The sequence below is a fragment of the Mesorhizobium australicum WSM2073 genome (assembly GCF_000230995.2).
GTDB classification, from domain to species: Bacteria; Pseudomonadota; Alphaproteobacteria; order Rhizobiales; family Rhizobiaceae; genus Mesorhizobium; species Mesorhizobium australicum.
The window spans coordinates 568004-1029376 of the sequence record NC_019973.1; the positions used below are offsets into that span (position 1 = coordinate 568004).

Annotated in this window: 418 protein-coding genes, 3 tRNA genes and 8 pseudogenes (2 of these 429 only partly in view); 228 read left to right on the forward strand and 201 right to left on the reverse strand. The window is 63.4% G+C overall.

What is annotated here, in order from left to right:
- Positions 1–561, reverse strand: the beginning of a protein-coding gene (gene ureC, locus MESAU_RS02660; RefSeq protein WP_041163593.1) for an urease subunit alpha. The gene continues 1152 nt to the left of window position 1, outside the view; 561 of the gene's 1713 nt are visible here — the first part of the coding sequence; it begins with the start codon at positions 559–561; its stop codon lies beyond the left edge, outside the window.
- Positions 562–728: 167 nt separating this feature from the next.
- On the opposite strand from ureC, the gene MESAU_RS02665 reads away from it, so the two are divergent.
- Together MESAU_RS02665 and MESAU_RS02670 are read left to right on the forward strand one after the other, a co-directional pair.
- Positions 729–1106, forward strand: a complete 378-nt coding sequence (locus MESAU_RS02665; protein ID WP_015314505.1) for a hypothetical protein — start codon at positions 729–731, stop codon at positions 1104–1106.
- Positions 1107–1220: 114 nt separating this feature from the next.
- A complete protein-coding gene (locus MESAU_RS02670; protein WP_015314506.1) occupies positions 1221–1727 on the forward strand; it encodes a hypothetical protein in 507 nt (168 codons plus the stop codon).
- Between the two features lie 53 nt (positions 1728–1780).
- Here MESAU_RS02670 and MESAU_RS02675 read toward each other — a convergent pair whose 3' ends face one another.
- From MESAU_RS02675 to MESAU_RS02695, 5 genes are read right to left on the reverse strand one after another with little or no spacing between them, the layout of a single operon-like run.
- Complete coding sequence (locus tag MESAU_RS02675) at positions 1781–2086, reverse strand: urease subunit beta (protein ID WP_015314507.1); 306 nt, start codon at positions 2084–2086, stop codon at positions 1781–1783.
- A gap of 6 nt (positions 2087–2092) precedes the next feature.
- Entirely contained in the window at positions 2093–2680 is a 588-nt protein-coding gene (locus MESAU_RS02680) for a HupE/UreJ family protein (RefSeq protein ID WP_015314508.1), read from the reverse strand.
- 25 nt (positions 2681–2705) lie between these two features.
- Entirely contained in the window at positions 2706–2960 is a 255-nt protein-coding gene (locus tag MESAU_RS02685; RefSeq protein ID WP_015314509.1) for a DUF1272 domain-containing protein, read from the reverse strand.
- Positions 2961–2970: 10 nt separating this feature from the next.
- Positions 2971–3273 (reverse strand): urease subunit gamma, encoded by a 303-nt coding sequence (locus MESAU_RS02690; protein ID WP_015314510.1) that lies wholly within the window; start codon positions 3271–3273, stop codon positions 2971–2973.
- 28 nt (positions 3274–3301) lie between these two features.
- The gene (locus tag MESAU_RS02695; protein ID WP_015314511.1) at positions 3302–4144 is read right to left on the reverse strand and encodes an urease accessory protein UreD; all 843 of its coding nucleotides are present in this window, start codon (positions 4142–4144) and stop codon (positions 3302–3304) included.
- A gap of 202 nt (positions 4145–4346) precedes the next feature.
- On the opposite strand from MESAU_RS02695, the gene MESAU_RS02700 reads away from it, so the two are divergent.
- The 3 genes from MESAU_RS02700 to MESAU_RS02710 all read left to right on the forward strand — a co-directional run bounded on the left by MESAU_RS02700 (position 4347) and on the right by MESAU_RS02710 (position 6719).
- Entirely contained in the window at positions 4347–4601 is a 255-nt protein-coding gene (locus tag MESAU_RS02700; RefSeq protein WP_015314512.1) for an acyl carrier protein, read from the forward strand.
- A 4-nt stretch (positions 4602–4605) separates the two neighbouring features.
- Positions 4606–5814, forward strand: a complete 1209-nt coding sequence (locus tag MESAU_RS02705) for a beta-ketoacyl-[acyl-carrier-protein] synthase family protein (protein ID WP_015314513.1) — start codon at positions 4606–4608, stop codon at positions 5812–5814.
- A 200-nt stretch (positions 5815–6014) separates the two neighbouring features.
- Positions 6015–6719 carry a glutathione S-transferase family protein gene (locus MESAU_RS02710; RefSeq protein ID WP_015314514.1) on the forward strand — a complete coding sequence of 235 codons (705 nt, stop codon included), beginning with the start codon at positions 6015–6017 and terminating at the stop codon, positions 6717–6719.
- Positions 6720–6745: 26 nt separating this feature from the next.
- Here the strand turns inward: MESAU_RS02710 and MESAU_RS02715 are convergent, their stop codons facing one another.
- The 4 genes from MESAU_RS02715 to MESAU_RS02730 form a co-directional block, all read right to left on the reverse strand.
- Positions 6746–7099: a hypothetical protein gene (locus MESAU_RS02715; protein ID WP_015314515.1), complete on the reverse strand. Its 354-nt coding sequence runs from the start codon at positions 7097–7099 to the stop codon at positions 6746–6748.
- 85 nt (positions 7100–7184) lie between these two features.
- The gene (locus MESAU_RS02720; RefSeq protein ID WP_015314516.1) at positions 7185–7805 is read right to left on the reverse strand and encodes a nucleoside triphosphate hydrolase; all 621 of its coding nucleotides are present in this window, start codon (positions 7803–7805) and stop codon (positions 7185–7187) included.
- Between the two features lie 138 nt (positions 7806–7943).
- Positions 7944–9038 (reverse strand): hypothetical protein, encoded by a 1095-nt coding sequence (locus MESAU_RS02725; protein ID WP_015314517.1) that lies wholly within the window; start codon positions 9036–9038, stop codon positions 7944–7946.
- A gap of 115 nt (positions 9039–9153) precedes the next feature.
- A complete protein-coding gene (locus MESAU_RS02730; protein WP_015314518.1) occupies positions 9154–10965 on the reverse strand; it encodes a hypothetical protein in 1812 nt (603 codons plus the stop codon).
- 259 nt (positions 10966–11224) lie between these two features.
- On the opposite strand from MESAU_RS02730, the gene MESAU_RS02735 reads away from it, so the two are divergent.
- The 8 genes and pseudogenes from MESAU_RS02735 to MESAU_RS02765 all read left to right on the forward strand — a co-directional run bounded on the left by MESAU_RS02735 (position 11225) and on the right by MESAU_RS02765 (position 17566).
- Positions 11225–12118 (forward strand): D-alanyl-D-alanine carboxypeptidase family protein, encoded by an 894-nt coding sequence (locus MESAU_RS02735; protein ID WP_041163258.1) that lies wholly within the window; start codon positions 11225–11227, stop codon positions 12116–12118.
- A 272-nt stretch (positions 12119–12390) separates the two neighbouring features.
- Positions 12391–13314, forward strand: coding sequence for a DUF1003 domain-containing protein (locus MESAU_RS02740; RefSeq protein WP_015314520.1), 924 nt, complete (start codon positions 12391–12393; stop codon positions 13312–13314).
- 229 nt (positions 13315–13543) lie between these two features.
- Positions 13544–13620, forward strand: a tRNA-Arg gene (locus tag MESAU_RS02745).
- 553 nt (positions 13621–14173) lie between these two features.
- The gene (locus tag MESAU_RS31025) at positions 14174–14320 is read left to right on the forward strand and encodes a hypothetical protein (RefSeq protein WP_015314521.1); all 147 of its coding nucleotides are present in this window, start codon (positions 14174–14176) and stop codon (positions 14318–14320) included.
- The gene (locus MESAU_RS02750) at positions 14320–15030 is read left to right on the forward strand and encodes a hypothetical protein (RefSeq protein WP_015314522.1); all 711 of its coding nucleotides are present in this window, start codon (positions 14320–14322) and stop codon (positions 15028–15030) included. The genes MESAU_RS31025 and MESAU_RS02750 overlap by 1 nt, the downstream gene beginning before the upstream one ends.
- Before the next feature lie 67 nt (positions 15031–15097).
- Positions 15098–15694, forward strand: a complete 597-nt coding sequence (locus MESAU_RS02755; RefSeq protein WP_015314523.1) for a zinc metalloprotease — start codon at positions 15098–15100, stop codon at positions 15692–15694.
- A gap of 64 nt (positions 15695–15758) precedes the next feature.
- Positions 15759–16448 (forward strand): annotated as a pseudogene (locus MESAU_RS02760) (chromosome partitioning protein ParB); the annotation flags it as partial.
- An 807-nt stretch (positions 16449–17255) separates the two neighbouring features.
- A pseudogene (locus MESAU_RS02765) lies at positions 17256–17566 on the forward strand (DUF736 domain-containing protein).
- Positions 17567–17665: 99 nt separating this feature from the next.
- On the opposite strand, the gene MESAU_RS29780 reads toward MESAU_RS02765, so the two are convergent.
- Complete coding sequence (locus MESAU_RS29780; RefSeq protein ID WP_083882945.1) at positions 17666–18103, reverse strand: Ros/MucR family transcriptional regulator; 438 nt, start codon at positions 18101–18103, stop codon at positions 17666–17668.
- 312 nt (positions 18104–18415) lie between these two features.
- Positions 18416–19084 (reverse strand): helix-turn-helix transcriptional regulator, encoded by a 669-nt coding sequence (locus MESAU_RS02775; protein ID WP_041163260.1) that lies wholly within the window; start codon positions 19082–19084, stop codon positions 18416–18418.
- A 631-nt stretch (positions 19085–19715) separates the two neighbouring features.
- Here MESAU_RS02775 and MESAU_RS02780 point away from each other — a divergent pair.
- The 12 genes from MESAU_RS02780 to MESAU_RS31030 all read left to right on the forward strand — a co-directional run bounded on the left by MESAU_RS02780 (position 19716) and on the right by MESAU_RS31030 (position 42462).
- Positions 19716–21287 (forward strand): BTAD domain-containing putative transcriptional regulator, encoded by a 1572-nt coding sequence (locus MESAU_RS02780; RefSeq protein ID WP_051041224.1) that lies wholly within the window; start codon positions 19716–19718, stop codon positions 21285–21287.
- A 13-nt stretch (positions 21288–21300) separates the two neighbouring features.
- Complete coding sequence (locus MESAU_RS02785) at positions 21301–21726, forward strand: hypothetical protein (RefSeq protein WP_015314528.1); 426 nt, start codon at positions 21301–21303, stop codon at positions 21724–21726.
- Between the two features lie 9 nt (positions 21727–21735).
- The gene (locus MESAU_RS02790) at positions 21736–23016 is read left to right on the forward strand and encodes a YcaO-like family protein (RefSeq protein WP_015314529.1); all 1281 of its coding nucleotides are present in this window, start codon (positions 21736–21738) and stop codon (positions 23014–23016) included.
- Positions 23013–23753, forward strand: a complete 741-nt coding sequence (locus MESAU_RS02795; protein ID WP_041163597.1) for a TfuA-like protein — start codon at positions 23013–23015, stop codon at positions 23751–23753. The genes MESAU_RS02790 and MESAU_RS02795 overlap by 4 nt, the downstream gene beginning before the upstream one ends.
- Entirely contained in the window at positions 23753–24934 is a 1182-nt protein-coding gene (locus tag MESAU_RS02800) for a hypothetical protein (RefSeq protein WP_015314531.1), read from the forward strand. Before MESAU_RS02795 ends, MESAU_RS02800 begins: the two co-directional genes overlap by 1 nt.
- A 348-nt stretch (positions 24935–25282) precedes the next feature.
- The gene (locus MESAU_RS02805) at positions 25283–34117 is read left to right on the forward strand and encodes a hypothetical protein (protein ID WP_041163261.1); all 8835 of its coding nucleotides are present in this window, start codon (positions 25283–25285) and stop codon (positions 34115–34117) included.
- A complete protein-coding gene (locus MESAU_RS02810) occupies positions 34114–39621 on the forward strand; it encodes a hypothetical protein (protein WP_015314533.1) in 5508 nt (1835 codons plus the stop codon). Before MESAU_RS02805 ends, MESAU_RS02810 begins: the two co-directional genes overlap by 4 nt.
- Positions 39618–40220: a M35 family metallo-endopeptidase gene (locus MESAU_RS02815; protein WP_041163262.1), complete on the forward strand. Its 603-nt coding sequence runs from the start codon at positions 39618–39620 to the stop codon at positions 40218–40220. Before MESAU_RS02810 ends, MESAU_RS02815 begins: the two co-directional genes overlap by 4 nt.
- A gap of 21 nt (positions 40221–40241) precedes the next feature.
- On the forward strand, positions 40242–40502 hold the full coding sequence (locus tag MESAU_RS32350) for a twin-arginine translocase TatA/TatE family subunit (protein ID WP_015314534.1): 261 nt from the start codon (positions 40242–40244) through the stop codon (positions 40500–40502).
- 55 nt (positions 40503–40557) lie between these two features.
- Positions 40558–40887, forward strand: a complete 330-nt coding sequence (locus MESAU_RS02825) for a hypothetical protein (RefSeq protein WP_015314535.1) — start codon at positions 40558–40560, stop codon at positions 40885–40887.
- 312 nt (positions 40888–41199) lie between these two features.
- The gene (locus tag MESAU_RS02830; RefSeq protein ID WP_157163619.1) at positions 41200–42048 is read left to right on the forward strand and encodes a hypothetical protein; all 849 of its coding nucleotides are present in this window, start codon (positions 41200–41202) and stop codon (positions 42046–42048) included.
- 21 nt (positions 42049–42069) lie between these two features.
- The gene (locus MESAU_RS31030; protein WP_015314537.1) at positions 42070–42462 is read left to right on the forward strand and encodes a hypothetical protein; all 393 of its coding nucleotides are present in this window, start codon (positions 42070–42072) and stop codon (positions 42460–42462) included.
- Positions 42463–42772: 310 nt separating this feature from the next.
- Here the strand turns inward: MESAU_RS31030 and MESAU_RS02835 are convergent, their stop codons facing one another.
- Positions 42773–44119: a tyrosine-type recombinase/integrase gene (locus MESAU_RS02835; RefSeq protein ID WP_015314538.1), complete on the reverse strand. Its 1347-nt coding sequence runs from the start codon at positions 44117–44119 to the stop codon at positions 42773–42775.
- A 267-nt stretch (positions 44120–44386) separates the two neighbouring features.
- Positions 44387–45574 (reverse strand): IS481 family transposase, encoded by a 1188-nt coding sequence (locus MESAU_RS02840; protein ID WP_041163264.1) that lies wholly within the window; start codon positions 45572–45574, stop codon positions 44387–44389.
- Between the two features lie 161 nt (positions 45575–45735).
- On the opposite strand from MESAU_RS02840, the gene MESAU_RS02845 reads away from it, so the two are divergent.
- The 3 genes from MESAU_RS02845 (at position 45736) to MESAU_RS02855 (ending at position 47454) form a co-directional block, all read left to right on the forward strand.
- Positions 45736–46494 carry an SDR family oxidoreductase gene (locus MESAU_RS02845; protein WP_015314539.1) on the forward strand — a complete coding sequence of 253 codons (759 nt, stop codon included), beginning with the start codon at positions 45736–45738 and terminating at the stop codon, positions 46492–46494.
- Positions 46495–46654: 160 nt separating this feature from the next.
- Entirely contained in the window at positions 46655–46966 is a 312-nt protein-coding gene (locus MESAU_RS02850) for an ArsR/SmtB family transcription factor (protein ID WP_015314540.1), read from the forward strand.
- A gap of 2 nt (positions 46967–46968) precedes the next feature.
- Positions 46969–47454, forward strand: a complete 486-nt coding sequence (locus MESAU_RS02855) for an SRPBCC family protein (RefSeq protein ID WP_015314541.1) — start codon at positions 46969–46971, stop codon at positions 47452–47454.
- Between the two features lie 33 nt (positions 47455–47487).
- Here the strand turns inward: MESAU_RS02855 and MESAU_RS02860 are convergent, their stop codons facing one another.
- Positions 47488–48288 carry a class I SAM-dependent methyltransferase gene (locus MESAU_RS02860; protein WP_015314542.1) on the reverse strand — a complete coding sequence of 267 codons (801 nt, stop codon included), beginning with the start codon at positions 48286–48288 and terminating at the stop codon, positions 47488–47490.
- 112 nt (positions 48289–48400) lie between these two features.
- Positions 48401–49525 carry a LacI family DNA-binding transcriptional regulator gene (locus tag MESAU_RS02865; protein WP_015314543.1) on the reverse strand — a complete coding sequence of 375 codons (1125 nt, stop codon included), beginning with the start codon at positions 49523–49525 and terminating at the stop codon, positions 48401–48403.
- Between the two features lie 615 nt (positions 49526–50140).
- Here MESAU_RS02865 and MESAU_RS02870 point away from each other — a divergent pair.
- The 3 genes from MESAU_RS02870 to MESAU_RS02880 all read left to right on the forward strand — a co-directional run bounded on the left by MESAU_RS02870 (position 50141) and on the right by MESAU_RS02880 (position 53777).
- Positions 50141–51103, forward strand: coding sequence for a sugar-binding protein (locus tag MESAU_RS02870; protein WP_015314544.1), 963 nt, complete (start codon positions 50141–50143; stop codon positions 51101–51103).
- Between the two features lie 121 nt (positions 51104–51224).
- Positions 51225–52769: a sugar ABC transporter ATP-binding protein gene (locus MESAU_RS02875; protein WP_015314545.1), complete on the forward strand. Its 1545-nt coding sequence runs from the start codon at positions 51225–51227 to the stop codon at positions 52767–52769.
- 12 nt (positions 52770–52781) lie between these two features.
- Positions 52782–53777 (forward strand): ABC transporter permease, encoded by a 996-nt coding sequence (locus tag MESAU_RS02880; RefSeq protein ID WP_015314546.1) that lies wholly within the window; start codon positions 52782–52784, stop codon positions 53775–53777.
- 101 nt (positions 53778–53878) lie between these two features.
- On the opposite strand, the gene MESAU_RS02885 is transcribed toward MESAU_RS02880, so the two are convergent.
- The 11 genes from MESAU_RS02885 to MESAU_RS02935 all read right to left on the reverse strand — a co-directional run bounded on the left by MESAU_RS02885 (position 53879) and on the right by MESAU_RS02935 (position 64728).
- Entirely contained in the window at positions 53879–54094 is a 216-nt protein-coding gene (locus MESAU_RS02885) for a hypothetical protein (RefSeq protein ID WP_015314547.1), read from the reverse strand.
- Positions 54091–54846 (reverse strand): COG4280 domain-containing protein, encoded by a 756-nt coding sequence (locus MESAU_RS02890; protein ID WP_015314548.1) that lies wholly within the window; start codon positions 54844–54846, stop codon positions 54091–54093. Before MESAU_RS02890 ends, MESAU_RS02885 begins: the two co-directional genes overlap by 4 nt.
- 132 nt (positions 54847–54978) lie before the next feature.
- Complete coding sequence (phnN, locus tag MESAU_RS02895; RefSeq protein WP_015314549.1) at positions 54979–55608, reverse strand: phosphonate metabolism protein/1,5-bisphosphokinase (PRPP-forming) PhnN; 630 nt, start codon at positions 55606–55608, stop codon at positions 54979–54981.
- The gene (locus tag MESAU_RS02900; RefSeq protein ID WP_015314550.1) at positions 55605–56744 is read right to left on the reverse strand and encodes an alpha-D-ribose 1-methylphosphonate 5-triphosphate diphosphatase; all 1140 of its coding nucleotides are present in this window, start codon (positions 56742–56744) and stop codon (positions 55605–55607) included. Before MESAU_RS02900 ends, phnN begins: the two co-directional genes overlap by 4 nt.
- 36 nt (positions 56745–56780) lie before the next feature.
- The gene (locus MESAU_RS02905) at positions 56781–57488 is read right to left on the reverse strand and encodes a DUF1045 domain-containing protein (protein ID WP_015314551.1); all 708 of its coding nucleotides are present in this window, start codon (positions 57486–57488) and stop codon (positions 56781–56783) included.
- A 152-nt stretch (positions 57489–57640) separates the two neighbouring features.
- Positions 57641–58453, reverse strand: coding sequence for a 5-deoxy-glucuronate isomerase (gene iolB, locus MESAU_RS02910; RefSeq protein WP_015314552.1), 813 nt, complete (start codon positions 58451–58453; stop codon positions 57641–57643).
- A gap of 176 nt (positions 58454–58629) precedes the next feature.
- On the reverse strand, positions 58630–58842 hold the full coding sequence (locus tag MESAU_RS02915) for a DUF3329 domain-containing protein (RefSeq protein WP_015314553.1): 213 nt from the start codon (positions 58840–58842) through the stop codon (positions 58630–58632).
- A gap of 40 nt (positions 58843–58882) precedes the next feature.
- Entirely contained in the window at positions 58883–59800 is a 918-nt protein-coding gene (gene iolE / locus MESAU_RS02920) for a myo-inosose-2 dehydratase (protein ID WP_015314554.1), read from the reverse strand.
- A gap of 100 nt (positions 59801–59900) precedes the next feature.
- Entirely contained in the window at positions 59901–61751 is a 1851-nt protein-coding gene (gene iolD, locus MESAU_RS02925; protein WP_015314555.1) for a 3D-(3,5/4)-trihydroxycyclohexane-1,2-dione acylhydrolase (decyclizing), read from the reverse strand.
- A gap of 38 nt (positions 61752–61789) precedes the next feature.
- Positions 61790–63724: a bifunctional 5-dehydro-2-deoxygluconokinase/5-dehydro-2-deoxyphosphogluconate aldolase gene (locus tag MESAU_RS02930; protein ID WP_015314556.1), complete on the reverse strand. Its 1935-nt coding sequence runs from the start codon at positions 63722–63724 to the stop codon at positions 61790–61792.
- Between the two features lie 158 nt (positions 63725–63882).
- Complete coding sequence (locus MESAU_RS02935) at positions 63883–64728, reverse strand: MurR/RpiR family transcriptional regulator (RefSeq protein ID WP_015314557.1); 846 nt, start codon at positions 64726–64728, stop codon at positions 63883–63885.
- A 152-nt stretch (positions 64729–64880) separates the two neighbouring features.
- Between MESAU_RS02935 and MESAU_RS02940 the strand changes: the two genes are divergently transcribed.
- A complete protein-coding gene (locus tag MESAU_RS02940; protein WP_015314558.1) occupies positions 64881–65990 on the forward strand; it encodes a Gfo/Idh/MocA family protein in 1110 nt (369 codons plus the stop codon).
- 20 nt (positions 65991–66010) lie between these two features.
- Here MESAU_RS02940 and MESAU_RS02945 read toward each other — a convergent pair whose 3' ends face one another.
- Entirely contained in the window at positions 66011–66709 is a 699-nt protein-coding gene (locus tag MESAU_RS02945; RefSeq protein ID WP_015314559.1) for a helix-turn-helix transcriptional regulator, read from the reverse strand.
- Between the two features lie 128 nt (positions 66710–66837).
- Between MESAU_RS02945 and MESAU_RS02950 the strand changes: the two genes are divergently transcribed.
- Complete coding sequence (locus tag MESAU_RS02950; protein WP_015314560.1) at positions 66838–67473, forward strand: LysE family translocator; 636 nt, start codon at positions 66838–66840, stop codon at positions 67471–67473.
- Between the two features lie 42 nt (positions 67474–67515).
- Here MESAU_RS02950 and MESAU_RS02955 read toward each other — a convergent pair whose 3' ends face one another.
- The 3 genes from MESAU_RS02955 to MESAU_RS02965 all read right to left on the reverse strand — a co-directional run bounded on the left by MESAU_RS02955 (position 67516) and on the right by MESAU_RS02965 (position 69582).
- The gene (locus tag MESAU_RS02955) at positions 67516–68031 is read right to left on the reverse strand and encodes an SRPBCC family protein (RefSeq protein WP_015314561.1); all 516 of its coding nucleotides are present in this window, start codon (positions 68029–68031) and stop codon (positions 67516–67518) included.
- On the reverse strand, positions 68009–68374 hold the full coding sequence (locus MESAU_RS02960; RefSeq protein WP_015314562.1) for an ArsR/SmtB family transcription factor: 366 nt from the start codon (positions 68372–68374) through the stop codon (positions 68009–68011). Before MESAU_RS02960 ends, MESAU_RS02955 begins: the two co-directional genes overlap by 23 nt.
- A gap of 116 nt (positions 68375–68490) precedes the next feature.
- The gene (locus tag MESAU_RS02965; protein ID WP_015314563.1) at positions 68491–69582 is read right to left on the reverse strand and encodes a 3-deoxy-7-phosphoheptulonate synthase; all 1092 of its coding nucleotides are present in this window, start codon (positions 69580–69582) and stop codon (positions 68491–68493) included.
- Positions 69583–69847: 265 nt separating this feature from the next.
- Between MESAU_RS02965 and MESAU_RS02970 the strand changes: the two genes are divergently transcribed.
- Both MESAU_RS02970 and MESAU_RS02975 read left to right on the forward strand, forming a co-directional pair.
- On the forward strand, positions 69848–70093 hold the full coding sequence (locus tag MESAU_RS02970; RefSeq protein ID WP_015314564.1) for a type II toxin-antitoxin system VapB family antitoxin: 246 nt from the start codon (positions 69848–69850) through the stop codon (positions 70091–70093).
- Complete coding sequence (locus tag MESAU_RS02975; RefSeq protein ID WP_015314565.1) at positions 70090–70515, forward strand: type II toxin-antitoxin system VapC family toxin; 426 nt, start codon at positions 70090–70092, stop codon at positions 70513–70515. Before MESAU_RS02970 ends, MESAU_RS02975 begins: the two co-directional genes overlap by 4 nt.
- A gap of 35 nt (positions 70516–70550) precedes the next feature.
- Here MESAU_RS02975 and MESAU_RS02980 read toward each other — a convergent pair whose 3' ends face one another.
- From MESAU_RS02980 to MESAU_RS03010, 7 genes are all read right to left on the reverse strand, one after another.
- A complete protein-coding gene (locus tag MESAU_RS02980) occupies positions 70551–71345 on the reverse strand; it encodes an SDR family oxidoreductase (protein WP_015314566.1) in 795 nt (264 codons plus the stop codon).
- A gap of 30 nt (positions 71346–71375) precedes the next feature.
- Positions 71376–72371 carry an inositol 2-dehydrogenase gene (gene iolG / locus MESAU_RS02985; RefSeq protein ID WP_015314567.1) on the reverse strand — a complete coding sequence of 332 codons (996 nt, stop codon included), beginning with the start codon at positions 72369–72371 and terminating at the stop codon, positions 71376–71378.
- Positions 72372–72486: 115 nt separating this feature from the next.
- Positions 72487–73269 carry an ATP-binding cassette domain-containing protein gene (locus MESAU_RS02990; RefSeq protein ID WP_015314568.1) on the reverse strand — a complete coding sequence of 261 codons (783 nt, stop codon included), beginning with the start codon at positions 73267–73269 and terminating at the stop codon, positions 72487–72489.
- 2 nt (positions 73270–73271) lie between these two features.
- On the reverse strand, positions 73272–74348 hold the full coding sequence (locus MESAU_RS02995) for an ABC transporter permease (protein ID WP_015314569.1): 1077 nt from the start codon (positions 74346–74348) through the stop codon (positions 73272–73274).
- A 108-nt stretch (positions 74349–74456) separates the two neighbouring features.
- Positions 74457–75398, reverse strand: coding sequence for a sugar ABC transporter substrate-binding protein (locus tag MESAU_RS03000; RefSeq protein ID WP_015314570.1), 942 nt, complete (start codon positions 75396–75398; stop codon positions 74457–74459).
- A 334-nt stretch (positions 75399–75732) separates the two neighbouring features.
- Positions 75733–76560 (reverse strand): hypothetical protein, encoded by an 828-nt coding sequence (locus tag MESAU_RS03005; RefSeq protein WP_245262939.1) that lies wholly within the window; start codon positions 76558–76560, stop codon positions 75733–75735.
- Positions 76561–76601: 41 nt separating this feature from the next.
- Positions 76602–77633, reverse strand: a complete 1032-nt coding sequence (locus MESAU_RS03010) for a LacI family DNA-binding transcriptional regulator (RefSeq protein WP_015314572.1) — start codon at positions 77631–77633, stop codon at positions 76602–76604.
- A 135-nt stretch (positions 77634–77768) separates the two neighbouring features.
- Between MESAU_RS03010 and MESAU_RS03015 the strand changes: the two genes are divergently transcribed.
- The 3 genes from MESAU_RS03015 to MESAU_RS03025 are packed head-to-tail and all read left to right on the forward strand — an operon-like array spanning position 77769 to position 80437.
- Entirely contained in the window at positions 77769–78860 is a 1092-nt protein-coding gene (locus MESAU_RS03015) for a fatty acid desaturase family protein (protein WP_015314573.1), read from the forward strand.
- Positions 78861–78887: 27 nt separating this feature from the next.
- The gene (locus MESAU_RS03020; protein WP_015314574.1) at positions 78888–79202 is read left to right on the forward strand and encodes a Rieske (2Fe-2S) protein; all 315 of its coding nucleotides are present in this window, start codon (positions 78888–78890) and stop codon (positions 79200–79202) included.
- Between the two features lie 5 nt (positions 79203–79207).
- Positions 79208–80437, forward strand: coding sequence for an NAD(P)/FAD-dependent oxidoreductase (locus tag MESAU_RS03025; RefSeq protein WP_041163265.1), 1230 nt, complete (start codon positions 79208–79210; stop codon positions 80435–80437).
- A gap of 287 nt (positions 80438–80724) precedes the next feature.
- On the opposite strand, the gene MESAU_RS03030 is transcribed toward MESAU_RS03025, so the two are convergent.
- The 5 genes from MESAU_RS03030 to hslV form a co-directional block, all read right to left on the reverse strand.
- On the reverse strand, positions 80725–81684 hold the full coding sequence (locus tag MESAU_RS03030) for a DUF1402 family protein (protein WP_015314576.1): 960 nt from the start codon (positions 81682–81684) through the stop codon (positions 80725–80727).
- Between the two features lie 170 nt (positions 81685–81854).
- Positions 81855–83165 (reverse strand): ATP-dependent protease ATPase subunit HslU, encoded by a 1311-nt coding sequence (hslU, locus tag MESAU_RS03035; RefSeq protein WP_015314577.1) that lies wholly within the window; start codon positions 83163–83165, stop codon positions 81855–81857.
- Positions 83166–83169: 4 nt separating this feature from the next.
- Positions 83170–83769, reverse strand: coding sequence for a DUF2585 domain-containing protein (locus tag MESAU_RS03040; RefSeq protein ID WP_015314578.1), 600 nt, complete (start codon positions 83767–83769; stop codon positions 83170–83172).
- 8 nt (positions 83770–83777) lie between these two features.
- Positions 83778–84293 (reverse strand): GNAT family N-acetyltransferase, encoded by a 516-nt coding sequence (locus tag MESAU_RS03045; protein WP_015314579.1) that lies wholly within the window; start codon positions 84291–84293, stop codon positions 83778–83780.
- A 47-nt stretch (positions 84294–84340) separates the two neighbouring features.
- Positions 84341–84892, reverse strand: coding sequence for an ATP-dependent protease subunit HslV (gene hslV / locus MESAU_RS03050; protein WP_015314580.1), 552 nt, complete (start codon positions 84890–84892; stop codon positions 84341–84343).
- Between the two features lie 233 nt (positions 84893–85125).
- On the opposite strand from hslV, the gene hisB reads away from it, so the two are divergent.
- The 9 genes from hisB to coaA are packed head-to-tail and all read left to right on the forward strand — an operon-like array spanning position 85126 to position 90894.
- Positions 85126–85725: an imidazoleglycerol-phosphate dehydratase HisB gene (hisB, locus tag MESAU_RS03055; protein ID WP_015314581.1), complete on the forward strand. Its 600-nt coding sequence runs from the start codon at positions 85126–85128 to the stop codon at positions 85723–85725.
- Positions 85726–85729: 4 nt separating this feature from the next.
- The gene (locus tag MESAU_RS03060) at positions 85730–86206 is read left to right on the forward strand and encodes a DUF2628 domain-containing protein (protein ID WP_015314582.1); all 477 of its coding nucleotides are present in this window, start codon (positions 85730–85732) and stop codon (positions 86204–86206) included.
- A gap of 1 nt (position 86207) precedes the next feature.
- On the forward strand, positions 86208–86858 hold the full coding sequence (gene hisH, locus MESAU_RS03065) for an imidazole glycerol phosphate synthase subunit HisH (protein WP_015314583.1): 651 nt from the start codon (positions 86208–86210) through the stop codon (positions 86856–86858).
- Between the two features lie 3 nt (positions 86859–86861).
- On the forward strand, positions 86862–87152 hold the full coding sequence (locus MESAU_RS03070) for a DUF1330 domain-containing protein (protein ID WP_015314584.1): 291 nt from the start codon (positions 86862–86864) through the stop codon (positions 87150–87152).
- Positions 87153–87902, forward strand: a complete 750-nt coding sequence (hisA, locus tag MESAU_RS03075; protein WP_015314585.1) for a 1-(5-phosphoribosyl)-5-[(5-phosphoribosylamino)methylideneamino]imidazole-4-carboxamide isomerase — start codon at positions 87153–87155, stop codon at positions 87900–87902.
- The gene (locus MESAU_RS03080) at positions 87899–88735 is read left to right on the forward strand and encodes an arginase family protein (RefSeq protein WP_015314586.1); all 837 of its coding nucleotides are present in this window, start codon (positions 87899–87901) and stop codon (positions 88733–88735) included. The genes hisA and MESAU_RS03080 overlap by 4 nt, the downstream gene beginning before the upstream one ends.
- A complete protein-coding gene (gene hisF, locus MESAU_RS03085; protein WP_041163598.1) occupies positions 88732–89526 on the forward strand; it encodes an imidazole glycerol phosphate synthase subunit HisF in 795 nt (264 codons plus the stop codon). The genes MESAU_RS03080 and hisF overlap by 4 nt, the downstream gene beginning before the upstream one ends.
- 60 nt (positions 89527–89586) lie before the next feature.
- Complete coding sequence (locus MESAU_RS03090) at positions 89587–89910, forward strand: phosphoribosyl-ATP diphosphatase (protein ID WP_015314588.1); 324 nt, start codon at positions 89587–89589, stop codon at positions 89908–89910.
- 24 nt (positions 89911–89934) lie between these two features.
- Positions 89935–90894: a type I pantothenate kinase gene (gene coaA / locus MESAU_RS03095; RefSeq protein ID WP_015314589.1), complete on the forward strand. Its 960-nt coding sequence runs from the start codon at positions 89935–89937 to the stop codon at positions 90892–90894.
- A 56-nt stretch (positions 90895–90950) separates the two neighbouring features.
- On the opposite strand, the gene MESAU_RS03100 is transcribed toward coaA, so the two are convergent.
- From MESAU_RS03100 to MESAU_RS03120, 5 genes are all read right to left on the reverse strand, one after another.
- Complete coding sequence (locus MESAU_RS03100) at positions 90951–92498, reverse strand: DegQ family serine endoprotease (protein ID WP_015314590.1); 1548 nt, start codon at positions 92496–92498, stop codon at positions 90951–90953.
- 186 nt (positions 92499–92684) lie between these two features.
- The gene (locus tag MESAU_RS03105) at positions 92685–93404 is read right to left on the reverse strand and encodes an MBL fold metallo-hydrolase (RefSeq protein ID WP_015314591.1); all 720 of its coding nucleotides are present in this window, start codon (positions 93402–93404) and stop codon (positions 92685–92687) included.
- A 51-nt stretch (positions 93405–93455) separates the two neighbouring features.
- On the reverse strand, positions 93456–94622 hold the full coding sequence (locus tag MESAU_RS03110; protein WP_015314592.1) for a diphosphate--fructose-6-phosphate 1-phosphotransferase: 1167 nt from the start codon (positions 94620–94622) through the stop codon (positions 93456–93458).
- A gap of 153 nt (positions 94623–94775) precedes the next feature.
- Positions 94776–95543, reverse strand: a complete 768-nt coding sequence (locus tag MESAU_RS03115) for a L,D-transpeptidase (RefSeq protein ID WP_015314593.1) — start codon at positions 95541–95543, stop codon at positions 94776–94778.
- Between the two features lie 64 nt (positions 95544–95607).
- On the reverse strand, positions 95608–95877 hold the full coding sequence (locus tag MESAU_RS03120) for a hypothetical protein (RefSeq protein ID WP_140660229.1): 270 nt from the start codon (positions 95875–95877) through the stop codon (positions 95608–95610).
- Here MESAU_RS03120 and MESAU_RS03125 point away from each other — a divergent pair.
- Positions 95876–96499, forward strand: coding sequence for a LysE family translocator (locus tag MESAU_RS03125; RefSeq protein WP_015314594.1), 624 nt, complete (start codon positions 95876–95878; stop codon positions 96497–96499). The two genes, MESAU_RS03120 and MESAU_RS03125, sit on opposite strands and share 2 nt — an antisense overlap.
- Before the next feature lie 30 nt (positions 96500–96529).
- On the opposite strand, the gene MESAU_RS03130 is transcribed toward MESAU_RS03125, so the two are convergent.
- Entirely contained in the window at positions 96530–99187 is a 2658-nt protein-coding gene (locus MESAU_RS03130) for an autotransporter family protein (protein ID WP_245262940.1), read from the reverse strand.
- A gap of 355 nt (positions 99188–99542) precedes the next feature.
- Between MESAU_RS03130 and MESAU_RS03135 the strand changes: the two genes are divergently transcribed.
- Positions 99543–100868: a tetratricopeptide repeat protein gene (locus tag MESAU_RS03135; RefSeq protein WP_015314596.1), complete on the forward strand. Its 1326-nt coding sequence runs from the start codon at positions 99543–99545 to the stop codon at positions 100866–100868.
- Positions 100869–100948: 80 nt separating this feature from the next.
- The gene (xylB, locus tag MESAU_RS03140) at positions 100949–102403 is read left to right on the forward strand and encodes a xylulokinase (RefSeq protein WP_015314597.1); all 1455 of its coding nucleotides are present in this window, start codon (positions 100949–100951) and stop codon (positions 102401–102403) included.
- 299 nt (positions 102404–102702) lie between these two features.
- Here xylB and MESAU_RS03145 read toward each other — a convergent pair whose 3' ends face one another.
- Positions 102703–103065, reverse strand: coding sequence for a nuclear transport factor 2 family protein (locus MESAU_RS03145; RefSeq protein WP_015314598.1), 363 nt, complete (start codon positions 103063–103065; stop codon positions 102703–102705).
- 113 nt (positions 103066–103178) lie between these two features.
- Between MESAU_RS03145 and xylA the strand changes: the two genes are divergently transcribed.
- Positions 103179–104504 carry a xylose isomerase gene (gene xylA / locus MESAU_RS03150; protein WP_015314599.1) on the forward strand — a complete coding sequence of 442 codons (1326 nt, stop codon included), beginning with the start codon at positions 103179–103181 and terminating at the stop codon, positions 104502–104504.
- A gap of 208 nt (positions 104505–104712) precedes the next feature.
- Complete coding sequence (locus tag MESAU_RS03155) at positions 104713–104922, forward strand: hypothetical protein (protein WP_015314600.1); 210 nt, start codon at positions 104713–104715, stop codon at positions 104920–104922.
- Between the two features lie 11 nt (positions 104923–104933).
- Here MESAU_RS03155 and MESAU_RS03160 read toward each other — a convergent pair whose 3' ends face one another.
- Positions 104934–105911 (reverse strand): GlxA family transcriptional regulator, encoded by a 978-nt coding sequence (locus MESAU_RS03160; protein WP_015314601.1) that lies wholly within the window; start codon positions 105909–105911, stop codon positions 104934–104936.
- A 79-nt stretch (positions 105912–105990) separates the two neighbouring features.
- On the opposite strand from MESAU_RS03160, the gene bcoG reads away from it, so the two are divergent.
- The 7 genes from bcoG (at position 105991) to MESAU_RS03195 (ending at position 113831) form a co-directional block, all read left to right on the forward strand.
- Positions 105991–106908, forward strand: coding sequence for a 3-dehydrocarnitine:acetyl-CoA trimethylamine transferase BcoG (gene bcoG, locus MESAU_RS03165; RefSeq protein WP_015314602.1), 918 nt, complete (start codon positions 105991–105993; stop codon positions 106906–106908).
- A gap of 22 nt (positions 106909–106930) precedes the next feature.
- A complete protein-coding gene (locus MESAU_RS03170; RefSeq protein ID WP_015314603.1) occupies positions 106931–107560 on the forward strand; it encodes an HD domain-containing protein in 630 nt (209 codons plus the stop codon).
- Complete coding sequence (locus tag MESAU_RS03175) at positions 107557–108651, forward strand: carnitine 3-dehydrogenase (protein ID WP_015314604.1); 1095 nt, start codon at positions 107557–107559, stop codon at positions 108649–108651. Before MESAU_RS03170 ends, MESAU_RS03175 begins: the two co-directional genes overlap by 4 nt.
- A gap of 4 nt (positions 108652–108655) precedes the next feature.
- On the forward strand, positions 108656–109819 hold the full coding sequence (locus tag MESAU_RS03180) for an acyl-CoA dehydrogenase family protein (RefSeq protein WP_015314605.1): 1164 nt from the start codon (positions 108656–108658) through the stop codon (positions 109817–109819).
- 3 nt (positions 109820–109822) lie between these two features.
- Positions 109823–111901 carry an acetate--CoA ligase family protein gene (locus tag MESAU_RS03185; protein ID WP_015314606.1) on the forward strand — a complete coding sequence of 693 codons (2079 nt, stop codon included), beginning with the start codon at positions 109823–109825 and terminating at the stop codon, positions 111899–111901.
- Positions 111894–112676, forward strand: a complete 783-nt coding sequence (locus MESAU_RS03190) for a carnitinyl-CoA dehydratase (protein WP_015314607.1) — start codon at positions 111894–111896, stop codon at positions 112674–112676. The genes MESAU_RS03185 and MESAU_RS03190 overlap by 8 nt, the downstream gene beginning before the upstream one ends.
- Before the next feature lie 213 nt (positions 112677–112889).
- A complete protein-coding gene (locus tag MESAU_RS03195) occupies positions 112890–113831 on the forward strand; it encodes an alpha/beta hydrolase (protein ID WP_015314608.1) in 942 nt (313 codons plus the stop codon).
- A gap of 17 nt (positions 113832–113848) precedes the next feature.
- Here the strand turns inward: MESAU_RS03195 and MESAU_RS03200 are convergent, their stop codons facing one another.
- Positions 113849–114550, reverse strand: coding sequence for a GntR family transcriptional regulator (locus MESAU_RS03200; RefSeq protein ID WP_041163600.1), 702 nt, complete (start codon positions 114548–114550; stop codon positions 113849–113851).
- Between the two features lie 215 nt (positions 114551–114765).
- Here MESAU_RS03200 and MESAU_RS03205 point away from each other — a divergent pair, with 215 nt between their 5' ends.
- From MESAU_RS03205 to MESAU_RS03250, 10 genes are all read left to right on the forward strand, one after another.
- Positions 114766–115806, forward strand: a complete 1041-nt coding sequence (locus MESAU_RS03205) for an ABC transporter substrate-binding protein (RefSeq protein WP_015314610.1) — start codon at positions 114766–114768, stop codon at positions 115804–115806.
- A 74-nt stretch (positions 115807–115880) separates the two neighbouring features.
- Positions 115881–116966, forward strand: coding sequence for an ABC transporter ATP-binding protein (locus MESAU_RS03210; RefSeq protein WP_015314611.1), 1086 nt, complete (start codon positions 115881–115883; stop codon positions 116964–116966).
- Positions 116963–117889, forward strand: a complete 927-nt coding sequence (locus MESAU_RS03215) for an ABC transporter permease (protein WP_015314612.1) — start codon at positions 116963–116965, stop codon at positions 117887–117889. Before MESAU_RS03210 ends, MESAU_RS03215 begins: the two co-directional genes overlap by 4 nt.
- Positions 117886–118686 (forward strand): ABC transporter permease, encoded by an 801-nt coding sequence (locus MESAU_RS03220; RefSeq protein WP_015314613.1) that lies wholly within the window; start codon positions 117886–117888, stop codon positions 118684–118686. The genes MESAU_RS03215 and MESAU_RS03220 overlap by 4 nt, the downstream gene beginning before the upstream one ends.
- 63 nt (positions 118687–118749) lie before the next feature.
- Positions 118750–120336 carry a gamma-glutamyltransferase gene (gene ggt, locus MESAU_RS03225; protein ID WP_015314614.1) on the forward strand — a complete coding sequence of 529 codons (1587 nt, stop codon included), beginning with the start codon at positions 118750–118752 and terminating at the stop codon, positions 120334–120336.
- A 260-nt stretch (positions 120337–120596) separates the two neighbouring features.
- Positions 120597–122117, forward strand: a complete 1521-nt coding sequence (locus MESAU_RS03230) for an acyl--CoA ligase (RefSeq protein WP_015314615.1) — start codon at positions 120597–120599, stop codon at positions 122115–122117.
- A 2-nt stretch (positions 122118–122119) separates the two neighbouring features.
- Complete coding sequence (locus MESAU_RS03235; protein WP_015314616.1) at positions 122120–123100, forward strand: 2-dehydropantoate 2-reductase; 981 nt, start codon at positions 122120–122122, stop codon at positions 123098–123100.
- A gap of 755 nt (positions 123101–123855) precedes the next feature.
- Positions 123856–124494, forward strand: coding sequence for a hypothetical protein (locus MESAU_RS03240; RefSeq protein ID WP_245262995.1), 639 nt, complete (start codon positions 123856–123858; stop codon positions 124492–124494).
- Positions 124491–125189: a hypothetical protein gene (locus MESAU_RS03245; RefSeq protein ID WP_015314618.1), complete on the forward strand. Its 699-nt coding sequence runs from the start codon at positions 124491–124493 to the stop codon at positions 125187–125189. Before MESAU_RS03240 ends, MESAU_RS03245 begins: the two co-directional genes overlap by 4 nt.
- A 147-nt stretch (positions 125190–125336) precedes the next feature.
- Positions 125337–126470 carry a glycosyltransferase family 9 protein gene (locus tag MESAU_RS03250; RefSeq protein ID WP_015314619.1) on the forward strand — a complete coding sequence of 378 codons (1134 nt, stop codon included), beginning with the start codon at positions 125337–125339 and terminating at the stop codon, positions 126468–126470.
- A 130-nt stretch (positions 126471–126600) separates the two neighbouring features.
- Here MESAU_RS03250 and MESAU_RS03255 read toward each other — a convergent pair whose 3' ends face one another.
- From MESAU_RS03255 to MESAU_RS03315, 13 genes are all read right to left on the reverse strand, one after another.
- Entirely contained in the window at positions 126601–127572 is a 972-nt protein-coding gene (locus tag MESAU_RS03255) for a branched-chain amino acid ABC transporter permease (RefSeq protein WP_083883147.1), read from the reverse strand.
- A 22-nt stretch (positions 127573–127594) separates the two neighbouring features.
- Positions 127595–128482, reverse strand: coding sequence for a branched-chain amino acid ABC transporter permease (locus tag MESAU_RS03260; protein WP_015314621.1), 888 nt, complete (start codon positions 128480–128482; stop codon positions 127595–127597).
- Between the two features lie 7 nt (positions 128483–128489).
- The gene (locus MESAU_RS03265; protein ID WP_015314622.1) at positions 128490–129200 is read right to left on the reverse strand and encodes an ABC transporter ATP-binding protein; all 711 of its coding nucleotides are present in this window, start codon (positions 129198–129200) and stop codon (positions 128490–128492) included.
- Positions 129193–129969 (reverse strand): ABC transporter ATP-binding protein, encoded by a 777-nt coding sequence (locus tag MESAU_RS03270; RefSeq protein WP_041163602.1) that lies wholly within the window; start codon positions 129967–129969, stop codon positions 129193–129195. The genes MESAU_RS03265 and MESAU_RS03270 overlap by 8 nt, the downstream gene beginning before the upstream one ends.
- A gap of 14 nt (positions 129970–129983) precedes the next feature.
- Positions 129984–131192: an ABC transporter substrate-binding protein gene (locus tag MESAU_RS03275; protein ID WP_015314624.1), complete on the reverse strand. Its 1209-nt coding sequence runs from the start codon at positions 131190–131192 to the stop codon at positions 129984–129986.
- Positions 131193–131393: 201 nt separating this feature from the next.
- Positions 131394–133157 (reverse strand): ABC transporter ATP-binding protein, encoded by a 1764-nt coding sequence (locus MESAU_RS03280; RefSeq protein ID WP_015314625.1) that lies wholly within the window; start codon positions 133155–133157, stop codon positions 131394–131396.
- A gap of 208 nt (positions 133158–133365) precedes the next feature.
- Complete coding sequence (locus MESAU_RS03285; protein ID WP_015314626.1) at positions 133366–134310, reverse strand: acetamidase/formamidase family protein; 945 nt, start codon at positions 134308–134310, stop codon at positions 133366–133368.
- The gene (locus MESAU_RS03290) at positions 134300–135943 is read right to left on the reverse strand and encodes an ABC transporter substrate-binding protein (RefSeq protein ID WP_015314627.1); all 1644 of its coding nucleotides are present in this window, start codon (positions 135941–135943) and stop codon (positions 134300–134302) included. The genes MESAU_RS03285 and MESAU_RS03290 overlap by 11 nt, the downstream gene beginning before the upstream one ends.
- 34 nt (positions 135944–135977) lie before the next feature.
- Entirely contained in the window at positions 135978–136898 is a 921-nt protein-coding gene (locus MESAU_RS03295; protein ID WP_015314628.1) for an ABC transporter permease, read from the reverse strand.
- A complete protein-coding gene (locus MESAU_RS03300; protein ID WP_015314629.1) occupies positions 136895–137800 on the reverse strand; it encodes an ABC transporter permease in 906 nt (301 codons plus the stop codon). The genes MESAU_RS03295 and MESAU_RS03300 overlap by 4 nt, the downstream gene beginning before the upstream one ends.
- Positions 137778–138425 carry an ANTAR domain-containing response regulator gene (locus MESAU_RS03305; protein ID WP_015314630.1) on the reverse strand — a complete coding sequence of 216 codons (648 nt, stop codon included), beginning with the start codon at positions 138423–138425 and terminating at the stop codon, positions 137778–137780. Before MESAU_RS03305 ends, MESAU_RS03300 begins: the two co-directional genes overlap by 23 nt.
- Positions 138422–139516, reverse strand: a complete 1095-nt coding sequence (locus tag MESAU_RS03310; RefSeq protein ID WP_015314631.1) for a transporter substrate-binding protein — start codon at positions 139514–139516, stop codon at positions 138422–138424. The genes MESAU_RS03305 and MESAU_RS03310 overlap by 4 nt, the downstream gene beginning before the upstream one ends.
- 196 nt (positions 139517–139712) lie before the next feature.
- A complete protein-coding gene (locus MESAU_RS03315; RefSeq protein ID WP_015314632.1) occupies positions 139713–140195 on the reverse strand; it encodes a hypothetical protein in 483 nt (160 codons plus the stop codon).
- A 464-nt stretch (positions 140196–140659) separates the two neighbouring features.
- Between MESAU_RS03315 and MESAU_RS03320 the strand changes: the two genes are divergently transcribed.
- The 4 genes from MESAU_RS03320 (at position 140660) to MESAU_RS29565 (ending at position 145667) form a co-directional block, all read left to right on the forward strand.
- Positions 140660–141514, forward strand: coding sequence for a MetQ/NlpA family lipoprotein (locus tag MESAU_RS03320; RefSeq protein ID WP_015314633.1), 855 nt, complete (start codon positions 140660–140662; stop codon positions 141512–141514).
- An 82-nt stretch (positions 141515–141596) separates the two neighbouring features.
- Complete coding sequence (locus MESAU_RS03325; protein ID WP_015314634.1) at positions 141597–142679, forward strand: methionine ABC transporter ATP-binding protein; 1083 nt, start codon at positions 141597–141599, stop codon at positions 142677–142679.
- Entirely contained in the window at positions 142660–143316 is a 657-nt protein-coding gene (locus MESAU_RS03330; RefSeq protein ID WP_015314635.1) for a methionine ABC transporter permease, read from the forward strand. The genes MESAU_RS03325 and MESAU_RS03330 overlap by 20 nt, the downstream gene beginning before the upstream one ends.
- Before the next feature lie 446 nt (positions 143317–143762).
- Positions 143763–145667 (forward strand): BTAD domain-containing putative transcriptional regulator, encoded by a 1905-nt coding sequence (locus MESAU_RS29565; RefSeq protein ID WP_015314637.1) that lies wholly within the window; start codon positions 143763–143765, stop codon positions 145665–145667.
- Between the two features lie 28 nt (positions 145668–145695).
- Here MESAU_RS29565 and MESAU_RS03345 read toward each other — a convergent pair whose 3' ends face one another.
- The 4 genes from MESAU_RS03345 to MESAU_RS03360 form a co-directional block, all read right to left on the reverse strand.
- Positions 145696–146826 carry a glycine cleavage T C-terminal barrel domain-containing protein gene (locus tag MESAU_RS03345; RefSeq protein ID WP_041163268.1) on the reverse strand — a complete coding sequence of 377 codons (1131 nt, stop codon included), beginning with the start codon at positions 146824–146826 and terminating at the stop codon, positions 145696–145698.
- A gap of 54 nt (positions 146827–146880) precedes the next feature.
- The gene (locus tag MESAU_RS03350) at positions 146881–147657 is read right to left on the reverse strand and encodes an ABC transporter substrate-binding protein (protein ID WP_015314639.1); all 777 of its coding nucleotides are present in this window, start codon (positions 147655–147657) and stop codon (positions 146881–146883) included.
- Between the two features lie 111 nt (positions 147658–147768).
- Positions 147769–149478 carry a hydantoinase B/oxoprolinase family protein gene (locus tag MESAU_RS03355; protein WP_015314640.1) on the reverse strand — a complete coding sequence of 570 codons (1710 nt, stop codon included), beginning with the start codon at positions 149476–149478 and terminating at the stop codon, positions 147769–147771.
- Between the two features lies 1 nt (position 149479).
- Positions 149480–151564, reverse strand: coding sequence for a hydantoinase/oxoprolinase family protein (locus MESAU_RS03360; protein ID WP_015314641.1), 2085 nt, complete (start codon positions 151562–151564; stop codon positions 149480–149482).
- A 219-nt stretch (positions 151565–151783) separates the two neighbouring features.
- Between MESAU_RS03360 and MESAU_RS03365 the strand changes: the two genes are divergently transcribed.
- From MESAU_RS03365 to MESAU_RS03385, 5 genes are all read left to right on the forward strand, one after another.
- Positions 151784–152611, forward strand: coding sequence for a ferredoxin--NADP reductase (locus tag MESAU_RS03365; RefSeq protein WP_015314642.1), 828 nt, complete (start codon positions 151784–151786; stop codon positions 152609–152611).
- 211 nt (positions 152612–152822) lie between these two features.
- Positions 152823–153869 carry a deoxyribose-phosphate aldolase gene (deoC, locus tag MESAU_RS03370; RefSeq protein ID WP_015314643.1) on the forward strand — a complete coding sequence of 349 codons (1047 nt, stop codon included), beginning with the start codon at positions 152823–152825 and terminating at the stop codon, positions 153867–153869.
- A 68-nt stretch (positions 153870–153937) separates the two neighbouring features.
- Positions 153938–156310 carry an aldehyde dehydrogenase family protein gene (locus tag MESAU_RS03375; protein ID WP_015314644.1) on the forward strand — a complete coding sequence of 791 codons (2373 nt, stop codon included), beginning with the start codon at positions 153938–153940 and terminating at the stop codon, positions 156308–156310.
- A gap of 288 nt (positions 156311–156598) precedes the next feature.
- Positions 156599–157330: an SDR family oxidoreductase gene (locus MESAU_RS03380; protein WP_015314646.1), complete on the forward strand. Its 732-nt coding sequence runs from the start codon at positions 156599–156601 to the stop codon at positions 157328–157330.
- Positions 157331–157494: 164 nt separating this feature from the next.
- A complete protein-coding gene (locus MESAU_RS03385) occupies positions 157495–158340 on the forward strand; it encodes a fumarylacetoacetate hydrolase family protein (RefSeq protein ID WP_015314647.1) in 846 nt (281 codons plus the stop codon).
- Positions 158341–158495: 155 nt separating this feature from the next.
- Here MESAU_RS03385 and MESAU_RS03390 read toward each other — a convergent pair whose 3' ends face one another.
- The 6 genes from MESAU_RS03390 to MESAU_RS03415 form a co-directional block, all read right to left on the reverse strand.
- Positions 158496–159494: an ABC transporter ATP-binding protein gene (locus tag MESAU_RS03390; RefSeq protein WP_015314648.1), complete on the reverse strand. Its 999-nt coding sequence runs from the start codon at positions 159492–159494 to the stop codon at positions 158496–158498.
- A 67-nt stretch (positions 159495–159561) separates the two neighbouring features.
- Positions 159562–160623, reverse strand: coding sequence for a Gfo/Idh/MocA family protein (locus tag MESAU_RS03395; protein WP_015314649.1), 1062 nt, complete (start codon positions 160621–160623; stop codon positions 159562–159564).
- Positions 160620–161459, reverse strand: a complete 840-nt coding sequence (locus tag MESAU_RS03400; RefSeq protein ID WP_015314650.1) for a carbohydrate ABC transporter permease — start codon at positions 161457–161459, stop codon at positions 160620–160622. Before MESAU_RS03400 ends, MESAU_RS03395 begins: the two co-directional genes overlap by 4 nt.
- A gap of 219 nt (positions 161460–161678) precedes the next feature.
- Positions 161679–162608 (reverse strand): carbohydrate ABC transporter permease, encoded by a 930-nt coding sequence (locus MESAU_RS03405; RefSeq protein WP_015314651.1) that lies wholly within the window; start codon positions 162606–162608, stop codon positions 161679–161681.
- Between the two features lie 232 nt (positions 162609–162840).
- Positions 162841–164100, reverse strand: coding sequence for an ABC transporter substrate-binding protein (locus MESAU_RS03410; RefSeq protein ID WP_015314652.1), 1260 nt, complete (start codon positions 164098–164100; stop codon positions 162841–162843).
- A 117-nt stretch (positions 164101–164217) separates the two neighbouring features.
- Entirely contained in the window at positions 164218–165168 is a 951-nt protein-coding gene (locus MESAU_RS03415) for an N-acetylmuramic acid 6-phosphate etherase (protein WP_015314653.1), read from the reverse strand.
- Between the two features lie 200 nt (positions 165169–165368).
- Between MESAU_RS03415 and MESAU_RS03420 the strand changes: the two genes are divergently transcribed.
- The 5 genes from MESAU_RS03420 to MESAU_RS03440 are packed head-to-tail and all read left to right on the forward strand — an operon-like array spanning position 165369 to position 170352.
- Positions 165369–166250 carry a glucosamine kinase nucleotide-binding domain-containing protein gene (locus tag MESAU_RS03420; RefSeq protein WP_015314654.1) on the forward strand — a complete coding sequence of 294 codons (882 nt, stop codon included), beginning with the start codon at positions 165369–165371 and terminating at the stop codon, positions 166248–166250.
- Complete coding sequence (locus MESAU_RS03425; protein ID WP_015314655.1) at positions 166247–167029, forward strand: GntR family transcriptional regulator; 783 nt, start codon at positions 166247–166249, stop codon at positions 167027–167029. The genes MESAU_RS03420 and MESAU_RS03425 overlap by 4 nt, the downstream gene beginning before the upstream one ends.
- Complete coding sequence (locus MESAU_RS03430) at positions 167026–168060, forward strand: SIS domain-containing protein (protein ID WP_015314656.1); 1035 nt, start codon at positions 167026–167028, stop codon at positions 168058–168060. The genes MESAU_RS03425 and MESAU_RS03430 overlap by 4 nt, the downstream gene beginning before the upstream one ends.
- Positions 168057–169229 carry an N-acetylglucosamine-6-phosphate deacetylase gene (gene nagA / locus MESAU_RS03435; RefSeq protein WP_015314657.1) on the forward strand — a complete coding sequence of 391 codons (1173 nt, stop codon included), beginning with the start codon at positions 168057–168059 and terminating at the stop codon, positions 169227–169229. Before MESAU_RS03430 ends, nagA begins: the two co-directional genes overlap by 4 nt.
- Before the next feature lie 10 nt (positions 169230–169239).
- The gene (locus MESAU_RS03440) at positions 169240–170352 is read left to right on the forward strand and encodes an NAD(P)/FAD-dependent oxidoreductase (protein ID WP_015314658.1); all 1113 of its coding nucleotides are present in this window, start codon (positions 169240–169242) and stop codon (positions 170350–170352) included.
- Between the two features lie 35 nt (positions 170353–170387).
- Here MESAU_RS03440 and MESAU_RS03445 read toward each other — a convergent pair whose 3' ends face one another.
- From MESAU_RS03445 to MESAU_RS03465, 5 genes are all read right to left on the reverse strand, one after another.
- The gene (locus tag MESAU_RS03445; RefSeq protein WP_015314659.1) at positions 170388–171914 is read right to left on the reverse strand and encodes a malonate--CoA ligase; all 1527 of its coding nucleotides are present in this window, start codon (positions 171912–171914) and stop codon (positions 170388–170390) included.
- A 154-nt stretch (positions 171915–172068) separates the two neighbouring features.
- Positions 172069–172806: a GntR family transcriptional regulator gene (locus tag MESAU_RS03450; protein ID WP_015314660.1), complete on the reverse strand. Its 738-nt coding sequence runs from the start codon at positions 172804–172806 to the stop codon at positions 172069–172071.
- A gap of 368 nt (positions 172807–173174) precedes the next feature.
- A complete protein-coding gene (gene rpe, locus MESAU_RS03455; protein ID WP_015314661.1) occupies positions 173175–173852 on the reverse strand; it encodes a ribulose-phosphate 3-epimerase in 678 nt (225 codons plus the stop codon).
- 220 nt (positions 173853–174072) lie between these two features.
- A complete protein-coding gene (locus tag MESAU_RS03460) occupies positions 174073–177930 on the reverse strand; it encodes a DUF7929 domain-containing protein (protein ID WP_015314662.1) in 3858 nt (1285 codons plus the stop codon).
- Between the two features lie 10 nt (positions 177931–177940).
- The gene (locus MESAU_RS03465; RefSeq protein ID WP_041163269.1) at positions 177941–180184 is read right to left on the reverse strand and encodes an NHL repeat-containing protein; all 2244 of its coding nucleotides are present in this window, start codon (positions 180182–180184) and stop codon (positions 177941–177943) included.
- Positions 180185–180396: 212 nt separating this feature from the next.
- Between MESAU_RS03465 and dnaK the strand changes: the two genes are divergently transcribed.
- The 6 genes from dnaK (at position 180397) to MESAU_RS03495 (ending at position 186174) form a co-directional block, all read left to right on the forward strand.
- Positions 180397–182313, forward strand: a complete 1917-nt coding sequence (gene dnaK / locus MESAU_RS03470) for a molecular chaperone DnaK (protein ID WP_015314664.1) — start codon at positions 180397–180399, stop codon at positions 182311–182313.
- Positions 182314–182535: 222 nt separating this feature from the next.
- A complete protein-coding gene (gene dnaJ / locus MESAU_RS03475) occupies positions 182536–183663 on the forward strand; it encodes a molecular chaperone DnaJ (RefSeq protein WP_015314665.1) in 1128 nt (375 codons plus the stop codon).
- A gap of 104 nt (positions 183664–183767) precedes the next feature.
- The gene (gene pmtA, locus MESAU_RS03480; protein WP_015314666.1) at positions 183768–184373 is read left to right on the forward strand and encodes a phospholipid N-methyltransferase PmtA; all 606 of its coding nucleotides are present in this window, start codon (positions 183768–183770) and stop codon (positions 184371–184373) included.
- A 190-nt stretch (positions 184374–184563) separates the two neighbouring features.
- Positions 184564–185160 (forward strand): NADPH-dependent FMN reductase, encoded by a 597-nt coding sequence (locus MESAU_RS03485; RefSeq protein WP_015314667.1) that lies wholly within the window; start codon positions 184564–184566, stop codon positions 185158–185160.
- Positions 185161–185171: 11 nt separating this feature from the next.
- The gene (gene pyrF / locus MESAU_RS03490; RefSeq protein WP_041163270.1) at positions 185172–185870 is read left to right on the forward strand and encodes an orotidine-5'-phosphate decarboxylase; all 699 of its coding nucleotides are present in this window, start codon (positions 185172–185174) and stop codon (positions 185868–185870) included.
- Between the two features lie 16 nt (positions 185871–185886).
- The gene (locus MESAU_RS03495; protein ID WP_015314669.1) at positions 185887–186174 is read left to right on the forward strand and encodes a DUF1330 domain-containing protein; all 288 of its coding nucleotides are present in this window, start codon (positions 185887–185889) and stop codon (positions 186172–186174) included.
- Here the strand turns inward: MESAU_RS03495 and MESAU_RS03500 are convergent.
- The 8 genes from MESAU_RS03500 to MESAU_RS03535 all read right to left on the reverse strand — a co-directional run bounded on the left by MESAU_RS03500 (position 186171) and on the right by MESAU_RS03535 (position 195803).
- On the reverse strand, positions 186171–187235 hold the full coding sequence (locus tag MESAU_RS03500) for a D-alanine--D-alanine ligase family protein (protein ID WP_015314670.1): 1065 nt from the start codon (positions 187233–187235) through the stop codon (positions 186171–186173). The genes MESAU_RS03495 and MESAU_RS03500 overlap by 4 nt on opposite strands.
- A 141-nt stretch (positions 187236–187376) precedes the next feature.
- Positions 187377–188258 (reverse strand): SMP-30/gluconolactonase/LRE family protein, encoded by an 882-nt coding sequence (locus MESAU_RS03505; protein WP_015314671.1) that lies wholly within the window; start codon positions 188256–188258, stop codon positions 187377–187379.
- Positions 188258–188896: a 2-dehydro-3-deoxy-6-phosphogalactonate aldolase gene (locus tag MESAU_RS03510; RefSeq protein ID WP_015314672.1), complete on the reverse strand. Its 639-nt coding sequence runs from the start codon at positions 188894–188896 to the stop codon at positions 188258–188260. The genes MESAU_RS03505 and MESAU_RS03510 overlap by 1 nt, the downstream gene beginning before the upstream one ends.
- A complete protein-coding gene (locus tag MESAU_RS03515) occupies positions 188893–189852 on the reverse strand; it encodes a 2-dehydro-3-deoxygalactonokinase (protein ID WP_015314673.1) in 960 nt (319 codons plus the stop codon). The genes MESAU_RS03510 and MESAU_RS03515 overlap by 4 nt, the downstream gene beginning before the upstream one ends.
- Positions 189849–190616, reverse strand: coding sequence for an SDR family NAD(P)-dependent oxidoreductase (locus MESAU_RS03520; RefSeq protein WP_015314674.1), 768 nt, complete (start codon positions 190614–190616; stop codon positions 189849–189851). Before MESAU_RS03520 ends, MESAU_RS03515 begins: the two co-directional genes overlap by 4 nt.
- Positions 190617–190784: 168 nt before the next feature.
- Positions 190785–192134, reverse strand: a complete 1350-nt coding sequence (locus tag MESAU_RS03525; protein ID WP_015314675.1) for a putative bifunctional diguanylate cyclase/phosphodiesterase — start codon at positions 192132–192134, stop codon at positions 190785–190787.
- A 208-nt stretch (positions 192135–192342) separates the two neighbouring features.
- Positions 192343–194571, reverse strand: coding sequence for a GtrA family protein (locus tag MESAU_RS03530; RefSeq protein ID WP_015314676.1), 2229 nt, complete (start codon positions 194569–194571; stop codon positions 192343–192345).
- On the reverse strand, positions 194568–195803 hold the full coding sequence (locus tag MESAU_RS03535; RefSeq protein ID WP_051041327.1) for a glycosyltransferase family 2 protein: 1236 nt from the start codon (positions 195801–195803) through the stop codon (positions 194568–194570). Before MESAU_RS03535 ends, MESAU_RS03530 begins: the two co-directional genes overlap by 4 nt.
- 219 nt (positions 195804–196022) lie before the next feature.
- Between MESAU_RS03535 and gshB the strand changes: the two genes are divergently transcribed.
- The gene (gshB, locus tag MESAU_RS03540) at positions 196023–196964 is read left to right on the forward strand and encodes a glutathione synthase (RefSeq protein WP_015314678.1); all 942 of its coding nucleotides are present in this window, start codon (positions 196023–196025) and stop codon (positions 196962–196964) included.
- Between the two features lie 114 nt (positions 196965–197078).
- On the opposite strand, the gene MESAU_RS32170 is transcribed toward gshB, so the two are convergent.
- Positions 197079–197210 (reverse strand): hypothetical protein, encoded by a 132-nt coding sequence (locus tag MESAU_RS32170; RefSeq protein WP_280739566.1) that lies wholly within the window; start codon positions 197208–197210, stop codon positions 197079–197081.
- 112 nt (positions 197211–197322) lie between these two features.
- Here MESAU_RS32170 and MESAU_RS03545 point away from each other — a divergent pair.
- A pseudogene (locus MESAU_RS03545) lies at positions 197323–197970 on the forward strand (magnesium chelatase domain-containing protein); the annotation flags it as partial.
- A gap of 52 nt (positions 197971–198022) precedes the next feature.
- Here the strand turns inward: MESAU_RS03545 and MESAU_RS29810 are convergent.
- The 5 genes from MESAU_RS29810 to MESAU_RS03570 form a co-directional block, all read right to left on the reverse strand.
- Complete coding sequence (locus tag MESAU_RS29810; RefSeq protein ID WP_015314680.1) at positions 198023–198919, reverse strand: toll/interleukin-1 receptor domain-containing protein; 897 nt, start codon at positions 198917–198919, stop codon at positions 198023–198025.
- 1507 nt (positions 198920–200426) lie between these two features.
- On the reverse strand, positions 200427–201743 hold the full coding sequence (locus MESAU_RS03555) for a hypothetical protein (protein WP_015314682.1): 1317 nt from the start codon (positions 201741–201743) through the stop codon (positions 200427–200429).
- Positions 201744–201819: 76 nt separating this feature from the next.
- Positions 201820–202416 (reverse strand): HNH endonuclease, encoded by a 597-nt coding sequence (locus MESAU_RS29570; RefSeq protein WP_015314683.1) that lies wholly within the window; start codon positions 202414–202416, stop codon positions 201820–201822.
- Positions 202413–203054, reverse strand: a complete 642-nt coding sequence (locus tag MESAU_RS03565; RefSeq protein WP_015314684.1) for a recombinase family protein — start codon at positions 203052–203054, stop codon at positions 202413–202415. The genes MESAU_RS29570 and MESAU_RS03565 overlap by 4 nt, the downstream gene beginning before the upstream one ends.
- Positions 203055–203183: 129 nt before the next feature.
- A complete protein-coding gene (locus tag MESAU_RS03570; protein WP_015314685.1) occupies positions 203184–204287 on the reverse strand; it encodes an FRG domain-containing protein in 1104 nt (367 codons plus the stop codon).
- A gap of 415 nt (positions 204288–204702) precedes the next feature.
- Here MESAU_RS03570 and MESAU_RS03575 point away from each other — a divergent pair, with 415 nt between their 5' ends.
- From MESAU_RS03575 to MESAU_RS03600, 6 genes are all read left to right on the forward strand, one after another.
- Positions 204703–205335: a hypothetical protein gene (locus MESAU_RS03575; RefSeq protein ID WP_015314686.1), complete on the forward strand. Its 633-nt coding sequence runs from the start codon at positions 204703–204705 to the stop codon at positions 205333–205335.
- A complete protein-coding gene (locus MESAU_RS03580) occupies positions 205335–206009 on the forward strand; it encodes a hypothetical protein (RefSeq protein ID WP_015314687.1) in 675 nt (224 codons plus the stop codon). The genes MESAU_RS03575 and MESAU_RS03580 overlap by 1 nt, the downstream gene beginning before the upstream one ends.
- 85 nt (positions 206010–206094) lie before the next feature.
- A complete protein-coding gene (locus tag MESAU_RS03585) occupies positions 206095–206391 on the forward strand; it encodes a hypothetical protein (RefSeq protein ID WP_015314688.1) in 297 nt (98 codons plus the stop codon).
- A complete protein-coding gene (locus MESAU_RS03590) occupies positions 206381–207316 on the forward strand; it encodes a TIR domain-containing protein (RefSeq protein ID WP_015314689.1) in 936 nt (311 codons plus the stop codon). The genes MESAU_RS03585 and MESAU_RS03590 overlap by 11 nt, the downstream gene beginning before the upstream one ends.
- Before the next feature lie 61 nt (positions 207317–207377).
- Complete coding sequence (locus MESAU_RS03595; RefSeq protein ID WP_015314690.1) at positions 207378–208190, forward strand: thermonuclease family protein; 813 nt, start codon at positions 207378–207380, stop codon at positions 208188–208190.
- Between the two features lie 14 nt (positions 208191–208204).
- The gene (locus tag MESAU_RS03600; protein ID WP_015314691.1) at positions 208205–209515 is read left to right on the forward strand and encodes a HEPN domain-containing protein; all 1311 of its coding nucleotides are present in this window, start codon (positions 208205–208207) and stop codon (positions 209513–209515) included.
- Between the two features lies 1 nt (position 209516).
- On the opposite strand, the gene MESAU_RS03605 is transcribed toward MESAU_RS03600, so the two are convergent.
- Positions 209517–211085: a recombinase family protein gene (locus tag MESAU_RS03605; RefSeq protein ID WP_157163620.1), complete on the reverse strand. Its 1569-nt coding sequence runs from the start codon at positions 211083–211085 to the stop codon at positions 209517–209519.
- A gap of 4 nt (positions 211086–211089) precedes the next feature.
- Here MESAU_RS03605 and MESAU_RS03610 point away from each other — a divergent pair.
- Positions 211090–212022 (forward strand): annotated as a pseudogene (locus MESAU_RS03610) (YifB family Mg chelatase-like AAA ATPase); the annotation flags it as partial.
- Between the two features lie 25 nt (positions 212023–212047).
- Here the strand turns inward: MESAU_RS03610 and MESAU_RS03615 are convergent.
- The 6 genes from MESAU_RS03615 to MESAU_RS03640 form a co-directional block, all read right to left on the reverse strand.
- On the reverse strand, positions 212048–212668 hold the full coding sequence (locus MESAU_RS03615; RefSeq protein WP_015314693.1) for a class I SAM-dependent methyltransferase: 621 nt from the start codon (positions 212666–212668) through the stop codon (positions 212048–212050).
- A gap of 178 nt (positions 212669–212846) precedes the next feature.
- The gene (locus tag MESAU_RS03620) at positions 212847–215015 is read right to left on the reverse strand and encodes a malate synthase G (RefSeq protein ID WP_015314694.1); all 2169 of its coding nucleotides are present in this window, start codon (positions 215013–215015) and stop codon (positions 212847–212849) included.
- Positions 215016–215151: 136 nt separating this feature from the next.
- Positions 215152–217194 carry a hydantoinase/oxoprolinase family protein gene (locus MESAU_RS03625; RefSeq protein WP_015314695.1) on the reverse strand — a complete coding sequence of 681 codons (2043 nt, stop codon included), beginning with the start codon at positions 217192–217194 and terminating at the stop codon, positions 215152–215154.
- Between the two features lie 124 nt (positions 217195–217318).
- Entirely contained in the window at positions 217319–217945 is a 627-nt protein-coding gene (locus MESAU_RS03630; protein ID WP_015314696.1) for a CDGSH iron-sulfur domain-containing protein, read from the reverse strand.
- 173 nt (positions 217946–218118) lie between these two features.
- On the reverse strand, positions 218119–218490 hold the full coding sequence (locus MESAU_RS03635; protein ID WP_015314697.1) for a hypothetical protein: 372 nt from the start codon (positions 218488–218490) through the stop codon (positions 218119–218121).
- 116 nt (positions 218491–218606) lie between these two features.
- Positions 218607–218843, reverse strand: a complete 237-nt coding sequence (locus MESAU_RS03640) for a DUF1127 domain-containing protein (RefSeq protein ID WP_015314698.1) — start codon at positions 218841–218843, stop codon at positions 218607–218609.
- Between the two features lie 235 nt (positions 218844–219078).
- On the opposite strand from MESAU_RS03640, the gene MESAU_RS03645 reads away from it, so the two are divergent.
- On the forward strand, positions 219079–220599 hold the full coding sequence (locus tag MESAU_RS03645; RefSeq protein ID WP_015314699.1) for a winged helix-turn-helix domain-containing tetratricopeptide repeat protein: 1521 nt from the start codon (positions 219079–219081) through the stop codon (positions 220597–220599).
- A 32-nt stretch (positions 220600–220631) separates the two neighbouring features.
- Here MESAU_RS03645 and MESAU_RS03650 read toward each other — a convergent pair whose 3' ends face one another.
- Genes MESAU_RS03650 through MESAU_RS03660 form a run of 3 tightly spaced genes read right to left on the reverse strand, consistent with a single transcriptional unit; the run spans position 220632 to position 223624 of the window.
- Positions 220632–220988, reverse strand: coding sequence for a hypothetical protein (locus MESAU_RS03650; RefSeq protein WP_015314700.1), 357 nt, complete (start codon positions 220986–220988; stop codon positions 220632–220634).
- A gap of 49 nt (positions 220989–221037) precedes the next feature.
- Complete coding sequence (locus tag MESAU_RS03655) at positions 221038–222525, reverse strand: pyridoxal phosphate-dependent decarboxylase family protein (RefSeq protein ID WP_015314701.1); 1488 nt, start codon at positions 222523–222525, stop codon at positions 221038–221040.
- A 13-nt stretch (positions 222526–222538) separates the two neighbouring features.
- The gene (locus MESAU_RS03660) at positions 222539–223624 is read right to left on the reverse strand and encodes a PLP-dependent cysteine synthase family protein (protein ID WP_015314702.1); all 1086 of its coding nucleotides are present in this window, start codon (positions 223622–223624) and stop codon (positions 222539–222541) included.
- Positions 223625–223817: 193 nt separating this feature from the next.
- On the opposite strand from MESAU_RS03660, the gene MESAU_RS03665 reads away from it, so the two are divergent.
- Positions 223818–225860: a BTAD domain-containing putative transcriptional regulator gene (locus MESAU_RS03665; protein WP_041163614.1), complete on the forward strand. Its 2043-nt coding sequence runs from the start codon at positions 223818–223820 to the stop codon at positions 225858–225860.
- A 98-nt stretch (positions 225861–225958) separates the two neighbouring features.
- Positions 225959–226135 carry a hypothetical protein gene (locus tag MESAU_RS03670; RefSeq protein WP_015314704.1) on the forward strand — a complete coding sequence of 59 codons (177 nt, stop codon included), beginning with the start codon at positions 225959–225961 and terminating at the stop codon, positions 226133–226135.
- 39 nt (positions 226136–226174) lie between these two features.
- Here MESAU_RS03670 and MESAU_RS03675 read toward each other — a convergent pair whose 3' ends face one another.
- The 11 genes from MESAU_RS03675 to MESAU_RS03725 form a co-directional block, all read right to left on the reverse strand.
- Positions 226175–226483 (reverse strand): UBP-type zinc finger domain-containing protein, encoded by a 309-nt coding sequence (locus MESAU_RS03675; RefSeq protein WP_015314705.1) that lies wholly within the window; start codon positions 226481–226483, stop codon positions 226175–226177.
- 70 nt (positions 226484–226553) lie between these two features.
- Positions 226554–228233: an FAD-dependent oxidoreductase gene (locus MESAU_RS03680; protein ID WP_015314706.1), complete on the reverse strand. Its 1680-nt coding sequence runs from the start codon at positions 228231–228233 to the stop codon at positions 226554–226556.
- A gap of 151 nt (positions 228234–228384) precedes the next feature.
- A tRNA-Leu gene (locus MESAU_RS03685) sits at positions 228385–228469 on the reverse strand.
- Between the two features lie 73 nt (positions 228470–228542).
- Positions 228543–229163, reverse strand: coding sequence for a 2,3-bisphosphoglycerate-dependent phosphoglycerate mutase (locus MESAU_RS03690; RefSeq protein ID WP_015314707.1), 621 nt, complete (start codon positions 229161–229163; stop codon positions 228543–228545).
- A gap of 87 nt (positions 229164–229250) precedes the next feature.
- Positions 229251–230090 (reverse strand): 4-hydroxy-tetrahydrodipicolinate reductase, encoded by an 840-nt coding sequence (dapB, locus tag MESAU_RS03695; protein WP_015314708.1) that lies wholly within the window; start codon positions 230088–230090, stop codon positions 229251–229253.
- Positions 230087–231946, reverse strand: coding sequence for an ABC transporter ATP-binding protein (locus tag MESAU_RS03700; protein WP_015314709.1), 1860 nt, complete (start codon positions 231944–231946; stop codon positions 230087–230089). Before MESAU_RS03700 ends, dapB begins: the two co-directional genes overlap by 4 nt.
- Before the next feature lie 77 nt (positions 231947–232023).
- Positions 232024–233070, reverse strand: coding sequence for a glucokinase (locus tag MESAU_RS03705; RefSeq protein ID WP_015314710.1), 1047 nt, complete (start codon positions 233068–233070; stop codon positions 232024–232026).
- Positions 233071–233253: 183 nt separating this feature from the next.
- Positions 233254–234339 carry a penicillin-insensitive murein endopeptidase gene (gene mepA, locus MESAU_RS03710; protein WP_041163615.1) on the reverse strand — a complete coding sequence of 362 codons (1086 nt, stop codon included), beginning with the start codon at positions 234337–234339 and terminating at the stop codon, positions 233254–233256.
- Positions 234340–234403: 64 nt separating this feature from the next.
- Positions 234404–235312 carry an SDR family oxidoreductase gene (locus MESAU_RS03715; RefSeq protein WP_015314712.1) on the reverse strand — a complete coding sequence of 303 codons (909 nt, stop codon included), beginning with the start codon at positions 235310–235312 and terminating at the stop codon, positions 234404–234406.
- Positions 235309–236463 carry a tRNA epoxyqueuosine(34) reductase QueG gene (gene queG / locus MESAU_RS03720; protein ID WP_015314713.1) on the reverse strand — a complete coding sequence of 385 codons (1155 nt, stop codon included), beginning with the start codon at positions 236461–236463 and terminating at the stop codon, positions 235309–235311. The genes MESAU_RS03715 and queG overlap by 4 nt, the downstream gene beginning before the upstream one ends.
- Complete coding sequence (locus MESAU_RS03725) at positions 236444–237136, reverse strand: glutathione S-transferase family protein (RefSeq protein ID WP_015314714.1); 693 nt, start codon at positions 237134–237136, stop codon at positions 236444–236446. Before MESAU_RS03725 ends, queG begins: the two co-directional genes overlap by 20 nt.
- Positions 237137–237368: 232 nt before the next feature.
- On the opposite strand from MESAU_RS03725, the gene MESAU_RS03730 reads away from it, so the two are divergent.
- Positions 237369–238175 (forward strand): undecaprenyl-diphosphate phosphatase, encoded by an 807-nt coding sequence (locus MESAU_RS03730; RefSeq protein WP_015314715.1) that lies wholly within the window; start codon positions 237369–237371, stop codon positions 238173–238175.
- A gap of 118 nt (positions 238176–238293) precedes the next feature.
- On the opposite strand, the gene MESAU_RS03735 is transcribed toward MESAU_RS03730, so the two are convergent.
- Both MESAU_RS03735 and rsmI read right to left on the reverse strand, forming a co-directional pair.
- Positions 238294–238671, reverse strand: coding sequence for a YraN family protein (locus MESAU_RS03735; RefSeq protein WP_015314716.1), 378 nt, complete (start codon positions 238669–238671; stop codon positions 238294–238296).
- An 81-nt stretch (positions 238672–238752) separates the two neighbouring features.
- On the reverse strand, positions 238753–239649 hold the full coding sequence (gene rsmI / locus MESAU_RS03740; RefSeq protein WP_015314717.1) for a 16S rRNA (cytidine(1402)-2'-O)-methyltransferase: 897 nt from the start codon (positions 239647–239649) through the stop codon (positions 238753–238755).
- 165 nt (positions 239650–239814) lie between these two features.
- Here rsmI and MESAU_RS03745 point away from each other — a divergent pair, with 165 nt between their 5' ends.
- Positions 239815–240000, forward strand: a complete 186-nt coding sequence (locus MESAU_RS03745; protein WP_015314718.1) for a hypothetical protein — start codon at positions 239815–239817, stop codon at positions 239998–240000.
- Positions 240001–240007: 7 nt separating this feature from the next.
- Positions 240008–240196: a hypothetical protein gene (locus MESAU_RS03750; RefSeq protein WP_015314719.1), complete on the forward strand. Its 189-nt coding sequence runs from the start codon at positions 240008–240010 to the stop codon at positions 240194–240196.
- Between the two features lie 108 nt (positions 240197–240304).
- On the opposite strand, the gene MESAU_RS03755 is transcribed toward MESAU_RS03750, so the two are convergent.
- From MESAU_RS03755 to MESAU_RS03770, 4 genes are all read right to left on the reverse strand, one after another.
- Positions 240305–241474, reverse strand: coding sequence for a trans-sulfuration enzyme family protein (locus MESAU_RS03755; RefSeq protein WP_015314720.1), 1170 nt, complete (start codon positions 241472–241474; stop codon positions 240305–240307).
- Entirely contained in the window at positions 241471–242910 is a 1440-nt protein-coding gene (locus tag MESAU_RS03760; protein WP_015314721.1) for a pyridoxal-phosphate dependent enzyme, read from the reverse strand. Before MESAU_RS03760 ends, MESAU_RS03755 begins: the two co-directional genes overlap by 4 nt.
- A gap of 840 nt (positions 242911–243750) precedes the next feature.
- The gene (locus MESAU_RS03765) at positions 243751–245094 is read right to left on the reverse strand and encodes an FAD/NAD(P)-binding protein (protein WP_015314722.1); all 1344 of its coding nucleotides are present in this window, start codon (positions 245092–245094) and stop codon (positions 243751–243753) included.
- 31 nt (positions 245095–245125) lie between these two features.
- Positions 245126–245614 carry an RrF2 family transcriptional regulator gene (locus MESAU_RS03770; protein WP_015314723.1) on the reverse strand — a complete coding sequence of 163 codons (489 nt, stop codon included), beginning with the start codon at positions 245612–245614 and terminating at the stop codon, positions 245126–245128.
- Positions 245615–246247: 633 nt separating this feature from the next.
- Between MESAU_RS03770 and tauA the strand changes: the two genes are divergently transcribed.
- From tauA to MESAU_RS03790, 4 genes are all read left to right on the forward strand, one after another.
- Positions 246248–247261, forward strand: coding sequence for a taurine ABC transporter substrate-binding protein (tauA, locus tag MESAU_RS03775; RefSeq protein ID WP_015314724.1), 1014 nt, complete (start codon positions 246248–246250; stop codon positions 247259–247261).
- A 111-nt stretch (positions 247262–247372) separates the two neighbouring features.
- Entirely contained in the window at positions 247373–248146 is a 774-nt protein-coding gene (locus MESAU_RS03780) for a taurine ABC transporter ATP-binding protein (RefSeq protein WP_015314725.1), read from the forward strand.
- Positions 248143–249003, forward strand: coding sequence for an ABC transporter permease subunit (locus MESAU_RS03785; RefSeq protein WP_015314726.1), 861 nt, complete (start codon positions 248143–248145; stop codon positions 249001–249003). Before MESAU_RS03780 ends, MESAU_RS03785 begins: the two co-directional genes overlap by 4 nt.
- A gap of 19 nt (positions 249004–249022) precedes the next feature.
- Positions 249023–249211, forward strand: coding sequence for a hypothetical protein (locus MESAU_RS03790; RefSeq protein WP_015314727.1), 189 nt, complete (start codon positions 249023–249025; stop codon positions 249209–249211).
- Positions 249212–249262: 51 nt separating this feature from the next.
- On the opposite strand, the gene MESAU_RS31445 is transcribed toward MESAU_RS03790, so the two are convergent.
- Entirely contained in the window at positions 249263–249448 is a 186-nt protein-coding gene (locus tag MESAU_RS31445) for a hypothetical protein (protein WP_015314728.1), read from the reverse strand.
- Positions 249449–249757: 309 nt separating this feature from the next.
- Here MESAU_RS31445 and MESAU_RS03800 point away from each other — a divergent pair, with 309 nt between their 5' ends.
- The 4 genes from MESAU_RS03800 to MESAU_RS03815 all read left to right on the forward strand — a co-directional run bounded on the left by MESAU_RS03800 (position 249758) and on the right by MESAU_RS03815 (position 252996).
- Entirely contained in the window at positions 249758–250126 is a 369-nt protein-coding gene (locus MESAU_RS03800) for a septal ring lytic transglycosylase RlpA family protein (RefSeq protein ID WP_015314729.1), read from the forward strand.
- A gap of 265 nt (positions 250127–250391) precedes the next feature.
- Entirely contained in the window at positions 250392–251669 is a 1278-nt protein-coding gene (locus MESAU_RS03805) for a polyhydroxyalkanoate depolymerase (protein ID WP_015314730.1), read from the forward strand.
- A 157-nt stretch (positions 251670–251826) separates the two neighbouring features.
- Positions 251827–252441, forward strand: coding sequence for a transglutaminase-like cysteine peptidase (locus MESAU_RS03810; protein ID WP_015314731.1), 615 nt, complete (start codon positions 251827–251829; stop codon positions 252439–252441).
- Positions 252442–252756: 315 nt separating this feature from the next.
- On the forward strand, positions 252757–252996 hold the full coding sequence (locus tag MESAU_RS03815) for a hypothetical protein (protein ID WP_015314732.1): 240 nt from the start codon (positions 252757–252759) through the stop codon (positions 252994–252996).
- A 45-nt stretch (positions 252997–253041) separates the two neighbouring features.
- On the opposite strand, the gene MESAU_RS03820 is transcribed toward MESAU_RS03815, so the two are convergent.
- The 4 genes from MESAU_RS03820 to MESAU_RS03835 are packed head-to-tail and all read right to left on the reverse strand — an operon-like array spanning position 253042 to position 255763.
- Positions 253042–253410: a helix-turn-helix domain-containing protein gene (locus tag MESAU_RS03820; protein ID WP_015314733.1), complete on the reverse strand. Its 369-nt coding sequence runs from the start codon at positions 253408–253410 to the stop codon at positions 253042–253044.
- The gene (locus MESAU_RS03825; protein WP_015314734.1) at positions 253407–253937 is read right to left on the reverse strand and encodes a Smr/MutS family protein; all 531 of its coding nucleotides are present in this window, start codon (positions 253935–253937) and stop codon (positions 253407–253409) included. Before MESAU_RS03825 ends, MESAU_RS03820 begins: the two co-directional genes overlap by 4 nt.
- The gene (gene mltA / locus MESAU_RS03830; RefSeq protein WP_015314735.1) at positions 253934–255034 is read right to left on the reverse strand and encodes a murein transglycosylase A; all 1101 of its coding nucleotides are present in this window, start codon (positions 255032–255034) and stop codon (positions 253934–253936) included. The genes MESAU_RS03825 and mltA overlap by 4 nt, the downstream gene beginning before the upstream one ends.
- 21 nt (positions 255035–255055) lie before the next feature.
- On the reverse strand, positions 255056–255763 hold the full coding sequence (locus MESAU_RS03835; RefSeq protein ID WP_015314736.1) for a Tim44/TimA family putative adaptor protein: 708 nt from the start codon (positions 255761–255763) through the stop codon (positions 255056–255058).
- Positions 255764–255963: 200 nt separating this feature from the next.
- On the opposite strand from MESAU_RS03835, the gene MESAU_RS03840 reads away from it, so the two are divergent.
- The 5 genes from MESAU_RS03840 to MESAU_RS03865 all read left to right on the forward strand — a co-directional run bounded on the left by MESAU_RS03840 (position 255964) and on the right by MESAU_RS03865 (position 263668).
- Complete coding sequence (locus tag MESAU_RS03840) at positions 255964–256461, forward strand: FxsA family protein (protein ID WP_083883153.1); 498 nt, start codon at positions 255964–255966, stop codon at positions 256459–256461.
- 277 nt (positions 256462–256738) lie between these two features.
- Positions 256739–257239: a protein-export chaperone SecB gene (gene secB / locus MESAU_RS03845; protein ID WP_015314738.1), complete on the forward strand. Its 501-nt coding sequence runs from the start codon at positions 256739–256741 to the stop codon at positions 257237–257239.
- Between the two features lie 582 nt (positions 257240–257821).
- Positions 257822–259462: an ABC transporter substrate-binding protein gene (locus MESAU_RS03850; protein ID WP_015314739.1), complete on the forward strand. Its 1641-nt coding sequence runs from the start codon at positions 257822–257824 to the stop codon at positions 259460–259462.
- A gap of 1544 nt (positions 259463–261006) precedes the next feature.
- Positions 261007–262008, forward strand: a complete 1002-nt coding sequence (locus tag MESAU_RS29820; protein WP_015314740.1) for a DNA-methyltransferase — start codon at positions 261007–261009, stop codon at positions 262006–262008.
- The gene (locus tag MESAU_RS03865) at positions 261971–263668 is read left to right on the forward strand and encodes a DGQHR domain-containing protein (protein ID WP_015314741.1); all 1698 of its coding nucleotides are present in this window, start codon (positions 261971–261973) and stop codon (positions 263666–263668) included. The genes MESAU_RS29820 and MESAU_RS03865 overlap by 38 nt, the downstream gene beginning before the upstream one ends.
- 12 nt (positions 263669–263680) lie before the next feature.
- Here the strand turns inward: MESAU_RS03865 and lepA are convergent, their stop codons facing one another.
- On the reverse strand, positions 263681–265486 hold the full coding sequence (lepA, locus tag MESAU_RS03870) for a translation elongation factor 4 (protein ID WP_015314742.1): 1806 nt from the start codon (positions 265484–265486) through the stop codon (positions 263681–263683).
- Positions 265487–265693: 207 nt separating this feature from the next.
- Here lepA and MESAU_RS03875 point away from each other — a divergent pair, with 207 nt between their 5' ends.
- From MESAU_RS03875 to msrA, 4 genes are all read left to right on the forward strand, one after another.
- Positions 265694–266758: a TadE/TadG family type IV pilus assembly protein gene (locus MESAU_RS03875; protein ID WP_015314743.1), complete on the forward strand. Its 1065-nt coding sequence runs from the start codon at positions 265694–265696 to the stop codon at positions 266756–266758.
- A gap of 180 nt (positions 266759–266938) precedes the next feature.
- Positions 266939–267643, forward strand: coding sequence for a DUF1223 domain-containing protein (locus tag MESAU_RS03880; RefSeq protein ID WP_015314744.1), 705 nt, complete (start codon positions 266939–266941; stop codon positions 267641–267643).
- Between the two features lie 116 nt (positions 267644–267759).
- Complete coding sequence (locus tag MESAU_RS03885; RefSeq protein WP_015314745.1) at positions 267760–268056, forward strand: hypothetical protein; 297 nt, start codon at positions 267760–267762, stop codon at positions 268054–268056.
- Positions 268057–268281: 225 nt separating this feature from the next.
- A complete protein-coding gene (gene msrA, locus MESAU_RS03890; protein WP_015314746.1) occupies positions 268282–269007 on the forward strand; it encodes a peptide-methionine (S)-S-oxide reductase MsrA in 726 nt (241 codons plus the stop codon).
- A 70-nt stretch (positions 269008–269077) separates the two neighbouring features.
- Here msrA and MESAU_RS03895 read toward each other — a convergent pair whose 3' ends face one another.
- Both MESAU_RS03895 and MESAU_RS03900 read right to left on the reverse strand, forming a co-directional pair.
- Positions 269078–270082, reverse strand: coding sequence for a cytochrome d ubiquinol oxidase subunit II (locus MESAU_RS03895; protein WP_015314747.1), 1005 nt, complete (start codon positions 270080–270082; stop codon positions 269078–269080).
- Between the two features lie 241 nt (positions 270083–270323).
- Positions 270324–271685 carry a cytochrome ubiquinol oxidase subunit I gene (locus tag MESAU_RS03900; RefSeq protein WP_015314749.1) on the reverse strand — a complete coding sequence of 454 codons (1362 nt, stop codon included), beginning with the start codon at positions 271683–271685 and terminating at the stop codon, positions 270324–270326.
- Positions 271686–271921: 236 nt separating this feature from the next.
- Between MESAU_RS03900 and MESAU_RS03905 the strand changes: the two genes are divergently transcribed.
- Together MESAU_RS03905 and MESAU_RS03910 are read left to right on the forward strand one after the other, a co-directional pair.
- Complete coding sequence (locus MESAU_RS03905) at positions 271922–272848, forward strand: ABC transporter ATP-binding protein (RefSeq protein WP_041163616.1); 927 nt, start codon at positions 271922–271924, stop codon at positions 272846–272848.
- Entirely contained in the window at positions 272845–273624 is a 780-nt protein-coding gene (locus tag MESAU_RS03910) for an ABC transporter permease (RefSeq protein WP_015314751.1), read from the forward strand. The genes MESAU_RS03905 and MESAU_RS03910 overlap by 4 nt, the downstream gene beginning before the upstream one ends.
- A gap of 27 nt (positions 273625–273651) precedes the next feature.
- Here the strand turns inward: MESAU_RS03910 and MESAU_RS03915 are convergent, their stop codons facing one another.
- The gene (locus MESAU_RS03915; RefSeq protein ID WP_015314752.1) at positions 273652–274689 is read right to left on the reverse strand and encodes a phosphatidylglycerol lysyltransferase domain-containing protein; all 1038 of its coding nucleotides are present in this window, start codon (positions 274687–274689) and stop codon (positions 273652–273654) included.
- A 158-nt stretch (positions 274690–274847) separates the two neighbouring features.
- Positions 274848–275036, reverse strand: coding sequence for a hypothetical protein (locus MESAU_RS31045; RefSeq protein ID WP_140619882.1), 189 nt, complete (start codon positions 275034–275036; stop codon positions 274848–274850).
- Between the two features lie 95 nt (positions 275037–275131).
- Here MESAU_RS31045 and MESAU_RS03925 point away from each other — a divergent pair, with 95 nt between their 5' ends.
- Positions 275132–276319, forward strand: a complete 1188-nt coding sequence (locus MESAU_RS03925; RefSeq protein ID WP_015314753.1) for a flavin-containing monooxygenase — start codon at positions 275132–275134, stop codon at positions 276317–276319.
- A gap of 32 nt (positions 276320–276351) precedes the next feature.
- Here MESAU_RS03925 and MESAU_RS03930 read toward each other — a convergent pair whose 3' ends face one another.
- Both MESAU_RS03930 and MESAU_RS03935 read right to left on the reverse strand, forming a co-directional pair.
- Positions 276352–276576, reverse strand: coding sequence for a hypothetical protein (locus MESAU_RS03930; RefSeq protein ID WP_015314754.1), 225 nt, complete (start codon positions 276574–276576; stop codon positions 276352–276354).
- 133 nt (positions 276577–276709) lie between these two features.
- The gene (locus MESAU_RS03935) at positions 276710–278713 is read right to left on the reverse strand and encodes a PhoX family protein (protein ID WP_015314755.1); all 2004 of its coding nucleotides are present in this window, start codon (positions 278711–278713) and stop codon (positions 276710–276712) included.
- Between the two features lie 263 nt (positions 278714–278976).
- Here MESAU_RS03935 and MESAU_RS31450 point away from each other — a divergent pair, with 263 nt between their 5' ends.
- Positions 278977–279477, forward strand: a complete 501-nt coding sequence (locus MESAU_RS31450) for a hypothetical protein (protein ID WP_015314756.1) — start codon at positions 278977–278979, stop codon at positions 279475–279477.
- Positions 279478–279594: 117 nt separating this feature from the next.
- Here MESAU_RS31450 and MESAU_RS03945 read toward each other — a convergent pair whose 3' ends face one another.
- Positions 279595–280257, reverse strand: a complete 663-nt coding sequence (locus tag MESAU_RS03945) for a response regulator (RefSeq protein ID WP_015314757.1) — start codon at positions 280255–280257, stop codon at positions 279595–279597.
- Entirely contained in the window at positions 280254–281645 is a 1392-nt protein-coding gene (locus MESAU_RS03950) for a sensor histidine kinase (protein WP_015314758.1), read from the reverse strand. The genes MESAU_RS03945 and MESAU_RS03950 overlap by 4 nt, the downstream gene beginning before the upstream one ends.
- A gap of 168 nt (positions 281646–281813) precedes the next feature.
- On the opposite strand from MESAU_RS03950, the gene MESAU_RS03955 reads away from it, so the two are divergent.
- The 4 genes from MESAU_RS03955 to MESAU_RS03970 all read left to right on the forward strand — a co-directional run bounded on the left by MESAU_RS03955 (position 281814) and on the right by MESAU_RS03970 (position 285214).
- The gene (locus MESAU_RS03955) at positions 281814–282155 is read left to right on the forward strand and encodes a hypothetical protein (RefSeq protein ID WP_015314759.1); all 342 of its coding nucleotides are present in this window, start codon (positions 281814–281816) and stop codon (positions 282153–282155) included.
- A gap of 8 nt (positions 282156–282163) precedes the next feature.
- Positions 282164–282868: a phosphatase PAP2 family protein gene (locus MESAU_RS03960; protein WP_015314760.1), complete on the forward strand. Its 705-nt coding sequence runs from the start codon at positions 282164–282166 to the stop codon at positions 282866–282868.
- 275 nt (positions 282869–283143) lie between these two features.
- Positions 283144–283422 (forward strand): helix-turn-helix domain-containing protein, encoded by a 279-nt coding sequence (locus MESAU_RS03965; protein WP_015314761.1) that lies wholly within the window; start codon positions 283144–283146, stop codon positions 283420–283422.
- A gap of 61 nt (positions 283423–283483) precedes the next feature.
- The gene (locus MESAU_RS03970; protein ID WP_015314762.1) at positions 283484–285214 is read left to right on the forward strand and encodes a SulP family inorganic anion transporter; all 1731 of its coding nucleotides are present in this window, start codon (positions 283484–283486) and stop codon (positions 285212–285214) included.
- Here the strand turns inward: MESAU_RS03970 and MESAU_RS03975 are convergent.
- Positions 285204–285821, reverse strand: a complete 618-nt coding sequence (locus MESAU_RS03975; RefSeq protein ID WP_015314763.1) for a DNA-3-methyladenine glycosylase — start codon at positions 285819–285821, stop codon at positions 285204–285206. The two genes, MESAU_RS03970 and MESAU_RS03975, sit on opposite strands and share 11 nt — an antisense overlap.
- 117 nt (positions 285822–285938) lie before the next feature.
- On the reverse strand, positions 285939–286799 hold the full coding sequence (locus MESAU_RS03980) for an SMP-30/gluconolactonase/LRE family protein (protein ID WP_015314764.1): 861 nt from the start codon (positions 286797–286799) through the stop codon (positions 285939–285941).
- A 114-nt stretch (positions 286800–286913) separates the two neighbouring features.
- Here MESAU_RS03980 and MESAU_RS03985 point away from each other — a divergent pair, with 114 nt between their 5' ends.
- Positions 286914–287717, forward strand: a complete 804-nt coding sequence (locus tag MESAU_RS03985; protein ID WP_015314765.1) for a helix-turn-helix domain-containing protein — start codon at positions 286914–286916, stop codon at positions 287715–287717.
- 22 nt (positions 287718–287739) lie between these two features.
- Here MESAU_RS03985 and MESAU_RS03990 read toward each other — a convergent pair whose 3' ends face one another.
- Together MESAU_RS03990 and MESAU_RS03995 are read right to left on the reverse strand one after the other, a co-directional pair.
- A complete protein-coding gene (locus tag MESAU_RS03990; RefSeq protein ID WP_015314766.1) occupies positions 287740–288684 on the reverse strand; it encodes a CHAD domain-containing protein in 945 nt (314 codons plus the stop codon).
- Positions 288681–289154, reverse strand: a complete 474-nt coding sequence (locus MESAU_RS03995) for a CYTH domain-containing protein (RefSeq protein WP_015314767.1) — start codon at positions 289152–289154, stop codon at positions 288681–288683. Before MESAU_RS03995 ends, MESAU_RS03990 begins: the two co-directional genes overlap by 4 nt.
- Before the next feature lie 91 nt (positions 289155–289245).
- Here MESAU_RS03995 and MESAU_RS04000 point away from each other — a divergent pair, with 91 nt between their 5' ends.
- The 4 genes from MESAU_RS04000 to MESAU_RS04015 are packed head-to-tail and all read left to right on the forward strand — an operon-like array spanning position 289246 to position 292965.
- Complete coding sequence (locus MESAU_RS04000; protein ID WP_015314768.1) at positions 289246–289965, forward strand: CerR family C-terminal domain-containing protein; 720 nt, start codon at positions 289246–289248, stop codon at positions 289963–289965.
- On the forward strand, positions 289962–290915 hold the full coding sequence (locus MESAU_RS04005; protein ID WP_015314769.1) for an HlyD family secretion protein: 954 nt from the start codon (positions 289962–289964) through the stop codon (positions 290913–290915). The genes MESAU_RS04000 and MESAU_RS04005 overlap by 4 nt, the downstream gene beginning before the upstream one ends.
- Positions 290912–291832, forward strand: coding sequence for an ABC transporter ATP-binding protein (locus MESAU_RS04010; RefSeq protein WP_015314770.1), 921 nt, complete (start codon positions 290912–290914; stop codon positions 291830–291832). Before MESAU_RS04005 ends, MESAU_RS04010 begins: the two co-directional genes overlap by 4 nt.
- Entirely contained in the window at positions 291829–292965 is a 1137-nt protein-coding gene (locus MESAU_RS04015; protein ID WP_015314771.1) for an ABC transporter permease, read from the forward strand. The genes MESAU_RS04010 and MESAU_RS04015 overlap by 4 nt, the downstream gene beginning before the upstream one ends.
- 21 nt (positions 292966–292986) lie before the next feature.
- Here the strand turns inward: MESAU_RS04015 and MESAU_RS04020 are convergent, their stop codons facing one another.
- A complete protein-coding gene (locus MESAU_RS04020; protein WP_015314772.1) occupies positions 292987–293961 on the reverse strand; it encodes a threonine/serine dehydratase family protein in 975 nt (324 codons plus the stop codon).
- 148 nt (positions 293962–294109) lie between these two features.
- The gene (locus MESAU_RS04025) at positions 294110–294433 is read right to left on the reverse strand and encodes a hypothetical protein (protein ID WP_015314773.1); all 324 of its coding nucleotides are present in this window, start codon (positions 294431–294433) and stop codon (positions 294110–294112) included.
- Positions 294434–294604: 171 nt separating this feature from the next.
- On the opposite strand from MESAU_RS04025, the gene mbfA reads away from it, so the two are divergent.
- Complete coding sequence (mbfA, locus tag MESAU_RS04030) at positions 294605–295588, forward strand: iron exporter MbfA (protein ID WP_015314774.1); 984 nt, start codon at positions 294605–294607, stop codon at positions 295586–295588.
- A 176-nt stretch (positions 295589–295764) separates the two neighbouring features.
- Here the strand turns inward: mbfA and MESAU_RS04035 are convergent, their stop codons facing one another.
- From MESAU_RS04035 to MESAU_RS04045, 3 genes are all read right to left on the reverse strand, one after another.
- Positions 295765–296109 carry an antibiotic biosynthesis monooxygenase family protein gene (locus MESAU_RS04035; protein WP_015314775.1) on the reverse strand — a complete coding sequence of 115 codons (345 nt, stop codon included), beginning with the start codon at positions 296107–296109 and terminating at the stop codon, positions 295765–295767.
- Entirely contained in the window at positions 296106–296438 is a 333-nt protein-coding gene (locus MESAU_RS04040; protein WP_015314776.1) for an NIPSNAP family protein, read from the reverse strand. Before MESAU_RS04040 ends, MESAU_RS04035 begins: the two co-directional genes overlap by 4 nt.
- 87 nt (positions 296439–296525) lie before the next feature.
- Positions 296526–296741 (reverse strand): DUF1127 domain-containing protein, encoded by a 216-nt coding sequence (locus MESAU_RS04045; protein WP_015314777.1) that lies wholly within the window; start codon positions 296739–296741, stop codon positions 296526–296528.
- Positions 296742–296809: 68 nt separating this feature from the next.
- Between MESAU_RS04045 and MESAU_RS04050 the strand changes: the two genes are divergently transcribed.
- Positions 296810–297484 carry an ArsR/SmtB family transcription factor gene (locus tag MESAU_RS04050; RefSeq protein WP_015314778.1) on the forward strand — a complete coding sequence of 225 codons (675 nt, stop codon included), beginning with the start codon at positions 296810–296812 and terminating at the stop codon, positions 297482–297484.
- A gap of 22 nt (positions 297485–297506) precedes the next feature.
- Here MESAU_RS04050 and ligD read toward each other — a convergent pair whose 3' ends face one another.
- The 3 genes from ligD to MESAU_RS04065 all read right to left on the reverse strand — a co-directional run bounded on the left by ligD (position 297507) and on the right by MESAU_RS04065 (position 301542).
- Positions 297507–300047, reverse strand: coding sequence for a DNA ligase D (gene ligD, locus MESAU_RS04055; protein ID WP_015314779.1), 2541 nt, complete (start codon positions 300045–300047; stop codon positions 297507–297509).
- Between the two features lie 9 nt (positions 300048–300056).
- Entirely contained in the window at positions 300057–300926 is an 870-nt protein-coding gene (gene ku / locus MESAU_RS04060; protein ID WP_015314780.1) for a non-homologous end joining protein Ku, read from the reverse strand.
- A gap of 109 nt (positions 300927–301035) precedes the next feature.
- Positions 301036–301542 carry a YciE/YciF ferroxidase family protein gene (locus tag MESAU_RS04065; RefSeq protein ID WP_015314781.1) on the reverse strand — a complete coding sequence of 169 codons (507 nt, stop codon included), beginning with the start codon at positions 301540–301542 and terminating at the stop codon, positions 301036–301038.
- Positions 301543–301943: 401 nt separating this feature from the next.
- On the opposite strand from MESAU_RS04065, the gene MESAU_RS29830 reads away from it, so the two are divergent.
- Together MESAU_RS29830 and MESAU_RS32175 are read left to right on the forward strand one after the other, a co-directional pair.
- Positions 301944–302084, forward strand: a complete 141-nt coding sequence (locus MESAU_RS29830; RefSeq protein WP_015314782.1) for a hypothetical protein — start codon at positions 301944–301946, stop codon at positions 302082–302084.
- 2 nt (positions 302085–302086) lie between these two features.
- Complete coding sequence (locus MESAU_RS32175; RefSeq protein WP_263484918.1) at positions 302087–302212, forward strand: hypothetical protein; 126 nt, start codon at positions 302087–302089, stop codon at positions 302210–302212.
- Between the two features lie 171 nt (positions 302213–302383).
- Here MESAU_RS32175 and MESAU_RS04070 read toward each other — a convergent pair whose 3' ends face one another.
- From MESAU_RS04070 to MESAU_RS04080, 3 genes are all read right to left on the reverse strand, one after another.
- On the reverse strand, positions 302384–302767 hold the full coding sequence (locus tag MESAU_RS04070) for a DUF1850 domain-containing protein (protein ID WP_015314783.1): 384 nt from the start codon (positions 302765–302767) through the stop codon (positions 302384–302386).
- Positions 302768–302843: 76 nt separating this feature from the next.
- On the reverse strand, positions 302844–304949 hold the full coding sequence (locus MESAU_RS04075; protein WP_015314784.1) for a TRAP transporter permease: 2106 nt from the start codon (positions 304947–304949) through the stop codon (positions 302844–302846).
- Positions 304950–305018: 69 nt separating this feature from the next.
- Positions 305019–305978, reverse strand: coding sequence for a TAXI family TRAP transporter solute-binding subunit (locus MESAU_RS04080; protein WP_015314785.1), 960 nt, complete (start codon positions 305976–305978; stop codon positions 305019–305021).
- A gap of 255 nt (positions 305979–306233) precedes the next feature.
- Here MESAU_RS04080 and MESAU_RS04085 point away from each other — a divergent pair, with 255 nt between their 5' ends.
- Together MESAU_RS04085 and MESAU_RS04090 are read left to right on the forward strand one after the other, a co-directional pair.
- Complete coding sequence (locus MESAU_RS04085; protein WP_015314786.1) at positions 306234–306602, forward strand: YciI family protein; 369 nt, start codon at positions 306234–306236, stop codon at positions 306600–306602.
- Positions 306603–306609: 7 nt separating this feature from the next.
- Entirely contained in the window at positions 306610–307854 is a 1245-nt protein-coding gene (locus tag MESAU_RS04090; protein ID WP_015314787.1) for an RNA polymerase sigma factor, read from the forward strand.
- A gap of 36 nt (positions 307855–307890) precedes the next feature.
- Here the strand turns inward: MESAU_RS04090 and MESAU_RS04095 are convergent, their stop codons facing one another.
- The 6 genes from MESAU_RS04095 to hrcA form a co-directional block, all read right to left on the reverse strand.
- Complete coding sequence (locus MESAU_RS04095; RefSeq protein WP_015314788.1) at positions 307891–308517, reverse strand: glutathione S-transferase family protein; 627 nt, start codon at positions 308515–308517, stop codon at positions 307891–307893.
- A gap of 158 nt (positions 308518–308675) precedes the next feature.
- Positions 308676–309656, reverse strand: coding sequence for a cysteine synthase A (gene cysK, locus MESAU_RS04100; RefSeq protein WP_015314789.1), 981 nt, complete (start codon positions 309654–309656; stop codon positions 308676–308678).
- A 177-nt stretch (positions 309657–309833) separates the two neighbouring features.
- Positions 309834–310451: a LysE family translocator gene (locus MESAU_RS04105; RefSeq protein WP_015314790.1), complete on the reverse strand. Its 618-nt coding sequence runs from the start codon at positions 310449–310451 to the stop codon at positions 309834–309836.
- A 119-nt stretch (positions 310452–310570) separates the two neighbouring features.
- Positions 310571–311935: a PQQ-dependent sugar dehydrogenase gene (locus MESAU_RS04110; protein WP_015314791.1), complete on the reverse strand. Its 1365-nt coding sequence runs from the start codon at positions 311933–311935 to the stop codon at positions 310571–310573.
- Between the two features lie 84 nt (positions 311936–312019).
- Entirely contained in the window at positions 312020–312217 is a 198-nt protein-coding gene (locus MESAU_RS04115; protein WP_015314792.1) for a hypothetical protein, read from the reverse strand.
- A 101-nt stretch (positions 312218–312318) separates the two neighbouring features.
- Entirely contained in the window at positions 312319–313401 is a 1083-nt protein-coding gene (gene hrcA, locus MESAU_RS04120; RefSeq protein ID WP_015314793.1) for a heat-inducible transcriptional repressor HrcA, read from the reverse strand.
- A 155-nt stretch (positions 313402–313556) separates the two neighbouring features.
- Here hrcA and rph point away from each other — a divergent pair, with 155 nt between their 5' ends.
- The 9 genes from rph (at position 313557) to MESAU_RS04165 (ending at position 321507) form a co-directional block, all read left to right on the forward strand.
- On the forward strand, positions 313557–314273 hold the full coding sequence (gene rph, locus MESAU_RS04125) for a ribonuclease PH (RefSeq protein WP_015314794.1): 717 nt from the start codon (positions 313557–313559) through the stop codon (positions 314271–314273).
- 182 nt (positions 314274–314455) lie between these two features.
- Positions 314456–314866 (forward strand): VOC family protein, encoded by a 411-nt coding sequence (locus tag MESAU_RS04130; protein ID WP_015314795.1) that lies wholly within the window; start codon positions 314456–314458, stop codon positions 314864–314866.
- Positions 314866–315543, forward strand: a complete 678-nt coding sequence (gene rdgB, locus MESAU_RS04135; protein WP_015314796.1) for an RdgB/HAM1 family non-canonical purine NTP pyrophosphatase — start codon at positions 314866–314868, stop codon at positions 315541–315543. Before MESAU_RS04130 ends, rdgB begins: the two co-directional genes overlap by 1 nt.
- Complete coding sequence (hemW, locus tag MESAU_RS04140) at positions 315540–316718, forward strand: radical SAM family heme chaperone HemW (protein WP_015314797.1); 1179 nt, start codon at positions 315540–315542, stop codon at positions 316716–316718. Before rdgB ends, hemW begins: the two co-directional genes overlap by 4 nt.
- Positions 316719–316721: 3 nt before the next feature.
- Positions 316722–317045, forward strand: coding sequence for a low molecular weight protein tyrosine phosphatase family protein (locus MESAU_RS04145; protein ID WP_015314798.1), 324 nt, complete (start codon positions 316722–316724; stop codon positions 317043–317045).
- Between the two features lie 96 nt (positions 317046–317141).
- Positions 317142–318113 (forward strand): GlxA family transcriptional regulator, encoded by a 972-nt coding sequence (locus MESAU_RS04150; protein ID WP_015314799.1) that lies wholly within the window; start codon positions 317142–317144, stop codon positions 318111–318113.
- A 150-nt stretch (positions 318114–318263) separates the two neighbouring features.
- Positions 318264–319568 (forward strand): M24 family metallopeptidase, encoded by a 1305-nt coding sequence (locus MESAU_RS04155; protein ID WP_015314800.1) that lies wholly within the window; start codon positions 318264–318266, stop codon positions 319566–319568.
- Between the two features lie 289 nt (positions 319569–319857).
- Complete coding sequence (locus MESAU_RS04160) at positions 319858–320538, forward strand: isochorismatase family protein (protein WP_015314801.1); 681 nt, start codon at positions 319858–319860, stop codon at positions 320536–320538.
- A gap of 18 nt (positions 320539–320556) precedes the next feature.
- On the forward strand, positions 320557–321507 hold the full coding sequence (locus tag MESAU_RS04165; RefSeq protein WP_015314802.1) for an alpha/beta hydrolase fold domain-containing protein: 951 nt from the start codon (positions 320557–320559) through the stop codon (positions 321505–321507).
- Between the two features lie 19 nt (positions 321508–321526).
- Here the strand turns inward: MESAU_RS04165 and dnaQ are convergent, their stop codons facing one another.
- The 5 genes from dnaQ to MESAU_RS04190 all read right to left on the reverse strand — a co-directional run bounded on the left by dnaQ (position 321527) and on the right by MESAU_RS04190 (position 325567).
- Positions 321527–322255 (reverse strand): DNA polymerase III subunit epsilon, encoded by a 729-nt coding sequence (gene dnaQ, locus MESAU_RS04170; RefSeq protein ID WP_015314803.1) that lies wholly within the window; start codon positions 322253–322255, stop codon positions 321527–321529.
- A gap of 88 nt (positions 322256–322343) precedes the next feature.
- Positions 322344–322925: a dephospho-CoA kinase gene (gene coaE / locus MESAU_RS04175; protein ID WP_015314804.1), complete on the reverse strand. Its 582-nt coding sequence runs from the start codon at positions 322923–322925 to the stop codon at positions 322344–322346.
- Positions 322922–323779, reverse strand: a complete 858-nt coding sequence (locus MESAU_RS04180; protein ID WP_015314805.1) for a shikimate dehydrogenase — start codon at positions 323777–323779, stop codon at positions 322922–322924. Before MESAU_RS04180 ends, coaE begins: the two co-directional genes overlap by 4 nt.
- A complete protein-coding gene (locus MESAU_RS04185) occupies positions 323772–324371 on the reverse strand; it encodes a Maf-like protein (protein ID WP_015314806.1) in 600 nt (199 codons plus the stop codon). Before MESAU_RS04185 ends, MESAU_RS04180 begins: the two co-directional genes overlap by 8 nt.
- A 374-nt stretch (positions 324372–324745) precedes the next feature.
- Positions 324746–325567, reverse strand: a complete 822-nt coding sequence (locus MESAU_RS04190) for a pyruvate, water dikinase regulatory protein (RefSeq protein ID WP_041163277.1) — start codon at positions 325565–325567, stop codon at positions 324746–324748.
- A gap of 404 nt (positions 325568–325971) precedes the next feature.
- On the opposite strand from MESAU_RS04190, the gene hemE reads away from it, so the two are divergent.
- The 3 genes from hemE (at position 325972) to rho (ending at position 328970) form a co-directional block, all read left to right on the forward strand.
- The gene (hemE, locus tag MESAU_RS04195) at positions 325972–327003 is read left to right on the forward strand and encodes a uroporphyrinogen decarboxylase (RefSeq protein ID WP_015314808.1); all 1032 of its coding nucleotides are present in this window, start codon (positions 325972–325974) and stop codon (positions 327001–327003) included.
- Entirely contained in the window at positions 327003–327539 is a 537-nt protein-coding gene (hemJ, locus tag MESAU_RS04200; protein WP_015314809.1) for a protoporphyrinogen oxidase HemJ, read from the forward strand. The genes hemE and hemJ overlap by 1 nt, the downstream gene beginning before the upstream one ends.
- Before the next feature lie 165 nt (positions 327540–327704).
- Positions 327705–328970: a transcription termination factor Rho gene (gene rho, locus MESAU_RS04205; RefSeq protein WP_015314810.1), complete on the forward strand. Its 1266-nt coding sequence runs from the start codon at positions 327705–327707 to the stop codon at positions 328968–328970.
- Positions 328971–329028: 58 nt separating this feature from the next.
- Here the strand turns inward: rho and MESAU_RS04210 are convergent, their stop codons facing one another.
- A complete protein-coding gene (locus MESAU_RS04210) occupies positions 329029–331047 on the reverse strand; it encodes a thioredoxin domain-containing protein (protein WP_041163617.1) in 2019 nt (672 codons plus the stop codon).
- Between the two features lie 72 nt (positions 331048–331119).
- Between MESAU_RS04210 and mnmE the strand changes: the two genes are divergently transcribed.
- From mnmE to MESAU_RS04235, 5 genes are all read left to right on the forward strand, one after another.
- A complete protein-coding gene (gene mnmE, locus MESAU_RS04215) occupies positions 331120–332448 on the forward strand; it encodes a tRNA uridine-5-carboxymethylaminomethyl(34) synthesis GTPase MnmE (RefSeq protein WP_015314812.1) in 1329 nt (442 codons plus the stop codon).
- Positions 332449–332642: 194 nt separating this feature from the next.
- Positions 332643–334526 carry a tRNA uridine-5-carboxymethylaminomethyl(34) synthesis enzyme MnmG gene (mnmG, locus tag MESAU_RS04220; RefSeq protein ID WP_015314813.1) on the forward strand — a complete coding sequence of 628 codons (1884 nt, stop codon included), beginning with the start codon at positions 332643–332645 and terminating at the stop codon, positions 334524–334526.
- Positions 334523–335155: a 16S rRNA (guanine(527)-N(7))-methyltransferase RsmG gene (gene rsmG / locus MESAU_RS04225; RefSeq protein ID WP_015314814.1), complete on the forward strand. Its 633-nt coding sequence runs from the start codon at positions 334523–334525 to the stop codon at positions 335153–335155. Before mnmG ends, rsmG begins: the two co-directional genes overlap by 4 nt.
- Before the next feature lie 55 nt (positions 335156–335210).
- Positions 335211–336011 carry a ParA family protein gene (locus MESAU_RS04230; protein WP_083882954.1) on the forward strand — a complete coding sequence of 267 codons (801 nt, stop codon included), beginning with the start codon at positions 335211–335213 and terminating at the stop codon, positions 336009–336011.
- A 67-nt stretch (positions 336012–336078) separates the two neighbouring features.
- The gene (locus MESAU_RS04235) at positions 336079–336963 is read left to right on the forward strand and encodes a ParB/RepB/Spo0J family partition protein (protein WP_015314816.1); all 885 of its coding nucleotides are present in this window, start codon (positions 336079–336081) and stop codon (positions 336961–336963) included.
- Positions 336964–337117: 154 nt separating this feature from the next.
- Here MESAU_RS04235 and holA read toward each other — a convergent pair whose 3' ends face one another.
- Positions 337118–338161 (reverse strand): DNA polymerase III subunit delta, encoded by a 1044-nt coding sequence (gene holA, locus MESAU_RS04240; protein WP_015314817.1) that lies wholly within the window; start codon positions 338159–338161, stop codon positions 337118–337120.
- 392 nt (positions 338162–338553) lie between these two features.
- Between holA and MESAU_RS04245 the strand changes: the two genes are divergently transcribed.
- The 5 genes from MESAU_RS04245 (at position 338554) to MESAU_RS04265 (ending at position 345146) form a co-directional block, all read left to right on the forward strand.
- Complete coding sequence (locus MESAU_RS04245; protein WP_015314818.1) at positions 338554–339786, forward strand: 3-methyl-2-oxobutanoate dehydrogenase (2-methylpropanoyl-transferring) subunit alpha; 1233 nt, start codon at positions 338554–338556, stop codon at positions 339784–339786.
- Positions 339787–339789: 3 nt separating this feature from the next.
- Positions 339790–340803 (forward strand): alpha-ketoacid dehydrogenase subunit beta, encoded by a 1014-nt coding sequence (locus tag MESAU_RS04250; protein ID WP_015314819.1) that lies wholly within the window; start codon positions 339790–339792, stop codon positions 340801–340803.
- Between the two features lie 17 nt (positions 340804–340820).
- Complete coding sequence (locus MESAU_RS04255; protein WP_015314820.1) at positions 340821–342149, forward strand: dihydrolipoamide acetyltransferase family protein; 1329 nt, start codon at positions 340821–340823, stop codon at positions 342147–342149.
- Positions 342150–342422: 273 nt separating this feature from the next.
- Positions 342423–343820, forward strand: a complete 1398-nt coding sequence (lpdA, locus tag MESAU_RS04260; RefSeq protein WP_015314821.1) for a dihydrolipoyl dehydrogenase — start codon at positions 342423–342425, stop codon at positions 343818–343820.
- Positions 343821–343955: 135 nt separating this feature from the next.
- Complete coding sequence (locus MESAU_RS04265) at positions 343956–345146, forward strand: integrase core domain-containing protein (protein ID WP_015314822.1); 1191 nt, start codon at positions 343956–343958, stop codon at positions 345144–345146.
- 292 nt (positions 345147–345438) lie between these two features.
- On the opposite strand, the gene MESAU_RS04270 is transcribed toward MESAU_RS04265, so the two are convergent.
- A complete protein-coding gene (locus tag MESAU_RS04270) occupies positions 345439–346620 on the reverse strand; it encodes a saccharopine dehydrogenase family protein (protein WP_342447690.1) in 1182 nt (393 codons plus the stop codon).
- 44 nt (positions 346621–346664) lie between these two features.
- On the opposite strand from MESAU_RS04270, the gene MESAU_RS04275 reads away from it, so the two are divergent.
- Positions 346665–347093, forward strand: coding sequence for an Lrp/AsnC family transcriptional regulator (locus tag MESAU_RS04275; protein ID WP_015314824.1), 429 nt, complete (start codon positions 346665–346667; stop codon positions 347091–347093).
- A 30-nt stretch (positions 347094–347123) separates the two neighbouring features.
- On the opposite strand, the gene MESAU_RS04280 is transcribed toward MESAU_RS04275, so the two are convergent.
- The 3 genes from MESAU_RS04280 to MESAU_RS04290 all read right to left on the reverse strand — a co-directional run bounded on the left by MESAU_RS04280 (position 347124) and on the right by MESAU_RS04290 (position 350086).
- Complete coding sequence (locus MESAU_RS04280) at positions 347124–348494, reverse strand: sensor histidine kinase (protein WP_015314825.1); 1371 nt, start codon at positions 348492–348494, stop codon at positions 347124–347126.
- 13 nt (positions 348495–348507) lie between these two features.
- Positions 348508–349191 carry a winged helix-turn-helix domain-containing protein gene (locus MESAU_RS04285; RefSeq protein ID WP_015314826.1) on the reverse strand — a complete coding sequence of 228 codons (684 nt, stop codon included), beginning with the start codon at positions 349189–349191 and terminating at the stop codon, positions 348508–348510.
- Positions 349192–349294: 103 nt separating this feature from the next.
- Entirely contained in the window at positions 349295–350086 is a 792-nt protein-coding gene (locus tag MESAU_RS04290) for a COG4705 family protein (RefSeq protein WP_015314827.1), read from the reverse strand.
- Between the two features lie 248 nt (positions 350087–350334).
- Here MESAU_RS04290 and MESAU_RS04295 point away from each other — a divergent pair, with 248 nt between their 5' ends.
- Positions 350335–350970, forward strand: a complete 636-nt coding sequence (locus tag MESAU_RS04295) for a methyltransferase family protein (RefSeq protein ID WP_041163619.1) — start codon at positions 350335–350337, stop codon at positions 350968–350970.
- A gap of 72 nt (positions 350971–351042) precedes the next feature.
- Here MESAU_RS04295 and MESAU_RS04300 read toward each other — a convergent pair whose 3' ends face one another.
- A complete protein-coding gene (locus MESAU_RS04300) occupies positions 351043–351528 on the reverse strand; it encodes a hypothetical protein (RefSeq protein WP_015314829.1) in 486 nt (161 codons plus the stop codon).
- Positions 351529–351750: 222 nt separating this feature from the next.
- Here MESAU_RS04300 and MESAU_RS04305 point away from each other — a divergent pair, with 222 nt between their 5' ends.
- Together MESAU_RS04305 and MESAU_RS04310 are read left to right on the forward strand one after the other, a co-directional pair.
- The gene (locus tag MESAU_RS04305) at positions 351751–352116 is read left to right on the forward strand and encodes a RidA family protein (protein ID WP_041163620.1); all 366 of its coding nucleotides are present in this window, start codon (positions 351751–351753) and stop codon (positions 352114–352116) included.
- A gap of 32 nt (positions 352117–352148) precedes the next feature.
- Positions 352149–353384, forward strand: a complete 1236-nt coding sequence (locus tag MESAU_RS04310; RefSeq protein WP_015314831.1) for an amidohydrolase/deacetylase family metallohydrolase — start codon at positions 352149–352151, stop codon at positions 353382–353384.
- 208 nt (positions 353385–353592) lie between these two features.
- On the opposite strand, the gene MESAU_RS04315 is transcribed toward MESAU_RS04310, so the two are convergent.
- Both MESAU_RS04315 and MESAU_RS04320 read right to left on the reverse strand, forming a co-directional pair.
- Entirely contained in the window at positions 353593–355383 is a 1791-nt protein-coding gene (locus tag MESAU_RS04315; protein WP_015314832.1) for an NAD(P)/FAD-dependent oxidoreductase, read from the reverse strand.
- Between the two features lie 114 nt (positions 355384–355497).
- On the reverse strand, positions 355498–356436 hold the full coding sequence (locus tag MESAU_RS04320; RefSeq protein WP_015314833.1) for a MurR/RpiR family transcriptional regulator: 939 nt from the start codon (positions 356434–356436) through the stop codon (positions 355498–355500).
- 314 nt (positions 356437–356750) lie between these two features.
- On the opposite strand from MESAU_RS04320, the gene MESAU_RS04325 reads away from it, so the two are divergent.
- The 5 genes from MESAU_RS04325 to MESAU_RS04345 all read left to right on the forward strand — a co-directional run bounded on the left by MESAU_RS04325 (position 356751) and on the right by MESAU_RS04345 (position 362725).
- Positions 356751–357578: an ABC transporter ATP-binding protein gene (locus tag MESAU_RS04325; RefSeq protein WP_015314834.1), complete on the forward strand. Its 828-nt coding sequence runs from the start codon at positions 356751–356753 to the stop codon at positions 357576–357578.
- Positions 357575–358417 carry an ABC transporter permease gene (locus MESAU_RS04330; protein ID WP_015314835.1) on the forward strand — a complete coding sequence of 281 codons (843 nt, stop codon included), beginning with the start codon at positions 357575–357577 and terminating at the stop codon, positions 358415–358417. The genes MESAU_RS04325 and MESAU_RS04330 overlap by 4 nt, the downstream gene beginning before the upstream one ends.
- 72 nt (positions 358418–358489) lie before the next feature.
- Entirely contained in the window at positions 358490–359653 is a 1164-nt protein-coding gene (locus MESAU_RS04335) for an ABC transporter substrate-binding protein (protein ID WP_015314836.1), read from the forward strand.
- A gap of 354 nt (positions 359654–360007) precedes the next feature.
- Entirely contained in the window at positions 360008–361099 is a 1092-nt protein-coding gene (locus tag MESAU_RS04340) for a Gfo/Idh/MocA family protein (protein ID WP_015314837.1), read from the forward strand.
- Between the two features lie 189 nt (positions 361100–361288).
- A complete protein-coding gene (locus tag MESAU_RS04345) occupies positions 361289–362725 on the forward strand; it encodes an amidase (RefSeq protein WP_015314838.1) in 1437 nt (478 codons plus the stop codon).
- A gap of 280 nt (positions 362726–363005) precedes the next feature.
- Here the strand turns inward: MESAU_RS04345 and MESAU_RS04350 are convergent, their stop codons facing one another.
- Positions 363006–364250: a M24 family metallopeptidase gene (locus MESAU_RS04350; RefSeq protein WP_015314839.1), complete on the reverse strand. Its 1245-nt coding sequence runs from the start codon at positions 364248–364250 to the stop codon at positions 363006–363008.
- Between the two features lie 333 nt (positions 364251–364583).
- A complete protein-coding gene (locus MESAU_RS04355) occupies positions 364584–365105 on the reverse strand; it encodes an invasion associated locus B family protein (RefSeq protein WP_224587168.1) in 522 nt (173 codons plus the stop codon).
- 334 nt (positions 365106–365439) lie between these two features.
- On the opposite strand from MESAU_RS04355, the gene MESAU_RS04360 reads away from it, so the two are divergent.
- The 5 genes from MESAU_RS04360 (at position 365440) to MESAU_RS04380 (ending at position 380107) form a co-directional block, all read left to right on the forward strand.
- Positions 365440–377817: a beta strand repeat-containing protein gene (locus MESAU_RS04360; protein ID WP_015314841.1), complete on the forward strand. Its 12378-nt coding sequence runs from the start codon at positions 365440–365442 to the stop codon at positions 377815–377817.
- A 202-nt stretch (positions 377818–378019) separates the two neighbouring features.
- Complete coding sequence (locus MESAU_RS04365) at positions 378020–378532, forward strand: phage tail protein (protein ID WP_015314842.1); 513 nt, start codon at positions 378020–378022, stop codon at positions 378530–378532.
- 12 nt (positions 378533–378544) lie between these two features.
- On the forward strand, positions 378545–379048 hold the full coding sequence (locus tag MESAU_RS04370; protein ID WP_015314843.1) for a phage tail protein: 504 nt from the start codon (positions 378545–378547) through the stop codon (positions 379046–379048).
- Between the two features lie 11 nt (positions 379049–379059).
- Complete coding sequence (locus MESAU_RS04375; protein WP_015314844.1) at positions 379060–379587, forward strand: phage tail protein; 528 nt, start codon at positions 379060–379062, stop codon at positions 379585–379587.
- A 7-nt stretch (positions 379588–379594) separates the two neighbouring features.
- Positions 379595–380107, forward strand: a complete 513-nt coding sequence (locus MESAU_RS04380) for a GNAT family N-acetyltransferase (RefSeq protein ID WP_015314845.1) — start codon at positions 379595–379597, stop codon at positions 380105–380107.
- Between the two features lie 3 nt (positions 380108–380110).
- On the opposite strand, the gene MESAU_RS04385 is transcribed toward MESAU_RS04380, so the two are convergent.
- The 3 genes from MESAU_RS04385 to MESAU_RS31060 are packed head-to-tail and all read right to left on the reverse strand — an operon-like array spanning position 380111 to position 381143.
- Complete coding sequence (locus MESAU_RS04385) at positions 380111–380695, reverse strand: 2OG-Fe(II) oxygenase (protein WP_015314846.1); 585 nt, start codon at positions 380693–380695, stop codon at positions 380111–380113.
- A gap of 12 nt (positions 380696–380707) precedes the next feature.
- The gene (locus tag MESAU_RS04390) at positions 380708–380983 is read right to left on the reverse strand and encodes a DUF6916 family protein (RefSeq protein WP_015314847.1); all 276 of its coding nucleotides are present in this window, start codon (positions 380981–380983) and stop codon (positions 380708–380710) included.
- Positions 380984–380993: 10 nt separating this feature from the next.
- A complete protein-coding gene (locus tag MESAU_RS31060; RefSeq protein WP_157163623.1) occupies positions 380994–381143 on the reverse strand; it encodes a hypothetical protein in 150 nt (49 codons plus the stop codon).
- A 104-nt stretch (positions 381144–381247) separates the two neighbouring features.
- On the opposite strand from MESAU_RS31060, the gene MESAU_RS04395 reads away from it, so the two are divergent.
- The 4 genes from MESAU_RS04395 to MESAU_RS04410 all read left to right on the forward strand — a co-directional run bounded on the left by MESAU_RS04395 (position 381248) and on the right by MESAU_RS04410 (position 384528).
- Positions 381248–382051, forward strand: coding sequence for a SapC family protein (locus MESAU_RS04395; RefSeq protein ID WP_015314848.1), 804 nt, complete (start codon positions 381248–381250; stop codon positions 382049–382051).
- A gap of 90 nt (positions 382052–382141) precedes the next feature.
- Entirely contained in the window at positions 382142–382342 is a 201-nt protein-coding gene (locus MESAU_RS04400; protein WP_015314849.1) for a DUF2934 domain-containing protein, read from the forward strand.
- A gap of 300 nt (positions 382343–382642) precedes the next feature.
- The gene (locus MESAU_RS04405) at positions 382643–383026 is read left to right on the forward strand and encodes a hypothetical protein (RefSeq protein ID WP_015314851.1); all 384 of its coding nucleotides are present in this window, start codon (positions 382643–382645) and stop codon (positions 383024–383026) included.
- Positions 383027–383280: 254 nt separating this feature from the next.
- Positions 383281–384528, forward strand: coding sequence for a tyrosine-type recombinase/integrase (locus MESAU_RS04410; RefSeq protein ID WP_015314852.1), 1248 nt, complete (start codon positions 383281–383283; stop codon positions 384526–384528).
- Between the two features lie 29 nt (positions 384529–384557).
- Here MESAU_RS04410 and MESAU_RS04415 read toward each other — a convergent pair whose 3' ends face one another.
- Positions 384558–388427 (reverse strand): hypothetical protein, encoded by a 3870-nt coding sequence (locus MESAU_RS04415; RefSeq protein ID WP_041163278.1) that lies wholly within the window; start codon positions 388425–388427, stop codon positions 384558–384560.
- Between the two features lie 68 nt (positions 388428–388495).
- On the opposite strand from MESAU_RS04415, the gene MESAU_RS04420 reads away from it, so the two are divergent.
- From MESAU_RS04420 to MESAU_RS04430, 3 genes are all read left to right on the forward strand, one after another.
- Positions 388496–389113 carry a poly-gamma-glutamate hydrolase family protein gene (locus MESAU_RS04420; protein ID WP_015314854.1) on the forward strand — a complete coding sequence of 206 codons (618 nt, stop codon included), beginning with the start codon at positions 388496–388498 and terminating at the stop codon, positions 389111–389113.
- A gap of 200 nt (positions 389114–389313) precedes the next feature.
- Entirely contained in the window at positions 389314–389580 is a 267-nt protein-coding gene (locus MESAU_RS04425) for a DUF982 domain-containing protein (protein WP_015314855.1), read from the forward strand.
- Positions 389567–389794: a hypothetical protein gene (locus MESAU_RS04430; RefSeq protein ID WP_015314856.1), complete on the forward strand. Its 228-nt coding sequence runs from the start codon at positions 389567–389569 to the stop codon at positions 389792–389794. Before MESAU_RS04425 ends, MESAU_RS04430 begins: the two co-directional genes overlap by 14 nt.
- An 8-nt stretch (positions 389795–389802) precedes the next feature.
- On the opposite strand, the gene MESAU_RS04435 is transcribed toward MESAU_RS04430, so the two are convergent.
- The 9 genes from MESAU_RS04435 to MESAU_RS04470 form a co-directional block, all read right to left on the reverse strand.
- The gene (locus MESAU_RS04435; protein WP_015314857.1) at positions 389803–390054 is read right to left on the reverse strand and encodes a hypothetical protein; all 252 of its coding nucleotides are present in this window, start codon (positions 390052–390054) and stop codon (positions 389803–389805) included.
- Between the two features lie 3 nt (positions 390055–390057).
- The gene (locus MESAU_RS04440) at positions 390058–390318 is read right to left on the reverse strand and encodes a hypothetical protein (protein WP_015314858.1); all 261 of its coding nucleotides are present in this window, start codon (positions 390316–390318) and stop codon (positions 390058–390060) included.
- Positions 390319–390516: a hypothetical protein gene (locus tag MESAU_RS29845; protein WP_015314859.1), complete on the reverse strand. Its 198-nt coding sequence runs from the start codon at positions 390514–390516 to the stop codon at positions 390319–390321.
- Between the two features lie 116 nt (positions 390517–390632).
- Positions 390633–391388: a hypothetical protein gene (locus MESAU_RS04445; RefSeq protein WP_015314860.1), complete on the reverse strand. Its 756-nt coding sequence runs from the start codon at positions 391386–391388 to the stop codon at positions 390633–390635.
- Between the two features lie 452 nt (positions 391389–391840).
- Complete coding sequence (locus MESAU_RS04450) at positions 391841–392275, reverse strand: very short patch repair endonuclease (RefSeq protein ID WP_015314861.1); 435 nt, start codon at positions 392273–392275, stop codon at positions 391841–391843.
- Between the two features lie 3 nt (positions 392276–392278).
- Positions 392279–397738, reverse strand: a complete 5460-nt coding sequence (locus tag MESAU_RS04455) for a hypothetical protein (protein ID WP_015314862.1) — start codon at positions 397736–397738, stop codon at positions 392279–392281.
- The gene (locus MESAU_RS04460) at positions 397735–399258 is read right to left on the reverse strand and encodes a hypothetical protein (RefSeq protein WP_015314863.1); all 1524 of its coding nucleotides are present in this window, start codon (positions 399256–399258) and stop codon (positions 397735–397737) included. The genes MESAU_RS04455 and MESAU_RS04460 overlap by 4 nt, the downstream gene beginning before the upstream one ends.
- Positions 399255–401339, reverse strand: a complete 2085-nt coding sequence (locus tag MESAU_RS04465; protein WP_015314864.1) for a DEAD/DEAH box helicase family protein — start codon at positions 401337–401339, stop codon at positions 399255–399257. The genes MESAU_RS04460 and MESAU_RS04465 overlap by 4 nt, the downstream gene beginning before the upstream one ends.
- Positions 401340–401401: 62 nt before the next feature.
- Positions 401402–402679, reverse strand: a complete 1278-nt coding sequence (locus MESAU_RS04470) for a DNA cytosine methyltransferase (RefSeq protein ID WP_157163624.1) — start codon at positions 402677–402679, stop codon at positions 401402–401404.
- 379 nt (positions 402680–403058) lie between these two features.
- On the opposite strand from MESAU_RS04470, the gene MESAU_RS04475 reads away from it, so the two are divergent.
- The 3 genes from MESAU_RS04475 to MESAU_RS04485 are packed head-to-tail and all read left to right on the forward strand — an operon-like array spanning position 403059 to position 408524.
- Positions 403059–403820, forward strand: a complete 762-nt coding sequence (locus tag MESAU_RS04475) for an ImuA family protein (RefSeq protein ID WP_015314866.1) — start codon at positions 403059–403061, stop codon at positions 403818–403820.
- Positions 403735–405258 (forward strand): DUF6504 family protein, encoded by a 1524-nt coding sequence (locus tag MESAU_RS04480; protein WP_041163279.1) that lies wholly within the window; start codon positions 403735–403737, stop codon positions 405256–405258. Before MESAU_RS04475 ends, MESAU_RS04480 begins: the two co-directional genes overlap by 86 nt.
- Positions 405255–408524 (forward strand): error-prone DNA polymerase, encoded by a 3270-nt coding sequence (locus tag MESAU_RS04485; protein WP_015314868.1) that lies wholly within the window; start codon positions 405255–405257, stop codon positions 408522–408524. The genes MESAU_RS04480 and MESAU_RS04485 overlap by 4 nt, the downstream gene beginning before the upstream one ends.
- A gap of 18 nt (positions 408525–408542) precedes the next feature.
- Here the strand turns inward: MESAU_RS04485 and MESAU_RS04490 are convergent, their stop codons facing one another.
- From MESAU_RS04490 to MESAU_RS04500, 3 genes are read right to left on the reverse strand one after another with little or no spacing between them, the layout of a single operon-like run.
- Entirely contained in the window at positions 408543–409310 is a 768-nt protein-coding gene (locus tag MESAU_RS04490; RefSeq protein ID WP_015314869.1) for an ImmA/IrrE family metallo-endopeptidase, read from the reverse strand.
- On the reverse strand, positions 409310–409726 hold the full coding sequence (locus MESAU_RS04495) for a hypothetical protein (protein ID WP_015314870.1): 417 nt from the start codon (positions 409724–409726) through the stop codon (positions 409310–409312). The genes MESAU_RS04490 and MESAU_RS04495 overlap by 1 nt, the downstream gene beginning before the upstream one ends.
- Positions 409723–410307, reverse strand: coding sequence for an RNA polymerase subunit sigma-24 (locus tag MESAU_RS04500; RefSeq protein ID WP_015314871.1), 585 nt, complete (start codon positions 410305–410307; stop codon positions 409723–409725). Before MESAU_RS04500 ends, MESAU_RS04495 begins: the two co-directional genes overlap by 4 nt.
- Positions 410308–410447: 140 nt before the next feature.
- Here MESAU_RS04500 and MESAU_RS04505 point away from each other — a divergent pair, with 140 nt between their 5' ends.
- The 6 genes from MESAU_RS04505 (at position 410448) to dcd (ending at position 415480) form a co-directional block, all read left to right on the forward strand.
- On the forward strand, positions 410448–411557 hold the full coding sequence (locus tag MESAU_RS04505; RefSeq protein WP_015314872.1) for a multiubiquitin domain-containing protein: 1110 nt from the start codon (positions 410448–410450) through the stop codon (positions 411555–411557).
- Positions 411554–412930: a ThiF family adenylyltransferase gene (locus MESAU_RS04510; protein ID WP_015314873.1), complete on the forward strand. Its 1377-nt coding sequence runs from the start codon at positions 411554–411556 to the stop codon at positions 412928–412930. Before MESAU_RS04505 ends, MESAU_RS04510 begins: the two co-directional genes overlap by 4 nt.
- Positions 412930–413298, forward strand: a complete 369-nt coding sequence (locus MESAU_RS32510; RefSeq protein ID WP_015314874.1) for a ubiquitination-like system serine protease family protein — start codon at positions 412930–412932, stop codon at positions 413296–413298. Before MESAU_RS04510 ends, MESAU_RS32510 begins: the two co-directional genes overlap by 1 nt.
- 260 nt (positions 413299–413558) lie before the next feature.
- Entirely contained in the window at positions 413559–413861 is a 303-nt protein-coding gene (locus MESAU_RS04520) for a hypothetical protein (protein WP_157163625.1), read from the forward strand.
- On the forward strand, positions 413845–414903 hold the full coding sequence (locus MESAU_RS04525) for a M48 family metalloprotease (RefSeq protein WP_015314877.1): 1059 nt from the start codon (positions 413845–413847) through the stop codon (positions 414901–414903). Before MESAU_RS04520 ends, MESAU_RS04525 begins: the two co-directional genes overlap by 17 nt.
- Positions 414881–415480, forward strand: coding sequence for a dCTP deaminase (dcd, locus tag MESAU_RS04530; protein WP_015314878.1), 600 nt, complete (start codon positions 414881–414883; stop codon positions 415478–415480). Before MESAU_RS04525 ends, dcd begins: the two co-directional genes overlap by 23 nt.
- An 80-nt stretch (positions 415481–415560) precedes the next feature.
- On the opposite strand, the gene MESAU_RS04535 is transcribed toward dcd, so the two are convergent.
- Positions 415561–416151, reverse strand: coding sequence for an SOS response-associated peptidase (locus tag MESAU_RS04535; protein ID WP_015314879.1), 591 nt, complete (start codon positions 416149–416151; stop codon positions 415561–415563).
- Positions 416152–416424: 273 nt separating this feature from the next.
- Between MESAU_RS04535 and MESAU_RS31770 the strand changes: the two are divergent.
- From MESAU_RS31770 to MESAU_RS04590, 11 genes and pseudogenes are all read left to right on the forward strand, one after another.
- A pseudogene (locus MESAU_RS31770) lies at positions 416425–417271 on the forward strand (ArdC family protein); the annotation flags it as partial.
- A pseudogene (locus MESAU_RS31775) lies at positions 417263–417517 on the forward strand (DUF3363 domain-containing protein); the annotation flags it as partial. The pseudogenes MESAU_RS31770 and MESAU_RS31775, both read left to right, overlap by 9 nt.
- 337 nt (positions 417518–417854) lie before the next feature.
- On the forward strand, positions 417855–418628 hold the full coding sequence (locus MESAU_RS04550; RefSeq protein ID WP_015314880.1) for an HAD-IIA family hydrolase: 774 nt from the start codon (positions 417855–417857) through the stop codon (positions 418626–418628).
- A gap of 818 nt (positions 418629–419446) precedes the next feature.
- Positions 419447–420529, forward strand: a pseudogene (locus MESAU_RS04555) (TraG/VirB4 family ATPase); the annotation flags it as partial.
- The gene (trbJ, locus tag MESAU_RS04560) at positions 420526–421287 is read left to right on the forward strand and encodes a P-type conjugative transfer protein TrbJ (protein WP_015314882.1); all 762 of its coding nucleotides are present in this window, start codon (positions 420526–420528) and stop codon (positions 421285–421287) included. The pseudogene MESAU_RS04555 and the gene trbJ, both read left to right, overlap by 4 nt.
- A 22-nt stretch (positions 421288–421309) precedes the next feature.
- A complete protein-coding gene (gene trbK-alt / locus MESAU_RS04565) occupies positions 421310–421582 on the forward strand; it encodes a putative entry exclusion protein TrbK-alt (RefSeq protein ID WP_245262942.1) in 273 nt (90 codons plus the stop codon).
- A 4-nt stretch (positions 421583–421586) separates the two neighbouring features.
- Positions 421587–422948: a P-type conjugative transfer protein TrbL gene (trbL, locus tag MESAU_RS04570; RefSeq protein ID WP_015314884.1), complete on the forward strand. Its 1362-nt coding sequence runs from the start codon at positions 421587–421589 to the stop codon at positions 422946–422948.
- A complete protein-coding gene (gene trbF / locus MESAU_RS04575) occupies positions 422948–423631 on the forward strand; it encodes a conjugal transfer protein TrbF (protein WP_015314885.1) in 684 nt (227 codons plus the stop codon). Before trbL ends, trbF begins: the two co-directional genes overlap by 1 nt.
- Entirely contained in the window at positions 423628–424674 is a 1047-nt protein-coding gene (trbG, locus tag MESAU_RS04580; RefSeq protein ID WP_015314886.1) for a P-type conjugative transfer protein TrbG, read from the forward strand. The genes trbF and trbG overlap by 4 nt, the downstream gene beginning before the upstream one ends.
- Positions 424671–425876: a TraB/TrbI/VirB10 family type IV secretion system protein gene (locus tag MESAU_RS04585; RefSeq protein WP_015314887.1), complete on the forward strand. Its 1206-nt coding sequence runs from the start codon at positions 424671–424673 to the stop codon at positions 425874–425876. The genes trbG and MESAU_RS04585 overlap by 4 nt, the downstream gene beginning before the upstream one ends.
- A gap of 1 nt (position 425877) precedes the next feature.
- Entirely contained in the window at positions 425878–426102 is a 225-nt protein-coding gene (locus MESAU_RS04590; RefSeq protein ID WP_015314888.1) for a DUF2274 domain-containing protein, read from the forward strand.
- Here the strand turns inward: MESAU_RS04590 and MESAU_RS04595 are convergent.
- The 3 genes from MESAU_RS04595 to MESAU_RS04605 all read right to left on the reverse strand — a co-directional run bounded on the left by MESAU_RS04595 (position 426050) and on the right by MESAU_RS04605 (position 428611).
- On the reverse strand, positions 426050–427003 hold the full coding sequence (locus MESAU_RS04595; RefSeq protein WP_015314889.1) for a LysR family transcriptional regulator: 954 nt from the start codon (positions 427001–427003) through the stop codon (positions 426050–426052). The two genes, MESAU_RS04590 and MESAU_RS04595, sit on opposite strands and share 53 nt — an antisense overlap.
- A gap of 23 nt (positions 427004–427026) precedes the next feature.
- On the reverse strand, positions 427027–427665 hold the full coding sequence (locus tag MESAU_RS04600) for an acyl-homoserine-lactone synthase (protein WP_015314890.1): 639 nt from the start codon (positions 427663–427665) through the stop codon (positions 427027–427029).
- A gap of 223 nt (positions 427666–427888) precedes the next feature.
- Complete coding sequence (locus tag MESAU_RS04605; RefSeq protein ID WP_167331107.1) at positions 427889–428611, reverse strand: LuxR family transcriptional regulator; 723 nt, start codon at positions 428609–428611, stop codon at positions 427889–427891.
- Between the two features lie 571 nt (positions 428612–429182).
- On the opposite strand from MESAU_RS04605, the gene MESAU_RS04615 reads away from it, so the two are divergent.
- From MESAU_RS04615 to MESAU_RS04670, 12 genes are all read left to right on the forward strand, one after another.
- Entirely contained in the window at positions 429183–429377 is a 195-nt protein-coding gene (locus tag MESAU_RS04615; RefSeq protein ID WP_041163284.1) for a hypothetical protein, read from the forward strand.
- A gap of 13 nt (positions 429378–429390) precedes the next feature.
- On the forward strand, positions 429391–430416 hold the full coding sequence (add, locus tag MESAU_RS04620) for an adenosine deaminase (RefSeq protein ID WP_015314893.1): 1026 nt from the start codon (positions 429391–429393) through the stop codon (positions 430414–430416).
- Positions 430417–430525: 109 nt separating this feature from the next.
- Complete coding sequence (locus tag MESAU_RS04625) at positions 430526–431557, forward strand: BMP family lipoprotein (RefSeq protein ID WP_015314894.1); 1032 nt, start codon at positions 430526–430528, stop codon at positions 431555–431557.
- Between the two features lie 72 nt (positions 431558–431629).
- A complete protein-coding gene (locus tag MESAU_RS04630) occupies positions 431630–433165 on the forward strand; it encodes an ABC transporter ATP-binding protein (RefSeq protein ID WP_015314895.1) in 1536 nt (511 codons plus the stop codon).
- Complete coding sequence (locus MESAU_RS04635) at positions 433162–434229, forward strand: ABC transporter permease (protein ID WP_015314896.1); 1068 nt, start codon at positions 433162–433164, stop codon at positions 434227–434229. Before MESAU_RS04630 ends, MESAU_RS04635 begins: the two co-directional genes overlap by 4 nt.
- Positions 434226–435158, forward strand: a complete 933-nt coding sequence (locus MESAU_RS04640; RefSeq protein ID WP_015314897.1) for an ABC transporter permease — start codon at positions 434226–434228, stop codon at positions 435156–435158. The genes MESAU_RS04635 and MESAU_RS04640 overlap by 4 nt, the downstream gene beginning before the upstream one ends.
- A gap of 63 nt (positions 435159–435221) precedes the next feature.
- Entirely contained in the window at positions 435222–436478 is a 1257-nt protein-coding gene (locus MESAU_RS04645) for an aminomethyl transferase family protein (RefSeq protein ID WP_015314898.1), read from the forward strand.
- A gap of 102 nt (positions 436479–436580) precedes the next feature.
- Entirely contained in the window at positions 436581–437483 is a 903-nt protein-coding gene (locus tag MESAU_RS04650; RefSeq protein WP_015314899.1) for a methylenetetrahydrofolate reductase, read from the forward strand.
- Positions 437480–438682: an aminotransferase class V-fold PLP-dependent enzyme gene (locus tag MESAU_RS04655; protein WP_015314900.1), complete on the forward strand. Its 1203-nt coding sequence runs from the start codon at positions 437480–437482 to the stop codon at positions 438680–438682. Before MESAU_RS04650 ends, MESAU_RS04655 begins: the two co-directional genes overlap by 4 nt.
- Positions 438683–438691: 9 nt before the next feature.
- Positions 438692–439651, forward strand: a complete 960-nt coding sequence (locus MESAU_RS04660; RefSeq protein ID WP_015314901.1) for a 2-hydroxyacid dehydrogenase — start codon at positions 438692–438694, stop codon at positions 439649–439651.
- Positions 439652–439708: 57 nt separating this feature from the next.
- Positions 439709–441001: a serine hydroxymethyltransferase gene (gene glyA / locus MESAU_RS04665; RefSeq protein WP_015314902.1), complete on the forward strand. Its 1293-nt coding sequence runs from the start codon at positions 439709–439711 to the stop codon at positions 440999–441001.
- A 176-nt stretch (positions 441002–441177) separates the two neighbouring features.
- Positions 441178–441789: an alpha-ketoglutarate-dependent dioxygenase AlkB family protein gene (locus MESAU_RS04670; RefSeq protein ID WP_015314903.1), complete on the forward strand. Its 612-nt coding sequence runs from the start codon at positions 441178–441180 to the stop codon at positions 441787–441789.
- A gap of 268 nt (positions 441790–442057) precedes the next feature.
- On the opposite strand, the gene MESAU_RS04675 is transcribed toward MESAU_RS04670, so the two are convergent.
- The 5 genes from MESAU_RS04675 to MESAU_RS04695 form a co-directional block, all read right to left on the reverse strand.
- On the reverse strand, positions 442058–442978 hold the full coding sequence (locus tag MESAU_RS04675; protein WP_015314904.1) for an ABC transporter permease: 921 nt from the start codon (positions 442976–442978) through the stop codon (positions 442058–442060).
- Positions 442978–444045, reverse strand: a complete 1068-nt coding sequence (locus MESAU_RS04680; protein WP_015314905.1) for an ABC transporter permease — start codon at positions 444043–444045, stop codon at positions 442978–442980. Before MESAU_RS04680 ends, MESAU_RS04675 begins: the two co-directional genes overlap by 1 nt.
- Complete coding sequence (locus MESAU_RS04685) at positions 444029–445576, reverse strand: ABC transporter ATP-binding protein (RefSeq protein WP_015314906.1); 1548 nt, start codon at positions 445574–445576, stop codon at positions 444029–444031. The genes MESAU_RS04680 and MESAU_RS04685 overlap by 17 nt, the downstream gene beginning before the upstream one ends.
- Positions 445577–445676: 100 nt before the next feature.
- Entirely contained in the window at positions 445677–446762 is a 1086-nt protein-coding gene (locus tag MESAU_RS04690) for a BMP family ABC transporter substrate-binding protein (protein WP_015314907.1), read from the reverse strand.
- 63 nt (positions 446763–446825) lie between these two features.
- On the reverse strand, positions 446826–447599 hold the full coding sequence (locus MESAU_RS04695; RefSeq protein WP_015314908.1) for a GntR family transcriptional regulator: 774 nt from the start codon (positions 447597–447599) through the stop codon (positions 446826–446828).
- A 221-nt stretch (positions 447600–447820) separates the two neighbouring features.
- Between MESAU_RS04695 and MESAU_RS04700 the strand changes: the two genes are divergently transcribed.
- The 9 genes and pseudogenes from MESAU_RS04700 to MESAU_RS32360 all read left to right on the forward strand — a co-directional run.
- The gene (locus tag MESAU_RS04700) at positions 447821–448687 is read left to right on the forward strand and encodes an aromatic ring-hydroxylating dioxygenase subunit alpha (protein ID WP_041163629.1); all 867 of its coding nucleotides are present in this window, start codon (positions 447821–447823) and stop codon (positions 448685–448687) included.
- A 27-nt stretch (positions 448688–448714) separates the two neighbouring features.
- Complete coding sequence (locus MESAU_RS04705) at positions 448715–449611, forward strand: aromatic ring-hydroxylating oxygenase subunit alpha (protein WP_015314910.1); 897 nt, start codon at positions 448715–448717, stop codon at positions 449609–449611.
- Between the two features lie 21 nt (positions 449612–449632).
- Positions 449633–451399: a Rieske 2Fe-2S domain-containing protein gene (locus MESAU_RS04710; RefSeq protein ID WP_015314911.1), complete on the forward strand. Its 1767-nt coding sequence runs from the start codon at positions 449633–449635 to the stop codon at positions 451397–451399.
- A gap of 9 nt (positions 451400–451408) precedes the next feature.
- Positions 451409–452056 carry a glutathione S-transferase family protein gene (locus tag MESAU_RS04715; RefSeq protein ID WP_015314912.1) on the forward strand — a complete coding sequence of 216 codons (648 nt, stop codon included), beginning with the start codon at positions 451409–451411 and terminating at the stop codon, positions 452054–452056.
- 56 nt (positions 452057–452112) lie between these two features.
- Positions 452113–453240 (forward strand): S-(hydroxymethyl)glutathione dehydrogenase/class III alcohol dehydrogenase, encoded by a 1128-nt coding sequence (locus tag MESAU_RS04720; RefSeq protein ID WP_015314913.1) that lies wholly within the window; start codon positions 452113–452115, stop codon positions 453238–453240.
- Positions 453241–453442: 202 nt separating this feature from the next.
- On the forward strand, positions 453443–454288 hold the full coding sequence (gene fghA, locus MESAU_RS04725) for an S-formylglutathione hydrolase (RefSeq protein WP_015314914.1): 846 nt from the start codon (positions 453443–453445) through the stop codon (positions 454286–454288).
- 15 nt (positions 454289–454303) lie between these two features.
- Positions 454304–454771, forward strand: coding sequence for an NUDIX domain-containing protein (locus MESAU_RS32355; RefSeq protein WP_015314915.1), 468 nt, complete (start codon positions 454304–454306; stop codon positions 454769–454771).
- A 152-nt stretch (positions 454772–454923) separates the two neighbouring features.
- Complete coding sequence (locus MESAU_RS04735) at positions 454924–456045, forward strand: GlxA family transcriptional regulator (protein WP_015314916.1); 1122 nt, start codon at positions 454924–454926, stop codon at positions 456043–456045.
- A pseudogene (locus MESAU_RS32360) lies at positions 456012–456089 on the forward strand (hypothetical protein); the annotation flags it as partial. The gene MESAU_RS04735 and the pseudogene MESAU_RS32360, both read left to right, overlap by 34 nt.
- A 917-nt stretch (positions 456090–457006) precedes the next feature.
- Here MESAU_RS32360 and MESAU_RS04740 read toward each other — a convergent pair.
- A tRNA-Gly gene (locus MESAU_RS04740) sits at positions 457007–457081 on the reverse strand.
- A gap of 211 nt (positions 457082–457292) precedes the next feature.
- Between MESAU_RS04740 and MESAU_RS04745 the strand changes: the two genes are divergently transcribed.
- The 4 genes from MESAU_RS04745 to MESAU_RS04760 all read left to right on the forward strand — a co-directional run bounded on the left by MESAU_RS04745 (position 457293) and on the right by MESAU_RS04760 (position 460030).
- Complete coding sequence (locus MESAU_RS04745) at positions 457293–457790, forward strand: prolyl-tRNA synthetase associated domain-containing protein (protein ID WP_015314918.1); 498 nt, start codon at positions 457293–457295, stop codon at positions 457788–457790.
- 84 nt (positions 457791–457874) lie between these two features.
- On the forward strand, positions 457875–458909 hold the full coding sequence (gene trxA, locus MESAU_RS04750) for a thioredoxin (protein ID WP_015314919.1): 1035 nt from the start codon (positions 457875–457877) through the stop codon (positions 458907–458909).
- A 106-nt stretch (positions 458910–459015) separates the two neighbouring features.
- Positions 459016–459687: an LON peptidase substrate-binding domain-containing protein gene (locus MESAU_RS04755; RefSeq protein ID WP_015314920.1), complete on the forward strand. Its 672-nt coding sequence runs from the start codon at positions 459016–459018 to the stop codon at positions 459685–459687.
- 103 nt (positions 459688–459790) lie between these two features.
- Positions 459791–460030 carry a Trm112 family protein gene (locus MESAU_RS04760; protein WP_015314921.1) on the forward strand — a complete coding sequence of 80 codons (240 nt, stop codon included), beginning with the start codon at positions 459791–459793 and terminating at the stop codon, positions 460028–460030.
- A gap of 78 nt (positions 460031–460108) precedes the next feature.
- On the opposite strand, the gene MESAU_RS04765 is transcribed toward MESAU_RS04760, so the two are convergent.
- From MESAU_RS04765 to ccmB, 3 genes are all read right to left on the reverse strand, one after another.
- Positions 460109–460684 carry a DsbE family thiol:disulfide interchange protein gene (locus MESAU_RS04765; protein WP_015314922.1) on the reverse strand — a complete coding sequence of 192 codons (576 nt, stop codon included), beginning with the start codon at positions 460682–460684 and terminating at the stop codon, positions 460109–460111.
- On the reverse strand, positions 460681–460848 hold the full coding sequence (gene ccmD, locus MESAU_RS04770) for a heme exporter protein CcmD (protein ID WP_015314923.1): 168 nt from the start codon (positions 460846–460848) through the stop codon (positions 460681–460683). The genes MESAU_RS04765 and ccmD overlap by 4 nt, the downstream gene beginning before the upstream one ends.
- A gap of 130 nt (positions 460849–460978) precedes the next feature.
- A protein-coding gene (gene ccmB, locus MESAU_RS04775) for a heme exporter protein CcmB (RefSeq protein ID WP_015314924.1) crosses the window boundary here: on the reverse strand, positions 460979–461373 show its 3' portion. It continues 271 nt past the right edge of the window; only the last 395 of its 666 coding nucleotides appear in the window; its start codon lies beyond the right edge, outside the window — the gene reads right to left on this strand; its stop codon occupies positions 460979–460981.

Sequence of the window (461373 nt, forward strand, 5' to 3'; positions counted from 1 at the left end):
GTCGAAGGACTGGATCATGCGTGCCATGTGCCACGGCCCCGGTGTGCAGGTCGTTGCCAGCGTGCCATGCGCCGGACCGGTCCCGCCGCCGAGCATGGTGGTGATGCCCGACATAAGCGCTTCCTCGATCTGCTGCGGGCAGATGAAGTGGATATGCGCGTCGAAGCCGCCCGGGGTCAGGATCTTGCCCTCGCCGGCGATGATTTCCGTGCCGGGGCCGATGATGATGGTGACGCCGTCCTGCGTGTCCGGATTGCCGGCCTTGCCGATGGCCGCGATGCGGCCATCCCTTAAACCTATATCGGCCTTGAAGATGCCGGCGCTGGCATCGATCACCAGCGCATTGGTGATGACGGTGTCGACCGCACCTTGGGCACGGGAAACCTGGCTCTGACCCATGCCGTCACGAATGACCTTGCCGCCGCCGAATTTCACCTCCTCGCCATGGATGGTGAAATCCTTCTCGACCTCGATGAAGAGTTCGGTGTCGGCTAGCCGCACCTTGTCGCCGACCGTCGGGCCATACATCTGGGCGTAGGCGGCACGCGTTAGTCTGGCCATCAGCGGTTGCTCCCGAAATGCGGTGTTGGTGAAGCCGGGCTGCACATTGCCGCCCTCCAATGGTCACGCAATGACCCGCTGGGCGACACCTTCCGGACCCATTTGGCGGTTGAGGTTGAAGGGTCACCCCAAAACGACCGTTTGCCAAATCGATGGAAGGAAAATCCATGCGCAAAACGACAATTCTTGCAGCCGCCGCCAGCCTGATGCTGGCGGGTGCCGCCAGCGCCCAGCAGCAGCCCGCGCAACAGCCCGCCCCGACTACGCCGGCTCCAGCCGCGCCCGGCGGTCAGCAGGCCGCGCCGGCGATCCAGAGCGTCAACGTGATCGACATTAGCGAGTTGCCGAAGGACACCCAGACGCAGGTCAACCAGGTCATCGCCCAGCGTGGCGATGCCGGCCTGCAGAAATTGCGCAGTTCGATCGATGCCACCCCCAAGGTGAAATCCGCCCTCCAGGCCAAGGGAATGACGTCGGCCCAGGTGGTTGCGGCCAGCATGGAGCCGAACGGCGCGCTGACCCTGATCACCAAGAAAGCCAGCTGAAGAGCCGGCGCGGCGGGCCGGTATCCGGTCCGCCCACCGAACCGGAGAGGGAACCGTGACAGGGCTGGGGACGTTTCGTTTCAAAGGTCTTGAAGCAAACTGCGAAAGCGAACGATGACCCTCGACGCCCTGCCCGATGCCCGATGCCATGCGCGATGGTTGCATGTCATTGCCGCGGCTGCGTTTCTGGCGGCGAGTGTCCCGCGGGCGGCGCTCAACGCGCAGGGCCTGGAAAGTCCCGAGACCGTCGACCGCATCGTCGGATCGCAAGTCAACCAGGAAGAGGCCAAGACGACCGCTGAAATCGGAAAAGTCAGTTCGGCGATCGACCGCACGCGCGAAAACATCAGCACGGTGCGCAAGACGTCCAAGCTCGACAAGGTCGATATCGTGTTCCTCACCGACGCGGCGCGCAGCGAAGGCGGCCCGCCGCCGGCCATCGAGAACAAGGTTCGGCAGCATCAGGACGATGTCACCGAGCTGCGCAAGGAGATCGAGGCCAACGCCCTGCTTTTCAATGCCCTCGATTCGCGGCGCGTCCTTGCCCAGGACGTTCTCGCCGTGGAGTTCGACGATCCGGGAAAGATCGTCATCTATGCGGCCGCCAAGCCCCCGGGCTGAGCCCCACGCAGCGCTTGCGCCCGCTGGCCTTGCCGGCCACGCATAAAAAGCCCTCACAGCTTGCCCATCACCTTCTGCTGGAAGCCATGGATTTCACGCTTGCCGCCAAGCGGCACCAGCGTGACGTCCCGTTCCTGCCCCGGCTCGAAACGCGTGGCGGTGCCGGCGGCGATGTCGAGGCGCATGCCGCGCGCCCGTTCACGATCGAATTTCAGCGCCTCATTGGTTTCGTAGAAATGATAGTGGCTGCCGACCTGGACCGGCCGGTCGCCACTGTTGGCCACTTTCAGGATGACGGTCGGCAGACCCTTGTTGAGCTCGATGTCGCCTTGAACGGGGATGATTTCGCCTGGAATCATGGGACCTCACACGACGCCGAAGGCGAGGCCGATGCCGATCGCCGCGCAGGCGGCGCCCATGACGCGGGCCACGCCGCGGGACCTCATGCCGAGGCCAAGCCCGACGGCGATGCCGATCGCATGGAGCAGCACGGTGGCGACGGCAAAACCGGCCATATAGTCGAGGCCGCCGGCATTTTCCGGCACGTCCGTGCCATGGGCATGGCCGTGCAACAGCGCGAACAGGCCGATGATGGCGACACCGGCCGAAACAGGCAGATCGACCGCCAGCGCCACCAGCAGGCCGAGCGCCACGACGGAGGCCAGTATACCCGGCTCGACGAAGGGCAGCGGCACATGGGCCATGCCCAGGGCCGCGCCACCCAGCATGACGCCGACGAACGCCGCCGGCCAGACCCAGATCGCCTTGCCGCCCTTGAGGGCTGCCCACAGACCGACGGCGAGCATCGCCGTCATGTGGTCGAGGCCCGACAGCGGATGCGTGAAGCCGGCCATGGCGGAGGAGGTCGTGCCGATGCCGACATGGGCGTAGGCAGGCATGGCCGCGGCCACGAGCAGGATCGCCGAGAGGCACAGGCGTTTGACGGGGATCATTTTACTTGCCTTTCGTTTTGCGGTGTCACGCGGCCTTGCGGGGGCCGCAGCCCTCGGCCTTGAGCACGCGTTTGGTCGAAGCCGGATATTTCTTCTGCATCGCGGCGGGGCGGATCGGCCGGGCCGTAAAATTGCCGCCGCAGTTCGGGCAGACGCCGCCAAGCACGCTTTCGACGCAGCCGGCGCAAAAGGTGCACTCGAAGGTGCAGATCCGCGCATCCGTCGCTTCCGGCGGCAGGTCCTTGTCACAGCATTCACAGTTCGGGCGCAGTTCAAGCATGTCTCTCTCCTCACCGGATCGGTTCGTGCACGGTCACCAGCTTGGTGCCGTCGGGAAAGGTCGCTTCCACCTGTACGTCATGGATCATCTCGGCAATGCCTTCCATCACCTGCGCGCGGCTGACGACATGGGCGCCGGCCTCCATCAGCTCGGCCACCGGGCGGCCATCGCGGGCGCCCTCGACGACGAAATCGGTGATCAGCGCGATCGCTTCTGGATGATTGAGCTTGACGCCGCGCTCCAGCCGCTTGCGCGCCACGATCGCCGCCATGGCGATCAGCAGCTTGTCCTTTTCCCTTGGCGTCAGGTTCATGCGTCTTCCTGAAGTGATGCGGACACAGTCACAGTGACCATAATTTGGGCAGCCCCGCTTTTCCGTTGAGCAATCCGACGAGCGGGACCAGCCGCTGGCGCAGCTGGTAGCCGTCCCCGGCGTAAAGCCTCGCAAGAAGCTTGCCAGATGTCTTCACGGTCCAGACGCTGGCGCCGCCCCGGTCGCCAATGATCTCCCTGGCCTGATCGAGCAGGGCTTCCGCGCGCGGCGACACCAGCAGCAGCGTGGCCACGGCGATCGCGCCATTTGCTATCGCCGGACGGGCCATGATGTCGGCGATATCAGGTCCGATGCGGAAATCCTCGGCGTGGATGAGGGTTCCTTCCCTGCGGATACGCCAGCGGTCGCGAAAAGTGCCCTGTGTGGCACGTTCGCCCATGGCCAGGCGGCCGAAGACGGCCGCTTCCAGCACCAGCGCCTCGGCCCCCGCGGCAAGCTCGACGTCCAACGTACGGACAAACGCGGCGCGATCGAAGACGATGGTTTCCTGCGGCAGCCAGGCGATGCTGCCGTTCTCTCCGACGGTCAGCCTGACCCGGACTTCGGCATGGTCCGATGCGGCGCGATAGACTTTTTCGCAGGCCTGGGTCGTTATCCCCGCGCTGGCATGCGGGCCGACATCGACATCCCAGCCGAGGCGGTCGCCGCCGGTCAGCCCGCCGGCGGTGTTGATCAGGACGGCCTCCAGCGGGCCGGCCGAAACATACGGCAGCCTTATCTTGGCGGAGCCGTCCTGATAGAGGCGCCGCAGCCGCGTGCGGCCGTCAATGCTGGCGCAACCTAGCCGCGCCTTGCCCGCCGCGCGCTGGGCCAGCTGACCTGAAAACCTGGTATTTTCGATCGTATCCACGCCGTCAGGTTAAGCACTGTGGCGCTTTTGTCGACATATAGCTTGTTGCTTGATGGCGTTTCCGTTTCTATAGAGGGAACCACCTTGGTACGGTCAGGCGACGCTTGGCGGAGGGATAAGGCGAAGATCGCGGCCTGATATCGAGGACAAGAAGGCGCCGTTCAGTTGGCGTCGGGAAACGACACAGTGGGGAAGAAACCGAATGGCTGACCAGCTGGCAGCGGACATCATCGAGAAGATCAAGGCCCATGCCGAGCCGGGCGGCGAGGAAATCACCACCACAACCGAATTGACGGCGCTCGGCATCCATTCGCTGGAGCTGACCGAGATCATCTTCGACCTCGAGGAGCAATATGGCATCGAGATCGAGATGAACACGGTCGATGCCTGGAGCAACCTGAAGAACGTCGGCGACATGGTCGAGGCCGTTCGCGCGCTGATCGCGAAAAAAGCCTGACCGAATGCTGAAGCGCGTCGTCATTACCGGCATCGGTGGACTGTGCGGATTGGGCACCGATGCGCAGGCAATCTGGGCCGAGATGCGGGCCGGCCGGTCGGCGATTGGCCCGATCGACAACCCCTTCCTGCACGACCTGAAGGTCAAGACCGGCTGCGAAATCAAAGCCCTGCCGGATCACGGCATCGAGCGCAAGCAACTGGTGTCGATGGATCGCTTCAGCCTGCTGGCGGTGCTAGCGGCGAAAGAAGCCATGCGGCAGTCCGGATTGGTCCCGCATGCGGACAACACCTATCGGATGGGAACCATTGTCGGTGTTGGCGTCTGCGGCTTCGAGACCGTCGAGGAGAATTATCGCGCCATCCTGCTCGAGGGCAAGAATCGCGCCGGTATCTTCACCGTTCCAAGAGTGATGCCGGGCGCCGCCGCCGGTCAGGTCAGCATGCATCTGGGTTTGCGCGGACCGGTGTTCGGCGTCACTTCGGCCTGTTCGTCGGCCAATCATGCCATCGCATCGGCGGTCGACCAGATCAGGCTCGGGCGCGCCGACGTGATGGTGGCCGGGGGCACCGATGCGCCGCTGGTGTGGGGCGTGCTGAAGGGCTGGGAGGCGCTGCGTGTGCTTTCGCCCGACACATGCAGGCCGTTCTCGGCCGACCGCCAGGGGCTGGTGCTGGGCGAAGGCGCCGGCATGGCGGTTCTGGAAAGCTACGACCATGCGATGGCACGCGGCGCCACCATTTTGGCTGAAATCGCCGGCGCCGGCCTTTCGGCCGATGCCTCCGATATCGTCGCGCCGACCGTCGAGGGGCCGGAAGCGGCGATGCGCTTCTGCCTGGCGGATGCCGGGCTCAATCCCGAAGACATCGACTACCTTAACGCGCACGGCACCGGCACCAAGGCCAACGACCAGATCGAAACCCTCGCGATCAAGCGCGTCTTCGGCGACCATGCGCGCGCGCTATCCGTCTCCTCGACCAAGTCGATGCACGCGCATTGCCTCGGCGCCTCGGGCGGGCTGGAGATGATCGCCTGCGTCATGGCGATCCGCGAAGGCGTCGTGCCGCCAACGGCGAATTACCGCGAGGCCGATCCCGACTGCGATCTCGACGTCACGCCGAATGTCGCGCGCGAGCGCAAGGTGCGCGCCGCCATCAGCAATGGCTTTGCCTTTGGCGGCACCAATGCCGTGCTGGCCTTCAAGGCAATCTGACCCCGGGCGGTTACCACCGGCCGGGCGGTCACCACCTGGCCGCGCGGTCACCACCGTTCGCGCGGTCCGAATTGGGTGACTGTCCGTGCGTGGTGAAAGCGGCGCCGCCATATTGATCCGGCCTCGCCGCAGCCCTAATTCTTGGCCGACCCGCCAATATCGCACCGCTTGGTGCGCATCCCCCCGCTCAGGAGTTCCCGATGGCCGACCTGTCCGCCTTTCCGATCGCAAGCCGCTGGCCGGCCAAGCATCCGGACCAGATCCAGCTCTATTCGGCAACGACGCCGAACGGCGTGAAGATCTCGATCGCGCTGGAGGAAATCGGCCTGCCCTATGAGCCGCACCTGATCAACATCGGCAAGAACGAGAGCTGGACCCCGGAATTCCTGTCGCTCAATCCCAACGGCAAGATCCCGGCGATCATCGATGCCGACGGACCGGACGGTGCGCCGATCGGCCTGTTCGAATCCGGTGCGATCCTGCTCTACCTGGCGGAAAAGACCGGCCTGCTCATGCCTGTCGACGCGGCGCGGCGCTACGAGACGATCCAGTGGGTCTTCTTCCAGATGGCGGCGATTGGGCCGATGTTCGGCCAGGTCGGGTTCTTTCACAAATTCGCCGGCCGCGAGATCGCCGACAAGCGGCCGCTGGAGCGCTACCGCGACGAATCGCGCCGCCTGCTCGGCGTTCTCGACGTCAGGCTGAAGGGCCGCAAGTGGATCATGGACAATGACTACACCATCGCCGACATCTCGCTGCTCGGCTGGGTGCGCAACCTGATCGGCTTCTACGAAGCCCGCGATCTGGTCGGCTTCGACGATTTCGCCAATCTGGCAGCCTGGCTGGAGCGAGGCCTGGCGCGGCCGGCGGTGCAGAAAGGCCTGACCATTCCGGCGCGAGGCTGAACCCGTCAGCCCACGGGAAGAGCGGCCTACTTTGCTTTCGCCTTGGGTCCGCCCCTGCCGACCACGGAGGCGGCAAGGGATGCCACGCCCCGCGCTGTGGCCACGACCGCGCCGGCGGCGACATTGGCCGCGGTGCGAACCTTCGAGCCGCCGCCTGCTTTCGAGCCGCCGGCCACGGCCGGCTTCTTCGCCTGGGCGGGCTTGGCGGCCGCTTTCGGCACGGTCGCTTTCGACCCTGGCACGACTTTTTTCGGCGCCGCCTTGCCGAAGGCCTTCGCATCCTTGGAGCGCTGGGCGATCGCCGGGCCAGCCCCGGCCGTCGACTGCGCCCTCGGTTGTGCCGACTTGCCCCTGGCGGGCTTTTTTGCGTTTGTTGCCATCGGACGGAATCCCTCTTCTGGCATGATTGCCTGATCGGGATAACGCGTTGTAAGTCTTAAGGTTCCGGCCGAAAAATACTGAAAATTAACCGGGTTGACCAAAGACCAGGTCGGCCGCCCGGCGCCGCGCAAGCACGCGTTCGATGTTGGGCATGTCGTTGGAGGCGATCCAGGCGCGCGCATCCGCCTCGGAACGTCCATGCTCGTGCCAGCGTTCCATCAGGCGGCGTTCGAGCTCGTTGCGCGGCACGTCGACGAAGATCGAGAAATCGAACAGCGGCGCCAGGCGCAACCACGGCTCCTCGTCTAGCAGCAGGTAATTGCCTTCCACCAGGATGAACTTGGTCTCGGCGCCGACAATTGCCGCGGCGGCGCGCGACAATTCCATGCCGCGGTCGAACACCGGAATGGCAATCTCGGCCTCGCCGGCGCGGATGCGCTTCAAAAGCGTCTCGAAGCCGCCAAAGTCGAACGTGTCGGGCGCGCCCTTTCGCGCCCGCAGACCGCGCCGCTCGAGCACGATGTCGTCATAGTGGAAGCCGTCCATGGGCACGACCTCCACCGCGCCTTCCGGCAAAAGGTCATGCAGGCTTGCCGACAGTGTCGACTTGCCGGCGCCCGGCGGCCCGGCAATGGCGACGATGAAGCGATTTGCCTTGCCGGCACGCTTGAAGATGGTGGCGGCGAGGTGGGCGATTTCGGACATTTTTCGGCTCCTTCCGCAGATTTTGGACGCATCTTGTCGGCGGTCGCTTGAAATTTCAAACCGCGATTTGCACGATTTAGAGCGACCGGTTGTGGAGTCAGCAGTGGCGACTGCGATTAGTCCGTTACGGCTTTGTCTTCAGCGCGCCGCTGGCTGGCCGATACGCAGAAATTCGCTATCGAACGGGACCTCCGATGCCGCGGCGCCAGCCAACCGCAGGTGGCCACCCGCCGTGGTGATCGCGCGCGGAGGCCCGCCACCCGACAGGGGCAACGCACCGATGACATGGCGGAACGAGACGCGATCCTGGCCGAGCTCGAACGCGGTCGCCACGCCCTCGCGCTTCAGCCAGTTGTCGCCCAGCGAGGCGGCGTGGCCGACCGCGGTGCGCCCATCCTCGATGCCGAGCACGCCGAGATGGCGGCCGCTCCACGGCGCGTAGTCGCGCCCGCCATTGCTGAACCACAGCATGGTAACAGGCAGTTCGGCCGGGTTCTTCAGCACCAGCACCAGATCGTCCTCGGCCTGGCGCGCCAGCGCGGTCCAGCCCGGCCCGCCATGGTCGGCCTCGACCAGGGTGAGGAAATCCTCGCGCCGGTCATCCATGCGGTAATCCGTCAGATCGAGCGTGCCGCCGCCGGCAGCAGGGAAATGCCCGAGGTCCGACGACCGACCGGGGTAGGCCAGCATGAAGCGGCCGCGCGCGGGGTCCGGCTCCAGCGGATCGGCTGGCGTGGCGGCAAGCCGCTTCGGCGAGAAAGCCAGACTGCCGCCGCCTTTCATTGCCGTCATCGGGTGATGGGCGACCGAGATCGCGCCGGACCCGCCGGAAAACACATGTTCCTGGTAGAGAAAAGGATGGTTGTCGCGCAGCGTGAAAATCTTGTCGACGCTGGCGCCCATCACCTTGTGGCGCAGCCGGAAGACCGCGCGCCAGCCACCATCCGTGGCGCCGCTGTCGACCACATCCCAGGCGCTGTTGGCCGGCCAGCCATGCAGCGGCGCCTCCTCGACATCGCTGCGCGAAAACGGCGCGCACAGAAAGTCGCCGGAGAGCCTGACGGTGCCTCGCGGCAGGTCTGGAGGCAGCGTCTCGCCCGCGTCGACCCAGGGTGCACGGTGCAGCGGCTTCAACCGGCGCGCGCCGCTCTCGATGACCATGTCGGCGATGTGGCCAACCGTGAGGTCGAGCGAAACCGAAATGCCCTTGGCGTTGATCGTGACTGTATCCATGGATCTCTCACCCGAATCCGACGGGTGCCAAGAAGAACCCGTTCGGCGCACCGCGCAAGCGCGCGGGCGCGTATTTTGCATCGGTTTTGCGCTCGCCGTCGTCGGAAATGCGAGCTCATTGCCGCTTGTAGTCCCGCACCGGCGATTTCGTCCCGTCGGTATAGGTCACCTGCACCGACATCGAAGTCACGCTTTCGACGACCTTGAAATAGGGCTGGAAATCATCGGGGATGGCGTAGGGGTCCCTGGCATTGCAGGGCGGCATGGGAAGGGTCTTGTCGAGCGCGGCACCATTCAGGCTGTAATGCACTTCCTTGATGGCGCAGCGGTAGGACAGCATCTGCGTGAAATAGACCAGCCCATGATTGCCGCTGGCGTCGAAGGCGATCCATGACGTCCAGAACTGGTCGAGGATCTGCTTGTTGCCCTGTTGCAGGGCGGCATCCGGGTCGAAGTCTATGTCGAACGGGCCGGTCTCGCGCCCCCTGATGTCGAGGTATTTGATCGCGATCGTGGTCTGCGCCGTGCTGTCGGGCAATTCGAAGCTCGGATTGGGCATCGGCTTGCCGGTTCGCTGGTCGTTGAGCGCCAGCAAGCCGGTGTCGGTGAAGGGGCCGGTGCCGCCAAGACGCCAGGATATCGCGGTCGCCGGCTCGGGCAGCGAAATGGTCATCGACCAGCCCTGGTTGGAACGCATCGGCGTCAGCGACGGCGCGAAGCGGGCGGGGTCGAGCACGTCGCCAAGGGCCGCCAGCCGGCTGCGGCCGCGGTCCAGCCAGTCGGCAAGCTGGGTCTGGTCGACGAAATATCCGAGCAGCCCGCCATCCTTCTCGTAAGAGACGAACTTGGTCAGCGCCTGGGCTTCGCTGCGCTTATCGGCCAGCGTCTGGCTGCCGAGCCGATCCTCCGAGAACTCCTGCGCCAACAGGAAATAGGCGGGCGCATAGTCCGGATTGGCGGCGATGAAGGCGTTGAGCTTGTCGAGCCGCTGGGTATCGTCGAACTGCAGCAGGTGGACGAGCTTGATCGATGGCGCCTTGGCTTTCTCCGCGAGCTGGCCGAACACCTCGCGGGCGCCGGCCTTGCCATCCTGGACCCGCAGAAGTGTGGCAAAGCGCGTATAGGGGTCGATGGCGTCGACATCGAAGCCGGCAAAGGCGAGGTAGGAGCGCCGCGCGTTGAGCATGTCGCCCGAGAGCTCGTAGACGCGGGCATTGTGGTAGAACTCGTCCGGCCGCTTCGGCTCGGCGATGGCGCCGCCTTGCGCGGCCAAGGTGGCAAACCCCTTGGCTATCGTGTCGATCGAGGCGGCGATCTGCTCAGTCGTCGCCTGAAGCTTTTCGGCCTGGGCCACTTGCTGCTGCTGGCCGCCCACGAGTGTCTCGGTGGTTTGCTTGACCGCTTCGACGGTCCTTTGCGTCGCGGCGCCTTGGGCCGCTTGCTGCTGCTGGGCGGAGGCGATCTGATCGGTTTTCTGGGCAACCGTGTCGGTCGATTTCTTGACCTCTTCGACGGTCTTCTGGGTTTGCGTGACCGTCTGCTCGATCCTGGCCACCTTTTCGGCGACGATGCCAATCGACTGCTGCAGTTGGGCGATCGCCGGCACCAGGCTGGCGATGATGCCGTTCTGCGAATTGGTCTCCTTCTGCACGGCGTAGACGCCGCCGGCAACCGCCGCCGCACTGGTGGCGAACACCAGCGCCGGCAGCGCCTTGGCCGCCAGCACGAGCCTGAGCACGATGGCAATGGCGATGATGACGGCCGCGATCGAGGCAGCCAGCGCGATATAGGCGGCGAACGGCGCCAGCGGGTTGAGGATGTCGGAAACGGCGCCGCCGATGAAGGCGATGCTGCCGGCCCATTTGCCGGTGCGGCTGAGCGACGCCCTGATCAATGACGGCGCGGCGCCAGCCCCAATGTCAGCCATTTTGCGAGCCCCCCTGCCGCCAGATGCCACGCTCCTTCCCACGGGAAACGCGGCTTTGGCAAGGAAAGACAGGAAACGGGCGATTTCGGGGCGGTGGCAAGGCTTGGTTCCTCTCCCTGGCCTCTGGCGGGTGGGGAAACAGGTCGCGCCGGCACTCGACATTCCCGGGGCTAACCGGCATTAACCAAATGGACGCACCCGCCGCGTTACGTTAGCTTCGCCTTATCTCAGCAACAGCATCGCCAGAACAGTCCAGCCCTTGTCCTTGCCGCGTCTCTTTCCGCTCTTCCAGAAAATCCTGGCTGTCCTGGCCCTGGCGGCCCTGACGGCCGGCTGCTCGACGACGGCCCCGCCCGACAGCGTTCTGGCCGTGCCGGCGCCGCCGCAGAAATACGCGGCCATCGTCGTCGACGGAAAGAGCGGCAAGCAGCTGTTCGAGGTCAATTCGACGGCGCAGCGTTATCCGGCCTCGCTGACCAAGATGATGACGCTCTATCTGCTGTTCGAGGCGATGGAGACCGGCCGCGTCACCAAGGAAACGCAAATCCCGGTTTCCGACCACGCCGCCTCGCAGCCGCCAACCAAGATGCGTTTCCGGCGCGGGGAGACGATCGATGTCGATTCCGCCATCCGCGCCATCGTCGTCAAATCGGCCAATGACGTGGCGGTGGCGGTGGGCGAATATCTCGGCGGCTCTGAAGACCAGTTCGCCGCCATGATGACATCCAAGGCGCGCCAGCTCGGCATGAGCAGCACCACCTTCCGCAACGCATCGGGCCTGCCCGACGACGGCCAGATGACGACCGCCCACGACATGGCGGTGCTCGGCATGTCGCTGCAGCGGCGCTTCCCGCAGCACTTCCATTATTTCTCCGAAAGCGACTTCATGTTTCGCGGCCGGCTGGTGCGCGGCCATAATGACATGCTCGGCCGCGTGCGCGGCGTGAACGGCATCAAGACAGGCTATATCAGGGCTTCCGGCTTCAACATCGTCACCTCCTACGATGCCGACGGCCGCCAGCTGATCGTGGTGGTGATGGGCGCCGACAGTGCCCGCCAGCGCAACGACCATGTCGAAGCGCTGATCCAGCGCAGCCTGTCGCCCACCATGGCCGACACCAAGACCAGGCTGATGTTCGCCGAACAGCAGTGAAGTGAGGCGTGATCCGCGCAGCGGACAAAAAGCCACTTGCCTGGCTTTTTGAACGACGAACGGTGAAGGCACGGTCCGCCCAAAGTGCAAGGAGCCTGCGAAGGGCCGGCCGCCATCCAGGTCGTGCCTTGGTCCCCGCGAAAACCACGCCGCCGGCTACCATCTTGCGACTGTCACGCAATCGTGCGGAAGACGTGGCATAGGCTGCGAATCCGACAGTGGATAAGCGCCGTCGCCTCAGCGTATCCTAACTTACAGCGCAGGAGCCCATCATGAGCACCGTTCCCAAGGCATCCGAGCAGAAGTCGGCCGACAATGAGAACGACAGCGGCGGCGAGTATTTCGAGGCGCCGACCACGCAAGAGGATTTGCACGAGGTTTCCGACGAGCATTTCGACACGCCCGAAGTGCCGGACTCCGAACCGTCAGGCCCCGGCGCATCACGGCTGAAGCCGAAGAAAAAGCCATCGGCGATCTCGGGCCGCAAATTCCGCAAGCGCGACCTTGTGCGCATCGACACGCTGCGCCCGAGCCTCGCCGACCGCATTCATTCGGACCACCCCGACCTGCCCAAGGGCGCGCGCATCAGCCGCGAGGAGCTCGGCCGCTACCGCATGCGCTACATGGAGGAGCTCTTACAGCAGGAGCACGGCGAATTCTCCGAGCTCGACCGCCAGGTGGTGGAATCGATCGCCCGGCAGGACACGATCTCGGAGAACAGTGAAGAAGAATTCGAGGAGCACCGCTCCTTCGCCGACCGCGTTTCCGACAACATGGCCGCATTCGGCGGCAGCTGGTGGTTCCTGATCTCGTTCGCCAGTGTGCTCCTGGTGTGGATCGGCATCAACCTGATCGCGGGCATGGCGGGGGCCTTCGATCCCTACCCCTTCATCCTGCTCAACCTGCTGCTGTCCTGCATCGCCGCCGTCCAGGCGCCGATCATCATGATGAGCCAGAGACGGACGGAGGCCAAGGATCGGCTGCGCTCCTTCAACGACTACCGCGTCAACCTCAAGGCCGAACTGGAAGTCCGCCACCTGCACGAAAAGCTCGACTACCTCATCTCGCGGCAATGGACGCGGCTGGCCGAGATGCAGCAGATGCAGCTCGATGCCATGCATGAGCTGGCGAGCGCCAAGAAGGCAAAGCGGGCGGTGCGCGGGCGGCGGCCGGTGAAGAGCCCGGTAGAGCAGTAAGGGGGTGAGGAGTGGTCTGTGTAGCGGACGAAAAGCCAACTGCTTGGCCTTTCGAGCTTCGAACGCCCTGAGCCTGCGAAGGGCGGGATGCCGTACGCGAGGCCCAGACGCATCAAGCCAAGTTCGCAACGCCGCCAATTGCCCGTTGAAGCCCGCGCCCGCTTCCGCTAAGAAGCCGTGACTTGCCGGTTTGCCGGCTGGTTCGTTTTCCGGGCTCTTCGCCCTGAAAGCACCCGTAGCTCAGCTGGATAGAGCGCTGCCCTCCGAAGGCAGAGGTCACAGGTTCGAATCCTGTCGGGTGCGCCAGTCTCAGCATAAATATCAAATAGTTATCCGATCACGATTTTCGCAAGTGTCCTCGTGTTTTTTGCGCGGAAGCACTACGGAAGCACAATAGACCGTACCAATTTCGACGTACCTTCCTGTGGAAAAATGCAATGGAGCTCTGCTCGACGATGACGCGGTAGCCGAAGGCTGCCCATTTCGTTCGGGGGAGAGTGTTTCTAGCGCTGTGTTGACCTAAGGATGTGAGGCTTAGTGGCGGTACCGGTCCGCGACGAAGACGGCAAGCCGCAGGGCCACATCTCCATCGATGAGTCGGCTGCGGAAGCCCCGCACAGGCAGAGCGCGTATATGCTGCACCCCGGACAACATGTCGGGACCAGGTTTTTAGTTCACAGCGGGGCGTTCATGGACTACTTTAGAGGTATTCATGGAATAGCCAATTTGCTCTTAAAACATTGTTTTAGAACGCTTGTGCAGCGTGATTGGCCGATTCCAAGGGGGGACTGGTTCTAGATAGAATGGTTGGGATCGGCTTTTTTCGCAGCATCGACGCGAACCAAAAGGATCCTCGCCAATGGAAAAGGCGCCTGAACTCATCACTACTCTGGCCAACACGCCGGCCGTCATTCTCGCCCTTATGATCGCGCTCGCAGCCTTCGGCTTGGCTGCCTTCACGATCTGGGTCGTTCACGAGCACACCAAGCCGAAGGGGAAGCGCTAATGGCCCTGCAGAACTTCGTCCGCCTGCCGAATGCCTGGATCGAGGACCGTGGCCTCAAGGGCTTCACCTGGGGCAGGGAGAACCGAGTCGAGTGCCTAGCTGCTCTCATGACGCTCATGGTGATCGCTCAGCATACCGACCAGGAGACGGGTGCGGTGAAGATCACCTACGATAACCTGCATCGCGCGACCGGCCTCAGCCGGACGACGATCGCGGCCGGGCTCGGCCTCCTAGAGACGCGTTTCATCGAACGTGGTGACCGGCAGAGCGAGTTCCGGCTCCGCGACTTCGACCCGTTGCGTGGCTATGCGCTGCTGCCGGCGAAGCCGCTCTATAACAGCAAGGGCCAGATCGACTTCTTCCAAGAACTCAAGTTGCGTAGGCAGGTCGAATTGAATGCCATCAAGCTCTACCTTCTGATCGTCTCCAGGCGCGACAGAAATAACAATCTGGCGCATATTACGCACCAGAAGATCGAGGAATACACCGGCATCCACCACGACGACATTAAGCGCGCGGTGAGCTTCCTCGCTGGCAACGGAATGGTCCACGTGGAGCACCTGCCTAGGCATATCAGCCAGTACGGCTACTCAAGCGCGTATCGTCTTGTGCACCTCCACACCTACCAGCACATGGGCACGGTCGGCCGGAACCTTGACATCGCTGACTTCGAACCAGTCATGGCGCGGATTGGGCCCGACGTTTTTTAGCGCCATCGCGAGCGCCATCTCCCACTCTTTTGAGAGCTAAGTACTGGCGAGAACTGAGGGGCGACCGATGAACTTTGAGGACGAAGAGCGCGAGCGGGAGACTGATCTCCTGATGCATCTGGCGCGACACGAGCTCGGCCACCACGTTATGGCGCGGATCGTCGGCTTTAAGGTTGGCGACTTCAAGATCGGCCAAGACACGCTGCAGATATACGGCCCCGGCGGTTCGTCTTCGACGAACATGATGCGACCGTTGCGCACCAAAGAAGAAATCGTCACCTACTCTCGCGATCGATGCAAGGTAGCCCTTGCTGGCGTGTTAGCCGGAGAGATGGAAGACGCCGTCATAGTAGAGGCGCAGTCCGAGAACAAGTTGGAACACGGCGGAGGGCAAGACGACTACACCAAGGCAATAGAAAACATTCAGTTGCTCCGCAACATCCTCTACCCGGACAGCGACATCGAAGAAGCCACTAAAGAGGTGCACGTGCTGCTCAAGGAGCTCTGGATGGAGACCATTCAGATCATCAGCGCCGAGGGGTTGATGATCGAGCAGCTCGCCACGGAGCTTGTCGAGCGGAAGATGAAGACGCCCAAAAAGGCGCTCATCCTGACGGCTGAGGAAATGGCTGAGCTTCCCCTGCTTAAAGAGCGCTTCGGGTAGCAGTGGTGGACGATCTCGGAAGAGTGAACTGCCAAGGCAGGAGGTCTTTCGTGGTAGGGGTACGCTCGCCGCGCAGGCCTTTTATCAAGGCCTGGAAGCCCATTGCCTGGAAATCCGACCGACCTGCACCTATCTTGGCGACCACGCCGATGGCATCGAAGACACGGCAGCGGCCAAGGCGCTGGCGGATCGGCATGCCGGATGGGCAGCGGACATGCCGGCCAATGTGGCGGACCTGTGGGGCTGCATCGCCGCGCTTGATCCCGCCAGCGTCCTGGCGCTGTTTGCGCATTGCGCCTCACTGACCGTCAATGCCGTCAAGCAGCCTTGGGAGCGCAAGCTCCGCGCTTACGAGACGGCGGACAGGCTGGCGGCAGCGCTTGGGCTCGACATGACGGCACATTGGACGCCCACCGTGCGCACCTATCTCGGGCGGATCACCAAGGCGAACATCCTCGCGGCAGTTGGCGAAGCTGTCGGCGGTGAAGCGGCGGAGAGGCTTGCGGCGTTGAAAAAGCAGCCGATGGCCGAGGCCGCCGAACAGTTGCTGGCCGGGACCGGTTGGGTACCCGCGCTGCTTCGGACCATGAAGCCCGCGACGGTTGCCGGTCAGCCCTATGTCGAGGCCGGGGACGCTGTGGCGGACGAGGCTTCCGCTGCCGACCAAGTATCCTTGGGCGACACACATGCGGCCTCTTCCGAGGGCGACGGTGCGAGCAAGGCAGGTGAGGGCTTCGACGTCGCCGCCGAATGAAGGGCAGTACCCGGGCCGTTAGGGCGGCTCCGGTTACGGCTAGAATTTCCGGCCACGCTGTTCAGCGTGGCTGGGGACCTCGACCGCACGACATGGGAAACACGGCAAGCGGTGGCGGCTCCTTTCCTGGCGATGCCTCGTCCATCGCAAGCCTATTTGCAGCTTGTGGCGAGTACCACGGCAGTCCATCGGTCCAGCTTGAGGCGCATCCGCCCTATTGCTGAGCTCGACTATGCCCGTATTGCATTATGCGGATCAGGTGCTTGGATCGGCGTCTGGCTGGAAGATGTGAAAGTCTGGGCGTCTTGGCTGCAGGTTCTTTCCATTGTGCGACAGGCGGGGCGACCGGCAGTGAGCGCGTTTTGCCTTCGATTTCCATTGTCTCTGCGGACAGCACCACCGTCTTGCCGGCAGGTACTAGTGCTTTCGGACCGGCTCACGAACCTCTTACGATCTGAAGGCGAAGCGCTACCAAGTAGCCATTGTGGTGGTTCCTGCTGTCTGCTGGTTGGCCACGCCCACTGCGTCCTCGAATGGACTGGGTCTGACCGAAAACCGGCTTCGCCTCGATCGACTTCCTGCAACGCCCAGCGCTGGCTTTTTTCCGCCGCCGGCCCAAGAGGCCGGCTTTGCATCGCGAGGCAAAAAAGCCAGCGCTGGCCGCCTTCCACTTCGTTCCAGCCCAAACCACCCCATTGCGCAAGCGCAACGGGGACCCCGGTGGGTGCAGACCGATCGTCTCCGGTCTCAAGACCCCCATCGAGGTCGCGATCGGCGCGGCCCGATCCAACAGAAGGAACCACCACAATGGCCACCATCGGCATGTTCACCAGCACCGCAAAGGGCTTCAAGGGCTCGGTCAAGACCCTCAACCTCAACGTCAAGGCCGTCGATTTCGTCCCCGCCGAAGGCGACAATGAAAAGGGTCCGGACTACCGCATCTTCGCCGGCGCCACCGAGTTCGGCGCGGCTTGGAAGAAGACCTCGCGCGAGGCCGCGACTACCATTCCGTCAAGCTCGACGATCCGAGCTTTCCCGCTCCGATCTATGCGAGCCTGGTCGAGACCGAAACGCAGGGCGAGTTCTCCCTCATCTGGTCCCGCCGCGCCGCCGAGTGAAATCGGCACGAAGCAAAAGACAAGCCCCGTCCGGTGGACGGGGCTTCGCCATGTTCAGATCCGCCACGACCCAAAGGATAGTCAGTTCGACGCAGCAGGCTAGGCCTTGGCAGCAATTTTGCGCGGTTTCTTGGCCGGCGACTTCGCGGCCACCGGTGTTGTCGCCGCGGCGACCACCCGAGCAGTCCGTTTCGGCTTGGGTGTCATCGCTGGCGCGGGCTCTGCTGGCTTACGCCCGAGCCCGGCAGCCTTTGCCAACGCCGAGCGAGTGGCAGCATAGCTCGGTGCTACCATCGGATAGTCGGCAGGCAGGCTCCACTTCTGCCGGTATTCATCAGGGCTGAACTTGTAGTGCACATTGAGGTGTCGCTTCAGGGATTTGAACTTCTTCCCATCCTCTAGGCAGACAATGTAATCCGGCGTCACCGATTTCCTGATCGATACATTGCATACGACATGGAAAAGGCACGGGCAGTCCGCATCGCTATCGAGGCGGGCTACATTCACAGCCTCGTGACCAGCCAGGCGATGGCGCAGGAACTTCTCGCATCAAAATGATGCGCCGCGGCCGTTCAACGAAGCGCACTCGGTGGGGGTGACGTTTGCCGGCCTAAACAGACCTTCCCCGCACCTCGGCATCACTTCAAGTTCTCCGAGGCTCCGGGCAAGCCATCATTGCGCGTGTTCCGCGCCGATCGCGAAAGTTCAGGTCCGTGGGTCGGACTGCCAGCTTCTGGATATCGACGTGCAGACAAGCGGCGAGGTAGCCTAAATTCTCGTACGGCGTTCAACATTTGATCGCACGCATGAAGTTTCAGAGGCACTCGACAAGCTATGCCGATAGGAATTTCAATTAGAACGTCGCGGGCAAAGCGACAGGACCAGATGAATCAACTCGGACTGGGTTCGACATCCGGTCTTGGAGAGAATGCTCTTCATACGCTGTCTGACGGTCGAGATGGCAACCTCTCGCGATTCAGCGGCTCGCTGAAGTGAATTCCCAGCGGCAATTGCATCGACCAGTTGCGCTTCCGCCTTGGACAGCGAGGCCGTTGTAGCGAAAGTCGCAAACGCCAACGCATCGATCCCCTCGCCGCGGATGAACAACTCGACCACCATCAAGCTCGGGCCGTAAGCTGCGCCGAGCCCGGTGTGGATTGCGTCGCGAAAGAAGCCTTGCCCATTGCGAATGGAGACCGAGAGCCAAGTATCAGACGCCACGTCGCGTTCGAACAGAAAGGCGCTTTCCCTCCCCGTCGAAAGCAGCCGCGATAGTTCGATATGAAACCGCCGGTCGAGATCCGGCGAGTCAAATGCAAGACGCCCCCGGACAAGGCGTGCCGGCCTCTTCCGTCTCAGCATTTCGATGCAGGGCGAGTTTGCAAATGCTACCGTCCCATCCTCCGCATCGATCACCAGGGTCGCCGTCCGCCAGTCCGGACACAGGAGGGGCAGTATTTCGTTGCCCACGGTCTTGGTGCCTCCCGCTCTGCACAATTCAAAGATCGATCCACCCATCTGCCCGGGCCATCGGTAAAATCTGTTGAAGCAGCGCCGGCTTTTCACACCGCGATCGCGCGTCGGTTCATTCCTCGTCCTGATCACAAGGTGCCATGCGTGACACCAACGTGACTTGGCGTGGCGGCACTACCATTTGGTAGTCGCAAACTATTGAACTGATGTCATTGATCTTGCTGGCTTGAACGAGCTAGCAGCGTGAACTCAAATTACTTGAACCGCGAAAGCATTCGGATAATGTTGTGATCGGGAACAAAGAACCTGAAAAATGACGATAGTAGGGGAACCGTCAGTTCGCATAATGGGCACTCCAGCAATCGCTGGACGGCCCGCCGGGGCGTTTTTTCCAAGCAAAGCTTTTCAACTGGTTGCCATACTTAGTCTATCCCCCTCCGGAAGGGTATCCCGTCGGGAGATCGCAGATCTTCTGTGGGCGAGCAATTCCGAGGGGACGGCGCTTTCAAACTTAAGGCAACTTATTGCCCGGATTAAGAAAGCCATCCCCGTCGAAAAAAGACTCTTGGAGGTTGATGCCTATTCCGTGACCCTTGGGCAAGATCGAGATGAGATAGATGTTTGCCGTCTTTTGTCGAGCGCCGGCCATGACAATCCATCCGCATGCGTCGATGCTATGCCATTGGTTCGAGGAGACTTGCTCGAGGGCGTCGATGATATGACCGATCAATTCTCACATTGGCTGGCCAGAGAACGTGTAGCCCTTCGGGACCGGCTGTTCCTCATGGTCCAGGCATGTCTAATAGAGCTTACAAAGTACGGTCGAGCGCCCGAGAAGAGCCTTAAGCTGATTGCTGAGAGAATGCTGACCTTCGAGCCGGAGCGGGAGCAAAGTTACCGCGCGCTCATCGAGGCTTACGGCCGTAACGGGATGCTCGACGAGGCCAGGCGTATCCATGGCACGCTCTGCGTCATGCTGCAGCGCGAGTACGGATTAACACCGTCGCCTGAAACGGTAGCCGTGACCCGGCGCGTCTTTGCCTCCCGCTTTTCATACGGTCCGGCGATAGCACCAATCAACCCGACAGACGAACGGCCGCGCGTCGCCTTTCTTTCGCCCTTGCGCCTTGACATGACCCCACACGGCGACTTGATCAAATTCTTTGTCGAGGACGTTGCCAACGAGTTGGGCCGGAATCGCGCCTTCCTGGCCCTGGCGCCACACAGTTCCTTCAAGATCGATCATCATTCCGGAATGCCGGTCGACAACTCGATTTTGCGCGCGGACTACACAGTCAGCGGCTTTATAAAGCCGGACAAGGGAGTAACCGCGCTCGCCTTGCGGATGGCGAAATGCTCTGGCGGAGAGGTGGTATGGGCCGCGGAGTTTCCGATCGATGCCGAAGGGTTGTCGAAATCCTTTAGCCTTCTGTCGCTTCGAATAGCTGCAAATCTCGGCTCTGCGATCGAACGCGATCGTTTGGCGGCCCCTCGGGCCAATTTCGGCGGCAGCTCATATCTACATTATCTCGAGGGGCAGAAGTGGCTTTCCAATTGCGACCTTCCCAAATTGCGCCGAGCCCGCAAGTCGTTCAAACAGTCGGTCGATACAAATCCTGCCTTCGCTCCGCCCAGGGCACGCATAGCGCAGACGCTCTATCTCGAATGGATACAGCTCGGCGGACGTGATCCGGACCTGCTGAATGTGGCCCGCGAACAGTCCGACATTGCCCTGGCGTTGGACCCCAACGATGCCATTGGATATTGGATGAAGGCCACCGTAGCTCTTTATCAGCGCGATTTCGAAGAATGCGAGTCGAGGTTGGCAGAGGCCGAAGCCCTATGCCCGAATTCAGCGGATCTGCAACTCCAGTACGGCGATGCACTATCTCATCTTGGCGACCCGGACACGGGTTGGCGCAAATTCGAGCGGGCGCTCGACTTGAATCCACTTCCACCGGATCACTATTGGTGGGCGGGCGCCAGTATCGCTTTCCATCAAAAGGATTACCAGAAAACCATCGATCTCTGCGGCAAGCTCGCCGACGATGAACCCGTCCTGTCAATGCTGGCATCGACCCATGCATTGATGGGTGACCTGGGCCGTGCTCGTGACTACGCAAGCAGGATCAAAGATCTCTTTCCAGGTGGAATGGCGATCGAGAAGAGTGCAACCGTCGTTCCCGATCGTCTGGAAGATCATCGACGATTGAATTTAGAGGGCCTCAGATTGGCTGGGGTTGTATGAAAAGGGGGATTAAATGGCGAAAGTTTACGTTATTGGCGACAAGGACGAAGGTGTTCTGATTGTCATGCTCGACCCACTACGCGCGGCCCTGGTGACAAAGAAGGAGATTCAAAGCTACGGAGCGAGTCATAACAAGACCTATACGCAGGCGCTTTCTTATGTCGCAGCGGCTATTCACGGCCTGATCCGCAAGACGGATGGTAATGGTGACACACCTGACGATTTGGACGTACTCTCGCATATTTCCATAGAGTACTTACTCTCTACAGGAAAAATGATTACAAACGCGGAATTTTGTTTCGTGTCTGAAGTGGATGATAAGAAATGGAAGACCTTCCGCAATGGGTTCGTTCCAATCAAGCCGACGATCGGAACATTGCTGGAGTCTGCGCCGCTCTTTGCGTCAGGGATGCCAATAGCAGAACTGGCGCAGGACTGAAATAAGACCATGCTTGAGGTCTTTGGCCGGCGGGATAATCTGCTAGACGAAGTCAGAGCACTTCGAGCAACTGCAAACTCGGTGGAGGGAGTTCGGGCCTGTCCCCAGGCCGGACTACCCGAACTGCTTGCTGCGATCGAGCCGCACTTGTCGTGTTTCGGCATCACACGCGTGGGGGATCTGACCGGACTCGATGTCATCGGCGTTCCAGTCTTCTCCGCGACACGCCCGAATTCCCGATCACTATCTGTCTGCGTGGGAAAGGGCGTGTTTTCCGAAAATGCTAGGGTTGGCGCGGTCATGGAGGCCATCGAGCAGGCGCTGGCCGAACGACACGAGGATCTCGTCTCGCAAGTAGCCAACCAGGAAGATATGGAACGCCGTGGATTGAGATGCATCGACGCATCGGAAACCCTGCGAACGACCGCCGACGCCCAGGATCCCCGACGCGAACGGTGTTGGGTGACGGGGCTCTCGATGGTCGACGGCCAGCCGGTGCATGTGCCTTTTGAGCTCGTCGGATTCGATCTGCGGGTCGAGACACGATGGGATCACACCTCCTATAATATGTCCACGGTCGGTTTGGGTGCAGGGTCCTCGATGGCTGATGCCGCCCTTCATGCAATGCTTGAGGTGGTCGAAAATGACGCGACAGCATTGGTGGATGTGTTCGGCAAGCTTTCGGGCTTCGCGCGACCGGTCGTATATCGGCCCGGTCGCCATCAACAACTTGACGACCTTGTCGCCAGAGTACGGACCGCCGGTTTCGACTGTTTCTTCGCCGTCGTATCTGGCCACGTTGCCTTACCTACGTTGGCTGCTTTTGTCTCCACGCCCGAGGGGAACCACGCCGGAGTTGGAATTCGTGGTTTTGCCGGGTTTGCATGCAGACTTTCGCCCGAGGAGGCAGCGTTCGCGGCCCTGCTGGAGGCGGTTCAATCCAGGCTTACACAGATCGCCGGCGCGCGCGACGACCTTTCTCCCGACGATTACCGTGAGGAGCGCCTACTTGAGCGCCCAAAGGGTCATGCACGCACTCTCGAAGAGATACCTCGATGCGACCTGCCTGCCAACGCGACATCGATCGAGAAACTCAATGTCGTCCTCTCAGCGATCCTGCAATCCGGCGCTCGCGATATCATATTCGTTCCGCTAGGTGGGTTTTCTGATACGGTCAGGGCCGTGCGCGTTCTGGTGCCCGGTCTGCAGTCGGCGGTCGGACAGAATGTTGTGCGGGTAAGCATGAATGCTCTCGAGGCGTTGTGGTCACCGGAGAAAGTGGCGCCGTGAAACCAGTCATCTTTGCCGGCCCCAGCATTTACGGCATAGAAAAGGGAGATCTTGTGTGGGCGGATCTACGCCCGCCGGCCGCCTGCGGTGATATTCTGCGCGCGTGCCAGAGCCGTGTCTCAAGAATTGGTCTTGTCGATGGCGTGTTCGAATCGTGCCCATCCGTCTGGCACAAAGAGATATTGTTTGCCCTTGCGCTTGGTGTCGAGGTTTTCGGTGCGGCCAGCATGGGAGCCCTCAGGGCTGCCGAATGCCATCGGTTTGGCATGCAGGGTGTAGGGATCATCTTCGCACAATATCTATCAGGCGAAAGAATTGCGGACGCTGATGTCGCAGTTCTGCATGCTCCGCCGGAACTCGCTTATCAGCCACTCACGGTGGCGCTCGTGGATGTCGAGGCAACCATCGCGCGTCTGTCTACCCTGCGATTGCTGGCGCCCTCGCAAGAGGCGGCGCTCCTCAACGCCGCGGCCGAGCTACATTTCAAGCGGAGGACATGGGCCCGCATTCTGGACATCGCGAGCTTCGACGGACTCGGCAGGGAGACGATGGAGTGCAATCTGCGTCGCCACAAGGTCAGCCAGAAGACGCTTGACGCCAAAGAGCTGATTGCGCGTCTAGGCCAACCCGAGATCGCCCGGCACACAATCACAGCGTCCGAACTGAACCGAACAATTTATTTTGACATGCTTGAGACAACGATTGCTGCGCAGCCACCAGCCGGAGACCTTGGCTGATGAACCAAGATACACTCGCCGACGAGGTCACAGGACGCATCACACGGATGGCGCTTCAAATTTCTTCGGATTTGCTCTCACCTGAACAATCCGACATGAAACTCGCGTATCAAAATCTGTTGCAGGCCTTTCCTGCTGGCATGGATGTTCAACTCTTTGCCGATAGCGCGAGTGCCGTGGATGTCAATCGTTGGGTGGCTGGCCTCAATTTGTCTTGCTGTCCCGCCGTCACCGCGCGCCCTGATGGGGAGGTGACGAACACCCCGTCGTGGATTCGCGATGCTTTTCTCCGAGGTGAACGCAGCGGCCGACGAACTTACGTAAAATGCGTCATCAGTGCGGGCAGAGGCGACCAAGCCAATTGGATTTCAGCAATCGACGGAACTCCCGTCGTCAAAGTGCCGGACACTTACTTGGATGGTGGTGATAGCCTTGTCGGGCCGGATTTTCGGTTAGTCGGAAAGACTGCGTTGTACCGCACAGGTAACGAAATCGGTGGATACCTTTGTAAGCCAGCAGTCGCATTGGCCCGGCTAAAGGCCCTCGACACCAGACCGCTTACTGTCGTGGGCTATTTTCCCCAAAGTATCCGCGACAAATCCAGCTGGATAAAGTTCGAGCTGCAACGCCGAATGCAAGAAAGCCGTGGCTCGGCGCCGCTGGCAGCAGGCATTCCACCCACCTTGCCTATCTCGCTCGCCATGATGCGAGCATTGATCGCCACCATCACTGATCTATTGCTGAACCGGCTGACCCAAAGCTGGTTGCACACCGATCAGGTAGTTGCTGTGACTGGCCGCCGGGAAGCTGGAACGAAGGGCACGCTTCTGGTCGCGGAAATCATGCCAACGGGGAACGGCGGCCAATCGGAAGGTCCAATGGCTGATTGTCTCAGGGCGCTGTCGGAATACCTGCGCGGCAGCGGGTATAAGGTCATCAACAACCCGACACGGTATAAGAACGCACCTTTGGCTTACAACAACACCATTGTTCAGACCGGTCCCGACATTGTGTGGCTTCCGCAATTTTCCACGAATGGCGAATTTGCCGATACTGATGCGGCAAATCGAAAAATCTGGTGCGACCTTGGCTTTGAGGTGAGGCCTGTCGACGGCTGGATGGCGTTCCACCAATCCTCTGGTGCTATCCGCTGCGCAACCAATGTGCTTGAGCGCCAATAGCAGCATCGCTCGATGACGGAGCGAACCTTGCCGCCTTCTTCGGAAGGTGCGCGAAGATATGCCAATTCCCGGCGGCCCTGACAACCCGATCAGGTTCTGCCTCCCATTCCAGCGACAACTCGTCAAACGCGCTGCTCTCAACCTGCCGGTTGCGTCGTGTAACGGCTGTGTCACGCCAGCCGCTGCTCACTTGGCCCGTCACGTTCGCGGCCGTCATCAAGGCGCCGCTTCAAAAGGCGGCGGGCTCCCTGAGCCGGGCCGCTCGGCTTGAGGTGAACCATGAGGAACAGTCTTTACCTCCCGTTGTGCGCAACCCCGGTAACTGGACACAGGTACCCCGCGCTTCCGGTGAGCCGGCGCCAGTTTCTCGGGCTTCTGGCCGCAACCCCAGCACTTCCTGGTATTTCCCGCGTTTTCGCGGCCGACAGAACCGACGACTCGCGACTGCTGCTGCGGTTCGATCTCTCGTCCGATGGGCGTGAACTCCAGGTGGTGCGCGTCGATGCCGAAAACAAAAAGCCAGTGGCCGGACTCGATGTTCTGAAAATGAATCTCGACATGTTCGGGCCGAAGGCTTGGTTCGACCTGTCGCTTCCAGATGCCGAAGGCAAGAAGAACGCGGTCTATGTTCGCGACATCACCTATGGCGATCTTGAGCATCGCAAGATCGTGCTGTTTTTCGAGAATGCCGGCGGATGGAAAATTCGCATCCTCACCGATGTCTGGCTGGACAGCGACGGAGCCTCGCTTGAATACGAGACGGAAAGCCCGGTGTTCCTCGATGACTTTCTCGCATCACGTGCCGAAGCCACCGAAACCTTATGGGCGTCGCGCGTCAGCCAGACCTTCCGGCGGATGTTCTCCGGCCGCATCGATGCCGGCAGCAGCCACGACGACGTCGTGGTCGGGCTGACCAACAGCTTTCAGTGGCACCTGCGCACGATCGGCAAGCCTTTGACAGCGTTTGCCACGCAGGTCGCCATCACGGACTTCAGTCTTGGCTGGAACTACGAGCCGAGCAAGACTGGCACAGGCGTCGAGCAAGGACCTTACTTCGCTGGTGTTGGCATGACAGCGTCGGTTCTTGATCTGCGCGCCGGCGACAAAACAGGACCGCAAGCTCGATTGCTGAATCCTGAACCAACCCTCGACAAGGGTTGGCAAGTTGAGATTCGCCGAGGTCCCTCGGCTCTTATGCCCGACACGTTTCAGACAGTGTCACGTATCGTCATCGACAAGACGGGTGCCGAATTCCTGGACAAGGGCGTGCGGATCGCGGGACCGCTTGCATTGGAGCGTGCCGTCGCCACCGAGACCGCGGTGGCCCTCCCCGGCCAGGCGCCGATTGTCCGCACGGTTTTATCGGCCAGAAGCGTCGTTGACCCCAAGGGCGAAGGCGGGCCTGTCGAAACGCCTATCGGCACTATCCGCGTCGATGGCGCATATGACGAGGTCCTGCAATTGCAACCGGGCGAGGGGACGCCCGGTGGCGAGGTTGGGCCGGGCAAGGGCGAGGACGATTTCGGCAAGATCATGCTTGCCGCATGCGGCGACCGTGCAGGCGCACCTGGACAAACGCTCTGGATCGTAGCTGATCGCAATGGCAAAGCCGGCGAAGGAAAGACCGGCGGCGTGAAGATCGACAACCGGCAAACCCTGCGCCGGGCAGCGGTGGACCTGCATCTCCTCGAGGCTTCTGCCGCCCTGCCGGATGTCAGCCACAGCCGCCTGCTGTTCGAACGAGCCGAGCTGTGCCTTGCCTATTCCGACGGAAATCCGCTCGGTGGACTGATTGCCGAAGCGCCAACACCCGAACGCTCCAGCTTCGTCTCGCTGAGCGGGGCGGCGGACGGGGTGCGCGTCGCCAAACTCGACCTGGCGCGCGCCACGCTGGTTGCGGCGCGCGACTACGACCAGATGCGGCTTCGCTTCCGCTTCTCCGACATGGTCCTGGCATTCTCGCCGCTACCAGCCTTCCTCCCGGTAAGCGACGATTGCGGGGTGGTTGTCGTGCCGCGCCACGAGCGCGCAGACATGCCGGAGGGGGAAGGGCGGGCGCAGCCAGAGCCGGCGCGCGTCGACACGCGCCCGGTTCTGGTTGTCGAATTTGATCCCCAGCACGTCATGGAGCGCGCAATCTTCCTGCCCGAGCCGCCACCTTTGCCCGACGTGGCCCTGGCTCCAGCGGACCAGCAAGAAACTGGCAACGCCGACGATGTGACGGGCCGTAAGACGATCCAGGACGCGAAAATTGCCAAGGAGGCAAAAGACGCGAGCAACGACCATTCATTCGTTGATTTCTGCGCGGCGTTTGCCGCCGCGGAAGAGACGAAGCTTCTTCCTGAAGCGCAGAAGATTTATATCGGTCCAGACGGGCTGGATCCTGACGCGTTCGAAGCCGCGCGCAAGTTGCAGGCCCTATCGCTCGGCCAGACGATCGAAAAGGCTGTCAATCAACTCATCGATATCCAGGCACGAGATCAGATCGCCGCTATCCTGGCCTCGGCCGGTGCCAACGCCGCCCACACGCAGTTCAAGCGGCCGATCACAGATCTTGGCCTGCGCCTCGAACTGGAGAGCACTGTCGAATCCAGCCTGCCGCTCTACGCCCTGTTTCGGAGCTTCTACCGCGATCTGATGACCGGGGCCGCCGAGAAAGCCAAGGCGGCAGAGCCGCCGCTCCCGGGCGAGGCCGCAACGGAATACTTCCATCCAAACAACCGGGACGGCGTCGTGGGCGACGACCTGGCGCGGGCTATCCGGCGCGATAGCAATGCCCGCAAGAACTTCAAGGACTTCGCTGCCGGTCGTGACGAAATTCCCGATATTGTCGAGGCCCGCCTCTCCGGTCCGACCCGGCTTGCTTTCCGCCTCAACTGCCGGCCGGGAGCAGGCGACAACAACGACGCCAACGGCCTGGCAGCGACGCCCAAGGCGTCGCCTGCCAACCCCGGCGCGGCGGGCGTCGCCTTCGACGGCATGCCTTTCACATTTGCCGCGCTCACCGACTGGTCGCATCACGAGCCTGCGGTTACCCGTCGTGCCGAAAAGCTGTTTCGCGAATTGCCCAGCGGCGTCGTGCCCCCGCTGGGCGAGCAGGCCGCCGACCTCGACGACCGCCACATGCTGGACTACCAGGGCCTCAGCGCCGGAGAAGACGTCACCGGTGCTCAGCGCATGGGCGAAATTCGCGCCTCGCTCGCCACGGCGCCGAACGCCCTCGAAACGGCAATCGAAATTCCGTCGCGGCTGTTGCTGTCGACCGCGCAGGATGCGGTCTGGCAGACGACGCGGCGGTTTCCCATCCCAGGACCGGATACGACTTTTGCCGATCCTCCGGCCGTGCTCGAATTCGGTGCGGAGGTTACCCAGCCAGGCGCGCCGATCGCCTCCCACAGCCGCGATCTGTGGACCGCGCGTTTGCTGATCGAGGACGTGCAGCCCGGCCTGCGCGTGGTCGGCACGCCAGACTTTCGCCCGATGGCCCTTGAACCGGCGACGCGCGATGGCCGTGTATTGTTGCCGGGCCATTTTGCGCCTCCGCGCGGTGCCTATGCGCCATGGTTCCTGGGCAAGGAGCAGGCGACGTCCGGCGCATCATCGCCCCGTGATGCCTATGTCGCCCGGTTTGGCGACGCAGACAACCAGTGGAAGGATGTCTCCGACGACGCGTTCTGCGTGAAGGCAAAGGACTTTCAGCCACCAAGGAAGCTTCGCCTCGTCGACTGGCTGTGCCGCCGTCTTGGCATCCGCTCCGAGACTGAAAGGGACATCGAATTCTTCCGCACCTCGCTCGACGCCTACGACCGGCACGAGTTGGTGCTGTTGACATCCGCCTACGGTTTACCTGTCACCGGCAAGCGCCAGGCCATGGGCGAGGACGTGGAATTGTCCGGCACCCTGGTCGATGGCTCCGGCCAGTTCGAACCCGGAGCGGATTTTGCGCTGCTCGACGGTCGCAGCGACGAGGCGATCTATCGGCCTGTCGCCCTGAATGCCACTGAGCTGACGCTGTCGACGCTCGGTGGCTCGTTTACGCACGACACGCATTTCAATCCGCCGGCGACGGCGCTCGACATCGATGGTCTTCCCTTCTTCAACGGCATGACCATCGAGCGTTGGCAGCACGACATCGTGCTTGGCCGCGACATCCGCGCCGAGGTCGTCTACAAGGGCTATCTGTTCCCTCTTGGCCACCGGGCATCGCTGGTCAAGCTCACCGAGCGCATCTTCCTGCTGACCAAGAACCAGGGCTACAAGGCGCTGTTGCGCCAGCGCATGTTCCTGCGTGTCGGCAAGCCCGAGAAGAAATATCCCGCTGTCGGTCAACCCAATTCCGGCCGTCAGTGGTGCGCCAGCGACGTGATGATGCTCACCCGTCGCACCCCCGATATCGTCGATCCGACCACGCCGGTGGGTCCATCTCCGAAGGAGGGCGAAGTCGCTCCCAACGGCATGCTGTCGCTGGGTGATCAACCCGGCCTTGCGTTCTGGCCGAAGGTCAATCTCACGGATCAGGGCCTCATCTCTTTCCAGTTCACGCTCGATGACAAGAAGACGTCGATGCCACTGCTGTTCCTGGACAATGTGGCTGCGACCACACCAGGAAGCGTGCGTAAGGTTGCCGAATACTACAACACCCATGCGAATGTACGCCGCGACATGGCGTTGAACGGCCAAAAGCTGCGTTACGCGGAAGAGAAAGAGAGCGGTGACACGACGTTCGCCACCGATCGTGTGACGGTGGTTGCGCAAGGCCGGCAAGGTCCCGGCGGAACCAGCTGGGAGGGCGACAATACCCTCTACGAGACGACGGGCGTGCTGGAAGGCGCCGAGCAGCCGCCATTTTATCCGGCTGTCGAAATCGCCGACATCCACATCGAACAGGTGGAGCGTTTCACCGGTTCCGCAACCAACGCGACCAAGGTGCGCTACGACGGACATTTTCTTGCACACGGTTTCCCGCGGGAGAAAGGCGTGAGCGCGAAAGATGCCAGTGACGTCGCCGCCACGGACAACCCGGCGGAAGTGTTTCTCGATCTCATCACATCGGTAAAGTTGGACATGGGGGGCAGCGGCGACCGCTCCGGCGGCATCGCCCGGCCGAATTCGACGATCCAGGCTTTGTCGCGAAGCAGGGGACCGCTCGGCGCCGAGAAGCCGACCGTCGAGACCCGTCCCGGATCTGACATTGTCTCACTGGCCAAGTACTTCAGCAGGGCGGTCCCCGTGACGCCGACGACACCCACCGCGGTCGCGCCAGCAGCAACTGGCGGCGGCTCGGCCGCGGATGGCCAGCTTGACGTGTTCAAGAACTTCTTCTCGTCCGATGCCAAGCTGCTCGGCATCGTCAAGCTGCAGGACCTGATGTCATCCTTTGATCTGGCCGGCGCGGACCTGCCGCTGCTGAAGGAGACAATGGAATTTGGCTCGGCGCTGCAGAAGACGACATCCGATGCCCTGGCCCTGGTCCGGGTCAACGTGCTGCTGCCGTTGCGGACCGCCGTCGATGCCATCGCAACGCAGTGGGACGCACTCGACGAGCGTCTGCAGGCTGAACAGAAAAAACAGGCGAAACTCGTCGGCCAGGCCGATGTCCAGATCATCTCGATAAAGACCTATTTTCCCGAGATCGAGGATGGGCTTTCCGGCTTGCGCCGGTTGCTGGACGATGCGCTGGCGGAGAACGACCTCCTTGCCCTGCCCAAGAGACTTTCGGCCGTCTATGAGGCGGGCAAGCGGTTCGCGCGACTGCTGTCAGCGCTTGCCGCGAATGCGCCCGAGCGGATGCAGGAAGCCGTGCGCAATACGCTGCTCGGCGGCATATCGGATATTCTCGCCGCCAAGACTGCGCTCGAAACGGTACTGGCCAAGATTGAGGCGGTAGGCAACGGCGATGCGCAGGCGGCGGTTGCGGCGGTGGCGGCCGAGCTTATCGCCGCCGTCGACTTCTTTGACGACATCATCCCACTGCCAGTGCCGGTTCCGGATCTTGTTGCGGCGGTTCGAGTCGTCGCAGATGCGACGCCAGCCGATGTCGAAGCCGTGGCGCGGGAGACCGCCAGACTGCTTCGAACCGCGGTTTCCACTGCCGGTGGTGACTTGCGCGCCGCCGTCGAGAAGGTGATCGTCGATCTGGCGACGGGCGGCACGACACCAGAGGCGGCAGCAGCGGGCCTCGCCAAGACGACGATCGGTATCGCTTCCGGCGCCGTCGACGGAGCGCTCGTCTACGTCAGGGATAATGCCAACGAGCCATACAAGTCCAGGCTTCTCGCCGCCGTCGGGGCTTACCGCGCCCGACTGCAGGAAATCGATGCTGCTATCCCCATGCACGATCTGAATTCGGCAAGCTTGCCTCCCGCCTTGTTGCAATTGGTAACCGAGTTGCGTCGCCTGCAGGATGGCGGCAAGTCGGTAATCTCGCTCGTTCAGGCCGTCAAGAACAATGACGTCGATGCGGCACTCGCTGCCTCCGGAACCGTTGCACGCCAACTGTTCGGCGTGGAAGTCGACCTGAGCAACCCCCTCACAAAATCGGCCGGCGAGGCTGCGAACGCATTCGACGCGCTGGCTCGGCTGCTCGGGTTCACCAGCGATACGGCGCAGCAATGGCCGACGGACGACGAGGCCGAAGCGGCTGAGATGCTCAAGCTACCGGACACGCTGCCCGCAACAGGCAGCGGCCTCATGAAGGTCGCCAAGGCGTGGCAAGCGGCAGGGCAGCTCACCTTGGACCTTGCTCCCGCCAGGAAGGCATTCGTCGACCACAAGGACGATCTCCCGTTGTCGCTGCAGCACGACGTGGATGGCGTGCTTTCCGATACGGAGACGTTCATCGGTGTCCTGAAAGCGCAGATCGGGGAGGCCTATCGGCACACGGTGCATCTCGGACGAGGGCTTCAGATGGTTTCGCGGTCGTTGCGAGACTTCGAAAAGCTGACGCCTGGAAGTGGCAATACGCCTGACCTGACAAGACTTCTGCAGCGACTTGAAGCTGCGCGTGGGATCATCGAGAGTGCTGTGGATGGCTTGTCCGGTGTGTTGCGGGCGGTCCGCGAGGCTCTCAACGCCTACATCATCGGCAAGCCCAACAATGTGGATGCGTTGGCTCTGGCGTTCGCGGCGAAGTTGGGCGCGAGCACCGATATTCAGAGTGCCGTCGAGACTGTCCAGGACTCACTGAAGTCCGCCCAGGCCGAGATCGCGGGCAGCCTGACGCTTGTGGCAAGCTCGGTGTTGAAGCTGCTTGGCGAAAGCTGTCTGCTCACCACGGCTGGCATTGCCTCGCTCAAACAGCTCTTCACAGACCTGCCCAGCGTGTTCGACCCCGAACGCCAGAGCGTGGTTGACGCGCTCACCGCTCTTGAAGCGGCGGTGCCGTCGGATCTGCCGGAGAATTTCGGGGTCGGCATCGATCCCCAGACCATTGCCGAATTCCTGGCCTTGACCGTGAAGAAGGATACAACAGTCGAGGCATTCTTCTTCGGCCGCGGCGGGTCGGCCGAGTTCAATACCGTGCGGGAGAAGCTGCGGGCGGCTGAGGCAACCGCCATTTCAGCCTATCGCAGCCTGTTCGACCGGGCATCGGCACTGCCTGCGAGCTTGCGTGATGAGGCCTTTCGCCTGGTTAAGCTGGCCTTCGCGCCATTGTCCGTTGGCTATCAGAGCATCGTCGCCGCCCGGGACAAGGTGCTGGCCGATCCCTCGATCGCCAAGGGCCTCGCTTCGGCGATGGTTCGCGAAGCGCTCCTGGTCGAGCCTGATCCGAACTTCCCGCACGATGGCGACAAATCGGATCGGCTCGGGCAGGAGGCCGGCTGGATTGCCGACGTGGCGAAGGCGACCGATTTCGGTCAGGCCGACATCCGCAAGGAGCTCGCTGTCCTGCTGGAAGGCTGGCGCACCCATAGCGCCGCGCCGCAAGTGATCGCCAACAATCTCAAGAAGCTCGTCGTCAAGGCGACCAGCGGCGACATCCTCAGCATGATCGACGTCGCTGCCCTGCGTGACGAGATCGAGGACGCGCTGGCCAATCTGGTACCGCTGCGCACCACGCTCGCCTACGACATGAACCTGGCTTCGGGTAGTGGCACGGAAAAGGGTGAAATCTTCCAACTTCTCCCCGGCAGCACCTTCAACGTCGCCGTTCGCGTCGACATCGACCTGCTTGGCCAGGATCCGGTCAAGTTCCGCGCCGATGCACGGCTCGGTGCCTTCCAGGTGAACCTGCTTGGCAGCATCTTCGATGCCGTCACGCTGAAATTCCGTGGCGCGTCGTTCCTCATCGAAGATGGTGGCAAGCCGTCCTTCGATGTCGACTACGACACTTTCGAGATCGGCGCCCAGCTCAAATTCGCCGAGAAACTGCAATCGTTCCTCAGCCCGAGCGACAGCGGCTTTTACTTGCAGCCGCTGGACAGACTACCGGGAATAGAAGCCGGTTACGGCCTCAACCTCGGCACCATCCAGCTTGGCGGCATCTCGTTTTCCAACGTATCGCTGAACGTTGCCGCCTTGTTGCCGTTCACGGACAGCGAAGCCCAGTTCCGCGCCTCGCTGGCGCGCCGCCTGGCGCCCTTCATCATCAGCGTGCCGCCATTCGGCGGCGCCGGCTACTTCGCCATCACCGCGAACGCCAGGAGCATCGTCGGTTTCGAGGCGTCATTCGAGTTCGGCGGCAGCGCCGACTTCACGTTCGGGCCGCTCGTCGCCTACGGCCGCATCATGTGCGGTTTCTTCATCCGCACGCAGTCCCTGCCCAGTGGCCGCGTAACGGACATCTCCGGCACCTTCTTCGCCGGTGGCGCCGCCAGCATATGGATTTTCTCCTGCTACGCTTCGCTCTACGTCAAGCTTGGCATGACGTCAGGCGGTGCCAACGATGGAGCGATGCAAGGCGAGGCGGTGTTCTCCTTCTCGTTCTCCATGGGGATCGTCGATTACGACTACAGCGTGCGGGTCTCGAACAGCCAGCCTGCCTTGGGAAGCCAACAGGCGGCGCTGGAGAGCCCGACCCGCTTTGCGAATGCCGATGGCATCGACCGCTCCATCATTACCGGCACGATCCCCGACGACAATGGCTTTGTCACCGGCGCCAGGGCCCTGACCGTCGGCCAGGACAAGGATCCGGAAAAATACTTCAACTATTTCGATGTCGACCTTCTGGAGGATGCAGCATGACCGACGTTTCCGTCCGCCCCTTCTTCCGCGTGGTCGCCAATGGTCTTGCCGGCAACGGCAAGCACCGGATGAGCCTCGTCGCGACGCCGGAACGCGCCTTACAAGGCGGCTTCCCGCTTTCGAAATGGCCAAGCGAAATGGCCAAGCTGGTTGCCCGTGGCATCGCCCTGTCGGGTGACGGCGGTAAGCCTGGCCCTTTCCAGGTCAAGATCGCGATCGCGCCCAAGGCGACGCAAGTGCTGACATCGACCGGTTGCTGGACGGCCGCCGAACCCGACATCGCAACCATTCGAGAGGTGGCCGCAACGGCCGCGATCAAGCGGCTCGGCGACCCGAAATCTTCAACCGTCTGGACTGACATCGACGCGATCTGGCAGGAGGCCTTCGTCGGCGTTGCCGACGACAAGGCATGGACGGATCTGCAAACGCTGATCGACCGGTCATTGACCGGCAAGACCTTCACCGCCGATCTCAGCGACAAGGCGGATCCCGCCGCGATCGAGGATCGCGGCCGCATGCGGCCGTCGCAAGCGACACCGACTAACACCACGGTGATCAAGACCATCATTCCGGCGCGTCAGAGTGATCTCGCCTTCCATCTCGAGGCCGAGCGGGCACGCCGCGTCGCCGAGCAGATTCGCGCCCCGTTGCCACAGCTGTCCGATCTTGCGTTGAACGCACCGAAGGCCGTGGAACCCCCGGCCGGTCCCGTCACCGCCGAAGTGCTGCTGGCTGAACTGAAGAAGCGCAAGCAAGACGAGTTGATGGCGGTCGTCGATGCAACCGAGGAAGATCGCAAGTGGGCGACAGGCAAGTTCAAGGAAGTCACGGACCGGGCACTAAGCAGACTATGCAAGCCGGTGTCGAAGGATACACCCAAGGTCCAGGATCCAGGCCAGCCGGCGCCAGCCACGCGGGCGCAGGCTGCCAAGACCCAGCTCTACGGAAGCTGGGCGCAGGCGCCTCAGGCCCCTGACCACGGGTCGGATGCCAAACGCCAGGAGCATGTGGCGCATACCTTCTATGCCTTGCAGGGCGATCCCGGTTTTGCGCGTTTGTTCTGCCTGACGATCGATCTCGAAGTAGAGAAACTGGACGCCGGTTATGTCTTCCTGGCAGCCGAGAGCGATGCGCCCGAGCGTGCGACGCCGTTGGTGTGGACGGCGGCCAAGATCGCCAATGATCATTTCTGGCCAGCGCCCAAGGACGAGATTGACGTGCCGCAGGTCGCGCTCGTTGATGAAAGCTGGGATCCCTTCATCTGGCCCCAGATCGCCGGTCTCGACCAGTTCGACGGCATAGCGATGATGGGAGCCGGCGCAAGCGCGACGGCCGCGCAGAACAATCCACGCTTCGGTCTTGTTTCGCTCGACATGCGTCGGGCTGCCGAACTGACGGGCAGCGACAGCGTTGACGACGCCGGCGGCAATGCGAATGGTTTCAAGACCGCCGGCTTCACCATTCTCGACCGCATGCGCGCCGACGAGGCGGTTCGCACGGCCGCGCGCACCAGCGCCCAGAATTCCGTGACGCCGATGGACGGCGAGCATCGCGTGCGCGCGCTGCTGTTTGCGGAGGATCTGACCATCGGCCGGCGGCTGGACGTCGCCGTGGGCAACAAGAGCGACGATCGCTGGCGCAGCCTCATGAATCGAACCGTCTCTTATGATTTCCGCGTCGCCGGCAAGGCCAAGCCCGGCGTCAGGACCGCGCTCGATATGCTGATCGGCGCACCGGGCACACCGGAGCGGCGCGATCTCGATGCCAGCAGCATGACGTTCGTCTCGCGGCTGGTGCCGCGCGGCCCTGCACCGGCCCAGGATGCCAGCGTCGATGTCGACGCCGTGGTGGAGGAAGCCGTTGCTCAGTGGGATGGCACCCCCATGGCCGTACTGTGTGCCCCCGAACGGCCGGAGCCAACAGGACGGCGATTGCCGTTTCGGCGTACTCTCAGCCTTCCCGACGCCAAAACCGATCCAGCCTCGCGACCGCCACCGCTTCGCTATGGCGTCGGCTACCGGTTCGCCATGCGTTCGACCTTCCTCGGCGGCCATTCGGTGCCGATGCGGGAGGACGGCGGTCATCTGCAGCGGCAGTTCAATACGACCAAAATCCATCCGATGGCCCCGCTGCTGGCATTTCCGGCGAAGTTCGGCGACGAACAGTCTCCCGCCGCACGGAGGCGCTTCCTGCGTCACGAGGCTGTCGGCCATCCCGACATCCTCCTTCCCCAGCATATCGCCACCAAGAACAATGGAGCGATCGGTTTTGAACAGGCCGAGCGCGCGGTCCTACGGTTCAACAATTCCGATGCCGTATCCTCCGATGAGTTCATTGCCGGTGCGCCTTACCGGCCTGCCGACCAACGCGCTTATCCGCGCCAGACCATGCGCATCGTCGTACCTCCGACGATCGCGCAGGACGACGCGGTCCGGCATGGCATGTTCGATGTCACGGATTTCGCGGCGCGGCTAAAAGGTGGCTTGCTCGACGTGCGGCGAGACCGTCAGATTCTCAAGGACGATGTGCTGGTGCCGGCTGGCTTTCCGGTCGCCGTCACTCGCAAGCCGACCGGCTTTGGATCGACGGGAGCGGAGAAGGTTCGCGACATCGTCTATCTGGGTGAGGACGGGCCGGCCGAAACAGTGTTCGTGCCTGGCCACGATGTCGGGCGGCGTCAGCCGTTCCTGCCCGATCCGGCGGCCGAGACCTATGTGCTGAGATTGAAGCACCGCGCCACCGGCGCCTATCTGGACGGGTCGCTGCCCATATCTGTCTACGATGGCGGGTTGGCCAAATGGCCGAACGCGCGGCCTCTGGCCATCGTCATGACACAGGTCAAGAACCGGCCCGCGCCCAGCTCGCTCGATGACGTGCTGACGCTGGCGAAAGCGCCCGACCAGTTCTTGTCGTCCGACGGCACCTTGGCGAAATCCGGAGCGCGCGTAAGGGTGGTCGAGATGCGTGTTGCACCTTCCGAAGACTTCATGCTCGAGATTTTCTGTGTGCCGTCGCCCGAGCGGCTGGCGAAATGGTTCAGCCTGCCGGAGACGCTGGGGGCGCTGATGAACCCGATGGGGACGCCGATCGACGCAAAGGCTCTCGAAGCCATGTTTGGCCGGTCGGCGGCGGACGCGCTGAAAGCGTGCCTGGCCACCCATGAAAAGGCAACGGACTGCCATTGTTCGCTCGGCGGTCACGTCGGCGCCAACGACGATCTTTTGCTCGAAGTCTCCAGGATACTCTTGCAACACATGGCCTGCATCCAGCCAATCGCCGAACTGTCGGCAGTCGCCTCGATACGTGCCGCCTGCGTGGCCAGCCGGCCGGCCCAGGCGCCGCAATGGGCGGTGTCGCCGTTGCCCAAGGACCTCGATGCTGCCATCGCCGCCGTTGAATGGATTGGCGACGATGCCGAGGTGCGGAGATCGGCGAGAAATCTGTTCGGCGCTCCCGGGGCGACGCGGCCCGCCCCCGTCGAGGACCGGCAGGAAGGCAGCGGCATACGCACGAGGGACGCCCTGGACGTGGCGAAGATGGTGTTCGATCCGCGCGCGGACGAAGGCTCGAAGGAGTTCCTGCTCACCGGCGCCATCTCCCTCGATCTGACCGACGCCGACAGTTTCGAGATCGTCGCCGAGACGGTCTCGCCCCGCAGCTCCGTCATGGATGATACCAGTCGCCGCCGAAGCCTGAAGGCCAGGCGCGCCGGCCGTTGGCCGAGCCTGCTCGACGCCACCGGCCAGCGCCGGTTCCTGTCGGTGCAGGACGTCTATGGCTTTGCCGGCATCGACGATGAGAAGCGCGTCAGCCTCAGGCGCTCTCAGGTCACGCTGCTGCGTTGCGAGGCCCTGCCGGTCGATGGCGCCATACCGCGCTGGCCGCGGTTGCAGGGGCGTTCCGTCATCAGCCTGGCCATGGTGCATGAGGCGGCGCGACGCGGCGTGATCGTCGTCGACGGGCCGAGTACGCCACCACCGGCTGGTGGTGGCCAGCCAAGCCTGATGTTCAAGTCGGACCAGGTGCATACGTTCCCTGACGCTAAGGCGAGGAAGCTACTGGTCAAGGCGGTGGCGTTCTCGCGCTTCGCCGCCGACTGGGAAACCGCGGACCGCTGGCGCGGGCCGAAAGAAGCCAACGTGCAGCAGCTGGCCCGCCGTCAGCCGCTCAATCGAGCGCAGCAGATCCGCGAAAGCGATCAGCTCGAGGTCTGGCTTCCAGCGAGCGAGCGCCCGGCCAAGTGCGTCGTCCGTTCGCCCATGCCGGTATTCCGGACCGAGCGGCTGACGGTCGACGACCATGGCCTGCCGGTCCATACGCTGAAGCGCGGTTCGGTAACCCGCGTCTACCTGTCGCGCGGCTGGTTCTCCTCCGGCGAGGAGGAGCGGTTGGGAGTCGTGGTCTGGCCGCCGAACCAGTTCGACGATCCGCGAGCGTCGCTGGCGCGCAAGTTGCGCGACTACTATGGCCGTGACGTCCAGCTCGACCAGCTATCAGACGAGTTCCTCGGCAATCTCGGCGGCTTCATCACCCGCTGGGGCGGCGATCCGATCCGCTGGGACAGCGAACCCGACACCGAACCGTTGATAGGGCCGCTAAACTTCGCCGACGTCGCCCATCTCGTGCGCAGGCCCGGCAGCCCGCCGCTGGCACCCGAGGTCATCGAGCGACTGTCGGCATCGCCGCACGATCCCCGCATAGAGACGGACGTGCTGATGCCGGTCGCCGTGCCCGCGGACGAAAACGACGCATCCGGCCAGCAAGGCGCCAAGCCGAAATTCGAGATGGCGCAGGTGAGCCTCATAACCTACCAACCGTGCTTCGACGCCGACCGCGAGGAATGGTTTGTCGACATCGAGATCACGCCTTCGAAGTCGACCGATCCATTCATCCGGCTGGGCCTGGTCCGCTATCAGCCGCATGCACCGGACATCCTGAAGGTCTCCGAGCCCGTGGTGGTCTGGAGCCAGATCCTGCCCAGCCGCTCCGTCACCTTGACGCCGATGGCTGAAAAGAGGGGCGGTCTCAGCGTCTGTGCGACCGTCAGCGGTCAGGCCTCGGAACGGGTGCGGCACCACACACGCTACGAAAAGACCGGGCATCCGATCTACGATGTTCTCGACAAGCCGCATATGCGTATGGCGGTGGTTCACGAAGCGAGTGACGGCAAGGGCCGGCTAAGGCGCACGCCAGTCAATCTCGCCGCCTACCAGGCGGTCGACACCGACCCCCATATAGAACATGGCATCGCGCAGTGGACCTTGAACCTCTCCATCGCCGCAGGACGTCTCGCCGAGCTAGGACCGGGCCAGTTCTACGCCTACTTCGAGGAGGTCGAGCGACGCATGCCGGCGACCTACGCTGCCGAACCGATCAAGCCGGAAACGATGTTCACCGCCAGCACGCTGACCGAGTCAGGTCCACGCTTCTCGGCGCGCGTCCCGTTTGAAGCGCCAAGCACAAGTCCTCATGCAACCCAAAACGAACTGGGAGAAGTGAAATGAAAAAGCCAATCAGTCTTGTCGCGGGAGCGGCGGCCTTGTTTTGGTCAATCGACGTGCGGGCCGACAGCTTCGATGACTATCGAGTCGCATGTGACACTACTCAATCAAGCGCGGCACAAGCTGCGGTGGATGAAGCACATAGAAAGTTGAAATCAGCTATCGACAGTCTACCCGCCGTAAATTCGGACGTTGGAGCCAAGTTCCAGCGCTGGTTCGGCGGCGCAGAGGGCGACGATGATCCAATCATAAAGAATGTGTATCTGGAAGTTAACGGGTTTTTGACGTTCAAAACTTTCTGGTGTCCGAACAAATCCATGCCGGATGATGATCTAGGAACACTCGCTTTTGTTCCCAAGGGGTCGTTCTCAGAGGTTTTCTTGGAGTCGGGATTCTTCGCCTTGCCTGCAACAGGCGCAAATTCGCAAGGCGGGGCCATCATCCATGAGGCGTCTCATCAGGCAACCAGCGCCAGAATCGTCGATAACGAATATGGCCCCTCGCAATCTGAGCAACTCGCGAAATCCGCGCCGCAAAAGGCAAGACGAAACGCCGACAGCCTTGAATATTTTGCCGAGGACGTCGCTGACGGCATTCCCTGAAGGCGGCTGCTGATCGCTGTGATGGGAGCAAAGAAGACCGACTCGGGCTCGAACAAGTGGAAGGAACAGGAAATGGGAACGCTAAGCATATGGCACTGGCTGATCGTCATAGTGGTGATGATGCTCTTCTTCGGAAGGGGCCGCATTTCGACGCTGATGGGGGATGTCGGAAAAGGCATCAGAGCTCTGCGACATGAGCTGCGGGACATCGACGAAACAAAGTCCCTTGCTCCGGAAGGCGAAATCCACAGGCAAGCGGCGACACGCGTTTCTGTCGATTAGCTGTTCGTCCGCAGTATAGCATCACAAATTGAGGTCGACGTTAGGAGGACTGGAAATGAAATCGCTCGCTCTTGCTCTAGCTTGTTCTGTCTGCATGTTCACGCCAGCCCACGCAGGTTCGGGCACCATAGCCGCCGTCAATGACGATCACGCGGATCTGTTCGTGTCGATCTGGGATTTGAACACCGCCGACAACAAACTGGTCTGGGACAAACACCGGCTAAATGATGGCCAGCAGGAAAACCTGGCGGTTGAACTCGACGGAGACAGAAAGGCCAAGATCAAGTGGACCAGTGTTCGAACCGATGGCGATCCGCCGCCAGCCAAGACCGAACCTTCTGTCGGCGTGAATGAGGGAGACAGTTTCTACGTCAATACATTTTAATAAGTTGTGCGAGCAGCGGGCGGCGTTGTTCGTTTGCTCGACGTGAGCCCCACCTAGCGCTTGATACGCCGAAAGGTTGCGGAGGTGGTTCCCGTCCGCCTTTGCTCGGCGTCGGTTCCCTTGGGTCCTCTTAGAGCAAGATAATATATTATCTGTTGCTTAAATGCTACAGACTTTAGTTGGTAAAGACGAATATTTTTCAAGAAATAAAATGTTCTGGGGGCGTCTGCCGGGTCTTTAGGCGACGCCAAAGGCTAGAGTTTATTTGGCGGCCGAAGAAAGAAAAATCTTGATGCCAGCGGGGGCACTACATTGATCAAGCTGAAGAATCTAATCGTCGCCGCATCGTGTTGTCTATCCCAAGCTGCCTGTGGAACATACATTCCCAGTCAGCGAGATTGGCCAAAAACCAGTTCAGGTGATGTCGAAAATATGAATACGGAACTCGCCAGCAGCATTGTATGCGAGTTGAGCTATGCTGTGACCCTTGCAATTAAAAATGACCGCGAGGAGGCAGAAGACAGGAGCAATCACAAGCTCTATGGCAGCTTCCTCTATGATTGGGGTGTGGAAGTCGCGACGGATTTCACGGTTTCAGAAAACACAACCATCAATCCTACGACGGCTTGGCTACCGCTTTCCCAATTCAGCCTGGCTGGCGGGATCAGCAAAGGAGCGGTGGCGACCAACGTCAATACCTTCAACGTATTCTACCCCCTATCCGCTCTCTATAAGCCGGATATTTTCAAAACAGACACCAAGGAGCGGCCGTGCCGTCAGCCAGCGGGCCATCAGGAAGGCTCGCCGCTCGTAGATATCGATCTGCGAATTTTGCCGCTGCTGGAATCACGTATTCAAACGGTGCAGCTGCATATCGCTGACGCGCCCGACAAAAAAGAAGTGATCAAGGGCGGGAAGAACGTGCTTCAACAGACAGTATCGATCAAAGAAACGATATCCGGCGACATCACGCCGACCTGGAAATTCACGACTTCTACGGTGAATGCATCTGGCAAACTCTTCTCAGCAGGACGGGAGCGAACACACAAGATCGTCTTTACGTTCGCCCAGTTGGCAGATGACAAGCAAACCTTGTCTCCCTTGGGTGAGGCTTGGCATATCAACGAGCAGAAGAAGGTCGGAATTATTGTCCAGCAATAGACGCAGCTATAGGAGAGAAAGTTGAGCAAAGAATCAGAGGTGCAGCCGAAACCCGCAACAACGAAGACGGATGAGAAGAAGGGGGCGTCAAGCGCGAAACCCAAAAAGCCGAAGGCTGCCACAAAGCTCACGAAGGTTAGGCTCAACTCGCTGATGGCTAATCTCGACATCTCATCAATGCATAATGACGATGTGGCAGCCGTCCTGCTCCACTGTGCGTCAGTGCTGAATTCGCGCCGGACTGCGAGTAACCTCAGCCTCAGTGAGGCGATGGCAAATGCCTTTCAAGGGTGTTGCTGGACGAAAGCCGGTGACAGTCCCATCGTAACCATAAAGAAAGATGGTCGGGTGAAAGGGCACCTTCCCTCTAAAGAAGTTGCGCGGAAGTATCATATCCCGAATTGCGGCGGCTGAATTTAACCGTCTTGCTGCAGTCGCTGACAGCATAATGCGGCATTGTGCTGAACCCTGCTAAGGCTGGCGTCAGCCCGATTTCGGACCGCGCCTAAGCGGGCGCGAAAGCGCGGAGCCTCCGCTTCGTCGATCTTGTTTCTGGCATCGAGCGAGCCCACCCACATTTTACTATCCAACGCCTCTCGGCAGCCGTTCGCTAAACGCGCTCCACAAAGTTGATCTGAAGGCGGAACTGGTCAGTGGAGCGGCCCGAGGCAGGCTAACCCGTCGAGCGGCGAGGCGATTTGGCCAGGTCACGCGCGGCATTAATCTACGCAGCAAGTGCTTCGACGTCAGCGTCCTCGTCAGCCGCGACCTCAGAAAACAGACGCGAAAGAGCGGCCCCTCTTGCCGGGCGATCGAGGGCGTACGATGTTCGCGTGAAGCGCATTCCGTCCAGAAGGCCATTAATGTACCCCGCGATCGTGTCAGCCGCCATGATCAGCGCGGTATCAACGGTATGGATGTATCGGCTCGTCACTGTGCCACGCGAATGACCGAGTAATGCCGCAACGGTAGCTTCTGTGAAACCGAGGTCGTTGGCGACACTGGCAAAGCTGTGGCGGAGCACGTGGGGCGTTATGTCCTCGAGTGCGGTCCCCTTGAGAACCTTCTTCCAATACTTAGGGAAGCCAACCAGCGGCTTGCCCTCGACCGTGCCCGGAAAAACGAAGGTGTCCTGCTCATCCTTGCTCAGGTCGTCCGTCATGTCCAGAACCGGCAGCCCGACAGGCCTTACCGAGGCACCTTCCTTGCTGTCCTCGAAGCGAAGACAGCTGTTTTCAACATCGACCTCGGTCCATTTCAGGCTCACTATCTCGCTCCGTCGGCAGCCCGTGAGGGCAAGGAACCGGATGATGGCGAGAGAGGTACCCAAAGCGTCATTCTCAGCTGCCTTCCGTAGAATCGCTCCGAGTTCTCGATACTCCTGCTCTGTCAGACGGCGATCTTTGACGCGATCAGCTTGCTTCCGAACGCCGTGGGCTGGGTTCTTCTCGATGATCCCCTGCTCTATCGCGTAGGTAAAAATACCACCGAGCAAACCTACCGCACGGGCGGCTGTTCCGGCCCCACCACGAACAATCGCGCGACCTCGCGCTCTGGTCTTCACATTGGCCTTGGTCCGTCCGGCCGTGACGTCCCGGACGAAGCGGTTGACGTCGGTTGAAGCGATGTCCTTCACACGACGGGTGCCCAGAAGCGGGATGATGTGACGACGGATCCGGCTCTTGTCGATCGTCAATGTCGATACCTTTTTCGGTCGACGTCCCTTGCCCAGGATCAAGCCCTTGTCAGCATCTTCGAGATATCGCTCACAAAGTTCCTTGACGGTAATCGCCTGGTGATCGAGGCGCCGTTCCTCTGACGGGTTTTCGCCCTGGGCGATTTTCCCCAGGAGTATGCGTGCTTCTCGACGGGCGGTTTCGGGTGTCCAGACGCCGTGAAGCCCAATCGTATAGCGGCGGGTACGACCGGCGGCGCGGTACTGGACGAGGTAGCTTCGTTTTCCAGACCGAAACATGCGTAGTCCGAACCCCGGCAACTCGTCGTCCCACATGAAATAGTCCGCATCGCGTACTTCGGCAGCATCGACAACGCGCTTTGTCAGTCTGGCCATGAGTTGCCCTTCCTGCACACCTCTCGCCTGCTTCCGCGGAAGCACCATGGAAGCAGGCGGGAGAAAATCTCGACCTGCTGCAGCCTACCAATTTCGGCGCCATGGTCAAAATAAATGTGTGGAATCAGACGGATGGAGGGCTACGGCGTACAAAGAGAAACGTATCGGAAAGCCGCAGAAATTTCCTCCGAAGGCAGAGGTCACAGGTTCGAATCCTGTCGGGTGCGCCATGCTTCCAGGGTCCGTTCCGGACACATAGGTTACGGTTTATACCGGAGACATGGGTAACACTTTTGGCCCGAAGGGGTTTTGGAGTGGTTCGAGCCTGCATGTCTCATCGTCGAAATATCCCAAATCATAGTCCATGAAGCTAGCCAGCCAGATATGGTCCTCGACCTGTTTGATGCCGACGCTCTGGCCGGCGAAAACGAGGCTGAGGTTGATCTTCTTTCTGTTATAGCAGATGCGGCCGCAGGTAGTGACGATGACAGCCTTGTCGTGAAACGGATAATCGAGATCTGGCAGGCCGGCATAGGGTCGCGTTGAGGGTGCGTAACGCTCTGCCGGACAGTCCATGCCGAGGGCCTGGTGGGGGCGTTCTGAGTTGAACTCGTCGATGAAGTCATCGAACCTGGCCTGCTGCTGCAGAAAGTTGGCGCCTGCCGGTTTGGTGGTTTCCTTCTTCAGGGTCAGGTGCATGCGTTCATGGCGCCCGTTCTGCTGCGGGCAGCCCGGTTTGATGCGCTCGATGTCGATGCCCAGGCGCAGCCACCAGACCGACAGTTTGCTGAGGTTGAACAGCGCATTGGGGCTGGCGAAGGGAACACCATTGTCGGTCCTGATCGCGCTGGGCAGGCCGAACTCCTTGAAAACCCTTTCGAACACGGTGAAGGCATAGGCTTCCTTCGTGGTCGACAGCGCCTCGCAGGCGATGAGATAACGGCTGGCGAAGTCGGTGATCGTCAGCGGATAGCAATAGCGCCGATCGGCGAGCATGAACTCGCCCTTGTAGTCGGCACACCAAAGATCGTTGGGCCGACAGCCGTTGGAAAGCGGTGTTCCCGTCGCCCTGTTGCGCCTTCGCTTGCGGTGCTCGACCATCCCGTGCCGGTCGAGCACGGCGTGCACGGTCGAAATCGCGGGCCGGTGCACATCCGGATATAGCCGGGCCAGCCGCTCGCGTATCTTCGGCGCACCCCAAGTCGGCTTGTCTTGCTTCAGACGCACAATCAGCTTCTCGATTTGAAACGGAAGCTGATTGGCATGGCGGTAGGGCCGGCGCGATCGATCCGTCAGCCCCTCCAAGCCGCTATCATTGTAGCGCGTGAGGATCTTGTAGCCGGTCTTGCGCGAGATATCGAACTCACGGCAAAGCACGGCCATCTTCTCGCCGTCCAGCAGCCGCGCGACGAACTTCAGCCGCTCGTCCATGACGTTACACTCCTTCCAAGGCACCTTGCTCTCCTTGCAAAGGGCCGAAAGTGTAACCCATCTATCCGGAATGAACTGTCACCCATCTCTCGGGAAGGGCACAGGGTCCGTTCCGGACACATAGGTTACGGTTTATATCGGAGACATGGTAACACTTCTGACCCGAACGGGTTTTGGAGCCAGACTTGGCCACAACCACCACCAGGCGTGTCCTGATCACCGGCGCCGGCGCTGCCGACGGCATCGGCTTTGCCATTGCGCGGCAGTTTGGCCGGGCCGGGCATGCGGTTTTCCTGACCGGCGCCAGCGCGCGGGTGCTGGAGCGCGCTGACGAGCTTCGCGGCGAGGGCGTCGATGCCACGGCCGCGGTCGCCGATCTTACCATCGCGACGGAGGTGGAGCGGCTGCGGGCCGAGGTCGGCGCTGTCGCTATCCTGGTCAACAATGCCGGCATGGGTTCGCTGGCGTCGCCGTCCGTGGACAAGACGTTCCTGGCGATGAGCGAGGCCGAGTGGGACCGGGGCATCGAGACCAGCCTGAAGACCGCGTTTCTCGTCACCAGGGCGTTTCTGCCGGCGATGGTCGAAACGGGGTATGGGCGCATCGTCAACGTCGTGTCGGTGACCGGGCCGCTGGTCTCCTACCAGGGCACCGCCGCCTATTCCGCGGCGAAGGCCGGCATGGTCGGCCTGACCCGGACATTGGCGCTGGAAGTGGCGCGCCACGGGATCACCGCCAATGCCGTCGCGCCCGGCTGGATCGAAACCGGCGCGTCGAGCGAGGCGGAGCGGATGACGGCCCTGCATGCGCCGCCGGGCCGCGCCGGCCGGCCCGACGAGGTCGCGGCGGCGGTCGTGTTCCTGGCTTCCGAGAGCGCCAGCTATATCAACGGCGCCTTGCTGGTGGTCGATGGCGGCAACAGCCTTGAAGAACGCAAGGGATAGACGGCGCGGCCAGTCTCATGCCTTGGCGGATTTCCACCTTGGCGCAACTCCTTTCACCGTAATGAAGTGTAACCTCTATCTCGTTAGAAATTTCCCCGCCGCCACCTGGCCGCTGGCACCGTAGCTTGACTTAACTATCAGTCTGCACTAATCATAAGTCATGACTGTTGATAGCGCACAGCTTGCCGCCCTGGGCGATCCGACCCGAAGGCAGATTTTCGAGCTGATCGCGGAGCGTCCGCGCTCGGTGGCGGAGGTCACGCGGCAGGTCAGCGTGTCGCAGTCCGCGGTGTCGCAGCATCTCAAGGTGCTTCGCGACTCGCGGCTGGTGCGCGCGGAGCCGAAGGGCGCCAGCAACGTCTACCACATCGATCCGCACGGGCTGGGCCAGATGCGCGCCTGGCTCGACCGGTTCTGGAGCAAGACGCTCGCGGCCTACAAGCTGGCCGTCGAGACCCCACCAGAGGAGTGACCATGAACACCCAGATCCCCATCGCCTCCGTGAAACAATCCGTCGTCGTCGAGGCGCCGATCGAGCGCGCCTTCAAGGTCTTCACCGAGGATTTTGGCAGTTTCAAACCGCCCGAGCATAACCTGCTTGCAGCCCAGATCGCCGAGACGGTGTTCGAGCCTCGCGTCGGCGGCCACGTCTATGACCGCGGCGTCGACGGCAGCGAGTGCCGCTGGGCGCGCGTGCTGGCCTATGAGCCCCCCAACCGCGTGCTCCTGAGCTGGGACATCAGCCCGCAATGGCGCATCGAGACCGACCCGGCCAAGACCAGCGAGTGGGAAGTGCGGTTCACCGCCGAAACGGCTGGGCGTACCCGCGTCGAGATCGAGCACCGCAACCTGGAGCGCCATGGCCAGGGCTGGGAAGGTGTGCGCGACAGCGTCGCCGGCGATCAGGGCTGGCCGCTTTACCTGCAGCGCTATGCCGATCTGGTTGCTCGGCAGGCCTGATCGCGGTTCAAAGGCGCTTCGCCGCCTGGGTGGTCAGGGCGCCACGCCCCTGCACGCCCAGGCGACATTGGCGAACGACCTCGGGCCGTCCGGTCGCCCGGCCTGATAGGCATCGCGGACGGCAGCCTCGGTGCGCTCGCGCTCGGCTGCCTCCAGCGTGGTCACGTATTTGCCGAGCGAGCCCTCGCCGGCTGAAATCGGCGTCCAGTAATCGGCGAAGTCCTGGTAATCCATACGGATCATCAGCTCGGTTTCGGTCACGTCGGCCAGCCCCTGCTCGATGAAGGTCCGCTTCATTTCGCCGGGCTGCATCATCGGCTGGAAGCAATAGCGGCCGCGCAGCTGGCGCCCGCTCTCGCTGAGCGCGGCGACCGTGTCGATCATCATGCGCATGCCCGCCATGCCGCCGAGATGGTCCCACACCACGGCCGCGACCACGCCGCCCGGCCGCGTCACCCGGCGCATTTCGGCAACCGCCTTGCCGGCTTCCGGCACGAAGTGAAGCACCAGCAGCGCCAGCGCGCGGTCGAACGCATGGTCGGCGAACGGCAAGGCGGTGGCGTCGGCCTGCGATATCTCGATGCGCGGATCGGTGTTGCGTCGCTTTGCGGCCTCGACGAAAACAGGCGAAAAGTCGATGGCCGCGATCGCCGCGAGGTCGGCGGATTTCGCCAGTTCGAACGTCAGGCTGCCGGTGCCGCAGCCGACGTCGAGGATCTTTTCGCCAGGGGCGAACCCGGCGAAACCGATGAAGCTGGGCGCGAGCTTTCGGCTCCAGCGGCCCATGAGTTGCTCATAGCCGGACGCGTCATGAACGGTGAAACTCGACGTCATATGCGCCTCCCTTGGCTGCGGGCGCAGGCTAGACCTCTATCAGGATGAAGCCAAGGCAGGGGAGCGCACGGCGGACGCCTGCCTCCGAGTGCGGGAGGAAAAGTCCGGCTCTTTATGCGACACCCTTGAATGCCGCCACGCTCTCGCGCTCCACCAGCGGGCATTCCAGCTTGGTGATTGGATATCGCCCCCGCCCCACTATCGCAGGCGCTTCCAGCTGCTCGATCGCCCATTGGCCCATGGCCATGTGCGGAAGGATCGACGTCGTCAGCGGCGGGAACAAATGCCGGGCGATTTCCTCGTCGTCATAGCCAACGACCGAGATGTCGGCGGGAATGTGCAGGCCGGCTTCCTTCAGGGCTTCGTAGCAGCCGATCGCGGTGCGGTCGTTCTGGCAGAAGATGGCGGTCGGGCGGTCCTTCAGGGCCAAGAGCTTCACTGTCGCGGCGTAGCCGGCGCTGGCCGACCAGTCGCCCTCGACCACCAGTTCGGGGTCGAAGGGGATGTCGGCGGTGGCGAGCGCGCGGCGGTAGCCTTTCAGCCGGTCCTGTGCTGCCTGCATCCAGGGTTCGCCCGTGATGGTGGCGATGCGGCGGTGGCCGTGGCTGATCAGGTGTCGCGTCGAGCTCTGGCCGCCGGCGATTTCGGAGGGCACCACGGCGGGGAATGCATAGTCCGCCGTGTAGCAGTTGAGCAGAATGACCGGAATGTCGAGGCCGTAGAGGAAGTCGGGCGCCGTGATTTCGCGGGTGAAGATGGTCATGTAGATCAATGCCGAAATGCCGCGCCTGGTCAGCGCCGAAATGGCGCGCGACTCCATCACGGCGTCTCCCATGGTCTGCGCCACCAGAAGCACGTTGCCAGCATTCCACGAGGCCTGGCGCGCGCCCTCGATGGCGACCACGGCTTCCGGGCTGGTGGCGAGCTGGTCGACGGCGAAGCCGATCACGCCGTCGAGTCCGTCGAAGGCGGGGCCATCAAAAGCCCCCTCGAAAGCCGCAACGGGCTTCAGCGCGGAGAAGGCGGGGGCGCTGTAGCCAAGCGCGCGCGCCGCCTCGATCACCCGCTCCCGAGTCTGCCGGGACAGGCGAATGCCAGGTGAATTGTTGAGCACGAAGGAAACCGTCGCCTGCGAGCAGCCGGCGGCGCGTGCGATGTCGGTCATGGTGACGCGGCCCTTGGGCTTTGCCGCCGCCTTGCGGCGCTTCCTGATGGCCTGGTCCGTCGTCTCGCTCATGCCGCCCCCAAATTCCCAGCCTGTCTAGCTGTAGCCCGCCGGGCCGACAAGATGAGGCGACGCTTCCGATTCACATGCGCATCGACCGAACTAATAACTATTACCATCCTTAGGCCCACTCCCGCCATACAGGCTCGAGCCCTCGCAAAACCAGAGGTCGCAAAGCCCCCGCTGCGTGCGATCAGCCATCGCCGCGTCGGCAAATCGATTCGGCCATGACACCCGAGCGCCACCGGACCGGTCGTTTGCTAATAGTGTTTACTAATACAAGGATGCGCTATACCGTCAATCCATCGCCTCCGGCCCCCATTGGTCCGGCTGCGATGGAAGTGTCTGTGAATGGCCCGATGGGGAGCGGATATGACTTCCGCAAACCATGTCTCAGATATGTGATATGTCAGACAAATCGGACTATTTACGAACGAAGAATGAGTCTCTAAAGTCCGTAGCCGTGGCTGGTAACGACGCCATTCTTTCACTGCCGGGAACCCCTTGAGGAGGAGGGCGTCCACGCCGCAGACGGCAATTCAGGTGAGCAAGACAAATTTAGTGTGCAAGACAATCCAGTGAGCAAGTCCGGCCAGTCCTACGACTGACCAAAACGGGAGGTTGAACATGAAATCCTTGATACGCAATGCATCCGTGGCCGCCGCGGCCCTGGCTGTCGGCCTGACGGCGACGGCAATCGCGCGCGCCGACGACAAGCCGACGCTGGCCTTCGTCGTCAACGGCGCTTCCGACTTCTGGAAAGCGGCCGAAGCCGGCGTCAAGAAGGCGCAGGGCGAACTGCCCGACTATACGCTCGAACTCAAATATCCCGAACAATCCTCCGTCGCCATCCAGCAGCGGCTGATGGACGATCTGGTGACCGCCGGCGTCAAGGGCATCATGGTCTCGGCCGTCGATCCCAAGACCTCGACGGATGGCCTGAACAAGATCGCTTCGCAAACGGCGCTGTTCACCACCGATAGCGACGCCCCGCAGACCAAGCGTGTCGCCTATATCGGCTCGTCCAATGTCGACGCCGGCAAGCAGGCGGCCGAAATCGCCAAGAAGGCGATGCCGGACGGCGGCAAGTGCCTGGGCTTCGTCGGCCTGCTCGGCGCCGACAATGCCAAGGAGCGCATCCAGGGCATGAAGGACGGCCTCGCCGGCACCAAGATCGAACTCGTCGACGTGCGCGGCGACGACATCGACCAGGCGCGTGCCAAGAAGAATGTCGAGGACGCGCTGGTCGCCAGCCCCGACGTCACCTGCATGGTCGGCTTCTACTCCTACAACACGCCACGCATCTATGAAGCGCTGCGCGATGCCGGCAAGCTTGGCTCGATCACCGTCGTCGGCTTCGACGACGATCCGATCACGCTGGGCGGCGTCAAGGAAGGCACCATTGCCGCCACCGTCGTGCAGCAGCCCTTCGAATGGGCCTATCAGGGCATGAAGCTGATGGCCGCCTATCTCAAGGGTGACAAGTCGGGCATCCCGGCCGGCAATTTGATCATCATCCCGACCAAGATCATCGGCAAGGATGACGTCGACGCTTACGCCGCCAATCTCAAGGCGATGGCTGGAAACTAAGACCAGAAGCAGTTCAGCCGGCTCAACTTCGCTTGAGCCGGCTGTTCGCATTGACGAACCCTGCTGGGGTCGTCAGTCTGCAGAACGGGCCATGTCGGCCCACCGGCTGCTGTCAGGCATGATGAATTATTCCGACACATCCATCGCGGCGACCACCCCGTTTCTCAGCCTCGAGAACGTGCGCAAGACCTATCCGGGCGTCGTGGCGCTCGACGGGTTTTCCATGGAGGTCAGGCCGGGCGAGGTCATCGGCCTGGTCGGCGAGAATGGCGCCGGCAAATCGACGCTGATGAAGATCCTCGGCGGCGTTACCACGCCCGATAGCGGGGCCATCACGGTCGACGGCGCCGCCCACAAAGGCCTGAGCGTGGAGGGGAGCCTGGGTTCGGGCATCGCCTTCGTCCACCAGGAACTCAACCTCTTCGAAAACCTCGACGTCGCCGCCAACATCTTCTTCGGCCGCGAGCCGCTGCGCGCCGGACCGCTGAGACTTGTCGACCGCGCGAAACTGCGCGACATGGTGGCGCCGCTGCTGAAGCGCGTCGGCGCCAACTTCTCCGCCGACACGCAGGTCGCGGATCTGTCGCTGGCGCAGCAGCAGATGGTCGAGATCGCCAAGGCGCTGTCGATCAAGGCGAGGCTGGTGATCCTCGACGAGCCTACATCGAGCTTGCCGCTGGCCGAGACCGACAAGCTGCTCGACGTCATCAAGGCACTGAAGGCCGACGGCATCAGCGTCATCTTCATCTCGCACCGCCTGCATGAGATCGAGCGCGTCGCCGACCGCGTCGTGGTGCTGCGCGACGGCATGCTGGCCGGGACGCTCGGCAAGCGCGACATCAATCACGACCAGATGGTCAAGCTGATGATCGGCCGCATGCTGAAGGAGCGCGAAAAGGCCTCCGAGGCGGCGCGTGCCCCCGGCGCCGTGGCGCTTGCGGCCAAGGCCGTCCGCACCCCCACCTACCCCAGCCGGCCGGTCGATCTCGACGTCAGGCGCGGCGAAATCCTCGGCCTTGCCGGCCTTGTCGGCTCCGGCCGAACCGAACTGGCGCGGGTGTTCTTCGGCATCGAAGCCAGCCTTGGCGGCACGCTGGAGCTCAACGGCAAGCCGTTAACGCTGGCCAGCGCGGCGGACGCAGTCGCGCAAGGCATCTTCCTTGTGCCGGAAGACCGCAAGCTGACCGGCATCCTGCTCGACCTGTCGATCGCGCAGAATATTTCACTCCCCAATCTGCCGGCGCATGCCAGGCGCTCGCTGGTCTCCGCAAGCGCCGAGACCGCCACCGCCGAGAAGCAGAAGAAAAACCTCGGCATCAAGGCGCCCTCGGTGCAGACGCGCACCGGCACGCTGTCGGGCGGCAACCAGCAGAAGGTCGTGCTCGGCAAATGGCTGGCCATGAACCCGAAGGTGATGATCCTCGACGAGCCGACGCGCGGCATCGATATCGGCGCCAAGGCCGAGATCTACGGGCTGATGCGGGCATTGGCCGACGCCGGCGTCGCCGTGCTGATGATCTCTTCCGACATGGAAGAGGTGATCGGCGTCTCCGATCGCATCGCCGTCATGCATGAGGGCCAGATCTCGGGCATTCTCGACAAGGATCAGTTCAGCCAGGAAAACGTGCTTTTGCTCGCGGTGGGCAAACCGGCGAACAGGCCGTAAGCGGAGACGACGATGACAAAGAAAGATCTCGGCCTGCTGATCCTGATCCTGGTGGTCGGGGCGATCGTCGCCATCATCAATCCGCGCTTCCTCTTGCCGATCAACCTCGCCAACACCTCGAACCTGATCGGCCTGTTCGGCATCCTCTCCATCGGCCAGGCCTTCGTCATCATCACCGGCGGCATCGAACTGTCCGTCGGCTCCGTTGTCGCGTTGCTGGGCACGCTGTTCATCGACTTCATCGCCGTGCGCGGCATGGGATGGCCTGTTGCCTTCGTGCTCATCCTGGTGCTCGGCGCCATCATCGGCCTGGCGCATGGCTGGCTGATCACGCGGCTCAAGCTGCAGCCCTTCGTCGTGACCTTGTGCGGGCTTTTGATCTATCGCGGCGTCGCGCGCTTCTACACCGCCGACGGCACCGCCGGTTTCGCCTTCGGGCAGAATTTTCCCGATCTCGAATTCCTGACCGCCGGCCGCTCCTGGGGCGTGCCGAACTCCTTCTTCGCGCTGATCGTCATCGCCATCGTCATGTGGGTGGTGCTGCACCGCTCGGTGTTCGGGCGCTATCTCTACGCCATCGGCAAGAACGAGGAAGCGGCGAAATATTCCGGCATTCGCACCGGCCGCGTCGTCATGGCGGCTTACGTCATCTGCGGCGTGCTTACCGCGCTGTCGGCGATCTATTTCGCCATGTACACGCGCTCGATCTCGCCGGCCAGCCACGGCCAGTTCTACGAGCTCTACGCCATTGCGGCCGCGGTGCTTGGCGGCTTCTCTCTGCGCGGCGGCGAGGGCTCGCTGATCGGCGTCATCCTCGGCACGGTGCTGCTGCAGGAACTGCAGAACCTCGTCAACCTGCTCGGCATTCCCTCCTCCCTCAACTTCGCGGTGATGGGTGGCGTCATCCTCATCGGCGTGCTGGTCGACCAGCAATGGGGTGTGTTCCGGGCGCGCCGGCGGATGGTCGATGCCGCCCGTAAGGGCGCGGTCGGCGCCGCCGCCGAATAGGTTCCTCCCGGCAGAAATAGCTTACCGGTGCTGGGCGCTGACGGGGTGGCGTGCCTTTCGCGGCCACCCTCTGGTGATCCGCCATGCGGCTTTGGCTGAAATTACCTGCCGCTCTGGCGTGCGGCGCGGCGAACGCTTTGCAACAGGATGGCAAGGCAGCCGACCAGCAACAGCCCACCGCCAAGCAGCGGCGGCAGCGCGAGCAACTTCACCGCCGCGGTCACGGCGGCCACCAGGACCAGCGCCAGCAGCGCCAGATTGCCGTCATCGACGAACATGCCGAAGACTTCCCTGGCAACGAGACGAAGGACGTTCATCGGGCGAGCCCTCCGGCTGCCGTTGGACTGATGCCGCGCAGCCAGCGCACCATGGCGAAGGACGCTAGCGCGACGATGGCGAAGATGGCCAGCAGGGCAAGATCGGCGCCAGGCCAATCGGCGCCGATGCCTTCGCCGGTCCAGAAGATACCAAAGCTGGTCAGCATCAGCCCGACCACGAATTTGAGCGCATTCTCGGGCACGCGCGCCAGCGGCCGGTGGACGGCCAGGCCGACAAGCATCACCAGGACGAAAGCCGCCAGCGCACCCATGCTGGCGTAAAATGTCTGCCCATGCGCGGCGCCGACGGCAATGACGATGAACACCACCTCGACACCCTCGAGCAGCACCGCCTTGAACGAGGCCAGTCCGGCGAGGTAGTCGGCGCGCCGGTCGGCGGCCTGCCGGTGCAGGGCCGCGGTTTCCTTGGCGAAGGCCGCTTCCTCGTCATGCAGGGCAATGACGCCGACGCTGCGCAGGATGGCTTTTCGCAGCCAGCGCATGCCAAACAGGATGAGCAGCACCCCGACGACGAACTGCAGGGTGGTGATCGGGACCAGCGCCAGCAGCGGGCCGAAGGCCAGCACCAGGGCCGCCAGCACCGCCAGCGCCAGCGCGGCGCCGGTCAATGCCGGGCGCCAGCTGCGTGTCACCCCCACCGCGAGCACGATGGTGAAAGCTTCGACGACCTCGACCAGGGAGGCGAGAAATGCCGCCGTGACTGTCGAGAGGATGGGTGTCAGTGTCTGCATGAAGCTTCCTGTCTGGCTCGCCCCTGATTCCTGGGGCGAATTCCCGGAGCGTAATCCAGAATCACCCTATGCGGCCAGCGGCCCGGAGCATTTCCAGCGACAGCGCAAGCAGGCGGGTGAAACAAGTCCGGATCAGATCAGGCCCGACATGTCGGAAAACGCCATGGCCTTGCGCAGCACTTCGGCGAAACGCTCGCCGGCCACTTCGCGCGGACCGCTGTTGTCGATCGACGTGACGCCAGGGCCGGACAAGCTCATATTGGCGCTGCGCGCCAGCCGCGCCAGCACCTCGCCGCGCGACTCGCGGCCGCGCATGGCCAGCCGCTCGGCCAGCACCTCGGGCGAAGCGGTGATCTCGACGATCGCCAGATTGGCATAGCGCTCGCGCAAGGTGGGGATGATCGCGCGCGACACGTTGGCGACGGCGACATGTCCATTGGAAACAGACCAGTCGACATCGGCAGGCAGGCCATAGCGCAGGCCATGCGCTTCCCAAGAGACGGCGAAAGCGCCGTCGGCATCGGCCTCGGCGAAGGCGGCGTCGGCCAGCGTATCGTGGTCCTCGCTCGCCGCATCGCTCGGCCTGGTGATGACGCGGCGCACGAACTCCAGCTGCGTCTCGTCGGCAAACAGCGCCTTGGCGTAGCCGATCACCGTGTCCTTGCCGGCACCGCTGGGGCCCACGACGGCGACAAAGACGCCGTGACGGATCGGAAAGGTTTCGGCGGACAGTTCGCGCTCGATCGAGGCCGACACCATCATGCCACCCGGCGCCCCTGCCGCCAGACGGTGCGTACGACCGGAACATGATCGTCGACGCGCACGCGCACCAGATCGGCGCGACGGCCCTGCTCGATGACGCCGCGGTCGTCGAGGCCGACGGCCTGCGCCGGGTTCTTGGAAACCATGGCGACGGCCTGCGGCAGCGAAATGCCTTCCACCATGTCGCCCAGGAAGAAGGCCGACTGGATCAGGCTGAAGGGAATGTAGTCGGACGACAGGATGTCGAGCAGGCCATCGCTGGCCAAGGTGCGTGCCGAGACATTGCCCGAATGCGAGGCGCCGCGCATGACATTGGGCGCGCCCATCAGCACGCCGAGCCCGGCGGCCTTCGAGGCCCGCGCCGCTTCCTCGGTGGTCGGGAACTCGGCGACCCGCACGCCCTGCTCGACGGCCTCGTCGACATGAGCCGACGTGGCGTCGTCATGGCTGGCGAGCACGATGCCGCGCTCCTGGCAGGCGGCGGCGATGAAGACGCGGTTCGGCCCGGAGTTGCGTGCCGATTCGGCCATCCGCTTCTCGCAGAATTTCTGGAAATCGCGATCCGAGAGTTTCAGCTTGCGCTGGTAGTAGTAGGCATAGGTTTCAAGGTTGACGAACTGGCGCTGGCCTGGCGCATGGTCCATCAGCGACGCCAGCTTGACCCGTTCGTCACCGTCGAAATTGGCGAATGCGTCGAGGCAATCCGGTGCTGAAACCTCGCAGCGAAGATGCAGGAAGTGATCGGCCCGCAGACGATCCCGCGCGACGCTGTCCTCGATCGCATCGGCCAGCTTGCGAATGTCGTCCAATGTCAGGTCGGCGTCCTCGTCCATGCCGACGCGCAAGGCATCGAGCACGGTCGTGATGCCGGCGGTCGCCACCTGCGCGTCATGGGCGAGCACCGCGGCGATCGGGTTCCAGCGCACTTTCGGCCGCGGCGCATAATGGCCCTCGAGATGGTCGGTGTGGAGTTCGACCAGCCCTGGAATGATAAAGTCGCCGCCCATGTCCTCGCCGGTCCGGGCAGCATCGCCATCGATGCCGGCGATCAAGCCATCGCGCAGCACCAGTGACCCTTCGACGATCTCGTCGGCAAGAACGATGCGGGCGTTGGAAAGAACAGTTTCGGCGGTCATTGCGGGTAGTCCTTGGTTCTTGCAGTCGGGTTTCGTTCAGGCGGTTTTCCGGGCCGGGCGGCGTCCGAGCGCGTGCTGGGAAAGCACCATGAATGGCGCGCCGGGTTCGGGTTCGACGAACAATGTCAGCGCATCCACCAGCACGGGCTGGCGCAACACATCGGCGAAAAGGCTGTCGATGGCGGCGCGCAGGCGAGGGCTTTCCTGTGGGCCGGCCCGGCCGGACAGGGTCATGTGGAAGCGGAAGGTCTCGAAGACATAGGGATAGCCCCATTGGCAGAGATTGCGAAACTCGGCCGGCTTCAGCGAATCCGGGCTGCGCCGCTCGATCTCGGCCTCTGACAGCGGTGCGCGAAACCGGTCGAAATCGCGTACCACATTGTCGGCGAAGCGGTTGAGCGGCGGCAGCGGCCCTTCCGGCACCAGCGCGAAGAAGCTGTCGATCTGGCTGACGATAAGGCGCGGGATCGTGACGACAGGCGTAACCTCGGCAAAATGATCCAGCGCCGCGCGCAGCGAGGTCTCGGTCTCCGTGGCAGCCAGATGGAAGGGCGCCTTCAGCGTCGCGTGAAAGCCATAGCGGCGTGCCGAGGCCGTGTGGAAGGCCACTTCCGCTGCCGACAGATCGGCAACGGCCTCAACCGGCCTGGTCGCGGCACCGAAGGGATCGCGGCCTAGCCAGTCGGCGGCGATGCGCGCCAGCGGCTCGTCCTGCCTAGGAGTGAAATAAATGGCATAACGCATGGGAAGTCCTCGTCAGAACCGTTGCCATAGGTGATTTCCATGACGGATTGACGAAGCTTTGACGGGTTTTAGAAGGCAAATCGACCCCTAGGGTCCTTAGCCGACGATTTTTCCCAGCTGGACCAATAAGTTCGGCCGGAAACGCGAGACGGTCAGGCCTTCATCAACCATTCGTGCTCGGGCGCATTGTGGAATTTCCAGGTCCGCTTCGGTCCGGCCATCACATTGAGATAATAGAGGTCATAGCCGTGGCAGGCGGCACAGGGGTGATAGCCCTTGGGCACCAGCACCACATCGCCGTCCTCAATCGCCATGGCTTCGTCCAGCGCGCGATGTCCGCTTTTGTCGGCATCGGTGTAGACGCGCTGGAAGGCAAAACCCTGCGGCGGGTTGAGGCGATGGTAGTAGGTTTCCTCGAGATAGGATTCGGCAGGCAGATTGTCCTGGTCGTGCTTGTGCGGCGGGTAGCTCGAGGTGTGACCGCCGGGCGTGATGACCTCGACGACCAGCAACGAGTCGGCCGGCTGGCCTTCCGGCAGGATGTTGGTGACGTAGCGCGTATTGGTACCCTTGCCGCGCACCTCCTGGCCGAGATCGTTCGGTCCGATGACCCGGACCGGGAGGCCACCACCAAGACCAGGCGCCGAGCAGACGCCAAGTTCCAGCTCGGTATCGGCCGTCACCGACCAGTCCGATCCCTGCGGCACGTAGACCGACCACGGCTTGCCATCGAAGGGCGACATGCGCTCGCCGAGCAGGCCGAGATCCTTGCCGCCGGCTTTCGCGGTACCCTTGCCGGTCACGAACACCAGGCCGATTTCGCGGTCGTCCGTCCTTCCCGAGGCGCTTTCGCCTGGCTTCAGCCGATGCAGGTCGAAACCGACATAGGTCCAGCCGGCGCTTTTCGGCGTCACATGGGCGACGCGGCCATGGCCCTTGTCGGCCTTGACGAGCAGTTTCGACATTTTGTCTCTCCTATCCTAGCCTTCCAACTTCGTCATCCTGGGGCGGAGCAGGAGCGAAGCTCCGTCGCGAAGACCCTAGGATGACGAAGCGAGGGGCGTTTCGGCCAATCGCCGACGTGTGCGATCCGTTACGCTCGCAGTATCCAATCCACAAAACTGCTCGCGCCATGGACCGCCTATTCCTTCGGATCGGCCGGAGGCTTCGTCTCGTCGGCCGGCTTATAAAGATAAAAAAATTGCCAGGCGCCGTAGCCGGCAAAGCCGAGCGCGATGACGCCCCAGAACGGCGTGCCGGTGGCGAACTCGATGACCGACCAGATGAGGCAGACCGCGACGACGGCGACACGCCGCCACAATGGCCGGAAGAAGGGGTGCTCGGAATCTTTCATCTGGCCAGCCTACAGCAAGCCCGGCCTGGCGAGAACCCGATCAGGCATTCGGAAACCCTTGCGTCTCCACCGTGTAACCGGCTGATGTCATCACCCGCATCAGCTCCTTGTGGCCAACCTGCGCCATCTTCAGCGGCGGGTTCTTCTTCGGGTCCTGCTCGGCCTCGACCACGAACCAGCCTTCATAGCCGTGGTCGGCGAAGCGCTGCACGATGGCGCCGAAATCGAGCGAACCGTCGCCCGGCACGGTGAAGGCGCCGAGCGCCACGGCATCGAGGAAGGACTGCTTCGTACGGTCGAGCTTCTCGATCACGCCCATGCGCACGTCCTTCACATGGACGTGGCTGATGCGCTTGTGGTGGTTGTCGATGGCGCGCAGCACGTCGCCGCCGGCAAAGGCGAGGTGTCCGGCATCGAGCAGCAGTGGGATGCCTTCGCCGGAATGGCGCATGAAGGCATCGAGCTCCGGCTCGGTCTCGACCACAGCCGCCATGTGATGGTGATAGGACAGCGGCATGCCTTGCTCGGCGCACCATTCGCCGAATTCGGTCAGGCGCCGCGCGTAGGCCTTCATCTCGTCGCCAGTGAGCTTCGGCTTGGTGGCGAGCGGCTTGGAACGGTCGCCCTGGATCGAGCGGCCGACCTCGCCATAGACGATGCAGGGCGCGTCGACTGCCTTGAACAGGTCGATCATCGGCTGGATGCGGTCCTTGTTGGCAGCCATCTCCTCATCGACCAGCGTGCCGGAAAACCAGCCGCCGCACAGCGTCACGTCGGCGGCCTTCAGGATCGGCAGCATGATGGCGGGGTCGTTGGGAAAGCGCCGGCCCATCTCCATGCCGGTGAAGCCGGCAGAGCGCGACTGGCGCAGACATTCCTCCAGCGACACGTCATCGCTCAGTTCGGCAAGATCGTCGTTCCACCACGCGATGGGGGACATGCCCAATTTGGCTTTCAAGTCGTCACTCCGGATTAGACAGTTCAATTTTTTTGGCGCTAGCGCCGCCCCTCATCCGCATGCCCGCACCCGTATAGTGAGCGGGAGAAGGGAGCTGGCGTCAATCGCCGACGCTCTGCATCCGCCGCTTCTCGTCATAGGCCTTGCGCGCGGCGTTCACCTGAGGCCGCGCCGAAACCTCGGGCACCGCCACGTCCCACCAATGGCCACCGGCATCGGTCGAAACCAGCGGATCGGTGTCGATGACCAGCACGGTGGTGCGGTCGTTCTTCTTGGCTTTTTGCAGCGCGTTTTCCAGCTCGGCAACCGACGGCACTTTCTCTGATATCGCACCCATGCTCGCCGCATGCGCGGCAAAGTCGATGTCAGGCAGGATTTCATAGCGCGAGTCCTGCAAGAGATTGTTGAAGTTGGCGCCGCCGGTCGCCATCTGCAGCCGGTTGATGCAGCCAAAACCCCTATTGTCGAGCAGCACCACGGTCAGCTTCAGGCCGAGCATCACCGAGGTGGCGATCTCGGAGTTGAGCATCAAGTAGGAGCCGTCGCCGATCATGACGACGACCTCCTCGTCGGGCTTGGCCATCTTGGTGCCGAGCCCGCCGGCGATCTCGTAACCCATGGTCGAGAAGCCATATTCGGCGTGGTAGGAGCCCGGCGCACCGGCCTGCCAGAGCTTGTGCAGTTCGCCGGGAAGTCCGCCTGCCGCATGCAGCAGCGTCACGCCTGAGCCCATGGCGCGCTGCACGGCGCCGATCACCTGCGCATCCGAGGGGAAAGCAGCGTTGGTCGAGGCCGTCACCTTGGCCGCATCGGCCTGCCAGGCCTTCTTGCCGGCGGCCGCATTGTCGGTCCAGGCGGCGGGCGCCTTCCAGCCTTGCAGAGCGGTTGCCAACTCGGCCAGCCCTTCCCAGGCATCCGCGACCAGCGGCAGCGCCCGGTGCTTGCCGGCATCGAAGGGCTGCACGTTGAGCCCGATGATGGTCTTGCCGGAATTCTTGAACAGCGCCCACGAGCCGGTGGTGAAATCCTGCAGCCGCGTACCGATGGCCAGCACGACGTCGGCCTCTTCCGCCAGCCGGTTGGCAGCAGAGGTGCCGGTAACACCGACGGCCGCCATGTTGAGTTGGTGATCGTCCGGCAGCGAGGACTTGCCGCCTTGCGTTTCGCAGACCGGAATACCGGCGGCTTGGGCGAACTTGGCCAGTTCGTCGGAAGCCTGGGAGTAGAGCACGCCGCCGCCGGCGATGATCAGCGGCTTCCTGGCCCCCTTGAGCGCCGCGACGGCCGCCGCCAGTTCGTCACGGTCCGGACGCGGCCGGCGCTGGCGCCACAGCCGCTCGGCAAAGAAGCTCTCGGGATAGTCATAGGCCTCGGCCTGCACGTCCTGGCAAAGCGACAAAGTCACCGGTCCACATTCGGCCGGATCGGTCAGCACCTGCATGGCGCGACTCAGCGCCGGGATGATCTGCTCCGGCCGGGTGATGCGGTCGAAATAGCGCGACACGGGGCGGAAGCAGTCGTTGACCGTCGCCGTGCCGTCGGAAAAATCCTCGGCCTGCTGCAGCACGGGATCGGGAATGCGGTTGGCGAAGACGTCGCCCGGCAAAAACAGGACGGGCAACCTGTTTACGTGGGCGAGGGCCGCCGCCGTCACCATGTTCATCGCGCCAGGGCCGATCGAAGAGGTCGCGGCCATGAAGCGGCGGCGGAAATTGGCCTTGCCATAGGCGATCGCCGCATGCGCCATCGCCTGCTCGTTGTGGGCGCGGAAGGTCGGCAACTCGTCGCGCACCTGGTAGAGCGCCTCGCCGATGCCGGCGACATTGCCGTGGCCGAAGATCGCCCAGACGCCGCCGAAGATCGGCGTTTTTTTCCCGTCGACCTCGGTCATCTGGCGGGACAGGAAGCGGGTCAGCGCCTGCGCCATCGTCAGGCGGATTGTCTTGCTCATGGTGTTTTCCTCCGCAGTCCCTACGCCGTTGCGCCTTGTTATGCCGCCTTGCGGCCGCGCGCGACAAGCCACGCTTCGGTCAACTGTTCGAAGCGCGACGCCATGTCGGCGACAGCCTCGTCGTCCGACATCCTGCCGGCCAGCCATTGTTCGGCTGCGTGGACGAAGATGGTGCGCCCGACGGCAAAGCCCTTGACGATGGGCGCGTTGGCCGTAGCGGCGAAAGCGGCCTCCAGTTCGTCCTGCGGCGCCTCCAGGCCAAGCAGCACGATGCCCCGGCACCAGGGATCGTGCTTCAGGATCACCGCCTCGATCCTGGCCCAGGCGCCGCTCGACGCCTGCGGTTCGAGCTTCCACCAGTCCGGCTTGATGCCGAGCGCATAGAGTTCCTCCAGCGCGCGCGGGATCGTCGTGTCGTCGAGCTTGCCGTGCTTGCCGGCGATGATCTCGATGAGAAGTTCGCGTCCAACTTTGCGCGCGGCCTCGAACAGCGCGCGCAGCTTCTGCTGCTGTTCTTCCTTCAGTTCCGCCGGATCGTCGGGATGATAGAAGCACAGGCACTTGATGCAGTGGTCGACGGGCCATTCGGTAAGCTGCGAGCCGATGTCCTGCGAGAATTCGAAGCGCAACGGCCGCGAGCCCGGCAGTTCCACCGGGCGTCCGAGCCAGGCGAAGGGGTGGCGAGCGAATTCGAACATCGCCTCGCGGCCATGTTTCTCGTCGATCAGCATGCCATAGCCGTCGCGGCCGGCCGCGACCTTGGCTGCTGCCTTGACCGCCAGCACCTTGAAATCGCGGACGCGCGCCGGATCGGCGCCGGTCTTGGCCACCACATCCTCGAGCTGCACACGGTGGTCGCAGGCGAGCGCCATCAGCGAGGGGATGTCGCGCCGGCGTGTCGTCGCCCAATGGATGTGATTGATCGCCTCGTCCTTGCGCAGCGCGCGATGCTTGCTGCCGTTCTCGAGAAAGAACCGCAGCTCCTCGAAGGTCGGATATTCCGGCGCGCAGAGCAGCCGCGACACGGCGAAGGCGCCGCAGGCATTGGCCCAGGTCGCCGCCGTGGCAAGGCTTTCACCGCCGAGCCAGCCGCGCAGCAGACCGGACATGAAGGCGTCACCGGCGCCCAGCACATTGTAGATCTCGATCGGGAAACCCTTGCCCACGACGCCGTCCTCGAGATCGTCGCTGATCGGTCCGTCATAGACGATGCAGCCCATGGCGCCGCGCTTCAGGACGATGGTGGCCGAGGACAGGGAGCGGATCGTCTTCAGCGCGCTCAGGCAGTCGTCGGCGCCGGACGCGATCATGATCTCTTCCTCGGTGCCGACGATGAGGTCGCAATCGGGCAGCACCGTCTTCAACTGGGCCGAGACGCGGTCGGATTTGACATAGCGCTCAAAGCCTTCGGCGTGGCCGGCAAGGCCCCACAAATTCGGGCGATAGTCGATATCGAACACGACCTTGCCACCCCTGGCCTTCATGATGCGGATCGCCTTGCGCTGGGCGGCATCGCTGTTGGGGCGGGAAAAATGCGTGCCGGTGACGACGATCGAACGGGCCGAGGCAATAAACGCTTCGTCGATATCCTCCTCGGCCAGCGCCATGTCGGCACAGTCGGATCGGTAGAAAATCATCGGCGAAACGCCTTCGCTCTCGACCGAAAGCAGAACCAGCGCGGTCAACCGCTCCTTGTCGGTCTTCAGACCGTCGGTGTTGACGCCTTCGCGTTTCAGCTGCTCGCGGATGAAGCGGCCCATCTGTTCGTCGCCGACGCGCGTCAGCAGAGCCGAGCGCAGCCCGAGCCGCGCCGTGCCGACGGAAATATTGGCCGGGCAGCCGCCGACCGACTTGGCGAAGGAGGTGATGTCCTCCAGCCGCGAGCCGATCTGCTGGCCATAGAGGTCGACGGACGCGCGGCCGATGGTGATGACATCGAGCGGCGCCTGTCTTGCGTCCACGGCTTCGCTCATTGGAACCTCCCGTCGGTCTTGTCGTCATGGACAACATTGTTTTGGGTAACACGCGCGAGCGGCTGCGTGGCGCCGGCAATATGAAATAATAATTCCAATCCATAGTCAATATGGAATGAGCATTCCCTAGGCTAAAATTGCCTTGAAGGGACGCCTGATCAAGCCTTGCGCTTACGGCTCGCGTCGCGCCGCTTCTCGCCGACGCCGACGGTCAGCGCCATGGCCAGCGCCATTGTCGCCGACAGCGAGCGGAAGCCGGCGAAATCCGCCTCGGCAACCTCGAACCAGACCCTGGCGAACTGGGCGAGCGGCGAGAACGAGCTGTCGGTGATGGCGACGATCGGCACGCCCTGCTCGGAAATGGCGCGCGCCTCCTCGATCGTGGCCGGCGCGTAGGGCGAGAAGCTGATGGCGATGACGGCGTCCGCCGGTGTGGCGAAGCCGACCATCTCGGCATTCAGGCCGGCGGCCGATTCGATCAACTGGTTGCGGATCTTCAGCTTGCCGAGCGCATAGGCGATGTAGGAAGCCACTGGATAGGAGCGTCGCTTTGCCAAGACATAGATGGTCTGCGCCTTCGCCAGCAGTGAAATCGCGTCTTCCAGATGCGCATCGTCCAGCGTGCGGGAAATGTCGTTGAGCGAGGTGCTGGCGGCGGCGATGAAGCCGTCGAAGATCGCCCGGTGGCCGGCACCGCCCTCGGCCTTGGCGCGCAGCGCCTGCAGCCGCTCGTCATAGGAAGAGTTGCGCTCGCGCAGACGTTCCCGGAACACCTGCTGCAGGCTGGTAAAACCGTCGAAGCCGAGTTGCTGGGCAAAGCGGATCAGGGTCGAGGGCTGCACGCCGGCCGAAGCGGCGATGCTGGCGGCGGTACCAAAGGCGATGTCGTCGGGATTGTCGAGCGCGTAGGCGGCGATCTGGGCGATGCGCTTGGGCAGGCTCTCGCGCCGGTCCAGAATCGTGGCACGCAGCGTCTCGAAGTCGCGAGGTACCTGTTCGTCCATCGTCCCTCTGCCCAAGCCTGTCTGGACACCCTCTCTGCCCCATCATAGCGAGCCTGCGCAAGAACGCCATAAAAAATGAGGCAGACATTCCATTCCTGAAAAAAATGGACTAATTCATCCACTCAGCTTCTATGGCAGCGGAGGAACGAAAAATGGTCGGCGTCGGTCTTATCGGCACGGGTTTCATGGGCAAATGCCACGCCATCGCGTGGAGCGCCGTCGGGGCCGTCTTCCCCGATGCGGCCAAGCCACGGCTCGTCCATCTCGGCGAGGTCAATGAGGAGCTCGCCAGGCGCAAGGCAGGCGAGTTCGGCTTCGCCAAGGCCACCAGCGACTGGCGCGCCGTCGTCGACGACCCGGAGGTCGATATCGTGTCGCTGACAACCCCCAATCAGTTCCATCCGGAAATGGCCATCGCTGTCCTCGAAGCCGGCAAGCATCTGTGGTGCGAAAAACCGATGGCACCGAGCTTTGCCGAAGCCGAGGCGATGGCGGCCGCGGCGAAGAAATCAGGCAGGGTCGCCGCGCTTGGCTACAACTACATCCAGAGCCCGGCCATCCGCCACATCGGCGCGCTGCTCGACGAGAAGATCATCGGCGAGGTCAACCATCTGCGCATCGAAATGGACGAGGATTTCATGGCCGATCCCGAGGCGCTGTTCTTCTGGAAGCACGAGGCGACTTCCGGCTACGGCGCGCTCGACGATTTCGCCGTGCATCCGCTGTCGCTGGTCTCCGCGCTGTTCGGCCGCGTCGGCAGCGTCATCTGCGACATGGCCAAGCCCTATGCCGACCGCAAGCTGGCCTCAGGCGGCCGGCGCGCGGTGGAGACCTACGACATTGCCAGCGTGCTCGTGCATCTGGAGAACGGCATTGCCGGCACGCTGCAGGTCAACCGCTCGGCCTGGGGCCGCAAGGGCCGCATCGCCATCCAGATCTTCGGGTCCAAGGGATCGATCCTGTTCGACCAGGAGCGGATGAACGAATTCCAGCTCTACCTGACGTCCGACCGACCCACCGAACAGGGCTACCGCACCATTCTGGTGGCGCCGCAGCACAGGCCCTATGACCTCTTCGTGCCGGCGCCCGGCCACAGCCTCGGCTTCAACGACCTCAAGATCATAGAATGCCATGAATTGCTGACACGGCTTGCCGGCAAGCCGGCCCGGCTCATCGAGTTCGCCGAAGGACTGGAGATCGAGCGCACCGTGCACGCCATGGCGCGCTCCTTCGAGGAGAAGCGCTGGGTGGACGTAAGGTAGGGTTCGCTATGCTGGTCGCTTTAGCCGGCGGCCGCTGCATTGACTTCCCATCCGTCGACCCAGACCTGCCGCAAACGATCGCCTTCGCCCTTGAAACGTAGCCCGGTCGGCCGGCAATCCTCGATGCGGTCGCTGCGGAAGTTGCGGATCGCCTGGCGCAACTCGCACCAGGCGACGATGTTGGCGGTTTCGGCGTAATAGATCAGAGCGATCGGGCGGATGAGGCGCTCGGAAGCGCGGCCAAGCTCGTCGCGATAGGAGAGCTCGAGCTTCTCCTCGTCGCGTATGGCGCGGCGCACCAGCGCCAGATCGATCGCGCCTGCGGAGGGCGCGGCGAAGCCCCAGGCGTGCAACGCATTGGCGTCGAGCGTCTGGCGCAAGGGCGACGGCACCGCGCCGGCGATCTTGGCGCCGACGCGCTTGGCCGCCTGCTTGAGCTCGTCGTCGCCCGTGCGCTCGAGCAGCGCCAGCGACAGGACGATCGCCTCCATTTCCTCGATCGAAAACATCAGTGGCGGCAAGTCGAAGCCGGGGCGCAGGATGTAGCCGATGCCACGCCCGCCCTCGATCGGCACGCGTATCGCCTGCAGCGCCGCGATGTCGCGATAGATCGAGCGGATCGTCACTTCCAGTTGCCCGGCGATCATTGCCGCCGTCACCGGCTGCCGCGCCAGCCGCAGGATCTGGATGATCTCGAACAGGCGCGAGGCCTTGCGCATTTTTCTGACCTGGTACCGATCACAACTGACACACCATCGTCAGTTGGGCCTGCCTATAGGACTGCCTATCGATTTGAAAATCAACAGGTTCCGCCGAGGCTGGCCGAGCGGGACAACAGGCAACTGACATGGGCTATGCTGAAAATCTCTGGCTGTTCTTTATCCTCCTGTTCGGCATCATCGCCGTTCCAGGCATGGACATGCTGTTCGTGCTTGCCAATGCGTTGACCGGCGGCCGCGACAGGGGTCTTGCCGCGACCGGCGGCATCATGGTCGGCGGCATGGTGCACACGCTGAACGGCGCTATCGGCGTCGGCCTGCTGATGCATTTCTTGCCGATCCTGTTCAAGCCGCTGCTGTTAGCGGGCGCCGCCTACATGGCCTTCATCGGCATCACGCTGATGCGCAGCTCCATCACCGTCGGCAACGAGAGCCCCGCCGGCAGCCGCTCGGCATGGAAGGCGTTTCGCCAGGGCTTGGTGACCTGCCTGATCAACCCGAAGGCCTACCTCTTCGTGCTCGCCGTCTATCCGCAGTTCCTGAAACCGGACTACGGCCCGATCTGGATGCAGGCGACGATCATGGGCCTGCTGACCATGCTGACGCAGGCCGCGGTCTATGGCGGGCTCGCAATATCGGCCGGCCGCAGCCGCAAGCTTCTGATCGCCAATCCACGGGTGACCATCCTTGCCGGCCGGGCGGCCGGGCTGCTGCTCTTCGCGGTCTCCGTGTTCACCGCATGGGAAGGGCTGAGGGCGGCGTAGTCTCGGGCTGAACCGAACCGCCGCCTTCTGGCGCCTGCCGGATCAGGCGGCGCCGTGCCGCAGCGTGGCGAGAAGCTCGTCCAACTGCCCGAACGTCTCGGCCATCGCATCCGCCGCCCCGGTACCGGCGGCGTCGAGGGCCTCCTTCGAGGGATAGACCTCGTGCATGACCAGCAGCGTCTTGCCGCCTTTTTCCTCGAAGGTCACTGTGGTCACGGGTCCACCGTCACCACCTTCGTCATTGGTCCAGACGAGGCGCGAGGGCGGTGTCACTTCGAGATACCTGCCGAAGAACTCGGCGGGGTGCGAGTCATCATGCCCGAACACCAAGCGGTACCCGCCTCCCACACGAACATCCATCTCACAGGAACGCAGGAACATGCCCATCGATTTCGGCGTCCACCACTGCTTGAACAGCTCGGGCTTTGTCCAGGCCTCGAACACGATGCGGGCCGGCGCGTCGAAGGTTCGCGTGACGACCAGCTCGCGGTCGGACTTCCGTTCCACCGTCGTGCGGTTCTGCATGGGGGTGGGCTCATTCGCTCTTGTTTCGTCCATCGGCTTCCTCCTTCCGTTTCATTTCCTCGACAACCTTGTCCAGCTCGTCGAAGCGTGCGGCCCAGAGCTGGCGGTATCTCTCGATCCATCCCGTCTCCTCCTCCAGGCGGCGCAGGCCGAGCTTGCAGGTCCGCACGCGCCCGACCTTCCGCGTCGTGACGAGGCCTGCCTGCTCCAGAACGCCGACATGCTTCTTCATGCCCGTGAGGGTCATATGGAATTTCTGGGCCAAGTCCGTGATCGAGGCATCCGCACGGCCGAGCTGCTCCAGAACGCCGCGTCGGGTGGCGTCCGAAAGCGCGGCGAACGAGGCATCCAGGCGGGCAGGAGAATACTGAACCATTTGGTTCAGTATGTAACACGCGGATCGGTGACATGCAAGGAGGTGAGCGCTGCGGGGCCTAGGAGCGGCATGGTCCTGGACTGAAACTGGAAGCGCCGCCCTTATGCTCCCCCAGATCAGGCGGCGCCTTGCCGGCTGTCCAGCAAGTTGCGGCGCGCCGACCGGCGCCATTCCACGGCGCCGGCAAGGCCGTGCAGCACCGTCTCCGTGGTCGCCCAGTCGATGCAGCCATCGGTGATGCTCTGGCCGTAGACCAGTGGCTTGCCGGGCACGACATCCTGCCGGCCGGCGACGAGATTGCTCTCGATCATGACGCCGATGATGCGCTCGTCGCCAGCCGCCACTTGGCCCGCGACATCGGCCGCGACCTTGGGCTGGTTCTCCGGCTTCTTGGCTGAGTTGGCATGGCTGACGTCGATCATCAGACGGGGGGCGATACCGATGCGGACGAGTTCGACCGATGCGGCCTCGACGCTTGCCGCATCGTAGTTGGGCTGAACGCCACCACGCAGGATGACATGGCAATCCTCATTGCCGGTGGTCGCCGCGATGGCGCTGCGTCCGCCCTTGGTCACCGCCATGAAATGATGCGGCTGGGCGGCCGACTTCACCGCCTCGCCGGCGATCCTGAGATTGCCGTCGGTGCCGTTCTTGAAGCCGACCGGGCAGGAGAGACCCGAGGCCAGCTCGCGATGGATCTGGCTCTCGGTCGTGCGCGCGCCAATGGCGCCCCAGGCGACGAGGTCGGCAATGTATTGCGGCGTCGTCATATCGAGGAATTCGGTCGCCGCCGGCAGGCCGAGATTGTTGACGGCGGAAAGCACGTTGCGTGCCGTCCGCAACCCCTTGTCGATGTTGAAGCTGCCATCCAGGTCGGGATCGTTGATCAGGCCTTTCCAGCCGACCGTGGTGCGCGGCTTCTCGAAATAGACGCGCATGACGATCTCGAGCCGGTCGGACAGAGCCTCGCGCAGCGCCGCCAGACGGCTGGCATAATCAACGGCCGCGACCGGATCGTGGATGGAACAAGGGCCCACGATGACAACAAGCCGATCGTCGGCCCCGGTGAGGATGGAGTGAATGGCGTTGCGCGAGGCGGCAACGGTGCGTGTCGCCGTGAGTGAGCGCGGTATCTCGCGCATCACCTCGTCCGGCGTGCTCAGCAGTCTCAGTTCCTTGACCCGGAGGTCGTCTGTGGTGGTCAACACGGCTTTCTGCTCCTGTTTGGGAACCTGCCGGCTGAAACAAAAAAGCCGCCAGGTCTGGCGGCTGTTCGGATCTTGTTGCTGCAATCTTCAGATCGAGCGCAATCCTCCCGCCGCCAGCGAGCTCCTAAAGTACCAATACGTGGCGGTCAGGTTGATCATGCGTCGGCTATAGCTGAACTTGCGTTGAATGTCACGCACCTGATAGCGACCTTGTTTGAATATGTAAGAAGGTATATGTTGGATATTCCAAAAAGGATATGCTCCAATGCCGCTTTATGTGAAGGACCGGGAAGTCGACCGGCTGGTACTTGAGGTGCAGCGCCTCACGAAGGCGCCGAGCAAAGCCGAGGCGGTTCGCCGGGCCCTGACGCATGAAATTGAGCGCGCCCGCAGTGCCCAAACTGTGTCGGAACGCTTGGCGGAGGCAGTCAGAATGGCTGGCGAAATCGGAGCGGATAATCCTGACTTCGATATGAGAGCCTATTCGGACGAGCTTTCAGGGGGACTATGAGCTTGTTCATTGACGCTTCGGCGGTCGTCGCTCTGTTGCGTCCGGAGCCCACGGCAGGAGAACTCGCCGCCCGGATGGACGCCCATGGCGGGCCTTTCTTCATTTCGGCGATCGTTCGTTTCGAGACCGCGATGGCCTTGGCGCGTTCAAAGACCCCCCTGCCTTCACCCATCCAACCGGCGGCAGTCGCAAAGGCGAATGCGGCCGTGGACCGTTTCGTGCAGGATTTGGGAATCGGCGAGGTCCTCATTTCGGCCGAAGTCGGGCGGCTCGCCATCGAAGCCGCACGCAGTTACGGCAAGGGTGTCGATTCGCCGGCGCAGCTCAATATGGGCGATTGCTTTTCCTACGCCTGTTGCAAGGCATATAATTTGGCTTTGCTCTACACCGGTCAGGATTTCAAAAAGACAGACATAGGATAGATTCAAGGTGCGCCACGCAGATCGCTCGCATGAACCTACTCCGGCGACGACCCGGCGACACTCTGATCGTAGTCGACCAGCGATCCGGTCATGACGCCCGATTGCGGGCTGACCATGTAGCTGATCAGCCGTGCGAGCTGGTCCGGCTTGACCAACTGGCCCATCGGCTGCGCGGCTTCGGCCTTCGCCAGCCAGTCGTCGGGCGCATCGTGCCATTTCTTCTGCACGATGTCCTCGCCCTCGGTGTCCATCCAGCCGGGCAGCACGGCGTTGCAGCGGATGCGGTTGAAGCGATAAGCGTTGGCGACGTTCTTGGTCAGCGTCATCAGCGCGCCCTTGCTGGTCGAATAGGGCGTCAGGAAGGACTGCCCGGTATGCGCCGACATCGACAGCACGTTGACGATCGATCCGGGCGCCTTTTTCTCCAAGAGATGCGCCACCACGCCCTGCATCAGAAAAAACGGGCCGCGCACATTGGTGTCGAAGATCTGGTCGAACAGCTCTTCTGAGGTCTCGACCAGCGAGCCGCGCGCCGAGGTGGCGGCGGCGTTGACCAGGGCGTTGATCGTACCGAAATGCGAGAGCGCGGTGGCGACCGCGCGCTTGCAGTCGGCAACCTTGGAGACATCGGCGCTGATGAAGATGGCGTCGACGCCTGATTTCCTGAAATGAGCGACAGCCTTGTCGCCCTTCTCCTGCGAGCGGCCGATGAGCGCCAGCGCCCGGCAGCCTTCGTCGGCCAGCGCTTCGGCGACCGCGAATCCTATGCCTTGCGCACCGCCGGTGACGATGGCGCGTGTGTTCGAATTGCGATCGGCGGATGCGCTCATCGCTCTGCTCCTGTGCGTTGGGTCCGGTTCTTATTTGTCGAGACGAATGGTCTTGCCCGTGGTCGCCGACTTCAGCGCCGCATCGGCCAGCTTCAGCGCCACGAGGCCATCAGCGCCGCTCGGCGCCGCCTTCTTGCCGGATGTCGCCGCAGCGATGAAGGCGGCGATCTCGAGGGCATAGGCGTCGAGGTAGCGGGTCATGAAGAAGTCGTGCAGCGGCGGGCGCGTGTAGCCCTTCTCGTTGGCGAGCTCGATCGACACCGGCCGCTGGTTCTCGGCCGCCACCATGCCCTTCGAGCCGTGCACCTCGATGCGCTGGTCGTAGCCATAGGTGGCGCGGCGCGAATTGGAGATGACTGCCTGCTTGCCCGAAGCCGTTTCGAGGATGACGCTGACCGAGTCGAAATCGCCGGCTTCGCCGATTTTCTTGTCGACCAGCACCGAGGCGTGCGCGCTGACCGCGACAGGCTCCTCGCCGAGCAGGAAGCGCGCCATGTCGAAATCATGGATGGTCATGTCGCGGAAAATGCCGCCCGAGCGCTTGATGTAGTCGATGGGTGGCGCGCCGGGATCGCGCGAGGTGATGGTGACCATCTCGACGGTGCCGATGGCTCCGTCGTCGATCGCCTTGCGCACGGCGGCGAAATGCGGGTCGAAACGCCTGTTGAAGCCGACCATCAGGGTCGCCTTGGCCTTGTCGACAACGGCCAGGCACTGCTCGACCCGCTTGACGTCGAGGTCGATCGGCTTCTCGCAGAAGATCGCCTTGCCGGCCTTGGCGAAGCGCTCGATCAGATCGGCATGGGTGTCGGTCGGCGTGCAGATGACGACCGCGTCGATGTCCTTGGACTTCTCGATTTCGTCGATGCTGCGCACCTCGGCGCCATAGGCAACAGCCAATTCGCTCGCCGCCTTCTCGAAGGCATCGGCCACGGCGACCAGTTTTGCCTGGGGGTTGGAACCCACGGCGCGGGCGTGGACCTTGCCGATGCGGCCGGCACCAAGGAGGGCGAAGCGAACAGTCATGGATATTTTCCTCTGGGGATGGTTCGAAGCGGGGCGCCGGTCATGGGCGCTGAATGATTTTACGGTCAAGACAAATCGACGGGAAGGCGATGACCATCGCCTCCGAGCCCGGCCCTTAGGCCGCGAGTTCCGCCTCGCCGGTCTTGGCGCCGGTGATATAGGATACGATGTCCTGCCCGTCGGTATTTTCCTTGCGCAGATTGGCGACGATGCGGCCGCGCCGGAACACCACGATACGGTCGCAAAGGTCGAACACCTGGCGCATGTTGTGGCTGATCAGGATCAGCGGCTCGCCATTGTCCTTCAGCGTGCGGATGATGTTTTCGACCTGCGCCGTCTCCTGCACGCCGAGAGCCGCCGTCGGCTCGTCCATGATGATCAGCTTGGAGGCAAAGGTCGCCGTCCTGGCGATCGCCACGCACTGCCGCTGGCCGCCCGACATGTGGCGGATGGTGTTGGAGAGGTTGGGGATCTTGACCGCGGTGCGGACCAGCGCCGCCTCGGTTGCCTTGCGCATGTATTTGCGGTCGAGGATCGAAAATGGCCCGAGATTGAACAGCACCTTTTCACGGCCGAGGAACAGGTTCGACGGCACGTCGAGGTCGTCGGCCAGCGCCAGGTTCTGGAACACCGTCTCGATGCCTGCCTCGCGGGCCTCGATCGGACCGGCGAAATTCACTTCCTTGCCATCGAACCAGACTTGGCCGCTGGTCCGCTGCTCGACGGCGGTGATCTGGCGCACGAAGGTCGACTTGCCGGCGCCGTTGTCACCCATGATGGCGACATGCTCGCCCTTGCGCAGCTCGAAATTGGCGCCTTCAAGCGCATGCACGCCGCCATAGCGCTTGGTGAGGTTCTCGGTTTTCAGGACGATGTCTGTCGTGGAGATATCTGGCATGGTCAACCCCTCAATGCCCGCATGCGTTGGCGCCACTGGTCGAGAACGACCGCGCCGACGATGATCACGCCCTTGACCATCTCCTGGTAGTAGGCGTCGAGGCGCAGGAAGGTGAAGCCGGAGATGATGACGCCGAAGATCAGCGCGCCGATCACCGTGCCGATGATGGAGCCGCGGCCGCCCGACAGCGAGACGCCGCCGATGACCGCCATGGCGATGGCATCGAGTTCGTACATGACGCCCATGCCGGCCTGGGCGGTGAGGTTCTTGGAGGAGAGCACGACGGCGGCGAGTGCTGCAAGAATGCCGGCGATGACATAGACAAGGATCTTGTGGTTGGCGATCTTGATGCCAGACATGCGCGCGGCGTCCTCGTTGGAGCCGATCGCGTAGCAGTGCTTGCCATATCTGGTGTAGGTCATGATCAGCTGGAACAGCACGGCCAGCGACAGGAAGATGATGACGGGCATCAGGCCCTTGCCGATGGCGGCGAAACTGTCCGTCGGGAACGAGATCGGCTGGCCCTTCGACCACCATTTGGCGATGCCCCGCGCGGTCACCATCATGCCGAGCGTGGCGATGAAGGGCGGGATGCGCGTGTAGGCGATCAGCGCGCCGTTGACGAGGCCGGCGAGCAGGCCGCAGCCGATCGCCACCAGCACCGGGACGATCACGGGCAGGTCGGTCCAGCCTTGGGCCAGAAACATCGCCTTAGGGTTGGGATTGCCGTTGACGGTCGCGACCTGGGCAAAGCTCATGGCGATCATGGCCGTCGCGCCGACGATCGAGCCGGAGGATAGGTCGATGCCACCCGTAATGATCACCTGCGTGACGCCGATGGCGATGATGCCGACGATCGACACCTGCAGAATGATGATCTGCAGGCGCGCCTCGTTGAAGAGGCCGGAGACGTCGCTGCGGGTGTTGAACAGGAAGCTGTCGCCGAGAAAGACCCGGCCGATCAGTTCGAAGATGACGACGAGGATGACGAGCGCCAGGAAGACGTTGAATTCGGCCGGCCATGTGCGCTTCCTGGCGTCATAGCTGACCCCGCCGACGCCGTGAGATGTCTGTGCCAATTCTTCTATCCTCCGTCAGCCGCGGTCGTTCCCCGAGCATCTTCGGGCGCCGAGGGAAGCGGAGCGGCGCTGTCGCTGCGCGAGAGCGCCGCTCCGTATGTCCGCGGCTCAGTTCTTCTTCAGGAACTTGTCGATGTTGGCCGGCGTGACCAGCTGGAACGGGACATAGACCTTGTGCTCGACCTTCTCGCCCTTGGCGAGCTTCAGCGCGGCATCCAGCGCCCCCGCGCCCTGGCCGGCGGCGTCCTGGAAGACGGTGGCATCAAGGTCGCCCGCCTGCATGGCGGCAAGCGCGTCCTGGGTGGCGTCGACGCCGCCGACGACAACCGACTTCATGTCGATGTTGGCGGCCTTCATCGCCTGGATGGCGCCGATGGCGCTTTCGTCATTGTTGGCAATGACGCCGTCGAACTTCTTGCCGGTCGACAGCCAGTTGGTCATCAGGTTCTGCGCCTGGTCGCGATCCCAGTTCGAGGTCTGCTTGTCGATGATCTTGATGAAGCTGCAGTCCGGTGTGGCGATGACATCGTCGATGTCCTTGGTGCGCTGCACGGCGGCCTGGTTGGAAAGCTCGCCCATGATCACATAGACATTGGCTTCCTTCTTGCCGGCTTCCTTGAACAGGCGGCAGACTTCCTTGGTTTCGAGCGTGCCGGAATCGGCCTCGTTCGAGGCGACGAAGGCCTGGTTGTCTGGCAGCGTGTCGACATTGACCGGCTGGCGGTTGACATAGACCAGCGGGATCTTGGCCGCGGCCGCCGCATCCGACATCGCCTGCGTGGCCGAGGTGTCGACCGGGTTGACGATGATGGCGTCGACGCCCGAAGCGGCGAAGTTCTTGATCTGGTCGAGTTGCTTGGCGACGTCGTTCTGCGCGTCCTCGACCTGCAACTCGACGCCGCTCATGCCCTTGGCCTGCTCGATCATGCCGTTGCGCAGCACGGTGAGGAAATTGTCGTCGAACTTGGCCATCGACACGCCGATCTTGGCGGCCATGGCCGATGAACTCATCAGCGCCGCGAAGGCGACGCCCAAAAGCAGTTTCTTCATTGTATTTCTCCTCCACTTTTGGTGTCCGGTTGCACCGATCTCTCCGGAATCCCCGTTCTGCCTGGGGAATCTCTCCCGATTACCGTCTCTCTCCCCGGGTTGCGCCTGCCGTTTGCTGGAACGCCAAGGCCTCTTGATGAAACAGATGTTCCGGAACGAAAGAACCAAAATACGTGACTGGTGAAATATTTATTCCATTTGCTCGGGAGGCGTCAAGGGAGATTCCAGAACCGGATGTGCGATTTTGGCGGACACGGGAATGCGGTGCGGAGCCGACGGCGTCTGCGCGCCGGGTCCATTCCTTGGATGCCGTCGGCGGGCGATGGCATGGCGTTCAGAAATGCCAGATGTCTCTCTGCAACAAGAGATCGAGCGGCGCTCTCCAGACCCTGCACGACGCCGCCTGCTTCACCTGCCGTTCGACACTGAGCTTGCCGTTGAGATCGAAGAAAGCTCCAATTCGCCTTCGGGCATGGAGCTTCTTTCCCCTGGTACTGTAGTTGCGGATCGGCAGCCAGTGGCGGCTGATCGTTCGCCCGTCCTGGGATAGCGCGACGCCGGTACAGAATTGTTCCGGGGTGTGCAAATGCACGATTTCACTGACTTTCTCGCTGGCCGCGTATGCTCGCTCCAGCGCCGGAATGTTGTGATGATGAACGCCAAGGACGCCGCTCGCCCACATCGTTTCATCTCCGATCAGGATGCGGCCTCCAATGGAGAGCCCCTCGCCTTCGAGCGAGCGATAGGGAGCCTTTGGGCGCCCTTCGCACCGCCACATTATCGAGGACAAGGCTGAAATTCGGTTGAAACAGCGCGATATGTCGCCGGTCGGATACATGTCCGCATCCATGAAGAACAGGCGCTCGCAACGTTGAAGCAGATCGATGATGCCGGCGGCCTTGATGCCAAATCTGTATCGATTGCCGAAGGACATCTCGGTCTGTCTCTGGGCCGTGAGCTCGATCGCTTCGATGGGATAGCCGTCGAAAATGGAGGGTCGGTCGGTCAGCACCGTGATCCTGGCACCCGGGCAATAGTGAAGCAAGCGAAGCGCGCTGAAGAGCGCGCCACGCGCATAGAGCTCGTCGCTCCCAAAAGCGATATACCCAAACCCATCCCCGTCCATTGGGTATGTATATATTAGCGATCGGTAATGCGTCAATTTGGATGCAGGTCGGGCGCTATGCTTTAGGCCAAAGCTCGCTAGATGTTCTCGGGCAGGTAGATGTCGAACGGCAGGAAGGTCTGGCCGGGTGCGTTGGCCGCGCCCGTCTCGATGGCATGCGCCATGAGGCCGAGCAGTTCGCGGCACAAGGCAGCCAGCGGCGTGGAGATCACCATGGTCAGCACCCCGTCCGCCAGGGCGGACCGCGAGACCGCCGATATCTCGTTGCAGACGACCGCCGGCATCTCGGCGGGCCTGGCCTGCCGCAGCGCCGCGACCGCGCCTTCCATGCCGCCGCCCGCGACGTAGCAGCCGACGAGGTCCGGGTGGCGGCCGAGCAGGTCGAGCAGCGTGTCCTGCGTGATTTGGTTGGCCTCGAGATTGACCAGCGTTTCCAGCAAGGTGAAGTCCGGCGCCTGCTCGCGGAAGAATGAGCGGAAGCCGATCTCGCGCAGTTCATGGCCGTGGAAGCGGTGGCTGCCGACGAAGAGCGCGACCTTGCCCGGCCGCTTCGCCGCCTTGGAGATCATCCAGGCCGCGGTGCGGCCGACCTTGCGGTTGTCAAGGCCGACATAGCCCTCGCGAATGCCGGCCGCGAAGTCGGACAGCAGGGAAAAGACCGGCAATCCCTTGGCCTTCATCTCCTCGACGGTGACCGTCAGCGCCGGATGATCGGGCCCGACCAGGGCGACCGCCCTGCATTTGGCCGCCAGCTTGCGCGTGCGCTCGACGATTTCATCCGGCGTCAGCGAACTGGCGAAGTCGATGATGGCGACGCCGCGGAAGCGCTGCGATTGCGACACCGCGAGTTCGAGCTGCCGCGCGAACTCCGTGTAGAAGACGTCGTTGCCTCTCAAAAGCAGGAAGCCCAGCCGGTATTCCGGCAGCTCGTGGCGCATCCTCTGCTTGATCAGGCCGGCGGCATGATAGCCGATCTCGGTCGCGGTCTCGTAGACGCGGCGCGCCGTTTCCTCGCGCACCGGCAAGCGATTGTTGAGCACGCGGTCCACCGTGGCGACACTGACGCCGGAGACGCGCGCCAGATCAGTGATGGTCGGCCGTTTCGCCATGATCGTCCCCGCTCGATTGCCTGATATCGATACCTTACTTTGATAGGAAATGATAGAAACTATCTTTGTGATGTTGAGTCTATCATGGCGCGGCGTTATTTCTGGGTATCGAGCCCGTTGCCTTGGGAGGCAATCATGACCGCAGCGCCGTCCCGGCGTGACTACAGCCTGATCGGCCGCGACGCCCGGCTTGCCGTCGAGAACGGCCTGTCGGCCGCCGAGTGGTATCACACCGACATTCCCCGCAAGCAGATGAAGGAGCTGATGCAGCGCTCCGATGGCCCGGCGATCCGCGACACCGCGATCTGGCTGGCCGCCCTCATCGTCAGCGGCGCCGGCGGTGCCTGGTTCTGGGGCAGCTGGTGGTGCGTGCCGTTCTTCTTCGTCTATGGCGTGCTCTACGGCTCGTCGACCGATTCACGCTGGCACGAATGCGGCCATGGAACCGCGTTTCGCACGCAGTGGATGAATGACGCGGTCTATCAGATCGCCTGCTTCATGATCATGCGCAACCCGGTGACCTGGCGCTGGAGCCACACGCGCCATCACACCGACACCATCATCGTCGGCCGCGATCCCGAGATCTCGGTGATGCGGCCGCCGGACCTGGCGCGCCTCGTCCTCGGTTTTGTCGGCGTGCTCGACGCCTGGCACGCGATGTCGGACATGCTGCGCAACGCCGCAGGCAACATCAGCGCTGCGGAAAAAACCTTCATTCCCGAACAGGAGCAGCCCAAGGCGATCCATATTGCCCGCATCTGGACGGCGATCTATGCAGCGACTATCGCGCTGGCACTCTATACCGGGTCGTTCCTGCCTTTGATGCTGGTCGGCCTGCCCCGGCTCTACGGCGCCTGGCATCATGTGATGGTCGGCCTGCTGCAGCATGGCGGCCTTGCCGACAACGTCACCGATCATCGGCTGAACAGCCGTACCGTCTACATGAACCCGATCAGCCGCTTCATCTACTGGAACATGAATTACCATGTCGAGCATCACATGTTCCCGATGGTGCCCTACCATGCGCTGCCCAGGCTGCACGCGCTGATCAAGCACGATTTGCCGGCGCCGACGCCCTCGATCCTGGCCGGTTACCGCGAGATGATCCCGGCCTTCCGCCGCCAGCTGCGCAACGAGGATTATTTCCTCAAGCGCGAGCTGCCGCCGACCGCCAGGCCGTACCGCGAGGAATTCCACAACGACATCGTCGCCGCGGCGGCGGAATGACATCCGACAACTCCAGGGGAGGACTGAATGAGCGATTGGGTCGAGGCCTGTGCCGCCGGTGACATCGACGAAGAAGATGTGATGCGCTTCGATCATGGCGGGCGTACCTTCGCCATCTATCGCAGCCCTGACGACGATTATTTCGCCACCGACGGACTTTGCACGCATGAGAAGGTGCATCTCGCCGACGGGCTGGTGATGGACGACATCATCGAATGCCCCAAGCACAATGGCCGCTTCAACTACAAGACGGGCGCGGCCAGGGGCGCGCCGGTCTGCGTCAACCTAAGGACCTATCCGGTCAAGGTCGACGCCGGCAAAGTGCTGGTTCAGATCGGGTAAAGGGCATGACGCCGGGAATGGTGATCATCGGGGCCGGCGAATGCGGCGGACGGGCAGCACTGACGCTGCGCGATCTCGGCTATGACGGGCCGGTGACGCTGGTCGGCGACGAGCCGCATCTGCCCTATGAGAGGCCACCTCTGTCCAAGGAGGCGATGGCCAGCGACGCGCCTGCAATCAAGGCGATTGCCAGCGACGAAATCCTGGCGGGAAAAGCGATCCGGCATATCCATTCCGTTCAGGCGATCGCGATCGATCGCGCGGCGCACACGGTGCGCCTGTCCGACGGCTCGGTGCTGCCCTACGACAAGCTGCTGCTGGCCACTGGCTCGACCCCACGCAAGCTGCCGATGCCTGGCCTTGGCGGGCGCTGCGTCTATCTCAGGACCTTCGCCGATGCGCTGGCCATCCGCGCTCATCTCAGCGCCGGCAATCGCATCGCCGTCATCGGCGGCGGCTTCATCGGCCTCGAGCTTGCCGCGGCGGCGCGCAAGCTCGGCGCAGATGTCACCGTCATCGAGGCGCAGTCGCGCATCCTGATGCGCGGCGTTCCGGCCGAGATCGCCGAAATCATCCATGACGCGCATGTCGCCGAGGGTGTCGACGTGATCTGCGGGGAAGGCATCTCCGCCGTCGCCGACGACGGCGAGGAGGTGCGGGTGACGCTTGCCGGCGGGCGCGAGATCATTGCCGACCTCGCCGTGATCGGCATCGGCGCCGTGCCGGTGACCGGGCTGGCGGCGGAGGCCGGCCTGGCCATCGAAAACGGCATCGCGGTCGACGCAGAACTGCGCAGCAGCGATCCCGACATCTTCGCCGCCGGCGACTGCTGCTCGTTCCCGCTTGCCATCTATGGCGGCCGCCGCGTGCGGCTGGAAGCCTGGCGCAACGCGCAGGAACAGGGCGCACTGGCGGCCAGGAACATGCTGGGCGCCGGCGAGCCGCATGCCGCGGTGCCGTGGTTCTGGTCGGATCAGTATGGCCTGTCCCTGCAGATCGCGGGATTATCCGACGAAGGCCGTAGCACCGTGCGCCGCGATCTCGGTGACGGCGCCTTCATCCTCTTTCATCTGGCCGAAGACGGCAGGCTGGTGGCGGCCAGCGGCATCGGCCCGGGCAATGCGGTGGCGCGCGACATCAGGCTGGCCGAGATGCTGATCGCGAAGCGGGCAAAACCGTCGGCGGACGCGCTGGGATCGCCTGAAGTCAAGCTGAAGGCGTTGCTGGCGGCATAGGGGTCGTGCACCTTGTGGATGTCGGCGCCGCCCCTCATCTGCCTGCCGGCATCTTCTCCCCGTGGAACGGGGAGAAGGGGGCTATGGCAACCTCGCCGCAATTCATGCACCGATTGGCGAAATCATTGATAACAGCGTCTTTTTCTCCGTCACTATACGGGGAGTTGAGAAGTGGTCCGCGCAGCGGACGAAAAGCCAATTGCTTGGCTTTTCGAACGACGAACGTCCGGCAGGACAATGAGGGGCGGCGCGGCTTTGGCAATCAACGTCAGCGCGCCGGGTCCGCCCTAGAAAAGCGCCTTCAGCTCCGGCAATTTGTCGTTGACCAGCCAGCCGTAATAATTCTCTTCCGGCAGCTTCTCCGGCTCGCCGGTGGCGCGGCGTTTTTCGTTTTCCGCCTTCAGCGCATAGGCGCGCTGTTCCGGATTGCCGACATTGTAGAGCGTGGCGGTCAGGCCCGGATTGCCCGAAATGTCGAAGCCGGCGATGCTCTTATAGGCGTCGATCGACTTCCTGATCGTCGCGGCGACGTAAGGAAGCGTCAGGTCCGGATCCATGATGGTCTTGTAGACCGAATTGGGATCGGAGACGTCGAGCTTCGGCAAGCCCGACACCTTGTGCACGAGATCGCTCATCTGCAGGGCGGTCAGCGGGTTGAGCTGGCCGAGGCCGAAGGTCTGGCCGGCATAATAGGGCTGGAAGAAGGTGGCGCCGAACCGGTTGTCGGGGAAATCCTCGCCGCCGACGGTCTTGCCGCGAAACGAGCGGTTCCAAACCTGTTCGCGGCATTCCCACAGATCGTAGCTGTCCGAAATCGCGGCGCACTTCCTGAATTCCGGCCGCTGCACGAAATCGCTGATGTCCTCGCCATCATAGGCGAAGGAGAGCTTGCTCGAGAGGTAGGAGATCGCCTTGACATAATAGGTCTGCAGCCGGTCATAGGCGTCGACATTGTAGGTGTGCTCGCCGACGATGGCGCCGACGATGTGCGTCGGGTCGATGCCATAGGCGCTTGCCGCCTTCTTGATCTTGCCGCGCAGGTCGGCGTCGTTCTGCAGCAAGGCATAGACCTTGCGATACTTCGCCTGGAAGCTGGTGTTGGTCGCCTGGGTGCGGCGACTGGAGGCGCCGGGAATGTCAGGCTGCTCGGCATTGCGGTTTCCCGGCGGCACCAATGTCGCCGCGTCGGCGGCGAACAGCGTCGCCGCCAGCGTCAAGCCGAGAATGACCAGGATGAGTTTTTTCATGCGCCGCCGCCTAGAGAATTGCCGCGCAAACTAGGTAAAGCACCTGGTCGAGTCGAGAGCGCCTCTTCATCCGGCGAGACGAAAGGTGGCCAGATGATACCATCTGGCCACACATGGCTCCTGCCGGAGTTGTTACTCGATGCCGCGCCGGACCGCTCCGGCGTCTTCGTTCAGAGGATGAACCGCGACAGATCGGTGTTTCTGGAGAGGTCTCCGACATGCTTCTGGACATAGGCGGCGTCGATGGTGACGGCCGTGCCGTTGCGGTCGGGCGCATCATAGGAGATCTCGTCCAGCACCCGCTCCATCACCGTCTGCAGCCGCCGCGCGCCAATATTCTCGATGCTGGCATTGAGGTCGACGGCGACGCCGGCCAGCGAATCGATGGCGTCGTCGGTGAAGGTCAGCTCGACGCCCTCGGTTTTCATCAGCGCGATATACTGCTTGATCAGGCTGGCCTCGGTCTCGGTCAGGATGCGGACGAAATCGTCCTTCTCCAGCGCACGCAGTTCGACGCGGATCGGCAGGCGGCCCTGCAATTCCGGCAACAGGTCCGACGGCTTCGAGACGTGAAACGCGCCCGAAGCGATGAACAGGATGTGGTCCGTCTTCAACGGCCCGTATTTGGTCGCCACCGTGGTGCCCTCGACCAGCGGCAGCAGGTCGCGCTGCACGCCTTCGCGCGACGGGCCGCCCGAAATGTCCGACCTGGCGGCAATCTTGTCGATCTCGTCGAGGAAGACGATGCCGTCATTTTCCGCTGCGTCCAGAGCCCGGCGCACCACCTCGTCCTGGTCGAGCAACTTGTCGGACTCGTCGCTGACCAGCAGGTCGTAGGACTCCTTCACCGTCGTCTTGCGCAGCTTGGTCTTCTTGCCGCCCATTGCCTTCGACAGCATGTCGTTGATGTTGAGCACGCCGATATTGGCGCCCGGCATGCCGGGAATTTCGAAGCCGGGCATGCCGCCATTGCCGGTGTCGGCCACCTCGATTTCGATTTCCTTGTCGTCGAGTTCGCCGTCGCGCAGCTTCTTGCGGAAACTATCGCGCGTCGCCGGGCTCGCCGTCTTGCCGACCAACGCTTCCAGCACGCGTTCCTCGGCGTTGACGTGGGCGCGTGCCTTCACGTCCTCGCGCATCTTTTCGCGCACCAGCCCGATGGCGATTTCGACCAGATCGCGGATGATCTGCTCGACGTCGCGACCGACATAGCCGACTTCGGTGAACTTGGTCGCTTCGACCTTGACGAAAGGCGCGCCGGCCAGCCGGGCCAGGCGGCGCGAGATCTCGGTCTTGCCGACGCCGGTCGGGCCGATCATCAGGATGTTCTTCGGCATCACCTCTTCGCGCATCTGGCCTTCGAGCTGCTGGCGGCGCCAGCGGTTGCGCAAGGCAATGGCCACGGCGCGCTTGGCGTCCTTCTGGCCGATGATGAAGCGGTCGAGTTCCGAAACGATTTCGCGGGGAGAAAATGTGCTCATATCACTAAATTCCACTTTGCCACTGCTTGATGGCCTCGAACGGATGCAGCAGCATGATCACGTTGAGTGTAAGATTGTCCCGGATAAGATAGCCGGTACCCAGTTCGAAGAGGATGGCGAGGCTGACGATCACCCATATAGGTAGCCTTCGCGCCATCACAAATCCCAGCACCATGGCCAGTGTGTCGGACACCGAATTGATGATCGAGTCGCCGTAATAATCGAGCGAAATGGTGCCGGCGCGGTAGCGCTCGATGATGAACGGGCTGTTTTCGAGGATTTCCCAGCCGCCCTCGACGAGGACGGCGAATGCCAGCCGCAAGCCGATCGGCGAGCGCGGGAACAGGAACCGGGCCAGCGCATAGAACAGGAAGCCGTGGATGATGTGCGAGAAAGTGTACCAGTCCGAAATGTGCTGGGAGTTCTCCGAACTGTTCACCACGCCATGCCACAGCTTGACATAGCCGCAGGTGCAGATCGGCGGATGGCCCATCAGATAGAGCGTGAGAGCCTGGGCGACGAGCAGGCCGGCGACGATCAGCAGCCCCATCCGCCAGCTGTCCTCGTAGGCCGAAAGGCTCTTGTCCTCGCTGGATGTGACCATGCCCTGGATTACCCCTCTTGCGCGTCTTCGGCATCGATCGCCATCAGCACGACGTCGCCATAGATCGACTGCCTGCGATCAATGGCCAGGAAACCCGCCTTTTCATAGGCGCGGATGGCCCTGAGATTGGCGGGGTCGGGATCGATGATGACACGCGGCACGCCTTCCTCGAACAGGTCTTCGACGAACTGACGCACGATGGCAGAGCCATGGCCGATGCCGATCAGTTCCGGCCGGCCGATCGAGACATCGATGCCCAACGTGCCGAACGGCTGATCGGCATAGGGATGGCCGTCTTCCATGTGCGGATCATAGCTCTGCAGATAGGCGATCGGCTTTCCGTCGAGCTCAACAATCAGCGGCTCGACGGAAATCGAGTCTATGTGATCGGCAATCTCCGCGATTTCCGTCTCGGGATCGTCCCACCACTCCGCAACATGAGGCTCGGCGAGCCAGCCGGCGATCATCGGCAGGTCCTTTTTGGTCACCGGCCGAAAATCGTAGCTACTTTCTTGTTTGACCATGATCTTTTCCGAAAACCGGTTCCCACCTTGCGGGGTCATGGTCTGGTTCAGGCGGCATCGAGCGTTTCGACGACGAAATTGTTGTTGGTGTAGACGCAGATATCGGACGCGATCTGCATCGCCCTGCGGGCGATCTCCTCGGCATCCTTGTCCGTATCCATCAGCGCGCGTGCCGCGGCCAGCGCGTAATTGCCGCCCGAACCGATGGCCATGACGCCATGTTCGGGTTCCAGCACATCGCCATTGCCGGTCAGCGCCAGCGAGACCGATTTGTCGGCGACCAGCATCATCGCCTCCAGCCGGCGCAGATAGCGATCGGTGCGCCAGTCCTTGGCGAGCTCGACGCAGGCGCGCGTCAGTTGGTCGGGATATTGTTCGAGCTTGGCTTCGAGGCGTTCCAGCAGCGTAAAGGCGTCGGCGGTAGCGCCCGCGAAACCGGCAATCACATTGCCGCCCTTGCCGATGCGGCGCACTTTGCGGGCATTGCCCTTCATGATGGTCTGGCCCAGGCTGACCTGGCCGTCGCCGGCGATCACCACCTTGTTGCCCTTGCGCACCGTCACGATGGTCGTGGCGTGCATGGTCAATTCATTGGACATTTCTTGGCTCCGATTCGCACCATCCCTTCAAAAGGCGATTTGGCGCGGTACGAGTGACTTTGATCGGCCATATGTATGCACGGGGCCAATGATTGCAAACCGCTCGATAGCGGCCGGGATCGCAACTGGCAATCGCCGGATCATGCTGCTAGAAGGCTCTCGTTTTCAAGCCAGCGAGCGCTTGAGACCCGTGAACCGGTCACGATCTGAACCACTGGCACAAGGATAGAGTGATGGCGCCTCGTTCCGCCGATGCAAGCCGCAAGACTGGGGAAACCGATATCTCCGTGTCGATCCATGTCGACGGCTCCGGCAAATCGGACATCGCCACCGGCGTCGGCTTCTTCGACCATATGCTGGACCAGCTTTCCCGCCATTCCCTGATCGACATGACAGTCAGGGCGACGGGCGACCTGCATATAGACGACCACCACACGGTCGAGGACACCGGCATCGCGCTCGGGCAGGCCTTGACCAAGGCGCTGGGCGAGCGGCGCGGCATCATGCGCTACGCCTCGATCGACCTTGCCATGGACGAGACGCTGACGCGCGCGGCGATCGACGTGTCGGGCCGCCCCTTCCTGGTCTGGAACGTGTCGTTCTCGTCGCCGAAGATCGGCACCTTCGACACCGAACTGGTGCGCGAATTCTTCCAGGCGCTGGCGCAGAACGCCGGCATCACGCTGCATGTCACCAACCATTATGGCGCCAACAACCATCATGTCGCCGAGACCTGCTTCAAGGCGGTGGCGCGCGCGCTGCGCGCCGCGCTCGAGCGCGATCCGCGCCAGCCTGACGCGGTTCCCTCCACCAAGGGTTCTTTGAAGGGATAGCCTCATGACCGCCTATGTCGTGATGGAGCCACCTGGCCGCAGCGAGAAAGTCGACACGACGACCTTAGTCCGCGACGGCTTCACCTGGCTCGGCCTGCTTGTGCCGCCGCTGTGGCTTGCCTGGCACCGGATGTGGGTCGAAGCGGCGCTCGCCTTTGTCGTCATGGGCGTGCTGTCGATGCTTGGCGAGAGACTTGGGCTCGGTGTGGCCGGCTCGCTTTTGTCGCTGCTCGTCTCGCTCTATGTCGGACTGGAAGGACAGGGCTTGCGCATCGCGGCACTGCGCCGCCGCGGTTGGCATGAGTGGGGCGTCGTCGAGGCCGGCTGGCTCGCCGACGCCGACATGCGCTATGCCCTTGAGGTCGAAGGGCTTTCGGATGAAGCGGCACCCGCGCCGCGCATCGTCCCAGATGCCGCTTTGGCGCGCCCGGCACAGCCAGGCATGGCGCTGGGGCTGACCCACATTCCGGGACGGCGCTGAGATGCGGGTTGCGATCATCGATTACGGTTCGGGCAATCTGCGCTCGGCCACCAAGGCCTTCGAGCGCGCCGCGCGCGAGGCCGGCATCGCGGCCGAGATCGACCTGACGGCCGATGCCGACCGGGTGCGCACCGCGGACCGCATCGTCCTGCCCGGCGTCGGCGCTTACGCCGATTGCGCGGCCGGCCTGCGTGCCGTGGACGGCATGTGGGAGGCGGTCGAGGACGTCGCCATCGCCAAGGGCCGGCCTTTCCTGGGAATTTGCGTCGGCATGCAGCTGATGTCCGAGCGCGGCCTCGAAAAGACCGTCACCAACGGGTTCGGCTGGATATCGGGCGACGTCAAGGAGATCACGCCTTCCGATCCGGCGCTGAAGATCCCGCAGATCGGCTGGAACACGATCGAATTGAGGCATAAGCACCCATTGTTCTCCGGCATTCCGACCGGCGCGGCGGGACTGCATGCCTATTTCGTCCACTCCTACCATCTCGACGCAAAAAAACCGGACGAGATCCTCGCGGTCGCCGACTATGGGGGCCCGGTGACGGCCACGGTCGCCCGTGACAATCTCGCTGGCACGCAGTTCCATCCTGAGAAGAGCCAGGCGCTGGGCCTGGCGCTGATCACCAATTTCCTGCGCTGGAGGCCCTGAACCATGAGCAAGAAGGGCTACTGGATGGTAATGCTGACGGTGACAGATCCGGAAGGGTATCAGCGTTACCGCGACGCCATCGGCGACGCGGTTTCGTCTTTCGGAGGCCGCTATCTTGTGCGCGGCGGACAAGTGACCAATCCCGAAGGATCGGAATTTGACAGGCAGGTGGTGGTCGAGTTCGACTCTTATGAAACCGCGCTCAGCTGCTATCGATCGCCAGCCTACCAGACAGCGTTGCAGAACAGGCTGGCGGCTTCGACCGGACATTTCGCGATCGTCGAGGGTGCCTGAGTGATCCTGTTTCCAGCCATCGACCTCAAGGACGGCCAATGCGTGCGGCTGAAGCACGGCGATATGGCGACCGCGACGATCTACAATGACGACCCCGCCGCGCAGGCAAAAGCCTTTGAAGGGCAGGGCTTCGAGTGGCTGCATGTCGTCGACCTCAACGGCGCCTTCCAGGGCCAGAGCGTCAACAGCGCCGCGGTCGGGGCCATCCTGAAGGCGACCAAGAACCCGGTGCAGCTCGGCGGCGGCATTCGCACGCTGGAGCAGATCGAGGACTGGCTAGACCGTGGACTGGCCCGCGTCATCCTCGGCACGGTGGCGGTGCGCGATCCCGATCTGGTCAGGCAGGCCTGCAAGGCATTTCCGGGCAAGGTCGCCGTCGGCATCGATGCCAAGGGCGGCAAGGTGGCGGTCGAAGGCTGGGCGGAAGCCTCGAGCCTCGGCGTCATCGAACTGGCGAGGAAATTCGAAGGCGCCGGCGTCGCCGCCATCATCTATACCGACATCGACCGCGACGGCGTGCTGACCGGCATCAACTGGGACGCCACCATCGACCTCGCCGACGCGGTGTCGATCCCGGTCATCGCCTCGGGCGGGTTGGCTTCGATCGCCGACATCGTGCGCATGACCATGCCCGATGCGAAAAAACTCGAAGGCGCGATCTCGGGCCGTGCCCTCTATGACGGCCGCATCGATCCCACAGAGGCGCTGGCCATCCTGCGGGGCCGGCCGGCGATGGAGACGCGGTCGTGAAGGTTTCGCTCATCCTGGCCCCCTATGACAGCGGCCACTATCATGGCGGCATGGGCCAGGGACCGGACGCGCTGATATCGGGCGGGCTCGTCGATGCCCTGACCCTTGCCGGCCACGACGTCACGGTCGAGGATATCGGCAGGGTCGGCGACGGCCAGGAGCGCGAGATCGCCACGGGTTTTGCCGTCTGCAACGCCGTCTCGGGCGAGGTCCGCATGGCCCGCGACAGGGGGCGGTTTCCCATCGTGCTGGCCGGAAACTGCCTGACGTCAGCCGGCGCGGTCGCCGGCGAAGGCGCCGACGCGATCATCTGGGCAGACCAGCATGGCGACCTCAACACGCCCGAGACCTCCGTCTACGGCTTTCTCGACGGCATGGCGCTGTCGACGGTGCTCGGCCTGTGCTGGCGTCCGATGGCGGCCGCCATTCCCGGCTTCAGGCCGATCGATCCCGCGCGCTGCGTGCTCGTCAACGCCCGCGATCTCGATCCGGCGGAGGAAGAACTACTCGAAACATTGCCTGTCATCCGGACGGAATGTCCAGGCGTGGCGCAAGCGACGGAAAAACTGAAGGCCGCCGGCGCCAACAGCGTGCACATGCATCTCGATCTCGACGTGCACGATCCCAAGGCGCTGCAGGCCAACCGTTACGTCACATCAGGCGGACCGAACCCGGAGCAGCTGCGCGACGCGGCCTGCGCCATGGCGCTTGCGGTACCGGTCGTCGGCATCACCGTTTCCGCTTACGATCCGGCCTTCGATGCCCAAGCCGATGTGCCGCCGTTGGTCGGTCAGCTGCTCAACGATCTGCTTGCCACGATAGAGGGCCGCTGATGCTGAAAGCCCGCGTCATCCCTTGCCTCGACGTCAAGGACGGCCGTGTCGTCAAGGGCGTCAATTTCGTCGACCTCATCGACGCCGGCGATCCGGTGGAGGCCGCCAAGGCCTATGATGCCGCCGGCGCCGACGAACTCTGCTTTCTCGACATCACCGCCTCGTCGGACAATCGCGAGACCATCTTCGACGTCATCGCCCGCACCGCGGAACAATGCTTCATGCCGCTGACCGTCGGCGGCGGCGTGCGCCAGGTGGCCGACATCCGAAAATTGCTGCTGGCCGGGGCCGACAAGGTGTCGATCAACACGGCGGCGGTGAAGAACCCGGATTTCGTCGCCGAAGCGGCCGACAAGTTCGGCAACCAATGCATCGTCGTCGCCATCGACGCCAAGAAAGTCTCCGGCCCCGGCGAGGCCGACCGCTGGGAGATCTTCACCCATGGCGGGCGCGAGAAGACCGGCATCGACGCCGTGGAATTCGCGCGGAAAATGGTCGATCGCGGCGCCGGCGAGATCCTGTTGACCTCGATGAACCGCGACGGCACCAAGGCCGGCTACGACATCGCGCTGACCCGCGCGGTGTCGGACGCGGTGCGCGCGCCGGTCATCGCTTCGGGTGGCGTCGGCACGCTCGACCACATGGTCGAAGGCATTCGCGACGGCCATGCGGGTGCTGTGCTGGCGGCCTCCATCTTCCATTTCGGCACCTACACCATCGCCGAAGCCAAGGCGCATATGGCCAAGGCCGGCCTGCCGATGCGGCTGGACTCGCTGGGCAACAGGTCCTAGAGCATGCTCCCGAAGCCGGCGTTCGGAAAAAACCCGGCTTAAACAAGAAGATAGATCGACATGGCCGAGTTTTCGCTCTCCGACCTGGAAAAAATCGTCAGCGACCGCGCCCATTCCGGCGATCCGGATTCGTGGACGGCCAAGCTTTACGCCCGGGGCATCGACAAGGCGGCGCAGAAACTCGGCGAGGAGGCGGTCGAGACCGTGATCGCCGCCGTCAAGGGCGACAAACAGGGCCTCGTTTCCGAAAGCGCCGATCTTATATATCATTGGCTTGTCGTTCTCGGCATCTCGGGTGTCCCGTTGAACGACGTGCTCAAGGAGCTTGAAGCCCGTACCGGGCGTTCGGGCATCGCCGAAAAGGCGTCGCGGCCCAAGGGCTGATCGGGAGGAAGGGCAGGTATCTCGATGGATCAGCTCGCGCCAACCGAGAAATATTCTCCGTTTCGCTTCTTCTCAGCCGAGCAATGGTCGCGGTTCCGAGCCGATACGCCGCTGACGCTGAGCGAGGACGAGTTCCGCCGCCTGCGTTCGCTCAACGACCCGGTCGACCTCGAAGAGGTCAAGCGCATCTATCTGTCCTTGTCGCGGCTTTTGTCGGCGCATGTCGAGGCGAGCCAGCTTCTGTTCCGGCAGCGCCAGGCCTTCTTCAACGCCGCCGACGTGGCCAAGACGCCGTTCATCATCGGCATTGCCGGTTCTGTCGCGGTCGGCAAATCGACCACGGCGCGCGTGCTGAAGGAATTGCTGGCGCGATGGCCGTCGAGCCCGAAGGTGGACCTCATCACCACGGACGGCTTCCTGCTGCCCAACGAGGTGCTGCGCCGCCAAAACCTAATGGAGCGCAAGGGTTTCCCCGACAGCTACGATGTCGGCGCGCTGCTGCGTTTCCTCTCGGGTATCAAGTCGGCGTTGCCCGATGTCCGCGCGCCGGTCTATTCGCACCTTACCTATGACGTCATCCCCGGCGAGTTCGTCACCATCGACCGGCCCGACATCCTGATCTTCGAAGGCATCAACGTGCTGCAGCCGGGCAAGCTGCCGCAGGACGGCAAGATCGTGCCCTTCCTGTCGGACTTCTTCGACTTCGCCATTTACATCGATGCCGACGAGAAGCTGATCCACAATTGGTATATTTCCCGCTTCATGCGGCTGCGCGAAACCGCCTTCCGCGATCCGGACTCCTTCTTCCACCGCTATTCGCAGCTGTCGGAGGATGCGGCCAAGGCGATCGCCGAGGGCCTGTGGACCAACATCAACCTGAAGAACCTGCGCGAAAACATCCTGCCGACGCGTGCCCGCGCCGACTTGATCCTGCGCAAGGGCGCCGACCACCTGATCGAGGAAGTGGCGCTGCGCAAGTTGTAGCCAACCGAACCGGCGTGGCGGGCTCGTCCGCAAGCCCGCCACGCCGCTGTTTATGTTCAGCCATTGGCGAACGGCACGGCGACATAGATCTGGGTGTCGCCGCGCTCCACCAGAAGCAGCACCGATTTGCGTCCGGATTTGCCGGCTTGGGCAATCGCTTGGGTCACCTGCCTGGCGCTCTTCACCGGAGCCTGGTTGACGGCGACGATGACATCGCCCGGCTGGATGCCGGCAGTCGCTGCCGGCTTGTCGGGATTGACGCTCGCAACCACCGCGCCGTGCTCGTTCTCGGGGAGGTTCATCTGCTGGCGGATGTCCGGCGTGATATCCATCAAGCCGAGGCCGACGGCCGGCACGCGGGAACCCTGTTCGGTGCCCGGCGCGCTGGAGTCATCCGTAGACGCCGTTTTCACATCGTCGCTGTTGCGTCCGACCTCCACCGAGATCTGCATGGCCTTGCCCTTGCGCCAGACATCCAGTCTCTCCTTGGCACCCGGCGCGACGTCGGCGACGGCTCGTGACAGGTCCTTGGGATCCTTGACGTCCTGCCCGGCGAAGCCGGTGATGACGTCGCCGGTCTCGACGCCGGCCTTGGCCGCGGGCGAGCCGTCATTGACCTGCGAGACCAAGGCACCGCTGGGACGGTCCAGCCCGATGGCGCTTGCCACATCCGGGGTGACGGGCTGGATCTCGACGCCGAGATAGCCGTATTCGATGTTGCCGCCCTTCATCAGCTTGGCGACCACCTTCTCAGCCTGGTCAGACGGAATGGCGAAACCGACACCGACGCTGCCGCCATTGGGCGAATAGATCGCCGTGTTGATGCCGACGACATTGCCATTGACGTCCACCAGCGGGCCGCCGGAATTGCCGTGATTGATCGGCGCGTCGATCTGGATGAAATCGTCGAACGGCCCGCTATGCAGGTCGCGGCCACGCGCCGAGACGATACCGGCTGTTACCGTGGTGCCGATGCCGAACGGATTGCCGATCGCCAGCACCTGGTCGCCTGTCATGAGCTTGTCGGAGTCGCCCCACTTCACGGTTGGCAACGACTTGCCGGCGTTGATCTTCAGCACGGCGAGGTCGTTCTTGGCATCGTGACCGACCAGCTTGGCCGGGAGCTCCGTGCCGTCGTCGAGCGTGACCTTTATCGAGGAAGCGCCGTCGACGACATGGTTGTTGGTGACGATGGTGCCGTCGGCACCGACGATGAAGCCCGAACCGAGCGCTTCGGCCCGCGGCAACCGCTGTTGCGGAGGCGTCTTGGGAGCGGGCATGCCCTGATCGCCGAAGAACTGGCGGAAATAGTCGTCGAAGGGCGAGGCGCCATCGAAGGGCGACGCTTCGTTCATTGCTTCCGGCTGTCCTTTCATGACCGTGGTCACGGTCACGACGGCCGGCTTGGTCGTGGCCACGATCGGCGCCAACGAACCGCTCGGGGCCGTGGTCCCGGCAACGGGGGTCTGCGTCGTTGCAACCGTGTTGCCCGTGCCGACGCCGTTCGCGCTGTCGGCGAATGAGACGACAAAGGGAGAAACCAGCAGCGCGGCGCCCAGCAGGGCGGCGATGCGATGCCTACGAAGAATGCTCAGGTTTGACATGGTCGTTCTGTCCGGGCGAGGGGTTGATCCGCGCCGCGGGTCTTCCTGGGAGAAGTGCCCGTCAGCGTGCCGACGGCCCGGGTTGCCTGCCTCGCCACGCATGGCAGCCGGCCGGATCGACAACAACTATCTAGGGCGCCGATCTGCGCGATTTAGGGTTTTAGCCCGACCTTACGAAGATTTAATTCAGAGTGCGCTTACGGATCGCAGATAGGCCGACGCGATTTCGCGCATGCGCCCGCCGTCGAAGCTCGGGCCGTGGCCGCCATGGCCGATCCTGATCGGCAGGTCGAGCAGCCGGCGCATCGTGTTGCGATAGGCCTCTCGGTCGGAATCCGGCAAATCGTCGATCAGCGTGTCGTCATAGATGGCGTCGCCGCTGAAAAACAGGCCGTCGGCCTCATCGAAAAGCGCGATCGAATCCGGCGAATGTCCGGGGAGATGCAGCACCCGAAACCGGCGGTCTCCTAGATCGACCACGTCGCCTTCGTCGAGCATACGCGTCAACGGTGCCGGCGCTATCGCATAGTCGGCCGACTTCCAGCCAGGCGCCGGCAATTTCGAAACGGCGCCCTCGAGATCGTGGAACATGTAGGCGTAAGTCGCGGCCTCATCCATGCTCTCGAATTGCGCTGCGCTCATCCTTGGCCCGGCCCGCAGCGGAAATTCGTGCAGCGAGCCGACATGGTCGAGGTGAATATGGGTGGCGACGACCAGAAGCGGCTTGCCTTCGAGCGTCCTTATCTCCGGCGCCAGCGGACAGATGCCCATCCCGGTGTCGACCAGAAGGTCGGCGTCGCGGCCGGTGAAATGCCAGATATTGGCGCGCACATAGTCGTGCACGAACGGCTCGGTCAGCATCGTCGTCCTGCCGTCGACGATGCGCCTGGAGAACCAGCTATCCATTAAGTGTGAGCCGGGCATCAGGTGTGAGCCGGGCATCAAGCGAACCCGGCATCAGACGAACGGCTTTCCGACCTTGTATTTTTCCGGCACCAGCCGTTTGAGATAGGCCATGCCGGCCTCGGACAGCTGGTTGGCGTCGGGCTTCATGAAATCGTCGGGCATGTGACGGGTCTTGCCGGCGACGTTCTTCAGCGGCACCTTCTTCAGCACTATCTTGCTGCCATCATATTGCAGCGCCACCGAGCCGCCGCCCTGTTCGGCGACGCCGACGGCAAAGGCGCCGGCATCGAAGGCCTCCTGCGCATCGACCGGGCTGATGGAGCCGACATAGCCGCGCGGCATGTAGCCGAGTGCGTCGACGCGGGCACGCTTGCCCGGCAGCCCCTCGGCCAATGCCCGTTCGAGCGCCGCCGGCAGGTCGCTGCCCGAGAGTTTGACGTTGCCGTGCTGGTCGCGCTCGAGCTTGTCCGCCGGCACCAGGCTTTCGACCAGTGCCTTGCCGTCGGCGGTGCTGACGCCTTCCGACACGGCGACGATGCAGCGCTTGTGGCGGTCGAGGGTGGCGCGCACGTCGTCGATGAAACCGGCGGCGGAGAACGGCCGCTCCGGGACGTAGACCAGATGCGGGCCGCTGTCGGAATCGAGCTGCCAGGCCGCCGACGCCGCGGTCAGGAAGCCGGCATGGCGGCCCATGACGATGCCGACATAGATGCCGGGAAGCGCGCGAAAATCGAGATCGACGGACAGGAAGGCGCCAGCGACGAATTCGGCCGCGGACATGAAGCCCGGCGTATGGTCGTTTTCCTCGAGATCGTTGTCGATGGTCTTCGGCGCATGGACGAAAGCGATCTTGCCGCCGGCGGCATCGGTCAGGATCTGCTGCGTGCCCGAGGTGTCGTTGCCGCCGATATAGATGAAAGCGTCGGCGCCCGCCTTCTGCAGGCCCTTCAGGATGACCTCGCAATAGGCGGCATCCGGCTTGTCGCGCGTCGACCCGAGGGCGGCGCTCGGCGTTCCGGCGATCAGCCGCAGCCGGTCCTCCGGGATGGCGGAGAGGTCGACATAGTTGCCGTCACGGATGCCGCGCACGCCGTGCAGGGAGCCCAGCACCTTGGCACCGGGATGGCGCCTGCGGATCTCCAGCGCGGCGCCCACGACCGTCTGGTTGATGACGGCGGTCGGGCCGCCGCCCTGCGCGATGACGAAAGTTCCAGCCATGCTTGATGTCTCCCTAGGGCATGACGCCGAAAGAGACGGATTCGGATTTCAGGTCGAACGGACCTGAAATCATCCGGCTCTAGGCGATGGTTTTCAGGTCACCTTGGCCTGTCTTGCCGCATCGCGCAACGGGAGAAACGGAGGGCTGGACGATCACATGACGACGACGGGGTTTTTCTTCGACACCCGGCTGTAGAGGTCGATGATGTCCTGGTTGATCAGGCGCACGCAGCCCGACGACATCGCCTGGCCGATGCTCCACCATTCCGGCGAGCCATGGATGCGGTAGCCGGTGTCCTTGCCGTCCTGGTAGATGTAGAGCGCACGCGCCCCGAGGGGATTGGTCAGGCCGCCGGGCTGGCCGCCCTGCCACTTCACCAGTTCCGGCTTGCGCTGGATCATTTCGGGCGGCGGCGTCCAGGTCGGCCACTCCCTGCCGTACTGGATGTTGGCGCGGCCGGACCAGCGGAAACCGTCCTTGCCGATGCCGACGCCGTAGCGGATGGCGTCGCCACCCGGCTGGACGAGATAGAGCATGCGTTCCTTGAGATGCACGACGATGGTGCCGGGCGCCTCGCCGGTCGTATCGACGACGATCTGGCGACGGAACTCCGGCTTGACCTTGAGATAGGGCACCTCGGGCACGTTGAAGCCGTTATCCGTCAAGGAGGCATACATGACGTCGGGGCTGGTGATGTTCTTGTCGACGCTGATCGAGGGCCGGATCGGCACCGAACCGGTGACCGTATCGTCGAGCTGCAGCGCCGGCAGATCGACACCACCCGAGGTCGAGCAGCCGGCGACGCCGAGCAATGCCAAAGCGCCCGCCCCGGACAGGACGGCGCGGCGGGAAAGAAGAAGATCGGTTTCGACTGCGTCGCCGTTTCGTGGCGGCGTCGGACCTTGCGGCAACTCACGCATATACCCAAATCCTACGCTGTCGGCGGGAAGCACGGTCCGGCCGGATAGTGGGCATTTTCATCATTCATGGTTGATAAAGCGTGAATGCCTTGCGCTGCTTGCGTTTGCGCCTTGCCGAGGCGCCGCTCCGCCCTCCCGCGCGGTCGCCATTAAACATCTGCAAGACGTTGAAACCGTCATCAAGCTTTTTGCCGCTGGCGCAATTGACGTCGCGGTCCCGTAAGAGTCGTGCCGGTTGCCCGGCCGGAATACGCAAAAACAAGGATTCGGTCCCTTTACATTCTTCGGGAGCCAAGGATTTATCCTCTTCTTTGAGCTCAAAGGAGACGAGCATGTCCTTCGAAAACTGGGCCGCCTTCGCTGCCGCGTCGACCATCCTCCTCATCATCCCGGGCCCGACGATCCTTCTGGTCGTCTCCTATGCGCTGGGCCAGGGCTGGCGCACCGCTTTGCCGATGGCGGTCGGCGTGGCGCTCGGCGACTTCACCGCCATGACCTTGTCGATGCTGGGCATCGGCGCGCTGCTTGCCGCTTCGGCTGGTGTCTTCACCATCCTGAAACTGATCGGCGCCGGCTATCTGATTTATCTCGGCGTGAAACTGTTCCGCGCCGGCGGCGCGCTGAAGGCCGAACCCCGCACCGACGCGGTGTCGTCGGCCAAGATGATGGCGCATGCCTGGCTGGTCACCGCGCTCAACCCGAAAAGCATCACCTTCTTCGTCGCCTTCCTGCCGCAGTTCCTCGACCGGCACGCCGACTTCCGGACGCAGATGCTGATCTTCGAGACGACCTTCCTGGCGCTCGCCTTCGCCAACGCTTTCGGTTACGCGCTGATCGCGGCACGCGCCCGCAACGTGGTCCGCAATCCCAAGGCGATCCGCATCTTCAACCGTACCGGCGGCACGCTCCTGGTCGGCGCCGGCATCGCCACGGTGGCGATGCGTTCCGGCAATTGATGTCCCGACGCGGGTGAGGCCCGGAGGGCCTCACCATTTTACGCTGAAGCCCAGATTGCCCTCGAGGATGCGGCGTTTGTCGCCGCCCAGATTGGTGGTGTAGTCGCCGGTGGCAAAGATGCTGACCTTGTCCGTCACCTTGGCGACGATACCGCCGCCGAACTCGAACGAGGTCGACCTGCCCTCCGTCGAGATGTCGGTGGTGTCGAAACTGACACGATCGGTGCCGCCAAAATCATGCCAGATATTGGCCTTGAGGTAGGGCTGCAGCGCTATTCCATTGACAACGGACTCGCCCTGCAGCCGAGCCCCGATCCGGCCGGTGACGCTGCCCTCGCTATCGAAGGAAACCGACGAGAAACGATCCTTGGCATCGTCGAGCGACAGATGCTGCCAGATCAGTTGCGCCTGCGGTTCGAGCGTCCAGCCCTGCGCCAGCGCAATGGGATGGCCGCCCTCCAGCGAGGCGGTGACACCTGTTCCGCCAATGTCGATGCCGACGTTGCGCGACGACGTCGCGTCGCCGCCGAAGAAGGTGGCCATGAGGACGCCGTCGAGGTACCAGCCGCCTTGGCCGATGCGGGTCCAGTAACCGCCGACGCTGGTGCCGCTGACATCGATGCCGCCGACGGACAGATCATTCTGCCCCAGCGCCTGGCCGCGCACATCGCCCTTCATGCTGGCATAGGCGACGAACAGGCCGGCGCGATCGATCCCGCCCGACGCGGTTTCGCGTCCGAAGACGTCGAAGCCCGCCTGCAGGCCGAACAAGGTGCCGTCGAAGGACGGCGACACCGTTCCCGACCAGCCCACCTTGGCGTCCTGGCCGTAGATGCGGCCCCAGACCGGCGACAGCTCCGTGTTCGACAACAGGCTCTGTTCGCCGCGCCGCTCATGGAAGGTGCCAAGTGTCGTCATCGCCAGATGCTCGGCCACAGGCGGCACCGCGGAATAGACCGGCACCTCGACGCGATAGAGCAGGATTTCCTCCCCTGCCGCGGGCATCGGAAGATCGGGCACGGCGGTCGGGACCGGCGGGGGCGGTGGCGGTGGATCAGCCGCCGGCGCCGGCGGCGGCGGTGGCGGCGGCACGGGCACCGGATCGCTAGCCTGCACGGGCGGCGTCGGGTCGGCCGGCGGAGTGTTGATGTCGCCCTCGGTCGGCGCCGGCACCGGCGGCAGCGCGGATGGCGGCGGCGGAGGTTCGGTCTCGGGCGGCACCGGTTCCGGCGCGGGTGTTGGTTCTGCCGCCGGCGGCGCCGCGGCCGGCGATGTCGGCGTTATCAGCGACGAGCGCAGGTACCAGTTCTCCGCGCTGCCGGCGGTGACGCCACCCTTGAACAGATAATATTCGAAGGCGCCTGCCGCGACCGGCACGTCGAGCGCGAAGGCGCTTGAGGTGGAGGTGGCGCCGTTGACCGCCTGGACGACCATGATGCCGTCCTGCATCGTTTCGGCCCCCGCGCCGCCGACATTGACCACCGCGATGCCGGTCGAGCCGGAAGCCGTGCCGCCCGAAAGCACCAGCCTGTCCGACGCCGACGAATCATCGCCGAGCTCGGTCTGGATGAGCAGCAGGCCGCCGAGCCCGGTGTAATTGCCCGAAATCGTCAGCCGGTCCGTCGCGCCGGTACTGCCGTTGGTCAGGTCGATGCGGCCTGCGTTGACGACGTCCGCAAGCTGGCCCGACGTAAAGGCCTGGATCGACCCGTTGAAGCCGCCGCCATAGAGCGTGCTCGCGGCATCGACATTAAGCGATCCCGTGCCGGTGCCGCTGTCTCCAAGCACGAGATTGCCGTCCAGCGTGAGCTGGGTGTCGTTGGTGGCGTCGACGGTTTCCCAGTTCTGGATCCGGCTGATGCCGTCGAGCTTGACGTTATCGAAGGTCAGCGTATCGGTGCCGAGACCGCCATTCAGCGCGTCGGCGCCGCCCAGATTGGCTTTGGTCAGGTTGCTCAGCTTTGCCGTATCGTTGTCGCCGCCGAGGTCGACGGCGCCATAGATGATGCCGCCGCCGTTCCACACGAAATTGTCCGCGCCGAAGCTCATCAGCACATCGCCGCCGACGGTGCCGCCCGTGATCGTCACGCTGTCGTTGCCGCCGCTGACGCTGATGTTGCCGCCGATCGTGCCGCCGGAGAGAATGATGGTGTCCTGGTCGAAGCCGGTGACCAGGTTGCGGTCGATGATGCCGCCCGACATGTTGAAATAGTTCTTGTCGAGCTTCATGTTGACGCGGCCGATGCGGCCGTCGGTCATCACGGCACGGTCGCCATCGTCGAAGAAATCGACGATGCGCCCGCCGCTCATGGTAAAGGTGTCCAGCCCGTCGCCCTGGTTCAGGGAACCGATCTGGCCGCCGCTCATATTGAAGTCGTCAATGCCTGCGCCCTGCTGGACATTGCCGGCGACGGTGCCGCCGCCGATGGTGAAGAAATCCGTGCCGTCGCCCTGATCGACCGTGCCGGTGATGGTGCCGGACTGCATGTTGATGCGGTCCGTGCCCGGGCCGAAGGTGACGTTGCCGCTCACCTGGCCGGTGCCGCCGGCGGGAAAGTTCAGCGTGTTGTTGCCGATGGTGTCGTTGAGGCTGCCGCCCGAATCGCCACTATCGCAAGTGAAGACGTCATTGCCCGGAGACGGAACCAGCAGGCATGCCGCCAGGGCCGCGGAGTTCGGCAGCAACATAAAGGTCGTAGTTGCAAGCAAGCTAATAAACCCAACATTGATCCGCCTGGGCCTTCGCCGCAGCAAAGAAACAGCCCGGCCAATGTGCTCCGAACCGCTGTTCGGACCCTGTATTTCAAAATGCCGCATCGCGTCCCCTCTCAGATCGCGATTTCAAGCCCCTTGCCCGCGCCGCAATCAAGCCACAATTCGTCCAGTTTTACAAAGCCTATTCTGTCTCCCATGGTTGATGAACTGCAAAAATGTCTGACATGCCGCGGCGCGACTCGTGAAATGGCGTAGCCGTGGCCTATGCTTTAAGATCACGCTGGACCGTGGGCACCATGCCCATCGGACCTCGACCAGGGACTCTCGCATGGCCATCAGGGACGCATTTGGCCTGGCATTTTCGGGCGCGACGGAAGCCGGATTCGCGCCCTACGGCCAGGCCGTGCGCGAATTGCAGTGTTTCATCGGCGATCCCGTGAAATCCGTCGATCGCGCCATCGCGCGGGACCCCGGTTTTGTCATGGCGCATGTCTTCAAGGGCTACCTTTTCGGCCTTGCCACCGAACCGGAGGCGACGGCCGTGGCCAGGATCTGCCACGAGGCGGCGCTGCCGCTTGCCGCGACAACGCGTGAGCGGGCGCATGTCTCGGCCCTCGGCCACCTCGCCAACGGGCGCTGGCATCAGGCCTCCGGCATTCTGCGGGACATAGCGATCGATTTTCCGCTCGACGCCGTGGCGCTCCAGGTCGGACACCAGGTCGATTTCTTCACCGGCAACGCCCGCATGCTGCGCGACCGCATCGCCCGCGCCCTGCCATCATGGCAGGCGGACATGCCGGGGTATCACGCCATTCTCGGCATGCAGGCCTTCGGGCTCGAAGAGATGGCTGAGTATGCGCAGGCCGAAAGGCTCGGCCGTACGGCGGTCGAGATCGAACCGCGCGATGGCTGGGCGCAACATGCGGTCGCGCATGTGATGGAGATGCAAAGCCGGCAAAGGGACGGCATCGCCTGGATGCGTACCGATCCCGAAGCCTGGACGAAGGAGAGCTTCCTCCAGGCCCACAATTGGTGGCACCTGGCGCTGTTCCACTACGATCTCGGCGAGACCGGCGAGGTGCTGGCGCTCTATGACGGGCCGATCTATGGCAGCAGATCGACGCTGGCGCTCAACATGGTCGATGCATCGGCGATCCTGTGGCGGCTTCATCTCGGCGGCGTCGATGTCGGCGACCGCTGGACGGCGCTGGCCGCCAATTGGGTGCCCAAGGCCGCTGCCTCCATCTACGCCTTCAACGACGCCCACGCGATGATGGCCTTTGTCGGCGCCGGGCTCGATGCTCCGGCCCGGACCTTGCTGGAGGCACAGCGCGAAGCGATGCGGGGCGGTGACGACAATGCCGCTTTCACGCGGGATGTCGGCCATCCCCTGACGCTTGCGATCAAGGCGTTCGGAGAGGGCAACTACGCCGAAACCATCCGACTGATCCGGCCGATCCGGACCATCGCCCATCGATTTGGCGGCAGCCACGCGCAGCGCGACGTCATCGATCTGACGCTGATAGAAGCCGCCCTGCGTGCCGGCGACGGTGCACTGGCCAGGGCGCTGACGACGGAGCGTTCGGCCGTACGCCCGGACAGTCCGCTGTCGGCGCTGTTTTCGAGACGTGCCGCCGATTTGTCAGAGAATTGACCCGGAGCGGATCTTGCCTTAAAAACTGGCTCAAACATATTTTTCGGGTTCCGAAAAAAATAAGAACGTGGGAGGAAACCATGTATCTCGGCCTCGACCTGGGCACATCGGGCGTCAAGGCGCTGCTGATCGATGCCGGACAGGGCGTCATCGGCTCCGGCCATGGCACGCTTGATGTTTCTCGCCCTCATCCGGGCTGGTCCGAGCAGGATCCCCTGCACTGGATACGCGCCTGCGAAGATGCGATCGCCGACCTGAAGGCGGCACATCCCGGGCAGTTCGCGGCAGTCAAGGGCATCGGCCTGTCGGGCCAGATGCATGGCGCGACCTTGCTCGATGCGGCCGATCAGGTGTTGCGCCCCTGCATCCTGTGGAACGATACGCGCAGCCATGTCGAGGCGGCGGCACTGGACGCCGATCCGCGCTTCCGCGCGCTCACCGGCAACATCGTCTTTCCCGGCTTCACCGCGCCCAAGCTCGCCTGGGTGAAGAACAATGAACCCGCTGTCTTCGCCAAGGTGGCAAAGGTGCTTTTGCCCAAGGATTTCCTGCGGCTCTGGCTGACCGGCGACTACATGTCGGAAATGTCGGATTCGGCCGGCACATCCTGGCTCGATGTCGGCAAGCGGCGCTGGTCTTCCGAGTTGCTCGCTGCGACCTCGCTTGAGGAAAAGCAGATGCCGTCGCTGGTCGAGGGCACGGAAAAAGCCGGCGCCCTGCGCGCCGAACTCGCGTCGCGGTGGGGCATCGCGGCCGGCACTCCGGTGGCTGGCGGGGCCGGCGACAATGCGGCTTCCGCCTGCGGCATGGGCACGGTCGGCGCCGGCCACGCTTTTGTCTCGCTCGGCACATCGGGTGTGCTGTTTGCCGCCAACGCCGCCTATCTGCCCAACCCGGCCAGCGCGGTGCACACCTTCTGCCATGCGCTGCCCAACACCTGGCACCAGATGGGCGTCATCCTGTCGGCAACCGATTCGCTCAACTGGCTGTCGGAGATCACGGGCAAGGGCGCGGGCGAACTGACATCGGAACTCGGCGAGACGCTCAAGGCGCCGACCGGCGTGTCCTTCCTGCCCTATCTCTCTGGCGAGCGGACGCCACACAATGATTCCGCCATTCGCGGCTCATTCACAGGCCTGGCGCATGAATCGGGCCGCCCGGTGTTGACCCAGGCCGTGCTCGAAGGCGTCGCCTTTGCCTTCCGCGACAGCCTGGAGGCATTGAAAACCGCCGGCACGACCTTGACGCGCGTGACCGCGGTCGGCGGCGGCTCGCGCTCGCGCTACTGGCTGAAGGCGATCGCCACCGCGCTGCAATTGCCGGTGGATATTCCGGCTGATGGCGATTTCGGCGCTGCGTTTGGAGCGGCCAGGCTTGGCCTGATCGCGGCGACGGGCGCCGATCCGCTGGCCGTGTGCTCCGCGCCGAGGACAGATGCCACGATCGAGCCGGATGCAGCTCTTGGCGGCGCCTTCGCCGATGCCTATCACCGCTACCGCGCGCTCTATCCGGCGATCAAGGCCGTAACCGCGTGAGTTGGCGCTTGTCCCATTCCTTTCGTCCGGGCGCTGGCGCTGCCCCTCACCTGCCTGCCGGCATCCTCTCCCCGCATAGAGACGGAGAGAGGGGCGCTGTCATTGCTGGTTTCGCCAATCACCAACGTCGCAGGAAGGGCGTCGAGATTGCCGCCGGCCCCCTTCTCCCCGTCACTATACGGGGAGAAGTGCCCGGCAGGGCGATGAGGGGCGGCGCCGACTTCGCCAATCGGTCCCCTCTACAGATTGGACAAGCAACTACTGTAAGCGTGGGAGCCACTCAACTTGCCAGCAAGACCTCACTGCGCCGGCACCTTGTCGAGGAAGCCGGTGACGCTCTTCAGGCGGCCGTTCTCGATGATGCCGATGTCAGTGCCTTCGATGACGGAAGCAGTGCCCTCGGGCCCGAGATTCCAGGAGAAGCGGATCTTGTCGGCAAAGCCGTCCGGCGTGCCCTTCAGCGAGAAGCGGAAGCCGGCAAAGCGCTGCTGGACGCCGCCGATCAGCGCCGCGACGCCTTCATGGCCGTCCCCCTGCATGAGCGGATCGCGATAGCTGACGTCCTCGGTGAAGACAGCCTTGAGCAAGGCCGCCCGGCGGTCGGCATCGCTTTCGTTCCAGGCGGTGATGTAGTTCAGGGCGATCGTGTCGAGGTCGGTCATGGTCTGTCTCCTTCGTTTGACGGTTTTGACAGGACCGTTTTCGACCAGCCTCGGCGTGAAACCAATTACGCCTGAGGTAATCGGGCAAACCTATCTTGGAGAGGAAGAGAACCATGAGCAGCGGCTTTTTCGGCGATATCCAGACAATCAAATATGAAGGACCGGATTCGACCAATCCGCTGGCCTACCGTTTCTACAATCCCGACGAAGTGGTGGCCGGCAAGCGGCTGGAAGACCATCTGCGCTTTGCCGTCGCCTACTGGCATTCCTTCGCCTGGCCGGGCGGCGACCCGTTCGGCGGCCAGACCTTCGACCGTCCCTGGTTCCCCAAGGCCGGCGGGATCGACACGATGGAACTGGCGAAACTCAAAGCCGATGTCGCCTTCGAGATGTTCTCGCTGCTCGGCGCTCCCTATTTCTGCTTCCACGACGCCGATGTGCGGCCCGAGGGCAAGGATTTCTCTGAAAGTGCGGCCCGCCTCGATGAGATCGCCGATTATTTCGCCGGCAAGATGAAGCAGACCGGCGTCAAGCTTTTGTGGGGCACGGCGAACCTGTTCTCCAACCGCCGCTTCATGTCGGGCGCGGCGACCAATCCCGATCCGGATGTGTTCGCCTACGCGGCGGCGACGGTGAAGAGCTGCATCGACGTCACCAAGCGGCTGAAGGGCGAGAACTACGTGCTGTGGGGCGGGCGCGAGGGTTATGAGACGTTGCTCAACACCGACCTTGCCCGCGAGCAGGAACAGGCCGGCCGTTTCCTGAACCTCGTCGTCGACTACAAGCACAAGATCGGCTTCAAGGGCACGATCCTGATCGAGCCGAAGCCGCAGGAGCCGACAAAACACCAGTATGACTACGACGTCGCGACCGTCTACGGCTTCCTCAAGCGCTTCGGCCTGGAGAAGGAGGTCAAGCTCAACATCGAGCAGGGCCACGCCATCCTGGCCGGCCACTCCTTCGAGCACGAACTGGCGCTGGCCAATGCGCTCGGCGTCTTCGGCTCGATCGACATGAACCGCAACGACTACCAGTCGGGCTGGGACACCGACCAGTTCCCCAACAACGTGCCGGAAATGGCGCTGGCATATTACCAGGTGCTCCAGGCCGGCGGTTTCAAGACAGGCGGCACCAATTTCGACGCCAAGCTGCGCCGCCAGTCGCTCGACCCGCAGGACCTGCTGATCGGCCATATCGGCGGCATGGATTCCTGCGCGCGCGGCCTCAAGGCGGCAGCGAAGATGGTAGAGGACAAGGCGCTATCGGGTCCGCTCGCCGAGCGCTATGCCGGCTGGAACAGCGCCGAGGCCAAGGCGATGCTGTCGGGCAAGCGGACGCTGGAAGAGATCGCCGAGCGCGTGGTGAAGAAGAAGATCGAGCCGCAACCGCGCTCCGGCCGCCAGGAACTGCTCGAAAACATCGTCAACCGCTACGTCTGACGCTGCCTGACCGTCGGCAATCCAAGCCGGCGCACTATGCGATTCGAAAGCTTGGCGCGCGGAAACTTTCTGCGCGCCATGCTGAAATCGACGACAAGGTTTTGCCCCTTGCCGCCTCTCAATGACCTCGCTCTTGCCTTCAAACTGCCGTCACGAATCTCGTATAGGTATGGCTCGTGGCGGGAGAGGAAGAAGGAGGCGAACCGATATGCAGAACGAACGTGAAATCGACGCCCTGCTCTCACCTGGCGAGGCCGGATCGATCATCGACCGGCTGATGGCAATGCCGCATCCCAGGGATGGCGCGCGCCGGTCCAACGAATGGGATCGTGCTGTTGCCAGCCGTTTCGAGACCCATCTGGCCAGACAGATGCGCTCGCAGATCGATGGCGGCAGCGACCGGCAAAACGCCGCCTGAGCCGCCTGGATTCAACCTCGGCGAAGCCTGACAGGGGCTTCGCCAAAAGCCCTTGAAAATGCTCTCGAAAAGGCCGCGGCAGACGAGAACCCCGTCCGCCCGGCGATATCCGCCATGGCGATCCGCGTGTCGACAACGAGCCGGCGCGCGGCGCCCAGGCGCAGCCTGAGATAGTAGGCGCCCGGCGTCTCGCCGATCGACTTGCGAAAGATGCTTTCCAGGGTCCGCGCCGTCACCCCGGCGCGCCTGGCCACCGCGTCGATGGTCAGCGGCTGGTCGACATGCGCTTCCATCAAGCGGATCGCTTGCGCGAGGCGCGGATCGTAGCCGTCGAGCCGGCCGAGCGAGACCAGCGGCTGGGCATCGGTCGCGGCACGCGCCTGGTCGTAGATGAAGACGCTGGCGACATCGAGCGCCACCGCCATGCCGAGCCGCGTGCGAATCAAGTGCAGCATCAAGTCGAAGGTCGGCGAGGCGCCGCCCGAGGTGAACACCGGCCCATCGATGACATAGCGGTCCGGCCGGACATCGACGCCGGGAAAAGCGGACGAAAAATCCTCCATGTCTTCCCAATGGGTGGTGGCGCTGCGGCCCTCCAGCAGGCCGGCGCGCGCCACCAGCCAGGTGCCGGCCTCGACGCCGCCGCACGCGCGGGCCGCCCGCGCCGCCCTCCGCAAGCCTGAAAGCAGGGCCGACGTCGCGTAGTTCTGGGTGCCGAAACCGGCGACGACGACGAGAACGTCGGTTGTCTCCTTGGCGTCGAAACGGCCGCTGACCGCCACCGGCAGGCCGCAGGTGGTAACCGGCGCCTCGCCTGTCACCGAGACCAGCTTGAAGTCGAACAGGGTCTCGCCGGAAATGCGATTGGCGGCCCGCAGCGGGTCGACGGCGGAGGCGACGCACATGATCGAGGAGCCGGAAAACACCAGGAACGTTACCTTGAGGGTCTCACGTTCGGCGCGAAAGACGGATTTTTCGCTTTTGATCATGTCACCTTCGTAAAACGCAAAGCAGCTTTGATCAAGTCGAGCGATGGTAGGGGCTGTTTCGAATGGGAGGAGAGTTTCGATGCCGCTCGCGATGAACCGTGAGGTCTTCATTACCTGTGCCGTGACCGGGTCCGGCGGCTCGCAGGATCGCTCACCCCACGTACCGCGCTCGCCCAAGCAGATCGCCGATTCGGCCATCGACGCGGCCAAGGCCGGCGCTGCCATCGTCCATTGCCATGTGCGCGACCCCGAAACCGGCAAGCCCAGGCGCGACGTGCATCTCTACCGCGAGGTGACCGAGCGCATCCGCGCGGCGGATGTCGACATCATCCTGAACCTCACCGCCGGCATGGGCGGAGACATGGTGTTCGGCTCGCCCGAAGCGCCGCTGCCGCTCAACGAAAAAGGCACCGACATGGGCGGCGCCACCAACCGCATGGAACATGTGCGCCAGTGCCTGCCGGAAATCTGCACGCTCGACTGCGGCACCATGAATTTCGCCGAGGCCGACTATGTCATGACCAACACGCCCGGCATGCTGCGCGCCATGGGCGGCATGATGACGGCGCTCGGCGTCAAGCCCGAGATCGAGGCCTTCGACACCGGGCATCTCTGGTTCGCCAAGCAACTGGTCGAGGAAAAGGTGCTCGATCCGGACGCGCTGGTGCAGCTCTGCATGGGCGTGCCGTGGGGGGCGCCCGACGACCTCAACACCTTCATGGCGATGGTCAACAACGTGCCGTCGACATGGAACTGGTCGGCTTTCGCCATCGGCCGCAATCAGATGGCCTACGCCGCTGCCGCCGTGCTCGCCGGCGGCAATGTCCGCGTCGGCCTCGAGGACAATCTGTGGCTCGACAAGGGCGTGCTGGCGACCAATGCGCAATTGGTCGAGCGTGCCGCCTCGATCGTCACCAATCTCGGCGCCCGGATCCTGGGGCCGGAAGAAGTGCGCAAGAAGCTCAACCTGACCAAGCGAGCGCCGATCGCGGCATAAATTATTCGCAGGGAGGGTCGATATGGCTACTGTAAAATTCACCGCCATGAAGGATGGCGACAGGCAAGACTACGAGTTCCTGACCGCGCACGAGATCGACTACGCGGCCAGGACCGGCGAGCGGCTGCTGGACGCGCTGGTGCAGCTCGACGAAGGCCTGTCCGGCTACAAGATCACCCGGCTGGGTCATTCGCTGCAGGCTGCCACGCGGGCCTGGCGCGACGGCGCCGACACCGACTGGATCGCCTGCGCCGTGCTGCACGACATCGGCGACATCTACGCGCCCTACAATCACGACGAATACGCCGCTTCGATCCTGAAACCTTTCGTGCGCGAGCAATGCACCTGGGTGGTGGAGAAGCATGGCGACTTCCAGCGCCTCTATTACGCCCACCACCTCGGCGGCAATCGCCATGCGCGCGACCGTTTCGCCGGCCATGCCTATTTCGACGATTGCGACCAGTTTTGCGAACGCTGGGACCAGTCGAGCTTCGACCCTGATTATGAGACGCTGCCGATCGACTTCTTCCGGCCGTTCGTGCTCGAAGTCTTCGCCCGCAAAGCCTACGACCCATCGGTCATCCGCGCCGGCGAGCGCGTGCCTCTCACCGATCCCGAAACCGCCAGGACAAGAACCGGAGCCTCTCAATGAGCATCATCAACAAGGCGGCCGCCATCGGCGGCGGTGTCATCGGCGCCGGCTGGGTGGCGCGGCTCCTGCTCAACGGCATCGACGTGTCGATCTTCGATCCCGATCCCGAAGCTTCGCGCAAGGTCTCGGAAGTGATGAAGGGCGCGCGCCGCGCCTATAGGCAGATGGTGCCGGGCGGCCTGCCCAAGGAGGGCAAGCTGACCTTCGCCAAGACCATCGCCGAGGCGGTCGCGGATGCCGACTTCGTCCAGGAAAGCGTGCCGGAACGGCTCGACCTCAAGCACAAGGTGCTGGCCGAGATCGACACCCACGCGCCGGCCAACGCCATCGTCGGTTCGTCGACCTCTGGAATCAAGCCGACCGACATGCAGGTGGCGATGAAGAGGCACCCGGAACGGCTGGTCGTCGGCCATCCGTTCAATCCGGTCTATCTGCTGCCGCTGGTCGAGATCGTCGGCGGCGACCAGACTTTCCCGGAAGCCATCGAAGTCGCCAAGGAGATCTATGCCTCGATCGGCATGAAGCCGGTCGTCATCCGCAAGGAGATCGAGGCTTTCGTCGGCGACCGCCTGCTCGAAGCCGCCTGGCGTGAGGCTCTGTGGCTGATCAAGGATGGCATCTGCACGGTCGAGGAACTCGACGACATCATGCGCTACGGCTTCGGCCTGCGCTGGGCGCAGATGGGCATGTTCCAGGTCTATCGCGTCGCCGGCGGCGAGGCCGGCATGCGCCACTTCATGGCGCAGTTCGGGCCGTGCCTGAAATGGCCGTGGACCAAGCTGATGGACGTGCCGGAGTTCAACGACGAGCTGGTCGACCTGATTGCCACCCAGTCGGACGACCAGGCGCACGGCCTGTCGATCCGCGAGCTGGAAAAGATCCGCGACGACAATCTGGTCGCGATCATGGATGCGCTGTCGAAGCAGAACAAGGGCAAGGGGTGGGGTGCCGGCGCGCTGCACAAGGACTATACGAAGCAACTGGCCAAGCTGGCGGCGAAGAAGCCCGTGGCCTCGAAGGCAGCGGAAAGGGCCAGGGCCGCCAAGCCGGTGAAGAAAGCCGAAAAGCCGAAGAAAAAGAAGAAGGGCTGAGACCATGGATTTCGGTCTTTCGGAAGAGCAGAAACTCATTGTCGAGACGACGCGCGCCTTCGTCGAGAGCGAGCTTTATCCGCACGAGCGCGAGGTCGAGCGCACTGGCGTGCTGCGCCGCGAGCTGATCGAGGAGATCAAGGCGAAGGCGATCGAGGCGGGCCTCTATGCCGCCAACATGCCTGCCGATGTCGGCGGCGCGGGGCTCGATACGGTGACCTGGCTGCTCTACGAGAAGGAACTCGGCCGCGCCAATTACGCACTGCACTGGACCTGCGTGGCGCGCCCCTCCAACATCCTGCTCGCCGGCACGCCGGAGCAGCGCGAAAAATATCTTTTCCCCTGCATCCGCGGCGAGAAATGGGACTGCCTGGCGATGACCGAGCCGGGCGCCGGCTCCGACCTGCGCGGCATGAAGGCGACCGCCGTGCAGGATGGCGACGACTGGGTGCTGAACGGCACCAAGCATTTTATCTCCCACGCCGATCTCGCCGATTTCGCCATCGTCTTCATGGCCTCGGGCGAAGAGGATTCACCGCGCGGAAAGCGCAAGAAGATCACCGCCTTCTTCGTCGACAAGGGCACCAAGGGATTCACGGTGCGCGACGGCTATCGCAACGTCTCGCATCGCGGCTACACCAACGCCATCCTCGAATTCGACGATTGCCGCCTGCCGGCATCCCAGGTTCTGGGCGAGGTGCACAAGGGCTTCGACGTCGCCAATTCCTGGCTCGGCGCCACGCGCCTGCAGGTCGGCGCCACCTGCCTCGGCCGTGCCGAGCGAGCGCTCGGCCATGCGGTCGAATATGCCGCGCAGCGCCAGCAGTTCGGCCAGCAGATCGGCAAATTCCAGGGCGTGTCGTTCAAGCTCGCCGACATGGCGACGGAACTCAAGGCCGCCGACCTGATGGTGTTCGAAGCCGGCTGGAAGTACGATCAGGGAACCGTCACCGACCAGGACATGGCCATGGCCAAGCTGAAGGCCACCGAAATGCTCGCCTTCGTTGCCGACGAGGCCATCCAGATCCATGGTGGCATGGGGCTGATGGATGACCTGCCGCTGGAGCGCATCTGGCGCGACGCCCGCGTCGAGCGCATCTGGGAAGGCACGTCGGAGATTCAGCGACATATTATTTCGCGGGCGCTGCTGCGTCCGTTCGGGGCTTGATCGATGCATAAACTTGAACGCCTCCTGCGCCCCAAATCGATCGCCGTGTTCGGCGGCGTGCAGGCCGCCGCCGTCGTCGCGCAATCGATCAAGATGGGCTTTGCCGGCGAGATCTGGCCGGTGCACCCAACCAAGGACGAAGTGGCCGGACGCAAGGCCTACCGATCCGTCGCCGATTTGCCCGGCGCGCCGGACGCCGCCTTTGTCGGCGTCAACCGGCACCTCACCATCGAGGTGGTCAAGGCGCTGGCCGAACGCGGCGCCGGCGGCGCCGTCTGCTTTGCCGCCGGCTTCCTCGAGACCGAGGCCTATGACGAGGACGGCGAAAGGCTGCAGGCCGAACTGGTGGCCGCCGCCGGCCAGATGCCGATCATCGGACCGAACTGCTACGGCCTGATCAATTATGCGGACGGCGCGCTTTTGTGGCCAGACCAGCATGGCGGCATCAGGCTGGAAGGCGGCGGCAAGGGTGTCGCCATCATCACCCAGTCGTCCAACATCGCCATCAACATGACGATGCAGAAGCGCGGCCTACCGATCGCCTTCCTGATGACCGCCGGCAACCAGGCGCAGACCGGCCTGTCCGAAATGGCGCTCGGCCTGATCGAGGACGAGCGCGTCACCGCGCTTGGCCTGCACATCGAGGCGTTCGATTCGGTAGCCGGCTTCGAGCGCCTGGCGGCAAGGGCACGTGAGCTCAAGAAGCCGATCATCGCTATGAAGGTCGGCCGCTCCGAGCAGGCGCGGCAGGCAACCGTCTCGCACACGGCGTCACTCGCCGGCTCGGACGCTGCTTCCGGCGCCTTCCTGAAGCGGCTTGGCATCGCTCGCGTCGATTCCATCCCCTCCTTCATCGAGGCGCTGAAGCTGCTGCACATCACCGGCCCGCTGCCTGGCTATACCTTGTCGTCGATGAGCTGTTCGGGCGGCGAGGCATCGGTCATGGCCGACAGCGCCGAAGGCCGATGGGTCAACTTCCCGGTCCTGAACGACACCCATCGCGCCCATGTCAAATCGACGCTCGGGCCGCTGGTCGCGGTGGCCAATCCCCTGGACTATCACACCTTCATCTGGAACAACGAGCCGGCGATGACCGCCACCTTCACCGCCATGGTGTCGGGCGGCTTCGACCTCAACATGCTGGTGCTCGACTTCCCGCGTCCCGATCGCTGCTCGGTGACCGACTGGTGGGCGACGCTGCGCGCCTTCGAATCGGCGCTAAAGACCAACAAGGCGCATGGCGCCATCGTCTCCTCGTTGCCGGAGAACCTGCCGGAGGAATACACCGCCGAGCTGATGGCGCGGGGCATGGTGCCGCTGTTCGGCATTTCCGAGGCGATGGATGCGGCCCAAGCCGCGGCCTTCATCGGCTGGGCCTGGCGCGAACCGCAGGCGCAGCCGGTGGATACATCGGCGTCGGGCGCGGCCGGTGGCGATCATGTTACGCCCGACGAGGCGCAAGCCAAGGCGCGGCTGATCAAGGCCGGGCTTCCAGTGCCAAAAGGCGAACGCGCCGGCAATGCGGTCGAAGCGGTGATCTCGTCGATGGCGCTCGGCTTTCCCGTCGCCCTGAAGGCGCTTGGCGTCACCCACAAGTCCGAGGTCGGCGCCGTCAGGCTGAACCTCAAGGACGCCGAATCGGTCAGCACCGCGGCGCATGACCTGTTGCCGCTCGGCACCGGGCTCTATGTCGAGCGCATGGTGCGCGACGGCGTCGCCGAACTGATCGTCGGCTTCACCCGCGACCCGATGTTCGGCGCCGTGATGACGCTGGGCACCGGCGGCGTGCTGGTCGAATTGCTGCGCGACAGCGTCACGCTGATGCTGCCGGCAACGCGCGACGACATCGAGGCCGCACTGCGCGGCCTGAAACTGTTCCCGCTGCTCGAAGGCTATCGCGGTCGGCCGAAGGCCGATCTCGCGGCCGCCATCGACGCCATCGCGGGCATTGCCGGCTTCGTGCAGGAGAATGCCGGCGAGATCGAGGAACTCGACATCAATCCACTGATCGTCTGCTCCGAGGGCAAGGGTGCCTGGATCGCCGATGCATTGCTGGTGCTGGGAGAAAACAAGAATGCCTGACGTCATTTCGACCCGCCGCGAAGGCTTGATCCTCGAGGTCACGCTCGACCGCCCCAAGGCCAATGCCATCGATCTGAAAACATCGCGGCTGATGGGCGAAACCTTCAAGGCGTTCCGCGACGATCCCGACCTGCGCGTCGCCATCGTCAAGACCGCCGGCGACAAGTTCTTCAGCGCCGGCTGGGACCTGAAGGCCGCCGCGAGCGGCGACGCGGTCGACGGCGACTATGGCGTCGGCGGTTTCGCCGGTCTGCAGGAACTGCGCGACCTGAACAAGCCGGTCATCGCCTGCGTCAACGGCATGGCGGTGGGCGGCGGCTTCGAGCTGGCGCTGTCCTGCGATCTCATCTACGCCTCCGATCATTCCTCCTTCGCGCTGCCCGAAATCCGCGCCGGCACGCTGGCCGACGCGGCGACGATCAAGCTGCCGAAGCGCATCCCCTATCATGTCGCCATGGACCTTTTGCTCACCGGCCGCTGGATGGATGTCGCCGAGGCGCATCGCTGGGGCCTGGTCAACGAGGTGCTGCCCAAGGAAAAGCTCGAGGACCGCGTCTGGGAGATCGCCCGGCTGCTCGCCAGCGGCCCGCCGCTGGTGTTCGCAGCGATCAAGGAGACCGCGCGGGTGGCGGAATCGCTGACCTTCCAGGAGGCGATGAACAAGGTGACGCGCCGGCAACTGCCGACGGTCGATGCGCTGTACGGTTCCGAGGACAATATGGAAGGTTTCCGCGCGTTTGCGGAGAAGCGGGAGCCGGTTTGGAAGGGGAAATAATTCAGAGATGACGGCGCCTGTCACCCCCCTCTGCCCTGCCGGGCATCTCCCCCGCAAGGGGGGAGATCGGATGACGTTTCCGCCTTCGCCAATCGCCAGCGCTGCGACAAAAGCACCGCAGGCGAAGCTGCCAATCTCCCCCCTTGCGGGGGAGATGGCCGGCAGGCCAGAGGGGGGTGCCTGGGCTCGATCTTCGAAGTCGGTCCAAGCAGCATGACCGACTACATCAAACTCATCGACGCCGAGACCTGGGCCTTCATCGAGCGGACGAATTCCTATTATCCGCCCGACACGATCGATTACACGATCGCGCAGCAGCGCGAGATCTACGATCGCATGTGCCGCGAGTTCTTTGCCGGCTATCCGCAAGGCGTGACGGCCGAGACGACCGCTATTGCCGGGCCGGCATGCGATGTCCCGATGCGCATCTACCGCAACGCAAAGCCGGACCATGCCGCCATGGTGCTCTACCTCCATGGCGGGGGCTTCATCCTCGGCGGGCTGGACAGCCATGACGACGTCTGCGCCGAGCTTTGCGGCCGCACCGGTTATGAGGTGGTCTCGGTCGACTACCGGCTGGCGCCGGAGCATCTGCATCCGGCCGCTTTCGAGGATGCGATGAGCGCCATCGAATGGGCCGCCGGGACCTACGACCGCCCGGTCTTGCTGTGCGGCGACAGCGCCGGCGGCAATCTTTGCGCCGCCGTTGCGCACGCGACACGTGGCCACGCGAAAAAGCCGATCGGCCAGGTGCTGATCTATCCCGGCCTCGGCGGCGATCGCGCGCGCGGCTCCTATGTGACGCATGCCGAAGCGCCGATGCTGACGGTGCGCGACCTTGAATTCTACAAACACATCCGTACCGGCGGCGTGGACCAGACCGGTGACATCACGCTTTATCCGCTGGCCGATGCCGATTTCGCCAATCTGCCGCCGACCGTGCTGATTACCGCCCAGTGCGACCCGCTGTCATCCGATGGCGAGGCTTATCGCGACCGCATCGTCGCGGCGGGCGGGCGCGCCGCCTGGTTCGAGGAGCCCGGCCTGGTGCACGGCTATCTCAGGGCCCGGCATGCCGTTGGCCGCGCCCGCGCGAGCTTCACCCGGATCGTCGACGCGGTGGCCACGCTCGGAAAGGGCGCCTGGACCTGGTAGGATGAATGGCTGTCCGCTCAGGACGCCTTGGCCAGGAAGCTCTGATAATCCGATTTCGCCTGCAGCAGGCGCAGCACGTTCTCGCGCGAACCGCGCACATGCGCGCGGGCCAGCGCGCCGGCGCGGCTGATATCATTTGCGCAGATCGCCTCGACGATCTCGGCGTGTTCGTCGCGGGCGATCTTCCATTCATCGAGCCACAAGAGTTCGGTCCAGACATAGTGCTGGCACTTGTCGAGGATGCCGCACAGCATGCCATGCAGCATGACATTGCCGCTGATCTCGGCAATGACGCGGTGGAGATCGATGCCGACCTCCAGCTCCTGGAATTTTTCCCGCGTCGTGCGGTCGGGAATGGCGGCCAGCCGCTCGCATTCGGCCAGCATGGCGCGCAGCCGCGCCTTGTCCTTCTCGGTCGCGGCGGCCGCCGCCAGTTCGGTCGCATGACCGTCGAGCAGTTCGCGGATGGCGAAGGCCTCGCGGAACATGTTGATGTCGAACTCGGTGACGGCATAGCCCTGGCGCGGCCGGCCGGTGACCAGCCCGTCGCGCTCCAGGCGGTTGAAGGCTTCGCGCACGGGGGTGCGGCTGACATTGAGTTTCGCCGCGATGTCGCTTTCGGTGACGCGTGAACCCGGCGAAATCTGGCCGGTCACGATCATCGCCTTGAGCGCGGAATAGACCGAGTCGCGCAGCGTGTTTTTTGGTTCCTTGGCCAAGTTCCGTTTCCAGTTCTCCGGCCGCTTTAGCCGGACATCGCCTCGTTTGTAGTCGCAGTCGGCGTAATTTGCCACGCCCCGCGGCGCCGTTCCCGCCGTCCAACCGATCGCGCCCGTCGCAGTTGACAACACCGATCTCTCGGCTACATTCTAAATTGTATACAAAATCGCATGCCAAATCAAAAACAAATGGGAACACCGGTCGGAGAACCGAAATGAACAGGACCACCAGCTTTAGAACTCTAGCGATAGCCGGGCTCATTGCCTCCGTGGCAGTGCCCGCGGTCGCCGCCGACACGATCACCGTCGCCTCATGGGGCGGCACCTATCAGGAGGCACAGACCAAGGCCTTCTTCAAGCCGACCGCCGATGCGCTCGGCATCACCATCAAGGAAGACACGACCAACGGCCTCGATGACGTACGCCTGCAGGTGACCGGCAATGCGGTGAAATGGGACATCACCGAACTCGGCGCCGACGAATGCGCGCGCGGCTCGAAGGAAGGGCTGTTCGAAAAGCTGGATTACGGCATCATCGACAAGAGCGGCATCAACCCCAAGCTGGTGCATGACGATTGGGTCGGCATTTCCTACACGTCCGTCGTGCTGATCTACCGGACCGACGTCTTCGGCGACAAGGGCCCGAAGACATGGGCCGACTTCTGGAACGTGGAAAAGTTTCCGGGACGGCGTGCGCTGAGCAGCAGCCAGGCGACGGAGACGCTGAGCGTCGCAGCGCTTGCCTCCGGCCTGCCGATCGACAAGGTCTATCCCGTCGACATCGACGGCGCGCTGAAATCGGTCGACAAGATCCGTGGCCATGTCGACGCCTGGTGGACCTCCGGCGCCCAGGCCATGCAACTGGTGAAGGATGGCGAAGTCGACATGGCGAGCATCTGGAACGGCCGCGCCGGCACTTTGAAGAAGGAAGGCGCGCCGGTCAGCTTCTCCTTCGACCAGGGCGTGCTCACCGCCGATTGCATGGTCATCCCCAAGGGCGCCAAGAACAAGGACGCGGCGATGAAGGCGCTGGCCATGTTCGTCAGCCCGCAACTGCAGGCCAATCTGCCGCTCTATGTCGACAATGGACCGGTGAACGAGAAGGCCTTCGAAACCGGCAAGATCCCGCCGGAGCGGATCAAGGACATCAATTCGGCGCCCGAAAACGTCAAGAAGCAGGTGTTGCAGGATGCCGCATTCTGGCGCGACAACCTCGTCGAGGCGACGGAGAAGTTCAACAACCTGATCCAGCAATAGGCCGGAATCCTGACATTGCGGGACGGCACCAGCGCCGCCCCGCTGCTTCAGTCTCTGCCTCGGAGATAACGATCTTGTCCATTGCACCATCCGCGCTGCCGATCGGCATGCGCGCGATCGAGAAACGATTTGGCAGCGTGCCGGTGCTGCGCGACCTGAACCTCGATGTCGAGGCCGGCGAGTTCCTGACGCTGCTTGGGCCCTCGGGCTCGGGCAAGACGACGCTGCTGATGATCCTGGCCGGTTTCGTGCGAGCCAATGGCGGATCGATCAAGGTCGGCGGCGACGAGATCATCACCACGCCACCGCACCGGCGCAATATCGGCATGGTGTTCCAGAACTATGCGCTGTTTCCGCATATGAACGTCTTCCACAACATCGCCTTTCCGCTGAAGCAGCGCGGCGTCGGTGTGACAGAGACAGCGCAGCGGGTGGAGAAGGCGCTGGAGCTGGTGAAGCTGCAGGGCCTGGCCGAGCGCCGGGTAGACCAGCTTTCCGGCGGCCAGCGCCAGCGCGTGGCCCTGGCGCGCGCCATCGTCTTCGAGCCGCGCATCGTCTTGATGGATGAACCGCTGTCGGCGCTCGACAAGGGCCTGCGCGAGCATATGCAGATCGAATTGCGTGCGCTTCATCGCCGTCTCGGCATGACGACGGTCTATGTCACGCACGACCAGCGCGAAGCCATCACCATGTCGGACCGTATCGCGGTGATGAACGGTGGCCGCATCGAACAGCTCGACAGGCCCGAAACGCTTTATGCCGCGCCGAAGACGCAATTCGTAGCCGGCTTCATCGGCGAATCGAACTTCATCCCGGTCGAAAGCCGCAATGGCTCGGTCTGGTATGAGGACAGGCTGATCCAGACCGGCGCACCGACGCCGCCGGCCGGTCCGCATCTGATGGTGGTGCGGCCGGAGAAGCTGCGGCTGGTCACGGCATCCGACCCGTCGACCGGCGTCAATGTGCTCGATGCGACGGTCAGCGACATCATCTACCAGGGCGACAGTTTCGTCTGCTATGCCAGCCTGCGCGACGGCCGCCAGCTGACGCTGCGCGACTATTGCCGCAGCGACGTGCTGGCAAGGCTGCCGGCGCCCGGCCAGCCGATCACGCTCGGCCTCGATGCCAAGGACACGATCCTGGTGGCGGCCGAGGGATGAGCGCGCAGTCCGCCTTCCTGACGGAGACCGCCAGTCCGGCGGGGCAGGACCTGAACGCGCAGGCCCTGCGCGCCGATGCGCGGCGCGAGTCATTGCGGCTGCTGGCGCTGCTGGCGCCGAGCCTGTTCCTTGTCTGCGCGATCATCATCGTGCCGATCGGCTGGCTGTTCTGGCTGTCGCTGTTCGACGAGACCGGCGCCTTGAGCGCCGCCAACTATGCGCGTTTCTTCGAGCAGGCCTCCTACATCAGGACCTTCATCACGACCTTCGAGGTCGCCTTCATCGTCACCGGCGCCTGCGTGCTAACAGGCTATCCCCTGGCCTACATGTTGTCGCAGCTGCCGCGCCGGGCCGCATCGATCTGCCTGATCTTCGTCATCCTGCCGTTCTGGACGTCGGTGCTGGTGCGCACCTATGCCTGGCTGGTGATCCTGCAGCGCAAGGGCCTGATCAACAGCTGGCTGATCGATCTCGGCGTGATCAGCCAGCCGCTGTCGCTGGCCAACAATTTTTCGGGCGTCGTCATCGGCATGACGCATATATTGCTGCCGTTTCTGGTTTTGCCGCTCTATGCCTCGATGAAGACGATCGACACCGACTGCCTGCGCGCCGGCATGAACCTCGGCGCCGGCCCGGCCGCCACCTTCCGGCAGATCTTCTTTCCGCTGTCGGTGCCGGGCCTCGCCTCGGGCGTGGTCATCGTCTTCGTGCTGTGCCTCGGTTTCTTCGTGACGCCGGCGCTGATGGGTGGCGGCAAGGTGGTGATGTGGGCGATGCGCATGGAACAGACCACCAGCCTCTATTCCAACTGGGGCGCCGGTGCGGCGCTCGGCGTGGTGCTGCTGGTGGTCACGCTGGCGCTTCTCGGCCTGTTCCAGTGGCTGCTCGGCGCGCGGGCCACCGGCGTATGGAGTTCGCGATGAGTGAAGATATCGGATTGCCGATCTCGCACCGGCAACGGCTGTGGCTCTACGCCTTCGGCGGCCTCGTGCTGTTGTTCCTGATCGCGCCGTCGGTCATCATCGTCATCATGTCGTTCTCGGATTCGACGCTGCTGCAGTTCCCGCCGCGGCAATGGTCGCTGCGCTGGTATGAAAGCTATTTCCAGTCGCTGGAATGGCGCGATGCCACCATCGTGTCGCTGAAGGTCGCGGTCATGACCGCGCTGGTGGCGACCCCGCTCGGCACTGCCGCCGCCTATGCTATCAACCGGGGCACGCTGCGCTTCAACGGCGCGATCAACGCGCTGCTGACGGCGTCGCTGATCATCCCGGTGATCCTGGTCGGCATCGGCACCTTCTTCCTCTATGCGCGCATCGGCCTCAACAACACGCTGACCGGCCTGGTCATCGCGCATACGGTGCAGGCGCTGCCGCTGGTGGTGCTGACGGTGCTGTCGGGCCTGCGCTCCTACGACATGAACCAGGAGCGGGTGGCGCGCAGCCTGGGTGCGGGGCGCATCGCCGCCTTCTGGCAAGTGACGATGCCGCAGATCCGCTTCTCGATCGTCTCGGGTGCGCTGTTTGCCTTCATCACCTCCTTCGACGAAGTTGTCGTCTCGCTGTTCATCTCGGGCGGGGAGACCACGACACTGACACGCCGCATGTTCAACGCGCTGCGCGACCAGATCGACCCGACCATCGCCGCCATCTCGACCTGCCTGATCGTGCTGTCTGTCGCGCTGTTGTCACTGGCGCAGATCTTCGGCCGCCGGCATTGATTTCATCGGACCCATTCGCTTCAAGTGACCCATTTTTTCAGGACACCGGGATACCCAGACCAGATGCGTGATTTCCAGTTTCCCGGCCGCTCGCCGGTTCGTGCCACGGAAGCGATTGCCGCAACATCGCATCCGCTTTCGACGCTCGCGGCCATCGAGATGCTGCGCGCCGGCGGCAATGCCATGGATGCCGCCATCTGCGCCGCCGCCGTGCAGGGCGTGGTCGAGCCGCAATCGACGGGGATAGGCGGCGATTGCTTTGTCCTCTACTGCCCCAAGGGGCAAAGCGAAGTGCTGGCTTTCAACGGCTCGGGGCGTGCACCGGCGGCCGCGACCGTCGACTGGTATCGCGACAAGGGGTTTAGCGAGCTTCCCAAACAGGGGCCGCATGCGGTGACCGTGCCGGGCGCCATCGACGCCTGGTGCAGGCTGCTGGAGGACCATGGCAGCAAGGGCCTGGCCGAAGTGCTGGCGCCGGCGATCCACTATGCCGAGAACGGCTATGTCGTGCACGACCGCGTCGCCTTCGACTGGGCCGAACCCGAAACCGATCTTTCCGCCGACGAGCATGCCGCGCGCATCTTCCTGCCGGGCGGCATGGCACCGAAGGCCGGCGACGTGCACAAGCAGCCGGCGTTGGCCGCCACTCTCCGGGTGATCGCCAAACAGGGCCGCGCCGGGTTCTACGAAGGCGCGGTCGCCGACGACATGGTGCGCCGGCTCAAGGAGCTGGGCGGGCTGCACACGGCGGACGATTTCGCCGCGACCAGGGGCGACTATGTGGCGCCGGTGAGCGTCAGCTATGGCGGCCACGAGATCCACCAGATGCCGCCGAACAACCAGGGGCTGACGGCGCTTTTGATGCTGAACGTGCTATCGGGCTTCAAGCTCGATGGGCTCGACCCTAACGGCGCCGAGCGCCTGCACCTGGAGATCGAGGCCGGGCGGCTGGCCTATCGCGACCGCGACCGTTTCGTCGGCGACCAGGACCATGTCCCGGTGCCGGTGAGGCAGCTTCTCTCGGCCGCCTATGCCGACCGGCTGCGCGCCGAGATCGACCGCGAGCGCGCCATGACCCATTTGCCCGACGTGCAGCTGCCGGGCAGCGACACGGTCTATATCTCGATCGTCGACCGCGACCGCAACGCGGTCTCCTTCATCAACTCGACCTATTATTCGTTCGGCAGCGGCGTCGTCGGTCCCAAGACCGGCGTCGTGCTGCAGAACCGCGGCTCGAGCTTCCGCCTCGATCCGGCCCACCCCAACGCCATCGCGCCCAGCAAGCGGCCGATGCACACGATCATGCCCGGCATGGCGACCAAAAACGGCCGCGTGGTGATGCCGTTCGGCGTCATGGGCGGCGGCTACCAGCCCTTCGGCCATGTCCATCTTCTGACCAACATGATCGATTTCGGCATGGACCCGCAGCAAGCGCTCGACGCGCCGCGCGTGTTCTACAATGACGGTATGGTGGAGGCGGAGCGCAACGTGCCCGCCGAGGCGGTCGAAGGCCTGCGGCGGCGCGGCCACGCGATCACCGAGCCGCACCATCCGCTCGGCGGCGGCCAGGCGGTGCTGATCGACTGGGAAAAGGGAACGCTGACGGGGGCATCCGATCCGCGCAAGGACGGGATGGCGCTGGGGTATTGAGGGGATGGGCAGGGCAACTACCGGGCGCTGGCGCTGCCCCTCACCTGCCTGCCGGCATCCTCTCCCCGTATAGTGACGGGGAGAGGGGACACTGTCATCGACGGTTTCGCCAATCGCCCATGCTGAACAGGCGCCGAGGCCGAAACTGCCCCTTTCTCCCCGTCCCTATACGGGGAGAAATGCCCGGCAGGGCAATGAGGGGCGGCGCTGACATCAGATGGACTTTCGCAAGCCATAGTCTTGAAACATAGCTGGTGACCATGACCCAAATCCACACAGACCTTTCCCACCGCCTCGTCGCCGGCGCCGACGACGCGCCGGCGATCCTGGCGCCCGACAGGCCGACGCTGACCCATGGCAGGCTGCGCGCGCTGATCGCCACCACCGCCACGCAGCTCCATGCACGCGGCATCGGCCGAGGCGACCGGGTGGCGATCGTGCTGCCCAACGGGCCGGAGATGGCGACGGCTTTCATCGCTGTCGCCGCCACAGCCTCGACGGCGCCGCTCAACCCCGCCTACCGGGCGGACGAGCTCGATTTCTACCTGACCGACATCGGCGCCAAGGCGATCCTGGTCGCCGAGACCGAGACTGGCCCTGCCGTGACTGTGGCCGAGCGCCTCGGCATTGGCGTGCTGCGGCTTGTCGTGCCGCCAGACGCGCCGGCCGGCAGCTTCACCATCGAAGGCGCGGCGATCGGACCGCAAGCGGCGCCCGCCAAGGCCGGGGACGGCGACATCGCGCTTCTGCTGCACACCTCCGGCACGACGTCACGCCCCAAGCTGGTGCCGCTCAGCCATGCCAATGTCGCGGCCTCCGCCCGCCATATCGGCGCCACGCTCGGCCTGACGGCGGATGACCGCTGCCTCAACATCATGCCGCTGTTCCACATCCATGGGCTGATCGCGGCGGTGCTGTCGTCGCTGGCATCCGGCGGCAGCATCTATTGCACGCCGGGCTTCAACGCGCTGCGCTTCTTCCAGTGGCTGAGCGACGCCGGGCCGAGCTGGTACACGGCGGTGCCGACCATGCACCAGGCGATCCTGGCGCGCGCGGCGCGCAACGCCGAAGCATTGGCGGCGGCACGCCTGCGTTTCATCCGCTCGTCCTCGGCCTCGCTGCCGGCGCAGGTGATGGCCGAGCTCGAGGCGACCTTCGGCTGCCCAGTCATCGAGTCCTACGGGATGACCGAGGCCGCGCACCAGATGGCGTCGAACCGGCTGCCGCCCGGCCTGCGCAAGCCGGGCAGCGTCGGTGCGGCCGGCGGACCCGAGGTTGCGGTGATGGCGCCGGACGGCCGGCTGATGCAGGCCGGCGAAACGGGCGAGATCGTCATTCGCGGCCCCAATGTCACCTCAGGCTACGAGAAGAACCCGGACGCCAACGCCACGGCCTTCGCGCATGGCTGGTTCCACACCGGCGACCAGGGCGTGCTCGACGATGACGGCTATCTCAGGGTCACCGGCCGGCTGAAGGAGATCATAAACCGCGGCGGCGAGAAGATCTCGCCGCTCGAGGTCGACAATGTGCTGATGGACCACCCGGCGGTGGCGCAGGTCGTCACCTTCGCCATGCCGCATGACAAGCTCGGCGAGGACGTGGCAGCGGCCGTGGTGCTGCGCGAAGGCATGAGCGCCAGCGAGGGCGATATTCGCGCCCACGCGGCGATGCGGCTCGCCGACTTCAAGGTGCCGCGCAAGGTGCTGATCCTGGACGAGATCCCCAAGGGCGCGACCGGCAAGCTGCAACGCATTGGGCTCGCCGCCAAGCTCGGGCTCTGATCATGAAGATCACCATCTTCGGCGCCGGCGCCATCGGCGGCTACCTCGCGGCCAAGCTGGCGATTGCCGGCCGCACCGAGCTGTCGATCGTCGCCCGCGGCGCGCATCTCGACGCGATCAAGGCCAGCGGCCTGCGCCTGATCGAGGACGGCAAGGAAACGACCGCCCCGGTCAGGGCCGCCGCCAAGGCTGAAGAGCTTGGCGAACAGGACTATGTCGTGCTGGCGCTGAAGGCGCATTCTGTCGCGCCCGCGCTCGACCAGATCGCCCCGCTGCTTGGGGACCACACAGCGGTCGTCACCATGCAGAACGGCGTTCCCTGGTGGTATTTCCATAAAACCCTCGGCGCGCTCGAAGGCACGAGGCTGCAGCAGGTCGATCCCGGCGGCACTATCTGGGACCGGCTCGGCCCGCGTCGTGTCATCGGCTCGGTGGTCTACCCCGCCGTCGAGGTCGATGCGCCCGGCCTGATCCGCCATGTCGAAGGAAAACGCTTCTCGCTCGGCGAACCCTCGGGCGAGAAGAGCGAAAGGGTCACGCTCCTGGCCGGCGAGATGGTCAAGGCCGGCTTGCAGGCGCCGGTGCGCGAGGACATACGCGCAGAGATATGGATAAAATTGTGGGGCAACCTCTCCTTCAACCCGATCTCGGCGCTGACCGGCTCGACGCTTGCCGCGATCGTCGCCGACGAGGGCACCCGCATGCTCGCCCGCGCCATGATGCTGGAAGCGCAGGCGATCGGCGAAAGCCTCGGCGTGCGCTTCCCCATAGACGTCGACCGCCGCATCAAGGGCGCCGGCGACGTCGGCGAGCACAAGACCTCGATGTTGCAGGACCTGGAACGCGGCAGGCCCATGGAGATCGACGCGCTGGTAGGCGCCGTGCAGGAGCTTGGGCGACTGACGGGCAAGCCGACGCCGGCGATCGATGGGGTGCTGGCGTTGGTGAAGAGGCTGGCGGTGGAGCGGGGGGGTTATGGGTGAATAGGAACCCGACATCGGTTAGTGCCTGCCGTCCCGAATGACCGGAGAGAGACGTCCATAACTCTACCGGTTGGACGGCCGCTTTGCGCCTCATCTCGATTATCGAAGTCAGCTGTGCCGCCGCCGAAAAGCGGGCGTTGGTGACGACGCATCAGACGTGACGGGTGCGCCAGGACCGTACCTAGCCGTAACCCATGTGTGATGTCGACTTGTCCTTAGTTCCCGCTTGTAAAGCGTTGCAGGGCCAAGGTTCCACAGCCGGTAGGCACGATCGGGCTCGGCCAAGCCGCGGCCGGGTTCTGTCAAGATATTTGCGCTCCGACGCGGAGTGGATAGCTGCTTCTGCCGACTTTTTTCCGCAAGGTGGAGAAAAACAGTTGGCGACCTACTTCAGAAGGTAGGAACGAACGCTGACTTCAGATTGAAAGGAACGCGCAATGCCGAAGACTACGATTTACCCTTGGTACGCCAAGGACGGGGAAGAGGCCGTGGCCCGCTTCTCCCGAGATCTTTTCCAATAGCGCATTTGGTGCCAATCACCGTGCACGCTCGCCACCGTGACCAAGTGATCCGCTGTACTTCGGTCTTCCGCTTGCAATGCTTCCCTGCTTAATTCGAGGAAATTTGCACAATTATAAGGTTGCGGCATGATACCAATCTACATCGGCTATGATCCACGGGAATCCCGCGTTCTAGACGTAGCGCGATGGAGCGCTTATCGGCGGACAAGCACGCCGTTGCAGATACTACCATTGGTGCTCAAAGACCTTGAAGCCCAAGGAATTATGAAGCGACCGATGGTGGTACGGGATGGTAAGCTCTGGTGCCCGATTTCCGAGGCACCGATGGCGACAGAGTTTGCCATATCGCGCTTTGCCGTTCCGTTTATAAGGCAAGGCGGCTGGGCCATGTTCTGCGATTGTGATGTCCTGTTTCTGAAGGATCCAGCCAAGCTGCTCGATCTAGTCGATCCTTCCTACGCGATTATGGCGGTTAAGCACCAGCAACGCGAATCCGAAGCGGTCAAGATGGACGGACAAATGCAGACGTTCTATCGCCGCAAAAACTGGTCGTCGGTCGTTTTGTGGAATCTAGATCATCCCTCCAACAAACGGCTGACCAACGAGATGCTCAATACGTGGCCTGGACGTGACCTCCACGCCTTCAAATGGCTTGAGGACCACGAGATCGGGGAATTGCCTCTGGCATGGAACTACCTCGTAGGGGCTTCGGCTTCGGAACTCGATCCCGCCGATGTCTCGCTGGCGCACTACACGCTCGGCGGCCCTTGGTTTGCGGGTTGGTCCGGCACCACGCAATGGGACGAATTGTGGAGGCGAGAAGAGAGAATTCTGCGCGCGTTTGAGGAACATGCCGTTCAGGTTCCCGCATGAAAACTCCGCTTTTGGATTTCTTGCCAATCTTCTCAAAGCCAACTCTTCGGTTGCCCAGGGCCACTGGTCCCGCCTTGGTGATGGGGTCGGCGCCGAATTTTCGCCTCCCGGAGGGACATGGTGTCGATTGGGCACTTGTGACCGTCAATGCTTCCCAGCTTTTGGCGGAAACGTTCGGCCTCCGCCTTCCTGATATCGCAGTCATCCGCCGCGGCATTTTAGTCGGCGCGAGCGAACAGGACTTCTACAAGCGCGATTTGTTAAAGGGACGGCAGGCGAAACATCTGATCGTGCCGGTTTGGCCGGACGTTGAAGACAAGCTGAAAGCTGGTTGTCGCACCTTCAATTATGGTTTTGATACCTTGCAGGCGCTCACCAAATGGCAACTTGCCAACATCGTCTGGCGGCTTAGCGGCAAATATCATGTGTCCCGCGGCTGGCACCGGAAAATCTCCACCGGAGCCTTCGCGATCATGTTGACGCGTTTCGCCGGCTTCGCCCCTGTTGTAGTCAGCGGGTTTTCCCTGTCCCAGGCTGGGCATGGATACGACACCCGAAATGCCTTTCGATATCATGCCGACGAAGATGCGGAGTTGCTTCGCCTGGTAGTGAGTAGAGGCGAGCCAATCTACGCGGAGGATAGGGACTTCGCCGCGGAAACTGGATTGCCCTTATGGCAGGGACAGATGCCATGACGAGTGCTTCTTAGGGAAGCTTGCAACATGGGCTGTCCCGAACGCTATAGCAAAGATGATCTAGCTCCGGTGGTGAAAAGAGATATCCATTTCTCGGAGATGCGAACCGACCAATGACCAACATTACCCGCCCTTCAGGAGGTTGGTGTGCTGAATATCTCGATGGTTGATCGGCAGACTGTCAAGTCCATTCTCGTTATTCAGACGAAGTACATCGGGGACATCATTCTAACTTCGGTGCTCGTGCGAAATCTGCGCCTCGCTTACCCAAACGCTGCGATAGCCATGCTCTGCGCTCCTGGCCTGCGAGACTTCGTAATCAGCCAGAATATCGCGGACCTGGCCATCGGGTTCGACGGTAGAAGTGCTGGTAGAAGTCTGCTTCAGCGGGTGAAGGAATATTCAAGCTTGGTAGCTGACCTCCGTCGCCGAAAATTCGATCTCACCATTGATGTAACTGACTCGAAGACGTCAAGGATATTGCACAGGTCAATCGGCGCTCCGCTGCGCGTTGGGTACAACCCCCCGGAAAAGCCCCTGAAGTTTTGGGAAGGTCAGCCTGCTAATATATTTGCTAAACCCTTTGGTCATGGAGGCGCGCACTATTTGTACCGGTATTTGTCCCCGCTTGAAGCCCTTGGGATAGAATTACGCGAAGTGACGCCGAGGCTTGAACCCACACCGGTTGGGCGAAGCGCGTCTACCCAGGTTCTGGCGCAAAGCAAGCTGGCTGTAAAAGCTTTCGTCGCTGTGCACGCTGGAGCAAGGTTCGAAGGGCGGTGTTGGCAACCTGAACGGTTCGCTGCAATAATCGACGAGGTTTATGCCGCGACGGGCCTGCGGTCACTACTGGTTGGTGGACCTAATGAAGGCTCAACCGCGCAGACAATCTTGGACATGGCAGCGTCACCATTGGCGAGCGTTGTTGGTAAGATCTCGCTTGAGACATTAACTGCTTTGCTTGCGGATGCATTTATCTTTCTGGGAAACGAGAGCGGCCCAATGCACCTGGCTGCGTCAGTCGGAACCCCGGTTGTGGGGCTTTATGGCCTCACGCCACCCGACATCTGGGGACCTCTTGGGGTGCTTCACCGCACCGTTGAGCCGCCGTTGCCTTGCCAGTGCATTGCGCCCAATTTGTGCAAGCCCGGCAATCCGGGCGGCGTGTACTGCGTTCATCGACTACCCGTTGCCAAGGTCGCCCAGGCGACACGAGACCTGATAGATGCAGTGAGGCAACAGGCGAACGAGACGGCCAATCAAACAGACTCACTCCGGTAGAAACAGCGATGACCGGCCCGCGTGAAACCGTGAAGAAGGCACTGCAGACCTATGTCGACGAGATCGTGCGATCATCAATTCGGTGATAGGCAGGCGGTAAAGGATCGCCAGTAGCGATGCAAACCCTAAGTCACCCCTTCCCCACCCGCCCCAGCACCCGCGCATAAACCTCTCCCACGATCCCGCGCCGGAACACCAGCACGCAGACCATGAAGATCAGGCCGGTGGCGATAGTCACGGGGAAACCTGACGTGGCGAGCGTGTTTTCCAGGCCGACGACGAGGCTGGCGCCGATGATCGGGCCGACCATGGTGCCGATGCCGCCGAGCAGCGTCATCAGGATGACCTCGCCCGACATCTGCCAGGTGACGTCGGTGAGGGTGGCGAACTGGAAGACGATCGCCTTGAGCGAGCCGGCGAGCCCGGCCAGCGCCGCCGACATGACGAAGGCGGCGAGCTTGTAGCCGGCTACGGAATAGCCTAGCGAAATGGCGCGGTTCTCGTTTTCGCGGATCGAGCGCAGGATCATGCCGAAGGGCGAATTGACGATGCGCCAGATGGCGAAGATGCCGAGAAGGACCACGACAAGCACGAAATAATAGATGTTCATCGGGGCGTTGAGGTCGAGGACACCGAACAGGACGCCCCGCGGCACGCCCTGGATGCCGTCCTCGCCTTGCGTGAACGGCGCCTGCACGCAGAAGAAGAAGAACATTTGCGACAGCGCCAGCGTGATCATGGCGAAATAGATGCCTTGCCGGCGAATGGCGAAGAAGCCCATGACGAGGCCGAGCAGGGCCGCACCCGCCATGCCGAGCAGGATGCCGGCTTCCGGCGGCCAGCCCCAGACCTTGACGGCGTGCGCGGTGAAATAGGCGGCGCCGCCGAAGAAGGTGGCGTGGCCGAAGGACAAGAGGCCGGTGTAGCCGAGCAGGAGATTGAAGGCGCAAGCAAACAGCGCGAAGCACAGCATCTTCATCAGGAAGATCGGGTAGACGAAGAACGGGGCCGCCAGCAGCGCCGCTATGCCGAGCCCGACCAGCACCCATTCGAGCCTTGGCGAGGGTTTGGCCGATGCCTCGCGCAGCGAAAGCCCGGCCATGTCGGATGTCTCTTCCGCCATCTCAGGCGTCCTTTCCGAACAGGCCGGCCGGCCGGACCAAAAGCACGATCGCCATGATGACGAAGACCACCAGGTTGGAGGCCTCGGGGTAAAAAACCTTGGTCAGGCCTTCGGCGAGGCCAAGCATGTAGCCGGTGACGATGGCGCCGAGGATCGAGCCCATGCCGCCGACCACGACGACGGCGAAGACGACGATGATGAGATCCGATCCCATCAGCGGGCTGACCTGGTAGATCGGCGCGGCCAGGATGCCGGCGAGCCCGGCAAGCGCCGAGCCGAGGCCGTAGGTGAGGGTCAAAAGCAACGGCACGTTGACGCCGAAGGCCTGGACGAGGCGGGGATTCTCGGTCGCGGCGCGCAGATAGGAACCGAGCCTGGTCTTCTCGATCAGCGCCCAGGTGCCGAAGCAGACGATCAGCGAGGCGACCACGACCCAGCCGCGATAAATGGGCAGGAACATGAAGCCGAGATTGGTGCCGCCGGCCAGCAGCGGCGGCACGGCGTAGGGGTTTCCCGACACGCCGTAACAGTAGCGGAAGATGCCTTCGAGCACGAGTGCGAGGCCGAAAGTGAAGAGCAGGCCGTAGAGCGGATCGGTGTCGTAGAGCCGCGACAGCGCCAGGCGCTCGACCACGACGCCGAAGATGCCGACAATCAGCGGCGCCAGGACCAGCGCCGGCCAATAGCCGATGCCGAGATGGGTGAGCAGGAGATAGCCAATGAAGGCGCCCAGCATATACTGGGCGCCATGGGCGAAGTTGATGACGCGCAGCAGGCCGAAAATCACGGCCAGACCAAGGCTCAGCATGGCGTAGAAGGAGCCGTTGATCAGCCCGACCAGCAATTGGCCGAGCAATGCCTGGACGGGGATGCCGAAGATCATCGTCATGGCGCCATCATACACCCAGGATTTCGTGGAGCAGCGTCATGCGGTCCGCCAGTTCGCCGGTGGGAAACCCGGCCACGACCTTGCCGTGCTCCATCAGGTAGAAACGGTCGGCGACACGGCTGGCGAAGCGGAAATTCTGCTCGACCAGCAGGATGGTCATGCCGCGCTGCTTCAGCGTCGCCAGCAGCTCGCCGATGCGCTGGACGATGACAGGCGCGAGGCCCTCGGTCGGTTCGTCCAAGAGCAGCATCTTGACGCCGGTCCGCAGCATGCGCGCGATCGCCAGCATCTGCTGTTCGCCGCCCGACAGCCGCGTGCCGGGACTGTTGCGCCGCTCCTTCAGATTGGGGAACAGATCGAAGATTTCCTCGACGCTCATGCCGCCCGGGGCGACGACCGGCGGCAGCACCAGGTTCTCGTCGACGGTCAGCGTCGAGAAGATGCCGCGTTCCTCCGGCACGAAGCCGATGCCCTGGTGCGCGGTGCGGTGCAGCGGTAGCCGCATCAGGTCGGCGCCGTCGAAAACGACCTTGCCGGTGCGCCGGCGGATCAGGCCCATGATGGCGCGCAGCGTCGTCGTCTTGCCGACGCCGTTGCGGCCGAGCAATGTGACCGTCTCGCCGGCAAACACTTCGAGGTCGACGCCGTGCAGCGCATGGCCCTCGCCATACCAGGCGTTGAGGCCGCGGACCGCGAGCAGGGGCGAAGCGCTAGTCATCGGCGGTGCCCATATAAGCCACCTTGACGCGCTCGTCGCGGCTGACGGTGGCGTAGTCGCCGGCCGCGAGCACCTCGCCGCGCTGCATCACCGTTATCCAGTCGCAGAGATCGGCCACCACGGTCAGATTGTGCTCGACCATCAGAACCGCGCGGTCGCCCGCCACCGAGCGGATGAGGGCGGAAACCGTGGCCACGTCCTCATGGCCCATGCCGGCCATCGGCTCGTCGAGCAGCAGCACTTTGGGATCCAGCGCCAGCGTCGTGGCGATCTCCAGCACGCGTTTCCTGCCATAGGAAAGATCGCCGGCCAGCCTGTTCGTGGCATCGTCGAGGCCGACGGACCGCAGCAGTTCCATGGCACGCGGCGTCAACCGGTCGAGCGCCGCCAGCGAGCGCCAGAACTGGATGCCGAGCCCGGCCGGCCGCTGCAGCGCGACGCGCACATTGTCGAGCACGCTGAGGTGCGGAAAGATCGCCGATATCTGGAACGAGCGCACCAGCCCCATGCGCGCCACTTTGGCCGGCGAGGTGCGGGTGATGTCGTGGCCGAGCAGTTCGATCCTGCCGCTGGTCGGCGCCAGAAATTTGGTCAGCAGGTTGAAAACGGTGGTCTTGCCGGCGCCGTTGGGTCCGATCAGCGCATGGATGTTGCCATGGCGGACATCGAGATCGACATTCCTGACGGCGACGAAGCCGGCAAAGTCACGCCGCAGGCCGCGGGCGGAAAGCACCACCCGCGGCTCTTCCGCGTTCAGATCAGGCGGCACCGTGGCCGCGCCGGTCACTGGGCGGCCGTCGCGCAGCCGCTGTCCTTCTCGCTCAGGAACGCCTCCTTGCCGGGGATGGTGGCGAGGTATTTGTAATAGTCCCAATCCTTGCTGCTCTCGCTGGGCGCCTTGACCTGATAGAGATACATATCGTGGACCATGTTGCCATCGGCCTGGACCTTGCCGCCGGTGATGACGGCGTCGTCCACCGGCAGCGAATGGAGTTGCTTGGCGACCGCTTCGGTCTCGTCCGTGCCGGCCTTGTCGATCGCCTTCAAATACTGCGTCACCGCCGAATAGGTCGCGGCCTGGATCATATTCGGCATGCGGTTGGTGCGCTTGAAGAAGCGCTGCCCGAATTCGCGGCTCTTGTCGTCGCGGTCCCAGTAATAGCCCTCGGTCAGCACCACGCCCTGCGCCGCCTGCAGGCCGAGCCCATGCACCTCGGCCAGCGTGAACAGGAGCGCCGCCAGTCGCTGGCCGCCCTGCACGATGCCGAATTCGGCCGCCTGCTTGATGGAATTGGAGGTGTCGAGGCCGGCATTGGCCAGACCGATGACCTTGGCGCCCGACGATTGCGCCTGCAGCAGGAAGGACGAATAGTCGGTCGCGCCCAGGGGATAACGCACCTCGCCCAGCACCTTGCCGCCATGGCTCTCGACGAACTTGGCGGTCTGCTCCTTCAGCGAATAGCCGAACGCATAGTCGACGGTAACGAAGAACCAGCTGTCGCCGCCCTGCTGGACGAGGGAGCCGCCGGTTCCCACCGCCTGCGAGTGGGTGTCATAGGCCCAGTGGAAGCCGTAGGGCGAGCATTGCTTGCCGGTGAGGTCGGTGGTCGCCGCACCGGTAACGATGTCGATCTTCTTCTTTTCCTTGGAAATCCCCTGCACGGCGAGCGCGACCGAAGAGGTCGTCAGCTCCATGATGGCGTCGACCTGCTCGGTGTCATACCACTGGCGGGCGATGTTGGAGGCGATGTCGGGCTTGTTCTGATGGTCGGCGCTGATGATCTCGACCGGCGCTCCCTGCACCTTGCCGCCGAAATCCTCGACCGCCATCTTGGCCGCCTCGACCGACCACTTGCCGCCGAAATCGGCGTAGACGCCGGATTGGTCGTTGAGGATGCCGATCTTGACCTTGCCATCGGAAATCTCGGCGGCCGAGGCGGGAATAGTGGTGGCCGCGAGAAGCGCGGCGGAAACGACATAGCGTAGCTTCATGAGTTTACTTCCTCCCAATGTGGATGAATCCGCCCGCCCCCTACGATCGTCATCCGCAAGCACTATGCAACATTAGGAAAATGAGGCGGAAGGGCAAGGGGCGGCCCCGGATTTCGTGACGGCGAGACGGCCCATGGCGTGCGACACGACTATGTGAAGGTCGACCTGCCGCAGACCGAGCTTGTCTGGGCCCGCATGGCCTCAGCCCTCGGCGGCGACGAGATGGCCGTTGCCGACGTCGCTGAGCGCCAGTTTCAGCGGCGCCTCGCCGATGCGGCGGGTGGCGCTGGGGATTTCCTGGTCGAGGCGGGCGAAACGGCTTGGGCGACGCGCCGGATCCGGCACCGGCACGGCTTCGATCAGGCGCCTGGTGTAGGGATGGCGGGGGTTGGAAAAAACCTGGTCGCGTGTGCCCATCTCGACGATCTGGCCCAGATACATGACGGCGACACGGTCGGAGATATTCTCGACCACCGCCATGTCGTGCGAGATGAAGAGATAGGCGACGCCGAATTCGCGCTGCAATTCCTTCAGGAGGTCGAGTACGCGCGCCTGCACCGAGACGTCGAGCGCCGAGACGCTTTCGTCGGCGATGATCAGCTTTGGCCTCAGCGCCAGCGCACGCGCGATGCAGACGCGCTGGCGCTGGCCGCCGGAGAATTCGTGCGGATAGAGCTCCATCTGGTCCGATGACAGGCCGACGCGGTCGAACAGCGCGGCGACGCGCTCGCGGCGCTCTTCCTTCGAGGCGATGCCGTGGATCAGCAGCGGCTCGGCGACGAGGTCGCCGACGCGCATGCGCGGGTCGAGCGAGGCGTAGGGGTCCTGGAAGATCATCTGCACGTCGCGGCGCACCGCCTTGCGCTCGTCGCGGCCGAGGCCGGACAAATTGCGGCCGCCGACGACGATGTCGCCGCTATACGGCACCAGCCCGGCCAGCGCCTTGGCGGTGGTCGACTTGCCGCAGCCGGATTCACCGACCAGCGCCAGCGTTTCGTTGGGCGCGATCGAAAAGCTGACGCCCTCGACGGCGTGAACGCGGCGGGTGACCCGGCCGAAGACGCCGCCGCGCAAGTCGAAGCGGACGTGGAGATCGGTGACCTCGGCGACCTTCGCCGGCGTTGCGGCTTCGGCTTCCCTAGATTTCTGACGGCCGGCGCCGCTGCCGATGCGCGGCACTGCGGCCAGCAGCTCGCGCGTGTATTCGGCTTGCGGGCGGGCGAAAATGTCCGACGTCTTGCCTTCTTCGACCATGCGTCCATGCCGCATGATGATGACGCGATCGGCCATTTCGGCGACAACGCCCATGTCGTGGGTGATCAGGATGACGCTGGTGCCGTGCTTCTGCTGCAGGTCGCGCAGCAGCTCCAGCACCTCGCCCTGCACAGTGACATCGAGCGCGGTGGTCGGCTCGTCGGCGATCAGCACGTCCGGTTCCAGCGCCAGCGCCATGGCGATCATCACCCGCTGGCGCATGCCGCCGGAGAGCTCGTGCGGAAACTGTCTTAGCCGGCTTTCGGCCTCCGAAATGCGCACCGCCTTCAAGGCCTCGATGGCGCGCTGGCGGGCCTCCGCGGGCGACAGGCTGGTGTGCGCCTCGATGGATTCGGTGAGCTGGCGACCGATCGACAGCACCGGGTTGAGCGAGGTCATCGGCTCCTGGAAAATCATGGCGATGCGGTCGCCGCGGATATGGCGCATCCGGCGTTCGTCGAGGGCGGTCAGCTCGGTGGCGCCAAGGTGGATCGTGCCGGCGGAGATGCGCGCGGCGGGCTGCGGCAGGAGCTGCATGATGGCCAGCGCGGTCATCGATTTGCCGGAGCCGGATTCGCCGGCGATGCAGAGCGTCTCGCCACGCTTGAGCGTCAGGGACAGGTTGGAGACGACCTCGCGGGAGCCCTCCTCGCCGCGCACGGAGACGCAGAGGTTGGCGATGGTGAGGATGGTTTCGGGAGTTGAGGTCATTGGGGAGGCAGCCCGGAAAGGGATTTACTCCGGCACACCCCCCTCTGCCCTGCCGGGCATCTCCCCCGCAAGGGGGGAGATTGGCAGTTCCCACGCCCCGCCTCTCTTCCAACGGTGACGATTGGCGAAAGCCCAAGCGCGATCCGATCTCCCCCCTTGCGGGGGAGATGGCCGGCAGGCCAGAGGGGGGTGCCTAGACGCTGACCTGTCATTCAAACACGCAGCGCGGGAAGTAGAACGACACCACCCAGTTGGGCATGTCGACGATCTCGCTGATGCGGAGATCGCCGCAGACCGAGGCCAGCATGTAGGCTTCGACCGGGTCGATCTGGTAGCGGCCGGCGAGCAGGTCGACCATCTGCGCCACGGCCTCCTTCGCGCCCGCCATCAGGTCCGGCCCGATCCCCGTCGTCACCTCATAGCCCTTGGCGTCGAGATGGCGTGTCACCGGACCCGGCGTGGTGAAGCGCGGCGTTTTCAGCCGCGCATCTTTCACCAGGTCGAGTTTCAGCACGACGTTCATCGGGCTTTCGATCGCCGTGCCGCAGACCTCGCCGTCGCCTTGCGCGGCATGCGTGTCGCCGACCGAGAACAGCGCGCCCGCCACCTCCACCGGCAGGTAGAGCGTGGTGCCGGCGGCGAGGTCGCGGATGTCGAGATTGCCGCCGACGCGGCGCGGCGGCACCACCGAGTGATGGCCCATTTCGGCCGGCGCGTTGCCGATGGTGCCGGCGAATGGCTTTAGCGGCACGCGGGCGTTTTTGCCGAACAACGCCGGTTCGAGCGAGGCGGCATCGTATTTCCAGATGTTGAGCGCCGGCTCCTGGAAATCGTCGGCGAGCAGGCCGAAACCGGGAATGTTCGCCGTCCAGCCGAAGCCGGACGGTTTAAACATCTCGATCGTCACCTTCAGCGCGTCACCCGGCTCGGCGCCTTCGACGAAGATCGGCCCGGTGACCGGATTGATCTGGCCAAAGTCGAGCTTGGCGATGTCGGCGACGGTGCTGCCGGGCTGCAACTGGCCGCCCGAGGAATCGAGGCACTGGAACTCGATGGTCGAGCCTGGCGCCACCCGCTCGGCCGGGACAAAGGAATTGTCCCAGCCGAAATGGTGATGGCGCCCGTGGATGGTGTAATCGCAGTTATTGCACATCTTTTACGTACACATTGTCATAGTTGATCGGGATATGGACCGGGTCGACATAGAGGTTGTCGGCGCCGCCCATGCGCGCCGATTTCATGGTGAAGCGCTGTTCGTTGAAGACTGGCGCCCAGGGGGCGTCCTCCATCACCTTGTCGTAGATGGCGCTCCACATCTTGTCGCGCTCGGCGGCCTTGGCCGGGTCGACCACCGAATCGGCCTCGGCCGCCTTGGCGTCGAGATCCTTGTTGCAATACCACGACCAGTTCCAGCCGCCCGGTACCGCACCGGCGCAGCCGAGGATCGGGCCGTAGAAGTTGGACGGATCCGGGAAGTCGGCGATCCAGGCCATGCCGCCCGACCAGATCATCGGCGCGCCGGCCTTGTCGCCGCCGGCGGCGATGACGTTGGCCTGGGCCAGCGACTGGATGCTGGCCTTGATGCCGATCGCCGCCAGGTCCTGCTGGATCGCCTGGGCGATGCGCGGGTTAGGGTCGGTGTTCATGGCGAACAATTGCGTGTCGAAACCATCGGGATGACCGGCCTCGGCCAGCAGCGCCTTGGCCTTGGCAACGTCATAGGGGTAGCCCTTGTACGCCTTGTCGTAGCCGGGCATCGACGGCGGCAGCGGCTGGTTGGCCGGCACGGCGCGGCCGTTGATGATCTGGATGATGCGCGCCTTGTTGAGCGCCATGTTGACAGCCTGTCGCACCTTCACATTGTCGAACGGCGCCATGGTTGTGTTCATGGTGACATAGCCGGTGTGCAGCTGGCCTCCTTCGACGACACGCGCCTTCTGCTCGGGATCGGCCATCACCTCCTGGAATTTGGCCGGCGGAATGCCGTCGCCAGGCACGTCGATCTCGCCCTTCTGCAGGCGCAGAAGCGCCACGATCGGCTCCTGGCCGATCTCGAAGGTGATCTTGTCGAGATGCGGCAGGCCCTTGTGCCAATAGTCCGCGTTGCGTTCGAAGACGATGCGCTGGCCAAGGGTCCATTCCGCCAGCTTGAAGGCGCCGGTCCCGACCGGATGCTTGCCGAAATCGGCGCCGTATTTCTCGACCTCTTCCTTCGGTACGACATGGGAAAAGTTGATGGCCATGACATGCAGGAAGGTGGCGTCCGGGCGGGTCAGCTCGAACTTGACCGTGTAGGGGTCGACGACGGTGACGCCGGAAAGCGTCTCGGCCTTGCCGGCGGCGACATCGTCATAGCCCTTGATCGAGCCGAAGAAGCCGGCGCCGGGGCTCTGCGTCTTCGGATTGGTGACGCGGTCGAGCGAATATTTCACGTCTTCGGCGGTCATCTCGCGGCCATTGTGGAACTTCACGCCATGGCGCAGCTTGAAGGTGAAGGTCTTGCCGTCGGGCGAAATCTCGTAGCTTTCGGCGAGGTCGGGCTTGAGGTTGGTGGTGCCGGGCTCGTAGTCCATCAAGCCGTCGAACAGGCTCTTGATCATCGACCAGTTCTGCCAGTCATAGCCGATGGCCGGGTCGAGGGTCGCGACGTCGTCCTTGTAGGTGATGGTGATGGCGCCGCCCTGTTTGGCGTTCGGGTCGACGGTGTCCTCGGCGCGGGCGCTTGTCATGCCGAGCATCAGCGCCAGCGCCGATGCCGCGACGGTCGATGCGAGAAATTTCTTCATTGTCCTGTTCCCTTTCTCTGTTTGTTTTCTGGTTTCATCTGAGCTTGATGCGGGGATCTATGAAGGGCGCGATGATGTCGGCCAGGAGATTGCCGAGCACGATGGCGAAGGCCGAGACCAGCGTGACGCCCATGATGATCGGGATGTCGACGCGCTGGATGGCTTGCCAGGCGAGCTGGCCGATGCCGGGCCAGCCGAACACGCTTTCGACCACGACGATGCCGCCCATGAAGATGCCGATGTCGATGCCGATCATGGCGACGACCGGCAGGATGGCGTTGGGCAGCGCATGGCGGAAAATGATGGCGCCCCGAGCCAGGCCCTTGGCACGCGCGGTGCGGACATAATCCTGGCGCAGCACGTCGATCATCGACGAGCGCATCATGCGCGCGTACCAGCCGGCGCCGAGGATGCCCATGGTGAGCGACGGCAGCACGAGATGGCGCCATGTGCCATAGCCGCCGATCGGGAACCAGCTCAGCCTGACCGCGAAGACATAGAGCAGCAGCAGGCCGACGACGAATTGCGGCGCCGAGACGCCGATGAAGGAGGCGACCATCAGGGTCTGGTCGGTGGCGGTGCCGCGCTTGACGGCGGCGATCAGGCCCATCGAGAGGCCGATCAGCAGCTCGCACAGGATGGCGCCGACCATCAGCAGCAGGCTCGCCGGCAGCCGCGAGACGATGAGTTCGGTCACCTCCGAGCGCTGGATGTAGGAGCGGCCGAGATCGCCGCTGACGAGCTTCGTCAGATAATGCCAGTACTGGACGACGAAGGGCTGGTCGAGGCCGAGCTGCTGGCGGATGTTCTCGACCGTCTGCGGCGTGGCGCTGCGGCCGGCGATCTGGCGCACCGGGTCGGCGGGCAGGAGATAGAGCAGCGCGAAGGTGATCAGCGAGACGCCGAGCAGGATGAGCAGCGACTGGATCAGCCGGCGGCCGAGATAGGCGATCATGCCCGGCCCCTTTGCGTCGGATCGAGAATGTCGCGCAGCGCGTCGCCGATCAGGTTGAAGGCCAGCGCCAGGGCCAGGATCGCGGCGCCGGGGAAGAACACCAGCCAGGGTGCCGCCTGGAAATAGGTCTGGTTCTCGAAGATGATATTGCCCCATGACGCCGTCGGCGGCTGCACGCCGATGCCGAGGAAGGAGAGCGTGGCCTCGAGCAGCACCGTGGTCGAGATGCCGAGCGTGCCCCAGACGATGATGGTCGGCAGGAGATGCGGCAGGATGTGGCGAAACAGGATGCGCGGCGCGCCGGCCCCGATGGTGCGTTCGGCATCGATGAACTCGCGTTCGGCGAGTGACGAGGTCTCGGTGTAGACGACGCGGGCGGTCTGCACCCAGTTGACCAGCGCGATGACCATGGCGACGATCCACAGGCTCGGCTGGAACACCGCCGCCAGGCAGATGGCGAGCAGCAGCGCCGGAAACGCCATCATCAAATCGGTGAAGCGCATCAGCGCGCCGCCGATCCAGCCGCGGAAATAGCCGGCGGTGACGCCGACCAGCGTGCCGATCAAAAGCGCGACGCCGTTGGCGACGATGCCGATGATCAGCGAGGTGCGCGCGCCGTAGAGGATGCGGGTCAACAGGTCACGCCCGAGCAGGTCGGTGCCCAGCCAGAATTTCGCGCTCGGCGGCAGAGGCGAGCCCTCGATGGTGAGACCGTCGAACATCTGTTCGTTGGGATCGTAGCCGGTCAGCCATGGCGCCAGGATCGCACCGGCGACGACAATGGCGACAGTGACCAGGCCGAGCAGCGCCAGGCGGCGCTTGACCAGCCGGCGCCAGACACCGGCGCGCGGCTTGGCCGGCATGCGCCCTGCCATGAGATCAGGCGCGATGGGGCTGGTCATCGCCGCTCTCATCTCCGATGTGGGCTTCCCCGGTCCTGGCTTCCCCGGTCTTGGCTTCCTCCATCATCGCCACGATCCGGCGCGCGGCGTCCTCGACGCTGATCTGCCAGCTCATCGCCAGCGAGCGCAGCTGCGCATAGGCGCGGTCGTCGTCGCCGCCCTTCGACAAAGCCGAGACAGCCCGCACGATGGTCTGGCGTTCGGCGACCCGCTGGCGCAGCGCGGCAATTTCGCCGGCTAAATGTTTTCTCGCCTCGAAACTCTGGCGCGCGATCAGCAGCGCGCTGTAGACCCCGGCATTGCCGACCGGCTTCAGGAGCTGGGCGTCGGCCTTGTGCGACAGCGCCCATTCGATGCGGCCCGGCGCCTCCGAACCGATCAGCGCCACCAGCGGCATCGGCGCCTCGCCCGGCTTCCAGGGGAATTGCTCGTCGAAGCCGAGATCGGCGTCGAAGAAGACGAAGTCGGCGGCCAGCGCCTCCGGTGCCAGTTCCGGCCAGCAACCCACGGTGACAAGGCCGATGGCCGACAACTGCCTGGTGATCGCTTGCACCGTCGGGTGCGGGCGATGCAGGACAAAGGCCCTGGCGCCGCCGAGATTGGGGATGCGCGGGGTTCTACTCACGACACCACCCGCAAGCGCGGCCGGCCGAATGTCTTTGCGGGGTCGTAGCGCGACAGATACGGGTCCGGCGCGACCTCGTGCTGCCGGCTGACGACTTCGAAGTAGCCGTCCGCGATCCGGCCTATGATGACAGGCAGCGTGGCGTGCTGGGAATGGGCGTCGATGGCGATCGGGCCGAGCCGCGTGGAGAAGCGCCGCTCGGCGAAGGCCTTGGAAAATTCCGCCGGGCCGGCGTCGGGATCGCGCGACAGCACGTCGGCCATTACCTGCACCGAGGCATAGGCGGAGGCTTCGAAGGACGACGCGAAGGCGGCCGGCCGCGGCGCGAAATACGGTCCGACCGACAGATGACCCTTGCCCGTTTCGCCGATCGCCGGCAGTTCGCCTTCGGTCAGGTTGCAGGAAATCACTGGGCAAGATTCAGGACTGAAAGCCGCATCCTCGCCCGCCAGATCGCGATAGGCCGCCAGGAAGGCATAGGACGAGGTGCCGATCAGGTTGTTGAGGATGAAGTTCGGTCGCGTCGCGCGTATCTCGGCGATCAGCCGCGACACGTCGGTCTCGCCGATGCGCAGATAACGCTCGCCCAGCACCTTGCCGCCGGCGTCGGCGATCAGGTCGCGCGCAACGCGGTTCATCTCCCAGCCCCAGATGTAGTTCGACCCGAGCAGGAAACCGTTGGCGCCGAAGCGCGGCACGACATGGGCCATAAGCGGCACCAGATGCTGGTTGGGGCAAGCGTGCATGTAGACGACATGCTCGTTGGCCTCGAAGCCCTCATAGGGGCAGGCATACCAGAGCATGCCGCCCGCCTTCTCCAGCACAGGGATTGTCTCCTTGCGGCTCCAGGAAGTGACGCAGCCGACGACATGGCGTGCACTGCTGGTCCTGAAGATGTCTTCGCACAGCGTCGCGTAACGGTCGGCATTGCTTTGCGGGTCGCGCTCGACCGGCACCAGTTCGATGCCTGAGCTCCTGTCGGCGTTGATGTCGGCGATGGCGCGCATGGCGCCCATCCGGCACGCGTCGGAGACGAGCTGATAGCTTCCCGAGCGGGAATAGAGGATGCCGATCTCGATGCGCCGTTTCAAACCGATCCCCAAAATGACAATGCCCCGCAGCCAGCGCCGCAAGGGCGAGGCATACGAGGCATATTTGCCGCCCGGCGATCAGAGCCGGTATTTTGCCCTAGCGTATTCGGTCCGGCGGGTCAGTCAAGCCCTCAACGCCATCCGCGTCAAACACCGAGTGTCCGGCCATCGCTGGTTCCCGCGAAATCCGCTGCCGCTATCTGGCCGCCGGCCTGTGTTGGCGGGCATAGGCCACGCAGGCATCCACGGTGCTGACACAAAGCGCGTCGCGCTTGTTCGGCAGGTTGTTGTCGCCGGCGTAGGCAACTTCGGCGACACGGCCGCCGACCATGCGAACCTGCGTGTCGCAGTAACCGCCGGGAGCGACATTGACGGAACCGCCGACCGTCGGGATCGCCCCCACGGCCAAGGCAGGAACGACGACGCTGAGATTGCCGCGCTGGACGACGCGCTTATAGGTCCAGATCTGCCCGGACTGGCCGACATCCGCGGTGGCGGTCGGAAATCCCGCGCACATTCGAACATCGGCTTCGCTGAGGCCGACCATCTCCTTGCGTGCCGCGGCCGCCGTTGGATCGACCTTGGCGATGCGCGACGTGTCGTCGGGAACGACGCAGGAGGACTGGATGACGACGAGGAGGCCAGAAAGGGCAAGCTTTCGAATGCAGGAAAATGTCATACCGGTTATTGAGATCGCGTGGCGCCCGGCCGCCCTCTCTACCTAGGCAAGCCAGCGGTCGGATCAACCCGCACAGCTTCACGAAAAAGTGGCTGAGCAAGCCGCAAAGCTTTTTGACTTCGCCGTGGATGAACCCGGCAGCCAACGAGGGCCGTCCATCATTTCGGGCGACGTCCTCGAAGCTCAAATCGAACGCATGAGATATTTGCGCAGCCGGTCGGCAGAGGCGGGCTCGTTGAAAACTTGACTGCCTTCCCGACATCTCCGGATGGCGGCGCGGCGCCGTCATGGTCGACCCGGCGGCGTCCTGTGCTCACATCCCTGAGTTTTTTGAGAGAATATTCCCGGCTTTGCCGAGAACGGCGAAACACGTTCTTTGATAAAATCAGTAGAATTTCTGACGATGTGAACAAGCCTCGGCAATCCGCCTTGCTGCCATGACTTCACAACCGCAGAGATCAATCATGTCCGATCCCAACAACACTTTGCCCTTTTCCCCATGGTCACCCCTCACCCGCCGCAGCGGCCTCGCTCTGCTGTTCGCGTCGGCCGTCGCGATCGGCAGCCTGATGGCGCCGCATGCGTCCTTGGCCGAGGACAAGAAGGCGATCAAGGTCGGCATCATCAGCGGCGAGGACGAGGATGTCTGGCGTGTCGTCGTCGCGCAAGCAGCCGAAAAGGGCCTCAGCATCGAGACCGTGGTGTTCAACGACTACACCCAGCCCAACGAGGCGCTGGAGCGCGGCGAAATCGACGCCAACGCCTTTCAGCACCAGCCCTATCTCGACAACCAGATCAAGACGCAGGGCTACCACATCGTGCGTGTCGGCTATACCGGCGTGTGGCCGATCGGCCTCTACTCCAAGAAGTACACCAAGGTTGCCGATCTGCCGGAGGGCGCGGTGATCGGCGTGCCGAACGACCCGTCCAACGAAGGCCGGGCGCTGCGCGTGCTGCAGAATGAGGGCGTGATCAAGCTCAGGGATGGCACCGGCATTCTCGCCACCACCGCCGACATCGCCGAAAATGCGAAAAAGGTCGAGATCAAGGAGTTGGATGCCGGCATCGTCGGCCGCTCGGTCGAGGATCTCGACGCCGCCGTGGTCAACACCGACTGGGCGCTGAAGAGCGGCCTGACGCCGGAGAACCGCATCGCTCAGGAGCCGATCGCGGACAATCCGTACCGCAACTTCATCGCGGTCAAGGTCGGCAATGAAAACGAGGCCTGGGTGAAGACGCTGGTCGCGTCCTACCAGAACGAGGCTGTGAAGGCCGAGTTCGACAAGGTCTACAAGGGCACCGGCCTCAGCGCCTATTGAGTTATGCGGGCACCGACGTGCCTTTGACAGCTTAAGCGGTCCGCGCGATGCGCGGGCCGCGATCGCGTTTCGGGACCTGTCCATGGACCAGCATTTTATCGCAACCACCGAGGCCGCGGATCAGGCCGCCACGCAGGACGTGGTGCGCCTTGTCGACCTGAAGCGCCGCTTCGGCCAGACGGCGGCGCTCGACGGCATTTCCTTGACGGTGCGCAAGGGCGAGGTTCTCGGCATCATCGGCCGCAGCGGTGCAGGCAAGTCCACCCTGATCCGCTGCCTGAACGGACTGGAGCGGCCTGACACCGGCGAGGTGTTCATCGAAGGTCGCGAGATCAGCCGACTTGGCGAGCGCGAGTTGCAGCCGCTGCGACGGCGCATCGGCATGATCTTCCAGCATTTCAACCTGCTGTCGGCCAAGACCGTCGAGGACAATGTGGCGCTGCCGCTCAAGATCGAGGGCCGGCCGAAGGCGGAGCGGCTGAAGCGGGCGGCGGAGCTGCTCGATCTCGTCTGCCTGTCGGAGAAGGCAAAAGCCTATCCGGCGTCGCTGTCCGGCGGGCAGAAACAGCGCGTTGGCATCGCCCGAGCGCTTGCCGCGCGGCCAGCGCTGCTTCTGTCGGACGAGGCGACCTCGGCACTCGACCCGGAGACGACGCGCTCCATTCTCGCCCTGCTGAAGGATATCAACCGCCAGCTTGGTCTGACCATCCTTTTGATCACCCACGAGATGGAGGTGATCCGCTCGATCGCCGACCGCGTGGCGGTGATCGACGCCGGGCGCATCGTCGAGGAAGGGCCGGTCTGGTCGGTGTTTGCCGATCCGCAATCGGACATCACAAGACGCCTGCTCGGGACCGTCCGGCCGCAACTTCCGCCGGAGCTGGCGGCGCGGCTGCTGCCGGGAGCTGGCACCGAAACGGTCCTGCGCGTCGACGTGGCGGGCGAGGCGGCGCGCGAGCCGCTGCTGTCCGACCTTGCGGCCGCCGTGCCCGGTCCCTTCCGCCTCGTCCATGGCGGCATCGACCACATCCAGCGGCAGCCGGTCGGAACGCTGTTCCTTTCCGTCCCCGGCAGCGATGCGAGCCATCTCGCAGAAATCATCACATTCCTGAAATCCCGCCAAGCGCGGGTGGAGGTGCTTGGCCATGTCGCCGATCCTGTTTGAGCTTCTGTTGCGATCGATCTGGGAGACGGTGCTGATGACGGCCGCCTCCGGCCTGATCTCGCTGGTGTTCGGCCTGCCGCTCGGGCTGGCCTTGATTGCCACCGAACGCGGCGGCATCGCCGAAAGCCCGGGGGTGAACCGCGTGCTCGGCGCCGTGATCAACGGCTTCCGCTCGGTGCCGTTCATCATCCTTCTGGTGGCGCTGATCCCCCTGACGCGGCTGATCGTCGGCACGTCGATCGGCACATGGGCGGCCATCGTGCCGCTGTCGATCGCCGCCACGCCCTACTATGCGCGGATCGCCGAAGTGTCATTGCGCGAGGTCGACCACGGACTGATCGAGGCGGCGCGCGCCATGGGCGGCAATCGCTGGACGATCATCCGCGAAGTGCTGGTGCCCGAGGCGCTCCCCGGCATCGTTGCCGGCTTCACCGTGACACTGGTGACGCTGGTCGGCGCCTCGGCGATGGCAGGCGCCATCGGTGCCGGCGGCCTCGGCGACCTTGCCATCCGTTACGGCTACCAGCGCTTCGAGACGTCGGTGATGGTCGCCGTGGTGATCGTGCTGATCATCCTGGTCTGCGGCATCCAGTGGGTGGGTGACCGGCTGGTGGCGAGGCTGGATCGAAGAGGTTGATGGCTGCCGACGATCTGGGCGACGTTGGCTCCCATACTGGCCTGTAGCGGTGCCTCTGAACCACAAGAGATCGCCGATCGTGGCTTGGACGAGGTCTGCGTCACGGCGTTGGACGAGGAAGTTCAGTATTTGCCCACGTCGTCGCCAGGTTGACCTCCGGGACTATTCGTACCGAGACCAACAGCCGCCCCATAGGCCTTCCAGGTCGCAGAGGCATATGCCTCTGCTATGCTGTACAAGAAACGGCCAAGGTGGGCTTTGCGCCGCTTCGGCATCTCGTTCGTGAGCGTTTCGGCTGCCTTTCCCAAGACCTCTGTATCAATGGACATTGGAGTTTCCTCTCAGATGTTGTTAGCTGCGAGAGGCAACATCGGATGCGAGGCGTGAGACGCCTGTGAAAAGCTCGTGAATACCGCGAAAAAAGCAGAAATTCAGAGTATATCGCGATGAGCCTGGTGCGGCTCGATCTGCTTGGTGGTTTTCACCTGACATCGCCGCAGGGAAAACCCTTGGAGATGCCCGCCAAGAAGAATAGAGCACTTCTGGGCATTCTCTCGGTAGCGCCGAACCAGGAGGCGACACGTCACAAGCTGGCTGCTCTTCTGTGGAGCGATCGAGGTGAGGAGCAGGCGAGAAACAGCCTGCGGCAGGCCCTGGCTGCTATTCGCAAAGACTTTGCCGGGTCGGGAGCAGATGCCTTGGTCCTGGTCGGGGATCGCATCGCGCTCAACCCGAAATTGTTCGCCGTCGACGTCACTGAATTCGTCGCTGCGTCCGCGAGCCGTGACGTGGCCGAGCTTCGGCGGGCTACCACCCTCTATGCCGGCCCTTTTCTTGACGGGTTGAGCACGTCAGACAACACTTTCGAGGATTGGCTGCGCGAAGTCCGCGCCGACCTGTCCTTACGCGCAATCGATGTGTTCCAAGCCTTGGCTGAATCGGTGAGCGGTACCGAGCGCATTGCTATTTCCGAAAGGCTGGTTGCTCTTGATCCGCTGCGGGAGCCGTCTCATGTCGTGTTGATGCGGGCGCATATCGCCTTGGGCGAGGCCGCGCTCGCTATAAAGCGGTATGAGACGTGCAGGCTGTTGCTGAAGCGCGAACTGAACGTGGAGCCTGGTGACGAGCTTCGGCAATTGCGCAGGAGCATGGACGATACGTCCACACAGCAAACCCGTGGCGCATCAGGCCACGTGCCAGTCGTTGCGGTTCTTGCATTCGAGAACATGAGCAGCGACGCCAGCCAGGAATACTTCAGCGACGGCGTCACCGAGGATATCATCACCGAACTGGGACGATTCGGCGAACTTCATCTCATAGCGCGAAACTCCTCCTTTGTGTTCAAGGGAAAGATCGTCGACGCCGTCACCATCGCGAAGCAGTTGTCCGTCGACTATTTGCTTCGGGGTAGCATTCGCCGTGCCGGCGACCGAGTCCGAATCTCATCGCAACTCATAGAGGCCAGATCCGGCAATCAAATCTGGGCCGATCGATTCGATCGGGAGCTGACGGACATTTTCGAGCTCCAGGAAGAGATCGCCAGAAGTGTCGCTATCACTGTCGTCGGCACAATCCGAACTTCGGGTGTGGAGAAGATACGGCGCCTTCCGATCACCCAGCTCGATGCCTACGATCTGTATCTCCAGGCTCGCGTCCTGATGGTTCGCTATGACACAACCCTGGAAGCAGAGCCCTATCTTGCCAAGGCGATTGAGCTCGACCCGAATGTCGCTACCATCCATGCGATGATGGCGACTGTACTCACAAGCAAATGGCTGCTTGAGGGAGACGGAAACACGCTCAAGATCGCTCTTGCCCACGGTCACCGTGCTCTAAAACTCGAGCCGAAACAGGCATGGAGCCATACAGCGGTGGGTCACACGCTCATCTTCATGGGACATTTGGAAGAGGCGTTGCTGCATCTCGAGCAGGGTGTGAACCTTAATCCGAACGAAACCCGCGCGAGAGCAATACGGGGCTTGTGCTGGAGCTACCTCGGTCGACATGAGGAAGCTTTGTCCGATCTGGACGTCTGTATCGCCCGTGATCCCCTGAACTACGACTGGTTCTGGGACCTACGCGGACAAGTTCTTCTGGTTCTCGGGCGGTATCCGGAGGCGGTAGCCTCCTACAGGAATCTCCATTCCTATGCATTTTGGGCCTATGCGTTTCTAGCGGTCTGTCATTGGAGAATGGGCGACGGGCATCTCGCTGCTCAGGCAGCTAGGCAGTGTCTGGCAGCAAGGCCCGGTGCGACTGTAAACACCATTTTAATCGATCCGTATCGCGACCCCAAAATCCTGGAGGATCTTCGGAGAGACCTGCTTGCTGTCGGCATACCCGATGGATGAATACCGGCCCTCAAAGCAACAAGCCGCGCTAGCCCCTCAGCCTCGCCCCTTCCGGGTCGAAGAACGGCATCGGCACCACCACCGCGCGGGTCGGTTTGCCGTCGATAGCGATGCTGAGCTTTGTTCCAACGCCCGTGAACGCCAACCGCAAATGCGCTGTCGCCAGCACCTTGCCCAAGGAATAGCCGTGGTCGCTGTAGGTGACCACGCCGGCGTCCTCACCGTCGGCCATCACCCGTGCATCCGTCGCGGCCGGCTTGTCGCCGTCGAGGACCAGCCCGGTCCAGCGCTCGTCGAGGCCCTTGTCGCGCACCTTGAGCAGCGCGTCCCGGCCGATGAAATCGCTCTTATCGAACTTGATCCAGCGGTCGAGGCCGACATGGAACGGCGTGCGCGTCTCGTCCATGTCGATGCCGTGCGCGGGATAGGCCTTTTCCAGGCCGAGCGTGAACATGGCCAGCACGCCATAGGGTTTCAAGCCGAAAGCTTGGCCAGTGCGCATCAGCGCGTCCCAAACCGAGGTCGCCTCGTCGGCCGGCACGAACAGCTCGAAGCCGAGTTCGCCGGTCACGCCTGTACGGGAGATCAAGACCCGCGTTCCGTTGATATGGCCTGATGTGAAGGCCCAGCGCTTCAATCCGTCGAGATCAGCGTCCGAAATCATCGCCTTCAAGAGATCGCGCGAGCGTGGGCCCTGGATGGTGGCGAAGGCGACGGCGGCCGTGATGTCGGTGACATAGGCCCTGCGCCCTTGCGCATGATGCTGGAGCCAGGGCAGCATCTTGAGGCGGTTGACCGAACCGGTGACCAGCATGAAATGCTCCGCGCCCAGCCGGAACACGGTGAGGTCGTCCATGATGCCGCCGTCCTCACGACAGACGGTGGAATAGCGTACTTGGCCCGGCTTCATCGCCGCGGCGTCATTGACAATGACATGGTTGACCAGCGCCTCGGCGTCGGCACCCTTGATGTCCATCTTGCCCATGGTGCTGAGATCCTGCACGCCGACATTTTTACGCGTATTCAAATGTTCGTCGGCGATGCCGGAGTAATATTTGGCCGAGATGAAATCGCCGCCGACCCGACCCATGGCCGCACCCAGCCCAACGATGCTGCTGTAGAAAGGGGAGCGCCGCTCAGCCAAGAAAATCTCCATCATTCATAAAATATCGGCAGCGCCGGGTGGCGCCGCCGAGCTCGATTGGTACCGGGATCAACTCCCGTAGACGTCGAACGAAAAATACTTGTCGTTGATTTCCTTGTACTTTCCGTTGGCGCGCAGCGCGTCGATTGCCGCGTTGAACTTGTCGGCCAGTTCCTTGTTGCCCTTCTGCAGCGCAATGCCGACCCCGGGGCCGTGAATGGCCGGATCGGCCGTCAGCGTGCCGAGCAGCTTGCAGCAGGCGCCGTCGGGCTTCTTCAGCCATTCGGTCAGGATGATCGAGCCGTCCATCATCGCGTCGAGGCGGCCATTGGCCATGTCGGTGCGGGCGTCGTCGCCGGTCGGGTAGGCCTTGACGGTCGAGCCCGAATATTTCTGCTCGGCGAAATTCTGGTGGATGGTGGCGCTCTGCACGCCCAGCACCTTGCCTTTCAGATCGTCCGGCGAGGTGCCCGCGATGGTCGAGTCCTTCGGCACCGCGATGGCCGGCGGCGTCTGGTAGTATTTGTGGGTGAACTCGACCTTTTCAGCCCGCTCGGGCGTGATGGTGATGTTGATGATGGCATCGAACTTGCCGGCCTGCAGCGCCGGAATAGAGCCGTCGAAATCCTGTACGGTGAACTCGCATTCGACCTTCATCTGCGCGCACAGCGCCTGGCCGAGATCGATGTCGAAACCGCCCAGCGTGCCGTCGGCATTGGCGTGGTTGAAGGGCGGGTAGGCACCCTCGGTACCGAGCCTCAGCTTTTTCTCCTGGGCGGAAGCAGCACCGGTTGCGAGCGCAAAAGCTACGGAAGCGGCAAGCACGAAACGACCGAAAAGACGCATGGTCCAGATCTCCGTTGACCGGCGAAGTCTACGGGCTTTCATGCTCCCGGCGGAGACGGAAACGACATGTGCCGCGGCGATCACGGCGCGAGGCAGTTGCTTCGCGTCCGGTCAGGTTCCTGGTGCCTCGGCCCCGAACAGATCCCTGGCTTGCTCCATCGTATAGTAACCAAGCTGGACGTCCCGTGTGACCAGTTCCGGATCGCGCTCACGCGGATCGCCATAGCCGCCGCCACCCGGCGTGCCGACGCGCACGCGGTCGCCGGCCTTCAGCGGGATGTCCTGCTCCTTGGAGAGGTGCGGCGGCACATGCTCCTCGCCGTTGCGGAACACGGTCACGCTGTTGGGCTCGCCATCCCGACCGCCAAGGGCGCCCTGCGGACCGAAACGGCCATGGTCCATGACAAAGGAGGCGCGCGCCTCGCCGCGCAGGATCTCGACCTCATAGGCGAGGCCAAAACCACCACGATGCTTGCCGGCGCCGCCCGAGCCTTCGCGCAAGGCATAGTGGCGATAGAGCACCGGAAAGGCCTGCTCCATGATCTCGACCGGGGGCGACTTCGAAATGCCGATGGTCGAGCAGCCATTGGTCAGCCCGTCATGCCCCGAATTGCCGCCATAGCCGCCACCGGATATCTGGTACATGACGTAGTCGCGGCCGCGCGCCGGATCATTGCCGCCGAGCGCGAAATTGCCGCTAGAGCCGGCTGGGGCCGCCGTCACCTTGTCGGGCAGCGCCTGCACCATCGCCGCGAACACCGCCTCGGCGATGCGCTGCGACACTTCCGCCGCACAGCCAGACACGGGGCGCGGATACTTTGCGTCGAGGAACGTGCCCTCTGGCCGCTTGATCTCTAGCGGCTCGAAGGCGCCGGCGCTGATCGGCACGTCCGGAAAGATGTGGCGCATGGCGAGATAGACCGAGGACAGGGTCGTCGCCAGCACGCTGTTCATTGGTCCCGCACAAGGCTTTGACGAACCTGAAAAATCGAACGTCAGCGTGTCGCCCTTCTTGTCGACTGCGAGCGCTATGGTCAGCGGTTCGTTGACCACCCCGTCGGAATCGACAAAAGCCTTGGAGCGGTAGGTGCCATCGGGAATGGCCGCTATATTGGCGCGCATCTGCTCGGCGGCGCGGCGGCGTAGCTCGGCGATCGCCTCGACGACGGTTTCGTCTCCGTAACGATCCAGGATTCCATTGAGCCTGTCCTGGCCGATCAGCAGCGCGGCGGCCTGCGCCCGGATGTCGCCGATGCGCTGGTCGGCGACCCTGATGTTGGAGCAGATGATGGCGTAGATTTCAGGGTCGAGCACGCCCTTCTTGAACAGTTTTACCGGCGGCAGCCGCAGACCCTCCTGCTCGACAGCGGTCGCGGACGCGGAGAAGCCGCCGGGCACGGAGCCGCCGATGTCGGGCCAATGGCCGGTGTTCGACAGCCAGCAGAAGATCTTTCCGCCGCGGTAGACCGGCATGGCGAAGCGCACGTCCATCAGATGCGTGCCGCCGAGATAGGGATCGTTGACGATGTAGATGTCGCCCGGCTCCGGGGCCAGGCAGCGGCCGTCGGCAATCATCTCGATCACCGTCCTGGTCGAATATTGCATGACGCCGACAAACACCGGCAGGCCCTGACTGCCCTGCGCGATCAGCGAACCGTCGATGGCGGAATAGATGCCGTCCGAGCGGTCGTTGGCCTCGGCGATCACGGGCGAGAAGGCGGCGCGGGAAAAGGTCAGGTCCATCTCGTCGCAGACCTGCTGCAAAGCGGCCTGGAGCACCGAAAGCGTGATGGCGTCGAGCTTTGCGTTATCCACTGACATGTCAGGCCTCGCCAATGTCGATGATAATGTTGCCGTCTGCATCCGAGCGCGCGCGGTCGCCGGGTTCGAGCACGGTGGTCGCATCCATCTGTTCGAGGATCGCCGGCCCTTCGATGACTGCATCGAGCGGCAGCTTTTCCCTGCTGTAAACCGGCGTGTCGTGCCAACGCCCGGCGTACCAGACCGGTCGGATCTCGCGCCGCGCCCCGTCGAGCGTCCTTGCCCGCCCGGCCGGGTCGATCAGCCGCGACAGGTCGATCGCCGGTCGCACGCCGGTGACCGAGGTGTTGAGGTTGACGAGGTTGGCGCGGATTTCCGGCAGCTCCACCTTGAAGCGGGCGAAATAGGCTTTCTCGAACAACGCCTGCAATTGGCTCCGGTTCACCGACGCGGACGGAAGCGGCACGTTGATGATGTGGGTCTGGCCGACGAACTGCATGTCGGCGGAGTGGGTGACGCGGATCGTTTCCGGCTTCACCGCTTCCTTGGCGATCAGCTCTTCGCCTTCGTTCCGGTGCCGTTCCAGTACCTGGTGAAGCTGGCTTTCGTCCAGCACGGCCACGGGCTGGTTGATGGTGTTGACGAAGTCATGGCGCAGATCGGCGACGACGCAGCCGAGCGCGTTGGTGATGCCGGGCCGCGCCGGCACCAGCACTTTGGGCAGGCCGAGTTCGCGCGCGAGCGCCGTCGCATGCAGCGGCCCGGCGCCGCCGAAGGCGAACAGCGCGAAATCGCGGGGATCATGGCCGCGCGACACCGACACCATGCGGATGGCGCCGGCCATCTTCATGTTGCCGAGCCTGAGGACAGCGCCCGCCGCCTCGACACCCGACAGGCCGGTTGCCTTGCCGATCCTGTCCTCGAAAATCCTGGTGACGCGCTCCGATGTGACCGGGTTTTCGACGGCGAGCAGCTTCTTCGGCGCCAGCCGGCCGAGCACGAGGTTGGCGTCGGTGATCGTCGGCTCGGTGCCGCCGCGCCCATAGCAGATCGGGCCGGGATTGGCGCCGGCACTTTCCGGGCCGATCTGGATCAGGCCGGCCGCATCGACGCGGGCGATCGAGCCGCCGCCCGCGCCCACCGTGTGCACCGCCACCATCGGCACATGGATGGGCATGGCATATTCGATCTCGATCTCGTTCGAGACCGCCGGTTCGGCGTTGCGGATCAGCGCCACGTCGGTCGAGGTGCCGCCCATGTCGTAGGTGACGAGGTTTTCGAAGCCTGCGCGCTTGCCCGTATAGGCGGCGGCGATGACGCCGGAGGCGGGGCCCGACATGACCGTCTTGGCCGATTCACGTGTGACGAAGCGGGCCGAGATCATGCCGCCATTGCCGTTCATGATCAGGAAGTCGCGGGCATAGCCCTTGTCGGCCAATTCCTTGCGCAGCCGCTCGACATAGCGCTCCAGGATCGGCTGCACCGAGGCGTTGACCGAGGCCGTCACCCCGCGCTCGAATTCGCGCGCCTCCGACAGCAGCGCATGGCCTGACGTGATGTAGCCGTTCGGCCAGGATTCGGCGGCGATCTCGGCCGCGCGCCGCTCATGCGCAGGGTTGGCATAGGAGTGGAGGAAATGGATGACGAGGGATTCGCAGCCGGCCGCGATCAGCGCCTGTACCGCCTCGCGCATCTCGGCTTCATCGAGCGGCGTGCGCACCGCACCCGACGCCTCGACGCGCTCCGACACTTCGAGGCGCAGGTTGCGCGGAATGATGGGGACGAAGGTTCCGGTCATGCCATAGGGTTGCGGCCGCGTCCGCCGGCCGAGTTCGATCACGTCGCGAAAACCGCGCGTGGTGACCATGCCGGTCTTGGCCAGCCGGCGCTCCAGCACCGCATTGGTGGTGGTGGTCGTGCCATGCACGATGAGGTCGATTCCCTCGATCGGAAAGCCGGTGGCGCCAAGCGCCGAAACCACGCCAAAGGCCTGGTTGTCGACAGTGGTCGGGGTCTTGGCCAGATACACCTTGCCACCGTCCTTGCCGTCGATCAGGAGCAGGTCGGTGAAGGTTCCGCCGACATCGATGCCGGCGACGACGCTGCCCAGGGAATCCGGCGGCTGCACCGAAAAATTCTCTTTCATTGTCGAAACCCGAAATGCTGGGACTACGGAAATGCCGCAGTTTGGAAAGGTGTTTTACGGCGGCATCTTGACGCAAATATCGTTTGTATACTAATAAATTCCGGACACAAGAGCTTACCGCTTCGGTAGCGTGCATGGCATGCCGGAACCTGAATGGTTCGGGCGCGTACGGGAAAGTTTGGCGCCCGCGTCTCTCATTGGGCGAGAAGGTTGGAATCGATGAACACCACGCCCGCGTTCAACACCGCTGAAGCCCGTCCGCTGCAGTTTCCGATTCCGGCCAATGTCTATGCCGAGACGGTCGTCTCGGTGAAACACTATACCGACCGGCTGTTCTCGTTCCGCATCACCCGGCCGCAGTCGCTGCGCTTCCGCTCGGGCGAATTCGTCATGATCGGCCTGCCCAATGCCGAGAAGCCGGTGTATCGCGCCTACTCCGTTGCCAGCCCGGCCTGGGACGAAGAGCTGGAATTCTTCTCGATCAAGGTGCCGGATGGCCCGCTGACCTCCGAATTGCAGAAGATCCAGGTCGGCGACACCGTCATCATGCGCCAGAAATCGACCGGCACGCTGGTCGTCGACGCGCTGACCCCCGCCAAGCGCCTGTTCATGATCTCGACCGGGACCGGCATCGCGCCCTTTGCCAGCCTGCTGCGCGATCCCGACACTTACGAGAAGTTCGACCAGCTGATTCTGACCCACACCTGCCGCGACAATGCCGAGCTGATCTACGGCCAGGAACTGGTGGCGGCGCTCGAAAGCGACCCGCTGATCGGCGAGCTGACCACTGGGCGCGTGACGCTGTACAATTCGACGACCCGCGAAGAGTCGGCGCGCATGGGCCGCATCACCGCGCTGATCGGCTCCGGCAAGTTCTACGGCGACCTCGGCATCGAAAAGCTCAACCCCGAAACCGACCGCATCATGATCTGCGGCTCGATGCACATGCTGAAGGACGTCAAGGAGCTGGCCGAAAGCCTCGGCTTCCAGGAAGGTTCGCTCAACCATCCCTCGAGCTTCGTCGTCGAACGCGCCTTCGTCGGCTGAGGCCAGCGCGTCTCCCAGAAAGCTGGTTTTGACCTTCCGGTCAAAGACCAGCTGCTTTCGCGGCCTTTTTCAGCTATCCCTCGCTTGAGGACTCGTGAAGCGCGACTTCGCGGGCTATCTTCGTGCGTGTCGCCCAAAACTGTCGACGGCTTTGGGAGAAGGATGCGCGCGTGAGATATCAAGCGCACGCCGCTGAAGGAAAGGGCAGGAGATGAGCAGCACAATCCGCGAAGCCGATCTTGGCCCCAAGGTGAAGCCGCTGCCGGCGCGCACCGCCGCCAACACGCCGGTGCCGCTGGACCATCATTTCGCGCGCAATCCCGGCCTGAAACTCGACCTCGGTTTTCTCGAATCGGTACGCAGCGTCAACCGCTCCGCGCTGGAACGCCGCGTCGCCAGCCTGACCAAGCGGCGCTCGATCAAGGCCGACAACCAGGCAGCCTGGCTGCTGCGGGCGATCGCCTGCATGGACCTGACGACGCTCAACTCCAACGACACCGAGGAGCGCGTGCGCCGGCTCTGCGCCAAGGCGATCAACCCGCTGCGCCGCGACATCATGGAAGGCCTCGGCATTGCGGGCGAGACCATCCGGCCCGCCGCCGTCTGCGTCTACCATCCCTTCGTCGCCACGGCCGTGGACGCGGTGCGCGGCACCGGCATCCATGTCGCCGCGGTCTCCACCGCCTTTCCGCATGGGCTGGCGCCGCTGTCGACCCGGTTGCAGGAGATCGAGGCCTCGGTGAAGGACGGCGCCGACGAGATCGATGTCGTCATCCCGCGCGGCCTGGTGTTCGGCGCCAAGTGGCGCGAGCTTTATAATGAAATCGTCTCGATGCGGGCCGCCTGCGGCGACGCGCATCTCAAGGTCATCTTGGGCACCGGCGACCTCGCCACGCTGCGCAACGTCATGCTGGCCTCGATGGTGGCGATGATGGCTGGCGCCGATTTCATCAAGACGTCGACCGGCAAGGAAAGCGTCAATGCCACACTGCCTGTCGGCCTCGCCATGGTGCGCGCCATCAGGGCCTATTTCGAGGAGACAGGCTATCTCATCGGCTTCAAGCCGGCCGGCGGCATTTCGACCGCGAAAGTCTCGCTCGACTGGCTGGTGCTGATGAAGGAAGAGCTCGGCCGTCCATGGCTGGAGCCGGAGCTGTTCCGCTTTGGCGCATCGAGCCTGCTGACCGATATCGAACGTCAGCTCGAGCATCATCTGACCGGGCATTATTCGGCCAATCACCGCCACGCGATGGCTTGAGCACCCCCACCCCGATCGGCTTTGCCGATCGACCCTCCCCACAAGGGGGAGGGTGAAGGAGGAACCTGATGAACGTCCTTGAACGCTATCACGCCATGGAATACGGCCCGGCGCCGGAGGCTCGCAACGAGGCCGATGCCTGGCTGGCCGGGCGCGATTTCTCCAAAGCGCTGTTCATCGGTGGCGACTGGAAAGCGGCCGGCGGCGGCAAGACCTTCGACACCAGCGAGCCGTCTTCCGGCAAGCTGTTGGCCAAGGTGTCCGATGCCAATGCCGCCGACATCGACGCGGCGGTTGCGGCAGCCGCAAAGGCGCTGCCGAAATGGAGCGCCAGTTCCGGATACCAGCGCGCGAAAGTGCTCTACGCCATCGGCCGCGCCATGCAGCGCCACCAGCGGCTGTTCGCGGTGCTTGAGACGATCGACAACGGCAAGCCGATCCGCGAAAGCCGCGACATCGACGTGCCGCTGGCGATCCGCCATTTCATTCACCATGCCGGCTGGGCGCAGGCGCTGGAGAGGGATTTTCCCGGCCAAAAGGGGGTCGGCGTCGTCGGCCAGATCATCCCATGGAATTTTCCCCTGCTGATGCTGGCCTGGAAGATCGCGCCGGCGCTCGCGGCGGGCTGTACCGTGGTGCTGAAGCCGGCCGAGTTCACGCCGCTCACCGCCATTCTGTTCGCCGAGATCTGCGAGCGCGCCGGCGTGCCGAAAGGCGTCGTCAACATCGTGCAGGGCGGTCCGGAAGCGGGCGCGGCGATCGTCAACCACCCCGGCATCCAGAAAATCGCCTTCACCGGCTCCTCGGAAGTCGGCAAGATCATCCGCAAGGCCACGGCGGGCTCAGGGAAAAAGCTGTCGCTGGAACTTGGCGGCAAGTCGGCCTTCATCGTCTTCGAGGACGCCGATCTCGACAGCGCTGTCGAGGGCCTGGTCGACGGCATCTGGTTCAACCAGGGCCAGGTCTGCTGCGCCGGTTCGCGCCTGCTGGTGCAGGAAGGCATCGCCGATGCCTTGATCGCCAAGGTCAAGACACGGATGAGCCGGCTGCGTGTCGGCAGCCCGCTCGACAAGAACACCGATATCGGCCCGCTGGTCGACCTGACCCAGCTCGACCGGGTCAAGGGACTGATCGCCGAAGGTGCCCGGCAGGGCGCCGTCTGCTGGCAGCCGGATGCAACGCTGCCGTCTTCCGGCTACTATCACCTGCCGACGCTCGCCACCGGTGTTTCGCCGGCTAATATTCTGGCGCAGGAAGAGGTGTTCGGGCCAGTGCTCGCCACCATGACCTTCCGCAACACCGAGGAAGCGATCGAACTCGCCAACAACACGCGCTATGGCCTCGCAGCCTCGGTGTGGAGCGAGAACGTCAACCTGGCGCTCCATGTCGCGCCGCAATTGAAGGCTGGCGTGGTCTGGGTCAACGGCACCAACATGTTCGACGCCGCCTGCGGCTTCGGCGGCTATCGCGAGAGCGGTTTCGGCCGCGAGGGCGGGCGCGAGGGCATGTTCGAATATCTGGCGGCGAAACTGCCGCTCGGCCCGGTCATCAAGCAGGCGACATCGTCGGTGCAGCCCGTGGAACAGGCGGACGGCGTCGCTATCGACCGCACCGCGAAGCTGTTCATCGGCGGCAAGCAGGTGCGGCCGGACGGCAATTACTCGCTTGCCGTCGCCACCGCCAAGGGCAAGCTCGCCGGCGAAGTCGGGCTCGGCAGCCGCAAGGATATCCGCGATGCGGTTTCGGCTGCCCGCGCCTGCAAAAGCTGGCCGGAGGCGACCGCCTATAACAGGTCGCAGGTGCTTTATTACCTGGCCGAGAACCTTTCCGGCCGCTCGGAAGAATTTGCCGCCCGGCTCACCGAACTGACCGGAGCCAACACCAAGGCCGCGCGGGACGAGGTGGAGCTCTCGGTCGAACGGCTGTTCCTCTATGCCGGCCTCGCCGACAAGTTCGAGGGACGCGTGCACCAGCCGCCGGCGCGTGCCGTGACGCTGGCGCTGCATGAGCCGGTCGGCGTCGTCGGCATCGTCGCGCCGGACAATCAGCCCCTGCTCGGCTTCATCTCGCTGGTCGCGCCGGCACTGGCCATGGGCAACACGGTGGTCGCCGTGCCTTCGGAACGGTATCCGTTGCTGGCCACCGATCTCTATCAGGTCATCGAATATTCCGATGTGCCGGCCGGCGCCATCAACATCGTCACCGGACGCACCGCGGAGCTTGCCGGCGTGCTGGCCAAGCACGACGACGTCGACGGACTGTGGCTGGTCGCCGACGCGGATACCTGCGCCAAGGCGGAAGCCGAGTCCATCGGCAACCTCAAACGCGTCTGGAGCGGCAACGGCCGCAGCCTCGACTGGGCCTCGGAAGAAGCCGCCGGCGACGTTTTTCTGCGCCGTGCCATCGAGGTGAAGAATGTCTGGGTGCCTTACGGCGACTAGAGCATGATGCCGGAAAGTGTGAAGCGGTTTTCGGACGACATCATGCTCTATCCCTTTGATTTGGAGACGGATTCAGCTTTCAGGTCGACTCGACCTGAAATCATCCGGCTCTAGGGCATGTCACACAGGGATCGCGATCGGGCTTGACGCCTGGCCATATGTTCTTTAACGAGAAAAAACATCTTTATCAGTGAACTGGCACAGGCCGCACAATCGCGCCTGACTGGCACATGACGCTTTCGCCGGCCGCCGATAAAGGCAATTGACCCAAGCAGGCGAGGAAAAAGCATGGCGGATCTGACAGGCAAGGTCGTTGTCATCACGGCAGCGGCGCAAGGCATCGGCAAGGCGAGCGCGCTGGCCTTCGCCAAGGCTGGGGCCACCGTCCATGCCACCGACATCAACGAGACGCTGCTGGCGGAACTCGCCAAGACATCAGGGATCAAGACCCGCAAGGTCGACGTGCTCAACGACGAGGCGGTCAATGCCGCCTTTGCAGAGATCGGCGCCGTCGACGTGCTGTTCAATTGCGCCGGTTTCGTCCATTCGGGCTCGATCCTGGAGATGAAGGACGCCGATCTCGATTTCGCTTTCAATCTCAACGTGCGCGCCATGATCCGAACCATCCGGGCGGTGCTGCCCGGCATGCTGGAGCGTGGCGACGGGTCGATCATCAACATGGCTTCGCTGGCCAGTTCGACCAAGGGCGTGCCGAACCGCTTCGCCTATGGCGTCACCAAGGCCGCCGTCATCGGGCTGACCAAGGCGGTCGCGGCCGACTATGTCGGCAAGGGCATACGCTGCAACGCCATCTGCCCCGGCACGGTCGAGAGCCCGTCGCTGCAGGACCGCATGCACGCCCAGGGCGATTATGACGCCGCCCGCGCCGCCTTCATCGCCCGCCAGCCGATGGGCCGGCTCGGCACGCCGGAGGAGATCGCCGATCTCGCCGTCTACCTGGCCGGCGCCACCTACACGTCCGGGCAGGCCTATAATATCGACGGCGGCTGGTCGATCTGAGCGCTGCCTTGAGACAACCGGACATCGGATCGCCGGCCGCCAATACAGGCTGTTCGCGCTTGTCGTGAAGCAGGCCGATGGCTAGGGTCCGCCCGGTTCCAGAGACGGCCGCCCCGGCGGAGAGTTTGTAGAACGGCCACGAGGCCGCAATCAGGAGAAGATGCATGAAACTGCTGCGCTATGGCGAGGTGGGAAGCGAACGGCCCGGCCTGCTCGATGCGGATGGAACGATCCGCGATCTCTCCGCCCATGTTGCCGATATTGCCGGCACGACACTTCATCCGGCCTCGCTGGACATGCTTTCGAAGCTCGATGCGAAGTCGCTGCCGGCGGTTTCCGGCAAGCCGCGCCTCGGCGCCTGCGTCGCCGGCACCGGCAAGTTCATTTGCATCGGCCTCAACTATTCCGACCATGCCGCCGAGACCGGGGCCACCGTGCCGCCGGAGCCGATCATCTTCATGAAGGCAAGCTCGGCCATCGTCGGCCCGGACGACGACGTGCTGATCCCGCGCGGCTCCGAGAAGACCGACTGGGAAGTCGAGCTCGGCGTGGTTATCGGCAAAACCGCGAAATATGTCAGCGAAGCCGACGCGCTCGACCATGTCGCCGGCTATTGCGTCTCCCATGACGTGTCCGAGCGCGCCTTCCAGGCCGAGCGCCAGGGCCAGTGGACCAAGGGCAAGAGCTGCGACACGTTCGGCCCGACCGGACCGTGGCTGGTGACCAAGGACGAAGTTTCAGACCCGCAGAACCTGAAGATGTGGCTGACGGTCAACGGCAAGACGATGCAGAACGGCTCGACCAAGACCATGGTCTATGGCGTTGCCTATCTCGTTTCCTACCTCAGCCAGTTCATGTCGCTGCACCCCGGCGACATTATTTCGACCGGCACCCCGCCCGGCGTCGGCCTCGGCATGAAGCCGCCGGTGTTCTTGAAGGCCGGCGATGTCGTGGAGCTGGGGATCGAAGGGCTCGGCCAGCAGAAGCAGACGTTCAGGGCGGACGTGTAGATCGATAGGTTAGCGCCGCCCCTCACCCCTACCCTCTCCCCGTGCAGAACGGGGAGAGGGAGCGCCAGCGTTGCGGCCATTCCTTCTCCCCGTCACCATACGGGGAGAAGGTGCCGGCAGGCGAATGAGGGGCAGCGCCGGCCCCTCTTCAGCTATTACTTTATCGTCTTCCCATCAGCGCCAAACCTATAGGTCTTCGCCGCATCGGGCGTCGCATAGAGCGTGGCGCCCGGCTCCGCGTCGTAAACCCCGAAAATCCGCACGGTGATCAGGCCGGCCTTCTCGCAATCCAGATAGAGATTGGTGTCGGCGCCGAGATGTTCGGCATGCACGACCGTGCCCTTCCAGGCGCCGGATTTCGGATCGACCGTCAGGTGCTCCGGCCGCACGCCGATGGTCCTGGCTGTCTCGCCGAGCCGGGCGCCGTCGACGAAATTCATCTTCGGCGAGCCGATGAAGCCGGCGACGAACTCGTTTGCCGGCGAATTATAGAGTTCCATCGGGCCGCCGATCTGCTCGATTTTTCCGGCATTGAGCACCACGATCTTGTCGGCCAGCGTCATCGCCTCGACCTGGTCGTGGGTGACGTAGATCATCGTCGCCTTCAGCCGGCGATGCAGCTGCGCGATCTCCAGCCGCGTGTTGACGCGCAGCGCCGCGTCGAGGTTCGACAGCGGCTCGTCGAACAGGAACAGTTTCGGCTCGCGCACCACGGCGCGGCCGATGGCGACGCGCTGGCGCTGGCCACCGGAAAGTTCCGCAGGTCGTCTTTCGAGATAGGGCTCCAGCGACAGCATGGACGAGGCGATGCCGATGCGGCGGTCGATTTCCGCCGCCGGCGTGTTCGCCTGCTTGAGGCCGAGGCCCATATTGTTCTTCACCGTCAGATGCGGATAGAGCGCATAGGTCTGGAACACCATGGCAATGCCGCGTTTCGCCGGCGGGGTGACCGAGACATCCTCGCCATCGATCAGCACCCGGCCCGAGGTCGAATCCTCCAGACCGGCGATGACCCGGAGCAATGTCGACTTGCCGCAACCCGAAGGGCCGACAAAGACGACGAACTCGCCATCCGTCACTTCGAGGTCGATGCCCTTCAGCACCTCGACCGGCCCAAAGGCCTTTTTCACGTTCTCGATTTTCAGCGAGCCCACGGCAGTCCTCCAAATTGATGAGTGGGCGCCAAGCGGGCGCCGTAGGGCGCGGACGACGACAGCCTGATCACAGTCGCACCGCCTTCCCGCCGCGCACGCTCTCGTCGGCGGCAAGGCAGACGGCAAGCGACCGCACCGCGTCGTCCATATGTCTGGTGAGATCGATATCCTCGCGGATCGCCTTGAGGACAAAAGCCTGTTCGAGATCGCAGAGATCCTGATGGCCGGGTTCGCCTTCCATCGACAGCATCTCGTCCGCCTTTAGGAACTTGCCGTCCGTGCCGGTCGCGGCGCTGTGCAGGCGGATGGTCGAGGTCTTGGTGTGGGTGTCGATGTCGTCGGACTTAACGCCCTCCTTCATAACGATCGACACACAGCCCTTGGGCGAAATCACGTCCTTCACGAAGAAGGCGGTCTCCGAAATCATCGGACCCCAGCCGGCCTCGTACCAGCCGACCGAACCGTCATCGAACAGCACCTGCAGATGGCCGTAATTGTACATGGACGGTGCGACCTCCTCGGTCAGTCGCACGCCCATCCCGCGCACCTCGACCGGCCTGGCATCGGTGATCTGCAGCATGACGTCGAGATAATGCACGCCGCAATCGACGATCGGCGATGTCGTCTGCATCAGCTGCTTGTGCGTCTCCCAGGTATGGCCCGAGGATTGCTGGTTGAGGTTCATGCGGAACACGTAGGGACCGCCGAGCTTGCGCGCTTCGGCGATCAACCGGATCCAGGACGGGTGGTGGCGCAGGATATAGCCGATCACCAGCTTTCGGCCGTTGGCCTTGGCTGCCGCGACGACGCGCCTGGCATCGGCCACCGTCGTTGCCAGCGGCTTTTCGACGAAGACATGGCAGCCGGCCTCGAACGCTTTCACCGCATAGTCGGCATGGCTGTCGGAATAGGTGGCGACGCAGGCGACGTCGGGCTTTTCGTCGCGCAGGGCGTCATCGAACGAACGCCTGATGCCATAGCCGGACAGCCCCCCAGGCAAAGGCACGTCGGAGCGGTTGACCAGCGCGGCGATCTGAAAACCTGGATTGGTGTGATAGGCCAGCGCATGGCTGCGGCCCATATTGCCTAGGCCGGCGACGACGACGCGAAGGGGTTTTTGCGAACTCACTTGACGGCTCCCGACGTGATGCCGCGGATCAGCTGCCGCGAGAAGATGACATAGAGGACCAGCACCGGCAGGATCGCCAGCGACAGTGCCGCCAGGATGGCGTTCCAGTTGGTGACGAACTGGCCGAGGAAAAGCTGGGCGCCGAGCGTCACCGTCTTGGTCTCTTCCGACGGCGCCAGGATCAGCGGGAACCACAGATCGTTCCAGATCGGGATCATGGTGAAGACGGCGACGGTTGCCATCGACGGCCGCACCAGCGGCACGACCAGACGGAAGAAGATGGTGTATTCCGACAGCCCATCGATGCGGCCGGCATTCTTCAAATCGTCGGACACCTGCTTCATGAATTCGGACAGGATGAAGACCGCCAGCGGCAGGCCTTGCGCGGTGTAGACCAGGATCAGCGCCGTCAGCGTGTTGACCAGCCCGCTCGCCACCATCAATTGCAGGATGGCGACGGTGGCGAGGCGGATCGGGATCATGATCCCGAGCGCCAAATAAAGCCCCATCATCGTGTTGCCGCGAAAGCGATATTCCGACAGCGCGAACGCAGCCATGGCGCCGAACAGAAGCACGAAGAACAGCGAGCCGACGGTGACGACGAGACTGTTCTGGAAATAGTGGATGAAGTCGCCCTGGCCGATCACCGTGGTGTAGCCGATCAGGTCGAAAGTCTTTGGCGTCGGCGGCGTCAGCGGCGCGCCGAAGATACCAGCGCGGGACTTGAACGAATTCATGATGACCAGGATCACCGGAAACAGCGCGATCGCCGTGTAGGTCAGCAGGATCGCGTGGGCGCCGATGGTGCGGGGCATTGAACGGGTGGCGATGCTCATTGGAAACCCTTCCTGCGCAGAGAGGTTGGCGCCAAGACACCCCCCTCTGTCCTGCCGGACATCTCCCCCGCAAGGGGGGAAATTGGCAGCGTCGGCCTTGCCGTCCACCTTGCAACGATGGCGACTGGCGAAAGCAGTAGCGACATCTGATCTCCCCCCTTGCGGGGGAGATGGCCGGCAGGCCAGAGGGGGGTGCTCAAGCTCGACATCTCTCGCCCCTCAGAACTGGTAGCGACGCAGGCGCGTCTGGATGAGGAAGAGGTAGACGCAGACACCGCCCAGAATGATCAGGAACATGATCGTGGCGATGGTCGCGCCCATGTTGGGGTCGCCGACCTGCAGCTGGAAGCCGAAGAAGGCGCGGTAGAGGAAGGTGCCGAGAATATCGGTCGAATAGTTCGGCCCGGCGAGCGCGCCTTGCGCGGTGTAGATCAGGTCGAAGGCGTTGAAATTGCCGACGAAGGTGAGGATCGAGATGATGCCGATCGACGGCAGGATCAGCGGCAGCTTGATCTTCCAGAACTGCGACAGGCCGGTGATGCCATCGCATTCGGCCGCCTCGATCACCTCTTCGGGGATCGACAGCAGCGCGGCATAGATCAGCATCATCGGAATGCCGATGAATTGCCACACCGAGATCAGGCTGAGCGCGGTCAGCGCGTACTGCTCCTTGCCGAGCCAGGGCGTGAACAGGCTTTTCAGGCCGACGAAGTCGAGCAGATGCGGCGCCACGCCCCATAGCGGCGACAGGATCAGCTTCCAGGCAAAGCCGACGATGACGAAGGACAGGATGGTCGGCACGAAGATCGCGGTGCGGTAGAAGGCGGCGAACCGCAGCCTGGGGCTGGAGAGAATTGCCGCCAACAGCACGCCGACCGGGTTCTGCACCAGCATGTGGATGATGAAGAACCAGACATTGTTGCGCAACGCATTCCAGAAATTGACCGACCAGTTGGGATCGCCGAACAGGGTGCGGAAATTGTCCAGGCCGACGAAGATCTGGGACTGGTCGACATTGCGGAACAGCGAGAGCTGCAGCGTGCCGGCGAGCGGCAGGATCATGATCGCCGTGTAGACGAGCACCGCCGGCGCCAGGAAGACGGCGATATGCCAGCGGAATGGTCTTTTGGGTCGTGTTTGTGCGGCCATGAGTTCGGTCCCCGCCGTCTCTCGGTTCCAGACGATGTGATGCTAGATGATGCCTCGATGCATGCCCCAACCTTGCCCGGTGCGGCAAGACAAAGGCCTGCGACTGATCAGCCAGCCTTCCCCAACAACAGCAAGGGTAAGGCCGTGAGGCAGAGCCGACAATCGCAATATGAAGACAGGATAATCCGGAACCGGCCGGGCATGCGCCCAGCCGGCTCCGCTGCCTGAGCTCTTACTTGGCCGGCTTATACCAGCTGTCGAGACCGGTCTGCAGCTTCTTGGCCGCGGCTTCGGGCGTATCGGTGCCGTTGATGACGTTGGCCGATTCAACCCAGGTCTCGTTTTCGAGGTTCGGCGTGCCGCGCGACAGGATCTGATAGGTCGAGCGGATCGTCGACTTGCACTTGCCGCGCCAGGAGACGAATTCCTGCGCCAGCGGGTCTTCCATCTTCACCGGCGAGGAGTTCAGGCTGAAGAAGCCCGGCAGCGCGTTGGCGTAGATGGTGGCGAAATCAGGCGAGGCCACCCAGGACAGGAAGGTCTTGGCCGCGTCAGCGTGCTTGGAGGCTGCGTTCAGGCCCATGCCGATATCGGTATGGTCGGAGATGTAGCAGGTGTCGCCGGCCTTTTCGACCGGCGGCGGGAAGGCGCCCATCTTGAACTGGGCCTGGGTGTTGAACAGGCCGATTTCCCACGAGCCGGCCGGGTAGATGGCGGCGCGGCCGAGCGTGAACAGGTTCTGGCTGTCCGGATACGTCTGGGCCTCGAAGCCGTCGCCCAGGTAAGGCTTCCACTTGGCCAGTTCCTCATATGGCGCGACCCAGTCCTTGTCGGTCAGCTTCTGATCGCCCTTGATCAGCGCCTTGCGGCCGTCCTCGCCCTTCCAGTAGTTGGGGCCGATGTTCTGGTAGCCCATGGTCGCGGCTTCCCAGAGGTCCTTGGTGCCCATCGCCATCGGGATATAGGTGCCGTCGGCCTTGATCTTGTCGAGCGCGGCGAAGAACTCGTCACGGGTCTGAGGCACCTTGATGCCGAGCTTGTCGAAGGCGTCCTTGTTGTAGATGAAGCCGTGGATGACGGATGCCATCGGCACGCAGAAGCTCGCCTTGCCGTCATCGGTCTGCCAGGCGGACTTGGCGACCGGCGAGAAGTTTTCCATGCCGGGCAGCGCCGAGAGGTCGGCAAGGTTGCCCTTCTTGAACAGTTCGAGCGACTTGTCGAACGGGCGGCAGGTGATCAGGTCGCCCGCCGAACCGGCGGCGAGCTTGGCGCCGAGGGCGGCGTCATATTCGGTCGGGGCCGATGGGGCGAACACCACCTTGATGCCGGGGTTCTTGGCTTCGAAGGCCGGGATCAGCTTATCCTTCCAGATGGCAAGGTCGTCGCCGCGCCAGCTTTCGATGTTGAGCGTTACGTCCTCGGCGTGAGCCAATCCGGCCGAGCCGAGAATGCTGGTGCCCAGAAGCAGTGCCGTCAGTAGTTTCGTTGTCATGCTCAGTCTCCCTGTTGACCTTTTTCAGGTTCGGTTTTGATGAGAACCTGGGCTTTGGAGCCCTTGTTCCCCTCGCAAGCCCGTTTCACTCCGATGGGAATCGGGAATGAAACTGGCCTATTTCTTTGTTCGAGCATGATCTTTTCCGAAAAGCGGTTTCCACTTTTCGGGATCATGCCCCAGCGCGGAAAGGGCTGGCCGCAGCTTCTGGCCTGTCCGTTCCAGTATCTTGCGCGCCGCATCGGCGCTGTCGGCGCCGGCAGCGAGCAGAATGGCGGTCTTGACCGCGCCGCCGCTCTTTTCGAGCAGGCTGGCGGCCTCTTCCTGGCCGCGGCCGCTGACGGCGGCGACGATGCGCGCCGCCCGGTCGCGCAGCTTCATATTGTCGGCCATGAGGTTGACCATGTAACCGTCATGGACATGGCCAAGATGAACGGCGGTCAGCGTCGACAGCATGTTGAGCGCGATCTTCTGCGCCGTTCCGGCGCCCATGCGGGTCGAGCCGGCGATGACTTCCGGCGGTGTCTCGAGCAGGATGGCGGTGTCGGCCTGCTGGAGCAGAGCCGAACCCCTGTTGTTGGCGATGCCGATGGTGGCGGCACCCCGGCGCCGCGCCTCCTCGACGGCGCCCACCGCATAGGGCGTCGTGCCGCTGGCGGAAAGGGCGATCAGGCAATCGCCCACGCCGACACCCGCATTCGCAACCGCCGTCGTGGCCTCCTCGGCGTCGTCCTCGGGCCCGCCGGCCAGTGTCCTCAAGGCGTCGTCGCCGCCGGCGATCAGGATGGCGATGCGGTCGCGCTGGATGCCGAACGTGCCCGGCAATTCCAGCGCATCGGCCAGCGCCATCAGGCCGGAGCTGCCGGCCGCGGCATAGGCAAGCTTGCCGCCGCCGCTCAGGCGGCCGGCAATGATCTCGGCTGCCCTGGCGATGGAGGGAATGGCGTTGCGGACCGCTTTGGCGGCCTCGACCTGCGCATCGGCCAGCGAAGCAAGGATGACTTCGGGAGCCTGGATATCCAGCCCCTCGGCATTCCCATGCAGCGCTTCGGTGCGCGTTTCGGCCATCCCAGTTCCTCCGATCCACAAAACAATACCAAAAAAATACCACTTGTCCACATGCATTAACGAATTCGCGGCCGGGAAATCGCTAAGCCGACGAATTGCGGAAGCTTTTCAATAAAATACGGCTTAATCTTTTTGAAACGGAAATTAACTCTTGGCTATTGGTACTTTATTGGTATTATCCTGCCGGAGGAGAAAATCGCGTGAAATTCGTGCTCGGTATCGATGGCGGCGGCACCAGCTGCAGGGCCGCACTGGCAACGGCGGACGGCGCTGTTGTCGGCCGCGCCAAAAGCGGCGCCGCCAACATCCGCACCGATCTCACCGGCGCCCGCTCGAACATCGTCGATGCGGCGCGGCAGGCTTTCATCGCCGCCGGGCAAGATCCGGACCTGATCCCGCAAACACCCGCCATCCTCGGCCTTGCCGGCGCCAATGTCGGCACTTACCGGCAGCAGCTCGAGGCGATCCTGCCGTTCAGCACCAGCCGCGTGGAGACCGATGCGGAGATCGCGCTCGAAGGCGCGGTCGGTTCCGGTGACGGCGCGATGGCGATCCTGGGCACCGGCACCGCCTATATGGCGCGCAGGGATGGTAAATCGCGCGCCATCGGCGGCTGGGGATTCCAGGTCGGCGACCAGGGCAGCGGCGCCCGCATCGGCCGCGACCTGCTGGAGCAGACCCTGCTCGCGCATGATGGCGTGCGCCAGGCCTCGCCGCTGACCGACAGCATGATGGCCGTTTTCCGCAACAATCCCGAGGACGTCGTCGAGTTCACCACCAACGCCAAGCCCGGCGATTTCGGCGGCTTCGCGCCGAAAGTATTCGAACATGCGCAAAAAGGCGACATCGTCGCCAACTGGATACTCGACAAGGCGGTCGCCGATGTCGAGGCCTCGCTTGGCGCGCTCGACCTCGCCGCCGGAGCACCGCTCTGCCTGCTCGGCGGGCTGGCGCCGCTCTATGCGCCGCGCCTGTCGGAGCGCTACCGCGCCCTGCTGAAGGAACCGCTCGACGATGCGCTAGGCGGTGCTGTGCAGATGGCGGCACGCCTTTTCGCTGGACGTGTGGAGGCTGCGCGATGAGCGATGCCGCCGACCAGATCTTCGCCGCGCTCAAACAATCCTCACAAAGCGGCGCGCCGCTTTACCTGCAGCTCAGGAAAAGCATCGAGGACGCCGTCAACCGCGGCCTGATCGGCCCAGGCGACGCGCTGCCTTCCGAGCGCGACATCGCCACCAAGGCCGACATTTCGCGCGTCACCGTGCGCAAGGCGGTGCAAGACCTGGTCAAGGGCGGCATATTGGTGCAGCGCCATGGCTCGGGCACCTTCGTGGCGCCGCGCATGGAGCGCGTCGAGCAGTCGCTGTCGCGGCTGACCTCCTTCACCGAGGACATGGCGCGGCGCGGCATGGCGGTGCGCTCGGCCTGGCTCGACCGCGGCCTCTACGCGCCCTCGCCCGACGAGATGATGGTGCTTGGCCTGTCGTCGAGCGAACTGGTGGCGCGCGTGGCGCGCCTGCGCATCGCCAACGACACGCCGCTGGCGATCGAACGCGCTTCACTGTCGGCCAGCGTGCTGCCGGACCCGGCTGGAATTGGCTCCTCGCTCTACGCGGCGCTGGAATTGACCGGCAACAGGCCGGTGCGCGCGGTGCAGCGCATCTCCGCCGCCAATCTCGGCGAGGGCGATGCGCGCCTGCTCGAAGTGCCGCCGGGCATTGCCGGCCTGCATATCGAGCGTATTTCCTACCTGGCGAGCGGCAAGGTGATCGAGTTCACCCGCTCCATCTACCGGGGCGACGCCTATGATTTCGTCGCCGAACTGCGGCTGACAGGGCCGAGCGAAGAGGGCCGATCATGATTGCCAACACCACGCATATGCAGCGCGAGATCGAGGAGATCCCGCAAGCCGTCGCCCGCCTGCTCGACGGCTCCGGTGCCGTGCTGGCCGAAGCAGGGCGCGGCATCAAGGAGCGCGACCCGCATTTCGTCGTCACCGTGGCGCGAGGCTCGTCCGATCATGCCGCCACCTTCATGAAATATGCCGTCGAATTGACCGCGGGCCTTGCCGTCGCCTCGGTCGGGCCGTCGATCGCCTCGATCTATGGCCGCAAGCTCCGGCTTGACGGCTCGGCCTGCCTGGCGATCTCGCAGTCGGGCAAGAGCCCCGACATCGTCGCGATGGCCGAAACCGCACGGGCCGGCGGCGCGCTGACCGTTGCCGTCACCAACACCGCCGATTCGCCGCTCGCGCGCGCCTCGGACTATGCGATAGACATACTCGCCGGGCCGGAGCGCAGCGTCGCGGCAACCAAGACCTTCATCAATTCCGCCGTTGCCGGTCTTGCCCTCATGGCGCATTCGACCGGGGACGACGCGCTTCTCGCGGCCCTGGCCCGCCTGCCCGAGCATTTCGGCAAGGCGATCGCCTGCGACTGGATGAGCGTGCTGGCCGAGACGATCGAGAAGCAGAAGTCGCTGTTCATTCTCGGCCGCGGTCCGTCGGCGGCGATGGCAAACGAGGCGGCGCTGAAGTTCAAGGAGACCTGCGGCATGCATGCCGAGGCTTATAGCGCGGCCGAAGTCATGCATGGCCCGCTGGCGCTGATCGGCCCCGACTTTCCGGTGCTGGCGCTGGCCGCTCGCGACGCGTCCGAGCCCTCGGTCGCCGACGCCGCCGACAGCCTGGCGGCCAAGGGCGCGCCGGTTTTCGTCACCTCGGCGCTCGCCAATCGCGCCACGCGCCTGCCGCATGTCGCCACCGGTCACCCGCTGACCGATCCGCTGACGCTGATCGTCTCCTTCTACATGTTCGTCGAGGCCTTTGCCCGCCATCGCGGCCTCGATCCGGACGCGCCGCGCAACCTTCGCAAGGTGACGGAGACCGTATGAGCGACCGTTTTGCCCTGACCGGCGCCCGCATCTTCGACGGCGACGACTGGCACGAAGGCGCGGCCCTTGTCGTGCGCGACGGCCTCGTCGAAGCCATGTTGCCGCAAGGCGCGCTGCCCGGGGATATCCGTGCCGTCGACACCGGCGGCGGCATGCTGGTGCCGGGCTTCGTCGACATCCAGGTCAATGGCGGCGGCGGTGTGATGCTCAACGATCATCCCGATGTCGCCTCGATCGAAACCATCTGCCGCGCGCACGCGCCATTCGGCACGACGGCGCTGCTGCCGACGCTGATCACCGACACGCCCGCAATCACCGCCGCCGCGATTGCCGCCGGCGAAGCGGCAGCGCTGCAAAAAGTGCCGGGTTTCCTCGGCCTGCATCTGGAAGGTCCGCATCTGTCGATTGCCCGCAAGGGTGCGCATGATCCGGCGCTGATCCGGCCGATGACGGACGCCGACCAAGCCATGCTGATCGCGGCGCGCCAGAAGCTGCCGGTGCTGCTCACCACGATCGCGCCGGAATCCGTCGATCCTGCCCGCGTCAAGGCCTTGGCCAAGGCCGGGATCATCGTGAGCCTCGGCCATTCCGACACGGGCCATGCCACGGCTAAAGCCTTCGCAGAGGCCGGCGCCAGCGTCGTCACGCACCTGTTCAACGCGATGAGCCAGATCGGCAACCGCGAGCCCGGGCTGGCGGGCGCCGCGATCGACATCGGCGCCTTGTCGGCGGGGCTGATCGCCGACGGCATCCATGTCCACCCCGCCACGATCAGGATCGCGCTCGACGCCAAACAGGGACCGGGCAGGATCGTGCTGGTCACCGACGCGATGGCGACGATCGGCACCGAGATGAGTTCGTTCACGCTCAACGGCCGCACCATCTACCGCAGGGATGGCAGCCTCAGGCTTGCCGACGGGACCCTGGCCGGTGCCGACCTCGACATGATCTCGGCCATCCGGTTCATGCACCGCACTGTCGGGCTCGAGCTTTCCGAAGTCTTGCGCATGGCCTCGCTCTACCCGGCCCAGGCGATCGGCCAGTCGCACCGGCTTGGCCGCTTCGCCAATGGCACGGCGGCCGACATCGTTGCGCTGTCGGACAATCTTGACATAGGAAGCGTCTGGATCGGCGGCGACAAGGTGTTCGAGGCTGCCGCTCCGCGCTGAGAGCGAGGCCATGCAGACAATCGATTGTGTCGTCGCCGGAGCAGGCGTCGTCGGGCTTGCCGTCGCCAGGGCACTTGCCTTGTCGAGCCGCGAGGTGGTGGTGATCGAAAAGGCCGACGCGATCGGCACCGTCACCAGCTCGCGCAATTCCGAAGTCATCCATGCCGGGCTCTATTATGCGCCCGGCAGCCTGAAGGCCCGGCTGTGCGTCGAAGGGCGCCGGCAGCTCTATGCATACTGCGCCGAACACACTGTCGGCCATCGCCGCGCCGGCAAGCTGATCGTCGCCAGCGAACCCGGCCAGACGGACGGGCTGCGGGCGATCGAGGCCAATGCGAAACGCTGCGGGGTCGACGATCTCGCGCTTTTGACACGCGCCGAGGCCGAAAGCCTGGAGCCGGCGCTGAGATGCGCCGGCGCGCTGCTGTCGCCATCGACGGGCATTGTCGACAGCCACGCGCTGATGCTTTCGCTGCGCGGTGACGCTGAAGCCGCAGGCGCGTCCTTCGCTTTCCTCACCGGCGTTGCCGGGGCGGCGATCGAAGCCGATGGGATTCGGATCGACACGCGCGACGCCAATGGCGAGACCTTTGCCGTGGAGGCCGGCGCTTTCGTCAATGCAGCCGGCCTGGATGCGCAGGCCGTGGCCAGTCGGATCGAGGGTTTCCCAAGGGATCTCATCCCCCGGCAGTGGCTGGCGCGTGGCAATTATTTCGCGCTTCCCGGGCGGTCGCCGTTTTCGCGGCTGATCTATCCGGTTCCGGTCGAAGGGGGCCTCGGCGTCCACCTGACGCTCGACCTCGCCGGCAATGCGCGCTTTGGCCCCGATGTCGAATGGATCGACAGCGTGGATTACACCGTCGACCCCGGCCGAAGCGCCGTCTTCTACGAGGCGATCCGCCGCTATTGGCCCGATCTCGCGGATGGCGCCCTGCAGCTGGCCTATGCCGGCATCCGGCCGAAGCTCTCGGGCCCCGGACAGCCAGCGGCGGACTTCGTGATTCAGGGACCGGCCGATCACGGCGTGGGCCGGATCGTCAATCTGTTCGGCATCGAGAGCCCCGGCCTGACGGCGAGCCTGGCCATCGCCGACCATGTCGCCGAACTGTTGTACCCGACCTGAGCCAGCGTTCGCGCGCGCCGGAGCGCGACATCTGCTTAGCCGGCTTTATTTGAGACGTAGAGATCCTTGTAGCTGTCGCGCAAAAGGTTCTTCTGTACCTTGCCCATCGTGTTGCGCGGCAGGTCGTCGACGAAGATCACCCGTTTGGGATGCTTGTACTTCGCCATGCGGCCGGTGACGGCGTCGAGAATCTCGGCCGCGCTGATCCGCGACGCGGGCGAGCGCACGACGACCGCGGTGACGCCTTCGCCGAAGTCCGGATGGGCAAGGCCGATGACGGCGCTTTCCAGGACGCCGTCGAGCGCATCGATCTCGCTTTCGAGTTCCTTCGGATAGACGTTGTAGCCGCCTGAGATGATCAGGTCCTTGCCGCGACCGACAATGTGGACATAGCCGTCGGCGTCGATCATGCCGAGGTCGCCGGTGATGAAGAAGCCGTCGGCGCGGAATTCCGCCTTGGTCTTTTCCGGCATGCGCCAGTAGCCGCCGAACACGTTCGGACCCTTGACCTCGATCATGCCGACCTCGCCCAGGGCGAGCGGCTTGCCGGAATCGGGATCGGCGATGCGCAGCGACACGCCGGGCAAGGGGAAGCCAACCGTGCCGGCGCGCCGCTCGCCCTCATAGGGGTTGGAGGTGTTCATGTTGGTCTCGGTCATGCCATAGCGCTCGAGGATGGCGTGGCCGGTGCGCTCGCGCCAGGCGTTGTGCGTTTCGGCCAGCAGCGGCGCCGAACCAGACACGAACAGCCGGATGTTTTTCGCCGCCTCGCGATCCAGCCCGTCCTGCTGCAGCAGCCTGGTATAGAAGGTCGGCACGCCCATCAGCGCGGTGGCGCGCGGCAGCAGCGAGACGATGCGGCTCGCGTCGAATTTCTGCTCGAACAGCATCGAGGCGCCGGCCATCAGGGTGACGTTGGTGGCGACGAACAGGCCGTGCGTGTGGAAAATCGGCAGCGCGTGGATCAGCACGTCATCCCTGCTGAAACGCCATTGCTCGAGCAGCACCCGCGCGTTCGAGGCGAGATTCTCATGGCTGAGCATGGCGCCTTTCGAACGGCCGGTCGTTCCCGACGTGTAGAGGATCGCCGCAAGGTCGTCGGCGCCGCGCTCCACATCGTGGAACTCGGAAGACTGACGCGATGCCTGGTCCGCGAGGGATCCCTGGCCACTGCGGTCGAGCGTGACCACGACGGCACCGGACGGCTCGACCATCCCACGGATGTCCGCCGACCGTGCCGGATCGCAGACGATCACCCGAGGTGCGGCATCCCCAAAGAAATAGCCGAGCTCGGCCAGCGTATAGGCGGTGTTGAGCGGCAGGAAGACGGCGCCGGCGCGCAAGCAGGCGAGATAGAGCAAAACCATCTCCGGGCTCTTCTCGACCTGCACGGCAACCCGGTCGCCGGGCGCGACATCCATTTGCAGGAGCGCATGCGCAAGCTGCGCCGACCGTGCCAGCATGTCGCCATAGGTGAGCGAGCGTCCATCATCGGTTTCCATCAACAGGCGCCCAGGCGCCGGCATCCGGGACCGGAACGCATCGAACAGATGATTGCTCATGAAATCTTCCCAGGTGACGCCGGCCGCGATCTTGGGCGGCACGCGACGAAGAGTTCGCGTTTCCCAGCCCTGCCGTCAAGGCCGCAGCCGGCTGCCCGGCGTCCACCGAAAGATTCGAGGGATGGGACGGCAGAGAGCGCCGACCAAACAGCCGTCAACGCTGGGCGCGCTTACCCGGACCGGCGGGTGCCTCGCCTTGCCTGAAGCGTTCCATGCACATGGCGGCGGTCAGCTGGTAGTGATCGATCAGGGCCTGGACGGCACCATCCGCATTGCCGTCCAGCGCATTTTCAGCAATCAGCCGGTGTTCGGCGAAATCGTCGCGCTGGATGCTCTCCCCGTCATTGGCCATTTGCCTGTAGCGGTAGGCGTGATCGGAAAGCTGGTCGCAGAAACCAACCAGCCAGTGCGACCGGCACGCCGAGATCAGCACCCGATGGAAAGTGCGATGCACTTTCTCCCACTCCGGATTGAGCGACGAGCTACTTTGCGGTGAAAGCCGTGAGGCCCGCCCCAGGCGATGCAGCGCCAGCACCAATTGTTCTTCCCATTCGGCGGTGCGGTGGGCAATGGATTCGCGCAGCGCCCGCTCCTCGAGCCAGCAGCGCGTGCGCGTCAGTTCCTCGAGTTCCGTCGCGCTGACCGGCATGATGAAAAAGCCACGCTGGTCATGGCGGCCAAGGAGACCTTCGGAGGCAAGGCGATTGAGGGCTTCACGAACCGGAGAGGCACCGGCGCCATACTTGGAAACGACCCACTCGACGCGCAGCTTGCTTTCGGTTTCAAGAGCGCCGCTGAGAAGATCATCACGCAATTGGTGATAGACCGTGCTGGCAAGCGTGCTCTTGGCTCCTGTGCCGTCGTCGTTCAGATTGGCAGCTCCGTATGTCAAAAGCGACTCCTTGTCCCCTTACTGTCGTCCTGGGCAATTCGAGTCCGAGATTCTCTCTCCGTACGCGTACCATATAGCGTGACGCTTCCGGCACTCAAGCAGAAGATCGCGCTATTGTACTTTAGGACAATGGAATATACCCAATCCGCGGGCCGATCGCGAGAATTCGAATATTTCTACAACCAGCAGAAGTTTAACGTGTTTTGTATGCACGCAGGATCATCTGTTTCTTGTGCTCCCATGCGAGCATCTTTTCTGTCGCGCGCAAAGACAGCGGACGACTGCCCGAATCAGATCGTCGCGCAACCTGATTCGGATGTACAACGACGCCGATCCGTAGCAATTGGTGCCGGAATGACCGCGCTGTGTCAGCCGGCGGCCTTGTCGGCCGCCGCCCTGATCGCTTCGATGTTGGCGCGGTAAGCCTCGACACTGCCACCCCTGAAGATGGCAGCACCGGCCACCAGCACGTCGGCGCCGGCAGCGGTGACCAAGGGGGCGGTTTCCGGCGAGACGCCTCCGTCGATCTCGATGCGGATCGGCCGGTCACCGATCAGCGCCTTGATCCTTCTCACTTTGTCGACCATCGCCGGGATGAAGGCCTGCCCGCCGAAACCCGGATTGACGGTCATGATCAGGATCAGGTCGAGCCGGTCGAGCACATATTCGATCGCCGTTTCCGGCGTCGCCGGATTGAGCGACACGCCCGCCTTCTTGCCGAGGTTCCTGATTGTCTGCAGCGAGCGGTCGAGATGCGGCCCGGCCTCGGCATGCACCGTCATGCCGTCGCAGCCGGCTTCGGCAAAGGCGGCGAGGTAGGGATCGGCTGGCGCGATCATCAGGTGGCAGTCGAAAAAGGCCTTGGTGCGATTGCGGATCGCCTTGATGACAGGCGGGCCGAAGGTGATGTTTGGCACGAAATGCCCATCCATCACATCGAGATGGATCCAGTCGGCACCGGCCGCCGCCACCGCCTCGACCTCGTCACCGAGCTTCGAGAAATCCGATGCCAGCACCGACGGTGCGATCAAGGTTTTTTTGCTCATCTCGCGGCCTTTCCGGGCGCCCTTTTGATACGATCGCTGCGTACCGACTGCCTAAAGCGCTCCCGCGGACTTGTCGAGGGCGCCAGTACAGCGGTTCCACAGGCAGGGGTAACGTCGCGGCGTTCCCGATCCCGTCGCCGCCAACCTCCGCCTGCCTGGATCATGAAGAAAGACCCGCCGGATTGCTCCAGCGGGTCTTCGTCTGGCGTCGCGCGGGTGCCTATTGCTGCTGAAGCTTCAGCACCCTGTTTGGCACCGGGTCCTGCTGCTGGTCGATCGGCTGCCTGCGCCGCGGCAGCAATTGCAGCAACTGCCCCGGATCGATTTCCAGCGATGGCTGCCCGCGCATCGGCCGGCAGTTCGGATACCGCCCGACCATGCCTTCCGGACAGTGTCGCCTGAAGATCGGCTGGCACTGGCCGTTGACCATCTGCGAGCCCGGCGCGCATTCGCTCTCTTGCCTGGGCTTGCGGCATGCGCCGTCGACCACCTCGGTCCCACGCGGGCAGACGCATTCGCCGCGCTTGTTGTGGACCTGGCCGCGTATGTCGCACTGCTCCAACTGCGGCTGCTTGCGCCGGCAGGCATTGCCTTGCACCTCGGTACCCCTCGGACAAACGCAATTGCCGTCGGAGTCATGGACCTGGCCACGGATGGTGCACTGGTCAGGCTTCGGCCTGATCGGCCGGCAGGCTCGGTCTCGCACCTCTGTGCCTTGCGGGCAGACGCAGTCCCCGTCCGCATTGTGGACCTGGCCACGGATGGTGCACTGCTCGGGCTTCGGCCGGACCGGACGGCAGGCGCCATTGCGCATCTCGGTGCCTTGCGGGCAGACGCAATCGCCATCGGCATTGCGGACCTGGCCAGGAATGCGGCACTGCTGCGGCTTTGGCCGGATCTGGCGGCAGACCCGGTCTCGCACCTCGGTGCCTTGCGGGCAGACACAGTCCCCGTCCGCATTGTGGACCTGACCACGGATGGTGCACTGCTCGGGCTTGTCGGTCCCGACGCATTTGCCGTTCTCCAGCTCCGTGCCGCGCGGGCAGACGCAACGTCCGTCCTCGGTGCGGATCTGGCCCTCGAGCAGCACGCAGCGCGGCGGCGGAGGTGTCGGCAGAACATTGGTGCCGCCGGTGCATTGCCCGTTGCGGAAGGTGGTGCCTTCCGGGCAGACGCATCTGCCGGCGTCGTTCATGACGAAGCCCGGCGAGCACTGGTTCTTCACCTCATGCGTGATGATGAAGGGATGGCACGCATAGGCCTTGCCGCGATCGCCCTGCACGTTGGTCGCGTCGTTGGACAGCACGTCGCCGCCGCCCTGCACCCGTGTGTCGGGAGAGAGCACGCCAACGCAGTTCCGGCCGTTGACGTTGCCCTGCAGGTTGGCAAGACGCCCATCGTCGGGGATGACCACGGTCACACGGTGCGAGCGGCTTTCGCCGGCGCCGAGCGTCAGGTTGGCGATGCAGGAGGCCGGCAAGGTCGTCGGTTCCGGCGAACAGCCGAAGGGCGGCTCGATCGAAGTGATCGCGACGCCTTCCAGCCGGCCAAGCCCATCGACGCCGATCGCGTCGCCGATGCGGACCGGGCCCGAGAAGGGGCTCGTTCCGTCATTGGTGATGGTAATGTCGAACGAGCAGGGCTGGCCCAGCCTGCATTCGCGGTCGCCGGTCTTCTCGACACGGATGGTCGAGGAGCCGCCGCCCTTGGCGCAGGCCTGGCCGATCGGGTAGACGACGTCGTCGCCCTGCGCCGGCCCATAGGAGCCGCGCGCGCAGTTCTCGAATTCGCCATTGGCCGAAACCGTCACGTCGAAGTGCCTGGAGGTTCCGGGCGTCATGACGGCGCCTGGTATCTGGCACGACAACGCATTGGCCGGAACCGGTCCGCATGCCCATTCCGCGCCGTCAGGGGTTACGGTCTGGATCTGGACAGGCGCTCCGCCCGACACCAGCGTGGCGGCATCGTTGACCCGCACCGGACCGGTGGGGGCAGCCGTGCCGACATTGGCGACGGTGATGCGGCAGGAAACCAGCGCCGCGCCGGCCAGCGAGCCGTTGCACAACTTGGTGATGCGCAAGGCCGGCTGGCCGCTGTTGGGATGGCGGATGCGTTCCTTGGCGCAGGCCTTGTTGTTGGTGAGATCGACCTCACCGGGGATGGCCTTCACCTCGGCGCAGTTCTCGACCGTGTCGGACCGGTAGCCGGCCGGCATGACCGCCTTGACGAAGATCGGTGTCGAGGCGCCCGCGGGCAGCGAGATGCCGGCATTGTCGCAGCGGAACTGGCCGGGGCCGTTGGGGCCGCATGTCCAGGGCGGGCTCGGGCCGAAGGTGGAGGACGCCGGCGCGCCGCCGGGGTAGTTGTCGATCACCGTCAGCGGCCCATTGTAGGTCGATGTGCCGTTGTTGATGATGTCGATGATGAAGGTGCAGACGCCGTCGGCGGTGCAGACTTCGGTGCGGGCACGCTTCTTGAGAATCAGGTCGACCTTCTTCTCGACCGGCGGCTGGCAATCCGGATTGCGGTCGCCGCGCCGGCAGATCGGGATCGACGCGCAGCCCCGGTCATTGGCCTGGCTGCCGAACAGCGGCTTGCCGCTGGCGCCGTAATTGTAGGTGGCGCAGTTGCGCAGCGCGCTACCTTGCCAGCCTCCGGCCGGCTTGAAGCCGAGCTTGAGGTCGACAAAGGCTCCCGGAGCGAGCGTGGTCACCGGGTAGGTGCACGTCATCGGGGTGGTTCCCGGCGCGCAGACCCAGGGCGGATTGGGCCCTGAACTCAGCGTCGAGCCGGCCGGCAGCGTCACCTCGTCGAGCACGATCTTACCGTTGTAAGGCGCTGTGCCGACATTGGTGACCCGGATGGTGAAGTCGCAGCCGCCGCCCATCGTGCAGCGTGTGACGTCGGCATGCTTTTCGACCTTGAGGTCCGGTTCCTTATCCCTGGGTGGGCACCTCTGGTCACGCGGGATGACGATGTCGATGGTTTGCGTGCAGCACAGGCCCCAGCCCTCCTTCGGTCCGGCATAGGTCTCGATACCGGTGACGATGAGGTGGATGACGTCGCCGGGTGACGCGCCGACGATCTTCCAGTTGAGCACGCCGCCGCCCGCCGGCACCTTCTGGGTGTCGGGGATGATGCTGATGCCTGGCGAGGTCGTCGACACCTGCACCCATTTGCCGCCCATCTCGGGGCCGACAGGCATGTGGTAGATGAAGGCGCCGCCGCCGGGCACGCAGTCGACCGTGCCGCGTTCGACCTTGAAACACTCATGGTCGGTTGGAGGCGGAGGTTGCTTGTCGCATTTGGTGAGGTCGATCCGGATCGAGGTCTTTTCCCCGGTCGCGATGTTGCCGTCGTCCGGCTTGCCCGGATCCTGCGACGGGATGATGGTGCCCGTGCCGATGCCGCCGGTGACCTTGATCGTCCCCTGGTTGTCGACGTTGACCGGCGCTGGAAACGCGGCGTGGTCGATCTTGGCGGTGATGCGGAAGGTGATGACGCGTTCGTTCAGTGCGCCCGAGCCATCGAGATCGCTGGCGGAAATCCGCAAATCGGAAACCGTTGCCGTGTCGTTGGGGCCGGCCGAATTGCTTACGACAGCGCCCGGCAAGGCCCCACCCGATGCATCGGTGCCGTCGCCGGAGACGGTCACATTGACGATCGAAAGACCGTGCGGAAGCTGGTCCCTGAAGTCGAGCTTGGCTTTCTTCAGCGCCGCCTCGAGGGCAGGATTGGCAAAGCCTTGCGGATTGCCGCGCAGTCCGAAGGTCAAGGTATAGAAGACATAGTCGCAACTGCGCTGGCCACCGGTCTTGGTGAAGAACGGCACGACACGTCCGGGTTCCGGGTTGATGATGCGCGGATTGTCGAGCTGCAGCGGCTGCACATCCTGGCTGGTGACAGCCTGGACGGTCTGGGCGGCGGATGCCGGCAGTGCGGGCGCAAGGGCGACCGCGATCCCGGCCGCCATCAGCCAGCGCGCGCCGCGCCTGGCGAGTGACAGGGGTTTCATGATCGTCTCCATGACGGTTTTTGGGGATTTGGCCGCGAGCGCGGATGGGGCAAGACTGTTCATCTTTGCCTCCTCAACGTTCGCAGCTGACGGCTGGGGTCCGGAGCGGCAAGGTCATCTTGCAGCAAGGGTAGTAGCCACCCTTGTCCTTGTCGGACTTCCTGTAGAAGCAAAGCCCAACATCCACTCTGTCGCCCGGATAGTGGCCGGTGATGTCGATCGTGTAAGGCTTGCCCGGTGCATGCGACATAGGTGAGGTCACCGCGACGCCTGGCGTCCTGGATTGGGCCTTGATCGAATCGCCGCCGAAGCCGGCATGGTCATGGAGATAGAGATAGGCCTCGAGACCGCGCGGCGTGCAGTAATACTGCACGTCCTCGACATCGAGACACGGAGGCAGATTGCCCGGCGGTGGAAAATCCGGCGGGTAGAAGGGGGGCTCATAGCCGCCCGGTATTTCCTCATAATAGCCGGCCCGGCCCTCGCAGGGATGCCAGACGGCAACGTCGCCGACATGACCTTCCACTTCGGGATCCTCGAAATAGCCGTCGAAATCGACGAACCAGGAGCCGAAGGGCGGCACGTTGGCCGGCTTGACCAGCTCCTTGGACGTGATCTGCACGCCGTGCACGGCAAGCGGCCCGCCCGCGGCGAGCCTTTCGGCGAACTCGGGGTTGTCGCGCAATTTGTCGCCTGTGTTGACCAAGGTCTGGGTGCAGACCGAGGTGTCGAGATTGCCGTCGGCATCGTAGCCATATTGCAGATCGAGGCCGCCGGCCGACTGCCTGTTGCCTTGCGGGAAGCCGACCGCATATTCCTGCGGCGCTTCCACCCAGACCGATTCCGTCGAGGAATCGTCGGGATTTTCCCTGAAGTAGCGGATGACCTCGCCCTTGCCGGAATCGGCGAAGCGGCTGTAATCATAGCGGTTTTCGATCGGGCCGCGCTGGGCGAGATACATGAAGCCGCTGTTGTCGAAAGCGATGTCGGTGACGGCGTAGTCCTTGTCGGCCTTCACAGTCAGTTCCCAGCGGGGATCGCCGGCGAAGGTGCCGTCGCGGGCAATGCCCACCGACCAGATTTCCGACTTTTCGCCAACCGAATAATAGAGCCGGCCGCCATGATAGGAGACGGCCCAGACGCGGCGCTCGTCCTGGGTGTAGCCCCAGCTGTCGGGGTCCTCGGTATCGAAGGCCGCGCCCTCTACGTCCATCACCGCGCCATCGTCGGCGACCGGGGCCAGCCCATGCGCCGGCCGGCCGGCGACGCCATGGTCGAACGTGTCGACCAGTCTGCCGCCGGCGTCGATGCGATGGATCAGGCCGGTGTCGAGATCGGAGGCAAAGAACTGCCGGTGGGCGGGATCGAAGGTGATATTGCCGATGCCAGGTCCGCTGTTGGTGTCGATGTCGGCGAATTTGGCGACCTGGCCGGTGATGCCGTCGATCTTCCAGATGGTGCCCGGCCCGCCGCCGTTTTCGGTGCCGAACTGGCCCTTCATGAAGGTGGCGCCCGCCGTGCCGCGGCGCTGCCGCTCCGGCCTGCCGTCCTTGTCTGCGTCCGGCGTGACGATCTCAATCCCATGCAGCGAGGTGGCGGCGGCATAGAGGTTGGGAACGCCAGACGGCATACCGTCGCGCACGCCGTCATCATAGGTGAGCCCGAACACCTCGCCGATCTGGCCTGCCGTCACCTCGAAAGGCGGCGGCGTGAAGACGAGCTGGCCCGAAGCCGGACCACCCAGGCGTGAAACGTCGAAGACGCGCAAGGTGGCGCGCGAGGTGTCGATGAAGGTTTCGTCGACCGGATCGACGCCGGGCGGCAACCCCTCGTCGACATTGGGGATGATGGTGCCGGGAAAGCCGGTGACCGCCATCGAGCCTGGATAGATGATCTGGGTTTCCTGCGCTTGGGCGGCGGCGCCCAGCCACAGGCTGGCGGCAAGCGCCAGAGCCAGCAGGCCGGCGGCCTGCAATGCACCGCGCAAGCGGTTGTCGAACTCAAGAAAAGGCACGAACGCGCCGCGGATGCGAGACATGACACTACCCCCGTAGTCCAGGGGAGAGACGTCCGGACTTGCCGCGCAAATCAGGGCAAGGCGCGGTGGTCCGGCTCGTTCTTCCCTGATCGAATTGTCTGCTTTCCTCATAGTGACGATACGCCTGCTCCCGCGCAGGGTCAACGGAATCAGCGGGAAGCCCAGCGCATCGACCCCGTCCCGAAGGCGGTGGTCGCGCCGAGCTCCTGTTGGTCCCGGAGACCATGGAGTCTCTGGGTTGCTGGTCATGGGGGGGCTTCCTTTCCGGGGCCGCACCATGCGGCACCTGGACATCAGTCGCGGGCCGGCGCGGAAAGGTTCATGGAAGCGTTGCGCAGAATGCTTGCGCGCGATGCCGCCTGTTCTTATATACGCGCCAAGCCGTGCGGCGCCGGAGAACCGGTGGGTGGACGGTATTTCTTGTGAACAGGGGCTTTCGTCGGAACGCCTTACCGGGTCCTGAGAGCCTGCTTAGCGGAGAGACTAGAAAAATGGCAAAAGTAATCGGTATCGATCTCGGCACCACCAACTCGTGCATCGCCATCATGGATGGCAAGGAGCCGAAGGTAATCGAGAATGCGGAAGGCGCGCGCACGACGCCTTCCATCGTCGCCATCTCGGGCGACGGCGAACGCCTCGTTGGCCAGCCGGCCAAGCGCCAGGCGGTCACCAATCCTGAAAACACCATCTTCGCGGTCAAGCGCCTGATCGGCCGCCGCTATGACGATCCGGTGACGGAGAAGGACAAGAAGCTTGTCCCCTACAAGATCGTCAAGGGCGACAATGGCGATGCCTGGGTCGAGGCCGGGGGCAAGAAGCAGTCGCCCTCGCAGATCTCGGCCATGATCCTGCAGAAGATGAAGGAAACGGCGGAGGCCTATCTCGGCGAGAAGGTCGAGAAGGCGGTCATCACCGTTCCTGCCTATTTCAACGACGCCCAGCGCCAGGCCACCAAGGACGCCGGCAAGATCGCCGGCCTGGAAGTGCTGCGCATCATCAACGAGCCGACCGCGGCAGCGCTCGCCTATGGCCTCGACAAGAAGGAAGGCAAGACCATTGCCGTCTATGACCTTGGCGGCGGCACGTTCGACATTTCGGTGCTCGAAATCGGCGACGGCGTGTTCGAGGTGAAGTCGACCAATGGCGACACGTTCCTCGGCGGCGAGGATTTCGACATGCGCCTGGTCGAGTATCTGGCGGCCGAGTTCAAGAAGGAACAGGGCATCGACCTGAAGAACGACAAGCTTGCCCTGCAGCGCCTCAAGGAGGCGGCTGAAAAGGCCAAGATCGAGCTTTCGTCGACGACGCAGACAGAAATCAACCTGCCCTTCATCACCGCCGACGCGACCGGACCGAAGCACCTGACGCTGAAGCTGACGCGCGCCAAGTTTGAAAGCCTGGTCGAAGATCTCGTCCAGCGCACCATCGAGCCCTGCAAGGCGGCGCTCAAGGATGCCGGCCTGAAGGCTGGCGAGATCGACGAAGTGGTCCTGGTCGGCGGCATGACCCGCATGCCCAAGATCCAGGAGATCGTGAAGCAGTTCTTCGGCAAGGAGCCGCACAAGGGCGTCAACCCGGATGAGGTCGTCGCACTCGGTGCCGCCATCCAGGCCGGCGTGCTGCAGGGCGACGTCAAGGACGTGCTGTTGCTCGACGTGACGCCGCTGTCGCTCGGCATCGAGACGCTGGGCGGCGTTTTCACCCGGCTGATCGAGCGCAACACGACGATTCCGACCAAGAAGAGCCAGGTGTTCTCGACGGCCGAAGACAGTCAGTCCGCCGTGACCATCCGCGTCTTCCAGGGCGAGCGTGAAATGGCCGCCGACAACAAGGCGCTCGGCCAGTTCGACCTGGTCGGCATTCCGCCGGCGCCGCGCGGCGTGCCGCAGATCGAGGTCACGTTCGACATCGACGCCAACGGCATCGTCAACGTCTCGGCCAAGGACAAGGGCACCGGCAAGGAGCATCAGATCCGCATCCAGGCTTCGGGTGGACTTTCCGACGCCGACATCGAGAAGATGGTCAAGGATGCCGAGGCCAATGCCGATACCGACAAGAAGCGTCGCGCCGTGGTCGAGGCCCGCAATCAGGCCGAAGCCCTGGTGCATTCGTCGGAGAAGTCGCTGAAGGAATATGGCGACAAGGTCTCGGAGACCGAGCGCACGGCGATTTCGGACGCGATCGCAGCGCTGAAGACCGCTGCCGAGGGCGACGACCCCGCCGACATCGAGGCCAAGAGCCAGGTGCTTGCCGAAGCTTCCATGAAGCTCGGCCAGGCCATGTACGAGGCCTCGCAGAAGGAAGCGGCGGAAGCCGACGCCAAGGCGGATGCCGCCAAGGACTCTGACGTGGTCGACGCCGATTTCGAAGAAATCGACGAAGACGACGACAAGAAGAAGTCGGCCTGAGCGGCCTGACGGCAAGATAATGCGAAAAGCCCGGCGCAAGGCCGGGCTTTTTTGCAACCCTCGCTGAAAAAGTGCGAGCACTGCCGAAAAAATCACTGAAAACCACGGACAAGTTCGCGCCGGCCCTAGCATACGGGCAGCACCGCTCCTAAATCGAAACAACGTGCCGGCAACCGACGCAACATTGCATCAAGACGTTGAATATCCGGACTGCGGGAAAAAATGAAAGCTGATTTCTACGAAACGCTGGGCGTGCAGAAGGGCGCCGACGAGAAGGAGCTCAAGAGCGCTTTTCGCAAGCTGGCCATGCAATTCCATCCCGACCGCAACCCCGGCGATCATTCCTGCGAGCACAAGTTCAAGGAAATCAACGAAGCCTACGAGACGCTGAAGGACCCGCAGAAGCGCGCGGCCTATGACCGTTTCGGCCATGCCGCCTTCGAGCAGGGTGGGATGAATGGCGCGCAGGGCTTTGGCGCCGGCGGCTTCGCCGACATCTTCGAGGACATTTTCGGCGACATGATGGGCGGCCGCCAGCGCCGCTCTTCCGGTGGCCGCGAGCGCGGCGCAGACCTGCGCTACAACATGGAAATCTCGCTGGAGGAAGCCTTCGCGGGAAAGACCGCGCAAATCCGCGTGCCGGCTTCGATCTCCTGCACCGAATGCTCCGGCAGCGGCGCCAAGCCGGGCACCCAGCCGGTCACCTGCTCGATGTGCAACGGCCACGGCAAGGTGCGCGCCACGCAAGGGTTTTTCTCGATCGAGCGGACCTGCCCGCAATGCCAGGGCCGTGGCCAGACAATCAAGGATCCCTGCCCGAAATGCGCCGGCCAGGGCCGTGTCACCGAGGAGCGTTCGCTGTCGGTCAACATCCCGGCCGGCATCGAGGACGGTACCCGCATCCGCTTGGCCAATGAGGGTGAGGCCGGGCTGCGCGGCGGGCCATCGGGCGACCTCTATATCTTTCTGGCGGTCAAGCCGCACGAATTCTTCCAGCGCGACGGCGCCGATCTTTATTGCAAGGTGCCGATCTCGATGACCACCGCCGCACTTGGCGGCTCCTTCGAGGTGACGACGCTCGACGGCACGCAGACCAAGGTGAAGGTGACCGAAGGTACGCAGAACGGACGCCAGTTCAGGCTCAAGGGCAAGGGCATGCCGGTGCTGCGCCAGCCCAATGTCGGCGACCTCTACATCCAGACCGCGGTCGAGACGCCGCAGAACCTGTCGCGTCGCCAGCGCGAATTGCTGGAAGAGTTCGAACAGCTTTCCTCGCAGGACAATTCGCCCCAATCGAGCGGCTTTTTCGCCCGCATGAAGGACTTTTTCGAGTCTTTCGGCGAGCGTTGAGACGCGACGAAAACTATCTTATCCACGCCATAGGCAAGGCCGCGCCTTGCCTTGCGTCATCCAGATGTTAAGTAGTTTCAAGGGGCGCGCTGAGGAGAGCTTGCATGGCACGTGGTCACGGACTGCGGAAGGCGTTTGCCGAGAAGTTCGACGACGAACTCAAATTCTTCAAGGGCTGGATCGACAAGCCGAAGACAGTCGGCTCGATCGTTCCGACCAGTTCGATCACCGCGCGCAAGATGGCCTCGATCGTCAATCCCAAGTCCGGCCTGCCGGTGCTCGAGGTCGGCCCCGGCACCGGTGTCATCACCCGCGCCATCCTCGCCCAGGGCGTGCGGCCCGAAAACCTCTACGCGGTCGAATATTCCACCGATTTCGTGCGCCACCTGCGCCAGCTCTACCCCGGCGTCAACGTCATCGAGGGCGATGCCTTCAACCTCAACGCCACGCTTGGCGAGAGGAGCGGGATGATCTTCGACAGCGTCGTTTCCGGCGTGCCGCTGCTCAATTTCCCGGTCGCCCAGCGCATCGCCTATATCGAGAGCCTGCTCGACCGCATTCCGGTAGGCCGACCGATCGTGCAGCTGACCTACGGCCCGATGTCGCCGATCCCGCCCGGCCGCGGCGACTATACGGTGAAGCATTTCGACTTCATCTTCCGCAACATCCCCCCGACGCAGCTTTGGATCTACCGGCGCGAAGCGCATTAGAAGAGAAGGCAGTAGGGGAGTAGGGCAGTAAGGGAGTAGGGGGAAAAGATTGGCTAGGGAACCATTCCTACTGCCCTACTGCCCTACTGCCCTACTGCCCTACTGCCCTACTGCCCTACTGCCTTTCCCCCCATCCAGCCGTTGATTTGATCGAACCTTGGCTGTACGTGTCCCAGAACAAGGGTGGCCAATGGCAGTGATCCCGAAAATCCTCGTCTTCGCCGGCTCGGTGCGCAGCGGCGCCTATAGCGGCAGGACCGCCGACGTGGCGCAGAAGGAACTTGCGGTGCAAGGTGCCGAGGTGACCCGTATTTCGCTTGCCGATTACCCCTTGCCGATTCTCGACGAGGACCTGGAAAAGGAAAACGGCGTTCCTGAAAACGCCCAGAGGCTGGCGCGGCTGATATCAGCCCATGACGGGCTGCTGATCGCGACGCCCGAATATAACGGTTCGATCCCGCCGCTGCTCAAGAACACGATCGACTGGGTGAGCCGGGTGCGACGGGATGGCGGCCGGTCGGTCAGGCCACTTGCCGGCAAGGTCGCCGGCCTCTGCTCGTCCTCCAACGGGCGCTTCGCCGGCATCCGCTGCATCAACCATTTGCGTGCCGTGCTGGTGCGCTGCCAGATGGAAGTGGTGACACCGGAATGCTCGGTGCCGGAGGGTGGCGACGCCTTCGACGGAGACGGCCATTTCCGTGACGAAAGACTGCACAAATCGATGGAGCACCTATGCCGCACGCTGATCGAAACCTCGCGCATGCTGTCGACCAGGGTCGAGGCGTGACCGCCGCAACAATGCAGCCTCATTCCATGCAGGAGCGATTGATCGTCGGCCTCGACGTGCCGACCGTGAAGGAGGCCGAGCAGGCGGTGCGCGAGCTGGACGGCGTCGTTTCCTTTTACAAGATCGGCTATCAGCTGGCTTTTGCCGGCGGCCTCGACTTTGCCAGGGAGCTGGCCAGCGGTGGGAAGAAAATCTTCCTCGACATGAAGCTGCTCGACATCGACCACACGGTGGCCAAGGGCGTCGAGAACATCGTCAGGATGGGCATGACCATGCTGACCATCCACGCCTATCCCAAGGCGATGCAGGCGGCGGTGGCGGCGGCGCGCGGCAGCGAGCTTTGCCTGCTCGCCGTCAGCGTGCTGACCTCGATGGACGAGCAGGACATGATCGACGTTGGCTATGAATATGACCCGCACACGCTGGTGCTGCGGCGGTCCGAACAGGCGCTCCATGCCGGCATGGGCGGCATCGTCTGCTCGGCCGCGGAAGCCGAAGCGGTGCGCCGCATCGTCGGCCCTGACATGGCGGTGGTGACGCCGGGCATCCGGCCGCCCGGCAGCGACCATGGCGACCAGAAACGCGTGGTGACGCCGGCGCAAGCGGTCCGCAACGGCGCCAGCCATCTTGTGGTGGGCCGCCCGATCGTCGCGGCAAACGACCGCCGCGCGGCAGCGCAGGCGATCCTCGACGAAATGCGCTCCGCGTAGAACAAGGGAGAGAACAATGCCGAAGGGATACTGGATCGCCCGCGTCGATGTGTACGATGCCGAAGGCTACAGGGCGTATATCGCCGCTTCGAAGCTCGCCTTCGACCGTTTTGGCGCGAAATTCCTGGCGCGCGGCGGAGCCCATGAGCTGGCCGAAGGGCCTGGCCGCGCCCGCAACGTGATCATCGAATTCGAATCGCTTGCGATCGCGCATGACTGCTACCACTCGCCGGAATATCAGCGCGCGGTGGCCATCCGCCAGAAGGTCGCCGACGGCGAGATCGTGCTGGTCGAAGGGATTTAGATCCGCGCGGAAAGCCGAGTGGCTGCCGTCTCGGCCATGGCGTCGGCAAGGCTCAGCCCCCATTGCCGGCGGCAATAGTCGCGAAAATCGAAGCAAGGCAGGCCAGGACAGACCTCGAACTCGATGAGGTGAGCCGTGTCGTCGGCCTCCACCCTGAGATCGATGGAAAACACATCGCGCAGGCCGAGCCCGATGATGAGCCGTTCGGCGATCCCCCTGATCCTCGCATCGGCCACCGGCTGGCTGTCCGCGACCGCAGTGAGTTCGGGTTCGGCGTATTGCCCGGCAGCCTTCGCCGCCTCGCCGGTCTCGCCATAGAGCGCCAAACTGTCTTCCATGGTCTGGAAATCGGCGCCCGACTCGACAAAGGCGACGCCGAGCGCTTCGACGCCGGTATCCGGCATCAGCCCAAGGAAGCTGGCGCGGACGTTGCGCCCGGCGACATAGGGCTGGACGACGACATCGTCGCGATAACAGGCGAAAACACGCCGGCTAAGCTCCAGCGCGTGAGCGAGATCGGTTACGCGCGAATCCGGCCAGATGCCGATCTTGGCGCCGAGCCGGTTGGGCTTGACGAACCAGCCGGCGGAGGAGGCCGGCGCCTCGACCAGCCATTTGCCATCCCGGGCGAGACCGGCCTGCGGCACCGGCAGGCCGAGCGCGCCAAGCACGGCGCCGGAGCGGAACTTGTCCTGGCAGAGCGCGAACAGCGAATCGTCGGCTCCGATAGTGTTGAAACCGCTCAGTCTTGCCAAAGCGGGTGCCGCGCCGCCACGGAAATAGGCAACGCCGTCGGTCAGCGTCCAGACCAGTGTGGTCCGCGGATCCTCACCGTTGAGCACCTTGGCCGCATCGTCGAGCACCACCGGCACAAAGGACAGGCCGCGCGCCTCGCAGGCGGCGGCCAGTGCATCGAATTCGAGAGCGAGATCGGTCGACTGCGCCAGATAGGACGAGATTTCGGCGGCACGCCGCGATGCATGACCGTCGGCGAGCAAGCGGTCGAAACAAGCCTTTTCGGGCTCGTGGACAAGGATCAGTTTCGGCTTGTGCGTTGGCATGATGTGGCAGTTTCCCGACGGTGCGATGACCTACCATCGCACGGCTCGCACGATCGGCTTTCGCGAAATCGACGCGCGCCGGACGCCTGCGTGACAGCGCCAGGATTGAGACCAAGGCCTCGGGGCTCGCGTCCGGCAATGTCAGGCGATCAGGACGCGGGGTTCCAGGCGGCCATTGACAGGAATGTCGAGCATGAAGGTCATGCCGCCCTGCAGGTCGAGCAGACGCTGCTTTTCATTCTTGCCCGACCAGGCCGAGGTCACGGCCAGCCGATCGGCATTCCTGCCGACGAAGGCCGGGCAGGATGGCTGCGTCACCGGCATGGCGACCGTGCGGACGAGCTCGCCGTCCGGCCCATAGGCCTCGATGACGCTGCCACCCCAGACGGCGTTCCACAGGATGCCGTCGCGGTCGAGCACAGAACCGTCGATATAGCCCTTGGCCGAGCGGTGATCGACGAAGATCTTCGGCTCGCCGACGGGCAGGCCGGTCGCCGGATCGCAGGCAACGCGCATCAGCAATCCGGTCGAGGTGTCGGTGTAGTAAGCAAGCGCGCCGTCTGATGAAAAGCAGATCGAGTTCGAGACGGTGATATCCGAAAACAGGCGGCGCAGTTCGCCTTTGAAAAACCAGTAGATCGAGCCCGCGCCCTTCTCCTCGCCCTTGCCCATGGTACCGACCCACAAGGCACCGCAGGGATGGACGCGGGAATCGTTGGATCGGGTGACCGGGTTGTCGGCCTCGATGGCGGTGTGCAGCGTCATTCCGCCGGTGGCGACGTCGCGGACAAAAAGCCCGGTTTCGGTGGCGATCAGCTGTCGCTTGTCATCGATGATGGCGATCGCGCTTGCCATCTGGCCAAGCTCGTGGATTTTCAGCGCACCGCCGGCCAAGGGCTTTTCCAGGAGCTGGCTATTGACGATGTCGAACCAGAACAGCGCATCCGTGCCGGGATCGTAACTTGGCCCTTCGCCGAGTTGGCAGACATGATCGGAAAAGACGGAAACGATCGGTTCACTCATCATGCTTCTCCGAATACCGCGTCCCAGGCAGTGACGGCTGCGTAGGCGCGCGCCGACACATCATCGACGCTCATGCCTGGCTTGAACAGGCTGGAGCCGAGCCCGAAGACCGTGACGCCAACAGCCTTGTAGCCGGCAAAGTCCTTCTCCGAAACGCCACCGACCGCGCCGACCAGCGTCTGCGCCGGCAGCACCGCCCGGACCGCGGAAATGCCCGATGCGCCGAGCACGCTGGCGGGGAAGAATTTCAGCGCCGAGGCGCCGAGCCGGATCGCCTGGAAGGCCTCGGTGGGGGTGAACACGCCGGGCATGGTGACCATGCCGTAATGCGCGGCGCGGCCCATCACCTCGGCATCGATGTTGGGGCTGACCAGCAGTCGTCCGCCGGCCGCGTGAAGACTATCGACGTCGGCCGCGGTCAGCACCGTGCCGGCGCCGACCAAAGCTGTCTTCGGCAGCACTTGAACAAGCCTGGCGATCGACGAAAACGGCTGGGGCGAATTGAGCGGCACCTCGATAGCCTCGATGCCGGCATCGAACAATGCCTGGCCGATGGCGATCGCCTCGCTTGCCTTGAGGCCGCGCAGGATGGCGACCAGACCGCGCTTGAGTTTTGGAAAGGGTGCGGTCTCGGTCATATGGCGGCTCCACTTCTGGCAATCATGCCATTCTCCCGCGCGGCCTCGATGAGACCGGCGCGTACAGCCTCGTCCGCGTCGACTGTCCGCACACCAAGCCCGGCAAGGCCGAGGGCGGCCTGGTAGAGCCCGGCCAGCGCGCCCGAGGCAACCAGCACGACCGATGTCGCGCCGGCGCCATGCCGGCGCCGGGCCGACGCGATCTCGCCGCCGATCAGCAAGCCGGACAGGCAGGCGGCGGCATTATCGGCCTGGAGATCCTGGAGCAGGCCGGCGGCGCGGATGGCAAACAGCCGAGAGGTGACATCGCCGCCATCGCCTAGCGCTGTTTCGCACCAGCGGCGGAAGAACGGATTGTCTGGAGCAACCGGGCTTGGATGTTCACCCAGCGAATGGCGCAGGATCGAGTGCGCGGCAAGCACGGAAAACAGCTCGCCCGTCGGCCAGGTACCGAAGCCGGCGACGGCGCCGTCCTCGACCAGCACCCATTTCGAATGCGTGCCGGGCATGCAGACCAGTTCGCGGCCCTTGGCCGGCAGGCCGGCGCCGGCAAGCTGCGTCTCCTCGCCGCGCATGACATCGGGCGCGTCGGCCAGGCGCTGGGCAAGGCCGGGAACGATTCGGATGTCGCGCTTCTGCCCGGGCACCCTAGCGGCGCCGCCGAGAATGGCACCGAGCGGCGACGGAACGCCGACATAGGGCGCCTCCAGCCAGCCCTGGCGGGAGCCGGCCATGCCGCAGATGATGACTGGCAATTCCTCCGGCGCGCCCATCGCTGCCAGATGGCCCTCCAGAACGTTGGCGAAGCCCTTTTCGCGCGCGGTGATCAGGCCATCGTCGCCGCGCCGCTCGGCAAGCACCTTGCCGCCGCCGTCGATCAGCCAGGCCCGAAGCCGGGTCGTGCCCCAATCGAGCGCCGCGACTGCCGGCACGCTGCTGGCAAACCCCGGGCTCACAGGAAACCTCCATCGACGATCAGCATCTGCGCGGTCAGCATGCGCGAGGCATCCGAGGCCAGGAACAGCACCGTGCCGACCATGTCGTCCGGCCGCATGACGTCCCTGATGCACTGCTTGGCGACATGGGCGGCAAGCGCCTGTTCAGTGACCCAGAGCTGCTTCTGCCGCTCGGTGATCACCCAGCCGGGCGCGATGGCATTGACGCGGATGCGGTCGGGCCCGAGCTTGCCGGCCAACCCCTTGGTGAGGCCGAGGATGCCGGCCTTGGCGGCGGTGTAGGCCGGCAGGTCGGGATGATTGATCAGATAGGACGTCGAGGTGAAATTGATGATTGAGCCGCCGCCGGCGCGCTTCATGCCCGGCGCCACCGCCTGCGCGGTGAAGAAATGCGGCCGCAGGTTGATCGCCTGGTTATTGTCCCAGAACTCCACCGTCACGTCTTCGACGGCGTGACGTTCGTCCCAGGCGGCGTTGTTGACCAGCACGGTGACGTCGCCATGCGCTTCGGCCGCCTTCGCGGCGGACGCCCGCAGTGCTTCGATATCGCGCAGATCGGTCCTGAGATAGAGCGGCCGACGGCCGAGCTCTTCCTCGATACGGTCGGCGAGTGCGATGCTGGGCTTGTCGGCGATGTCGATGAAGGCGACCTTGGCGCCCTGGCGCATGAACCCTTCGGTCAATGCCGCGCCGATGCCGGAGCCGCCGCCGGTGATCAGCACCGAAGCGCCTTCGAGGTCGGCAAAACGCGCCGATGGCATCATGATTTTTCGTCTCCCGGGTCAACCGGCGCGCATCCTAGCCAGACACGTCCGGCGGGCAAGGGCGAAAAGACCGATTTCGGGGCTTATGTCTGACAAAAAGGCGATCGCGCCCCTGCGCGACCCGCCAAGCGGCATCGCCGCATCGCGGGCAGGGCCGAAACCTGCCGCTCAGATCGCCTTGGCGCGCAAGGCGCCACGGAAGGAATCACGGAGGTAGCCCAATGTCGCGTCGGCATCGGCCGGCTTGCCGAACAGATAGCCCTGCCCGCCGGCGCAACCGAACTGGACCAGGCGATCGGCCTGCGCCTCCTCTTCGATGCCTTCGGCGACCACGTCCATGCCAAGCCCTTCGCACATGGCGAGGATGGCGCGGATGATGTGTTCGGACGGCCGGTCGTCGAGAATGGAGGAGACGAAGGCGCGGTCGATCTTGAGCTTGTCGAAATGGAATTCGCGCAGGCGGCCGAGCGAGGACTGGCCGGTGCCGAAATCGTCGAGCGAGACACGAATGCCGACGCGGCGCAGATCCTCGACGATCTGCGCGGCCGAGGCCGGGTCGTTCATCAGGCCGGTCTCGGTGATCTCGATCTCCAGCCGGCGCGGGTCGAAGCCGGTACGGTCGAGGATCGCCAATATGTGCAAGCCGGTGTTCTGGTCGACGAGCTGCGAGGGCGACAGGTTGAAGGACAGGAACAGGTCTTTCGGCCAGCTCCTGGCGGCCTCCGTGGCCTTGCGCAGCACAAGCTGCGACAACGGGCCGATGATGCCGCGCTCCTCGGCGATGGGGATGAAGACGGTCGGCGGCACCGCGCCGAGGTCGCGGTCTGTCCAGCGCGCCAGAGTCTCGAAGCCGATGGTGCGGCGCGTGGTGAGATCGACGATCGGCTGGAAATGCGGCTCCACCTCGCCGGCCGAGACGGCGCGGCGCAGCGCCTGCTCGATGCGGGTGACGCGCTTGGCGGCCTCCTCCATCTCGCGGGTGTAGACGACGACGCGGCCGCGGCCGGAACGCTTGGCATGGTAGAGCGCCGTTTCGGCCTTGTTGATGAGGATCTCGGTGGTCTCGTCGCCGGAATAGAACAATGAGCAGCCGACCGAGGCCGAGAGCCTGGCGGTGCGTTCGCCGACATCGTAGGGCGCCGACAGGATCTCGATCAGCATGCGGGATTTTTCCGCCGCCGCCTCCTCCGAGAACACCAGCGGGTAGAGGAAGGCGAATTCGTCGGCGCCGATGCGGCAGACCGTCGAATGGCCGTCCATCGAGGCGCGCAGCCGCATCGCCACCTGGATCAGGATGTCGTCGCCGGCCTTGTGGCCGAACAGGTCGTTGATCGGCTTGAAACCATCGAGGTCGAGAATGCCGACGGTGAAGGGTGCGGGATCGTCGGAACGGTCGCTGATCAGGCGGTCGACCTTGTCGAAGAAGCGGCGATGATTGCCAAGCCCGGTCAACGGATCGGTGAACGCCAGATCCGTGCTTTCCCTGTTTGCCTGACCGGTGCCAAACGGAGTTTGCATCGGTGTCCCTGTTCGTCCCTGCTTTTGTCGTCGGAATTTATTTTCCAGACTGGCAGCAAACCCTTTAGGAAACGTATCCCACGGACCGATTTTTGTGGCCGGAGCATGATCCCGAAAAGGGGTCCGGCTTTCGCCGCGAGCGGTGCCCAAACCGTAAGCCGGATAGCTTCGTGAAGCCGGCTACAAGATCCGTCAAGCGCTTGGATTTTCAGCCGTTTGGCTTGACGCGATACAGTTCCAAGGGTCTTCCCTTGGTCTCCGCCACCGGCTCCAGCCAGACCGGCACGTCCCCGCTCATCAACCTGGCCAGGAAACCGTCCGGTGCCCTGGCCATGAGCAGGCGGCTTTCCGCATTGCCACGGCAGAGTGCGACAAGGCCGACATGATGCCTTTCGACAACGGTTCTGGCATCGGCATCCGAGCCCAGCAAGGCATCAAGCGCGACCAGATTTCCGGCGACGTTGCGGTGGTAGAGTCCGGCCAGCACGCGGTGACCAGTAAAGGCCAGTATCGGCGAGCCAAGATTCGAGAGCGAAAGCACGGTTGTGGCCGGCATCCGGCTGAGCGCCGCGAACGATGCCTTGCCGAGGCAAGCCGTGTCTGCGGCATTGGCACCGGTGGCAGCCGCGTCGGTTTGGAAAGCACTCGACGCCGCCCCGGCAGCGCCTGCCCAGATTGCATTTACCGATATCAGCCAGGCCGCGGCCATCCTGAGTGCGGCGCTGTTGGACGGACTGGTTTGCGCACGCTGCCGCCAGCAGGCGATCCATGCCGCAAGCGGGATCACCGCGAAGGCGATGGAGAAGGTCGAGCCGCGAACTTCCCAGGCGCTGACCAGGAACGCCATAACCAGCAGCGAGCCGACAAGGCTGTCCTGCCGACGCCAGCCATGGCCGACGCGGAGCGCCATCAGGATGATGGCCACCAACGGCGTGGCAAACCGTGCCACCGCTCTGGCCGGATCATTGGTGACGATCTGGAACAGCGGCTGCGCCTCGTCGATATGGCTGAGCCACATCTCCTTCAGGCGCGGATCGAGGTTGGCATAGGGCGAGGCCAGGCATTGCGGGAATAGGAATACAACCACAGCCGCAAGGGCTAGCCCAAGCAGGCCGAGCGAGGCCAGGCGGCCGGCGACGGTGGCACTGGCGGCCTTCCACGAGGCGATGGCCGCCAGCCCCGCGCCGGCAAGTCCGGCGACGGCGAACTGCACAATCGAAAATGTGTCGCACTGTGCCTGGGTCCATGCGGATGCCGGGACGGTGGCGACGAAGACGAGAGCCGAAACAGCGGCGGCGCCCAGGCCAAAGTCCCTCGCGGTCAGCCTTTCCCGAGCACCATTGCCAAGGAACAGCAGCGCGACAGCGGCGCCAAGGGTTCCGGCGTAGGGAGCGCTTTCCATGCCGATGGCCACGCTCAGCGTGGCGCAGATGCCCGAAAGCAAGGCGGCCGGCCGCAGCAAGGGAGCCTCGAGCAGCAAGGCAAGGCTCGCCAGGATCAGCGTCAGCTGCACATTGTGATGATCCAGCGAACCTGGGGAGAAAATGCCGAGGTAGTAGAGCGCGGCGCCACCGACGACGGCGGCGGGCAGGACAGCGTGGCCGCCGGCGAAAGCGCGCGCGGCGCGGATGAGGAAGAAGACCGCCAGCCAGAACAGCAGGGCAGGCCAGGCCACCTGCACGATCTGTTCAGCCAGGGCGACGTTGCCCGTCAGGGCCGATACGGCAAGGACGCCAAGGGCCAGCGGCGCGTCGAGCAGCCGCGACCAATGCATGACGAAGCCGCCGTCCAGTCCCATCCTGTACTGGTGCAGGTCGAACCAGCCCTGGCCGGCCAGAAGATCGCGGACCTCGACCAGTTGCAGCAGGCTGTCATTGTCGCCCGCCGGGTTGGCCAGTTGCGGAAATCCGGTCACGGCATAGACCGTGAGCGGCACCAGGGCCGCGAGCAGCGCCGCCAGCATGTCCGCCCGCCAGGAGGGACGGGCGGTGTCCTTGGAAGGCGTCGCGGCATGTCCAGCGGTCATTTTGCCGGGATAGCCGTGGCCGCGCGCCGGAAACACCCAAAGCCTCGAAACCAGATAACTGATGGTGCTTGTCACGACCGTCAGCGCCGACATCGCGACGGGCGACAGGCCGAAACGCGTCACCGCCACCTGCGAGACGAGGCAGGCAAGAGCGGCGCATCCGGCTTGCAGGGCAAGATAGCGCGGGAACGCGACCTTGTGATCGTGTTCCGCACCGAACGTCCAGCCCCGCTGCGCCCGATAGGCAACGACGAACGCCGTCGCATAAGCGACGGCACTGCCGGCGAACGGCGGAACGCCCAGCGAAACCAGCAGCCACGAGAGCGCGAAAAACGATCCCGCCGCACCGATGCCCACCACCATGAAGCGGAACGGGCGCGCCTGGACAAGCGCCGGCAGCACGTCGGTCATTGCTGATCGCGTGCCGTCGCTTCCCGCGACAGCCCGGCCTTCAGCCGCTTGACAGGGATCTCCAGGACACCGAGCAGGAATGCCGAAAAGAAGACCTGGAACGAAATGACGATCAGGCTCAAGCCCAGCACGACGATGCGCGGAATTTCGGAATCGTTCAGCGGACCGAAGCCGAGATGGGCCCAGCGCGCCACGGCATAGAGGAAGAACAGGAAGCCGGCGGCAAAGCAGATGCCGGCATTGGCGGCGAGACGGTCGGTGCTGATGGTCCTGGTCAGCCAGTCCGACCCGCGGCTTGGCGGCAGGATGCCGGTGATTTCGGCATAGTATCGCGAAATGGCACCGAAGGTGATGAGCTGGATGCCGGTGACGATCATGAAACAGGCGGCGACGAAGGTGTTGAGATCGAGCGAAAGATTGTCGACCACCCGCAAGGGGCCGAACACCAGCAGCGCCGCGAACAGCGTGCCGAGGCCGGAAAGCACCGCCCCTGGAATGAAGAACATCCAGCGCGGATTGTAGACCAGCAGGAATTTGAGATGCCGCCAGCCGTCGCGCCAGGTCCTGAGATGCGGCGGCCTGCTGCGGCCGTCGGGCTTGAGCGTGGTCGGCACTTCCTCGATGCGCAGCCCGGCAAGCGCGCTGCGCACCACCATTTCGCTGGCGAATTCCATCCCGGTGGTCTGCAGATCGAGCTTCCTGATGCTGTCGGCGTTGAAGCCGCGCAGGCCGCAGTGGAAGTCGCCGGTCTTGATGCGGAAGAACAGGCGGCCGACGAAGCTCAGCACCGGATTGCCGAGATAGCGATGCAGGGGCGGCATGGCGCCAGCCTCTATGCCGCCGCGGAAGCGGTTGCCCATGACCAGGTCGGCGCCGCCGCGCAGCCGGGTCACGAAAGCATCGAGCGCAGCGAAATCATAGCTGTCATCGGCGTCGCCCATGATGATGAAGCGGCCCCTGGCGGCGGCGATGCCGCCCAGAAGGGCCGCGCCATAGCCCTTCTGCGCTACCGGCACGACACGGGCGCCGCCCTGGGCTGCGATCTCCCGCGAGCCGTCGGTGCTGCCATTGTCTGATATCAGCACCTCGCCCGCTATGCCGGATTGGTCGAGAAAGGCCTTGGCCTTGCCGATGCAGACGGCGAGCGTCTCGGCCTCGTTGAGGCATGGCATCAGGATGGTGAGTTCGAGCTGCTGGGCCGAGGCTGCGCGGACGGCAGTGAGCGCGTTCATGATCGTCGTTCCATCGGGTGCCCGGCGCTGCGTCAGGTCGGCCGGCTGCATTCGGAGCCTACCGTCGCACGGCAAGGCTTAAGAAAGCGATGATGTCAGTCCTCGCCTTGTCTGCAACCGGCAGGCGCGCCTTGCTGATCCCAATGTTCAAAAGGTCGCGATTGGCAGAACGCGCCGCGACGCTTATATCGCTTGCGTCGACTATGCTGGGGACCTGCCATGAAGTTGAAAATCGCCGTCCAGATGGACCATGTCTCCACCGTGTCGATCGCCGGCGACACCTCGTTCGCCCTGTCGCTGGAGGCGCAGCGGCGCGGTCACCAGCTGTTCCACTACACGCCCGACCGGCTGTCGATGCGCGACGGCAAGGTGTTTGCCCGCGTCGAGGAGATGACGGTGCGCGACGAAAAGGGCAGCCACTATTCGCTGGGCGAAAAGGTGCGCACCGACTTGTCCGAAATGGACGTCGTCCTGCTGCGCCAGGACCCGCCCTTCGACATGAACTACATCACCACGACCCACATCCTCGAGCGCATCCATCCAAAGACGCTGGTCGTCAACGACCCGGCCTGGGTGCGCAACAGCCCGGAAAAGATTTTCGTCACCGAGTTCCCGGACCTGATGCCGGACACGCTGATCACCAAGGATCCGCTCGAAGTCGCCGCCTTCCGCAAGGAATTCGGCGACATCATCGTCAAGCCGCTCTACGGCAATGGCGGCGCCGGCATCTTCCACATGCTGGAAGCCGACCGCAATCTCGCCTCGCTGCTCGAAATGTTCGGCCAGATGTTTCGCGAGCCCTATATCGTGCAGCGTTACCTGAAGGATGTACGCAAGGGGGACAAACGCATCATTCTGATCGACGGCGAGCCGGTCGGCGCCATCAACCGGGTGCCGGCCGAGCACGACTCCCGCTCCAACATGCATGTCGGCGGCCGCGCCGAGAAGACCGAGTTGACGACACGCGAGCGCGAGATCTGTGCCCGCATCGGGCCGTCGCTGAAAGAGCGCGGCTTCATCCTGGTCGGCATCGACGTCATCGGCGACTACATGACCGAGATCAACGTCACCTCGCCGACCGGCGTGCGCGAGGTCAAGCGCTTCGGCGGCGCCGACATCGCCAGCCTGTTCTGGGACGCGGTGGAGGGGAAGCGGACATAATTTGTTTTCAGTTTGTGTTAACCATGTTCCGCTTTTGCAGCCGGGTACAACCGGCGCGCAACCTGTGCGGCTGCCGGTTGCGCCAATGTTCCCGATTTGATCAAGGGTGGCGCCTCAAAGCCGGCGCTGTTCGCGCTCCCTGAGGTCAGCCGTCTGGGCCAGGACCCAATCCCGGAACAGCTTGATCTTAGGCGTGTTGCGGCGGCTTTCGGAATGCACCGGCCAGTAGCCGCTCCATGCGCTCACCTCACTTGTTCCTGTAATGTTCTTGCCCTGGGCTGAAATCTGTGGTTGTCTTGCGTTGACGTCGCTCGCGGCCCGTTAAGGGGCAAGGGCGAGCCGGCAGCGGGGGCAGACAATGGTGGCGCGGGTTCGTACGGTCGCTTTCCAGGGCATCGAGGCAGTGCCGGTCGACGTGCAGGTGATGATCGCGCCCGGCAAGGTCAACATGCATATCGTCGGCCTGCCAGACAAAGCGGTGGCGGAAAGCCGCGAGCGGGTGCAGGCGGCCTTGCATGCGTCGGGCCTGTCGATGCCGTCGAAGAAGGTGACCGTCAACCTGGCGCCCGCCGATCTGCCGAAGGAAGGCAGCCACTACGATCTGCCGATCGCGCTCGGCTTGATGGCAGCCCTTGGCGCCATTCCGGGCGACATGCTGGCTGGCTATGTCGTGCTGGGCGAGCTGTCGCTCGACGGTACGATCACCGCCGTTGCCGGTGCCTTGCCGGCGGCGATCGGCGCCAATGCCGAAGGCAAAGGGCTGATCTGTCCCTTCGCTTGCGGGCCGGAAGCGGCCTGGGCGGGGCGGGAATTCGACATTCTCGCGCCGCGCAGCCTGATTGCGATCGCCAATCATTTCCGCGGCACACAGGTGCTGTCGCGCCCGGAGGCCGGCATCCGCGCGGCGGCGCGCGACCTGCCCGACCTTGCCGACATCAAGGGCCAGGAGACGGCGAAGCGGGCGCTGGAAGTGGCGGCCGCCGGCGGACACAATCTGCTCATGCTATGTACGAAAGACCCCCACTTCAGAAGCTGGATCAGTTGTTGGAGCGTGGCCTTCAGTTGGCATCCTTTCCGCCCTCGGGGCTATCTGGAGAGTTTCGGGCCTCAAGCTGGCGTAATCTATTTCTTAAGACGCGCCCACGTCCTAAATTGAGTTCTCCCCCAAGGTACTCAGCGACCCTCCTAAGACGATCCGCCACAGGATCAAGTCCTTCAATCTCGGGGTGCTTCTGCGTCAGAGTTTGTAACTCCACGGCACACTCAAATAAGTCTTCCCACACTCTATGATCTCGATCTGGAAAGTTTCTTTCATTGGCCAATGTCCGCCGTAGGTAAGAGACTGGCAAAAGCTCTTCTGGTTGCGAAAGCAGCTTTGTTTGGTTTCGATTTAACACAAGAAGTTCTTGAAGAATTGCATCAAAAGCCTCAATGCCGCCAGCAGTCCCTTTAGCAGCAGGTACCTTTGTTGTCTCCTCAATACCTGCTTTCAATTCTTGCTCGATGCTGGGCCAGAGACCGTCTATAGATTTCTCAATGCGATCAACTGGAACAGCCTCATTTCCTACGCGCTCGTTGATGTCTCTGAGTAGCCGCTTGAAATCGCTTATTTCGGCAGTGACCGCGTTGAACTGCGTAAGCGGTGGCGGAAGTTCGGAGGGTTTGACGCCTACAAGGAAGGGTGCGACTTGGGCATCTCCGACCGATTTAGAAAGCGCTCCAGCCTCGAATAAGATCCATGGGGCAAGCAGGTTGGACGGAGTTAGGCATAGAATACCAAAACTGTCCTTTGCAAGTTCATCGGTCAAATCGGCTTGCCAACGCCCACCCTTCTTTAGGTCCTCCGATGAAATGAATGGCCTCACACTCTGCAAGACGACAGGAAGCCATGTGTAGAGTGCTTTGGCGATAAGATGGCTCTTTGGACCTGACCAACTAATAAAGACGTTTGGCATGTTCGCTTCCCCCAAATCTGACGCATTAGCTTATAGGAAGAAACTTGCAAGAGAACCCCTGTGCGAACTTGGCACGCGAACTATCCAAGGCCATGCGAAACTCCCCGGGGGCGCGATGGACCGAAGTCCTGCCTCATCCATTCTGGGATACGCCGATCGGAGATGATGCCTTGCAGGTCTCGGGCCATCTTTCGGGCAGATTTGTTTCTTTTGCCCCGGTTCCTGTACCGATGCTCCCCTGCTTGAACGTAGGCCCGAAAGACCTGACGCCGGTCCTCTCGAGCCAGTCGGATGCCATGCGTCGGTTCGCCTCAGAGGCGATCCAGCGGTATCTTGCAGGGTCCGCCCAGGCGTCACCTTAGCGGTGATCGTGGTGAGCCCGAGGTCCTGACTGGCTCGGCACGGTGCCATCCGTCAATCAAGATAAAGCCCTTGGTTTCATCCGTTGGGTCCACCCGCGCAATGGTGACCGGAGGAACTCGACCCCAGCTTCATTTTTTCCGTGTAGTCCTTGACGTCCCCAGCTTTCGTGTTCGTGCTGATTTGTGTTGCTGGGTCCAGTATGAGGCCATCAAGGCGAACGCTTGTGATTGCGCGGTTGGTGAGATGATGGCTCATTACGCTTGACGTCCTTCAGTGCTGGTAAGTCGCTTTGCAGTACGTTCGGCAACTCATGCCTATCAACGATTAATTCGACAGCGCGCTCTATCGCCTCGCCAACGTGCCTCAGGACACGGCCGCGTGACCTCGGGTAGACGTGAAGCTCGGTCGCGCCGGAACCGTCTCCCCACCTCTTGTGCGTCCCTGAAGCTATGCGATGAACCAGCTTCGCAGCCTGAACGCGCTTGAACTCCGCCTTTAGGTCCGCTTGGGGGTCGTCCCGAACAATCATCTCGATCGCGAGCCAAGCCGCCACCACCCTACGAGGGTCCACTGCGGCCTTTCGGAGCCTCGCCCAAGCGGCCTTGGCGCGGTCCTGAGGAGACAGCCCGCGAAGCCTGAACGCCTCCACATGCGGCCCTGAGGTCTGCATCAAGGTGGCCACGCGGTCGACCGCATTGGCGACGTAGGGGTCTCTCAGGTTCGCTTCGATCCATGACAGTGCAGCGTCCCGGTAAGGGTTGATCTCTCGAGCTCCGTAGGACGTCTTATAGGGGCTCCCGTGACGCGCGTAGTGATCGGCATGGGAGCGGCAGAACCGCGTGTCCAGTCCGTCTCCTGTGCCCGCGCGGGCCGGCCTGCCGCACCCGACCACACGGCATCGGGTGAACATCGCGCTGGGTTCTGAAGCACGGGATTTGACCTCGGCCCTGCGTTCACGCTTGCGGATCAGCTTCGCAGTCAATCTCGGGTCCCCCTGAGGGGAGCCCCGGGTGAATACCTATGGGACAGTGAGGGTTCACATGATGGAGAATGGAGGGAGATCATGGACAGGATAGATACCTAAATGGACATGGGTGTAAGGGACTGAATGTAGCGATAGCCCTCAGGATGTAGGGGCGATTGGTCATAGGGCCTCGCCCCCTGACTGGGTGACAATCCCTTCGACACCTGTCATCCGCCGGAACACGGAGAGCATCACCTCCCTCGCCGTCGCAGCGGCGGACGCAGGGACCATCACGGCGTCATGGATCGGTAACGCTGTGATCCCTCTGGCCTTCATGATCCGCAACACCTCCACCATGATCTGGCTTTCGATGAACTGGACGTCGTGACCAAGTCCGCGATGAAAGCGATCCCTGATCAGTTCGTGCTTCTGCTCGATGGCCGCGACCACCTCGGCGATCTTGTCACCCCGGCGAAACAGCTTGCGTGTGTCCTGGGGGAACCTTTCAAGAGGCTTCTCGGCGAAGATCATCGCACTCATGACACGCTTGATCCCGTCGCGCTGCTGAACGTAGCCCCACAGGTGGTAGAGGTCGTCCGAGGTCGGCTTGTGCCCTGCCATACCGTAGAGGATGCGAGCGCCAGCCTGACCGTAGTCCAACTCGACGGCCTTCTCGCCGCTGATGCGCAGGCCGGTCTGTCTCTCATCTTTGCGAAGTTGTTGCCAGAACCCGCCGAACAGCCTGCCGCCCCTGTCAAAGCGACCTTGTGTGAACACCCGCCGCAGTCTTCGGTCCCGCAGGGCGATGGGCGTGTGAGGCCATGCGATGCCAATCCAGTCGAACTTGAGGTCGGCTTCATGGAGCCACTGGTTGATCTCGGCCATCTGCGTCCGGTAGCCGTCGGTCGCACCATCGTCCGGGTAGTCGAGACGCTCGCCGTCGTCCCAGAAATCGGCGCGGTCCTTCAACCTCTTCAGAATGATGGTCTCGCCGGTCTGGTGCGTATCCAGATCGTCAAGGTCGACCTCGTGTTCGGCGATGCGGTCGAGGAGCCGCTGTCCCGGCCGGATGACAGTGGACCGGGATGCGCCCTGAACGTCGGCGGCGATGTCTTGCTCGACGTATGCCATCTCCGGCTTCGACAAGAGGTCGAGGATGGCCGGAAACGCTTTGCTGTAGACGGCAGGCCGATAGCGGCTCTTCGCCCCGAGAACACGGTTGGAGCGGGTGACGAAGATGCCTGATCCGCCGACCAGTTGCCCATGGATGAGGTCCGACAGTATGGCCTCGACCGTTTGCTCGAACGTCTCTTGGTCTCTGGGGCGCCTCTTGTTGCGCCTGAGGCCGAAACGATCCTCGTAGGTAGAGAGGAGCCCTATGGCTTCCCTGACGATGCCCTTGGAGTTCTCCGAGGCGGCAAAACGGTGGGGATTGAATGGGCGGTCGCGTCCAACGTCCTCGTCTTCCGATCCGCCGACTGTAATACGCTGATCCATTCACTTCCAAACACGGTCAAACTGGCCACCCCGCACTGACGGGGAGGCGGGCATCTATCAGGGAACGACGCGAGCCTCAAACAACAAATGATGGTCCATCAGCGTCGGGGCCAATCCAGTCATTCTGTTTGCGTGTCGAAGCGCGGCTGCGGATGATAGCGGCGAGGTCGTCAGCCTCTCTCATCAGCTTGAACACCTCGGAGCGGATTTCAAGAAATCGACTTAGCTCGGCGTGCGTGTGGTGCCTCATGTCGTCAGAGGTAATTGGCGCGGGGTCTGCCATGCTGAGGAACCTCTCGAAGTTGGCCACCCGCTCATGCTCGTCAGGCGGCGCCAGCAATCGCAGCCAGTCGCGCCATGGCTTCTGTCCCTTCCTCTCGTTGCAGGTGCGGCAACATGGGACGAGGTTCCTTATCCGGTGCCCGTGCCCTGAGAACTCTCCAGCGATCACACGGTTGAACACATGATCCCATGTTTGGGCCGTGTGCCCACAGTACGCGCAGACCAAGTCGCCATCAGGGTCCTGACCGAGGTCGCGAAGGGCGGCTGCAACCTCTTCTCGCGAGAACTCGTCATACGGCGCCAGGGCGGAAGCGAAGGCATTGGAGAACGTACTCTTCCGCTGCATGATGCTCTGGTGTCGGAGGTACTTCTTGACGCTGTCGAGCCTCATGACGCACGGCCCTCGGGCTCGTCGAGAGGGACGAGGCGCTTAGCCAGCTTTGCAAGCGTCGACCGGGAACAGTTGGTCGCCCTCACTATGGTGTTCCAGCTCTGCCCTTTCCGCAGCATTTCCAAGATGGCCTGGTTGCGCTCTGCGTCCTCGGGGCGACCCTTCATGCGCCCCTCGGCCTTCGCCTTGGCGATCCCTTGAGCCTGCCTGCGGCGTCGGTCGTCATAGTCCTTCCGGGCGATGGCGGCGAGCATGTCGAGCAGCATCCCGTTGATCGCGTCGAACATGCGCCCGGTGAATGCGTCCTCGCTCTTCATCATCATGTGCGAGGTCGGCAAGTCCAGCGCCACGACCTTCACCTCTCGGTCCTTGATCTCTCGCTTGAGTTGGTCCCAGTCCTTGTCAGACAGGCGGCTCAGCCGGTCGACCTGTTCGGTGAGCAGAATGTCGCCGGGCTTGCTGTCCCTCAGCAACCGAAACAGCTCCGGCCTGTGCAATGATGCGCCGCTCTCGTTCTCCTCGTAGGTGGCCGCGAGGGTCAGCCCTCGCTCCTTGCAGAACGCCTCCAGGTCTCCTCGGGCGCGCCCCGCGTCCTGTTCCTTAGTCGAGGCCCTGAGGTAGGCTCGAATGAATGTCATGGTGCCCTCCAGTTCGGTTTGACTGGTTCGCTAATAGATGGTTCGGTATGACTGGTCAAGGGGCATTTATCGAACCAGCCTCGATCCGGTTCGGAAAGGGCACACCTGAGAGAACCAGTCGTGAGGGCGTCAGTTGAAAAGTCGCCGCTTCAGTTCTGTACAGGCCCCTTCAAGACCCGGGAACATCGACGCGGCAGTAATACCCATGAGGCGAAGCTCCCGCTCGACGGTTTCGCGTTCAGACCTCAGCAGATCAAACACCCGCAGGAAACGATAGCCAGTGTCCGCCTCTCTGGCTCGGATGTACGTCTCGATGTCGTCGACGTTCGTCACAGTCGAGAGCGACTGTTGGGGTATGGCCCGCTCGTTCTCGATCGCCAGCGCCTCAAGAAGGGAAAAATGCGGTCTACACAGCGTCAGGTACTGAAGTTGCGGATAGCGGGCTGCCCACTCTCTGCGGTCGAACATCAGGATGCGAACCTTGCGGCTGTCTGCGCTGGGACGCGGATCGCCCGTGAAGGCAAAATACGCGGCAACAAATGGCGAATGGGACCAGTCCAAGAGAGGTGTTGGAAATCCGTGGTGCTGGGCAAGGTTGAGAAACGCCCCCATCTGGCGCGGGTCGTTGAGATCGAACAAGTGCCGCGTCTGAGCGGTCAGAACACGGTGAAGCATCGGGACGTCCTTGAAGAGGTAAAGCAAAAGGTCCTTGCGCCGAGTTCTGTGAAACGCCGTCCTGAGCCTATGCCCCATGCTCTGACCACGAAAAATGAACCGATCGGGCTCAAGGTTGGTCGCGAACTTCTTGAACTGCGCCCAGGTCCTGATGCCTCGTTCGCCCTTATAGGTCGAGGGCTTGGCGGCCTTGCTGGGCCATAGGGTGGCTGTTCCTTGCGTTCCCGCACTGGAGGTCCAGGTGATGTTCAAGGTGCGCTGCCCAGCCTGCAGGGTCATTTGCACAGTCGCGGGGAAGGTGACCCCGGGGAAACGCGCGGTTGCCTCTGCCAAGGGCATCAAGCGCGCCTCGGTGGGATGGAGTAGCTCGACCGGAAGGGTAGCCGTTTGCCGAGCGACGTTGCCGGGAAGGTCGAACCTCACCAGAACTCCCGGTAGGCCGGAAGCGTCGTAGGCATAGGCCGAACCCACGACGCGCTGGCCTTGCCTATCGGCATCGAACACCACCTCGCCGCTGTTTGTGCCTTGGAAACTCCCCTGCCACTGTCCGTACAGCATTCCCACCCCCGCATCTCCCGGGACCATTGTGTCCCATAGTCGGCAACTCCGACAAGCCCTCGACCCAGGTGGGCAGGGGTACGGGGGGATCATTCCGCGTGCCGTTCATTCGATCCCCCGCTCGAAAGTTTGCGCCAAACATTTCGACCTCCCAAATCGAGCCCGATGGCAAACAAAAGGCGGGTGGAGGGTCTGGGACCTTAACTCCGACCGGCCGGATGAACATGGAGGTCACCCTGCGGCTGACCTGACGCAGCTCTACGCGGCCGACCTTATCTCGATGTTGACCACTCCCAAAACGAAACGCAGGATCACCAGAGGGCACATCGCCTAAGAGTTGCCCCAGACTGTTCATTGTGCAGTTGATCCGTCGTACAAACTTGCTACTACTGTTGCGCTTTGGCGGGGCCGAACAATGACCAAGAAACTGATACTGCTTTGGGCTATTGCGCTGCTGCTTTTTTCTGATCCGGTTCGCGCGGAGAATAACTGTTCCTGCCCAACCGTTACGGCCGACGGCAGGGGAGACAGCAGTTGTTCGGCGGCTGAAGCCTCGGGTCAGTGTACGATCGACTTTAACATCTTTCCGCCTGAGGCCGAGCAGCGTGCGTTCGATCTCCTGAAATCAGCCAGCAAAACTCCTTTGTCTTTGCCGCCTGCCGGCGAGAACAGCGTCGATGCCATGTATACGGCCAGTTCAAAAGGTCAAACCGTCGAGGTGCTGCTCGTGTATCTCGCGGTTGCTGCTGCTGCCCAAGCTCAGTCCCATCCTGGGACCATCGATACACAGGCTCTCGGAGAGGTGGCAACGCTGGTCAGCGACGTGGGCAAAGATGCCCTCAAACAGGCCTTCAGCGGCGAGACGGCCAAAGAGTTCTCTGCAGTGAAGGCACTGCCCCCGGGGGACATTAAGAGCCTCGTCATACTTAGTGACCAAGGCCTCACTGTTTCGCCGGGCTGCGTCGAAGTGAATAAGAACGGACTTTGGGTGATGTTCAAGGCCAACTGGAGCCCTGCGGCTCTGGCGCCGGGCTGCGGGGCTAAGTGATGTCTGGCCTCCAGCAGTTGGTGGGTTTGATCGTGTTGGCCTTGATTGCAGCAGGGGTGATCATTGCGGTGGACTACCGCACCGTTCAACCCAAAGCACCCGTCGATGACCGGGTCCTGGCCTGTTACGCCCTAATTCCAGCAGATCGGCAGGCAGGCCTCCACTTCAAATACGAGCCCGACACCAAAACCGCCACAGTGGATGTAGACGCCGAGGAGACGACCAAAAGGCCGACCAATGAGCAGTTGGATACTTTCATCCAGTGCCTTCATGTGTTCATCAAAGATGTGCGGTTGGCCACCGCGAGCCAACCAGCGGCCCCGCTTGGCGAGGTTGCAGATCACTGGTCTGCTTCGGGGCAAGTTGGCCTAAAGCTGACACTGATGCCGGGCAGCAATAACGAGGTTCTGAATAACCTTCGTTTTGGCCCGGCCAGCGGCAACAAGTCCGACATCGTCGCGGCGTGGTGCAAGGGAGCTGCAGCCTGCGTCAAATGCGACCCACAAGAGCCTACCCCCCAAACACTCGAGGTCCTCGTCAGCTTGCTGCCGGGCAGCCACACGAACAAGGTTCAGATGCCAGGGTCTTGGGAGACGCCAAACCAGGCAAAGCCGTGGCAGCTTGTGGACCGGAAGGGTCGGAGGTTCTTCTACGAGTGCGGGCAAGCGAGTTAACGAGCTGTCGCGCCTGACAGTTCAGCGGGTCTCTGCTTCTGTCTTGAGCGTTGGTATGCGACATTGCTAATTCGGAGGGGGTACGATGATCAAAATAACAGGGCTCGACAAGCTGACCAAGACCCTTGAGCAAGCTCAAAGGGCTCTCAAGGAAGTCGACGGCGAACTGGGGACCGTGAGCTTCGATCCGCAAGACCCGGCGAGTATTGAAGCCGCGATACAGGCCGTCGAGACAATGATTGACCAGCGACTTGGTCGCTATGAGACGAACCCCGTGATTGCACCTCTGATCGAAGGAATGAAGGAGCAATACAGGCAGGGGATCTTGGACCGTGCCGCTGAAGCAAGACTTGGGACCGGCGGAGAAGTCGATGGCGACTGACCTCTTCAAGGAGATGAAAAACGCGCTGCTTGATCTCCAGTCATCACAGTTTCAAACATACCAACGGCCCCTCAAGACACTGGCCCGCCTGTTGCAAAATCCCGACCTTGCCGAGGTCAACGCCAAACTGACCGAAGGCCTCGATCTCGACAAGTTCCTTGGGGCCCAAACGACGCGCGGGGGCCTCGTCGGCTCCGATACCTTCGATTGGCCAGACGACCCCCGAGAGGCGCTTGGTCTGACGCTACTGATGATCTTGAGGTTCGCCGAGAAGCCCGAGTTGATGCTCACCTTCGGCCATAGCTACTATCACTCTGGCAACAAACTCAGCGACGCTGTCCACTCAGTAGTGCGGCAACTGCTGATCCCGTTCTTGCGTGACTACAAGTCCTACGTGGAAGGCGGGGACGACGGCAGCGTCCGGTTGGTGTTGCCGGCAGCTCATAACGGCCGGGAGGCGCGATTGACTGGGGCGGGCTCAAACAAGGTCTTCATCGTTCACGGTCACGATGATGACGCTCTTCATGGCCTCGCAAGGTTTCTTGAGAGGCTCAAACTGGAGCCGATTGTCCTGCGAGAGCAGCCCAACCAAGGGCGAACGATCATCGAGAAGTACGAAGACATCGCCGGTGAGGTAGGGTTTGCATTGGTGCTGCTTACGCCCGACGACGTCGGTGCAGCGAAGGCCGCGACTGAACAGAACCAGCGGGCCCGTCAGAACGTGATCTTTGAGCTTGGTTATTTTGCCGGACACCTCGGCCGTGGACGGGTATGCCTGCTCCGCAAAGGCAGCGTTGAAATACCGTCTGACCTCTATGGCGTTCTGTACATTGACCTGGACCCCTCGGAGGGGTGGAAGTCAAAACTCGTTCAGGAAATGAAGGCAGCGAAACTGGACTTTGACGCCAACCGCATGTTCGGCTGAGCATCTTGTTCACACATAGCCGGCTACCCAGTATTGTGGCGGCAGGGGGTGGGCAAACGAAATGGAGCCCGAGGACGACCTGAAGTCCCGTATCGAGGCTGCACTGGTTCGCGGCCGAGTGAGCCAATGGCAACGGCAATTCCTCCTCGACATGCACGCGCGGCTGGCGAAGTACGGTCCACGCACCCGGCTGAGCGCAAAGCAGTGGGCAAAGCTCTATGAGATCATAGGCCCCGCACCGCCAAGCACTAACGAGCCGAGGCATGCGCGCCCGAATAGGCCCTCGTCGTCGCCGCACTGGCGACCTCGACGGTCGCGAAGCCCACTCGCTCGCGAGGCTCGGTACTTTGCGGCGAGGTTCACCAGAGCCTTCGGCTTTGCCCTGGCGCTGGTCGTCGGGTCACTGATCTATTCATACGTCGAGAAGGGCGGACACATCTCTTGGCCCACGATGCCGTCCTTCGCGAGATCAGGCACAGGAGACAGGGTGCCGCTTGCCAGAACGGAGTTCACCATTACGGACGGCGACACCATCCGCCTCGACGGCTCCGCGAAAGGAACCCGGCTGGTAGGCTTCAATGCGCCGGAGAGCATCGAGCCGAGGTGCGCTGTTGAGGCAGACCTTGGCCAGAGAGCGAAGGCGCGCCTCACAGAGCTGGTGGCGTCCGCCAAGCTCGAACTGCAGATGATCCCGTGTTCCTGCGCAACTGGCACTGAGGGCACCGACCGCTGTAACTATGGGCGAAGTTGCGGCTCGCTGTTCTCCAACGGGCAGGACGTGGGTGACGTGCTGATGTCGGAGGGGTTGGCTGTACCGTTCATCTGTGGCGCTACAAGCTGCCCGCCAACGCCTCGGCCGTGGTGTGCATCCTGAGAGCAACACAAATCATGGGCAAAATCGCACAACCATCCTTCAAGCCGAAACGACGAGCTGACCGGACGGTCCTGAGGAAGAGGCGTTATCGCGGTAAGCTTGCGGCCAATGGGCAGGCGGTCGATGTCCGGTTCTCCCTCTCCGCAAGAGCGGATTGCAGGCTCCGGTTCAAGTTCGACGCTTTGAATGGGCGAAGCTTCCTAATTCTCGCGCAGACCATGGGTAAAGCAGGACAGCCAAGCGAGCGCCTGAGCCTCGATGCATACACCAAGTCGGGGGACCGCATTACCTCCGACACTTTGTCCCTGACGGGATACCGGGTGAACGATGATGGCCATTTCATAGAAGTGAACTACCTGACTGCGACGGTCTCGCAAGTCATGAAGGATGCGGCACCTAAGCCCATGCTGAGGCTCTGGTTTCGTGGGTTCTCATCCTTCAGGAACTCCCCTACCAAAACGCCTCTGGGGACGTTGGCTGTCTGGGGTTCCTCTGACGGCTCACGCGCCGACGAGATGTCGGGGTGTGTGACGCTCATGGCACCCATCGAGGCGCCTGGGTCAAATTGGGTTGCCGAAGCAGATCAGTTCCTTCGTCACATGCATCAGGGTCTCGCGTTTGCTCACGGCGCGCGCCTCCAGACGCCCAGACTGGACTACGTCGAAGGCAAGACCTTCAATACCACGTTCTTCAGCGGTGTCGGCTATCAACAGGAGTTCTCGGTACAACACTTCTTGAACCATGACCCCTTCATTGCGGCATTGGTCCGGCGCTACTTCGAGGAAGGTCCAGTTCCTGAAGTTATTTGGATAGGTCTACGATGGATGCAGACCGGCACGACCGTCAACGAGGTTCGGTTCCTGACCGCAATGACCGCGCTGGAAACGATCATCGAAACCGTCCTGCCTGCAAAGAAAGGAAGCACAGTCCCCAAATCCGAGTTCAACGCTCTCCGCGATAAGCTTGTGGAAGTGGTCGATAAGGAGGACGGTCTTACCGGCGACCAAAAGGAAATCTTCACTGAGCGTATCAAGGGCATCAACCAGAAGCCGTTGTCGGCCAAAATCGATGCCTTGTTCGATCACTACGGGATGTCACGGCAAGACTTCGGTATGGATGAGATTGTGTCGCTGGTGAAGCTACGGAACACGCTCGTCCATACGGGTGTGTTGCCTGACGAGATTGACATCTGGGACCGGATCATTCTGGTGCGCGAACTCGTCACGCGGATTTTGTTGAGCGAGATCGGCTTCAAGGGTCGCTATTGCTGCTACATCGGGGGACAGCACGACAGGGATTTCCCGGAGACGCCCCAGCTTCCCTAACTCAAGCGTCCTCTTTGGCCCACGCATACGTGATCCCGGTCGTTTCCCCCGGGGCATGCTTCCAATGGAACCGGAGACGTCCGCTCAGCCAGTCCACCTCAACATTGGTGAAGAGCTGCCTCAGAGTGGCGTTGATCAGCGCGATGTCTCGTTGCTCGGCTTCAGCCGCGTCGACAAACTGCGCTGCAGTCACCTGGACGCGGTTTGTAAGGGTGTCAGCTATGCGCCGCTCAAGGTCCGCGATGGTGCGCTGGATACCCTCCCTCGCCGCTTCGTTTTGGCGGAGCTTGTCAAGCAGCGCCCGTGATGACTGCTCCCCCAACTTCGTGATGGCTCCAACGAGCAGTTCAATCTCATCGCCCACTGCCATGTCGGCGGCGGTCGCCCTCTCCCATTCGCTCTGCAACGCCTCGTCGGTCGCCGGCAGCGACGCATTTAGCCATCCAGCGTTCCCGATGATTGCCGCCTCGATACCGTCGATCCGAACCTTGTGGCGATAGTCACATCCGCCCTTGGCCTTCGCCGTGGTGCAAACCAAGTAGGGCCTGCCGCCCTTCTTGCCGCCCTTGTTCACACGGGTCATGGTGGAGCCACAGCCAGGGCACTTAGCGAGCCCCGCGAGGATGTTTGCTGGCCCCCCGCTGTTGCTCTCTCGGACGGCTCGCCCGCTGGAAAGGGCATTGACCCTCTCGAACACCTCACGGTCCACCACCGCCGGGAAATACCCCTCCACGGTCTCGGTCGGAATACGCTGTCTCTTCGCACCGACCGTCTCGACGCGGTGAGGGGTGAACGCTCCGATGGTCGAGGCGTCGGAGAGCATCTTCTTGATGTATGTCCGGTGCCAGTGGCTACCCCGACCAAACACCGGGACGCCTTCCTTGTTGAAGGTCTCGGCAATCGTATGCTGGCCCTTGCCCGCCAGCGTCATGTCAAACACCCTGCGCACGACATCGGCCCGCTCCGGTATCAGGTCAAAGCCTGTTCGGTCGTCCCTCAGGCGCATCCATCCGGGGCACAGCGCTGACAACGGCTTGATGGCCGCATTCTTCCGTTTGTTTCCCCATGCATCGCGCAGTCGCCGTGCCTTGGTCGCGCTCTCTTCGTTCGCCCTTGCAAAGTACATGATCGACGCGAACAGCATCATAGTGTCTTGGTTGAGCGTTTCCTGGGTGTACGTTCTGCCGTCGCTAAGCGTGACGACATTCACCCCCGCATCGACGATGTCTTCCAACGTTCGAAGCGCCTTGCGCGGTGCCTCTCTGGATACCCGGTCCAAGTTCTCCACCAGAAGGTATGATCCTTGGGGCACGTCCCCGGATTTCACATACGAGAGGAACTCGCCCAGCATACCGTCTGCCACATTGCCACCCCGGTAGGCGGACTTCCCCAAGTCGTGGAAGGTGAACTTGGTGTCCATCTCAAAGCCATGCAGCGCAGCATACTTCTCTGCCGCCTCGGTTTGTCGTCGGAAGCTATCCCCCTTGGCTTGCTCCGGGGTTGAGAAGCGGACGTAGGAGTAAGCTTTGGGGCGGTTGGCAAGGTTGGCGCGAGGGGTGTGCTTGATCATGTCGAGGGCCTTATATAGGTGGGGGTCCTCTGTCCATAGCATGCTGATGATCGGTCCGCCAGGCTCAGGCAAATCGATGCTAGCGCAGCGCCTGCCGTCGATCCTGCCGCCACTGGCGCCGAAGGAACTGCTCGAAGTCTCGATGATCGCCTCGGTGGCTGGCGAGCTCGGCGAAGGCAAGCTGACCGACCGGCGGCCGTTCCGCGCCCCGCACCATTCGGCCTCGATGGCGGCGATGGTGGGCGGCGGCCTGCGCGCGCGGCCGGGCGAGGTGTCGCTCGCTCATCACGGCGTGCTGTTCCTCGACGAGTTCCCCGAATTCACGCCGCAGACGCTCGATGCGCTGCGCCAGCCGCTTGAAACCGGCGACTGCATGATCGCACGGGCCAACCATCGCGTCACCTATCCGGCCCGCATCCAGCTGGTGGCGGCGATGAACCCGTGCCGCTGCGGCATGGCCGGCGAACCGGGTTATCGCTGCCTGCGCGGCGATCGTTGCCGCACCGATTACCAGGCGCGCATTTCAGGTCCGCTGCTCGACCGCATCGATCTCAGGATCGAAGTGCCGGCGGTCTCGGCCAGCGACCTGATCCGGCCGGATCGAGCGGAAAAGAGCGCCGACGTGGCGTCGCGCGTGGCGCGTGCCCGCACCATCCAGCGCGAGCGTTTCGAGCGGCTCGGCGTCAACAGCGCCACCACCAACGCGCATTGTTCTCCTGCCGTCATCGAGACGATCGCCATGCCGGACGCCGCAGGCCTGTCGCTGCTCAAGGATGCCAGCGAAAAACTCGCCTTTTCGGCGCGGGCCTACCACCGGGTGCTCAAAGTGGCGCGCACGCTCGCCGACCTCGACGCCAGCGAATGTGTCGGCCGCATCCATCTGGCCGAAGCGATTTCCTATCGCATGAGTTCGGAGCGCATGGCGCAGGCGGCGTAGCCGCGTTCCGCCCAGCTCCGGTTACCTATCGCAAGGTCGCGATGAAATGCAGGCGACGGTCGAAAAACACGCTGGCCGGGAACGGATAGAGCGACAGCTTCTCACGCCAGGTGAGGGGTGTGATGCCCGCGGCGGCAAAAATGGCGTCCCACTCGGCCTTCGAGAGATAGTTGTAAGGCAGGCGCACATTGTGCCCCTTGTTGCCCACCCAATCCATGAAACGAAGCGTCTGGTAGGCCTCGAAGCCTTCGCGCAGGTGATCCTTGATGACAACGCCCTTGCGCGCCACGCGGGCCGCCTCGCGCACGAGATGACCCGGGTCGTCGGCATGATGCAGCACATCGACAATCGTCACCCAGTCATAGGAGCCATTCGCGGCGGGAATGGTGCTGCCATCGAACAGTTCTACCGAGATATGGGTTTGCGGCCTGATCAGCACGTCGATGCCGCGAAACGTCAGCCCCGGCTTTTTTTCCATGATCGCCTTGGCGATGGAGCCGTCGCCGCAGCCAAGATCGAGAACGGTGCCGGCCGGGCCCAGCTCGTCGGCCAGCCGGTCGGACAGGATGCGCACGCGGCGCTGGAAAACCGCCCGGTCATGGACGGTATTCAACAGTTTCTTTTCGATCGCCATCGTGTTGGCCATGCCAATGCTCCCGAGCCTTCCAGCCAGAACTAACTGAAAAAAGCAAAGGAACCGTATCCAGCCGTAAGAGCCTGCCGCCTTCGGCACGACATTGCCGCTGGGCTGACGCCGCCGTTTTCGCCGACGCGGACCGGCGACATCCAGTCGGCGCTCCAAACCCTTTCAGCGCGGCATCGCCCTATCCTTGATGAGCCTTCAGCTCCAGCCTGCGCTTGTGCAGCACAGGCTCGGTGTAGCCGTTGGGCTGGCTTGTTCCCTTGAACACCAGGTCGCAGGCGGCCTGGAAGGCGATCGACTTTTCGAAGTCGGCGGCCATCGGCCGGTAGAGCGGGTCGCCGACATTCTGCAGATCGACAATTGCCGCCATGCGCCGCAAGGAATCCATCACCTGGATTTCCGAGCAGACCTTGTGGCGCAGCCAGTTGGCGATGTGCTGCGAGGAGATGCGCAGCGTGGCGCGGTCTTCCATCAGGCCGACATCGTTGATGTCGGGAACCTTGGAGCAGCCGACGCCCTGGTCGATCCAGCGCACGACATAGCCCAGAATGCCTTGGGCATTGTTGTCGAGTTCGCGCTGGATCTCGTCGGGCGTCCAGTTCGGCCGCACGGCCACCGGCACCGACAATATGTCGTCGAGCTTGGCCTTGGGCCGGCTCTTCAGCGCCGCCTGGACCGCATGGACATCGACCTTGTGATAGTGCGTGGCGTGCAGCGTCGCCGCCGTTGGCGATGGCACCCAGGCGGTGTTGGCGCCGGCCTTGGGGTGGGCGATCTTCTCGGCCAGCATCGCGGCCATCAAGTCGGGCATCGCCCACATGCCCTTGCCGATCTGGGCATGGCCGGCGAGCCCGCATTCCAAGCCCGTGTCGACGTTCCAGGCCTCATAGGCGGAAATCCAGGCGGCCTGCTTCATGTCACCCTTGCGGATCATCGGGCCGGCTTCCATCGAGGTGTGGATCTCGTCGCCGGTGCGGTCGAGGAAGCCGGTGTTGATGAACACCACGCGCTCCCTCGCGGCGCGGATCGCTTCCTTGAGGTTGATTGTGGTGCGCCGCTCCTCGTCCATGATGCCCATCTTGATGGTGTTCCGGGCCATGCCGAGCAGGACTTCGACACGATCGAACATCTCGACGGCGAAGGCGACTTCCTCCGGGCCATGCATCTTGGGTTTCACGACATACATCGAGCCGGCGCGAGAGTTCATCCGCCGTCCCTTCGGCCCGACATCGTGCAGCGCGATCAGGGCCGTCATCGCCGCGTCCATGATGCCTTCCGGCACCTCGTTGCCGTCGCGGTCCAGGATTGCCGGATTGGTCATCAGGTGGCCGACATTGCGCACCAGCATCAACGAGCGGCCAGGCACGGTCACCGTGCCGCCGGCAGGGGCGATGTAGGCGCGGTCGGGGTTGAGCTTGCGGACGAAACTCTTGCCGCCCTTGCTGATTTCTTCGGTGAGGTCGCCCTTCATCAGGCCGAGCCAATTGCGGTAGACGACGACCTTGTCCTCGGCATCCACGGCCGCGACCGAATCCTCGCAGTCCTGGATGGTGGTCAGCGCCGATTCCAGGATGACGTCGGCAATGCCAGCCGGATCGGTGCGGCCGATCTGATTGTCGCGGTCGATGACGATCTCGACATGCAGCCCGTTTTTCACCAGGAGCACGGCTTGCGGATTGGCGGCGTCGCCGCGATAGCCGACGAATTGCCTGGGATCGGCCAGCGTCGTCGAGCCGGCGCCGGCGCTGAGCTTCAGGGCGGCGTTGGCGACCGACAGGCCGTTGACCCCCGCCCATTTGCCAGAGGTGAGCGGCACCGACTGGTCGAGAAAATCCTTGGCCCAGGCGATGACCTTGGCGCCGCGCGCCGGGTTGAAGCCCTTGCCCTTCTCAGCGCCATCCGTTTCGGGGATGGCGTCGGTGCCATAGAGCGCGTCATAGAGCGAGCCCCAGCGTGCATTGGCGGCGTTGAGCGCGTAGCGCGCGTTCATCACCGGCACCACCAGCTGCGGTCCGGCCACGACCGCGATTTCCGGGTCGACATTGTCGGTCGAGACGCTGAAGGCCGGCCCTTCCGGCACGAGATAACCGATCTCCTTCAGGAACGCCTTGTAAGCGTCCATGTCGATGGGCGCGCCATTGTCGCGATACCAGCCATCGAGCTTTTCCTGCATGGCATCGCGTTTTGCCAGCAGCGCCCGGTTCCTGGGCGCCAGATCATGGACGATGACCGCGAACCCGTCCCAGAAACGCGCCGCTTCGATGCCGAGGCCGGGCAAAGCTTGGTCGACGACGAAGTCATGCAGCTCGCGGGCAATGCGCAATCCGGCGATCTCGATGCGATCGGTCATCAGGCTACTCCAGATGAAAGGCTTTGCGGGCGTTTGGCATGTCAGGGGTGCAGGGTCAATTCAGCTTAGGGTGTAGGTGGGGCATTTTGGGCGGTTGGCCAATCTCCCCGAGGAGGGCGGAGATGGCTCTTCTTCCTCAAACCGCGATCGTCGGCCTGCCCGAGGCCACCGCCACGATATGCGCTTCGATGAACATGCGCTGCGCTTCGACAGTCGAGACCCGAAACTCCGTCGCCACGTCGATCTCGGCGCTGTCGGTCCCGGCATCAAGAGCCCGCTGGGCGACAATGGCGCGCACATCGGCCTCGGCGGCCGCAATCGCCGCAGCCTCGTCGAGGAAATCGCGCACCGTCTCACCCGAGGCAAGCCGGAACAGGCCTTCCTTGGGCTGGCTGACGCGGGCCTCCGCCGAAACCCTGACTTGGCCGACGACGGCGCCGAGCGCGTTGGCGACGTCGGTATCCCGGGGCACGACGCAGTCATTGCCCACCAAGGGCGCCAGGCCGGCATAGTGCAACGGCGCCGAAGCGCCGAGCCCGATGACCGGCCGGTCGAGCGCGACGCTGAGGCGGGCGATGCCGGGGTGAGCGTCGACGGCGCGCTGCACCAGCGCGTGCGCCACCGTCGCCGCGCCGTCGAGCCCGTCCTCGGCAAAAGCGGTTTCCAGGATGTATTCGGCCGACCAGCGCGTCAGGGTCAAGAGCACCCGTTCAGAGATCACTTCCGGCGAGGCCGCGATCGCCTGGCCACGGCCGTCGCGCTTGCGGGCGAACAGTTCGGCGCCAAGGCGGGCGGCGGCGGCATCCCAGTTCGCCTGTTTGCCAAGCACGTGCGCGGCGTCCGACGGGGTGAAGCCCGAGATATGCACCAGCCCGCGCGAGACCAGGCGGTTCAGCGTGGCATTCTGGGCATTCGAGGTCAGCAGCCTGTCGAGGGCAAGCGGCGTCGCGCCGATCGCTTCGTAGAGCTTTGCCTCGGGGGCGGTCAGCCCCGCGGCAAGCCTGTCGGGCACGCCGGTGCGGACCGCGAAGCGGCCATCCATGCGGCCTGTGTTGGGCGCGCGCAACTGGCGTTCGAGTTCCGCCGTCACCGCCTCGCCATGCGCCATGCCGGACAGCGCCAGCGGCACCAGGCGGCGCGGCCCGAGCAGGATTTTCGGATTGAGCGCGCCATCCTCCAGCATCACTTCGGAATCGCCGCCGAGGCCGAAAGTGCGCATCGCGACCGCCTCGACCATGGTGCGGAAACCGCCGACGGTGGCGCCTTCCGGATCGAGCCGCGGCCGGCCGCCGTCGAGCACGGCAACGTCGGTGGTGGTGCCGCCAATGTCGGAGACCACCGCGTTGTCGAGCCCGGTCATGTGGCGGGCGCCGACCAGGCTGGCGGCGGGGCCGGAGAGGATCGTCTCGATCGGCCGCTGGCGGGCAAACGCCGCCGAAACCAGCGCGCCATCGCCGCGCACCACCATCAACGGAGCGGCGATGTTGCGGGCCTGAAGGAACCCCTCGGTCGCCGCCACCAGCCGGTCGATCATCGAGATCAGCCTTGCATTGAGCAGCGTGGTGAGCGCCCGGCGCGGACCGCCGAGCTTGGCCGACAGCTCATGGCTCGCCGTAACCGGGAGGCCGGTCCTGTCGCGGATCAGCTCGCGGGCGGCGATCTCGTGCGCCGGATTGCGGGTGGCAAAATAGGCACAGACGGCAAAGCCGGACACCGACACGCCGAGTTCCGGCAGCATCGCCTCCAGCCCGGACAGGTCGAGCTTGGCGGCATTGCCATGCACATCATGGCCGCCCGCGCAAAACACCACCGGGTCGGTGCCGAGTGCCGTCTTCAAACCATCGCGAGCAAGATCGGCCTCGGAAAAGCCGATCATGACCAGCGCCACGCGGCCGCCCTGGCCCTCGACCAGCGCATTGGTGGCGAGCGTCGTCGACATCGAGACCAGTTTGATATCGGCCGGATTGGTGCCCGCCTTTTCCAGCACAGCATCGACGGCGCCCGAAATGCCGACGGCCAGATCATGCCGCGTGGTCAGCGCCTTGGCCTTGGCCAGCACCTTGCCCTTGTTCGGCCCCTCCCGCGGACCCTCGGTCTCGGACCACAACACGGCATCGGTGTAGGTGCCGCCGGTGTCGATGCCGAGGAAGAGAGGGGCAGACTTGGTCTTGGCGGTCATTTTGGGCGAAAGTCCGGGCAGATTGTTTGGTTGCCTGCCCTTAGCCGATACCGGCTTGCGGATAAAGCCGGGAGAGATAGGCCACAAGCGATCTCCCCCCTCGTGGGGGAGATCGGCTACCCATCTATCCCACAAACCCAACCTTCTTGTGGCTGCCATCGCAGAACGGCTTGTTGGCCGAGTGGCCGCAGCGGCACAGGAAGACCTTTGTGGTGCGGTCGATCGTGTGGCCGGTGCCGGTGACGATCTCGACATTGCCTTCGAGCTTGAGCGGGCCGTTCGTGGTCGGCGTCGCCTGCAGCGGTCCGTCGCGGACCTCCAGCGCCGGCGTGTCCTTCAGCGCCGGTTCTCCGGTGGCGGCAAAGCCCGCCTTGATATGGCTGTTGTCGCAGAACGGCTTGTTCTGGGAGGCGCCGCAGCGGCAAAGCGTGGCGCGGAAAAACGTCTCGGCGCCAAGCACGATCTCGGCATGCACCGCCAGCGGGCCGTTTTCGCGCAGCCGCACGGTGTTGACCACGGGCGGCTTTTCCGGCGGGCCGCCATCCTTGCGCGCATAGGTGATCGCGCCCGAGGGGCAGTTCTCGGCCAGTGCGACGATCTTCTCGACGCTGGCCGCCTCGGGATGGATCCACTGGCCCGGCGCGTTGGGCACGAAGACATGCGGGTCGCCGAGCACGCAATTGCGCGAATGGATGCAGCGCTTGCCGGAAAACCCGACGTCGATTTTTTCGCCCTCGACCGTGCCGGCCATCGCGGTGCTCCTGTTGCCTGGAGTACGCCGCTCCTGAATGCACAGGCGCGGCGTGCCCTTGGTATGGTCTTGTTTCGACGCATGTCGTCGCGCCAAAACCGGAAGCCGGTTTTGGGCGGCATGCATGGCCAAGCTATGGCTCGAACAGGAAAACCGTCAAGCTGGCAAACCGGTCAGGGGACCAGGTCGATCTCCTCGGTCTCGCCGCCGCTGCAGGTGTAGCAGCAATCCTCGCATTTTTCCTTGTTGCCGGGGCCGACGCCCCAATATGTACCCTCGTCGCCATCGACCCAGGCCCCGTAGCAGATCGATTCGCCTTCGTTGCAGGAAATCGGCAGCTGCTTGGTCTCGCCGTCGTCGAGATAGAAATCCTTGCCACTGCCGGGCCAGACATAGTCGCGGTCCTGGCTATAGAGTTCCAGACGCATGGCATTGGGATGGCTGTTCTTGACAGCGAAGGTGACGTCGCCGGCCTGGGCGGCTGGTACAAACAGGACAGCAAGCGAAAACGCGGCGGCGAGCCGGCGCACGGATGTGAACGACATGGAAACCCCCGATGTAGAATCGGCCCCCACGGCCGATAGGGGATCATGGCACGACACGGCCCGCCGCTAAAGGGATGATGCCGGCGATTGTTTCCAGATTGTCGCGGCATTTCGCCTTAGCGCTGCCAGAATGGCAGCTTGGCGATCTCAGCCTTGGCCTGCAATTGCGTCAGGCCAATATCGTCGATCAGATGCGGACTGACCTCGGACATTCGCTTGAGGTCCCAGCGAAAGCGTGTCCGCTCGCGCCAGCTTGCCACCATGCTTCGCAGGGAGCGCGGATGCGACGATCGTTGGACGGGCACACCCGGCCGCACTGCCCGATGCTGGACCGATGCGATTGTATTGTTCATGGCAACCTCCATTGGGTTTGGCGGCCCACACCGTTGGGAACCGTGGACCTCACCCGGAAAGAGATTGAATTCTGCAGGATACGAGCGGCGCCGTAATTAAGCCCTCCCAAATAGTTCTCAAAAGTTCCAAACTTGCGCTAACTCTTTGTTTTGACGCCACTCTCGGGAGGGCTAGCCACGCGTTTCCCGGCAAAACCGCTTCGCACTTTTCCCGGAATTGTCTATAGATGCGCCAATGCAGGGAGAGCGCTTCGCCTTTGGTCCGTTCGTGCTTGATCCGGGTGCGGGAACGCTGCTTCGGAACGACGATCCCGTTGCCGTTGGCTATCGCGGGCTGAAGCTGCTTGCGGCGCTCGTGGCAAAACCCGGCGAAATCTTGGGAAAGGCCGAACTGATGGACGCGGCGTGGCCGGGCACGGCCGTCGAGGAAGGCAACCTCACCGTCCAGATCGCGCAGCTGCGCAAGCTGCTCGGCCCGCCTGGCATTATGGGTGAAGGGGGCGGGGAATGGATCACGACCGTTCCGCGCGTCGGCTATCGTTTCACGGGGGCCGTGAAACAGCTCGCCGGCGCCAAGCCAAAACCCTTGCCGCTGCCGGACAAGCCTTCGATAGCGGTGCTGCCCTTCGTCAATTTCGGCAACGATGCCGGGCAGGACTCTTTCTGCGACGGCTTGACCGAAGACCTGATCACCGACCTGTCCAGGATCTCCGGCCTGTTCGTCATCGCGCGCAATTCGACTTTTGCCTACAAGGGAAAGGCAATGGACGTGCGCGAGATCGCCAGGGAACTCGGCGTTCGTTATCTGCTGGAGGGCAGCGCGCGGCGCGATGCGGGGCGGGTGCGCATCAACGCGCAGCTGGTCGACGCGGCCAGCGGCGACCATCTATGGGCGGAACGCTTCGACCGCGGCCTGGACGATATCTTTGCCGTCCAGGACGAAGTGACCGCCAAGATCGTGGAGGCATTGCTCGGCCGGCTGCGCGCACCGCCGCCACGCAACCGGCCCACCAATCTCGACGCCTACGACCTGTGCGTGCGGGCGCGCAAGCTGATCGATGATTCGCCGCAGACCGCACGGGAAGCGCATCTGATGCTGACGCGCGCGGTTGCGCTCGATCCCCACTACGCCGAGGCCTATCGCTGGCTTGCCATGAACCACTGGATGGGATGGGTGCATTGGGGCGAGCCGATCGACCCTAACCGCCGCATTGCCCTGGAGCTGGCGCGCAAGGCGGTCGCGATCGATCCCAACGATGCCGGGTGCCACTGGGTGCTCGGCAATTTGCTTGCCTATGAGCATGAGTTCGCCGAGTCGGAGGCCGAATTCGCCAGGGCGTTCGAACTCGACCCGAACGAGGCCGATGCCTGGGCGACATTGTCCGACATAACGACCCTGGCTGGGCGGGTCGAGGAGGCCCTGGAGCAAATCCGCAAGGCGTTCCGGCTGAACCCGTTTCCACCGAGCTGGTACTATCTGACGCTCGGCCAGGCGCAATATGCGGCGCGCGACTACGCAGGCGCCGTCGAGACGCTGCGCCGGGACGAGACCTACCGCACCAGTTCACGCCGCTTCCTGGCGGCAAGCCTTGCGCAACTTGGCCGGCTCGAGGAGGCACGCACGGAGGTGGAACTGTTCCTCGTCGGCAACCCGCATTTCACGACCCGCCATTGGGTCTGGACGGAGCCCTTCCGCGACGACGCGACGCGCGAGCACTTCCTCGATGGCTTTGGCAAGGCCGGCCTTCCCGACTGACGCGCCGGGGTGGCTCCTGCACCGAAGCGCCGCTACGGCACTAGGTCGATGGTTTCGGTTGTGTGCTCCACGCAGATGAAGCAGCAGGTATCGCAAGGCTGGTCGTTGTCTGGACCGACTCCGGCGGAAATCTTGTCGTTGCCATCGACCCAGGCGCCATAGCAGATGCGTTCGCCCTGATTGCAGGAGATCGGCACTGATTTCTGCGAGCCCGGATCGACAAGGAACACCTTGTCGTTGCCCGGCCAGACGGTCTCGCGATCGCGGCTGAACAGCTCGACCGCGACCCCCTCCTTGCGCAGGTTCTTGACGAAAAAGGCCATGTCGGCGGCCTCGGCCGAATTGGCCAGGACCAGTGCCGCCAGCGCAAGCATGCGAAACAGCGTCACCACCGACCTCCCCGAATCACCGCGGGCAGGTTCGCACGGCGGCCGGGAACTAGGAAGACACGTGGCCCTGCGCGGTGATCTCACGTCCCAGCCTCACCACTTCACGCACCAGCAGATCGAGATCGTCGCGTCGGGTGCGATGGTTGGTGATCGCCACACGCAACCAGTGCCCGCCATGCACGGTGGTGTCGGAGAGTGCAGCGATGCCTTGCTCCTGCAGCCGCAACATGATCTCGGTGTTGAGCGCCTTCAGCGCTTCGCCCGCCAAACCGGGCTGATAGCGGAAGCAGACGATGTTGATGGTCGGCGCCGCCGCAAGCTCCAGCGAAGGCTCGGCCTCGATCAGCCCGGCCAGATAGGAGACCTGCGCGATGTTCTGGTCGATCAGGCGGCCGAATTTTTCGACGCCATGTTCCTTCAGTGCCATCCACACTTTCAAGGCACGAAAGCCGCGCGACGTCTGCAGACCATAATCGTGCAACCATTCGCCGGAAGCGAGGCCGCGCGGCGTCGATTCCAGATATTCCGGCGTCACCGCGAAGGTCCGGCGGTGCGCGGCGGCGTCCCTGACCAGGGCACAGCCGACCTCGAAGGGCGAATGCAGCCATTTGTGGGGATCGAGCGCGACCGAATCGGCCCATTCGATGCCGGCGACGCGGTGGGCGTTTTGCGGGGCGATGGCGATCAGCGCGCCGATGCAGCCATCGACATGGAACCAGAGGCCTTCCTCGTGAGCGAGTTTGGCAAGCGCCCGCAGGTCGTCGATCGCGCCGGTGTTGACCGTACCGGCGGTGCCGATGACGCAAGCCGGCTTGAACCCGGCTGCCCGGTCCTCGGAGATCGCGGCGCGCAAGGCGTCGATGTCGATCCGCAGTCCGGCATCCGTCGGGATGCGGCGCAGCGCCCGATTGCCAAGGCCAAGTGCCTCCATGGCCTTGCGGTGGCAGGCGTGGATCTGATCCGAGCCATAGAAGCGCAGCGGCTTCTCGATGGCTGAAACGCCGTGCTCGCGCACATCGACGCCCGCCTTGACGTTGCGCGCCACCGTCAGCCCGATGATGTTGGCCATCGAGCCGCCGCTGACCAGCGTGCCGGAGGCCGAGGCCGGAAAGCCCAGCATCTCCTTGCACCAGTTCACCACCTGGCTGTCCATCAGCCCGGCGGCATGGTTGCCGCCGCCGAGGTTGGAGCCCTGGATCGCCGCCAGGAAATCGCCGAGCGCGCCGGTGAAGTTGCTGGACCCCATATACCACGACCAGAACCGTGGATGGATGTTGCCCATCGGATAGGACATCACGGTGCGGGAGACCTCGCCATAAACGGCGGCAAGTGGCGTCGGCGAGCGCGGCAAGGGCGCGCGGAACATGCCTCTCACATCCGCCGGCATTTCCCGCCAGACCGGACGGTCTCGCACGTCGCGCAGATAGTTGACGGCTTCATCGACGGCCCGGCGCGACAGGGCCTGCACTTCGGCCCAGTCAGGCGGATCAAGCGTTTCCTCGGCCACCATGCCAGCAGATTCCCGCGCGACGTCCATGGCGATCTCCCTATCAAGCCGGGAACTGGCAGCCGGGCGTCGAGCGCGAGAGCGCCAGCTCATCGGCATCCATTTCAGCCTCGACGCCGTCGAATAGCGGCGTCGACATGTAGCGCTCGCCCGTGTCGGGCAGCATGCACAGGATCACCGATCCGGCCGCCGCCTTCTCGGCGACCTGGCGCGCGACGGCGAAGGTGGCGCCGCCGGAAATGCCGGTGAAGATGCCTTCCTTCCGCGCCAGCGCCCGCGCCCATTTGATGCCCTCCGGACCGGCGATCGGCATCACCTCGTCATAGAGGCTGGCGTCGATCGCCTCCTGCAGCACGTTGGGGATGAAGTCCGGCGTCCAGCCCTGGACGGGATGCGGCTCGAAGGCCGGGTGGCTGGCGGCTGGCGCGCCATCGGCACCGCGCTGCTGCGCCTTGCCGCTGCCGATCAGTTGCGCGTTGGCCGGTTCCGAGAGCACGATGCGGGTGTCGGGCCGTTCGCGGCGCAAGACCCGCGCCACGCCGACGACCGTGCCGCCGGTGCCATAGCCGGTGACGAAGCAGTCGAGCCGCGAGCCGGCGAAATCATTGATGATTTCGCGCGCGGTCGTCGACTCGTGGATAGCGGCGTTGGCGGCGGTCTCGAACTGGCGGGCGAGGAACCAGCCATTGGCCTCGGCCAGTTCGACCGCCTTCTTGTACATGCCAAAACCTTTTTCGGCGCGTGGCGTCAGCACCACCTTGGCGCCCAGCATGCGCATCAGCTTGCGGCGCTCGACGGAAAAGCTGTCGGCCATGGTGACGACCAGCGGATAGCCTTTCTGCGCGCAGACCATGGCAAGCCCGATGCCGGTGTTGCCGCTGGTCGCCTCGACCACGGTCTGGCCGGGCTTCAGCGCGCCGCTGCGTTCGCCCTCTTCGATGATGTTGAGCGCCAGCCGATCCTTCACCGAGGCGCCCGGGTTGAAGAACTCGGCCTTGACGTAGATGGTCGCATGGGCCGGACCCAGATTGTTGACGCGTACCACCGGCGTGTCGCCGACGGTGTCCAGGATGCTGTCGAACAATCGGCCGCGCCCCGCGGTGGTTCTGATTTGTTGTTTGTTCAACATCGTCGATCTCCTCGATCGTGTTCTCACGGGCCGGTTACAAACCGGCGGCCTGGGCGGCGAGGTTTCGAGACCTTGCCGCGCTAAGACTGACGTTCCGGCGATGCGGCAATGACCGCCACTGGATGCGCCTTGTCGCTTTTGGTGATACACAAGGGGCCGACAGGCCAGCGTGGGAGCAGGCGTGGAAACGGACGTGGAATCCGCAGCATCGAGGCAGGACAGCGGCCTGCCCTGCCTGTCGGTGCGGCTGCTCGGGCCGCTGGCGATCACGCGTAACGGCGTGCCGACGGCATTGCCGGCCTCGCGCAAGCTGCGAGCGCTGCTTGCCTATCTCGTGCTGGCGCCACATCCGGTCGGGCGCGGCCGCCTGTGCGAACTTCTGTGGGACGTGCCCAACGATCCGCGAGGCGAGTTGCGCTGGTGCCTGAGCAAGCTGCGCGGCGCCCTCGACACGCCGGACCGGCGCCGTGTCCGCACGCAGGACGATACGGTCGCGCTCGATCTCGGCGCCTGCCTTGTCGATGCGTTGGAGATCAGCCATGCCGCCACGCACCGGGCCGGCACGCTGGATGCGCAGCAGTTGCGCGCGCTGGCCAAACTCTTCGCCGGCGATTTTCTCGACGGGTTGGAGCTCGAACGCAATCCGCACTTCAACAGCTGGCTAATCGGCCAGCGTCGCCGCTTCCGGTCGATCCACGCGGCGGTGCTGGAACAGCTCGTCGCCAGTCTCCCCACTGATTGCGGCGAGGGCATAGCGCATCTCGACAGATGGGTGGAACTCGCGCCTTTCGACGGTCGCGCGCATACGGCGCTGCTGGCGAGCCTCGCGCGGCGCGGCGAGATCGCCGCGGCCGAGAAGCATCTGGTGGTGGCGGCACAGTTGTTCCAGTCGGAAGACCTGGATTTCGCCCCGCTGCAATCTGCCTGGCGGGCGATCCGCGACCAGCAGTCGGCTGCCTCGCCGCGGACGCTGCCGGCCTGCCGGTCCACAGCATCGCAATCGGGGTTCCCGCTAGACCCGCCCAACCCTGGTCCGCCGGCTCCTGATCCTGTCGAGCCGAGCCACGCGTCGCTGGCGGTGATGCCGTTTGTCGAGGAAGCCGGTCCGCGCGGCGGGCTCGCCGACGGCCTCACCCACGACATCATCACCCGTCTCGCCAAGCTGCGGGATTTCTTCGTGATCGCGCGCGGATCGGTGTTCGCGCTGGCCGACAAAGGTATTGCGCCCGAGGAGGCGGGCCGCCGGCTGAAGGTCGACTATGTCGCCACGGGAACGGTGCGCAGCATGGCCGGCCGCCTGATCGTCAGCGTCGAACTCGTCGAGGTGCGCACGGCCAGGATCGTCTGGGCCGAGACCTTCGAGCGCCGTCCGGACGACATCTTCGCCGTGCTCGACGACATTGGCGACAGCATCGTGTCGTCGATCTCGGCCGAGATCGAGACGGTCGAACGCAACCGCGCCCTGCTCAAGGCTCCCAACTCGCTCAATGCCTGGGAGGCCTACCACCGTGGCCTCTGGCACATGTACCGTTTCACGCAGGCCGAGAACGAAACGGCACGGCACTTCTTTGCCAGCGCCCTGCGGCTTGATCCGACCTTCGCCCGCGCCTATGCCGGCCTGTCCTTCACCCATTGGCAGAACGCCTTCCAGCGCTGGGGCGACCGCGATCGCGAAAGCGCGCTGGCCTTCGAGAGTGCCGGGCAGAGCTTGCTGGTCGATGACCACAATCCGGCCGCGCACTGGGCGATGGGGCGGGCGCTGTGGCTGCGCGGCGAACAGGACGGCGCGCTCGGCGAACTGGAACAGGCGGTCAAACTCAGCCCCAATTTCGCGCTCGGCCATTATGCGCTGTCCTTCGTCCATTCGCAGTCGGGCGACCCGCGGGCGGCGATCGGCTCCTCCGACCATTCGCGCCATCTCAGCCCTTTCGATCCGCTGCTGTTCGGCATGCTGGGGGCGCGGGCCATGGCGCACGTCCGGCTCGGCCAGTTCGAGGAGGCGGCCGGATGGGCGCTGAAGGCAGCCGCCCGGCCGAACGCGCACGCCATCATCCTGGCGATCGCGGCACATTGCCTGGCACTGGCGGGGCGGCTCGAAGAGGCGCGCGGCTTTGCCGCCGCCATCCGCAAGACGTTGCCGGACTACCGCGCCGACGATTTCATCGCCACTTTCCGCTTCGAGCCCGATGCCGAGGCGTTGTTTCGGCAAGGCGCCAGGCGGATCGGGCTCGGCTGAATTTCGTGCTTGAACACCTGCGTTAACGAAGTCGGAAGGAGTTGCTTAACCGTTGGCGGCTATGTGACCTACGGGGGGTCGATTGCAAAGTGAGTATGATGAGCGACAGCCCTGAGAAGCGCAGCGAATGGCGCGCCATTTTTTATGTACAAGCCCGCGTCGCCATCCTGTTCGTGCCGGTGGTTGCCAGCCTGCTGCTCATCGCCGCCCTTGCCGGCAACGATCGCAAATCCGTTCCCGACGTTGACCGCACGGTCACCGGATCGGTGCGATAAATCAGGCCGAACCCGCTTTCCCCCTGCTCTTCGCAGCATTCAATAGAAGCGCGGGATCGGGCCGTTCTGCGGGGTGGTGCGGTCGCCGAGGTCCAGAAAAACCTCGTCGACGTAGCACCAGCCCCAGCCTTCCGGCGGGTCGTAACCCTCTATGACGGGATGGCTGGTGGCGTGAAAATGCTTGGTGGCGTGGCGGTTGGGGGAGTCGTCGCAGCAGCCGACATGGCCGCAGGTGCGGCAGAGCCGCAGATGCACCCACCACGAGCCGCTCTTCAGGCACTCCTCGCAGCCGAGCGCGCTCGGCGTCACGTCCTTGATCCCAGCGGCGTGCTTGCATTCATCCGCCATCACACTCTCCCGACCTATCTCTCATTCGAAGCATGATCTTTTCCGAAAACCGGTTTCCCACTTTTCGGGATCATACTTGAGGCGCGCCGGCCTGGCTGCCGTCCCGCGCAAGAAATGCATGCAGCGCCGCCACCACCTGGGCGCCCTCGCCGACAGCCGCCGCGACGCGTTTGACCGAGCCGGAGCGCACGTCGCCGATGGCGAACACGCCGCTGCGGCTGGTCTCCATCACGCCATGGGCCGATGCTATGTCCGATCCGGTGCGGATGAAACCCCTGGCATCCAGCGCCACGTCGGATTGGGCGAGCCAATCGGTGTTCGGGTCGGCGCCGATGAACAGGAAGAGATGGCGGATCGGCCGCGTCGTCGAGGCGCCGCTCGAGCGGTCGCGCCAGCGTACCGTGGCGAGATTGCCTGCCTCGCCGTCCAGCGCCTCGATTTCGGCGCCGGTCAGCACCTCGATGTTCGGCTGCGCCCTGATGCGCTCGACGAGGTAACGCGACATCGAGGCCTCGAGGCTGCCGCCACGCGCCAGCAGCGCTACTTTCCTGACCTGGCTGGCCAGGTAGACGGCCGCCTGGCCGGCCGAATTGCCGGCGCCGACCAGCGCCACTTCCTGGCCGCCGCAAAGCCGTGCTTCGATGGGCGAGGCCCAATAATGCACTGATGTGCCCTCGAACTCGGCGAGATTGGCGACATCGAGGCGGCGATAGCGCGCGCCGCTGGCGATGACCACCGAGCGCGTGCGCACCGTCTCGCCGTCGCCGACCGCGAGCTGGTAGCGCGCACCGTCGGTGGCGGCACCGAGCAGCTTCACCTCGTCGGGGATGACCATCTCGACGCCGAATTTCTGCGCCTGGTTGTAGGCGCGCGCCATCAGCGCCATGCCGGTAATGCCGGTGGGGAAGCCGAGATAGTTCTCGATGCGAGCGGAGGCGCCGGCCTGGCCGCCGAAGGCACGGCAATCGAGCACAATCGTCGACAGCCCTTCCGAGGCCGCGTAGACCGACGCCGCCAGACCGGCCGGTCCGGCGCCGACGATGGCGACGTCATAGACCTTGCTGGCGTCGACCGGCCGCAGCAGGCCGATGCAGCGGGCGAGGTCCTTCTCCGCCGGATTGAGCAGCAGCCTGCCATTCGGGCACAGCACGACCGGCAGGTGGTGGGGATCGACCTGGAAGTGCTCGAACAGCGTCTTCGCGCAAGGATCGGTTTTGGAATCGAGCACGCGGTGCGGCTGGCCGCTGCGGGCGAGAAAGCCTTGCAGGCGAAGGACGTCGCCATTGTCGGCAGGTCCGACGATGATGGGACCGATCGTGCCGCTCTCGAGCAGCCCGACGCGGCGCAGGATCAGCGCCCGCATGATGCGCTCGCCGAGATTGGCCTCCTGCACCATCAGGTCGCGCAGCCGCTGCGACGGGATGACGAACGCCTCGACCGGCTCGGCCGCCTGCGCATTGACCAGCGAGGGACGGGCCGAAAGCTGCGCCAGCTCGCCGGCGAAGCTGCCCGGGCCATGCGTGACGATCGTCTCGCGCCGGCCAAATTTGCCGTCCTGGGTGATATCGACCTTGCCCGCCAGCACCACGATCAGTCCCGGGGACACATCGCCGGCCTCGAAAATGTGCTCGCCGGCGGCATAGGCACTGGCCTCGCCGAACCGGCGCATGCGCTCGATGTCCGCCTCGGCGAGGACGGGAAAAGCCTGGTCGCGGCGGGCGCCGAAGATCGCGGTGCTGGATTGAGACATGGTCGCGAGCGTAGCGAAGGGGGCGCGCGGTTTGAAGCGGTTTGTTCGGGGACTGGCCAGGAGGGCAGGTCATCGGGCAAGAAAAAAGCCCGGACGAACCGGGCTTTTTCTCAGGGTTTCTGAACCGATCGAATGGTTCAAAACGGGAATTTGGTGCCCAGAAGAGGACTCGAACCTCCACTCCTTGCGGAACACGGACCTGAACCGTGCGCGTCTACCAATTCCGCCATCTGGGCTGGTGCGGGCTCAATAAGCGGGCAAGCGATTGCTGTCAACGCGCTTTTTTAAACCCGCTGCTCGCTTGCCGGCTTAGCCTTCCAGCACTTCCTTCGAAGCCACGGTCGAATCGGCGTTGAGCTGGTAGATCACCGGCACGCCGGTGCCGAGTTCCAGCTTGACGATCTCCTCGCCCGACTTGCCGTCCAGCGCCATGATCAGCGCGCGCAGCGAATTGCCGTGGGCGGCGACCAGCACCGTGCCGCCGCGCAGCACATGCGGTTGCAGATCGTGCAGGTAATAGGGCCAGACGCGGGCGCCGGTGTCCTTCAGGCTTTCGCCGGCGGGCGGCGGCACATCATAGGAGCGGCGCCAGACATGCACCTGCTCCTCGCCCCATTTCTGGCGCGCGTCGTCCTTGTTGAGGCCGGAGAGGTCGCCATAGTCGCGCTCGTTCAGCGCTTGGTCGCGAACGGTCTGCAAGTCGCTCTGGCCGACCGCGTCGAGAATGTGCTGGCAGGTTTTTTGCGCCCGGGTCAGCGCCGAGGTGAAGGCGATATCGAACTTCAGGCCGCGCGCCTTGAGTTTTTGGCCGGCGGCCTTGGCCTCGGCATGGCCCTGCTCCGTCAGGTCGACGTCGCGCCAGCCGGTGAACAGGTTCTTCAGGTTCCATTCGCTCTGGCCGTGGCGCACGAGCACGAGGGTTCTCGACATTTTTGCTCCTCTGGGGTCTGAGCATTCCAGGAAAAGTGTGTAGCGGTTTTCCGTCCTGCGTAAGAACGAAGATGGTTCAGGGTCGTTTCAGGCAAGCCCAAGCACGTCCCGCATCGAATACAGTCCCGGCTTCTGGCCATGCGCCCAAAGTGCGGCCTTGACGGCACCGCGGGCGAAGATGGCGCGGTCCTCGGCATGGTGCGACAGCGTGATGCGCTCGCCGGTGCCGGCCAGGATCACGCTGTGGTCGCCAACCACCGAGCCACCGCGCAGCGTGGCAAAACCGATCGAGCCGGTTTGTCGCACACCCGTATGGCCGTCGCGCGAACGCACATCATTGCCGGCCAGCGCGATGCCGCGCCCGGCGGCGGCCGCTTCGCCGAGCAGAAGCGCCGTGCCCGAAGGCGCGTCGACCTTGTGCCTGTGGTGCATTTCGAGGATCTCGATGTCGAAATCGTCGGCGTCGAGCGCGCGTGCCGCCTGTTCGACCAGCACCGCCAGCAGATTGACGCCGAGGCTCATATTACCCGACTTGACGATGGTCGCGTGGCGGGCGGCGGCAGCGATTTTCGCGTTGTCGTCGGCCGAACAGCCTGTCGTGCCGATGACATGGACGATGCGCGCCTGCGCCGCGTAACCGGCGAACTCGACCGTCGAGGCCGGGGTGGTGAAATCGAGCACGCCGTCGGCCCTGGCGAAGACCGGCAACGGATCGCTGCCGATCGCCACGTCGATGCGGCCGACGCCGGCGAGTTCCCCCGCATCCTTGCCCAGGTGAGGCGAATCCGGGCGCTCGACCGCGCCGATGACGCGGGCGCCCGGAATGGCGTGGATGGCGCGGATCAGCGTCTGGCCCATGCGGCCGGCCGCGCCGACCACCACAAGGCCCATATCGCCGGCCGGCTCGCCTGATGTGGTCTCGCTCATGGCGTGCTCCCGGCGATGTCCTGGGTCTCTAGTTCCTGAACCGAAGTTTCGGCCGGGGCGCTGTCGTCGACAAGCCCCAGGCCCTTGACGCCCTGTATCCGGTGGAAACGGGCATAGACGCTGTGCGGGTCGGCCATCAGCGAGGCATGCGTGCCCTCTTCGACCAGATGGCCCTGTTCCAGCACGATGATGTGGTCGGCATTGACCACGGTGGACAGGCGGTGCGCTATGACGATGGTGGTGCGCCCTTCCATGACCTTGGTGAGCGCCTGCTGGACGCGCGCTTCGGCCTCGTTGTCGAGCGCCGATGTCGCCTCGTCGAGCAGCAGGATCGGCGCCTGACGCACGATGGCGCGGGCGATCGACACGCGCTGGCGCTGGCCGCCGGAAAGCGTGGCGCCATTCTCGCCGACCGGCGTGTCATACCCTTGCGGCTGCTGGCGGATGAACTCGTCGGCCGCCGCCAGCCGCGCGGCCTGCTCGATCTCGGCATCGGTGGCCGAGGGGCGGCCATAGCGAATGTTGTCGCGGATGGTGCCCTCGAACAGATAGGGCGCCTGCGAGACATAGGCTATCGAGCCGCGCAGCGACTGTTTGGTGACCTTGGAAATGTCCTGGCCATCGATCTCGATCGTACCGCTCTCGACGTCGTAGAAGCGCTGCAGCAGCGCCACCAGTGTGGTCTTGCCGGCACCGGAGGCGCCGATGACGGCGGTCATCTTGCCGGCGGCGGCGACAAAGCTGAGGTCCTGAAGGACAGGCGTCTCCTCGACATAGCGGAAGGACACGTTGTTGAAGCGCACTTCGCCCGTGGTGAAGTTTGCCTTGGTGGCGCCAGGCGCGTCGCCCTGCTTCGGCTCGAGGTCGAGCAGCTCGTAGATCATGCGTGCATTGACCAGAGCCCGTTCCATGCCGACCTGCATGCGTGCCAGGCGGCGCGCCGGATCATAGGCCAGGATCAGCGCCGTGATGAAGGAGAAGACCGCGCCAGGCGGCTGCCCGAGAACCAGAGCCCGGTAACCGGAATAGGCGATGACGGAGGTGACGGCGAAGCCGGCCAGCATGTCGGAAATCGGCGACAGCCGTTCGGAGACGCGGGCAATCTTGTTCGAGCGCTGTTCGGCGTCGCTGGCGAGCTTGCCGATGCGGCTGGACAGTTCGTCCTCCATGGTGAAGGCCTTGACGATGGCGATGCCTTGCGTGGCTTCCTGCACGGCGCCGATCAGGCGCGAATTGATCAGCACGGATTCGCGGGTAATGCGCCGCACGCGACGGGTGAGGTAGACGACGGCCCAGATCAGCGGCGGTCCGATCAGCAGCGAACTGAGCGACAGGACCGGATCCTGGTAGACCATGACGCCGAGCAGGCCGAGCAGCGTCACCGCGTCGCGGGTGATCGAGGTCAGCGTCAAGGACAGGAGGTCGCGGATGCCGCCGACGTTTTCGTTGACCTGCGCCGCCAGCCGGCCGGAGCGTGTATCATTGAAGAAGCCGACGCCGAGCTTCATCAGGTGATCGAAAATGCGCTTCTGGTAGCGCGCCACCAGATTGTTGCCGATCTTGGCCAGCGCCACCGCCTGGCCATAGCCGGCAAAGCCGCGCAGCAGGAAGGCCGCCATGAAGCCTGCGCAGATCCACACGATCGCGTCGCCACGCCGTTCGTAGAAGATCTGGTTGACCATCGGGGCCATGATCCAGGCCGTGAAGGCGGTCGTGCCCGAAACGATCAGCGAGCAGGTGATGACCATCACATAAGTCCAGCGATAGTCGTGGCTGTTCTCAGCGAGAATGCGGCGCAGCACCGCTGTGACCTCGCCGGGCCGGGCTTTCAGCTTGTTTGGAGTTTGAAGTGTCAAATCAGAGGGCTTTGTCGGTTTCGCTTCCCGTGGCCGGGCAATTCGGCACCCCTATTACCGCCAAGCAGCCGGCTTGCCTATGCCTTGGGGTGACTAACTTCGTCGCGCCAGCGCCGGCCCGATGTCTGGACGCCGAACAGCGAGGGGTTCCTGGCATAGGCGGCAAGGCCGAGAAGGGCAGCCAGCGGATGGGTGATGACATAGACCGGCATGGTGCGCATCAGCGCGCTGTGCGGCGCCTTGTCCTCGAAGGCGGCGCGGAAATTGCCCTCCTTCAGCGCCGGCACGATCTTTTGCGCGATGCCGCCGGTGAGGAACACGCCGCCCCGGCTCATGAACACCAGCGCCAGGTCGCCGGCGGTGCGGCCGAGGCAGGTGACGAAGGTCTCGAGCGCTTCCTGCGCCACCGGATCGGTCTTGGCCAGTGCCGCACCGGTGACTTCGGCCGGCGTGGTGAAGGGCGACGGCTTGCCATCCGCCCTGGCCACGGCCCGGTAGACGTTGACGAGACCGCGTCCGCACAGGATCTGTTCGCCCGAAATGCGGCCCTCGAGCTTCTCGATATGCGGGAAGACCTCGAAATCGCGCGGCGTGCGCGGTCCGATGTCCATATGGCCGCCTTCGCCGGGCACCGGGATCCAGTGATGCAGCGCGTGGACCAGCCCGGCGACACCGAGCCCGGTCCCGGGGCCAAGCACGACGCGGCCGGCATTGGGCTCCGGCGTGCCGCCGCCGATCTTTTCCATATGCTCTTCGCCAAGCGCCACGACGGCCAGCGCCTGCGCCTCGAAATCGTTGAGCACGACGATGTCGCTCAGCCCAAGATTGGCGAACATCTGCCTCGGCTTGACCACCCAGGGACAGTTGGTGAGCTCGATCTCGTCGCCGTCGACCGGGCCGGCCACGGCCAGCACCGCCGAATTGGGGCGAACCGAGGACCGATCGAGCACCGCCGCCTGGATCGCCTCGTCGATGGTGTTGTAATTGGCGGTCTGGACGATGATCGGCTCGCCGGCCCCGGAATTGGCGTCGAGCACGATCGAAAACCGCGCATTGGTGCCGCCGATATCGCCGATCAGGATCGGAAACCGCAGCAAAGTCTCGTCATCGCCCGTGCTTGGCATGCTCTCGTCCGTCCCCGGCGCCCGCGACGGCGTTTCGCCGTTCCTGCGTTGACTAGCGCATGAGTTTGAAAAGGGAAACGGTTTTCGGGCCTGGTGGCGCGCAGGGAGAGGTTCTGCGGCCAAACGGCCACTGTTCCATGAAAACGGGGGCTAAACCGATTGAGCCTGCGGGTGGCGCGCCAATCACTTCGCTGGCGGCCGTGGCCGCGGCACCGGTACGCCGACCTCGGGCGTCGCGGTGAAGGCGTTCACCGGGCTTGGCAGGCCGGCGGTGCCGCTTGCCGTGACGGCGGGCAGCGACGGCGCTTCCGGCTCAGGCACCGCCACCGCGACCGGCACGGCGTCGCCGTGATAGGTCGCGGCCTCGGCCGAGGCAGGTCCCGGCGCGTCGAGCACCGCGCGGCATTCCTTAGGCAGGTTGGCCATCGTCATCAGGTCACGTGCCTTGGGCGCATCCGGGTTCTTGTTCGGCCGCCACGGCTCCTGCGTGAACCACCAGGCCAGCGGCTTGCCGCAGCCATCATCCTCCGGCGTTGCTTCCTGCGCCTTGCAATTGGGCGAGCCCGGCTGGCAGCCGATGCGCATGTGGAAATGGTAGTCGTGGCCCCAGAACGGCCTGATCTTGCGTAGCCACGAGCGGTCACCCTTGACCGTGTCGCAGAGCTTTTTCTTGATGCCGGGATTGACCAGGATGCGCTCGACCTCCGGATAGCTCGCCGCGCGCTTCAAAAGCCGCGTGTGCGCCGGCGTCCACAGCGCGTCCTTCACAAGATGCGTCTTGTCGTCGACCATCAAGGTGGCGCTCATGGTCTCGCGCTGCGCCCTGGTCATGGTGCGGTCGGGCATCGGCGTCAGCCAGATGTCGGCGTCGAGCCCGATCTGGTGCGAGGCATGACCTGATAGCATCGGGCCGCCGCGTGGCTGCGCGATGTCGCCGATCAACAGGCCCGGCCAACCGTCGGCGACGGCGTCGCGCGACAATCTCTCGATCAGCGCGATCATCGCCGGATGGCCCCAGCGGCGGTTGCGCGATGGCCGCATCACCTGCCAGGTCGGACCATCCATGGGAATGGCGACGCCGCCGGCAAAACAGCCCTTGGAATAGAAGCCGAAGGATTGCGGGGCGGTGGCCGTCGGCAGCTTCTCGGCGCCGAACAGGTCTTTCGCCCGCTCCTCGGCCGCTGCCGGCTGCGCGGCCAGGCCTGCCAGAGCCAGCGCTGCCGCCAATACCGCATTTCTGGGGCAAAGCGACCGCATCGATGATTTCATGAACCGCACCCCCGTGCCTGCAATCGCCGCATCATACCACGCCAAGCGCCACGCTTCGATCATCCTATCCCTTCACGCCCCTCATCGGGCTGCGCGGCGCACCGTCACGCCAGTCGCCGCTTGCCCACATATGGTCGAAAGCGGCGCGATAATCGGGAAAGCGAAACCGATAGCCCGCCGCCTTGATCGCCGCATTGGCGACCCGCTTATTCTCGCCATAGAAGGACCGCGCCATGGGCGAAAGTTGGGCGGTGTCGAAGGGAATTTCGGGCGGCGGCTCAACGCTCATCAGATGTGCGGCGTAGGCGACGACATCCTGCGGCGGCGCCGGCTCATCGTCGGTGACGTTGAAGATGCCGCCTCTATTGCCGCTGATCAGATGCCACAGCGCGCCTGATATGTCGTCGCAATGGATGCGGTTGAACACCTGGTCCGGCTTGACCAGCCGCCTGGCAGTGCCGTTCTCCAGATTGACCAGCGCGTTGCGGCCGGGACCGTAAATACCGGACAGCCGCAGGATCGCCACTGGGCGCCCGATGTCCTCGCCAAGCCTCAACCACGCCCGCTCGGCCTCGACCCGCATCACCGAACGCTTCGACACCGGCCGGCAGGCGGCCGTCTCGTCGACCCAGGCGCCGCCATGATCGCCATAGACGCCGACGGTCGAGAGATAGCCTATCCATTCCAGCGCCGGCATCCCTGCGATTGCCTGGCGAGCGGCATTCAACACCGGATCGCCGGCTTCTTCAGGGCCGACCGAAACCACCAGATGCGTGGTTTTCTCCAGCGCAGCGCCGATTTCGTTCGTCAACTTGCCGTCGAACAGCAGTGGGACGATGCCGGCCTGGCGCAGCGCTTCGAATTTTTCCTCGGAGCGTGTCGTGCCGAAGATGCTGGCGGTTCCCCCATTGGCGCCGGCAAAGGCCTTTCCGGAATAACCGGCACCGAAAATGAAGACCTGTTTTCCGCTCATGCATGCGCCCTGCTTGGCCGCGCCAGGCGCCATTCCTCGCGCACCGCCGCGTCGTCCTCACTGTTCAAGCCGTTCGCGGCCCGTTCGGCATATTCGGTTTCCGGCACCAGCCGCGCCAGCGCCCATATTGCCGCGCCCCGCACCAGCGGCGAGGCATCGCCGAGCAGGTCCCGGACGACGCCGACGAGCGCGCCGTCGCAGGAATTGCCGGCGGCGATCAGCACGTTGCGGACGAAACGGTCGCGGCCGATGCGTTTGATCGGCGAACCGGAGAAGAAGGCGCGGAAGCCGGCATCGTCGAGGGCCAAGAGATCGGCGAGCGGCGGCTCGCGCAGATCGTCGCGCGCGGCGAGCTTGGCCTCGGACGCGGCGCGGGCGAATTTGTTCCAAGGACAGGCGGCGAGGCAGTCGTCGCAGCCATAGATGCGGTTGCCGATCTTTTCCCGAAATTCATGCGGGATCGGCCCCTTGTTCTCGATGGTGAGATAGGAGATGCAGCGCCGCGCATCGAGCCTGTAGGGCGCGGGGAACGCGTCGGTCGGGCAGGCGTCGAGGCAGGCGCGGCAGGAGCCGCAATGGTCGATCTCGGGCTTGTCCGGTTCCAGTTCGGCCGTGGTGAAGATGGTGCCGAGGAACAGCCAGGAGCCGTGCTCGCGGCTGACCAGGTTGGTGTGCTTGCCTTGCCAGCCCAGCCCCGCTGCTTCCGCCAACGGCTTTTCCATCACGGGCGCCGTGTCGACGAAGACCTTCACGTCGCCGCCGGCGCGCGCGACGATCTTGCCGGCGATCTCCTTCAGCCGGCCCTTCATGACCTCGTGATAGTCGCGGTTTTTCGCGTAGACCGAGATCGCGCCGCGATCGCGCCTGGCCAGCACGTCGCGCGGATCATGGTCCGGCCCGTAATTCATCGCCAGCACGATGATCGAGCGCACGTCGGGCCACAGCGTGGATGGCTCGCCGCGGCGCGCAATCGTCTCGGCGATCCAGTCCATCGAGCCGTGAAAGCCGTCGGCGACGAATTCGGCCAGGCGCGCCGGAGCCAGCGGGATGGCATTGGGGGTGGTGACGGCGACCGCGTCGAAGCCGGCGCGCCGCGCCTCCGCGTCGATCAGCGCGCGCAGTTTCGACGCGTCAGAAGTCGAGATCCGCATAGTGCGATACCGGTGACAGGCCGCGCACGCGGTCGGTCAGGAGCGGCCGGAAGGAGGGCCGCGACTTCACCCGCGTGTACCATTCGCGCGCGGCGGGGTGTTCGCGCCAGTCAATCTCGCCGAGATAGTCGAGCACCGACAGCGTCGCGGCGGCCGCCAGATCGGCATAGGTGACCCTGCCGCCGGCCAGCCAATGACGGGTGCCCGCCAGCCAGTTGGTGTATTTCATGTGCTGGCGGATGTTGGCGCGCGCGGCGCGGATGGCGCCTGAATCGGGCGAGCCGCCGCCCGCCGTTTCCGGCATCACCGGCTTCAGCACGCGTTCGCGCACCAGATGGCGCGTCACTTCGCTTTCGGCCTTGTTGAGATACCAGTCGATCAGCCGGCGGATTTCGGCGCGCTGCATCGGGTCCTCGGCGAACAGCCGCTTGTCGCGCTTGAGCACGCCGCGCGTCTCGTCGAGATATTCGGAAATCACTGTCGCGCCGATGATCGGCACGTCACCTTCGGCCAGCAGGATCGGCAGTGTGCCGGCCGGGTTCAGCGCCAAGAACTCCTTGCGCCGCGTCCACGGCTTTTCCTCGATCAGCGCCAGCTCCTCGCCATACTCGCCAAAGGCGAGGCGGACGAAGCGGCAGGTAGCGAACATGGGATGGTGGAAAAGCGTCAGCATGGTTCCGCGATGATAAAGCGCACTGGTGTCGTTCAGAATTCGGAATTCGCGCGTCGCGCTCGTTCCAGGTATGGCGAATTCCGGATTGCCACACTGGCGAATCGCAGGGCGCACCGGTAAGTCTTGGCCGCCCGGCTAGCGGGCCGTCAGGGGTGTTGCGACCTATAGGGGGACTTCGGCGCCATGACAAGCAAGCCATTCTGTTAGCCGTCACGCCAATGCCGAGGTAGAAATGGAAAGCCAGACCATCGTCGAAGCCCTGCTGCTTGGCCTGCTGGAGGGGTTGACCGAATTCATCCCGGTGTCCTCGACCGGCCACATCCTGCTCGCCGGCCATTTCCTCGGGTTCCAGTCGACCGGCAAGGCCTTCGAGATCCTGATCCAGCTCGGCGCCATCCTGGCGATCCTCAGCGTCTATTTCCGGCGCCTGTGGCAGATGCTGCTCGACCTGCCGCATGACCGGCTGACGCGGCATTTCGTCATCGGCATCCTCATCGCCTTCCTGCCGGCGGCGATCATCGGCGCGCTGGCGCATGATTTTATCAAGACTGTGCTGTTCGAATCACCCCGACTGATCTGCATCATGCTGATCATCGGCGGCGTCGTGCTGCTGGTCGTCGACCGAATGAACCTCAAGCCGGTCTATCGCGACGTCGAGCGGTTCCCGACCAGACTCTACCTGCAGATCGGCCTGTTCCAGTGCCTGTCGCTGATCCCCGGCACGTCGCGTTCGGGTTCGACCATCGTCGGCGCGCTGCTTCTGGGTGTAGACAAGCGGGCGGCGGCGGAATTTTCCTTCTTCCTCGCCATCCCGACCATGGTCGGCGCCTTCGCCTTCGACCTGTTCAAGAACCGCAACGTGCTGACCTCGGCCGATCTGCCGATCATCGCCATCGGCTTCGTCGCCGCTTTCGTCACGGCCTTGGTCGTGGTGCGCTACCTGCTCGACTACGTCTCGCGCAACGGCTACTCGCTGTTCGGCTGGTGGCGCCTGGTGGTGGGGATCGTCGGGCTGGTGGCGTTGATGATCTGGGGCTGAACGTGCGTTGTTGCAGGCCCCTCACCGGGATTGCCAACCGAATTGACAGGGGCAATTCGGGGCAACCCGACCTCTCCCCTAGCGGCCGGATGAGGGGGCTGCCTCGCACGGATTTCTGTCAACTCCTTCCGTAAAACGCATTCGGGACATGCACCGGCCAACGCCAGGGCAGCACGGCGACCATATCGAAGCGCATAGACAGCCTGCCATAGTCGGGCTGCCGCGACAGCCAGATATCGGCAGCACCCTCGATGCGGCGCTCCGATTCGTGACCGATCGCCTCCATGGCCTCGATCAGCGTGCGGCGCGCCTTGACCTCGACGAACAGGACGAGGTCGCCGCGCCGCGCAATCAGGTCGATCTCGCCGAAGCGGGTGCGGTGGCGGCGCGCGAGAATCCGGTAGCCCTTCAACATCAGCGCGGCCGCCGCCAGCCATTCGCCGCGATGGCCGCGCCGGTAGGCCTTTTGGCGGCTGGCGCTCGGGCGCTCAGCCACCGCTGGTTTCTCGTTGCTCGGCCATGACTTTTGGACAAACGGAACCGTTTGTCCGAGAAAACCGGTTTCCGCATTTCGGGATCATGGTCTGTCCTTGAGCTCGAGCAGCCGCCGATACAGCGCCTGCTTCTGGCCGCCGGTCATTTTCGCCGCTTCCGCCGCCGCCTTGGAGGCGGGCATTTCAGCGGCGAGCGACAAGAGCAGGCGATCGATGTCTTCAGGTTCGTCGGCCTTGGCCTCGGCGGCGCCGACGCAGACGACGATCTCGCCCCTGGGCGTATCGGCCCCCGCGTAGTGGTCGGCGAGCGCCCGCAGCGTGCCGGTGCGCATCTCCTCGAACGTCTTGGTCAATTCGCGGCCGATGGCGGCCTTGCGCTCGCCGCCGAGCGCCTCGACCATGGCGCCGAGCGACTCGGCCAGCCGGCGCGGCGATTCGAAGAAGATCAGCGTCGCCGGCACGGCTCTCAGGGCCTCCAGCCGGGCCAGGCGTTGTCCCGATTTAACCGGCAGGAAGCCGGCGAACAGGAAAGCGTCCGACGGCAGGCCCGACGCCGTCAGCGCGGCAAGCGGCGCCGAGGGGCCGGGGATCGGCACGACGCGGATGCCGTGGTCGAGCGCCTCGCCGACCAGCCGGTAGCCGGGATCGGAGACCAGCGGCGTGCCGGCATCCGAGATCAGCGCCACGCTCTGGCCGGCTTCGAGCGCCGCGATCAGCTTCGGCCCGGCCTCGCCCGCATTGTGTTCATGATAGGCCGTGGTGCGCCGGCGGATGCCGTAGCGGTCGAGCAGCACGCGCGACACGCGCGTGTCCTCGCAGGCGACGATGTCGGCGGCGGCCAGCGTCTCCAGCGCGCGCAGCGTGATGTCGGCGAGGTTGCCGATCGGCGTCGCCACCAGATAGAGCGCCGGATCGAGCGGACGGGCCGCGATCTCGGTCTGCCCGACCACATAGCTGCGCTTGCCCGTTTCGCCAGTCACCGATGCCGTCTCCGTTCAGCCTGTTGGCTTGCCAAACCCATTTGGCATGGCTGGCGCCGGCTTGCAAAACTCACACCGATGTAAGGCAGTCGCCATTCCTTCGCCACAGTAGGGAACGAAACCGGTTTTGGCAGATTTAGCCCCTGATTCCCAAGGGAGGACAGGATGGACAGCCTGACGATACAGGACGCTTTCGAGCCCTACTATGCCGGCCGCGGCCGAATTGCCGCACGCCAGGACAAGCGGCTGCCGGCCCGGGACGACACCAGCCTGACCAAGCAGGCCGCGATTGCCTTGCCGACGGATGTCAGGCTTTCCGACAACAAACCCGACAGCACGACGGAGCACTGACCGGACGATGCCCAATCGCTTCGATATTTTCATCACCCGTCTCGAAACGAAAACCGCGCGCCACGGCGTGCCGCTATCTCCGATAGGCGACCAGCACCGAGGGCGCCGCGACAAGGACAACGCCAAGCCGGTGCGCTCCGGAGAGTCCCACGCCGAGAAGGATCGCGGAAAGCACCGCCACAAACACGACGCCTGATCTGGCTCAGATCGGCGAGACGACCATCAGTTCGTCGTCGTGGGCGGAGCAAGGCGCGACGCAGCGCATGCCCGCGAGCAACAGGCTCCTCGGTCAGCCGAAAGGCACTCAGCCCCCCAGCGCCTGATCCAGATCGGCGATCAGATCGTCGCCATCCTCGATCCCCGCCGACAGCCGCACCAGCGAATCCGATATGCCGATCTCCGCCCGCTTCTCGGCGGGAATGGAGCCATGCGTCATCAACGCCGGGTGCTCGATCAGGCTCTCCACCCCGCCAAGACTTTCGGCCAGCGTGAACAGCTGCGTGCGTTCGAGAAAGCGTTTGGTGCCGGCAAGATCGCGATCAAGAACAGCCGTGATCATGCCGCCGAAGGCATGCATCTGCTGGACCGCGATGGCGTGCTGGGGATGGCTGGCGAGGCCGGGATAGATGACGCGGCGCACATCTTTTCGCGCTTCCAGCCATTGCGCGATTTTGAGGCCGTTGGCGGAATGACGCTCCATCCTCAGCGCCAGGGTCTTCAAACCGCGCAGCGCCAGGAAACTATCAAACGGGCCGGATATGGCTCCGATGGCGTTCTGCAGGAATTTCAGGCGATCGGCCAAATCCTTTTTGTCGCCGACAACTGCGACGCCACCGACCATGTCGGAATGGCCGTTCAGATATTTCGTCGTCGAATGGACCACGATGTCGATGCCGAGCTCCAGCGGCCGCTGGATGTAGGGGCTGCAGAAGGTGTTGTCGGCGACGGACAAGACCCCCTTGCGCTTCGCCAACGCCGCGACGCCTTCGAGATCGACGATGCGCAGCAATGGATTGGTCGGCGTCTCGACCCAAAGCATTTTTGTTTCCGGCCGGATCGCGGCTTCAACCGCGGCCAGACTGGTGAAATCGACGAAAGAAATCCGCAGATTGGCCGAGCGCTTGCGCACCCGCTCCATCAGCCGGAACGAGCCGCCATAAATGTCGTCGGTGGCGACGATATGCGCGCCGGAATCGAGCAATTCGAGCACCGTGGCGATCGACGCCAGGCCGGAAGCGAATGCGAAAGCCGCCGAGCCGCTTTCGAGATCGGCCACGGCGCGCTCGAAGGCGAATCGCGTCGGGTTCTGGCTGCGGGCATATTCGAAACCCTTGTGCACGCCGGGCGACTGCTGGCCATAGGTCGAGGTGGCGTAGATCGGCACCATCACCGCACCGGTGAGCGGGTCGTGGCTCTGGCCGCCATGGATGGTGCGCGTCGAAAACGCCAGGCGGTTCTTTCCGGATGTCGTCATCGTGCGCGCCTCAGATGGTTGATCAGGTCGATGCGGGTAATCAGGCCGACGAACTCGTCGCCGTCGAAGATGATGGCAACCTCGTTGCGGTCGAACACCGGCAGCAGCGCGTCCAGCGTCTGGCTGGCCTGCAGCGTGTGCAGGTTCGAGGTCATGGCTGTGCGCACCGGGCCGTTGAAGCGCTCCCAGCGCCCGTCATAGGGGCCGTCGACATGGGCAAGGATGTCGCTCTCGTCGACGATGCCGACGAGCTTACCATTGTCGAGCACCGGCAGTTGCGAGACATCGGAGCGGCGCATGCGTCCATAGGCGTTGAGCAGGCTCTCGTCCGGCCCGACATAGACGGTGTCGCCAGTGCGGTGAGTGCGCATCACGAGGTCACGCAGGTCGCCATGCTGTTCGTGTTCGGCCAGTCCCTGTTCCGCCAGCCAAAAATCGTCGAACACTTTTGACAGGTACTTGTTGCCGCTGTCGCAGACGAAGGTGACGACGCGCTTGGGCACCGTCTGCTCGCGGCAATAGCGCAGCGCCGCCGACAACAACGTGCCCGAAGACGAGCCGGCCAGTATGCCTTCCCGGGACAACAGATCCCGCACCGCCAGCATGCTCTGCTTGTCCGTGATGGAATAGGCCTTCTTGACCAAAGACAGATCGGCATTGGGCGGCACGAAATCCTCGCCGATACCTTCCACGGTCCAGCTTCCCGCCTCTTCCATCTTGCCGGTCTTGATCAGCGGCGCCAGCACCGAGCCAACCGGATCGGCCAACACCATCTCCGTCTTCGGCGACACCTCGGCGAAGTAGCGGCCAAGCCCGGTCAGCGTGCCGCCCGAACCGACGCCGACCACCACCGCGTCGACATCCCCGTCAAGCTGCGCGAAAATCTCCGGGCCGGTGGTCGTCTGATGCGCCAGCGGGTTGGCCGGATTGGCGAACTGGTTGGCGTAGAAGGCGCCGGGCAGTTCGGCGGCGATTTTTTCCGCCATGTCCTGGTAATATTCGGCATGGCCCTTGCCGACATCGGAACGCGTCATGCGCACTTCCGCGCCGAGCGCGCGCAGATGCTGGATTTTCTCGCGCGACATCTTGTCGGGCACGACCAGGATGATGCGGTAACCCTTGGGAATGCCGACCTGGGCGAGGCCAAGGCCGGTGTTGCCGGCTGTCGCCTCGACGATGGTGCCGCCGGGCTTCAGCTTGCCCTGTTTTTCGGCCGCCGCGATCATCGACAGCGCGATACGGTCCTTGATCGAGCCGCCAGGGTTCTGGCTCTCGAGCTTGATGAACAGCCGGCATTTTCCGGTGTCGAACTTGGTCAGCTCGACGATGGGCGTCTGCCCGATCAGATCGAGCAACGACGCATAGGGCGGCCGGAGGCGCGAGAGCGCCCTATCCGAGGAGCCACTGTCGGCCGTGGTTTTTCTATGCTCACTCATGTGGAGCCTCCATGGGTCAACCCTAGCGTCTTTTCCAGCCGATCGCAGTTGGAAAGAAGATAGATCGTGCCAATCCGGTGGCCAGACGGGGAATGAAATTCCATGGGGCCGTCATCCAGGCGAGGCGAGGCGGTGCCGACCGAAACGCCAGCGAGACAGCGCCAAGCCGTGGGACTGGACGGCGGCATGATCCGGTCCAGCGAAGGCGTCGCAACCTGATCACCGGCCAGCAGAATTTTTTGGGCGCCGAGGCCGCGCGCGCCGTGTGTGAGGCATTGGGCTGAACGCCATCCCTCCGGCTGGTAGCTGGAGGGACTTCAGTCTTAGTTGAGCAATAGCTAATATATATGTAGCTTGGTCGTGCGGGGGACGATCCCAATCGAAGCCTAACCCGCGATGGCCGGTGCGATCTGCTTCCAACCCAAGCATCCCCGCACCGGCCATTCTTTTGGTCCGAGGGCATAGGAAAGCACTGGCTCGAAACCGGGCTGGGGAGGCATTGGGTCACTCGACGGAAGGAAGATCGCGCCTTTTGGCAGGCCGATTCGCATCCCCATTACCGCGGTCCATATCGAGCCACGTATATCTCGATTGACTAAAGTAATGGAACGTCCAATGGACAAGCACGGAACGTTCGAAGACCCCTCGGACCAAGGCCTGCTAGCGCGCAAGACTTTAGTCCTGCCGTTTTATAGTTAAGAACGGAAGTTGTTCAAACCGACATAGGGCCGCTCAGGACGAATACCAGACTAGGCCCAGCCGAATATGGTGCGATCACGGAAGACGCTCGCGGCTTAAGGCGGGCACCACTTGCCAAAGACAATCGCCGCCTGGGGTTGTCTACCCCAGCAACCGCTTGCTCAACCTGGCGCACTGGACTCGGATATCGGGAATGGCGTCGATCTCGAAGAAGGTGCCGCGCGTCAGCGGGCCGACGGCGAGAATTTTTCGCGAAACGGTGCCATCGGCGGCGATGATCTCGCAATTGGCCGAGACGTCGAGGCCGATGCGCAGCGGATCCGGCCGCGCCAGGCCGCGGTCGACCAGCGAGCGCACCACGCTGTTCGACGAGGTCGAGATGTCGCGCACGATACCGGAGCAATCATAGATGCGGGCGACGCCGAATGTTTCGAGGCGCTGGGTGTGACGCGACTGGACCTCCACCGCGAAGCCGTCGCCCGGCGTGACGCCGACGACGCGCCCGGCGAGCGGCCGGATGCGGCCCGATTGCACGGCCTCCGTCACCCTGGCGTAGACCTCGGGTGCCATGCGGTGGCGATGGATGTCCCACCAGGCCTTGGTGTGCTCGACGAAGCGGCGCTTGGCCGAGGCCGGCCAGTTCTGCCAGATCTTCTGGTTGAAGGGGCGCAGGCCGTCCACCACGTCGCGCCAGTCGACGCCGGCCTTCTGGTTCTGACGGATAAGGTCGCGGAACCAGCCGACGAAATAGGAGAGCTGGGTGCCGAGCGGGATGTCGGCGACGTCGAGCTTGATCGGATTGCCCTTGCGGTGCGGCGAGGGCAGCAGGCCGCGCCGCGACACCGCGATGATGTCGCCGCGATGGCCGCGCTGCTCCAGGGAAAGGAATGCATCGACCATGCTCAAGCCCGTGCCCAGCACCAGGATGCGGCTATCTGGATCGAGCGCGGTGTCGGCTTCCGAGCCCATCCGGATCGCGTGGCCCTGCGCGGGCTGTTCGTCATGGCCGGTAGCGAGCACGGCAAGATGGGCGACCACGCTGGTGCCGTTGGCGAGCGCCACCTCGACCCCGGACGCCGTCGGCGTGATCGACAGGCTCTCCTCGCGGATCAGGCGCAGCCGGCCGGTCTCGCGCTCGCGCGTTTCCAGGTCGTCGAGCAATTCCTTGAGATAACGCGCATAGAGGCTGCGCGGCGCATAGACCGGAGCCTGTTCCGGTGTCGCAAGCCCCCGCTCCAGCAGCCAGCGCCAGAAATTGCCGGGATCGTCGGCATAGGCGCTCATGCCTGCGGCGCTGACATTCAGCACATGCGCCGACAGCAGCGTCGAATAGGCAATGCCCTGGCCAAAATGCGGGCGTTTTTCGATCAGCGTGACGCGCAGGTCCGGATTGGGCGATTTGAGCAGATGCGCGGCCAGCACGACGCCGCTGGCGCCGCCGCCGACGATGATGATGGAACGGGTCGGGTTGGTTCGCCCGGTCATGCGCAAGCGAGCCCCATGCGAAGTGCCGGCTTCAGGCCTGGACCTTCACCGCGACCGACAGGTCGTTCCGCGCCACCGGCAGGTCGTCCCTCGCGACCGGGAGGTCGTCGGCAATGTCGCGCATCTCGGCGAGGCTGCGCTGGTCGAGCACCTCGGCGATCGCCTGCCGGACTTCCAGCATCAGATGTCGGACTTGGCATGTCGCCTCGTTGCAGTCTTCACAGCGCTGATACTGTGTGCGGCTGGCGCAGGGGATCGGAGCCAACGGCCCGTCGAGGACGCGCACGACGTGGCCGACCTTGATCTCGTCGGCGGGCCGGGCCAGGCGATAGCCGCCCTCCTTGCCCTTCCGGCTCTGGACGAAGCCGGCATTGCGCAGCTCGCCCAGAATGGCGTCGAGGAATTTCTTCGGGATGTTGTTGCCGGTCGCGATATCGCCGACGAAGGCGAGCCGTCCGGCCGGCATGTGCGCGAGATGGACGAGCGCCTTGAGGCCGTACTTGCCTTTTTTGGTGAGCATGAACCGAACGTTTCTCTGTCGTGCGATGGCCTTAGGCCATCCGTTGCGAAACGCCTCGCGTGCCTCCCCGCCGCGCCGAAGCCTCCATGACACATAAATTCCAGTGACATGATATACAAGCCAATTGCGGTTGATCTTGCTTGATTTTCAACTCGTTGCGGCGATTTTAGGCCCGCCTTGTGATTTCGAGGACACAGACGCCAGGCTTGCTCGCATGACGGCCTGCGGCTGGGAACCGACGACGCCAGCGATCTCCACGATACGCTTGGGATGCCCTGTCATCGGCACCCCGCACCTATGTCCATAAGATTACTATACTTAGGTGCCGACACGTGGAACCTCATTCTAAATTCTGTGCCATTCGAAGCATCAGTTTGCTGGAGGTAGGGAAAACCCGGAATTCTCGTTTGAACCTGTCTGTATCTGCAACGGTCGAGGTCGAGCCCTCGGGCAAAGTTGATGGGCTCGCCGCTCTTGGACGACGGCAACCGTCACTTCCGCCGTGGCGGCCCGCCGCCAGTGGCTTTTTTCCAACAAGCTCTCCTTCCTTGGAAGGATTTAACTCTACAAGAACCATGGAATTAGAGAACTATGGACATGCAATCCGGTTTTACCTTTTCATGGAGCCCTTTGATGCCCACCATTTCGCGACGCATTCTCCTTCTGTCGTCGGCCGCCCTCGCCGGCGCCGCCTTCCTCAGCCCGGCGCTCGCCGAAGACCTGAAGATCACCATCGGCTACCAGACGGTGGTCGAACCCTCGAAAGTGCCGCAGGCCGATGGCGCCTATGAAAAGGCGACCAAAGCCAGCATCGACTGGCGCAAATTCGATTCCGGCGCCGATGTCATCGCTGCGGTCGCCTCCGGCTCGGTTGATATCGGCTATGTCGGCTCGAGCCCGCTGGCGGCCGCCGCCAGCCGCGAACTGCCGATCCAGACCATTTTCGTCGTCGGCCTGATCGGGCAATCCGAGGCGCTGGTCGCCCGCAACGGCGCCGGCATCGAGAAGGTCGCAGACCTCGCCGGCAAGAAGGTCGCCGTGCCGTTCGTGTCGACGACGCATTACAGCCTGCTTGCCGCGCTCAAGCACGAGAATGTCGATCCGAAATCGGTCCAGATCCTCAACCTGCGGCCGCCGGAAATCGCCGCCGCCTTCGCGCGCGGCGATATCGACGCCGCCTATGTCTGGGACCCAGCGCTGGGCCAGATCAAGACATCCGGCAAGGTGGTGCTGGATTCCTCGCAGGTCGCCGCCTGGGGCGCGCCAACCTTCGACGCCTGGATCGTGCGCACCGACTTCGCCGAGAAGAACCCGGAAGCCGTGCGCGACTTCGTCAAGGTGACGGGCACCGCCTATGCGGACTATCTCGCCAAGCCCGACGCCTGGTCGGTTTCGTCGCCGCAGGCCGCCGCGATCGCCAAGCTCACCGGCGCCAAGCTGGAAGAGGTGCCGGAGCTGCTCAAGGGTTATGTCTTCCCCACCCTGGAAGAGCAGGCATCCGGGAAGTTCCTCGGCGGCGGTACGGTCAGTGCGATCGCGGCGGCATCCGCCTTCCTCAAGGAGCAAGGCAAGGTCGACGCGGTGCTGCCGGACTATTCGAAATACGTCACTTCGAAATACGTCACCGAGGCGCTGGCCTCGAACTGACGCCTCGCACACGCGGCTCTCCTTCCCTGACGCCGCGTGTTGCCTGTCCCGAAGCCGCAGACGAGGCGCGGTTTTGGGGCAGGCGGATATCCTTCCAATCGGCGAGGGCCCATGCTGCATCTCGTGCTCGACAAGATCTCCATCCACTATGACGGCCAGCCGGCACCCGCCGTCGAGCACGTGTCGATCGGCGTTGCCAAGAACGATTTCGTCGTCCTTGTCGGCCGCTCCGGCTGCGGCAAGACCTCGCTGCTCAACGTCGCCGCCGGCCTGGTCATACCGGCGCGCGGCAGTGCCACGGTCAATGGCAAGCCGATCACCGGGCCCGGTTCGGACCGGGCCGTGGTGTTCCAGAACGATGCGCTGTTTCCGTGGCTCACGGCGCGCGAGAACGTCGCCTTCGCGCTCAGGCTGCGCGGTGTGAGGCCAGCCGAACGGGCGCGCCGCGCCGATGAACTGCTGGCGCTGGTCAAGCTCGCTGAAGCCGGCGACAAACGCATCTGGGAGCTGTCCGGCGGCATGCGCCAGCGTGTCGGCCTTGCCCGGGCGCTCGCCGCCGAACCCGAATTCCTGCTGCTCGACGAGCCGCTCGGCGCGCTCGACGCGCTGACGCGCGAGCGCATGCAGACGACGCTGCTCGACCTTTGGACGGCAAGCCATGCCGGCGTGCTGATGGTGACGCACGGCATCGAGGAGGCGTTGGTGCTCGCCACCCGCATCGTCGTGCTGGCGCCCGGCCCGGGCCGCGTGGTGCGAACCTTCGAGCCGAGCTTCTCCAGGCGTTACGCGGCAGGCGAGCCCATTCGCGCCATCAAGGCCGATCCGGCCTTTGCGGCGGCGCGCGGCGAACTGACCGACGCGATCTTCGAGGGAGAGGCGGCATGACAATTTCCTCCTACACTGAACGGCCCGGTTCAAGGACAGACGAAACCGACGGCCTGTCGGTGCCCTGGTCGAGGCCACGGGCGAAACGGACGGGCGTTTCGGCGCGCATGGTCAGCGCCGCCACCATCCTGGCGGTGCTGGCGCTCTGGACACTGTCGGCCCGCCTGCAACTGGTGTCGCCGGTGTTCCTGCCCTCGCCGCTTGCCGTGTGGAACAAGTTCATCGTGGTCATCAGCGACGGCTTCGTCGACGCGACGCTGCCGCAGCATGTCGTCGCCAGTCTGGGCCGCGTCTTTGCCGCGCTGGTCGCCGCCATCCTGGTCGGCGTGCCGGTGGGGCTCGCCATAGGCATCAGCACGGTGGGGCGCGGCATCTTCGATCCGCTGCTCGAATTCCTGCGGCCGATCCCGCCGCTGGCCTATCTGCCTCTGGTCATCATCTGGTTCGGCATCGGCGAGCCGTCGAAGATCCTGGTGATCGCCATCGCCATGCTGGCGCCGGTCGCGCTGTCGACCGCCTCGGGCGTCCGCGGCGTCTCGCGGGAGCGCGTCAACGCCGCGCGTTCGCTTGGTGCGACTCGACGCCAAGTGGTCCGCCACGTGATCCTGCCCAGCGCCCTGCCCTCGATCCTGACCGGCCTGCGCATCGCGCTCGGCGCCGGCTGGTCGACACTGGTCGCGGCCGAGCTGGTGGCGGCGACGCGCGGGCTTGGCTTCATGATCCAGTCGGCGGCCCAGTTCCTCGTCACCGACGTGGTGATCATGGGCATATTGGTGATCGCGGCCATCGCCTTCGTGCTCGAATTCACCATCCGCAGCATCGAGCGCGTGCTGGTCCCATGGGCGGGGCGGGAATGATCGGAAAAGGAGAATGACGATGACCCATTCCACCGCCGTGTTGTTTGCCCATGTCGGCGCCTGGCTGCTCGGCCTTGCTTCCGACGAGAACGCGGCAAGTGACGACAGCCCGCGCTCGCCGGCGCCGGTCCATCTCCGCGCCGGGCGCGATCGCCTGCCACCTCGCGACGAGAGTTTTTACTGGGCCTGGCAGTACTGGTCGCAGTGAACGCAGTCGCCACGGGCGGCGCGCTCAGCAGCGGGCGCGCTTGCTCGAAAATCAACCATGCCCACGGTTCGCCCATACCAGGCCGGCCAGGCCGACCAGCATGGCGGCGAGTCCGATATAGAGCCATTGCGATTGGCCGGTCATGAAGCTGCCGCCGACCACGCCGATCCCTTGCAGCGACCACAACGCACCGATCGCCAGCACAATCAACGCCAGCAGATTTTTGGTCAGTCTCATTGTCGGATCTCGCTTTCCCAGTCGATCGAGAGCGGCGCCACAGCCGCGATGAAAGAGCCAAAGGAAGTGGCTCGATCCCAGCGGTTTCTACTTGGAGATTAATCCCGGATCTTGTCAAACGGATCTCGGATATCGGCACGAACATCATCGATAACTGATAAAATCTGGTCCGAAAATCCCTGACAAACTGTTACCCCCTGACTCCAAACGTGTGATCTTGCCATGGAACCGCCAGATCACTGCCGCATTTCCTGCCTTATTTCCCACCTAACGGCTTGGGTCTGTCAAAAACGGAGCCATCCCCCAAATATGAAGACCACGAAACAGACCGCGCTTGTCGCGGTAACGATCGCTGCTGGCCTGATGGTCGGCGCCTCCGCCACTTCGGCAACCGCCGCCGCCGGTCAGTGTGGCCGCGCTTCCTGGTACGCGCTGCACTCGAGGACCGCATCGGGCGAGCGTATGAACCCCTCGGCGATGACCGCCGCCCACCGCACGCTGCCTTTCGGCACCAAATTGCGGGTCACCAACAAGAACAACGGCCGCAGCGTCGTCGTGCGCATCAACGATCGCGGTCCCTTCATCAAGGGCCGGGTGCTCGACCTGTCGAAAGGCGCCGCCGGCCAGCTCGGCTTCATCGGCTCCGGGCAGACCTCCGTCTGCATGGCGCGCGTCTGATCTGATCGTCTCCTGACCATGATCCCTTCCGACCGCAGGACCATCATGGTCAGGTCGCCGCGAAAGCCTGACACATATCCTACACATTTCGGCACTGCACATTGAGCCGGCTGGGCCGGCCGTGCCGGGTTTTCAAGGCTTTCGGCGAAAGAAGCATTTGGTCACGCCACGTGACGTATTGCATCGCAGCAATTAGTTGTTAACTTCCCCGCGAGACATCTAGGGCTCGGCGCTGATCGTCGTCCCTTCGGTCGCGGGGTAACGTATGTTCTACCAGCTCTACGAAATGAACCACGCGGCCCTGCAGCCGGCGCGGGTCTATGCCGACGCGGTCCGGTTGTTCTACTCCAACCCGCTCAACCCCGTTTCGCATACGCCCTGGGGCCGTTCGATCGCCGCCGGCGCCGAACTGTTCGAGCGCACCACGCGCCGCTACGGCAAGCCGCGATTCGGCCTGGCCAAGACGGTGGTCGACTGGAAGAGCGTCGCGGTCACCGAGAAGACCGTCTGGTCGAAGCCGTTCTGCAATCTCGTCCGGTTCGAGCGCGCCGTTCCCCCCGGGCGCAAGGCCGACCCGAAGCTTTTGATCGTGGCGCCGATGTCGGGCCATTATGCCACGCTGCTGCGCGGCACGGTCGAGGCGATGCTGCCCTATGCCGATGTCCATATCACCGACTGGGTCGACGCCCGCATGGTGCCGCTGGCCGATGGCAGCTTCGATCTCGACGACTATATCGACTACGTCATCGACATGCTGCACACGCTGGGTCCGGACACGCATGTGATGGCCGTGTGCCAGCCTTCCGTGCCGGTGCTTGCGGCGGTGGCGCTGATGGAGGCGAAGGGCGATCCCTTCGTGCCTTCGACGATGACCCTGATGGGCGGGCCGATCGACACCCGCCGCAACCCGACCGCCGTCAATCTGCTGGCCGAGGAAAAGGGCATCGACTGGTTCCGCGACAACGTCGTCATGCGCGCGCCCTGGCCAGTGCCGGGCTTCGGCCGCGAGGTCTATCCCGGTTTCCTGCAGCTTTCGGGCTTCATGAGCATGAACCTCGACCGCCACATCATCGCCCACAAGGAATTCTTCATGAACCTTGTGAAGCACGATGGCGACAATGCCGAAAAACACCGCGACTTCTATGACGAATATCTGGCGGTGATGGATCTGACGGCGGAGTTTTATCTGCAGACGGTCGACACGGTCTTCGTGCGCCATGCGCTGCCCAAGGGCGAGATGACGCATCGCGGCACCAGGATCGATCCGTCCGTCATACGCAACGTTGCCCTGTTCACGGTCGAGGGCGAGAACGACGACATTTCGGGTCTTGGCCAGACCAGGGCGGCGCAGGATTTGTGCGTCAACATCCCCGCCGACAAGAAGGCCCACTACATGCAGCCGGCAGTCGGCCATTACGGCGTCTTCAACGGCTCGCGCTTCCGCTCCGAGATCGTGCCGCGCATCGTCGACTTCATCACCAGCTATGGCCGCCAGAACCGCGTCGCGGTGAAGCCGAAGCTGGTGCGCACCGCCAAGCGGTAGACGGTTTGAAACGGAACCGGCCGCCGGTCCGATTTGTTGCACAAGTGCCGCTCTGCCTCCCCGCGGGTAACCATGCTGCAAATCAGGCCGACGTCGTAATTGACACGGAGTGTAAATCGCCCTTAACGTTTCGTTAACAACAGGGCGAGCGGGGACAATGAATTCCTCAACCATGCGAAGGCTGCGCGTATGCGCGGCAGCAGGGCTGGCGTTAACGGGGGGCTGGATGGCACCGGCCTGGGCTTCGGGCGCCATGGCGACCGGGGGCCTCACCTCGCAGCCGATCGGCCACTACGATTTCTGCAAGCAGCGTCCGGGCGAATGTTCGATCCGCCCGGCCAATCTCGCGCCGGCGGTGCTGACGGACGGGTTGATGCGCAAGATGGTCAACGTCACCGCCAGGGTCAATGCCGCCGTCAAGCCGATGAGCGACATGGACATCTACGGCAAGGACGAGGTCTGGGCCTATCCGGACAAGGGCGTCGGCGACTGCGAGGACTATGTGCTGGAGAAGCGGCGCCAGCTGTCCCACATGGGCATGTCGCTCGCCGATCTCCTGATAACCGTGGTCCGCAAGCCCGACGGTGAAGGCCACGCCGTGCTGACGGTGCGCACCGACGGCGGCGACTATGTGCTGGACAATCTGACCGACAAGGTCAAGTTCTGGGACCAGACCGGCTACCGCTTCCTCAAGCGCCAGGCGATCGACAACACCGGCCGCTGGGTCTCGATCCGCGGCGGCCAGCAGGTTCTGGTCGGCTCGGTGCAGTAGGGCCATAGCGGGGCACCTGCCTGAGGCGGCGCCACCCCGGCGCTGCCATACCGTTACATTCTGCACGTTGCGAAGCTCGCAGATCGCGGCATGGATCCTCGGGGCTGCGCGTCCGCTTCGCTCCCGCTCCGCCCGTGGATGATGAACCGTGGAGGTTCCGCAATCCCTGGGGCCTCTGCCATTGCCGCACTGCCTTGACCCACGGCTCCCTTTGGGGACCCTCCAGAAAATTTCCGCATCCCTCCGTGAACCATTTCCGTTCGCCCGGCGACACACAGCCGTGAACCGAACCAACCCAAATCATGGAGACTTCAAATGACTGCTTTTCTGCGCAACACGCTTCTCGCCGCCGCCGCCGTTTCGGCGCTCACCGGATCAGCTCTGGCCGGGCAGACCATTCCAAGCTGCGCCAACACCAACCTCAACGATTTGTGGGCCGGCCGCTGTTGCGGCGAGGCCGGCGCGTCGGACTGCCTGGGCGGTGGCAATGGCGGCCAGGGCCATGGCGACCATGGTCGTGGCGGCAATGCCGGCAGCACGGCCGGCAAGAATTGATCGCACCACGGCTGCCCGCCGGCTGCTCGCCGGCGGGCACTGTCTCTACGATCGCCGGCCCAATGCGGCGCGGATCGACGCGGTGATGCGCAGAAGCTCGGCCTCGTCGAGTTTCTCGATGGTCTCGGCCAGAAGATTGGCAAGTTCGGTGGCGGCGGGGGACAGGCCCGACGTATCGAGTTTCACCCGCGGATGCGAGGTTTCGGCCAGCCGCGCCAGCTCCTCGGCATCGTCCCAGATGATGTTGAAATAACCGATGATCTTCTGGATCAGCGTCCAGGTCGGCGCGCCGCGCCGGCCATGCTCGAGCGCCGAGAGATAGGCGGCGCTGACGCCGATCGCCGCCGCCATGTCCTTCTGGCTGACGCCGCGCTCGGCCCGCAGCGCCCGCAGCCGCTCGCCGAACGGCGTCACGAGCGCGCCCGCCGCAGCCTGACATAAAGCGCGCCCGAGCCGCCATGGTTGCGGGCGGCATGGTCGTGGCTGGAGACCAGCGGCCGGAACGCGGGTGTCGACAGCCAGGCCGGCACGGCGCGCCGCAAGATGCCATCGCCGCCCGAGGAAGACCCCTTGCCGGTGATGACCAGCACATAGCGGACGCCGCCGGCATGCGCCCGGTGCAGGAACGAGAACAGCAGCGAATAGGCCTCGTCCTGCGTCATGCCGTGCAGGTCGACGCGGCCCTCGATCGGCAGCCGGCCTTTTTGCAGCTTGTCCAGCGTCGGCTCGTCGAGCCGGTGCGTGACATGCTGGATTTTCGGTTTTGCAACAGCCGTCGCGTTGGCGGCGGGCTGGACCGGCTGCGCCGGTGTCGGCCTGGCATCGACGGCCATGTCCGGAATGTCGACGGCGGCGCGGCCCTTGAGCGGCTTGGCGGTGCGCGCCACCAGGTTCCACAGCACCCGGTCGTCGTCGCTGAGTTTATCCCCGCGCTTGCTCATCTTGCGCCCCGGGCCAGCGCGCGCGGCACCAGCGCATAAAAATCGGCGGCGTTGCGCACCACGCCGGCGATCTCGCCGGCGGCATCGCCCGAGCCGGCGAACAGGTCGCCCCGCGCCGGCCCTGTTATGGCCGAGCCGGTGTCCTGTGCGATCATCAGCCGCCGGAACGGGTTTTTGTCGAAGGCGGTGAGCGTCGGCGCGTCGATGAAAAAGGGCGTGCCGAATGTGTGCAGCAGCCGGTCGACTGCCATCGAGCGGCCCGGCGTCAGCGGCACCTTGGCGGCGGCGATCGGACCGAGCGCGGCATCATCCACTGCAGCCTCGCGGAAGAAGATGTAGGAGCGGTTTTGCCACAGGATCTCGTCGACCCGCCCAGGATGCGCCTTGAACCAGGCGCGGATCGACTGCATGGTCACGTCGGCCAGCGGGATTTCGCCGAGCCCGCTCAGGATTTTGCCGGGACCCGTAAAGCGCTGGCCTGACTTGGCGGCGTAGGTGACGCGGCAAAGCCGCCCGTCGGTCATGACAAGCCGGGCCGCGCCTTGGACATGGATGAAGAAGGCATCGACCTTGTCGGCCAGCCAGGCAATCTCCAGCCCCTGGCCGGCGAGCGCTCCGCGCTCGATCGCGCCACGGTCGGGATATTCGGCCAGCCCGTCGGCGGTCCGGCGCGCGAAGGCGAGGTAAGGATCCATCCCGGCGGGCCGGTTGGCGTCGTCGACATCGACGAGATCGGCCGGACGCGACAGCAGCGGCACGGCAAAATGCTCCGTCCGCACCGGCGAGGCCTCGACTTGCGGTTCGTAGAAACCGGTGACGAGGCCGGCGCCAGTTTCGGGCCGGACCAGCATGGGGACAAAATGGCGCTCGAAGAAGGCGCGCGCTTCGGACGAACTGGCGGCGGGGGCTTCGCGGGCCTGCGCATAGGCCTCGGCGAAGGCGCCGAAGTCGACGCCCAGCGCGCCGCTGCGATAGGGTTTTACCGGCACATGGAAGGCGGACCGGGCAAAGGCGGCGAAAGCCGGCAGATGGTCGTCGTCGCCCCAGCCGGGCAGGTCGCCGAAGGACCTTTCAACAAGGAGAGGCGACAGCGACACCGGAGCCTGCCTTTGCCGGACTCAGTCTTCTTCTTCGGTGGCGACGAGCTTCCAGTTCGGATCGCGCGAGCGTGTGTCGCGGGCGAAGGTCCAGACATCCTTGACCTCGGCCACTGTCTCGGGATCGCCGTCGATGACCGTACCGGCCTGGTCGCGCGTCGCCGAGATCAGCTCGCTGATGATGCGCAGCGTCACATGCGCCTCGCCGCCCTTCATCTCGGCCGAGACGATGTCGGCCTTGTCGATGCCGACGAAGGAGGACTGGATCTTTTCCGACTTGGCCTCGCGCTCGCCGATCGCGGCGACGAAGCCGTCATAGACCTCGCGCGACAGAAGGTTCTTCAGCGTTTTGCGGTCGCCGTCGGCATAGGCCATGACGATCATTTCGTAAGCCATCTTGGCGCCGTCGACGAACCCCTTGGGATCGAAGGAGGGGTCGTTGTCCTTGATCGCGCGCAGGCCCTTGTTGAGATCGGTGTCGGGCTTGGCGAAGGCGTCGATGGCCGTATAGGCGTCGGCCGGCGCCGGCTCGCCGGGCGCCCGCTTGCGCGGCAGCGAAACGACATTCTCGGGCTTCTGCGTGGCGTCCTTGTCGGTGCGCGCCGCCGTGTAGGGGTCGAAGGGCGGCCGTTCGCTACCGGTCCGGCGGCCCAGCACGTTGCGCAGCTGGAAGAAGATCACCACCGCCGCGATCAGGAAGAAAATCGTGCCGAAGTCGAAGAAGCCCATATTTTCCGCCAATCAATCCCTGCCTCTAGGCCGGACCGTCCAGCCCAGCAGGCCGCGGTCGCATAGCGTTCACCATTCAAAGCATATAGAACGCAAGGCGCAATCATTCAAATCAAAGGCAGGCATACCTATCTAACAGCCTCCGTGCCAGCGGCGATTGGCCGCCAGCGGGACAAAACAATTGAATGATCGGTAAAGACTTGCGCATTTCGCTGCTTCCCCTCTTTCTCCTCGCGCTTCCGCTGCTGGAAATCGCCGGTTTCGTCGTCGTCGGCCGTGAGGTCGGCGCGCTGGCGACGGTCGGCCTGGTGCTGGCCTCGAGCTTCGCCGGCGTGCTCTTGCTGCGTCAACAGGGTTTCGGCGTCATGACCCGCATCCGCGCCGAGATGGCCGCCGGCCGCGACCCCAGCGGCCAGCTCGCCCATGGCGCCATGATCGTGGTCGCGGCGGTGCTGCTGATCATTCCCGGTTTCATCACGGACATTGTCGGCCTGCTCCTGTTCCTGCCGCCGGTGCGCGACCTTGCCTGGAGCAGGCTGAAGGGCCGCATCGTCGTGGCCAGCAATTTCTCCACCGGCGGCTTCCGCCGTCAGCGCGACAAGGTCATCGACCTCGGCGACGGCGACTATTCGCGCGAGGACGACCTCAAGCGCGGCCCGGACCACAATTCGCCGTGGCGGCGGCTGAAGGACGATTGAGACTGCATCGATATTCAGGTGATGCCGGTCTGCAAAGGGCGGCTTCCTGCGCTTCCGGTGCTCACGTACTTCAAGTACGCTCCGCTCCGGTTCTCGGAAACCACCCTTTTCGCCTCGGCCTGACCTGAATCTCGATGCAGTCTGGGTCCGCTCCGGTCACACGGCGGCAAACCTTGTCTTGTCATGCCGGCCATGGTAGCGAACGCCCGATTTCAATTCGGTCAGCCCCGATTCAATTCGGTGAGCGAGACTGCCCAGGGGAAAAGGATATTGGCTCATGGCCAGCAATGATGACGCGCCGGTCGGCGCCAATGGCAACGGCAACGCGGCACAGCCGTCGCTCAACGTGCTGGCCCAGTATGTGAAGGACCTGTCCTTCGAAAGCCCCGGCGCGCCGAACTCGTTGCGCGGCCGCGACAAGGCGCCCGGCATCGCCATCAACGTCAACGTCAACGCCAACCCGCTCTCCGACAAGCAGTTCGACGTCAATCTGACGCTGAACGCCAAGGCCTCGTTCGACCAGGAAGTGCTGTTCAACGTCGAGCTGGTCTATGGCGGCGTCTTCGCCATTTCGGGTTTCCCGCAGGAGCACATGCTGCCGATCCTGTTCATCGAATGCCCGCGCCTGCTGTTCCCCTTCGCCCGCCAGATCATTGCCGAGGCGACACGCAATGGCGGCTTCCCGCCGCTGATGCTGGACCCGATCGACTTCGCGCAGATGTTCCAGCAGAAGCTGGCCGAAGACCAGGCCGCGTCCTCCAAGACCCAGGTGAGCTGATCCTCGGCTGACAGGCATCGCTTGAAAAACCCGGCCTCGCGCCGGGTTTTTTGTTCTGGTGGATTGATCATTCGCGCCATGGGTCGACCCCCACTCCGTCGAGCTTCGCTCGACACCTCTCCCCCGATCGACGGGGTAGAGGAAAGGCGCGACCTCGCCGAGCGCGTTCCTTCCTCTCCCTCCGGAGGGGGGAGAGGTGGCTCGGCGAAGCCGAGACGGAGTGGGGGAAGCCGCTGGTGAAACGCGAAGCCGCAGGCAAACGCTTCGCTCTTGCTCGCAATCCGACCGATCCCCTGCGGGAAGATGGCTGGCAGACAAGAGGTGGTGAAGCAATGCGACGGGGCAGCCATCCCAAGCGCCCAGATCCGTCCACCCCCTGCGGAGCATCGCACAAGTCCTGCGGATTCCAGAACATTCCGCCACGTTACCCAGCCCTATCATTCCCTCTCAGGCAATGGCGCCCCGGCGGTCGCAGCCGCGCCGCGTCGGCTTGTCCGCCGGGGCGAGCCTGTTTCCGTGCATGCCGTCGTCCCAAAACCGCTGGGCAATTTTGGGCATGCACCAACAAAAGAGGGAACGACGATGAAATTCATGCTGACCGACCGCAAACTTCACCCGCGCGCCAAACCTGTCGCCGACGATTTCAAGACGGGCGGCATCAGCCGTCGCGAATATCTGGCGCTGATGGCCGGGCTCGGCGTCAGCGCCGCCGGCGCTTTTGCGCTGGGCGGCATCGCCCCGACGCCCGCCCGCGCCGCCGAGCCGAAGAAGGGCGGCGTGCTGCGCGTCGCCATGAACGTCAAGGGATTCAAGGATCCGCGCACCTTCGACGGCGTCGAAATGTCCAATGTCGCGCGTCACTGCAACGAATATCTGGTGCGCTGGAACACCGACTTCACCTTCGAGCCCTGGCTGCTCGAAAAATGGGAGATGAGCGACGACGCCAAGACGCTGACGCTGCATGTGCGCAAGGGCATCACCTGGTCGAACGGCGACGCCTTCAACGCCGACGACGTCGTCCACAATCTCACCCGCTGGTGCGAAGCCGGCGTTGCCGGCAATTCGGTCGCCGCGCGCATGGGCGCGCTGGTCAATGCCGACACCAAGAAGGTGGTCGATGGCGGCATCGAGAAGGTCGACGACTACACCATCAAGCTCAACCTGCCGAAGCCGGACATTTCGCTGATCGCCGGCATGGCCGACTATCCCGCGCTGATCATGCACCGCTCCTATGAGGGCGACGGCGACCCGATGAAGGCGCTGGCCATCACCACCGGGCCGTGCGAGCTAGTGAAATGGGACGCCGAGACGGCCGCGGAGGTCAAGCGCCGGGACAAGCCCTGGTGGAAGGGCGAGTTCTACCTCGATGGCATCCAGTGGATCGACTACGGCTCCGACCCTAACGCCATGCTGTCGGCCTTCGAATCCGGCGAGATCGACACCGATCACGAGACCGCTTCCGACGCCGTCTCGCAGACCGACAAGATGGGGCTGAAGAACTCCGAGATCGCCACCGGCTCGACCATCGTCGCCCGCTTCAACGTCGCCAACGCGCCCTATGACGACGTCAAGGTACGCCGCGCCGCCCAGCTTGCCGTCGACAATTCGGCCGTGCTGAAGCTCGGCCTCGATGGCCGCGGCAAACCCGCCGACAACCACCATGTCGGCCCGATGCACCCCGAATATGCCGATATCGGTCCGGCCAAGCGCGATGTCGAGGCGGCGAAGACGCTGCTCGCCGAGTCCGGCAAATCAGACCACGAATACGACCTGATCTCGGTCGACATCGAATGGCAGAAGAGCACCGGCGACGCCATCGCCGCGCAGATGCGCGAGGCGGGCCTCAAGATCAAGCGCACCGTGCTGCCGGCCGCCACCTTCTGGAACGACTGGAGCAAGTTCCCCTATTCCTGCACCGAATGGCTCGGCCGCCCGCTTGGCGTCCAGGTGCTGGCGCTGGCGTATAAATCGGGCGCCGCCTGGAACGAGAGCGCCTATGCCTCGAAGGAGTTCGACGCGCTGCTCGACAAGGCGCTCGCCATGCCCGACCCCAAGGCCCGCAAGGAGGTCATGGCCAAGATCGAGCAGAATTTGCGCGATTCAGGCATCATCATCCAGCCCTACTGGCGCTCGGTCTACCGAACCTACCGCAAGGGCATCGAAGGCTGCGAACAGCACCAGGCGCTGGAGCAGCACTTTGAGAAGGTTTGGATTGAGAGTTGACGCGGGCCGGTCTTGGTTCCTCTCCCTCCGGAGGGGGAGAGGTGGCGCTGCGAAGCAGCGACGGAGTGGGGGACGGCGTCCGCAAAGTCAAAATCGGGTCGGGATCGGGGATAGCGGCTAGTCCAGCGTGCGCCTATCGCAGGTCGGCGCCGCCCTCACTGTCCTGCCGGCAGGCAGGTGAGGGGCAGCGCCAACGCAGACCTTCCTGTCGCGGGCGGAGGAAGGTACCAATCTGCGAAGGTCAGCACCGGGCAACGCGAAGCGCCTTTGGCCCACACTCAAATCATTCAGGGAAGATGGCCGGCGCGATGCCGGTGAGACAATTGCCTGAGCCCCGCGCCGGCCACTAGCGACCTTGCAAAGGTCCGCCGCCCGATTTGTGTACCGGCCCCGCGCCGCGCGATCAACCGAGCCGGATGCTTGGTATGAATTCGTACCAACGCTGCCTGAGATTTGTCGCGGGAGGGCGAGCGGCGGCAGCAGGCCTGCCCCTTTCCCGGGAACGTCCTAGCGCGGGCAGACCGACACTGGACACGCGACAGCCGTCACGGCCGAAAGCCTCTCGCGCTTGCTCAGCGTCGGCTTCGCATAGATCTTTTTCACGGATAGTCCCCCAATTGCCCGCCTCCAATGACGCATGTGTGGAGCTGATGTCAATACGGCGGCCGTGGTTCGGGGGGACCGTTACTATTGCCGAGGTCGGCGCCGCCCTCACTGTCCTGCCGGACGTTCGTCGTTCGAAAAGCCAAGCAATTGGCTTTTCGTCCGCTGCGCGACCACTTCTCAACTCCCCGTAAACAGGGCGAGAGTAGCTGGCCGCAACGCCGGCGCTTTTATGCAACGATGGCGATTGGCGAAAGTGTCAATGACAGCGCCCCTCTCCCCGTCCCTACACGGGGAGAGGATGCCGGCAGGCAGGTGAGGGGCGGCGCCGGCGCCTGAAAGGGGAACGCACGGCGGCAACGAACGCGCGGTGAGGCGCATCCACAGCGCAAAAATGTTCGCGCGCCGACCATGATGATTGCCGCCGTCCAAAGCCAACGGGGTAGTCCGTCCCGCTGGCCTCGACCCCCCGCATTGCCCGCCAAAAACAGGCACTCGCCGGCAAGGAAGGTCAGGAACTCGGCCGCAACTCAATCATTGCCGAGCTGCTGGTATTTCATCGTAAGAAGTGCCGACGCCACAGCGTTTCGCGCAGTGAACCGCTCGCCACGAAGATGGCGGCTAGGCCGAAGATGCCACCGATGGCGAGGCCGAGAGTGGCGATGAGGTCCAGAGAAATTGCTGGGCACATGATAGCTGGGCATATGATATCTCCCCAAGCTGGTAAGTAGATTCCTTGGGCGAAGTAACATCAAGGCTTAGCCACATTCTCGCATGACCGCGAAATCGATTGCCACCTACTCCGCGAGGCTGGAGCCACCGGCCAGTAAACCCATCTTGATCGCAGGTGTTCAAAAGCAAAATTTAGTGCAACACACCAAGTAGCCACGTGATATGCTTTATGTCATTTTGCTCATACCGATTCGTCGCTGGAAGGACAAATGGATCAGAGAACTTTTGCCTTTGACGACGCTCAACGGCTGTCCTCAGTCATTCATGGTGATGCGTTGACAGAATTAAGCAAATTGGAAGACAATTCGTTTCAACTTGTTGTCACCTCACCACCTTACAATATCGGCAAAGAATACGAAAGAGGACAGCGGCGCACTCTTGACCAATATGTCAAATGGCTCCAGCCTATTGTTAAACAAGTTTGCAAAAAGGTTAGAGAGGACGGCAGCATTTGCTGGCAAGTTGGCAACTACATAAATAACGGTCAAGTCTTCCCGCTAGATTTGTTTTTCTACCAGATGTTCATTGAGCAAGGATTTCAACTCCGCAATCGCATCATTTGGCATTTCAATTTTGGACTTCATGCCAACCAGCGCTTTTCTGGTCGATACGAGACGCTGCTTTGGTTTTCTAAATCGGACACCTACAAGTTTCATCTTGACCCTGTCAGAGTTCCTCAGTTGTACCCAGGCAAGCGCCATGGAAGCAAGCGACCGGAAAAGGCTAGCGAGCCGAGTGGTAATCCGCTTGGTAAGAATCCGTCGGATTTTTGGGAGTTCTCGCCAGAAGATGCTTTTATTCAGAACCCGGTTTGGAACATACCAAATGTGAAGGCCAAGCACCCCGAGAAGACCACCCATCCTTGCCAATTTCCAAGTGAACTTGCGGAACGCTGCGTATTGGCACTGACTGACCACGGGGACAAGGTATTGGATCCGTTCGTGGGTGCGGGCACTAGCGTGATCGCCGCTATAAAGCACGGTCGTATCGGAGTTGGCATAGATCAGAGCGATCAATACGTTCGAATAGCACGAGACCGTGTCGCGAAATATGAGCTTGGTGAACTGGAATTGCGTCCTGCGGGCAAGTCCGTAAGGAAGCCGAAGGCGGGAGAGAAGGTGGCACAGTTTCCTACCGAATGGTTGGAGCAGGCGCCTCTCTCGGGAGGGGATATTGAAGGGCAAAGCGAAGCGGAAGAAAAAGACTCCTGAGGAGAAGCTAAAATCAGACCATCGAAAGATGGTGCGCAGCGTGTTTTCGCAATGCGGATTTTTGCGCGCCGGGGACCTGTCTGATAAGGAGTTCATTTACGACGGCCAACCGACAGATTTCGACGACGTTTATGTCTATGAGAACATTCTCGTATGCCTCGAGTATACCACGACAACTTCTTCCAAAGTTTCGGACCATTTGAAACCGAAAAAGATCGTATATGACAAGATCGCCAGGTCCGACGAGGACTTTGCCGTGTTTTACTGCGACCTTAGCCCTACATTGAAGGGCCTATTGCTGGACAAATATAATCCGTCTGAGATTAAGGTTGCTATCGTATACTGCTCATACTTTGATGTTTCTCCGCAACTTAAACACAACGTGCCGAATCCCGTCTATCTCGGGTATCCGGAGTTGCGATATTTCAAAAATTTGGCGGACTGTATCCGGAAGTCAGCCGTTTTTGAGCTACTCGAGTTTCTCAGGTTAGCTGAAGGCGACGTTGGCCAAGACGGTAAGATTGAAACTGCCAGGAAAACTGAAAGCTACCCAGGATCCTTGCTCCCCGAGTCGAGTTCTAACTTCAATAAGGGATATAAGGTCGTATCATTTTATGCAGCACCGAAAATGCTTCTTAAGTGTGCATACGTTCTAAGGAATGACGGGTGGCGCAGCTCCTACAATCTCTACCAACGAATGATCTCTAAGACGAAAATCGACTCGACGCGGAGGTACCTGAAGCAATACAAGCGCGTTTTTGTTAACAATATAATTGCCACGCTACCCGCTGACTGTCACATTATTGATGCAAATGGCGTTCCGGTGGACCATTCGAAGTTAAACAATACCAAAGCGGTCGAAATCCAACTACCATGGCGTATGAATAGCATCGGCATCATAGATGGACAACATAGAACTTACGCTTACCACGAAGCAGTGAATGACGATCAGGAAATTGGCAAACTCCGGACTAAACAGAACCTCCTTGTTACAGGAATTATCTATCCAAAGCATATTCCGATCGAGGAAATGGAAAAATTTGAGGCTCGGCTCTTTCTGGAAATAAACTCAACTCAAACCAGTGCCAGATCAAATCTGCGGCAGGCAATAGCGGCTATTCTTGATCCATTCTCTGTCGAATCCATAGCGACCAGAGTTCTGGAGTCATTAGATCGAAGCACCGGACCGCTAGGTTCTCAAATTGAGAGATACTTTTTTGATAAGAATAAGCTTAAGAGCACATCGATCGTGAGCTACGCGCTGAAGCCGCTTGTCAAAACCACTGGGATCGATTCTCTATTTTTCCTTTGGGAGGATGCCGACAAGGGGAACATGGTTCTTACCTCGAACTACACGATGCTGGACAGATATGTTGCTTTCTGTACGTCTCAGATAAACATGATTTTGTCGGCCGCAAAATCCCGAGTAGACGCCCAAAAATGGACGACTGATAAATCCGTCGACGGCCACATGCTAAATACGACTACAATAAACAGCCTCCTGATATGCCTTAGGCTGCTAATTGGGCAGGGCAAGGCTTCTGGCTTCGATTATTATCGACAACAAATGGCTGGATTGGACGCGTTTCAATTTAAGCAATATCATTCGAGCCAATATAAACAGCTCGCCAACAAGCTGTTCGAAACTTACTTTGGATGAAGTGGCCTTTTCTCAATCCCCCATCTTCAGCGCCTGGATAAACGCCTCCTGCGGGATATCCACCTTCCCGAACTGCCTCATCCGCTTCTTGCCCTCTTTCTGCTTGTCGAGCAGCTTGCGCTTGCGCGAGACGTCGCCGCCGTAGCACTTGGCGGTGACGTCCTTGCGCAGCGCCGAGATGGTTTCGCGGGCGATGACCTTGCCGCCGATCGCGGCCTGGATCGGGATCTTGAACAGGTGATGCGGGATCAGCTCCTTGAGCTTCTCGACCATCTGGCGGCCGCGCTTTTCCGCCGCCGTGCGGTGCACCAGCATCGACAGCGCGTCGACCGGCTCCTCGTTGACCAGGATCGACATCTTCACCAAATCGCCCTCGCGGTAGTCGGTCAGGTGATAGTCGAACGAGGCGTAGCCTTTCGAGATCGACTTCAGCCGGTCGTAGAAGTCGAAGACGACTTCGTTGAGCGGCAGGTCGTAGGTCAGCATGGCGCGTTTGCCGACATAGGAGAGGTCGGCCTGGATGCCGCGCCGGTCCTGGCAGAGCTTTAGAATTCCGCCGAGATAGTCGTCGGGCGTCAATATGGTGGCGCGGATCCACGGCTCCTCGATGGCAGAGATCTTCACGACGTCGGGCATGTCGGCCGGGTTGTGCAGTTCCTTCATCGAGCCGTCATTGAGGAGCAGCCGGTAGACGACGCTCGGCGCCGTGGCGATGAGGTCGAGGTTGAACTCGCGCTCCAGCCGCTCCTGGATGATTTCGAGATGCAGCAGGCCAAGGAAGCCGCAGCGGTAGCCGAAACCGAGCGCGGCGGAGGTTTCCATTTCATAAGAGAAGGAGGCGTCGTTGAGGCGCAGCTTGCCGACGGCGGCGCGCAAATCCTCGAAATCGGCGGCGTCGACCGGGAACAGGCCGCAGAACACCACCGGCTGCGCCGGCTTGAAGCCGGGCAGCGCGTGCGCGGTCTGGCGCTTGTCCTCGGTGATGGTGTCGCCGACGCGGGTGTCGGCCACTTCCTTGATTGAGCCGGTGAAGAAGCCGAACTCGCCGGGGCCGAGCTCGTCGACATTGATGCGGGCGGGCGTGAACACGCCGGTGCGCTCGACCAGGTATTTGGCGCCGGTGCCCATCATGCGGATGGTCTGGCCCTTCTTCAGCACACCGTCGATGATGCGCACCAGCACGATGACGCCGAGATAGGCGTCGTACCAGCTATCGACCAGCATGGCTTTGAGCGGCGCCGTGGCATCGCCCTCGCGCGGCGGCGGCAATTGGTGGACGATGGCTTCCAGCACGTCGGGAATGCCGAGGCCGGTCTTGGCCGAGATCAGGACGGCGTTGGAGGCGTCGATGCCGATCACCTCCTCGACCTGCTCGCGGATGCGCTCGGGCTCGGCGGCCGGCAGGTCGACCTTGTTCAGCACCACGACGATCTCGTGGTTGTTGTCGATGGCCTGGTAGACATTGGCCAGCGTCTGCGCCTCGACGCCTTGCGAAGCGTCGACCACCAGCAGCGAACCCTCGCAGGCGGCGAGCGAGCGCGACACTTCATAGGCGAAGTCGACATGGCCGGGCGTGTCGATGAGGTTGAGGATATAGTCCTCGCCATTGTTGGCGCGGTATTTCAGCCGCACGGTCTGCGCCTTGATGGTGATGCCGCGCTCGCGCTCGATATCCATCGAGTCCAGCACCTGCTCCTTCATGTCGCGCAGCTCCAGCCCGCCGGTGGACTGGATCAGGCGGTCGGCAAGCGTGGATTTGCCATGGTCGATATGGGCGACGATGGAAAAATTCCGGATGTGGTCGAGGGGCGTGCTCATGCCGCGCGCTTTAGCAGGGGCGGCAAGCGGCGGCAAGGCTTGGCGCCCAAGGGCTGCCTTGCCGCTCACAAAGCGGTGAGATCAGCGAAAAAATCGAAAAAACCGGCCTACTGGCAAAGAATGCATAAACTTTGATCGGTCACATTAGAGCTTGGTTCGCCGGCTCGTGGTAATTGCACGCTCGCTAATGTCTGTCGGGGGTTTGAAATGTTCAGGGTTTTGCGCGGCTTTGCCCGCTCCCGCAGCGGGTCGATGATGCCGCTCTTCCTGGTGAGCCTGATGCCGCTGATCGCGGTCATCGGCTTCTCGGTCGACTATACAAGCGCGGTCCAGACCAAATCCAACCAGCAGCAGGCGCTGGATGCCGCGATCCTGACGATCACGACCATGGACATCACGTCGACGCTGGCGCAGCGCCAGACGCTGCTGCAGGATTCCTTCGCCGCAAACGGTGGACAAGGCACCGCGACGCTGACCAACTTCGTGGCCGGCAACACCACCACCGCCACCACGGCGCAGGCCACGGCGAGTTTCGCCATGCCGACCGTTTTCATGAGCATCGCCAGGATCAACACCGTACCGATCGCCGTCGCCTCTGCGGTCAGCAAGCCGCCCGCGCTGGTTGCGGCTACCTTCAAGGTCTCCGGGGTTTCGGGTTACTGGAACAAGACAATGACGCTTTACGGCACGCAATTCGGTGCGACGGTGGCCAAGCCGCTGATGACGATCGACTATACCTATGGGAACACCAAGGATCCCAAGGGCTACGGCACGACCAATGTCAACGTCCTCACCACCGATTCAGCCGGCAAGACCGTCACCACGCTGGTCCAGAAGCAGGTCTGCACCGTCGGCAACAATCCGCCAAGCGGCGTGACCCTCAAGACCGATGCGAGCGGCACGAAATACTACTGCGTCGATACGATGTATCCGGCCAACAGCGCCGGCGCGGCGATCGACGTCAGCGCGATGGGCGGCCTCTATTTGCAGATGGACGTACCGTCGGGCAACCCGAAAAAGCTGATCTCAAACGATCCAACGACGTCCAACCGGCTCTATAGCGGTTTGAGCGCGACCACCCTGACCGAGACGGCCACCGGTCAGCCTGTCGACATCTTCAGCGTCGTGCCTTGCGGCGCGACAGCCTACCAGGCTTGGGAAGATGGCGGCAACTCGGTCCCGGCGCCAGTCAGCAACGCCGACTTCTTCTACAACGTGACCGGCAAATGCGACTACAACAAGCGGCCCTCGGAGACGGCGCTGACACAGTGACGCTGCCGATCTCCCCTCGTGGGTGAGATTGGAGCTGGCGACCGTGTTCGCCAATCTCTGAGGCGCGCAGGGCAGAGCGCTCTTCAATCACAAACCGGTGAGCGTTGTAACGAAGCCGTCCGTGGCGGCGAAGTGGGGATATGAGCGGCGCATCGTAGCGTCGCCCCACGGAGCAAGCCGATGTCGCCAGTCCTACCAAGCAGGTTTTTCGCACTGTCCGGCCTCGCCGCGCTGGCGCTCGCCGGATCGCTTGCCAACGCCCTCGCCCAGCCGCTCACCGTGGTCGAGCTGTTCACCAGCCAGGGCTGCTCGTCCTGCCCGCCGGCCAACGCCAACCTCATCAAGGTCAAGGACCGGCCCGGCGTGCTGGCGCTGTCGTTCAACGTCACCTACTGGGATTACCTCGGCTGGAAGGACACGTTCGGCAAGCAGGAATTCACGCAGCGCCAGGTATCCTACGAGCCATCGCTCGGCCATGACGGGCCGTTCACGCCGCAAGTGGTGGTCAACGGCCATGCCGACGTCGTCGGCGCAGCACCCGGCGAGATCGAACATCTGATCGCGGCCACGGCCAAGACCGGCGGCCCGTCGCTGGCGCTTGAGGGCGGCAAGGTCGCGATCGGCGCCGGCGCCGCTCCGGGCGGCCATGCCGATGTCTGGCTGGTGCGCTACACCAAGGGTGTCGTCGAGGTGCCGGTGGCGCGCGGCGAGAACACCGGGCGCACCTTGCCGCATGCCAATGTCGTGCATGCGCTGACAAAACTCGGCAGCTGGAGCGGCGACGCCAAGACGCTCGATCTGCCGGCGGCCTCGGGCGGCCTCAGCACCGCCGTGCTGGTGCAGTCGCCCGGCGGCGGACCGATCCTGGCCGCCGCCGCCAACTAGATCGCGTTCGAGCAGAGATTTGCCAAACAGAGATTTGCACCGCCGCATGAGCAGCGGTGCAAGAGCCCGGCCGCCCAAAGGGCGTGCCATCAACCCGTAAACCCAAGGAACCGACCATGACCACTTTCTCCCGCCTGACGCTGCCGGCGCTCGCCCTCGCTTTGTGCTCCACGGCGCTGTTTGCCGGCGGCATCGCCCGCGCCGACGATGCCAGCAATGCAATGAAGCCCGCCGCCAACGCCATGGCGCCGGCCGCGGACGCCATGAAGCCGGCAACCGATGCGATGAAGCCCGCCGACCCGATGGCGACCAACGCCATGAAGCCCGCTACGGACGCCATGAAGCCTGCCACGGATGCGATGAAACCGGCGACCGACGCGATGAAGCCGGCAACGGATGCCACCGCCAATTGAGATTGGTGCGTGGCCTTCTGTCCCTGGCGGGCTCCCTGTCCAGCCGGGGACAGTTGCTGGAGCAGCCCCCCGGGAAAGGCTTGAAGCGGTTTTGCTTCGGCAACGGGGTCGAAACAGAAAGTCTGGGGGCGCACGCGAATGTGAGCCTCCGCCGCAACTCACGCATCGCGCCACCGTAGCTGATCCAATAGACTGATCCCAATGGAAGCCATGAGGAGTGCAACCATGACCACTATCAACAAACGTTCGACAGGCTTTGTCCGGGGCGCGCTCGCCGCCCTCGCCCTTGCCGTCGCGGGCGCCGCCTTCTGGCTGACGCCGGCCATCTCCGCCGAGGATGCCGTGAAGATCCCGCCGCCGGCAATCGACGAAAAAGCGGCCACCGGCACAGAGAAGGCGATCTTCGCCGGCGGCTGCTTCTGGGGCGTGCAGGGCGTGTTCCAGCACGTCAAGGGCGTCAGCAAGGCGGTCTCGGGCTATACCGGCGGCGCCAAGGACGACGCCGTCTACGAGACGGTCGGCACCGGCCGCACCGGCCACGCAGAGTCCGTCGAGATCACCTATGATCCGTCCAAGGTCACCTACGGCCAGCTGCTGCAGGTCTATTTCTCGGTCGCCCACAACCCGACCCAGCTCAACTACCAGGGTCCGGACTCGGGCACCCAGTACCGCTCGACGATCTTCGCCGAAAACGACGCCCAGAAGAAAATCGCGCAGAGCTACATCGCGCAGCTCGACAAGGCCAAAGTGTTCGGCGAGCCGATCGTCACCACGCTGGAGACCGGCAAGACCTTCTATCCGGCCGAGACCTACCACCAGGACTTTTTGACGCTGAACCCGACCTATCCCTACATCGTCTACAACGACCTGCCCAAGGTGGCGAATTTGAAGACGCTGTTCCCGGCGCTTTACAGCGAAAAGCCGGTGCTGGTGCTGTCGGCGAGCAACTGAGATTGCGAGGCGCGCCATTCTGGCCTTTCTCCCCGTCATTATACGGGGAGAAAGGCGCTGTCATCGCGCCTCAATCATACGTCAGATCCGTCGCCTTGCCGCCGAACACGCGGTAGGCATAGAACGAATAGAAGATGATGACCGGCAGCACCACCACGGTGCCGGCCAGGATGATCGCCAGGCTTTCGGGCGCCGACGCCGCCTGCCAGATGGTCAGGCGATCGGGCACCACATAGGGATAGAACGACCAGGCCAGGCCGGCAAAGCCGAGCGCGAAGATGGTGGCCAGCGTCAGGAACGGTGTCAGCGAATGGCGATCGTCAGGCCTCGGCAGATGGAAGGTCTGCCGCCACAGCCAGGCAAACAGCAGCGCCGACAGGATCGGCAGCGGCGACAGATAGAGCATCTCGGGCCAGACGAACCATTTGGCGAAGATGCGCGGGCTGGCGAACGGCGTCGCCAGCGACACGGCGGCCATGCCGAGCGCGGTCAGCACCAGCGCGGTGCGCAGCCAGAGCACCGCCTTCTTCTGCAGCGCGCCTTCGGTCTTGTAGATCACCCAGGCGGAGCCCATCGCCGCGTAGGCCGCCGCCAGGCAGAACGCCACCAGCACGCCAAACGCCATGCCGCCTGGCCCGACATCGAGGCCGAGCACGTAGACGCCCAGCATATAGCCTTGCGCCAGCGAGGCGATGAGCGAGCCCAGGAAGAAAATACGGTTCCAGCGATGTTTCTTCCCCGCCGGCACCTTGGCGCGGAAATCGAAGGCGACGCCGCGCAGGATCAGGCCGACCAGCAGGACGAAGACCGGAATGTAGAGCGCCGTCAGGATGACGCCATGCGCCAGCGGAAAGGCGACCAGCAGCAGGCCGACGGCCAGCACCAGCCAGGTTTCGTTGGCGTCCCAGAACGGGCCGATCGCCGCGATCATGGTGTCCTGCTCGGTGTCCTCGGCGGCGGCGAACAGGATGCCGATGCCAAGGTCGAAACCGTCGAGAATGACGTAGATCAGAATGGCAAGGCCCATCAGTCCGGCGAAGATCAGGGGGAGCAGGGTTGGCCAGCCGTAGGTCATCTTGCTCTCCTCACGCCATGATTTCGGTTTGCGAAGCTAGCGCCGCCCCTCATCGCCCTGCCGGGCACTTCTCCCCGTATAGGGACGGGGAGAAGCGGGCTGGCCGCAACGCCGGCGCCATCCATGCAACGTTGGCGATTGGCGAAACCATAGGACTCAGCGCCCCTCTCCCCGTCCCTATACGGGGAGAGGATGCCGGCAGGCAGGTGAGGGGCGGCGCGGGCCTGCAATGAAAACATGCTCACTCCCCCGCGGCCGGCTGCGACAGCGGTGCGTCGAGAACACCCGGCAGCGGCGAGATGTCGCCGTCCTTGGCCGCCTTCAGCGCCAGGTGCACCAGCACGCCGAGATAGGCGATCAGCAAAAGCACGTAGAGCAGGAGATAGATGGCGAGCGTCAGCGCCACATGGCTGCCGGCCACCGGCCCGACGGCGTCGGCGGTCTTCAATACGCCGGTCACCAGCCAGGGCTGGCGGCCGATCTCGGTCGTGTACCAGCCGGCCAGCGTCGCCAGCCAGCCCGACAACGCCATCGGCACCATCAGCATGGCGAGCGGCTTTGGCAGCGCGTGCCGGCGCTTGAGGAAGAAGGCGGCCGACCAGGAGACGGCGAGCATCAAAAGCCCGGTGCCGACCATGATGCGAAAGCTCCAGAAGAGCGGAAAGACCGGCGGATGGTTGCCGGGATAGTCGTTCAGCCCCGGCACGACACCGTCGGTCGAGTGCCGCAGGATAAGGCTGGCCCCGTCCGGAATCGCGACCTCGAACTTGTTTTCCCTGGCCGCCTCGTCGGGCAGCGCGAACAAAACCAGCGGCACGTTGGGACCGGTGTTCCAGTTGGCCTCCATGGCGGCGATCTTCTGCGGCTGGTGTTCCAGCGTGTTGAGCCCATGCTGGTCGCCGGCCAGGATCTGGATCGGGATCAGGATCGCAGCGGTAAAGACGCCGGTGCGCAGCGCCTTCCACATCGATTCCGAACGGTCGCCGTTGAGGTAGCGCAGCGCCGACAGACCGGCGATCAGGAACGACACCGTAAGCCCCGAGGCGAGCAGCATATGCACCAGCCGGTAGGGCATGGACGGGTTGAAGACGATGGCCCACCAGTCGACGGCGTGCGCGACGCCGTCGCGCATCTCGAAGCCGGCCGGCGTCTGCATCCAGGAATTGAGGGCGATGATCCAGAACGCCGACAGCGTCGTGCCGCCGGCGACCAGCACCGTCGCCAGCGTGTGGATGCGGTTGGAGACGCGGCGGAAGCCGAACAGCATGATGCCGAGAAAGGCCGCCTCGAGGAAGAAAGCGGTGAGGATCTCGTAGGCGAGCAGCGGTCCGGCGATGTTGCCGACATGCTGCATGTAGCCCGGCCAGTTGGTGCCGAACTGGAAGCTCATGGTGACGCCCGAAACCACGCCCATGGCAAACGACAGCGCGAACACCTTCACCCAGGTGAAATAGGCGCGCATCCAGGCGGAATCATTGGTCGCGTTGTAGCGCAGCTTGAAGAACAGCAGCACCCAGCCAAGGGCAATGGTGATTGTCGGAAACAGGATATGAAACGAAATATTCGCGCCGAACTGCATGCGCGACAGTATGAGCGGGTCCATGGCGGGCTCCGGCTGTAAATACTCGCGAAGGATAGGCCCGAAGCGGGGTCAGGTCAAAGCGGCCTCCTGCCGCGAGGCTGAACGCCACAGGACAATTTTACCGGATGGTCGCGGCGCATTCCCAGCCAGCTCCGCGCTTCGATGCCCAGAACTGGCAGCAGGGCATTGACTTGCGGTTGCACTGGGCGACAACAGGCCTATATCAAGTCACCTCTTTCAGGCAGCCGTTTTCAACCATGCCCTCCATATTGTCCATTTCCGGGGTCTCCAAGACCTACGCCACCGGCTTCACCGCGCTCAAGGAAGTCAGCCTTGATATCCAGCGCGGCGAGATCTTCGCGCTGCTCGGCCCCAATGGCGCCGGCAAGACGACGCTGATCTCGATCGTCTGCGGCATCGTCAACCGCTCGTCGGGGACCGTGACCGTCGATGGCCATGACATCAACAAGGACTATCGCGCCGCACGCAGCCTGATCGGGCTGGTGCCGCAGGAACTCACCATCGACGCGTTCGAGAGCGTCTGGGCGACCGTCAATTACAGCCGCGGCCTGTTCGGCAAGCCGGCCAATCCGGCCTTCGTCGAGAAGGTGCTGCGCGACCTGTCGCTGTGGGACAAGAAGGACGCCAAGGCGATCACGCTGTCGGGGGGCATGAAGCGGCGGCTGATGATCGCCAAGGCGCTGTCGCACGAGCCACGCATCCTGTTCCTCGACGAGCCGACCGCCGGCGTCGACGTCGAACTGCGCCAGGACATGTGGGCGATGGTCCGGCGGCTGCGCGAGGACGGCGTCACCATCATCCTTACCACGCACTATATCGAGGAAGCCGAGGCCATGGCCGACCGCGTCGGCGTCATCAACCGCGGCGAGATCATCCTGGTCGAGGGCAAGGCCGAACTGATGCGCAAACTCGGCCGCAAGGAGATGAGGCTGGAGCTGCGCGCGCCGCTCGGCAGCGTGCCCGACGGGCTCTCGCGCTATGCGCTCGAACTGTCGCCGGATGGCACGCAACTCACCTACACATACGACAACCAGAGCGACCGGCCGGGCGTCGCCTCGCTGATCAGGGATCTCGAGGCGGCCGGCATCCAGTTCCGCGATCTCGATACCAAGAACAGCTCGCTCGAAGAGATCTTCGTCAATCTCCTGAGGCAAGAGCCATGAACCTGCGTGCGGCCCCTAATTTTCGCGCGGTCTGGGCGATCTACCGGGTCGAGATGGCGCGTGCGTTCCGCACCGTGCTGCAGAGCATCATCTCGCCAGTCATCTCGACGTCGCTCTATTTCGTCGTCTTCGGCTCGGCCATCGGCTCGCGCATAACCGAAATCGACGGCATCGCCTACGGCGCCTTCATCGTGCCGGGACTGATCATGCTGTCGCTGTTGACGCAGTCGATCTCCAACGCCTCTTTTGCCATCTATTTCCCGAAATTCGTCGGCTCGATCTACGAGCTTTTGTCGGCGCCGGTCTCCTACCTGGAGATCGTCATCGCCTATGTCGGCGGCGCCGCGACCAAGTCGATCATCCTCGGCCTGATCATCCTGGCCACGGCCTCGCTGTTCGTGCCGCTGCACATCGAACATCCGTTCTGGATGCTCGCCTTCCTGATCCTGACGGCGGTGACCTTCAGCCTGTTCGGCTTCATCATCGGCATCTGGGCGAAAAGCTTCGAGCAGCTGCAGCTGGTGCCGCTGCTGATCATCACCCCGCTGACCTTCCTCGGCGGCAGCTTCTATTCGATCCACATGCTGCCCGGCATCTGGAAGACGATCACGCTGTTCAACCCGGTGGTCTACCTGATCAGCGGCTTCCGCTGGAGTTTCTACGGCAAGGCCGATGTCTCGGTCGTCGTCAGCCTCGGCATGACGCTGGTGTTCCTGGCCGTCTGCATCGCGATCGTCGCCTGGATCTTCCGGACCGGCTACCGGCTGAGGAACTGACGCGGCCCTAAAGTCGTGAGAGAGGCCTCAAATGGCCTTGACCAGCCGCAGCAACCCCAGCATCTCGATGTAGGTCCCCTCGCGAAAGGCGATGTAGACCGGTTCCTCGGCGCCGTGGAAGCGGCGCTTGAATGCCGCCTGTCCCTGCAGGTTGAACCTGCGGCGGTTGACCCAGGGCGAGTCGTAGGCGCGCTGGAAGGCGTTGCGCCAGAACTCGCTTTCGGCAAATCCGCTCGGGCCGACATCGAGCAGCGGCGACAGGCCGAGCGTCACCACCGAAATGCCTTCCTCGCGAAAGCGGTCGACGGCGAATTTGGTCAGGCCGATCTCGGCATGCGGCGAGGCATCGATGTGCTTGCGCTTGAAGGCCGTGGTGTAGCCGATCACCTTGCCGTCGGCGAACATCGGATCGAAATCGAGCAAGGCGACGAGGTCGCCATCGGGGCCGTGCAGCACGAAACGGCGCATATCGGTGCCGAGCTGATCGTAAAACGGTCGGTTGAGGAAACCCATCTCCCATCGCTTGACGATACGGTCGCCGCGCCAGTTTTGAGACAGCCGGGAGATCTCGTCGAGGTGGATCGTGCGTTTGTCCTCCTCGAACGAAAAGCCCTTCTTCAGCAGCCAGCGCTCGGAATAACGCACCGTTTCGTTGCGCTTGCCGGAAAAATCATGGTCGGGCAGAGCGAGGCGCGTGTCGATGCCCAGCCGGTTGATCTTGTAGCCAAGGCCGGCAAGGACCTGGGCGGTCTGTTCGCCGATCTGCACGAACCACGGGCCGCCAGCGCTCTCGACGAAGCGTCTGATGTAGTCGGGCCGCCGATCCGGCGCCGCCACCGGATCGCCGAGCGCGAAATGATGCCTCATCTTGGTGCCGAAGGCGATGTAACCGTCGGCATCGCCAAAATAGGAAAGCTTGCTTTGCACGGCGGTGGAATAAGCGAGCGAGAAGTCGCCATGACGGCGCACCAGCGCCAGCCGTTCGACATGCGTCAGCGCCCGGCGCTCGACCTTGGGCGAGGCCCCCTCGAGGAGGTTGTCGAAATAGATCCGCAAGGAGGGCATGGTCGAGATTCCGCGTGCCGTCCATGGCGCGACGTGTCCGACGACACGCAAGACGCGCCATGGCGTCTTGATTTTTCGCAAGGTAGCCGAAATCGGGTTGCCGGTTTCGAATGCCCGCGTCCGTGACGAGATCCGCCAGCCCCCGGACCTCGAATCAATCACTTTGCCGCGACCTGATTATCGCCGATGCCGCGGATATGCCATATAGGGCTGGATGTATTCGGACGGAAGCGGGTAATGCGCTCCATGTCGTGGTTTTGACGCGGTGCCGCGACCGGCTGTTTCGGCCGGGCGGAAATGCTCCAGACGCGAAGCCGCCTCGGCGCGGGACCATCGAAAATCGGCATCGAGTTGCCGTTCGGGTCCTGCGCGCGATCAAACTGTTACAGCGGCCTGCGAGCCTTCAGGGGCTGCCGCGAGGGCGAATGGGGTTCGAGAGTGAATGGCTGATACGACAAGCAGATCGATGGTGGAGCAGGCGGTGACGGTCGAGCCGGCGATCGTCGTTGGCGCCGGCGCCGCCGGGCTGGCCGTCGCGAGGGCCTTGATGAAGGCCGGCGTGGCGACGGCGATCCTGGAGAAGGAAAGCCGGCTGGCCGAGCCCTGGCGCCGGCGCCACGAGCAGCTGCACCTCAACACCCACCGCGATCTCTCGGCACTGCCCGGCCTTGCCTATCCCAAGGGCACCCCCGCCTTTCCGCACCGGGACGTCGTCATCCGCCATATGAACGATTTCCATGAGGCGAACCGTTTGCCGGTGGAGTTTGGCGTTTCCGTCGAGTCCATCACATTCAGGGGCGATCACTGGGTCGTGCGCACCAGCGCCGGCTCGCGCCTGGCGCGCCATGTCGTTGTGGCCACCGGCCGCGACCGGGAACCCTTCACGCCGCAGTGGACGGGCATGCAGGCGTTCGCGGGCCGGATCATCCACTCGGCGGATTTTGGCGATGCCCAGGCCTATGCGGGCAAGAAGGTGCTGGTTGTCGGCGCCGGCAATTCGGGCTTCGACGCACTCAATCATCTGGCCGGTGTCGATACCGCCGCTGTCTGGCTGTCGGCCCGCAACGGCCCCGCCCTTTTGCCCAAGCGCGTCGGCAAGATCGCCGTGCACCGCCTCTCGCCGCTCATGGCGCGCCTGCCGCTGCGCGTCGCCGATGCGGTGATGGCGGTGACGCAGCGCCTGGTGTTCGGCGATCTCACCAAATTCGGCGTGCCGCCCGCGCCTGCGGGCGGCGCCAGCCGCCTGACCTCGGACTATACCGCGATCGCCGCCGACGATGGCGCCGTCGATGCCATCAAATCGGGCAGGATCGTGGTGGTGCCCGGGGTACGGGAGTTCACCCGCGACGGCGTCATCCTGGCTAATGGCAGCCTGATCGCTCCCGACATCGTCATTGCCGCGACGGGCTACCGCACCGGGCTGGAGCGGATGGTCGGCAATCTCGGCGTGCTCGACGAGAAGGGCGTTCCGCTCTTCAACGGCGGCCAGGCCGATCCGAAACTGCCCGGCCTGTGGTTCACCGGCATGCGGCCGAGCATCCGCGGCTGCTTTGCCAATGCCGGCATATTGGCCAAGGCGATAGCTGCGCGGATCGCCGGCTCATCCCGCCCCTCCGGCGCCTCACGCTGAGCGACCGCACAGGACAACATTTCCCGTCGGCGTCACGCCGATTTCGGCTCCAGCCGCCGGAAACCGACAGCCTCGGTCAGCATCTCCTCGTCGACCATGCCGGCATTGTAGAGGGCCAGCAAGGTGAGCGCCAATTCACGCGCCTCGACGGATTCGGGATGCGCTTGCCGTCGGCGGCAGGCCTCGTCGAAGACACGTTGCAAGGTGGCCACTTCGTCAGGTTTGAGCAGGCCACGGTCGTAGATCGACTTGGGCATGGCGATGATCTCCTGATCACGATCTAGGGCGCCACGTGTAAATTGCCAATCTTTCCCGAGGCTTGAATATGATATCGCACAAAAGAGAGGCCCCGGATCGCCGGAGCCCCTCTCATTTTTGTCTCGCCCGACCTCAGACGGCGATCTTGCCGCCACCCTGTTTGGTGATGGCGACCACCGCCGGCCGCACCGGCATGTCGGGCCTGAAATCGGGCCAGCGGGTCGACAGGTCCTCATAATAGGAGGGCCGGCCGAACGCTTCCCAATCCTCGCCGCCGTCACCCGGATGCTGGACGGCGACAAAGGCGGTCTGGTCGTCCGGCGCAAACAGCGGGCCGCACATTTCGGCGCCGATCGGCACGCGGAAGAACAGCTTCGAGGTCGCCCGCGCCGATCCTTCCGTGTCCACCGCCCACAGGCCGTCGGTGCGGCCGGTGGCCTTCGGGCCCTGGCCATCGGTGGCGACCCACAGGCGCCCGGCCGAATCGACCGCGCAATTGTCGGGCATGCCGAACCAGCCATGGGCCGTCGTCGCGGTGGAGAAGGTGGCGCCGACGGCGGCCACCGATGGGTCGCCGCATTTCAGCAGCACTTCCCACTTGCCCTTGGTGGCGGCGAAATCGCCCTCGTCCTCGACGATTTCGATGATGTGGCCGAAGGCGTTTTCGGCACGCGGGTTGGCGGCGTCGACCTGATCGGCCTTGCGCTTGGAATTGTTGGTCAGCATGACATAGACCTTGCCGTTGCTGGCATTGGGCTGGATGTCTTCGGGCCGGTCCATCTTGGTGGCGCCAAGCAGGTCGGCGGCGCGGCGTGTCTCGATCAGCACGTCGGCCTGGCCGGCAAAACCGTTTTCCGCCGTCAGCGGCCCTTGGCCGAACACGATCGGCATCCATTCGAACGAGCCGTCCTCCGCGAATTTGGCGACATGCAGCGTGCCGTCGTCGAGCAGATCCTTGTTGGCCGCGCGGTCGCCGGCGTTGAACATGCCCTTGGTGACGAACTTGTAGACATAGTCGAAGCGCTCGTCGTCGCCGAGATAGAAGACCACTCGACCATCCTTGGCGACGATCGATTCGGCGCCCTCATGCTTGAAGCGGCCCATGGCGGTGCGCTTGCGCGGCACCGAGGCCGGGTCGTTGACATCGACCTCGACGATCCAGCCGAAGCGGTTGGGCTCGTTCGGCTCCTTGGCCAGGCTGAAGCGGTCATAGTGCGCGCCCCATTCATAGGCGCCTTCCGGAATGCCGAGGCGCTTGTAGTTGGCGGCCTCCTTGTGGCCCTCCGGCAGCTCGCCGGAGAAATAGCCATGGATGTTCTCCTCGGACATCACATACGTGCCCCAGGGCGTGACCCCGCCGGCGCAATTGTTGATGGTGCCGAACACCTTGACGCCGGACGGGTCGGCATTGGTCTTGACGCGGTCATGGCCGGCAACCGGGCCCGACAGCGCCATCTCGGTGTTGGCGGTGATGCGGCGGTTGAGCTTGCCGTCGCGAATTACCCGCCATTTGCCGCCATCCTTGCGGATCTCGACGATGGTGCCGCCATGGGCGGCCATCTCGACATCGACCTGCTCTTTCGAGAGCGGCGCCACCTCGGCCGACTTCTTGCCGTCCTTCTCGACAATCTTGACGATGCCTGGGAACATCAGATGCGGGTTGGTGTATTCGTGGTTGACCACCAGCAAGCCATGCTCGGCCGAGCCATCGAGCGGGATGTAACCGACATAGTCGTTGTTGTAGCCGAACTGCTTGGCCTGGGCTTGCGCCGACTGCTTCGTCGGGTCGAATTCCGGCGAATCGGCAAACAGCGGATCGCCCCAGCGCAGCAAAACGTCGGCGTCGTAGCCCGGCGCGACGTGGTGCTTATCGTCGATACCGGCCTCCAGCTCGTCGAATTTGAACGCTGAGCCTTCCGCGGCGCGGGCATCGTCGGCGGCGATCATGGCCAGCGGGCTGACGGTGGCGGCGATCGCCGAAACGGCAAGCGAACCCTTGAGGAAGCCACGGCGCGAGAACCGCGCGGCGATGATCTCGCCCATGGTGCGGTTCTCGCTGGGATTGTTGGCCGGGCCTTCGTTTTCCTCGAGCAGGCTGGTGCGGAATCGGGCGTCGGGGGAGCGATGTTCGGTCATGGGAACCTCTGGTGGGTTTTGCCTGGAGCTTCCGGCTTACAGTCGGCTGATCACATTTTCGTGACATGGTATCTCCGCTGCCGCTCGCTCACGAGACCGATTTTTCACGCCTCGCCTGGGACTTTGGTCCAAGCTTGCGCCTGCAAAGGTCCTGGGGGACAAACGCAACGGTCGGAGGTCGCTTCCGGTCACCACGTCTTTCGGCGATGTTGTTGCACTGCAACGTTGGGGTGGGCGCGCCGGCTCAATCGACGGAGATCAGTATGCGTGGATCGATCACGGCCCGTTGTTGCCGTCTGGCTCTCAGATCGGCGGCCGTCCTGGCGCTGACCATCGCTCCCTATGGAATCGTCTTCCATGGCTTCGTGCCTGGACTCGATGCCGCGACCGCACATGCCGACAAGGGTGGCAACGGCGGTGGCGGTGGGAACGGCGGTGGCGGTGGGAATGGCGGTGGCGGTAACAGCGGTGGCGGTGGCGGCAACAGCGGCAATGGAGGAAACAGCGGCAACGGCAATAGCGGTAACAGCGGCGGCGGGAATAGCGGAAAGGGTAAGGGCCAGGGCAACCAGAGCACAAGCCATGTCAACGCCACGACCGGCGACACGGTCGACGTGGATGGGAACAAGATTACAGTTCAGCACCCGGATGGCTTGACGGAAAAAATCGAGAACGGGCGTTTCAGCATGAAGGATAAGCTCGGCCGCACGATCATCGATCGCCGTGCCACACCGGCCGACGCCAGCCGTCTCAAGGCGCTTTGAATTTCGGCCCTATGAATTTCGCCTTGTGAAGCTGGTCAACAGGCAACGACCAGTTTCACACGTCACCTCCGCCGCCCCCCGGCGGAGGTGACCTCGTTTCGCGGCGTTCCACGATGGCTACGAACGGTCCCTGTCGCGGTCGCGAAACTCGCGCATGATGAGGGCCGCTTCAGTACGATTTCGCACGTTGAGTTTCGACAGCACCCCCGTCATGTGGTGCTTGACGGTCTTCTCCTGCAGCTCCAGGCGTAAGGCGACTTCCTTGTTGCTCAGTCCCTCCGCCACCAGCCGCAGGATTTCGGTCTGCCGGCCGGTGAGTTGCCGCAGCCGGTCCGCCACGCCGTTGGCGGGCTGCAAGGACTGCACGTCGGAAAGCAGCCGGGCCGACAGCATCGGCGAAAGATAGCTTTCGCCGGCCGCCACGTTGCGCAGGATATCGGCAAGCGCACGCGATCCGACGCCTTTGAGGACATAGCCGAGCACCCCGGCGTTCAAGGCCTTGGTCACATCGGCATTCGCCTCTGAAACGGTCAGCATGACGATCTTCTGGGCGGGATGGTCGGCAAGGATGCTGGCAACCGCGGCCAGGCCGCCGCCCGGCATTGAAATGTCGATGAGCAAGATGTCGGGCTGCATGGTCGAGGCGATGCGCTCCGCGTCCTGCGCGGTCGCACCTTCGCCGACCATCTCGAAGCCGCCGATCTCCGACAGGCTACGCGTCACGCCTTCGCGGAACAGCGGATGATCGTCGACAATGGCAATGCGGATGGCGCCGATCATGCTTGCTCCTCGACCGAAAGACGGATCACCAGCTTCGTGCCTTTCGGCCCTGTGAGTGTTTCGAATTGGCCGCCAATGCTTTCAACCCGCTCCCTGAGGCCGGCAAGGCCCAACCCCTCGGCCCGCGCCGGATCGAAGCCCGGTCCGCCGTCCGATACTTCAACGAAAAGCCTACCATTTTTCATGCCTGCACGCACCGCCTGATCCTTGCCCCGTCCGTGGCGGTAGGCATTGTTCAGCCCCTCCTGCACGAAGCGATAGATGCTGATCTTCTCAGAAGCGCCGGGCTCCGGCAAATGTCTCGGCATCGTAAGCGTCACCGATGTGCCCGTCCGGCGCTCGTGTTCTTCGACGGCCAGCCGCAGCACGTCCGCCGCCGCCGCCGTTTCTATCTGCGGCAGGACCAGGCCGGTGCAGATGCCGCGTATCTCGCGCATCGCATCCTCCAGTGTCTTGCGGATCATGGCGATTTCGGTCGAGCGGCCTTCGCTGCCATGCCCGTCGCCGGTAAACACCGGACTGTCCATGCGCAGCGCGGCCAGCGCCACGAGCTGGGCAGGGCCGTCATGCAGGTCGGCGCCGATCCGGCGCAGATATCTTTCGTTGAGCGCGGTGGCGCGGCGGGACGCCCGCTGCACACGATGCCGCAAGGCGCTGTTCTGTGTCACCAGGCCCTGCAGCTCGGACACCTGGCGGCGCAGCGCCCCGCGCTGGTCGTCGATGATGCGGCTGCCGCGCAGGACGATGCCCGACAGAAGCAGGAATGCCGTCAAGGTGGTCCCGGCCACGACCAGCCAGCTCGACAGCAGGGCGGAAGCCAGGGTAGCCTTGAAATCGCTGGCGACCTCGTAAAACTCCGTGACGGCGACCACTTCGCCGGACCAGGGCTCGCGCACTGGATTGTAGATCTCGAGCAACGGCACACCCGCGGCCCGCTCCTTGTCTTCGTTCTCGTCGAACGTATCGAACTGGGCAACGACGCTGCCCTGGAAGGCAGAACGCAGATTGTCGTTCAGGCCGAAGCGGCGACCCGTCAAAGCCGAGTCCTTTGCATAGAGGATCGTGCCGTCGCGGCGCCAGAGCCTGAAGGATGCCAGGCGTTTGCCGAGCGCGCCCTGGCCGAGCGTCTCGTCCAGCGCCTGCTTGACGGATGCGCTGAGCTCCTCGCTCTTGCGCAGGTCGGGCAGCAGCGGCGCAATCACGCTGTCGACATAGAGCGCCGTCGTGGCGGCCGAATTGCGAGTGACGCCGTCCCGGATCTGCGTCGTCACCCAGGTCCCGACGATCACCATGACGACCAGCAGCCCAAAACCGCCGGCAACGACGAATTGCAGGGCAAGGGAAAGCTCGCTCCAGCGCCGCGCCAAGTTCTGAAAAATACGAGTCATGAACCCCTGACCGCCCTTCTATCGACAGGCTGGGCGATTCCGGCACATTGAGCTTCAGTCTCGCCGTTGCCAAGACCCTCCTTTGAACGACGTCGCTTGACGTTCCGGCACGCTTCGGAAACAAGGTCGGCGATATCAGGCAAGAGGCGCTTCGAGGGGGACGGGACGTTGAGTTTTTCGGGACTTCTGCAGCTCGGCTTTTCGACGGTGATCTTCCTGCTGGCGGCGACCGCCGCCAAGCAATGGGGGCTGGCGCCCAGCCTGGGCAAGATCCTGCTGACGCTGGCGCTCTATTCGCTGGGCAATCTGATCATGCTGCGGCTTATCCGCGAGTTCGGCATGTCGGTATCGTTCAGCCTCTCGGCGGTGATCCAGCTGGTTTCGGTCAATGTCGTTGCGCTGGTGTTCTTCGGCGAGCGCGTCAACGCGTTGCAGGCGGCCGGCATCGCGCTGGCAATCGCGGCCGTGGCGCTGATCACGCTTGGGCCCTATCTGCAAGGGCGGATGTAACGGTGCCGATGAAGAACGCCGCGAAAGCTCTGCTCAATCGGGTCGAATTCCCGGTGCTGCTGGCCGGCCTGGTCATCGCCGGTGGGCTGTGGGCGTTCGAGGAATTGATGGAGGTGGCACGGGCCACCACGCCGCACGCCTTCGATACCGAAATCCTGCTTGCATTCCGCCAGGCCGGTCAACCGGCGATCCCGATCGGTCCGCCATGGCTGGAAGGCGCGATGCGCGACATCACCAGCCTCGGCAGCTCCAGTGTTCTGGTGCTGATCACGGCGGCGACGATCATCTATCTGCTGTTGATCCGCCGCCCGGCGACGGCGCTTCTCATGTTCGTTGCCGTGGCGGGCGGCCAGGTGCTGTCGAGCCTGCTGAAAGCCGGCGTCGACCGGCCACGCCCGGAACTCGTTTCGCATCTCGTCAACGAGACGTCGCTTTCCTTCCCAAGCGGCCATGCCATGCTGTCGGCGGTGACCTACCTCACGCTCGGTTCGCTGGCGGCGCGCTTCCTGCCGGGCCGGACGACCAAGGTCTACGTGCTGTTCCTGGCGGTGCTGACGACAGTGCTGGTCGGCGTCAGCCGCATCTATCTCGGCGTCCACTGGCCCTCGGATGTGCTGGCGGGCTGGTGTGCCGGCTTCGCCTGGGCGATGCTATGCTGGTTGGTGGCGAGGCTTCTGCAACGGCGCAAGGCGGTGAGCGAGGAGCCTGACTGAGTCAGATCAACCTGTTGATGAGGTGCCCTCCGCAGCCCGTCAGTATCAGAACCGTCGACAGCAAGCCTGCCGATATCACCATGGTCTTGAAAACGTTCACCCGCGTGCCCCCTGCGTCTGATGCATGCCACCCTACCTGAAATCCTTGGCAGGTATCTTAGAAAAAGGACATTAGGTGGCGGTGGTTACGTCTAAAACTGATACAATGATGCTTGAAACATGATAATGATGGTATTATACGTTATGTCAGCAGGCTCAGACGGGGATTCCGGCCGATGATCACTGCCGCGCAGATGCGCGCCGCAAGGGCGCTGGCCGGCATCGACCAGAGGACGCTCGCCGAGCGCGCCGGCGTCTCGCTTCCCACCATCCAGCGCATGGAGGCGAGCGGCGGCGTGGTCAGGGGCGTGGTCGATACGCTGATGAAGGTCATCCAGGCTCTCGACGAAGCCGGGGTGGAACTGATCGGCGAGAACCAGGCCAGCGAGCGCGGCGGCAGGGGCGTGCGCCTCAAGGCCGCCATGCCGCCGGAACCCAAGGCCGGGCCGGAATAAGTCGCGACGGCGACCGCCGACAGTCCTGCCGACGATCCCGCCGCTTTTGCAGGGGCAGTCCATGGATCAATCGCGTCAGGCAGTGCATCAGGCGGTGAAGCCGACATTCTCCGAGCTGTTCACGCCGAAGCTGGTGACGGTCTGGCGGGAGGGCTACCGGCTGCCGCATTTCAAGGCGGATGTCATCGCCGGGCTGACTGTCGCCATCGTCGCGCTGCCGCTGTCGATGGCGATCGCGATCGCTTCGGGCGTGACGCCGGAGCGTGGCCTCTACACTTCCATCGTCGGCGGCTTCATCATCTCGGCCTTGGGCGGCAGCCGCTTCCAGATCGGCGGCCCGGCCGGCGCCTTCATCGTGCTGGTGGCGGCGACGGTGGCGCGCGTCGGCCTCGACGGCCTGCTGCTGGCGACGATGATGGCCGGTGTGTTCCTCATTGCCATCGGCTATCTCCGGCTCGGCACCTACATCAAGTTCATTCCCTATCCGGTCACTGTCGGCTTCACCGCCGGCATTGCCGTCATCATCTTCTCCGGCCAGATCGTCGAATTGTTCGGGCTGACCTTGCCGGGAAGGGAGCCCGGACCGTTCGTGCCCAAGCTGATCGCGCTTGGCGAAGCAGCCGGCACGATCAACCTCGCGGCGACCGTCGTGGCGGCGCTGACCATCGCGACCATCGCCGTTCTGAAGCGCTGGCGGCCGAAATGGCCGGCCATGTTGATCGCCATCGGGCTCGCCTCGGTGGTCGTTGCGCTGTTGGCGTTGCCGGCCGAGACGATCGGCACGCGCTATGGCGGCATTCCGCGCAGCCTGCAATGGCCTGGCATGCCACCCGTCAGTTTCGGCAGGATGCTCGACGTCTTGCCGGACGCCATCGCCTTCGCGCTGCTCGGCGCCATCGAATCCCTGCTGTCGGCCGTCGTCGCCGACGGCATGACGGGCCGGCGGCACCGCTCGAATTGCGAGTTGGTGGCGCAGGGCTTCGCCAATGTCGCGTCCGCTTTGTTCGGCGGCATCTGCGCCACCGGCACCATCGCCCGCACTGCCACCAATGTGCGGGCCGGCGCGCACGGCCCGGTCTCGGGCATGGTCCATTCGGGAATCCTGCTGGTGCTGATGCTGGTGGCGGCGCCGCTTGCCAGCTACATCCCGCTCGCGGCCCTCGCCGGCGTCCTGGCGGTGGTCTGCTGGAACATGGTCGAGAAACAAGCCTTCGCCACGCTGCTCAGGGCATCGCGCGGTGATGCGCTGGTGCTGATGGCGACCTTCCTCATCGTCGTCTTCCGCGACCTCACCGAAGGCATCGTCGTCGGCTTCGCGCTCGGCTCGATCCTGTTCATCGATCGCATGGCCAAGTCCGTCGCGGTCGAGGCGGACCTGGCGCAAGACGATGTCGCCGACAGCGTCGGCGGCGCCCGCACCTATGATTCCGCCGAGGCAAGCGACGCCGACACCGTCGTCTACCGCATCTCGGGCGCCTTCTTCTTCGGTGCCGCGTCCGCCGTCGGCAGCGTGCTCGACCGCATCGCCGACCAGCGCCGCAACTTCGTGCTCGACTGTTCGGCCGTGCCGCTTTTCGATTCGACGGCGGCCAATGTCATCGAAAGCGCGGCCCACAAGGCGGGGCGCGCCGGCGTGCGCTTCATCATTTCGGGCGCCTCGCCGCAGATCCGGCGCATGCTGATCAACCACGGCGTCAAGCCGCCGCTGGTGACCTATGCCGCGTCGATCCGCGACGCGCGGGGCCAATTGGCGGGGAGACAAGAGGCGGAGCAGCCCTCTCTCAACGATTGAGCGATGCCGGGCCGCTGACGAACGGACTTTCCTTGACGTAGAACCGCAGCAGGCGGTCGGCGTCCTTCGAAATGCCGATCCTGATCCCCTGTCCGATCGCGCCGGGCTCACATTCATCCTGGGCGAGCCAAAGCGGGCCTTCCCGGCACAGGTCGGTCCCGTCGAGCGAACGATCGATCCGCAACGCCGCGGCCAGCCTTCCGGGCCCGCGCGCCAGGTCGCGCAGGCGCTCGACGCCTCGGTTCAGCCGCATGATCGCGACGCCTTCCAGCGGTTCCAGCGCCCGGATCAGCACACCGGTTCCGACCCCTGGCGTCTCGCTCGAGACATTCAGCATGAAGGAGGTGCCATAGGCGAGGTAGACATAGGCGTGCCCGGCTTCGAGAAACAGCGACCGGTTGCGCGGCGTCATCCCTCGAAAGCCGTGCCCGGCCGCATCACCGACGACATAGGCTTCCGTCTCGACGATGCGGCCGCTGACCCTGCCTTCGGGCAAGTCGCGCACCACCAGCTTGCCTAGGAGAAACCGGGCGAGCGCGGCCGTATCGTCCGGGAGCTCTTCTCGCGCGAGCGGACGATGCTTGTCGCTGTGGCTCACGGGATCCATCGGGCCGCTCTGATCTCCCGGTCGTCCATGGCACACCTCCTTGACCATTGCCGTGGAGGGACCGTCCTACCACGCTCCATCCACGGCTGTCAGCGAAGGTCGTGCGGACGCCAGCGCTCATTCGATCTTGAGCGCCGCGACCTCGCCTTCGTTCATCAGCGGCACGTAGAGGATCGACTTGCCGTCGGTGCCGATATCGGCGCTGCCCGGCTTGAAATGCGCCACCGCTTCCGGCCCGCCGCCGGTCCTGTATCGATAGAGCGTGCCGGTCATGTAGGCCGTGGCATAGATGGTGCCGCCGATGGCGACGACGCCGTCGAGGTCGGCGAAGTTTTGGGCGCCCGCCAGCGGCGTCACCGCCTTGCTGGCGATGTCGACCGCCAGCAGCCCGCCGGGCTCGGCCGTGCTGAAGTCGGCCTTGATGCCCTTGCCCCAGGAGGCCACGATCAGCCTGTCGCCATCGGCGAAGACGCCGTTGGGCGAGGCGAGCAGCGGATCCTTGACGAACAGCTCCGGCCTGTCGCCGTCGATGCGGTAGATCGTGTCGGCCAGCATGTCAGTGACGTAGACCTTGCCGGACCGATCCGACGTCATGTCGTTCAGGAAAACGGCATTCGGGACCACGATGCTGGCGATGAGCTTGCCGCTGGCGAGGTCGACGACACGGATTTTGGTGATGTCGGCGACATAGAGCTTGCCGCCCGATATCGCCATGCCCTTGGGCGCGTCCATGCCGTCGGTCCAGTGCTGGCTCACCATCTTGCCATCCATTGACAGCAGGCTGAGGTAGCCGTTGCCGTCGGCGTCGCCCGGATTGCCGACGATGTTGGAAACGATGATGCGGCCGTTGGCGGCGTCGAACAGCGCCGATTCAGGCTGTTCGAGGCCCGTTGCGCGCCAGAGCTCGTCGGCCTGGGCGGCCTGGGCGGCGGCAATGCCGATGGCGGCGATGACGGCGGAAGTGACGACAATGTTCATGGCTGCTCTCCTGGGAATGTCGGTGAACAGCTAGGATTTTCGATACTTCTCGGGAAGGCGGATTGAAGCTAGTATCGAATATCGATACGAAACAGCCGGCAAGAGGCGCATCCCATGAACGGCCCGATCTTCGAGGCGCTGAAACGGACACTGAAGGCCAAGGGTGTCACCTATCGTGAGCTCGGCGAACGGATGGGCGTTTCCGAGCCGACGGTGAAGCGCATCTTCCATGAGAAGAACTGCAAGCTCGACCGGCTGGTGGAGATCTGCGCCGCCGCCGGCGTCGAACTGGAAAACGTGCTCGGCTCGATGAACCGCGGGCCGGGGCCGGTCAACCACATCGCGCCCGAGATCGAGCGCCGGCTCGCCGGCCGGCCGGCGCTGCTGTTCGTCTTCGTCATGCTGTCGGAAAAATTCACGCCTGAAGGCATCATGCGCTCGCAAGGCCTGAGTGAGGCCTCGATGTTCCTCTATCTGCGCGACCTCGAGCAACTCGGCCTGATCGCGCTTGGCCGTGGCCTGTCGGCGAAACTGCTGGTCGAAACGCCGATCCAGTGGAATTTCGAGGGGCCGCTCAGGCCGCTGTTCGAAATGACCAACAAGAATTTCATCGGCTGGGCTATCACCCATATCGAGAAGGAGGCGACCTTCGTCAGCTTCTCCAGGCGAATGCGTCCGGAGACGGCGGAGATGGTGCGGCGCGAGGCCGAGGAACTGGCCGACCGGGCGAGACTGCTGGCCCATCACGACCAGCACACCACGCCCGAGGACGGGTTGATCGGCTACAAATGGACCTTTGCCTTTGGCGCCACGCCATTCGAGGCGATCATGCCGATCGGGCCGCATCCACGCGACGCCGGGGCGCGGATGGAGGACCAGCCTTCCCTGGCAAAAGGCCGGCGGCCGCTACCCGCTTAGACCGGCCGAGGTCCGCCGCCCATCAGCCGGCACTGGCGGCAAGATCATCAGCGGACGAGGCGCCGGCGAGATCGTCGCGTGCCTTGCGGGCGAGCTTTTTCGTCGCGTGCCTGGGGCTGTCGCCGAACAGTTCGGCGGCCTCGGCGAGACAGGCTTTCCTGAGGCTCTTTTCCGAGCGCTTGAGCAACTTGCCGAGAAGTTTTGTGTCCTCGGGCGGCCCCAGCGGCTCGCTGTCCGCCTCGAGCAGCGCGCGCATGACGAACACATCATGCAGTTCACCGAGCCGCTCGCCCAGTTCATCCACGGCCTTGCGCCTCGCCTTGATCGGGGTCGGCCACAGCCTGCCCAGCAGCGACAGGTGCATGCCATGCGTCTTGGCCGCCTTGCGCAGGTCATGGAAATCGTCGGCCTCACCGCGCGTGCCGGCCTTGTCGAGCGCCTTCCTGGCGCGGCGCAAGGCGACGCGGGCGCCTTCGGCAAGCACGTCGGCGGCCTGTTCCGGCTGATCGGGCAAAGCAAGGGTTTCAATGCGCTTCAGGCCGTCTTCGCAGGCGGCGGTGGCCGCCCCGATCGCCGCCTTCAGGCCGGCGCCTTCGTGCAGATCATGCTGGCGTGCGATCAACCTGTCGCGCACGGCATCAAGTCCGCCATCGACGCTTTCCCTGGCGAAGCCCGCCGCCAGCCGATCGATGGTTTCGATCAGGGCCGTGGCTTCACGCGGACCGGCAAGCAGCGCCGCGACGTTTCGATAGCACTGGTTCTCCGTGGTGCAGAATGTTTCGTCTCCGGAACGAACGAGGCGCAACAAGGCACGCGCGCTCTTCAGCCGCTTGCGGCACTTGTGCAGCCCCTGTTCCGGCCGGGTGTGCGCCGTCTCCAGATGCAGCAGGGCCTTGCCGATCTCCTCGGCAAGGATACGCCTGACCTCGCCGGTCAGCGGCAGGCGCGGATCGATACGAAAGCTCATGCGGCGATCTCCGGTATCCCCCCGAGGGCGAGCGACGCGTTGTAGAATTTCTGCTCGCCGGTCACTTCCCGGCCGAGCCAGTCAGGCAGCATTTCGTCCGGAACCTCTTCCGGCGTCTCGAGCTCGGCCACCACAAGTCCCGCCAGTGCACCGCCAAAGACATCGACTTCATAGAGATAGCCGCGATGCCTAACATGGTGACGTGTCTTCTCGATGACACGTCCGATGGCGAAGTCCAGCATCTCCACCGCCTCCGCCAGCGGGATCGGGTATTCGAATTCGTCGCGCTCGCGCGCGCTGCTGCCGAATTTGAGCGTCAGCTTGGCGGAGGCCCCATCACTGATGCGGATGCGGACGGTTCGCCCGGGTGCCGTGGCGAGATAGAACTGGAGAATGCGGATATCCGCTTCCGCCAGATCCCGCCATGCGGTGCTGGAGACCAGGAACTTACGCTCGACTTCCTTGCCCATGGCCGCGCACTAAAGCGGTTGCCGCGCGCGATGGCAAGACAGCGCCGCACACAAGTTGACCTTAATCAATCGATTGATTAAGGTCTTTGGCATGATCAAATTGCCAGATGCCAAGAGACCCCGCCGCGAGACCTCCCCGGCAGAGCCGACGCGCGCCGCGCTTGTCCAGGCGGCGTTGAAACTGTTCGGGCGGCAGGGCTTCGACGGCACCTCGACGCGCGAAATTGCCGCCGAGGCAGGGGCCAATATCGGCTCGATCGCCTATCATTTCGGCGGCAAGGAAGGTCTTCGCGCCGCTGCCGCCGACTTCATCGTCGAGACCATCCAGGGCGTCGCAGGGCAGGCACTGGGCGCTGGCGAGGGGCTCGGCCATGGACAGGCGGCGGCAAGCGATCCTGAGGCGGCGCGCGCGCAGCTCTTCACGGCACTCGAGCGGATGGTCGGCTTCATCGTGGCTCAGCCGCAGGCCGGAGAAATCGTGCAATTCGTGCTGCGCGAGCTCTCGCATCCGACGGCGGCGCTCGACCGCATCTATGACGGCGTCTTCGAGCCGACGCACCGTCGGCTGTGCCAGATCTGGGAGCAGGCCACCGGCGAGCCGGCCGAGAGCGAACGCACCCGACTCACCGTGTTCACGTTGATCGGCCAGGTCATCTATTTCCGCATCGGCCGCGAGGCCGTCATGCGCCGCATGGGCTGGCGCGACATCGGCGCCGCCGAGGCCGCCAAGGTGGTGGCGGTCACCACGGACAATCTCCGCGCCATACTGGCCGCCCGGAAGGGACCAGGGATGAAGGGATCAAAACAATGAGCTTTCTGTGTTCGCTGCCGCTCGCCGCGCAATTGTTCGGTGCCTGCGCGCCGGCGGCACCGCTCGCCGTCGGTTATGTCGAGGGCGATTATGTGCTCCTGGCGCCGATCGAGGTGGCGCAGGTCGAGACGGTGGCGGTGAAGCGCGGCGACCGCGTCACGCCGGGAGCCACCGTGGTGACACTCGAAAATGCCGACGCCAAGATCGCGGTGGCGCAAGCGCAGGCGGCGCTGGCCCAGGCGCAGGCGCAGTATGCCGATCTCCAGGTCGGCAAGCGGCCGGAAGAGATCGCCGTGCTGAAGGCCGAGGTCGACATGACCAAGGCACAGGCCGCCGATGCCAAGCGAAAATTCGACCGCGCCAGCGACCTGTTCAAACGCGGCGCCGGCACGCAGGCTGATTTCGACACGGCTTCCGCGACGCTGGAGACGGCCAATGCGCAGGTCGGCCAGGCGGAGGCCAACCTGGCGGTCGGCGGCCTGCCGGCGCGTGCCGAAACGATCAAGGCCGCCGACAATCAGGTCAAACAGGCGCAGGCGGCGCTGGATCAGGCGCAATGGCGGCTCTCCAAACGGGTGTTGGCGGCGCCTTCGCCCGGCCGCGTCAACGACGTCATCCGCAATCCCGGCGACACGGCGGGTCCGACCGCGCCGGTCATCTCGGTGCTTCCCGACGGCGCGGTGAAGCTCAGCGTCTATATTCCGGAAAGCGCCTTCTCCTCGGTCAAGGTCGGCAGCCTGCTCAGCGTCCATTGCGACGGCTGTGGCCCGGAGGTGAAGGCGCGCGTCAGCTATGTCTCGCCCGATCCCGAATTCACCCCGCCGGTGATCTACTCCCTGGAGAACCGGCAGAAGCTGGTCTACCTCGTCGAGGCGCGGCCGGAGGGCGATGCGGGGCCGCTGCAGCCCGGCCAGATCGTCGATGTCGATCTCGCGGATATGGGAAAATGAACGCCATCGACGTTCACGGCCTGGTCAAACGCTTCGGCGACAAGACCGTCGTCGACCATGTGACGATGTCGGTCGCCGAGGGCGAGATCGTCGGCTTCCTCGGCCCCAACGGCTCGGGCAAGACCACCACCATCCGCATCATGTGCGGCCTGCTGACGCCGGACGAGGGCGAAGGCACGGTGCTGGGCTTCAACATTCGCACCGACAGCCTCAGGATCAAGCGCGAAGTCGGCTACATGACGCAGAAATTCTCGTTCTACGAGGATCTGACGATCGGCGAGAACCTCGAATTCGTGGCGCGGCTCTATCGGCTGCGGCCGGTCGAGGACTATGTCTCGCGCACGCTGGAGGAGCTCGGCCTGACGACGCGCCGCAACCAGCTGGCCGGCACCTTGTCCGGCGGCTGGAAGCAGCGCCTCGCGCTGGCCGCCTGCATCATGCACAAGCCGAAACTGCTGCTGCTGGACGAGCCGACGGCCGGCGTCGATCCGAAGGCGCGGCGCGAGTTCTGGGACGAGATCCATCGCCTGGCGAGCGGCGGGCTGACCGTGCTGGTCTCCACTCATTACATGGACGAGGCCGAGCGCTGCCACCGCATCAGCTACATCTCCTATGGCAAGATGCTGGCCACCGGCACCGTCGCCGAGGTGGTGAAGAATGCAGGCCTGACCACCTTCGTGCTGCAGGGTCCAAAGCTCGACGAGGTGGCGCAAGCGCTGCAAGGCCGCCCCGGCGTCGACCAGGTGGCGCCGTTCGGCGCGACGCTGCACGTCGTCGGTTCCGACCGCGAGAAGCTCGAGGCCGCGCTTGCCGATGTCGAGAGGGAGCACAACGGCGTGACGGTGACGCCGGGCGAGACCAGCCTGGAGGATGTCTTCATCCAGTTCATGTCGGGATCGAAGGACAACATGGCATGAACAGCGTCTTTTCCTTCGCCAGGCTCGGCGCCTTGCTGATCAAGGAGTTCATCCAGATGCGGCGCGACCGCATCACCTTCGCCATGATGCTGGGCGTGCCGCTGATCCAGCTCGTGCTGTTCGGCTACGCCATCAACAACGACCCGAAAAGCCTGCCGGCGGCCCTGGTGGCGACCAGCAGCGATCCCTATACCCGCGCCATGGTCGCGGCGCTGCAGACCACCGGTTACTACCGCTTCGACCATGTCGCGCAAAGCGCCGAGGAGGCCGAGTTCCTGATGGCGCGCGGCGACGTCGCCTTCGTCGTCACCATCCCGGCCGATTTCGCCCGGCGGGTCGAGCGCGGCGACAAGCCGCAAATCCTGATCGAGGCCGACGCCACCGATCCGGCGGTCGCCAGCGGCGCCATCTCGACGCTCGGCACCATCGCCGGCCAGGCGCTGCTGAGAGCGCAGGGCACGCAGGAAGCCGCGGCGGAAGCCGCCAGGGGGCAGCTCGATGTCGTCGTCCACCGCCGCTACAACCCCGAAGGCATCTCGCAATACAACATCGTGCCCGGCCTGCTCGGCGTCATCCTGCAGATGACCATGGTGATGATGACCTCGATCGCGCTGACGCGCGAGACCGAGCGCGGCACGATGGAAAATCTCCTGGCGATGCCGTCGAGCCCGCTGGAGATCATGATGGGCAAGGTGCTGCCCTACCTGGCGGTCGGCGCGGTGCAGGTGGTGGTGGTGCTGGCGGCGTCGAAGCTTCTGTTCGCCATCCCCTTCACCGGCTCGATGACGCTCCTTTTGTCGGCGGTGCTGGTGTTCGTGCTGTCGCTGGTGCTGCTCGGCTACACGATCTCGACGATCGCACGCACGCAGATGCAGGCGCTTCAGCTCACCTTCTTCTTCTTCCTGCCCTCGATCATGCTGTCGGGCTTCATGTTCCCCTATCGCGGCATGCCGGACTGGGCGCAGACCTTCGGCGAGATCTTCCCGCTGACGCATTTTCTGCGCATCACCCGCGCGGTGATGCTGAAGGGCGCGCAACTGCCGGCGGTGGCGACCGAGATCGGCTGGCTGGCGGTTTTCGTGGCGCTGTTCGCCGGCGTGGCGCTGGTGCGGTTCAGGCGCACGCTGGACTGACGAGAGCTGACCTGTGCCGCCCTACGCCGCCATGATCCCGGCATAGGTGCCGAAATCGACATTGCCGCCGGACAGCACCACGGCAACGCATTTGCCCGACAGCTCGATCTCGCCCGACGACAGCGCCGCCAGCGCGACGCAGCCGCCGGGCTCGACCACCAGCTTGAGATAGGCCATGGCGTCGCGCATCGCCCGCCTGACGGCATCCTCTGAGACGGCGACGGCGCCGGCGAGGTTGCGGCGGTTGATCTCGAAGGTGATCGCGCCCGGCTCGGCGGTGAGGATGGCGTCGCAGATCGAACTATGGCCCAGCTCGTTCGAAACCCTGGCGCCCGCCGCCAGCGAGCGGCGCGTGTCGTCGAAATGCTCGGGTTCGACCGCCCAGATCGCGGTACCGGGCGAGGTATCCTTCACGGCAACCGAGATGCCGCTGGTCAGGCCGCCGCCGCCACAGGGGATGACGACCGCGTCGAGGCCGACACCCAGAGTCCGCGCCTGCTTGACCAGCTCCAGTCCGATCGTGCCCTGGCCGGCAATGATGGCCGGATCATCGAAAGGCGGCACCAACGCCATGCCCTTGTCAAGATAGGGGCGAACCACCGTCATGCGGTCGTCCTTGAACCGGTCGAAGGGCACCACCTCGGCGCCCATCTTGCGGACATTGGCGATCTTCATGCCAGGTGCATCCGCCGGCATGGCGATGACCGCCTTGACGCCGAACATGGCGGCGGAAGCCGCCACGCCTTGCGCGTGATTGCCCGAGGAGAAAGCAACGACGCCACGCGAGCGCTCCGCCTCGCTCAGCGTCGACAGCTTGTTGTAGGCACCGCGGAACTTGAACGAGCCGGTGCGCTGCAGCGTCTCCGGCTTGAACAGGATGCGGCCGCCGAAGCGCCTGTTCAGCTCCTGCGATTCGATCAAGGGGGTTTCGACGATCAGGCCCGAGAGCCGTGCGGCGGCGGCGTGGATGTCGGCGATGCCGGGAGGGGTGATCATAGCGGGTCCTGTGGCGATGCGATCCGGCCATGGTGCACGCAAAGGCGCGCGCGATGCCAACGAAAAAATGTGACGGGGACAAAGTTCGCGATTGTGATCAAGACACAAACGCATCCAGCGTTGCGGCCGTCACGCCGCATATCGCAATTCACCCCAGCAATGTCCGCTGCCGCTTGCTGCCGCCCAGCTTGCGCCAATTGTTGAACCGATGCGTGGCGGCGGCAAACGATATCTTCATCTGCTGGGCGACCGAATAGCGCGACTTGCCCTCGTCGAACATGCGGTAGCAGCACTCGACGCCTTCCTCGGTGAGCTTGCCGTCGGGCGCCTTGTTGTGCGGGTTGGCGGGGTCGAATTTCTCGACCTGCTGCTCGACCAGCCCCTTCAGGCGCTGCAGGTCAGCCTCGATGCTGGCGATGAGATCGAGGACCGGTTTCGGGTCGTAGGGGCGCGGAGGCTTCTTGGCCGTCATCAGCTCGTTCCTTTTTTGGCTTGGTCCGATATATAGGTGAACATTCGCTGATAATGAAGAGCGATGCCCGGTGCTTGGCTTCAACTATTCTTGACCGTGGCCAAGCGCACGATTGACCACGGACGTTGCAAATCATAGTTTAGAACAATTCTAAACTAGGGTGATTTCCTCATGCTTTCCCGTGTTTTCGGCTTCGGCCGCCGCTCCTTCGAATCACTCTCCGAACAGGAGATCCTGGCGCTGGCCATTTCATCGGAGGAGGATGACGGGCGTATCTACCGGGCCTATGCGGACGGATTGTCCGAGACCTTTCCGCAATCGGCCAAACTCTTCGAGGCCATGGCCGAGGAGGAAGACGGCCATCGCGACTCGCTGATCGAACTCTTCCGCAAGCGTTTCGGCGAGCGCATTCCGCTCATCCGCCGTGAACATGTGAGGGGCTATTTCGAGCGCAAGCCCGACTGGCTGGTGCGGCCGCTCGGCATCGAGGCCGTGCGCCGCCAAGCCGAGGCGATGGAGCGGCAGGCTTATCTGTTCTATGTCGAGGCGGCCAAGCGCACCACCGACGCCTCGACCCGCAAGCTGCTCGACGATCTGGCCGCGGCCGAACAGGGCCATGAAAGCTCGGCGCATGCGCTGGAGCAGAAACACGTGCCGGGCGAAGTCAAGGTCGAGGAGGCGACCGCCGAGCAGCGCCAGTTCATCCTCACCTATGTGCAGCCGGGCCTGGCCGGGCTGATGGACGGGTCGGTATCGACGCTGGCGCCGATCTTCGCCGCCGCCTTTGCCACCCATGACACCTGGCAGACGCTTCTGGTCGGTCTCGCCGCCTCGATCGGCGCCGGGATCTCGATGGGCTTCACCGAGGTCGCTTCCGACGACGGCAAGCTGTCGGGCAGGGGTTCACCGATCAAGCGCGGCCTGACCGTCGGCATCATGACGACGCTGGGCGGCCTCGGCCACGCGCTGCCCTATCTCATCCCGCATTTCTGGACCGCGACGGCGGTAGCCGCCGTGGTGGTGTTCTTCGAACTGTGGGCCATCGCCTTCGTCCAGAACCGCTACATGCAGACCCCGTTCCTGCGCGCCGCCTTCCAGGTGGTGCTGGGCGGCGCCCTGGTGTTCGCGGCGGGCGTGCTGATCGGGAATGCGTAAACAAAGTGGCGAGGTCAGCGCTGCCCCTCATCGCCCTGCCGGGCACTTCTCCCCGTATAGTGACGGGGAGAAGGAGGCTGGCTGCAGCGCTGGCTCCTTTCTTCCAACGCTGGCGATTGGCGAAACCGGCGATGGCAGGCAGGTGAGGGGCGGCGCCAACGTCAGCCCAATAACTCTCACCCATTCACGGCCCGGCTGTCCGCTGGCGCCTCGTCCCTCTCGGCCAGTCCGTAGTCGCGCAGCACGTGCGCGATCCGCAATCGATAGCCGGCAAAGATACCGCCGCGCCCGGCCCGCTGCGCCTGCCGGTGCTCTTCGGTGTTGCGCCAGGCCTTCACCGCCTCCTCGTCGCGCCAGAACGACAGCGACAGCACCCGGTTCGGGTCGGCCAGGCTCTGGAAGCGCTCGACGGAGATGAAGCCGTCAATGCCGTCGAGCAGCGGACGCAGGTCGGCGGCTATGCTCAGATAGGCCTCGCGCCGGCCCTGCGCAGGCTGCACCTCGAAGATGACGGCGATCATAGCTTGACCAGCGGCGCATGCGGGCCGGAAGCCAGTTTCAGGAACATGCGGTCCTCCTTGAGGATGAAGCGTTCGCGCCTGACGAATTCATAGTTTGCCTTGCCGGCGGGGTCCGCGGCAAGCCGGGCGCGGTAGGCTTCGTAGGCGGCGAGGCTTTCGATGTTGTAGGCGGCATAGGCCGTCGTGGCCGAGCCCTCATGCGGCGCGAAATAGCCGATCAGATCGGCGCCGCAGCGCGGAATGGCCTGACCCCAGTTGCGGGCATACTCCCCGAAGGCGGCCTTGCCGAACGGGTCGATCTCATAGCGGATGAAGCAGGTGATGGTCATGGTCGGCTCCTTGGGTGTTTAGCGGCGACAGTTCGGGCGGCGTCGAAACGTCGTGCCACCCGATCTGCTAGGCAGATGAGTTGGCGATCACACCTGCCAGAAGGATTTCGCGCATTCGCGGCGCACATCCTCCCGTGTCAGGCCGAGGTCACGCAGCAGGTGGTCGTCGATCTCCGAGAGGTCGCGGCGCTGCGAATGGCGGTCGTACCAGCGGGCCAGCAGCCGTGAGCGGGCCCAGGTGACGAACGGGAACGATTGGCGGCGGGGCACCGGTTCGGGGGTGAAAGCGGTTCGTGCGGCCATCCTCGTCTCCTTGATCCCGTCGGAGAATAATGGTTATCTGACAAGAATGCTTCGATGAGGATCAAACCATGCGTGAAGGACCCGACATTGCCCGCATCGCCAGCCTGGTCGGCGATCCGGCCCGCGCCAACATGCTGAACGCCCTGATGGGCGGCACGGCATTGACCGCGAGCGAACTGGCGCTGGAGGCCGGCGTGTCGCTGCCGACCGCCTCCTCGCATCTGTCCAAGCTGATGGAGGGCGGGCTGCTGACCTTGGCCAGCCAGGGCCGGCATCGCTATTACGGTCTGGCCGGCCCGCAAGTGGCCGGCATGATCGAGGCCATCACCGGCGTTGCGGAAGCCGTTGGCCCCAAGCGCGTGCGGCCGGGCCCGCGCGACGGCGCGATGCGCGTCGCGCGCGTCTGCTACGATCACCTTGCGGGCGAGCAGGCCGTTGCGATGCTGGACCGCCTTGTCGAGAAAAACATACTGGTCCGCAACGACAAGGAGATCAGGCTCGGGCCGTCCGCCGCATCGCATTTCGCGGCGATCGGCATCGATGTCCACACCAAGCCGCGGCGGCCGGTGTGCCGCGCCTGCCTCGACTGGAGCGTGCGGCGCTCGCACCTCGCCGGGACGCTTGGCGCCGCCATCCTCGACAAGATCCTTGCCGAGAAATGGGCGCGCCGCGAGAAGGACAGCCGCGCGGTGATTTTCTCGCCGCCGGGCAAGCAGGCGTTCGAGAGGGTGTTTTTGGGGTGAGGTCGGCGCGCCGAAAGTCGAGCTAGCCCCGCTTCAGCACCTTCCCCTTCTTGAAGAAATCCACCCACGGATCGGCTTCCGAGAGCCGTTTCAGCGTCGTCTTGTCGCCGATCGGGAAGGCGTTCGGTGGCAGGCCGGCCTCGATCTCGGCCCAGGTCACCGGCATCGACACCGTCGCGCCTTTCTTGGCGCGCGAGGAGTAGGGCGCGACGGTGGTCGCGCCGCTGCCGTTGCGCAGGTAGTCGACGAAGATCTTCCCCGTGCGCGCCTTCTTCGACAGCGTCGCGGTGTAACGGTCCGGCGCGCCTTGCTCCAGCGCCCTGGCGAAATCATGGGCGAAGCCTTTGACCTCGGCCCAATCCGCCGACGGCTTCAGCGGAACGACGACGTGAAAGCCCTTGCCGCCCGATGTCTTGACGAAATTGGGCAGCGACAGCTCGTCGAGCTTGCCCCTGATGTCGAGCGCCGCCTCGCGCACCGCCTTCACATCGACGCCCTCGTCGGGGTCGAGGTCGAAGACGACCTGGTCGGGCTGTTCAAGCTTGTCGATGGTGCAGCCCCAGATGTGGATCTCGACCACGCCGAGCTGGACCAGCGCCGCGATGCCGTCGAAATCGCGGATGAACAGGATTTCCTCGCCATCCGTGGGGTCCTTGGTCTTTTCGATCTTCGCATGCATGCCGGGCGAGGCATGCTTCTGGAAGAAACGCTGGCCGCCGACGCCATCGGGCGCCCTGACAAGGCTGAGCGGGCGGTCGACCACGAATTGCTTCATGCGCGGCCATACCAGCGCGTAGTGATCGAGCAGGGCCTGCTTCGAGATCTTTTCGTCGGGCCACAGAAGCTTGTCCGGGTGGGACAGCTTCACGCTGGTTTTCGCCGCTGTTGCTGCCGTAATGGCGCTGCCTGCCGCCGGCTTGGCCTTGGCGGGGCTTTTGCCTGTCGCTGTTTTGGTTCCCGCTGCCCCTGTTCCCGTTGCATTGGGCTTTTCCTGCACGACTTCCTCCGCCGGCTTGTCCTCGCGCAGCCCCTGGAACGAAGCATGGCGTATAATACGGTCCGACGTCCAGCTGCGAAACTCCACTTCGCCGACCAGTTCCGGCTTGACCCAGACCAGGCCCTTGCCCTTCGGCACGGCCGCATCGAAGGGCGAGGCGTCCGCCTTCAGCGCATCGAGCTTCTTCTTCAGGTCGTTGGCGCTCTTGGTGGAGAAGCCGGTGCCGACACGGCCGGCATAGTGCAGGCTGCCGCCTTCGAAATAGCCGACCAGCAGCGAGCGCAGGCCGCGTCCGGTCTTGTCCGACGGCAGATAGCCGCCAATGACGAATTCCTGCCGTGCCGTGCATTTCGATTTGACCCATGCCGGACCGCGCCCGCTCCGGTAGGGCGCATCGGCGCGTTTTGAGACGACGCCTTCCAGCCCCATGCGGCAGGCATGTTCCAGCATGATCTTGCCGGGTTCGGCAAAATGGTCGGAAAAACGCACCGCCGCGGTGTCGGACGGCTCGCCGAGCAGCGCCTGCAGGGCCTGCTTGCGCTCGACAAGCGGCTCGCGGCGCAAATCCTTGCCGTCGAGCCGCATCAGGTCGAAGACGTAATAGATGAAGCGGTTCGTCCGCTTCGCCGAAAGATCCTGCTGCAGCAGCGCGAAGGACGATACCCCGCTGTTGGCCAGCACGACGATCTCGCCGTCGAGGATGGCGTCGCTGCATTTCAGCCCGGCGAGTTCGGCCGCGATCTCGCCGCCGAATTTTTCCGTCCAATCGAGGCCGGTGCGGGTCAGGAGCCGAACGTCGGTGCCGGCGATCTGCGCCTGCATGCGGTAGCCGTCGAACTTCACCTCATGCAGCCAGTCCTGGCCCGACGGTGCGTCGCGCTCCAGCGTGGCGAGCTGCGGCTCGATGAAATCGAGCTTCTTGCCGCCGGTCTTGGCCTTGCCGGCGGCCGGCTTGTTCGAATGCCAGACCTTCGGCTTCTCGCCCTTGGCCGCCTTGCCTTCACCGACCTCCTCGATCGTCAGGCCTGATTTCACCGATTTCGGCTCGTCTTGCAGAATATCCTCGCCGGGGCGTGCGGCGGCATCGTCCGACTTGATCAGCAGCCAGTTGTCGCGTTTTTCGCCGGGCCGCGGCCGCAGCCGCACCAGGTGCCACTTGCCACGCAGCTTGTGGCCCTCGAGCTCGAAGTTGATGTGCCCCTTCGCCATCATCTTGGCCGGATCGCCCTCGGGCATCCAGGTGCCCTCGTCCCAGACGAGGACCGAGCCGCCGCCATACTCGCCCTTGGGGATGGTGCCTTCGAAGCCGGCATAGTCGATGGGATGATCCTCGACATGCACGGCCAGCCGCTTTTCGTGCGGGTCGAGGCTCGGACCGCGCGTCACCGCCCAGCTCCACAGCACGCCGTCATGCTCGAGGCGAAAATCGTAATGCAGCCTTGTGGCGGCATGCTTCTGGACGACGAAGATGCCGCCGGCCTTCTTGCCGCGCGCAACCTTGCCGGCCGGCTCGGCGGTCTTCTTGAAGTCGCGCTTCGAATGATACTGTTCGAGGCTGCTGGCCATCTCGTATCCTCAGGCCGATTTGCGCTTCGGCGCAACGCTTTTCGCCTTGGCACGTTTGGCCGCCGGCTTGGCTTTCGCCGGGGACGACTTGGTTGGCGCCGAATCCGACGACAAGCTCTTCTTCAGCGCGTCGAACAGGTTGACGACATTGGAGGGTTTGGGCGCCTCCTTGGCCTTGGGCGCCTTGTGCCCCGCCTTCTTGGCGCGGATCAGCTCGAGCAGGGCTTCCTCATATTTGTCGTCGAATTTCGAGGGATCGAACTTGGTCTTCTTCTTGTCGATGATGAGCTCGGCCAGATCGGTCATCTCCTGGTCGGTCTTCACCGCCTCGATGTCGCCAAAGACGGTCTCCGGCTGGCGCACCGTGTTGTCGTAACGCAGCGTGGTCAGCACCATGCCCTTGCCGAGCGGCTCGATGACCACTGGACGCTCGCGTCGATAAAGAACGATGCGCGCCAGCCCGGCCATCTTCTTGCCCGCCATCGCGTCGCGGATGACGGCGAACGCCTCCTCCGAAACCTTGTCGGCTGGCGCGACATAGTAGGGCGTGTCGAGATAGATCTGCCGGATCGAGGATTTGTCGACGAAGCCGTCGAGGCTCATCGTGTGCGAGGTTTCGATCTGCACCGCCTCGATCTCCTCCTCCTCTATATGGACGAAGTCGCCCTTTTCGATCTCGTATCCCTTGATCTCGTCGCCGTCCTCCACCGGTTTGCCGGTCTCGGCGTCGACATAGATCCGCTTCACCGTATTGCCGGTCTTGCGGTTCAGGATGTGGAACGAGACCTTGTCGGCATGGGTGACCACGTTGGTCAGTTCGATGGCGCAGGTGACCAGCGAGAGCTTCAGATAGCCTTTCCAGGCCGGGCGCGGCGCCATGATGATTTCCCCGTGAGAAAGATCAGCTGGAACGGGCGACCACCCCGCTCGGTTCCAACCCGGTCCGGCCGGGGCCGGCGCGGTTGCCGCCGGCCCCGGCTTTCAGCCCCTATTCGGCGGCCTGCAGGTTGATCTTGCTTTCCGCGATTTCGGTCAGCTTGCGATCCGTCGCCTGCTCTTCCTTGAGATTCTTGGCCAGCACATTGGCGCAGTCGCTGCGGCCGAGCTGCTTGGCCCAGGCGATCAAGGTGCCGTAGCGGGTCATTTCATAGTGCTCGACGGCCTGCGCGGAGGCGATCAGCGCGGCATCCAGAACGTCCTTGTCGTCGACATCGCCGCTGACGTCGTCGGCCTCCTCGAGAATGCCGTCGATGGCCGGGCAGTTGACCTGCTTGGCCTTGACGCCATGCAGCTCGAACACCTGCTCGACGCGTTCGATATGGCCCTTGGTCTGCTCGAGGTGTTTTTCGAAGCCGGCCTTCAATTGCGGATCGGTTGCCTTGTCGACCATCTTCGGCAGCGCCTTCTCGATCTGCTTTTCGGCATAATAGATGTCGCGCAGCGTGTGCACGAAGAGGTCGTCCAGCGTTTTGATGTCCTTCGAAAAGAAGCCCATGATTTCAACCTTTCCATTGCTCTTGCTTGTTCGGGAGATCCCGGCCTTGCCTGGGCAGTGCCTGTGAGCCGGCAATGCCGGTTCTTGGAACTCAACGTCCATTGGTGGGGCCGGTTCCGAGCGCTCGCGGCCGCACGGCAGGAAATTCCCGGGCGGCACGAAAGTTGAAACACAAGCGCGCCAAGGCGACATTCAAACGAAACATATGTGATGCAAAAGTCACACCAACCGAAATGGTGACAAAAGGCGTCGAAACACCCCCAATCAGCCGCAATCCGGCCATGAAGCGACGGGTTTTCGACCAAAAATTAACATCACGTTCACTGAGTATTCACGCCTCGATGCTATCGTTCTCGCACTTCGGAAGGGACGTCCGAAAATCGGGACAGGGACCAGGTAAAATGAACTTCCTCACGCAACTCATCGGCTATGCCGCCGCTATCCGCGAATTCGTCGCGCCGACCTATCGGCCCGAGCGCTATTACATGCGTGGCCCCGGTCCGGCCTGCGCCCGTCGCGGCACGTCGCTGGGCGCGCACTGACCATGAGCTTCGAAAGCCGCCACAACAGCCGCATCTGCAGGCCGGACGCCGACAGCCGCGCCACCGCCTATCGCGCCGAACGCCCTGTCCTGGCCGACCGCCGGCGTGCGGCAACGCCGCGTCTTTGATGCCGCCATCGGCTGGCTTGGTGTCATAGGACATAAGCAGCCGAGGCCAGCGTGACCGCGCGTCCGCGGACGAGCCATCCCACGCAAGCCGTCCCTCTGAACCCTTCGGTGCAGCCGCTGATCCTCTTCGAGAGCGTCGCGCCTGGTTGCGGCCAATCGGATGAATGCGCGCTACCGCAGCCGGCTCAAGCGATCGGCCACACAGGGTTGGAGCACAATCGCGCCGCCCGCCGCCTTACCCAGTTCGCGGCAATCCTGGGACGTGCACAGCGTCCAGCCACCGGCCGTCGCGCCGGAGGCCGCCAGCACGAGACGGGGCTGCGGCCCGACCTTGGGCGAATAGGCCCACCAGCCATCCTTCAGCACCGCACCTTCCGGCGGCTCCATGCCGGCACCTGAGCCTTTGATACGGGCCTCGACTACTTGCAGGCCGGAGGGCGTCACCTTCCAGTCTTCCTCCCAGCGCGTCCGCTCCACCGAATGCGCCCAGGACAATGTGAAGGCGGCAACGCCGAGCGTCACGCTCTTGCCGGCGGCGAGGATGCACAGGCTCATGCGGTTTCTCGCCTGAGCAGGATCGCCGCCGCCAGCCGGGTGCCGCTTTTTGCGTTCGCCGACCTTCGCTTCGGGATCATGCCCTGGCCGGCGCCTGCCGGGCACGCCAGACATGCCAGCCGATCCAGGCCAGCGACAGCGCCCAGCCGGTCTCGTCGGTCAGCGGCACCGCCGCCACCAGCAGCACGCCGGCGGCGAAGGCGACCAGCCGTTCCCACCAGGCCATGCGCGTGGCAAGGAAGCCGACGGCGGCGGCGCCCCACAGCACGATGCCCATGCAGGCCTTGAGAACGATGTAGGCGACCTCGACGGGATAACCGAACTGGGCGGCGATCGGTCCGGCGTCCTGCAGCATCAGCGCCGGCGTGTAGACCGCCATGAACGGAACGACGAAGCCGGCAATGGCTAGTTTTGTCGCCTGGATACCGATCTTGAGGCCACTCTCCTTGGCCATGGGTGCGGCGGCAAAGGCGGCCAGCGCCACCGGCGGCGTCAGGTCGGCCATGATGCCGAAATAGAAGACGAACATGTGGCTGACCACCAGCGGCACGCCGAGCGATAGCAGCGCCGGCCCGGCCAGCGACGAGGTGATGATGTAGTTGGGGATGGTCGGGATGCCCATGCCGAGCACCAGGCAGGTCAGCATGGTCAGCACCAGCGACAGGAACAGATTGTTCTCGCCGATCGAGATGATCCAGCCGATGAAGGTCGAGGCGATGCCGGTCAGCGTCAGGGTGCCAATGACGATGCCGACGATGGCGCAGGCAATGCCGACCGGCAGCGCGTTCTTGGCGCCTTCGGCAAGCGAATCGATGCAGATCCGCAGCGTCTCGCGGCCACCCCTGAAGGCAAGGCAGGCAATGACGAGTGCGGCGATGACAAGGCTGAGGATGTTGACGCCGAATTTCATGAAGGAGGCGGCGGCAAGCCCCAGCGCCAGCCAGAAGACGACGCGGAAGGCGAGCGGCCCGATCAGCGCCGCCAGCGGCGTGCCGAGGATCAGCACGATGGTCAGCGCCAGGCCCATCGTACCGGCGAAGACCGGCGTGTAGCCGGCGAACAGCAGATAGATCAGCGCCGCCAGCGGCAGCACCAGCGGCCAGTGCTGTCGCACGGCGTCCCAGGGGTTGGGCAGGTCCGCCTTGGCCATGCCGCTCAGGCCGGCCTTGCCTGCCTCCAGATGCACCTGCCAGAAACAGGCGCCGAAATAGAGCAGCGCCGGGATGATGGCCGCCTTGACCACGTCGGCATAGGGGATGTTCAGCGTCTCGGCCATGATGAAGGCGACCGCGCCCATCACCGGCGGCATGATCTGGCCGCCCATCGATGAGGTCGCCTCGACGGCGCCGGCAAAGGCCGAGCGGAAGCCGAAGCGCTTCATCAAGGGAATCGTGAACTGGCCGCTGGCCACCACATTGGCGACGCCGGAACCGGAAATGGTGCCCATCAGCGCCGAGGACAGCACGCAGACCTGCGCCGGGCCGCCGCGCCAGGTGCCGACCAGGCCGAGCGCGAAATCGTTGAACAGCGCGATCATTCCGGCGCGCTCCAGGAAGGCGGCAAAGACGACGAAGATGAAAATATAGGCGGCCGAGACATAGATCGGCGTGCCGTAAATGCCTTCGGTGCCGTAGGCGAAGGTGTCGACCAGCTGGGCGAAGTCATAGCCGCGATGGATGAAGGGCGGCGGCAGATGATTGCCGACGAAGCAATAGGCGAGAAAGATGAAGGCGATGGCCGCCAGCGGCAGTCCCATCAGCCGGCGCGCCGCCTCGAAGACCAGCACCACCAGCACCGCGCCGACGATCAGGTCCGGCGTGGTGAGGAAGCCGGAGCGCCGGATGAGGTCGGTATAGAACACCCAATTGTACAGGCCGGTGCCGAAGCCGAGCACGCCCAGCGTCCAGAACGCGGCCTTGGCCGGCAGGTTGGTGGCGCGCAGATTGGCGATCAGGCCGAAGCCGAGCAGCAGCAGGAAGCCGACATGCATGGCCCGCACCACCTGGCTCGGCAGGCTGCCATAGGCGGCGATGTAGATCTGGAAGGCGGAAAAAGCGACCGCGATGGCGAAGGCCGCCTTGCCGGCGATGCCGTCGCCGAAACCCGGCGGCAGTCCTTCGACCTGCTCTTCGGCGACGGGGAGATGGAAGGTGGAGGATTTGCCGTCGACTGCTTCGCTCATCCGACGCACTCCAAAATGAGCGAATGATAGTGCGAGGCGCGTCGCGAAGACATCTCAGATAGTCCTCGCCTACTTCAGCAGCCCCTTCTCCTTGTAATACCGCTCCGCGCCCGGATGCAGCGGCACCGGCATGCCGTCGAGGGCCTTGGCCGGGTCGATCGCCTTGGCGGCGGCGTGCGCGGCGGCAAGCTGGTCGAGATGCTCGAACATCTGCTTGGTCATCTGGTAGGCGGTCTCATCCGAGACATCGGCACGGGTGATGAGGAAGTTGCCGACGGCGGCTGTCGCGACATCCTCTGCCTGGCCCTCATAGGTGCCCTTGGGAATGACCACCGACAGATAGGGCGAGCCGATCTTGGCGACGTCTTCGGCCGGCACCGCAACGACATTGATCGGCAGCGAGGTGGCGAGATCGCGGATCGAGGCGACGCCCAGCCCGGCCGATTGCAGCGTGGCGTCGAGCTGGCGGTTCTTGATCAGCTCGACCGATTCGGCGAAGGGCAGATATTCGACGCGGCCGAGGTCCTCGTATTTCAGCCCGGCGGCGGCGAAGATGGCCCGCGCGTTGAGCTCGGTGCCCGATGCCGGCGCGCCCACCGACAAGCTCTTGCCCTTGAGGTCGGCGAGCGTCTTGATGCCGGATTCCTGGCTGGCGACGATCTGGATGTAATTGGGATAGATGGCGGCGATGCCGCGCAGCTTGTCGAGCTTGCCGGGGAAGCCGGCCTCGGCATTGCCCTCGGCGGCCATTTTGACGGAATCGCCGAGCGCGAACGCGATCTCGCCCTTGCCCTGCTGCAGGAGGTTGAGGTTCTCGACCGAGGCCTTGGTCGCCTGCACCTGGGTGCGGGCGCCCTCGATGCCCTTGCCGTAGATTTCCGACAGTGCCACGCCGAGCGGATAATAGACGCCCGAAGTTCCGCCGGTCAGCACGTTGATGAATTCCTGCGCGGTGGCCGACACCGCGCCAAGGCCAAGGGAAAGCGCCATCGCGCCGGCAGCAACAAATTTCGTCCTGAAATTCAACATCCGGTTTCCTCCCTGAAATATCGGCCGCATCGCCTCCCTGACGCGAACCGGGCGAGTTTAGACAGCCGAAGGGAAATGCCAACCCGCAATTCCGCTCGTTAGACGAATGGCTGAGAGGTCGCCAAACATATGCCCGCTTGCACAAGGCGCGGCCGGAGCCGAAAGTTTTTCCAGCGCCTGTCGAAATCGGCCAAGGTCGCGCGACATACGTTCGGCCCGCAACGAAGCGGCCTTCGAAACCACGGGAGAAGACCCATGCGATACATGCTTATGATCTACGCCGACGAAGCCGCGATGGCGAACGTGCCGACCGAGGCGACCTATCAGATGAGCGCCGCCTATGACGCCTACACGGAAGCGCTGAAGAAGTCCGGCACCTGGCTGGCCGGCGACAGGCTGCGCCCGAGCCAGGCGACCACCCTGGTCCGGATGACTGACGGCAAGACCAGCGTGCTCGACGGCCCCTATGCCGACACCAAGGAGCAGCTTGCCGGCTTCTACATGATCGAGGCCGAGGACGCCGACGCCGCGATCGCCTGGGCGGCGCGCTGTCCGGCGGCCAGCACCGGGACTGTCGAGGTGCGGCCGATCTGGGAAATGGCCGACTATCTGCCCAGGAAATGACGGCGTGATGGACACACGCCCCGAAATCGCCCGGGTGGCCGCCGAGACGGCCGCCCGGCAGAGCTACGGCAAGCTGGTCGCCTGGCTGGCGGCGCGCACGCGCGACGTGGCTGCCGCGGAGGATGCGCTGGCCGACGCCTTTGCGGCGGCGCTTGAGCGCTGGCCGCGCACCGGCGTGCCGGAAAAGCCGGAAGCCTGGTTGCTCGCCGTGGCAAGGCGGCGGCGTGTCGATGCGGTGCGGCGGCGGCTGACCGGCGAAGCCGGCCGCGACCATCTCAAGCTGATTGCCGAGGAGGCGGAGGCGCGCATGACCGATGAGGACCTGCCCGACGAACGATTGCGGCTGATGTTCGCCTGCGCCCATCCGGCGATCGAACCCGGCGTGCGGGCGCCGCTGATCCTGCAGACCATCCTCGGCTTCGATGCCGCGACGATCGCTTCCGCTTTCCTGCTCTCGCCGTCAACGATGGGGCAGCGCCTGGTGCGCGCCAAGAGCCGCATCCGCGAGACCGGCATTCCGTTCCGCGTACCGGAGCGAGCCGAACTCGGCGAAAGGCTGGACGCGGTGCTGGAGGCAATCTACGCCGCTTTCGCCGAGGGCTGGTCCGACCCGGCCGGTACCGAGACGCGGCGCCGGAACCTCGCCACCGAAGGCATCTGGCTCGGCCGGCTGGTGGCCTCGCTGCTGCCGCAAGAGCCGGAAGCGCTGGGCCTGCTGTCGCTGATGCTGTTCGCCGAAGCGCGCCGCGCCGCGCGTCGCGACACGGCCGGAGAGTATGTGCCGCTCGCCGAGCAGGACCATGCACTGTGGGATCACGCCCTGGTCGACGAGGCCGAAGCGCTGCTCCGCCGTGCCGCCGCCATGGGCACGATCGGCCGCTATCAGCTCGAGGCGGCGGTCCAGTCGGCGCATGTGGCGCGACGACTGAGCGGCCGCACCGACTGGGCGGCGATCCGCGCGCTCTACGAAGCGCTGTTTTCGATCGCGGGATCACCGGTCGTGGCGATCAACCGCGCGGTGGCGATCGCAGAGACCGAGGGCGCCGTGGCAGGGTTGGCGGCTCTTTACGTGCTGGGAGACGACAAGCGGCTCAATGACTACCAGCCCTACTGGGCCGCGCGGGCCGGCCTGCTGGCCAGGCTCGGCCAGGCACCGCAGGCGCTCGAAGCCTATGATCGGGCGATCGGCCTAGAGCGCGATCCGGCGGTGCGCCGCTTCCTGCAGGCAAGACGCGCCGCTCTCATCCAATGAGCTCCCGGGCGCGGGCGGCCTTTCGGACCACCTCGTTCAGGCCGGCCACATCTCGTGCGACGTGTTGAGCGTCTTCATGAGCGGATGCTCGCGCAACCGCGCCCACAGGCGTTCGATACCGGGCCAGGCCGCCCGGGCCATGTCGATGTCGGGATGCCAGGCCACCAGCATGACGAGATAGATGTCGGCCAGCGACATCCGATCGCCGGCGAGCCAGTCGCGGTTGCGCAAGGCTGCATCGACGACGGCAAACCCGCGGTCCATCTCGGCGACCGCCGCCTGTTTCACCGCCTTCGTGCCCTCGGCATCCGTCGTGTAGCGATGGGCGTAGTAGAGCCGCAGCATCGCCGGGTAGAGCACCGAGGACATGAACGCCATCCAGCGCAGGAATTCCGCGCGGGCAGGCGCGCCGGCCGCCGGCGCAAGGCCGGCTTGCGGGTGGCGCTCGGCGAGCAGGATGCAGATCGCCGCCGATTCGGTGACCGAGCGTCCGTCCGGCAAGGTCAGCACCGGCACCTGGTTCAACGGGCTGATGGCGAGGAAGGCCGGATCGGGCGCCTCGCTCTTCGGCACGTCGATCTGCTGGAAAGGCGCATCGATCAGCGCCAGCGCCGCCTCGACGACAAAGCCGCCGCTGCCCGGACGCGTGTAGAGCTTGTACATAAAATCCTCCCCCGGCCCGAATCAGGGCGCGCTCGAGATTTGCACCGGAAGCAGGGGCTACTCAAGTCGGGTAAGGACTCCACGGCAGGTTTTTCAACGGGCCAGGCTCAGGACGCTAAACAAGCCACGTTAGCGCTGCTGTTCTTGGGTATCGAAGCCTAAGCTCCCAGCCCCTCGAACAGGATCGTCGACAGATACCGCTCGGCAAAGTCGGGGATGACCACGACCAGGGTCTTGCCCTTGTTCTCCGGGCGCGAGCCGACGACGATGGCCGCCTGCAGGGCCGCGCCCGACGAGATGCCGACCGGCACGCCTTCGAGGCGGGCGATGAGGCGCGCATTGGCGACCGAATCCTCGTTCGAGACCTTGACGATCTCGTCATAGACCGTGGTGTCGAGGATTTTTGGCGCGAAGCCGGCGCCGATGCCCTGGATCTTGTGCGGGCCGGGCTGGCCGCCCGACAGCACCGGCGAGGCATCCGGCTCGACGGCGACGACAAGCAGCGCGGGCTTGCGCTTCTTCAAGACCTGGCCGACGCCGGTGATGGTGCCGCCAGTGCCGATGCCGGCGATGAAGATGTCGATCCCGCCCTGGGTGTCGTTCCAGATTTCCTCCGCCGTCGTCTTGCGATGGATCTCTGGATTGGCCGGGTTTTCGAACTGCTGCGGAATGATGGCGTTGGGGATCGTCGCGGCCAGTTCGTCGGCCTTGGCGATGGCGCCCTTCATGCCTTTCGGGCCTTCGGTCAGCACCAGCTCGGCGCCGAGCAGCGCCAGCATCTTGCGGCGCTCGACCGACATTGTCTCCGGCATGGTCAGGATCAGCTTGTAGCCCTTGGCGGCGGCGGCGAAGGCGAGCGCGATGCCAGTGTTGCCGGATGTCGGTTCGATCAGCGTGGTCTTGCCGGGGGCAATCTTGCCGGCCGCTTCCAGCGCCTCGATCATCGCTACGCCGATACGGTCCTTGACCGAGGCGATCGGATTGAAGAATTCGAGCTTGGCGACCAGATTGGCGACGATGCCCTTCTCCTTGGCGAACTTGTCGAGCCGTACCAGGGGCGTGTCGCCGATCGTGTCGGTGATGGAATCGTAGATGCGGCCGCGGCCGGGCACGCGGGCTGAAGTGACGGGCTTGTTCATTGGTTTCGCTCCCTGGATTTCAGGCAATTGGCAGTAGCCGACAGAATAGGGCTTTCAACCGCGCAAGATAGGCTGCGGCTGGAAAATATCCGAGTGGGGCGCGTGCTGAAAACGCCTGGCCCTCGGAAAAGCATTTCCCGAAACAGCCGGGGCAGGGAATGGTTTGGCCGAAACGACCTACTGACGAGCGGCGATCGCCGCCGCCGCGCCAACCATGAAGGCGCCGGCGGTGCGGTTCAGCACCTTCAGCGCGCGCGGCGACTTCAGGAACCAGCGCGCCTTGGCCGCCAGCGCCAGGTAAGGAACCAGCACGACGAACAGGACGACGACCGTCAGCGCGACGAGAATGCCGTAATCGGCAAGCGCGATCGTCTTCAGGTCGACGATGGTCGGCGTGATGGCGAGGTAGAAGATCATCGTCTTGGGGTTGCCGAGCGTCACGGTGAGGCCGGCGACGAAGCTCGACAGCAAGCCGCCCTTTCCCTTCCTGGCTTCGATGGTTTCGGGTGTGATGCCGGCGGTCCAGAAGCGCCAGCCGAGAAAAGCCAGGTAGGCGACGCCGGCCCATTTGATGGCCAGGAAAACCATGCCGAACTCCTGCGCGACGAAGGCGAGGCCCAGCACCACGGCGGTCAGGTAGGTGAGATCGCCCAGCATGAGTCCGAAGGACATGGCCAGCGACGAGCGAAAGCCCGAGCCCAGCGCACGCGCGACCAACGCGGTGATGCCGGGGCCAGGAATGGCGGCGGCGATACCAAGAGCGGCGCTATAGGCGAGGAATCCGGTGAGGGTCATTGGCGTTGGCGTCCAAGGGCGGTCGCGCCCGTTGTCGCACGAGGCGGGCCTCCAGGAGAACGCCCTGAGCGCGGGATTCGCTTGCGCCAGACGGCAATGGCCCGGTTCGCAAGCAAGGATCAGGAGCGGTCGCCACCATAAGTCACGCGCCAGATCGTGCCGTTGCCGTCCTCGGAGACGATCAAGGATCCGTCGCCGGCCGCCGCAACGCCGACCGGGCGGCCCCACACCTCGCCATTGGAAACGACGAAGCCGGTCATGAAATCCTCGTATTCGCCGGTTGGCTTGCCGTCCTTGAACAGAAGCCGGACCACCTTGTAGCCGGTCCTGTTGCCGCGGTTCCACGAACCGTGCAGGGCAACGAAGGCGTCGCCTCGATACGCCTGGGGAAAGCCGGTGTCGGCGGGCAAATCCTTGCCATCGTAGAAGGCGATGTTGAGCGGCGCCGAATGCGCCTGCATCAGCACGTCGGGACTGTCAGCCTTGCCGGCGAGATCGGACCGCTCGCCCTTGTGGCGCGGGTCCTCATTGTCGCCGATATAATACCAGGGCCAGCCATAGAAGGCGCCTTCCCTGACCGATGTCGCGTATTCGGCGGGCACATTGTCGCCGAGCCCGTCGCGCTCGTTGACGACACACCATAGCGCGCCGGTCGCCGGCTGGACGGTCATGCCCGAACAGTTGCGCAAGCCGGTGGCGACTGTGCGGCCGTTCTTGCCGTCGGGATCGAAGGCCCGGACCTCGGCCCGGCCCGCCTCGGAACCCCAACTGGCGCCGAGCGGCTTAGCCTTGACCCAGGCGTCGAGCCCGCCCCTGGGCCTCTTGCCCATGTCCTCGGCGACATTCGAGCCGGAGCCGACGGAGAGGTAAAGTGTCTTGCCGTCGGGCGAGAAGGCGATGTCGCGGGTCCAGTGGTGGGTCGAAGGAATGTCGGCGACGATGGTTTGCGGCTCGCCCGAGGCCTTCAGGTCGCCATTGCCGTAGGCAAAACGCACGATGCTGTCGCTGTTGGCGACGTAGACCCATTGCGGGTCCTTGCCAGGGGGATAGAAGGCAATGCCATAGGGCCGGTTGAGACCGCCGGCAAAGATGCTTTTCTCCGCGGCTTTCGCGCTGCCCTTCGCCAGGCGATAGACCCGAACCTGGTTGGCCTTGCTGTCGGCAACGAACAGGTCGCCATTGGGTGCGATGCGCACGACGCGCGGATTGTCGATCCCCGAGGCGATCAACTCGGCCGAAAACCCCGGCGGCAAATGCGGCTTTGCGTCCGCCGGCATGTCGATCACGCCGGCGCTGTTGGACGCGGATTTGGTGACATAGGGTTTCGGCAGGTCTTCCGGCTTGATCAGCCGGCGCACGCCGGGCCTGTCCGCCCGCCAATCGCCGAAGGCGGCCGGGCCTTTGAGCACAGGCTGGTCGGCTTGCTGGGCCAGCGCCGCGGTCGTGACAAACAGTGCGGACATCGCCAGTCCGGCTAATCGCATCACTTCCTCCAATCCGTCATGAAGGAAAGCAACGATCGGTTTGCCCGTGGGTTCCGTTGCGCACGATGCGCAAAACTTCTCGGGTCAGGTCCCGGCAGCGTAAAAATCGTCGTCCAGGCGTTTTTCCAATTCAACGAGATCGGCCGGCAATGGCAGGCCCATGGCGCGCATCTCGCGCAGTTTTTCGCGCAGCTGTTCCTGAATTTCGTGCTGGTCCTCCGGCTGGTTGACCATCTCCTCGAGCAGCAGACTGATCTGGGCCTTGAACGATTCCAGCGCCATTCTTTTCTCCTTTGCAGCCTGTCTGGATTACGGTCCCGCCAGGAAAGTCGTTCGCGGTCGAATTCCGGCATGGAAACCAAAGCAATAATTCCTCGAACTCCTTACCTCAGCATGCGGGAAATCAGCTGTGCCGTATAATCCACCATCGGCACGATGCGGGCATAGTTCAGCCTTGTCGGGCCGATGACGCCGAGCGCGCCGACGACGCGGGCGTCCTTGTCGCGATAGGGCGCCACCACCAGCGACGAGCCCGACAGCGAGAACAGCTTGTTTTCCGAGCCGATGAAGATGCGCACGCCCGATCCCTGCTCGGCGAGGTCGAGCAATTGGATCAGCCCGTCCTGCGTCTCCATGTCCTCGAACAGGTGGCGCAAGAGTTCGATGTCGGCCTGGGCGGTGACGTTTTCCAGCAGATTGGCGCGGCCGCGCACGATGAGCCGCGCCGGCAGGCCGCTTTCGGCGCCCGCCCACACCGCAAGCCCCTTCTCGACGAGGTCCTGCGACAGCGTGTCGAGGGCGGCTCTCGTCTCTTCCTTGATGCGGGCGATCTCGGTGCGCGCCTCGGCCAGCGTGCGGCCACGGATATGCGCGTTGAGGAAATTCGAGGCCTCGTGCAGTTGCGAGACGGTGATGCCGGCGGGCAGCTCGACGACACGGTTTTCGACATCGCCATTCTGCGATACCAGCACGGCAAGCGCCTTGGTCGGCTCCAGCTGGATGAATTCGATATGCTTGAGCGCCACCTCGTTCTTGGCGGCCAGCACCAGGCCGGCGCCCCGCGACATGCCCGACAGCATCTGGCTGGCTTCGGTCAACATATGCTCCAGCGTCGCGCCCGAGCCGGAGGCCCGCACCTGCGCCTCGATGGTGCGGCGCTCCTCGTCGGAGAGGTCGCCAAGTTCCATGAAGGCATCGACGAAGAAACGCAGGCCAGCCTGGGTCGGCAGGCGCCCGGCCGAGATGTGCGGCGCGTAGATCAGCCCGAGATGCTCGAGGTCGCTCATCACGTTGCGGATGGTGGCCGGCGACAGCGAGGACGGCAGGATGCGCGACAGGCTGCGCGAGCCCACGGGTTCGCCGTCCCGCAGATAGGAATCGACGATGCGCCGGAAGATGTCGCGCGAGCGCATGTCGAGTGACTGAAGAGCCAGCGACTGCGAGGCGGGATCGACTGCCTTGGTCATTCGGCTAAAAACCTCCGGTTCCAGGATATAGACTTCGGTGGGCCGCGCGCAACCCGGTGTCTGTGTCGGGTCGCTCGGCCATTTTCCTTTGCGCCGTGGGCTTGGTGGGGCTACAAGCCGGCCACGATTCAAAAAATGACAAGAAAGCAGGCCGAATGCGCCCCTCCAAACGCCAATTCGACGAAATGCGCGCCATCTCCTTCGAGCGCGGCGTCTCCAAGCATGCCGAAGGCTCGTGCCTGGTGAAGTTCGGCGACACGCATGTCCTGTGCACCGCCAGCCTCGAGGAAAAGGTGCCTGGCTGGATGCGCAATTCCGGCAAGGGCTGGGTGACGGCCGAATATGGCATGCTGCCGCGCTCGACAGGCGAGCGCATGCGCCGCGAGGCCTCCGCCGGCAAGCAGGGCGGCCGCACGCTGGAAATCCAGCGGCTGATCGGCCGTTCGCTACGCGCCGTGGTCGACCTGCAGGCGCTGGGCGAACAGCAGATCACCGTCGACTGCGACGTCATCCAGGCCGATGGCGGCACCCGCACCGCGTCGATCACCGGCGGCTGGGTGGCGCTGTATGACTGCCTGCGCTGGATGGAAGCGCGGCAGATGGCCAGCGTTTCGAAAGTGCTGAAGGATCATGTCGCGGCGATTTCCTGCGGCATCCATGACGGCCAGCCGGTCATCGATCTCGACTATATCGAGGATTCCTCGGCCGGCACCGACGCCAATTTCGTCATGACCGGCAAGGGCGGCATCGTCGAGATCCAGGGCACCGCCGAGGGCGAGCCTTTCTCCGAAGAGCAGTTCGCGGCCTTGATGGGCCTGGCCAAGAAGGGCATTTCCCGGTTGGTCAGCCTGCAGCAGATGGCGGTGGCTTAATTTTTCATGCGGAGCCTGGGCACCCCCCTCTGCCCTGCCGGGCATCTCCCCCGCAAGGGGGGAGATCGGCTGTTGTCGAGAGCTTCGCCAATAATCAGCATAGAATACCATGAGCCGGCGCTCACGCTGCCAATTTCCCCCCTTGCGGGGGAGATGGCCGGCAGGCCAGAGGGGGGTGCCTCGTGACACCCTCTGCCATTCTTGAATCCGCCCTCTATGTCACCGACCTCGCTGAAGCAGAGGTCTTCTACACCGATATCCTCGGCCTTACCCTGCTTGGCAAGGTAGAAGGCCGCCACCTTTTCTTCCGCTGTGGCCCGGGCGTGCTGCTGATCTTCAACGCCGAGGCGACCAAGATTCCGCCCGCGCCCGATGCGCGACTGAAAGTGCCGCCGCACGGCACGGTCGGCGAAGGCCATCTGTGCTTTGCCGCAAACGCCGCTGAAATCGACGGCTGGAAAGCCCATCTCTTGGCGAAGAAAATCGCCATCGAAAGCGAATTCGAATGGCCGCAAGGTGGCCGTTCGATCTATATACGCGACCCTTCGGGCAATTCGATCGAGTTCGCCGAGCCGAGAATCTGGGGCCTTTGATGCACTCGCCAAACCTCCATACGCTTGATGGCAAGAAGATCGTCGTCGCCAGCCACAATGAAGGCAAGCTGCGCGAATTCGCCGAGCTGATGGGACCGTTCGGCTTCGAGGCGAAATCAGCCAAGGCGTATGGCCTGCCCGAACCGGACGAAACCGGCACCACCTTCGAGGAAAACGCCTACATCAAGGCCTTTGCCGCCGCAAAGGCGACCGGCCTGCCGGCACTGTCGGACGATTCCGGCCTCTGCGTCGACGCGCTCGACGGCGCGCCCGGCGTCTATACCGCGAACTGGGCCGAGACTCCGGACGGTTCGCGCGATTTCGCCATGGCCATGCAGCGCACCGAAGTGGCGATGCAGGAAGTCGGCGCGGCCACGCCCGAACGGCGCACGGGCCGCTTTGTCGCCGTCATCTGCCTCGCCTTTCCCGACGGCGAGGCCGAATATTATCGCGGCGAGGCCGAGGGCACGCTGGTCTGGCCGCCGCGCGGCGAGCTCGGCTTCGGCTACGATCCGGTGTTTTTGCCCAATGGCTTCGACAAGACCTTCGGCGAGATGAGCGCGGAGGAAAAGCACGGCTGGAAACCCGGCCAGGCGACGGCGCTGTCGCACCGCGCCCGCGCCTTCCAGAAATTCGCCCAAGCCCGGCTTGGTTCGGTGAGGCCTGGCTCGGCATGATCGGACCCGGCACCACCATGGCGCTCGACCGCGGTCCCGGCTTCGGCGTCTATGTCCATTGGCCGTTCTGCGCGGCCAAGTGCCCCTATTGCGACTTCAACAGCCATGTCCGCCACCAGCCGGTCGACCAGGAGCGCTTCGCCGCCGCCTTCGAGGCCGAGTTGGCAACGATGCGCCAGCGCACCGGGCCACGCGAAGTGACCAGCATCTTCCTCGGCGGCGGCACGCCGTCGCTGATGAAGCCGGAAACCGTGGCCAGGGTTCTGGACGCCGTGGCTGGGAATTGGACGGTGCCTGATGGCATCGAGGTGACGCTCGAGGCCAATCCGTCCTCGGTCGAGGCGGAGCGGTTTCGCGGTTACCGGGCGGCGGGCGTCAACCGCGTCTCGCTTGGCGTGCAGGCGCTGAACGACAAGGATTTGCGCTTTCTCGGCCGGCTGCACAATGTAAGGGAAGCCTTGCACGCCATCGGGCTCGCGCGCGAAATCTTTCCGCGGCTCTCCTTCGACCTGATCTATGCGCGGCCCGGGCAGACGCCGGAGGATTGGCAGGCGGAACTCGAACAGGCGATCGGCCATGCCGCCGACCACCTGTCGCTCTACCAGCTGACCATCGAGGAAGGCACGCCCTTCCATGCGCTGCACGCGGCGAAGAAATTCGTCGTTCCCGACAACGACCACGCCGCCGATCTCTATGCGCTGACGCAGGAAATCACGTCGGCGCACGGCCTGCCGGCCTACGAGATCTCCAACCACGCCAGGCCGGGGGCCGAGAGCCGGCACAATCTGACCTATTGGCGCTACGGCGAATATGTCGGCGTCGGCCCCGGCGCGCATGGCCGCTTCGTCGAGAACGGCCACCGTGTGGTGACCATCGCCGAACGGATGCCGGAAACCTGGGCCAATCTGGTCGAGGCCAAGGGCCATGGCATCACCGGCGGCGAACTGCTGACGCGCTCCGAAGAGGCGGACGAATTTCTTTTGATGGGGCTCAGGCTCGCCGAAGGCATCGACCTCTCGCGCTACGAGGCCTTTTCCGGGCGCGGGCTGTCGAGCGCTCGGCTGTCGGTGCTGCAGGGCGAGGGCCTGGTGGCGCCGATCGGCAACGCCCGCCTGCGCGCCACGCCGGCCGGCATGATCGTGCTCGACGCCGTGGTCGCGGACTTGGCGCGCTAAACCTTGAAAAACGTCCTCTTCGTCTGCAGCCAGAACCGCTTGCGCAGCCCGACCGCCGAACAGGTGTTTTCCACGCGGCGCGACATCGAAGTCGCCTCGGCTGGCACCAATCATGACGCCGACACGCCGCTGACGCACGAACTCGTCGGCTGGGCGGACATCATCTTTGTCATGGAGAAAACCCACCGGACGAAACTGCGGAAGCAATTCAAGGCCAGCCTGAAGGCGGCCAAGGTGATCTGCCTCGATATCCCCGACGATTATGAATTCATGGACCCGGAGCTGATCGCGCTTCTGAAGGCGCGCGTGTCCCGGTATCTGGACTGAGCGCTTGCGTTCGCCCCTTCGCCTTCGGCCGAACACCGTTGACCCCGAAGCCCATCTGTCCGAATTGTAGCCCCGATCCTCCCGGCTCCGGACGTCATGGCCACGCGCGAACCATCCAAACCCACGGACGCCCCGCTCACCTTCGCGGTGCTGGTGTTCCCCGGCTTTCCGATGATGGCGTTCAGTTCCGTCATCGAGCCACTGCGCGCCGCCAACATACTGGCGAAGCGGGAATGCTACCGCTGGATCATCGTCGGGGCGACGGAAGGGACGGTCGAGGCTTCCAACGGCGTCGTCATCCAGCCAGGCTTTTACGCCGAGGCAGCGCCCAAGGTCGACCGCATCGTGGTCTGCTCGGGCGGCGACGCCGACCATCTCGTCGCCGAGGACGCAGCGAGCTGGATCCGCCGCAGCCTGCGCAATGGCGCCCATATCGGGGCCGTGGCGGACGCGGCGTTCTTCCTGGCACGCGCGGGCCTGCTCGACGGCCATGCCTGCACCTTGCACTGGACCAGCCAGGCCGCCTTCACCGAGGCGTTCCCCAACATCGAGCTGCGCCGCGATCTCTACGTCATCGACCGCAAGCGTTTTACCTCGGCCGGCGGCGTCGGCAGCCTCGACATGATGCTGGAGATCATCACCCGCGACTACGGCGCCGAGCTTGCCGCGGGCGTCGCCGAGTGGTTCGTGCACAGCCAATTGCGCTCGAGCGTCGACCGCAAGCTGATGCCGCTCAGGCTGCGCACCGGCGTGCAGAACGAGCTGGTGCTGTCGGCCATCGCCATCATGGAAGACGCGGTGGAGGAGCGGCTCGGCATGGCCGAGCTGACGGCGAAGCTCGGCGTTTCCTCCGACAAGCTCGAACGCTCGTTCCGCTCCGAACTCGCCATCTCGCCCAACGGCTATTATCGACGGCTCAGGCTGAAACGCGCCGCCGACCTGCTGGCGCATTCGACGCTTGCCGTGCGCGACGTGGCGCTGGCCTGCGGCTTTGCCTCGATGTCGAGCTTTGCCCGCGCTTTTCGCGAGGAGCATGGCCATGCGCCGAAGATGGCGAGAAGGCATTAGCGCGAGCGTTGACGCGGGAGGCGTTGGCGGGACAGCGCCCCCCCTCTGTCCTGCAGCGGTATCCCGCACAACCCACGCGGTTTTCCGCACAATCGCCCCGATCCCCCTGCGCCATGCTCTGGCCCTACACCCAGCCAAAGGCCAGACACCATGAGCATCGTCGTTTTCGACCCCGACAGCACCGAGGACGTCGACTTCAAGGATCGCATGCGCCACCCGGCGGCGGCCGATCCGGCCGGCGGCATGTGGCTGTCCGACACCGAGCCGTCTTTCATCGATGCCGACGCCTTGCGCAAAGGCCGGCTCGACAAACTGCGCGGCTGGATGCGCGAGGCCGGCTATGGCGGCGTCGTTTTGTTCGACCCCTACAACCAGCGCTACGCCACCGGTTCGCGCAACATGTTCGGCTATTTCCTGCGCAACTCGACCCGCTATTTCTTCATTCCGGCCGACGGGCCGATCGTGCTGTTCGAATATCCGCAGAGCTACCATGTCTCGATGGTGCTCGACACGATCGAGGAGGCGCGTCCTTCCAAGCTCGTCTGGTCTTCGGTCTCCGGCCGCGACGACGAAACCGCCGGTCCCTTCGCCGACGAGATCGCCGAGCTGCTGAGAAAGCATGGCGGCGGCTCGATGAAGCTCGGGCTCGACCGCTGCAGCCATCTGCAGGCGCTGGCGCTTGAAAAGCGCGGCTGCGAGGTTCGCGATTGCCAGGGCGAAATCCTCGCCGTGCGCGCGGTGAAGACGCCGGAAGAGGTGAAATGCCTGCAGGTGTCGATGGCGGGCGCCGAAGCCGCCGTCTATGCGGTGCGCGAGGCGATCAAGCCCGGCGTTTCCGAAAACGATCTGTTCGCCATCATGTATGGCGAGGTCATCCGCCAGGGTGGCGAATTCATCGAGACGCGGCTCTTGACCTCGGGCCAGCGCACCAATCCGTGGTTCAATGAAGCCAGCGGCCGCAAGATCAGGCCCGGCGAATTGCTGGCGCTCGATACCGACACGATCGGCTGTTACGGCTATTATTCGGATTTTTCGCGCACCTTCCGCTGCGGGCCGGGCAGACCGACGCCTTATCAGAAATCGCTCTACCGCATGGCGCACGATCAGGTTCAGCACAATATTTCGATCGTGAAGCCCGGCATGGCGTTCCGCGAGATCGCCGAGAAGGCGTGGAAAATTCCGGACCGCTTCGTCGACCAGCGCTACACCTCGGTCATGCACGGCGTCGGCATGCATGGCGAGACACCATTCATCGCGCATGCCATGGATTACGAGACCTATGGCCGCGACGGCCATATCGTGCCAGGCATGGTGGTGAGCGTGGAAAGCTATATTGGCGAGAAGGGCGGCCGCGAAGGCGTCAAGCTGGAGGACGAAATCCTGATCACCGAGACCGGCACCGAGCTTCTGTCGCGCTTTCCCTATGAGGATGAGTTTCTGGAGAAAGAGATTTGATGGTGGTCTCCGCCGCTGGCCTACACGCGGTACTGCCAGCATTAGAGATTAGCCGCCACGCCTCTCGCTTCGTCATCCTAGGGCGGAGCAAGGTGCGAAGCGACGCGGCGCAGACCCTAGGATCCGCTCCGCTGTATCCTTCGACAAACATCACGGCATGGATTCCAGGGTCTTCGCGACGCCGCTTCGCGGCTGCTGCGCCCTGGAATGACGAAGTCGCGGGGCCTTTTCGGACAATCGTCCAAGCCTTCGCCAGCAGAGAAACAGCGTCAGCCGGAAAACCCTCCGCATGAAAGCCCCCATTTCCATCCGCCCCGACACGGTGGCCGCTGTGTTCATCGACCTGCAGGAAGAGCACCGGCGGGACAAGCGCTACCTCGTCGAGGGCTATGATAAACTCCTCGCCAATGTCCAGCGCCTGCAGGCGGCGGCGCGTCAAAACCATGTGCCGCTTTATCACTGGGCCTATATCGTCGATCTCGACAGCCAGGACCGGCCCTTCCATCCGGTCGGCGAAGACGGCAAGTCGGCCTTTTCCGACAAGAGCGACCCGCTGACAGAAATCTGCCACGAAGTGGCGCCGGCGAATGGCGAGGCGCTGCTGATCAAGGCCGAGGCCAGCGCCTTCCGCTCCGGTCCGGCTGGCGACCGGCTCAAGGCTTCCGGCATCGAATGGCTCGTCATGGCTGGCGTGTGGACCGAGGCCTGTATCGACGCGTCGGTCAGGGATGCCGTGGCAAGGGGCTTTCGCGTGCTTTTGGTCAAGGACGCCTGCGGCAGCGGCAGCGCGGCCATGCACCAGACCGGCATCCTCAACCTTGCCAACCGGCTCTATGGCGGCGCGGTTACCGACACCGACGGCGCCTGCCGGCTGCTGGCCGGCGAGACGGTCACCGTCTGGCAGGTCGAAGGCTCGGTACCCCTGCGCTTCACTTTTGAAAATGCTGCCCGTCTCTATGCCGAGCTTTGATGCGCCCCTCGGATTGAAATGACCAGCCGCGGCAAATATGGACCATGGCTCGACCCGGCGCTCTGGGCCTATATCGACAGCGTCAACGCCTGGTACCCGCCGGAGATCGCCGGCCTGCCGATCGACAAGCAGCGCGCGGTCTACGCCAGGATGTGCCGGGCCTTCCACCAGGGCCGTCCGCCCGGGGTCAAGGCCACCGACAGCCTGGTCGCCGCTTCGAACCGTGATATCCCGGTCCGCCGTTACCGGCTCGCCGGCGCCACGCCGCGCGCGACAGGGCTCTATTTCCACGGCGGCGGTTTCATCCTCGGCGGGCTCGAAAGCCATGACGACATCTGCGCCGAAATCTGTGCCGGCACCGGCTTCGACATTGTGTCGGTCGATTACCGGCTGGCGCCCGAGCATCTCCACCCCGCCGCCTTCGACGATGCGCTGGCGGCTTTCGAATGGGCGGCGGCGACCAGCGAGCCGCCGCTCGTGCTCTGCGGTGAAAGTGCGGGCGGCAATCTGGCGGCGGCGGTGGCACAGGCCGCGCGTCACCATCCGCGCGCCGCGATCGGCCAGGTGCTGATCTATCCCGATCTCGGCGGCGACGAGGCGATCGGCTCCTACGTGGAACACGCCGATGCGCCGCTGCTGTCGACGAGCGACGCCGCCTTCTACCGCGACGTCCGCTCAGCCAGGAAGCAATCGCCCGACGATCCGACCTTCTCGCCGCTGCGCGACCGCGACTTTTCCGGCCTGCCGCCGACGGTGATCATCACGGCCGAATGCGATCCGCTGTCGTCGGACGGTGAAGTCTATCGCGACCATATCCTGGAGGCCGGGGGCAAGGCCTGGTGGCACGAGGAGCCCCGCCTCGTGCACAGTTTCCTGCGCGCCCGCACGACCGTGCCGGCCGCAGCGGAGGCTTTTGCGCGCATCATTGCGGCCGTTGCCGCGCTGGGCCGGGGGGAATGGCCCTACTGAGGCCGCTTCTCGGATGGCTTTATGAGGACAGCGCCTGGGCTGCTTCCTGGGGGGAGGCTTTCAGCCACAGCGCCTTTTCGCCGAGCGTCGCGACCATGGCGGCGTGCGCGGCGCGCTCCGCTTCGGTCAGGCGGGGCAGCAGCGGCGCCGGACGCTCGGCAACGATGATCTCGATATGCCTGACATTGTTGCCGCCCTGGGCCGGCGCGGTGGCGCTGTCGAGGATCAATGCGGCCTGCTTGCCGCCGATCAGCTCGATATAGACTTCCGCCAGCAATTCGGAATCGAGCAGGGCGCCGTGCTTGGTGCGCTTGGTATTGTCGATGCCGTAGCGCCGGCACAGCGCGTCGAGCGAATTGGGTCCCATCGGGTGCTTGCGGCGCGCCAGGGCCAGCGTGTCGACGACAAGCCCGTTATCGACAGGGGGGTGGCCGAGCCGCCCGAATTCGACATTGAGGAAGCCGATATCGAAGGTGGCGTTGTGGGCGACCAGCTTGGCGCCTTCCGTGAATTTCAGCCATTCCTCGGCAATTTCGGCGAAGCTCGGCTTGCCCGCGAGATCGGCCGCGCTGATGCCGTGCACGGACTGCGCCTCGGCATGGATCGCGCGGCCTTGCGGGTTGATATAATGATGGAAGGTCCTGCCGGTCGGAAAGCGATTGACCAGCTCGACGCCGCCAAGCTCGATGACGCGGTCGTCACGCGAATCGAGGCCGGTGGTTTCCGTATCGAAAATGATCTCACGCATCGAATCAGGTCGCTCCTGGGAGCAGAATCGCCAGACCGGAACAAAATGGCAATGGGCAATGCTGACGGCCTGCCGTCAGCAGCCCGACTTATCCCTTGATTTCGGCAATGATCGAAGCAACCGCCGCACGCGCGGCGTCCAGCCCCTCGCCGGTGTCGATGACGAAATCGGCCAGCCGGCGCTTTTCGGCATCCGGCACCTGCCTGGCCAGAATCGACGCCAGTTTTTCTTCGCTCATGCCAGGCCGCGCCAGCACGCGCTGGCGCTGGACTTCGGCCGGCGCCGTCACCACGACGACCTTGTCGACGCGGCCACGGCCGCCGGTTTCGAACAGCAGCGGGATGTCGAGGACCACGATCGATTCGCCCGCTGCACGATGCCTGGCCAGGAAGGCATCGGCATCGGCACGGACCAGCGGGTGGATGATGGCTTCGAGTTTTTTCAGGGCCGCGGCATCGCCGAGCACGCGAGCGCCGAGTTTTGCGCGGTCGACGCCTCCGTGAACCATGGTGCCGGGAAAGGCGGCCTCGACCAGCGGTGCGGCCTTGCCTGCATAGAGGCGGTGCACCGTCTCGTCGGAATCATGCACCGGAACGCCTGCCTCGGCGAACATCCTGGCCGTGGTCGACTTGCCCATGCCGATCGAGCCGGTAAGGCCGAGCACGATCATGATTTCGGCACCCGGGATTTGGGCACCAGATCGGCAACGATGAGTGCGCGCAGTTCAGCCGTCACCTTCGGCCTGACGCCGAACCAGCGTTCGAAGCCGGGCACCGCCTGGTTGAGCAGCATGCCGAGCCCGTCGACCGTCTTCAGCCCCCGTGCCCGCGCGGCGGCGAGCAGGGGGGTCTCGAGCGGCACATAGACGATGTCGTTGACCACGGCGTGGGCGGGCAGACCCTTGGGGTCGGCGGCTAGATCCCCGTTGCCCTGCATGCCCAGCGCCGTGGTGTTGACCAGCAGGCCGGCGTCGCGCAGCAATTCGCCGGTCGCCGCCAACGGATGCGCGGACACCCCGGCGCCAAAGCGGTCGCGCAATTCGATTGCCCGGGCGAGCGTGCGATTGACGATGCGGATATCACCGAGGCCGCGCGCCTTCAGCGCATGGATGACGGCACGGGCGGCGCCCCCGGCACCCAGCACCACGGCAGGGCCATTGGCCGCCCAGCCCGGAGCGTGGTCGTCGAGATTGGCGGCAAAGCCGTGGCCGTCGGTGTTGCCGCCCCACAAAGTGCCGTCCTCGAACCAGAGCGTGTTGACGGCGCCGATCTCGTCGGCCGCATGGTCGCGGCGCGCGACCCCGGCAAAAGCCGCCTCCTTGTGCGGGATGGTGACGTTGCCGCCTCGATAACCGTTCGCCTGCAGCGTCGCCAGGAATTCGGCGAAATTTTCGGGCGCCACATCGATCGCCTGATAACTGCCATCAATGCCATGCTTGGCCAACCAGTGACCGTGGATCATCGGCGAGCGCGAATGTTTTATGGGGTGGCCGGTGACGAAGGCCTTTTTCGAGGTTTCAGCCATCGATGGCTCCCAGTGCGCGCAGTTCCGCCAGCAACGGCAGCAGCGGCAGGCCGACAATGGTAAAATGGTCGCCTTCGATTTTTTCGAACAGCTGGATGCCTTCGCCCTCGACCTGGTAGGCGCCGACACTCGACAATGCCTTGACGCCGACCCGAGCCAGATGCCGGCCGATGAAGGCGGGGTCGAGCTTGCGCATGGTCATCGAGGCGATGCCGACATGGCGCCACAGCACCTTGCCGTCGCGCACCAGAACGGCGGCGCTGTTGAGCTGATGGGTCTTGCCCGACAACGCCAGGAGATGGCGGCGCGCGCCCTCCACGTCGGCCGGCTTGTGGAACACCTCGTCACCCAAGGACAGCGTCTGGTCGCAGCCAAGCACCAGTGCCCCGGGCCGGCGCTCGCTGACTTCGGTGGCCTTGGCTTCGGCGAGCACCAGCGCGACGTCCTCGGGCGAGGCGCCGCTGTCCTGCAACGGCGCTTCCAGCGCCCGCTCGTCCAGCGTCGCGGGAACCGCCTCGATGTCGACGCCGGCATCGACCAGCATCGCCTTGCGGAACGGACTGCCTGAAGCGAGGACGATTTTTTCTGTCATGATCTTTCGCCTGTTACCCGTCGTTGAGTTGCTGGCTGGGTGGGACGCTAGCGGCCGCCGCACCCCTTGGCCACTGTAACGGCATGGATCCTAGGGTCTGCGCGACGGAGCTTCGCTCCTGCTTCGCCCTAGGATGACGAATGCATTGCGATCCACGGCTAATCTCAACGGCCGGAGATTTGCAGTTGTGTCGCCGTATAAGAAGTGACGATGCTGGCAAGTCATAAAACCTTCGAGATTAGCCGAGACAATCATCCCTTCGTCATCCTAGGGCGAAGCAAGGAGCGAAGCGACGCGGCGCAGACCCTAGGATCCATGCCGTGACCTTTCGAACCACGCAGCGGTTCTGTTGGCAGGTTGGCGCACGGTTCCAATTATCTGTTCTTCCCCCGCAGGGCAACGATCGCCGCCGCCGTTTCCTCGATCGAGCGGCGGCTGACGTCGATCATCGGCCAGCCATGGCGGGTGCAGATCTGGCGGGCGTAGGCGAGTTCCTCGTTGATGGCGGCGCGGTCGACATACTCGGTCGGCACATAGGTGCTCGAATTGCCGAGGATACGGTTCTGGCGCACATGCGAGATGCGCTCGGCGGTGGCGATCAGCCCCACGACCAGCGGCGCCCTGGCGCTGACCAGGCTTTCTGGCACCGGCACGCCGAGCACGATCGGGATGTTGGCGGTCTTGATGCCGCGGTTGGCGAGATAGATGCTGGTCGGCGTCTTCGAGGTGCGTGAAATGCCGATCAGCACGACATCGGCGTCATCCATGTTTGCCGGCAGCTGGCCGTCATCATGGTCCATGGTGAAGTTGAGCGCATCGATGCGCCGGAAATATTCGGCGTCGAGCACATGCTGGGCGCCGACGCGGCGGCCGGCCGGCGTCCCGAGATAGGACTGGAAGACCGTCAGCACTGGCTCCAGCACGGACACACAGGGCAGACCCATGGCCGCGCAGCGTTCGTCGATGCCGCGTGCCAGCTTCTGGTCGACCACCGTGTAGAGGATGATGCCCGGCTCCTCCTCTATGTCCTCGAACACCTTGGCTATCTGCTTTTCGGTGCGGATGAGCGGGTAGATGTGCTCGATGGCGCGTGCATCCTTGTATTGCGCTGAAGCCGCGCGGCCGGCGGCGAGCAGGGTTTCGCCCGTGGCATCGGAAATCAGATGCAGGTGAAAGAAGCTCTGGGGTTTGTTCACAGGGATCACCTGGGGCTGTGGGCGGATGTGGATAAGATCGGACGGGCCGACGGGCCGGCCGAAGGCGACTGTATCAGATGCCGGTTTGTCCACAATTCGATGCGCTGTCAGCTTCTCTTGGCGGCTGGGGACAAGTCCGTGGACGAAGCATTTTGCCTTTTGCTCGTCCACAAGGCAGGTCTCCAGGGCATCAGACCTAGCGCATTGACTCCAGTGGCGGATTCCTGATTGTCCCCAGAACCCTGCCAGCCGCGATCGGGAGTGCGCGACAATATGCTTGCTGGCGTTTTGGCGGCCAAAGCGGGACAGGTGACAACCACCACAACCAACAGACTCTTAGAATCAGAAGACTCTTTTAAAATAAGATATTTGATTAAGAGGAAGCCGGGAGAAGCGAGCGCTCGATGCCTGCAAGACGGATCATGCTGGATGTGCTGAAAGGCGAGGCGGTGTTTCCTCCTCCGCTATGGATGATGCGACAGGCCGGGCGCTATCTGCCGGAATACCGTGAGACGCGAAGACGGGCCGGCTCGTTCCTTGATCTCTGCTACGATCCCGAGCTTGCCGTGGAAGTGACGCTGCAGCCGATCGAGCGCTTTGGCTTCGACGCTTCGATCGTGTTTTCGGACATCCTTGTCGTTCCCCATGCGCTTGGCCGCGACGTGCGCTTCGAGGAAGGGCGTGGGCCGCTCCTGACGCCGATTTCGGCGGCCGAGATTCCGGCGCTGGGAAGCGATGTGTTTCACGTGAATCTCGAACCGGTCTACGAGACGCTTCGCCGGCTGCGGGCGAAATTGCCCGACGAAACGACGCTGATCGGCTTTTGCGGCGCCCCGTGGACGGTGGCGACCTATATGATCGCCGGCCACGGCACCCCGGACCAGGCGCCGGCGAGGCTGTTCGCCTACCGCGAGCCGGCGGCGTTTCGGCAGCTGCTGAAAGTGCTCGCCGACCATTCGGCGTCCTATCTGATCCGGCAGATCGAGGCCGGTGCGGATGTCGTGCAGATTTTCGATTCATGGTCGGGGGTGCTCGACGATGCCTCGTTCGAACGCTTCTGCGTCGAGCCGGTGGCCGAGATCGTCAGGCAGGTTCGGGCGGTTCATCCCGGCGTGCCGATCATCGGTTTTCCCAAGGGCGCCGGCGCCCGCTACCAGAGCTACCGCGAGAAGACCGGCGTGACGGGGCTGGGAATCGACTGGACGGTGCCGCTGGAGGCCGCGAAGGCGTTGCAGCGGCAAGGCGCCGTCCAGGGCAATCTCGATCCGTTGCGGCTGGTCGCCGGCGGCCAAGCGTTGGCCGATGGCGTCGAGGCGATCCTCCAGGCGCTGGGGAACGGGCCGCTGATCTTCAATCTCGGCCACGGCATCACGCCGGAGACGCCGGTGGCGCATGTCGAGGCGATGGTGAAACAGGTTCGGAGCGCGGCACGCTGATGGCTGACAGAAATAACACCAACAGCACCGGCCAGGCGATGAAGCGCATGGTCGTTGGCATCGCTGTCCTGATCGTTCTCACCGCGCTTTTGTTTTTCTTCGCGCCGGAAAGCTTCTACCCCTGGGCAAAGGCGATCCATATCCTCGCCGTCATCTCCTGGATGGCTGGGATGCTTTATCTGCCGCGGCTGTTTGTCTATCACGTCGATGCGCAGAAGGGCTCCGTGCAGTCGGAGACTTTCAAGGTGATGGAGCGGCGCCTGCTGCGCGGCATCATCAATCCGGCGATGATCCTCACCTGGGTATTCGGGCTGTGGCTGGCCTGGAAGATCTTTGCGTTCCAGGGCGGCTGGCTGCATGCCAAGATCGGCCTGGTGCTGATTTTGTCGGGCATTCACGGCTATCTGGCCGCCGCAGTGCGCAAATTCGCCGAGGACCGCAACGAAAAACCGGCACGGCACTGGCGGATCGTCAATGAGATTCCCACATTGCTGATGATCGCAATCGTGATCCTGGTCGTCGTGAAGCCCTTCTGAGGCTTCATCGGACCCGCTCAAAAGGCGGCTTGCTCTTTCAGCCGACCGACGATACAAGACGGGTCTTCCTTCCCGTCATGCGCCGCCCGTCATTGCTTTCGGCCGCGCCCGGCATTTGTCGCATCCCGCCGATCTTTCCCCCAAAGCCTACCCAGAGTCCGTCTAATGCAAGAAATGAAACTCACCGAGTTCAAGAACAAGAAGCCGCCAGAGCTGATCGCTTATGCCGAATCGCTCGAGGTCGAGAACGCCAGCGTCATGCGCAAGCAGGAACTGATGTTCGCGATCCTGAAGAAGCTCGCCGCCCAGGACATCGAGATCATCGGTGACGGCGTGGTCGAGGTGCTGCAGGACGGTTTCGGCTTCCTGCGCTCCGCCAATGCCAACTATCTGCCAGGTCCCGACGACATCTACATCTCGCCGTCGCAGATCCGGCGCTTTTCGCTGAAGACCGGCGATACGGTCGAAGGGCCTATCCGCAGCCCGAAGGAGGGCGAGCGCTATTTCGCGCTGCTCAAGGTCAACACGATCAATTTCGACGATCCCGAAAAGATCCGCCACAAGATCCACTTCGACAATCTGACGCCGCTCTACCCGACCTCGCGGCTGAAGATGGAGGTCGACAATCCGCCCGGCAAGGACATCTCGCCTCGCGTCATCGACCTGGTGGCGCCGATCGGCAAGGGCCAGCGCGCGCTGATCAACGCACAGCCGCGCACCGGCAAGACGGTGCTGTTGCAGAACATCGCGCACTCGATCACCGCCAATCATCCGGAATGCTACCTGATCGTGCTGCTGATCGACGAGCGGCCCGAGGAAGTCACCGATATGCAGCGTTCGGTCAAAGGCGAAGTCATCTCCTCGACCTTCGACGAGCCGGCGGTGCGCCACGTCCAGGTCGCCGAAATGGTCATCGAGAAGGCCAAGCGGCTGGTCGAGCACGGCCGCGATGTGGTGATCCTTCTGGATTCGATCACTCGCCTGGGCCGCGCCTACAACACCGTCGTGCCGTCCTCCGGCAAGGTGCTGACCGGTGGTGTCGACGCCAATGCGCTGCAGCGCCCAAAGCGTTTCTTCGGCGCCGCGCGCAACATCGAGGAAGGCGGCTCGCTCACCATCATCGCCACCGCGCTGATCGACACCGGCAGCCGCATGGACGAAGTCATCTTCGAAGAGTTCAAGGGCACCGGCAACTGCGAAATCCAGCTCGACCGCAAGGTGGCGGACAAGCGCATCTATCCGGCCATCGACATCCTCAAATCCGGCACCCGCAAGGAAGACCTGCTGGTGTCGCGCCAGGACCTGCAGAAGATCTTCGTGCTGCGCCGCATCCTGGCGCCGATGGGAACCACCGACGCGATCGAGTTCCTGATCGACAAGCTGAAGCAGACCAAGACCAACGGCGATTTCTTCGATTCGATGAACACGTAATCGAGGCGCGGCAGAGCCTTATCTTCGTCATCCTCGGATCAAGCCCGAGGATGACGAATCACTTTCGCCGCAACAATCCTTCCAATTCGTCAGCATCCGCAACCACCGGCAGGCAGACCTGGCCGGTGCACAACCAGGCGCCGCGCCGGTTGGTCGGAGGCAGGATTCCGCCGGGGAGCAAGGGTCGATTCGCCGCCGTACCGATTGGCACCACGATATCGACGCGACGCGGATCCGGGTTTCGATTCGCCACCGGAATAAGCTTCGGATCCTCCAGCCCGTCCACGATGACCAGTTTCAGCGGCTCGAGGGCAAGCGCGCAGGCATTGACGATACCCGCCTGGCCATAGGCCTGGTGCGCCGCTCGTCCGGCAGCATGCTCGGCCGTTTTCCACGCCTTCTCCTGCAAGTCGAGGTTGCCGGTAATAGAAGCCAGCCGGACCTGCGCCTCGATGATCTGGCTGGTGGCCGAGGGGATGGCCTCGTCGACATCGCCCCGGATGCGGATCGGCACGTCGGTGCTGTCCGAGGCAGTCAGATAATAGCCCGTGCCTTCCACGTCGGCGTGCCAATGGTCGAGCTGTCCAAGGAACTGGCTGGCCTGCTCGACGTAGCTCCAGTCCTCGGTGGCCTCGAACAGCGAGATTGCCGCGTTGGTCATGGCGGCATAGTCGCTCGACAGTGCGGGAAACAGTTTCCGGACACCAAGCATGGAATGCGGCAAGCGACCGTCGCGGCCGGCTTTGCCGATATGGGCAAAGGCCTTGGCCGCGGCCTCGATCCAATCCGGCCGCGCCAGCGAACGCCCCGCCTCGGCGAGGGCGGCGATCATCAGGCCGTTCCAGTCGGTAAGGGTCTTTGCGTCCAGGCCCGGCCTGACGCGTTGTTCCCGGACAGTGAGAAGCCTTGTCTTGAGCGGGACAAGCCGCTCCCGGTCGGCAACACCAAACGCCTGCTGGGAGAGGGTCTGATGGAGCACCGGCTTACCTTCCCATCCGGGCGGGCTGGAAAGGCTGAAGTACTTGAAAAACAAGGTTGAATCGTCTCCAAGAACAGATTCGATCTCCCCCCTGCTCCAGGTGTAGAACAGGCCTTCCTCGCCATCGCTATCGGCATCGAGGCTGGCGGCGAAGGCGCCGCCTTCGACACGCATTTCGCGCAGCAGCCAGCCGACCGTGTCCTCGATCCGGACCCGGAACAAATCATTGCCGGTCGCCGCAAGGGCCCAGTTGCAGAAGCGGATGAGCTGCGCATTGTCGTAGAGCATTTTCTCGAAATGCGGCACCAGCCATTCGGCGTCCGTCGAGTAGCGGCTGAGCCCGCCGCCAATATGATCGTAGATGCCGCCGCTCAGCATATGCTCCAGGCTGACGAGGACGTCGTCGCGATGCGCGGCATTGCCGTCGCGCAGCCAGGACAGCCACAGCGTCTGCATGAACGGCGCGTTCGGGAATTTCGGCGCGCCGGCGAGCCCACCGCGGTCGCGGTCGATCATGCCACTGACGCGACCGGCAAGGTCGGACAGCATATCGCGATCGAGAAGCGCCTTGGAATGCGTGGCCGAGAGCCGCGCCTCGACATGCGAGGTCAGGCCGTCGGCGCTCTGGTGCAGGCTTGTCCGCTTCTCGCGCCAGGCCTTGTCGACCGCTTCCATCACCTGGATGAACCCCGGACGGCCATAGCGCGGCTCGCGCGGGAAATAGGTGCCGCCCCAGAACGGTTTGCCATCGGGCGTCAGGAACATGGTGAGCGGCCAGCCGCCTTGCTCGCCCATCGAGGACAGGGCCGCCATATAGATCTGGTCGATGTCGGGTCGCTCCTCGCGGTCGACCTTGATATTGACGAACAGACGGTTCATGACGGCGGCGACGTCGTCATTCTCGAAGCTTTCATGGGCCATGACATGGCACCAGTGGCAGGCGGCGTATCCGACGGAGAGCAGGATAGGCCTGTCCAGCGCCTTTGCCTCTTCCAGCGATGCCGGTGACCATCCCCGCCAATGCACGGGATTGCCGCTGTGCTGCTGCAGATAGGGGCTGGCCTCGTCGGCAAGCAGGTTTTGCGCGGGCAATGTCACAATGGCCAACTTTCAGGAGCAATCCGGGGCGGTGATGAAGCGAAAGCTAGGGCGGTTCGGTAGAGCGGGCAAATGATTTCAGGCGATTCGATCGTGGCGCTGTCGAGCGGCCGGCTTCCGGCCGGCGTTGCGGTGGTGCGGATATCCGGCCCGCAGACTCGATTCGTGGTCGAAACGATCGTCTGTGGCATGGTTAAGGCGCGGGCTGCGGTCCTGCGCAGATTCAGGGCTCCGGATGGAACCGTGCTCGATAACGGCTTGGTTCTGTTCTTTCCTGGTCCGGCGAGCTTCACCGGCGAGGATGTCGCCGAGTTCCATGTTCATGGCGGGCGCGCCGTGGTGGCCAGGATGGTGGAAACGATCGCTGGTTTCGAGGGCGTCAGGCATGCGGAGCCGGGAGAATTCACGCGCCGTGCCTTCTTCAACGGCAAGGTCGATCTGGTCGAGACGGAGGCGCTGGCGGACCTCGTCAATGCTGAAACCGAGGCGCAGCGGCGTTTTGCCATCCAGAACGCCGGGGGCGCGCAGAGCGCGCTCTACCTCGGCTGGCGTCGGCGCCTGATCCATGCGCGGGCCATGATCGAGGCCGAGATCGACTTCGCCGATGAAGACGATGTACCGGGTTCCGTTTCGGATACGGTTTGGTCCGACGTGAGGTCGATGATATCGGAGATCGACCGCCACATTGTCGGCTTCCATGCCGCCGAGATCATCCGCGACGGTTTTGAGGTCGTCATTCTTGGCGCGCCCAATGCCGGCAAGTCCAGCCTGTTCAATGCCTTGGCGCAGCGCGATGCCGCTATTGTAACGGATGAGCCCGGCACCACCCGAGATTTGCTGGAGGTGGTGCTGGATCTCCGGGGTTTGCGCGTTAGGTTGACCGACACGGCCGGGTTGCGGGAAGCGCCTGGCAAAATCGAGGCGATCGGCATCGAGAAGGCAAGAGCCAAGGCGGATTGCGCCGATCTGCTGCTGTTGCTCGAGGACGCCGCGGACCCCAAGGACGCCGGTCCGCTGCCGATGTCGACGCCGGCATTGCGCGTCGGCACCAAGCTCGACCTGCTCGATAAGAGAGCGACCCAGGATGCAGCCGGGCGCTACGAGTTTGGTATATCGGTGATCGACGGGACGGGTGTGGATGGATTGCTGGCGGAGATTGGTCGCCGCGCTGCCGAGGCGGCCGGCGTTAGCGGCGATGTGCTGCCATCACGGCTACGCCATGTCGAGTTGCTCGACGCGGCGAACCGGCATCTGCACCGCGCCGCCGATGAACGCATGCCCCAGGAATTGCGCGCCGAAGAGCTGCGCCTGGCAGCGGATCGCCTGGGACGGATAGTGGGTGCGGTGGACGTCGAAGACTTGCTCGACGTGATCTTTTCCCGGTTCTGCATCGGAAAATGACTCACGTGAAACATGATGGCTGCCGAAGCTCGTGCTGACTCACGTGAAACAATCAGGCGGTGATTCAAGTGAAACGCCGATAAAAGTGGGGTTTCGCTGTTTCACGTGAAACGCCTGTGCGGAAGTTTTCTTGACAGTCCCGCCTCGCGGGGACATGTGTCGCTCATCTTCTTCGAGTCCGGGACCTATATGGAATGACCGATCACTATGATGTGGTTGTGGTGGGCGGCGGCCACGCGGGTTGCGAGGCGGCCAGCGCCGCCGCGCGCGCTGGCGCGAGCACCGCGCTGGTGACGCTGCGTTTCGACACGATCGGGGTGATGTCATGCAACCCTGCCATCGGTGGGCTAGGCAAGGGGCATCTGGTGCGCGAGATCGACGCCATGGACGGGCTGATGGGCCGTGTGGCGGACGCATCCGGCATCCAGTTCCGCCTGCTCAACCGCCGCAAGGGTCCGGCGGTGCGCGGCCCGCGCACGCAGGCCGACAGAAAACTCTATCGCCTTGCCATGCAGGAAGCGATTCGGCAGCAGAACGATCTCAAGGTCGTGGAAGGCGAAGTTCTCGATTTCGAGATCTGCGACGGAAAGATCGCCGCGGTTCTCCTGGCAGACGGCCGCCGGCTTGCCTGCGGCGCCGTGGTGCTGACGACGGGAACCTTCCTGCGCGGGCTCATTCACGTCGGTGAAAAGAAGATCGTCGCGGGCCGCATGAACGAGAAGGCCAGCATGGGCCTCTCGGCAACGATGGATCGCGCCGGCTTCAAGCTCGGGCGGCTCAAGACCGGCACGCCGCCGCGACTGGACGGACGGACCATCGATTGGGCGTCGCTGGAAAGCCAGGCGGCGGACGAGAATCCCGTACCGTTCTCGCTGATGACCGAGCGTATCGTGACGCCGCAGATCGATTGCGGCATCACCCGTACGACCACAGCCACGCATGAGCTGATCCGCGCCAATCTTGGCCGCTCGGCAATGTATTCCGGCTCGATCGAAGGGGTTGGGCCGCGTTATTGCCCGTCGATCGAGGACAAGATCGTCAAGTTCGGCGACCGGGACGGGCACCAGATCTTCCTCGAGCCGGAGGGGCTCGACGACCACACCGTCTATCCCAACGGCGTTTCGACCTCGCTGCCGGAAGACGTTCAGCTGGAGATATTGAAGACTATTCCCGGTTTGGAGCATGCGGCCATGCTGCAGCCTGGCTATGCCATCGAATATGATCATGTCGATCCGCGCGAACTGCATCCCACACTTGAAACCAGGCGCGTTGCTGGGCTTTTTCTGGCCGGGCAGATCAACGGCACGACCGGTTATGAAGAGGCCGCCGGGCAGGGCCTGCTCGCCGGCCTCAATGCGGCGCGGCGGGCGGCGGGCGGCGCACCGGTCGTGCTCAGCCGCACCCAGGCCTATATCGGTGTGATGGTCGACGATCTGACCAGTCGCGGCATCAGCGAACCTTATCGGATGTTCACCTCGCGGGCCGAGTTCCGGCTCTCGCTGCGCGCCGACAATGCCGATGAGCGGCTGACGCCGCTGGCGCAGACACTGGGGATCGCCTCGGCGGAGCGGATGCAGCGTTATGGCGATGTCATGCAGCGGCTGGATGAAGCGCGCCAGATGGCGCTTTCGCTGGCCATGACGCCGAACGAGGCGGCACGGCACGGTTTGGAGATCAATCTCGACGGCGTGCGCCGGTCCGGCTTTGAACTGCTGGCCTATCCCGGTGTCGATGTGGCTTGGCTGGCTGGGGTTGAACCGAAATTTCACGACGTTGATGCCAGGACTGCGGAGCGGCTCGAAACGGAAGCGAAATATTCGGTTTATCTGGATCGCCAGAGCACCGATGTCGCGCAGATCCGGCGTGAAGAGAGCCGGCTGATCCCGGACAGCGTAGATTTTGCCGGGGTGCCCGGCCTGTCCAATGAGCTGAAGCAGAAGATGCAGGCGCGGCGGCCGCGCTCCATCGCGGAGGCGCAGCGCATGGAAGGCATGACGCCGGCGGCGTTGGCGATCATCGTCGCGCATGTCCGCCATTGGGAATCGGTGCAGAAAGCCGAGCAGAGGGATGTTGCGTGAGTTCCTTCTCTCGCGAGCGCCTGCAGGAGGCCGCCGGCCCGGTTTCACGTGAAACATTCGATCGCCTGGTGGCGTTCGAAGCGATGTTCCAGAAATGGAACCGCAGCATCAATCTCGTGGCGCAGTCGACCTCGGGCGATGTCTGGCAGCGCCACATCCTGGACAGCGCGCAACTTGCTGGGATAGAGCCCGATGCCATGCATTGGGTCGACATTGGTTCTGGTGGCGGATTTCCCGGGCTTGTCATGGCCTTTCTGCTCGGCGACCGCCCGGGCGCCAGCATCGATCTGGTCGAAAGCAACCGCAAGAAAGCCTCGTTCCTGCAGACCGTCGTCGGGCAGTTCAGCCTGCCGGCGCGGGTCGTGGCGCGCCGCATCGAGGACAGCCATGTGCTTGTTTCGAAGCCGGAAATCGTCACTGCACGGGCGCTGGCACCGCTTTCGGTGCTGCTGGACCTGTCGGCGCCGTGGCTGACCTCGGGCGCGCGGGCGCTGTTCCACAAAGGCCGGGATTATCGCGCCGAAGTGCAAGAAAGCGTTAACCGGTGGACCTTCGATCTGGTAGAACATCCAAGCGTGACTGACGCCAGCGGCGTCATCCTCGAATTGTCCAATGTGCGACCTGCCTGAACCGAGACGGGTCTGAGTGTTCGGCGACCCAAAGATGAATTTCTGGCATAGACCCATGATGAAGAACGGCCCTCGAATCATCACCGTAGCCAACCAGAAGGGCGGCGTCGGCAAGACCACCACCGCCATCAATTTGGCCACAGCGCTAGCGGCAATCGGCGAGAAAGTGCTGATCGTCGACCTCGACCCGCAAGGCAATGCCAGCACCGGCCTCGGCATCGACCGCAAGGACCGGATGGTCTCGTCCTATGACGTGCTGACGGGCGAACTGGACCTGGAAGCCGCCGCCATTCCGACCGCGGTGCCAGGCCTTTCCATCGTGCCTTCGACGCTGGACCTGCTCGGCATCGAGATGGAGATCGCCTCGGCGCCGGACCGGGTGCTCAAGCTGCGCAACGCGCTGCGTGCCGCGACCGAGCGTGGGGCGCCCTTCGGCTATGTGCTGATCGATTGCCCGCCCTCGCTCAATCTTTTGACCTTGAATTCAATGGCGGCGGCCGATTCCGTTCTCGTGCCGCTGCAATGCGAGTTCTTCGCGCTGGAGGGTCTCAGCCAGCTGCTCGAGACGGTCGAGCAGGTGCGTCGCTCGATCAATCCGGACCTCACCATCCAGGGCATCGTGCTGACCATGTATGACGGCCGCAACAATCTGGCCAATCAGGTGGTGCAGGATGTGCGCGAGCATATGGGCGACAAGGTCTACGAGACGATCATTCCGCGCAATGTGCGGGTGTCCGAAGCCCCGTCCTATGGCAAGCCGGCAATTCTCTATGACCTGAAATGCTCGGGCAGCCAGGCCTATCTGCAATTGGCCTCCGAAGTGATCCGCCGCGAGCGCAAATTGCGCGCCGCTTGATTAGAACCGATGCACATTTAACAGCCGATTCGATACCGAAACGAGCCGAAATAGACGTGGAATAAAGATGAGCGAAGATCTATCGAGGAAAAGACTGGGTCGCGGACTGGCAGCACTGATCGGCGAGATCGATCGCCCGGCGGCCCCGGAAAAGCCCGGCATGAGCGCCGACGGCAAGGTGCCGATCGAGTTCATCAGCGCAAATCCGAAAAATCCGCGCCGACATTTCGGCGATGCCGAACTGACCGACCTTGCCCAGTCGATCCGCGAACACGGCGTGGTGCAGCCGGTCGTGGCGCGGCCTTCGCCGACGCAGGCCGGCCGCTACGAGATCATTGCCGGCGAGCGGCGCTGGCGGGCGGCGCAGCGCGCCGGGCTGACCGAGATCCCGGTCATCATCCGCGACGTCAACGACCGCACCGCGCTGGAACTGGCGATCATCGAGAACGTCCAGCGGGCCGACCTCAATCCGGTCGAAGAAGCGCAGGGTTACCAGCAGCTCATCGACGACCATGGCTACACCCAGGCCGATCTCGGCCAGGTCATCGGCAAGAGCCGCAGCCATGTCGCCAACACGTTGAGATTGTTGAAGCTTCCCGACGTGATCCGCGACATGCTGGTCGATGGCGCGCTGTCGGCGGGCCACGCCCGCACGCTGGTGACGGCGGAGGATCCGGCGGGCCTCGCCAAGCGCATCGTCGAGGAGGGACTTTCGGTGCGCCAGGCCGAAGCGCTGGCGCAGATGCCGGCCGGCGCCAGTTCCAACGGCACCAAGCCAGCCGCGCCTGCCCTCGAAAAGGACGCCGACACGCTGGCGCTGGAAAAGCTGCTCACCGACACGACCGGCATGATCGTGACCGTCGACCACAAGGGCAAGGGCGGGGTGCTGCGGGTCGCCTATCGGAGCCTGGAACAGCTCGACGAGCTGTGCAGGCGGCTGAAGCAGGATTAACACTTAGCCGGCAAATTATGCGGCACAGCGTTACTCCCGGCGTTCGGCGCCGCCCCTCATCCCCCTGCCGGGACCTTCTCCCCGTATAGAGACGGGGAGAAGAGGCTGGGTGTGCGACGCCGGCGCCTTTCTGCGACGCCGGCGGCCAATTTCTCTACCGCTGCGCCAGCCTTGCGCTTTCAACCGCGATGCCGAGCAGCGCCTGCCTTGCGAGCGCGACGGACAGGTCGGGGCGCCGCCGCGTCTGCAGCACGGCCTGATGCAACCGGGTCAGCGCGCGGCCGAGCGCTTCGCTGTTCCAGCGCTCCAGGGTCTTCTCCACCAGCTTGCGCCTGGAGAAAAAGACCGGCGGGCGCGCGGCGGCAACGACGGAAGCGGCGTTGCGGCCGCCGGTCTCCATCTGGCCGCGCATGACCTGGATCTGCTGGAGCTGCCGCATCGCCGAGGACAGCACCTGGAAGGGCTGACCGCCGCCCTGGCAGTGGCGCGTGAAAGCGGTGTCGAAGTCGCCGACCTTGCCTTCGAGCAGCGCGTCGACGGCGTCGTCGTATGAGGCACCGGACACGTCGCCGGACATGGCTCTCACCTCTTCCAGCCCGATCTCCTTCTGGCCGTGGGCGTAGAGGACGAGTTTTTCGATCTCGCCGCGCGAGGCCAGCCGATCGCCACCGAGATTGCGGCGCAGCGCCTGCCGCGCCTCCAGTGTCATCGCCATGCCGGCCTTGCGCAGTTCGTCGTCGATGACCGTGTCGATGTCACGGGCCTCATCGGCGTAGCAAGGCAGCGCCATGGCATTGTCCGCGCCCTCGACCACGGCGCGCAGCCCGACGCCTTTCTTCAGATCGCCGGCCTCAATGAGAATGATGGCGTCCCGCACCGGCTCCGCCGTCAGCGCCTTGACGTCGTCGGCCAGAGCCTTCTGGCCGCTGGCATTGCGCACCCAGAGCAGCCGCCGGTCGGAAAACATCGGCACGGTGCGGGCCTCGTCGAGCAGGCGGCCCTCGTCGCGATCGACCTCCGAACCCTCGAGCCTGACCACCGAGAACGGGTCGTCGAGCGGCAGGCCGGTCTTTCCGGCAAAGGCCTTCGCCCGTTCGGAGACAAGGCCGCGATCGGGGCCATAAAGCAGGACGATCGAGATGCGCGGATCAGGCCGCGCCAGCCAACCGTCGACCTCGAAAGCTTTCTTCTGTGCCATGGAGGGTGGTTAGCACGGTGCGGGGATGGAGTGAACGTCTTCCGGTTCGGATCGCCAACCTTGGCCCATTCCTCTCCCCGATCGACGGAGGACAGGAAGGGCGCCAAGGCTGGCGAAACCCCAATTTTTCCCCTGCTTGCGGAGGCACAAAAGGAGGCGTGGAACCAAGTCTTGCCAGCCAATCACCTTATCTGGCGACAAACACGGCACAACCATGCGCCAAATTGCGCGCGGCCGCCCAACATCGACAAGAAATTTCGCGGACATATCTTCATCTTGAGCGGGGGAGGCCGGATCGGCCGGCGCGGCCGGAACCGACACCCTGACGCATTCGCACTGGCGGCGCGGATATGCAAATATCCCTGCCAGGCAACATTGGAGGACTCGAGGTCATGGCCGATGCTGGGATGTTGCGGTTTCACGTTCCGGAGCCGGAAGTGCGGCCGGGCGGGACGCCTGATTTCTCCAATGTGACCATCGCCGAGGCCGGCTCCGTGCCACGCCCCGACATCGACGTCGATCCGCGCACCATCCGCGACATGGCCTTTTCGATCATCCGGGTGCTGAACCGCAATGGCGAGGCCGTCGGGCCGTGGGCCGGGCTGCTTTCCAGCGAGGAATTGCTGGAAGGCCTGCGCAACATGATGACGCTGCGGACCTTTGATGCGCGCATGCAGATGGCGCAGCGCCAGGGCAAGACCTCCTTCTACATGCAGCATCTCGGCGAGGAGGCGGTGAGCTGCGCCTTCCGCAAGGCGCTCGCGCCCGGCGACATGAATTTCCCGACCTATCGCCAGGCTGGCCTGCTGATCGCCGACGGCTATCCGATGGTCACGATGATGAACCAGATCTATTCCAACGAGGCCGATCCGCTGAAGGGCCGTCAGCTGCCGATCATGTATTCGTCGAAGGAGCACGGCTTTTTCTCGATCTCGGGCAATCTGGCCACGCAGTATATCCAGGCGGTCGGCTGGGCGATGGCGTCGGCGATCTCCAACGATTCCAGGATCGCCGCGGCCTGGATCGGCGACGGCTCGACAGCGGAATCCGATTTCCATTCGGCGCTGGTGTTCGCCTCCACCTACAAGGCGCCTGTGGTGCTCAATGTCGTCAACAACCAGTGGGCAATCTCGACTTTTCAGGGCATCGCGCGCGGCGGCTCGGGCACATTCGCGGCCCGGGGGCTCGGCTTCGGCATCCCGTCGCTGCGCGTCGACGGCAATGACTATCTGGCCGTGCACGCGGTGGCAAAATGGGCGGCGACAAGGGCGCGGGACAACCTCGGGCCGACGCTGGTCGAATATGTCACCTACCGCGCCGGCGCTCATTCGAGCTCGGACGATCCCTCCGCCTACCGGCCGAAGACCGAGTCCGACGCCTGGCCGCTGGGTGACCCGGTCGTGCGGCTGAAGAACCATCTCATCAAGCTCGGTGTCTGGTCGGACGAACGGCATGCGCAGGCCGAGGCCGAAATCCTCGACACGGTGATCGCGGCGCAGAAGGAAGCGGAAAGCCACGGCACGCTGCATGCCGGCGGCAAGCCGTCAACACGCGAGATGTTCGAAGGTGTGTTTGCCGAGATGCCGCCGCATCTCAGGCGCCAGCGCCAGCAGGCGGGAGTCTGAGCCATGCCAAGACGGACCATGATCGAGGCCATTCGCGACGCCATGGACGTGTCGATGGAGCGCGACGACAAGGTCGTCGTGTTCGGCGAGGATGTCGGCTTCTTCGGCGGCGTTTTTCGCGTCACGCACGGGCTGCAGGCGAAATACGGCAAGAGCCGCTGCTTCGACGCGCCGATTAACGAATCCGGCATTGTCGGGTCGGCCATCGGCATGGCCGCCTATGGTTTGAAGCCCTGTGTGGAAATTCAGTTTGCCGACTATATGTATCCGGCCTACGACCAGCTGACGCAGGAAGCCGCAAGGCTGCGCTACCGCTCGAACGGCGATTTCACCTGCCCGATCGTTGTCCGCATGCCGACCGGCGGCGGCATCTTCGGCGGCCAGACGCATAGCCAGAGCCCGGAAGCGCTGTTCACCCATGTGTCGGGCCTGAAGACGGTGGTGCCGTCCAACCCGCACGACGCCAAGGGGCTTTTGATCGCGGCGATCGAGGACCCCGATCCGGTGATCTTCCTTGAGCCGAAGCGGCTCTACAACGGCCCGTTCGACGGCCACCACGACCGGCCGGTGACGCCATGGTCGAAGCACGAGCTCGGCGAGGTCGCCGACGGCCATTACACCGTGCCGCTCGGCAAGGCCGCCATCCGCAGGGCGGGCGCGGCGGTCACGGTGCTGGCCTACGGCACCATGGTCTATGTCGCCCAAGCGGCCGCCGAGGAGACCGGCATCGACGCCGAGATCATCGATCTCAGAACCCTGCTGCCGCTCGACCTCGACACGATCGTGGCCTCGGTCAAGAAGACCGGGCGCTGCGTCGTCGTGCATGAGGCGACGCTGACCTCGGGCTTCGGCGCCGAGCTTTCGGCGCTGGTGCAGGAAAACTGCTTCTATCACCTGGAGGCGCCGGTCGCCCGCGTCGCCGGCTGGGACACGCCCTATCCGCATGCGCAGGAGTGGGAGTATTTTCCCGGTCCCGCGCGTGTCGGCCGCGCTTTGCTTGAAACATTGGAAGCCTAGAGTGGGGGAGGCCTGAGATGGGCGAACACATCATCAAGCTGCCCGATGTCGGCGAGGGTGTCGCCGAGGCCGAGCTCGTCGAATGGCATGTCAAGATCGGCGACATCGTGCGCGAGGACACGGTGCTCGCCGCCGTGATGACCGACAAGGCGACGGTCGAAATCCCGTCGCCCGTCGATGGCGAAATCCTGTGGCTGGGCGCCGAGATCGGCGACACGGTGGCGATCGGTTCACCGATCGTGCGGCTGAAAGTGGCGGACGACGGCAATGTGAAAGCCGGCAAGGAGGCTGAACCGGCGACCGGGGCGGAGCCGCCCGCCAGGCTGCCGAGCCCGAAGCCCGAAGCCGCTTCGCCGCGCAAGCCGGCAAGACCCGCCGAGATACCGGCGAAACCCGCATCGTCGTCGTCGGCGCCGAAAACCGTGACGCGCTCCTCGGCTTCGGGCGCGCCGCGTCCGGAAGGCGAAAAGCCGTTGGCCTCCCCCGCTGTCCGCTTGCGGGCGAAAGAGGCGGGCGTCGATCTCAGGCAGGTGGCGGGGACGGGTCCGGCCGGCCGCATCGGCCACGAGGATTTGGAGGCGTTCCTGGCGCGCGGGCCGCAAGCGGCCAGGGGGCCGGGCCTCGCCCGCGACGACACCGTCGAGGACATCAAACTGGTCGGCCTGCGGCGCAAGATCGCCGAGAAGATGACGCTGTCGAAGTCGCGCATCCCGCACATCACCTATGTCGAGGAGATCGACGTCACGGCGCTCGAGGAATTGCGCGCCGCGCTCAACAAGGAAAAGCGTGTTGCCAAGGGCGGCGCGGAGAGGCCGAAGCTGACCTTGCTGCCGTTCCTGATGCGGGCGATGGTCAAGGCGATCGCGGACCAGCCCCAGCTCAATTCCCTGTTCGACGACGAGGCTGGTATCATCCACCAGCATGGCGGCATCCATATCGGCATTGCCGCGCAGACACCGTCGGGACTGGTGGTGCCTGTCGTCAAGCATGCCGAGGCGCGCGATGTCTGGGACTGCGCCGCCGAGGTCGCCAGGCTGGCGGAGGCCGCGAAGTCGGGAACGGCGACGCGTGACGAGCTGTCCGGCTCTACCATCACCATCACCTCGCTCGGCGCCATGGGTGGGATCGCGACGACGCCTGTGATCAACCACCCCGAAGTGGCGATCATCGGCGTCAACAAGATGATGATGCGGCCGGTTTGGGATGGCACGCAGTTCATTCCGCGCAAGATGATGAACCTGTCGTCGAGCTTCGACCACCGCGTCATCGACGGCTGGGACGCGGCGGTGTTCATCCAGCGGATCAAGGCGCTGCTGGAGACGCCGGCGCTGATTTTCGTGGATTGAGGGAGATGTGATGCGTTCTCGAGTTTCCATTGGCGGGCGCCGCGCCGCCCCTCATTGCCCTGCCGGGCATTTCTCCCCGTATAGTAACGGGGAGAAAGACGCCGTTATCCATGGTTTCGCCAATCGGCAGCGTTGCAGACGAGGGCGCCAACATCGCGGCCAATCCCTTCTCCCCGTCACTATACGGGGAGAAGGTGCCGGCAGGCGGATGAGGGGCAGCGCTGGGTTGGATGGGAGGACGTTGACGGCTCTCACGACAAGGAAGCTGCCAACATGAAGGAAATCTCCTGCAAGCTGCTGGTCATCGGCGCGGGCCCGGGGGGTTATGTCTGCGCCATCCGCGCCGGGCAGCTCGGCGTCGACACCGTGATTGTCGAGGTTGCGAAGCCCGGCGGCACCTGCCTCAATGTCGGCTGCATCCCGTCCAAGGCGCTGATCCATGCGGCCGAGGAGTTCGAGAAGGTCTCGCACATGGCCGGCGGCAACAGCCCGCTCGGCATTTCGGTCACCGCACCGGTGCTCGATCTGGCCAGGACCATCGCCTGGAAGGACGGGATCGTCAGCCGGCTCAACAGCGGTGTCGCCGGCCTGCTGAAGAAAGCCGGGGTGAAGACCGTGCATGGCTGGGCGAGGTTTCGCGATGGCAAGACCGTCGAGGTCGAGACCGAGACCGGAAGCCAGGTGATCCGGGCCGAGACGATCGTGATCGCCACCGGCTCGGCGCCGGTCGAGTTGTCTTTTCTTCCCTTCGGCGGGCCTGTGATCTCGTCTACGGACGCGCTGGCGCTGAGTGAGGTTCCCAGGAAACTCGCTGTCGTCGGTGGCGGCTATATCGGGCTCGAACTCGGCATGGCCTTCGCCAAGATGGGTGCGGGGGTCACCGTGGTCGAAGCCTTGCCGCGCGTGCTGGCGCAGTATGACGCCGAGCTGACCCGGCCTGTCGTCAAGCGGCTCTCCGCGCTCGGGGTCGAGGTGATGCTGGGCGCCAAGGCCAAAGGGCTGTCGACAGACGGCGATGCCCTGCTGGTCGAGACATCGGATGGCAAGAGCACCAAGGTCGCCGCGGACAAGGTGCTGGTGACGGTCGGCCGCAAGCCGGTGACGGAAGGCTGGGGACTCGACCAGATCGATCTCGACAGGGCCCGAAAGTTCATACGGATCGACGACCAGTGCCGGACCTCGATGCGCGGCGTCTTCGCCATCGGTGACGTCACCGGCGAGCCGATGCTGGCGCACCGGGCGATGGCGCAAGGCGAAATGGTCGCGGAGATCGTCGCCGGCCACAAGCGCGGCTGGGACAAGCGCTCGATCCCGGCCGTCTGCTTCACCGATCCCGAGCTGGTGACGGCGGGTCTGTCGCCCGAAGAGGCCAAGGCGCAAGGCGGCGAGATCAAGATCGGCCTGTTCCCCTTCGCCGCCAATGGCCGTGCCATGACCAAGCTCGGCGAAGACGGGTTCGTCCGCGTCGTGGCGCGCGCCGACAATCACCTGGTGCTCGGCATCCAGGCCGTCGGTCAGGGTGTGTCGGAACTGTCGGCGGTGTTTGGGCTGGCGCTGGAGATGGGCGCCAGGCTGGAGGACATCGCAGGGACGATCCATGCGCACCCGACGCAAGGCGAAGGGTTTCAGGAAGCCGCGCTCAAGGCGCTGGGCCACGCGCTGCATATTTAGAGCTCCCCCTCTCCCGCGTCAGGCGTAAAGGGGGAGGAGTTGCTCGAGCCCCAGGCTTGTCCGAACCGGATAGATAGGTAACAGAATGGACCGATAGCATGGGTGACAGTTTTCTTGTCCGCCGGAGGACCGGCGATGGTTTGGCGAGAAACTGGCATTATGGACGAGCGGCTGCGGTTTATTGTGGATTGGCTTTCGGATGAGGAGACGATGATCGAGCTGTGTGCGGCTTACGGCATCTCGCGCAAGACTGGCTACAAATGGCTTGGACGCTATCGCGCGTTCGGTCCGGAAGGTTTGCACGATCTGCCGCGCGCGCCGCTCAATCATGGCCGGGCGACGGCGCTGGATGTGGTGGAGCGGATCGTGGCGACAAAGGAGACGCACCCGCTGTGGGGGCCTAAGAAGATCGTGGCGCGGCTCAAGCGCACGGCTCCCGAGCTGGTCTGGCCGTCAGCCTCGACAGTGGGCGCCATCCTTGCACGACACGGGCTTGTTCGTGCCCGCAAGCGGCCACGCCTGCGGGCCTGCGGCAATGGACCGTGGCCGCAGGCCGAAAGACCGAACGCGGTGTGGACTGGCGATCACAAGGGCTGGTTCCAGACTGCTGACGGATGGCGCTGTGATCCGTTGACGGTGATGGATGCCTCGAGCCGTTACCTTCTGGCGCTCGAAGCGACGGGCTCGACGGCGCACGCCGAGGCCTGGCCGGTATTCGAGCGGTTATTTGAGGAGCATGGCCTGCCGGATCGGTTCAGAAGCGACAATGGTTCGCCCTTCGCGTCGGCCGGCGTCACCGGGCTGACGCCGCTTGCGGTCCGCTTCATCAAGCTCGGCATCACGCTGGAGCGGATCGCGCCCGGCAAGCCGCAGCAGAACGGACGCCACGAGCGCTTCCATCTGACCATGCTGCCACTGGCCAAGGAACCGGAGGCCGACAGAACGGCTCAGGCCAAGGCCTTCGAGGCCTTCCGGCGCAGCTACAATGAGGAACGTCCGCATGAGGCGCTCGCCATGGATACTCCAGCGCAGCATTACCGCCCCTCACAGCGTGCCATGCCAAGAACGCCCTGCGAGCCCGAATATCCGCAAGAGGCCGCGGTCCGACAGATGCGTCACAATGGCGAGATCAGGTGGAATGGCGGCTTCGTCTATGTCTCGCAATCGCTGGCCGGCGAAGCGGTCGCAGCCTCAGAAACCGAGGATGGACAATGGCTGCTTTCTTTCCATGCCCATCCGCTCGGCATCATCGACACAAGGCGCATGAAGCTTGTCCGCCACAGCGCCGCGCCAACCGAACCGCTTGGCGCTGCGGCGGACGCATAGGGGGAGAACTGTTACCTATGTATCCGGTTCATTCTGTAACCCATCTATCGGCTGGACAGGCTCCTTTCCTCTCCCTCCGGAGGGGGAGAGGTGGCGCTGCGAAGCAGCGACGGAGTGGGGGAAGCCGGTCCTCAGACGCACCGCCGCTGAAATCATCACAAGCTTCAATCAGTCAGGACGAGGCATCACCCCGGCTTGAAATAACAAGCCCAAGCCAGGTCGACCCCCACTCCGTCGAGCTTCGCTCGACACCTCTCCCCCGGTCGACGGGGGAGAGGAAAGGCGCCGTCGCTCAGCTCGCCAGCCGGCTTACCATTTCATGCTGGGCATAGGCGCGGCCGAAGCGGTTGGCGAGGAAGGCATCGAGCGCGATTTCCTCCTGCTTGACGAAGCCGGTCGCCGGCAGCGATCCGTCCGCCAGCATGTCGAGCACGGCGCAGATGCCAGACGCGGTGGTGATCTGGATGGCGCTGCGCACCGTCCGGCCGATGCGCCGGGAATAAATCTTGTTGGCGTAGGTCTCCTGCAGCAGGCGGCCGTTCCTGCGGCCCGAGACGGTGACGAAGACGATGACCACGTCCTGCAGCGTCGCCGGCAGGGCGCTTTCGAAAATGTCCTTCAGCACGTCGCGGCGGTGGCGCAGCCCAAGGTCGTTGAGCAGCGCCTTCATGATCGCGGCGTGGCCGGGATAGCGGATGGTGCGGTAGTTCAGCGTGCGTACCTTGCCCTTCAGCGTCTCGGCCAAGGTGCCCAGTCCACCGGAGGTGTTGAACGCCTCGTAGGTGACGCCGTCGAGCGAAAACTCCTCGCGCTCCTCCAGCGGCGGCACTTCGACCAGCTCGCCCTCGACGATCGCCTCGCAAGGCTCGCAATATTCGTTGATGACGCCGTCGGTGCTCCAGGTCAGATTGTAGTTCAGCGCGTTGGACGGGTATTGCGGCAGCGCGCCGACGCGCATGCGCACGCTTTCCAGCGTGTCGAAGCGGCTGGCGAGATCATTGGCGACGATCGAGATGAAGCCGGGCGCCAACCCGCATTGCGGGATGAAGGCGCTCTTGGCGGTACGGGCCAGCTCCTTGACCCGCCTGGTCGAGACGACGTCCTCGGTGAGATCGAGATAATGCACGCCGGCGCTGGCCGCCGCCTCGGCGATGCGCGTGGTGAGGTGGAAGGGGGCGGCGCTCAGCACCGCGAACTTGCCGGCGAGCGCGGCTTCAAGCGCACCGGGCGCCGCGATGTCGAGTTCCAGCGTCTCGACGCCGGCGGGGACTTCCGCCGCGGCGAGCTGCGCCGCCGAGCGGTCGAGGAGAGTGACCTGATAGTCGCCCGTCGCGGCAAGCATTTCGGCGATGGTCGAGCCGATCTTGCCGGCCCCGACGATAATGATTTTGTTCATGTTCAAATTCCCCTGCGATCTGCGTTTCCCAAAAACCATCGCAGCTTGCCTGTCGAAAGGAAGCGTGGAATTCTGCAAAGTGAACCCTATCTTTTATCGATCTGCCGAAAGGCTTCGTCGAAATGCTCAGTGATGCCGAACAAGCCCTGCTCTCGCTGCTGCGCGCCAACGCACGCGCCTCGACGGCGGAACTGGCGCGTCGGCTCGGCGTGTCGCGCACAACGGTGCAAAGCCGGATCGAGCGGCTGGAGCAGCGCGGCATTATCACCGGCTATGGCGTCAGGCTGGCGCCGGACTATGAGCAGGGGCTGGTCAGGGCGCATGTGCTGCTCACCGTCACGCCGAAGCTCGCCGACAAGGTGGTGCGCAGCCTGCAGGCGCTGCCGCCGGTCAGGACGCTGCACTCCGTCAGCGGCAATTTCGACATGATCGTCATCGTCGACGCGCCGTCGATCCGCGACCTCGACACGCTGCTCGACCAGATCGGCGCCATGGACGGGGTCGAGCGGACATCGTCGTCGATTATATTGTCGACACGGATCGACCGCTAACGTTACGGCGGCTTTCGCTAACTTCCGAAGTTAATCCATCACCAGGGGAAAACTCACCACCACGGCCAGGCCCGGCCGGCGGTCCTCGAGCGCAATGGTCGCGCCGTGCAGCTCGGCGATGGCCCGGACGAGGCTGAGGCCGAGGCCGCTGCCGGGGGTCGAGCGGCTGTGGTCCAGCCGGTAGAGACGCTGAAACACTTTTTCGCGCTCGTCGGCGGGAATGCCGGGTCCGTTGTCGGCGACGCTGGCAAGAACACGATCGCCCTGGCGCGTCACCGAGAGTTGGATGGATGTGCCGGGCGGACAATGGCGTAGCGCATTCTCGACCAGGTTGGCGAACATCTGCGTCAGCAGTTCACGGTCGCCATGAATGCGGTCCGTGGTCTTGTCCAGTTCCGCAGCCGACAGCACCTTGCCGTCGTCCTCGGCCACTTCGGTGTAGATCTCGGCGATGGTCCCGAGGACCTCGCCGAGCGCGACATCGGTGAAGCGCGCCTTGCGCGCGCCGGCCTCGATCTGCGCGATGCGCAGCAGCGCGTCGAAGGTCTCGTTGATCTGGTGACCCTCGGCGCGCGCGTCAGCCAGATCGTCGGAGACGTCCTGGCGCCGCGCGGCCTTGTCGGCGGCGCTCTCCAGGATCATCTGCAGGCGGTTGAGCGGCGTCTTCAAATCATGCGCGATGTCGGCGCTGACCTGCTTCATGCCTTCGACCAGCGCCGACAGGCGGTCGAGCGCGGCGTTGATCTGGCTGGAGACGATGTCGATGTCGTCGTCCTTGCCGGTCAGCGGGATGCGGGTGTCGAGGCGGCCATGCGAAACGTCGACCATCGTGGCGGCAATGCCGTCGAGACGGCGCTGGACGCGCGAGGCGAGCAGGGCGCCGCCGGCGACGGCCAGGCCGGTGATGATCAGCGTCGCCCAGCCGAAGCTCATCAGCATGATCGTTTCCAGCTCCTCGGTCTCGGAGAGGCTGAAGGCGATGGTCAGCGTGTTGGCGCCGACCGGGCCGGAATAGGCGCGGTATTCGGTGTCCGGCGGCAGGCCCGGCATTTCGGCGCCGAACATCGAGAAACCGTCGGGAAGCCCCGCCGCGGTGAAGTTGCCCGCAATACGGTTGCCGGCGGCGTCGGTCAGCGAAAAGAGCTGCTCCTTCCCAGGGCTGCGCGCGGAGTGGTTTTCGACGGTCTCCACCAACTCCCTGAGATCCTTGTCGGCATAGGTCGCGGCGATGACGGCATAGGTCTCGCTGATGGTGTCGTCGAGCTGCTCGGCAAGGTCGGCGCTCATCATCTGGTAGACGATGGCGCCCGCCAGCACGAAGGCCAGCATGAACAGGAAGGCGAACGTCAGGGCAAGCCGGAATGGCGTGCTGCGCAGCAGGCGGGTCCGGGTCACGGTCATCGGGAGGTCGCGATCACTGGGAGAGCGGCGCGTGCAGGCTGTAGCCGGTGTTGCGGATGGTGTGGATGAGCTGGGTACCGAACGGCTTGTCGACCTTGGTCCGCAAGCGGCTGATATGGGTTTCGACGACGCTGGTCTTGGGGTCGAAGTGGAAATCCCAGACCCGCTCCAGCAGCATGGTGCGGGTGATGACGCGGCCCTCGCCGCGCATCAGCACCTCGAGCAGGCTGAACTCCCTCGGCTGCAGGTCGATCGGCTGGCCCTGCCTGACGACGCGCCGCATGATCAGGTCCATTTCGAGGTCGGCGACCCGCAGAACGGTCTTCTGTTCCTGCGCGGCCGGCCGCCGGCCGAGCGCGTTGATGCGGGCAAGCAGCTCGGAAAAGGCGAAGGGCTTGACCAGATAGTCGTCGCCGCCGGCCTCGAGCCCCTCGACGCGGTCGTCAATGCCGCCGACGGAGGTGAGGAAGATCGCCGGCGTGCGCACGCCGGCGGCGCGGACGGCCTTGACCATCGACAGGCCATCGAGGCCCGGGATCATCCGGTCGGCGACGATCACGTCGTAGCCGCCGCCGGTCGCGGCGAAAAACCCGTCATGGCCATTGCGCAGGAGGTCGCAGACATGGCCGGCCTCGGTCAGGCCGCGCACGATATAGTCCGCCGTCCTGTGGTCGTCCTCGACGAGAAGTAGCCGCATCGCTGTTCCCTGGCTGCCGGTATCCGGGACAGGCTATCACCGGCACGAGTCCGTTCCTAGAATAGTCGCCAACTGGCCAGGCCTTGCGGCGTCCGACCGCGGTTCACTCCGAGTCCAGCAGCATGTCGTCCATCTCATCGGCATTATTCCTGAGCGTCATGTAGAGAACCAGCGCGATGATGCAGCCGAGGAAGATCAGGCTGGTGAAAATGGTGCCGAAACCGAGGCCGCCATATTCGGCTGGCTGCGACAGCCAATCGCCGAAGGGGGCGCCCAGCGGACGCGTCAGGATATAGGCCAGCCAGAACGCCAGGATGGCGTCCAGGTGGAACAGGTAATAGGCGAGCGCGATAAGCGCGATGACGCCGCCGAACAGCAGGCCCGTGGTCAGGTAGCCCATGTCGAAGGTCTCGGCGACCAGATCGCCGGCGGCGGTGCCCAGCGAGAAGGTGAAGAGGATCGCCAGCCAGTAGAAGATCTCGCGCCTGGTCGTGAAGATGGTGTGGATCGAAAGCGTCCGCTCGCTTGCGTACCAGACCGCGAATGTCGCCGCGAGCACAACGGAAAAGGCGATCGTCGTGGTCTGCAGGCGCACGCCGAAATTGTCGACGAGGTTATCCGTGATCAACGTGCCGACGACGCTGATCAGCACCACCGCCAGCCAGTAGGCCCACGGCACGTAGCGTTTGTGCGCGAACTGCAGGGCGAGGGCGACGACCAGCACGCCGGTCATGATCAGCGAGGTGACGGTCAAGCCGAGGCCGAGGTTGACGGCGAGATAGTCCGCCGCCGTCTCGCCAATGGTCACCGCCATCAGCTTGACCAACCAGAAGTCGAGGGTGACGTCCGGCACCCTGTTTTGGCTCGGTGCGGGGGGTGTGTGTGGTGCGAGCATGGCTGATGTCCCGATGCCGATGGTTGCGCCGGCGGCGGAAGCGATCCGGCATTCGGATGATGATAGGCAAGCGACTTCTCACCAGCCTGTCCGGCGCCATACAAATTCGTAAGGATGGCGGTGGCTGGCTCAAAAGGCCTTTACGAATGCCTCGCGATGCGCTGATAGAGGGTGAGCGCCTTGTATCCGCCATCAATGGCGTGCCCCAGTGGCCGGGCCTGCACCAGAGTGCCCAGGAAAACGCGAAAATGACCTACGCTTCCCTCAAGCCGGTTTCACAGGCTTTCGACCAGCGCAAGCGGCTGATATTCATCCGGGTCGCGGCGGTGCTGGCGGTGCTGCTGCTGTTCCTGACCAAACCGGCGCTCAGCGAAGGCTCGAACGGCCACGAAACGCTCGAATTCCTCGGCTTCTGCCTGGTGCTCGCCTGCGTCGCCGGCCGGCTGTGGAGCATCCTCTATGTCGGCGGCAAGAAGAATGAAGAGCTGGTCTCGACGGGACCATTCTCGATGAGCCAGAACCCGCTCTACTTCTTCTCGACGGTCGGCGCGGTCGGCATCGGCCTGCTCTACGGCTCGGTGGTGGCCGCCGCCGCGCTTGGCGTCGCCAGCTTCCTGATCTTCCGTGTCACGGCGCGCAGGGAGGCCGAATATCTCCTGGGCAAGTTCGGCCCGGCCTACAGCGCCTACATCAAGGCGACGCCCCGGTTCTGGCCAAACCCGCTGCTCTACCACGACAATGACGAGCTGCGGTTCTCGACCCGGGCGCTGAGGCGCACCTTTTTCGACGGGCTCTATTTCCTCGCCATCTTCCCGGCCATCGAGCTGATCGAGTATTTCAGGGAGACAGGCGTGCTGTTCCCGGCCTTCATCACGCTGTACTGAGCAGCTCGCCACGGGAATTGGCGCGGCTGATCGGCCATCGCGACTGTCGATGGCCATTCATGGAAATCGAAACTAGCTTCCCAGCGGATAAGGCATGTAGCCGACGAAGCCGGCTATCTTCCAGCTCGCGCCGACCTTTCGGCAGAAATACAGTGTCTGCCATTTCAGCCGGTCGACGCTGCCATCCGCCTTGGCGACGCTGCCGTCGAACTTCTTGTGCAGCACGGCGCGGTCGCCGTCGACATCGATGTCGCGCAGATTGGTAACGCGAAACAGCGCCTCGCGCAGCGGCTCGGCGAATTTGGTCGCCGCCGTTTCCTTGGCCTGGCGCAGCCACTCGTCGCGGTAAATCTCCAGCCGCGGGAATTGCAGCCGCCAGGCATCGGCATTGGCCAGGAAATGCGCATGCATGCCGAAGAAGCTTTCGGCGATGAAATCGTTCTCGACCATGGCCCAATCCTGGTCGATGAAGGCGTCGATGTCGCGCCGCATCAGCATCTCCCACAGCGCGTGACGGTCTGCGTCGCCGGGAGGGAACGGGTTCTTGTCGAAGGTCATTGTCGGGGTCTCCGGTTTAGCGAGGGCGTCTGTCGGTCGTGGCGTCGAGCCCGTCCGGCAAACGCGCACGATGCAAGCGCATCTGTAATAAAGCAACACGGATTTCGAACAATGTTGCTTTCCAACAAGGGCCTCTATCGGGATTGCCGCGATCGCGGTAAATCTCGTCCCGGAGCGGACGCCGCCTCGGTGTCCGGCCATGTCATCGGAGGAGGCCGTCCCTTGCCCAAGCAGACTTTCGGAACATCCCACGTGCCGCTGTCGCCGGCCGTGCGGGCCGGCGATTTCGTCTTTGTCTCGGGCCAGGTTCCCGTCGGCGGCGACGGCATCGTGGTCAAGGGCGGCATCACGGAGCAGACCGAGCAGGTGCTCGCCAATGTGAAGGCCGCATTGGCGCTCGCCGGCTGCACGATGGACGATGTGGTCAAGACCACCGTCTGGCTCGAGGACGCGCGTGACTTCGGCGCCTTCAACGCTATCTATGCCAGGCATTTTCCGAAAAATCCGCCGGCCCGCACCACGGTCGAATCGCGGCTGATGATCGACATCAAGATCGAAGTCGAGGCTGTCGCCTACAGACCGGCCTGAGACGGCAATTCGGCCAATCGGAGGTTCCAACAATGCAATTCGACCTCCTCGTGAAGGGCGGACGGCTGATCGACCCGGCGGCCGGCATCGATGCGCCGCGCGATGTCGCCATCGCCAATGGCCGCGTCGCCGCGATCGACGCCGACATCCCCGCGACCAGCGCCGCCCAGGTGGTCGACGCCACCGGTTGCATCGTCGCGCCCGGCCTGGTCGACCTGCACAGCCACGTCTATTGGGGCGGCACTTCCCTCGGTGTCGACGCCGACAGGCTCGCAGCCAAGAGCGGCACCACCACCTTCATCGACGCCGGCAGCGCGGGCGCGGGCAATTTCCTGGGCTTCCGCCGCCATGTCATGGAGCGTTCGAAGGTGCGCATCCTGGCCTATGTCAACATTTCCTTTGCCGGCATTTTCGGCTTCTCGCAGACGGTGTCGGTCGGCGAATGCAGCGATCTCCGTCTCTGCGAGCCGCGCGAGGTGGTGGCGGCGGTGCGCGAGCACGCCGACGTCGTCGTCGGCGTCAAGGTTCGCTCCGGCAAGCATGCCGGCGGCACAAGCGGCATCGCGCCGGTCGACCTGGCGCTGGAGGCCGCCGACAAGGCCGGCCTGCCGCTGATGGCGCATATAGACGAGCCACCGCCCGGCCGCTCCGAAGTGCTGCCGCGCCTGCGCCGGGGCGACATCCTCACCCACTGCTTCCGGCCCTTCCCCAATGCGCCGGTGTTCGCCTCCGGCACGGTGCGGCCCGACATGCGGCTGGCGCGCGAGCGCGGCGTCATCTTCGATCTCGGCCATGGCATGGGTTCGTTTGACTTCGAGGTCGCCCGCGCCATGCTGGCCGAAGGGCTGGCGCCCGACGTCATCTCGAGCGACGTGCATCTCTACTGCGTCGACGGGCCGGCCTTCGACATACTGGTCTGCATGTCGAAGCTGATGGCCCTCGGCATGCCGCTGGTCGAGGTTCTGCGTGCCGCGACGCAGGCGCCGGCGCGGGCGATCGCGCGGCCCGACCTCGGCACGCTGACGATCGGCACCGCCGGCGACGTGGCCGTGCTGCGGCAGCGGTCAGGCCGCTTCACCTTCGTCGACGCGGTCGGCGCCTCGCTGGTCGCCGACCAGCGGCTGGTGTCGGAAGGCATCGTCGTCGGCGGCATTTGGTGGCCGAACGAGGCGGTCGACGATGTCGGCGAGACCGAGCGCTTCGTGGCGCATGCCAATCATACCCATGTCGAGGTGGCGGCCAGGCATTTCGGACACCGGCACGATTAGCCGATATCGAGACGGCTGCGCGATTGACGAGCGGCTTCCCCCACTCCGTCTCGGCTTCGCCGAGCCACCTCTCCCCCCTCCGGAGGGAGAGGAAGGGAGCCAAGGTCGGTGAACTTGCGCCTTTCCTCTCCCCCGTCGATCGGGGGAGAGGTGTCGAGCGAAGCTCGACGGAGTGGGGGTCGACCTCTCACCGAAGCATGCTTCCGCCTCACCGCCGCGAATTGCTCGGCGCCCCATAAACCGGCGTCTCGATCCCTTCCATTCGCGCCTTGATCTGCAGCGCGACATATTTCGAATAGAAGCGCGACAGCGCAAGATTGCCGCCGTGGAACCACAGTGCTTCCTGCGCCGTCGGCTTCCACATGTTGCGCAATTCGCCTTGCCAGGGGCCGGGGTCGCCCCTGACGCCGGAGCCGAGGCCCCAGCAGGGGCCGACCTTGTCGGCGACCTCGCGCGAGACGAGAGCCGCCACATTCTCGTTCATCGACTGATAGCCGGTGCAGGCGACGATGGCGTCGGCCTCGAGCTCGCTGCCGTCCTCGAACAGGATGCCTTTCGCCGTCAGCGATTTTATCGCGACGCCGCTGCGGATGCCGACCTTGCCGTCGATGATCAGGTCCGAGGCGCCGACGTCGATGTAATAGCCAGAGCCGGTGCGGTAGGCCTTCATCAAAAGGCCGGTTTCGTCGTCGCCGAAATCGAGCGCGAAGCCGGAGGCGGCCAGACGCTCGTAGAATTCGGCGTCGCGCGCGCGGATGACGTCGTAGAGCGCACGCTGGCCCTTGGGCACCAGCGCGAACGGCGTCGAGGCGACGATCATGTCGGCCTTCTCGGTGGTGATGCCGCGCGCCAGCGCGTCCTCGGAGAAGATCTCGAAGCCGACCTGCATCAGCGTGTCCGACTTGACCACCGTGGTCGGCGAGCGCTGGATCATGGTGACGTCGGCGCCGCTCTCCCAGAGGTCGACGCAGACGTCGTGGCCGGAACTGGCCGCACCGATGACGGCGACCTTCTTGCCGCGGAATTTCTCGCCGCTGGCATACTGGCTGGAGTGCAGCAGTTCGCCCTTGAACTGGTCGGAACCCGGCAGGTCGATCTTGCGCGGCGGACCGTAGGCGCCGGTGGCGAAGACGATGTGCTTCGGCTTCAGCGTGATGCGCTGCCCGACGCGGTCGACCACCACGGTCCATTCTTTCTCCGCCTCGTCGTAGCTGGCGCTGAGGCACCTGGTGGCGACCCAGTAATTCAGCTCCATGACGCGCGTGTACATTTCCAGCCAGTCGCCCATCTTGTCCTTGGGCGTGAAGACGGGCCAGTTGTCGGGGAACGGTATGTAGGGCAGATGGTCGTACCAGACCGGATCGTGCAGCACGAGCGTGCGGTAGCGGTTGCGCCAGGAATCGCCCGGCCGTGCGTTCTTCTCGATGACGATGGTCGGCACGCCGAGCTGCCGCAGCCGTGCGCCGAGCATAATGCCGCCCTGGCCACCGCCGATGACCAGGCAATAGGGTTGCTCCGTTACGCCGAGCTCGCGCGTCTCGCGCGCCCGCGCCTCCGACCAGGTCTCGCGTTCCGGGTCCGCCTTGTGGCGCACGCCCAGCGGCCGCGCCGCGCCCTTGCGCTCCTCGTGTCCCTTCAAGTCGGTCATCGCCGTGAACAGGGTACGGCAGCGGCCATCGCGCAGCCGCATGATGCCCTGGCCCGTGGCCGCCGCCGTCTCGAAGGTGAACCAGGCCTCGATCGTGCCTTCATCCGAGGTTGCCTCGCCGGTGAGCTGCCACGCGGCAGGCTTCGTGGTCGCCAGCGTCGACTTCAGCATGTCGGCGATGGCCTCGCGGCCTTCCATCGTCGTGACGTTCCAGGTGAAGGCCAGCAGGTCGCGCCAATAGCAATCGTCGACGAACAGGTTGCTTGCGGCCGGCACGTCGCCGGATTCAAGCGCCTGCGAAAACGAGCCAAGCCATGCGGCCGCCTGTTTGGATGGTGACATTTCGAGCATGTTTTCCCTCTTGTATGCGTCCAATCTGTATAGCGGGACGGCAACTGTCGAACTCGGCGCTGCCCCTCATCCGCCTGCCGGCACCTTCTCCCCGTATAGTGACGGGGAGAAGGATTAGTCGCCGAGCGGCTCCATTTCCTTGCCCGTGCGGTGGATCTGGGCGTTGTATTTGATGCGGCGCACGGTCTCGCGGGCCGGGCCGTCGAGCTTGTAGGCCGACGCCACCGCCAGGAGGTCGATCATCGCCAGGAAGGCGAAGCGCGAGGCCGTCGGCTTCAGCGTGTCGGGATATTCGGGCACGGCAACCGTCAGCCTGACGTCGCAGGCGCGGGCGAGCTCGGTATCGGGCGCCGTCACGGCGATCGCGTTGGCACGGTAGTGCTTGGCGAGTTCGACGGCCTCGATCACCTCGCGCGTGCGCCCGGTCGCCGAGATGGCGACCACCAGGTCGCCGGGCTTCAGCGTCGAGGCGGTCATGCGCATCAAATAGGGGTCGCACTGGGCGCTGATCGAGATGCCATAGCGAAACAGCCGGTACTGAGTTTCCTGCGCCAGCGCCGAAGAGCTGCCGCCGAGCCCGAACACGGTGACCTGGCGGGCCCGGGCGATCAGCTCGGCGGCCTTTTCCAGCTCACCCGGATCGAGCTGCCGCTCGGTTTCCTGCAGCGCCCGGCGCGCTTCGCCGAACACCGCGTTCCAGAACGGCATGGCGGCGTCGCCCTCCCTGGCCGGCGACGTGTCCAGGTAGAGCGCGCCGACGACGAGGCTCTGCGCCAGCTTCAGCTTGAAGTCGCGCACGCCCTCGCAGCCGATGGCGCGGCAGAACCGGGTCACCGTCGGTTCGCTGACGCCGGCGCGCTGGGCTAGCGCCGCGTTGGAGGCGTCGACGGCATATTTGACATTTTCGAGGACGACATCGGCGACGCGGCGTTCGGCCGGGCGCAATTCGCCGTAGGAATCCTTGACCAGCGAGATGATGTCGGGAATGCGCCGGACGGGTTCGCCCCCGGTTCCCTCTTCGTCCGCGATCGGATGGCTGGCAGCTTCGGTCATGAAGGCGGTGTTCCCTAGCCCGTTTTCGACCTGACCTCTTATCATGTTTGCACGCTGTCGTTCCATGCGCAGGACGGCGCTGCAACCGATGCGTGCCGCGAGGGCATTCGCGTGTGCGCCTGCCAAATCATGTAGGAAAGCAACACGAATTTCAAGGCAAAGAATACAACGTCAAAACAGATAGTTATTCCTAGTAGTCGGTTCTCGTCCCATGCTCGCCGTCGTCGACGCTTGACAGCAAAGTAGGATAGTTACACACTGATTTTTGACAGTCTGATGACCTTTGGGATCATCACGCAATCTCCGAGGGGCGGATGAACGCGGGCGAGATAACAACGCCGAAGCTTGGCGTGCAGGCAGCGACCAAGATCTATCACACGGCGTCCGGCGACCTCTTGGCGCTGGACCGCTGCAGCCTCGACGTCAGAGCCAATGAAATCGTCTCGATCGTCGGCCCGTCCGGTTGCGGCAAGACCACGCTTTTGTGGTCGATGTCGGGGCTGCACGGCCTGACAAGCGGCGCGATCAAGCTCGACGGCAAAGAGATTTCCGGGCCGCATCCCGATATCGGCATCGTCTTCCAGGAAGCCAACCTCCTGCCCTGGCGCAATCTCGACGCCAACATCCGCTTCCCCTTCGAGATCAAAGGCGAAAAACCGGACCGCACCTGGATCGCGCATCTGCTTAACCGCGTCGGCCTCGACGGTTTCGGCGGCAAGTTCCCGCGCGAGCTTTCGGGCGGCATGCAGCAGCGCGCGGCGATCGTGCGGGCGCTGGCGCTGAAACCCTCGGTGCTTTTGATGGACGAGCCGTTCGGCGCGCTCGACAGTTTTACCCGCGAGGAGATGAACCGGCTGGTCGAGGAGATCTGGCTCGACACCAAGACCACTATCGTCTTCATCACCCACTCGATCGAGGAAGCGATTTTCCTCTCCGACCGCGTCGTGGTGCTGAGCGCGCGGCCGGGCCGCGTCGCCAAGGAATACCGCGTGCCGTTCCCGCGGCCGCGCTCGCTGGAGATCATGGCGACGAAGGAGGTGTTCGACCTCACCAACCGGATCAAGATGGACATTGTCGGAGAGCGCACCAGACCGAAGGCGCCGGAGCGCCCGAGCGCCGAGATCGTGAGGATCAGGCCGTGAGCGACGCCATTCCCGAATTTTCGAAGTCGAAGTCAGGCGATGGGCAAGACGTCAGCCTGACCAACCTCTCGGCCTTCGCCAGCGGCCCCGGCATCAAGTCGGGCAAGGAGGTGGCGGCCATTCTCGCCGTCGCCGTCATCATCATCGGCGGCATCGAACTGGCGCTGCGGCTGTTCCATGTGCCGCTCTACATCATGCCGCCGCCGAGCTCGATCGCCTATGCGCTGTTCGACGAGTTTCCGCTGATCGCGCCGCATCTCGGCTATACGCTGGTCGAGCTGGTGTCCGGCTTTGTCATCGGCGCCGCCGTCGGCCTGGTGCTGGCCGCCGTCATCACCCAGTTCCCGTTCGCGGAAAAGATCGTCGCGCCGTATATATTGCTGCTGGTCACCACGCCGATGCTGGCGCTGGTGCCGCTGCTCATCTTGCGTTTCGGTTTCGGCTACACGCCCCGTATCATCGCGGTGGCCCTGGCCGCCGGGCCGATGGTGATGATCAATGCCGCCACCGGCTTTCGTCGCGTCGACAGCGCCAAGATCGCGCTGGCGCGGTCCTATGGCGCCAGCACCTTGCAGATCTTCTGGAAGATCCGCGCGCCGATGGCGCTGCCGATGATCCTGGTCGGGCTGATGATCGGCGCCATCTTCGGCCTGCTCACCGCCGTCGGCGCCGAGATGGTCGGCGGTGGCTTCGGCCTCGGCAACCGGCTGACCACCTATTCGTCGATGATCCAGATGCCGCAATTCTTCGCCGTGGTGCTGATCCTGTCGATGCTCGGCATCCTGATCTACGTGCTGTTCTTCCTCATCGGCAAGAAATGGGCGAGCTGGGAGGCTTGACGCAGAAGCAATGACCACGCCCGGGAGGCGGGCGGCAAGGCAGACTGACATCAAACAAAAAAGGGGAATGCCATGACCAAAGACAATTTCATCCAGCAGGCGGGAATGAGCCGCCGCACCTTCCTGCAGGTGACCGGCGCCGGGCTGGTGACGGCGACCGCGCTCGGCGCCACCGGCCTCAGGGCGAGGGCCGAGGCCTATGGAAAATTCACCTGGATCTCGCCGCGCGGCACGCTCGAAGTGCTCGACGACTATCCCTACTGGGCGGCCAAGAAGGCCGGCTATTTCGACGGGCTGGACACCGACATGCAGCCGGGACCGTCCGACGGCACGGCGACGGTGAAGTTCGTCGATGTCGGCCAGGCCGATATGGGCTTTCCATCGCCCGGCGTGTTCTCCTTCGCCATCCAGAACGGGATGAAGCTGAAGTCGGTGTTCCACATGGGCACGCGCGACACGTTCAGCATCGCCTTCCGCAAGGGCGAGGGCTCGAACGACCTGAAGAAGCTCGAAGGCAAGACCATCCTGCTTGGTTCCGCAGCCTGGCAGTCGATCACCGATCCGCTGCTTGCGGCGCAAGGCGTCGACATCAAGAAGGTCAAGTATGTCGAGGCCGGCTGGCCGACCTGGGGCACCGCGCTTGCCGGCGGCCAGGGCGATGCGGCGCTGTCATGGGAAGGGCTGCGCGCCGAATGGATCGCCAAGGGTCTCGATTTCGAATACTGGCTGGGCGTGAAGAACTCGAAACTGCCGGCCAACACCTTCGTCGTGCGCGCCGCCGATCTCGAGGATCCCGACAAGAAGGCGTTCCTGGAAAGATACCTGCGCGGCTGGGCGATGGGCCTTGAGTTCGGCTATCAAAATCCGCGCGCGGCGGTCGAAGCGGTGTTCGAGCAGTTCCCGACCCTGGCCAAGAACCTCGGACCGGAGCTCGGCACCACCTCGATCCTGCAGCAGATCAACGTCTTCCGCGGCGACATGGACAAGCGCGGCGGCTGGGGGTCGCACGACATGGCGAGCTGGCAGGGCTTCTTCGACGAGATCCACAAGATCGGCCAGATCACCAACCCGGTTAAGGCCGAGGATGTCTGCAGCAACGACCTGATCCCGGCCGCCAACGACTTCGACAAGGCCAAGGTCAAGGCCGACGCCGACGGGGTCAAATTGTCGGAGGGCTTTGCCGCGCTCGATGTCGAGAAGATCAAGGCGCACCTGTTCGATTCGGCGGTGAAGTAGAGGCGCGCAAGCGAAGGCCATGACGACGCCACTCCTCATTGCCCTGCCTTGGCTCCTTTCCTCTCCCTCCGGAGGGGGGAGAGGTGGCGCCGCGAAGCGGCGACGGAGTGGGGGAAGGCGGTCGCTAAACGCGCAGTCGCTGCGGGACAGGCACAATCTGGCGAAGTAACCTCAGGCGGGCGGCGAAGGTCGACCCCCACTCCGTCGAGCTTCGCTCGACACCTCTCCCCCGATCGACGGGGGAGAGGAAAGGGCCGGGCAACGAGCGGCGGCGCTGACCTGAGGTGATTGTCCGGATAAACACGCGGCAACCGGTCGCCGCGCACAATTCAATCCAGAACCTGGGAGATAACGGTGGCCGACAAGGTGAAAGTACTGGTGGTGGGTCTCGGCAATATGGGTGCGTCGCACGCCAGTGCCTATCATCGCTCGGAGGGGTTTGAGATCGTCGGCATCATGAGCCGCTCGATCAAGAGCAACACGAAAATCCCGGCCGAACTCGCCGGTTATCCGCTCTACGAGGATTTCGACCTGGCGCTGAGGGAGACCAGGCCGGATGCGGTCTCGATCAACAGCTGGCCGAACACCCATGCCGAATACGCGCTGAAGGCGATCGCGGCGAACTGCCACGTGTTCATGGAAAAGCCTTTGGCCACCAACATCGAGGACGCCGAAAAGGTGGTGGCGGCCGCGCGGGCGAAAAACCGCAAGCTGGTGCTCGGCTACATCCTGCGCGTCCACCCCTCGTGGATCAAGTTCATCGAGGTTGGCAAGACGCTCGGCAAGCCGCTGGTCATGCGGCTCAACCTCAACCAGCAAAGCAGCGGCAGCGCCTGGCACTGGCACAAGAACCTGATCGATTCGCTGATCCCGATCGTCGATTGCGGCGTGCATTATGTCGACGTCATGTGCCAGCTGACCGGCGCCAAGCCGGTGCGCGTGCATGGCATTGGCGCCAAACTATGGGCCGAAGCCGACAAGCAGAATTACGGCCACTTGCATGTCACCTTCGATGACGGCTCGGTCGGCTGGTACGAGGCCGGCTGGGGTCCGATGATGAGCGAGACGGCCTACTTCGTGAAGGATGTCGTCGGCCCGAAAGGCGCGGTTTCGATCGTCGCCGGCCAGCAGGCGAGCAGCGCGGCCGAGTTGGCCGAAGTGTCGAACTCCGCCGACATCGACCGGCACACCAAGACCGACGCGCTGAAGATCCATTATGCCGCCGTCGACGGCGACAAGAATTTCAAAAAGCCCGACGAGATCGTCAGCATGGAGGACGAGCCCGGCCACCAGGAACTGTGCGACCGCGAGCAGGCGTTCTTCCTGCGCGCCATAAGCGAGGACCTCGATCTGACCGAGCAGATGGACGCGGCGGTCAACAGCCTGCGCATCGTGCTCGCGGCCGAACAGAGCATAGAGCTGGGACGGACGGTCGAGCTGGCCTGATGCTATCCGGTTGCTGGCGCTGGAGGCGGCACCGGCAGCGCAGGAGTTTCACCTTCTCCCCGTCACTATACGGGGAGAAGGTGCCGGCAGGCGGATGAGGGGCGGCGCCTACATTTGTAATTAGCCGGTAGCGACAGCTCGCGCATTCCTAAGCGCGATGTCGAGGCAACGCAAATTTGGGAGTGAGACATGGTCACCGACAGTCTTTTGAAGACCTATGCCGAGTCCGACGCGCTTGGCCTCGCCGCGCTGGTCCGCGGCGGCCAGGTTTCGCCGGCGGAATTGGTCGAGGCGGCGATCACGCTGGTCGAGCGGTTGAATCCGTCGCTCAACGCGGTCGTCCATCGCCTCTATGACATGGCGCGCGCACAGGCCGCGACGGTCGACAGATCGGCACCCTTTGCCGGCGTACCATTCCTGCTCAAGGAACTGGCCTCGTCCTGGACGGGTGCGCCCAACACCAATTCCTGCTTCTACCTCAGAGATGTCGTCGCCGATTTCGACACCGAAGTCGTTCGCCGCATGAAGGCGGCGGGACTGGTGCTGGTCGGCAAGTCGAACGCGCCCGAAAACGGCTGGTCGATCACGACGGAACCAAAACTCTACGGCACGACGAAAAACCCGTGGAAGGAAGGCATCACGCCAGGCGGCTCGAGCGGCGGCGCGGCCTCGGCTGTCGCCTCGCGCATGGTGCCGATCGCGGAGGCCAGCGACGGCGCCGGCTCGATTCGCATCCCCGCCTCCTGCTGCGGGATCGTGGGCCTGAAACCATCGCGCGGCCGCGTCAGCCTGGCCCCGTTCGGCGACTATTGGTATGGCGGTGCCTACTTCCTCTGCTGCTCGCGCACGGTGCGCGACACGGCGGCCTATCTCGATGCGGTGGCCAGTGCGCTGCCCGGCGAGCCCTATACGCCGCCGGTGCCGGATGCCTCCTGGCTCAGCCTGTCGGCGCGTGCGCCGAAAAACCTGCGCATCGGCTTCACCGTCACGCCGCCCAACGGCACCGCCATCGATCCGGAGGTGAAGGCGGCGGTGCTGGCGACCGTGGCCGCATTCGAGCGGTTGGGGCATCATGTCGAGGAGCACGACATGCCGCTCGATGCCAATGGCGTATGGGCAACCTACACCAACATGACCTGCGTCCAGACGGCGGCGACCTTCGACTCCCTGGAAACGGTGATCGGCCGGCGGGTGACGCCAGGCGATGTCGAGGCGGTGACCTGGGCGATCATCGAGCGCGGCCGCGCCACCAGCGGGGTCAGGCACATCTCCGATGTCGAGCAGCTCCGGCAGGTCGGCCGCGATATTGTCGGCGACCTCAAGGCCTATGATCTCTTCGTCACGCCGACCTTGACGCAACTGCCGCGGCCGTTCGGCTATTACGACATGTCGGAGACCGACATCGACCGCTACAACGCCAAATGGACGGATGCCGTCTTTGCCTTCCCCTTCAACATCTCCGGCCAGCCGGCGATCTCGCTGCCGCTCGGCTGGTCGCACGGCGGCGTGCCGGTCGGCGTGCAACTGGTCGGCCGCTACGGCGACGAGGCGACGGTGCTGGCGGCGTCGGCGCAGCTGGAACAGGAAATGCCATGGAGGGACAAGCGGCCGGCGGTGAGCGCTTAGGGACCTGTACGGAGGTTTGATCGCTGGACGGCAAAACCTTTCCCGTCGTCATCCTGGGGCGTAGCAAGGAGCGCAGCGACGCAGCGCAGACCCCAGGATCCATGCCGCGACATCAAAGCGTTCCCGGCGGTCCAAAATTCTGCTCCGCTGCACCCCACGGAAAGGTCACGGCATGGATCCTCGGGTCTCCGCGACGGAGCTTCGCTCCTGCTCCGCCCGTGGATGACGAAGGTGGAGGGACCTCAGCCAATTTCCGGAGGTGCAGATCTCAAGCCTCCTACTACCCAATCACCTCCAGCCGCCGCGGCAGCCGGTTCATCGCGACCGGCCCATCCGGCGTGATCAGGAACTGGTCCTCGAGGTTGAAGCTGGCGAGGCCGTCGATATAGAGCGGGATTTCGAAGGCCAGCACCATGCCGGCCTCGATCACGACCTCGCTGCCGGCCGATATGAACGGCCATTGCTCGGAAAAGACCGACTGCCCGACGCCGTGGCCGAAGTGGCCGCGGCGGTAGGAGCGCAGGCCTTGGCGCGCCAGGCTGTCGGTGGCGACGCGGTGGACATGGGCAAGCGTGTTCCCGGGAACAAGCTCGGCCAGCCCATCGTCGAAGGCGCGCTCGGCAATGGCGTGCAGTTCGGCCTGATCAGCCGAAGGCGGGCCGAAGGTGAAGTTGCGCGACATGTCGGAGGCGTAGCCACCGACCGTACAGACCATGTCGCATTTCAGCGGATCGCCCGCCACGGCCCTGGCGTCGGCGCCCTTGGCCCGGGCGCCCAGCGTCACATATTCGGCCGTGATGACCGGGTGGGACAAGCCGGCCGCCGCCGTGGCGACGCCCTGCCGGTAGAGCGCGACGAGATCGCTCTGGCGCATGCCGGCCATGGCATCGACCTGCAGCCGCTCCAGGCCGGCTTCCGACAGGATGATGCCTTGCCGCAGCAGGTCGATCTCGCGCTGCGACTTGAGCGCGCGCAGCCGGTCCTGCACAAGCGAGCCGTCCACAACAGGGCAATCCGGCAGCAGCGCCTGGATGGCGGCAAAATCGGCGGCGGGAATGAAGTCGAGGTCGAGGCCGAGCGTGGCGCGCTCCAGCCCGAAATCGGCGAGGATTGCCTGCAGCTGTCGCACCGAGCCGGCGAGGTCGAAGGTGGCGGGACGCGCGAAATCCGGCGCGCGGCCGAGCGAAGCCAGGCCAGCCTCGATACGCTCCGCCAGGGGCAGCCCGGCAGGCTCTGTCTCGATCGGCGCTGCTTCGATCCAGATCGGGTGCGAGCGCACGACCATCTCGGGCGCGGCGGTCCGCAGTTGCGTGGCATTGAAGTCGGCGACCACGACGCCGATCGGCAGGTCCTGCCTGGCCGGGACGACGACGAAGCCGGCGCCGGCGCGCCGGAACAGTCCGGCCGGACCGATCGAAGCGCCGGTCGCATAATGGAAGGCCTCGGGCGCTGAGAGCACCAGCGCCGCGATGCCAGCGCGTTGCATCAACTGCGTGGCGCGCTGCCGGTCGACAAAACCCGTCATGTGTTTCTCCGGATGTCCGAAGCGACAACGGAGCATCGCAGGTGCGGACAATCAAGACGGTTGCTCGTATTGACGCACCGATACCTTGAGTGCGGAGCGGAGATGCCCACGACTTCGTCATCCTAGAGCGGAGCAAGGAGCGCAGCGACGCAGCGCAGGCCCTAGAATCCATGCCGGGACTCCGGAGCGTTGCCACGGTCCAGATTCTGCTCCGCTGCACCCGCCAGCACGGTCGCGGCATGGATCCTCGGGTCTCCGCGACGCCGCGCCGCGGCTGCTCCGCCCGTGGATGACGAAGGGATAGGATGTCGGCCGCGGTTGCCGGCGAACCCGCTACTTGATCGATTCCAGCTTGGTCAGGGCGGCGGTGAAGCCGGCCAGCGACACCGGGATGGTGACCGGCTTGCGGGTGACGGACTCCATGCCGATGTTCAGATTGGTTCCCGACTTCATCGCCTTGACGAGGTCCGGCGGCAGCGGCGTGGCGGCATAGGCGCCGTTCTGGTCGCTGGTCTGGATGGCGATGGTCGTCTTCTGTCCCTGGTCGATCTGGTAGCTGGCGCCGGACGGCAGGAAGAGGCCGTGCGGCAAGGCGAGCAGCATGGCGAGGCTGCCATTGCCGTTGTCGCGGCGAACGGTCACCGTAAGCACGCGCTGTCCTGTCTTCGCCTCGGTCAGGTTCTGCGACACCTGGCATTGAAGTTCGGAGCTCGCCGAGCCGCTGGAGCAGTTGACCGCCCAGGGATTGGCGTCGGCCGGCTTTGACTGGGCCGGTTGGGGCTTGGCGGCTTCCTCGGCAAGTGCGGGTCCGGCGCCCGACAGGATGAGCCACAGGGCACCAATACCTGCGGCCAAGCTCAAAGTATTAGCTACAGCTAAAACAACTCTCATGTTCTTTTAGGCCCCACCGGTATTTCCCGCAGTAGGGCTTGATACAACACTCCAATCCAGCCTGAAAGCCAGGAATCCACCGAAGCAAGCCGGCAAATCTACTGTGTCCATGTTGCCACAGAGTAGCACTTTGGTGGGCCACAACAGCAGTTTGATCATTGGGGACTCGCTATACAATAGAATTCCATTAAACATCGGCACGCGGGACGTGTAGTCCCAGAAGGACTCGCCAGGGATGGGAACTACCGAGAAGTCTCGGCAAGTTGGTGAGATGGCGGCGCGTGGGGAGGGGTTCCTCATGCGCGCCGGTTATCGCCGTTCGAGCATTGCAAGGCAGCTCTGGAAGACGACGGCGCTTACGTCGCTGGCGCTGGCGCTCTCGGGCGTGGCCGCCTATGGCGACGATGCCGGGCTCTGGCAGCCCCAGGTCCGGGCCATCATCGGCGCCGACAACAATGGCGGCAACGCCGCGCTCGAAGGCTTCATCCCGATCAAGCAGACCGCCGAATCGGTGCTGTTCCTGGATGTGCGGGCCAAGCACGATTTCAAGGACGCCTTCGGCCAGGATATCGGCCTCGGCATCCGCCGCATCGTCAACCCGGACCTGATGCTCGGCGGCTATGCCTATTTCAATGCCGAGAGTTACGGCGGCACCCAGTTCACCGGGGGCACGCTGGGCGTCGAGGCGATCACGCCGAATTTCGACGCGCATGTGAACGTCTTCGTGCCGATCAAGGGCGACTCGACCGACCACTCGACCAGCTCGACCCTGTCGATGGTCTCCAACCAGCTGATCGAGCAGATCTCGGTGCTCGACCATCGCGACTACGCGGCCTGGGGCATCGAGGGCGAGGTTGGAGCGAAGGTGCCGCTCAATCTGCCCGACAAGCATTCGCTGCGACTGGACGTTGGCGGCTATCATTTCGAGGATCCGCACGGTGATGACGGCAGCGTCACCGGCGCCAAGGCTGGCATCGAATATGAGATCGGCGATGTCTTCGGCACCGGAACGTCGCTGACCTTCACCGGCGAGGTGCGCAACGACAATCGCGACGACACCCAGTTCGCCGGCAGCGTGCGGCTGAATATCCCGTTCAATCCCGGCGGCGGCTCGGACAGCACCGCGGCCATCGGGGCGGATCCGGTCTATCCGGTCAGCGAAGGCTTGCGCAAGCGCGTCAACGAGCGGGTGCGCGGCGATATCGGCGTCCGCATCCAGAGCCAGGACAAGACCGGCGGCACGACGACCCGCGTCGCCATCAACGCCGCCACCAATGCCGCGTTCGGAAAGTTCTATTTCGCCGATGGCGGCCTGGCCGGCGCCGGCACGCAGGCCGACCCGACGACATTGGACGATGCGGTCACCAAGGCCGGCAACGGCGGCTTCGTCGTGGCGCTCGGCGGCAATGGCAATCTGACGACTGGCGGCGTGACGCTGGCCACGGGCCAGACGGTCATCGGCGGCGGCGAAAGCGTCACCGCGAAGCTTTTCGGCGGCGGCACCGCCACCTTCAACCTCGGCGGCAGCGACGGCACGATCCAGGGCACCAACGTCGCCAACCCCGTCATCACGCTGGGCAACGGCAACACGCTGAACGGCATCACCATCACCGGCGGCGGCGACGGCATTTTCGGCAACAACGCCACCAGCACGACGCTGACCAACGTCACGGTAACGGGCACCGGCGGCAATGGCGCCGAGTTCACCGGCAATTCGACCAATGTCAGCGCGTCCAATTTCACCGCCACCGGCAACGGCCTCGACGGCCTGCATATCGAAGGCGACGGCACCTACAATTTCACCGGCACGACGCTGCTGTCGGGCAACCAGGACGACGGCCTCGATATTACGGGCAAGGGAACCTACAGCTTCGCCATCCTCAATGCCCAGGACAACCAGGATGCCGGCATAACGGTGAAGGGCACCGCCGTCGGCGGCAGCTTCACCACCACCGGCGGCCAAGTGACGGGCAACAAGGCCCTGGGCGACGACGGCGTCGGCATCTTCATCGACCCGATCACCGCGCATGTGGTGCTGGATTCAATCTCGCAGACCGGCGGCACATCGGGCGTGGTGCTTGACCATGTCTCGGGCAGCTTCACGGTCAACGGCGCCACCACGATCTCCAACACGACGGGACCGGCGATCGCCATTTCCGATTCGCCGGCAACGATCCGCTTCGGCGACATCAACATCACGGCGCCGGGCGGCGACGGCATGTCGTTCAGCGGCGTCAACGCGGCGGTTGTGGCCGGCAACATCGTCATCTCCGGGCTCGGTCTCGGCCATGCCGGCCTCGACTTCTCCGGCAGCCAGACGACCTTCACGGCGCTCTCGGCCAACATCAGCGGATCGGGCGCCGGCTCGATCGGCATCGATCTCGCCGACACCACCGGCGGCGCTTCGATCATCATCACCAATGGCGGCACCATTTCGGGCGTCGACACGGGCGTGCGGCTGGGCATCGCCGGCTCGCTGGCCCACTCGGCCAATGCCCAATTCAGCTTCGGCGGCGGCTCGATCGCGGGCGTCACCGCCTCGCTCGACGCGCGTGGGCTGAACCAGACGCTCGGCCTCTATGCCTTCGGCTCGACGACGTTCAGCGGCCCGCAGCTGTTCGACCTCCAGAACGTGATCTTCGTCGGCGCGGCAGCCTCGGGTGCCGGCGACGGCTCCTCGCTTGCGGACCTGGCGTCGATCGGCACCGCCGACGGCATTACCGACGCCAACGCGATCTTCGTGCTGGTCAACGACGCCGGCAACACGCCGATCAATGCGTCGGGCGGCTTCTCGCTCAGCGACGACCAGACGCTGGCGTCCTTCGGCAATGGCCGCTCCTTCTCGCTCGGCGGCGTGCCGATCAACGTCACCGGCACCAACATCCAGCACGACCAGGTCGTTTCGGATCCCGGCACCGGGGCGGCGACGCTGACCAATTCGGGCGCCGGCGACGTCGTCACGCTGGGCAACGGCAACTCGCTGCTGGATTTCAACATTTCGGGCGGCAGCGGCGCGGCTATTGGTGGGACGGGCATTGCCGGTCTGACGGTCCAGGGTGTGTCGGTCGGCGGCGTTGCCACGGGCCTGTCGCTCGACAATTTCGGCGGCACCGGCACGCTCACCAATTTCGATATCACCAGCGCCGGCTCGGGCGTCAGCATCACCGGCGGCACCACCGGCACGCTGACTTTTGATGCCGCGAGCTCCATCACCGGCACGACCGGCGTGGCGTTCAACATCGATTCCTCGACACCGAACCTGACCTACAACGGCACGATCAACCAGACCGCTGCTGCCAGTGCGGTCAAGATCAACGCCATGAACGGCGGCTTCGCCAGGTTCGGCGGCAAGATCACCGCCAGCACCGGCGCGGCCAACGCCATCGACCTGACCGGCAATGCCGGCGGCGCGATTGCTTTCGTCGGCGGTCTCGATCTGACAACCGATGGCGGCTTTGCCTTCAGCGCCGTCAATGGCGGCAATCTGACGGTGTACGGGGCAAGCAATACCGTGGCGACCGGCCTGGGGCCGGACGAGAAGGGCATCCAGATCGCCGGCATGACGATCGGCCTGGCCGGAGTGAACTTCTCCAGCGTCACCGTGGATGGCTCGGGCGGCGGCGTTTCGACCGGCATCGCCATTTCCAACACCAGCGGCGGCAACGTCAACTTCGGTGGCGTCGACCTGTATCGCATCAGCGGCGTCGCCATCAGTCTCGACAATGTCGCCAGCGGCAGATACACCTTCCAGGGCACGACCAAGGTCGACACCGTGGTGGGTGGAGGCTCCGGCTTCCTGGTTCAGAACAGCGCCGCGACCGTCGGCGTCAGCAACCTCGTAACGACGAATATCGCCGGCGCCGATGCCAGCCTGACCAACAACACCGGCACGATCGACATTGGCGGCACCATCACCAATTCCGGCACGGGCGATGGCGTCGTCGTCTCCGGCGGAAGCGCGGCGATCACGATCGGCGCGACCATCAACAGCTCGGCGACAGCGCCCGGCACGGCCGTCAGGGTCGACGGCATCACCGGCGGCTCGGTCGCCTTCACCGGTCCGGTCACCTCAACCGGCGCGGGCAACCTGTTCGCCATCGGCTCGACCACCGCGCCGACGGGTGGCACGATCAGCTTCACCGACTCGGCGCTGACCGCCAGCGGCGGCGGTGGCGCGATCATCGCAGGCTTGGGCGCGGCCGCGACCTTCAACGCCACGTCCCCAATTTCGATCACCAACGCGGTCGGCAACGGCCTGTCGGTCTCCAATGTCGCCGGCAGCGCCACCTTCGGCGCGGTCACCGTGTCGGGTGCAACCGGCAATGGCATCGACATTTCAGGCAATTCCGGTTCGGTGACTTTCGGTACCACCAATGTGACGCTGGGCTCGGCGGCCAACACCGCCGGCATCAACTTCGGCGGCACCAACGCCGATGTCAGCTTCGGCACCACCAGTGTGACGATGGGCGCCGGCGCCAACCAGACGGCAATCGACTTCAGCGGCTCGTCGACGACGGCCGATTTCGGCGTGACCACCATCACCGGCACCGGCGAGGCCACCTCGCGCGGCATCGACCTGTCATCGACGACGGGCAACAAGACCATCACCTTCCTGCGCGGCTCAAGCATCAGCGACGTCCATATTGGCGTCGACCTGTCGTCCAGCCTCACCACGGCGACCACCGCCAACGCCAATTTCACCTTCGGCGACGGCACTTCGGCCGACGGACTGCAGTCGTCGATCAGCGCGGCGGCCGGCGGCTACACCGTCAACACGGTCGGGCTCGACCCGACGCTCGGCAATTATGATTTCGACGACGTGTTCTTCACCGGCAGCGCCAATCTGCCCTCGGCGGTCGGCGCGGTGACGATGGTCTCGCAGTCGGGCGGCGTTATCGCCGTCGGCACGTACGGCCTCAGCCAGTCGGTGACCACGATTTCGCTTGCCGACGCCGATCTCATGACCGGCACGCAGACCTTCGCCTTCGTCGGCACCGTCGATCTCAGCGCAACGCCGTTCACGCTCGATTCCGGCCAGTCGATCACCGGCTTCGGCAACAGCAACGTCATCGCCGTGTCCGGCACCTTCCAGCAGGTGAACGTGCAGGGCAATCTCGGCGCCACCGGCGGCAACGTTACCGGCGACGAGGGCGTCGTCACCGGCACCGCGGACGCCATGCATCTGCTCGGCAGCAATCAGGTGCGCAACACCGCCTTCGACTTCACTGGCGCCAGCGGCTCGGTCTTCCTGATCGACCAGGGTGCGGCCGGTTTCAGCAATGCCGGCGGCATCTTCATCGATGGCGTCACGGTCAGCAATGTCGCCGTTGGTCAGACGGCGTTCAAGGTCGATGGCCTCACCAGCAACGTCTCGATCACCAACAACAACATCAACGTCGCCGGGACGCTGCTCGACGCCGATGGCGGCAACGGCAACATCACGCTGACGCGCGGCAACCTGCCCAATGGCGGGCCGGCCGGCACGCTGACCGGCGGCGGCGTCTCGATCGTCAACCGCACCGGCGGCCTTGTCGATTTCACCGACAAGGCGACCATCGGCGGCAATGGCGTATCGCTGACCAACAACAGCGGCGCGGGAATCACCTTCGCCGATCTGGACGTTTCCACCAATGGAGCGACGGCCTTCACCGCCACCGGCGGCGGCACGATCACGGTCGACGCGGGAACGATCAATGCCACGGGCGCGCAAGCGGCGTCGCTCGACAGCATCACGGCCGACATTCATTTCACGTCCACCAGCGCGACGTTCAGCGCCGGCAACGGCATCGACCTGCAGAACCTGGCCGGCACGGCCGCTTTCGGCACCGGCACGCTGACCAACACCGGTGCGGGCACGTCGTTCAATGTCGGCTCGGCGACCGCCGCCAGCGGCGGCACTGCTGATATCTCCTATGGCGGCACGATCGCCACCAACGGCAGCGGCGCCGCCGTCTCGATCCAGAGCATGACCGGTGGCTCGGTGGCGCTGTCGGGCAATTTGACCGACAGCAATGCGGCGGCCGGCGGCAACATTTTCGTTGCCGGCAACGATTCCATCACCATCACCTTCTCGGGTACGACCAAGCAGATCAGCTCGGGCGCCGCCGATGGTGTCAATCTCGGCCTCCCCGGCGGTTGGCCTTCGGGCACGCCGACCCCCAACACGAACTCCGCCATCAACTTCACCAATGGCGGCCTCGACATAACGACGACAACAGGCGCGGGCTTCATAGCCATCGGGGACTTCGGCTCCTCGACCTTCACCGTCACCGGCAGCGGCAACAAGATCAATTCCGCCGGCAACGGTCTCCTGGCGGTCGGCGCCGATGCCGGCGTCGGCGGTGTCACCTTCGACAGCATCTCGGCGGTATCCACGAGCGCCTTGGGCGGCGGCGCCGGCGTGTTCCTGTCAGGCATGACCCTGGCGGGCAATGTCAACATCGGCGGGCTGAAGGATACCGGCTATATCGGCGCCTCGCTGTCCGGCCTGTCCGGCCCCGGCGTGGTCAATTTCACCGGCACGAACGATCTCGACACCAGCCATGAAGGGTTCGAGATCAGCGGCCAGGTCGGCACCATAAACATCGCCAATGTCGCCGGATCCACCCTGACCATCGACGGCAGCGAGGTCGGCATTGCGTTTGCCGTCCTCCAGACCGGGACCGTCAATGTCGGCGGCAACGGCGGCGTCGCCAGCATCGGCGCGACGACAAGCACCACCGGGTCGGCCATAGCTCTCTCCGGCGGCAACGACCTTGTTAATGCGACGCTGAACTACAACGGTTCGATCAAGGTCGATACGGGCACGGTGCTGCAAGCCGCCGGCGGCGACTGGACCGAGTTGAACATGAGCGGTTCGGTCGTTTCGACCACGGACGCGGCGGCGGCGGGGACGGCGGCCTTCACCTTCACCGGCAACGCCAACGGCGCCTACAATATTTCAAGCACGATCAATCATGCCGGCAAGGGCATCGGCGTGCTGTTTGACGGATCGTCCGAGGGAACGGCCACCTTCTCCGGCACGTCCAAGATCTTCAACACCAGCAGCGGCGCCAACGGCGCCATCGTCAAGGCCCCCAGCATCGGCCCGGGCGAAGGCACGGGCACGCTCGCCTTCACCGGCGGCAATCTCAAGATCACCACCTCGAGCGGCGCCGGTTTCACCGCCAGCACCACCGGCCCGGGCACGGTCAGCGTCGGCGGCACCGGCAACACCATCACCACGACGACGGGCACCGCGCTCAACCTGGACGGCGCGACGGTCGGCGCCGATGGCGTCACCTTCGACAGCGTCTCGGTCAACGGCGCGGCGACCGGCATTGCGCTGAACAATGTTTTCGGCGGCACCGTCAGCCTCGGCGCCGCGAATTTGCTGGGCATCACCTCGCATGGCGTCGATATCTCCGGCACGCTCGGCTCGACGCTGAATTTCACCAGCCTGAACATCGGGCTCGGCGCGGCGAACGCGATCGGTCTCGACCTCAACGGCGCCGCGCTCGGCACCAGCACCGTCACGGCTGGGGATTTCGACGTCGACGGCGGCAGCTTCACCGGCACGATCGGCATCGACATGGCCGACACGACCGGCACCGGCACGATCCAGCTCGGCGACACGACCAACAACAACCCAGCCGGCCAGACCTCGAAGATCGAGAATGTCGGCTATGGCGTCCAGTTCTCCAGCGCCACCAACGCCAAGCTGGTCTTCGGCGACGGGGCAGGTCCGGCCGAATCTTCGATCGCCACCACCGGCGGCCAGGTCATTCACGCCACCGACACCTTGCCGACAGCGGGCGACTACAATTTCAACGACGTCAATTTCTCCGGCGACACGTCAAACCTGTCGGCGATCAGCGTCTACTACGTCACCGCCGACGCCAGCGCTCTCGGCGACGGCAGCCTGCTCAATCCAGGCACCTATGCGAACGCCCAGAATTCCACGGCCAATGTCATCGTGCTGATCGACAAGAACGGCACCGGCAGCCAGGAGACGATCGACCTGGGCGGCACCTCGTTCCAACTCGACGACGGACAGGTGCTGCTAGCCTTCAAGAGCGGCGATGCGGCCGTCGATGTCTCGCAGCTCGGTGTCGACACCAGCAGCGGCGCCTCGGCGGCATTCCATTTCACCACGGTGCAGAATTCGCCGATTATTTCGGCGCCGAGCGGCATCGATACGCTGCGGCCGATCCTGCAGAGCAACACCGCCGCCTCGGTGGTCAATTTCGCGACGACCGGCACCGGCGTCCTCACCGGCGGCATCGAGAACCTGATCATCCGCAACACCGGCAGCGGCACCGGCGTCTCGGGCAGCGTGGCGACCGCCTCCAGCTTCTTCCTCAGGAACAACGACATCGCCGCCGGCGGCCGGGCGCTCGATTTCACCACCAGCGGCGCGCCGGCTGCCGACAGGCTTCTGCTTTCGATCGACGGCAACACGCTGCAGTCGACAGGGACCGCGCTTGCCGCCAATTTCCTCGGCCAGAGCGTCAGCGCCATTCAGAATACGATCGCGATCCGGTCGTTCGCCAACAATACGGTCATCGGCGGCACCGGCGGCGGCATTGCTTTTAACGGTGCCACTTTCGACTCGACGGGCGGCGGCGGCACCGTCAGCGCGGGCACCCTCACCGTCGGCACAACTGGTGCGCGCGTGCAGGGCGACGGCCTCAACCTGCTCAACACCAGCGGCACGCTCGATCTTGGCACCTTCAGCATTGCCAACAATGGCGGCACGGGCCTGCTGGTCAACGAAAAGGGTGGCACGACCTTCACGTTGAACAGCTCGGGCGGCTCGGTCGACACCACGAACGGCACTGCCATCAATCTCGACCCGCTGACGGTCCACATGACGCTCGGCAGCGTCACCGCCACCGGCGGCGCCAGCGGCATCATCTTCGACGGTGTTGCCGGCACCTTCGCCGTCACCGGCGCCACCAGCATCACCGGCACGTCGGGCGCCGGCATCAGCGCCATCAATACCAATACCGGCACGTTCAACTTCAACACGGTAACGGTCAACAACACGACCGGCGGCGGCATCGGCTGGGCCAGCGGCACGCTCACCGTCACCGGCCTCGCTAACATCGACACCACCACCGGCGCCGGCATAGCCGCGACGGGCGGTACGATCAGTGTCGCCGGCTCGGGCAACACGATCACGACCGGGTCAGGAACCGCACTCGATCTCAGCGGTACGACCGTTGGTGCTGGCGGCGTGAATTTCTCCAGCGTCTCGGCCAATGGCGCCGCTACCGGCATCGCGCTGAACAACGTCTCCGGCGGCGCCATCGCGCTTGGCGCGGTCGACCTGCAGGGCATAACCTCGCGCGGCATCGATGTGTCCGGCACGCTTGGCGCGGCCCTGTCTTTCACTGATCTGGGCATCGGCCTGAACAGCAGCTCGGCCGTTGCCTTCGACCTGAATGGCGCGATCATCGACGCGGCGATCACGGCCAACGATTTCAGCGTCACCAATGCGGCCGCCGCAGGCACCTCGATCGGCATCGACCTGCGCGGCGCGACCGGCGGCCAGACGGTGCGGCTCGGCGACGCCGTGATCGCGGGCAACAGTTCGAGCATCGCCGGCGTCAATACCGGCATATTCCTGAACAGCGCGACGAATCTTGCCTTTGTCTATGGCGACGGCGAATCGACCGACCAGAGCTCGACCATCAGCGCCAATGTCGGCATCGACGCCTCCAGCGCGCCAACGCTCGGCACCTACAACGTTCAGGACGTGAACTTCCAGGCCAGCCCCGGCCTCGGCTTCGGTATCGGCAAGATCTATTTCGTCGGCGCCACCGGCACCGGCGACGGCCTTGGCAAGGATCAAAGCAATCTGATGACGTTGGCCGCAGCGGAGTTCCAGGCCGGGCCAAACGACATCCTCGTTCTCGTCAACAATGGCGTCATCACAGCGGCGGGAGGCGACAACACGCTGCTGCTGCAGGCCGGCGAGCAGGTGCGCGGCTTCGGCGCCGGCAACATCAACCTGGCGCTGACCGTGCCGTCGACGATCCAGCTGGCCAGCAATAACGTCTCGATCGCCGATCAGACGTCCGGCGGCGCGGCGACGCTGACAAGCTCGGATGGCAGCAGCATCATCACGCTGGGCAGCGGCGGCAACATCATCGACGGCTTTACCATCAACGGTAGCGACGGCACAGGCGCCAATGCCGCGATCGGCATCAGCGGCGCAACGGCGAACGCCACGATCCGGAACATGACGATCAAGAACGTCACCGCCACCGATATCGACTTCGGCGCCGGCGCCACCGGCACGACGACGCTCACCAATCTTTCCCTCTTCTCCACGGGCGCGGCCGGCACCGCCATCAAGTTTGGTGCTGCCTCCGGAACGGTCACCGCCACCAAAGTCGTCACGTCGGGCGGCGGTGGCCTGTCCGTCGCCGGCGGCGATGCTGCGTTCAGCTTCGACGACACGAGCTCGGTCTCCAGCGTCGTCGGCACCGCTGTCAGCATCACCAACCGCTCCGGCGGCAGCTTCGGCTTTGCCGGCACGGTCACGTCGAGCTTTGGAGCCAGGGCCATTTTCATTTCGGGCGCGACTGGAGCAGACACAGTAAGCTTCACCGGTGCCGTCAACCACAACAACGCCACCGGCGCCGCCGTCGCGATCAACAATGGCGGCCAGGCCTCGACCGTCAGCTTCGCCAACCTCACCATCACGACGGGCAGCGGCACCAACACCGCCTTCACCGCGACCAATGGCGGCACGGTCAATGTCACCACCGGCTCGATCAGCACGACGGCCGCCCAGGCGATCAACCTCAACGGCATCGCCGCCGGCATCAATTTCACCTCGACCACATCAGGCGGCGGCGCCAACAATGTCAGCCTGACGAACGTCACCGGCACGGTGAACCTGGGCACGGGCGCGCTGAGCGGTGCATCGGGCACGGCGTTCAACGTCAGCGGCGGCTCGGCCAATATCGACTACAATGGCTCCATCACGCACACCGCCAACGCCACCGCGATCGACGTCCAGAACCACACCGGCACCGGCGGCGGCGCCAGCACGATCTCATTCGACGGAGCCGTGTCGTCGAGCGGCTCGAGCCACGGCATCAACCTGGTGAGCAATGGCGGCACCAACGGCACCAATATCAATTTCACCAACACGCTGACCATCAACACATCGAGCAGCGGCACCACCGGCTTCAACGCAACCGGCGGCGGCACGGTTATTGCCTCCAATACCAGCAACGTAATCACGTCGGGCGCGGGCACCGCGCTCAATGTCGCCAACACGACCATTGGCGGGGCGGGCCTGACCTTCCGCAGCATTTCGTCCAACGGCGCCGCCAATGGCATCGTGCTCAACAATACGGGGACCAGCGGCGGGCTGACGGTGACGGGCGATGGCCTCGGCGCGAACAACGGCTCCGGCGGCATCATCCAAAATTCGACAGGCGACGGCATCAGCCTGACCTCGACCCAGGACGTCCATCTCGCCTATATGAACCTCACCAACAATCTGGGCGACGGCATCGGCGGCTCGGGCATCAACGGCTTCGTGCTGAACCGGCTAAACATTTCCGGCAACGGCAACGATGCGGCGACCGACGAATCCGGCATAAACATCACGCAGCTGACCGGAACCGCCTCGAACGGCGCTCATGCGACCTCGATCAGCAATTCCGTGATCAGCAACAACAACGAGTTCGAGATTCAAATCTCGAATGCGTCGGGCACGCTGACCAACCTGCAGCTTATCAACAACACGATCTCGGCCAACGGTCTGGCCATCAATGGCAATGCCAGCTCGCAGCATGGCAATCTCGTCAATTTCCTTGGCACGGGAACGTCGACGATGGGGCTGACGGTCACGGGCGGCAGCTTCACCGGCAATATCCTATCGGACCCAACGCATCAGATTACGGGAACTGGCGTTTTCGGCAATTCGGGCGGCACCGCCATGACGGTGAATGTCTCCGGGGCGACGTTCACGAACAACAATGCCGGCGTCGACGTCTCTACCGATCCCGTAGCGACGTCGCTGACCTTCGATATTGAGAACAATACGTTCATCGGCCAGCGTTCGACCGCGATCAATCATTTCGACAATGGCAATGGGCCCTTCAACCGGACAGTGAACGGCAAGATAAGCGGCAACATCATTGGCAACAACGCGGTAACCAATTCTGGATCGCTTGTCGGGAACGGCATCAGCATCCAGAACGAAGGCGCTATAAACGGCAAGTATCTGATCACCAACAATCAGATTTATCAGATCGCGACGGCTCCCGGGATCAGCGTCAATGTCGGTCTCACTGGCCTAGCCACAGGCGGCGGTGAAACCGATGTCACCATCACCAACAATATTTTCGATCATATGAACGGCAGCCGTGCCATCACCATCCAGGACAACCAGGATCTTGGCTTCGGGCCATTCCCGACCATCTGGGCCAATCTGAGTGGCAATTCCTTCTCGAACGTAGCGGGCCAGGCCGGCAATGGCCAATTCGTGCGCATAAAGCAGACTGGTGGGACGGTGAAAGTTACACAGGGTACACCCACGGCCGCCTCCGTCGCGACGGAACTGGATGACGCCAACGGCATAAACGATCCGACGAAGTTCAGCATTTCTGGAACGGTGACATTCTCGGCGGCCGGACTGCCGCCGCTGCCGTCGACCAACCCTCTGCCGTGAGCGTAACGTTGTGTTCCTGTGAATTCGCGCTATGGCAGGGCAGTCTAAAAACCGACTTGCAAAGCGGTGAAAACAACTGTTCAATGCGGGCTGCAATATTTGTTTTCTGATTAGCAGACAAGTTTAAGTACCGGAGCGTAACCTGTGGGGAAGTATTCCTGCAGGGCGAGTGATTGCAATCTGGGAACAGCGGGAGGGGACTTTGGCAGAACCATTTCTGTCTGAAATCAGAATCATGTCTTTCGTCTTTGCGCCTAAAGGTTGGGCGCTATGCAATGGGCAACTCCTGCCCATCAACCAGAACCAAGGGCTATTCTCGCTACTGGGCACGACATTCGGCGGCGATGGGCGTGTGAATTTCGCCTTGCCCGATTATCGCGGATGCGTCCCGATCCATGTCGGCAGCACTCATACGCTTGGCGAGCGCGGCGGCGAACAGGCTCATACACTTTCGATCGCGGAAATCCCGACCCACCTGCACGTCGCCAACGCGTCTGGTTCACAGGGCAACTCAACCAATCCGAATTTTGGCGGCACGGGCAATGTCCTGGCGCAGGATCCGGGAAATATCTACGGCCCCGCGGCCAACCTGGCCGCCTTGAACGCTGGAAGCGTCAGCAGCGTCGGCGGCGGCCAGGCGCATCTGAACATGCAGCCCTTCCTGACATTGAGCTTCTGCATCGCCCTGCAGGGCATTTTCCCGTCGCCGAATTGAGGGAGCGCGATCATGGCACAACCTTACATCGGTGAAATCAGAATGTTTGCCGGCAATTTCGCACCGGCGGGCTGGATGCTCTGCGAGGGACAGCTTCTGCCGATCTCGGAGAACGAAACGCTGTTCCAGCTGATCGGTACCACCTATGGCGGCGATGGCGAGAGCACGTTCGCCTTGCCCGATGCGCGTGGCCGACTCCCAATTCATCAGGGCAATGGCTTTGTCCTCGCCGAGACTGGCGGCGCCGAAGAGATTACCCTGACGATCTCCCAGATCCCCGCGCACACACACGCTTTTCTCGGAAATGCCGGCAACGGATCGCAAGCAGCACCACAAAACAATGTGCTTGCAAGCTCGACCTTAGTGAGGCTCTACGCGTCGGAGACGGCAGACGCCAACATGGCAGCACCGGCTATTTCGTCAGTGGGCGGCAGCCAGCCCCACAGCAACTTCCAGCCCTATCTCTGCATCAACTTCATCATCTCACTGTTCGGCATTTTTCCATCACCTACCTGAGAGGGACCGTCATGGCCGACCCGTTCGTTGCCGAAATCCGCATCTTTCCGTTCAATTTTGCCCCAAAGGGCTGGGCCTGGTGCGATGGACAGTTGCTGCCGCTGTCGCAGAACACGGCGCTGTTCTCGCTGCTTGGCACCACCTATGGCGGCGATGGCAGATCCAATTTCGCCTTGCCCGATTTGCAGGGCAGCGCGCCGATGCACCCCGGCCAGGGGCCAGGCCTGTCGTTGCATGACCTTGGCGAGAGCGGCGGATCGGAGACGATCACTCTGCTCCAGTCCGAGATTCCCTCGCACAACCATACGATGCGAGGCACGGTCGAAGATGGCACACAAGGGACACTGACGCCCAACATCACGTTGGCGACCTCCATAGGCGGAGCCGCGTTCCAGACGACAACCAACGCCGGTCTGGTCCCTTTGAACAGCAACGCACTGGCGCCGGCCGGCGCCAGTCAGCCGCACAACAACATGCAGCCCTATCTCACCTGCTACTTCAACATCGCGCTGCAGGGCGTGTTCCCTCCACGTCCCTGACGTGTCGATGAATCCTGTTAGCAAACCGGCCGGCTGGGTACGCGCGGCCGGCCTTGGCCTAATATTTCGCCCTATGACGGAAATCGATCTGCCGTTCCTGGCGCGGGTTTATGCCTCGACCCGTGCCGAGGAACTGACCCTCACCTCGTGGAACGAGGCGCAGAAGGCGGCGTTTCTGGACATGCAGTTCCAGGCGCAGCACGCGCACTACCAAAAATATTATCCCAACGCCGACTGGCTGGTGATGATGTATGAAGGCAGCGACATCGGCCGCCTCTATATCGAACGCTGGCCAAGCGAGCATCGCATCATCGACATCACCTTCCTGCCCGCCTTTCGCGGCAAAGGGTTCGGCAAGGCGCTGCTCGCCGACCTGATCGACGAGGCGGGCGCCGTCGGCAAGGCGGTGTCGATCCATGTAGAAAAGCACAACCCGGCCATGCGGCTCTATCTGCGGCTGGGCTTCACGGTCGCCGAGGACAAGGGCGTCTACGACCTGATGTTGCGACCGCCGTCGTAGCGGTTACGATGATGTGCCACGATACCACGACACGATGCTGAACCGCTCACCGCGCGTGACCGGGGTGACTTCGTGTGTCGTTTCCGAACGAAACGCGATCAGCGAGCCCGGCAATGCCTGCATGGCGATGCGCAGGTCCGGACCGCTATAGGGCCCGTGCAGGACCAGCGAGCCGCCCGCGTAGTTATCCGGCAAAGGATCGTCGGATTGGCTATTGAGAAAGATCACCGCCGAGATTTTTCGGAAGCGCGATTCGTCATGAATGAGCGGCGTGTTGCCGTCCTGGTGCGGCACGAAGAAATCGCCCTCCTGGTAGTGCAGGAACTGGGGTTTCTCAAACGCGCCGAGTACGACGCCAAAGTGCCGTTCCAGGGCCGCCTTCTGTTCAGCCAGCAAGCCGCTTACCCGCGCCTCGGTGGCTGCTGAAACCTCGGCGCGCCTGCTCCGGCGCACCCGCGGCCATGCCGGCTTCTGGTCGGAACGGCCGAGCAGGCCTGCATCCCGGCCGGCGGCGCCGCGAATTTCGGCGCACAGAGCGTCGCATGCCGCTTTGTCCAGCGCTTCCGGGACAATGAGATAGTCGACCATTTCAAGCCGGGCTCAGTTGAACACGGCCTCATAGTGATAGCCCGACGCATCGACCGAAACCGGCACGATGAAAATGTCGTCGGCAATTGTGTCACCGGTGAAGTGATAGATGGCCTGCGGTAGCCTTACGTCGCCTGGTCCCTTGAACAGCAATGTGAAGCCGCCGCCGTCTCGCGGGCTGGCCTCGATGCGCCGGACCTGGGTCAGCTCGAGCGAAAACCGCCTTCCACCGGCCGACACCGTGAAAACCGACCCCGCCGCCCGCTCGAAATCCGCTGCCGAAACCATCTTGTCCGCCTCAACCTGTTTTGAAGTCCGCGGCAATGTCGCCGCTTCGCGGCAAGCTGTCTAGAGCCATCGGCGACCTCTGCCGCAGTGCGCTGCAAACCATGGTACTGCTTTTGCGGCAGTGAAGAACGCTGTAGAGCATTTGCTTCATCTTGCGCATGATCATATCCAAATCGAGGATCAGTATGCAGGAACAGATCCCGGCTGGTGCTGGTCACCCATGGGCGAGCCGCCGCGACCGGCGTGCGGGAGAGGAACGAAACGATGGCTGACAGCGGCGTGAAAACGGAAACGGCACCGGCGGGCGAAGCATTGCCGCTTTTCTACTCCAGGCCGGAGGCGCTCAATCCGGCGCGGCACGGCTCGCTGGGGTTGACCGCGCGCAGCGACTTTTCCTTCGCGCGCTCGGCGCACGCCATCCCGGTGGTGGCGTCGGAGATGCCGGCGGCGATGCGCTCCTATCCGATCGTCTTCATCGGCGCCGCCAAGGCCCCCGTCATCATCACCGGCGTTCGCCAGGACGAGAACCTGTTCGTCGATGCCGACGGCAAGTGGAACGCGCCGCACTACATCCCGGCCTATGTCCGCCGCTACCCTTTCATCCTGGCCGAGGATCCGACCTCGGCCGGCCGGCTGACGCTGTGCGTCGACCGGGCGAGCGATCGTGTCGTCGACCAGCTGATGGCGCCCTTCCGCGACGACAAGGTGCTGCCGTTCTTCGGCGGCAACGAACCGACCGAGGCGACCAGGCAGGCGCTCGCCTTCTGCAACCAGTTCCAGATCGATTTCAGGGCCACCCGCGAGATGGTCGACAAGATCGACGCGCACGGTCTGTTTTCGCCGCGCCAGAGCAAGGTGACGCTGGAAGGCGGCGAAGTGCTCAACCTCACCGACTTCCAGGTGATCGACGAAGCGGCCTTCAACAAATTGAGCGACGAGGCCTTCCTCGACCTCAGAAAGTCCGGCGCGCTCGGCCTGCTCTATTGCCACCTCGCCTCGACCAACAGCTGGACCTCGCTGGTGCACCAGGCGTCGCTTCGCAAGGCGGAGACCGCGAAGAGTGCCTGACGGCATTGCCCGACCTGCCGAGGGCGACGACATCCAAATTGGAACATTTCAGGCGTTGTCCGGTTGCTTCCTCAGGGAAGGAAGACGGCCATGGTGATCAGCCAGGAAGAACGTGTCGCGCATATCAGCAAGCGGGCCCGCGAACTCTGGGAACGGGAAGGCTTGATGCCCGATCGTGAGAAGGCCTGCTGGGACAAGGCGGTCGAGGAGTTCGAGTCCGGCCGGCTGACCGCCGGACGAAAGCAACCAGGCGCGGATGCCGCTGGCGACAACGCGGGTACCAAACACTGACGCTGATGGCACAATCGGAGCGAACCCAGAGACGTATCGGACCGACGCCAAAGTGGATGCCGTCATGGCCCGCGTCACATACAAGTTCGGGATGGGTCAGTAGCCCAGTCGAGCGGCGCAGGAATTTCCCGTGCACCCAACGGAGGGCGCCTGTGCGACAGGCCACGCCGGCAGCGCCCGACATCACGGATTCGTGATGCTCGGGATGAACGGCGTCCGAAAAGCGTTTCAGTCTTTGTTCGCCGGGTGCTCCTGAGACCGCGAGCGCCCTGAAATCAAACCGATTTTGGGAGAACAATGATGAAACATCACCTTATCCCCGTGGTGCTGGGCTTGCTGATGACCTCCGCCGGCCTGGCCTCGGCAGCCAACGTCCACTCGGTAACGGGGACGAAAGGTCAACCCGATCAAACGATCGGCACCGCTCAGACAGGAAGTGTTACGCCTGGCAATGCCAGCACCGCGCCGGGTTCGGCCTTCAATCCGGACGGAAATGCGGGAACACACTACGCAGGCACCCAGCCGCAGAACTCCAAGAACCCGAACAGCGTATCTCAGTACGACGTTGCCGCTTCCAGCAGTCCCATAAGTGACATCCGGCTCTTGGGGGCGGTCGAGGTTCAATCCGCCAAAAACGAAAAAGCCGCGGCGAACCGCGGCTTTTCGATGCTTGATTCCCGTTGAGGAAACTGGAGCGGGTGAAGCGATTCGAACGCTCGACCCCAACCTTGGCAAAGTCAAATTCTGTCTTCGCTGCCCTATCCGAATCTCCGCTATGCGGCGATAAATGGTTGAATAGCCTACACATACCCAGCTCTGACTCCGCGCTGATATCCGACGAGCGCCCCATTTTCTATTTCGATTGCTTACATTGCGCTTACATTCTGGTGCGGCCGTGATAATGTAAGCAGGATCGCGCAACCAGAGAGCCGCCAACAATGGGAAAACTGACCAAACGCGCCGTAGACGCCCACACGCCCCCAGGAAAAGGACAGGCGTTCCTGTGGGACGGTGAAATAAGAGGCTTTGGCGTCCGCGTTGTGCCCTCTGGCCTGAAGACGTTCGTCGTTCAGTACCGCAATGTTGAGGGCCGCACCCGTCGCATGACGATCGGCCGCTACGGAGTGATGACGGTCGAGCAAGCCCGCGACCAAGCCAAAGTCAAGCTGGGTGCTGTAGCGGGTGGCGCAGACCCGGCCGCAGAGAACGCCAGTTTGCGCGAAGCGATCACTGTCACGGAGGTCTGCGACTGGTATCTGGCAGAGGCTGAGGCAGGTCGCATCCTGGGGCGCCGTCATCGCCCCATCAAAACGTCCACATTGGCGATGGATCGGAGCCGTATTGAAACCCACATCAAGCCGCTTCTCGGTCGCCGGCAAGTGCGGGCGCTCAAGCTCGGAGATGTTGAGGCCATGCAGTCCGACATCGCGAGTGGAAGGACTGCAAAGCCGCGCGGCGTTGGCCGTGGAGGAGCCACCACCGGCGGCGCCGGTGTTGCGGCGCGAACCGTCTCGACGCTCCAGAGCCTCTTTGCGCATGCAGTGCGGCTCGACGTTATTACCTCCAACCCGGCTGTGGGCGTGCGCAAGCGCGCCGGGAAGAAGAAGGAACGCCGGCTGAGCGTCGCCGAGATCAAAAGGCTCGGCGATGCGATGCGTGTCGCCGAAAGGAATGACGAGCACCCGGTCGCGCTGGCCGGAGTGCGACTGATGCTGCTGACGGGATTTCGGATATCGGAAGTTCAAGGAATGAGGCGCGACTGGCTGCACGCCGATCAGGGTTATGTCCATTTCCCTGATACCAAGAGCGATGGTCAGGTGCGCGCGATCGGACTGAGCGCCGCTGATCTCGCAGCCAGCCAGCCAGCACGCAAGAACTGCCCTTACGTTTTTCCATCAGATGTCGGCGATGGTCACTTCACGGCCACGAAAAGCTGTCTTGCTCGGTTGTGCGCCCGCGCCGACATCGCAGGCGTCACTCCGCACACGCTGCGGCACACCTTTGGCAGCGTGGCCGGCGACTTAGGATTTTCCGAGTTGACTATTGCTGCGCTTCTCGGCCACGCCGCCAGGGGCGTCACTCAAGGGTACGTTCATATCGACGAGGCCCTCAAACTCGCCGCGACGCGGACGTGCGAGGAAATCGCCTCTCTGCTAAGTGCAAGCGACGGCGGAGACCTGCCGTAAGGCCGCTTGCAGCACGCGCTCTCGGATATCTATCGAAGGGGATCGTCGTCATCTTCCTGGCGGTCTTGATCAATCCAGCGACGCAGACTGTCAATCGCGGCGTTGGCCCAGGCTCGGATCGCCGGGGCATGATGATTTTGCCACGCAGAGACCATTGGGATAAGCGGCTCGACATAAGAAGCCAGTGAATCTGACATTAGGCTGGGACGAAGCCGACCCGACAAGCCACGCAACACATCCGGCTGTGAGCCAAACTCCTCGACAAAGGAAACCATAGCTGGATGCCAAACCAATGAACCGTCATGCTGCTTTACCGCTAGCGGCAACCATGGCACGGCGATTGAAGCGCGAGTGGCCGGCTCCGCTCGCACCCAGCTAAGATACAGATCACGCGGGAGCTCAAACAAAAGGCCAGGTCCAAGCCAATCTTCGCGATCCTGGTCAATGAGTCTGCGCAGGCGGTGCCTGACAAGCGGGTCTTTATTTTCCAGTTTGCTCGAGAGTACCTCCCATGCCTCCGCAGGATGGCTCTTCAGAAGCTGCTGCAGCGCCTCGCGCGCCGGATCGTCCAATGCAAAGAAGACGTCGCTGTTGGGGACCTGGGAAAGCTTGACAATCTGGGCCGTCATGGCGCGCGCGAATTTGGTATCGATGGCGCCGTGCTTGGCCAGCAGCTCAACCGATTCAAAAAAATGACTTCCGTCCATCGGCCCCTGATTGACTTTGTTATAGAGATCGGGCGCGAGGAGCACGGATTTGATTGTCCGGACAAGCCCGGGCGACGGACGCTTGCCGCCGAACAGGTACATGAACACAATGTCGAGGGCCGCCCATAGCCCGGCAGCCCCCTTTTTGCGGAGCGCGTTGAGGAGTGGCATGATCTCGGCGCTGGAAAGATGATCCAGGCCGCGTCCGTAGGAGAGCGCGGCACAGCGCCACGGCTCCACATCGCCGCTCTCAAGCAGCGCAATGACCACGTCCAAATCACCCGGCTGAAGTTTGCCGGATCCGATCATCGAGATGGCATCATCTTTGAGCTTCGGGGCACGCAAGGCCGCTCGAATGCACTCGCGCGCGGCAACGGGATCGCGCGCATCGGTTCCAGTGATCAGTCCTCCAAAGAGCTGGCGGTTGGCGGCTGCCGGACCTCCGTCGAGTTTTGCGACAGCGAGCCTGAAAAGCTCAACCGGATCGGCAGCCGAGTGAGCCAGCGCGCGCGCGAAGGCAAAAGCGTTGTTAGCTTCCGTGCAACAAAGGCTGCCCAGCGTTCGATCGAGGGCATCGGGATCTGCGGCGATGACCGGCGCTAATTTCGCGGATTCTCGGCCTGAATATTCGAAATCGTGGTTTCCATTCAGGCCCCGATCGTAGCGTGTCTCGGGAGCGTGAAAGTCCGCGGGCCAGCCATGGGTGTATACGATAACCTTGTCGACAGGATCATCCGGCATGAGTTCATCAAAATAGGCTCGAACCTTGGTGACTTGTTCCTGTCTGGCCTCCGCCGCATCGAAGTAAAGCCATGCGGTCACCGCCTCGATCGCATCCGGCCAAAGGCCAGAGTGGGCGACGATCTTGTCAATCATGGCGCGCACGTCCTCGAACGGGACTGAGCTGATCAGCCCACGGATATGCCGGGCAATCGCCGTTTTGGCCTGATCGGCGTATGGTCCGCCGGATACTGCGAAATCGGTCAAGCGCCTTATGCCCGCGCGGTGGAAGTCCCAAATCTCACCGTAAGTTTTCGGGAGCCAATCCTGAAGCGGCTGGGCGCTGCCGATTTCCTCGGCTCCACCGCCTCGGGAGAAATGGCTCGTTGCAATCATCTGTTCCAATGCGTCGATCGAGACCTGGCGTTCCGCGGCATTGAGCGACGAGAGCCCTTCATCCAGTACCCGCAACCTCACCTCCGGTTCGGCTGCCGTGCCGGAGAGATGAAGCTGATAGAACTGCTTGAACGTTTCTCCGGCGCCGGTCGAATGACCGTTATCGATCTCGGTAGCAGCCAGGCGCCGTAGGAGTACGGCCGAGCGATCAAAGCTCTCTTTGCGGAATGCCAGCTTTTGCAGCGCCCACACGAGATAGTTGCGGCCATCCCGGATGGCTTGCAGTTCGTCGTGGCTTAAGGGGAACAAGACCCGGTCGATCGTTGCAGCGGCGCGATCAGGATCTACATGCACCAGTCGGTCGAAGCACTTTGCCCCGAATTCCGTATTGAGTGCAGCGAGATTGCCGATACCTTCGGGCAAGAGCAACGCCAACGCAAACGCCTTTGCCGTTGGGGAAGTATCCAACCAACGCATGCGTCCCAGAAGGCTTGCCTTTAATCCATCCGGCGCATCGGAAAAAATTCGAACAAGGGCGTCCGATGAAAGGCGACCGAGCCGTGGCGCGCCAAGCCGCGCAGCCAGCGGGATGGGTAGAACTTGAAAGTAGCTGCCGCGAGTTTCGATAATGCCGCGCTGTTTGAAGCTCAAGATCTGGTCGATAAATTGGTCTGTTGTCATACCGGCCAGTTTGCCAGCGACAAACGCTGCCTCGCCTATCGGCTGGCCCTTAAAGCCAACCCATTCAAAAAGGCTGAGCACCTCTAGGGCCTTTTGCGCTTCGTCGTTGTGGGGCCGGTCCCCCCAGATCACACGGTCCAGAACCTGGTCGGCGGACCGAATCGTGTCGCGTCCGTCACCGTTTTGCTGCGCCCCTAGTACGGCCATCTGCGGGAAGCCATTGGCCAGTTCCGCGACGAAATGCGCGTCCGTCTGACGGAGGGCGGGAGCCGCGCTTTTTGCGATCGCTTCGATGGTCGCGTCATCCGCCCGGTCAAGGCGGATCGTCAAGGTTCCCTTCACTTGCGTAAACTTGGTCTCGACATTCACAGTGATCAGCCGAAGCTGCGAGCTTTCGCGACCGGCGAATTCAGCCAGCTTGCGATGAAAATCATCGGGACACTCATCGGCCACCAGCGTAACCGTTGACCCTGAATCTGCGATCTCCAGCGCCACTTTCAGGAGTTCGTCCCCCACGACGAGGCAATCGGCATAGATAACCGACCTCATGGAGCTTTGATCTGCTACCGTCAGCCCATCCTTCAGCAGTTCGTAGACGAACCGCGACTTTCCGAATCCGGAAGGACCGACGATGCGGATAATACGGTCCTTGCCCTCCATGCCCTCCCGGCAAGCCGACCCCGCCTGATCAAAGGACCAGGCATTGATGGCGGAGTTCTTGCGCTCGGTATCCGGGATGGTCCGATTGACCGGAACGTAGCGCGGTGTCTCAGAAGCTACCCAGGGGACAAAAGCTATGTTCGGTGACTTGCTCCAGCCATCATGGGTTTGAAAACCGGCAAGGGACCGTCCGCGCTGCAGTGCTGCCAACCATAGAGCGACGGCTGGATGCACGTTAGCCCAATCGGCAATCTTGTTCGCATCGAAATATTCGATTGCTGCAGTTTTGGCCGGATCGCCGCCGCCATCCTTGATCGCGGCTTGTATGGCGGCGACAAATTTCTTCTTCGCCGCTTCAACAACGGGGTAGGAGCAGAAAACGATATAGGCGCCGCCTTGCGCTAGGACGTCCGATATAGCCTCGTTGAGTACAACCGGGCCGTCCTTCTTTTTCTTCAGAATTTCGCTGCGAAGTTTGGTCACCGTGAGATTGGTTGCCTTGGCTTGAAACAGCGTAACGCGGTGTGGAAAGTAGGCGGTCTTGGCAGGGCCGTCGGTCCATTCGACGCGGCCATCTTCGCCCCCGTCAGCCACGGTCACCTGAAGGGGGACAGAGGCGGCTCGCAATGGCAATCCTGTGAGACGGCATTCGGCGAGTAGCAGGCGTTTCATCAGCTCGACAAGCTTCGTGCTATCGAGAGTCTTGATGAAATCTGGATCGGCTTCGAATATCATGCGCTCACTAGTAGCAGGAACGGGCATGGGCGCAACGCGCCGGTTTATATAACCCACTGGATAGGCTTATGAAAAAGGAGTTTCCGAACTTCGCCGCGCTAAAGGGCGCAAAGAAAGAAAACAAGGACTATCGTGTCGTGGTCCGGTCGGGATCGAATACTGGCGGCGCCCTCGTGATGACACCGCATGGCGGCGGGATCGAGCGTCACGTTTCGATGGTCACCGCGGCTGTCGCGGACGGCGACCTCGATATGTATTGCTTCGAAGGGACGATGCGTGACGGCAATGCAGAACTGCACATCACGTCAGAGAATTTTGACGAGGATCGCGCGATCGAGCTGCTGAAAACAAAAAGCACCGTCGTCGCAATCCATGGCCGTGCCGACGAGGGTGACGCGGATACGATCTATCTGGGCGGCAAGGATGCCGATCTGGTAGCGGCCATCGATGAGGGCCTGCGAGCTGCGGGATTGAAGACAAAAGGCAGCGGACATCGGTTCCCCGGCATGAAAGATTCGAACATCGTCAATCGTGGATCGACGGGCAAAGGGGCACAACTGGAATTGCCCCTATCTTTGCGCAATCGGCTCGCCAAGGAGCCGGAGCTCTTGGAGACGTTTAGCAGTGCCGTTCGGGGCGCCATTAGCGCGCTCGACTCGGCGCGACGCGAAGGGGCTACCTCCTAACCGCCAGTAGCATCTGACAATTCCCCCAAAACGGGCATGCGACCTCATAGCATCCTTGCGACTCGCTAGTGAACGGAATGATTGCGAGACTCGCGCCGGGAGGCAACATTCTACCACGCAGACGGTATTCCGGAATGACGAGGTGGAACTGAATCGCGCGCCGATGCTTGAATCGCGTTCGAGTAACTGAGGGTGGCGTGATGCAAGACAAGCGTTTCGATATGCCCGTTTCGGTCGCGTTAGGCCGATCCGGCAACACTATTTACAAGGTTGAGCGCGTTGCGCAGGCGGCCGACGTGCTACTCAATCGTTGGCCGGCAGTGACGGGGAAAAGCCATGTGGCCGCTCGAAGGGCCTGCCTGGCGGTCTTGGACGGGATCAAAGAAGCCAGCGTGGCAAGGGCGGCGTTCGTGAAGGCCGCGGCTGACGCCGACATCTTGCGCGAGGACGACTATGGCCGTGGCTAAGAAGGATCAGGAGCGCGTCGGATATGCCTGGCTCTATGGGGTACAAGCGCGCAAGGACGGAAGGGAGCGGGTCGTGCCTGAGTTCTGGAAGGAGTATGCCGACGTTTGGTTGCAGGGCTTCGATGGCGAGTCCGTCCAGGGTGCTGGCAAGGCCGAGCCGGTCGGCGATCAGATGGAAGCGGAGGTCGATGAAGCTGGGGTCAGCAAACTGTAGCCGGCAGCCTAAAGCGGCTTGCCGGCGCGTACCATAGCACGCGCGATCGCGAGCTCGGCTTCCGTCTTGGCATTCTCTTTCTGGGTCATGTTATCGGCGGCAATGAGCCGCTTCAGCGCCCGCAATGTCTCACTCCGGGTCCAGCCCACTTCCAACATGCAATCGATGATTGCCTGAAAGCCGGGCTCCATGGCCTCCTGGCAATCTAGCGCGCGGTCTGCGTAGTCATGGTCATGCAGGTGCCTTGGCGGATCGATCATTCTTCACTCCATGTCCGGCACTTCGCCGTTGGTGAACAGCACTGTCGGCGGCCCATAGTCGCCAAGCGCCGGGTCGGCGTCGCGACTCCATGCAATGACACCGGCGTGGTTTGAAGCCAGCGCCTTTGCCGTGCGGATCGCGCGGTCCTCGCTTTGCTGGTCGGTCGGGCCGTATGCGGTGAACAGCTCGCCATCCTCGCCGCGGTCGAACGCCACGACTACGATCAGCTTCGGCTTTTTCTGGTCTGGCACATCGTCTGACACTCAGTGCGTCCTGCCGGAGCGGAGATGCATCTCGATCTTATTGATTGCCTTGGTGAGCACATCGACTGCCTGCAGATTAACGGCGAAGTCGAAGTTGCCTTGCGCCGTTTCGAATATCAGAACGCCGACCCTGGTCTCGTCGTCGCTCATCATGCCCATTCCAATGCCGGTCGGCATATAGGGTGGTTTTTCTGACATGGTCTTTCTCATCAGACGTGGTGTGGCCTCGTCAGCCGTTCGGCCATCTGGTCGTGCGACTGGAGTGGCCAAAGCACGATCGATAGACGATAACGGTCGTGTTATCCCGTTCACCACTATTCGAAATACATCGACTGGCCGCGCATCATTGCCAGGGTCAGTGCGATCGCAGGATTTGCAGGCGGCTTCTCCATAAGCAAGGAGCCGTCGAAATCGCGCCACGCCGCCATGCGCAATTCGTCACCGTCATCGGCGGCTGCAGGGTCGAAAACGTGGGCATCATAGGGATTCCGGCCAATTTCAATTGTCCAGCCCTTGAGCGCCTTGCGAGCCATTTCTTCAACCTGGGCGAGGTCGCTGGTGAAGAAGGGGATACGGTCGCCATCTTCCGAAAGCGGCTCGACCCGATCCAGCGTCGGCCGCTCGGGCACCCAACCAAGAACGAAGGCAATGTCGAAATCGATCTGGCGGTCCGGGCCAGCTGTAACCTCCAGCCGTTTAACGACGTCAGGGTAGAGCTGCTTGCGCGCCGGCCACATGTCCGGAAGCGCCTCGGCTTGCAATCTCGTTCGGGGAACGTCGATCAGTTCCATGATCTGATGGTGCGGAACTTTGTCCTGGGGCCAGCCCACGCAACACGCAGTCGTCGCAGCCTTGTCGGCCTCCAACCAGACTGCCGCACCTCGATCCTCGTCCTCGGTAGGCTTGTCATCTCCCGGAAAACCCTTGATATCCCAACCTTCCAAGGCGAACAGGCCTTCTGCGCCTTGCAACGCCGTGATGCCGGCCCGCGCAAAGACCGCTTCGGCTGCCGCAACACCGCGTGCGAGTTCTTCGGGCGTTGCGTCTTCGATGTTTAAGCGAAGTTCCATGTTCGCCTCCTGTGCCAATCATGCTCACAGTGAACAAAATAAGAACATTGGAGTCAATAGGCTCTTGACAACAGGGGAATAGGTTCCCTTTTCCAACTCCTATAGCCCACTAGACGATGATCGGCCCTCCGTCCCGGTTTCCAAGGCAACTGCATCCATCGCCGATCAAGATGCGGACCACCGCGGACGGGGACAGTCGGTCCCGCGTCCCGTCCTGCGGCCGGCGCTATGCTGACGCTCCTACGGCTGTCCTGTTAACCGCCCGCGGCGGGGGCGAATTTCCTCCGTCCTACGCGCGACAATCGTCCGCTGTTGCGGACGCGCGCAGGACTGCGGCTTATACGCCGTTTTCCTTAGAGCGCCGGCGGTCGCCGGCGCGGAGCCAATGATCGTGGAGACCTCAGATGGCTTCCGAGCCACATCCGGACTTACCGGCACCGCGTCGATGCGGCTTATTCCAGGTCGGGCTCACGCCGGATATCGGCTGCTAACATTTCCGCTTTTGAGTTTGCACGCGTCCTAGACTGAAGATCGCACTCCCATATGACGAAAACACGCCATCCTTGCGCTCGCAGCTCATCTTGCACGCGTGCATCGCGAGCGACGTTTCGGTCAAACTTATCCTTCCAGAACTGTGTGTTGCTCTTCGGCGTAGAGGCGACCTTGCAGCCATCGTGTCGATGCCAAAAGCAACCGTGCACAAACACGACGGCGCGATGCTTTGGAAAGACCAAGTCGGGCTTGCCCGGGAGGCCCTTCTTGCGAAGCACGTAGCGAAAGCCGAGGCGGTGGAGCGCCCTGCGCAGCGTGACCTCCGGCGACGTATCGTTGGATCGTATTCGCGCCATCCTAGCGGAGCGTTCCGCAGGCGACAGGAAGTCCGCCATGGCTTAACCCTCGGCCTTACTCGCCATCAGCTCGTAGAAGGGCAGGCCCTTGATCACTTGACCCGGCACGTCGAACGACTTGTAGAGGCAATGATGGTTTGGCAGGCCCTTGATCCGTTCCGCAATCTCGCCTGCCGAGCTCGCCAGACCCAGCGCACTGAGTTCCGCCGCCGTCACGTTGGGGACCTTGTGCACAAACCAGGTGAGCAGCGGCTCCCTGTAGTCGGTCGCGTTCACCTTGAAGTGCCGGAGGTACTGCGAGGCGAGGATTACGCCGCAGCCGAATTCCCGGCCTTGCAGGAGCAACTTGCGAAGGACGTCGAATTCGTACCGCATAATGTTGTCGGCTTCGTCGACCAACAAATACGAGTCGATGGCGCGAAGCTGGGGACCCGTTCCAATGAACGGTCGCTTAGGTATGCGAAGCATGTTCTCATAAAACATGTTCAGCATGACGGCGACCAGCATGTTCTTGCTGCGGTCGTCCTGCCCAAGCGCATCAAGCGAGATCACCACGGCGCCATCAAGGAAGTCGGCAAATGGCTTTGTCTTTGTCGGGTCGGGCTCGAAGATTTCCATGTCGACCAAGTCGTCGATGATGGACATCGGGGAATCTGACTTGCCATCCAGCAATTCGGCATATGCGGCATGGACATCATAGATGGTCGGCGCACGCCCAGCACAATTTTCGTAGGCGGACTTCACGGCGCGCTTCAGCTTGTCTCGTTGGACCGGACCAATCCCCGAATAGATCTTGTCGAGCACATCGGCAAAAAACCGAAAGCGATCGAGCCAAGGAACCATCGAGTCTTCCATTCCGGCCGTATCGAAAAGATTGAGCGGAAGACGATAAGGCTTCACGACCCTCGCGCCCGTGGCCTTGACGAAGTCGTCGCTGCTGTAGTCGCGCTTATAGTCGAAGATCAGGATGCGCGGCTTTATCCCCCTGTTGCTCGGCGCAGAAGCCGCAATCTGGAAGACGAGGGACTTTAGGAGCTGGGTCTTACCGGTGCCGAGATCACCAACCACGCCCATGTTGAGCTGGTTGAGCCTAGTATCCGATAAGAGGAGAGAGACGTCCCTGCGCTCGAACCCGTCGACTGTCATCCCGACCGCAAGCTCTACCCCGCTGCCGTCGACACCTGGTGCCGGTGGAAGTAATTCCTCCGTGACCACTGGTGCCAAGGCGGGCGGAACAGCCGCACCGCTCGCTTCGGCAGGTCCGATATCAGCGATCGTTTCCAGCGCAAGATCCAACGGATCGACGATGATTGTGTCGCTGGACTCGTGGTCGCCGTCGGCACGCCTTGCTCCCATCGACCAATCGCCAATTTTGGCCCTGATACTATCGTAGAATCCCTGTGCGTCACCCGCGACGATCCGCCCGGCGTCGCGCGCCCCAATGACCATTGTCTCCTCAAAACCGTCACCATCGCGATCCACAGCATCACTGATGACACTGTCATCAACGACGATCAGACGGCCGCGTCGGTCTACAGTGACATCACCGTTTACCCCGAGGACGGCGCCGGCGATCCTCTCGTGGAATCCAGCCCAGTCGGCCGAGGCGCCCGACAGATCATGATGCGCACTATACACCCTCATCCCAAAACCGATGATCGACAGCAGCAGGTGCTGGTAGGCGAGGCGCCAGGCCGACAGCGCGTCCTTTTCCTCTGCTAGTACGGAAAGGAGGTCCGCCAGGGATCTTGCCTGGCCAAGAGCATCCTTGACGTCGGCGACCGGGAACACATAGCCGAGACGGCACTTCACCTCGATCGGAGTCAGGTGAATACGAGTCTTCCCCGATTCCAAGGTGATGCCAACGACCAGCAGGTCCGGTCGCGCCAGCGTTGCGTCGGGCCGATCTTGGTTTAGCGCCCGCGAGAGGTCATCAAGATATCCGCGGAACGGATCGACGGGGATGACCAGGGAGATCGTTGGTTCATCGCTACTTCCGCCGATGACGGGCATAAGGCTATTGCCGCTTGATGCTAGTCGGAACCGGTCCTGCAACAGGCGGGCGGCGACGAAAAGTCCGAGGTCTCCCGTCGCTCCGGTGTCATCGCCAGCGAGCCCGCGGATCGTCGGGATGCCACGGCGCGCGACTTCAAGCAGAATGTCTTCCACGCGAGAGTCGTCCAGGGCTTCGCAACCGGGCAGACGGGACAGCACCTTCCTAAGGCCATCGCGGTCAGAGGCTTTCACCCGGGACAGCAGATAATAGCCGTTAGTATCCCCGGCGCGGTGCGAATAGGACGGAAGATCGTAATCCCACAGATAGGATTGCGGGAGCCAGCCTCCGAGGAAGCACGCGGGGTCAACCGCAGACGAGGACACAGCGACAAAATCGGTCTTCTTCGCTTCTAGCATGTCGCCGATAGCATGGACGTTTGGAGCGAAGCGAAGCCCTGCCGGCCGTTCGCCCGTGTTCTCCAAGGCTCCGATACAGGCCGCAACCTTATCCGCCAACGGATCGCCCGAAGTGCTCGCGGGCCGCGCCTGCCGGGACTCGCTTAGAAAGAAGCCGGGAAGCTGGCGGCGCACCCGATGGCGGATGAGCCCTCCGACGCCAAGGGATGACAGCGACGGCGTCTCCGAAGCTTCCGGCTCCGAAGAGTCGAGTTGGGCGATAATGCCTAAGTCGAGGCCAGCGCCAACTGGGTGCCCTGAAAACCACCGGACATGGTTCCGGGTGTCTTCGGAGAGATTGGCGATCGTGGCCTCATCCGGCCTCGCTCCCTCCGTTCTAGTGTCAAATACATCTAGGCGTCGGGGACCGGATGTGTGTCGTCTTGCGGGCTTGCCTCCCTCCGCGTATCGGGCACCAGACCAGGCGACTAGGCCCTCGTTGCAGGAATCCGTCGCGCCTCCAGCGCTCGAAACAACAACGCTTATGATTGGCTTGGCGCAGAGGACATTCGAGACGTCATCGAGCGCCCGTTCCACCTGACTCGCACTAAAGCCTGTCGAGATTCCGCCAACCGAGAGGCCAAGAGCCGGGCCGAAAGGCGCGGAACGAGACCTTTCAGGCAACGTACGCAGACGCGCGCCATTCCAAAGAACCGACCAATAGTCTGAGTTCGATTCGACGGCTAGGAACGGAATGTGCTCCACCCCTTCGGGGGAGATAACGGGCATCCGGAGGATATCCGGCACCATCCCAGGATCGAGGACACCAGCTGCTGGGCAGGGCCGGCTACTTGATGCCGACGCGTCCAGTACACCCTGAGCCACGGCGTGCCACGCCAGGCGCATGGGATGCAGAGGCGAGAGCAGAATGGCGTCGGGCACGCGCGACAGTGTGCGACCGCCCGGCTCCAGCGAAGCGATCGCGATGACGTCGGACCAAGTCGCCACTTCAGGGCTAGCCTTCAGCCACCCCGCGTAGGCATCGAGGTATTGCTCAATGAGTGCCGGGAAGGATTCGTCGTTGCGTAGCCACTCCCCCAGGGGGGCGGCCTCTATCAGGCCCGACTGGTCCCCTGGCCCTCGGATCAGCGCAGCGATCGCCCGCCGCGCCTCTACAAAGCCCGCAGGAGGATCGAAGTGGCTCGCCGGTGGGCGTGGATCCTGAAGGAACCGCCCCGCAGACAAGATTCGTCCGGTCTCCTCCGCCCACTTTGGTTGCACCCACTGGTCGCCGTAGTCTTCCGCTAGAACAAGCGGCAGGTATGATAGCGAGACGTCCTCGTCCTGTAGCATCCATGCCTGCAAGCTGCTCGTCCGCGCGCTCCTGTTCAACTGCACGACAGGTTTCGATCCAGTCGGATCGACCTGCCTTCGGTTTAGCTTGATCAGCCGCTCGAACTCGCTCCTGCATCCGTCCTCGACGACGTCCTCGCATGAAAGGAATACACGGCACGTCTCAGAGGCTAACTTGCCGTTCGGCAATGCCCGCTCAAACGAGATGTCGACCTGGTACGAGCCGTCTGCTTCAACCTCGAGCTGGTGCAAGCCCGGACGCATCTCCCGGAGCACTAGCTCCTGGGAGTCGTCTCCGCCATTGCCATCGCCGCCCGCTGTCCCTGCCGCTCGCTCCACGACCGTCGTGCCCGGCGACATAAATATCAGGAGCTCGTATCGTCCAGGCCCAGGAAGGGAGATACTCGTCTCCCAATTTGCCCCGCGCGTTCGCCTTGCGGGTGCCTTCGGGGAAGTGATCTTCCTGGCGAGCCGGCACGCCACAAAGATGCCGGGAAGCCACGTCAAAAGCGATATTACCTTGATTGAACCCGGCTTGTGGCTTTCGGCGCTTGCCTTGTATTGGATCGGAGAGCGGTGGGGCGGAGGAGCTGCGTCCGTGAACTCCGCTCCGCCTCCGACGTCGAGCGCGCCGGGAAAACCGCCGGCATTTTTACCGGGCGAGCGATCGAGCGTCACCGCAACGGGCTCATTGCCTTCGGTTCCCGCTCGGATTGCAAGTTGGACCTCGCCGTCAACGAGTAGCGGGACTCCCTTCGAGGGAGGCAACAATGGATTGAGGCACTCGAGCCGTATGTCCCCGGTAATCTCCGGCTCGTCGGTTAGGAGTTCCGCCCATAGCTCGGCTGTTAGCCCCATCCACCAGGCTGGGGGATCACTCAGGCCCAGCCCCGCCGCAGGGGCGTAGAAGGCTTCCGGCGCTCGCTCTAGCGCCGTAGGCACATCGCACGTCGACCGAATGTGCTGCAGGAAGGCTTCGACCCACACCTTCTGGTCAGTCGCGGCGGCTTCCAGGGCGTCGGCGAGGCCAGACCTGAAGCCGTCAGATAGCGCAGCAGCGACGCCGTCCAGCGTCGCGTGCTGCTCGCTTGAGGAGAGCTTGTCGTCGGACATTGGCGGCACGCCGCAGGCAAGGCTGATGCCGCGCGTGGCAGTGAGAGAGCCGCCGCCGACCGCGAACACGCGGGACAGGAGCCGCCACGCCGCTCGGCGGCTATCCTTGTCTTGATCGACATCATCCACTGCCCGCATCGCACGCTGCACAAGCTCAGCGGCACTGTCGCGATTGTCGTTAGAGACGCCTGTGGCATCAAGGGCGGCTGCAATCACGCGTTGGATGAACGAGTCGGCCCACCACTGGTCGAATGGCACGTTGGCACCGTTGCTCGCACCAGACACACCAAATTCGTCAGTTGTGGACGATACCGACCGGATCGCGTGTTGCCGGGGTGGAACCAAGGCAAGGTAACTCGAAGCGGTCGGCGAATTCCGCAAGTCCAGCAGATGAGTTTCGTCGCATCGGCCAGAGGCGCCGATTGGAGGATTGAACCCGTCGGGCTCGTGCCCGGGAACTTGAAGGAGGATCGGCAAGTCTAGAGCAGTCGATCCAGCCACAAGCAGATCATAGACTTCGCCAAGGACTTCGAGTGGAGGCCCGTGAAAGATGAGCCGCGACTCACCACCGCTAGCAGCTCCAGACGCGGTTTCGGCCACACGAGACCGGATCGCGCCGGCAAGCCAGTCTGAGAGCTTCCTCATGACGCAACACCCACTCGACCGTGCCGGGCAGCGGCAAATGGTGGCACCAGGAGCATCCCACTTTCGGCGTCCGGACTGTCCAGCACCAGGCCGAGCATGCGTAGCTGATGCCCCAGGTCGTTTTGCGCGATGTCGCGATGGTCCACGGCAATTCCATAGGCGGCCATATGCTGCGCGAGCCGATGCACCGATCGAGGCCCAGCGAGGCCCGCTAGCGAACAATGTACCAAGGCGAGCACGGCAACGGGGCCTGGGGAGCACACCCAGGGGCTGGATTTGGCCGCTCCACGCTTCCGCAAGATGTAGCCTTGGTCATAGCCCCGAAGGATCGGGTTCGCGGCCTGGCGTTGGTAGAGGACATGCCGCCCGAACTCCATGAGGTTCGAGCCCACTCCCTTGCGGCAGAGGAGCGCCCGGGCCTCCCTGTCGGCAAGGTCGTCGACAAGGCTCGTGACCTCTAGCAGTTTCGACCGATGTGCGCCGACATGGCGGCAAAAGTCCCCGAGCTCAGCGGCGGAGGAAAGTTGCCCCGCAAATGGTGCTCCGGCCTCTTCCAGACTCCAGAGCACCGCATTCATGCCGAGGCGTGAACGTAGGTACTTCGATGTTCGGTCCTTAAGTTCCGAAACCGCGCCCGTGCCATAGCTGAGATAACTCAGCACGCGAGGGTAAAACAACGTCCGTGGATCATCGGGTACGGGCTGGCCCTCAACCGAGCGCCTTACGCTATCCCACGTCATTTTCTGAACTTCGCAAAGCCACGCCACATGTGCCACAGCTGCGACCCGCACGAGGGCCTCAACGAGGCTGGTCCATTGCCGGCGCGTCATCAAAGGCTTTGCGGCAACGACGGCGTCGAGGTCTCGAACAAACTGGCGCGCTGGAAACGCGTAGCCTTCGAGCTCAGCCGGCGGAAGGCAATGCACGTCGTTCGCATCGGGCGGGATGCACGCAGGTCCCCAGCTGATCCCAGTCCAAGCGGACAGCTCGTCTCTCAGGAACCGCGCAAAAACGTCATCATCGTCGTGCACCATCAATGCATCGAACAGATTTGCCCAACGGGCCTCCGCAGCCTTGTCACTGTTGGATCCAAGCCAGACCATCCTACGCACAAGAGCGCCCGCCGGCCACGGATTGCCAGCCAGGCGAGCGGACCCCGAGAATGACGCGGTCTCCCCGACTAGAGGCGTTACTTGCAGGAAGCGCTTCGTCGACTGGTTGGGAAGCTTCGGGCTTTCCAGCACATCGTGCAGGAGCGCGTGCAGGGCATCGCCCTCTAGCGATGCGCCAGCTGGCTTGGTCCGCCTGTCACGGCGGGTACCGATGTTGCGATCGAGCTCCCTTCCCTTAAGAGGAACCATGCCCTCGCTCAGCCCAGCCAGTCCGATAGTTCGATATAGTCCCGCTACGAGGACTTCGGAGTTGGCGTATTCTGGCGCCGGGGTTATGGAGAGCGCTGCCGCCTTGTAGAGCGGGTGGGATTTCGCCCACGGCGACGCCTTGAATTCCGCAAGGCTCATTGGCGTCCCCCGCGCTTCCCTGCCTCGAAGCGTCCGCGATATCGTTCTACGGATACTGTTTCTCCCAGGATGATCGTAGGCCGCTCGCGCACGTCACGATCCCTGACGATGGATCCCGCCATCCGAGCTCTCGTCGTGTCTAGAAGAGCAAGCACGCTACGGGGAAGCGACGCCGGCGAGAGCCCTTGGTCAAGATCGCTCACGGCTTTGAAGAGGTCGTATGTCAACGCGATTGGCTGCGGCGTTGATCCCACCTCCACGTCCAGGAAGCAGATCGACGGACGCGGGCGTCCCTTGAGGGCAACGTCGCGAGGGAAGACACGCCGGCGCGACACAACCAGCGTCGCTCGGCGACGGGACGGTGGTAGTGGCTGGCCGAACGTCGTTGTCAGCGACACGTTGAAATTGTGGTCGTCGTTGAGGAGGTCCTCAACCTGATTTGCGATCTCTCGCAGGTCGTGGCCCTGCCCGTCGGCATCCGCGACAACGCGCTTGAACGCGTCCAATGTCGCCGCGTCGGGCACTGCCGCATTCCTCGCGCCGACGCTGCGACGCGTTACCCTGCAGGCGAAGTCCCTCACGGCGCGCTGGATGCGGTTGGCAGCGGCTGGCCGCTTGAGCCGCAGCCGCGGAACAGCGAGAAGTTCATCTAGGACGGAAAGACGCTCTAGCAGCATCCGCTCGTTATGCGACAATGCCCTGCAGGCAATCGCGTAGTCCAGGCCCTCGCGAACAGACCGGCTGAACCGGGCGTCAAATTCGCCCAGCCGAACCGACCCGCCCCATAGCGTCACTTCGGCATCCGGCGACGACATTGCGGGATCCAACAGCTCGACAAAAGCGTCCAGCGACGCCGCAATCGTTGCCGGAACGTAACCTGCGATTCGTGACTGCAAAAAGTAGTGCAGCCCCATCGCTGTGTTGTCTTCCTGCAAGCCGAGATCACGGATGTCTTGGAGCAAGGAGGACGCGAGGCCGCGGTCCCAGCGATGGAAAAGTGCGTGCTGGTACTGAGCCGAAACGAGCCAAAACAGCGCAGCCGACGTGTCGCGCTTGGGTCTTCCACGCAGTTGGGCCTGCTTGTCGGCCTCCACCAGACTCGCGGCCCATTCACATGGATCGACGGAGGCCCCGCGCTGTCCGGTTCCGCTCCCGGCCAACATGTAGGAGGTCAGGGAAAAGAGATCCCGGAAGGCCCAGCGCTTGCTCGTCCCGAGTTCGAACCATCGCAGCATACGGAGAAAAGATTCAGCCTCCCTTCGCCCGGCCAACGCCTTTCGGCTGCCGCAGAACGGACAAGCGATGCCGGCCTGGCAAGTCCCGGCCTCAAGCCAGCGCGCGGGATCGAGCGCCCGGCTAAGTACTGCCGCCGCAGGCGCGTCATCGTCGTTGTCGGTTGGCTCGACCAAGGACTCGGCGTCCATAGGCCATGCTGCGACCGCTGGATACTCTTCCAGCGGCCAACACGACGGTGCGTCGGGTGCCAGGCTCACAGCACGTACGACCGCCTCCAGCAAGTCCTGCGACTTGCTCAGTCCGCGGTCGATCGATTGAATCAACGCGTCGTCGAGGACTCCGCGGTTCACACAGCAGATGAATGCTCCAGTAGGCGACCCCAGCGCGGCTTCCAGTTCGTCTACGAGCAACATAGCGGGAGAGTAGCCGCCTTGTCCTCCGACCGTTGCGTCTTGGACTACCTCGATCCGAAGATCTCGCTCGGGCTGGCTCGTCGCGCCCACGTCCACGGCAACAAGCCGCGGAACGGCCTTACCCGCTGGTGGGTGATAGGATTTTGCCAATTCTTCAACGAGCGCCCCGCTACAGCTGAGCGCCTTGTCGAGCTCCTCAATGGTCGCCTCGACGGCTTCCGTTTTTCCGTTGCCCGGTCCGCCGACCAATAGCACCACACGGGGTGCTTCCTTGTCCGCGGCCGCGATGCTTCGCGCCCAATCTCGCAGTCGGCCGAGAAGATTCGTCTCGAAAACGACTTCCCCTGGGCGGCCGCTGGCTGAGTCGAAAAGGCGCCTTACTCCGCCGCCGCGATGGCCCGCCCAGTCAAGCAAGCCTGCTGGATAGCGCATCCTCCCCTCGGTGCCCCCGGTCTTATGCAAGTTGATCGACAATTCGAAAGTCGGTCGCCATGTTATGCTGCCAGCCTGTTAGAGCGAGCCGCCGCTGCTAGGTGCTTCAGCAGCACTTCGCCCCACATCTCGGCGATCAGCGGCGGAACGGCATTCGCCACCTGGGTAAAACGAGGCACCTCGCGGGCCCGACGCTCGCCCCCGGTTGTATATTTGCCTTGGAATGCAAACCAGTCTGGGAACGTCTGCAGGCGCGCGTTTTCCCGGACCGTCAATGTCCTAGGCTCCGAATAGTGAAGCAGGTCGTCAGGCATGCTCGTAATGGTCGGGGCAGCTTTTTCGGGGTCGAGCACCCGCGTCGCCATCTTCCTTATCCCGTAGCGTTCGCGCATCTCGCGGTTTAGCTGAACGCAGAGCCGGCCGGCTGCCTTACAATCCGCGATGATGTTCGTGAAGCGCTCGATAATATGAGGGCGGTGCTTAGCGAGCCGGGTATCGGGAACTGCACCATGAAATCCATCCCGCATCACGCGCTGGTAGGCGGTGCGTGGCTGAGCTGTGAGCAAGGCGTCGTATCCCTTGGAATCCGGGCAAGGACCCGAGCCCGCATGCGCTAGCTCAAGGTCAGAGATCGCCTGCCTGCAGGTCACCCTTGAGCGAAGCCCTCGTTGGTCGAGGAAGCGCACTTTCGCCGATCGCAACCGGGCAAACGGGTCGTCGCGGCGTGGCAGCTTCCTCATCTCGGTCTTCAGCATGCCTACCAGGAAGAACCGAGGCCGCTGTTGAGGCACCCCATATTCCGAGCACCGGACCGTGTCTTTGTAAACATGATAATGTCGGCCAAGTCGCGCGATGAGCTCCTCCGCGAAGTTCCGGGGCGGGACATTTTCGTTGTCGTCAATGAAGTCGTACGTGATCCCTCGAACATTCTCGATGAGGACCATCCTGGGGAGCACGATTTCGACGAACTCAAGATAGCGTTCCACGAGCTCGTTGCGCGGGTCGCCTTGGCGCCTACGGCCGGCACTGGAGAAGCCCTGGCAAGGCGGTCCTCCCGCAAGGAGATCGATTTGGCCGCGGAGCGCTGAGAGCTTGTCGCCATGCGTTTCCACCAGCGCCTCGATCGTCCATGGCTGCTGTTCAAGCCAGGCGGGCCAGTCGTAGCGAACCCGCGCTCCCGGATCGATCAGGTTGGCTTTCAGCGTACTAAACGCAAACGCATCCTTCTCGATAGCGAACAGGCCCCGCCACCCGGATCGTAGCAGGCCCAGACTGAGGCCGCCACAGCCCGCGAAGGCGTCGATGAAGACAGGTTGATAGCCATTGGTACGCACGCTCATCCCCAGTTCGCCCCCACGCCAATTCGAGCCGGGAAGAGTTACGTTGAAACCCAATCCTGCGCCATATGTTCTGTCGCAAGACAGCAGCATATACATTTAATCCTTCGTTTCGCTTAAGGTCCAGAGGTTATCACCTCATCGGCCATGGCGCCGGTATTCATCCCAAACGCATGAGCACAACGCGTTCAACACGGCGCGCCACCCCGCATGATGCCCGACAAGAAAACGTCACCTGAACACGCAGCGCATCGGCCGTGGACGATCAGATGTCCAACCATTGATTCTCCGGTTGTGCTCCACACGTCATCTCCGTTGACTCTTTGCCAGGATGAGAACAAAGAAGGAACATACCACAGGAATTCCGAGTTTCAAGGGACAGATGAGTGCATCGGCGCCAACAGCTGTCATTTCCGATCTTCGAGACCGCATCGCGCGTCTCGAAGGCGGAAATGCGCGCGAACGGGCGGTGCTTCCTTTTGGCATCGCGGCTATCGACCGAGTGCTGCCGGGAGGAGGACTGGCGCTTGGCGCGCTGCATGAGGTGGCAGGCGGCGGAAATGGCGCGATCGATGGCGCGGCAGCTGCATTGTTCGCGGCCGGTATTGCGGCCCGGACGCATGGGAAGGTCCTTTGGTGCGTGACGCGGCCGGATCTCTTTGCCCCGGCAATCGCGCAGGCCGGGCTAGCGCCCGATCGCGTGATCTATGTCGAGGCGGGCGACGAGACGTCCCTTCTTGCCTGCTTCGAGGAGGGGCTGCGGCATCCTGGGCTCGGTGCTGTTGTCGCCGAGGTTGCTCGCCTCTCCATGACAGCGTCGCGGCGTCTCCAACTTGCCGCCGAGACGTCCGGCGCCATCGGGATTGCCGTCCGCCGCTGGCGCCGGCAGACCGAGGCCGCCGACTTCGGACAGCCGACGGCTTCCATCACCCGGTGGCGAGTGTCGGTGCTTCCTTCATCCCCTTTGCCGGTCCCGGGCGTTGGACGTGCACGCTGGCAGCTGGAGCTGATCCGGTGTCGTGCCGGCAAAAGTGCGGATTTCGAAGTAGAGGCAAGCGATGACAAGGGTCGTATCGCTCTTCCTTCCAACGTGGTCCACGGATCGCCTCAGAAGGAAATTGGGCGACGCCGCGCCTCCTCGTGAGACGCCGCTCGTCCTGACAGGACGTGATGGACGACGCCGTGTCGTGCTCGCCGCCGATCCCGCGGCGCTTGCCGTTGGCCTGCGCGTCGGCATGCCGGCCACCAAGGCGCAGGCCTTGGTGAAGGATCTCGTCGTCAACGACGCGGATCCACAAGACGACGCCGAGGCACTCGACCGTCTCGCGGTATGGGCGCTCCGGCGCTATGCGCCGATCGTTGCCCCCGATCCGCCAGATGGTCTGGTCATCGATACGACCGGCGCCGACCATCTGCATGGCGGTGAAAGCGCCATGCTCGCCGATATGGTCGAGCGCCTCGCTGCGGCCGGCTTTGCCGCGCGTGCGGCAATCGCCGACAGTTGGGGCGCCGCCCATGCATTGGCACGTTTTGGCGTCGGGCCGATGATTGTCGTTCACCCTGCCGGAAACGCCAACGCGATCGCGAACCTGCCGATCGCAGCGCTCCGGCTGCCGGCCGACATGGTAGACAGCCTCCGCAAGCTTGGCCTGGACCGCATCTTAGACCTCGTCGCCAAGCCGCGCGCGCCGTTCGCCTTGAGGTTCGGACCCGAACTCGGTCGTCGTCTCGACCACGCGATGGGCCGGCTCTCTGAACCGATCGATCCCATCCGCCCGCCGGACATCATCGAAGTGCGCCAAATGTTCGGCGAGCCGATCGGTGCTGCCGAGACGATCGCCCGCTACACCGGAAAACTCGTCGGTGAACTTTGCGACCTTCTCGAAACCCGAAGCCTCGGTGCCCGCCGCCTCGATCTTTTGCTTCACCGGGTCGACAATCGCATCGAGGCAATCCGCATCGGCACAGCATTGCCGCTGCGGGATGCAAAGCGGTTATCCCGCCTGCTCACCGACAAGATTGAAACCATCGATCCAGGCTTCGGCATCGAGTTGATGCGGCTCGCCGCCACCATCGCCGAACCGCTGGTATCCAGGCAGACGATCTCCTCGCTCATCGAAACTCCCGAGGCTGATGTCTCCGATCTCATCGACACGCTTTCCAACCGCGTCGGCGAGGAGCGTCTCTATCGCATGGCGCCGATGGCGAGCGACGTGCCTGAGCGATCCGTACGACGGGTAGCGCCGACAGCGCCAGAGAGTGGAGAAGGATGGCCTAGACACTGGCCGCGTCCGGCTCGTCTGCTGCCAGTTCCGGAGCCGATCGAGACCGTGGCGCTGTTGCCGGATCATCCACCTGTCACCTTCATCTGGCGCGGCATACGCCGGCGAGTCAAACGAGCTGATGGTCCTGAACGCATCTTCGGTGAGTGGTGGAGGCGCGACGCTGAACTGATCGCCGTGAGGGATTATTTCCAGGTCGAGGACGAAGCCGGCGAGCGTTACTGGATTTATCGTGCCGGTGATGGCGAGGATCTCACGACTGGCTCGCATCGCTGGTTTCTGCACGGAATCTTCGGATGACGACCACGCGCTACGTCGAGTTGCAGGTGACCTCGCACTTCTCGTTTTTGCGCGGTGCAAGTTCGTGCGAAGAGCTGTTTGCACAGGCGGCTGCGCTCGGTATTGAGGCGCTCGCCATCGTCGACCGCAACAGCCTTGCCGGTATAGTGCGAGCCCACGAAGCGGCGAAGACCACGGGCGTCAGGCTGATTGTCGGCTGTCGTCTTGACCTCAGGGATGGCATGTCCGTCCTCGTCTATCCGACCGATCGGCCCGGTTATTCCAGGCTCTGCCGGCTGCTGTCTCTCGGGAAAGGCCGCGGGGGCAAGGCCAAGTGCATCTTGGACTGGTCCGATCTCGTCGCCTATGGCGAGGGGCTGATTGCCGTCTTGGTCCCGGATGAACCCGACGAAACCGGTACGCAGCACTTGCGCTGGCTGCGCGACGCGTTCGAGGACCGAGCCTACATGGCGCTGACGTTGCGCCGGCGACCGAACGATCAACTCAGGCTGTACGAATTGGCGAACCTGGCCGCGAAGATGGGCGTGCCGACCGTCGTGACCAACGACGTGTTGTTTCACATTCCGGCACGCCGAATCCTGCAGGATGTCGTTACTTGCATCCGCCACAACGTCACCATCGATGATGCCGGCTTCAGACGCGAACGGCACGCCGATCGTTATCTCAAGCCGCCAGAGGAAATGGAGCGCCTGTTCAGCCGTTATCCCGAAGCGCTCGCCCGCACCGTCGAAATCGCAGATCGCTGTCGCTTTTCGCTCGATGAACTCGCTTACCAGTATCCGGAAGAGCGGATGCTGCCCGACCTGACGCCGCAACAGGCTTTGGAGAAGCTCACATGGGAGGGTGCGACAGAGCGCTTTCCCGAAGGTGTGCCCGACAAGGTAACATCGATCCTGAAACACGAGCTTCAGCTGATCGAAAAGCTGGAGTACGCCCCATACTTTCTGACCGTGAAGTCGATCGTCCGCTTCGCCCGCAGCCGGGACATATTGTGCCAGGGTCGTGGTTCGGCTGCCAATAGCGCGGTCTGTTATGTGCTCGGCATCACCTCGATCGATCCGGAGCGCAACGATCTGCTTTTTGAGCGCTTCGTTTCCGAGGAACGCCGCGAGCCGCCCGACATCGATGTTGATTTCGAGCACGAACGGCGCGAGATCGTCATGCAGTGGGTGTTCGAGACCTACGGCCGCGATCATGCCGCACTTTGCTCGACTGTAATCCGCTACCGGTCGAAAGGCGCCATGCGCGATGTCGGTAAGGCGCTGGGCCTTACCGAAGACCTGATCAAGATGCTGTCCGGCCAGGTCTGGGGCTGGTCGACAGAGGGGGTCGAGCCGAAACATGCCGAGGAGTTGAATCTCAACCTCGGCGATCGCCGCCTGCGGCTGGCGCTCGAACTCGCCCGCGAGTTGATAGGAGCGCCGCGCCATCTCTCCCAGCATCCTGGCGGTTTCGTGCTGACGCGCGACCGGCTCGATGATCTGGTCCCGATCGAACCGGCCGCCATGAAAGACCGGCAGGTCATCGAATGGGACAAGGACGACATCGATGCGCTGAAATTCATGAAGGTCGACGTGCTTGCGCTGGGCATGCTGTCCTGCATGAAGCATGGCTTCGATCTGCTTGCACAGCACAAGGGCATTAGTCTCGACCTTGCAACGATCCCTGCCGAGGATCCGCGCACCTATGCGATGATCCGCAAGGCCGATACGCTCGGAACCTTCCAGATCGAATCCCGGGCGCAGATGTCGATGCTGCCCCGCATTAAGCCGCGGACCTTCTATGATCTGGTGATCGAGGTGGCGATCGTGAGGCCAGGGCCGATCCAAGGCGACATGGTGCATCCGTATCTGCGCCGGCGCGAAGGCAAGGAGGACGTCGTCTACCCCAAGCCCGAGCTCGAAAAGGTGCTCGGAAAAACGCTGGGCGTGCCGCTGTTTCAGGAGCAGGCAATGCGGGTGGCGATCGAATGCGCCGGCTTTACGCCGGGCGAAGCCGACCAGCTTCGCCGCGCCATGGCGACATTCAAGCATACCGGCGGCGTGTCGAAATTCGGCACCAAGCTGATCGTAGGCATGGTGAAGAACGGCTACGAGCGGGAGTTCGCAGAGAAGACCTTCAAGCAGCTCGAAGGCTTCGGCAGTTACGGCTTTCCAGAAAGCCATGCAGCAAGCTTTGCGCTGATCGCTTACGCCTCATCCTGGATGAAATGCCACCATCCCGATGTCTTTTGTGCCGCGCTCCTCAATGCCCAGCCAATGGGCTTCTATGCGCCTGCGCAGATCGTCCGCGATGCGCGCGATCACGGCGTTGAAGTCCGTCCTGTCTGCGTCAACGCCTCACGATGGGATTGCACGCTCGAGCCAACCGACCAGGACGATCGCTTCGCCGTTCGGCTCGGTCTGCGCATGGTGCGTGGACTTGCCAACGCCGACGCCGCGACCATCGTCACCGCACGCGCCGATCAGCCTTTCGTTTCGGTCGATGATCTCTGGCGCCGGGCCGGTGTTCCAGCTTCATCGCTCGTCGAACTCGCCGAGGCCGATGCGTTTCAACCCTCTTTGTCGCTGGCCAGGCGCGAGGCGCTCTGGGCCATCAAGGCGCTGCGCGATGAACCACTGCCGCTGTTTGCTGCAGCCTCCGCGCGTGAGCAGGAAACGGTGCCGGAGATCCAGGAGCCGATCGTGACATTGCGGCCCATGACTGCCGGCGGCGAGGTCGTCGAGGACTATGGCCATGTCGGCCTGACGCTGCGGGACCATCCCGTCACCTTTCTGCGCGCGGATCTTCGGCGCAGGCGCATCGTCACCTGCCGCGAGGCAATGCTGGCACGCGACGGCCAATGGCTGGAGGCCGCCGGCCTCGTTCTCGTCCGTCAGCGGCCCGGTTCAGCCAAAGGCGTCATGTTCGTCACGCTGGAAGACGAAACCGGCATCGCCAACCTCGTGGTCTGGGCCAAGGTGTTCGAGAAGTATCGCCGTGTCGTTCTCTCGGCCGGCATGATCGGCATCTACGGTCGCATCCAGCGCGAGGGCGAGGTGGTGCATCTCGTCGCACACCGATTGAGCGACCTGTCCACAGATCTCGCAAGTGTCGGCGATCGCGACGCTGCATTCCCGCTGCCGCATGGGCGTGGCGACGAATTCCACCATGGCAGCCCGACACCTGATCCGCGTGGCCTGCCGAAGGGGCCGAAGCCGCGCAATATCGTCGACCCCTATGGACACATCGATCAGATCGGGGTGAGGACGCGGGATTTCCGGTAGCAACGCCAGGCGAATACGCTACTGCTCGAGCATTCTTTCATCCTCGATGATTAGCAACGTCAGCGTCTGACCTATTCCGATCCGCACCGTCTGTTCCTGAAGTTCGAACCAACTCGCATCGTGACGATCGAACCAGGCGTCCGCGTTGATCTTTTGCGGAAGCGGCGTGTCCTTCCTGCCCCCGAAAAGAACGTCGAATGCCGGGCTGTCCCGGTCCAAGGATCGTTGAGGGAACCATTTGTCGGAGACCAGTGGCGAACGGCGAAACCACTGTCGGCCGTTGATGCCATGACAGACCAGAAGCGCCGGAATACTGCGACTCTCGACAACCCTGATCGCCGCTGCTGTGAGGCTCACGTCGAACTTTTCCGCAAGACCTCGGATTGCGGAAAAGTTGAGCTTACGGATCGTCCTAAGCGCTGCATCAAATAGATAGCGCGGCATTAGAAGATCGGCGGAATAGCCATCAGCAATACGCTCCGGGTTGAGAACGCGAGTCGAGTGGTTGTCTATGTCTTGGGCCTGGCAAATTAAGGTCTTGCCCTGATCGAAGTGCCAATGTCCGAGTTCGTGCCCTAGCGAGAAGCGCTGCCGACCACGGGGGCTTGTGCTATTGATCGTCACGATAGCCTTTGTGTCGGCCCCTACGATCCGAGCATCGCAGAGTTCAAGCGGCTCGTATCGAACCTTGACACCCAATGTCCAAGCAATTGCTTCGAGATCGATTTCGTCGGGAGCTTCCACGCCCAAGCTAACCAGCAGGCGCTCAGCAGGTGAAAGAGACATCACGTGTCGTTCTCGTCGTCTATGCCGAGATCATGAAAGTTCGTCAGTAGTCCCAGAACATCGGAATCAGACAGCCCGACTCCATTTCGGGCCGCAAGAGTGAGCTTCGTAGCCGCCTCAGGGAAACGCCGCAGCAAACGTTGCAGCCGAGCCCGAGCGGTAGCGCCGTCAATGGCGATAACTGTTCGCGGATGCGCAGCATCTGTGTCAACCGCGTTACGCGCTTGAATGAGGCTAGCTTTTCGCTTCGCCGTCAGCGCTCTCTCGAACACTGCTCGCGCCTTTGCTGCCACCGCAACAGGGTCTTCGCCGCGTTCACGAATCTCCATCGCGATCTCGGCGTCAGTCATATCGAGGAAATCCTGCACAAGGTTCTCCACGAGAAAACCAAGCGGGTCCATCTTATCCTTGTTCATGGCTTCCATCCATCTGGGAATGCCTTGTCGATCCGACGCCGGACCAGTCGGCGCTTGCTTGCGAACGCTTTCGGTTCCAGGTCAAGCAACGCCCGAAGTTCTTCGCCGTCGAGTTCGACCATCATAAGATCTGCCAAGTCACGCGCAACTTCATCATCATTGAAGAGTCCGAGAACGGCAGATCTAAGCCGAGCCGCAGCCTGGTTCTCAGCCAAAGCTGACTCGGGATCGAGCCGCTCGTCGGCAGGGTCGAAGGCAACACTATTTCCATCTTTCGTTTTGAGTTTGACGTCATCCATTCCGATCGTCCGGAAGCCGGCTTTGCGGAGCTCACCTGCTATGCTCTTCATCGTCAGGATAAGGAATGCGACGGGGTCCACGTCGTAGGGGCAATTTCTCTTGCCATCCAAGGTCCTGCTAATCGCCTCGCTCAGGAGGTCATCGCCTGACGTTGAGCAATACCTGGCATACCGTCGGGCAACCTCGCCCACGCGGATCCAGTCTTCGTTTGTCAGCGCGCTAAGCGCTGACACGAATTCGTCGACGCTGAGCGTCTCCGATACGGCTGCAGTCGGCAGCATGTCCTCTTCCCTTTCCCCCTCCCACTAACATGCAGTGCGCATGAGAAGCACGGACTCGGACATCGAGAAGACATGTCCGAGCGGTGTCGACTCACGCGCACATTGGATCAGGTTCCACCAACGCCTGAAAGGCCCCGACCATGACCACCTCCGAAACCACGGGCGCGAGCCCAGCCGAAAGCACTGTGATCCTCGAACTTGCGGGTATCGATTTGACCTTCCGTCAGGTCCCGATCGCGGACCATACTCCCACGGGCGGCCAGATCGCGGCCGCCGCTGGCTTGGTCCCAGCCGAAGATCCCTATGTTCTCCAGTTTCTCACCAATGGCGAGTTGGTCGAGATCCTCGCCTCGCAGCCAGCCGATCTTAAGCTCAACGGTAACCGCTTCCTTGTGACGTCTAGCGACCGTGCCTACCGTCTGGTCGTCGATGGTGAGCAGTACGATTGGCCGACACGTGTCATTTCTGGGGCGACCATTCGCAAGCTCGCTACTATCTCGCCTAACGTTCAGCTTTTGCTGGATCGCGAAGGTGAGCCGGATCGTCTCATCGGCGACAACGATCTCATCGATCTCGGCAAGGCCGGCGTCGAGCGCTTCCACACCCGCAAGGAGTCCTGGAAGCTCAAGGTGCAGGACGTCACGGTCGAGTCCGACACGCCGACGATCGTTGTGTCGGACGCAATGCAGCGCGCGGGCTTCGATATCAGTCAGCCTTGGCACATCTACCTGAAAGTGCATGGCCAGCCTAAGCAACCCGTCGGAACCAATCAGGTGATCGATCTTCGGACTCCCGGCATCGAAAAGATCCGCTTGACTCCCAAGGATGTCAACAACGGCGAGGCTGCCCAGCCCCGCCGTACCTTCGCCATTCTTGAGACGGACGAACTCCATCTCGATGCCATGGGCAGGAAGTGGGAGACAATCGCTGACGGCGGCCGGCGCTGGCTGCTCATCGAGGACTACCCGCTTCCCACAGGCTACGCGATGCCCACCATCGTGCTTGCTCTTGAGATTCCATCCTCATATCCAGGGGCTCAGATCGACATGTTTTACGTCTATCCGCCGCTGCGCACGTCTGTGGGCGGGGTCATCCCGGCCACCCAGACGATCGAGACCATTCTCGGCCGTGGTTTCCAGCGCTGGTCCCGGCATCGTGGGCCCCAGTCGCCATGGAATCCCAGGACCGACAATGTGATCACCCATCTGGCACTTGTCGAGGGGGCTATCGCGAAGGAGGTCAACCAGTGAACACCACTTCGCTCGTCGTCTCCGCTGGTATCAACGCGGCGCTGCAGACCCACCTGTTTCCGGGCGACGGCAACGAAGCGGCGGGGATCCTACTTTGCTCCTCCGCACCTGGCGAACGCCTTAAGCTGTTGGCGAACAAGTGGATCCCCGTCCCTCACGCTGCCTGTCAGGTCCGCGAGCCCGATCGCATCTCGTGGCCCGGAAGCAGTATCGAAGAGGCGATTGACCACGGCGAGGCCGAGAATCTCTGCGTTGTATTGATCCATTCCCATCCTGGTGGCTACTTCGACTTTTCGTTGGTCGACGATCAGAGCGACCGTGTGACCGTACGCGCGTTGCTCGCAGCGTACGGGGATCGGCATGGATCAGCGATAATGACGCCCGATGGGGCGATTAAGGCGCGGATCTACAACCATGCGCTCGAAGCCAGTGTTGTTGACCTGGTGATGGTTCCAGGCGCGGATATCGCTCTTTGGTGGAGCGATGGAGACATGCGCCGACCAATGGCGTTTACGAGCGAGATGACCACGTGGAACAGTCGACTGTCGGCTGCCGTCATTGGGGCCTCGGGGACAGGCTCTATCGTCATCGAGCAGCTAGCCCGGCTAGGTTTCGGCCGTATTGTCGCCGTTGAGTTCGATATCGTGGAACTGAGGAATCTCAACCGGATTCTCAACACGACCCGAGCCGATGCCGAAATTAGATTGCCCAAAGTCGAGGTGATGGCTCGAGCCGTCGCTCTTCACCGTGGTGCAGGCGTGCTCATCCCGGTCGCGTCCTCCATCATGAACCGCGACGCGATCATTGCCGCTGCGGGCTGCGACTTCCTTTTCTGCTGCGTCGACACGCTTGAGGCGCGATATGTAGCCGATCTAATGACGATCGCCTTTCTAATGCCAGCTATCGATATGGGCGTTGTCATCCCGGTCCGCCGACAAAACAATCGTGCCTTCATCGCCGATGTGGTCGGTCGGATCGACTATGTCTATCCCGGTGGGTCCAGCCTTGAAGAAAGGGGGGTTTACTGCCCAGAAACGCTAAGAGCGGAATATCTGCGGTTCAACGCACCGGCAGCGCATCAGGATCTTCTCCAAGAAGGCTACATCAAAGGCATGGTGGAGCAGGCCCCCTCCGTGATCACCCTGAATATGCGGGCAGCATCTGCGGCTGTCGGCGAGTTAATTGCCCGCCTCTATCACTTCCGGCACGAGCCCAATCGCCGTTATGCCAGGACGCTATTCAGCCTCGCGGCCGGCGACGAGGACTTTACCGCAGAGGACGAGTTCCAGTCATCGCCGTCGCCGGACCTAGCAAGAGGCAATGCCGAACCATTGCTCGGCTTGCCCGCCCTTGCGTCGAGGAGGAAGCGATGATGCAACGCTTGCGCCGGCGGGTGGGTGCCCTTGTTGCCGAATGGCGTCGTGGGTTCGAGGATGTCCGCGAAAGATTTGGGCCGGCTCGACGCCTAGTCATAGTACATGGTGACAGCCTTCCGGAGCGCATGCCGAGCCGTGATCTTGTTTTGGCTCGGGATGGTAGTGAGGACTGGTGCATGGGGATGAAATGCCCTTGCGGTTGCGGCCGTACCATCGAATTGCTGGTCTTTCCGGAGGCGAAGCCACGCTGGTCGCTCAAGGTGGATCGGCGGCGGAGGCCCAGTTTGACCCCGTCGGTGTGGCTACAGACCGGCTGCCGCTCGCACTTCTGGGTGCGGAACGGCCGGGTTCACTGGTCCCGATGAAAGCAGGCCTCGCCCAGCTTGAGGCGTTCTCGGCTGCTTCCAATGACCTATGTCTCCGGTCTCGTTTCCGGCAACCTCTGGAAGGGCGCCCAATTCTTCGGTCAGACGCGGGCAGGCGGTGGAATCGTCAGCGGGCTCGTCGCAACGGGAGTCCTTCAGTCGCTTTGTATATTGTCGGACGGACTCTTGACGGAGGGTCAGTTGGCGATTCTAATGCAGGTGGTCGACTTGGAGGAGAGCAGATGCTAGCGGCGACGTCGATGGATCGCGATGAGAGTCCCGCTCCATTTCACGTCGCTTTGCGAATTCTGAGCAGTGAGCGATCTATACCGGAGAAGCTCGCTGTTTATCTCCGTGATGTGATGACCCAAGCCCTGCAGATCGCGTCGGATCCGGATACGATAGACGGCGAGACATTGCCCGAGGCAATTCGACTTGCTCTGGACCTCCGCGAGTCAGACGCCCTGAGAGCTGCCGTTGGCATGGTTGGAGCCGGCACGATCTCGGCGGAACTGGCGAGGGAAATCCTTTCGGCGGAGCACAAGTTTGCGGTCACGCGTTGATCTGCATCTCGTCGCAAACACGCTCAAACAGCTAAACGATTCTGCCTATTTTGAGCAGCGACTGCACGAATTCACCCGACATTTGATTGGGGCGATCGAGCATGTTCTCGACAATCCAGGCAAATACGACGCGGCGGTCGAAGAGACCTTCGCCAAAGTTGCGCGGAGCGTGCAGTCCTATCTCTCCGGGAGCACGAACAATGAGGTGCCGTACGAGGTGGTCTACTGCCTCACCGACGCCCTTAAGCGGTGGAAGCTAAGCGAAGCGGTTATCGTCACGTTCCTGACAGAGGACCGCAACGCACATCACGACTTCCATCTGCGGAACTCCGATCCTTGGCTATTCATCGAGGCCTTCATCACAGACTATGATCCGCAGGGATTTAAGCTGCCTTTGGTGATGATCGGTGTACCTCGAATTTACGCTCACAAGCCCGTCTTCTGCGTTCCGCTGTTCCACGAACTAGGTCACTTCGTCGACCACCAGCACAGTGTTAGCGCGGTTTCGATGATTCAGAATTCAAACCTGATCGGCCCGCAAAACGGTAACGAACTGAGCCATCGCCGAGAGTACTTCGCAGATCTGTTTGCGGCGTGCTTTGTTGGACGATCAAGCATCGCAGCCCTCGAGGCTATCGCGCCGAACGTTTCCTCTTCGCTCACCCACCCGGCTACGGCCGACCGAGCGGCTCTCGTGGATGCTTTTCTGGCTGGCGGATCACATCCCATAATAGACCTAGTGCAGAATGCATTGCAGGCTCTTCAACTCCCAACCTTGACCCCGATCTTTCAGCGCGTCGAGGTCGGTGCCGACTACGACGACATTCGTACTTTTGTGCCTGCATCAATGGAGCAGGTCTATGGGCTCTTCGACAGCGCCTGGAACTACCTGTTCGGCGCTATCGACAATAACCGAAATCCATGGAATTTCTCATCAGCGAAAGACGGCGATATCGAGGTACTCACGAACGACCTTACCGAGAAATCGATCCGAAACTTCGCCATAAGGCAGGCATGGGATGTCGCTTCTACAGGCTCCTGAAATCCATCGCCGAATCGGCCTGACAGACAGCGCCAGGCTGTACATCGATCCGCTCCTTGAACCGAGCCAAGTTGGCGAGGTGAGCATCGATCTCCGACTGGGACCCGACTTTCTCGTCTCCCTGCTGACGCGCAAGGCTGCGGTTGAGTTGGCAACCCTGCCTCGGCGCGGAGTATCGTCCTATTTCCGCATGACCCGTCGGGAGGTCGGTGATAAGTTCGTCCTCTATTCCGGCCAGATCGTATTGGCGACTTCGCTAGAGTACGTCGGCATGCCCAACGATGTGTACGCCGACATCATTAGCCGGAGTAGTTACAGCAGGCTCGGAATTCACCTGAACACCATGATCCAACCGGGGTTCCGAGGGTGTATCCCACTCGAACTTGTTAATCACGGCAACAACCCAGTGGAGTTGGTGGTAGGCAGTCGGCTCGTCCAGGCGCGGCTATTCTCCGTGGGTACAGCAAGCGGCTACCAGTCTGGTTCCAGCAATCGGAAGTATCTAGGTAACGTGCGACCAATCGTATCGCGGGCGCAAGACGACAAAGATCTCGCAATCCTGTCCAAAATGCGCTAACGAGATCAGCGGCCAATGCGCGTCGTATGGCGCTCTCTCCCCAAAATCTTCAGATCGGCCTCCGAGGATGACCCGGAGGATCAGTCGGAACCCGCACGCACTGTCTCCACATGGAGTGATCCCTCGGGAAGCGGCCGCAGCAGTTCCGCCTCGGGTTTCGTCAGATAAATCCACGCACCCCAATCCGCTGGCTGCAGCACGACAATTTGACGATCGTGAATGGGCGCGACGTCTGGGCCGGGTTCGGTCGTCAGCATCGTGAAGGCGGGCGGATGATTGCCTTGGCCCTCACGCCAAAGGCCCGCGATCGCCATAAATGGCGCATTCTTCAGAGTGAACCGGTGCTTGGCTTTTGGATATTTCTTGCCGGTGAATTCGAAGAAAGCGCTCGCCGGAATCAGGCAGCGATTGCTATTGGCGAAGCTTCGCCCGTCTGACCGGAAGTTGAATATCGGCCCGCCTTTGCCCGAGGGCGGAAAGCTGAAATTCATTTGAACCAGTTCGATCAGATTGCCGGTCGCGCGCATGGCCGGCCCCATGTCGTTGATCTTGACGTCGTCCGACTGAGGCAGGTCGAGTTCTGTCTGTTGCGTCGGGATGCCGAGTTCCAGGTCCTGCATCATCTTGCAGTATTCGGCCCAGCGGATGTGTTGTTCGTAGTCGTTGCACATGACCCTCAACTTAGAGACTTTTCGTCATTTTTCGAGGGCTCTATCGGGCGTCCCCCACGGGCCGGGCTGTCGGCAAAGCCGAAGCCCCGCCTGCGACGGGTCTTCACCCTTACGGGCTTCCATCCCTGACGCGAGATCGGTCACGCCGACCTTTCCTTGCTTCCGCCGGTGGGTATCGAGACGAGTCGATGAGAGTGAGAGTGCAGACCGGGTTTGCCGTGACGGGTTGAAGGTCGGGAGAGAGTCTCCTGGCGCCCGTCGCGGAGAACCGCGATGTCCAGAAACGCCGCCAGAGCCCATTCCGGCAACGACCGGCCAAGCCTGTATCAAGAAATCACCGACAAGATCATCGCCGAGCTGGAAGCCGGACGCATCCCGTGGGTGCAGCCCTGGGGGACGGCGGCGGCAAGGGCGCCGCTCGCAATGCCGGAAAACGCGTCGACCCACCGGCGCTACTCTGGCATCAACGTCCTGATCCTGTGGGGCGCAGTCATCGAGTACGGATTCAGCGGCCAGAGCTGGCTTACTTTCCGCCAGGCGCTCGGTCTTGGCGGTAACGTCAGGAAGGGAGAGCGAGGTACGACCGTCGTCTACGCCGACCGCTTCATTCCGAACGACGAGAAGAAGCGAGCCCGCGAGAGCGGCGACGAAGCGCAGGCGATCCCGTTCCTCAAGCGCTTCACCGTCTTCAATGCGGACCAATGCGAGAACCTGCCGGAGGACATCGCCGCCGTCGCACCACCACCTCTGCCGGGCATGATCGAACCGCAAGCAGACGCGCTGATCCGGGCCACCGGCGCGGATTTTCGGATCGGAGGCAGCCGCGCCTTCTACAGCCCGCCGCACGACTTCGTGCAGGTCCCGCCGCCAGCCGCCTATTTCGAACCGATCAATTGGCACCGCACCGCATTCCATGAACTGGGGCACTGGTCGGGTCATCCTTCCCGTCTCGGCCGTGTCATGGCCGGTTCCTTCGGCTCCAAATCCTATGCACGCGAGGAACTTGTGGCGGAGATGGCCGGCGCCTTCATCTGTGCTTCGCTCTCCATCGTGCCGACGGTGCGCCATGCCGACTACGTCGGTTCATGGCTGGAGGTTCTGCGTGAGGACAGCCGCGCGGCTCTCGGCCGAAACGGGCCTGCCGCACATGAAGGCGGTCGCCGGCGAGCATGTCGCTGGAGTCTATCGCCGGCGCCTCACGCTCACATCCGGCCGCTTCGCGATGATCGACAACGGCCTCGGCTTCCAGCTCGTTCCGTGGTCGCCGCCACTCGAGAAGAAACTCGGTCAGAGCATCGCCGGCATTGCCAAGGATGGAGGCGACATCGGATGGAGCTTTGGCCGGAAACGTGGGCTTGGATTGTAGTTTGCAACGCTCCGAAGCATGGACCCCGCCATCACTGTCGCCAGTGGAACGGACCCTTCAAGAGTGTTGGATGGCAGGCGTTGGCCGATCGCGGTCTGTCTTTCGCCGCCACAGCGCATGTGCGCAAGCGTCTACGCAACGGCTGCGACCGGCGACCTGATTATGTTGCCGACCCTTCTTCACGCTGCGACGTCCTATCACCGCACGAGGGATTGGGTACTCTTCCCCCACCGTTCTCAATGAGTATTTTGCCCGCAATCTCGCGAATTACCACGCGCGTGACACAGCACATGCTCAAGCCGCGCATTCACACAAAGACATGGAGGATTGAGATACGATGATCACAGCGCACCTTCTCGACATGGACGGGGTTTTGGTCCGCGGCGGCCAACCGATTGAAGGCTCGATCGACTATGTCGCCGCCTTGGTTGCCACAGGCAAGCCGTTTCAAATCTTCACTAACAACTCTCGCTTTACGCCGGAAGATCATGCCGAGCGGCTCCGAGCGGTTGGCTTCCCAGTAACCCCTGAACACATCTACACTTCGGCCCTGGCGACCGCGCGGTTCGTCGAATTGCAAAAGCCCGGATCATCCGCCTATGTCATCGGCGACCACGGGCTGGTCGAGGCTCTGCGGCGTGCAGGCTGCCGGATCACGGAGTATGGGCCGGATTTCGTGGTCCTCGGCGACACCACTTCGTACCACTACGAACAGATCGCCACTGGCGCCGAGCTGGTGGCAAAGGGAGCGTGGTTTCTTGCCACGAATCCGGATGCGACCGGCCCGACAGAGCGCGGATTCCATCCGGCCTGCGGCGCGGTTGCAGCACTGATCGAAAAGGCTACCGGCCGCCAGCCCTACTTCGTTGGGAAGCCGAACCCATTCATGATGCGAAGCGCGCTAGACCGGCTAGGAGTTAGTGCGGCTGATACGATTCTGGTCGGTGACAGAATGGATACGGACGTGGTCGCCGGATTGGAATCGGGCCTGAAGACAGCGCTAGTACTTACTGGTGTGAGCACGCGGGCTGACATGGAGCGGTTTCCATTCAGACCGGATCACGTGATCGAGCGCCTCGCCGATCTGGGAAAGGTCATCATGATGGAATGACACTCCCAAGGGAGAGCGCGGGATGGCTGCCGCCACCCAGGCCACGAACGAACACAACCGCGAAATGTCCGACAGTAAGAGATAGGCGCGCTCAAGACTTCTCGTCGACGCGGAAGGTCGCCCTGCCGATTTCGTGCCGAAACGAGACGTCTGATCGACTATCAAACAGCACGCTTCATAAGTGCGAGCGTTCCACTGCCTTCGCCGGCGATGACGAAACTAGGGCCGCCCGCCGGCGTCGCCCGCCTGCTCTTTCTCAAGTATATGTTCTCTAGTATCGCCGGGACTGCGACCAGCGAAGATGACGCCTTGCAATCCTCTGCACTGACCACCGACCTTGATGGCATTTGCTGTCGAGGAACCTGCTATTGACCGCCACGAAAATCCTCTGGGGCCAGATCACTGTCGTCTTCCTGGTCGTGATCGCCACGACCTGGGCGGCCACGCAGTGGACGGCATGGAGGCTCGGATTCCAGCCACAGCTCGGGGCGTCATGGTTCGAGCTGGCTGGCGTCCCGTTCTATTATCCGCCGAGCTTCTTCTGGTGGTGGTACTCCTACGACGCCTACGCGCCGTCCATCTTCGTCGAGGGCGCCTATATCGCAGCTTCCGGCGGCTTCATCTCCATCGCCGTGGCGATCGGCATGTCGGTCTGGCGGGCGCGCGAGGCAAAGAACGTCGAAACCTACGGCTCGGCGCGCTGGGCCACCCCAAACGAGGTCAAGTCCGCCGATCTGCTCGGCCCTGACGGCGTGGTGCTCGGCAAGCTCGATCGCGACTATCTCCGCCACGATGGACCCGAGCATGTGCTGTGCTTCGCGCCGATGGCCTTGCAGTTCCGGCGCTACAGCCAAGCCCAGGTCTTCGCCTTCGACTTCGGCGGCTCGATCCGCGCGGCGGCGCTTGCCATGGGCGGCGACTGGCATGACCTTGGCGGCGACCTGACCGATGGCGCCGCGGCGTCCGTCTCGCTCCAGCCGCTGGCGCGCATCCATCACCCGCCCGAGCGCGCGTGGGCTGCCGACTGGATCGTGGCGATCCTGCTGCGCGAGAGCGTCGCCATCACTCCGGAAGTGAAAGAGCATCTGTGGTCGGCGCTGACCTCGCTCGCGTCGGCCCCGGTAGCAGAGCGCACGTTGACGGGCCTTTCGGTGCTGTTGCAATCATCGGCCCTGAAGCAGGCGCTTCGACCCTTTTGCGTCGGCGGACCATACGGCCGGCTGCTCGACGCCGAGACCGAGCGGCTCGGCGAGGCATCCGTGCAGGCTTTCGAGACCGAAGGGCTGATCGGCACGGGCGCGGCGGCTGCCGTGCTCTCCTATCTGTTCCACCGCATCGAGGACCGCCTCGATGGGCGACCGACGCTGCTGATCGTCGATGAAGGCTGGCTCGCTCTCGACGACGAGGGGTTTGCCGGCCAGCTCCGCGAATGGCTGAAGACGCTGCGCAAGAAGAACGCCAGCGTCGTGTTCGCCACGCAGTCGCTCTCCGACATCGATCGCAGCGCGATCGCGCCCGCCATCATCGAGAGCTGCCAGACGCGACTGCTGTTGCCGAACGAGCGGGCGATTGAGCCGCAGATCACGGCGATCTATCGGCGCTTCGGCCTCAACGATCGGCAGATCGAAATCCTCGCGCGGGCAACCCCGAAGCGCGACTATTACTGCCAGAGCCGCCGTGGCAACCGGCTATTCGAACTGGGTCTCGGCGAAGTGGCCCTCGCCCTCACCGCCACCTCGTCCAAGACCGATCAGGCCGCGATCGAGCGCGTCCTGGCCGAGGACGGCCGCGACGGCTTCGTGCCCGCATGGCTCCGAGCACGCGGCGTCGCGTGGGCGGCCGACCTCATCCCCGATCTTGTCAACCTCAGTCCCCAAACCAAGCCGGAGGCCCAACCATGAACACCCGTTCCCGATCGCTCGTCGCCCGCCTTGCGATGGCTCTCCTCACCGCGCCTATTTCGCTGTCGCCGATGTTCGCGACAACAGCCCACGCCTTCATCGTTTTCGATCCGACGAACTATGGGCAGAATGTCCTTCAAGCCGCCCGCGCCCTGGAGCAGATCACCAACCAGATCACCTCGCTGCAGAACGAGGCGCAGATGCTGATCAACCAGGCACGCAACCTAGCGAGCCTGCCCTACTCCTCCCTTCAGCAGCTTCAACAGTCGGTCCAGCGGACGCAGGGACTCCTTTCCCAGGCGCAGAACATCGCCTTCGACGTCCAGCAGATCGACCAGGCGTTCCAGACGACCTACGGCAACGCCTCGCTCTCGGCCTCGGATCAGCAGTTGATCGCTGGCGCCCGCGAGCGTTGGCAGAACACCGTCGGCGGCCTTCAGGACGCCATGCGCGTGCAGGCCGGTGTCGTCGGCAACATCGACACCAATCGAACCCAGATGTCTGCGCTCATCGGGCAGAGCCAGGGTGCCACCGGCGCGTTGCAGGCGACGCAGGCCGGCAATCAGCTCCTCGGTCTCCAGGCACAGCAGCTCGCCGACCTGACTGCTGTGGTCGCCGCGAACGGCCGAGCGCAGGCGCTTCAATCGGCCGAGCAGGCCGCGGCCGCCGAACAGGGCCGCGAGCAGCGCCGCCGCTTCCTGACGCCCGGCAACGGCTACCAGCCGGGCAACGTTCGCATGTTCCAGAACGGCAACTGAGGGCGGAAGCATGGACGGAAAAATGCTTGCCCGGCTCGGTGCGATCGGATTCGTCGGGATCGCCATCGCGGCGACAGCGATCGGACTGAGCCGGAAAGAAGATAGCTCCGCGGCCACCTCGATCGGCCGATCGGAGGCCGCCAGCGCCGATCCGTTGCGCGGCGAGTTGATCCGCTGCCGGGAGCTTGGCGAAGCAGGCACGCGCGATCCTGCTTGCCTGCGGGCCTGGGCCGAGAACCGCCGCCGCTTCCTCGCGCCCGCGCCGCCGACGATCGATCGACGAAAGGCCCAATAGCACCATGGGCGGCACCGGCGTCATCGATCATTTTCTCGAAATCTTCACCCGCTACATCGATTCCGGCTTCGGCCTGCTCGGTGGCGAGGTCGCCTTCATCGCCACTACGCTGATCGTAATCGACGTTACCCTGGCGGCCCTGTTCTGGTCGTGGGGCGCCGATGACGACATCATCGCGCGCCTGATCAAGAAGACGCTCTTCATCGGTGTCTTCGCCTATATCATCGGCAACTGGAACAGTCTCGCCCGCATCGTCTTCGAAAGCTTCGCCGGCCTCGGCCTCAAGGCCTCCGGCACAGGCTTTACGACCGCCGATCTTCTGCGTCCCGGCAAGGTTGCGCAGACAGGGCTGGACGCTGGACGACCCCTGCTCGACTCCATCTCTGGCCTGATGGGCTATTGGTCATTCTTCGAGAATTTCATCCAGATCGCCTGCATGTTTCTGGCTTGGGCGCTGGTGCTGTTCGCCTTCTTCATCCTCGCCGTCCAGCTCTTCGTCACGCTGATCGAGTTCAAGCTCACCACACTGGCTGGCTTCGTGCTGATCCCCTTCGGCCTCTTCGGCAAATCGGCCTTCATGGCCGAGCGCGTGCTCGGCAACGTCATCTCCTCCGGCATCAAGGTGCTGGTGCTCGCCGTGATCATCGGCATAGGCTCGACGCTCTTCTCCGAATTCACCGCCGGCTTCGGCGGTGCTGCGCCCACCATCGACGACGCCATGGCGATCGTGCTTGCGGCGCTCTCGCTGCTCGGCCTTGGCATTTTTGGGCCCGGCATTGCCAACGGCCTCGTCTCCGGCGGCCCCCAACTCGGCGCCGGCGCCGCTGTCGGCACTGGTCTGGCTGCTGGAGGCGTCGTGATGGCCGGCGGTGCCGCTCTTGGCGCAGCGGCGGGCGGCATCGGCGCTGTGGCCGGTAATGCTGCGACCGCCGCGCGAGGTGGCGCGGCGCTCGCCGGTGGTGCAGCGGCCTCCTACAGCCTCGCGTCTGCCGGCCAGACTGGCGCGGCCGGCGTTGCCTCCGGCCTGAGCGGCGTCGCGCGTGCCGGCGCCAGCGCTGCCACATCGCCACTCAGGCGCACAGCGTCCCGCACCGCCGAGGCCATGAAACAGAGCTTCTCCAGTGGCGCGATATCCGCCTTCGCGGCCACTGGCGGCACGTCGACCGAAGGCTCGATCGCTGGCACGGCCGAGGCCGAGGGCGATCCTTCCCATTCCGCCAGTTCTTCGACGCCGCCCGCCTGGGCCAGGCGCATGAAACGCTCTCAGACGGTCGGCCATGGGGTCTCGACCATTAGCCACGCCGTCCGATCGGGCGACGCCCATGGCGGCGGCTCATCCATCAATCTCTCAGAAGGGGACCGCTAATGTTCAAACGACCGTCCACCCACTACGGCAAGACACCCCAACCCGAGACCCCTTACCAAAAGGCCGCCCAGGTCTGGGATGAGCGGATCGGCTCGGCGCGTGTCCAGGCGAAGAACTGGCGCTTGATGGCTTTTGGCTCATTGCTGCTCGCCGGCGGCTTCGCGGCAGCGGTGGTCTGGCAATCGGGGCGCGGGACGATCGTCCCCTGGGTGGTGCAAGTTGATCGGCTCGGCCAGGCTCAAGCCGTCGAACCAGCCGTCGCCGACTACCGCCCCACGGATCCTCAAATCGCCTGGCACCTGGCCCGCTTCATCGAACAGGTCCGCTCGATTCCCGCCGATGCAATTATCGTTCGCCAGAACTGGCTCCGGGCCTACGACTTCACGACCAACCGCGGCGCGCTCGCTCTCAACGACTACGCCCGCGCCAACGATCCTTTTTCCAAGGTCGGCAAGCAGCAGATTGCCGTGGAAGTGTCGAGCGTCATCCGCGCCTCCCCGGATAGCTTCCGCGTCGCCTGGATGGAGCGCCGCTATCAGGACGGTTCGCTGGCATCCACCGAGCGCTGGACCGCCATCGTCACCGTCGTCATCCAACCACCACGCGACGCTGAGCGGCTGCGCAAGAATCCCCTCGGCGTCTTCATCAACGCCATCAACTGGTCGAAGGAGTTGGGCCAATGACTTTTGGTAACCGCGGAGCTGTTGAACCGAATCCACGGAAAGCCGGATTTCCTCATTTCCGTACATCCGTGTTTCCACTTGTGCTGCTCTCAGCAACAGCGCTTGGCGGCTGCGCCACCAAAAAGCCGCCGCAGATTTCCTACGACGATCCGCAGCCCGCTGTGTTCGCGCCCGCTCCGCCGGCACCGGTTCAGGTCGTTGAACTTCCCCGACCTCTGCCTTTGCCGGGCCAGTTGAAACCAATCAAAGAAACCCGCCATGCCCCCGAGCCCGCGGAGCCCACCGCCCGGGTCAACCAGGCCAACGCCGCCGCGCGCATGCAGCCAGTTCGTGACGGCTTCATCAACGCGATGCAGGTCTATCCGTTCACAGAGGGCGCGCTCTATCAGGTCTATGCCGCAGTTGGACAAATCACCGACGTCGCCCTCCAGCCCGGCGAGCAACTTGTTGGCTCCGGCCCCGTTGCCGCCGGCGACACGGTGCGCTGGGTCATCGGCGATACCGAAAGCGGCTCTGGCGCAACGCGCCAGATCCACATCCTCGTCAAGCCGACCCGTGCGGACCTGACCACGAACCTTGTCATCAACACCGACCGCCGCACCTATCACATGGAGCTCCGTTCGACCGAGAAAACCTACATGGCCTCGGTGTCCTGGCAATATCCGCAGGACCAGCTCATCGCCCTTCGGCGGCAAAACGCCCAGGCCGAGGTCGCTCAGCCCGTCGCCGCCGGCGTCGACCTCGCCTCGATCAACTTCCGCTATTCGATCGACGGCGACCGTGCGCCTTGGCGGCCGCTGCGCGCCTTCGACGATGGCCGTCAGGTGTTCATCGAGTTCCCGCGCGGCATCGGCCAAGGCGAAATGCCGCCGCTGTTTGTCGTCGGCCCAGAGGGCAAGACCTCTGAGCTCGTCAACTACCGCGTCCGCGGCAATCACATGATTGTCGACCGTCTGTTTGCTGCGGCTGAGCTGCGCTTCGGTAGCGGTCGCCAGCAACAGCGCGTTCGTATCGCCCGCACCGACGGAAGGCCCGCGTCATGAGCGAGGGCCGGGAAGAGGAAGAAAGGCCGTCAGGCAGGGCCGAAGCGCCTGATGCCGCGCCCATGCGCCTACGTGGCGAGACGCCGCGTGTCACCCGCCTGTCCCGCCGTGTGCTGGCCAGCCTCGGCCTGGTCGCCAGCCTCGGGGTTGGCGGTGCGCTCGTCTATGCCCTGCAGTCGCGCCATTCCGGCCTCGGCAACGAGGAGCTATACTCGACCGACAACCGCACCACGGCGGACGGTCTCGCCGGATTGCCACGGGATTATTCCGGCATCCCGCGGCCCAGTGTTCCACAATTGGGTCCGCCGCTTCCCGGAGACCTAGGTCGTCCGATACTCAGCGCCCAGAACCGCGGTCAGCCCGTCGCAGGCGTCAGCGCCGAGGAACAACGGCGGCTCCAGGAGATCGAAGCCGCGCGCACCAGCCGTCTGTTCACCGGCACCGAAACGCGGTCGGCACCGGCGGCCACTCGGCCACCCGCGTCGGGCGAAACGCCGGCCATGGAGTCGCCGACGCTCGCAGGCCTTGGCCTCGCGCCACAGCCTTCGACCCCCACCGCGCAAGAACGACAGGCCGCCTTCCTCAACGCCGCCGCTGACCGCCGCACGGTTAGCCCTGATCGCGTTGCAGCGCCGGCATCGCCCAATATCCTGCAGGCAGGTTCGATCATCTCGGCCGCCCTCATCACCGGCATCCGCTCCGACTTGCCCGGCCAGATCACCGCGCAGGTGACCGAGAATGTCTATGACAGCCCGACTGGGCAGATCCTCATCGTTCCACAGGGCGCACGGCTCGTCGGGCAGTACGACAACGGCGTCGGGTTCGGTCAGCGTCGCGTGCTGCTGGTCTGGAACCGCATCATCATGCCGAACGGCAGGTCCGTCGTGCTGGGACGGCAGCCTGGCGTCGACTCTCAAGGCTATGCCGGGCTTGAGGACGGTGTCGACTATCACTGGCGCGAACTCTTCAAGGCCGCCGCGCTCTCCACGCTGCTAAGCATCGGCGCGGAGAGCGGATCGTCGAGCGGTGAAAGTGATATTGTTCGCGCGCTGCGCCAGGGCGCGTCCAACAGCACTAGCCAAATCGGGCAGCAGATCGTTGGTCGTCAGCTCAATATCGCCCCGACGCTGACCATTCGGCCGGGCTTCCCCGTCCGTGTGATCGTCACCCGCGATCTCGTCCTCGAACCATATGGAGGATGACATGACGAAGCTAAAACTTGGAGCTATTGCCGACGACAAGCCCTTCAAGATGTCGATCGAACTTCCGGCCGCTGTTCATCGGGATCTCATCGCCTACGCAGAGGTTCTCGGACGAGAGACTGGCCAGCCCGTTGGTGAACCGGTCAGGCTGATCGCCCCGATGATCGAGCGCTTCATGGCCACGGATCGGGCTTTCGCAAAGGCGCGGCGGAACCGGAAACCCTAGGCGACGACACGGGATAACGCTCTTCAAACAGCTTGAGGAAGTGCCCTAGCGCCGGATTGCCGTTGTCGCTCTGCCAATAGGCGGCGTAGCTGATTCGGCTCGGGCCGTTGCCGTCCTGCACGTCGCGATAAACGACGCCAGCGTAACTGGCGCCGATGCCAGCCTCGCACATCAGGCTGATTCCAAAACCGGCGCTCACCAAACCCACTATGCTTTCGCGGCTGACATCCTGTCTGACAATCTTAGCCTGGACGCCGGGTGAAGCGAGTTTTGCCAGCAAGATCTCCCGGAGTTCGGGTCCTGGGTCGCGCTGGCTCAACAGGAAGGTCTCGCCTCTGAGGTCGGTCCAATAGACGATCTCGTTCGCTGCCAGTGGATGGCTCTCCGGGAGTGCGACCCTGATGCGTTCCCCCCACAAGGCCATGGCTCCCCCTTCGCGAACTGCTGGCTCGCCCGTGACGATGGCAACGTCGAGTGTGCCAAGCTCCAGACCCTCAAAAAGGCTCGCCCGCGCTCCCTCGACCGTCCTGATTTCCACTTGTGGAAATCGTCGCGCATGTTCCGCCAAGCTCGCGCGCAAATTCCCCGCCGACAGCGAGGTGTAGAAACCGACGGTCAGCCGGCCAGCCTCGCCGCGGCCTGCGGCCTTGGCCGACGCCATCATGTGGTCCAGCCCATCGACCAAATGCCGGGAGGTGCGCAGGATTTCAGTTCCAGCGTCTGTAAGCCGCACGCCGCTGCTCGATCGCTCGAACACAGCGACTCCCAGACGATCCTCCATTTGGCGAATGCGGCGGCTTAGCGATGACTGCTTGACGCCAAGCGCCTCCGCCGCGCGGCGGAAGCTTCCGTAGTGCGCCGCGGCGACAGCGTAACGAAGATGGCGCAGTTCGATGGCCATTTATCAACGAGCAGCAGCCGTGGTCACGCTGCGACCAATTGGGTATAGCGAGCCGCGAGCACGGCCCCCTGGAGCTGACCCGTCTCGCGGACGTTCATGAGCGCGGATTCAGTGATTGGCAGGTGTCCGGCCAACGCCTTTGTGTCGTCAATCTGCATGGGCGGAGCAAAGCGTTCCAGTGGCCATCCAGCCCGTCTCAAAATGCGCTCAAATCGAACGTCCGTTACCGTGACCACAGTCTCCTGGCCGTTCGCTAGGCCCCATTCAAGAATCCCCGCAAGCAGGCCGAATGTCACGTCGCGAAGGCCGGTTGCGCTCACGCTGTCAGCAGAGCCGGTATCCACACAGAAGCGCGAGCTTTCGAAAATCTTGGCGCTTCGCGGAGAGGGGTTCGATCCAAGTAGCGTTGGGAAGGTATTCCCTAGCATCGTTGGCCCTGTTGTCGGCAGCAGTCTCGCACAGCCGACCACCGAACCGCGGTCGTCGACAGCAATGATATATGTCGGCTTGAGCGTGTCGTATGCGTCGATCTCCAAATCGCCCGAAACAGAAACATCCCAGTTTAGACGATCTCTAAAAACGCGATAGCGCAAGCGGTGCATGCCCGCGATCAGATCGGAAAATTCATAGTGGTCCCGGTGACTAACTACAATTATGTGCATGGCTGCAGGCTCCTTTGTTTGCGAGAAACACAGAGCACGGCGAGCCAAACAGCGTAGCTGTACGATTTTACAGGGTGCGTACGCGAGGAAGCTCTGGCGTAAACCTGGCAGCTATAGCCGCTGCGACAATCTGAGGATCTGCCGCTGACCGATGAGCAAACAGTCGCACGGAAACGTTACAACGTCCGCTGCGACCCACAAGTCACAGCGCCGAAAGCTGTTTTCAGGACAGGATGATGCCGCGGTTCGCGGCTTCGACGACAGCCTGCGCCACCGTGGACGCACTCAGCTTCGACCGGGCATTCTCGAGATGGAAGACCACCGTTCGCGTGCTGATGCCGAGAATTTGTGCGGTTTCTGGCATCTTCTTTCCGCGGGCCGCCCAGAAAAGGCACTGCCGCTCTCGTTGGGTGAGCGGCATGTCCGCGAGGCGGTTCAAGCCCAACTGGAGTTTTGCATAGACGTGCGCATGGTAATAGAGCCCGGCAAGTTGCAGCATATCCATTACCTCAGTTGGACGTTGCTCGAGACTTGCGTCCCTATTGCCGGCGAGCGTGAACGCGGCGAAACGACCAAATCCTCCGCGTATCGGAACAGTTGCTCCACAGTGAATGCCAAATTTGGCAGCCTCAGCGAAGAAGCGCTGCTGAGCGGCTGATGCTATTCCCAGGGTCCGGCGATCCCATTGAAACGACCGTTGCGATGATCGAGCCAGCCCAACGACAGGGTCGATATCCTCGTATCGCTGCTCAACATACTGCTGTGCCCACGAGTTCGGATATGAAGAAAGCACTTTGAGCGCAGGTTCTGAAAACCCGAGATAGGCGAACCATCGGTAACCCAGCCGCGCGGCCAGCCGATCAGCCGCACCTTTGAAGCCCATCTCGTCATGAGCTGTTTCAAGGGCATCGACGAAGTCTCGGAAAGTAAGGTCGAGAACCGTCACCGACACCATCCTCAGAAAGTTTCGTAATCCCCGCCAAATGCGGGGAGCCAGTCAGCCGCCGCGACCGACTGGCTCCGGGCGCCTTGGGAGGAGCGGCGCCAAAAATCAGCAAGGCAAGTAGTTCAAACTCAAGAAACCCAGCGCGTTCGCGCCATAATCAACCCATTGTTCCACTTAGCTGGTGAGTTCGAAGTCCTAGTAGGGTTCGCGCAAGGCGGTCTTCTGGATCTCCCCAGCCGCCGTTTCAATTGGCCCGCCTGGCAACCGCCATGAAGCGCTGCTGTTTCGGTCGCCGACTTTGGCGGTGATGGTCGGCGGCGTGAACCCCAGTCTGTCGATGACGACCTGAATTGTCTCGGCCTGTCCCTGGGCAACGCCCCGGGGCAAAACCAACGCGATGGCAAGCCGCCATGCGGAACGCATCTCCGCGAGGGAGTCGGCGGTTCGCTGGCCTCTTTGGCAACGAATGTCAGTATGACTGGTAAAAAAAAAAATTCAACATGGGTTGCAAAAAAAAGAGATTGGTATCCAATATGTGGAGAGTTGATTGTCGATATGCTCTAAAGAGGGCATGATGGAGGTGGTGGTCATGTCTGGTGATTGTAGACTTCGCAACGACTGGGACGTGGTTGCAGATCAGTCAAACCTGCTTGGCCTAGGCCGTTTCGATGCGCGCCTTTTAGGCGTGGACATCACCGTACGTCGGCAAGCGCGAGGCGGCTTTGGGGTAGTCCGCAACGATACCGGCGGACTGCTCGATTTGTGAGGAGATCGGCCCGATGACGCTGGAAGTATTCGCACGAGCCTTGCCGAAGGCCGAACTGCATCTGCATCTCGCGGGAGCGGTGAAGGCTGAGACCTTTCTGAAGCTGGCACGGAAGAATGACGTCACCTTGCCGCCTTTCGGTGAAGTCGAAGAGCTTTACCACTACGACAATCTGTTCGACTTCCTCAAGATCTACGACCTCGTGGCGCGATCCGTCGTCAGTGCCGACGATTTCCACCTCATCGCCTACGAGGCGCTCGCCCATGTCGCCAATGCTGGCGGACGCTATGTCGAGTTCTTCTTCAGCCCGCAGGTGCATCAGGACGCAGGCATAAACTACCAGACGATGTTTTCCGGCATTCTGAAGGGCATGGACGACGCGGAGGCCGATTTCGGCGTGATTTCGCGGTTGATCCCGGCCATCAACCGCGAACTGACGGTTGACCGTGCTTTTGAATTCCTCGACCGGGTGCTGCCGTTCCGCTCGGAAAAGGTGATCGGCATTGGGCTTGATTACGACGAGGAGCCGTTTCCGCCGGCACAGTTCAAGCCGGTTTACGAGCGGGCGAAAAAAGCAGGTATGCGTCTGACCTCGCATGCCGGAGAAGGCGGCCCGGCCGCCAATGTGCGTGACGCGCTCGACCTGCTCAGCGTAGAGCGCATAGACCACGGCTATCGGGTCATCGAGGACCGGGCCCTAGTCAGGCGATGCGTCGACGAAGGCGTAGCCTTCACCGTGTGCCCGAGTTCGACCGTCATCCTGACCCATTGGCGTGACCTCACGGCTGTCGACCATCCAATCCGCATCATGTTCGAGGCTGGGCTCAAACTGGTAGTCTGCACCGACGATCCGCCGATGCTGCAAACCGACCTTGCCAAGGAATATCGGCTGCTGGCCGAAACCATGTCGCTCGACCGCAGGACACTCGCTGACCTTGCTCTCAATTCGCTCGACGCCGCTTGGCTTGACGAGTCGACGAAACGCCACTGGCGTGCCGCTTGGTCGAACGAGATCGGCCAACTATTAGCCGGAGCGTAGCGCGCCGCGTGAACCACCGACGTCAAATCGGCTCGGGAGAGGCCGACCGAAAGACGAAGCAAAACTGGGATCCAACCCAGAAACGACCCAGAGGGAAAGGCAGTATCCTATGTTCATGACCTTCTTCAAAAGAGTGTCGGCTCTGTCCATGCTCGTTATCGCCTGTATCGCCATCGGCCCTGGCCTTGCTCGAGCCACCGAGCCCGACAAGCTGCGCATTGCGGTTATCCTTTCCGCCGGTCTTGAGAGCGGTTGGGACGCCACGCTCATCCAGGCCCTTGAGAGAGTAAAAGCTAAGAAGCCGCACGGTCTTGAGATCACGTGGAAAAACACTGATCCACTCTGGGGCGACGATGCCGGGGACGCGATGCGGGTATTTGCCGAAAGCGGCCAGTACGACATCATCTGGGCCCACAGCTCCTATTCAGACCAGGTGAAGAAGCTCAAGGACGAGTTTCCCGATATCCTTTTCGTCGTCGCCGGGTCCGGCAATGAGGGGCTGGGCGGCAACCAATACTGGGTCTACAAGCGTACCTATGAGCCAGCCTATCTGCTTGGCACGATAGCCGGCAAGATGACCAAGTCGAACAAGCTCGGCGCCGTCGGCCCATTTCCGTCCGACGACATCAACGACGAGATCAACGCCTTTTTCGACGGAGCCAAGGCAGTCAACCCCAAGATCGAGCGCAGCGTCGCGTTCATTGAGTCCTGGTACGATCCAGCCAAGGCGGCGGCTTACACCTCCGCCCAGGTCGCTACCGGCGCCGATTTGATCTTCCAGCTGATGGATACCTTCAAGCCCTGTGAGGAAGCCAAGATCGTCTGCTTCGGTGCTCTCCAGGACCAGCACTCTCTTTCACCGTCAACCGTACTGTCGAGCGCGATGGCGCTTTGGGATCCTGACGTCAACCACATCATCGACGCCTGGTGGGCCCACAAGGCCGAAGGTAAGCCCTATGCCGGCAACACCGATAAGCATTGGTTTGCGATGAAGGATGGCGGCGCGGCGATGGCCCCCTATGGGGAGCTCGAATCCAAACTGCCGCAGGACGTCCGCGGCGACGTCGAAGCGCTCAAGGCCAAGATTATGGCTGGTTCCTTTGAGGTTCCGCTCGACGTGTCCGATCCGAAAGCACACTGACCCGACAGACCATACGGGGGGCGCCGCCCGCCGAGGCGGTCGCTTCCGTCCCCAATTTCTTCGGAGCTTACCATGTCCACTGCCTTGCGCGTCGAAGGCCTCACCAAGCGCTTTGCTGGTGTCGCCGCCAACGACGACGTCGACTTCGATCTGCGTCCCGGCGAGATCCACTGCCTGTTCGGCGAGAATGGGGCAGGGAAGTCGACACTCTCATCGTGCATCTTCGGCCTCTATCGCCCTGACAAGGGGCAGATATTGGTGCTGGAGAAGCCCGTTCACATCGCCTCGCCCATCGATGCGATCCGCCATGGCATCGGCATGGTGCACCAGCATTTCGTGTTGGTGCCGGAATTCACCGTACTCGAAAATATCATCGTCGGCACTCAGCGCTCGGGTTGGCGGCTCAACGCCGCCGAAGCCAGGCAGAAGCTGAAGGCCATCTGCGATGGCTACGGCCTCGACATCGATTTCGACGCCTATGTCTGGCAATTGCCGGTCGGTCGCCAGCAATGGGTGGAAATCTTGAAAGCGCTTTATCTCGACGCCCAGATTCTCATTCTCGACGAGCCTACCGCGGTGCTGACCCCGGGCGAATCGCGCATCTTGTTCGACATCATGGGCAAGATGTGCGCCCGCGGCCTGTCGATCATCCTCATCACCCACAAGCTGATCGAGGTCATGCAGTCCAACCGGGTCACGGTGTTGCGCAAGGGCAAGGTCGTTGCGACTCTCAATACCGCCGAAACGTCTCCGGACGAACTCGCCCGGCTGATGGTCGGCCGTGACGTGTCGTTCACGATCAGCAAGCAGGAACTGACGCCGGGCGAGACGGTGGTCGCGGTCAACAAACTGACCGCAGTTGGTCTCTGGGGCGAGGCCGTTCTCAAGGACGTTTCTTTTTCAGTCGCGCGCCATGAAATCCTCGGCATAGCAGGGGTTGCGGGAAACGGCCAAAAGGAGCTGTTCGAGGTACTGTGCGGGGTGCGCAAACCCAAGACCGGCTCGATCCGGCTGATGAACGAGGAGATCGCCGGGCTGACGCCACGCTGTCTGATGGATCGTGGCGTCGGTCACATTCCAGACGACCGTTTCCGCGAGGGTCTGGTGCCGGAATTCAATGTCGCCGAAAACCTGGTGCTGGGCTGGCAGCGCAGCGCGAAATATCGCAGCGGCCCACTGATGAACGCTAAGGCGATCGCCAGGCTGGCGCGCGACATGATCGCCCAATACCAGATCGCCACGCGTGACGAAAAAGTCGCTGCCGGAAAGCTGTCGGGTGGCAACGCGCAGAAGATCATCATCGCCCGCGAGTTCCTGAATGCGTCAGGCCTGATCCTCGCCAACCAGCCGACACGAGGGCTCGATGTCGGCGTAATCGAATATGTGCAATCGCAACTGTTGAGGAAGCGCGACGAAGGCTTCGCCATCATCCTGGCGTCGGAGGAATTGAGCGATCTGTTCGGGCTCGCCGACCGCATCGCCGTGATGTTCAAGGGGGAGATCATGGGCGTGGTCGATACCAAGCAGACGACCCTTGCCGAAGTGGGTGTCATGATGGCCGGCCAAAGGCTGCAGACCGCACACAGCTTGGAGAGGATCCAGGCATGATCCGCTTCGAGCAGCGATCCGAACAGAACAGTCTTTGGACGGCCGCCTCTTTTGCCATGGCCATTCTAGCGGGCCTCGCGGCCGTGGCACTTTTACTTGTCTCGACCGGTGCCAATATCGCCCAGGTATTCGACGCGCTCATCATGGGCGCGGTCGGCTCGCCAAAGGCGCTGGCGACAACGCTCGTCAAAGCGACGCCGATTATTCTGACTGGCTTAGCGACCGTGATCGCTTTCCGGGCGCAGCTGTACAGCATCGGTCAGGAAGGCCAGGTGTTTGCTGGCGCCATGGGCGGCTATCTCGGTGCACAGTTAATGGCGGGGATGCCGCCGCTCCTGTTCTTCCCGGCCGTACTGTTGTCGGGGATGGCGGCGGGAATGTTGTTTGGATGGCTGGCCGCCATGCTGAGGAACAGTTTCGCCGTCAACGAGATCATCTCGACCTTGATGCTGAACTATCTCGTAGTCTATTTGTTGTCCTGGCTCCTGGAAGGGGGGCCTTGGGGCGAGAGCGGCGGCACCGTCTCCTACCAGCAGTCGCCGATGTTATCTGGCGATGACTTTCTTCCGGCTCTCTTCGGCAGCAGGGTGCTGCATGCAGGCGTTATCCTGCCGTTTATAGCCGCCACCATCTGCTCGATTGTTATATCCCGAACACCGCTTGGCCTTGAGATCCGAGGCCTCGGCTACAATCCAGTTGCGCTGCGTCACAAGGGCGTCAACATCGGTCGCACCGTTTTCATCGTATTGATGACGAGCGGCGCGTTGGCGGCACTTGCCGGCGCCATCGAGCTTTTTGGCGTAGCGCATCGGCTGCGTGCCGACAATCTCGTCGGGCTTGGCTACACGGGCATCATCGTAGGTATGATAGGTGGTCTCAGGCCACTCGGAACGGTGCTGGCGGGGTTGTTCTTCGGTGGGCTGGCGAGCGGCGCAGTCTATATGCGCGTGCTGGGCGATGTGCCCGGATCACTAGTGCCCGCCATCCAGGGCATCACCCTTTTCTTCTTTCTTTGCGCAGGCGTCCTGGCGCGCTACCGCGTCGTGAAGGTAGCCGTTCAATGAGCCAGCTGTTCCAGGAAGCGATCATCGTAAGCATTCTTGCCGCGACCATCCGCGCCATGACGCCGTTGTTGTTTTCCGCCATGGGCGAGCTGATCACACAACGTGCCGGCATCTGGAACATGGGTGTGGAGGGCACGATGTTGATGGGGGCGTTCACCGCTTACATCGCGGCGACGTGGACGGGGTCGCTCTGGCTTGCGGTCCTTGCCGCAATCTTCGCCGGCGCCCTTATGGGCCTGATCTTCGCCTTCATGACCGCGACTTTGCGTGTAGACCATTTCATCGCGGGCCTCGGATTGAACCTCCTTGTCAGCGGTCTGACCCTCTATTGGTTTCAGAGCTACGTCCAGGGACGGGCGCAGCCCAAGTTTGCAAGCTTTCAGGATATCGCAGTCCCCTTTCTCTCCGACATCCCCTTTCTAGGGCCAATATTGTTTTCACAGCGCTTGCTGACCTATGTCGCGTTCCTCGCCGTGCCCACGGTTTGGTTCCTACTCTACCGCAGTCGTTATGGGCTGGAACTGCGCTGCCTGGGCGAAAACCCCAAGGCCCTCGACGTCAAGGGTCTCAGTGTGACTGCCCGCCAGTTCGCGGCCGTGATGGCCGGCAGCGCTATGACGGGGCTCGGCGGCGGCTTCCTTATGCTCGGTCTTTCCGACCGCTTCGTTGCAGATTTCACGGCCGGCCGAGGTTGGATCGTCGTGGTGGCGCTGATTGCCGGCAATTGGAAACCGAAGGGTGTGCTGATTGCGGTCACGGCTTTCGCCATCCTGGATTCGCTTGCCATGCACTTGCAGGTGCTTGGCACACCAGTCCCGCGCCAGTTGTTGCTAGCGCTGCCCTACCTCGCATCGGTCGTGCTTCTGATGGGCGTACGCTTCCGTAGTAGCCAGCCAGGCCAACTCGGCGTGCCATACAAAAGAAGCTAGCTCAACAATTTTGAATTCTGATTTCCCACCCCCCTAAAACATGGGCCAAGAACGAGGGACCAGATGATGCTGAACATTGCCGAGACTACAGAAGCTCGAGCTGACGAAACCGCCGCTCGCGGGACACCGTTCCATGCGGCGACCAGCGGCGAGATGAGAACGCCCTGGTGGTTTGCCTGGGACAAATACATCGTTCCTGATGTCTACACGAGCATGCCTCGAGAGCTCGCCGCGATCCGCAACGCGGTCGCCATGATAGACATGTCGCCTATCGCGAAAATGGAAGTGCGTGGACCCGACGCCCATGAGCTGATCGACCGGTTGATGACGCGCGATATGCGCCGGCTTGAAGTCAATCAGGTCATGTACACTCCGTGGTGCAATCACGATGGTCTCATCGTCGGCGACGGCCTTGTCTTTAGACTGGAGGCCGACAGGTTCATGATATCGGGCGGAAGCAGCCACGCATGGTTCGCCAGCCACGCCGACGGTCTGCAGGTCGAGATCCGCAGCGCTTCGGACGACTACGGCATTCTTTCGTTGCAGGGGCCGAAATCGTTTGACCTTCTGGGGGCAGCGACCGGCCAGGATTGGTCCGGTCTGAAATTTTCGCAGATCGGTCGAGCCAAAGTGGCCGGCGTTGATGTCTTCGTCGCGCGGCAAGGTTTCACTGGTGAGCGTGGCTTCGAACTGTGGGTTCCGAAAAACGGCGGAGTGGCGGTCTGGCGCCACCTCCAAGCTGCCGGCCAGATATTCGGCGTCGTTTGCGCGGGGGAATACGCGGTCGAAGTGGCGCGGATCGAGGCTGGTCTGATCTTGATATCGTCTGACTACGATGCGGCAGATGTCGACCTGGCCACGGCGCGCGTCGATGCTGCAAACGATCGTCACATAACGCCGTTCGAGGCTGGACTTGGGCGACTGGTCAATCTTGACAGTGACTTCGTCGGCCGGGACGCACTAAAGGCTGCGAAAGCGTCGGACGAGCCGAGGCGGTGCTTTGTTGGCCTGCGATACGATGCGGTAGAACTGTTGAGGATTGCAGCCGAAAAGAGTGCCTGCGGAACAGCTTTGTCTCGCGTCTTCTGGGGCTCAATGCGAGCATTCAAGGACGGCGAGCTGGTCGGCCGCGCATCGAGCCTTGCCTATAGCGCGACACAGCGGCAGGCGATCAGCTTCGGTTTCGTCCCCGAACGGCTTTCATCTGCCGGCTCGACCATTGAGGTCGAGCTGACAGACGATGAGGGAGCCGTGCTCGACATGGTGAAGGCCACGATCGTTCCCCTCCCTTTCGTGGAAATCAAACGATCCAAGGGCTGAAGGCGGTTCGCCCCTCCAAGCCGCGGTCATTCGCCACGAAAATAGCAGCATTTTCAATTTCGCCGGCGGCGCGGCTGCCGCTTAGGAATCAAGGAGCCCAAAGTGCCTGAACCCAAACTCTGCCCGGCGCCAAAGCCGGCAGCCTCGGCCGGCTTGGTCCGACGAGATATCTCGATAGAACTTGCTCCCGCGCAGGTAGCTGCGTTCAGACCTACAGCATCCGCGTTTCCGTTCGGGTCGAGAGTTTTTCTCACGCATCTCGAAGGCAAGCCTATAGCCCTCCAGGTCGGGGCTGCTAAACAGCTGCTGGAGGCCGGCTTCATCCCGGTTCCACATATCGGTGCAAGGCATTTCGCCACCGAGCGGGATTTCCGCGACCTCGTCCTGGCACATAGCCGCAATGGGGTCAGAGAGGCGCTCTTTGTCGGCGGCAATCCGCTTCAGGCGAGAGGGCCGCTCGAAAATGCTGCAGCACTGCTTTCCCATCCCGTGCTGGCCGATAGCACGATCCGGACCGCGTTCATCGGCGGCTACCCGGAAGGCCATCCGGCGATCCCCGCAAATGCGTTGACCGCCGCGCTGGCACAGAAGATCGCGATTTGTGGGGAACGTGGGTTACAGCCGCGGCTGGTTTCGCAATTCGCCTTCGATGGCGGTGCGATCGGCCTTTGGACAGCAGAAATCCAGCGCAATTATCCGGACCTGGCGATCCATATCGGACTTGCTGGCGTCACCTCGCTCGCCAAGCTCATAAAATTCGGCATGTTGTGCGGCGTCGGGCCTTCGCTCGCAATGTTGCGGCGCTCCGCTGCAGGCCTTTTCAACATACTAGCCGACAAGAACCCGGGCGACATTATCGACGCCATCGAAGCGCATCGACCCTTGGGATCGTTTCACCTGCATTTCTATCCCTTCGGCGGCTGGGAAAAGACCCTTGCCTGGGTCGCGGAACATCAGCTGAGCACAGACGTGCACCCCACCCACCACATAGGAGAAAGTCGATGAGAAACGGAAACGCACATCTGTTCGTGCCAGGCCCGACCAACATTCCCGACGCCGTCCGTCGCGCGATGAACGTGCCGATGCAGGATATGCGGGCCCCGGACTTTCCGGAGCTGACGCTTCCCCTGATGGCGGATTTGAAGAAAGTCTTCAAGACCGCAAGCGCGTCGATCTTCATTTTCCCGGGTTCAGGCACCGGCGCCTGGGAGGCTGCGATCACCAACACGCTGAATGCCGGTGACAAGGTACTGATGTCGCGCTTCGGGCAATTCTCGCACCTCTGGGTCGACATGGCTCAACGCCTCGGCCTCGATGTTGAAGTCATCGACGTCGAATGGGGCGAGGGCGCCCCAGTTGACGCGTACGCCGCTCACTTGGAGCGTGACAAGCACGGAGCGATCAAGGCCGTCTTCGTAACGCACAACGAAACCGCGACCGGGGTGACCTCGGATGTGGCGGGCGTGCGCCGTGCCCTTGAAGCTGCCGGCCACCATGCGCTGCTCTTCGTCGACGGTGTTAGCTCGATAGCCTCGATCGATTTCCGCATGGACGAATGGGGCGTCGATCTCGCTGTCACCGGATCGCAGAAAGGCCTAATGCTGCCTGCCGGTCTTGGCATCCTGGCGGTCAGCGCCAAGGCCATGGAAGCGCATAAGGGCTCGCGCATGCCGCGCTGCTATTTCAGTTTCGAGGACATGGGCGCGGCCAGCAAGACGGGCTATTTTCCGTATACACCGCCCACCCAACTGCTTCTAGGCATGCGCGCCTCGCTCGACCTGTTGTTTGCCGAGGGCCTGGAAAACGTCTTCGCGCGCCATACGCGCCTGGCTGAAGGCGTCAGGCGTGGCGTTCACGCGTGGGGGCTGAATTTATGTGCTGCCGAAGAAAAGTGGTGGTCGGATACAGTCTCGGCAATTTTGGTTCCGGCCGACGTAGACGCAAGGGCTGTGATCGCAAACGGCTATTCTAGATATCGCACGTCATTTGGTACTGGCCTTAGCCGGCTGGCGGGTAAGGTTTTCCGCATCGGGCATCTCGGCGACCTCAACGAAGTGATGTGTCTGGCTGCTCTGGCCTCCGCGGAAATGTCGTTGAGCGATGCCGGAGCCAGGATCGAGAGCGGCTCGGGTGTCGCGGCGGCACAGGAATGGTATCGCCAGCAGGTCGCATCCTCCCCTGCCACCGCCACCCGGGCCGCATAAGGAAAACCGATGAGCAAGCCAAAAGTGATCCTCACCCGCCGATGGCCGCGCCAGGTGGAAGCAAAGCTGGCAAGCCAGTTCGATGCGACATTCAACGAAAATGACAGGCCTCTCGACCAAAATGGGTTGAGGCTAGCGTTGGAGCAGGCGGACGCCGTTTTGCCAACTGTCTCTGACAGGCTCGGCGCCGACCTGTTTGCAGGGGGATCGAGAGCGAAAATTCTCGGCAATTTCGGCGTCGGCTTCAATCACATCGACATCGAAGCGGCGAAAGCCGCGGAGATCGCCGTCACCAACACGCCGGGCGTCTTGACGGACGCGACTGCCGACCTTGCGGTAACGCTGCTTTTGATGTGTGCCCGCCGCGCCGGCGAAGGCGAACGCGAATTGCGAGCTGGCAAATGGTCTGGATGGCGCCCCACGCATCTGTGCGGCACGCAAGTCACCGGCAAGACCATAGGCATTATCGGCATGGGCCGCATTGGCCAGGCCGTGGCGCGGCGTTGTCACTTCGGCTTCGGCATGAAGGTGATCTACCACGACGATTTCGCGGGCGATTTGCAGGATTTTCCGGCGCTCCGCATATCCAAGGTCGATCAAGTTTTTGAAGAGGCGGATTTCGTTTCGCTGCATTGCCCAGGCGGCGGCCAAAACATTCACCTGGTCAATGAGCGTCGTCTCGGCCTGATGATGAGATCGGCCATCCTGATCAACACAGCGCGCGGCGACGTGGTTGATGAGGCCGCGCTCATCTCCGCACTTGAACAGGGACAGATTGCTGGAGCTGGACTGGATGTGTTCGAGCATGAGCCGAACGTGCCGAAAGCGCTGCGCGAACGGGAGAACGTCGTGTTGCTGCCGCATCTCGGCAGCGCCACCTCGGAAACCCGCGTGGCGATGGGCATGAAGGTGATCGAGAACCTGACCGCCTTTTTCGAGGGACGTCGTCCACCCGACCTAGTTTCCTGACGTAACGCCCGAACGCAAAACTGAGATCGTCGTCCCAGCGGCGGCAGAGGAGATACCATGTCTGATTTTTTCGAAAGAACCCTCGAGGGCGACGAGCAGATCCTAAAGGCCATTCGTCTTGAACAACACCGACAGCAATCCGAGATTGAGCTGATCGCGTCGGAGAACATCGTTTCGCCGGCCGTGCTTGCGGCGCAAGGATCGGTGATGACCAACAAATATGCTGAAGGTTATCCGGGCCACCGCTACTATGGTGGCTGCCAGTACGTGGATCTTGCCGAAGTGGCGGCGATCGAGCGCGCCAAGCAGCTCTTTGGTGCCAGCTACGCGAATGTGCAACCCCACTCCGGGGCACAGGCCAATGCTGCCGTGATGATGGCGGTGCTGAAGCCCGGCGACACCTTCATGGGTTTGTCGCTGTCGGCAGGCGGGCATCTGACCCATGGCGCTAAGCCCACGCTCTCCGGCAAATGGTTTAACGCGGTCCAGTACGGCGTCATGCAGGAGACCAGCCTTATCGACTACGATGAGGTTCAGGCAAAGGCACTCGAACACCGGCCGAAGCTGATCATCGCGGGCGGCTCCGCCTATCCGCGCACGATCGATTTTACCCGATTCCGTGCAATCGCGAATTCAGTCGGCGCGCTGCTGATGGTGGATATGGCGCATTTTGCCGGCCTGGTCGCCGGCGGCGTTCATCCCAACCCGGTAGAGCTTGCCGATGTCGTGACCACGACGACACACAAGACTTTGCGGGGCCCACGCGGCGGCATGATCCTGACCAACAATCCGGATCTTGCCAAGAAGCTGAATTCGGCGGTGTTCCCCGGCCTGCAGGGCGGTCCGTTAATGCATGTAATAGCTGCCAAGGCTGTTGCCTTGGGTGAGGCCTTGGAGGACGGGTTCAAGACCTATGCCCGGCAAATGGTGGCGAATGCCAGAATGCTGGCCGCAATGCTGGGCGAACGCGGGTTCGACATTGTCTCCGGCGGAACCGATACGCATTTGCTGCTGGTCGACCTGCGCGGCAAGGGCCTGTCTGGCAAGGATGCGGAGGAGGCGTTGGGCAGGGCAGGACTGACCTGCAATAAGAACGGCATTCCCTTCGATCCGGCGCCGCCTGCCGTCACCTCCGGCATTCGTCTCGGCACCCCGGCCGCCACGACACGCGGTTTCGGAGAAGGGGAGTTCGCCCGTGTCGGCAATCTCATAGCCGATGTCCTTGACGCAGTCGGAACGCAGTGGGGCGTCGAACAGGAGAAGGCGGCTCGCCGGTCGGTCGAGGAGCTTTGCGAGGCATTCCCGATCTACCAGGCCAAGGCATCGTTGACCCAGGCGCGGACGACATGAGGAGCCTGAACATACGGGGCTGCGCTTTCCGTGAGAGGGGTTAATAACCTTGAAGGGCGCCCTTGACCATGGCGCCCGCCATCTAGTCTAGATCGAAGGGTGTCGGCGGCTTTCGGGTCGCTGTTTTCGGTTGGCGATGGCATTGTCGTCGAGATCAATCAGGCTAGCCCAAAACCATGCTCGTTCTGCCCAAAGGCGTCCGCCATATGCCCTCCTATCTGTCCCGCGCGGCGCAGGAAGCGCTGGTCGAAGAGGTCAGGGTTGTCGTGCAAGGCGCGCCGCTGTTCGTGCCGGCCATGCCGCGCACTGGTAAGGAGATGAGCGTACGCATGACCAATTGCGGCTCGCTCGGCTGGGTCACCGACAAGGAACTGGGATATCGCTATCAGCTGACGCACCCGCTGACCGGCGAGCCATGGCCGGCGATCCCCGATGCGCTCATGCAACTGTGGCAGGAGGTCTCCGCCTATCCGCATCCGCCGGAGGCTTGCCTGGTCAATTTCTATGGGCAGGACGCCAAAATGGGCCTGCACCAGGATCGCGACGAAGCCGATCTTTCGGCGCCGGTGGTGTCAGTCTCGCTCGGCGACGACTGCCTGTTCCGGGTCGGACCGACCACGCGCGATGGCGGCACCAAATCCTTCCGTCTGAAAAGCGGTGATGTCGTCGTGCTCGGCGGCGAGGGGCGGCTCTGCTTCCATGGCGTTGACCGGATTTACCCGTCGACCTCGGCGCTCTTGAAAAATGGCGGCCGCATCAACCTGACGCTGCGCCGGGTCAATCCCTGACCAGCTAGAGCAATTCCAGGAAAAGTGTGAGCGGTTCGTCTACGAAGCCAAGGTCATCGAGGCCGGGCGGCCGATCCTGCGGCATCGGATCTCGTAGCTGAGCGCGCTTGCCTGGTCGGGGTGGCCATCATCGCCGGCAACCGGATGTCGCCCCGTATCATTGTGGCGATCTCTGTGTGGCCTAGATGGTGCTGCTTGTCGGCCTGCGCTCGCGCACCCATGGACCAGTGGCGCTCGGCATTCCCTAGATCAGGGAATAGTTCCCCGCTCAGCTGGCCGGGCGGAAGGGCTTGGCAAGCGAGGCAGGGAAATGCAGCGCCAGCATCTGGCGGTTCCGTGAGATAAGCACCAGCACAATGATGGTGGCCAGATAGGGCAGCGCCGATAGCAGCTCGGACGGCACTTCCAGCCCGAGCGCCTGTCCCTGCAACTGGAGGATCGTCATGCCGCCGAACAGCCAGGCGCCAAGCAGGATGCGCAGCGGCCGCCATGTGGCGAAAACCACCAGCGCCAGCGCGATCCAGCCCTTGCCGGCGGTCATGTTCTCGACCCAGAGCGGTGTGTAGGCGACTGACAGATAGGCGCCCGCCAGACCGGCCATCAGCCCGCCGAACAGCACGGCCATGTAGCGGATCCTGATCACTGGATAGCCGATCGCATGCGACGTCTGGGGCGACTCGCCGATGGTGCGCAGGATCAGACCAGCCTTGGTCCGGTAGAGAAACCAGCTGATGGCGACGAACATCAGCAACGCCAGATAAACCATCGGGTCGAAGCGGAACAGCAGCGGACCAACCACCGGCAAATCGGACAGGAAGGGCATGTCGACACGATGCAATGCCTCGATCGGATCGCTGCCGAAACCGCGCCCGAGGAAGGCCGAAACACCTGAGCCGAAGATAGCCAGCGCCAGGCCGGCGGCATATTGGTTGGTCAGGAAGGTCAGTGCCAGAACGCCGAACAGCAGGGACGCGGCGGCACCCGCCAGCGCGCCGGCCATGATCGCGACAGGCATGGAAAAGCCCGCTGTGACCGCCCAGAATGCAAGGGCTGCCCCCATCAGCATCATGCCTTCGATGCCGAGATTGAGAACGCCGGATTTCTCCACCACGAGTTCGCCGAGCGCCGCGAAGATCAAGGGCGTCGCGGCAATGATGGTGCCGGTGAAGATGGCAATGAAAAGATCCATCAGGCTTTCTCCCGGACCAGGCGAATGCGATAGAAAATGAAGAAGTCGGCGGCGAGCAGGAAGAACAGCAGGATGCCCTGGAAGATCCGCGTCAGCGCCGATGGCAGGCCCAGCGTCATCTGTACGCCTTCGCCGCCGAGAAACAGAAGCGACATCAGCAGCCCGCCGAGCACGATGCCGAACGCGTTCAGCCGGCCGATGAAGGCAACGATGATGGCCGCGAAACCATAACCCGGCGATATCTGAGGCGAGAGCTGGCCGAGCGGTCCGGCCGCTTCCGCCATGCCGGCGATCCCGGCTGCCGCGCCGCCGGCCAGCAGACCGATCCAGACCGCCGCCGACTCGCGGAACCCCGCATAACGCGCGGCGAGAGGGGCCGCGCCGCTCACCGACATCTTGTAGCCGAGGAAGCTGCGGTCGGTGAACAGCCACATCACGATGACGGCGACCACGGTGATGAAGATCGAGGAATTGAGCCGGTAGGCGGGATCAAAGGATTGCAGCAGCGCGGCGGTGGGCAGCATGGCCGTCTGCGGATAGTTGAACCCAGCCGGATCGCGCCACGGTCCATGCACGAGATAGGACAGGAACAGAGTGGCGATATAGGTCATCATCAAGGTGACGAGGATTTCGTTGGTGTTCATGCGGGCGCGCAGGAATGCGGGGATTGCCGCCCATGCCATGCCGGCGCCCATGCCGGCCAGGAACATCAGAGGCAAAAGCAGCACGCTCTCCGGGTTCGGCCAGAACAGCCCGACGCCGCTGGCGGCAATGGCACCCATCGTGAACTGGCCCTCGGCGCCGATGTTCCAGACGTTGGCGCGGAAACCGACCGCCAGCCCGCAAGCGATGAGGATCAACGGCGAGGCCTTTAGCAGCCATTCCGACAGTCCGTTCATCGAGCTGAGCGGCTCGACAAAGAACGCATAGAGCGTGGCCAGCGGATCATGCCCGAGAGAGGCGAAGAAGATCGAGCCGACGATGACCGTGAGCGCCGTCGCCAGGATCGGCGCGGCAACGCGCATCGGCGCGGAAGGCTCCGGTCTTTGTTCAATCCTGAAATGCAACGCTGCCACCCCTGTTCGCCGATACGCCTTCGCCCATGCCTTGGCCGGTCATCAAAAGCCCGATCTCCTCGCGGTCGGCGGTCGTGCGGATCAGCGGCGGAGACACCTTTCCTTGGCAGATGACCAGCAGCCGGTCGCAGATCTCGAACAACTCGTCGAGTTCCTCGGAAACGACGAATACGGCTGCACCAGCGCGACTGAGATCGATGATCGTCTGGCGGATGAAGGCGGACGCGCCGACATCGACACCCCAGGTCGGCTGCGACACCAGGAAGAGCTTTGGCGTGAGCGCGATCTCGCGCCCGACGATGAATTTCTGCAGATTGCCGCCCGACAGGCTTTGCGCGGTCGATTGGGCTCCATTGGCCTTGACCTTGAACCTGTCGATAATGCCTGTGGCGAAAGCCTTTGCCTTGCGGCGATCAACCAGCCCCTTGCGCACCGTGCCGAAGCGGTGCGCCGTCAATACGGCATTCTCCCACAGCGTGTGCGATGGCACCGCACCGCGCCCAAGCCGTTCTTCGGGAACGAAGGCGACGCCGAGCTTGCGGCGTTCCTGGGGGCGCAGGCGGGCGGCGTCGGTTCCGCAAATCCTGATCGCATCGGCGCGCTCATGGGTGCGTTCGCCGCTGAGCAAGGCGATTAGCTCGGCCTGACCATTTCCGGAAACACCGGCAAGGCCGACGATCTCCCCGCCATGCACATTGAATGAAACGTCCTTGAGGTCGACGCCGAAATGGTCCCGGGCCTTGACCGATAGGCCTTTGACCTCAAGCACTGGCTTGTCGCTCGGGACCGGCGGGCTGACGCGTATTTCAGGCAGCTTGGAGCCGACCATCATGCGGGCGAGCTCCAGCGATGTCGTCTCCTTCGGGCGGGCGGTGCCGGTGACCTTGCCGTTGCGCAGCACGGTGGCGGTGTCGCAGAGCTCCTGCACCTCGTCGAGCTTGTGGCTGATATAGACGATGCTGCAGCCCTCGGCGGCCAGTTGCCGGAGCGTCTCGAACAACTTGACCACGGCCTGCGGTGTCAGCACCGAAGTCGGTTCATCGAGGATCAGTAGTTTTGGCGCCTGCAGCAAGCAACGCACGATTTCCACGCGCTGGCGCTCGCCGACCGACAAATCGTGCACCTGGCGATGCGGATCGATGGGCGTGCCGTAACGCAGGGAGAGGTCGCGGATCTTTTCGGCGAGCGTGGGAAGGTGAAAGGCGCTGCTTGTCGACAGGGCAATGTTCTCGACCACCGACACCGATTCAAACAGCGCGAAATGCTGGTAGACCATCTCGATGCCGAGTGCGCGCGATACCGCCGGATTGTGGGCGACGATCGGATTGCCGTCGCTAAGGATTTCCCCGGAATCGGCCTGCGCCGCGCCATAGATGATCTTCATCAGCGTGGATTTGCCGGCCCCGTTCTCGCCGAGCACAGCGTGGATCTCGCCGGGTTGGATCGACAGCGAAACGTCGTCATTGGCGACGACGCCGGGATAGCGCTTGCAGATGTTGCGCAATTCTAGACGCGGATGCATTGGCGGGTCCTGCCGTGGCGTGAAGCGAGGTTGGACGGAGCGCAGGCTGGCTAGCGCCGAAGCATTCCGCTTCGGCGCCTGCTGGCTCTTTGTTGGACGATCAGCTCAACCTGCCGATCATTCCCTTGACGAACCAGTTAATGCCGCGAATGCCGTCGTCGGCCAGAACCGAACCGGCGGCAACCCTGACGTTGCCGTCCTGGTCCTTCAGTTCGCCGGTGTAGGGGTGAACCTTGCCGCTGCCGATATCGGCCTCGAGCTGCTTCAGCTTGGCCTTGGTGTCGTCGGGTATGCCGTCATTATAAGGTGCCATCTTCACGACGCCGGCCGCCAGCCCGTCCCAGCGCACTTCCGGCTTCCAGGTGCCCGCGGTGACGGCCTTGGCGGCGCCGACATAGTCGCTCGTCCAGTCGAACACGAACGACGTCAGCTGCTTGCCGGAGCCGAACTTCGCCATGTCACTGGCGTAGCCGATCGACCACGCCTCACTATCGCCGGCGACTTGCACTCCGGTCGCTGTTCCGGTTGTCGAGCATATAACGTCACAACCTTGTGAAAGCAGCGTCTTGGCGGCTTCCTTTTCCTTGCCAGGATCGAACCAGGAATTGAGGAAGATGGCATTGCAGGTGGCATCGGCATTGACGCTCTGCGCGCCGAGCAGCAGCGCGTTGGCCATGCCAACTACGTCCGGGATGGGAAAGCCGCCAATAAAACCGATCTTGCCTGCCTTCGACATATAGCCGGCGGCAGCTCCCGCTACGAACGTACCTTCGTAATATTTCGCTTCGAATGTACCGAGATTGGCTAAGTGTACAATGCCGGAACAATGCTCGAATGCGACTTGGGGGAAACGGGGCGCCACTTTCTGCATCGGCGTTCCATGCGAAAAACTTGTGCCGAATATCAGCTTATTGCCGCCGCTGGCGAGCTCTCGAAAGATACGCTCGGCGTCCTGCGGCATGAAGATGTTGTCTATCACCGTTATGGCGACCATGTCGCCAAACTGATTCTTCAGCGCATCGACGGCGAGCGAATGTTGCTTTGTCCAGCCAATTTCAGCTTTGGTATCTACGTAGACGACTCCAATTTTCAATGGCTCGGTCGCGAAAGAAGTTTTGGCAAAAGCACTAACGCCTAGTGCGGCGCCGGTGTATTTTAGAACCTGCCTCCTGTTCATTCCAAACATTTCAGCGCTTCCCCTTCTTTTTGGCTTGCTACGAGATCGTTGCTTGCGCGGATCTCCCCGAAGTCATTTTCGTGTGTGAACGTGCGGCCGCAATTGTGTGACCACAGTATTTTTGTCAGACGGCGTTGATTCAGAGGGCTTAGCGGTTGCTGCGCTTTCTCCGGAAACATAGGGCCGGAGAGCCTCTGTCAGACTCAATTCAGGAAACACCTGCCGATCCATAACGTATCCCCGGATCACAGCCCTATAGTGCGCATCGGTCAATTCCATGGCCTGCTTGAGGCGTCCCTTTTCCAGCAAGTCGACCAAACGCGAGTGATCGTCCAACAGATTGCAATAGTCCCAGTCAGCTGTGACCAACGAACGTATCAACGTCGTTCGCCGCAAAAGTTGGGCATGAATCTCCTGCATGACTCTGTTTCTACTCAAGCGTAGAAGCAGCGTATGAAATTCCTGACCTAATACGTCTGCCAAAGCATGATTGCCCTCGTCAGTCGCTTGACGCTGCCGCTCGATCTGTTGGCGAAGCTCCGTCCAACCGGCGGGCCCAAGGCGCTCGCTCAGCTGAGCAGCCACACCCTGTTCGACCAAACTCAGGGCGTCATAGATCTCTAGCGCGTCCTGCATTGACGGACGGGCGACGAAGGCACCCCGGTTACGCTCCATATGGACGAGGCTATCGTCGCTGAGCCTGATCAATGCCTGCCGTATAACAATGCGACTGCACTGAAATATCTCTGCAAGCTCACGTTCACCAAGCTTACATCCCGCTACCAAGCGATGATCCATAATCGCACGGATCAAAATCTCCGCGATCTTGTGTGACTGGCTCGGCATGTTAGCCTCTCCTGTATGTCATGCACTTTGTGTGCGGATACGTCGCAGAAACTGACAGCCGCACTTCATCTCCACGCGAGGGGGTCGTCGGCTCACGGCACTTTGGCAACGCATTTCAGTATGACTGGCAAAAAAAAAAATTCAATATGGGTTGCAAAAAAAAGAAATTGGTATCCAATACGGTGAGAGTTGATTGTCGATATGCTCTAAAGTGGGGCATGATGGAGGTGGTGGTCATGTCTGGTGATTGTAGACTTCGCAACGACTGGCACGTGGTTGCAGATCAGTCAAACCTGCTTGGCCTCGACGATTTCGATGCGCGGCTTTTAGGCGTCGACATCACCATACGTCGGCAAGTTCGAGGCGGCTTCGAGGTAGTCCGCAACGACACCGGAGGACTGGTGCACTCCGCGCAGCGGTACGGATACATTTGGGCGTGCCTTGGAACACCGGAGCGAGAGATCCTGTTCATCCCAGAGGCGATTGAACCAGATCGACATCTCGTTACTGCGGGCTCGATTGCTGTGAGGGTATCAGGACTGCGCGCAGTCGAAAATTTTCTGGACATGGCCCATTTTCCATTTTTGCATACCGGATTTTTGGGTGAAGAGCCCCACACCGAAGTAACGCCATATAAAGTCGAACTTACGGCAGAAGATGAACTGGTTGCAACGGAATGCAAATTCTATCAGCCTGTGTCTTTCCCAACCGCTAAAGGTGGATTTATTGTTGAATATACCTACAAGGTGTTCCGCCCTTACACGGTGGCGCTCTATAAAACTAATTCGGTAGTTACTAATCGTCGCGACGTTATAGTTCTTTTTGTTCAACCGGTAGATGAAGAGAACTGCGTCGCCCATCCCTTCCTCTGCTACGTTAAAGAAGGTGTAGACGTGGGTACCGTTCGAGCCTTTACACAGCTGATTTTCGGGCAGGATAAGCCCATCCTTGAAAATCAGGTTCCCAAGCGCCTGCCTCTCGATCCCCGCGCCGAAACGCCGATCCGTGCCGATGCCGTGTCGGTTTCATACCGCCGGTGGCTTCGCGACCGGTCGATTACATACGGCGCCATTCCCGCGAACGCCTAACGGCCCATTTCATACAGGAAGATGAGAATGTCCTTATCAAGATGTTCAGATCGGGCGATCCTCGATCTCTGGCACCCTATTGGCGCCATCGCCGAAATTTTGTCTGGCGGCGTTCAGGACACTGTATTGCTTGAGGAGCGTCTGAGGTTCGAGGTCGGGTCCGACGGTCAAGCGGTGGTCTGGCGTTATCGGCGTGATTTGCTTCGTGCCGATCAGGTTTCGCCTGCCGATAGGCTTCCTGCGAGAAGCGCATATGGTTACGTCTGGACTTCGCTCGGATCTCCGCCTCCGAACCTTTTCTCCATTCCAGAATATGCTGAGCCTGACCGTCGCAATATGAACGCTGCAACAGTTGGCGTCCATGTCTCAGCGCCGCGTGCAATCGAGAATTTTTTGGATATGGGGCACTTCCCGTATGTCCACACGGACATCCTCGGCGCGGAACCCCATACCGAGGTCAAAGAATATGACGTGGAGATCTCGGTCGAGCGCGACGAGATCCTGGCTACGCGTTGCCGCTTCTACCAGCCTATGGCCTCTACTGCTTCCTCTGGCGGCGCGGATGTAGAGTATATCTATCGCGTGCCGCATCCTTATTGCTCAGTTCTGTACAAATCGAGCCCAGTCGACATGAGCCGGCTAGATGTGATTGCGGTTTTCATGCAAGCGACGGATCAGGAGCATGTACGTGCACACATGCTCATGAGTGTCCTCGACAAAAACAATGAGGACAAAATAATCAAGCGGTTCCAGCAGACGATATTCGGCCAGGACAAGCCGATCCTTGAGAACCAGGTGCCAAAGCGCCTGCCGCTGGACCCGCGCGCTGAAACACCGATCCGGGCCGACAAGTCGGCCATCGCCTATCGGCGTTGGCTTAGCCAGAAGGGCGTCACCTACGGCGTCATCCCGGTCGCGGCCTGACAAGATTTTTGGAGACGACGAATGTTGCAAGAAGCCAGGAACCGGTGGCACCCAATTGCCGCTTCCCATGATTTGCCCCACCGCCACGTTTTCCATGGCCAGTTGCTTGGCCGGGAATTTGCTGTCTGGCGCGCCGATGACGGTTACGTCAACATCTGGGAGAACCGCTGCCTGCACCGTGGCGTAAGGCTGTCGATCGGTATCAATGACGGGCATGAACTGAAGTGCCAGTACCATGGCTGGCGCTATTCGAATCGCACCGCCGGCTGTACCTATATTCCGGCGCATCCCGCCGACGCACCGGCCCGCACCATCACCAACCGCACCTTCCCGGCCGTGGAGCGTTATGGGCTTGTCTGGTCCTCGGAGGAGCCGCAAGGGGAAGTTCCAGATGTCACTTGGCTGTCGGAGGGCAAGTTGCTCGCCTTGCGCGGCATTCCGGTCAATGCGCCTGCCGACAAGGTCGTGGAAACGCTGAGGGCCTATCGTTTCCAACCCAGTGAGGCCCTCGAGGGTGACAGTGCCGAGATCGTCGTGGAAGCCGAGCAGGATTTTGCCGTGGCGCTGCGCTCGAGTGACGGTAGCGAGGAGACGCATGGCGTCTTCTTCGTTCAACCCGTCGATTCCAACCGCTCGGTCATTCGCGGCGTGCTCGACGGAGAAAGCGAGGGAGCGACGCGCATCGCCATTCTGCGCCATCACAACGAGCGGCTTGGTAAGTTGCGTGATGCGGTGGAGCGCGAGGCGGCAAAGTCGATCGCGCCCGCGCCGCTCGAGCCCATTTACGAACGAGTGTCGGCCGAACTCGCCGAGATGCCGGAGTTGACGACGCATGGTCGCAAGGCGGCGCTGCGCGTCACGGTGGCGCGGAAATGGCAGACCGCTGACGGGATCGCCGCCTTTGAACTTCGCCCGATCAAGGGCATCCTGCCGACGTTCCAGCCTGGGGCGCATATCGACGTTCACATGCCCAATGGCGAGGTCCGACAATATTCGATCACCAACGGTCCCGGCGAAACCGATGGTTTCACCATCGGCGTCAAACTGGAAAGGGATTCGAAGGGCGGCTCGAAATGCATGCACGAGGCCGTGCGTGAAGGCGATGTGCTGGCGATTTCAGAGCCACGCAACAACTTCCCGCTGCGCCGCGATGCGATCAAGACGCTTTTTGTTGCCGGCGGCATCGGCATCACACCGCTGCTGGCCATGGCGCAGGCGCTGAAGAACCAGGATTTGACGCATGAGCTTCACTACTTCGCGCAAGGGCAAGAGCATCTTGCTTTCGCCGATCGGCTGAAGCGGCTCGGCGATGCGCTGAAGCCGCATCTCGGGCTCTCACCCGATCAGACTGGCGCCGAGCTTCGCCAGATCCTCACTGGCTACCGGGACGGCATGCATCTCTACATTTGCGGTCCCGGTCCGATGCTGGAGGCCGCGCGCAATATCGCGGCGGAGCAGGGTTGGCCCGACAGTGCTGTGCATTTCGAGTATTTCAAGAACACCAACAAGATCGACGACAGTTCGAGTTTCGAGGTGGCGCTGGCGCGGTCCTGTGTCACGCTCCAGGTGCCGGCCGGGAAAACCATCCTGCAGGTCATGCGCGAGAGCGGTATCGACGTGCCATCCTCCTGCGAGCAAGGCGCCTGCGGCACCTGCATAGCCACTGTAATCGAAGGTGAGCCGGACCATCAGGACGTGTATCTCAACGACGACGAGCGCAAGTCCGGGACGAAGATAATGACCTGCGTCTCGCGCGCCAAGTCGGCCCGACTCGTTCTGGATATCTAGGAGCCGCCAATGATCTCGCTTTACGACTACGAACTGTCTGGCAACTGCTACAAATTGCGGCTCCTGATGAGCTTCCTCGGCGTCGACTACAAGACGGTGCCGATCGACTTCTATCCCGGTCGCGAGCACAAGTCAGAGGCGTTCCTGAAGCTCAACCCGCTCGGCCAGTTGCCGGTCATCGACGACGACGGGATGATCCTGCGCGATGCCCAGGCCATCCTCGTCTATCTCGCGTCGAAATACGATCCGTCGGGCAAATGGTATCCGAGGGACAACCCGGCCCTTCTTGGCGAGATCAGCCAGTGGTTGGCTTTCGCCGACGGCATCACCTCGACGGCGTCCGCCGCCCGCCTGCACGATGCGCTATTCTACGACTTCGACATCGACGCCGCCCGAGCAGGCGCGCACAGGCTGTTCCGCGTACTCGACGAGCATCTCTGGTTCGGCGAACAGGAAGGCCGCGAGTGGATCTGCTCAGGCGCGCATCCGACGATCGCCGATATCGCGTGCTTTCCCTATATCATGCTGTCGGAGGACGGGGGCATTCCGCGTCAGGATTACCCCGCGATCCGTCGCTGGTGCGATCGCGTAAAACGCATCAAAGGTTTCATCGTGATGTCGGGCGTGTTCCCTGCCGGACCGGCCAAGGCAGCTTAAGCACGTCAAGATAATCCAGCCGGGTGTGGACCGGCGAGACATTGGGAGAAAAAAGAATGAAAACCCGCGCCGCAGTCGCTGTCGCCGCCGGAAAGCCGCTTGAGATCATGGAGGTCGACCTCGAGGGTCCGCGCGAAGGCGAGGTGCTGGTCGAGATCAAGGCGACGGGCATCTGCCACACCGACGAGTTCACGCTGTCGGGCGCCGATCCCGAAGGCCTGTTTCCGGCCATCCTCGGCCATGAAGGTGCCGGAGTCGTCGTCGATGTCGGCAAGGGCGTCACCTCGCTCAAGAAGGGCGACCATGTCATCCCGCTCTACACGCCCGAATGCCGGCAGTGCCCGTCCTGCCTGTCGCGCAAGACCAATCTGTGCACGGCGATCCGCGCCACGCAGGGCCAGGGCCTGATGCCCGACGGCTCGTCGCGCTTCTCGATCGGCAAGGACAAGATCTTCCACTACATGGGCTGCTCGACCTTCTCCAACTTCACCGTGCTGCCCGAGATCGCGCTGGCCAAGGTCAATCCAGACGCGCCCTTCGACAAGATCTGCTACATCGGCTGCGGCGTCACCACCGGCATCGGTGCGGTCATCAACACGGCCAAGGTCGAGATCGGCGCGACAGCCGTGGTGTTCGGCCTTGGCGGCATCGGCCTGAATGTCATCCAGGGGCTGCGGCTTGCCGGCGCCGACATGATCATCGGCGTTGACCTGAACAACGACAAGAAGGCCTGGGGCGGAAAGTTCGGCATGACGCATTTCGTCAATCCGAAGGAGATCGACGGCGATGTCGTGCCACACCTCGTCAACATGACCAAGCGCGGCGCCGACCAGATAGGCGGCGCCGACTACACGTTCGACTGCACCGGCAACACGAAGGTGATGCGCCAGGCGCTGGAAGCCTCGCATCGCGGCTGGGGCAAGTCGGTCGTCATCGGCGTTGCCGGCGCCGGCCAGGAGATCTCGACACGGCCGTTCCAGCTGGTCACCGGCCGCACCTGGATGGGCACCGCCTTTGGCGGCGCGCGCGGCCGCACCGACGTGCCGAAGATCGTCGACTGGTACATGGACGGCAAGATCCAGATCGATCCGATGATCACCCACACGCTGAAGCTCGAGGACATCAACAGGGGTTTTGACCTCATGCATGCCGGTGAGAGCATCCGCAGCGTGGTGGTTTACTGATCGGTTTCAGCCATACGCCGTGCTGAAGGCCTGTGTTCCCAAACTACTGCCTCCCCAGCATCGGCGTGAGACCGGCGGCACGGGCATTCCGGAATGCTCGCGTCGCCGGTCGATCAAATCTGGCCGCATCCCGGAGAGATGGGATGCCCGATGCCTTGGACAGCGACCGTGTTGCCGTGTTTCAGTGCCGGAGAGGACGTACATGTCACAGTCTTTGAAAATCATCTCCACTGCCAAGTCATATGGCGGTATCCAGGGCGTCTATTCGCACGTATCCGAGGTCTGCGCCTGCGACATGACTTTCGCTGTCTTCGTGCCGCCCCAGGCCAAGGACGGCCGAGTGCCGGTTCTGTGGTACCTGTCGGGACTGACCTGCACGCATGCCAACGTCATGGACAAGGGCGAGTATCGCCGTCTGGCCGCCGAGCTGGGTCTGGCCATCGTCTGCCCCGACACCAGCCCGCGCGGCGTCGATGTTCCGGACGAGAAGGACAATTGGCAGTTCGGCTACGGCGCCGGCTTCTATGTCGACGCGACCGAGCAGCCCTATGCGAAGAACTATCGCATGTATTCCTATGTCGTCGACGAATTGCCGGCACTTGTCGCTGCCAATTTTCCGGTCGATATGTCGCGCCAGTCCATCTTCGGCCATTCGATGGGCGGCCATGGCGCGCTGACGATCGCGCTAAAGAACCCCGACCGGTTCAAGAGCTGTTCGGCATTCGCGCCGATCGTGCAACCCACGACGGCCGGCTGGTCGCGCCTGGCCTTCGAGAAATATCTCGGACCTGACGAGAAAAACTGGCGCGCCTATGACGCGACGCTTCTGATCGAGGACGGTAAGCGCTTCCGGGAGTTCCTCGTCGACCAGGGCAGCGCTGACGACTTCCTACAAGACGGTCTTTGTCCGTGGTTGCTAGAAGAAGCCTGCAAAGAGGCGAGCATCTCGCTCACAATGCGCATGCGCGACGGCTACGACCATTCCTACAATTTCATCTCGACCTTCATGGACGATCATCTGAGGTGGCATGCCGAACGGTGTTCATGAAGACCAGAGGCCAGGATGACACAACCAGAATCCCTCGCCAGCGAATGTCAGGCACGCTTATGGTGCGTGGCGCTAATTACAGACAATCAGAATCGTATCCTGTTGACCCGGCGGGGAAAGGGCGCCGATGCGGCTCGGTGGGGACTCCCAAGTGGGTCAGTCGGGCGGATGGAGCCGGCCGTTCTAGCCATTGTCAGGGTACTTCATCAAACGCTTGGCCTATTGATCTGGCCACATCGTATAGTGGCGGTTTCAGACGAAATAGATCAAGTCACCGATGTGAGCAGGTTTTCCGTTATCTATTCTGCGACGATTGTCTCCGGCGAGCCGAAGATCTTCGACACAATGGCGATGTGCGAGTTTGGCTGGTTCAAGCGATCAGCGCTTCCGACGCTGCTCACAGCGGCAACCATCGACGCTATAGAAAGCAGGAACTGTATCCTGGCGGACGCCCAATCTCGCACCGAAAATGGCGGTCAATAGCGACACCTTGTGCTTGTCGAGGATCGAGCGCATTTGCCTCTCAGCTGGCGGTGACCCCCCCGCGAAGTCTGAATCGGAGGGGTCGGACGACGCAATGGTCGTCCGGCAAGGGCTTGGACAGATTTCACTAAAGCAGTGCGGCAGAACATGTCATGAGCGTCCAGACTATCGCGAGAGTTCAGCCTTACCAAGGAGATGCTAGTTTTGCTGAGCCTGCAGCCACAAGTCGCGTATTTAGATTTTATCTCTTGCCCGACTTCTCCCTCCAGGCGTTCTCGTCCGCGCTGGAGGTCCTAAGGCTGGCGAACGAGGTAATCGGGCAGGACGCATACAGCTGGCGGGTCATATCGAATGATGGCGAGCCTGTTGCTTCCAACTGCGGCCTGTTTGTCAGTGCGGACACCTCACTTCCGTTCGAACGTAACAGGACCCGCTGCTCAAGTTCGATTGCCGTCGTCGTTGTGGGCAGCGGCCATGCCACGCCAGATCCAAACAAGCAGCTCGATGCTTGGCTAAGAGAGAGCTGCAGCCGCCGTGGATGCTTGGCAGGAATAGGTGGTGGGACCGTCGTGCTGGCGCGCGCCGGGCTCGCACAGGGGCGGCGTTGCTCCGTTCATTGGGAGCAATTTCCCGTGTTCGCCGAACGATTCCCGGGTGTCTTAGCCGTCCAGACGACGTTCGAGCACGATGGCGACCTGCACACTTGTCCTGGAGGGGACGCGCCGTTTGACATGTTCCTTAGTCTGGTTGAAAGCGACTACGGAAGCTTGGTTGTGAGTCATATTTGCCAAAAGGCAGTCGCATGTCGCGTCCGCTCGGCCGGCGACCGACAACGTCTGCCCAATCACTCGCGTGTCCGGCTGAACCATAAGGCGGTGATCAAGGCCATCGATTTGATGGAGTCAACCATTGACCAGCCCGTGCAGGTGGAGAAGCTCGCGGCGTCCGCAGGGCTGTCACGCCGCCAGCTGGAACGGCTATTCAGGCGGGAATTGGGATGTACGCCGAATCGGTATTACTTGGAGCTTCGATTGGAGCGCGCAAACTTGTTACTCACCAGTTCTCGTCTACCGATTGTTGAAATTGCGATGGCTTGTGGTTTTGTCTCGGCTTCGCATTTCTCCAAAGCATATCGAGATACCTATGGACGCGCGCCGCACCAATCGCGCTTGCTACCGGTAAGAATGTCTCTTATGGCGCCTATCGCGCAGAAAAATACAACCGCCTTGCGGCGCTTAAAAGCCGCATCGATCCCTCAAATCTCTTCCAGCTGAAGCAGAATATTGAACCGAAGCCTTCACTCGTTACGCCTCGGTAAGTCCGCTTATCCCGCCGATGCGGGCAAGTTGCTGGGTAGTGCGGTGGCCTAGGCATCGTGTGGTTATATCAGCAGCAACTTTTGCCTATTCCTCATTCTCATAAATGGCCTAGACCATAACGTAGATGCATCGTTCCGGCATTCTTGTTTCAGCGGCAATCCGAGTTTTCCGTGAGAAAACAGGAGAGTGCTATGAAGTTCAAGATCGTCGGAATGCTGGGCTCACTGGCAATCCTTTCCTGCCCCGGTTCTTTCGCGGAAGCAGGCGGATGGGGGCGGGGACCCATCTGGGGCCAGGCAAAAAAACGCCGGAAGCGCCTATAAGTACGTCGTCAAGCCGGTTGTGAAAGACGTCGTCATTCCCATTGGGACCGGCATTCTGAATCTTGGCAGTGCCGGAGTTGCGCAGAGCTCCGGCCTTCGGGAAAATAATGGCGGCGAGGCCGACCCCACGGTGGAATCGGATGGGGACGAAGACAGCACTGGCGCTCCGGCAGTGGCAACGCCTTCGGTGGAGACCCCCGAACAGCTGGTCCCGAATCCTCTACTCCAATCCCCCGAACAGCGGCAGGCAGAGATGCAGCGTCGGTGGAATTCATGTGGGAGCGCGCGAACAGAGCACTCGGTCCCACGATAGAGAACCGGTCACCCGCTTCTTGCGGCATGGACTGCCCGGTTATCACGGATCATCCGATCAATGACGGGCCAGACCCGCGGGAAGAAAAGTCCGCCGAGCCTTGTCCTCAGCGGGGTGCGCTTCCGCTTGCGGGATGCGCAACCTGTTTTGCGGAAGATTTTACGACCGAGATTTCGCGTGTTCGTGCTTACAAAGAGCTTACATTTCCATTTGGCAAGGCCGTGTAAGCAAAAGGCGCCTGGAAAGGCGCCTCTTAATTGCTTGATTTCCCGAAGGAAACTGGAGCGGGTGAAGCGATTCGAACGCTCGACCCCAACCTTGGCAAGGTTGTGCTCTACCCCTGAGCTACACCCGCTCACACGGCGTCTTGGCCGCAAGCCGGGCCTATATGGCTGAAGACCGCGGCGATTGCAACAGGGAAATAGCAGGCTTTTTGCAACCTTCCGAGCGATGCCGGCAAACCGCCCGCGACGCGCCGATTTCATCGCCGCTGGCGCGACGGTCTTGTGTCGGCCGCCGCATTGGCCGTAAACGGCAAGGCCGAGAAACCGAAGAAGAAGAGACCCATGCCGAAGACCGAAGCTGACCTGATGGCCTTTCTTGCCGAACTCGGCATCGCGGTTTCGACGATACGCCACCCGCCGCTCTATACGGTTGCCGATTCGCAGGCGCTGCGCGGGGAGATCGCCGGCGGGCACACCAAGAACCTGTTCCTGAAGGACAAGAAGGACAATTTCTTCCTGGTCACCGTCGGCGAGGACGCGGTCGTCGATCTCAAGCAGATACACCAGCTGATCGGCGCCGCCAGCCGGGTTTCGTTCGGCAAGCCCGAAATGCTGATGGAGCTTCTGGGGGTCACGCCGGGGGCGGTCACGGTGTTCGGCATCGTCAACGACAGGGAAAACCGGGTCAAACTGGTGCTCGACAAGGATCTGATGGACCATTCCGTCATCAATGCGCATCCACTGACCAACGAGGCGACGACATCGATCGCGGCCGCCGATCTCATCAGATTCGTCGAGGCAACCGGGCATGATGCTGCTATCTTGAAAGTCTCGGCATGATCGCCACATGGGTGGCAAAGCCGATTTCCAATTGAGACAGGGCGCCGGGCCACGGGCCGGCCGCGCGACCGAAAGGGTGACGAGATGAGCGACAACAATCCGTTTGGCGGATCATTCGGAAACAAGGGCGGCCAGTATGCCACCACGGTGCAGTATGGCGGAACCGAGCCCAAAGCCGGATTCGGCGAGACGTCCGCGCCCCCAGCTGCCGGCCCCACCGCCGGCCCCACCACCGGCCCCACCACCGGCGATGTCATCAAGGACACGACGACCGCGGCCTTTGCAACCGACGTCATCCAGGAATCGCGCCGCCAGCCGGTGCTGGTCGATTTCTGGGCGCCGTGGTGCGGACCTTGCAAGCAGCTCACTCCGCAGCTGGAAAAGGCGGTCAAGGCCGCCGGCGGCAGGGTCAAGCTGGTCAAGATGAACATCGACGACCATCCCTCGATCGCCGGCCAGCTCGGCATCCAGTCGATACCGGCGGTCATCGCCTTCAAGGACGGCCAGCCGGTCGACGGCTTCATGGGCGCCATTCCCGAAAGCCAGATCAACGAATTCATCACCAAGGTCGGCGGCAAGGGCAATGGCGCGCCGCCGGTGGCCGAGGCCCTGGCCGCGGCGGCGGAGGCGCGCGACGCCGGCGACATGCAGACCGCGGCCGACATCTACGATGCCATCCTGGCGCAGGCGCCGGAAACGGTCGAGGCGATTGGCGGGCTGGGCGACCTGCTGTTCGAGGCCGGCGACACCGAGGGTGCCGAGGCGCTCCTGGCAACGGCGCCGGAGGCTAAGAAGGACGCACCGCCGCTGGCTGCCCTGCGCGCCAAGATCGCGCTGGCCGCGCAGGCGGCGGCGCTGGGCAATCCGGCCGAGTTCGAGCGGCGGCTTGCGGAAAACCCCAAGGACCATCAGGCCCGTTTCGACCTGGCCATGATCCAGAACGCCATGGGCGATCGCACGGCGGCCGCCGACAATCTGCTGGCCATCATCAAGGCCGACCGGAGCTGGAACGAGGATGGCGCCAGGACGCAGTTGCTGCAGCTGTTCGAGGCCTGGGGCATGACCGACGAGGCGACGCTTGCCGCACGCCGCAAATTGTCGGCATTGCTGTTTTCCTGAGCCGGTTACGGTTGTTTTGTCGCAAGGGCTTGTGGCGCCAGGCCTGTGCGCCAGATAGGACAAGGCAGGATTGACGCTTCGCAAGGGAAGCGATCGGAGGAACGAGGTGCAAGCGGGAAACGCGCATTACCGGCTCGCCAAGGATCTGCCATCGACGATCCCGCTCTTTCCGCTCGAAGGCGCGCTGCTGCTGCCGGGCGGCCGCATGCCGCTTAACATCTTCGAGCCGCGCTACCTGCAGATGGTGGACGAGGCGGTCGCCGGCTCGCGGCTCGTCGGCGTCATCCAGCCCGGCCTCAATGGCGCATTGCGCGAGGATGGCGAGCCGGAGCTTTGCAACGTCGGCTGCATCGGTCGCATCATCGCCTTTTCCGAGACCGGCGACGGCCGCTACCTGATCTCGCTGCAAGGCGTGTGCCGGTTCCGCGTCGCCCACGAGCTGACGGTCAAGACGCCGTTCCGCCAGGCGAAGCCGGCGCCCTTCCTCGCCGATCTTGACGAGGAGCAGGCGGCTGATGAAATCGACCGGCCGGCGCTGCTCAGAGCCTTTCGCGCCTATCTGCAGGCCAATGACTTGGAAGCCGACTGGGAGAGCGTCAGCCGTGCCGAAAACGCCATGCTGGTCAACGCGCTGTCGATGATGGCGCCCTATGGACCGGCCGAGAAGCAGGCATTGCTCGAGGCCGCGGACCTGAAAACCAGGGCCGAAACGCTGATTGCCATCACCGAGATGACGCTGGCGCGCGAGAATGAGGATTTTGGCTCGAGCCTGCAGTAGGAATGCGACGATATCCAGCCGGCCTGCAATGACGGCCTGACCGATCTCGACAGATCCTGACATGCTGGCTGACATCCAGGGCGTGAAACCGGAAGAGGACCCAATGACGGATGGGCGCGACGGAAAGAAGGCCAATGTTGACCCGAAGCTGCTCGAACTCCTGGCCTGCCCGCTGACCAAGGGGCCGCTGGCCTGGGACCCCGAGCGCGGCGAGCTGGTTTCGCGGGTCGCCAAGCTCGCTTATCCGGTGCGCGACGGCATCCCGATCATGCTGCCCTCGGAAGCGCGGGTGCTCTCGGCCGAGGATGTGCTGTCGCCGCCACGGCCAGGTGGGCCGAATTGAGGTGGCGCGGAGCCATCCGCTCCGCTTCAACCATATACGTGTACAAACCAAGGGACATCAGGTCTTCGCGACGTCGCCTCAGCTCGGCCTGGCCAGTGCCTTGTCGATCTGCGGCAGCAGAAGCTCCCTGGCGGACTCTGGCGTCAGCGGGCCGACATGCTTGTAGGCTATCTTGCCATCCTTGCCGATGACGAAGGTTTCCGGCACGCCATAGACACCCCAGTCGATCGCCGTGCGGCCGGCTTCGTCGACGCCGATTGCCTGGAACGGATTGCCAAGGTCGCCGAGGAAGCGGCGGGCGTTTTCCGGCCGGTCCTTATAATTCAGCGCCGCCATCGCGAACCTTTTGTCCTGCGCCAGCGCCAGCAGCACTGGGTGCTCTTCCCGACATGGTGCGCACCAGGACGCAAACACGTTGACCAGCGTGACCTTGCCGGCGAAGGCTTTCGAATCGAGCCCGGGCAGATTGCTGCCCTCCAGGGGCGGCAAGTTGGTTTGTGGTGCCGGCAGGCCGATGAGCGCCGACGGCACTTCCGAGACATCGCGTCCCGACAAGAGCTGCGACAGGAACAGTCCGGCCAGTCCGAGGAAGACCAGCAGCGGCAAAAATACGAACAGGCGGCGACGGGCCGGCGTTTCCGTCCCTGTGCTCATGACTTGGCTGCCTTGTCGGAACGGCGGCGCACGCCGGCCGCCTCGAGTTCGGCGAGTTCGCGCTTGCGCGCCCGCTGGTCGATGAGGATCCAGCCGATCAGCCCGGCCAGTGCCACGGCGGTGATCGTGTAGGCCGCCGCGACGTAGAGCGCATGCGCGCTCATGCGCGCCGCTCCATCGCCGCGTCTCGTTCCAGCCGGGTCTTTCCGCCTCGTTCGATCATGTCTTCCCTTAGCCGCGCGCCGGCGGCTTCGCAATCGGCCGCCACGCCGCAGCCTTCAGACCTCTGGCGCCTCAATCGGTGCCGTGGCGCAGCGCCAGCGCCGCTGCGGTCGGCCCCAGCACACCAAGAAACAGCGTCAGCGCGGCAAGAATGAGGAAGGGCTGCAGGAATGGATCGGGATTGGCCGTCGCGCCATAGCTCGCCGAAACGCCGAAGATCAGCACCGGTATGGTCAGCGGCAGCACCAGCACCGAGATCAAGAGGCCGCCACGCGGCAGCGCCACCGCCACCGCGGCGCCCACGGCACCGATGAAGGTGATTGCCGGCGTGCCGACCAGCAGCGTCAGCGCCGTGGCGCCTATGGCCAACGGTTCCATGTTCATGAACAGGCCGAGCAGGGGGGCCGCGGCCACCAGCGGCAGGACGCTGCCCGCCCAATGCGCGACGCACTTCACCAGCACCGTCA

Excerpts from the sequence above, each read along its gene's own strand:
- MESAU_RS02665 (WP_015314505.1), top strand. The coding sequence starts at position 729 with ATGCGCAAAACGACAATTCTTGCAGCCGCCGCCAGCCTGATGCTGGCG.
- MESAU_RS02670 (WP_015314506.1), top strand. The coding sequence starts at position 1,221 with ATGACCCTCGACGCCCTGCCCGATGCCCGATGCCATGCGCGATGGTTG.
- MESAU_RS02675 (WP_015314507.1), bottom strand. The coding sequence starts at position 2,086 with ATGATTCCAGGCGAAATCATCCCCGTTCAAGGCGACATCGAGCTCAAC.
- MESAU_RS02680 (WP_015314508.1), bottom strand. The coding sequence starts at position 2,680 with ATGATCCCCGTCAAACGCCTGTGCCTCTCGGCGATCCTGCTCGTGGCC.
- MESAU_RS02685 (WP_015314509.1), bottom strand. The coding sequence starts at position 2,960 with ATGCTTGAACTGCGCCCGAACTGTGAATGCTGTGACAAGGACCTGCCG.
- MESAU_RS02690 (WP_015314510.1), bottom strand. The coding sequence starts at position 3,273 with ATGAACCTGACGCCAAGGGAAAAGGACAAGCTGCTGATCGCCATGGCG.
- MESAU_RS02700 (WP_015314512.1), top strand. The coding sequence starts at position 4,347 with ATGGCTGACCAGCTGGCAGCGGACATCATCGAGAAGATCAAGGCCCAT.
- MESAU_RS02705 (WP_015314513.1), top strand. The coding sequence starts at position 4,606 with ATGCTGAAGCGCGTCGTCATTACCGGCATCGGTGGACTGTGCGGATTG.
- MESAU_RS02710 (WP_015314514.1), top strand. The coding sequence starts at position 6,015 with ATGGCCGACCTGTCCGCCTTTCCGATCGCAAGCCGCTGGCCGGCCAAG.
- MESAU_RS02715 (WP_015314515.1), bottom strand. The coding sequence starts at position 7,099 with ATGGCAACAAACGCAAAAAAGCCCGCCAGGGGCAAGTCGGCACAACCG.
- MESAU_RS02720 (WP_015314516.1), bottom strand. The coding sequence starts at position 7,805 with ATGTCCGAAATCGCCCACCTCGCCGCCACCATCTTCAAGCGTGCCGGC.
- MESAU_RS02725 (WP_015314517.1), bottom strand. The coding sequence starts at position 9,038 with ATGGATACAGTCACGATCAACGCCAAGGGCATTTCGGTTTCGCTCGAC.
- MESAU_RS02730 (WP_015314518.1), bottom strand. The coding sequence starts at position 10,965 with ATGGCTGACATTGGGGCTGGCGCCGCGCCGTCATTGATCAGGGCGTCG.
- MESAU_RS02740 (WP_015314520.1), top strand. The coding sequence starts at position 12,391 with ATGAGCACCGTTCCCAAGGCATCCGAGCAGAAGTCGGCCGACAATGAG.
- MESAU_RS31025 (WP_015314521.1), top strand. The coding sequence starts at position 14,174 with ATGGAAAAGGCGCCTGAACTCATCACTACTCTGGCCAACACGCCGGCC.
- MESAU_RS02750 (WP_015314522.1), top strand. The coding sequence starts at position 14,320 with ATGGCCCTGCAGAACTTCGTCCGCCTGCCGAATGCCTGGATCGAGGAC.
- MESAU_RS02755 (WP_015314523.1), top strand. The coding sequence starts at position 15,098 with ATGAACTTTGAGGACGAAGAGCGCGAGCGGGAGACTGATCTCCTGATG.
- MESAU_RS02775 (WP_041163260.1), bottom strand. The coding sequence starts at position 19,084 with ATGGGTGGATCGATCTTTGAATTGTGCAGAGCGGGAGGCACCAAGACC.
- MESAU_RS02780 (WP_051041224.1), top strand. The coding sequence starts at position 19,716 with ATGCCATTGGTTCGAGGAGACTTGCTCGAGGGCGTCGATGATATGACC.
- MESAU_RS02785 (WP_015314528.1), top strand. The coding sequence starts at position 21,301 with ATGGCGAAAGTTTACGTTATTGGCGACAAGGACGAAGGTGTTCTGATT.
- MESAU_RS02790 (WP_015314529.1), top strand. The coding sequence starts at position 21,736 with ATGCTTGAGGTCTTTGGCCGGCGGGATAATCTGCTAGACGAAGTCAGA.
- MESAU_RS02800 (WP_015314531.1), top strand. The coding sequence starts at position 23,753 with ATGAACCAAGATACACTCGCCGACGAGGTCACAGGACGCATCACACGG.
- MESAU_RS02810 (WP_015314533.1), top strand. The coding sequence starts at position 34,114 with ATGACCGACGTTTCCGTCCGCCCCTTCTTCCGCGTGGTCGCCAATGGT.
- MESAU_RS02815 (WP_041163262.1), top strand. The coding sequence starts at position 39,618 with ATGAAAAAGCCAATCAGTCTTGTCGCGGGAGCGGCGGCCTTGTTTTGG.
- MESAU_RS32350 (WP_015314534.1), top strand. The coding sequence starts at position 40,242 with ATGGGAGCAAAGAAGACCGACTCGGGCTCGAACAAGTGGAAGGAACAG.
- MESAU_RS02825 (WP_015314535.1), top strand. The coding sequence starts at position 40,558 with ATGAAATCGCTCGCTCTTGCTCTAGCTTGTTCTGTCTGCATGTTCACG.
- MESAU_RS02835 (WP_015314538.1), bottom strand. The coding sequence starts at position 44,119 with ATGGCCAGACTGACAAAGCGCGTTGTCGATGCTGCCGAAGTACGCGAT.
- MESAU_RS02850 (WP_015314540.1), top strand. The coding sequence starts at position 46,655 with ATGACTGTTGATAGCGCACAGCTTGCCGCCCTGGGCGATCCGACCCGA.
- MESAU_RS02855 (WP_015314541.1), top strand. The coding sequence starts at position 46,969 with ATGAACACCCAGATCCCCATCGCCTCCGTGAAACAATCCGTCGTCGTC.
- MESAU_RS02860 (WP_015314542.1), bottom strand. The coding sequence starts at position 48,288 with ATGACGTCGAGTTTCACCGTTCATGACGCGTCCGGCTATGAGCAACTC.
- MESAU_RS02865 (WP_015314543.1), bottom strand. The coding sequence starts at position 49,525 with ATGAGCGAGACGACGGACCAGGCCATCAGGAAGCGCCGCAAGGCGGCG.
- MESAU_RS02870 (WP_015314544.1), top strand. The coding sequence starts at position 50,141 with ATGAAATCCTTGATACGCAATGCATCCGTGGCCGCCGCGGCCCTGGCT.
- MESAU_RS02875 (WP_015314545.1), top strand. The coding sequence starts at position 51,225 with ATGAATTATTCCGACACATCCATCGCGGCGACCACCCCGTTTCTCAGC.
- MESAU_RS02880 (WP_015314546.1), top strand. The coding sequence starts at position 52,782 with ATGACAAAGAAAGATCTCGGCCTGCTGATCCTGATCCTGGTGGTCGGG.
- MESAU_RS02885 (WP_015314547.1), bottom strand. The coding sequence starts at position 54,094 with ATGAACGTCCTTCGTCTCGTTGCCAGGGAAGTCTTCGGCATGTTCGTC.
- MESAU_RS02890 (WP_015314548.1), bottom strand. The coding sequence starts at position 54,846 with ATGCAGACACTGACACCCATCCTCTCGACAGTCACGGCGGCATTTCTC.
- phnN (WP_015314549.1), bottom strand. The coding sequence starts at position 55,608 with ATGATGGTGTCGGCCTCGATCGAGCGCGAACTGTCCGCCGAAACCTTT.
- MESAU_RS02900 (WP_015314550.1), bottom strand. The coding sequence starts at position 56,744 with ATGACCGCCGAAACTGTTCTTTCCAACGCCCGCATCGTTCTTGCCGAC.
- MESAU_RS02905 (WP_015314551.1), bottom strand. The coding sequence starts at position 57,488 with ATGCGTTATGCCATTTATTTCACTCCTAGGCAGGACGAGCCGCTGGCG.
- iolB (WP_015314552.1), bottom strand. The coding sequence starts at position 58,453 with ATGTCGAAACTGCTCGTCAAGGCCGACAAGGGCCATGGCCGCGTCGCC.
- MESAU_RS02915 (WP_015314553.1), bottom strand. The coding sequence starts at position 58,842 with ATGAAAGATTCCGAGCACCCCTTCTTCCGGCCATTGTGGCGGCGTGTC.
- iolD (WP_015314555.1), bottom strand. The coding sequence starts at position 61,751 with ATGAGCAAGACAATCCGCCTGACGATGGCGCAGGCGCTGACCCGCTTC.
- MESAU_RS02930 (WP_015314556.1), bottom strand. The coding sequence starts at position 63,724 with ATGAGCGAAGCCGTGGACGCAAGACAGGCGCCGCTCGATGTCATCACC.
- MESAU_RS02935 (WP_015314557.1), bottom strand. The coding sequence starts at position 64,728 with ATGGACGAACAGGTACCTCGCGACTTCGAGACGCTGCGTGCCACGATT.
- MESAU_RS02940 (WP_015314558.1), top strand. The coding sequence starts at position 64,881 with ATGGTCGGCGTCGGTCTTATCGGCACGGGTTTCATGGGCAAATGCCAC.
- MESAU_RS02945 (WP_015314559.1), bottom strand. The coding sequence starts at position 66,709 with ATGCGCAAGGCCTCGCGCCTGTTCGAGATCATCCAGATCCTGCGGCTG.
- MESAU_RS02950 (WP_015314560.1), top strand. The coding sequence starts at position 66,838 with ATGGGCTATGCTGAAAATCTCTGGCTGTTCTTTATCCTCCTGTTCGGC.
- MESAU_RS02955 (WP_015314561.1), bottom strand. The coding sequence starts at position 68,031 with ATGGACGAAACAAGAGCGAATGAGCCCACCCCCATGCAGAACCGCACG.
- MESAU_RS02960 (WP_015314562.1), bottom strand. The coding sequence starts at position 68,374 with ATGGTTCAGTATTCTCCTGCCCGCCTGGATGCCTCGTTCGCCGCGCTT.
- MESAU_RS02970 (WP_015314564.1), top strand. The coding sequence starts at position 69,848 with ATGCCGCTTTATGTGAAGGACCGGGAAGTCGACCGGCTGGTACTTGAG.
- MESAU_RS02975 (WP_015314565.1), top strand. The coding sequence starts at position 70,090 with ATGAGCTTGTTCATTGACGCTTCGGCGGTCGTCGCTCTGTTGCGTCCG.
- MESAU_RS02980 (WP_015314566.1), bottom strand. The coding sequence starts at position 71,345 with ATGAGCGCATCCGCCGATCGCAATTCGAACACACGCGCCATCGTCACC.
- iolG (WP_015314567.1), bottom strand. The coding sequence starts at position 72,371 with ATGACTGTTCGCTTCGCCCTCCTTGGTGCCGGCCGCATCGGCAAGGTC.
- MESAU_RS02990 (WP_015314568.1), bottom strand. The coding sequence starts at position 73,269 with ATGCCAGATATCTCCACGACAGACATCGTCCTGAAAACCGAGAACCTC.
- MESAU_RS03000 (WP_015314570.1), bottom strand. The coding sequence starts at position 75,398 with ATGAAGAAACTGCTTTTGGGCGTCGCCTTCGCGGCGCTGATGAGTTCA.
- MESAU_RS03010 (WP_015314572.1), bottom strand. The coding sequence starts at position 77,633 with ATGGCGAAACGGCCGACCATCACTGATCTGGCGCGCGTCTCCGGCGTC.
- MESAU_RS03015 (WP_015314573.1), top strand. The coding sequence starts at position 77,769 with ATGACCGCAGCGCCGTCCCGGCGTGACTACAGCCTGATCGGCCGCGAC.
- MESAU_RS03020 (WP_015314574.1), top strand. The coding sequence starts at position 78,888 with ATGAGCGATTGGGTCGAGGCCTGTGCCGCCGGTGACATCGACGAAGAA.
- MESAU_RS03025 (WP_041163265.1), top strand. The coding sequence starts at position 79,208 with ATGACGCCGGGAATGGTGATCATCGGGGCCGGCGAATGCGGCGGACGG.
- MESAU_RS03030 (WP_015314576.1), bottom strand. The coding sequence starts at position 81,684 with ATGAAAAAACTCATCCTGGTCATTCTCGGCTTGACGCTGGCGGCGACG.
- hslU (WP_015314577.1), bottom strand. The coding sequence starts at position 83,165 with ATGAGCACATTTTCTCCCCGCGAAATCGTTTCGGAACTCGACCGCTTC.
- MESAU_RS03040 (WP_015314578.1), bottom strand. The coding sequence starts at position 83,769 with ATGGTCACATCCAGCGAGGACAAGAGCCTTTCGGCCTACGAGGACAGC.
- MESAU_RS03045 (WP_015314579.1), bottom strand. The coding sequence starts at position 84,293 with ATGGTCAAACAAGAAAGTAGCTACGATTTTCGGCCGGTGACCAAAAAG.
- hslV (WP_015314580.1), bottom strand. The coding sequence starts at position 84,892 with ATGTCCAATGAATTGACCATGCACGCCACGACCATCGTGACGGTGCGC.
- hisB (WP_015314581.1), top strand. The coding sequence starts at position 85,126 with ATGGCGCCTCGTTCCGCCGATGCAAGCCGCAAGACTGGGGAAACCGAT.
- MESAU_RS03060 (WP_015314582.1), top strand. The coding sequence starts at position 85,730 with ATGACCGCCTATGTCGTGATGGAGCCACCTGGCCGCAGCGAGAAAGTC.
- hisH (WP_015314583.1), top strand. The coding sequence starts at position 86,208 with ATGCGGGTTGCGATCATCGATTACGGTTCGGGCAATCTGCGCTCGGCC.
- MESAU_RS03070 (WP_015314584.1), top strand. The coding sequence starts at position 86,862 with ATGAGCAAGAAGGGCTACTGGATGGTAATGCTGACGGTGACAGATCCG.
- MESAU_RS03090 (WP_015314588.1), top strand. The coding sequence starts at position 89,587 with ATGGCCGAGTTTTCGCTCTCCGACCTGGAAAAAATCGTCAGCGACCGC.
- coaA (WP_015314589.1), top strand. The coding sequence starts at position 89,935 with ATGGATCAGCTCGCGCCAACCGAGAAATATTCTCCGTTTCGCTTCTTC.
- MESAU_RS03100 (WP_015314590.1), bottom strand. The coding sequence starts at position 92,498 with ATGTCAAACCTGAGCATTCTTCGTAGGCATCGCATCGCCGCCCTGCTG.
- MESAU_RS03105 (WP_015314591.1), bottom strand. The coding sequence starts at position 93,404 with ATGGATAGCTGGTTCTCCAGGCGCATCGTCGACGGCAGGACGACGATG.
- MESAU_RS03110 (WP_015314592.1), bottom strand. The coding sequence starts at position 94,622 with ATGGCTGGAACTTTCGTCATCGCGCAGGGCGGCGGCCCGACCGCCGTC.
- MESAU_RS03115 (WP_015314593.1), bottom strand. The coding sequence starts at position 95,543 with ATGCGTGAGTTGCCGCAAGGTCCGACGCCGCCACGAAACGGCGACGCA.
- MESAU_RS03125 (WP_015314594.1), top strand. The coding sequence starts at position 95,876 with ATGTCCTTCGAAAACTGGGCCGCCTTCGCTGCCGCGTCGACCATCCTC.
- MESAU_RS03120 (WP_140660229.1), bottom strand. The coding sequence starts at position 95,877 with ATGCTCGTCTCCTTTGAGCTCAAAGAAGAGGATAAATCCTTGGCTCCC.
- MESAU_RS03130 (WP_245262940.1), bottom strand. The coding sequence starts at position 99,187 with ATGTTGCTGCCGAACTCCGCGGCCCTGGCGGCATGCCTGCTGGTTCCG.
- MESAU_RS03135 (WP_015314596.1), top strand. The coding sequence starts at position 99,543 with ATGGCCATCAGGGACGCATTTGGCCTGGCATTTTCGGGCGCGACGGAA.
- xylB (WP_015314597.1), top strand. The coding sequence starts at position 100,949 with ATGTATCTCGGCCTCGACCTGGGCACATCGGGCGTCAAGGCGCTGCTG.
- MESAU_RS03145 (WP_015314598.1), bottom strand. The coding sequence starts at position 103,065 with ATGACCGACCTCGACACGATCGCCCTGAACTACATCACCGCCTGGAAC.
- xylA (WP_015314599.1), top strand. The coding sequence starts at position 103,179 with ATGAGCAGCGGCTTTTTCGGCGATATCCAGACAATCAAATATGAAGGA.
- MESAU_RS03155 (WP_015314600.1), top strand. The coding sequence starts at position 104,713 with ATGCAGAACGAACGTGAAATCGACGCCCTGCTCTCACCTGGCGAGGCC.
- MESAU_RS03160 (WP_015314601.1), bottom strand. The coding sequence starts at position 105,911 with ATGATCAAAAGCGAAAAATCCGTCTTTCGCGCCGAACGTGAGACCCTC.
- bcoG (WP_015314602.1), top strand. The coding sequence starts at position 105,991 with ATGCCGCTCGCGATGAACCGTGAGGTCTTCATTACCTGTGCCGTGACC.
- MESAU_RS03170 (WP_015314603.1), top strand. The coding sequence starts at position 106,931 with ATGGCTACTGTAAAATTCACCGCCATGAAGGATGGCGACAGGCAAGAC.
- MESAU_RS03175 (WP_015314604.1), top strand. The coding sequence starts at position 107,557 with ATGAGCATCATCAACAAGGCGGCCGCCATCGGCGGCGGTGTCATCGGC.
- MESAU_RS03180 (WP_015314605.1), top strand. The coding sequence starts at position 108,656 with ATGGATTTCGGTCTTTCGGAAGAGCAGAAACTCATTGTCGAGACGACG.
- MESAU_RS03185 (WP_015314606.1), top strand. The coding sequence starts at position 109,823 with ATGCATAAACTTGAACGCCTCCTGCGCCCCAAATCGATCGCCGTGTTC.
- MESAU_RS03190 (WP_015314607.1), top strand. The coding sequence starts at position 111,894 with ATGCCTGACGTCATTTCGACCCGCCGCGAAGGCTTGATCCTCGAGGTC.
- MESAU_RS03195 (WP_015314608.1), top strand. The coding sequence starts at position 112,890 with ATGACCGACTACATCAAACTCATCGACGCCGAGACCTGGGCCTTCATC.
- MESAU_RS03205 (WP_015314610.1), top strand. The coding sequence starts at position 114,766 with ATGAACAGGACCACCAGCTTTAGAACTCTAGCGATAGCCGGGCTCATT.
- MESAU_RS03215 (WP_015314612.1), top strand. The coding sequence starts at position 116,963 with ATGAGCGCGCAGTCCGCCTTCCTGACGGAGACCGCCAGTCCGGCGGGG.
- MESAU_RS03220 (WP_015314613.1), top strand. The coding sequence starts at position 117,886 with ATGAGTGAAGATATCGGATTGCCGATCTCGCACCGGCAACGGCTGTGG.
- ggt (WP_015314614.1), top strand. The coding sequence starts at position 118,750 with ATGCGTGATTTCCAGTTTCCCGGCCGCTCGCCGGTTCGTGCCACGGAA.
- MESAU_RS03230 (WP_015314615.1), top strand. The coding sequence starts at position 120,597 with ATGACCCAAATCCACACAGACCTTTCCCACCGCCTCGTCGCCGGCGCC.
- MESAU_RS03235 (WP_015314616.1), top strand. The coding sequence starts at position 122,120 with ATGAAGATCACCATCTTCGGCGCCGGCGCCATCGGCGGCTACCTCGCG.
- MESAU_RS03245 (WP_015314618.1), top strand. The coding sequence starts at position 124,491 with ATGAAAACTCCGCTTTTGGATTTCTTGCCAATCTTCTCAAAGCCAACT.
- MESAU_RS03255 (WP_083883147.1), bottom strand. The coding sequence starts at position 127,572 with ATGGCCGGGCTTTCGCTGCGCGAGGCATCGGCCAAACCCTCGCCAAGG.
- MESAU_RS03260 (WP_015314621.1), bottom strand. The coding sequence starts at position 128,482 with ATGACGATGATCTTCGGCATCCCCGTCCAGGCATTGCTCGGCCAATTG.
- MESAU_RS03265 (WP_015314622.1), bottom strand. The coding sequence starts at position 129,200 with ATGACTAGCGCTTCGCCCCTGCTCGCGGTCCGCGGCCTCAACGCCTGG.
- MESAU_RS03275 (WP_015314624.1), bottom strand. The coding sequence starts at position 131,192 with ATGAAGCTACGCTATGTCGTTTCCGCCGCGCTTCTCGCGGCCACCACT.
- MESAU_RS03280 (WP_015314625.1), bottom strand. The coding sequence starts at position 133,157 with ATGACCTCAACTCCCGAAACCATCCTCACCATCGCCAACCTCTGCGTC.
- MESAU_RS03285 (WP_015314626.1), bottom strand. The coding sequence starts at position 134,310 with ATGTGCAATAACTGCGATTACACCATCCACGGGCGCCATCACCATTTC.
- MESAU_RS03290 (WP_015314627.1), bottom strand. The coding sequence starts at position 135,943 with ATGAAGAAATTTCTCGCATCGACCGTCGCGGCATCGGCGCTGGCGCTG.
- MESAU_RS03295 (WP_015314628.1), bottom strand. The coding sequence starts at position 136,898 with ATGATCGCCTATCTCGGCCGCCGGCTGATCCAGTCGCTGCTCATCCTG.
- MESAU_RS03300 (WP_015314629.1), bottom strand. The coding sequence starts at position 137,800 with ATGACCAGCCCCATCGCGCCTGATCTCATGGCAGGGCGCATGCCGGCC.
- MESAU_RS03315 (WP_015314632.1), bottom strand. The coding sequence starts at position 140,195 with ATGACATTTTCCTGCATTCGAAAGCTTGCCCTTTCTGGCCTCCTCGTC.
- MESAU_RS03320 (WP_015314633.1), top strand. The coding sequence starts at position 140,660 with ATGTCCGATCCCAACAACACTTTGCCCTTTTCCCCATGGTCACCCCTC.
- MESAU_RS03325 (WP_015314634.1), top strand. The coding sequence starts at position 141,597 with ATGGACCAGCATTTTATCGCAACCACCGAGGCCGCGGATCAGGCCGCC.
- MESAU_RS03330 (WP_015314635.1), top strand. The coding sequence starts at position 142,660 with ATGTCGCCGATCCTGTTTGAGCTTCTGTTGCGATCGATCTGGGAGACG.
- MESAU_RS29565 (WP_015314637.1), top strand. The coding sequence starts at position 143,763 with ATGAGCCTGGTGCGGCTCGATCTGCTTGGTGGTTTTCACCTGACATCG.
- MESAU_RS03345 (WP_041163268.1), bottom strand. The coding sequence starts at position 146,826 with ATGATGGAGATTTTCTTGGCTGAGCGGCGCTCCCCTTTCTACAGCAGC.
- MESAU_RS03350 (WP_015314639.1), bottom strand. The coding sequence starts at position 147,657 with ATGCGTCTTTTCGGTCGTTTCGTGCTTGCCGCTTCCGTAGCTTTTGCG.
- MESAU_RS03355 (WP_015314640.1), bottom strand. The coding sequence starts at position 149,478 with ATGTCAGTGGATAACGCAAAGCTCGACGCCATCACGCTTTCGGTGCTC.
- MESAU_RS03360 (WP_015314641.1), bottom strand. The coding sequence starts at position 151,564 with ATGAAAGAGAATTTTTCGGTGCAGCCGCCGGATTCCCTGGGCAGCGTC.
- MESAU_RS03365 (WP_015314642.1), top strand. The coding sequence starts at position 151,784 with ATGAACACCACGCCCGCGTTCAACACCGCTGAAGCCCGTCCGCTGCAG.
- deoC (WP_015314643.1), top strand. The coding sequence starts at position 152,823 with ATGAGCAGCACAATCCGCGAAGCCGATCTTGGCCCCAAGGTGAAGCCG.
- MESAU_RS03375 (WP_015314644.1), top strand. The coding sequence starts at position 153,938 with ATGAACGTCCTTGAACGCTATCACGCCATGGAATACGGCCCGGCGCCG.
- MESAU_RS03380 (WP_015314646.1), top strand. The coding sequence starts at position 156,599 with ATGGCGGATCTGACAGGCAAGGTCGTTGTCATCACGGCAGCGGCGCAA.
- MESAU_RS03385 (WP_015314647.1), top strand. The coding sequence starts at position 157,495 with ATGAAACTGCTGCGCTATGGCGAGGTGGGAAGCGAACGGCCCGGCCTG.
- MESAU_RS03400 (WP_015314650.1), bottom strand. The coding sequence starts at position 161,459 with ATGAGCATCGCCACCCGTTCAATGCCCCGCACCATCGGCGCCCACGCG.
- MESAU_RS03405 (WP_015314651.1), bottom strand. The coding sequence starts at position 162,608 with ATGGCCGCACAAACACGACCCAAAAGACCATTCCGCTGGCATATCGCC.
- MESAU_RS03410 (WP_015314652.1), bottom strand. The coding sequence starts at position 164,100 with ATGACAACGAAACTACTGACGGCACTGCTTCTGGGCACCAGCATTCTC.
- MESAU_RS03415 (WP_015314653.1), bottom strand. The coding sequence starts at position 165,168 with ATGGCCGAAACGCGCACCGAAGCGCTGCATGGGAATGCCGAGGGGCTG.
- MESAU_RS03425 (WP_015314655.1), top strand. The coding sequence starts at position 166,247 with ATGAGCGATGCCGCCGACCAGATCTTCGCCGCGCTCAAACAATCCTCA.
- MESAU_RS03430 (WP_015314656.1), top strand. The coding sequence starts at position 167,026 with ATGATTGCCAACACCACGCATATGCAGCGCGAGATCGAGGAGATCCCG.
- nagA (WP_015314657.1), top strand. The coding sequence starts at position 168,057 with ATGAGCGACCGTTTTGCCCTGACCGGCGCCCGCATCTTCGACGGCGAC.
- MESAU_RS03440 (WP_015314658.1), top strand. The coding sequence starts at position 169,240 with ATGCAGACAATCGATTGTGTCGTCGCCGGAGCAGGCGTCGTCGGGCTT.
- MESAU_RS03445 (WP_015314659.1), bottom strand. The coding sequence starts at position 171,914 with ATGAGCAATCATCTGTTCGATGCGTTCCGGTCCCGGATGCCGGCGCCT.
- rpe (WP_015314661.1), bottom strand. The coding sequence starts at position 173,852 with ATGAGCAAAAAAACCTTGATCGCACCGTCGGTGCTGGCATCGGATTTC.
- MESAU_RS03460 (WP_015314662.1), bottom strand. The coding sequence starts at position 177,930 with ATGAACAGTCTTGCCCCATCCGCGCTCGCGGCCAAATCCCCAAAAACC.
- MESAU_RS03465 (WP_041163269.1), bottom strand. The coding sequence starts at position 180,184 with ATGGTGCGGCCCCGGAAAGGAAGCCCCCCCATGACCAGCAACCCAGAG.
- dnaK (WP_015314664.1), top strand. The coding sequence starts at position 180,397 with ATGGCAAAAGTAATCGGTATCGATCTCGGCACCACCAACTCGTGCATC.
- dnaJ (WP_015314665.1), top strand. The coding sequence starts at position 182,536 with ATGAAAGCTGATTTCTACGAAACGCTGGGCGTGCAGAAGGGCGCCGAC.
- pmtA (WP_015314666.1), top strand. The coding sequence starts at position 183,768 with ATGGCACGTGGTCACGGACTGCGGAAGGCGTTTGCCGAGAAGTTCGAC.
- MESAU_RS03485 (WP_015314667.1), top strand. The coding sequence starts at position 184,564 with ATGGCAGTGATCCCGAAAATCCTCGTCTTCGCCGGCTCGGTGCGCAGC.
- pyrF (WP_041163270.1), top strand. The coding sequence starts at position 185,172 with ATGCAGCCTCATTCCATGCAGGAGCGATTGATCGTCGGCCTCGACGTG.
- MESAU_RS03495 (WP_015314669.1), top strand. The coding sequence starts at position 185,887 with ATGCCGAAGGGATACTGGATCGCCCGCGTCGATGTGTACGATGCCGAA.
- MESAU_RS03500 (WP_015314670.1), bottom strand. The coding sequence starts at position 187,235 with ATGCCAACGCACAAGCCGAAACTGATCCTTGTCCACGAGCCCGAAAAG.
- MESAU_RS03505 (WP_015314671.1), bottom strand. The coding sequence starts at position 188,258 with ATGAGTGAACCGATCGTTTCCGTCTTTTCCGATCATGTCTGCCAACTC.
- MESAU_RS03510 (WP_015314672.1), bottom strand. The coding sequence starts at position 188,896 with ATGACCGAGACCGCACCCTTTCCAAAACTCAAGCGCGGTCTGGTCGCC.
- MESAU_RS03520 (WP_015314674.1), bottom strand. The coding sequence starts at position 190,616 with ATGATGCCATCGGCGCGTTTTGCCGACCTCGAAGGCGCTTCGGTGCTG.
- MESAU_RS03525 (WP_015314675.1), bottom strand. The coding sequence starts at position 192,134 with ATGCAAACTCCGTTTGGCACCGGTCAGGCAAACAGGGAAAGCACGGAT.
- MESAU_RS03530 (WP_015314676.1), bottom strand. The coding sequence starts at position 194,571 with ATGACCGACGTGCTGCCGGCGCTTGTCCAGGCGCGCCCGTTCCGCTTC.
- MESAU_RS03535 (WP_051041327.1), bottom strand. The coding sequence starts at position 195,803 with ATGAACGCGCTCACTGCCGTCCGCGCAGCCTCGGCCCAGCAGCTCGAA.
- gshB (WP_015314678.1), top strand. The coding sequence starts at position 196,023 with ATGAAGTTGAAAATCGCCGTCCAGATGGACCATGTCTCCACCGTGTCG.
- MESAU_RS29810 (WP_015314680.1), bottom strand. The coding sequence starts at position 198,919 with ATGCCAAACGTCTTTATTAGTTGGTCAGGTCCAAAGAGCCATCTTATC.
- MESAU_RS03555 (WP_015314682.1), bottom strand. The coding sequence starts at position 201,743 with ATGGATCAGCGTATTACAGTCGGCGGATCGGAAGACGAGGACGTTGGA.
- MESAU_RS29570 (WP_015314683.1), bottom strand. The coding sequence starts at position 202,416 with ATGAGGCTCGACAGCGTCAAGAAGTACCTCCGACACCAGAGCATCATG.
- MESAU_RS03565 (WP_015314684.1), bottom strand. The coding sequence starts at position 203,054 with ATGACATTCATTCGAGCCTACCTCAGGGCCTCGACTAAGGAACAGGAC.
- MESAU_RS03570 (WP_015314685.1), bottom strand. The coding sequence starts at position 204,287 with ATGCTGTACGGACAGTGGCAGGGGAGTTTCCAAGGCACAAACAGCGGC.
- MESAU_RS03575 (WP_015314686.1), top strand. The coding sequence starts at position 204,703 with ATGACCAAGAAACTGATACTGCTTTGGGCTATTGCGCTGCTGCTTTTT.
- MESAU_RS03580 (WP_015314687.1), top strand. The coding sequence starts at position 205,335 with ATGTCTGGCCTCCAGCAGTTGGTGGGTTTGATCGTGTTGGCCTTGATT.
- MESAU_RS03585 (WP_015314688.1), top strand. The coding sequence starts at position 206,095 with ATGATCAAAATAACAGGGCTCGACAAGCTGACCAAGACCCTTGAGCAA.
- MESAU_RS03590 (WP_015314689.1), top strand. The coding sequence starts at position 206,381 with ATGGCGACTGACCTCTTCAAGGAGATGAAAAACGCGCTGCTTGATCTC.
- MESAU_RS03595 (WP_015314690.1), top strand. The coding sequence starts at position 207,378 with ATGGAGCCCGAGGACGACCTGAAGTCCCGTATCGAGGCTGCACTGGTT.
- MESAU_RS03600 (WP_015314691.1), top strand. The coding sequence starts at position 208,205 with ATGGGCAAAATCGCACAACCATCCTTCAAGCCGAAACGACGAGCTGAC.
- MESAU_RS03605 (WP_157163620.1), bottom strand. The coding sequence starts at position 211,085 with ATGATCAAGCACACCCCTCGCGCCAACCTTGCCAACCGCCCCAAAGCT.
- MESAU_RS03615 (WP_015314693.1), bottom strand. The coding sequence starts at position 212,668 with ATGGCCAACACGATGGCGATCGAAAAGAAACTGTTGAATACCGTCCAT.
- MESAU_RS03620 (WP_015314694.1), bottom strand. The coding sequence starts at position 215,015 with ATGACCGATCGCATCGAGATCGCCGGATTGCGCATTGCCCGCGAGCTG.
- MESAU_RS03625 (WP_015314695.1), bottom strand. The coding sequence starts at position 217,194 with ATGACCGCCAAGACCAAGTCTGCCCCTCTCTTCCTCGGCATCGACACC.
- MESAU_RS03630 (WP_015314696.1), bottom strand. The coding sequence starts at position 217,945 with ATGGCCGGCACGGTCGAGGGCGAAAAAATCGACGTCGGGTTTTCCGGC.
- MESAU_RS03635 (WP_015314697.1), bottom strand. The coding sequence starts at position 218,490 with ATGTCGTTCACATCCGTGCGCCGGCTCGCCGCCGCGTTTTCGCTTGCT.
- MESAU_RS03640 (WP_015314698.1), bottom strand. The coding sequence starts at position 218,843 with ATGAACAATACAATCGCATCGGTCCAGCATCGGGCAGTGCGGCCGGGT.
- MESAU_RS03645 (WP_015314699.1), top strand. The coding sequence starts at position 219,079 with ATGCAGGGAGAGCGCTTCGCCTTTGGTCCGTTCGTGCTTGATCCGGGT.
- MESAU_RS03655 (WP_015314701.1), bottom strand. The coding sequence starts at position 222,525 with ATGGACGTCGCGCGGGAATCTGCTGGCATGGTGGCCGAGGAAACGCTT.
- MESAU_RS03660 (WP_015314702.1), bottom strand. The coding sequence starts at position 223,624 with ATGTTGAACAAACAACAAATCAGAACCACCGCGGGGCGCGGCCGATTG.
- MESAU_RS03670 (WP_015314704.1), top strand. The coding sequence starts at position 225,959 with ATGAGCGACAGCCCTGAGAAGCGCAGCGAATGGCGCGCCATTTTTTAT.
- MESAU_RS03675 (WP_015314705.1), bottom strand. The coding sequence starts at position 226,483 with ATGGCGGATGAATGCAAGCACGCCGCTGGGATCAAGGACGTGACGCCG.
- MESAU_RS03680 (WP_015314706.1), bottom strand. The coding sequence starts at position 228,233 with ATGTCTCAATCCAGCACCGCGATCTTCGGCGCCCGCCGCGACCAGGCT.
- MESAU_RS03690 (WP_015314707.1), bottom strand. The coding sequence starts at position 229,163 with ATGTCGAGAACCCTCGTGCTCGTGCGCCACGGCCAGAGCGAATGGAAC.
- dapB (WP_015314708.1), bottom strand. The coding sequence starts at position 230,090 with ATGAGCGAGACCACATCAGGCGAGCCGGCCGGCGATATGGGCCTTGTG.
- MESAU_RS03705 (WP_015314710.1), bottom strand. The coding sequence starts at position 233,070 with ATGCCAAGCACGGGCGATGACGAGACTTTGCTGCGGTTTCCGATCCTG.
- mepA (WP_041163615.1), bottom strand. The coding sequence starts at position 234,339 with ATGAAATCATCGATGCGGTCGCTTTGCCCCAGAAATGCGGTATTGGCG.
- MESAU_RS03715 (WP_015314712.1), bottom strand. The coding sequence starts at position 235,312 with ATGAGCGGAAAACAGGTCTTCATTTTCGGTGCCGGTTATTCCGGAAAG.
- queG (WP_015314713.1), bottom strand. The coding sequence starts at position 236,463 with ATGCGGATCTCGACTTCTGACGCGTCGAAACTGCGCGCGCTGATCGAC.
- MESAU_RS03725 (WP_015314714.1), bottom strand. The coding sequence starts at position 237,136 with ATGCTGACGCTTTTCCACCATCCCATGTTCGCTACCTGCCGCTTCGTC.
- MESAU_RS03730 (WP_015314715.1), top strand. The coding sequence starts at position 237,369 with ATGGAAAGCCAGACCATCGTCGAAGCCCTGCTGCTTGGCCTGCTGGAG.
- MESAU_RS03745 (WP_015314718.1), top strand. The coding sequence starts at position 239,815 with ATGGACAGCCTGACGATACAGGACGCTTTCGAGCCCTACTATGCCGGC.
- MESAU_RS03750 (WP_015314719.1), top strand. The coding sequence starts at position 240,008 with ATGCCCAATCGCTTCGATATTTTCATCACCCGTCTCGAAACGAAAACC.
- MESAU_RS03755 (WP_015314720.1), bottom strand. The coding sequence starts at position 241,474 with ATGACGACATCCGGAAAGAACCGCCTGGCGTTTTCGACGCGCACCATC.
- MESAU_RS03760 (WP_015314721.1), bottom strand. The coding sequence starts at position 242,910 with ATGAGTGAGCATAGAAAAACCACGGCCGACAGTGGCTCCTCGGATAGG.
- MESAU_RS03765 (WP_015314722.1), bottom strand. The coding sequence starts at position 245,094 with ATGACCGGGCGAACCAACCCGACCCGTTCCATCATCATCGTCGGCGGC.
- MESAU_RS03770 (WP_015314723.1), bottom strand. The coding sequence starts at position 245,614 with ATGCTCACCAAAAAAGGCAAGTACGGCCTCAAGGCGCTCGTCCATCTC.
- tauA (WP_015314724.1), top strand. The coding sequence starts at position 246,248 with ATGCCCACCATTTCGCGACGCATTCTCCTTCTGTCGTCGGCCGCCCTC.
- MESAU_RS03780 (WP_015314725.1), top strand. The coding sequence starts at position 247,373 with ATGCTGCATCTCGTGCTCGACAAGATCTCCATCCACTATGACGGCCAG.
- MESAU_RS03785 (WP_015314726.1), top strand. The coding sequence starts at position 248,143 with ATGACAATTTCCTCCTACACTGAACGGCCCGGTTCAAGGACAGACGAA.
- MESAU_RS03790 (WP_015314727.1), top strand. The coding sequence starts at position 249,023 with ATGACCCATTCCACCGCCGTGTTGTTTGCCCATGTCGGCGCCTGGCTG.
- MESAU_RS31445 (WP_015314728.1), bottom strand. The coding sequence starts at position 249,448 with ATGAGACTGACCAAAAATCTGCTGGCGTTGATTGTGCTGGCGATCGGT.
- MESAU_RS03800 (WP_015314729.1), top strand. The coding sequence starts at position 249,758 with ATGAAGACCACGAAACAGACCGCGCTTGTCGCGGTAACGATCGCTGCT.
- MESAU_RS03805 (WP_015314730.1), top strand. The coding sequence starts at position 250,392 with ATGTTCTACCAGCTCTACGAAATGAACCACGCGGCCCTGCAGCCGGCG.
- MESAU_RS03810 (WP_015314731.1), top strand. The coding sequence starts at position 251,827 with ATGAATTCCTCAACCATGCGAAGGCTGCGCGTATGCGCGGCAGCAGGG.
- MESAU_RS03815 (WP_015314732.1), top strand. The coding sequence starts at position 252,757 with ATGACTGCTTTTCTGCGCAACACGCTTCTCGCCGCCGCCGCCGTTTCG.
- MESAU_RS03825 (WP_015314734.1), bottom strand. The coding sequence starts at position 253,937 with ATGAGCAAGCGCGGGGATAAACTCAGCGACGACGACCGGGTGCTGTGG.
- MESAU_RS03835 (WP_015314736.1), bottom strand. The coding sequence starts at position 255,763 with ATGGGCTTCTTCGACTTCGGCACGATTTTCTTCCTGATCGCGGCGGTG.
- secB (WP_015314738.1), top strand. The coding sequence starts at position 256,739 with ATGGCCAGCAATGATGACGCGCCGGTCGGCGCCAATGGCAACGGCAAC.
- MESAU_RS03850 (WP_015314739.1), top strand. The coding sequence starts at position 257,822 with ATGAAATTCATGCTGACCGACCGCAAACTTCACCCGCGCGCCAAACCT.
- MESAU_RS29820 (WP_015314740.1), top strand. The coding sequence starts at position 261,007 with ATGGATCAGAGAACTTTTGCCTTTGACGACGCTCAACGGCTGTCCTCA.
- lepA (WP_015314742.1), bottom strand. The coding sequence starts at position 265,486 with ATGAGCACGCCCCTCGACCACATCCGGAATTTTTCCATCGTCGCCCAT.
- MESAU_RS03875 (WP_015314743.1), top strand. The coding sequence starts at position 265,694 with ATGTTCAGGGTTTTGCGCGGCTTTGCCCGCTCCCGCAGCGGGTCGATG.
- MESAU_RS03880 (WP_015314744.1), top strand. The coding sequence starts at position 266,939 with ATGTCGCCAGTCCTACCAAGCAGGTTTTTCGCACTGTCCGGCCTCGCC.
- MESAU_RS03885 (WP_015314745.1), top strand. The coding sequence starts at position 267,760 with ATGACCACTTTCTCCCGCCTGACGCTGCCGGCGCTCGCCCTCGCTTTG.
- msrA (WP_015314746.1), top strand. The coding sequence starts at position 268,282 with ATGACCACTATCAACAAACGTTCGACAGGCTTTGTCCGGGGCGCGCTC.
- MESAU_RS03895 (WP_015314747.1), bottom strand. The coding sequence starts at position 270,082 with ATGACCTACGGCTGGCCAACCCTGCTCCCCCTGATCTTCGCCGGACTG.
- MESAU_RS03900 (WP_015314749.1), bottom strand. The coding sequence starts at position 271,685 with ATGGACCCGCTCATACTGTCGCGCATGCAGTTCGGCGCGAATATTTCG.
- MESAU_RS03905 (WP_041163616.1), top strand. The coding sequence starts at position 271,922 with ATGCCCTCCATATTGTCCATTTCCGGGGTCTCCAAGACCTACGCCACC.
- MESAU_RS03910 (WP_015314751.1), top strand. The coding sequence starts at position 272,845 with ATGAACCTGCGTGCGGCCCCTAATTTTCGCGCGGTCTGGGCGATCTAC.
- MESAU_RS03915 (WP_015314752.1), bottom strand. The coding sequence starts at position 274,689 with ATGCCCTCCTTGCGGATCTATTTCGACAACCTCCTCGAGGGGGCCTCG.
- MESAU_RS31045 (WP_140619882.1), bottom strand. The coding sequence starts at position 275,036 with ATGCCGATTTTCGATGGTCCCGCGCCGAGGCGGCTTCGCGTCTGGAGC.
- MESAU_RS03925 (WP_015314753.1), top strand. The coding sequence starts at position 275,132 with ATGGCTGATACGACAAGCAGATCGATGGTGGAGCAGGCGGTGACGGTC.
- MESAU_RS03930 (WP_015314754.1), bottom strand. The coding sequence starts at position 276,576 with ATGCCCAAGTCGATCTACGACCGTGGCCTGCTCAAACCTGACGAAGTG.
- MESAU_RS03935 (WP_015314755.1), bottom strand. The coding sequence starts at position 278,713 with ATGACCGAACATCGCTCCCCCGACGCCCGATTCCGCACCAGCCTGCTC.
- MESAU_RS31450 (WP_015314756.1), top strand. The coding sequence starts at position 278,977 with ATGCGTGGATCGATCACGGCCCGTTGTTGCCGTCTGGCTCTCAGATCG.
- MESAU_RS03945 (WP_015314757.1), bottom strand. The coding sequence starts at position 280,257 with ATGATCGGCGCCATCCGCATTGCCATTGTCGACGATCATCCGCTGTTC.
- MESAU_RS03950 (WP_015314758.1), bottom strand. The coding sequence starts at position 281,645 with ATGACTCGTATTTTTCAGAACTTGGCGCGGCGCTGGAGCGAGCTTTCC.
- MESAU_RS03960 (WP_015314760.1), top strand. The coding sequence starts at position 282,164 with ATGAAGAACGCCGCGAAAGCTCTGCTCAATCGGGTCGAATTCCCGGTG.
- MESAU_RS03965 (WP_015314761.1), top strand. The coding sequence starts at position 283,144 with ATGATCACTGCCGCGCAGATGCGCGCCGCAAGGGCGCTGGCCGGCATC.
- MESAU_RS03970 (WP_015314762.1), top strand. The coding sequence starts at position 283,484 with ATGGATCAATCGCGTCAGGCAGTGCATCAGGCGGTGAAGCCGACATTC.
- MESAU_RS03975 (WP_015314763.1), bottom strand. The coding sequence starts at position 285,821 with ATGGATCCCGTGAGCCACAGCGACAAGCATCGTCCGCTCGCGCGAGAA.
- MESAU_RS03980 (WP_015314764.1), bottom strand. The coding sequence starts at position 286,799 with ATGAACATTGTCGTCACTTCCGCCGTCATCGCCGCCATCGGCATTGCC.
- MESAU_RS03985 (WP_015314765.1), top strand. The coding sequence starts at position 286,914 with ATGAACGGCCCGATCTTCGAGGCGCTGAAACGGACACTGAAGGCCAAG.
- MESAU_RS03990 (WP_015314766.1), bottom strand. The coding sequence starts at position 288,684 with ATGAGCTTTCGTATCGATCCGCGCCTGCCGCTGACCGGCGAGGTCAGG.
- MESAU_RS03995 (WP_015314767.1), bottom strand. The coding sequence starts at position 289,154 with ATGGGCAAGGAAGTCGAGCGTAAGTTCCTGGTCTCCAGCACCGCATGG.
- MESAU_RS04000 (WP_015314768.1), top strand. The coding sequence starts at position 289,246 with ATGATCAAATTGCCAGATGCCAAGAGACCCCGCCGCGAGACCTCCCCG.
- MESAU_RS04005 (WP_015314769.1), top strand. The coding sequence starts at position 289,962 with ATGAGCTTTCTGTGTTCGCTGCCGCTCGCCGCGCAATTGTTCGGTGCC.
- MESAU_RS04010 (WP_015314770.1), top strand. The coding sequence starts at position 290,912 with ATGAACGCCATCGACGTTCACGGCCTGGTCAAACGCTTCGGCGACAAG.
- MESAU_RS04015 (WP_015314771.1), top strand. The coding sequence starts at position 291,829 with ATGAACAGCGTCTTTTCCTTCGCCAGGCTCGGCGCCTTGCTGATCAAG.
- MESAU_RS04020 (WP_015314772.1), bottom strand. The coding sequence starts at position 293,961 with ATGATCACCCCTCCCGGCATCGCCGACATCCACGCCGCCGCCGCACGG.
- MESAU_RS04025 (WP_015314773.1), bottom strand. The coding sequence starts at position 294,433 with ATGACGGCCAAGAAGCCTCCGCGCCCCTACGACCCGAAACCGGTCCTC.
- mbfA (WP_015314774.1), top strand. The coding sequence starts at position 294,605 with ATGCTTTCCCGTGTTTTCGGCTTCGGCCGCCGCTCCTTCGAATCACTC.
- MESAU_RS04035 (WP_015314775.1), bottom strand. The coding sequence starts at position 296,109 with ATGATCGCCGTCATCTTCGAGGTGCAGCCTGCGCAGGGCCGGCGCGAG.
- MESAU_RS04040 (WP_015314776.1), bottom strand. The coding sequence starts at position 296,438 with ATGACCATCACCTGCTTCATCCGCTATGAGATCGACCCGTTCGGCAAG.
- MESAU_RS04045 (WP_015314777.1), bottom strand. The coding sequence starts at position 296,741 with ATGGCCGCACGAACCGCTTTCACCCCCGAACCGGTGCCCCGCCGCCAA.
- MESAU_RS04050 (WP_015314778.1), top strand. The coding sequence starts at position 296,810 with ATGCGTGAAGGACCCGACATTGCCCGCATCGCCAGCCTGGTCGGCGAT.
- ligD (WP_015314779.1), bottom strand. The coding sequence starts at position 300,047 with ATGGCCAGCAGCCTCGAACAGTATCATTCGAAGCGCGACTTCAAGAAG.
- ku (WP_015314780.1), bottom strand. The coding sequence starts at position 300,926 with ATGGCGCCGCGCCCGGCCTGGAAAGGCTATCTGAAGCTCTCGCTGGTC.
- MESAU_RS04065 (WP_015314781.1), bottom strand. The coding sequence starts at position 301,542 with ATGGGCTTCTTTTCGAAGGACATCAAAACGCTGGACGACCTCTTCGTG.
- MESAU_RS29830 (WP_015314782.1), top strand. The coding sequence starts at position 301,944 with ATGAACTTCCTCACGCAACTCATCGGCTATGCCGCCGCTATCCGCGAA.
- MESAU_RS32175 (WP_263484918.1), top strand. The coding sequence starts at position 302,087 with ATGAGCTTCGAAAGCCGCCACAACAGCCGCATCTGCAGGCCGGACGCC.
- MESAU_RS04070 (WP_015314783.1), bottom strand. The coding sequence starts at position 302,767 with ATGAGCCTGTGCATCCTCGCCGCCGGCAAGAGCGTGACGCTCGGCGTT.
- MESAU_RS04075 (WP_015314784.1), bottom strand. The coding sequence starts at position 304,949 with ATGAGCGAAGCAGTCGACGGCAAATCCTCCACCTTCCATCTCCCCGTC.
- MESAU_RS04080 (WP_015314785.1), bottom strand. The coding sequence starts at position 305,978 with ATGTTGAATTTCAGGACGAAATTTGTTGCTGCCGGCGCGATGGCGCTT.
- MESAU_RS04085 (WP_015314786.1), top strand. The coding sequence starts at position 306,234 with ATGCGATACATGCTTATGATCTACGCCGACGAAGCCGCGATGGCGAAC.
- MESAU_RS04090 (WP_015314787.1), top strand. The coding sequence starts at position 306,610 with ATGGACACACGCCCCGAAATCGCCCGGGTGGCCGCCGAGACGGCCGCC.
- MESAU_RS04095 (WP_015314788.1), bottom strand. The coding sequence starts at position 308,517 with ATGTACAAGCTCTACACGCGTCCGGGCAGCGGCGGCTTTGTCGTCGAG.
- cysK (WP_015314789.1), bottom strand. The coding sequence starts at position 309,656 with ATGAACAAGCCCGTCACTTCAGCCCGCGTGCCCGGCCGCGGCCGCATC.
- MESAU_RS04105 (WP_015314790.1), bottom strand. The coding sequence starts at position 310,451 with ATGACCCTCACCGGATTCCTCGCCTATAGCGCCGCTCTTGGTATCGCC.
- MESAU_RS04110 (WP_015314791.1), bottom strand. The coding sequence starts at position 311,935 with ATGCGATTAGCCGGACTGGCGATGTCCGCACTGTTTGTCACGACCGCG.
- MESAU_RS04115 (WP_015314792.1), bottom strand. The coding sequence starts at position 312,217 with ATGGCGCTGGAATCGTTCAAGGCCCAGATCAGTCTGCTGCTCGAGGAG.
- hrcA (WP_015314793.1), bottom strand. The coding sequence starts at position 313,401 with ATGACCAAGGCAGTCGATCCCGCCTCGCAGTCGCTGGCTCTTCAGTCA.
- rph (WP_015314794.1), top strand. The coding sequence starts at position 313,557 with ATGCGCCCCTCCAAACGCCAATTCGACGAAATGCGCGCCATCTCCTTC.
- rdgB (WP_015314796.1), top strand. The coding sequence starts at position 314,866 with ATGCACTCGCCAAACCTCCATACGCTTGATGGCAAGAAGATCGTCGTC.
- hemW (WP_015314797.1), top strand. The coding sequence starts at position 315,540 with ATGATCGGACCCGGCACCACCATGGCGCTCGACCGCGGTCCCGGCTTC.
- MESAU_RS04150 (WP_015314799.1), top strand. The coding sequence starts at position 317,142 with ATGGCCACGCGCGAACCATCCAAACCCACGGACGCCCCGCTCACCTTC.
- MESAU_RS04155 (WP_015314800.1), top strand. The coding sequence starts at position 318,264 with ATGAGCATCGTCGTTTTCGACCCCGACAGCACCGAGGACGTCGACTTC.
- MESAU_RS04160 (WP_015314801.1), top strand. The coding sequence starts at position 319,858 with ATGAAAGCCCCCATTTCCATCCGCCCCGACACGGTGGCCGCTGTGTTC.
- MESAU_RS04165 (WP_015314802.1), top strand. The coding sequence starts at position 320,557 with ATGACCAGCCGCGGCAAATATGGACCATGGCTCGACCCGGCGCTCTGG.
- dnaQ (WP_015314803.1), bottom strand. The coding sequence starts at position 322,255 with ATGCGTGAGATCATTTTCGATACGGAAACCACCGGCCTCGATTCGCGT.
- coaE (WP_015314804.1), bottom strand. The coding sequence starts at position 322,925 with ATGATCGTGCTCGGCCTTACCGGCTCGATCGGCATGGGCAAGTCGACC.
- MESAU_RS04180 (WP_015314805.1), bottom strand. The coding sequence starts at position 323,779 with ATGGCTGAAACCTCGAAAAAGGCCTTCGTCACCGGCCACCCCATAAAA.
- MESAU_RS04185 (WP_015314806.1), bottom strand. The coding sequence starts at position 324,371 with ATGACAGAAAAAATCGTCCTCGCTTCAGGCAGTCCGTTCCGCAAGGCG.
- hemE (WP_015314808.1), top strand. The coding sequence starts at position 325,972 with ATGCCTGCAAGACGGATCATGCTGGATGTGCTGAAAGGCGAGGCGGTG.
- hemJ (WP_015314809.1), top strand. The coding sequence starts at position 327,003 with ATGGCTGACAGAAATAACACCAACAGCACCGGCCAGGCGATGAAGCGC.
- rho (WP_015314810.1), top strand. The coding sequence starts at position 327,705 with ATGCAAGAAATGAAACTCACCGAGTTCAAGAACAAGAAGCCGCCAGAG.
- mnmE (WP_015314812.1), top strand. The coding sequence starts at position 331,120 with ATGATTTCAGGCGATTCGATCGTGGCGCTGTCGAGCGGCCGGCTTCCG.
- mnmG (WP_015314813.1), top strand. The coding sequence starts at position 332,643 with ATGACCGATCACTATGATGTGGTTGTGGTGGGCGGCGGCCACGCGGGT.
- MESAU_RS04230 (WP_083882954.1), top strand. The coding sequence starts at position 335,211 with ATGATGAAGAACGGCCCTCGAATCATCACCGTAGCCAACCAGAAGGGC.
- MESAU_RS04235 (WP_015314816.1), top strand. The coding sequence starts at position 336,079 with ATGAGCGAAGATCTATCGAGGAAAAGACTGGGTCGCGGACTGGCAGCA.
- holA (WP_015314817.1), bottom strand. The coding sequence starts at position 338,161 with ATGGCACAGAAGAAAGCTTTCGAGGTCGACGGTTGGCTGGCGCGGCCT.
- MESAU_RS04245 (WP_015314818.1), top strand. The coding sequence starts at position 338,554 with ATGGCCGATGCTGGGATGTTGCGGTTTCACGTTCCGGAGCCGGAAGTG.
- MESAU_RS04250 (WP_015314819.1), top strand. The coding sequence starts at position 339,790 with ATGCCAAGACGGACCATGATCGAGGCCATTCGCGACGCCATGGACGTG.
- MESAU_RS04255 (WP_015314820.1), top strand. The coding sequence starts at position 340,821 with ATGGGCGAACACATCATCAAGCTGCCCGATGTCGGCGAGGGTGTCGCC.
- lpdA (WP_015314821.1), top strand. The coding sequence starts at position 342,423 with ATGAAGGAAATCTCCTGCAAGCTGCTGGTCATCGGCGCGGGCCCGGGG.
- MESAU_RS04265 (WP_015314822.1), top strand. The coding sequence starts at position 343,956 with ATGGTTTGGCGAGAAACTGGCATTATGGACGAGCGGCTGCGGTTTATT.
- MESAU_RS04275 (WP_015314824.1), top strand. The coding sequence starts at position 346,665 with ATGCTCAGTGATGCCGAACAAGCCCTGCTCTCGCTGCTGCGCGCCAAC.
- MESAU_RS04280 (WP_015314825.1), bottom strand. The coding sequence starts at position 348,494 with ATGACCGTGACCCGGACCCGCCTGCTGCGCAGCACGCCATTCCGGCTT.
- MESAU_RS04285 (WP_015314826.1), bottom strand. The coding sequence starts at position 349,191 with ATGCGGCTACTTCTCGTCGAGGACGACCACAGGACGGCGGACTATATC.
- MESAU_RS04290 (WP_015314827.1), bottom strand. The coding sequence starts at position 350,086 with ATGCTCGCACCACACACACCCCCCGCACCGAGCCAAAACAGGGTGCCG.
- MESAU_RS04295 (WP_041163619.1), top strand. The coding sequence starts at position 350,335 with ATGACCTACGCTTCCCTCAAGCCGGTTTCACAGGCTTTCGACCAGCGC.
- MESAU_RS04300 (WP_015314829.1), bottom strand. The coding sequence starts at position 351,528 with ATGACCTTCGACAAGAACCCGTTCCCTCCCGGCGACGCAGACCGTCAC.
- MESAU_RS04310 (WP_015314831.1), top strand. The coding sequence starts at position 352,149 with ATGCAATTCGACCTCCTCGTGAAGGGCGGACGGCTGATCGACCCGGCG.
- MESAU_RS04315 (WP_015314832.1), bottom strand. The coding sequence starts at position 355,383 with ATGCTCGAAATGTCACCATCCAAACAGGCGGCCGCATGGCTTGGCTCG.
- MESAU_RS04320 (WP_015314833.1), bottom strand. The coding sequence starts at position 356,436 with ATGACCGAAGCTGCCAGCCATCCGATCGCGGACGAAGAGGGAACCGGG.
- MESAU_RS04325 (WP_015314834.1), top strand. The coding sequence starts at position 356,751 with ATGAACGCGGGCGAGATAACAACGCCGAAGCTTGGCGTGCAGGCAGCG.
- MESAU_RS04335 (WP_015314836.1), top strand. The coding sequence starts at position 358,490 with ATGACCAAAGACAATTTCATCCAGCAGGCGGGAATGAGCCGCCGCACC.
- MESAU_RS04345 (WP_015314838.1), top strand. The coding sequence starts at position 361,289 with ATGGTCACCGACAGTCTTTTGAAGACCTATGCCGAGTCCGACGCGCTT.
- MESAU_RS04350 (WP_015314839.1), bottom strand. The coding sequence starts at position 364,250 with ATGACGGGTTTTGTCGACCGGCAGCGCGCCACGCAGTTGATGCAACGC.
- MESAU_RS04360 (WP_015314841.1), top strand. The coding sequence starts at position 365,440 with ATGCGCGCCGGTTATCGCCGTTCGAGCATTGCAAGGCAGCTCTGGAAG.
- MESAU_RS04370 (WP_015314843.1), top strand. The coding sequence starts at position 378,545 with ATGGCACAACCTTACATCGGTGAAATCAGAATGTTTGCCGGCAATTTC.
- MESAU_RS04375 (WP_015314844.1), top strand. The coding sequence starts at position 379,060 with ATGGCCGACCCGTTCGTTGCCGAAATCCGCATCTTTCCGTTCAATTTT.
- MESAU_RS04380 (WP_015314845.1), top strand. The coding sequence starts at position 379,595 with ATGAATCCTGTTAGCAAACCGGCCGGCTGGGTACGCGCGGCCGGCCTT.
- MESAU_RS04385 (WP_015314846.1), bottom strand. The coding sequence starts at position 380,695 with ATGGTCGACTATCTCATTGTCCCGGAAGCGCTGGACAAAGCGGCATGC.
- MESAU_RS04390 (WP_015314847.1), bottom strand. The coding sequence starts at position 380,983 with ATGGTTTCGGCAGCGGATTTCGAGCGGGCGGCGGGGTCGGTTTTCACG.
- MESAU_RS31060 (WP_157163623.1), bottom strand. The coding sequence starts at position 381,143 with ATGCGCAAGATGAAGCAAATGCTCTACAGCGTTCTTCACTGCCGCAAA.
- MESAU_RS04395 (WP_015314848.1), top strand. The coding sequence starts at position 381,248 with ATGGCTGACAGCGGCGTGAAAACGGAAACGGCACCGGCGGGCGAAGCA.
- MESAU_RS04400 (WP_015314849.1), top strand. The coding sequence starts at position 382,142 with ATGGTGATCAGCCAGGAAGAACGTGTCGCGCATATCAGCAAGCGGGCC.
- MESAU_RS04405 (WP_015314851.1), top strand. The coding sequence starts at position 382,643 with ATGAAACATCACCTTATCCCCGTGGTGCTGGGCTTGCTGATGACCTCC.
- MESAU_RS04410 (WP_015314852.1), top strand. The coding sequence starts at position 383,281 with ATGGGAAAACTGACCAAACGCGCCGTAGACGCCCACACGCCCCCAGGA.
- MESAU_RS04415 (WP_041163278.1), bottom strand. The coding sequence starts at position 388,427 with ATGATATTCGAAGCCGATCCAGATTTCATCAAGACTCTCGATAGCACG.
- MESAU_RS04420 (WP_015314854.1), top strand. The coding sequence starts at position 388,496 with ATGAAAAAGGAGTTTCCGAACTTCGCCGCGCTAAAGGGCGCAAAGAAA.
- MESAU_RS04425 (WP_015314855.1), top strand. The coding sequence starts at position 389,314 with ATGCAAGACAAGCGTTTCGATATGCCCGTTTCGGTCGCGTTAGGCCGA.
- MESAU_RS04430 (WP_015314856.1), top strand. The coding sequence starts at position 389,567 with ATGGCCGTGGCTAAGAAGGATCAGGAGCGCGTCGGATATGCCTGGCTC.
- MESAU_RS04435 (WP_015314857.1), bottom strand. The coding sequence starts at position 390,054 with ATGATCGATCCGCCAAGGCACCTGCATGACCATGACTACGCAGACCGC.
- MESAU_RS29845 (WP_015314859.1), bottom strand. The coding sequence starts at position 390,516 with ATGTCAGAAAAACCACCCTATATGCCGACCGGCATTGGAATGGGCATG.
- MESAU_RS04445 (WP_015314860.1), bottom strand. The coding sequence starts at position 391,388 with ATGGAACTTCGCTTAAACATCGAAGACGCAACGCCCGAAGAACTCGCA.
- MESAU_RS04450 (WP_015314861.1), bottom strand. The coding sequence starts at position 392,275 with ATGGCGGACTTCCTGTCGCCTGCGGAACGCTCCGCTAGGATGGCGCGA.
- MESAU_RS04455 (WP_015314862.1), bottom strand. The coding sequence starts at position 397,738 with ATGAGGAAGCTCTCAGACTGGCTTGCCGGCGCGATCCGGTCTCGTGTG.
- MESAU_RS04460 (WP_015314863.1), bottom strand. The coding sequence starts at position 399,258 with ATGAGCCTTGCGGAATTCAAGGCGTCGCCGTGGGCGAAATCCCACCCG.
- MESAU_RS04465 (WP_015314864.1), bottom strand. The coding sequence starts at position 401,339 with ATGCGCTATCCAGCAGGCTTGCTTGACTGGGCGGGCCATCGCGGCGGC.
- MESAU_RS04470 (WP_157163624.1), bottom strand. The coding sequence starts at position 402,679 with ATGAGCGTGCGTACCAATGGCTATCAACCTGTCTTCATCGACGCCTTC.
- MESAU_RS04475 (WP_015314866.1), top strand. The coding sequence starts at position 403,059 with ATGAGTGCATCGGCGCCAACAGCTGTCATTTCCGATCTTCGAGACCGC.
- MESAU_RS04480 (WP_041163279.1), top strand. The coding sequence starts at position 403,735 with ATGACAAGGGTCGTATCGCTCTTCCTTCCAACGTGGTCCACGGATCGC.
- MESAU_RS04485 (WP_015314868.1), top strand. The coding sequence starts at position 405,255 with ATGACGACCACGCGCTACGTCGAGTTGCAGGTGACCTCGCACTTCTCG.
- MESAU_RS04490 (WP_015314869.1), bottom strand. The coding sequence starts at position 409,310 with ATGTCTCTTTCACCTGCTGAGCGCCTGCTGGTTAGCTTGGGCGTGGAA.
- MESAU_RS04495 (WP_015314870.1), bottom strand. The coding sequence starts at position 409,726 with ATGAACAAGGATAAGATGGACCCGCTTGGTTTTCTCGTGGAGAACCTT.
- MESAU_RS04500 (WP_015314871.1), bottom strand. The coding sequence starts at position 410,307 with ATGCTGCCGACTGCAGCCGTATCGGAGACGCTCAGCGTCGACGAATTC.
- MESAU_RS04505 (WP_015314872.1), top strand. The coding sequence starts at position 410,448 with ATGACCACCTCCGAAACCACGGGCGCGAGCCCAGCCGAAAGCACTGTG.
- MESAU_RS32510 (WP_015314874.1), top strand. The coding sequence starts at position 412,930 with ATGCAACGCTTGCGCCGGCGGGTGGGTGCCCTTGTTGCCGAATGGCGT.
- MESAU_RS04520 (WP_157163625.1), top strand. The coding sequence starts at position 413,559 with ATGGATCGCGATGAGAGTCCCGCTCCATTTCACGTCGCTTTGCGAATT.
- dcd (WP_015314878.1), top strand. The coding sequence starts at position 414,881 with ATGTCGCTTCTACAGGCTCCTGAAATCCATCGCCGAATCGGCCTGACA.
- MESAU_RS04535 (WP_015314879.1), bottom strand. The coding sequence starts at position 416,151 with ATGTGCAACGACTACGAACAACACATCCGCTGGGCCGAATACTGCAAG.
- MESAU_RS04550 (WP_015314880.1), top strand. The coding sequence starts at position 417,855 with ATGATCACAGCGCACCTTCTCGACATGGACGGGGTTTTGGTCCGCGGC.
- trbJ (WP_015314882.1), top strand. The coding sequence starts at position 420,526 with ATGAACACCCGTTCCCGATCGCTCGTCGCCCGCCTTGCGATGGCTCTC.
- trbK-alt (WP_245262942.1), top strand. The coding sequence starts at position 421,310 with ATGCTTGCCCGGCTCGGTGCGATCGGATTCGTCGGGATCGCCATCGCG.
- trbL (WP_015314884.1), top strand. The coding sequence starts at position 421,587 with ATGGGCGGCACCGGCGTCATCGATCATTTTCTCGAAATCTTCACCCGC.
- trbF (WP_015314885.1), top strand. The coding sequence starts at position 422,948 with ATGTTCAAACGACCGTCCACCCACTACGGCAAGACACCCCAACCCGAG.
- trbG (WP_015314886.1), top strand. The coding sequence starts at position 423,628 with ATGACTTTTGGTAACCGCGGAGCTGTTGAACCGAATCCACGGAAAGCC.
- MESAU_RS04585 (WP_015314887.1), top strand. The coding sequence starts at position 424,671 with ATGAGCGAGGGCCGGGAAGAGGAAGAAAGGCCGTCAGGCAGGGCCGAA.
- MESAU_RS04590 (WP_015314888.1), top strand. The coding sequence starts at position 425,878 with ATGACGAAGCTAAAACTTGGAGCTATTGCCGACGACAAGCCCTTCAAG.
- MESAU_RS04595 (WP_015314889.1), bottom strand. The coding sequence starts at position 427,003 with ATGGCCATCGAACTGCGCCATCTTCGTTACGCTGTCGCCGCGGCGCAC.
- MESAU_RS04600 (WP_015314890.1), bottom strand. The coding sequence starts at position 427,665 with ATGCACATAATTGTAGTTAGTCACCGGGACCACTATGAATTTTCCGAT.
- MESAU_RS04615 (WP_041163284.1), top strand. The coding sequence starts at position 429,183 with ATGATGGAGGTGGTGGTCATGTCTGGTGATTGTAGACTTCGCAACGAC.
- add (WP_015314893.1), top strand. The coding sequence starts at position 429,391 with ATGACGCTGGAAGTATTCGCACGAGCCTTGCCGAAGGCCGAACTGCAT.
- MESAU_RS04625 (WP_015314894.1), top strand. The coding sequence starts at position 430,526 with ATGTTCATGACCTTCTTCAAAAGAGTGTCGGCTCTGTCCATGCTCGTT.
- MESAU_RS04630 (WP_015314895.1), top strand. The coding sequence starts at position 431,630 with ATGTCCACTGCCTTGCGCGTCGAAGGCCTCACCAAGCGCTTTGCTGGT.
- MESAU_RS04635 (WP_015314896.1), top strand. The coding sequence starts at position 433,162 with ATGATCCGCTTCGAGCAGCGATCCGAACAGAACAGTCTTTGGACGGCC.
- MESAU_RS04640 (WP_015314897.1), top strand. The coding sequence starts at position 434,226 with ATGAGCCAGCTGTTCCAGGAAGCGATCATCGTAAGCATTCTTGCCGCG.
- MESAU_RS04645 (WP_015314898.1), top strand. The coding sequence starts at position 435,222 with ATGATGCTGAACATTGCCGAGACTACAGAAGCTCGAGCTGACGAAACC.
- MESAU_RS04655 (WP_015314900.1), top strand. The coding sequence starts at position 437,480 with ATGAGAAACGGAAACGCACATCTGTTCGTGCCAGGCCCGACCAACATT.
- MESAU_RS04660 (WP_015314901.1), top strand. The coding sequence starts at position 438,692 with ATGAGCAAGCCAAAAGTGATCCTCACCCGCCGATGGCCGCGCCAGGTG.
- glyA (WP_015314902.1), top strand. The coding sequence starts at position 439,709 with ATGTCTGATTTTTTCGAAAGAACCCTCGAGGGCGACGAGCAGATCCTA.
- MESAU_RS04670 (WP_015314903.1), top strand. The coding sequence starts at position 441,178 with ATGCTCGTTCTGCCCAAAGGCGTCCGCCATATGCCCTCCTATCTGTCC.
- MESAU_RS04675 (WP_015314904.1), bottom strand. The coding sequence starts at position 442,978 with ATGGATCTTTTCATTGCCATCTTCACCGGCACCATCATTGCCGCGACG.
- MESAU_RS04685 (WP_015314906.1), bottom strand. The coding sequence starts at position 445,576 with ATGCATCCGCGTCTAGAATTGCGCAACATCTGCAAGCGCTATCCCGGC.
- MESAU_RS04690 (WP_015314907.1), bottom strand. The coding sequence starts at position 446,762 with ATGTTTGGAATGAACAGGAGGCAGGTTCTAAAATACACCGGCGCCGCA.
- MESAU_RS04695 (WP_015314908.1), bottom strand. The coding sequence starts at position 447,599 with ATGCCGAGCCAGTCACACAAGATCGCGGAGATTTTGATCCGTGCGATT.
- MESAU_RS04700 (WP_041163629.1), top strand. The coding sequence starts at position 447,821 with ATGGAGGTGGTGGTCATGTCTGGTGATTGTAGACTTCGCAACGACTGG.
- MESAU_RS04705 (WP_015314910.1), top strand. The coding sequence starts at position 448,715 with ATGTCCTTATCAAGATGTTCAGATCGGGCGATCCTCGATCTCTGGCAC.
- MESAU_RS04710 (WP_015314911.1), top strand. The coding sequence starts at position 449,633 with ATGTTGCAAGAAGCCAGGAACCGGTGGCACCCAATTGCCGCTTCCCAT.
- MESAU_RS04715 (WP_015314912.1), top strand. The coding sequence starts at position 451,409 with ATGATCTCGCTTTACGACTACGAACTGTCTGGCAACTGCTACAAATTG.
- MESAU_RS04720 (WP_015314913.1), top strand. The coding sequence starts at position 452,113 with ATGAAAACCCGCGCCGCAGTCGCTGTCGCCGCCGGAAAGCCGCTTGAG.
- fghA (WP_015314914.1), top strand. The coding sequence starts at position 453,443 with ATGTCACAGTCTTTGAAAATCATCTCCACTGCCAAGTCATATGGCGGT.
- MESAU_RS32355 (WP_015314915.1), top strand. The coding sequence starts at position 454,304 with ATGACACAACCAGAATCCCTCGCCAGCGAATGTCAGGCACGCTTATGG.
- MESAU_RS04735 (WP_015314916.1), top strand. The coding sequence starts at position 454,924 with ATGAGCGTCCAGACTATCGCGAGAGTTCAGCCTTACCAAGGAGATGCT.
- MESAU_RS04745 (WP_015314918.1), top strand. The coding sequence starts at position 457,293 with ATGCCGAAGACCGAAGCTGACCTGATGGCCTTTCTTGCCGAACTCGGC.
- trxA (WP_015314919.1), top strand. The coding sequence starts at position 457,875 with ATGAGCGACAACAATCCGTTTGGCGGATCATTCGGAAACAAGGGCGGC.
- MESAU_RS04760 (WP_015314921.1), top strand. The coding sequence starts at position 459,791 with ATGACGGATGGGCGCGACGGAAAGAAGGCCAATGTTGACCCGAAGCTG.
- MESAU_RS04765 (WP_015314922.1), bottom strand. The coding sequence starts at position 460,684 with ATGAGCACAGGGACGGAAACGCCGGCCCGTCGCCGCCTGTTCGTATTT.
- ccmD (WP_015314923.1), bottom strand. The coding sequence starts at position 460,848 with ATGAGCGCGCATGCGCTCTACGTCGCGGCGGCCTACACGATCACCGCC.